Annotated in this window: 421 protein-coding genes and 10 pseudogenes (1 of these 431 running past the window's edge); 259 read left to right on the top strand and 172 right to left on the bottom strand. The window is 56.7% G+C overall.

Features of this window, described 5'->3' with window-relative positions; translation table 11 throughout:
• Window positions 1-342: the start of a phenylacetic acid degradation operon negative regulatory protein PaaX gene (paaX, locus tag NLK58_RS07760; RefSeq protein ID WP_341582464.1), read on the bottom strand. 624 nt of this gene lie to the left of the window's left edge; only the first 342 of its 966 coding nucleotides appear in the window; it begins with the start codon at window positions 340-342; the stop codon falls past the left edge of the window.
• 306 nt (window positions 343-648) lie between these two features.
• Here paaX and NLK58_RS07755 point away from each other — a divergent pair, with 306 nt between their 5' ends.
• From NLK58_RS07755 to NLK58_RS07730, 6 genes and pseudogenes are all read left to right on the top strand, one after another.
• Window positions 649-1806, top strand: coding sequence for an ABC transporter substrate-binding protein (locus NLK58_RS07755; RefSeq protein ID WP_341582463.1), 1158 nt, complete (start codon window positions 649-651; stop codon window positions 1804-1806).
• 82 nt (window positions 1807-1888) lie between these two features.
• Window positions 1889-2764 (top strand): branched-chain amino acid ABC transporter permease, encoded by an 876-nt coding sequence (locus tag NLK58_RS07750; RefSeq protein WP_341582462.1) that lies wholly within the window; start codon window positions 1889-1891, stop codon window positions 2762-2764.
• Window positions 2764-3771, top strand: coding sequence for a branched-chain amino acid ABC transporter permease (locus tag NLK58_RS07745; protein ID WP_341582461.1), 1008 nt, complete (start codon window positions 2764-2766; stop codon window positions 3769-3771). The genes NLK58_RS07750 and NLK58_RS07745 overlap by 1 nt, the downstream gene beginning before the upstream one ends.
• Window positions 3768-4526 carry an ABC transporter ATP-binding protein gene (locus tag NLK58_RS07740; RefSeq protein ID WP_303287092.1) on the top strand — a complete coding sequence of 253 codons (759 nt, stop codon included), beginning with the start codon at window positions 3768-3770 and terminating at the stop codon, window positions 4524-4526. The genes NLK58_RS07745 and NLK58_RS07740 overlap by 4 nt, the downstream gene beginning before the upstream one ends.
• A 17-nt stretch (window positions 4527-4543) precedes the next feature.
• Window positions 4544-4945, top strand: a pseudogene (locus NLK58_RS07735) (ABC transporter); the annotation flags it as partial.
• Between the two features lie 258 nt (window positions 4946-5203).
• Window positions 5204-5908, top strand: coding sequence for an ABC transporter ATP-binding protein (locus NLK58_RS07730; protein WP_341582780.1), 705 nt, complete (start codon window positions 5204-5206; stop codon window positions 5906-5908).
• A gap of 177 nt (window positions 5909-6085) precedes the next feature.
• Here the strand turns inward: NLK58_RS07730 and paaZ are convergent, their stop codons facing one another.
• From paaZ to paaG, 11 genes are all read right to left on the bottom strand, one after another.
• Window positions 6086-8131 carry a phenylacetic acid degradation bifunctional protein PaaZ gene (gene paaZ, locus NLK58_RS07725; RefSeq protein ID WP_341582460.1) on the bottom strand — a complete coding sequence of 682 codons (2046 nt, stop codon included), beginning with the start codon at window positions 8129-8131 and terminating at the stop codon, window positions 6086-6088.
• An 87-nt stretch (window positions 8132-8218) separates the two neighbouring features.
• Window positions 8219-9298 (bottom strand): 1,2-phenylacetyl-CoA epoxidase subunit PaaE, encoded by a 1080-nt coding sequence (paaE, locus tag NLK58_RS07720; protein WP_117617973.1) that lies wholly within the window; start codon window positions 9296-9298, stop codon window positions 8219-8221.
• A gap of 13 nt (window positions 9299-9311) precedes the next feature.
• A complete protein-coding gene (gene paaD, locus NLK58_RS07715) occupies window positions 9312-9881 on the bottom strand; it encodes a 1,2-phenylacetyl-CoA epoxidase subunit PaaD (RefSeq protein ID WP_117617972.1) in 570 nt (189 codons plus the stop codon).
• Window positions 9865-10629, bottom strand: a complete 765-nt coding sequence (paaC, locus tag NLK58_RS07710; protein ID WP_117617971.1) for a 1,2-phenylacetyl-CoA epoxidase subunit PaaC — start codon at window positions 10627-10629, stop codon at window positions 9865-9867. Before paaC ends, paaD begins: the two co-directional genes overlap by 17 nt.
• Before the next feature lie 12 nt (window positions 10630-10641).
• Window positions 10642-10923, bottom strand: a complete 282-nt coding sequence (paaB, locus tag NLK58_RS07705; protein ID WP_008173800.1) for a 1,2-phenylacetyl-CoA epoxidase subunit PaaB — start codon at window positions 10921-10923, stop codon at window positions 10642-10644.
• A 17-nt stretch (window positions 10924-10940) separates the two neighbouring features.
• Window positions 10941-11933 carry a 1,2-phenylacetyl-CoA epoxidase subunit PaaA gene (paaA, locus tag NLK58_RS07700; RefSeq protein ID WP_117617970.1) on the bottom strand — a complete coding sequence of 331 codons (993 nt, stop codon included), beginning with the start codon at window positions 11931-11933 and terminating at the stop codon, window positions 10941-10943.
• A 331-nt stretch (window positions 11934-12264) separates the two neighbouring features.
• On the bottom strand, window positions 12265-13575 hold the full coding sequence (paaK, locus tag NLK58_RS07695; RefSeq protein ID WP_341582459.1) for a phenylacetate--CoA ligase PaaK: 1311 nt from the start codon (window positions 13573-13575) through the stop codon (window positions 12265-12267).
• Between the two features lie 54 nt (window positions 13576-13629).
• Entirely contained in the window at window positions 13630-14877 is a 1248-nt protein-coding gene (gene pcaF / locus NLK58_RS07690) for a 3-oxoadipyl-CoA thiolase (RefSeq protein WP_117617968.1), read from the bottom strand.
• A complete protein-coding gene (paaI, locus tag NLK58_RS07685) occupies window positions 14874-15320 on the bottom strand; it encodes a hydroxyphenylacetyl-CoA thioesterase PaaI (protein WP_117617967.1) in 447 nt (148 codons plus the stop codon). The genes pcaF and paaI overlap by 4 nt, the downstream gene beginning before the upstream one ends.
• Window positions 15317-16837: a 3-hydroxyacyl-CoA dehydrogenase PaaH gene (gene paaH / locus NLK58_RS07680; protein WP_341582458.1), complete on the bottom strand. Its 1521-nt coding sequence runs from the start codon at window positions 16835-16837 to the stop codon at window positions 15317-15319. Before paaH ends, paaI begins: the two co-directional genes overlap by 4 nt.
• 3 nt (window positions 16838-16840) lie before the next feature.
• On the bottom strand, window positions 16841-17632 hold the full coding sequence (gene paaG / locus NLK58_RS07675) for a 2-(1,2-epoxy-1,2-dihydrophenyl)acetyl-CoA isomerase PaaG (protein WP_117617965.1): 792 nt from the start codon (window positions 17630-17632) through the stop codon (window positions 16841-16843).
• Window positions 17633-18022: 390 nt separating this feature from the next.
• On the opposite strand from paaG, the gene NLK58_RS07670 reads away from it, so the two are divergent.
• Window positions 18023-18622, top strand: a complete 600-nt coding sequence (locus NLK58_RS07670) for a phenylacetic acid degradation protein PaaY (protein WP_117617964.1) — start codon at window positions 18023-18025, stop codon at window positions 18620-18622.
• A 30-nt stretch (window positions 18623-18652) separates the two neighbouring features.
• On the opposite strand, the gene NLK58_RS07665 is transcribed toward NLK58_RS07670, so the two are convergent.
• A complete protein-coding gene (locus NLK58_RS07665; RefSeq protein WP_117617963.1) occupies window positions 18653-19105 on the bottom strand; it encodes an Lrp/AsnC ligand binding domain-containing protein in 453 nt (150 codons plus the stop codon).
• A 160-nt stretch (window positions 19106-19265) separates the two neighbouring features.
• Between NLK58_RS07665 and NLK58_RS07660 the strand changes: the two genes are divergently transcribed.
• Window positions 19266-22769 (top strand): NAD-glutamate dehydrogenase, encoded by a 3504-nt coding sequence (locus NLK58_RS07660; RefSeq protein WP_117617962.1) that lies wholly within the window; start codon window positions 19266-19268, stop codon window positions 22767-22769.
• 170 nt (window positions 22770-22939) lie between these two features.
• Entirely contained in the window at window positions 22940-26569 is a 3630-nt protein-coding gene (gene putA / locus NLK58_RS07655) for a bifunctional proline dehydrogenase/L-glutamate gamma-semialdehyde dehydrogenase PutA (protein ID WP_341582457.1), read from the top strand.
• Between the two features lie 30 nt (window positions 26570-26599).
• On the opposite strand, the gene NLK58_RS07650 is transcribed toward putA, so the two are convergent.
• The 9 genes from NLK58_RS07650 to NLK58_RS07610 form a co-directional block, all read right to left on the bottom strand.
• On the bottom strand, window positions 26600-27535 hold the full coding sequence (locus tag NLK58_RS07650) for a biotin-dependent carboxyltransferase family protein (protein ID WP_341582456.1): 936 nt from the start codon (window positions 27533-27535) through the stop codon (window positions 26600-26602).
• Window positions 27525-28217 (bottom strand): 5-oxoprolinase subunit PxpB, encoded by a 693-nt coding sequence (gene pxpB / locus NLK58_RS07645; protein ID WP_341582455.1) that lies wholly within the window; start codon window positions 28215-28217, stop codon window positions 27525-27527. Before pxpB ends, NLK58_RS07650 begins: the two co-directional genes overlap by 11 nt.
• Window positions 28214-28948, bottom strand: a complete 735-nt coding sequence (locus tag NLK58_RS07640) for a 5-oxoprolinase subunit PxpA (protein ID WP_117617958.1) — start codon at window positions 28946-28948, stop codon at window positions 28214-28216. Before NLK58_RS07640 ends, pxpB begins: the two co-directional genes overlap by 4 nt.
• Window positions 28949-28979: 31 nt before the next feature.
• A complete protein-coding gene (locus NLK58_RS07635; protein ID WP_117617957.1) occupies window positions 28980-30287 on the bottom strand; it encodes a TRAP transporter large permease in 1308 nt (435 codons plus the stop codon).
• Window positions 30287-30805, bottom strand: coding sequence for a TRAP transporter small permease (locus NLK58_RS07630; protein ID WP_117617956.1), 519 nt, complete (start codon window positions 30803-30805; stop codon window positions 30287-30289). The genes NLK58_RS07635 and NLK58_RS07630 overlap by 1 nt, the downstream gene beginning before the upstream one ends.
• Before the next feature lie 58 nt (window positions 30806-30863).
• On the bottom strand, window positions 30864-31829 hold the full coding sequence (locus NLK58_RS07625) for a TRAP transporter substrate-binding protein (protein ID WP_117617955.1): 966 nt from the start codon (window positions 31827-31829) through the stop codon (window positions 30864-30866).
• A gap of 50 nt (window positions 31830-31879) precedes the next feature.
• Window positions 31880-32695, bottom strand: coding sequence for a putative hydro-lyase (locus tag NLK58_RS07620; RefSeq protein ID WP_117617954.1), 816 nt, complete (start codon window positions 32693-32695; stop codon window positions 31880-31882).
• A 68-nt stretch (window positions 32696-32763) separates the two neighbouring features.
• Window positions 32764-33696, bottom strand: coding sequence for a LysR family transcriptional regulator (locus NLK58_RS07615; RefSeq protein ID WP_117617953.1), 933 nt, complete (start codon window positions 33694-33696; stop codon window positions 32764-32766).
• Window positions 33697-33718: 22 nt separating this feature from the next.
• The gene (locus tag NLK58_RS07610; RefSeq protein WP_117617952.1) at window positions 33719-34420 is read right to left on the bottom strand and encodes a lytic transglycosylase domain-containing protein; all 702 of its coding nucleotides are present in this window, start codon (window positions 34418-34420) and stop codon (window positions 33719-33721) included.
• A gap of 164 nt (window positions 34421-34584) precedes the next feature.
• On the opposite strand from NLK58_RS07610, the gene NLK58_RS07605 reads away from it, so the two are divergent.
• Entirely contained in the window at window positions 34585-35109 is a 525-nt protein-coding gene (locus tag NLK58_RS07605) for a shikimate kinase (protein ID WP_117617951.1), read from the top strand.
• A 77-nt stretch (window positions 35110-35186) separates the two neighbouring features.
• A complete protein-coding gene (locus tag NLK58_RS07600; protein ID WP_341582454.1) occupies window positions 35187-35666 on the top strand; it encodes a hypothetical protein in 480 nt (159 codons plus the stop codon).
• A 54-nt stretch (window positions 35667-35720) separates the two neighbouring features.
• Here the strand turns inward: NLK58_RS07600 and NLK58_RS07595 are convergent, their stop codons facing one another.
• The gene (locus tag NLK58_RS07595) at window positions 35721-36419 is read right to left on the bottom strand and encodes a 16S rRNA pseudouridine(516) synthase (RefSeq protein WP_341582453.1); all 699 of its coding nucleotides are present in this window, start codon (window positions 36417-36419) and stop codon (window positions 35721-35723) included.
• 55 nt (window positions 36420-36474) lie between these two features.
• On the opposite strand from NLK58_RS07595, the gene NLK58_RS07590 reads away from it, so the two are divergent.
• The 5 genes from NLK58_RS07590 to rarD all read left to right on the top strand — a co-directional run bounded on the left by NLK58_RS07590 (window position 36475) and on the right by rarD (window position 41608).
• A complete protein-coding gene (locus tag NLK58_RS07590) occupies window positions 36475-36714 on the top strand; it encodes a TIGR02647 family protein (protein ID WP_117617950.1) in 240 nt (79 codons plus the stop codon).
• A 60-nt stretch (window positions 36715-36774) separates the two neighbouring features.
• Window positions 36775-37509, top strand: coding sequence for a TVP38/TMEM64 family protein (locus tag NLK58_RS07585; RefSeq protein ID WP_117617949.1), 735 nt, complete (start codon window positions 36775-36777; stop codon window positions 37507-37509).
• Window positions 37506-39701, top strand: coding sequence for a hypothetical protein (locus NLK58_RS07580; RefSeq protein WP_341582452.1), 2196 nt, complete (start codon window positions 37506-37508; stop codon window positions 39699-39701). Before NLK58_RS07585 ends, NLK58_RS07580 begins: the two co-directional genes overlap by 4 nt.
• A 103-nt stretch (window positions 39702-39804) precedes the next feature.
• A complete protein-coding gene (locus NLK58_RS07575; protein ID WP_117617947.1) occupies window positions 39805-40692 on the top strand; it encodes a DMT family transporter in 888 nt (295 codons plus the stop codon).
• A gap of 25 nt (window positions 40693-40717) precedes the next feature.
• Window positions 40718-41608 carry an EamA family transporter RarD gene (gene rarD / locus NLK58_RS07570; RefSeq protein ID WP_341582451.1) on the top strand — a complete coding sequence of 297 codons (891 nt, stop codon included), beginning with the start codon at window positions 40718-40720 and terminating at the stop codon, window positions 41606-41608.
• 10 nt (window positions 41609-41618) lie between these two features.
• Here rarD and NLK58_RS07565 read toward each other — a convergent pair whose 3' ends face one another.
• The gene (locus NLK58_RS07565) at window positions 41619-42509 is read right to left on the bottom strand and encodes a haloalkane dehalogenase (RefSeq protein WP_117617945.1); all 891 of its coding nucleotides are present in this window, start codon (window positions 42507-42509) and stop codon (window positions 41619-41621) included.
• A gap of 373 nt (window positions 42510-42882) precedes the next feature.
• Between NLK58_RS07565 and NLK58_RS07560 the strand changes: the two genes are divergently transcribed.
• A complete protein-coding gene (locus NLK58_RS07560; RefSeq protein ID WP_341582450.1) occupies window positions 42883-43665 on the top strand; it encodes an ABC transporter substrate-binding protein in 783 nt (260 codons plus the stop codon).
• Between the two features lie 27 nt (window positions 43666-43692).
• Here NLK58_RS07560 and NLK58_RS07555 read toward each other — a convergent pair whose 3' ends face one another.
• The 3 genes from NLK58_RS07555 to NLK58_RS07545 form a co-directional block, all read right to left on the bottom strand.
• Window positions 43693-44205, bottom strand: coding sequence for a DUF2244 domain-containing protein (locus tag NLK58_RS07555; RefSeq protein WP_341582449.1), 513 nt, complete (start codon window positions 44203-44205; stop codon window positions 43693-43695).
• Between the two features lie 150 nt (window positions 44206-44355).
• A complete protein-coding gene (locus NLK58_RS07550) occupies window positions 44356-45045 on the bottom strand; it encodes a response regulator (protein WP_117617942.1) in 690 nt (229 codons plus the stop codon).
• Entirely contained in the window at window positions 45042-46631 is a 1590-nt protein-coding gene (locus tag NLK58_RS07545; RefSeq protein WP_117620314.1) for a sensor histidine kinase, read from the bottom strand. Before NLK58_RS07545 ends, NLK58_RS07550 begins: the two co-directional genes overlap by 4 nt.
• Before the next feature lie 259 nt (window positions 46632-46890).
• On the opposite strand from NLK58_RS07545, the gene NLK58_RS07540 reads away from it, so the two are divergent.
• From NLK58_RS07540 to NLK58_RS07520, 5 genes are all read left to right on the top strand, one after another.
• On the top strand, window positions 46891-47868 hold the full coding sequence (locus NLK58_RS07540) for a tripartite tricarboxylate transporter substrate binding protein (protein WP_117617941.1): 978 nt from the start codon (window positions 46891-46893) through the stop codon (window positions 47866-47868).
• The gene (locus NLK58_RS07535) at window positions 47865-48311 is read left to right on the top strand and encodes a tripartite tricarboxylate transporter TctB family protein (protein WP_341582448.1); all 447 of its coding nucleotides are present in this window, start codon (window positions 47865-47867) and stop codon (window positions 48309-48311) included. The genes NLK58_RS07540 and NLK58_RS07535 overlap by 4 nt, the downstream gene beginning before the upstream one ends.
• The gene (locus NLK58_RS07530) at window positions 48311-49837 is read left to right on the top strand and encodes a tripartite tricarboxylate transporter permease (RefSeq protein ID WP_117617939.1); all 1527 of its coding nucleotides are present in this window, start codon (window positions 48311-48313) and stop codon (window positions 49835-49837) included. Before NLK58_RS07535 ends, NLK58_RS07530 begins: the two co-directional genes overlap by 1 nt.
• Before the next feature lie 449 nt (window positions 49838-50286).
• Complete coding sequence (gene ltrA, locus NLK58_RS07525) at window positions 50287-51654, top strand: group II intron reverse transcriptase/maturase (protein ID WP_162893738.1); 1368 nt, start codon at window positions 50287-50289, stop codon at window positions 51652-51654.
• A gap of 203 nt (window positions 51655-51857) precedes the next feature.
• Complete coding sequence (locus tag NLK58_RS07520; RefSeq protein ID WP_117617938.1) at window positions 51858-52529, top strand: NAD-dependent epimerase/dehydratase family protein; 672 nt, start codon at window positions 51858-51860, stop codon at window positions 52527-52529.
• Between the two features lie 84 nt (window positions 52530-52613).
• On the opposite strand, the gene NLK58_RS07515 is transcribed toward NLK58_RS07520, so the two are convergent.
• Entirely contained in the window at window positions 52614-54284 is a 1671-nt protein-coding gene (locus NLK58_RS07515; protein WP_117617937.1) for a GMC family oxidoreductase, read from the bottom strand.
• 28 nt (window positions 54285-54312) lie between these two features.
• The gene (locus tag NLK58_RS07510; protein WP_341582447.1) at window positions 54313-55824 is read right to left on the bottom strand and encodes a CoA-acylating methylmalonate-semialdehyde dehydrogenase; all 1512 of its coding nucleotides are present in this window, start codon (window positions 55822-55824) and stop codon (window positions 54313-54315) included.
• Between the two features lie 188 nt (window positions 55825-56012).
• Here NLK58_RS07510 and NLK58_RS07505 point away from each other — a divergent pair, with 188 nt between their 5' ends.
• On the top strand, window positions 56013-56924 hold the full coding sequence (locus NLK58_RS07505; RefSeq protein WP_341582446.1) for a LysR family transcriptional regulator: 912 nt from the start codon (window positions 56013-56015) through the stop codon (window positions 56922-56924).
• Window positions 56925-56991: 67 nt separating this feature from the next.
• Here NLK58_RS07505 and NLK58_RS07500 read toward each other — a convergent pair whose 3' ends face one another.
• Both NLK58_RS07500 and NLK58_RS07495 read right to left on the bottom strand, forming a co-directional pair.
• Window positions 56992-57936, bottom strand: coding sequence for an alpha/beta hydrolase (locus NLK58_RS07500; RefSeq protein WP_341582445.1), 945 nt, complete (start codon window positions 57934-57936; stop codon window positions 56992-56994).
• 157 nt (window positions 57937-58093) lie between these two features.
• Window positions 58094-59155: a PA0069 family radical SAM protein gene (locus NLK58_RS07495; RefSeq protein ID WP_117617933.1), complete on the bottom strand. Its 1062-nt coding sequence runs from the start codon at window positions 59153-59155 to the stop codon at window positions 58094-58096.
• Between the two features lie 96 nt (window positions 59156-59251).
• Between NLK58_RS07495 and NLK58_RS07490 the strand changes: the two genes are divergently transcribed.
• On the top strand, window positions 59252-59455 hold the full coding sequence (locus NLK58_RS07490) for a group II intron maturase-specific domain-containing protein (protein WP_162893692.1): 204 nt from the start codon (window positions 59252-59254) through the stop codon (window positions 59453-59455).
• Window positions 59456-59874: 419 nt separating this feature from the next.
• Window positions 59875-60174 carry a DNA-binding transcriptional regulator gene (locus NLK58_RS07485; RefSeq protein WP_117617931.1) on the top strand — a complete coding sequence of 100 codons (300 nt, stop codon included), beginning with the start codon at window positions 59875-59877 and terminating at the stop codon, window positions 60172-60174.
• A 322-nt stretch (window positions 60175-60496) separates the two neighbouring features.
• On the opposite strand, the gene NLK58_RS07480 is transcribed toward NLK58_RS07485, so the two are convergent.
• Together NLK58_RS07480 and NLK58_RS07475 are read right to left on the bottom strand one after the other, a co-directional pair.
• Window positions 60497-61915, bottom strand: a complete 1419-nt coding sequence (locus NLK58_RS07480) for a hypothetical protein (RefSeq protein ID WP_341582444.1) — start codon at window positions 61913-61915, stop codon at window positions 60497-60499.
• Between the two features lie 7 nt (window positions 61916-61922).
• The gene (locus NLK58_RS07475; RefSeq protein WP_117617929.1) at window positions 61923-63107 is read right to left on the bottom strand and encodes a YncE family protein; all 1185 of its coding nucleotides are present in this window, start codon (window positions 63105-63107) and stop codon (window positions 61923-61925) included.
• Window positions 63108-63482: 375 nt separating this feature from the next.
• Between NLK58_RS07475 and NLK58_RS20605 the strand changes: the two are divergent.
• From NLK58_RS20605 to NLK58_RS07465, 3 genes and pseudogenes are all read left to right on the top strand, one after another.
• Window positions 63483-63608 (top strand): annotated as a pseudogene (locus NLK58_RS20605) (hypothetical protein); the annotation flags it as partial.
• An 81-nt stretch (window positions 63609-63689) separates the two neighbouring features.
• Window positions 63690-63944 (top strand): annotated as a pseudogene (locus NLK58_RS20600) (transposase); the annotation flags it as partial.
• Window positions 63945-63958: 14 nt separating this feature from the next.
• Window positions 63959-64216: a DUF2931 family protein gene (locus NLK58_RS07465; protein ID WP_341582443.1), complete on the top strand. Its 258-nt coding sequence runs from the start codon at window positions 63959-63961 to the stop codon at window positions 64214-64216.
• Window positions 64217-64318: 102 nt separating this feature from the next.
• Here NLK58_RS07465 and NLK58_RS07460 read toward each other — a convergent pair whose 3' ends face one another.
• Both NLK58_RS07460 and NLK58_RS07455 read right to left on the bottom strand, forming a co-directional pair.
• A complete protein-coding gene (locus tag NLK58_RS07460; RefSeq protein ID WP_117617927.1) occupies window positions 64319-64591 on the bottom strand; it encodes a Txe/YoeB family addiction module toxin in 273 nt (90 codons plus the stop codon).
• On the bottom strand, window positions 64572-64844 hold the full coding sequence (locus tag NLK58_RS07455) for a type II toxin-antitoxin system Phd/YefM family antitoxin (protein WP_117617926.1): 273 nt from the start codon (window positions 64842-64844) through the stop codon (window positions 64572-64574). Before NLK58_RS07455 ends, NLK58_RS07460 begins: the two co-directional genes overlap by 20 nt.
• A 196-nt stretch (window positions 64845-65040) precedes the next feature.
• Here NLK58_RS07455 and NLK58_RS07450 point away from each other — a divergent pair, with 196 nt between their 5' ends.
• The 3 genes from NLK58_RS07450 to NLK58_RS07440 all read left to right on the top strand — a co-directional run bounded on the left by NLK58_RS07450 (window position 65041) and on the right by NLK58_RS07440 (window position 66432).
• Window positions 65041-65442: a hypothetical protein gene (locus tag NLK58_RS07450; RefSeq protein WP_205422276.1), complete on the top strand. Its 402-nt coding sequence runs from the start codon at window positions 65041-65043 to the stop codon at window positions 65440-65442.
• A gap of 373 nt (window positions 65443-65815) precedes the next feature.
• Entirely contained in the window at window positions 65816-66097 is a 282-nt protein-coding gene (locus NLK58_RS07445) for a type II toxin-antitoxin system RelE/ParE family toxin (protein ID WP_117617925.1), read from the top strand.
• A 14-nt stretch (window positions 66098-66111) separates the two neighbouring features.
• On the top strand, window positions 66112-66432 hold the full coding sequence (locus tag NLK58_RS07440; RefSeq protein WP_227539468.1) for a HigA family addiction module antitoxin: 321 nt from the start codon (window positions 66112-66114) through the stop codon (window positions 66430-66432).
• A gap of 37 nt (window positions 66433-66469) precedes the next feature.
• On the opposite strand, the gene NLK58_RS07435 is transcribed toward NLK58_RS07440, so the two are convergent.
• Window positions 66470-68347 carry a methyl-accepting chemotaxis protein gene (locus NLK58_RS07435; protein WP_117617924.1) on the bottom strand — a complete coding sequence of 626 codons (1878 nt, stop codon included), beginning with the start codon at window positions 68345-68347 and terminating at the stop codon, window positions 66470-66472.
• A gap of 97 nt (window positions 68348-68444) precedes the next feature.
• On the opposite strand from NLK58_RS07435, the gene NLK58_RS07430 reads away from it, so the two are divergent.
• Window positions 68445-69218: a TSUP family transporter gene (locus tag NLK58_RS07430; RefSeq protein WP_341582442.1), complete on the top strand. Its 774-nt coding sequence runs from the start codon at window positions 68445-68447 to the stop codon at window positions 69216-69218.
• Here the strand turns inward: NLK58_RS07430 and NLK58_RS07425 are convergent.
• The gene (locus NLK58_RS07425; protein ID WP_117617922.1) at window positions 69215-69880 is read right to left on the bottom strand and encodes a hypothetical protein; all 666 of its coding nucleotides are present in this window, start codon (window positions 69878-69880) and stop codon (window positions 69215-69217) included. The two genes, NLK58_RS07430 and NLK58_RS07425, sit on opposite strands and share 4 nt — an antisense overlap.
• A 232-nt stretch (window positions 69881-70112) precedes the next feature.
• On the opposite strand from NLK58_RS07425, the gene NLK58_RS07420 reads away from it, so the two are divergent.
• A complete protein-coding gene (locus NLK58_RS07420) occupies window positions 70113-70769 on the top strand; it encodes a protein-L-isoaspartate(D-aspartate) O-methyltransferase (RefSeq protein ID WP_117617921.1) in 657 nt (218 codons plus the stop codon).
• 39 nt (window positions 70770-70808) lie between these two features.
• On the opposite strand, the gene NLK58_RS07415 is transcribed toward NLK58_RS07420, so the two are convergent.
• Both NLK58_RS07415 and NLK58_RS07410 read right to left on the bottom strand, forming a co-directional pair.
• Window positions 70809-71615 (bottom strand): DUF1338 domain-containing protein, encoded by an 807-nt coding sequence (locus NLK58_RS07415; RefSeq protein WP_117617920.1) that lies wholly within the window; start codon window positions 71613-71615, stop codon window positions 70809-70811.
• Complete coding sequence (locus tag NLK58_RS07410) at window positions 71605-72726, bottom strand: arginine N-succinyltransferase (RefSeq protein ID WP_117617919.1); 1122 nt, start codon at window positions 72724-72726, stop codon at window positions 71605-71607. Before NLK58_RS07410 ends, NLK58_RS07415 begins: the two co-directional genes overlap by 11 nt.
• Window positions 72727-72843: 117 nt before the next feature.
• On the opposite strand from NLK58_RS07410, the gene NLK58_RS07405 reads away from it, so the two are divergent.
• On the top strand, window positions 72844-73272 hold the full coding sequence (locus tag NLK58_RS07405; RefSeq protein ID WP_117617918.1) for an Lrp/AsnC family transcriptional regulator: 429 nt from the start codon (window positions 72844-72846) through the stop codon (window positions 73270-73272).
• 376 nt (window positions 73273-73648) lie between these two features.
• Window positions 73649-75331 (top strand): AMP-binding protein, encoded by a 1683-nt coding sequence (locus NLK58_RS07400; RefSeq protein WP_341582440.1) that lies wholly within the window; start codon window positions 73649-73651, stop codon window positions 75329-75331.
• Between the two features lie 113 nt (window positions 75332-75444).
• Here NLK58_RS07400 and NLK58_RS07395 read toward each other — a convergent pair whose 3' ends face one another.
• A complete protein-coding gene (locus NLK58_RS07395; protein WP_341582439.1) occupies window positions 75445-75639 on the bottom strand; it encodes a hypothetical protein in 195 nt (64 codons plus the stop codon).
• 134 nt (window positions 75640-75773) lie between these two features.
• Between NLK58_RS07395 and NLK58_RS07390 the strand changes: the two genes are divergently transcribed.
• Window positions 75774-76673: a LysR family transcriptional regulator gene (locus NLK58_RS07390; protein WP_117617915.1), complete on the top strand. Its 900-nt coding sequence runs from the start codon at window positions 75774-75776 to the stop codon at window positions 76671-76673.
• 6 nt (window positions 76674-76679) lie between these two features.
• Here NLK58_RS07390 and NLK58_RS07385 read toward each other — a convergent pair whose 3' ends face one another.
• A complete protein-coding gene (locus NLK58_RS07385) occupies window positions 76680-77387 on the bottom strand; it encodes a lysozyme-like domain containing protein (protein ID WP_117617914.1) in 708 nt (235 codons plus the stop codon).
• A 99-nt stretch (window positions 77388-77486) separates the two neighbouring features.
• Between NLK58_RS07385 and NLK58_RS07380 the strand changes: the two genes are divergently transcribed.
• Together NLK58_RS07380 and NLK58_RS07375 are read left to right on the top strand one after the other, a co-directional pair.
• Entirely contained in the window at window positions 77487-78317 is an 831-nt protein-coding gene (locus NLK58_RS07380) for a DUF2059 domain-containing protein (RefSeq protein ID WP_117617913.1), read from the top strand.
• 84 nt (window positions 78318-78401) lie between these two features.
• On the top strand, window positions 78402-79583 hold the full coding sequence (locus tag NLK58_RS07375) for a Xaa-Pro peptidase family protein (protein WP_117617912.1): 1182 nt from the start codon (window positions 78402-78404) through the stop codon (window positions 79581-79583).
• 8 nt (window positions 79584-79591) lie between these two features.
• Here NLK58_RS07375 and NLK58_RS07370 read toward each other — a convergent pair whose 3' ends face one another.
• The gene (locus NLK58_RS07370) at window positions 79592-79870 is read right to left on the bottom strand and encodes a peptidylprolyl isomerase (protein WP_117617911.1); all 279 of its coding nucleotides are present in this window, start codon (window positions 79868-79870) and stop codon (window positions 79592-79594) included.
• Between the two features lie 183 nt (window positions 79871-80053).
• Here NLK58_RS07370 and NLK58_RS07365 point away from each other — a divergent pair, with 183 nt between their 5' ends.
• The 4 genes from NLK58_RS07365 (at window position 80054) to NLK58_RS07350 (ending at window position 84121) form a co-directional block, all read left to right on the top strand.
• Complete coding sequence (locus tag NLK58_RS07365; RefSeq protein WP_117617910.1) at window positions 80054-81640, top strand: ABC-F family ATPase; 1587 nt, start codon at window positions 80054-80056, stop codon at window positions 81638-81640.
• Between the two features lie 179 nt (window positions 81641-81819).
• A complete protein-coding gene (locus NLK58_RS07360; RefSeq protein WP_117617909.1) occupies window positions 81820-82389 on the top strand; it encodes a DUF1415 domain-containing protein in 570 nt (189 codons plus the stop codon).
• A gap of 82 nt (window positions 82390-82471) precedes the next feature.
• Entirely contained in the window at window positions 82472-83203 is a 732-nt protein-coding gene (locus NLK58_RS07355) for a spermidine synthase (protein ID WP_117617908.1), read from the top strand.
• Window positions 83204-83218: 15 nt separating this feature from the next.
• On the top strand, window positions 83219-84121 hold the full coding sequence (locus NLK58_RS07350; RefSeq protein WP_117617907.1) for an NAD-dependent protein deacetylase: 903 nt from the start codon (window positions 83219-83221) through the stop codon (window positions 84119-84121).
• Between the two features lie 139 nt (window positions 84122-84260).
• On the opposite strand, the gene NLK58_RS07345 is transcribed toward NLK58_RS07350, so the two are convergent.
• A complete protein-coding gene (locus NLK58_RS07345) occupies window positions 84261-85673 on the bottom strand; it encodes a sodium-dependent transporter (protein WP_117617906.1) in 1413 nt (470 codons plus the stop codon).
• Between the two features lie 91 nt (window positions 85674-85764).
• A complete protein-coding gene (locus NLK58_RS07340; RefSeq protein ID WP_117620311.1) occupies window positions 85765-86886 on the bottom strand; it encodes a Glu/Leu/Phe/Val dehydrogenase in 1122 nt (373 codons plus the stop codon).
• 298 nt (window positions 86887-87184) lie between these two features.
• On the opposite strand from NLK58_RS07340, the gene NLK58_RS07335 reads away from it, so the two are divergent.
• Both NLK58_RS07335 and NLK58_RS07330 read left to right on the top strand, forming a co-directional pair.
• Entirely contained in the window at window positions 87185-87937 is a 753-nt protein-coding gene (locus NLK58_RS07335) for an AzlC family ABC transporter permease (protein ID WP_117617905.1), read from the top strand.
• Window positions 87927-88238, top strand: a complete 312-nt coding sequence (locus tag NLK58_RS07330) for an AzlD family protein (protein ID WP_117617904.1) — start codon at window positions 87927-87929, stop codon at window positions 88236-88238. The genes NLK58_RS07335 and NLK58_RS07330 overlap by 11 nt, the downstream gene beginning before the upstream one ends.
• Window positions 88239-88411: 173 nt before the next feature.
• Here the strand turns inward: NLK58_RS07330 and NLK58_RS07325 are convergent, their stop codons facing one another.
• On the bottom strand, window positions 88412-89182 hold the full coding sequence (locus NLK58_RS07325; RefSeq protein WP_117617903.1) for a DUF3750 domain-containing protein: 771 nt from the start codon (window positions 89180-89182) through the stop codon (window positions 88412-88414).
• Between the two features lie 195 nt (window positions 89183-89377).
• Here NLK58_RS07325 and NLK58_RS07320 point away from each other — a divergent pair, with 195 nt between their 5' ends.
• Window positions 89378-89593: a dodecin gene (locus tag NLK58_RS07320; protein ID WP_117617902.1), complete on the top strand. Its 216-nt coding sequence runs from the start codon at window positions 89378-89380 to the stop codon at window positions 89591-89593.
• Between the two features lie 13 nt (window positions 89594-89606).
• On the opposite strand, the gene NLK58_RS07315 is transcribed toward NLK58_RS07320, so the two are convergent.
• The 3 genes from NLK58_RS07315 to NLK58_RS07305 all read right to left on the bottom strand — a co-directional run bounded on the left by NLK58_RS07315 (window position 89607) and on the right by NLK58_RS07305 (window position 91893).
• Complete coding sequence (locus NLK58_RS07315) at window positions 89607-90272, bottom strand: hypothetical protein (RefSeq protein WP_227539467.1); 666 nt, start codon at window positions 90270-90272, stop codon at window positions 89607-89609.
• Window positions 90273-90319: 47 nt separating this feature from the next.
• Window positions 90320-91486, bottom strand: coding sequence for a GNAT family N-acetyltransferase (locus NLK58_RS07310; protein WP_341582438.1), 1167 nt, complete (start codon window positions 91484-91486; stop codon window positions 90320-90322).
• 62 nt (window positions 91487-91548) lie between these two features.
• Window positions 91549-91893, bottom strand: a complete 345-nt coding sequence (locus NLK58_RS07305; protein ID WP_117617900.1) for a hypothetical protein — start codon at window positions 91891-91893, stop codon at window positions 91549-91551.
• A 178-nt stretch (window positions 91894-92071) separates the two neighbouring features.
• Here NLK58_RS07305 and NLK58_RS07300 point away from each other — a divergent pair, with 178 nt between their 5' ends.
• The 6 genes from NLK58_RS07300 (at window position 92072) to NLK58_RS07275 (ending at window position 97137) form a co-directional block, all read left to right on the top strand.
• Window positions 92072-92758 carry a response regulator transcription factor gene (locus NLK58_RS07300; RefSeq protein ID WP_117617899.1) on the top strand — a complete coding sequence of 229 codons (687 nt, stop codon included), beginning with the start codon at window positions 92072-92074 and terminating at the stop codon, window positions 92756-92758.
• 8 nt (window positions 92759-92766) lie between these two features.
• Entirely contained in the window at window positions 92767-94074 is a 1308-nt protein-coding gene (locus NLK58_RS07295) for a HAMP domain-containing sensor histidine kinase (RefSeq protein ID WP_227539466.1), read from the top strand.
• Window positions 94075-94125: 51 nt separating this feature from the next.
• Window positions 94126-94731, top strand: a complete 606-nt coding sequence (locus tag NLK58_RS07290; RefSeq protein WP_117617897.1) for a YigZ family protein — start codon at window positions 94126-94128, stop codon at window positions 94729-94731.
• Between the two features lie 85 nt (window positions 94732-94816).
• Entirely contained in the window at window positions 94817-95344 is a 528-nt protein-coding gene (locus NLK58_RS07285) for a DUF4136 domain-containing protein (protein WP_117617896.1), read from the top strand.
• A 37-nt stretch (window positions 95345-95381) separates the two neighbouring features.
• Window positions 95382-95738 carry a translation initiation factor Sui1 gene (locus NLK58_RS07280; RefSeq protein ID WP_117617895.1) on the top strand — a complete coding sequence of 119 codons (357 nt, stop codon included), beginning with the start codon at window positions 95382-95384 and terminating at the stop codon, window positions 95736-95738.
• Window positions 95739-95883: 145 nt separating this feature from the next.
• Entirely contained in the window at window positions 95884-97137 is a 1254-nt protein-coding gene (locus NLK58_RS07275; RefSeq protein ID WP_117617894.1) for a D-amino acid dehydrogenase, read from the top strand.
• Window positions 97138-97194: 57 nt separating this feature from the next.
• Here NLK58_RS07275 and NLK58_RS07270 read toward each other — a convergent pair whose 3' ends face one another.
• From NLK58_RS07270 to NLK58_RS07230, 9 genes are all read right to left on the bottom strand, one after another.
• Entirely contained in the window at window positions 97195-98838 is a 1644-nt protein-coding gene (locus NLK58_RS07270; RefSeq protein WP_117617893.1) for a fatty acid--CoA ligase, read from the bottom strand.
• Between the two features lie 169 nt (window positions 98839-99007).
• Window positions 99008-99289, bottom strand: coding sequence for a pyrimidine/purine nucleoside phosphorylase (locus NLK58_RS07265; protein ID WP_117617892.1), 282 nt, complete (start codon window positions 99287-99289; stop codon window positions 99008-99010).
• 96 nt (window positions 99290-99385) lie between these two features.
• Window positions 99386-99718, bottom strand: a complete 333-nt coding sequence (locus NLK58_RS07260; RefSeq protein ID WP_117617891.1) for a Na+/H+ antiporter subunit G — start codon at window positions 99716-99718, stop codon at window positions 99386-99388.
• A 39-nt stretch (window positions 99719-99757) separates the two neighbouring features.
• Entirely contained in the window at window positions 99758-100027 is a 270-nt protein-coding gene (locus tag NLK58_RS07255; protein WP_117617890.1) for a K+/H+ antiporter subunit F, read from the bottom strand.
• A complete protein-coding gene (locus tag NLK58_RS07250) occupies window positions 100024-100512 on the bottom strand; it encodes a Na+/H+ antiporter subunit E (RefSeq protein WP_117617889.1) in 489 nt (162 codons plus the stop codon). Before NLK58_RS07250 ends, NLK58_RS07255 begins: the two co-directional genes overlap by 4 nt.
• Window positions 100512-102029 (bottom strand): monovalent cation/H+ antiporter subunit D, encoded by a 1518-nt coding sequence (locus tag NLK58_RS07245; protein ID WP_117617888.1) that lies wholly within the window; start codon window positions 102027-102029, stop codon window positions 100512-100514. The genes NLK58_RS07250 and NLK58_RS07245 overlap by 1 nt, the downstream gene beginning before the upstream one ends.
• Complete coding sequence (locus tag NLK58_RS07240) at window positions 102026-102394, bottom strand: Na+/H+ antiporter subunit C (protein WP_117617887.1); 369 nt, start codon at window positions 102392-102394, stop codon at window positions 102026-102028. The genes NLK58_RS07245 and NLK58_RS07240 overlap by 4 nt, the downstream gene beginning before the upstream one ends.
• Window positions 102394-105195 carry a monovalent cation/H+ antiporter subunit A gene (locus NLK58_RS07235; RefSeq protein ID WP_341582437.1) on the bottom strand — a complete coding sequence of 934 codons (2802 nt, stop codon included), beginning with the start codon at window positions 105193-105195 and terminating at the stop codon, window positions 102394-102396. The genes NLK58_RS07240 and NLK58_RS07235 overlap by 1 nt, the downstream gene beginning before the upstream one ends.
• Before the next feature lie 454 nt (window positions 105196-105649).
• Window positions 105650-105838 carry a hypothetical protein gene (locus NLK58_RS07230; RefSeq protein ID WP_117620309.1) on the bottom strand — a complete coding sequence of 63 codons (189 nt, stop codon included), beginning with the start codon at window positions 105836-105838 and terminating at the stop codon, window positions 105650-105652.
• Window positions 105839-106122: 284 nt separating this feature from the next.
• Here NLK58_RS07230 and NLK58_RS07225 point away from each other — a divergent pair, with 284 nt between their 5' ends.
• Complete coding sequence (locus NLK58_RS07225; protein ID WP_117617885.1) at window positions 106123-107925, top strand: acyl-CoA dehydrogenase; 1803 nt, start codon at window positions 106123-106125, stop codon at window positions 107923-107925.
• Window positions 107926-108033: 108 nt separating this feature from the next.
• The gene (locus NLK58_RS07220) at window positions 108034-108813 is read left to right on the top strand and encodes a crotonase/enoyl-CoA hydratase family protein (protein WP_117617884.1); all 780 of its coding nucleotides are present in this window, start codon (window positions 108034-108036) and stop codon (window positions 108811-108813) included.
• Window positions 108814-109030: 217 nt separating this feature from the next.
• Here NLK58_RS07220 and NLK58_RS07215 read toward each other — a convergent pair whose 3' ends face one another.
• Window positions 109031-110299: an alkane 1-monooxygenase gene (locus tag NLK58_RS07215; RefSeq protein ID WP_117617883.1), complete on the bottom strand. Its 1269-nt coding sequence runs from the start codon at window positions 110297-110299 to the stop codon at window positions 109031-109033.
• Between the two features lie 182 nt (window positions 110300-110481).
• Here NLK58_RS07215 and NLK58_RS07210 point away from each other — a divergent pair, with 182 nt between their 5' ends.
• The 6 genes from NLK58_RS07210 (at window position 110482) to NLK58_RS07185 (ending at window position 116965) form a co-directional block, all read left to right on the top strand.
• On the top strand, window positions 110482-110733 hold the full coding sequence (locus NLK58_RS07210; RefSeq protein ID WP_117617882.1) for a hypothetical protein: 252 nt from the start codon (window positions 110482-110484) through the stop codon (window positions 110731-110733).
• Window positions 110734-110824: 91 nt separating this feature from the next.
• A complete protein-coding gene (locus NLK58_RS07205) occupies window positions 110825-111106 on the top strand; it encodes a hypothetical protein (protein WP_117617881.1) in 282 nt (93 codons plus the stop codon).
• Between the two features lie 229 nt (window positions 111107-111335).
• Window positions 111336-112919, top strand: coding sequence for an alkaline phosphatase (locus tag NLK58_RS07200; RefSeq protein WP_117617880.1), 1584 nt, complete (start codon window positions 111336-111338; stop codon window positions 112917-112919).
• A gap of 11 nt (window positions 112920-112930) precedes the next feature.
• Window positions 112931-114649, top strand: a complete 1719-nt coding sequence (locus NLK58_RS07195; protein WP_341582436.1) for an alkaline phosphatase — start codon at window positions 112931-112933, stop codon at window positions 114647-114649.
• A 241-nt stretch (window positions 114650-114890) separates the two neighbouring features.
• Window positions 114891-116531 (top strand): methyl-accepting chemotaxis protein, encoded by a 1641-nt coding sequence (locus NLK58_RS07190; RefSeq protein WP_117617878.1) that lies wholly within the window; start codon window positions 114891-114893, stop codon window positions 116529-116531.
• A gap of 68 nt (window positions 116532-116599) precedes the next feature.
• Window positions 116600-116965 carry a hypothetical protein gene (locus NLK58_RS07185; RefSeq protein WP_117617877.1) on the top strand — a complete coding sequence of 122 codons (366 nt, stop codon included), beginning with the start codon at window positions 116600-116602 and terminating at the stop codon, window positions 116963-116965.
• Window positions 116966-116977: 12 nt separating this feature from the next.
• Here the strand turns inward: NLK58_RS07185 and NLK58_RS07180 are convergent, their stop codons facing one another.
• Window positions 116978-118303, bottom strand: a complete 1326-nt coding sequence (locus tag NLK58_RS07180; protein ID WP_341582435.1) for an MFS transporter — start codon at window positions 118301-118303, stop codon at window positions 116978-116980.
• A gap of 138 nt (window positions 118304-118441) precedes the next feature.
• Here NLK58_RS07180 and NLK58_RS07175 point away from each other — a divergent pair, with 138 nt between their 5' ends.
• The 3 genes from NLK58_RS07175 to NLK58_RS07165 are packed head-to-tail and all read left to right on the top strand — an operon-like array spanning window position 118442 to window position 121398.
• Window positions 118442-119281 carry a 23S rRNA (adenine(2030)-N(6))-methyltransferase RlmJ gene (locus NLK58_RS07175; protein ID WP_341582434.1) on the top strand — a complete coding sequence of 280 codons (840 nt, stop codon included), beginning with the start codon at window positions 118442-118444 and terminating at the stop codon, window positions 119279-119281.
• 34 nt (window positions 119282-119315) lie between these two features.
• Window positions 119316-120584: a hypothetical protein gene (locus NLK58_RS07170; protein ID WP_341582433.1), complete on the top strand. Its 1269-nt coding sequence runs from the start codon at window positions 119316-119318 to the stop codon at window positions 120582-120584.
• 10 nt (window positions 120585-120594) lie between these two features.
• The gene (locus NLK58_RS07165; protein WP_117617875.1) at window positions 120595-121398 is read left to right on the top strand and encodes a mechanosensitive ion channel family protein; all 804 of its coding nucleotides are present in this window, start codon (window positions 120595-120597) and stop codon (window positions 121396-121398) included.
• Here NLK58_RS07165 and dctP read toward each other — a convergent pair.
• Window positions 121372-122478 (bottom strand): TRAP transporter substrate-binding protein DctP, encoded by a 1107-nt coding sequence (gene dctP / locus NLK58_RS07160; protein ID WP_117617874.1) that lies wholly within the window; start codon window positions 122476-122478, stop codon window positions 121372-121374. The genes NLK58_RS07165 and dctP overlap by 27 nt on opposite strands.
• A gap of 171 nt (window positions 122479-122649) precedes the next feature.
• Here dctP and NLK58_RS07155 point away from each other — a divergent pair, with 171 nt between their 5' ends.
• Both NLK58_RS07155 and NLK58_RS07150 read left to right on the top strand, forming a co-directional pair.
• Window positions 122650-123567, top strand: a complete 918-nt coding sequence (locus NLK58_RS07155; protein WP_117617873.1) for a DMT family transporter — start codon at window positions 122650-122652, stop codon at window positions 123565-123567.
• Window positions 123557-123835, top strand: a complete 279-nt coding sequence (locus NLK58_RS07150) for a GIY-YIG nuclease family protein (RefSeq protein WP_341582432.1) — start codon at window positions 123557-123559, stop codon at window positions 123833-123835. The genes NLK58_RS07155 and NLK58_RS07150 overlap by 11 nt, the downstream gene beginning before the upstream one ends.
• On the opposite strand, the gene NLK58_RS07145 is transcribed toward NLK58_RS07150, so the two are convergent.
• On the bottom strand, window positions 123813-124706 hold the full coding sequence (locus tag NLK58_RS07145) for an alpha/beta hydrolase (protein ID WP_341582431.1): 894 nt from the start codon (window positions 124704-124706) through the stop codon (window positions 123813-123815). The two genes, NLK58_RS07150 and NLK58_RS07145, sit on opposite strands and share 23 nt — an antisense overlap.
• A gap of 94 nt (window positions 124707-124800) precedes the next feature.
• Here NLK58_RS07145 and NLK58_RS07140 point away from each other — a divergent pair, with 94 nt between their 5' ends.
• Together NLK58_RS07140 and NLK58_RS07135 are read left to right on the top strand one after the other, a co-directional pair.
• Window positions 124801-125808, top strand: a complete 1008-nt coding sequence (locus NLK58_RS07140; protein ID WP_117617870.1) for an alpha/beta hydrolase — start codon at window positions 124801-124803, stop codon at window positions 125806-125808.
• Window positions 125809-125851: 43 nt separating this feature from the next.
• A complete protein-coding gene (locus NLK58_RS07135) occupies window positions 125852-126508 on the top strand; it encodes an OmpA family protein (RefSeq protein WP_341582430.1) in 657 nt (218 codons plus the stop codon).
• Between the two features lie 69 nt (window positions 126509-126577).
• Here NLK58_RS07135 and serA read toward each other — a convergent pair whose 3' ends face one another.
• The gene (serA, locus tag NLK58_RS07130; RefSeq protein WP_117617868.1) at window positions 126578-127807 is read right to left on the bottom strand and encodes a phosphoglycerate dehydrogenase; all 1230 of its coding nucleotides are present in this window, start codon (window positions 127805-127807) and stop codon (window positions 126578-126580) included.
• Window positions 127808-127997: 190 nt separating this feature from the next.
• Here serA and NLK58_RS07125 point away from each other — a divergent pair, with 190 nt between their 5' ends.
• Together NLK58_RS07125 and NLK58_RS07120 are read left to right on the top strand one after the other, a co-directional pair.
• Window positions 127998-129401: an FAD-binding oxidoreductase gene (locus NLK58_RS07125; RefSeq protein ID WP_117617867.1), complete on the top strand. Its 1404-nt coding sequence runs from the start codon at window positions 127998-128000 to the stop codon at window positions 129399-129401.
• On the top strand, window positions 129401-130078 hold the full coding sequence (locus NLK58_RS07120; protein ID WP_117617866.1) for a Sir2 family NAD-dependent protein deacetylase: 678 nt from the start codon (window positions 129401-129403) through the stop codon (window positions 130076-130078). Before NLK58_RS07125 ends, NLK58_RS07120 begins: the two co-directional genes overlap by 1 nt.
• Before the next feature lie 110 nt (window positions 130079-130188).
• Here NLK58_RS07120 and NLK58_RS07115 read toward each other — a convergent pair whose 3' ends face one another.
• The 5 genes from NLK58_RS07115 to NLK58_RS07095 form a co-directional block, all read right to left on the bottom strand.
• Complete coding sequence (locus tag NLK58_RS07115; RefSeq protein WP_117617865.1) at window positions 130189-131514, bottom strand: AarF/ABC1/UbiB kinase family protein; 1326 nt, start codon at window positions 131512-131514, stop codon at window positions 130189-130191.
• A gap of 48 nt (window positions 131515-131562) precedes the next feature.
• Window positions 131563-132225, bottom strand: a complete 663-nt coding sequence (locus tag NLK58_RS07110) for a fumarylacetoacetate hydrolase family protein (protein ID WP_341582429.1) — start codon at window positions 132223-132225, stop codon at window positions 131563-131565.
• 23 nt (window positions 132226-132248) lie between these two features.
• Window positions 132249-132791, bottom strand: a complete 543-nt coding sequence (locus NLK58_RS07105) for an adenine phosphoribosyltransferase (RefSeq protein ID WP_117617863.1) — start codon at window positions 132789-132791, stop codon at window positions 132249-132251.
• Window positions 132792-132821: 30 nt separating this feature from the next.
• On the bottom strand, window positions 132822-134120 hold the full coding sequence (locus NLK58_RS07100; RefSeq protein WP_117617862.1) for an NCS2 family permease: 1299 nt from the start codon (window positions 134118-134120) through the stop codon (window positions 132822-132824).
• Window positions 134121-134274: 154 nt separating this feature from the next.
• Window positions 134275-134892, bottom strand: a complete 618-nt coding sequence (locus NLK58_RS07095) for a trimeric intracellular cation channel family protein (protein ID WP_117617861.1) — start codon at window positions 134890-134892, stop codon at window positions 134275-134277.
• 365 nt (window positions 134893-135257) lie between these two features.
• Here NLK58_RS07095 and NLK58_RS07090 point away from each other — a divergent pair, with 365 nt between their 5' ends.
• A complete protein-coding gene (locus NLK58_RS07090) occupies window positions 135258-136238 on the top strand; it encodes an NADPH:quinone oxidoreductase family protein (RefSeq protein WP_117617860.1) in 981 nt (326 codons plus the stop codon).
• Between the two features lie 221 nt (window positions 136239-136459).
• Here the strand turns inward: NLK58_RS07090 and NLK58_RS07085 are convergent, their stop codons facing one another.
• The 8 genes from NLK58_RS07085 to NLK58_RS07050 all read right to left on the bottom strand — a co-directional run bounded on the left by NLK58_RS07085 (window position 136460) and on the right by NLK58_RS07050 (window position 148073).
• Entirely contained in the window at window positions 136460-138289 is a 1830-nt protein-coding gene (locus NLK58_RS07085) for a long-chain-acyl-CoA synthetase (protein ID WP_341582428.1), read from the bottom strand.
• A gap of 68 nt (window positions 138290-138357) precedes the next feature.
• Window positions 138358-139185: an NAD(P)-dependent oxidoreductase gene (locus NLK58_RS07080; protein ID WP_117617858.1), complete on the bottom strand. Its 828-nt coding sequence runs from the start codon at window positions 139183-139185 to the stop codon at window positions 138358-138360.
• Complete coding sequence (locus NLK58_RS07075; protein ID WP_341582427.1) at window positions 139182-141152, bottom strand: acetyl/propionyl/methylcrotonyl-CoA carboxylase subunit alpha; 1971 nt, start codon at window positions 141150-141152, stop codon at window positions 139182-139184. The genes NLK58_RS07080 and NLK58_RS07075 overlap by 4 nt, the downstream gene beginning before the upstream one ends.
• A 152-nt stretch (window positions 141153-141304) precedes the next feature.
• Window positions 141305-142126 (bottom strand): enoyl-CoA hydratase/isomerase family protein, encoded by an 822-nt coding sequence (locus tag NLK58_RS07070; protein WP_117617856.1) that lies wholly within the window; start codon window positions 142124-142126, stop codon window positions 141305-141307.
• Between the two features lie 157 nt (window positions 142127-142283).
• A complete protein-coding gene (gene atuD, locus NLK58_RS07065) occupies window positions 142284-143444 on the bottom strand; it encodes a citronellyl-CoA dehydrogenase (protein WP_117617855.1) in 1161 nt (386 codons plus the stop codon).
• A gap of 188 nt (window positions 143445-143632) precedes the next feature.
• Complete coding sequence (locus tag NLK58_RS07060; RefSeq protein WP_341582426.1) at window positions 143633-145249, bottom strand: acyl-CoA carboxylase subunit beta; 1617 nt, start codon at window positions 145247-145249, stop codon at window positions 143633-143635.
• Window positions 145250-145259: 10 nt separating this feature from the next.
• Complete coding sequence (locus tag NLK58_RS07055; protein WP_117617853.1) at window positions 145260-146126, bottom strand: SDR family oxidoreductase; 867 nt, start codon at window positions 146124-146126, stop codon at window positions 145260-145262.
• Window positions 146127-146276: 150 nt separating this feature from the next.
• Window positions 146277-148073, bottom strand: a complete 1797-nt coding sequence (locus NLK58_RS07050; protein WP_341582425.1) for an acyclic terpene utilization AtuA family protein — start codon at window positions 148071-148073, stop codon at window positions 146277-146279.
• Window positions 148074-148222: 149 nt separating this feature from the next.
• On the opposite strand from NLK58_RS07050, the gene NLK58_RS07045 reads away from it, so the two are divergent.
• The 8 genes from NLK58_RS07045 to NLK58_RS07010 all read left to right on the top strand — a co-directional run bounded on the left by NLK58_RS07045 (window position 148223) and on the right by NLK58_RS07010 (window position 160405).
• On the top strand, window positions 148223-148852 hold the full coding sequence (locus NLK58_RS07045) for a TetR/AcrR family transcriptional regulator (RefSeq protein WP_117617851.1): 630 nt from the start codon (window positions 148223-148225) through the stop codon (window positions 148850-148852).
• 198 nt (window positions 148853-149050) lie between these two features.
• A complete protein-coding gene (locus NLK58_RS07040; protein WP_117617850.1) occupies window positions 149051-150115 on the top strand; it encodes a hypothetical protein in 1065 nt (354 codons plus the stop codon).
• Between the two features lie 58 nt (window positions 150116-150173).
• Window positions 150174-151184: a putative solute-binding protein gene (locus NLK58_RS07035; RefSeq protein WP_117617849.1), complete on the top strand. Its 1011-nt coding sequence runs from the start codon at window positions 150174-150176 to the stop codon at window positions 151182-151184.
• A 15-nt stretch (window positions 151185-151199) separates the two neighbouring features.
• Window positions 151200-153251, top strand: a complete 2052-nt coding sequence (locus NLK58_RS07030) for a TRAP transporter large permease subunit (RefSeq protein ID WP_341582424.1) — start codon at window positions 151200-151202, stop codon at window positions 153249-153251.
• A 900-nt stretch (window positions 153252-154151) separates the two neighbouring features.
• Window positions 154152-156032: a S8 family serine peptidase gene (locus tag NLK58_RS07025; protein ID WP_341582423.1), complete on the top strand. Its 1881-nt coding sequence runs from the start codon at window positions 154152-154154 to the stop codon at window positions 156030-156032.
• 35 nt (window positions 156033-156067) lie between these two features.
• Window positions 156068-156520 (top strand): protease complex subunit PrcB family protein, encoded by a 453-nt coding sequence (locus tag NLK58_RS07020; protein ID WP_341582422.1) that lies wholly within the window; start codon window positions 156068-156070, stop codon window positions 156518-156520.
• A gap of 115 nt (window positions 156521-156635) precedes the next feature.
• Window positions 156636-158531, top strand: coding sequence for a DNA topoisomerase IV subunit B (gene parE, locus NLK58_RS07015; RefSeq protein WP_341582421.1), 1896 nt, complete (start codon window positions 156636-156638; stop codon window positions 158529-158531).
• A gap of 95 nt (window positions 158532-158626) precedes the next feature.
• The gene (locus tag NLK58_RS07010; protein ID WP_341582420.1) at window positions 158627-160405 is read left to right on the top strand and encodes an SLC13 family permease; all 1779 of its coding nucleotides are present in this window, start codon (window positions 158627-158629) and stop codon (window positions 160403-160405) included.
• Here the strand turns inward: NLK58_RS07010 and NLK58_RS07005 are convergent.
• Window positions 160400-161686 (bottom strand): EAL domain-containing protein, encoded by a 1287-nt coding sequence (locus NLK58_RS07005; protein ID WP_117617843.1) that lies wholly within the window; start codon window positions 161684-161686, stop codon window positions 160400-160402. The two genes, NLK58_RS07010 and NLK58_RS07005, sit on opposite strands and share 6 nt — an antisense overlap.
• Window positions 161687-162245: 559 nt before the next feature.
• Here NLK58_RS07005 and NLK58_RS07000 point away from each other — a divergent pair.
• Both NLK58_RS07000 and NLK58_RS06995 read left to right on the top strand, forming a co-directional pair.
• On the top strand, window positions 162246-162791 hold the full coding sequence (locus NLK58_RS07000) for a cytochrome b (protein WP_341582419.1): 546 nt from the start codon (window positions 162246-162248) through the stop codon (window positions 162789-162791).
• A gap of 72 nt (window positions 162792-162863) precedes the next feature.
• Window positions 162864-163445, top strand: a complete 582-nt coding sequence (locus tag NLK58_RS06995) for a YceI family protein (RefSeq protein WP_341582418.1) — start codon at window positions 162864-162866, stop codon at window positions 163443-163445.
• 113 nt (window positions 163446-163558) lie between these two features.
• Here NLK58_RS06995 and NLK58_RS06990 read toward each other — a convergent pair whose 3' ends face one another.
• Window positions 163559-163816, bottom strand: a complete 258-nt coding sequence (locus tag NLK58_RS06990; RefSeq protein ID WP_117617840.1) for a hypothetical protein — start codon at window positions 163814-163816, stop codon at window positions 163559-163561.
• 275 nt (window positions 163817-164091) lie between these two features.
• Between NLK58_RS06990 and parC the strand changes: the two genes are divergently transcribed.
• Entirely contained in the window at window positions 164092-166401 is a 2310-nt protein-coding gene (gene parC, locus NLK58_RS06985) for a DNA topoisomerase IV subunit A (RefSeq protein WP_117617839.1), read from the top strand.
• The gene (gene serB, locus NLK58_RS06980; protein ID WP_117617838.1) at window positions 166394-167626 is read left to right on the top strand and encodes a phosphoserine phosphatase SerB; all 1233 of its coding nucleotides are present in this window, start codon (window positions 166394-166396) and stop codon (window positions 167624-167626) included. Before parC ends, serB begins: the two co-directional genes overlap by 8 nt.
• An 11-nt stretch (window positions 167627-167637) precedes the next feature.
• On the opposite strand, the gene NLK58_RS06975 is transcribed toward serB, so the two are convergent.
• From NLK58_RS06975 to epmB, 3 genes are all read right to left on the bottom strand, one after another.
• Window positions 167638-169722: an EAL domain-containing protein gene (locus tag NLK58_RS06975; protein WP_117617837.1), complete on the bottom strand. Its 2085-nt coding sequence runs from the start codon at window positions 169720-169722 to the stop codon at window positions 167638-167640.
• Between the two features lie 192 nt (window positions 169723-169914).
• Window positions 169915-171720, bottom strand: a complete 1806-nt coding sequence (locus NLK58_RS06970; protein WP_341582417.1) for a GTPase — start codon at window positions 171718-171720, stop codon at window positions 169915-169917.
• Between the two features lie 222 nt (window positions 171721-171942).
• The gene (gene epmB, locus NLK58_RS06965; RefSeq protein WP_341582416.1) at window positions 171943-172983 is read right to left on the bottom strand and encodes an EF-P beta-lysylation protein EpmB; all 1041 of its coding nucleotides are present in this window, start codon (window positions 172981-172983) and stop codon (window positions 171943-171945) included.
• Window positions 172984-173028: 45 nt separating this feature from the next.
• Here epmB and efp point away from each other — a divergent pair, with 45 nt between their 5' ends.
• Both efp and epmA read left to right on the top strand, forming a co-directional pair.
• The gene (efp, locus tag NLK58_RS06960) at window positions 173029-173604 is read left to right on the top strand and encodes an elongation factor P (protein WP_117617834.1); all 576 of its coding nucleotides are present in this window, start codon (window positions 173029-173031) and stop codon (window positions 173602-173604) included.
• Between the two features lie 7 nt (window positions 173605-173611).
• Window positions 173612-174580: an EF-P lysine aminoacylase EpmA gene (epmA, locus tag NLK58_RS06955; protein WP_341582415.1), complete on the top strand. Its 969-nt coding sequence runs from the start codon at window positions 173612-173614 to the stop codon at window positions 174578-174580.
• A gap of 17 nt (window positions 174581-174597) precedes the next feature.
• On the opposite strand, the gene asd is transcribed toward epmA, so the two are convergent.
• A complete protein-coding gene (gene asd, locus NLK58_RS06950) occupies window positions 174598-175470 on the bottom strand; it encodes an archaetidylserine decarboxylase (protein ID WP_341582414.1) in 873 nt (290 codons plus the stop codon).
• Between the two features lie 174 nt (window positions 175471-175644).
• On the opposite strand from asd, the gene motA reads away from it, so the two are divergent.
• Together motA and motB are read left to right on the top strand one after the other, a co-directional pair.
• Window positions 175645-176496: a flagellar motor stator protein MotA gene (gene motA, locus NLK58_RS06945; protein ID WP_117617831.1), complete on the top strand. Its 852-nt coding sequence runs from the start codon at window positions 175645-175647 to the stop codon at window positions 176494-176496.
• A gap of 32 nt (window positions 176497-176528) precedes the next feature.
• A complete protein-coding gene (gene motB, locus NLK58_RS06940) occupies window positions 176529-177488 on the top strand; it encodes a flagellar motor protein MotB (RefSeq protein WP_117617830.1) in 960 nt (319 codons plus the stop codon).
• A gap of 11 nt (window positions 177489-177499) precedes the next feature.
• On the opposite strand, the gene rsgA is transcribed toward motB, so the two are convergent.
• Window positions 177500-178555 (bottom strand): small ribosomal subunit biogenesis GTPase RsgA, encoded by a 1056-nt coding sequence (rsgA, locus tag NLK58_RS06935; protein WP_341582413.1) that lies wholly within the window; start codon window positions 178553-178555, stop codon window positions 177500-177502.
• Between the two features lie 253 nt (window positions 178556-178808).
• Between rsgA and orn the strand changes: the two genes are divergently transcribed.
• Window positions 178809-179351, top strand: coding sequence for an oligoribonuclease (gene orn, locus NLK58_RS06930; protein ID WP_341582412.1), 543 nt, complete (start codon window positions 178809-178811; stop codon window positions 179349-179351).
• On the opposite strand, the gene queG is transcribed toward orn, so the two are convergent.
• The gene (gene queG, locus NLK58_RS06925; protein WP_341582411.1) at window positions 179346-180425 is read right to left on the bottom strand and encodes a tRNA epoxyqueuosine(34) reductase QueG; all 1080 of its coding nucleotides are present in this window, start codon (window positions 180423-180425) and stop codon (window positions 179346-179348) included. The two genes, orn and queG, sit on opposite strands and share 6 nt — an antisense overlap.
• Before the next feature lie 147 nt (window positions 180426-180572).
• Between queG and NLK58_RS06920 the strand changes: the two genes are divergently transcribed.
• The 11 genes from NLK58_RS06920 to NLK58_RS06870 all read left to right on the top strand — a co-directional run bounded on the left by NLK58_RS06920 (window position 180573) and on the right by NLK58_RS06870 (window position 193590).
• The gene (locus NLK58_RS06920; RefSeq protein WP_341582410.1) at window positions 180573-182126 is read left to right on the top strand and encodes an NAD(P)H-hydrate dehydratase; all 1554 of its coding nucleotides are present in this window, start codon (window positions 180573-180575) and stop codon (window positions 182124-182126) included.
• On the top strand, window positions 182123-182623 hold the full coding sequence (gene tsaE, locus NLK58_RS06915; RefSeq protein ID WP_117617825.1) for a tRNA (adenosine(37)-N6)-threonylcarbamoyltransferase complex ATPase subunit type 1 TsaE: 501 nt from the start codon (window positions 182123-182125) through the stop codon (window positions 182621-182623). Before NLK58_RS06920 ends, tsaE begins: the two co-directional genes overlap by 4 nt.
• A 35-nt stretch (window positions 182624-182658) precedes the next feature.
• Complete coding sequence (locus NLK58_RS06910; RefSeq protein ID WP_341582409.1) at window positions 182659-184017, top strand: N-acetylmuramoyl-L-alanine amidase; 1359 nt, start codon at window positions 182659-182661, stop codon at window positions 184015-184017.
• A gap of 20 nt (window positions 184018-184037) precedes the next feature.
• Window positions 184038-185942 carry a DNA mismatch repair endonuclease MutL gene (gene mutL / locus NLK58_RS06905; protein WP_341582408.1) on the top strand — a complete coding sequence of 635 codons (1905 nt, stop codon included), beginning with the start codon at window positions 184038-184040 and terminating at the stop codon, window positions 185940-185942.
• A 28-nt stretch (window positions 185943-185970) separates the two neighbouring features.
• On the top strand, window positions 185971-186978 hold the full coding sequence (gene miaA / locus NLK58_RS06900; protein WP_341582779.1) for a tRNA (adenosine(37)-N6)-dimethylallyltransferase MiaA: 1008 nt from the start codon (window positions 185971-185973) through the stop codon (window positions 186976-186978).
• Between the two features lie 32 nt (window positions 186979-187010).
• Window positions 187011-187262 (top strand): RNA chaperone Hfq, encoded by a 252-nt coding sequence (hfq, locus tag NLK58_RS06895; RefSeq protein ID WP_008170056.1) that lies wholly within the window; start codon window positions 187011-187013, stop codon window positions 187260-187262.
• A gap of 119 nt (window positions 187263-187381) precedes the next feature.
• Window positions 187382-188680 (top strand): ribosome rescue GTPase HflX, encoded by a 1299-nt coding sequence (hflX, locus tag NLK58_RS06890; RefSeq protein WP_341582407.1) that lies wholly within the window; start codon window positions 187382-187384, stop codon window positions 188678-188680.
• An 83-nt stretch (window positions 188681-188763) separates the two neighbouring features.
• A complete protein-coding gene (gene hflK, locus NLK58_RS06885) occupies window positions 188764-189972 on the top strand; it encodes an FtsH protease activity modulator HflK (protein WP_341582406.1) in 1209 nt (402 codons plus the stop codon).
• Between the two features lie 2 nt (window positions 189973-189974).
• Window positions 189975-190850: a protease modulator HflC gene (hflC, locus tag NLK58_RS06880; RefSeq protein WP_341582405.1), complete on the top strand. Its 876-nt coding sequence runs from the start codon at window positions 189975-189977 to the stop codon at window positions 190848-190850.
• A 180-nt stretch (window positions 190851-191030) separates the two neighbouring features.
• A complete protein-coding gene (locus NLK58_RS06875) occupies window positions 191031-192212 on the top strand; it encodes an ATP phosphoribosyltransferase regulatory subunit (protein WP_341582404.1) in 1182 nt (393 codons plus the stop codon).
• Between the two features lie 82 nt (window positions 192213-192294).
• The gene (locus NLK58_RS06870; protein ID WP_117617818.1) at window positions 192295-193590 is read left to right on the top strand and encodes an adenylosuccinate synthase; all 1296 of its coding nucleotides are present in this window, start codon (window positions 192295-192297) and stop codon (window positions 193588-193590) included.
• Between the two features lie 53 nt (window positions 193591-193643).
• Here NLK58_RS06870 and cmoB read toward each other — a convergent pair whose 3' ends face one another.
• Genes cmoB through NLK58_RS06845 form a run of 5 tightly spaced genes read right to left on the bottom strand, consistent with a single transcriptional unit; the run spans window position 193644 to window position 197284 of the window.
• Window positions 193644-194636, bottom strand: a complete 993-nt coding sequence (cmoB, locus tag NLK58_RS06865) for a tRNA 5-methoxyuridine(34)/uridine 5-oxyacetic acid(34) synthase CmoB (RefSeq protein WP_341582403.1) — start codon at window positions 194634-194636, stop codon at window positions 193644-193646.
• 2 nt (window positions 194637-194638) lie between these two features.
• Window positions 194639-195418, bottom strand: coding sequence for a carboxy-S-adenosyl-L-methionine synthase CmoA (gene cmoA, locus NLK58_RS06860; protein WP_117617816.1), 780 nt, complete (start codon window positions 195416-195418; stop codon window positions 194639-194641).
• Window positions 195411-195779 carry a kinase gene (locus tag NLK58_RS06855; protein WP_117617815.1) on the bottom strand — a complete coding sequence of 123 codons (369 nt, stop codon included), beginning with the start codon at window positions 195777-195779 and terminating at the stop codon, window positions 195411-195413. The genes cmoA and NLK58_RS06855 overlap by 8 nt, the downstream gene beginning before the upstream one ends.
• 32 nt (window positions 195780-195811) lie before the next feature.
• On the bottom strand, window positions 195812-196828 hold the full coding sequence (locus tag NLK58_RS06850; RefSeq protein WP_341582402.1) for a serine/threonine protein kinase: 1017 nt from the start codon (window positions 196826-196828) through the stop codon (window positions 195812-195814).
• Window positions 196829-196837: 9 nt separating this feature from the next.
• Complete coding sequence (locus NLK58_RS06845; RefSeq protein WP_341582401.1) at window positions 196838-197284, bottom strand: hypothetical protein; 447 nt, start codon at window positions 197282-197284, stop codon at window positions 196838-196840.
• A 127-nt stretch (window positions 197285-197411) separates the two neighbouring features.
• Between NLK58_RS06845 and NLK58_RS06840 the strand changes: the two genes are divergently transcribed.
• Entirely contained in the window at window positions 197412-198521 is a 1110-nt protein-coding gene (locus NLK58_RS06840; RefSeq protein ID WP_341582400.1) for an NAD(P)/FAD-dependent oxidoreductase, read from the top strand.
• 166 nt (window positions 198522-198687) lie between these two features.
• Here the strand turns inward: NLK58_RS06840 and NLK58_RS06835 are convergent, their stop codons facing one another.
• Window positions 198688-199422 (bottom strand): ComF family protein, encoded by a 735-nt coding sequence (locus NLK58_RS06835; protein ID WP_341582399.1) that lies wholly within the window; start codon window positions 199420-199422, stop codon window positions 198688-198690.
• 50 nt (window positions 199423-199472) lie between these two features.
• On the opposite strand from NLK58_RS06835, the gene bioB reads away from it, so the two are divergent.
• The 8 genes from bioB to NLK58_RS06795 all read left to right on the top strand — a co-directional run bounded on the left by bioB (window position 199473) and on the right by NLK58_RS06795 (window position 208803).
• Window positions 199473-200531: a biotin synthase BioB gene (gene bioB / locus NLK58_RS06830; protein WP_341582398.1), complete on the top strand. Its 1059-nt coding sequence runs from the start codon at window positions 199473-199475 to the stop codon at window positions 200529-200531.
• Window positions 200532-200697: 166 nt separating this feature from the next.
• Window positions 200698-201873 (top strand): 8-amino-7-oxononanoate synthase, encoded by a 1176-nt coding sequence (bioF, locus tag NLK58_RS06825; RefSeq protein ID WP_341582397.1) that lies wholly within the window; start codon window positions 200698-200700, stop codon window positions 201871-201873.
• Window positions 201870-202628, top strand: a complete 759-nt coding sequence (locus NLK58_RS06820) for an alpha/beta fold hydrolase (RefSeq protein WP_117617809.1) — start codon at window positions 201870-201872, stop codon at window positions 202626-202628. The genes bioF and NLK58_RS06820 overlap by 4 nt, the downstream gene beginning before the upstream one ends.
• Window positions 202616-203452, top strand: a complete 837-nt coding sequence (bioC, locus tag NLK58_RS06815; RefSeq protein WP_341582396.1) for a malonyl-ACP O-methyltransferase BioC — start codon at window positions 202616-202618, stop codon at window positions 203450-203452. The genes NLK58_RS06820 and bioC overlap by 13 nt, the downstream gene beginning before the upstream one ends.
• Window positions 203453-203513: 61 nt before the next feature.
• A complete protein-coding gene (gene bioD / locus NLK58_RS06810; RefSeq protein ID WP_117617807.1) occupies window positions 203514-204206 on the top strand; it encodes a dethiobiotin synthase in 693 nt (230 codons plus the stop codon).
• 51 nt (window positions 204207-204257) lie between these two features.
• Entirely contained in the window at window positions 204258-204503 is a 246-nt protein-coding gene (locus NLK58_RS06805) for a flagellar basal body rod C-terminal domain-containing protein (RefSeq protein ID WP_117617806.1), read from the top strand.
• Window positions 204504-205001: 498 nt separating this feature from the next.
• Window positions 205002-206801, top strand: coding sequence for an acyl-CoA dehydrogenase C-terminal domain-containing protein (locus NLK58_RS06800; protein ID WP_341582395.1), 1800 nt, complete (start codon window positions 205002-205004; stop codon window positions 206799-206801).
• Window positions 206802-207012: 211 nt separating this feature from the next.
• Window positions 207013-208803, top strand: a complete 1791-nt coding sequence (locus tag NLK58_RS06795; protein WP_117617805.1) for an acyl-CoA dehydrogenase C-terminal domain-containing protein — start codon at window positions 207013-207015, stop codon at window positions 208801-208803.
• Between the two features lie 112 nt (window positions 208804-208915).
• Here NLK58_RS06795 and NLK58_RS06790 read toward each other — a convergent pair whose 3' ends face one another.
• From NLK58_RS06790 to leuS, 5 genes are all read right to left on the bottom strand, one after another.
• Entirely contained in the window at window positions 208916-209551 is a 636-nt protein-coding gene (locus NLK58_RS06790; RefSeq protein ID WP_117617804.1) for an endonuclease, read from the bottom strand.
• 187 nt (window positions 209552-209738) lie between these two features.
• Complete coding sequence (locus NLK58_RS06785) at window positions 209739-210002, bottom strand: hypothetical protein (protein WP_117617803.1); 264 nt, start codon at window positions 210000-210002, stop codon at window positions 209739-209741.
• A 110-nt stretch (window positions 210003-210112) separates the two neighbouring features.
• Window positions 210113-211120: a DNA polymerase III subunit delta gene (gene holA, locus NLK58_RS06780; RefSeq protein WP_341582394.1), complete on the bottom strand. Its 1008-nt coding sequence runs from the start codon at window positions 211118-211120 to the stop codon at window positions 210113-210115.
• Window positions 211117-211722, bottom strand: a complete 606-nt coding sequence (gene lptE, locus NLK58_RS06775) for an LPS assembly lipoprotein LptE (RefSeq protein ID WP_227539461.1) — start codon at window positions 211720-211722, stop codon at window positions 211117-211119. Before lptE ends, holA begins: the two co-directional genes overlap by 4 nt.
• Window positions 211706-214291 carry a leucine--tRNA ligase gene (gene leuS / locus NLK58_RS06770; RefSeq protein ID WP_341582778.1) on the bottom strand — a complete coding sequence of 862 codons (2586 nt, stop codon included), beginning with the start codon at window positions 214289-214291 and terminating at the stop codon, window positions 211706-211708. Before leuS ends, lptE begins: the two co-directional genes overlap by 17 nt.
• Before the next feature lie 499 nt (window positions 214292-214790).
• Here leuS and NLK58_RS06765 point away from each other — a divergent pair, with 499 nt between their 5' ends.
• Window positions 214791-215339, top strand: coding sequence for a zinc ribbon-containing protein (locus NLK58_RS06765; protein WP_117617800.1), 549 nt, complete (start codon window positions 214791-214793; stop codon window positions 215337-215339).
• Here the strand turns inward: NLK58_RS06765 and lnt are convergent.
• The 6 genes from lnt to NLK58_RS06735 all read right to left on the bottom strand — a co-directional run bounded on the left by lnt (window position 215308) and on the right by NLK58_RS06735 (window position 221961).
• Window positions 215308-216870, bottom strand: coding sequence for an apolipoprotein N-acyltransferase (gene lnt, locus NLK58_RS06760; RefSeq protein WP_117617799.1), 1563 nt, complete (start codon window positions 216868-216870; stop codon window positions 215308-215310). The two genes, NLK58_RS06765 and lnt, sit on opposite strands and share 32 nt — an antisense overlap.
• Entirely contained in the window at window positions 216860-217705 is an 846-nt protein-coding gene (locus NLK58_RS06755; RefSeq protein WP_117617798.1) for an HlyC/CorC family transporter, read from the bottom strand. Before NLK58_RS06755 ends, lnt begins: the two co-directional genes overlap by 11 nt.
• On the bottom strand, window positions 217702-218175 hold the full coding sequence (gene ybeY / locus NLK58_RS06750; RefSeq protein ID WP_117617797.1) for an rRNA maturation RNase YbeY: 474 nt from the start codon (window positions 218173-218175) through the stop codon (window positions 217702-217704). The genes NLK58_RS06755 and ybeY overlap by 4 nt, the downstream gene beginning before the upstream one ends.
• Window positions 218172-219155: a PhoH family protein gene (locus NLK58_RS06745; protein ID WP_117617796.1), complete on the bottom strand. Its 984-nt coding sequence runs from the start codon at window positions 219153-219155 to the stop codon at window positions 218172-218174. The genes ybeY and NLK58_RS06745 overlap by 4 nt, the downstream gene beginning before the upstream one ends.
• 214 nt (window positions 219156-219369) lie before the next feature.
• A complete protein-coding gene (gene miaB / locus NLK58_RS06740) occupies window positions 219370-220716 on the bottom strand; it encodes a tRNA (N6-isopentenyl adenosine(37)-C2)-methylthiotransferase MiaB (protein ID WP_341582393.1) in 1347 nt (448 codons plus the stop codon).
• A gap of 228 nt (window positions 220717-220944) precedes the next feature.
• Window positions 220945-221961 (bottom strand): nucleoid-associated protein, encoded by a 1017-nt coding sequence (locus NLK58_RS06735; RefSeq protein WP_117617794.1) that lies wholly within the window; start codon window positions 221959-221961, stop codon window positions 220945-220947.
• A 612-nt stretch (window positions 221962-222573) separates the two neighbouring features.
• On the opposite strand from NLK58_RS06735, the gene NLK58_RS06730 reads away from it, so the two are divergent.
• Window positions 222574-223782: an alginate export family protein gene (locus NLK58_RS06730; protein ID WP_117617793.1), complete on the top strand. Its 1209-nt coding sequence runs from the start codon at window positions 222574-222576 to the stop codon at window positions 223780-223782.
• 68 nt (window positions 223783-223850) lie between these two features.
• Here the strand turns inward: NLK58_RS06730 and cysN (NLK58_RS06725) are convergent, their stop codons facing one another.
• The 3 genes from cysN (NLK58_RS06725) to NLK58_RS06715 all read right to left on the bottom strand — a co-directional run bounded on the left by cysN (NLK58_RS06725) (window position 223851) and on the right by NLK58_RS06715 (window position 226991).
• Window positions 223851-225509: a sulfate adenylyltransferase subunit CysN gene (gene cysN, locus NLK58_RS06725; protein ID WP_117617792.1), complete on the bottom strand. Its 1659-nt coding sequence runs from the start codon at window positions 225507-225509 to the stop codon at window positions 223851-223853.
• Window position 225510: 1 nt separating this feature from the next.
• Entirely contained in the window at window positions 225511-226419 is a 909-nt protein-coding gene (gene cysD / locus NLK58_RS06720) for a sulfate adenylyltransferase subunit CysD (RefSeq protein WP_117617791.1), read from the bottom strand.
• Between the two features lie 161 nt (window positions 226420-226580).
• Complete coding sequence (locus NLK58_RS06715) at window positions 226581-226991, bottom strand: PilZ domain-containing protein (RefSeq protein ID WP_117620302.1); 411 nt, start codon at window positions 226989-226991, stop codon at window positions 226581-226583.
• A 327-nt stretch (window positions 226992-227318) separates the two neighbouring features.
• On the opposite strand from NLK58_RS06715, the gene rimO reads away from it, so the two are divergent.
• The gene (gene rimO / locus NLK58_RS06710) at window positions 227319-228671 is read left to right on the top strand and encodes a 30S ribosomal protein S12 methylthiotransferase RimO (RefSeq protein ID WP_341582392.1); all 1353 of its coding nucleotides are present in this window, start codon (window positions 227319-227321) and stop codon (window positions 228669-228671) included.
• Between the two features lie 277 nt (window positions 228672-228948).
• Here rimO and gatB read toward each other — a convergent pair whose 3' ends face one another.
• The 3 genes from gatB to gatC are packed head-to-tail and all read right to left on the bottom strand — an operon-like array spanning window position 228949 to window position 232221.
• Window positions 228949-230400, bottom strand: coding sequence for an Asp-tRNA(Asn)/Glu-tRNA(Gln) amidotransferase subunit GatB (gene gatB, locus NLK58_RS06705; RefSeq protein ID WP_341582391.1), 1452 nt, complete (start codon window positions 230398-230400; stop codon window positions 228949-228951).
• Between the two features lie 34 nt (window positions 230401-230434).
• On the bottom strand, window positions 230435-231892 hold the full coding sequence (gatA, locus tag NLK58_RS06700) for an Asp-tRNA(Asn)/Glu-tRNA(Gln) amidotransferase subunit GatA (protein WP_341582390.1): 1458 nt from the start codon (window positions 231890-231892) through the stop codon (window positions 230435-230437).
• A 41-nt stretch (window positions 231893-231933) separates the two neighbouring features.
• On the bottom strand, window positions 231934-232221 hold the full coding sequence (gene gatC, locus NLK58_RS06695) for an Asp-tRNA(Asn)/Glu-tRNA(Gln) amidotransferase subunit GatC (RefSeq protein WP_117617787.1): 288 nt from the start codon (window positions 232219-232221) through the stop codon (window positions 231934-231936).
• 372 nt (window positions 232222-232593) lie between these two features.
• Between gatC and NLK58_RS06690 the strand changes: the two genes are divergently transcribed.
• From NLK58_RS06690 to NLK58_RS06660, 7 genes are all read left to right on the top strand, one after another.
• Complete coding sequence (locus tag NLK58_RS06690) at window positions 232594-233634, top strand: rod shape-determining protein (RefSeq protein WP_070973515.1); 1041 nt, start codon at window positions 232594-232596, stop codon at window positions 233632-233634.
• 92 nt (window positions 233635-233726) lie between these two features.
• Window positions 233727-234560, top strand: coding sequence for a rod shape-determining protein MreC (mreC, locus tag NLK58_RS06685; RefSeq protein WP_341582777.1), 834 nt, complete (start codon window positions 233727-233729; stop codon window positions 234558-234560).
• Complete coding sequence (gene mreD / locus NLK58_RS06680; RefSeq protein ID WP_117617785.1) at window positions 234560-235036, top strand: rod shape-determining protein MreD; 477 nt, start codon at window positions 234560-234562, stop codon at window positions 235034-235036. Before mreC ends, mreD begins: the two co-directional genes overlap by 1 nt.
• Window positions 235037-235038: 2 nt before the next feature.
• Window positions 235039-235644, top strand: coding sequence for a nucleoside triphosphate pyrophosphatase (locus NLK58_RS06675; protein WP_117617784.1), 606 nt, complete (start codon window positions 235039-235041; stop codon window positions 235642-235644).
• Complete coding sequence (gene rng / locus NLK58_RS06670) at window positions 235641-237122, top strand: ribonuclease G (protein ID WP_117617783.1); 1482 nt, start codon at window positions 235641-235643, stop codon at window positions 237120-237122. The genes NLK58_RS06675 and rng overlap by 4 nt, the downstream gene beginning before the upstream one ends.
• 40 nt (window positions 237123-237162) lie before the next feature.
• Entirely contained in the window at window positions 237163-240915 is a 3753-nt protein-coding gene (locus NLK58_RS06665; RefSeq protein ID WP_341582389.1) for an AsmA-like C-terminal region-containing protein, read from the top strand.
• Window positions 240916-240930: 15 nt separating this feature from the next.
• On the top strand, window positions 240931-241776 hold the full coding sequence (locus NLK58_RS06660) for a carbon-nitrogen hydrolase family protein (protein WP_341582388.1): 846 nt from the start codon (window positions 240931-240933) through the stop codon (window positions 241774-241776).
• 53 nt (window positions 241777-241829) lie between these two features.
• Here NLK58_RS06660 and yjgA read toward each other — a convergent pair whose 3' ends face one another.
• The 12 genes from yjgA to NLK58_RS06600 all read right to left on the bottom strand — a co-directional run bounded on the left by yjgA (window position 241830) and on the right by NLK58_RS06600 (window position 251265).
• Window positions 241830-242357 carry a ribosome biogenesis factor YjgA gene (yjgA, locus tag NLK58_RS06655; RefSeq protein ID WP_341582387.1) on the bottom strand — a complete coding sequence of 176 codons (528 nt, stop codon included), beginning with the start codon at window positions 242355-242357 and terminating at the stop codon, window positions 241830-241832.
• A gap of 127 nt (window positions 242358-242484) precedes the next feature.
• Entirely contained in the window at window positions 242485-243846 is a 1362-nt protein-coding gene (mgtE, locus tag NLK58_RS06650) for a magnesium transporter (protein ID WP_341582386.1), read from the bottom strand.
• A gap of 144 nt (window positions 243847-243990) precedes the next feature.
• On the bottom strand, window positions 243991-244260 hold the full coding sequence (locus tag NLK58_RS06645) for an HPr family phosphocarrier protein (RefSeq protein ID WP_117617778.1): 270 nt from the start codon (window positions 244258-244260) through the stop codon (window positions 243991-243993).
• A gap of 7 nt (window positions 244261-244267) precedes the next feature.
• Window positions 244268-245152, bottom strand: a complete 885-nt coding sequence (gene rapZ, locus NLK58_RS06640; RefSeq protein WP_117617777.1) for an RNase adapter RapZ — start codon at window positions 245150-245152, stop codon at window positions 244268-244270.
• Window positions 245153-245179: 27 nt separating this feature from the next.
• Complete coding sequence (gene ptsN / locus NLK58_RS06635; protein ID WP_117617776.1) at window positions 245180-245650, bottom strand: PTS IIA-like nitrogen regulatory protein PtsN; 471 nt, start codon at window positions 245648-245650, stop codon at window positions 245180-245182.
• 86 nt (window positions 245651-245736) lie between these two features.
• On the bottom strand, window positions 245737-246045 hold the full coding sequence (gene hpf / locus NLK58_RS06630) for a ribosome hibernation promoting factor (protein ID WP_117617775.1): 309 nt from the start codon (window positions 246043-246045) through the stop codon (window positions 245737-245739).
• A gap of 101 nt (window positions 246046-246146) precedes the next feature.
• Window positions 246147-247667 carry an RNA polymerase factor sigma-54 gene (locus NLK58_RS06625; protein ID WP_117620301.1) on the bottom strand — a complete coding sequence of 507 codons (1521 nt, stop codon included), beginning with the start codon at window positions 247665-247667 and terminating at the stop codon, window positions 246147-246149.
• Between the two features lie 212 nt (window positions 247668-247879).
• Entirely contained in the window at window positions 247880-248605 is a 726-nt protein-coding gene (lptB, locus tag NLK58_RS06620) for an LPS export ABC transporter ATP-binding protein (RefSeq protein WP_341582385.1), read from the bottom strand.
• On the bottom strand, window positions 248583-249149 hold the full coding sequence (lptA, locus tag NLK58_RS06615) for a lipopolysaccharide transport periplasmic protein LptA (RefSeq protein WP_341582384.1): 567 nt from the start codon (window positions 249147-249149) through the stop codon (window positions 248583-248585). The genes lptB and lptA overlap by 23 nt, the downstream gene beginning before the upstream one ends.
• A complete protein-coding gene (gene lptC, locus NLK58_RS06610) occupies window positions 249133-249726 on the bottom strand; it encodes an LPS export ABC transporter periplasmic protein LptC (protein WP_341582383.1) in 594 nt (197 codons plus the stop codon). Before lptC ends, lptA begins: the two co-directional genes overlap by 17 nt.
• Window positions 249723-250283 (bottom strand): HAD hydrolase family protein, encoded by a 561-nt coding sequence (locus NLK58_RS06605; protein WP_341582382.1) that lies wholly within the window; start codon window positions 250281-250283, stop codon window positions 249723-249725. The genes lptC and NLK58_RS06605 overlap by 4 nt, the downstream gene beginning before the upstream one ends.
• Window position 250284: 1 nt before the next feature.
• Window positions 250285-251265, bottom strand: a complete 981-nt coding sequence (locus NLK58_RS06600) for a KpsF/GutQ family sugar-phosphate isomerase (RefSeq protein ID WP_341582381.1) — start codon at window positions 251263-251265, stop codon at window positions 250285-250287.
• A gap of 187 nt (window positions 251266-251452) precedes the next feature.
• Here NLK58_RS06600 and NLK58_RS06595 point away from each other — a divergent pair, with 187 nt between their 5' ends.
• From NLK58_RS06595 to NLK58_RS06545, 11 genes are all read left to right on the top strand, one after another.
• Window positions 251453-252265 (top strand): ABC transporter ATP-binding protein, encoded by an 813-nt coding sequence (locus tag NLK58_RS06595; RefSeq protein ID WP_303284992.1) that lies wholly within the window; start codon window positions 251453-251455, stop codon window positions 252263-252265.
• Window positions 252262-253044 carry a lipid asymmetry maintenance ABC transporter permease subunit MlaE gene (gene mlaE / locus NLK58_RS06590; RefSeq protein WP_341582380.1) on the top strand — a complete coding sequence of 261 codons (783 nt, stop codon included), beginning with the start codon at window positions 252262-252264 and terminating at the stop codon, window positions 253042-253044. Before NLK58_RS06595 ends, mlaE begins: the two co-directional genes overlap by 4 nt.
• 34 nt (window positions 253045-253078) lie before the next feature.
• On the top strand, window positions 253079-253528 hold the full coding sequence (gene mlaD, locus NLK58_RS06585) for an outer membrane lipid asymmetry maintenance protein MlaD (protein WP_341582379.1): 450 nt from the start codon (window positions 253079-253081) through the stop codon (window positions 253526-253528).
• Window positions 253529-253560: 32 nt separating this feature from the next.
• Entirely contained in the window at window positions 253561-254214 is a 654-nt protein-coding gene (locus NLK58_RS06580; protein ID WP_341582378.1) for an ABC transporter substrate-binding protein, read from the top strand.
• Entirely contained in the window at window positions 254211-254543 is a 333-nt protein-coding gene (locus tag NLK58_RS06575; RefSeq protein WP_341582377.1) for an STAS domain-containing protein, read from the top strand. Before NLK58_RS06580 ends, NLK58_RS06575 begins: the two co-directional genes overlap by 4 nt.
• Window positions 254544-254649: 106 nt before the next feature.
• On the top strand, window positions 254650-254892 hold the full coding sequence (locus NLK58_RS06570; RefSeq protein WP_117617764.1) for a BolA family protein: 243 nt from the start codon (window positions 254650-254652) through the stop codon (window positions 254890-254892).
• 28 nt (window positions 254893-254920) lie between these two features.
• Window positions 254921-256183: a UDP-N-acetylglucosamine 1-carboxyvinyltransferase gene (gene murA, locus NLK58_RS06565; RefSeq protein ID WP_341582376.1), complete on the top strand. Its 1263-nt coding sequence runs from the start codon at window positions 254921-254923 to the stop codon at window positions 256181-256183.
• Window positions 256184-256212: 29 nt separating this feature from the next.
• Complete coding sequence (hisG, locus tag NLK58_RS06560) at window positions 256213-256860, top strand: ATP phosphoribosyltransferase (protein WP_341582375.1); 648 nt, start codon at window positions 256213-256215, stop codon at window positions 256858-256860.
• A gap of 118 nt (window positions 256861-256978) precedes the next feature.
• On the top strand, window positions 256979-258286 hold the full coding sequence (gene hisD, locus NLK58_RS06555; protein WP_303284981.1) for a histidinol dehydrogenase: 1308 nt from the start codon (window positions 256979-256981) through the stop codon (window positions 258284-258286).
• Between the two features lie 150 nt (window positions 258287-258436).
• The gene (gene hisC, locus NLK58_RS06550) at window positions 258437-259489 is read left to right on the top strand and encodes a histidinol-phosphate transaminase (RefSeq protein WP_341582374.1); all 1053 of its coding nucleotides are present in this window, start codon (window positions 258437-258439) and stop codon (window positions 259487-259489) included.
• A 166-nt stretch (window positions 259490-259655) separates the two neighbouring features.
• The gene (locus NLK58_RS06545; RefSeq protein WP_341582373.1) at window positions 259656-260399 is read left to right on the top strand and encodes a Nif3-like dinuclear metal center hexameric protein; all 744 of its coding nucleotides are present in this window, start codon (window positions 259656-259658) and stop codon (window positions 260397-260399) included.
• A gap of 244 nt (window positions 260400-260643) precedes the next feature.
• Here the strand turns inward: NLK58_RS06545 and NLK58_RS06540 are convergent, their stop codons facing one another.
• Window positions 260644-261084 carry a ZapG family protein gene (locus NLK58_RS06540; protein ID WP_341582372.1) on the bottom strand — a complete coding sequence of 147 codons (441 nt, stop codon included), beginning with the start codon at window positions 261082-261084 and terminating at the stop codon, window positions 260644-260646.
• Window positions 261085-261278: 194 nt separating this feature from the next.
• Between NLK58_RS06540 and zapE the strand changes: the two genes are divergently transcribed.
• The 5 genes from zapE (at window position 261279) to NLK58_RS06515 (ending at window position 270396) form a co-directional block, all read left to right on the top strand.
• Window positions 261279-262412: a cell division protein ZapE gene (gene zapE / locus NLK58_RS06535; protein WP_341582371.1), complete on the top strand. Its 1134-nt coding sequence runs from the start codon at window positions 261279-261281 to the stop codon at window positions 262410-262412.
• Window positions 262413-262497: 85 nt separating this feature from the next.
• Entirely contained in the window at window positions 262498-263682 is a 1185-nt protein-coding gene (locus tag NLK58_RS06530) for a thiolase family protein (protein ID WP_341582370.1), read from the top strand.
• Window positions 263683-264204: 522 nt separating this feature from the next.
• Complete coding sequence (locus NLK58_RS06525; RefSeq protein WP_341582369.1) at window positions 264205-266070, top strand: DUF1302 domain-containing protein; 1866 nt, start codon at window positions 264205-264207, stop codon at window positions 266068-266070.
• Between the two features lie 33 nt (window positions 266071-266103).
• Window positions 266104-267465, top strand: coding sequence for a DUF1329 domain-containing protein (locus NLK58_RS06520; protein ID WP_341582368.1), 1362 nt, complete (start codon window positions 266104-266106; stop codon window positions 267463-267465).
• Window positions 267466-267681: 216 nt separating this feature from the next.
• Window positions 267682-270396, top strand: coding sequence for a LuxR C-terminal-related transcriptional regulator (locus NLK58_RS06515; protein ID WP_341582367.1), 2715 nt, complete (start codon window positions 267682-267684; stop codon window positions 270394-270396).
• A 107-nt stretch (window positions 270397-270503) separates the two neighbouring features.
• Here NLK58_RS06515 and NLK58_RS06510 read toward each other — a convergent pair whose 3' ends face one another.
• The 11 genes from NLK58_RS06510 to pilB all read right to left on the bottom strand — a co-directional run bounded on the left by NLK58_RS06510 (window position 270504) and on the right by pilB (window position 283920).
• Window positions 270504-271439 carry a glucosaminidase domain-containing protein gene (locus NLK58_RS06510; protein WP_341582366.1) on the bottom strand — a complete coding sequence of 312 codons (936 nt, stop codon included), beginning with the start codon at window positions 271437-271439 and terminating at the stop codon, window positions 270504-270506.
• A 92-nt stretch (window positions 271440-271531) separates the two neighbouring features.
• Window positions 271532-273703 carry a hypothetical protein gene (locus NLK58_RS06505; RefSeq protein ID WP_341582365.1) on the bottom strand — a complete coding sequence of 724 codons (2172 nt, stop codon included), beginning with the start codon at window positions 273701-273703 and terminating at the stop codon, window positions 271532-271534.
• Between the two features lie 154 nt (window positions 273704-273857).
• A complete protein-coding gene (locus tag NLK58_RS06500) occupies window positions 273858-274418 on the bottom strand; it encodes a YfaZ family outer membrane protein (RefSeq protein ID WP_341582364.1) in 561 nt (186 codons plus the stop codon).
• A 123-nt stretch (window positions 274419-274541) separates the two neighbouring features.
• Complete coding sequence (gene yacG / locus NLK58_RS06495) at window positions 274542-274730, bottom strand: DNA gyrase inhibitor YacG (RefSeq protein ID WP_117617749.1); 189 nt, start codon at window positions 274728-274730, stop codon at window positions 274542-274544.
• Between the two features lie 48 nt (window positions 274731-274778).
• Window positions 274779-277130 carry a response regulator gene (locus tag NLK58_RS06490; protein ID WP_341582363.1) on the bottom strand — a complete coding sequence of 784 codons (2352 nt, stop codon included), beginning with the start codon at window positions 277128-277130 and terminating at the stop codon, window positions 274779-274781.
• A gap of 43 nt (window positions 277131-277173) precedes the next feature.
• Window positions 277174-277920 (bottom strand): tRNA (N6-threonylcarbamoyladenosine(37)-N6)-methyltransferase TrmO, encoded by a 747-nt coding sequence (gene tsaA / locus NLK58_RS06485; protein ID WP_341582362.1) that lies wholly within the window; start codon window positions 277918-277920, stop codon window positions 277174-277176.
• A gap of 179 nt (window positions 277921-278099) precedes the next feature.
• On the bottom strand, window positions 278100-279215 hold the full coding sequence (locus tag NLK58_RS06480; RefSeq protein ID WP_376788072.1) for a hypothetical protein: 1116 nt from the start codon (window positions 279213-279215) through the stop codon (window positions 278100-278102).
• Window positions 279187-279786 (bottom strand): dephospho-CoA kinase, encoded by a 600-nt coding sequence (gene coaE, locus NLK58_RS06475; protein ID WP_341582361.1) that lies wholly within the window; start codon window positions 279784-279786, stop codon window positions 279187-279189. Before coaE ends, NLK58_RS06480 begins: the two co-directional genes overlap by 29 nt.
• A gap of 149 nt (window positions 279787-279935) precedes the next feature.
• Window positions 279936-280811, bottom strand: coding sequence for an A24 family peptidase (locus tag NLK58_RS06470; RefSeq protein WP_341582360.1), 876 nt, complete (start codon window positions 280809-280811; stop codon window positions 279936-279938).
• A gap of 170 nt (window positions 280812-280981) precedes the next feature.
• The gene (locus NLK58_RS06465) at window positions 280982-282202 is read right to left on the bottom strand and encodes a type II secretion system F family protein (RefSeq protein WP_341582359.1); all 1221 of its coding nucleotides are present in this window, start codon (window positions 282200-282202) and stop codon (window positions 280982-280984) included.
• A 2-nt stretch (window positions 282203-282204) separates the two neighbouring features.
• Window positions 282205-283920, bottom strand: a complete 1716-nt coding sequence (pilB, locus tag NLK58_RS06460) for a type IV-A pilus assembly ATPase PilB (protein WP_341582358.1) — start codon at window positions 283918-283920, stop codon at window positions 282205-282207.
• A gap of 470 nt (window positions 283921-284390) precedes the next feature.
• Here pilB and NLK58_RS06455 point away from each other — a divergent pair, with 470 nt between their 5' ends.
• Window positions 284391-284876 carry a pilin gene (locus tag NLK58_RS06455; protein WP_341582357.1) on the top strand — a complete coding sequence of 162 codons (486 nt, stop codon included), beginning with the start codon at window positions 284391-284393 and terminating at the stop codon, window positions 284874-284876.
• A gap of 257 nt (window positions 284877-285133) precedes the next feature.
• On the opposite strand, the gene NLK58_RS06450 is transcribed toward NLK58_RS06455, so the two are convergent.
• The gene (locus tag NLK58_RS06450) at window positions 285134-285676 is read right to left on the bottom strand and encodes a hypothetical protein (RefSeq protein WP_227539457.1); all 543 of its coding nucleotides are present in this window, start codon (window positions 285674-285676) and stop codon (window positions 285134-285136) included.
• 175 nt (window positions 285677-285851) lie between these two features.
• Here NLK58_RS06450 and NLK58_RS06445 point away from each other — a divergent pair, with 175 nt between their 5' ends.
• A complete protein-coding gene (locus NLK58_RS06445) occupies window positions 285852-286850 on the top strand; it encodes an Rpn family recombination-promoting nuclease/putative transposase (RefSeq protein ID WP_341582356.1) in 999 nt (332 codons plus the stop codon).
• A 338-nt stretch (window positions 286851-287188) separates the two neighbouring features.
• Here NLK58_RS06445 and NLK58_RS06440 read toward each other — a convergent pair whose 3' ends face one another.
• Window positions 287189-288154, bottom strand: a complete 966-nt coding sequence (locus tag NLK58_RS06440) for a transposase (protein WP_341582355.1) — start codon at window positions 288152-288154, stop codon at window positions 287189-287191.
• A gap of 147 nt (window positions 288155-288301) precedes the next feature.
• On the opposite strand from NLK58_RS06440, the gene NLK58_RS06435 reads away from it, so the two are divergent.
• The 4 genes from NLK58_RS06435 (at window position 288302) to NLK58_RS06420 (ending at window position 289513) form a co-directional block, all read left to right on the top strand.
• Window positions 288302-288655 (top strand): type II toxin-antitoxin system RelE/ParE family toxin, encoded by a 354-nt coding sequence (locus NLK58_RS06435; protein ID WP_341582354.1) that lies wholly within the window; start codon window positions 288302-288304, stop codon window positions 288653-288655.
• 1 nt (window position 288656) lies between these two features.
• Entirely contained in the window at window positions 288657-288959 is a 303-nt protein-coding gene (locus NLK58_RS06430) for a helix-turn-helix domain-containing protein (protein ID WP_117617734.1), read from the top strand.
• A gap of 144 nt (window positions 288960-289103) precedes the next feature.
• Complete coding sequence (locus NLK58_RS06425; protein WP_117617733.1) at window positions 289104-289358, top strand: type II toxin-antitoxin system CcdA family antitoxin; 255 nt, start codon at window positions 289104-289106, stop codon at window positions 289356-289358.
• Window positions 289359-289393: 35 nt separating this feature from the next.
• Entirely contained in the window at window positions 289394-289513 is a 120-nt protein-coding gene (locus NLK58_RS06420) for a CcdB family protein (protein WP_227539456.1), read from the top strand.
• A gap of 57 nt (window positions 289514-289570) precedes the next feature.
• Here NLK58_RS06420 and NLK58_RS06415 read toward each other — a convergent pair whose 3' ends face one another.
• The gene (locus NLK58_RS06415) at window positions 289571-290611 is read right to left on the bottom strand and encodes a GSU2403 family nucleotidyltransferase fold protein (protein ID WP_341582353.1); all 1041 of its coding nucleotides are present in this window, start codon (window positions 290609-290611) and stop codon (window positions 289571-289573) included.
• Window positions 290612-290712: 101 nt separating this feature from the next.
• The gene (locus NLK58_RS06410; protein WP_341582352.1) at window positions 290713-292074 is read right to left on the bottom strand and encodes an MBL fold metallo-hydrolase; all 1362 of its coding nucleotides are present in this window, start codon (window positions 292072-292074) and stop codon (window positions 290713-290715) included.
• Window positions 292075-292223: 149 nt separating this feature from the next.
• On the opposite strand from NLK58_RS06410, the gene NLK58_RS20595 reads away from it, so the two are divergent.
• From NLK58_RS20595 to NLK58_RS06365, 10 genes are all read left to right on the top strand, one after another.
• On the top strand, window positions 292224-292484 hold the full coding sequence (locus NLK58_RS20595; protein WP_376788071.1) for a DUF4258 domain-containing protein: 261 nt from the start codon (window positions 292224-292226) through the stop codon (window positions 292482-292484).
• A complete protein-coding gene (locus NLK58_RS06405; RefSeq protein WP_117617728.1) occupies window positions 292481-292672 on the top strand; it encodes a DUF2283 domain-containing protein in 192 nt (63 codons plus the stop codon). The genes NLK58_RS20595 and NLK58_RS06405 overlap by 4 nt, the downstream gene beginning before the upstream one ends.
• A gap of 135 nt (window positions 292673-292807) precedes the next feature.
• Entirely contained in the window at window positions 292808-293257 is a 450-nt protein-coding gene (locus NLK58_RS06400; RefSeq protein ID WP_341582351.1) for an inositol monophosphatase family protein, read from the top strand.
• Between the two features lie 163 nt (window positions 293258-293420).
• Complete coding sequence (locus NLK58_RS06395) at window positions 293421-293639, top strand: hypothetical protein (RefSeq protein ID WP_341582350.1); 219 nt, start codon at window positions 293421-293423, stop codon at window positions 293637-293639.
• 118 nt (window positions 293640-293757) lie between these two features.
• Complete coding sequence (locus tag NLK58_RS06390; protein ID WP_341582775.1) at window positions 293758-294036, top strand: type II toxin-antitoxin system RelE/ParE family toxin; 279 nt, start codon at window positions 293758-293760, stop codon at window positions 294034-294036.
• Between the two features lie 12 nt (window positions 294037-294048).
• Complete coding sequence (locus NLK58_RS06385) at window positions 294049-294348, top strand: HigA family addiction module antitoxin (RefSeq protein ID WP_205422274.1); 300 nt, start codon at window positions 294049-294051, stop codon at window positions 294346-294348.
• A 236-nt stretch (window positions 294349-294584) separates the two neighbouring features.
• Window positions 294585-294779, top strand: a complete 195-nt coding sequence (locus NLK58_RS06380) for a hypothetical protein (protein WP_341582349.1) — start codon at window positions 294585-294587, stop codon at window positions 294777-294779.
• A 317-nt stretch (window positions 294780-295096) separates the two neighbouring features.
• Complete coding sequence (locus NLK58_RS06375) at window positions 295097-295540, top strand: pilin (RefSeq protein ID WP_117617727.1); 444 nt, start codon at window positions 295097-295099, stop codon at window positions 295538-295540.
• Between the two features lie 349 nt (window positions 295541-295889).
• Window positions 295890-296318, top strand: coding sequence for a nucleotidyltransferase substrate binding protein (locus NLK58_RS06370; protein WP_341582348.1), 429 nt, complete (start codon window positions 295890-295892; stop codon window positions 296316-296318).
• Window positions 296305-296631, top strand: coding sequence for a nucleotidyltransferase family protein (locus NLK58_RS06365; protein WP_117617725.1), 327 nt, complete (start codon window positions 296305-296307; stop codon window positions 296629-296631). The genes NLK58_RS06370 and NLK58_RS06365 overlap by 14 nt, the downstream gene beginning before the upstream one ends.
• 88 nt (window positions 296632-296719) lie before the next feature.
• Here NLK58_RS06365 and NLK58_RS06360 read toward each other — a convergent pair whose 3' ends face one another.
• The 5 genes from NLK58_RS06360 to NLK58_RS06340 form a co-directional block, all read right to left on the bottom strand.
• The gene (locus tag NLK58_RS06360) at window positions 296720-297628 is read right to left on the bottom strand and encodes a nucleotidyl transferase AbiEii/AbiGii toxin family protein (protein WP_341582347.1); all 909 of its coding nucleotides are present in this window, start codon (window positions 297626-297628) and stop codon (window positions 296720-296722) included.
• Entirely contained in the window at window positions 297615-298166 is a 552-nt protein-coding gene (gene abiEi, locus NLK58_RS06355; protein ID WP_341582346.1) for a type IV toxin-antitoxin system AbiEi family antitoxin, read from the bottom strand. The genes NLK58_RS06360 and abiEi overlap by 14 nt, the downstream gene beginning before the upstream one ends.
• A 135-nt stretch (window positions 298167-298301) precedes the next feature.
• Window positions 298302-299663 (bottom strand): MBL fold metallo-hydrolase, encoded by a 1362-nt coding sequence (locus tag NLK58_RS06350; RefSeq protein WP_341582345.1) that lies wholly within the window; start codon window positions 299661-299663, stop codon window positions 298302-298304.
• A gap of 437 nt (window positions 299664-300100) precedes the next feature.
• Window positions 300101-301402 carry a type II toxin-antitoxin system HipA family toxin gene (locus NLK58_RS06345; RefSeq protein ID WP_117617723.1) on the bottom strand — a complete coding sequence of 434 codons (1302 nt, stop codon included), beginning with the start codon at window positions 301400-301402 and terminating at the stop codon, window positions 300101-300103.
• Between the two features lie 3 nt (window positions 301403-301405).
• Complete coding sequence (locus NLK58_RS06340) at window positions 301406-301654, bottom strand: helix-turn-helix domain-containing protein (protein ID WP_117617722.1); 249 nt, start codon at window positions 301652-301654, stop codon at window positions 301406-301408.
• A gap of 291 nt (window positions 301655-301945) precedes the next feature.
• Here NLK58_RS06340 and NLK58_RS06335 point away from each other — a divergent pair, with 291 nt between their 5' ends.
• The 43 genes and pseudogenes from NLK58_RS06335 to NLK58_RS06125 all read left to right on the top strand — a co-directional run bounded on the left by NLK58_RS06335 (window position 301946) and on the right by NLK58_RS06125 (window position 346876).
• Window positions 301946-302170 carry a hypothetical protein gene (locus tag NLK58_RS06335; RefSeq protein ID WP_117617721.1) on the top strand — a complete coding sequence of 75 codons (225 nt, stop codon included), beginning with the start codon at window positions 301946-301948 and terminating at the stop codon, window positions 302168-302170.
• A complete protein-coding gene (locus NLK58_RS06330; protein WP_341582344.1) occupies window positions 302160-302525 on the top strand; it encodes a type II toxin-antitoxin system VapC family toxin in 366 nt (121 codons plus the stop codon). The genes NLK58_RS06335 and NLK58_RS06330 overlap by 11 nt, the downstream gene beginning before the upstream one ends.
• 42 nt (window positions 302526-302567) lie before the next feature.
• Window positions 302568-303347, top strand: coding sequence for a 3'(2'),5'-bisphosphate nucleotidase CysQ (gene cysQ, locus NLK58_RS06325; protein ID WP_341582343.1), 780 nt, complete (start codon window positions 302568-302570; stop codon window positions 303345-303347).
• A 197-nt stretch (window positions 303348-303544) separates the two neighbouring features.
• The gene (rfaH, locus tag NLK58_RS06320) at window positions 303545-304024 is read left to right on the top strand and encodes a transcription/translation regulatory transformer protein RfaH (RefSeq protein WP_341582342.1); all 480 of its coding nucleotides are present in this window, start codon (window positions 303545-303547) and stop codon (window positions 304022-304024) included.
• A gap of 155 nt (window positions 304025-304179) precedes the next feature.
• Entirely contained in the window at window positions 304180-304452 is a 273-nt protein-coding gene (locus tag NLK58_RS06315) for a type II toxin-antitoxin system prevent-host-death family antitoxin (RefSeq protein ID WP_341582341.1), read from the top strand.
• 15 nt (window positions 304453-304467) lie between these two features.
• Entirely contained in the window at window positions 304468-304899 is a 432-nt protein-coding gene (locus NLK58_RS06310; RefSeq protein WP_117617716.1) for a putative toxin-antitoxin system toxin component, PIN family, read from the top strand.
• 297 nt (window positions 304900-305196) lie between these two features.
• Complete coding sequence (locus NLK58_RS06305) at window positions 305197-305955, top strand: Wzz/FepE/Etk N-terminal domain-containing protein (protein ID WP_341582340.1); 759 nt, start codon at window positions 305197-305199, stop codon at window positions 305953-305955.
• Between the two features lie 687 nt (window positions 305956-306642).
• Window positions 306643-307512: a glucose-1-phosphate thymidylyltransferase RfbA gene (gene rfbA / locus NLK58_RS06300; protein WP_341582339.1), complete on the top strand. Its 870-nt coding sequence runs from the start codon at window positions 306643-306645 to the stop codon at window positions 307510-307512.
• A gap of 9 nt (window positions 307513-307521) precedes the next feature.
• Window positions 307522-308088 carry a dTDP-4-dehydrorhamnose 3,5-epimerase gene (gene rfbC / locus NLK58_RS06295; RefSeq protein ID WP_341582338.1) on the top strand — a complete coding sequence of 189 codons (567 nt, stop codon included), beginning with the start codon at window positions 307522-307524 and terminating at the stop codon, window positions 308086-308088.
• A 50-nt stretch (window positions 308089-308138) separates the two neighbouring features.
• A complete protein-coding gene (locus NLK58_RS06290) occupies window positions 308139-309422 on the top strand; it encodes an oligosaccharide flippase family protein (RefSeq protein ID WP_341582337.1) in 1284 nt (427 codons plus the stop codon).
• 18 nt (window positions 309423-309440) lie between these two features.
• Window positions 309441-310241, top strand: a complete 801-nt coding sequence (locus tag NLK58_RS06285) for a sulfotransferase (protein WP_341582336.1) — start codon at window positions 309441-309443, stop codon at window positions 310239-310241.
• Window position 310242: 1 nt separating this feature from the next.
• Window positions 310243-311094 (top strand): polysaccharide pyruvyl transferase family protein, encoded by an 852-nt coding sequence (locus tag NLK58_RS06280; protein WP_341582335.1) that lies wholly within the window; start codon window positions 310243-310245, stop codon window positions 311092-311094.
• A 73-nt stretch (window positions 311095-311167) separates the two neighbouring features.
• Complete coding sequence (locus NLK58_RS06275; protein ID WP_341582334.1) at window positions 311168-311977, top strand: glycosyltransferase; 810 nt, start codon at window positions 311168-311170, stop codon at window positions 311975-311977.
• A 320-nt stretch (window positions 311978-312297) separates the two neighbouring features.
• A complete protein-coding gene (locus NLK58_RS06270) occupies window positions 312298-313626 on the top strand; it encodes a hypothetical protein (protein WP_341582333.1) in 1329 nt (442 codons plus the stop codon).
• On the top strand, window positions 313619-314554 hold the full coding sequence (locus NLK58_RS06265) for a glycosyltransferase family 2 protein (RefSeq protein WP_341582332.1): 936 nt from the start codon (window positions 313619-313621) through the stop codon (window positions 314552-314554). The genes NLK58_RS06270 and NLK58_RS06265 overlap by 8 nt, the downstream gene beginning before the upstream one ends.
• Entirely contained in the window at window positions 314551-315633 is a 1083-nt protein-coding gene (locus NLK58_RS06260) for a glycosyltransferase family 4 protein (RefSeq protein WP_341582331.1), read from the top strand. Before NLK58_RS06265 ends, NLK58_RS06260 begins: the two co-directional genes overlap by 4 nt.
• A 124-nt stretch (window positions 315634-315757) precedes the next feature.
• Window positions 315758-316900 carry a glycosyltransferase family 4 protein gene (locus tag NLK58_RS06255; RefSeq protein WP_341582330.1) on the top strand — a complete coding sequence of 381 codons (1143 nt, stop codon included), beginning with the start codon at window positions 315758-315760 and terminating at the stop codon, window positions 316898-316900.
• 18 nt (window positions 316901-316918) lie between these two features.
• Window positions 316919-317866: an SDR family oxidoreductase gene (locus tag NLK58_RS06250; protein WP_341582329.1), complete on the top strand. Its 948-nt coding sequence runs from the start codon at window positions 316919-316921 to the stop codon at window positions 317864-317866.
• A complete protein-coding gene (locus NLK58_RS06245; RefSeq protein WP_341582774.1) occupies window positions 317863-318423 on the top strand; it encodes a sugar transferase in 561 nt (186 codons plus the stop codon). The genes NLK58_RS06250 and NLK58_RS06245 overlap by 4 nt, the downstream gene beginning before the upstream one ends.
• Before the next feature lie 251 nt (window positions 318424-318674).
• On the top strand, window positions 318675-320078 hold the full coding sequence (locus NLK58_RS06240) for a capsule assembly Wzi family protein (protein ID WP_341582328.1): 1404 nt from the start codon (window positions 318675-318677) through the stop codon (window positions 320076-320078).
• 179 nt (window positions 320079-320257) lie between these two features.
• On the top strand, window positions 320258-320563 hold the full coding sequence (locus tag NLK58_RS06235) for a DVU3141 family protein (RefSeq protein WP_341582327.1): 306 nt from the start codon (window positions 320258-320260) through the stop codon (window positions 320561-320563).
• Window positions 320560-322299, top strand: a complete 1740-nt coding sequence (locus NLK58_RS06230) for a polysaccharide biosynthesis/export family protein (RefSeq protein ID WP_341582326.1) — start codon at window positions 320560-320562, stop codon at window positions 322297-322299. The genes NLK58_RS06235 and NLK58_RS06230 overlap by 4 nt, the downstream gene beginning before the upstream one ends.
• Window positions 322299-323093: an ABC transporter permease gene (locus NLK58_RS06225; RefSeq protein WP_341582325.1), complete on the top strand. Its 795-nt coding sequence runs from the start codon at window positions 322299-322301 to the stop codon at window positions 323091-323093. Before NLK58_RS06230 ends, NLK58_RS06225 begins: the two co-directional genes overlap by 1 nt.
• Window positions 323090-323752 carry an ABC transporter ATP-binding protein gene (locus tag NLK58_RS06220; protein ID WP_341582324.1) on the top strand — a complete coding sequence of 221 codons (663 nt, stop codon included), beginning with the start codon at window positions 323090-323092 and terminating at the stop codon, window positions 323750-323752. The genes NLK58_RS06225 and NLK58_RS06220 overlap by 4 nt, the downstream gene beginning before the upstream one ends.
• Window positions 323749-324834, top strand: coding sequence for a chain-length determining protein (locus NLK58_RS06215; RefSeq protein ID WP_341582323.1), 1086 nt, complete (start codon window positions 323749-323751; stop codon window positions 324832-324834). Before NLK58_RS06220 ends, NLK58_RS06215 begins: the two co-directional genes overlap by 4 nt.
• An 8-nt stretch (window positions 324835-324842) precedes the next feature.
• Window positions 324843-325925, top strand: a complete 1083-nt coding sequence (locus NLK58_RS06210) for a hypothetical protein (RefSeq protein WP_341582322.1) — start codon at window positions 324843-324845, stop codon at window positions 325923-325925.
• On the top strand, window positions 325862-327154 hold the full coding sequence (locus tag NLK58_RS06205; protein ID WP_341582321.1) for a glycosyltransferase family 4 protein: 1293 nt from the start codon (window positions 325862-325864) through the stop codon (window positions 327152-327154). Before NLK58_RS06210 ends, NLK58_RS06205 begins: the two co-directional genes overlap by 64 nt.
• Before the next feature lie 38 nt (window positions 327155-327192).
• The gene (gene rfbB / locus NLK58_RS06200) at window positions 327193-328260 is read left to right on the top strand and encodes a dTDP-glucose 4,6-dehydratase (protein ID WP_341582320.1); all 1068 of its coding nucleotides are present in this window, start codon (window positions 327193-327195) and stop codon (window positions 328258-328260) included.
• A gap of 52 nt (window positions 328261-328312) precedes the next feature.
• Window positions 328313-328678, top strand: a complete 366-nt coding sequence (locus NLK58_RS06195) for a GxxExxY protein (protein WP_341582319.1) — start codon at window positions 328313-328315, stop codon at window positions 328676-328678.
• A gap of 128 nt (window positions 328679-328806) precedes the next feature.
• Complete coding sequence (gene rfbD, locus NLK58_RS06190) at window positions 328807-329682, top strand: dTDP-4-dehydrorhamnose reductase (protein ID WP_341582318.1); 876 nt, start codon at window positions 328807-328809, stop codon at window positions 329680-329682.
• Between the two features lie 222 nt (window positions 329683-329904).
• Window positions 329905-330963: an HD domain-containing protein gene (locus NLK58_RS06185; protein WP_341582317.1), complete on the top strand. Its 1059-nt coding sequence runs from the start codon at window positions 329905-329907 to the stop codon at window positions 330961-330963.
• A 15-nt stretch (window positions 330964-330978) separates the two neighbouring features.
• Window positions 330979-331968, top strand: a complete 990-nt coding sequence (locus NLK58_RS06180) for a nucleotidyltransferase domain-containing protein (RefSeq protein ID WP_341582316.1) — start codon at window positions 330979-330981, stop codon at window positions 331966-331968.
• Window positions 331969-331984: 16 nt separating this feature from the next.
• Window positions 331985-332518, top strand: a complete 534-nt coding sequence (locus NLK58_RS06175; protein ID WP_341582315.1) for a histidine phosphatase family protein — start codon at window positions 331985-331987, stop codon at window positions 332516-332518.
• A gap of 66 nt (window positions 332519-332584) precedes the next feature.
• Window positions 332585-332782 (top strand): annotated as a pseudogene (locus NLK58_RS06170) (sugar phosphate nucleotidyltransferase); the annotation flags it as partial.
• 98 nt (window positions 332783-332880) lie between these two features.
• A complete protein-coding gene (locus NLK58_RS06165; RefSeq protein WP_341582314.1) occupies window positions 332881-334701 on the top strand; it encodes a glycosyltransferase in 1821 nt (606 codons plus the stop codon).
• Complete coding sequence (locus NLK58_RS06160; protein WP_341582313.1) at window positions 334698-336134, top strand: mannose-1-phosphate guanylyltransferase/mannose-6-phosphate isomerase; 1437 nt, start codon at window positions 334698-334700, stop codon at window positions 336132-336134. The genes NLK58_RS06165 and NLK58_RS06160 overlap by 4 nt, the downstream gene beginning before the upstream one ends.
• Window positions 336135-336203: 69 nt before the next feature.
• Window positions 336204-338336, top strand: coding sequence for a hypothetical protein (locus NLK58_RS06155; RefSeq protein ID WP_341582312.1), 2133 nt, complete (start codon window positions 336204-336206; stop codon window positions 338334-338336).
• 93 nt (window positions 338337-338429) lie between these two features.
• A complete protein-coding gene (locus NLK58_RS06150; RefSeq protein ID WP_341582311.1) occupies window positions 338430-340313 on the top strand; it encodes a methyltransferase domain-containing protein in 1884 nt (627 codons plus the stop codon).
• Between the two features lie 148 nt (window positions 340314-340461).
• Window positions 340462-340818 (top strand): hypothetical protein, encoded by a 357-nt coding sequence (locus tag NLK58_RS06145; protein ID WP_341582310.1) that lies wholly within the window; start codon window positions 340462-340464, stop codon window positions 340816-340818.
• Window positions 340819-343920 (top strand): glycosyltransferase, encoded by a 3102-nt coding sequence (locus tag NLK58_RS06140; protein WP_341582309.1) that lies wholly within the window; start codon window positions 340819-340821, stop codon window positions 343918-343920.
• A 334-nt stretch (window positions 343921-344254) separates the two neighbouring features.
• Window positions 344255-344593 carry a hypothetical protein gene (locus NLK58_RS06135; RefSeq protein ID WP_341582308.1) on the top strand — a complete coding sequence of 113 codons (339 nt, stop codon included), beginning with the start codon at window positions 344255-344257 and terminating at the stop codon, window positions 344591-344593.
• 221 nt (window positions 344594-344814) lie between these two features.
• Window positions 344815-346244: pseudogene (locus tag NLK58_RS06130) on the top strand (IS66 family transposase).
• A gap of 242 nt (window positions 346245-346486) precedes the next feature.
• Window positions 346487-346876, top strand: coding sequence for a hypothetical protein (locus NLK58_RS06125; protein WP_341582307.1), 390 nt, complete (start codon window positions 346487-346489; stop codon window positions 346874-346876).
• Window positions 346877-347771: 895 nt separating this feature from the next.
• Here NLK58_RS06125 and NLK58_RS06120 read toward each other — a convergent pair.
• Window positions 347772-347951 carry a hypothetical protein gene (locus tag NLK58_RS06120; protein WP_341582836.1) on the bottom strand — a complete coding sequence of 60 codons (180 nt, stop codon included), beginning with the start codon at window positions 347949-347951 and terminating at the stop codon, window positions 347772-347774.
• A pseudogene (locus NLK58_RS06115) lies at window positions 347943-349066 on the bottom strand (IS4 family transposase); the annotation flags it as partial. The pseudogene NLK58_RS06115 and the gene NLK58_RS06120, both read right to left, overlap by 9 nt.
• 136 nt (window positions 349067-349202) lie before the next feature.
• Here NLK58_RS06115 and NLK58_RS06110 point away from each other — a divergent pair.
• From NLK58_RS06110 to NLK58_RS06025, 18 genes are all read left to right on the top strand, one after another.
• Entirely contained in the window at window positions 349203-350102 is a 900-nt protein-coding gene (locus NLK58_RS06110; RefSeq protein WP_341582306.1) for a hypothetical protein, read from the top strand.
• Window positions 350103-350426: 324 nt separating this feature from the next.
• Window positions 350427-351809: a hypothetical protein gene (locus NLK58_RS06105; RefSeq protein WP_341582305.1), complete on the top strand. Its 1383-nt coding sequence runs from the start codon at window positions 350427-350429 to the stop codon at window positions 351807-351809.
• A 49-nt stretch (window positions 351810-351858) separates the two neighbouring features.
• A complete protein-coding gene (gene gmd, locus NLK58_RS06100) occupies window positions 351859-352893 on the top strand; it encodes a GDP-mannose 4,6-dehydratase (protein ID WP_341582304.1) in 1035 nt (344 codons plus the stop codon).
• Between the two features lie 31 nt (window positions 352894-352924).
• Window positions 352925-353821, top strand: a complete 897-nt coding sequence (locus NLK58_RS06095) for a GDP-mannose 4,6-dehydratase (protein WP_341582303.1) — start codon at window positions 352925-352927, stop codon at window positions 353819-353821.
• A gap of 381 nt (window positions 353822-354202) precedes the next feature.
• Window positions 354203-356188, top strand: coding sequence for a GSCFA domain-containing protein (locus tag NLK58_RS06090; RefSeq protein WP_341582302.1), 1986 nt, complete (start codon window positions 354203-354205; stop codon window positions 356186-356188).
• Window positions 356189-356360: 172 nt separating this feature from the next.
• Window positions 356361-357746, top strand: coding sequence for a phosphomannomutase (locus tag NLK58_RS06085; RefSeq protein WP_341582301.1), 1386 nt, complete (start codon window positions 356361-356363; stop codon window positions 357744-357746).
• Entirely contained in the window at window positions 357743-358996 is a 1254-nt protein-coding gene (locus tag NLK58_RS06080; protein WP_341582300.1) for a hypothetical protein, read from the top strand. The genes NLK58_RS06085 and NLK58_RS06080 overlap by 4 nt, the downstream gene beginning before the upstream one ends.
• A gap of 325 nt (window positions 358997-359321) precedes the next feature.
• Complete coding sequence (locus NLK58_RS06075; RefSeq protein WP_341582299.1) at window positions 359322-360941, top strand: glycosyltransferase family 2 protein; 1620 nt, start codon at window positions 359322-359324, stop codon at window positions 360939-360941.
• Window positions 360938-361483: a dTDP-4-dehydrorhamnose 3,5-epimerase gene (gene rfbC, locus NLK58_RS06070; RefSeq protein ID WP_341582298.1), complete on the top strand. Its 546-nt coding sequence runs from the start codon at window positions 360938-360940 to the stop codon at window positions 361481-361483. Before NLK58_RS06075 ends, rfbC (NLK58_RS06070) begins: the two co-directional genes overlap by 4 nt.
• A 359-nt stretch (window positions 361484-361842) precedes the next feature.
• Window positions 361843-363147, top strand: coding sequence for a type II toxin-antitoxin system HipA family toxin (locus NLK58_RS06065; RefSeq protein ID WP_341582297.1), 1305 nt, complete (start codon window positions 361843-361845; stop codon window positions 363145-363147).
• A gap of 67 nt (window positions 363148-363214) precedes the next feature.
• Complete coding sequence (locus NLK58_RS06060) at window positions 363215-364141, top strand: glycosyltransferase (protein ID WP_341582296.1); 927 nt, start codon at window positions 363215-363217, stop codon at window positions 364139-364141.
• Between the two features lie 126 nt (window positions 364142-364267).
• Window positions 364268-366232, top strand: coding sequence for a capsular polysaccharide biosynthesis protein (locus NLK58_RS06055; protein WP_341582295.1), 1965 nt, complete (start codon window positions 364268-364270; stop codon window positions 366230-366232).
• 153 nt (window positions 366233-366385) lie between these two features.
• Window positions 366386-367351, top strand: coding sequence for a DHH family phosphoesterase (locus NLK58_RS06050; protein WP_341582294.1), 966 nt, complete (start codon window positions 366386-366388; stop codon window positions 367349-367351).
• A gap of 113 nt (window positions 367352-367464) precedes the next feature.
• The gene (cysD, locus tag NLK58_RS06045) at window positions 367465-368379 is read left to right on the top strand and encodes a sulfate adenylyltransferase subunit CysD (RefSeq protein WP_341582293.1); all 915 of its coding nucleotides are present in this window, start codon (window positions 367465-367467) and stop codon (window positions 368377-368379) included.
• 113 nt (window positions 368380-368492) lie between these two features.
• Window positions 368493-369905, top strand: coding sequence for a sulfate adenylyltransferase subunit CysN (gene cysN / locus NLK58_RS06040; RefSeq protein ID WP_341582292.1), 1413 nt, complete (start codon window positions 368493-368495; stop codon window positions 369903-369905).
• Window positions 369906-370065: 160 nt separating this feature from the next.
• Window positions 370066-370671 (top strand): adenylyl-sulfate kinase, encoded by a 606-nt coding sequence (cysC, locus tag NLK58_RS06035; RefSeq protein ID WP_341582291.1) that lies wholly within the window; start codon window positions 370066-370068, stop codon window positions 370669-370671.
• 4 nt (window positions 370672-370675) lie between these two features.
• A complete protein-coding gene (locus tag NLK58_RS06030) occupies window positions 370676-372442 on the top strand; it encodes an SLC13 family permease (protein ID WP_341582290.1) in 1767 nt (588 codons plus the stop codon).
• 49 nt (window positions 372443-372491) lie between these two features.
• Window positions 372492-374435, top strand: a complete 1944-nt coding sequence (locus NLK58_RS06025) for a nucleoside-diphosphate sugar epimerase/dehydratase (RefSeq protein WP_341582289.1) — start codon at window positions 372492-372494, stop codon at window positions 374433-374435.
• 264 nt (window positions 374436-374699) lie between these two features.
• Here the strand turns inward: NLK58_RS06025 and NLK58_RS06020 are convergent, their stop codons facing one another.
• Window positions 374700-375851 (bottom strand): hypothetical protein, encoded by a 1152-nt coding sequence (locus NLK58_RS06020; RefSeq protein WP_341582288.1) that lies wholly within the window; start codon window positions 375849-375851, stop codon window positions 374700-374702.
• 144 nt (window positions 375852-375995) lie between these two features.
• Here NLK58_RS06020 and NLK58_RS06015 point away from each other — a divergent pair, with 144 nt between their 5' ends.
• From NLK58_RS06015 to tviB, 8 genes are all read left to right on the top strand, one after another.
• Complete coding sequence (locus tag NLK58_RS06015; RefSeq protein WP_341582287.1) at window positions 375996-377531, top strand: MBL fold metallo-hydrolase; 1536 nt, start codon at window positions 375996-375998, stop codon at window positions 377529-377531.
• 10 nt (window positions 377532-377541) lie between these two features.
• On the top strand, window positions 377542-377784 hold the full coding sequence (locus tag NLK58_RS20590) for a DUF4160 domain-containing protein (protein ID WP_376788070.1): 243 nt from the start codon (window positions 377542-377544) through the stop codon (window positions 377782-377784).
• A complete protein-coding gene (locus tag NLK58_RS06010) occupies window positions 377699-378019 on the top strand; it encodes a DUF2442 domain-containing protein (RefSeq protein ID WP_341582286.1) in 321 nt (106 codons plus the stop codon). The genes NLK58_RS20590 and NLK58_RS06010 overlap by 86 nt, the downstream gene beginning before the upstream one ends.
• 149 nt (window positions 378020-378168) lie before the next feature.
• Complete coding sequence (locus NLK58_RS06005) at window positions 378169-378534, top strand: GxxExxY protein (RefSeq protein WP_273073124.1); 366 nt, start codon at window positions 378169-378171, stop codon at window positions 378532-378534.
• A gap of 229 nt (window positions 378535-378763) precedes the next feature.
• Window positions 378764-380311, top strand: a complete 1548-nt coding sequence (locus NLK58_RS06000) for a Fic family protein (protein ID WP_341582773.1) — start codon at window positions 378764-378766, stop codon at window positions 380309-380311.
• A 420-nt stretch (window positions 380312-380731) separates the two neighbouring features.
• Window positions 380732-380950 (top strand): hypothetical protein, encoded by a 219-nt coding sequence (locus NLK58_RS05995; RefSeq protein ID WP_099616838.1) that lies wholly within the window; start codon window positions 380732-380734, stop codon window positions 380948-380950.
• A 584-nt stretch (window positions 380951-381534) separates the two neighbouring features.
• Entirely contained in the window at window positions 381535-381726 is a 192-nt protein-coding gene (locus NLK58_RS05990) for a DUF2283 domain-containing protein (RefSeq protein ID WP_341582285.1), read from the top strand.
• Between the two features lie 85 nt (window positions 381727-381811).
• Complete coding sequence (tviB, locus tag NLK58_RS05985; protein WP_341582284.1) at window positions 381812-383074, top strand: Vi polysaccharide biosynthesis UDP-N-acetylglucosamine C-6 dehydrogenase TviB; 1263 nt, start codon at window positions 381812-381814, stop codon at window positions 383072-383074.
• A gap of 9 nt (window positions 383075-383083) precedes the next feature.
• Here tviB and NLK58_RS05980 read toward each other — a convergent pair whose 3' ends face one another.
• The 4 genes from NLK58_RS05980 to NLK58_RS05965 are packed head-to-tail and all read right to left on the bottom strand — an operon-like array spanning window position 383084 to window position 389776.
• Window positions 383084-384229, bottom strand: coding sequence for a DUF3322 domain-containing protein (locus NLK58_RS05980; protein WP_339754419.1), 1146 nt, complete (start codon window positions 384227-384229; stop codon window positions 383084-383086).
• Window positions 384213-387536 carry an ATP-binding protein gene (locus NLK58_RS05975; RefSeq protein ID WP_341582283.1) on the bottom strand — a complete coding sequence of 1108 codons (3324 nt, stop codon included), beginning with the start codon at window positions 387534-387536 and terminating at the stop codon, window positions 384213-384215. The genes NLK58_RS05980 and NLK58_RS05975 overlap by 17 nt, the downstream gene beginning before the upstream one ends.
• A complete protein-coding gene (locus NLK58_RS05970; RefSeq protein WP_303285411.1) occupies window positions 387533-388273 on the bottom strand; it encodes a DUF4194 domain-containing protein in 741 nt (246 codons plus the stop codon). The genes NLK58_RS05975 and NLK58_RS05970 overlap by 4 nt, the downstream gene beginning before the upstream one ends.
• Window positions 388274-388279: 6 nt before the next feature.
• Window positions 388280-389776 carry a DUF3375 domain-containing protein gene (locus NLK58_RS05965; protein ID WP_341582282.1) on the bottom strand — a complete coding sequence of 499 codons (1497 nt, stop codon included), beginning with the start codon at window positions 389774-389776 and terminating at the stop codon, window positions 388280-388282.
• Window positions 389777-390257: 481 nt separating this feature from the next.
• Between NLK58_RS05965 and NLK58_RS05960 the strand changes: the two genes are divergently transcribed.
• Window positions 390258-390626 (top strand): histone-like nucleoid-structuring protein, MvaT/MvaU family, encoded by a 369-nt coding sequence (locus tag NLK58_RS05960; RefSeq protein ID WP_303285409.1) that lies wholly within the window; start codon window positions 390258-390260, stop codon window positions 390624-390626.
• 77 nt (window positions 390627-390703) lie between these two features.
• Here NLK58_RS05960 and NLK58_RS05955 read toward each other — a convergent pair whose 3' ends face one another.
• From NLK58_RS05955 to NLK58_RS05940, 4 genes are all read right to left on the bottom strand, one after another.
• The gene (locus NLK58_RS05955) at window positions 390704-391402 is read right to left on the bottom strand and encodes a Fic family protein (protein WP_303285408.1); all 699 of its coding nucleotides are present in this window, start codon (window positions 391400-391402) and stop codon (window positions 390704-390706) included.
• Window positions 391403-391533: 131 nt separating this feature from the next.
• Window positions 391534-392187 (bottom strand): transposase, encoded by a 654-nt coding sequence (locus NLK58_RS05950; protein ID WP_341582281.1) that lies wholly within the window; start codon window positions 392185-392187, stop codon window positions 391534-391536.
• A gap of 133 nt (window positions 392188-392320) precedes the next feature.
• Window positions 392321-393274, bottom strand: coding sequence for a diguanylate cyclase (locus NLK58_RS05945; RefSeq protein WP_341582280.1), 954 nt, complete (start codon window positions 393272-393274; stop codon window positions 392321-392323).
• A 3-nt stretch (window positions 393275-393277) separates the two neighbouring features.
• Window positions 393278-394306: a response regulator gene (locus NLK58_RS05940; RefSeq protein ID WP_341582279.1), complete on the bottom strand. Its 1029-nt coding sequence runs from the start codon at window positions 394304-394306 to the stop codon at window positions 393278-393280.
• A gap of 267 nt (window positions 394307-394573) precedes the next feature.
• Between NLK58_RS05940 and NLK58_RS05935 the strand changes: the two genes are divergently transcribed.
• A complete protein-coding gene (locus tag NLK58_RS05935; protein WP_341582278.1) occupies window positions 394574-395449 on the top strand; it encodes a hypothetical protein in 876 nt (291 codons plus the stop codon).
• Window positions 395450-395498: 49 nt separating this feature from the next.
• Window positions 395499-396944 (top strand): exodeoxyribonuclease I, encoded by a 1446-nt coding sequence (gene sbcB / locus NLK58_RS05930; RefSeq protein WP_341582277.1) that lies wholly within the window; start codon window positions 395499-395501, stop codon window positions 396942-396944.
• A 36-nt stretch (window positions 396945-396980) separates the two neighbouring features.
• Here sbcB and NLK58_RS05925 read toward each other — a convergent pair whose 3' ends face one another.
• Together NLK58_RS05925 and NLK58_RS05920 are read right to left on the bottom strand one after the other, a co-directional pair.
• Window positions 396981-400253 carry a DEAD/DEAH box helicase gene (locus tag NLK58_RS05925; protein WP_341582276.1) on the bottom strand — a complete coding sequence of 1091 codons (3273 nt, stop codon included), beginning with the start codon at window positions 400251-400253 and terminating at the stop codon, window positions 396981-396983.
• A gap of 117 nt (window positions 400254-400370) precedes the next feature.
• Window positions 400371-402371, bottom strand: coding sequence for a tetratricopeptide repeat protein (locus tag NLK58_RS05920; RefSeq protein WP_341582275.1), 2001 nt, complete (start codon window positions 402369-402371; stop codon window positions 400371-400373).
• A 205-nt stretch (window positions 402372-402576) separates the two neighbouring features.
• On the opposite strand from NLK58_RS05920, the gene NLK58_RS05915 reads away from it, so the two are divergent.
• From NLK58_RS05915 to NLK58_RS05890, 6 genes are all read left to right on the top strand, one after another.
• Window positions 402577-402822: a hypothetical protein gene (locus tag NLK58_RS05915; protein WP_162893689.1), complete on the top strand. Its 246-nt coding sequence runs from the start codon at window positions 402577-402579 to the stop codon at window positions 402820-402822.
• The gene (locus NLK58_RS05910) at window positions 402809-403213 is read left to right on the top strand and encodes a PIN domain-containing protein (RefSeq protein ID WP_117617671.1); all 405 of its coding nucleotides are present in this window, start codon (window positions 402809-402811) and stop codon (window positions 403211-403213) included. The genes NLK58_RS05915 and NLK58_RS05910 overlap by 14 nt, the downstream gene beginning before the upstream one ends.
• A gap of 80 nt (window positions 403214-403293) precedes the next feature.
• The gene (locus NLK58_RS05905; RefSeq protein WP_341582274.1) at window positions 403294-404703 is read left to right on the top strand and encodes a plasmid pRiA4b ORF-3 family protein; all 1410 of its coding nucleotides are present in this window, start codon (window positions 403294-403296) and stop codon (window positions 404701-404703) included.
• A gap of 94 nt (window positions 404704-404797) precedes the next feature.
• Entirely contained in the window at window positions 404798-405121 is a 324-nt protein-coding gene (locus tag NLK58_RS05900; protein ID WP_341582273.1) for a nucleotidyltransferase domain-containing protein, read from the top strand.
• Entirely contained in the window at window positions 405111-405449 is a 339-nt protein-coding gene (locus NLK58_RS05895) for a HepT-like ribonuclease domain-containing protein (protein ID WP_341582272.1), read from the top strand. The genes NLK58_RS05900 and NLK58_RS05895 overlap by 11 nt, the downstream gene beginning before the upstream one ends.
• A 69-nt stretch (window positions 405450-405518) precedes the next feature.
• Window positions 405519-405794, top strand: a complete 276-nt coding sequence (locus NLK58_RS05890) for a type II toxin-antitoxin system ParD family antitoxin (RefSeq protein ID WP_341582271.1) — start codon at window positions 405519-405521, stop codon at window positions 405792-405794.
• A gap of 117 nt (window positions 405795-405911) precedes the next feature.
• Here the strand turns inward: NLK58_RS05890 and NLK58_RS20585 are convergent.
• The 5 genes and pseudogenes from NLK58_RS20585 to NLK58_RS05860 all read right to left on the bottom strand — a co-directional run.
• Window positions 405912-407371, bottom strand: a pseudogene (locus tag NLK58_RS20585) (hypothetical protein); the annotation flags it as partial.
• A gap of 49 nt (window positions 407372-407420) precedes the next feature.
• Window positions 407421-407768: a type II toxin-antitoxin system PemK/MazF family toxin gene (locus NLK58_RS05875; protein ID WP_341582268.1), complete on the bottom strand. Its 348-nt coding sequence runs from the start codon at window positions 407766-407768 to the stop codon at window positions 407421-407423.
• On the bottom strand, window positions 407768-407998 hold the full coding sequence (locus NLK58_RS05870) for a DUF2281 domain-containing protein (RefSeq protein ID WP_341582267.1): 231 nt from the start codon (window positions 407996-407998) through the stop codon (window positions 407768-407770). Before NLK58_RS05870 ends, NLK58_RS05875 begins: the two co-directional genes overlap by 1 nt.
• A gap of 141 nt (window positions 407999-408139) precedes the next feature.
• Window positions 408140-408526, bottom strand: a complete 387-nt coding sequence (locus tag NLK58_RS05865) for a type II toxin-antitoxin system VapC family toxin (protein WP_341582266.1) — start codon at window positions 408524-408526, stop codon at window positions 408140-408142.
• 1 nt (window position 408527) lies between these two features.
• On the bottom strand, window positions 408528-408767 hold the full coding sequence (locus NLK58_RS05860; protein WP_341582265.1) for a type II toxin-antitoxin system prevent-host-death family antitoxin: 240 nt from the start codon (window positions 408765-408767) through the stop codon (window positions 408528-408530).
• A 127-nt stretch (window positions 408768-408894) separates the two neighbouring features.
• Between NLK58_RS05860 and NLK58_RS05855 the strand changes: the two genes are divergently transcribed.
• From NLK58_RS05855 to NLK58_RS05840, 4 genes are all read left to right on the top strand, one after another.
• Window positions 408895-409902, top strand: coding sequence for a hypothetical protein (locus NLK58_RS05855; RefSeq protein WP_341582264.1), 1008 nt, complete (start codon window positions 408895-408897; stop codon window positions 409900-409902).
• 177 nt (window positions 409903-410079) lie between these two features.
• Window positions 410080-410460: a type II toxin-antitoxin system RelE/ParE family toxin gene (locus NLK58_RS05850; RefSeq protein ID WP_341582263.1), complete on the top strand. Its 381-nt coding sequence runs from the start codon at window positions 410080-410082 to the stop codon at window positions 410458-410460.
• A complete protein-coding gene (locus tag NLK58_RS05845) occupies window positions 410447-410770 on the top strand; it encodes a helix-turn-helix domain-containing protein (protein ID WP_341582262.1) in 324 nt (107 codons plus the stop codon). Before NLK58_RS05850 ends, NLK58_RS05845 begins: the two co-directional genes overlap by 14 nt.
• Window positions 410771-411187: 417 nt before the next feature.
• Window positions 411188-411463 (top strand): type II toxin-antitoxin system ParD family antitoxin, encoded by a 276-nt coding sequence (locus NLK58_RS05840; RefSeq protein ID WP_341582261.1) that lies wholly within the window; start codon window positions 411188-411190, stop codon window positions 411461-411463.
• Between the two features lie 137 nt (window positions 411464-411600).
• Here NLK58_RS05840 and NLK58_RS05835 read toward each other — a convergent pair whose 3' ends face one another.
• Window positions 411601-413601, bottom strand: coding sequence for a hypothetical protein (locus NLK58_RS05835; RefSeq protein ID WP_341582260.1), 2001 nt, complete (start codon window positions 413599-413601; stop codon window positions 411601-411603).
• Between the two features lie 662 nt (window positions 413602-414263).
• On the opposite strand from NLK58_RS05835, the gene pseB reads away from it, so the two are divergent.
• The 8 genes from pseB to NLK58_RS05795 are packed head-to-tail and all read left to right on the top strand — an operon-like array spanning window position 414264 to window position 422248.
• Window positions 414264-415265: a UDP-N-acetylglucosamine 4,6-dehydratase (inverting) gene (gene pseB / locus NLK58_RS05830; RefSeq protein WP_341582259.1), complete on the top strand. Its 1002-nt coding sequence runs from the start codon at window positions 414264-414266 to the stop codon at window positions 415263-415265.
• Window positions 415262-416440 (top strand): UDP-4-amino-4,6-dideoxy-N-acetyl-beta-L-altrosamine transaminase, encoded by a 1179-nt coding sequence (gene pseC / locus NLK58_RS05825; protein ID WP_341582258.1) that lies wholly within the window; start codon window positions 415262-415264, stop codon window positions 416438-416440. Before pseB ends, pseC begins: the two co-directional genes overlap by 4 nt.
• Before the next feature lie 33 nt (window positions 416441-416473).
• Complete coding sequence (locus NLK58_RS05820; RefSeq protein WP_341582257.1) at window positions 416474-417361, top strand: N-acetylneuraminate synthase family protein; 888 nt, start codon at window positions 416474-416476, stop codon at window positions 417359-417361.
• Window positions 417362-417375: 14 nt separating this feature from the next.
• A complete protein-coding gene (locus NLK58_RS05815) occupies window positions 417376-418233 on the top strand; it encodes a transketolase (RefSeq protein ID WP_341582256.1) in 858 nt (285 codons plus the stop codon).
• On the top strand, window positions 418223-419206 hold the full coding sequence (locus NLK58_RS05810) for a transketolase family protein (RefSeq protein ID WP_341582255.1): 984 nt from the start codon (window positions 418223-418225) through the stop codon (window positions 419204-419206). Before NLK58_RS05815 ends, NLK58_RS05810 begins: the two co-directional genes overlap by 11 nt.
• On the top strand, window positions 419199-419960 hold the full coding sequence (locus NLK58_RS05805; RefSeq protein WP_341582254.1) for an SDR family oxidoreductase: 762 nt from the start codon (window positions 419199-419201) through the stop codon (window positions 419958-419960). The genes NLK58_RS05810 and NLK58_RS05805 overlap by 8 nt, the downstream gene beginning before the upstream one ends.
• Window positions 419961-419978: 18 nt before the next feature.
• On the top strand, window positions 419979-421082 hold the full coding sequence (locus tag NLK58_RS05800; protein ID WP_341582253.1) for an FkbM family methyltransferase: 1104 nt from the start codon (window positions 419979-419981) through the stop codon (window positions 421080-421082).
• Window positions 421079-422248: a class I SAM-dependent methyltransferase gene (locus NLK58_RS05795; RefSeq protein ID WP_341582252.1), complete on the top strand. Its 1170-nt coding sequence runs from the start codon at window positions 421079-421081 to the stop codon at window positions 422246-422248. The genes NLK58_RS05800 and NLK58_RS05795 overlap by 4 nt, the downstream gene beginning before the upstream one ends.
• Here NLK58_RS05795 and NLK58_RS05790 read toward each other — a convergent pair.
• Window positions 422226-423191: a sulfotransferase gene (locus NLK58_RS05790; RefSeq protein ID WP_341582251.1), complete on the bottom strand. Its 966-nt coding sequence runs from the start codon at window positions 423189-423191 to the stop codon at window positions 422226-422228. The genes NLK58_RS05795 and NLK58_RS05790 overlap by 23 nt on opposite strands.
• 134 nt (window positions 423192-423325) lie before the next feature.
• Between NLK58_RS05790 and NLK58_RS05785 the strand changes: the two genes are divergently transcribed.
• Genes NLK58_RS05785 through NLK58_RS05775 form a run of 3 tightly spaced genes read left to right on the top strand, consistent with a single transcriptional unit; the run spans window position 423326 to window position 428232 of the window.
• Window positions 423326-424564: an ATP-grasp domain-containing protein gene (locus tag NLK58_RS05785; RefSeq protein WP_341582250.1), complete on the top strand. Its 1239-nt coding sequence runs from the start codon at window positions 423326-423328 to the stop codon at window positions 424562-424564.
• Window positions 424554-426497: a hypothetical protein gene (locus NLK58_RS05780; protein WP_341582249.1), complete on the top strand. Its 1944-nt coding sequence runs from the start codon at window positions 424554-424556 to the stop codon at window positions 426495-426497. Before NLK58_RS05785 ends, NLK58_RS05780 begins: the two co-directional genes overlap by 11 nt.
• A complete protein-coding gene (locus tag NLK58_RS05775; protein ID WP_341582248.1) occupies window positions 426490-428232 on the top strand; it encodes a cytidylyltransferase domain-containing protein in 1743 nt (580 codons plus the stop codon). The genes NLK58_RS05780 and NLK58_RS05775 overlap by 8 nt, the downstream gene beginning before the upstream one ends.
• A 244-nt stretch (window positions 428233-428476) precedes the next feature.
• Here NLK58_RS05775 and NLK58_RS05770 read toward each other — a convergent pair.
• From NLK58_RS05770 to NLK58_RS05755, 4 genes and pseudogenes are all read right to left on the bottom strand, one after another.
• A pseudogene (locus tag NLK58_RS05770) lies at window positions 428477-429553 on the bottom strand (transposase); the annotation flags it as partial.
• Window positions 429554-429622: 69 nt separating this feature from the next.
• Window positions 429623-430755 (bottom strand): IS3 family transposase gene (locus NLK58_RS05765; protein ID WP_341582247.1). Its coding sequence is split into 2 segments (ribosomal slippage): window positions 429623-430485 and window positions 430485-430755, totalling 1134 coding nucleotides; the frame shifts between segments, so codons are not numbered across the junction.
• A 67-nt stretch (window positions 430756-430822) separates the two neighbouring features.
• A pseudogene (locus NLK58_RS05760) lies at window positions 430823-431107 on the bottom strand (transposase); the annotation flags it as partial.
• Window positions 431108-431424: 317 nt separating this feature from the next.
• Window positions 431425-432630, bottom strand: coding sequence for a flagellin (locus tag NLK58_RS05755; protein WP_341582246.1), 1206 nt, complete (start codon window positions 432628-432630; stop codon window positions 431425-431427).
• Between the two features lie 417 nt (window positions 432631-433047).
• On the opposite strand from NLK58_RS05755, the gene NLK58_RS05750 reads away from it, so the two are divergent.
• The 9 genes from NLK58_RS05750 to NLK58_RS05710 all read left to right on the top strand — a co-directional run bounded on the left by NLK58_RS05750 (window position 433048) and on the right by NLK58_RS05710 (window position 441833).
• The gene (locus tag NLK58_RS05750; protein ID WP_341582245.1) at window positions 433048-435153 is read left to right on the top strand and encodes a 6-hydroxymethylpterin diphosphokinase MptE-like protein; all 2106 of its coding nucleotides are present in this window, start codon (window positions 433048-433050) and stop codon (window positions 435151-435153) included.
• A 172-nt stretch (window positions 435154-435325) separates the two neighbouring features.
• The gene (locus NLK58_RS05745) at window positions 435326-436150 is read left to right on the top strand and encodes a flagellin domain-containing protein (RefSeq protein ID WP_341582244.1); all 825 of its coding nucleotides are present in this window, start codon (window positions 435326-435328) and stop codon (window positions 436148-436150) included.
• A gap of 78 nt (window positions 436151-436228) precedes the next feature.
• On the top strand, window positions 436229-436678 hold the full coding sequence (locus NLK58_RS05740) for a flagellar protein FlaG (protein WP_341582243.1): 450 nt from the start codon (window positions 436229-436231) through the stop codon (window positions 436676-436678).
• A gap of 236 nt (window positions 436679-436914) precedes the next feature.
• A complete protein-coding gene (gene fliD, locus NLK58_RS05735) occupies window positions 436915-438324 on the top strand; it encodes a flagellar filament capping protein FliD (RefSeq protein ID WP_341582242.1) in 1410 nt (469 codons plus the stop codon).
• A gap of 30 nt (window positions 438325-438354) precedes the next feature.
• The gene (fliS, locus tag NLK58_RS05730) at window positions 438355-438753 is read left to right on the top strand and encodes a flagellar export chaperone FliS (RefSeq protein ID WP_341582241.1); all 399 of its coding nucleotides are present in this window, start codon (window positions 438355-438357) and stop codon (window positions 438751-438753) included.
• Window positions 438754-438901: 148 nt separating this feature from the next.
• Window positions 438902-440113, top strand: a complete 1212-nt coding sequence (locus NLK58_RS05725; protein ID WP_008171342.1) for an argininosuccinate synthase — start codon at window positions 438902-438904, stop codon at window positions 440111-440113.
• Window positions 440114-440253: 140 nt separating this feature from the next.
• The gene (locus NLK58_RS05720; RefSeq protein ID WP_341582240.1) at window positions 440254-441267 is read left to right on the top strand and encodes an AraC family transcriptional regulator; all 1014 of its coding nucleotides are present in this window, start codon (window positions 440254-440256) and stop codon (window positions 441265-441267) included.
• Window positions 441268-441296: 29 nt separating this feature from the next.
• Window positions 441297-441563: a DUF4160 domain-containing protein gene (locus NLK58_RS05715; protein WP_053112549.1), complete on the top strand. Its 267-nt coding sequence runs from the start codon at window positions 441297-441299 to the stop codon at window positions 441561-441563.
• A 9-nt stretch (window positions 441564-441572) separates the two neighbouring features.
• On the top strand, window positions 441573-441833 hold the full coding sequence (locus tag NLK58_RS05710) for a DUF2442 domain-containing protein (protein WP_341582239.1): 261 nt from the start codon (window positions 441573-441575) through the stop codon (window positions 441831-441833).
• A 307-nt stretch (window positions 441834-442140) separates the two neighbouring features.
• Here NLK58_RS05710 and NLK58_RS05705 read toward each other — a convergent pair whose 3' ends face one another.
• Window positions 442141-443112, bottom strand: coding sequence for a response regulator (locus NLK58_RS05705; RefSeq protein WP_117617661.1), 972 nt, complete (start codon window positions 443110-443112; stop codon window positions 442141-442143).
• A gap of 177 nt (window positions 443113-443289) precedes the next feature.
• On the opposite strand from NLK58_RS05705, the gene NLK58_RS05700 reads away from it, so the two are divergent.
• From NLK58_RS05700 to NLK58_RS05690, 3 genes and pseudogenes are all read left to right on the top strand, one after another.
• Window positions 443290-443772 (top strand): YajQ family cyclic di-GMP-binding protein, encoded by a 483-nt coding sequence (locus NLK58_RS05700; protein ID WP_117617660.1) that lies wholly within the window; start codon window positions 443290-443292, stop codon window positions 443770-443772.
• Between the two features lie 78 nt (window positions 443773-443850).
• Window positions 443851-445215 carry an MFS transporter gene (locus NLK58_RS05695; RefSeq protein ID WP_341582238.1) on the top strand — a complete coding sequence of 455 codons (1365 nt, stop codon included), beginning with the start codon at window positions 443851-443853 and terminating at the stop codon, window positions 445213-445215.
• A 24-nt stretch (window positions 445216-445239) separates the two neighbouring features.
• Window positions 445240-445549, top strand: a pseudogene (locus NLK58_RS05690) (MGMT family protein).
• Here the strand turns inward: NLK58_RS05690 and NLK58_RS05685 are convergent.
• The 3 genes from NLK58_RS05685 to NLK58_RS05675 form a co-directional block, all read right to left on the bottom strand.
• The gene (locus tag NLK58_RS05685; RefSeq protein ID WP_303285373.1) at window positions 445506-446690 is read right to left on the bottom strand and encodes a type II toxin-antitoxin system HipA family toxin; all 1185 of its coding nucleotides are present in this window, start codon (window positions 446688-446690) and stop codon (window positions 445506-445508) included. The pseudogene NLK58_RS05690 and the gene NLK58_RS05685 sit on opposite strands and share 44 nt — an antisense overlap.
• A complete protein-coding gene (locus tag NLK58_RS05680; RefSeq protein ID WP_303285372.1) occupies window positions 446680-446922 on the bottom strand; it encodes a helix-turn-helix transcriptional regulator in 243 nt (80 codons plus the stop codon). The genes NLK58_RS05685 and NLK58_RS05680 overlap by 11 nt, the downstream gene beginning before the upstream one ends.
• 121 nt (window positions 446923-447043) lie before the next feature.
• On the bottom strand, window positions 447044-447805 hold the full coding sequence (locus NLK58_RS05675) for an SDR family oxidoreductase (protein WP_341582237.1): 762 nt from the start codon (window positions 447803-447805) through the stop codon (window positions 447044-447046).
• Window positions 447806-448016: 211 nt separating this feature from the next.
• Between NLK58_RS05675 and NLK58_RS05670 the strand changes: the two genes are divergently transcribed.
• The 6 genes from NLK58_RS05670 (at window position 448017) to gspD (ending at window position 454547) form a co-directional block, all read left to right on the top strand.
• On the top strand, window positions 448017-448559 hold the full coding sequence (locus tag NLK58_RS05670; RefSeq protein WP_341582236.1) for an FxsA family protein: 543 nt from the start codon (window positions 448017-448019) through the stop codon (window positions 448557-448559).
• 194 nt (window positions 448560-448753) lie between these two features.
• On the top strand, window positions 448754-449041 hold the full coding sequence (gene groES / locus NLK58_RS05665; RefSeq protein WP_011785505.1) for a co-chaperone GroES: 288 nt from the start codon (window positions 448754-448756) through the stop codon (window positions 449039-449041).
• Window positions 449042-449119: 78 nt separating this feature from the next.
• Window positions 449120-450769, top strand: a complete 1650-nt coding sequence (gene groL / locus NLK58_RS05660; RefSeq protein WP_117617653.1) for a chaperonin GroEL — start codon at window positions 449120-449122, stop codon at window positions 450767-450769.
• 133 nt (window positions 450770-450902) lie between these two features.
• Entirely contained in the window at window positions 450903-451703 is an 801-nt protein-coding gene (gene gspN / locus NLK58_RS05655) for a type II secretion system protein N (RefSeq protein WP_341582235.1), read from the top strand.
• A gap of 1 nt (window position 451704) precedes the next feature.
• Window positions 451705-452559: a type II secretion system protein N gene (locus NLK58_RS05650; RefSeq protein WP_341582234.1), complete on the top strand. Its 855-nt coding sequence runs from the start codon at window positions 451705-451707 to the stop codon at window positions 452557-452559.
• Between the two features lie 32 nt (window positions 452560-452591).
• Window positions 452592-454547, top strand: a complete 1956-nt coding sequence (gspD, locus tag NLK58_RS05645; RefSeq protein WP_341582233.1) for a type II secretion system secretin GspD — start codon at window positions 452592-452594, stop codon at window positions 454545-454547.
• Between the two features lie 5 nt (window positions 454548-454552).
• Here gspD and NLK58_RS05640 read toward each other — a convergent pair whose 3' ends face one another.
• From NLK58_RS05640 to NLK58_RS05620, 5 genes are all read right to left on the bottom strand, one after another.
• Window positions 454553-456550, bottom strand: coding sequence for a M48 family metallopeptidase (locus tag NLK58_RS05640; protein WP_341582232.1), 1998 nt, complete (start codon window positions 456548-456550; stop codon window positions 454553-454555).
• Window positions 456551-456561: 11 nt separating this feature from the next.
• Window positions 456562-457149: a LemA family protein gene (locus NLK58_RS05635; RefSeq protein ID WP_341582231.1), complete on the bottom strand. Its 588-nt coding sequence runs from the start codon at window positions 457147-457149 to the stop codon at window positions 456562-456564.
• Between the two features lie 22 nt (window positions 457150-457171).
• A complete protein-coding gene (locus NLK58_RS05630; RefSeq protein ID WP_341582230.1) occupies window positions 457172-459232 on the bottom strand; it encodes an EAL domain-containing protein in 2061 nt (686 codons plus the stop codon).
• 265 nt (window positions 459233-459497) lie between these two features.
• Window positions 459498-460076 (bottom strand): superoxide dismutase [Fe], encoded by a 579-nt coding sequence (sodB, locus tag NLK58_RS05625; RefSeq protein ID WP_117617646.1) that lies wholly within the window; start codon window positions 460074-460076, stop codon window positions 459498-459500.
• A gap of 71 nt (window positions 460077-460147) precedes the next feature.
• Complete coding sequence (locus NLK58_RS05620) at window positions 460148-461266, bottom strand: 5-(carboxyamino)imidazole ribonucleotide synthase (RefSeq protein WP_117617645.1); 1119 nt, start codon at window positions 461264-461266, stop codon at window positions 460148-460150.
• Between the last annotated feature and the right edge of the window lie 107 nt (window positions 461267-461373).

The raw sequence follows: 461373 nt of genomic DNA, 5'->3' as shown, positions 1-461373 counted from the left end.
GCACCAGCTGCCGCTCCATTCCTCGGTATCGAGATTATAAACGTGCTGGAAGGCCTGCTCGAAACGGCGCAGCCCGGGGCCGGTGAGGCTGTAATAACTGCAGCGGCCGACCTTTTCGGTTTGCAGCCAGGATTCCTGGACCAGGCGATACACGGAGGTGCGAACCAGCCGCTGGCTGATGCCCATGGGTTCGACCAGCTTCATCAGGCTGCCAAGCCAGACATTGCCGCCTCGGGGAACTATGGCGTCGCCATAGATGGTAATGATGAGGGAACCGGCACGGAGTGGCCGCTTCTTTTGAAAATTCTTGACGAGCAGTTCGAGCTGGCTTTTCGCAGTCATGGCCTGGGTTCGCAAATAAGAATCAATGAAACACGTTGCACGTATTATGCGGGTCCTGCGTGTCAGGTAAAGATTTGTCTCCCTGATCGCCGTGCTGGCGTGGTGTGCCACCGTCGGCTTTACTTAAGGAGCGTCGACCGATCTCCCTGAAATCGGTTGACATGGAAGTTATGATACAATAACTTGATTTGACATTCGTCAATGGTATCGAATTTACCGGAGGCGAAGAAACAGGAGTGCATCTGATCAAGGATGAGGGAATAACAATATACTCAAGCCCCTGCACAATCCGGGAGAATAAAAACAATGCTTAGAACAATGATCCGTCGCGTCGGAAAATGCGCAGTAGTCGCTGCTGCCGGCCTCATGATGATGAGCGCCCAGGCTGCTGACCCCATCAAGATTGGTTCGTTCCTGTCTGTGACAGGTCCGGCATCCTTCCTTGGCGATCCCGAGCTGAAAACGCTCGAGATGTACGTTGAAAAAATCAATGAAGACGGCGGTGTCCTTGGTCGTCAGTTGGAGCTGATCCATTATGACGACGTTGGCAATGCCTCGTCTGCCCGTAACTTCGCCAGCCGCCTGATCCGTTCAGACCGGGTGGATGTCATCGTCGGCGGCAGCACCACCGGTGCCACCATGGCAGCGGTACCGCTGATCGAGCAGGCACAGGTTCCGTTCATATCCCTGGCGGGCGCCGTGGTTATTACCACACCGGTCAAGAAGTGGGTGTTCAAGACTCCGCAAACTGATCGCATGGCGGCAGAGCGAATTCTCGCCGACATGAAAGACCGTGGCATTACCCGATTTGGCCTGATTTCCGGCACCGGTGGTTTCGGCAGTTCCGGTCGCACCCAGACTCTGGAAGTGACCGAAGAAATGGGTATGGAAGTGGTGGCCGATGTCACCTACAGCGGATCTGATACAGATATGACTGCCCAACTGACCAATATCCGTAACACAAAAGGTGTTGAAGCGGTTCTCAACTTCGGTTTCGGCCAGGGCCCGGCCATTGTGACCCGTAACTATGCCCAGTTGGGCATGGAGCTTCCGTTCTACCAGTCCCACGGCGTAGCTTCTGACAGTTTCCTCGAGCTGGCCGGCTCTTCTGCCGAGGGTCTCCGCCTGCCCGCATCTCCGCTGCTGGTGCCGGATTCCCTGCCGGACGACGATCCCCAGAAAGAAGTGGTCCAGAACTACAAGGCTGAATACGAAGCTCGCTGGGATTCCAAGGTGTCCACTTTCGGTGCCTATGCCTACGACGGCCTGATGCTGGCAGTTCGCGCCATGGAAGAAGCTGGCTCTACCGATCCGGAAGCGGTTCGTAACGCGCTGGAAAACATCCAGGGCTATGTCGGTGTAACGGGCGTGTTCAACATGTCCCCGGAAGACCACAACGGCCTTGATCCGGAATCCTTCCGCATTCTGGAAGTCCAGAACGGCGAATGGAAACTAATCGACTGATACCCCTTTAACCTGTCTCGCGGCTGGCGACGACCCCTTTTCAGGGCAAGTCGCCAGCCGATGTTCGACCGGAACCACCGCTATGCTCGCAGAATTCTTACAGTACCTGTTCACCGGGATTACTATCGGTGCGACCTACGCTCTGATAGCCCTCGGTTTTACCCTGATCTATAACGCCAGTCACGTCATCAACTTTGCCCAGGGCGAGTTCCTTATGATTGGAGGCATGGCGACGGTTTCACTTACGGCCATGGGTGTGCCCATGATCCTGGCGGTCGTGCTGGCCGTCGTCCTGGCCGGTATCCTCGGCATCGCCCTGCAGCGCTTCGCGATTGCGCCGGCCAAACAGGCCGATGTGGTTACCCTGATTATTATCACCATTGGCGCATCCATCTTTATTCGCGGTATCGCACAGGTAATCTGGGGCAAGGAGTACCACGTGATGCAGAACTTCAGCACCGACCAGCCTATCCGGGTGTTTGGTGCGGTGCTGAACAGCCAGAGCCTGTGGGTTCTGGGTATTGGCGCGATCCTGGTGGTGGCTTTGGTGCTGTTCTTTACCAAAACACTGATTGGCAAAGCAATTCTGGCAACCTCCATGAACAAGGAGGCGGCGCGTCTGGTGGGTATCCGCACCCAGATGGTGCTCATGCTGGCATTCATGGTGTCTGCGTTGCTTGGCTCGGTAGCCGGTATTGTGGTAGCACCGATTACCTTCACTTCCTATGACATCGGGATCATCCTCGGACTGAAAGGCTTTGTTGCCGCAGCTATCGGTGGTCTTGGCAGCGGTGTGGGTGCTGTTGTCGGTGGCCTTGCCCTTGGCATTGTTGAAGCCATGGCAGCCGGTTACATTTCATCCGATTACAAGGACGCCGTCGCGTTTTCCATGATCCTGCTGGTACTCTTCTTCATGCCCCGGGGACTTTTCGGCGCCAAAGTAGTGGAGCGTGTCTGATGTTGAACCGGTTTATGCAGTCGCGCCTCCGGGGCCTGCTGGTCCTCGCGCTCATCCTGATTATCCTTCCGGCATTTCTGGGCAATCCGTTCCATTATGAGCTGGTCATCCAGATGGCCATCATTGCCGCCACCGTAATCGGCCTGAACCTATTGGTGGGCTTTGCCGGCCAGATCAGCCTCGGCCACGCCGGCTTCTTTGGCCTGGGTGCTTACTTCACGGGTATCGCAACCGGGACTTACGGCTGGTCTTCTGTCCCTGCGCTGGTGGTCGGTGCCATTGTAGTTGGCATCATTGCCTGGATTGTGGGTCGCCCGATCCTGCGTCTGAAGGGGCATTACCTGTCCATGGCAACCCTCGCGGTGGGTTTCATTATTGCCATTATTCTGAACAACGAGCGTGCCATCACCGGCGGTCCGGACGGCATGCCGGTTCCGGCCTTCGATCTCTTTGGCTGGGAGCTCAGTACCTTTGGTCAGTATTCGTTGTTTGGGCTTGAGATCTCGGGTGTCCAGGCCTGGTATATCCTGGCCAGCGTGGTGCTTCTGCTGGCGGTCTGGTTTGCCCAGAATCTGATCGAATCGCCCATTGGCCGGGCGTTACGCTCCGTGAAAGGCTCGGAAGTGGCTGCCAGTGTGGTGGGCGTTGACACTGCGAAGTACAAAAGCCTCGTATTCGTGATCTCCGCGATCTATGCCAGCGTCATGGGCGGCCTTTACGCCCATTTTCAGGGTTTTATCACCCCTGCGGTGGCAAGCTTCGAGTTCTCCATTCTCTTTATCACCATGGTCGTCCTTGGCGGTATGGGTTCCACGTTCGGTGTGATTCTGGGTGCCGTGGTATTGAAACTGTTACCGCAGGTTCTGGCGGATTTCCAGGAACTGGAAGCCGTGATGTTCGGCCTGATCCTGATGCTGACCATGATCTTCATGCCCAAGGGCCTGTTGCCCACCATCACCGCAGTCGTTTCCAAAAGAATGCGCAGGAAAGCGGGAGGTAAGGCATGACAGCACTGGTTGAAGTAAAGGGGCTGGATAAGGCCTTTGGTGGTGTTCATGCGGTGGAAGGTGTCAGTTTCGCCGTGGAGGCCGGGCAGGTCTATTCCGTGATTGGCCCGAACGGTGCCGGCAAGACTACATTGTTTAACCTGATTACCGGCCTCTATGTCCCCACGAAGGGTGAGATTCTGCTGAACGGCGAGAGTACCGCCAGGCTGGCACCGAACCAGCTTGCGGAGCGAGGCATGTGCCGGACCTTTCAGCAGATGCAGGTCTGTATGAACATGACCGCCATGGAAAATGTGATGCTCGGTCGGCACCTACAGCTCAAGAGCAGTCTGCTCACTACGCTGTTCCGGTTGCCGGCTTTGCGTCGGGACGAGGAGTCTGCCTATAAACGCGCCGCGGACCTTATGGAGTATGTGGGTTGTGGCGAGTACGTGGGTGCCGAGGCCTCTGCGATGTCCTACGGTGCGCTCAAGCGGCTCGAGATTGCCCGGGCACTGGCGGCCGAGCCAAAGGTCATCCTGCTGGATGAGCCGGCAGCAGGCCTCAACGCTGTCGAAACGGCGGCTCTGGAAGACCTGATCCGGAAAATTGCCGATCAGGGCACCACCGTGATGCTGGTTGAGCACGATATGAAACTGGTGATGGGAATCTCCGACCGGTTGCTGGTGCTTAACTATGGTCGCGTTCTGGCCGAGGGTACGCCCGAGGAAATCCGTCAGAACCCGGACGTTATCGCCGCCTATCTGGGTGGCTGAGCAAGGAGACATTTCACATGAGCGAGCAACACACTGAAATGGCGCCTGCCCGGTCACGCAGTGAGCAGGCCGTGCGAATTATTGTTCAGGAACATCAGGCGCTGTGGCGGATCCTGGATCTGCTGGATCAGCTTCTGAGCGATATGAACGTCAACGACCAGCGGCCGGATGAGCGGCTGCTCAGGACGATCTTTGATTACATTCAGCACTTCTCCCGGCGGGTACACAGTACGCCCACGGACATCGAGCTCTACAAGCGGCTCAGTGAGAAGTCCCCCGAGACAGCGCCCCTGCTTGAGAAGCTGGCCAGGGGCTACGTGATTGGCCATGAAAAACTGCTGGAGTTGCGCAAGCTGCTGGCAGCGTGCGAAGAGGGCTGGCCGGAAGGTCGGGAGGAATTCAGTCATGCCCTGGCACGTTTCACTGAAGCCTTGCGCAAGCATATCCGCAAGGAAGAGGGCGTGGTTATTCCCCGGGCCCGGAAACTGCTGACCGAGCAGGACTGGCAACAGATCATCGAAGCGCGGGATGTGGAAAACGATCCCCTGTTTGGTGAGCGGGTGCGGGAAGAGTTCCGGGAGCTGCGTCACCAGATTGTCAGCTATACCCCGGAAAAGTTCGGGGGGCTGGGCCTCAAACACGCCGACCGGGTGTCTGCGCCTCATGCAAAGCAGGAAATGCTGTCCATCAAGGGGCTGGTGACATCTTATGGCCAGATCGAGGTGCTGCATGATGTGGATATCCACATCAACAGTGGCGAGATCGTGTCGCTTGTCGGTGCCAATGGTGCCGGCAAATCGACCCTGCTGATGACCATCTCCGGGTTACAGCCTGCCGACCGGGGCGCTATAACCTTTGAGGGCAAGGACCTGGCGAAGATCCCTGCTGATCAGCGTGTGGCCGATGGCATTGTGCAGGTGCCTGAGGGCAGGCAGGTGTTCAAGGACCTCAGTGTCCACGACAACCTGCTGCTGGGTGCCTACACCCGGGGCAGGACACCCGAGGCGATGGACGATCTGGAGCGCATGTACACCAAGTTCCCCATCCTTCGCCAGAAGCGCCATAACCTGGCGGGTGAGCTCTCCGGTGGCCAGCAGCAGATGCTGGCGATGGGCCGGGCCCTGATGGCCAAGCCAAGGCTGCTGCTTCTGGACGAGCCCAGCATGGGCCTGGCGCCGTTGATCATCGAAGAGATCTTTAACATCGTAAATGAGCTGAAGGAAGAGGGCATTACCATCTTCCTGGTCGAGCAGAATGCCTCACAGGCGCTGGCACTGGCTGACCGTGGCTATGTGCTGGAAACTGGCAAGGTGGTGGTTGAAGGTACTGGCCGGGAGCTGCTCAGTAATGAGAAGGTTCGCGAGGCCTACCTGGGTATGTAATCGCCCAGGGCATGTAAAGCACAAATAAAAGGGGGGCACCCATTAGCCAGGTCGTTAAATCTGAAAATCATGTTCGCTGAGGCCGGGGTCAGATGAAGGCTTTCATCTGACCCCATTTATTTACCTGTGACCTTCTCCCTAGGGTCCAGGACAGGAAGAAGGTCTCGCAGTCCGGTGTTACCCGGGCTTCTTGGCAACCAGTGTCAGGATGTCGTAGCTCGCAACCAGCTCATCGTTCTGGTTGTGAACCTGGACATCCCAGACCACCACACCCTGGGGGTGGCCGTCCGGAGATGTCCGACCCTGATCGATCTTGCGCTTGCAGGTCAGCCGAGCCCGGATGGTGTCGCCCGGGGCCACCGGCTCGATGAAGCGCAGGGTGTCCAGGCCGTAGTTCGCCAGAACCGGACCTTCGCCCGGATAAACGAACAGGCCCGCCGCAGCGGAAAGCACAAAATAGCCGTGGGCAATGCGCTTGCCGAACTGGGAGTCCCGCGCCGCAATTTCATCAAAGTGCATGTAGAAGTGGTCGCCGGACAGGCAGCCGAAGTTGACGATGTCCGCCTCGGTAACCGTGCGCCGGTGAGTCAGCAGGGATTCGTTGATCTGCAGGTCCTCGAAATGACGACGGAATGGGTGCACTTCGGTTTCGATCAGATCGGCACCGCGCACGTACTCACGGGTGACTGCTGCCAGCATGGTCGGGGAGCCCTGAATTGCAGTTCTTTGCAGGTAATGATGTACCGCGCGGATGCCGCCGAGCTCTTCACCACCGCCGGCGCGACCGGGGCCGCCATGCTTGAGCATGGGCAGAGGTGAGCCGTGGCCGGTGGATTCCTTCGCCGCTTCCGCGTCCAGCAGGTGCAGACGGCCATGGAAGGCGGCCAACAGAGGGGCGACCTTGCCGGCAATGGCGGGATCGCGGGTGGTCAGGGTGGTGACCAGTGAGCCCCGGCCTTGCGCACACAGAGCCACTGCGTCTTCGACGGTGTCGTAGGGAATCACCGTTGCTACCGGGCCAAAGGCCTCAATGTCGTGTGCTCCACAACCCTTTTCCGGGTTCCGGCACAGCAGTACGTGCGGCTCGATAAACGCGCCTTTTTCGGTGCCTTCGCCAGTCGGTTTGAAGCTGTCGTCGCCACCGATGACCAGTTCGCTGGTCTTCAGCAGTTCCTGGATATTGGCTTTGACGTCTTCCAGCTGGTCGATGGAGGCAAGAGCGCCCATGCGTACGCCTTCAACCGAAGGATCGCCCACGGTGACTTTCGATAACCGCTCTTTCAGCTTCCCGCAGACAGCGTCCACCTGATCTTTCGGCACCAGAATCCGGCGTATAGCGGTACACTTCTGACCGGCCTTCGCCGTCATCTCGCGGCCCACTTCCTTCACGAAGATATCGAACTCTTCGTGCTCGGGGGTCACGTCTGGCGCCAGAATGGCACTGTTCAGTGAGTCGGCCTCGGCATTGAACGGAATCGAACGGTTGATGATGTTCGGATGATTCTTGAGTTTGCGAGCTGTTGCTGCCGAGCCGGTGAAGGTAACCACGTCCTGCTCTTCAAGATGGTCGAACAGGTCGCCGGTGCTGCCAATGATCAGCTGCAGGCTGCCTTCAGGAAGCGCGCCGGATTCCTGCATCAGGCGAACGGCCAGTTCGGTCACGTAGCAGGTAGAGGTGGCCGGCTTTACAATGGACGGCATGCCCGCCAGGAAGGTGGGTGCGAATTTCTCAAGCATGCCCCACACCGGAAAGTTGTAGGCATCAATATGCACAGCCACGCCGCCCCGGGGCACCAGGATGTGGGTACCGGCAAAGTGGTTGTTCTTGCCAAGCGGCGTCACCGGGCCTTCGTGCACTACGTTACCGGACGGCAGTTCTCGCCGCCCCATGCTGGCGTAGGAGAACAGGGTGCCGAAACCACCATCAATATCGATGCCGTTATCGGCTTTGCTCGATCCGGTATGCATCGACAGTGCGTAAAGCTCTTTCTTGTGCTCCTGCAGGTACATGGCCATGGCCTTGAGGGCCAGGGCGCGTTCCTGGAAATCCATGGCCATCAGGTTCTTGCCACCAACCTTGCGGCCATACTCAACGGCTTTCCTGAAATCGAGGGTGTCGTCGTGGGTGTTTGCCACGACTTCGCCGTTGATGGCGCTGGGCAGGGCCTTGGCGGGCTTTTCACCGACCCACTGGCCGGCAATGAAACTTTTCAGGACTGACATGGGAAACTCCATTGGTGTCTGAAACGCCAAGGCAAGTCCCGTTGTTGCGGGACTTGCCTTGCTCGAGTCTTGTTGTTGGGGTGGAAGCTACATCTCGTCGTAGTTCAGAACCACCTTGTCGCTGATCGGGTAGCACTGGCAGGAAAGCACGTAACCGGCTTCCACCTCGTAGTCTTCCAGGGCAAAGTTCTGGTCCATCTCCACTTCGCCTTCGACAACCTTGGCGCGACAGGTGGAGCAGACACCGGCCTTGCAGGAGTAGGGCAGATCGGCACCTTCCTCGTTGCCGGCTTCGAGGATGCTCTTGGTATCACGAACCAGCGGGAAGGTCAGGGAGCGGCCATCGGCAATCACCGTTACTTCACTGATGGACTGCGGATCCACTTTCGACGGCGCTCGGTCCTTACGGGCCTGGGGTGCACCACCGACCGGCGTGAACAGCTCGAAATGGATCCTGCTTTTCTCCATGCCATGGCGAAGCAGGGAGTCCCGCACATCTTCTGTCATTAACTGGGGGCCGCAGATGAAGGCTGCGGTGAGATCCTTCGCGTTGATCCAGTGGTCGAACAGTTTGTCGCACTTGTCGTGATCAATCCGCCCGTTGTACAGGTCAATGTCCTGCTCTTCCCGGGTGAAGATGTACACCAGGTTCAGGCGGGCCATGTACTCGTTCTTCAGATCCTGAAGTTCATCCCGGAACATGGTGCTGCTGGTGGCCTTGTTGCCATAGAACAGCGTTACCTCGCTCTTGGGCTCGGTTTCCAGAGTGGTCTTGACGATCGACAGGATCGGGGTAATGCCACTGCCTGCGGCAACCGCCAGGTAATTGCCTTCGCGCTCGGGATCCAGGTCGATGGAGAAGTGGCCCTGGGGTGGCATGACTTCCAGCGTCTGGCCGGGTTTCAGTTGCTCATTGGCAAACGTGGAAAAACGGCCACCGGCAACCTTCTTGACCGCGATGCGCAGTTCCTGGTCATTGACACTGCGGCAGATCGAGTAGGAGCGGCGAACTTCCTCACCGTCCATCTGGGTTCTGACAATCAGGTGCTGGCCCTGCTTGTAGCTGAACTTGTCCGCCAGGTCTTCTGGCAGATCAAAAGCAAGTGATACGGCGTTTCTTGTTTCAGGTCTGACCTCTTTGAGGCTCAGTGAGTAGAATTTGTTCATGATCGTATCGGCTCTAGATGCATTTGAAATAGTCGAAGGGCTCGAGGCATTCCTTGCAACGGTAAAGGGCTTTGCAGGCGGTGGATCCGAATTCGCTGACCCGCTCGGTGTCCTTGCTGCCACAGTGGGGGCAGGCAATGACCTCCGGTTCCCCGAGCAGGCTCATCTTGCTGGAGCTGCCCTCGGGCGGTGCGATTCCGAATGCCCGAAGCTTCTCTTTGCCTTCGTCTGTGATCCAGTCGGTGGTCCAGGCAGGGGTCAGCACCTGGTTGATTTTCGGATCCCGGAAGCCCGCGGCGCGCAGGGCTTCAGTGATCAGTTCCTCAATCAACTCGGTGGCCGGGCAGCCGGAGTAGGTCGGGGTTACATCAACGGATAATTCGTTGCCGTCCCAGCGGATGGCACGAATAATACCGAGTTCCACGACGCTGACTGCCGGCACTTCGGGGTCTTTGACCTCCTCGAGAAGTGCCCAGATGTCATCCTCTGTCAGCAGATCGGGGCGGGCGTTTGCCGGCACCCGATCACTGGCAATCAGGATATCGACGGCTGACCGGCTGTCTGTATCACCATGTGGTGGCATCGGGATAGGCCCTCTGCAGGAATTGCATTTCTGCCAGGATGAAACCGAGGTGTTCGGTGTGCTCGCCGTGCTTGCCGCCCATGTACATCCAGGCGTCTTCCGTGCCCGGCGTCAGGGTCGCCTGGATGAGCACTTCGTTAGCCATTCCGCGCCAGTCTTTGGCCAACTGGTCAGGGTCCGGGCCAATGCCCGCCTCGGCCATGACACGATCAGTGTCGTCCGGGGTAATCAGTTCGCCGGTAAAGCGCCAGAGGATATCCACGGCATCCTGCATGCGACGGTGGCTTTCCTCGGTGCCATCGCCCAGACGCTTGACCCACTCCGATGACCGGCGCAGGTGATAGGTGGCTTCTTTCAGGGCTTTGGCGGCGATCCCGGCGATGCGCTCATCGCTGGATTCGGTCAGGCTCTTGAGTGTGAAGTAGTGCCACACGTCAAAGAAGAACTGCCGACCCATGGTGACCGCATAATCCTCATTGGGCTGCTCGGTGAGCAGCAGGTTGCGGTAATCGTGGGCATCGCGGCGGAATGCCAGCTTGTCAGCATCCCGGCCATCGTCAATCAGCTCGGCGGCGTACTCGTACCAGTTGCGGGCCTGGCCCACCAGGTCGAGGGCGACGTTCATCAGTGCCATCTCTTCCTCAAGCGCCGGGGCCTTGCCGCACAGTTCGCACAGGCGCTGGCTCAGGATCATGTCGGAATCTGCCAGGCGCAGCAGGTATTCCTTTAATGCTTCTGCTTGTGTCATTGGTACCGCTCCTTACATGTGTCCGACTTCATCGGGCAGCTTGTAGAAAGAAGCGTGCCGGTAAACCTTGTCTTCCGACGGGTCGAAAAGCACTTCCTTTTCGTCGGACGCGGAGGCCGTGATGGTGTCGGAGGGAACCACCCAGATGCTTACGCCTTCGTTTCGGCGTGTGTACAGGTCACGGGCGTTTTCCATGGCCATCTCGGCGTCTGCGGCATGCACGCTGCCCACGTGTTTGTGGTTCAGGCCGTGCTTGGACCGCACAAAGACTTCGTAAAGGCGCCATTCAGACATGTTGTATTCCTCCGGTATCAAGCGGCTTGTGCGCGCTGTTTTTGTTTTTCGGCATAGGCGACGGCCGCTTCACGGACCCAGGCGCCTTCGTCAATTGCTTTCTTGCGAGTGTTGATGCGCTCGCGGTTGCAGGGGCCGTTGCCCTTGAGAACGTCGTAGAATTCCTGCCAGTTGATTTCACCGAAATCGTAGTGGCCGGTTTCTTCGTTCCACTTCAGGTCCGGATCCGGCGCGGTGCAACCCAGGAACTCGAGCTGCGGAATCGTCTGGTCAATGAACATCTGGCGCAGTTCATCGTTGCTCTTGCGCTTGATCTTCCAGGCCATGGACTGCTGGGAGTTCGGAGACTCGTCATCGTGCGGGCCGAACATCATCAGCGCCGGCCACCACAGACGGTTGATCGCGTCCTGCACCATGGCTTTCTGCTCTTCGGTGCCTTCGCGCATCATGTCCAGCAGGATCTGGTAGCCCTGACGCTGGTGGAAGCTCTCTTCCTTACAGATCCGGACCATGGCGCGGGAGTAGGGGCCATAGGAAGTACGCTGAAGCACAACCTGATTGACGATCGCAGCGCCATCCACCAGCCAGCCAACCGCACCCATATCGGCCCAGTTCAGGGTCGGGTAGTTGAAGATACTGGAATACTTGGCCTTGCCCTGATGCAGTTTCTCGATCTCTTCATCGCGGTCTGCACCGAGGGTTTCCATGGCACTGTAGAGGTACAGGCCGTGGCCTGCTTCATCCTGGATCTTGGCCATCAGCTGGAGCTTGCGCTTCAGGGTGGGGGCCCGGGTAACCCAATTACCTTCGGGCAGCATGCCGACCACTTCGGAGTGGGCGTGCTGGGAAATCTGACGAACCAGCGTCTTCCGGTAGCCTTCAGGCATCCAGTTCTTGGGTTCGATCTTGATTTCGGCGTCGACCTTTTCCTGAAACTCGCGCTCTTCAGGCGACATCTCTTCCAGGGTCTTCAGGCGCTTGGCGCCGGTTTCAACGAGCTGGGCGTACATAAACAAATACCTCCGGATCGGGCTTGTTGTTCTGTTATCCGTGAACAGCGATGCCCTCAGGAACGACTGAAGGCCATTGACTTCATATTATATGATACTGAATAAATATCAAGAATTGTCGTTGCGTGTCATGTTATATATGAAAGGTTCTTTGATGACGCTTATAGTGTTGATTTTAATGATAAAAAACGTGATACGTGAGTAAATACTATTGAGCTCGGCAGTGGAGAAGTAAAATTAAATCGATGGCTGCGGGTGCGCGGCCGTTGGGGGCAGGCGGCAGGGGGGCAGCCGCAGTGGCTGTGGACTGACCCCTGCCGGTCATGCAAACTTAGGTGTTTCGACGGTCAAACACGTGCTTGGCCTTGCCTTCCGAACGGGCCAGGCGGTTGGTTTCAACCACCTCGACCCGGGTGCTGATGCCAATGTAGGACTTGATGTGGTGGGCCAGTTCCTTGGCCGCCGCGGCACGGCTTTCCGCGTTGTCGGTCGTGTCTGGTTTCAGCTCGGCCCGGATATCCACGCAGTCCAGATTGCCTTCCCTGTAAACCTCGATCTCGTAGTGCGGGGCCAGCGCCTCGCATTTCAGAACCTGTTCCTCAATCTGGCTCGGGAACACGTTCACACCACGGATAATCAGCATGTCATCGCTGCGACCGGTAATCTTGTCGATCCGGCGCATGGGTCGTGCGGTGCCCGGCAACAGGCGGGTAAGGTCCCGGGTGCGGTAACGCAGAATCGGCAGGGCCACCTTGGTCAGCGAGGTGAACACCAGCTCACCGTATTCGCCGTCGGGCAGTACTTCACCGGTGTCGGGATTGATGATTTCGGGATAGAAATGATCTTCCCAGATGGTGGGACCGTCTTTGGTCTCAATGCACTCCATGCCCACGCCGGGGCCCATAACTTCGGACAGGCCATAAATATCCAGGGCCTGGATACCAAGGCGCTCCTCGATCTCGGTACGCATGGCGTTGGTCCAGGGCTCGGCACCGAAGATACCGAGGCGCAGTGGCAGTTTGTGCGGGTCAATGCCCTGCCGCTCCATCTCGTCGGCGATGTTCAGCATGTAGGACGGCGTGACCATGATGATGTCAGGCTCGAAATCCTTGATCAGCTGGACCTGCTTCTCGGTCTGGCCACCGGACATGGGGATTACGGTACATCCAAGCCGCTCGGCACCGTAGTGGGCACCAAGGCCGCCTGTGAACAGGCCGTAGCCGTAGGCAACATGGACCTTGTCGCCACGGGAGCCGCCACCGGCCCGAATAGACCGTGCCACAATGTCGGCCCAGGTATTGATATCGCTCTGGGTGTAACCGACCACGGTCGGCTTGCCCGTGGTGCCGCTGGAGGCATGGACCCGGACCACGTCGGACAGGGGTGTGGCAAACATGCCGAACGGGTAGTTATCGCGCAGGTCCGCTTTGGTGGTGAACGGTATCCTGGCCAGGTCATCCAGAGAGTTGATGTCCATCGGCTTGAGACCGAGATCGTCAAAGGCTTTGCGATAGAAGGGCACATTGGTATACGCATGGACCAGGCTCCAGCGCAGCCGCTGAAGCTGTTCATGGCGGAGCTCGTCAATGCTGGCCGTCTCCATGCGGTCAAGTTTGCCAAGTTTTTGTAATGGTAAGCTCATGATTCTGTCCTGCGTTGTTCTTGTAAGATGGTCGTTCCGGTCCGGGCGGTGGCGTCAGGCCACCGCGTCCGTCCGCTCAATGATCAGTGCGATACCCTGGCCGACCCCGATGCACATGGTGCAGAGGGCGTAACGGGCTTTCTGGCCTGCCGCGTGGCGGCGCTCAAGTTCGTTCAGGGCGGTAGTGACCAGCCGTGCACCGCTCATGCCCAGGGGGTGGCCCAGGGCGATGGCACCCCCGTTCGGGTTTACATGCTCGGCGTCGTCCGGCAGCCCGAGATCACGCGTGACGGCAAGGGCCTGGGCGGCGAAGGCCTCGTTCAGTTCGATCACGTCCATATCGGCCAGTTCCAGGCCGGCCGTGGCCAGGACTTTACGACTGGCCGGCGCAGGACCAAAGCCCATGATCCGGGGCTCCACGCCAGCGGTTGCCATGGCAACAATCCGGGCGCGGGGTTTGAGGTTGTATTGCCTGAGGGCATTGGCTCCGGCCAGCAGCAGTGCGCAGGCGCCGTCATTCACACCGGAGGCATTGCCGGCGGTCACGGTGCCGTTGTCACGGAAGGGCGTCGGCAGCGTGGCCAGCTTTTCAAGGCTGGTTTCCCGGGGGTGCTCGTCGGTATCCACTACCAGCGGGTCCTGCTTGCGACGGGGGATGGTCACCGGCGTTATTTCGGCGGCCAGCCGTCCGTTTTTCTGGGCAGCGGCCGTGCGCTGCTGGCTGCGCACGGCGAAGGCGTCCTGGTCTTCCCGGGAAATGCCGAAATCGGCCGCCACGTTCTCGGCTGTTTCCGGCATGGAATCAATTCCGTACTGCTTTTTCAGCACCGGATTTACAAAGCGCCAGCCGATGGTGGTGTCGAAAATCTCCGCCTTGCGGCTGAATGCGGACTCGGCCTTGCCCATCACAAACGGAGCCCGTGACATGGACTCCACACCGCCGGCAATCATCAGTTGAGTTTCGCCGGTGCGGATTGCCCGGGCGGCACTGCCGACCGCATCCATGCCGGAGCCGCACAGGCGGTTGATGGTGCTGCCCGGTACATCCACTGGCAGACCAGCCAGAAGCAACGACATGCGGGCCACGTCCCGGTTGTCTTCGCCGGCCTGGTTGGCGCAGCCATAGAGCACATCGTCAATTTTAGACCAGTCCATATCCGGATGGCGCTCGGTCAGCGCCTTGATGGGGATGGCACCCAGGTCATCTGCGCGCACGGCGGAGAGCGCACCGCCGTAGCGACCGATGGGAGTACGGATGGCATCGACGATATAGGCCTCTTTGAGAAGATTGTCCGCGTTCATAAATTATCCTCCGAATTGCGTACGGTGCCACGAACCTCGTAGGAGCGGCCCCGGAACAGGGCAACCTTGCGGCCGTCCTGGTTGGTTAATGTGATGTCGTAAACGCCGGTGCGGCCGCCGCGGGCCTGCTCTTCGGCGGTGGCGGTCAGCCGGTCGCCTTCTTTGGCGCCGGACATGTAATCAATGCTGCAACTGGAGGCGACGGTGGCCCGGTCATAGCTGTTGCAGGCGAAAGCAAAAGCGGAGTCGGCCAGGGTGAACAGATAGCCGCCGTGGCAGGAACCGTGGCCCTGGATCATGTCGCCGGTTATGGTCATGGTCAGTACCGCCTTGCCCGGGGCAACGGACTCAATGTTCATGCCCAGCTTCTGGCTGGCTTGATCCCGCGCGAACATGGCTTTTGCGCATTCCTCGGCGAGTGTTTGTGGGTTCATCTCGCTCATGAATAAAACCCCTTCTGTGCGAATGCATTCTTCCGAAGCAGCAGGGCAGGGCGATAGCGATCTTCTGCGTAGCTGTTCTGGATGTTGGTGAGCACGTCAAATACGTGGCCCGCCCCGAGGCGGTCGCTCCAACTGAGGGGGCCATCGGGGTAGTTCAGGCCCGCTTTCATGGCCAGATCGATATCGGCGACCGTGGCAACGCCGTGAAGGGCTGCGTCGGCGGCTTCGTTGGCCAGCATGGCCACGGTACGCATGATCACGAGTCCGGGGCGATCAGCGATCCGGCTTACCGAAATACCCGCTTTCTGGAGTAAAGCACAGGCGCAGGAAACCGCCGCTTCCGAGGCCTGTTCGGCCGGAGCCAGGGCAAGCCTGGAGGCCTTGCTGTAATCGAAGGCCAGGTCAAACAGCACAAGGTTGGAAATGCCGTCGGTGGCGGCACGCTCGGTGGCCATCCGGCCATCGGTAAGGGCCAGCACGGCATCGCCGAAGCGAAGCCGGCCCGGGCCGTCGCGTTCGATCACGGTCAGGCCAGCGCCTTTGAGGCGCTCGATCAATGGAGCTGCTGCGCCGGGGTTGCCTTCGGCAATGACGACGGTCTCATCGCATTGGTGGGCCGGCTCTGTCTGTGGCTCCGGCTTTTGAGCGTCTTCGCCGTAGGGGTAGAAACCCTGGCCACTCTTGCGACCCAGCCGGCCAGCTTCCACCAGCTCCTTCTGGATCAGCGAAGGCAGGAAGCGCGGGTCCTGATAGTAGGAGTTGAACACAGAATTGGTCACGGCGTAATTGACGTCGTGGCCGATCAGATCGGTCAGCTCAAACGCGCCCATGCGGAACTGGCCGGCTTCGCGGATGATGGCATCCAGCGTTGCGGCATCGGTGGCCTGTTCCTGCAGCAGGCGCAGGCTCTCTGCGTAAAACGGACGGGCAACACGGTTAACGATAAAGCCGGGAGTTGAGGTGGCATAGACCGGCTTCTTGCCCCAGGCGCTTGCCGTGGCGTGAACCGTCTCAGCGACGGTTTTGCTGGTGGCCAGGCCCATCACTACTTCTACCAGTTCCATCAGGGGTGCTGGATTGAAGAAGTGCATACCCACCAGGCGCCCGGGTTTTTTCATTCCGGCGCCGAGGGCGGTGACGGAGATGGACGAAGTGTTGGTGGCGAGGATCGTGTCCCCGGCACAGAGTTCTTCCAGCTTAGCCAGCAGTTGGCGTTTGATTTCGAGATCCTCAATGATAGCTTCAATCACCAGCCCGGTATCGGCTGCTTCACTAAGGTTTTCAATCGGCTGGATCCGGCCGATGATGGCGTCCAGCTCCTGCTGCTGCATCTTGCCCTTATCGACCCGACGCTGGAGCTGTTTGGCAATACCGTCACGGCCTGCCTCAGCAGCACCTTCTCTCTGGTCGTGCAGGTAAACATGATGGCCTGCCTGGGCGGCTACCTGGGCAATACCGGAGCCCATGGCCCCGGCGCCGATGACGGCAACTTTGGTTTGGGTGTCCAGTGCCGGCATGGCTTATTTCCCCTTGAAGTTCGGCGTGCGTTTTTCCATGAAGGCGGCAACGCCTTCGCGGTAATCCTCGGTCTGCCCGGCTGTGCGCTGGAGGTCCCGCTCCAGATTGATCTGCTCTTCAAAGGTATTGCTGGCGCTGGCGTGCAGTGCGCGCTTGATTAGGGCCAGGCCCTTGGTCGGCTGGGTCGCGAAATGGCGGGCAAGCTTCATGGTCTCTTCCATGAGTTGCTCGTTATCGACACAGCGCCAGATCATGCCCCAGTTCTCGGCCTGTTCGGCACTGATCTTCTCACCCAGCAGGGCCATACCCTTGGCCCGGGCCATGCCGGCCACGCGGGGCAGGATCCAGGTACCGCCCGAGTCGGGTACCAGGCCCAGCTTGCAGAAAGCCTGAACGAAATTGGCGGAGCGGGCCGCGAGGGTGATGTCGCAGGCCAGGGCGATGTTGGCTCCGGCGCCGGCCGCCACGCCATTGACGGCGCAGAGCACCGGCATCGGCAGATCCCGAAGGCTGCGCATCAGCGGGTTGTAGTAGTTCTCCAGTGAGGCGCCCAGGTCCGGCATTTCCTGGTCCGGGGATACGCTGCGGTCTGAAAGATCCTGACCGGCGCAAAAACCCCGGCCAGAACCGGTGATAACCAACACCCGGACAGACTCATCCTTGCGCACAGTGCTGATGGCATCGCGCATGCGTTCGTGCATTTCGACATTGAAACTGTTCAGGTTGTCCGGGCGGTTCAGGGTTAGCAGAGCCACGCCCTGATCGATTTCAAGAAGAATGCTCGGCTGAGTCATGGCGTTGTTGTCCTGTTGTTTGTTGTTGGGGATAGCGTGAAAGGCGTCTTGGACCGGTACGGTGCTATCGATTGTGGAAAATGAGTATATCTTAGAATTGATACTCGTCAAGGACTGTGCTCGCCAGGTTCTGTATCGCTTTGGTCTTAGTGGATGCTGTGCCTTTTCTACGTCATTGAAAATCATATATAAATTTTATTTAGCGACGGTGCGGGCCGGACTTTCACCCGATCTTCGGTGGTGGATAGGCCCCTCAGGGCATGCAAAACCCTCCGGAAAACGATAATGTGATACAGAAAACGAATCACAAGAACGTATCGGGTCCCATGTTTGTTGGCCCTGTACAGGCCTGATCTGTTTCCGGTACCCACCCTTGCCCAGGAGAGCGTTATGCCCAGTTACAGTATAGAAGGCGTTGTTCCCGTCGTTCATCCGTCTGCCTATGTACACCCGACGGCTGTGCTGATTGGTGACGTCTGGATCGGCCCGGACTGCTATGTCGGGCCGGCGGCGTCGCTGCGCGCCGATTTCGGCCGGATTATTCTCAAACAGGGTTCGAACGTTCAGGACACCTGTGTAATGCATGCCTTCCCGGGCATGGACACCATCGTCGAGAAGAATGGCCACGTCGGGCACGGCGCGATCCTGCATGGCTGTGTTGTTGGCGAGGACGCCATGATTGGCATGAATGCGGTGGTGATGGACGAGGCCCGTATAGCGCCCCGTTCGATTGTCGGAGCCTGTGCGTTTGTGAAGGCAAAGTTTACCTGTGAGCCGGGATCACTGATTGTCGGGTCGCCGGCGAAAGTGATGCGGATGCTCAGCGACAAGGAAATCGCCTGGAAGAAAAAGGGAACCGAGGAATACCAGAGACTGACACTGCGCTCCCTGGCCAGCCTCGAGGAAGTACAGCCACTCGCAGATGCTGAAGAGGACCGGCCCCGGGTGGATGCCGGGGGGTACAAGCCGAAGTACGAGCAATCCGAGTGATAGCCGGCGCCGGCCCGTGAAGCGTCGCTTTTACAGTCCGGCGTCCCTGACATTCTCCATCACCACAAATGTGCTGGTCTGGAGCACGTGGGGCAGTGCCGATATCTCCTCACCCAGGACCTGTCGGTATTCCTGCATGTTCCGGGTCCGGACTTTCAGCAGGTAGTCGAAATTGCCGGCAATCATGTGGCATTGCTCCACCGCGGATATCTGCTTCACGGCTTTATTGAAGGCTGCCAGGGCATTGCTGCTGGTGTCGTTCAGGGTGACCTGGGCAAAGGCGATGTGGCTGAGGCCCAGCTTGGTCTGGTTGACCAGGGCCGTGTAGCCGGTGATGTAACCCTGTTCTTCCAGCCGGCGCATCCGTACCTGACAAGGGGTTTTGGAAAGGCCCACCCGGGACGCGAGCTCGGTAACGGTGATCCGGGAATTTTTCTGCAACTCGCGAATAATGGATTGGTCAATTCTGTCCAAATCGGCCATGTGGTCGGTTCCAGGCTGTATTAATGGCTAAATCATCCGGTAAATATAATCAAAACTCCTCGATTCCGAAACTATACGGTTAAAGCGACTTCCGGGGCTTGCGTATACTATCAGCTACGCTATTACCGAAAGAACGTGTAAAAAAGCCCGGAGAGTTTCAATGACCGATCCGCACACATTACAAAAACAAACCCTGCTGGAACAGCTTGCCGATGTCCTTCAGAACCAGTCCACCGACAATGACGATTCCCTTGAGTTGCGTGAGATTGTCGCCCGGATGGTTCAGGAATCCCGATCATGGGACGACGATCTGCACGCCGAGCTCGTTCGGGTTTTTGGTGAATCCCTCGGGGGGCGTTACGCCCAGGTGTTCAGTGGCGGGTTTCCCTCGGCCTACCGGGCCAGGTTTTCGGTAGCGGAGGCACTGGCCGATATTGAGCAGATCCAGTCCATCGCCGTCTGCACCGATGTACCCATGCGCTTTTACCAGCCCCGGGATTCTTCCGAAACCGGATTCCATTTCAAGCTGTACAGCGAGGGGCAGCCGGTTGTTCTGTCTGATGTGATCCCGATCCTCGAGAACCTGGGCATGCGGGTGCTCGGTGAACATCCTTACCGGGTGCGGCGCCGGGACGGTGAAACTTTCGGCGTCAGTGACTTTACCGTTGAGCTCCATACCCGCTGCCGGGATGCCGACCTGGACGCAGCCAGGCCGCTGATCCAGGGGGCTTTCCGGGAAATCTGGAATGGCTTTGCGGAAAACGACGATTTCAACCAGCTGATCATGCTGTGCGGCCTTGGCTGGCGTGAAGTGTCCCTGATCCGGGCCTATGCCCGCTATATCAAGCAACTGCGTTTCGGCTTCAGCCAGCCCTTTATTGCCGAGACCCTGGCCCGCCACCCGCATATCACCTCCATGCTGGTGTCCTTCTTCCAGAAACGGTTTGACCCTGGGTTGCAGGGGAGAAAGAAAGGCCAGGCCTCAGCAGGCAAGGTTGAGGCAGAGATACTTGATGCACTTGAAGCGGTAGAGAGCCTCGATGATGACCGGATTCTCCGGCGCTTTTTCGTGCTGATCCGGGCTACACTCCGAACCAGTTATTTCCAGCGCCAGGAGGATGGTGGATTCCGGAGCTACCTCTCGCTGAAGCTGGACCCTTCCTCCATTCCGGACATCCCCCGGCCTCGGCCGAAATTCGAGATTTTCGTTTACTCGCCACGGATTGAGGGTGTTCATCTGAGGTCTGGCCCTGTCGCCCGGGGTGGCTTGCGGTGGTCTGACCGGATTGAGGATTACCGCACCGAGATTCTCGGCCTGGTAAAAGCCCAGCAGGTAAAGAACTCGGTGATTGTGCCGGCAGGTGCCAAGGGTGGCTTCGTGGTGAAGCAGCCGCCGCAGGATGGGTCCCGGGAAGCGCTGCGGGAGGAGGGCATCGCCTGCTACCAAACCTTTATCAGGGGGCTTCTGGACATTACCGACAACCTGGAAGACGGCAGGGTTGTGCCCCCGGAAAGCGTGGTCCGTTACGACGGCGACGACACCTACCTGGTTGTTGCCGCAGACAAGGGAACCGCCACGTTTTCTGACATTGCCAACACGCTTGCCGCGGAATACGGCTTCTGGCTGGGTGATGCTTTCGCCTCCGGCGGTAGTGAGGGCTATGACCACAAGAAAATGGGGATTACCGCAAGGGGCGCCTGGGAGTCGGTAAAGCGACATTTTCTGGAAAAGGGCACAGACACCCAGGCGGACGAATTCACCGTGGTGGGCATTGGCGACATGGCAGGCGATGTGTTTGGCAATGGCATGCTGTTGTCAGAGCGGATTCGCCTGGTTGGCGCCTTCAATCACCAGCACATCTTTATTGATCCGCAGCCGGATACCGGGGCGTCTTTCCGTGAGCGTCAGCGCCTGTTCAATCTGCCGGGGTCAACCTGGGCCGATTATGACACCGGACTCATCAGTAAAGGTGGCGGCGTGTTTTCACGTGCCATGAAGTCCATTCCGGTGTCTCCGGAGATGCGGCGGATGCTTGGTACCAAGGCCCGGACGCTGCCACCCGCCGAGTTGATCAGCGCCCTGCTTAGGGCGCCGGTGGACATGTTGTGGAACGGTGGTATTGGCACCTACGTGAAAGCGCCCTCCGAATCCCATGAAGAGGTGGGCGACAAGGCCAACGACGCCCTGAGAATCGACAGTAACCAGCTGCGTTGCAAGGTGCTGGGAGAGGGTGGCAACCTCGGCGTGACCCAGCGGGCGCGGATTGATTTTGCCCGCCTCGGCGGCTCGGCCAACAGTGATTTCATCGATAACGCCGGTGGCGTGGACTGCTCGGATCATGAGGTCAATATCAAGATCCTTCTCAATGATCTGGTGCACCGGCAGCGGATGACCCTGCCCGAGCGCAACGGCATGCTCCGGGCAATGACCCCGGAAGTGGCGGACCTGGTGCTGAGAAACAACTACCGGCAGGCCATGGCGCTGAGCCTGGCGCAGAACACAGCGGTCGCCAGCGCGGATCAGTATGAGCGGCTGATGCGGCGTCTGGAGACAGAGGGCAAACTGGACCGCGGCCTTGAGTTTCTGCCCTCCGATGAAGAACTGCAGGCCCGCCGGGAGCGCGGTGCCGGCCTGACCCGGCCGGAGCTGGCGGTACTGGTGTCCTACGCCAAGATCGAGCTGAAACAGGCGTTGGTGGCAGCTCCAATTGTGCATGACCCCCGGTTTAACGCTGCGCTTCACTCGGCGTTTCCGGCGTCCTTGCTGGCGGCTTTTCCGGAAGCGGTAGGTGCTCATCCGCTGCGGGCCGAAATATCGGCAACCCAGATCGCCAATGATCTGGTGAACCGCATGGGGATCACCTGGTTCGACCGGATCCGCAGTGCCACCGGCGCGGATGCGGGCCGGATTGCCGCGGCTTACCTGATTTCCCTCCGGGTTCATGACGTAGACGCGCACTGGGAAGCGATTGAAGCGCTGGACGGAAAAGTCAGCGCGGATGTGCAGGCAGAGCTGTTTGCCGATGCCATTCGCCTGGTGACCCGAAGCACCAGTTGGCTGTTGCAGAACCGTCGCCAGGCGCTGGATCCGGTGTCGTGTATTGATCATTACCGGGCGCCGCTGGCCGATGTTCTGGCCTCCAAAGAGCGCCTGGAATCGGTGATTCCTGCAAGTCGTTGGCAAGAAAGCTATGCTGAGTATTGTGAGCGGAAGGTTCCGGAGGAGTTGTCAGCCTGGTGCGCTTCCGCGGAAAGCCGATACTGGCTGATGGATATGATCGAGATTTCCCGTCAGTTGGGCCAGGATCTGGGATCTGTTGCCTGGGTCTATTTCAGGCTTGGCGAAAGTCTGAACCTGACCTGGCTCGACCGGCAAATGCGGGCATTCCGGGCAAATGGCCACTGGCAGGTGCTGGCGACCATTCACTACCGGGATGAACTGGATCACCAGTTGCGGAACCTGACGCTCAGCGTGTTTTCCGAGCCGGTAGCGGGTGACGGAACCCCGGTCGAGCGGCTGGATGCATGGCGAGATGATAAACAGGCGTTGCTCAGCCGGTGGCAGCGCATGTTGAGCGATATGCAATCCGCAAGCGATGTGGATTGTGCCGTTTTCTCGGTGGCTCATGGAATGCTGAGAGAGCTGGCCTCAAAAGCCGGATAGCGGAAGCGGAACAGGCAAAGCGCCTAAAAACTAATGGTTTTCGAGAAAATTATTAAATTGTGATCATGTAAAAAAGACGTAATGTCGTGCTTGCCTGGATTTTACAGAGAAATAGTCTTTGTTGATATCGGTAGAATGCCGGAGAGACAAACAACTAAGAGGGTACAGCTATGAGACCGCAGCAATCAGAGACGCCAGAGCTTGTTGATAGCCGGCAGGCGATCCGTGAATACATTCTTGCTGATGAGCACAAGGTGATCCACGAGATGATTGCTGGCGCCCAGTTGTCCCAGGCTGAGCGGGATGCCATTTCCGCCCGTGCGGCCGACCTGGTACGCAACGTCCGCAATAACGCCAAGTCCACCATCATGGAGAAGTTCCTGGCGGAGTATGGCCTGACCACCAGGGAAGGCGTTGCCCTGATGTGTCTGGCTGAGGCGCTGTTGCGCGTGCCTGATAACACCACGATCCACGAACTGATTGAAGACAAGATTACGTCGGGTGCCTGGGGCAGTCACGTGGGCAAGGCATCATCATCGCTTATCAACACCGCGACCGTTGCCTTGCTGATGACCAGCAACCTGCTCAAGGATTCCGAGCGCAACACCGTGGGCGAAACCCTGCGCAAGCTGCTCAAGCGTTTTGGTGAGCCGGTGATTCGTACTGTCGCCGGCCAGGCGATGAAAGAGATGGGCCGCCAGTTCGTACTGGGCCGCGACATCGATGAAGCCCAGGACGAAGCCAAGGACTACATGGCCAAGGGCTATACCTATTCCTATGACATGCTGGGTGAAGCTGCCCGCACGGATGACGACGCCAAGCGCTACTACGACGCCTACTCCAATGCGATCGACAGCATCGCCAGGGCGAGCAAGGGCGATGTGCGCAAGAATCCGGGCATTTCCGTGAAGCTGTCGGCCCTGTTGGCCCGTTACGAGTACGGCAACAAGGAGCGGGTGATGAACGAGTTGCTGCCCCGTGCCCGCGAACTGGTCAGGAAGGCGGCGGCCGCCAATATGGGGTTCAATATCGACGCTGAAGAGCAGGACCGTCTTGATCTGTCCCTCGACGTCATTGAAGCGCTGGTGTCGGACCCCGAGCTGGCCGGATGGGATGGCTTTGGCATTGTGGTTCAGGCCTACGGCAAGCGCTCGTCCTTCGTGATCGACTGGATTTACGGGCTGGCCGAGAAGTACGACCGCAAGATCATGGTGCGTCTGGTCAAGGGCGCCTACTGGGATGCCGAAATCAAGCGCGCCCAGGTGATGGGCCTGAATGGCTTCCCGGTGTTCACCCGTAAGGCCTGCAGTGATGTCGCTTTCCTCTCCTGCGCCACCAAACTGCTGAACATGACGAACCGCATATACCCGCAGTTCGCCACTCATAACGCCCATTCCGTCTCCGCCATTCTGGAAATGGCCAAAACCAAAGGCGTGGACAATTACGAATTCCAGCGTCTGCACGGCATGGGCGAGTCCCTGCACAACGAAGTGCTGAAAGTCAGTGGTGTGCCCTGCCGCATTTACGCGCCGGTTGGTCCCCATAAGGATCTGCTGGCGTACCTGGTGCGTCGACTTCTGGAGAACGGGGCCAACAGCTCCTTTGTTAACCAGATTGTCGATACCAGCATAACCCCGGAAGAAATCGCGAAAGACCCCATTGTCAGCGTGGAAGAGATGGGCGACAACATCTCCAGCAAGGCGATTGTGCATCCGTTCAACCTGTTTGGTGAGAACCGTCGCAACTCCAGGGGCTGGGACATCACTGACCCGGTCACGGTGAAAGCAATCGAAGACGGTCGTGGTGCTTACAAGGAGTATCGCTGGAAAGGTGGGCCTGTGATCGCCGGTGAAGTCGCCGGTACCGAAGTCCAGGTGGTGCGCAATCCGGCGGATCCGGATGATCTTGTCGGGCACGTAACACAGGCCTCTGAAGCGGATGTGGACGCTGCCATTACCGCAGCGGCGGAAGGCTTCAGGAGCTGGTCGCAGAAGTCTGTGGAAGAGCGTGCAGCCTGTGTTCGCAAGGTCGGTGACCTCTATGAGGAAAACGTCGATGAGCTGTTCGCACTGACCACCCGCGAGGCCGGGAAATCGCTGGCGGATGCCATTGCCGAAGTTCGCGAAGCAGTGGATTTTTCCCAGTTTTACGCCAATGAAGCGATCCGCTACAAGGACAGTGGTGACGCCCGCGGGGTAATGTGTTGTATCTCGCCCTGGAACTTCCCGCTGGCGATTTTCACCGGGCAGATCCTGGCAAACCTGGCGGCGGGTAATACTGTCGTTGCCAAGCCGGCCGAGCAGACGTCCCTGCTGGCGGTGCGGGCCGTTGAACTGATGCATCAGGCGGGTATTCCCGAAGATGCCATCCAGTTGCTTCCGGGTACCGGTGCCACCGTCGGCGCCGCGCTGACCTCCGATTCCCGTGTCAGTGGTGTCTGCTTCACCGGCTCCACCGCAACCGCCCAGCGCATCAACAAGGTCATGACCGAAAACATGGCCCCGGACGCGCCGCTGGTGGCGGAAACCGGTGGCCTGAATGCCATGATTGTGGATTCCACCGCGTTGCCGGAGCAGGTTGTCCGTGACGTACTGGCGTCCTCGTTCCAGAGCGCCGGCCAGCGTTGTTCGGCGCTGCGCATGCTGTACGTGCAGAAGGACATTGCCGACGGTCTTCTGGAAATGCTTTTCGGTGCCATGGAAGAGCTGGGCATTGGCGATCCCTGGTTGCTGTCCACGGATGTGGGGCCGGTGATCGACGAGAACGCCCGCAAGAAGATTGTCGACCACTGCGAGAAGTTCGAGCGTAACGGCAAGCTCCTGAAGAAACTGCCGGTTCCCGGGAAGGGGCTGTTTGTGTCTCCGGCGGTGCTGAGCGTGAGCGGCATCGAGGAGCTGGAAGAAGAAATCTTCGGGCCGGTGCTGCACGTTGCTACCTTTGAGGCCAAGAACATCGACAAGGTGGTGGATTCGATCAACGCCAAGGGCTACGGCCTGACCTTTGGTATCCACAGCCGGGTTGACCGTCGGGTGGAGCGCATCAGCAGCCGGATCAGGGTGGGTAACACCTACGTGAACCGGAACCAGATCGGCGCCATTGTCGGCTCCCAGCCGTTTGGTGGCGAAGGCCTGTCGGGCACTGGTCCCAAGGCGGGTGGTCCGCAGTACGTTCGTCGCTTCCTGAAAGGTAAGACAGTTGAGCGTGAAGCGGATTCGAGCGCCAAAAAGGTGGACGCAAAACAGCTCCAGAAGCTGATTGGCCAGCTCGACAAGCTGAGCGCACCGAAGCCGGAAGCCCGGGCCGAGGCCCTCAGACCCATCTTCGGGGAGGTTCCCGAGCCGCTGGATGCCTACGTGGAAGCTTTGCCGGGACCAACGGGCGAGACCAACCGCCTGTCCAACCATGCCCGTGGTGTCGTGCTCTGTCTGGGGCCGGACAAGGAAACCGCTCTGGAACAGGCCGGTACGGCGTTGTCCCAGGGCAACAAGGTGGTCGTGATTGCTCCGGGTGTTCAGGAAACGGTAGACAGCGCCGCCAGGGCAGGACTGCCGGTCGTTGGCGTTGAAGGGCTGCTGGCGCCGGAAGCATTGGCCACGGCAGAGGGCTTCGAGGCGGTGGTGAGTTGCGCCGGCCAGGCCTTGCTTAAGGCGTATCGCGAGGCCCTGGCCAGGCGTGACGGTGCCTTGCTGCCACTGATCACCGAGCATACCCTGGATCAGCGGTTCGTGATCGAGCGCCACCTGTGTGTGGACACCACCGCTGCCGGTGGTAACGCAAGCCTGATTGCCGCATCCGAGTAAACCGGATGTGGCCGGAAAGCCCGGCCGGTGTCAGTCCCCGCTGACGCCGAGCCGCAGGCGACGGTTGAACAGCAGCCGTTGCGCTTCCGCCCCGGCGACATCTCCAAGGTAAAAGCTGACGCTGGCTCCTGGCCCCCGTTGTGCCAGGTGACCAGCATCCAGTGCGCTCAGGCAACCGATCTTGGGGTAGCCGCCGATGGTCTGGCGGTCTTTCATCAGCACGATTGGCTGACCGTCACTGGGTACCTGAATCGCCCCATAGGCAATCCCTTCCGAGACAATCCCGTCCAGATCCGAATGAATGGCGTCGCCTTGCAGGCGGTAACCCATTCTGTCGATGTTCTGGGTGACTTCGTAGTCGTCCGAGAAAAACTTCATGCGCTGAACAGGGGGAAAGTGGCGGAACTGGTAACCGGGAAGCAGGCCCAGGCGGAGTGGCTCACGGTAATCCGGGATTTCGGTGTCCGGCAGGGCTGCATCAACCAGGTTGTCGGTTTTTGCGAACCCGATCCGGTCTCCTTTCGCCAGTTTCGCACCGTTGCCGTGCAATCCTCCCAGACCTTCCCGACTGACCGTCGCGCAACTGCCGAGCTTCATGGCCGGCTTGAATCCCCCGCGGACCGCAAGATAGGCGCGCAGACCGTTCACCGGGGCGGTGAATTCAAGGCGATCCCCACGGCTGATCCGATAGGTCCGCCAGGGTCTGATATCCCGGTTGTTCAGGCGGGCGCCAAGATCACCACCGGTGATGGCCATGCTGGTGTCATCGTGCGCCAGCAGGCTGAACCCGCCAAAAGTAATCTCAATCTGGGGAGCGTTAAGGTCATTGTCCAGCAGGCGGTTTGCCCAGAAAAAGGCAAACTCATCCATCGGACCGCCCGTGGTCACGCCGATGTGCTGGTAACCGCGACGACCAGAATCCTGCATAAGTGCAAGCATGCCGGGGGCGAGAACCTCAAAGCTCATCAAGGCTTCCTCCCAGGTCAATGAATTCCTGCCGGCTGATGGGGCGGAAGCGCACCTGGTCGCCAACCTGAACCAGCGCCAGGGACTCACTCTCCCAGTCAATCATTGGTTGCGGCGTGCGGCCGATGATCTGCCAGCCACCCGGTGTGGAGCTTGGGTAAATCGCGGTCTGTGTCCCGGCCAGGCCGACGCTGCCGGTGGGTACTTTCAGTCGGGGGGTCGATTTCCGCGGAATGGCAATCCGTTCATCGGTGCTTCCCAGGTAGGCAAAACCCGGAGCGAACCCGATGGCATAGACCTGATACGACGGTTCGCTATGGATGCGGACAACCTCTTCCTCCGTCAGCCCGGAGTAGTCGCAGACCTCGCTCAGGTCAAGTCCGACCTCCGCACCATAGTACACGGGTAGCTCAACGACGCGTGCTGATGCGCCCTCCGCGTTTGCGTCTTCAGTCTCGCTGGCAGCGCTCCTCAGCCGGCGGGCAATTTCGAACCGGTCGGCGCTTTCAAGATCCCATGTCACCAGAATCGAGGTATACGAGGGGATCAGGTCCACCAGGATATCCGCCATGGAGCGGCGAATTCCGTCGGTTACCTGTTTCACCAGCCTCGCGGACTCAGCGCCGATCTGATCGCCAAGGTACACCATGCAGGTGTTTTCATTGACCGACTCAATCTTCATGCCGACTCGACGACCCGGCGCATGTGCCGTGCGGCATCAACCGCGTGGTAGCTGTCACCATGAATACAAATGGTGTCCGCCTTGATCGGGATCCGCTTTCCGGAAATGGTGGTGACGGTGCCTTCCCGGATGATCTGCGTGACCTGTTGTTCGATCGCCTCGGTGGTCTCGTGGACGGCGCCCCGGACCGACCGTTTCACCAGTCTGCCCTCGTCGCTGTAGGCGCGATCTGAAAACGCCTCGAACCAGACCTGAATGCCGTATTCTTCAGCCCGCTCCTGAACCTGCGGCCATTCGGGCGTTGCCATGACCACCAGGGGGCAGTGTGGCGCATAGGACCGGACGGCCGACATCACGACGGACAGGGTCGTGTTGTCGACCATCATCCGGTTGTAGAGAGCGCCGTGGGGCTTCACGTATTCGATGGCCGCGCCGTGAACCCGGCAAATGCCATCGAGGGCCCCCATCTGGTACACCAGAATGGCCTTGAGCTCGTCCGGCCGGCAGTCCATGTCCCGGCGGCCGAACCCCAGCAGATCCGGGTAGCCGGGGTGGGCGCCGATCGTCACGTTCCGGGCCAGCGCCAGCTTCACGGTATGGTCCATGGTCAGTGGATCGGAGGCGTGGAAACCGCACGCGATGCTGGCCATGTCAATGTAGGGCATGACTTCGGCGTCCATGCCCTTGGTCCAGGTGCCGAAACTCTCACCCATGTCGCAATTAAGTTTCATCGCGTATCTCCGGAAAACGTTGTTTGGTGCATTATCTCTGACTCATGGTCTGAGGCAGATAGGTGGCAATCTCCGGGAACCAGCCGATCAGGAAAAGCGCCGACATGATCAGCAGGAAGAAAGGCAGCGCTGCCCGGGCAACGTAAAGAATGTCCTTGCCTGTCAGGGACTGGATGACGAACAGGTTGAAGCCCACCGGGGGCGTAATCTGGGCCATCTCAACCACCAGTACGATAAAGATACCGAACCAGAGCAGATCGATGCCCGCCTGCTGAACCATTGGCATGACAACCGCCACGGTGAGAACCACGACAGAGATACCGTCTAGGAAGCAACCAAGGAGAACAAACAGGATCGTAAGGCTTACCAGAAGCTCAAACGAGGACAGGGACATGCCGCCGATCCAGGCAGCCAGTTCCCTGGGAATCCCGAGAAAACCCATGGACAGCGTCAGGAAATGCGCGCCAACCAGGATCAGGCCAATCATGCAGGAGCTTATTACGGCGCCCAGCAGGCTGTCCTGAAAGCTCCGGACACTCAGGGAGCCGGTCGCCGCAGCAAGAATCAGGGCGCCGAAGACACCCAGGGCCGCCGCCTCGGTCGGTGTCGCAAAACCGGTATAGATAGAACCCAGCACAAAAATGATCAGCCCGAGAATCGGAAGCAGCATTCTCAGTGCCTTGATTTTGGCGCTAAACGAAATGTGTTCCTTTTTGCTCTTGGGCAGTTGATCTTTGTTCAGGGTTGCCCAGATCATGGTGTAGCCCATGAACATGATGACCAGCATGAGCCCGGGCAGTGCGCCGGCGACGAACAGCCGGCCGATGGACACCTCCGCGGCAACGCCATAGACAATCAGAATGATGGACGGTGGGATCAGGAGCCCCAGTGTGCCCGAGCCAGCCAGGGTGCCTACCGCCATTTTGTCGCTGTACCCCTGAGCTTTCAGTTCCGGCAGTGTCATGCGGCCGATGGTTGCCGCGGTGGCTGCGGAAGAACCTGAGACGGCGGCGAAAATGCCGCAGCTTAGGATATTCACATGCAGCAGCTTGCCCGGCAGGCCGCCCATCCAGGGCGCCAGACCTTTGAACAGGTCCTCGGACAGCCGCGTCCGGAACAGAACCTCTCCCATCCAGATAAACATCGGCAGTGCGGTCAGCGACCAGCCAGTGCTGGCGCCCCAGCTGGATGTGGCAAACAGCAGGCCAATCTGGTCATTTCCGGAGAGAAGCAATCCCAGGACGCCGATGGCGACCAGGGTCAGTGCGACCCAGACCCCGAGCGCCAGCATCAGGATCATGGAGACGGCCAGGACAATGGAGAGAAACGCAACGTCCATTACACTTCCTCCAGGTTGATTTCGTTTTCATGCTGCTGGTAGGACGGTGTGCGCTTCCGGATGACGGCAATCAGGTCGTCGAGGATGGCGATGTTCAGGGCCAGCATGCCCAGCCCGACCGGAATCTGGGGTATCCAGAGCGGTATCGGGATATAGCCGTGGGAGACTTCCCCGAAGATGTAGGATTCCCAGACCATGTGCCAGCTATAGAACGTCATGTAACTGGCGAGTCCGAAGCCGAAAATCAGCACTGACAGTTCCTGGATATAACGCGGGCGTCCGCTCCACTTCTGAATGACCAGTGTTACCCTGATGTGTCCGCCTTCGTGAAAGGTGTAGGCCAGGCCGAAAAAGGTGGAGGCGGCGAGGGCGTAACCCGACACGTTCTCTGCTGATGGAATGATGAAACCGAATATGCGCCCAACGATCTGGGCAAGGATCACCACCATGATCAGCGCGATACAGAAGCCCGATGCGTAGCCGGATGCCAGGTAGAACTTGTCTCGAAGAGAGCTCATGACCGATGCCTCTCAGGGGAGCCCCTGAGCCGTCAGGAAGCTCCCTGTGAATGAATCTTCAGCGATAGCGGGACAGAATGGCGCCGACTTCCTCCGGAGCTTCCTGTTCCCACTCCTTCACCATGATGTCCCCGATCTTCTGAAGCTCGGCCATCAGTTCATCCGACGGTTCGGAGACGATGATGCCATGTTCTGCAAGGGTTGCCGTGTCTTCGGCGGCGGTTTTGCGAACGCCTTTCCAGCCTTTCTCTTCGGCCGCGGCGGCAGCATCAAGGATAACCTTCCGCTGCTCGTCGCTCAGCCGGCGGAACGCCCGTTTATTGGCAACAACAACGTTCTTGGGAATCCAGGCCTTTATATCAGTATAGTGGGAGAGGTAATCCCACGCCTGGCCGTTGGCGCCGGTGGATGGTGAGGTGATCATCGCGTCAATAATACCGGTGCTGAACGCCTGCGGAATTTCGGGAACCTGTACGGTGGTGGGTGTTGTGTTCATAAGGTCCGCGAGGCGCGAAGTCGACGGGCTGTAGGCGCGCATCTTCAGGCCCCTGAGATCTTCCAGCGTGTTTACCGGTGCCTGGGTGTAGAGGCTCTGGGCCGGCCAGGGGACAGCGTACAGCAGCGTCATGCCTTCCTTGTCCAGCTGTTTCTCAATCTCGGGTTTTGCGGCTTCCCAAAGCTTTTCGGCGTCTTCAAAGGTTGTTGCCAGGAACGGAATGTTATCGTGCTTGAAGACCGGATGAGTGTTACCCATGATGCCGATGAAAATCTCTCCCAGTTGCACCTGACCGGTCCGGACGGCTCTCGGGATTTCCGGGTGCTTGACCAGGGACGCGCCAGAGTGAACTGTGATGTCGATGTCGCCATCCGTGCCGTTTTTGATGTCCTCGGCAAACTCATAGGCGATCTGGGTGGGCAGGTTGGCGTCGCCATAGGGCGTCGGCATGTGCCACTGGTCGGCCTGGACGGATGAGGTGAACAGCGCCCCGGTAACCAGGGTGGCTGTAGCGAGTTGTTTAAACATAACGAATCTCCTGTGCTTTTGTTGTTGTCACCTTCAAAGGGTCTGGTGGCTCAGAGTACCGCCAGCTCTTCATTCAGCCGCTCTGTCAGCAGCATTTTTCCCGGTACGTGGGTTATTGCGATCGGCAGGCGGGCATGTTCCAGAGCCAGCTGGGGGGTAACTCCGCAGGCCCAGAACAGCGGAAGCTCGCCCGGCCGGATGGTTACCGGATCTCCGAAATCGGGTTTGTTGATGTCCTGAATTCCAATCAGTTCCGGATCGCCAATGTGTACGGGTGCTCCATGGGCCTTGGGAAGGCGTGTCGTCACCTGGATCGCCCGGATGGCATCGGCACTGGCGAAAGGGCGCATTGAAACCACCATGTTGCCGTGGAATCGGCCTGAGGGTCGGGTGGTAATGTTTGAGCGGAACATGGAAACATTCAGGCCCTGTTCGACGTTTCTCACCGAGAGGCCTGCCCGGCTCAGGGCGTCTTCGAAGGAAAACGAACAGCCAAGAACAAAGGTAACGAAATCGTCCTGCCACAGGCTTTTAATGTCACTGACTTTTTCACTGCGCTCGCCATTCCTGAAGACCTGGTACTCGGGTACATCGGTGCGGATATCCAGGTCCTGGCCCAGGTCAGGCAGGTTCGGGTCGCCGGGCCGGGAAACGCCGATCAGCGGGCAGGCAACCGGGTTATTCTGACAGTATAGAAGAAATTCTCCCGCCCACTCGGAGGGCAGGATGACCACGTTGCCCTGAAGCAGGCTGTTCGCGACTCCGCTTGTGGTGGCGGTGTGCGTACCCGAGCGAATGCGTGCCCGCAGTTCTGAGGCCTGCTCAAGCAGGCTGGCCTTGAAATCGGAATACGCACTTGTGTGCATGTCGGTAACCCCTGATTGAAATTGTTATCTGCAACTAATTTTCAGGGTATACCGAGCCGTGAAAATGTCTAATTATCGTTTTTTAGACCTGACGATAACATTTCGTGATGAGGCGCTTGTGCATACTCACTGGAGACCCTGACAGCCAGGTTGGCTGCCAGCTCCGCGACCGGGTTAAAGGGGACGCCTGGGTAAGAGGCGGTAAAGGCAAGTTCCGATGGCGTCCATGATGTCTGGAGTTGAACCAGTCTGCCGTTGTCCAGTTCGTGCTCGATCACGCTCAGGGGGAGCGTGGAAATGCCGATGCCATCCAGGGTTAATTGCCGGCAGGCGGCGAGGGAACTGGACGAATAGAACCGGGCGGGCAGTTCGTCGAGTTCACTGAACTTCTGGCTGATCTCGGCAAATGGTCTGGTATTTCTGGCGTAGGTGATGATGGGCCATTGCGCCAGTTCCTTGAGATCCAGGCGACTGTCGGGCAGGTTCAGCTCCGGGCTGGCCACCCATACCAGTGGAAAGCTGCAGAGCTCGCGGTTTTCGATCTTCGGTTCGGAGACCGGGCCCATCAGGAAGGCCAGATCCAGACTCCGGTCCAGCAAACCGGTGCGAAGATTCCCGGTAACATCCACGGTTATCTCAACATCAAGGTTGGGTACTGTCTCGTTCAACTCCCGAAAGAAACGGGGCAGCCACGAATGGACAATGGTTTCCGAGACGCCCAGCCGAAGAATGCCGGACAGCAGGGCAACCCGGTCGGCCCGTTTACGCAGCTGCTGGGCCATGAAAACAATTTTTTCGGCGTAGGGCAGCAATTCCTGCCCCTTGCTGGTCAACTGTGTATGGCCTGACTCCCGCTCGAACAGCTTGACGCCCAGCTCTTCCTCGAGTGCGGCGATGCGGTTGGAAATGGCAGGCTGGGTTGTGTACTGACGTTCGGCGGCCTTGCGAAAGCTCCCGAGTGTGGCCACCCAGATAAAGGATTCCAGACGTTTGAAGTTCATTGGTTTCTGACCTCCAAAGGGCCTATCGGGCAGCGTAGCGCTCGTGGAGGATGCCAACCCTCTCGACATAGGCCTTCGTTTCGGCGTATGGGGGAACGTCCCGGTAACGGCTCACAGCGCCGGGACCGGCATTGTAGGCGGCGGTGGCCAGTCGGGTATCGCCGTTAAAACGGTTGAGCATCCTTGCCAGGTAGTGGACGCCGCCCCGGATGTTCTCCGCCGCGGCCAGTGCGTTGCGGACGCCAAGCTCCTCAGCCGTGCCAGGCATAAGCTGCATCAGCCCCTGGGCGCCAATCGGCGAAAGCGCTTTCTCGTTGAAGGCTGATTCGGCGTGAATGACAGCTCGGACCAGGGCCGGATCGACACCAAATTCCCGGGCGGCTGACTGGATCTCTGATCGGAAAGGTTTGGTGAAAAGCGGTGTCTTGCGCCAGTCTACCGTGGACTCCGGATCACACGCATAGCAATGAAACCTGATGACATCGAACTCCGCGCCGGCTGGCTGGATGCCGCTGTAGGCCACCACGCCGTTTTCATCCGTGTACCGGTAAACCGTATCGTTACCGGTGGAGGCCCGGGGTTGGCTGGTGCTTTTCACGTTGGTGAATTCGACCGTGCCATCCGGGTGGGCAATGCGCTTGATGCCATCCGCCAGGATGGGTGCGGAAAGGCCAAACAGCAAAGCGGCCAGTGATGGGATCAGTCGTGATCTGCCGGTTATCATGATTCACTCGTGAAAGATGCGGTCAACGGTCGGCTCAAGGCGTTCTTGCAAGCCGGCTTTCCCGGGATTATACGGCCTTGCGAGGTTGAATAAAGCGCGCACTTTGTCGGAAAAATGTTACGTTCCGGGTATCGCCAGCCAGTTCTCATTTACCGGGAAAAATCATGGATAACCAGACCAACACCCGAAACCTTGTTCTTATCGGCATGCCCGGTAGCGGCAAGAGCACCGTTGGGGTGTTGCTGGCCAAGCGACTGGGACTGGGGTTCATCGATACCGATCTGCTCATCCAGGAAGACGCCGGGCGCACCCTGCAGGAAATTATAGACCAGGATGGCTATGAAGCCCTGCGCCACATCGAGGAGCAGGTGTTGCTCAAGCTGGATGTTCAGCACAAAGTGATCAGCACCGGCGGCAGTGCAGTCTACAGCGCCCGTGCCATGGCGCACCTCAAGGCGAACGGGACAGTGGTCTTTCTGGATATACCGCTGGATCTGGTCATGGACCGAATCGGTGATCACAGCATGCGGGGCATTTCCCGGCGGCCGGATCAGTCCCTGGAGGCGTTGTTTGAAGAGCGGTTTGCCTTGTACTCCCGCTACGCGGACCTGATTGTGAAAGGCGCAGGGCTGAATCAGGATGAGGTCTGCGACGCCGTCGTGCAGAGGCTTTTTTCAGGTCAGCCGTGAGTCAGCATTAGGGTTAGTTAAGGTGCATGTAACCAGACAAGGCTGCTAAAGTTCAGGGAAACATTCAGGAGTGATTAATGATGATGAAGCCATTAGCTTATGTGCTTACCCTGGTGTTTGTGGGGATGGTCCCAGCGGCCGTTCTGGCCGAGTCCGCTTCGGATTCGTCTGTGGAGGCGTTAAAGAAGGAAACCCGGGAGCTGGGTAAGGCCCTGAAAGAGTATGGTTCCGATCAGAAAGAGCAGGCAGAAGATTCCATCAATAAAACACTGTCTGCTCTGGATCGGCGCATCGAGGAACTTGAGCAACAGCTCTCGGAAAACTGGGACGACATGAGCGACCTCGCCCGGGAGCGCTCCCAGAAGAGCCTGGAATCACTGCGGGAACAACGGGCGCGTGTGCAGAACTGGTATCAGGAGCTCAAAGCCAGTTCAGCATCTGCATGGGAACGTGCCCGTAAGGGGTTTTCCGAGGCCTATGAAGCTCTTTCGGAGCAGTGGAGTGATACCGAGGAGGAGCTTGAAGAGGAACCGGACAAGCGGGCTGACAGCATCTGACCGGATCGCCGTCGCCTCCATTGAGCCCCAGGCACAAGCTGGGGCCAGGCCAGATCAATTGCGGACGGAGCAGACCTCCTGGATAGTCAGGGGCCGGTAATCACCCGGTGGCAGCGCTTCGTCCAGCCGGATGTCCCCCATGCTTTCCCGATGCAGGGCAGTTACGCGGTTGCCCGCGGCATGGAACATTCGCTTTACCTGATGATAGCGCCCTTCATAGATCGTAACCCGCGCTTCCCGGGTGTCGAGTACGTCCAGCTGGGCCGGCGAGGTCGTCAGTTGTTCGAATTCAAACCAGATGCCCTGGGCAAACAACGTTTCTGTCTGCTTCGATATAGGGCCGGCGGTGGTTACCCGATACACCTTCGGGATCTTGACCCGGGGCTCCGTGAGCAGCCGTGACCATTGGCCGTCGTTGGTGAGGATCAGCAGGCCGGTGCTGGCCCGGTCCAGTCTTCCGGCAATGTGCAGGTCGGGGCGCAACGCCGGGGCAATCAGATCCAGAACAGTTTTGTGCGTATCATCGAGCGTGGCGCTGAGGTAGCCAGCGGGTTTGTGGAGCATGAGATAGCGGGCGGGCTCGCCGGCCTGAATTATCTCTCCATCCACCTGTACCTGGGCAAACCGGTCGACCTCAGATGCAGGTTCCCTGCATGGGGCGCCGTTCACAGTTACCCGGCCGGAGGCGATCAGGAAATTGGCCTGACTGCGACTGATTCCATTACGGTTGCTGAGAATTCGTGAAAGCTTCATGGTGTGAATCGGCTATGCTGAGTGTAAATCCCTGACCATAATACGAGGAAATGCCATGCCATTCTCTGTTGATCATCTCGCGGAACTCAATCTTCTGGGTCGGTTCCCGTCCACCTCGAACCAGGAAGGGCTGAAGGTGCATGCCCACTCGGCGGCTCCGGAAATGGTGAGGGCCGCGGAGAACCTGTATTCCAAGGGACTGATCAGCCAGAGGGATGGCGGCTACCTGACGCCACTCGGGGCGGAAGCGGTGGAGCTGACCCAGAAACTTCAGTCGATACTCAGTACTCCCTGAACAGACGGGCGCCGGCTCGTCCCTTTGAGACCCGGTGCGCTCTCGCGTTAGGGTTAGAGCATGAGTGACTGGAAGAAATCGCCGTTTCTGTGGATGGCGGCCAGCATCGCCGGAGTCGGATTGGTTGTTGGTCTGCTCTACGCGCTGGGCGTTCACAAGCAGGTCGTGGACCTGCTGCGCTGGTTTGATGCCCAGGGGCTCTGGGCGGCGGTTTTGTTCATCGGCATCATGGTGCTCGCCATGGTGTTCCTGTTCCCGGGCATACTGCTGACAACCGGCGCCGGTTTCGTCTTCGGTGTGCTTGAGGGCACCACCTATGTGGTGATCGGCACCACACTGGGGGCGGCGGCCGCTTTCCTGATTGCGAGGCACTTTCTCGGTGAGCACGCCCATGTGTATATCCGCAATCGCGCACGGCTTTCCATGGTGAGCAACGAGATGGCGCCCCATGGCTGGAAAATCGTGTTGCTGACGCGTCTGATCCCCTTCTTTCCGGGAAAACTTTCCAACTTTCTGTTCGGTCTCACCAATTTCTCGTTTGGTGGCTTCGTTGCGGGCACATTTTTTGGTGTTATTCCGTTCTCGCTTCACAACGTGTATCTGGGCTCACTGGCGGCGGATCTGTCGACTCTGGGAATGAGGGAGTCCGGCCGAACGCCTCTTGAGTGGGCTATTTACGGTGCCGGTTTCGCAGGTACGGTATTGGCGGTGGTGTTTCTCAATCGCCTCGCCCGGCGGGCACTGGCCCGGTACAAAGTCGAGACCGAGCCAACGGACCGGGAGACGAAGCAATGAGCTGGATGAAGTGGTTGCCCTGGCGGTATCTGGTGAAACGGATGGCCCATCGCCATGGTTTTCTGGATCCCATAGCGCTGTTGGCAAAACTGCACAGTTTTGCCCAGCCTTCGGAGGTGGGGGAGCCGATTGAATTGCTGAGAGCCGGTGTGGTGTTCCATGCCCGGGGACTGATCAACAGCCGGGTGATTCAGCATAACCTGGACTGGGTCTGGCCATACTGGATTGAGCGGCAGTTTGACCCCGGGGACGTGGCGTTTATTCCCCGGGCGTTTTCCATTACCCATATCAACCTGAGTAACCGTAACTGGACGGCCATCGGACAGCCGGATGTGGCCGAGTTGCCGGTGGTTGATCCCCGGGGCCTGCTGACACCTTTTTATGACGGATGGTCTCTGGATGCCTGGGTGCTGGCCGATGACGGCCGCTGCTTGCTGCCCTCCCGCTGCAAGACTGCCCGGCAGCGTCAGGCGTTTGAGGATGGTCCCGTGGTAGTGACCGATTCAGAATTGGGCGGGTTGAGCCTGACCAGTCGCTCCCGGGTCGTGGTGGAAAATGGCAAGCCGGTTTGTGAGCTGTTGCTGAGGGCGAGGTCAGGAACCTCTGGCTCACTGGTGCTCTCACTGCGACCGGCAAACCCGGAGGGCATCAGTTTTATCAATCGGGTAAGTCTGTCGGGGCAGCGCGATGCCTGGACCGTTGACAGAAAGCAGACCGTGTTTTTCAGCCGGCCGGCCGAGCGTCATCACGTCTCGGACTATCGGCAGGGCGATGTGCGGATTCACCTCCAGGACAATCAAGACCAGAGCCAGGGCAAATGCGATGTTGGCATGGTCACGGCAGCGGCGCTGTTTCCGATGCGGGCCGGAGAGGTCTCGGAGCTTACCGTAAGGGTTCCGCTGTCGGACGAGTCGGCTCCGGCGATTCGGCCGGACAGCTGGCTCGGTGCCCTGGAAGGGTATGCCCAACTGGAATGCCCCGATGAATCCTGGCAGTTCCTCTACGATGCCGCTATCCACTCCCTGGTGCTGCACTCACCGGAGGATGTCTATCCCGGCCCCTACACCTACAAGCGCTTCTGGTTCCGCGATGCCGCGTTCATTATTCACGCCTTGCTCTGCGTCGGGCTGACGGACCGCGCCGAGCGCGCGCTGCATCAGTTTCCCCACCGGCAACTGAAAAACGGCTATTTCCGTTCCCAGGAAGGGGAGTGGGACGCGAACGGCGAGGTGCTCTGGATTCTGAGGCGTTTCCACGAACTGACCGGCCGGGCCCTGCACCGTCGATGGCAAGAACCGGTGCGCAAGGGCGCCCGCTGGATCCAGAAAAAGCGTCTGAGCGATACCCTGGACAAGCCCCATGCAGGTCTGTTGCCGGCCGGCTTCAGCGCCGAGCACCTGGGGCCCAATGACTATTACTACTGGGACGACTTCTGGGGGATAGCCGGCCTGAAAGCCGCTGAGGAGCTGCTCAGACCTGTCGACCGGGAAGCCAGCGAGCACTTCGGCGCCGGTGCCCGGGAATTTGCCCAGACCGTTGATCGCAGCCTGGCAACCTGTGCTGAGCGCCTGAAACGCCCGGGCATGCCGGCGTCACCTTACCGCCGGCTGGATGCAGGCGCCATCGGTTCGCTGGCGATAGGGTATCCCACCCAGCTGTGCAGGCCGGATGACCCGAGGTTGCTGGACTGTGTCGAATTCCTGCTTGAGAAGTGCTTCGTGAAAGGGGCCTTCTACCAGGACATGATTCACTCGGGCCTCAATGCCTACCTGACACTCCATGTTGCCCAGGTGCTATTGCGGGCAGGGGACCTCCGTTATCTGGAACTGGTGGACGCCGTCGCCGGGCTGGCATCGCCTACCGGACAGTGGCCAGAGGCCATTCATCCCGGAACCGGAGGCGGTTGTATGGGGGACGGGCACCATGTCTGGGCATCGGCAGAGTGGCTGCTGATGGTGCGCAACTGCTTCGTGCGGGAGGAGGGCGACCGGCTGGTTTTCTGTGCGGGCGTCCCGCCCCGCTGGCTCGAACAGGGCAAACCCATCCGGTTCGGACCGGCACCGACCAGCTTCGGAACCGTTTCGATAGCCATTGAGCCCCGGCCTGGCGGTACGCCGGACGTGACCTGGCGAGGAAACTGGCATCGTGGCGAGCCCGACATCGAAGTGAAGCTCCCTGAGGTTCGCCCGTGACAATCTGTACTGGTCGTGAAACGGGTTTTCTGTATCTGTTTTGTTTGCCTGCTAACTTATAAACTAAGCTGACTGACAGATACATCGAATCCGGTTGCGATACATGCGCTCACTGTTCTACTCGTTTTTTGTCCCCGCACTCTTTGTCTGGCTGTGGAGTACCGGTTTTATCGGCGCCAAGTATGGTTTGCCGTTTGCCGAGCCCTTTACCCTGCTGCTGATCCGCATGCTGATGACGCTGGTGCTGCTTGCGGGGCTGGCCTGGATCATGAAAACCCGCTGGCCGGGCTGGCGCGGTGCCGGCCATCTGGCGGTTACCGGCGTGCTGGTGCATGGCTGCTATCTCGGCGGCGTGTATTACGCCATCCAGGGGGGCATGGCCTCAGGGATCGTGTCATTGATCGTGGGTCTGCAGCCCCTGGTGACCGCGGCTGCGGCCGTTGCCATTCTCAAAGAATCCGTCAGTGCCCGGCAGTGGGTTGGGCTGGCCCTGGGCCTGGTGGGTGTTGCCCTCGTTCTGCTTGAAAAATTTGGTGCTAACGGCGCCGGTTCAGGATTTTCACCCTGGAGCCTGCTCTGGGCGCTTTTTGCACTTGCGGGTATCTCCATGGGCACGGTTTACCAGAAGCGTCATGGCACCGGCGCCGATCTGGTGGCGGGCACCCTGATTCAGTACGCCGCCGCAGCCACGTTCTTTGCGATCGGCGCATTCACCCTGGAAACCCGCGAGGTGGAGTGGAGCCTGCAACTCCAGTTATCCATGGCCTGGCTGGTGTTCGGGGTGTCGATCGGCGCCATCCTGCTACTGATGTGGCTGATCCGCCAGGGCGCCGCCTCTCAGGTTGCCAGTCTGTTTTACCTGGTGCCGCCGGTAACCGCGCTGGAAGCCTATCTGCTGTTTGATGAGCGACTGGGTGGGCTTGCCATGACGGGCGGCCTGATTGCGATTGTCGGCGTGGCCTTGGTGGTTACCCAGAAAAAACCGGCTTAACAAGGATTCCCGGAATGATTCACGGATGACGGAAGTGACCAAAGGCGTCTGGTATGGTCTTAGTGCCTATACCATCTGGGGCTGTTTCCCTCTGTTCTTCGCCCTGTTTGAGGGGGTGCCGGCGTTTGAGATCCTGATTCACCGGATAATCTGGTCCTGCGTTTTCCTTGCCCTTGTCATCAGTGGGCTTCAGCGCTGGTCCGCAGTGCGGGCCGCCCTCGCCAACCCGGCACAGCTCTGGCGGGTGCTGGGCTGCGCCTTGCTCATTGCGGCTAACTGGGGCATCTATATCTATTCCGTGGAAACCCGCCATGTTCTGCAGGCCAGTCTCGGCTATTTCCTGACCCCGCTGGTGAATGTTGCCCTGGGTATGCTGGTGCTTCGTGAGCGCATGGGGCCATGGCAGATGACCGCCGTGGTGCTGGCGGGCATAGGTATCCTTATCCAGTTGGTGATGCTCGGGCAACTGCCGTGGATCTCCCTGGCGCTGGCTGTCAGCTTTGGAACCTATGGCCTGCTGCGCAAACAGGTGGTACTGGATGGTCTGTCCGGCCTGTTCGTGGAAACCATGCTACTGCTTCCCGTGGGCCTGCTTGCCTTTGGCTGGCTCGCGCGCGAAGGGCTGTCCCATTTTGGCAACAGTGCTTACATCGGCGCCCTGCTGATGGCCAGTGGCATTGTCACTGCCATCCCGTTGCTCCTGTTCGCAGGCGCCGCCCGGCGTTTGCGATTGGCGACGGTCGGCTTCCTGATGTACATCAACCCGACCCTGCAGTTTTTTATTGCGCTACTGGTGTTCGGCGAGCCATTGAGCGATGTCCAACTGGTCAGCTTTGTGGTGATCTGGATTGCACTGGGGCTGTATAGCTGGTCGTCCTGGCACTACCGGCCCAGGATGTCGGTCGGCCAGGACTGAGTGGCACCGGTCAAGTCAGGGTGGCGAGCAGGTTATTGATTGCCCGGGCAAAGGGCACGGGTGAATCCTCCTGAAGAAAGTGACCACCCTTTAGGGTGACATGGGGCTGGCCTTTCGCGCCCGGAACTCGCTTTTGCATATAGGCATCACCCCCGCGGGTAATCGGGTCGCCGTTGCTGAAGGTGGTCAGAAAAGGCTTTTCCCAGCGCTCCAGTACCTTCCAGGCGTTACGGTTGGCCTCGCTCGCCGGGTCGTTCGGGTGCATCGGAACCAGGCGTGGGAAGGCCCGAGCACCCACTTTGTATTTCTTGTTTGGAAAAGGTGCGTCATAGGCTCGCAGTTCATCGGGGCCCAGTTTCCGGAACGAGCCGGTGTTGATGATCCGGGCAATGGGGAACCACGGGCTGTGCAGCGCGAAGTTCTTCCAGATCCTGAAGGCCGGCGGCGCTTTCTGGTCTCCGGTTGGCAGCATCCCGTTACCCACCACGATGGCCCGGAAACGGTCCGGGTTTTCTGCCGCGAGCCGCAAGCCGAGCAAAGACCCCCAGTCCTGGCACACCAGCGTAATGTTTTCCAGTTCCAGTTGGTCAATGAACGCCTGCATCCAGTCCATGTGCTGCTGATAGCTGTAATCATCGATGGCTGTTGGTTTGTCCGATTTGCCGAAGCCGATCAGATCCGGTGCGATCACCCGGTGGCCGGCCGCCGCACAGACCGGAATCATGTGGCGGTAAAGATAGGACCAGGAGGGTTCACCATGCATCATGAGGACCGGGCTGGCTTCGGCTGGGCCCTCATCCACGTAGTGCATGCGCAGCCCATCCAACTCCACATAATGCGGGGCAAAGGGATAATCCAGCAGGCGTTCAAAGCGTTTTTCGGGGGTTCTGACAAAATCCATGGCACTTGCCTTGTTGTTCATTATTGGGAGGAAATGATCGTGGGAAACGTGCCCGATTGAGTTTGCCCAGTCTCCCTTGAGACGTCAATTTCAATACAGGCCAGCCAAACGAAACCCGACGACCAAAGACAGGGACCAACGATGGCCCGCCGGCGGCCTTTGAACCCCCGGGCACTCTTTTCAGATACGTTTTGTCACTGACTTTTTCAGCGGGACGCGCAATCATGGGTTTTACTGGCAGAATTGACCATAATGGCTGGCGTTAAGTGCCAAACTGCCGCTTTTTCAACCATATTGCTGCCTATGGCTATCGCTGAATTGATTCCAGGCGCTCGATCTTCATTCCATCTGAATCGTCGAAAAGGACAAGAGAATGCCCACTGAACGTGAATCGGTCTCCTCAAAGGTTATGAGAGGCATTAAATGCGGCGTGATGGCGCTGGCAATGTCTGCTCTCGGCCAGACCGCTCTGGCGGCCGAACGCCTGTATATTTTTACTGAAAACTACCCGCCCTATAACACCTCTGAATCCGGAAAAGGCTTCGCCCACAGCGAAGAAGACATTACCGGTATTTGTACCGATATGGTGAAGGCCATACTTGCCCGTGTGGAATACGATTACGTGATGAAAATGCGGGACTGGAGCTATGCCTACGACTGGGTTCAGGATCGGGAAAATCATGGCCTTTTCTGCACGGCCCGGACCGATCAGCGGGAAGATCAGTTCCAGTGGGTAGGGCCACTGGCGTCCATCAAATGGACGTTATTTGGCGCACCGGACTCCGACATTACACTGGATTCGCTGGAAGATGCCAGGGATCTGAGAATTGCCGGCTACAAGGGCGATGTCATGTCCGGGTATCTGGTGGACCAGGGCTTCAATGTTGTTATGGGCATCTCGGGTGATGTCAATGCACGTCGCCTGACGCTGGGTCAGGCGGATCTGTGGGTGACCGATGGCCTTGTCGGTCCGCTGGTGGCTGAAGAAGAGCATGGTATTACCGGCCTCAAGCCGGTGCTGGTGTTTCGCGAGACGCCCATGTACCTGGCCTTCAGCACCAACACAGATCCGGCCATCATCGCGGATTTGCAGCAGGCGCTGGATGAGGCACGCAAGGCGGGCGAAATCGACAGGATTGTGGCCCATTACGAATAACTGCTGGGGGTTATCCCTGAAAGGAACTCAGAACCAGAGCCCGATTTGCGAATCGGGCTCTTTACGTTCTATAGCCACTCCACGGGATTCCAGAAGTTCAACGAGAATGGTGGTGTCGTCAATGTTGAGGAACTGCCCCAGAGGAACATCCATATCGCGATGAGTGAGCGCCAGTTTCGCCGGAGCAAACGGATGTTCCGGAGCATTGACCCGGAGGCGGGCATACCGTCTCGGCAGGGTCCACTCCGCCTGTTTCCGCTCCCTGCCTTTCTCGATGTGGATATCGGTATCGTCGATGGTCAGCACTTCCCGCCGCTGACAATCGCGGGAAGTAAGGTAGATGCCGGATGCCAGTGCGATTAGTTCCAGGCCGGCAAAAGGAATGATCACCCAGGCACCCGCGAGACTGAAGCCTGTGGTGGTGACGGCGGAGACAGCAAAAAGGCACAGCCAGACCCTGATGTTGCCTTTCCAGCTCAGGGAACGGTTCGGGGTAAGCAGTAACCGGAGGCCCTCCGGGCATTGTAAGCGCTCCACCATGGGCAGTGCCTCAATCGTTTGCCGGCCATTTCACTTGATAATAGTCAATCGTACGGCAGGTGCCTGGCAAACAGACCTCGCAGTGGACTGGCTGCGATTGTCGGAACCGCGTCCTGGCGGCGCTCACGCGACTTTAAACGGAGCCCCGGTTCAGTGATGGTGGGCACAGTATCGCCGTTCCGGGCGCCCGACACTGCCGTAGGTGACTTCCGCCGACAGTTCCCCGGATCCAACCAGATACTCCAGATAGCGGCGGGCAGTGGTGCGCGAGGCTCCGATGGCGCCTCCAACCTCTTCAGCGCTTTGGTGGCCGCCGCTCGCCATCACCTCCCGGATCTTGTCGAGGGTCAGCGCATCAATGCCTTTGGGCAGGCGTTCGTCCCCGGAGGAGGTGTCGTCACTGGTGCTTCGGGGTAGTAGTGCGTCCACTTCCTTCTGGGCGACCTGGTGCAGACCGGACAACCGCTCCCGGTGTTCACGGTACCGGTTGACAGCCTCCTGCAGCCGTTCGAAAACGAGAGGTTTGAGAATGTAGTCGAACACGCCGCCCCGAAGAGCGCTGCGCAGGGTGTCGACTTCCTTGGCGGCGGTAATCAGGATGACATCACTGCCGCTGTCTGCCGCCCGTAGTTCCCGCAATAACTCAAGGCCATTGCCGTCTGGAAAGTACACGTCCAGCAGGATCAGGTCCGGTGTCAGAACATCAATCTGATCCCGGGCGTCGGCCAGGGTGTGGGCGATGCCGCAGAGTTCGACCTGCTCCAGTCGTTCTACGAACCGTCGCTGAATCTCCGCTATTTTGCGGTCATCCTCGATGATCAGGAGTCGAATGGGGGTCAACTGGTTTTCCTCGCTTCCGGTGTCTTGGGTAAGTATAGAGTAAAGCGGCTACCTCCGGTCGACAGGCTTTCAACAATGACTGAGCCGCCCCAGCGGTTAAGGAATAATCGCACAAGGTGGAGACCAATACCGTGTTCATCGCCCTCCTTGCTGCTAACCCCCTTCTCGAAAATCTTCTGCTGGGCCGCCTGGGGAATACCGGGCCCCTGGTCTTCCACCTCGAAGATCAGTTCCTGACCGAGATCGGTCATGGAGAGCTGGACACGGCCACCTTCGCCAGTGTGCAACCGGGTTGCTTCCAGGGCGTTGTCGATCAGGTTGCCGAGAACGCTGACCAGTTGGTCTCTGGGCAACTGCTCGGGAATGTCAGCCATCTGGCTGCCCGGATCAATGTCCAGGTGCAGGCCCATTTCCCGGGCCCGGTTGTATTTGCCCAGCAGGCAGCCGGCCAGGACCGGGTCGGGCACCGCGTCCAGCAGCAGGTGCAGCAGTGCCTGGTGATCGCTGACCTCGCTCCCGATCAGGGCCAGGGCCTCGTCGGTGGCGCCAATCTGGATCAGGCCGGCAATGGTGTGCAGTTTGTTGGAGTACTCGTGGGTCTGGCTACGCAAGGCATCGGCGTATTGCTGGATGCGGGTCAGCTGGCGGCTGACCTGGTCCACCTCATCACGGAGCCGGAAACTGGCCACCACGCCAATGATGTCGCTGCCGTCCCGCACCGGGAGCCGGTTCACAATCATTTGCCGGCCACGCAGCCATACCTCCCGGTCGAAATCAGGAATGCCGGACTCCAGCACCGACAACAGGTCGCTTTCCGGTAATACCGAAAGCACCGGCTGGCCGGCCAGGGGTGTTTCCGGTTTCAGCCCCAGGGTGTCCAGGGCGGTGCGGTTGACGGTGGTAATCAGACCTTCCCGGTTGATGGCAATGATGCCTTCACGAACCGATTGCAGCGTTGCATCCCGTTCCCGGAACAGCCGGGCGATTTCCTCGGGTTCCAGGCCAAAGATCGCCCGTTTGAACCGACCGGCAATCACAATGGCCAGGAGGATAGTGATCATCAGCATCACACCGATCACCCCGTAAAGCACAAAATTGTACCGTGCAATGGTGGCTTCAACCTGCGCCAGACTGTAGCCCACCGACACAATACCGATGATCTCGCCGGTGCCCGGTATTATCACCGGCGCCTTGCCGCGCATGGACTCGCCCAGGCTGCCCAGAGCTCTGGCCACATAGGCTTCACCATGTACAAGGGCCTGGCGGCCATAATCACCATCGTCGTCTGCCATGGAGTGACCCAATCGGGTTGGATCCGGGTGGGCCAGGCGGATGGCCTTCTGATCACCGATCACGATAAACAGGGCTTCGTTGGTTTTCGCCAGCCGGGCCGCCAGGTGATTGAGTTCTGGCACATCCCGGTTCTGAATGCCTGAAATCACCGCCGGTGTGGCGGCCACGGTCTTGGCGACCATCAAGGCCCGCTGGCCGATCTCGTCGTACAGGGATTCGCTCAGGTAATAGCCGGCAAACACGCCAATCAGGATCGTCTGTAAGGCACCGACGAGCCCGAGGGTGAGAATCATGCGGGTTTTGAGTTTGGTTTTTCGGAACACGATACGGACTGCTGGTGTTGTTGTCGTTTGCTCATCAGGGTAATGCACGGTGGCGCGGATTGCCCGTGAACTTTATGAACAAAACGGCCATTAGTTTCTTTAAAGGCGTTACGACCACAAGCTTCAAGACTGTGCCGATCCGCTTTTAACCTGTATGCGAGTCGCCCCATCGGCCTAGCCAACAGGCCTGCCTCGGGAGCGAACACAACAACAAGCATGAGGTGACACAATGTTGATCAAACGTACCCTGTCTTTTGTGGCGGCGGCCGCCGTCAGTATGTCTGTCCTGGCCTGGGAACCCTCCGGAAAAGTGGAATGTCTGGCGCCTGCCGATCCCGGCGGCGGTTGGGATTTTACCTGTCGTAGCGTAGGCAATGTGATGCGGGAGCTGGGCATGGTGGATGGCTCCGTGCAGACCGTTAATATGGCCGGCGCCGGTGGTGGTGTTGCCTTTGCACACACGGTGAGCAAGCGGGCCGAGGACAACAAACTGCTGGTAGCGGCGTCCACCGCGACCACCACACGCCTGGCCCAGAAGCAGTTTCCGGGCATGAATGCCGACATGGTGACCTGGGTGGGTGCCCTGGGTGCCGATTACGGCATCATCGCCGTGGGCAAGGATTCGAAATACAAGAATCTGAATGATCTGATGGATGCCGTGGCGGATGATCCCCGATCCGTCAAGTTTGCCGGTGGCAGCGCCCGGGGTGGCTGGGATCACCTGAAAGTGCTGATCGCCGCCAAGGCAGCGGGCGCCGACGACCTGCCGCGTATTCCCTACCTGTCGTACAACAATGGTGGCGAGGCCATGACCCAGGTGGTCGGCGGCCAGGTGGATGCCTTTACCGGCGATATCTCGGAAGCCACCGGTTTCATGGAATCCGGTGACCTGCGGGTTCTCGCTGTCCTGTCCGAAGAGCGCCTGCCCGGCAAGTTTGGTGATATTCCCACGGCCAAAGAGCAGGGTATTGAAGCCCTCGGTCCGAACTGGCGTGGCTTCTACATGCCCAAAGGCGCCGATCAAGCGGCCAAGGAGTACTGGGTTAACGCCGTGGACACTCTGTACGCCAGCGAGCAATGGAAAAAAGTCATGAAGAGCAATGGCCTGATTCCCTTTCATCCGCCCGCTGATCAGTTCGATGAATTTGTCCGTAACCAGGTTCAGGACATCGAAAAGCTGTCCCGCGAAATCGGATTACTGAAATGACCAGCTTTGGTGATCGCATTCTCGGTCTGGGCCTTCTGGTCCTCGCCGTTGTCTATGGCTGGGCTGCCCAACAGTGGCCCGAGCCATTCGGCGGCGCTGAGGGCGTGGGACCGGAAACCTTCCCCACCATTCTCTCGGTGGTGCTGGTGGCTGGCAGCCTGTATCTGATGATCAGGCCGGATCCGGACGCTCAGTGGCCGGTCGGTAAATCTGCCCTGGAGCTGTCGATTTCACTGGTGGTATTGGTGGTTTACACCCTGCTGCTGGAACCCCTGGGGTTTGTGATTTCCACGACCCTGGCCGTGGGCACCCTCAGCTGGCGCATGGGTGGTGCGCCCCTCAAGGCGTTTATGACCGGTCTGGTCAGCGCGGTGGTGGTGTTTGTGCTGTTTAATTACGGCCTGTCCCTGAGCCTGCCCGGTGGCTTGCTGGAGGTGAACTGATGGAAACCCTGAGCTTTCTGATGGAGGGGTTTGCAGTCGCGCTGACACCGTATAACCTGATGTTTGCGCTGTTCGGTGCCTTTGTGGGTACCCTGATCGGCTGTTTGCCCGGCCTCGGCCCGGCCAACGGTGTGGCCATCCTGATTCCGCTGGCCTTCACCCTGGGTTTGCCCCCGGAAACCGCGATGATCCTGCTGACCTCGGTCTATGCCGGCGCGATGTACGGCGGGCGAATCTCATCAATCCTGCTGAATATACCGGGCGATGAGCCTGCCATGATGACCTGTCTCGACGGCTACCCCATGGCTCAGCAAGGCCGGGCGGCGGATGCCCTGGCCATCTCCGCCGTGGCGTCGTTCACCGGTGGCCTGATCGGCACGATCGGTCTGATCATGCTGGCGCCGATTCTGGCGAAATTTGCCCTGACCTTCGGCCCGGCGGAGTACTTTGCCCTGTTCATGCTGGCGTTCGCCACCCTGGGCGGCATTACCGGCAAGAACCCCATGAAAACGGTGATTGCGGCGACCCTGGGGATCATGGTTTCCACGGTTGGCATTGATATCTCCACCGGCACCCAGCGATACACCTTCGATATTCTGGAGCTGTATGAGGGTATCGACTTCATCCTTGCCATTGTTGGCCTGTTTGCGATTTCCGAACTGCTGTTTTTCGTAGAGTCGCGCATGGGAGGCGGTCGCAAAAAGATGACTGTGGGCAAGATAACCCTGAGCTTCAGGGAACTGGTCAGCACCATTCCGACCCAGCTGCGGGGTGGCGTTCTGGGCTTTATTGCGGGTGTGCTTCCCGGCGCCGGTGCGTCTCTGGGGAGCTTTATCAGCTACACCCTGGAAAAGCAGGTGCTGGGCAAGAAGGGCACGTTTGGCGAAGGTGATATCCGGGGCGTGGCGGCTCCGGAGGCCGGCAACAACGGCGCGTCTTCCGGTGCCCTGGTGCCGATGCTGACCCTGGGTGTGCCGGGCAGCGGAACCACCGCCGTGCTGCTGGCGATGCTGATCTCCCTCAACATCACCCCGGGCCCCCTGATGTTCACCCAGAATGCCGACATTGTCTGGGGCGTGATCGCGGCGCTGCTGATCGGGAACGTGCTGTTGCTGGTGTTGAACATCCCGCTGGTGGGCCTCTTTGTCCGGCTGCTTTCGATACCACCCATGTACCTGTTGCCTATCGTGACCATGGTAGCCTTCGTGGGGGTTTACTCCATCAGCCACAGTACCTTTGATCTGTACTTCATGGTGGCCTTCGGTGTTGCCGGGTACTTCCTGCGCAAGCTCGAGATCCCGCTGGTACCAGTCATCCTGGGCCTGCTCTTAGGACCGGAGATGGAAAAGAACCTGGGCCACGCCCTGGTGCTGTCCGACGGGGACTGGAGTGTGCTGTGGTCCAGCCCGCTGTCCATCGGGCTATGGCTGGTGGCCGGCCTCGGTCTGGTGCTGCCAGTGCTGGTTGGTCCGATTCTCCGTCGCCGCATGCACGCGGCCATGAAGGAAAGCCCTGTCAGCGACTGACGCGGTTTAAATACTCCCTCTGACGACCTGTGGTCAGTCTTTGCACCGGGCCTTGCCCGGTGCTTTTTTAGTGCGCCCGGCATGGGCGCACTCCTGGAGGTGCAAGTCCTCCCGTAAGCTGGCCACAGCGAACGAAGTGAAGCGCAACTGCGGAAGGGCGACCAACTGTGGAGAGGAAGCGTGGAGCGTAAACCGTGAGCCGATGAACAAGAATCGGATATAAGGCGCTGCCGAGCAGGGCGAGCGGGCTAGAAGCCGCGAAGCTCTTGTGGCCAAGGCGATGCGGCGTAAATCCGGCGGTTGTGCGGTGAAGGAGTGTGTTCTTACCCGGGGATATCTCGCCTTATGCCTGAAAGGGCAACGTGGCAACACGGAGCGAGAAGTCAGCAGAGGCCATAGTAGTTTCCGGAATGGAACGAAGGGCCGAACGAGAAGGAGCGTCAAACGCCTTGTCGATGAGCATTGTACGGCATCAGATGCCCGCGCCAGCGGGGCGGGTTACGGAGCGGGAAGGTGAAGCCTTGCCAGATGTGACCAGCGATGAAACAGGACTCCCGCGACGAGAACCGGAGGGCGCAGGGCGAGGCCTGCTTGAGCAGGTATTCGCACGAGAGAATATGCAACGGGCATGGAAGCGCGTGAAGGCCAACAAGGGAGCGGCGGGTATCGACGGTCTGGACATTGCCCAGACAGCCGAACACCTGCAATGGGCCTGGCCGGATCTCCGGCAACAATTGCTGGAAGGTCGCTATCGGCCTCAGCCTGTCCGTCGGGTAGGCATCCCGAAACCGGACGGAAGTGAACGGGAACTGGGTATCCCCACCGTGACCGACCGTCTGATTCAACAGGCACTGTTGCAAGTGCTGCAACCTCTGATCGATCCAACCTTCAGCGAGCACAGCCACGGCTTCCGCCCGGGCCGTCGGGCTCAGGATGCGGTTTTGGCTGCACACCGCTATGCCCAGCAGGGCCACCACATCGTGGTGGACGTCGACCTGTCGAAGTTCTTCGACCGGGTCAACCACGACATCCTGATCGACCGTCTGAAGCCGCGTGTGAACGACACCGGAGTCATCCGGCTGGTTCGGGCGTATCTGAATGCGGGCATTATGGATGGCGGAGTCGTCATTGAGCGACACGAAGGCACGCCGCAAGGCGGGCCTCTGTCGCCTTTATTGGCGAACGTCCTGCTGGACGAGGTGGATCGGGAACTGGAGCGCCGGGGCCACTGCTTCGCCCGCTATGCCGATGACTGCAACGTCTACGTACGCAGTCAGAAAGCCGGTGAGCGAGTGATGCGACTGTTGCGTCGCTGTTACGGCAAATTGCGCTTGACGATCAACGAATCCAAAAGCGCAGTCGCCAGTGCGTTCGGTCGAAAGTTCCTCGGCTATGCCTTATGGCAGACGAGGGACGGAGACGTCCGGCGCGCGGTATCAGCCAAGGCGTTACAGGCGTTCAAGTGGAGGATCAGGCAACTGACCCGACGCAACGGAGGGCGCAGTATTGAGCAGGTGGTAGAGCAACTCCGTAGCTACCTGTTGGGATGGAAAGGGTACTTCCGGCTGGCGCAAACGCCACGCATCTGGCGGTCGCTGGATGAGTGGTTACGCCGTCGCCTAAGAGCCTTGCATCTCAAACAGTGGAAGCGGGGCAGGACCATTTACCGGGAACTGCTGCGCCTTGGCGCGAGTCCCTGGGTTGCGGAATCAGTGGCGGCCCTGAGCCGTCGCTGGTGGCATAACAGTCGGTCTGCCATTCACAACGTGCTGACGATTGCCTACTTTGATCGGTTGGGCGTGCCGCGTCTCTCGTGATACCTCAACGCCTCGAACCGCCCGGTGCGGACCCGCTTGCCGGGTGGTGTGGGAGGGGCGGAGTCTAGTGGCTCCCCCCTATCCCGATTAGGCCCAGGTGGGAAGATCTGCAACACTGTCGGCCAGTGATGTACATGGAATGATGAACTCGTTCCGGTGGGTTTTTGGTAGGATGGGGACAGGTTTATCCAGGGAAGAGTGTTATGAAAGTGATGTTATTGGGTGCCACCGGCCTGACCGGTGGCAAGGTGCTGGAGGGCTTGCTGGCTAAAGATGAAGTTTCACAGGTGATTGCACCGGTACGGCACAAACTGCCGACCCTCCACGAGAAACTGGAGCAGCATGAAATCGACTTTGACCAGCTAGCGGACCATGCGGATCTGTTCAGCGTTGATAGTATTGTCTGTTGTCTGGGCACAACCATCAAAAAGGCCGGCTCCCAGCAACAGTTCCGCAAGGTGGATCTCGGCTACCCCCTGAAGGCGGCGGAGCTCGGCAGGTCGCAGGGGGCGAGGGCCTTTATTCTGATGTCTGCCATCGGCGCGTCTTCTTCCTCCACGATTTTCTATAACCGGGTAAAGGGGGAGCTCGAGGATTCATTGAGGGAGCTCAGCTATCCCTATCTCTCCATCTACCACCCCAGCCTGCTGCTGGGGGATCGGCGAGAGCACCGAACGGCCGAGGCGCTGGGAATAAAGGCGATGCCATTGGTTAACCGACTGCTGATTGGGCCCCTGGACAAGTATCGGGGCATTGAGGCGAAGACGGTGGCCAGTGCCATGGTCAACGAAACCTGCAGCCTGGCTTCTGAACCGGTCGCAGAACGGGTGGTTCAGGTTCGGGAATACGGCGACATTGTCAGGCTGGCGGAATAAGTCTCCGGCCATATCGACAGCTGCCGACCCGACGTTTCCCGATTCCCGATTCCCGATTCCCGGGATCACCGGCTCTTGGCATTTCTATTTGCCGGCCAGGATCCAGCGGGCGGCTTTCTCCGCAATCATCAGGGTGGGGGAGTTGGTGTTGCCGCTGGTGATGGTCGGCATAACGCCGGCATCCACCACCCTCAGACCCGCCACGCCCCGGACTCGAAGATACGGATCCACCACAGCCAGCTCGTCATCGGCACGGCCCATGCGGGTGGTGCCCACCGGGTGGAAAATGGTGGTACCAATATCGCCGGCCAGTTTGGTGAGTTCGTCGTCTGTCTGGTACTGCAGGCCAGGTTTGAATTCCTCCGGCTGGTATTGCATGAAAGTGGGTTGTTCAGCGATGCGCCGCGTTACCCGCAGCGAATCCGCGGCCACTTTCCGGTCTTCCGGCGTGCTCAGGTAATTGGGGGCAATGGCCGGTGCCTGCTTCGGGTCGTTGCTGCGAATTCGCACGGTACCGCGGCTGGTTGGATTCAGGTTGCAGACGCTGGCGGTTATCGCCGGGAAATCGTGTAACGGCTGCCCGAAAGCGTCCAGGCTCAGGGGCTGGACATGGTACTCGATGTTGGCATGCCTGTGTTCCGGGGAACTGCGGGTAAACAGGCAAAGCTGTGACGGTGCCATGCTCATGGGGCCGGAGCGGGTGAGCAGGTATTCCAGGCCAATCCGGGCCTTGCCAATCAGTGAATTGGCCATGGTGTTCAGGGTGGTGACCCCTTTCACCTTGTAGACGGACCGGATCTGCAGGTGGTCCTGCAGATTATCACCCACACCGGGCAGGTCAGCCACTACATCAATCCCATGCTCGTTAAGAAGATCGGCAGGGCCGATTCCTGAGAGCTGCAACAGTTGCGGTGAGCCGATGGCGCCAGCCGAGAGAATGACTTCCCGCTGTGCCTTGGCAACGACTTCACCGTTGCCGGGCCTGTCAACACGCACGCCGGTGCAGCGGGGGCCGGTGCCGGAGGCTTCTGTTTCAAGACCAAGCACGTGCGTTGAGTGCCAGAGTGTGAGGTTGGGGCGCTTTTCCGCCTCCCTCAGAAAGGCCTTGGAGGTATTCCAGCGCCAGCCGGCTCTCTGGTTGACCTCGAAGTAGTCCACGCCTTCGTTGTCGCCCCGGTTGAAATCCCGGGTCCGGGGAATGCCGGCTTCCACGCAGGCCGTGGCGAAATCTTCCAGAACCTTCCATTTCAGGCGCTGGTGCTCCACGCGCCATTCGCCACCGTGGCCGTGGTATTTGTCGTGTTCCGGATCGGCGTCTCCGCCGTCATCCAGACGGTAATGGTCCTCGTGACGCATGAAATCCGGCAGACAGTTGTCCCAGGTCCAGGCGTCCTCGCCGGTGATCTCGGCCCATTGGTTGTAATCCCGGGCCTGGCCACGAATGTAGAGCATGCCGTTGATACTGGAACAACCTCCCAGGGTTTTGCCCCGGGGGTAGATCAGCGAACGCCCGTTAAGACCGGCGTCCGGGTCCGTGCGGAAGCACCAGTCGGTACGCGGGTTGTTGATACAGTAGAGATAGCCCACCGGAATGTGGATCCAGTGGTAGTTGTCCCGGCCACCGGCTTCGATCAGCAATACCCGGTTGGCCGGATCTGCACTAAGGCGGTTGGCGAGCAGGCAGCCGGCGGTGCCGGCACCTATCACGATGTAGTCGAACTCTTGCTGTCCCTGTGCCTTTTTGTTGTCGGACATGGCGTTTTCTCCGCAGCTCGTTCGGTCGTTATTTGGCAGTTGGCATGACAAATTCTGCACCGGCATCGATGGAATCGGACCAGCGCTGCATGATGGATTTCTGGCGTGTGTAGAACTTCACGCCTTCCTCGCCATAGGCGTGGGTGTCGCCAAACATGGAACGTTTCCAGCCACCAAAGCCGTGCCAGGCCATGGGTACCGGAATGGGTACGTTAATGCCTACCATACCTACCTGGATTCGGCGGCCGAACTCCCGGGCCACACTGCCGCTCTCTGTGAAACAGCTCACACCATTGCCGAATTCGTGGCCGTTGATCAGGCGAATGGCAGTGGCGATATCCGGTACCCGAACGCACGCCAGAACCGGTCCAAAAATTTCTTCCCGATAGATGATCATGTCCGGCGTTACCTGATCGAACAGCGAGCCGCCCATCCAGAAGCCATCTTCACAGCCTTCTCCGGTGTTTGAGGCATCAAACTCGCGGCCATCTACCACCAGCTTGGCGCCTTCGGCCACGCCCTTGTTAATGTAGCCGGTAATGCGCTGGTGCGCAGCGGCCGTGACAATCGGGCCCATCTCGGCATCGAGTTGCTCGCCGTTTTTCACGTTCAGGGTGCGGGCCCGTTCGGCCAGCCGTGGCATGATCTTGTCCGCCACATCGCCAACCAGCACCGCGACACTAATGGCCATGCAGCGCTCGCCGGCGCTGCCGTAGGCGGCGCCGATCAGGGCATCGACGGCCTTGTTCAGGTCTGCGTCGGGCATCACCACCATGTGGTTCTTTGCGCCACCGAGGGCCTGGATACGTTTGCCGTGTTTTGCCCCTTTTTCATAGAGCAGGTTGGCAATCGGGGTGGAGCCGACAAAACTCAGGGCCTGCACATCCGGGTGCTCAATTAGCGCTTCCACCGCTTCCTTGTCGCCCTGAACCACGTTGAACACGCCATCGGGAAGGCCCGCCTGACGCAGCAGATCGGCAATCATCAGCGATGCGCTCGGGTCGAGCGGGCTGGGTTTGAGTACAAAGGTGTTACCAGCAGCGATGGCGACCGGAAACATCCACATGGGCACCATGACCGGGAAGTTGAACGGGGTGACACCAGCAACCACACCGAGGGGCTGGCGGGTGGTCCAGTTATCAATGCCGGTGCTGACCTGCTCGGTGTAATCGCCTTTCAGCAACTGGGGGATGCCACAGGCAAACTCCACAATGTCGATGCCTCGGGCCACTTCACCCTGGGCGTCGGTGAAGACCTTGCCATGTTCGGCGGTGATGGCCCAGGCCAGGTCGTCCTTGTGCCTGTTCAGAAGCTCAAGAAACTTGAACATAACCCGGGCACGCCGGATCGGCGGAGTATCCGCCCATGCCGGGAAGGCAGCATCGGCGGCGGCAACGGCTGCGTCCACATCCGCACGATTGGCGAGAGCAACCTGACCGGTCACCTGACCAGTGGCCGGATTGAACACGTCCTGAGTCTGGCTTGTGGTGCCTGGTGATATTTCGCCATTGATATAATGGAGGATGGTCGCGTTGGTCATGAATGCCTCGATTTTTTCCCGTGAATCCCTCGAATGACGCCAGTTATTGAGTCTTTCAGGGCTTTCTTTCAGTATTGGTGGATATTTGACCATACAGGCTAGAGTGGATCAGGAGCCAAAGCAATTGAGATTTCTAAAAGCCAGATATAATGTAGGCTTATATCACTTTAATGAGAATGAGGCATATTATGCACCCCCTCCAGAGCTTGCGGGCGTTCGTTACGGTAGCCCGTGAGGGCAGCGTCTCCCGTGCCGCAGCCCGTCTTCACCTGACCCAGCCGGCCGTCAGCCTGAAGCTCAAACACCTGCAGGAGGAACTGGATCTGAAGCTGTTCCTGCGCAAGCCCCAGGGGCTGGCCCTCACGCCGGATGGCCAGGCCCTGTTACCTTCTGCCGAGAAAGCGCTGGCCGCCATGGCGGCGTTCGGACAGAGCGCCCGGGCACTGCACAGTACCCTGCGGGGCCGGTTGAGCATCGGCACCATTGTGGATCCCGAATTCATTCGTCTCGGGGCGTTTCTGCACCGGCTGGTGGAACGTGCACCCCAGTTGGAGACCGAACTGCGGCAGGGGATGAGCGGCAGTGTTCTGGAGCAGGTCCGTGATGGTCGCCTGGATGTCGGGTTTTTTCTGGCCCCGCCGGGTGTCGGCCCGGGTGTGCTGGCGCCCGAAGTGACCCACCGTGAACTGACCCGGTTTCATTATTATGTCGTTGCGCCGGCAGGCTGGGGGCAGAGGATTCTGTCTGCACAGTGGCCGGATCTGGCGGCCATGCCCTGGATTGTGACGCCGGAGGACTCGGTTCACCACCGGTTACTCAAGGGAACCCTGGAACCGCTGGGCCTGGCACCCCGTGGCGTCGCCCAGGTCGACCAGGAGGCCTGCATGCTGGATCTGGTTCGGGCCGGCGTCGGCCTGAGTCTTGCCAGGGATGCGCTGGCCATGGCTGAGCGCCAGGAACAGGGGCTGGTCATCGCCGAAGGGATTCAGTTGCCCTGTGCCTTGAGCTTTATCTGGCACCGTGACCGGCAGGACGAGCCTCTGATTTCAGAAGCGCTGGAAGCTCTGGCAGGGGTCTGGAATCTGTCCGCTGCGATCTAACCGAGGGTGGCATCCAGAAGCATCATGACCGAAAAGCCGCCCAGCCAGACAACATTGATTTCAGGGGTCATGGCTCAGTTTGTAGTTCCCTGTGCTGGTTGTTCAGATAATGGTTCAGCCGTTGAAACAGGTGTTCCTGAAACCGCCCTGACAGAGGGTACAGGTGGCCTGCGTCTGGCATCAGGGTCAGGTCGGCGTCGGGCAGATTGTCTGCAAGATGACGGGCATAGTCCACAGGGATGAAAGGGTCCTGTTGACCCTGGTAGACGAGGATCGGCACCTTCACGCCCTTGAGTTTGAAGCCCCAGTCTGCCAGCTCGGTCAGCAAGTCGGTGGCGATGGCCTGGCCGCCGCTTTGCAGGCACTCCAACTGGTCGCGCCGAAAGTATTCGCCTCTCAGACAAGCGCGGAGCAGGGATCTGTCCTGTTCACTTACCAAGTGCTTTGCCTCACGCATATACAGGCTGGGGTGTCGGAGGGAAATCCAGACGACCAGCCGGACGACGAGCTTCAGCAGGGCCGGGCTCAGCCGCATGAGGCCGGGGCCGGGCCATCGCGTGCCCTCAATCAGTCTGTGATGGCCGGGAAATTCGCGGAAGTGGGTGTAGCCTGAAAGGCAGACTCCGAGATCCATCCGGTCCGAGAGGGCATAGCCGCAGGCCAATGCCCGGGAGCCGCCACTGGACCAGCCTATATAGGAGAAGCGCGGCAGTTTCAGGGCGTCGATCAGCTGCCGGATATCCTCTGGATAGTTTCTGAGTGTCCGGCGCTCCCGGTAATCCGATAACCCGATCCCCGGACGGTCCGGAGTAATGATGCGGAATCCCTGGTGGCGCGCCCGCTCATGCAGGAAGTGGCCTTCCAGCCGGCAACCGGGCATGCCATGACCGAACAGTATGGGATAACCCCGGGGATCACCCAGGTCGGTGTAGGCCAGCCGCCTGCCATCCTGAAGCCGGATGTGGTGGTCGCTGTTGCCAGCAGGGACCGACGTGGGCCTTGTCGAGGTCATCAATGTATTCGCTGAGGCAATGCTCGGCGCTCAGCAGGATCCTGTCGGACGGAATATTGCCCTCCGTTGCGAACGGCAAGGACTGGCAGCCACTTGGTAAGCCGTGCCGTGGTAAGGGAAAAACGACTTGGCCCATGCATCGGTGGTCTCCATTTGATTACCACAGCCCCATTTGTTCACCGCCGGGTCGGCGGAACAGATCGCTTCGCAGGGGCGCTTCCTCATGAAGATTGAGCCCCAGGCGCCGTGCTTTCTTCGAGAACCGCTGGCGGATCAGGTCGGAATAGGGGCCTGTGCCCGTCATTCTGCGGCCAAATGCGGCGTCATAGTTTTTCCCGCCCCTCAGGTCCCGCATCCGGTTCATTACGTGTTCCGCCCGCTGTGGGAAGTGCCGGTGCAACCAGTCCTGGAGCAGTTCGTCCAGTTCGTGAGGTAAACGTAGCATAATCCAGCTGGCCCGGGTTGCCCCGGCCTTGGCTGCAGCCTCAAGAATTGCCTCGATCTCATGATCGTTAATGAACGGTATGACAGGCCCCAGAATAATGCCGGTCGGAACCCCCGCTTCCGAGAGTTGCCTGATTATTTTCAGCCGGGTTGCCGGAGCGGCGGTTCTGGGCTCCATTCGACGTTTCAGGTCGTTGCTCAGGGTGGTCAGGCTCACGCGCACCGAGCAGAGACCCTCGCTGGCAAGGCGGGAGAGTAAATCGAGGTCCCGCAGGATCAGGGCTCCTTTGGTGATGATTGAAACCGGATGTCGGTACTCCAGCAGCACCTCCAGTATCTGGCGGGTGATCTTCTGGTCCCGTTCAAGGGGTTGGTAGGCGTCGGTATTCATGCCCAGGGCAATGGGCGAAACCCGGTAACCGGGCCGGTCCAGCTCTTCCCGGAGCTTGCCGGCGGCGTTGGGCTTGGCGATCAGGCGGGTTTCGAAATCCAGGCCCGGAGACATGTCCCAGTACGCGTGGGTCGGCCGGGCAAAACAATAGATGCAGGCATGCTCGCACCCCCGGTAGGGGTTGATCGACTGGTCAAAGGGTACATCCGGCGACGTATTGCGGCTGATGATTGACCGGACGTTTTCATAGACCACTTCGGTCGCCAGGGTGTCCGGGTTCAGCTCATCCTCCGGATCCTGATACCAGCCATCATCACACTGGCGATCCGTGACAATGGGTTGGAAGCGATTGTGAGGATTCAGGCCGGTGGCACGAGTTTTCATAGGCATACCCGATACTGTTTAAATGTGGCTATGTTGGCTTCTTCTGCTGGCACGCCTCAACAATACTGTATATTATACTGTATAAACAGTCCTTCGATGCAGACGGTAATTGATGAGTTAGCGGTGTACCTGAGGGGCTGGAAAGGCTACTACGGTTTTGCGCAAGTGAAATCGCCGATCCAGGACCTGGAGAAATGGGTGCGGCGCAAGCTTTGCCCCGACAGTATTTCCTGTCGCTGGGGCTGCCGGACCTTGTGGATCGCTGAACAACTCAATCAACCGAACCGCCGTGGTACGTGATCCGTATGCCCGGTGGTGTGGGGGGAGCGGGGCCGTGAGGCCTCGCCCTATCCCGATTAACCCTTTTTGACTCCAATCTTGCAAAACTCCGTCAATGACGTATATTTGTTGGCATGCTTACCATTATCGAAACCCTACATTTGAAGCGGACGCCAGAAAAATCTGGACTGAGGAGGAGCGAAGCGCTTTCTTTGCTTGGCTGGCAGCCAGTCCAGAAATTGGCGACCCCATCCCAGGTAGCGGAGGGTGTAGAAAGGTTCGTTGGTCGGTAGCGGGTTCAGGGAAGCGTGGTGGGGTGCGAGTTATTTACTTCACCAAGCTGGCAAATGGTGAGATCTGGTTGTTGGTGATCTACAAAAAGGCCGTCAGGGGCAACATACCCGCTCATATCCTGAAGTCGATTCGTGAGGTATTGGAAAATGAGTAACAAGACTTTGAGTGCAGAGGAGCTTGGCAACAAGCTACTCCAGTCCGTCAAAGAAATGAAAGCGGGTAAAGCCGCACGAACCAGTCGTGTAGAACCTAATGAGGTGGCAGAAGCACGGGGTAAAACTGGTCTGACCCAGATAGAGTTTGCTGAGGTATTGCATATTTCTGCGCGTACTTTGCAGGAATGGGAGCAAGGCCGACGTAAACCCTCTGGGCCAGCAAAAGCGCTCATCGAGATTGCTTTCCGCCATCCCGAGGTCATCCGGGAAGACCTCGAACTCCGGGGTTAACAAGCGGCTGTTGTCGGACGCGCCTACGTTGCGCTCCGGCACGCCGCAAAGCCGAGCGTTGAGGCTGTTGAAAAACCGAAAATCCCATCCCGGTTTGTTAGGATCAGGCAAACAGACAAGGAGCCGTCGGAATGCCCCGCTTCAAGCACTACAACTACGATCAGGACGCTATGGTTGTGATGACCTGCACCACTCCTTTTCAAAGCCCCTGTAACCCGCGTTCGACAGTCCAGAAACCACACGATTGAACTCCTCGCAGAAAAAAAGCCGGGGCATTTCCAGTTAAACCTCGGCCGGTTGCGGAATCAAGCTTATGTTCTAATCACTTCGTGATTGGCTGTGAGAGGATCCACAGGCTCAGCACCGTCAATCCGACCATGGCAATGGTCATCGGGATCTGCGAAAGCGCCGCCCGCCGCGAGTCTTTGAAGAGCTGGAGTGCGCGCCGGTGCGCGACCAGGACGGAAAGCACGTGCCCCGCGATCAGGGCCGTGAAGCCGATCCACCAGATCTGCCTTGCTCCGATCACGCTGATGTTGATGGACCAGTTCTGCGTACCGAAGACGTCCCACCCCAGGCCGAAAGGGTCGGAGGCGGCAGGGAAGACCAGCTGTCCGGCGATCAGGAGGTACGAGATATAGTGCGAAAGGTGATAGGCGACTGCGATAGGCAGGAGCGTACCGACGAAGGCTCGCGCGAGCTGACCGATCGTGAGCCTGGCGCCGGCCAGCATTCGCATCAGTAAGATTAACAGCAAGTAGGCGCCATAAAAGCCGGCAATGGTCGCCAAGAGCCCGATGGTGCGAATCACCTGGATCAAATCCGCGCCCTGGGCGCGCAGCCAGAGCAGCGCCGGGCGCAGAGATTGCGAGTCGCTCACGAAATCCAGCACCGCGGCCCAGACCGGAGTCTCGGACAAGCCGTCAAAGAGCACAATCCCGATGAGCCCGGTGACCAGCGCCACCTCGCCACGGATCGGCTCTGACCTGTTCAGCAATCCCTCCCCCGGTGGGCGCAAGCGCAGGGCCTTGCGGCTGACCACCGAGAGCGGCGCAACCCGGCCAAGCACCTCAAAAATGCGGCTTAGCGGATCTGCCACACAGAACCACTGTAGCCCGAAGGCTAGCCCGCCGAGGAGCGCGACCACGAGATAGGCGGTCACCAGCAGGCCCACCGCATGCGGATCTTCTGACCAGTCAGATATCAGCTCAATCCAGGCGATCGCCAGCAGCCCTGCCGGCGCCAGCAGGCCGAAAGCTGACGGTAGGTTGGCCGCACTGTCGGTCCACGGCCGTCCGGTTCCCCACACCGAGAACGCCGCAAGCCTGCGAAATGGGTCGATCTGCGGCCAGAGGCAGACCACCAGGGCCGAGAAGAGCACGAACCCGACCCACCAGATCACCCAGACCCAGACGGTCGCGAAATTGCGCACGGCCTCCTGCGGCCCGGAGAATGCCGCACCGAGCAGGACGGCCAGCCCAAGCACGCCAACAATACCCAGCGCTGTCGAAAATGCGCGGCGAACTTTGGCGGGTATCGGGATGTCCAGATGCAGAGGGCGCGCCCGCCCGACACGGAGGAAGAGCAGTGCGCCGAGAAACGAGACCGCCACCGCTATCCCCGCGGCGGCAAGATACATGCCGAGCGGCAGCGGCAGGTCGTAGCGCGCGCCGAAGGCATGGGCCTGGGCCTGGAACGGTGCGAGAACCAGCGAGGCTGCCAGCGCAGCCCCCCAGTGCATCACCTGCCTAGTGTCCGGCTAGGTGGTTCCACTCCGGCAGGAGCGTGAGCGAGTTCGGGTTGAACCCGGCATTCTTGAGGGTGTCCATCGAGGCGACCACCTCGCCGCTCTCGAGATCCACCACCGAGACCGAGCCGTCCCTCATGTCCGGCAGGTTGATGAACGAGTTCTGGACGAATCCGTACCTGAAGTCAGGCGTGAACCCAACATGGTGTGCGCCGTCGGCCGTGACGACCTGCTTCAGCAGCTTCGGCTTCGTTGGGCCTTCCGAGATGTCGAAGATATGCAGGTGACCCGGCTTCATCGCCGTCGTAACGTACATGCGATCGGGGTTCGTGTCGTCGTTGAAGTAGATTTCCAGCGGCACAGCGGCGCCATGCTCTGCGAAGTTGAAGATCGTCTCGCGAATGAAGTCCTGCGCGCCCTCATCCCAGACCAGCGCCTCGAGCGTATGCCCGAACATGTTGGTCACGATCGCCGTCGCCGGCTCGGCACCAGGCACGAAGAACACCTCGACGGGCGCGACCTTGGAGGGCGACTCGGCATCCGACATCTTGATCTTGCCGAGCGGCTTGAGGTCGGAGGCTCGCACCACCGAGATAAACTCGTCCGGGCTGGTCAGGTCCGCCGTGATGGTAGAGGTGACCAGGATGCGGTCGATAGCACTGTTGATGGCGAGACCATGCGGGTAGGTGCCCGGCAACTCAATCTCGCCTAACACTTCGTCGCTCGCTACATCGCCGACGATCACCTTGGCGGAGCCCATGCAGGTCAGATACCAGCGCTCGTTCGCTTCGTCGAGGATGACGTCCTCGGCCACGTTGCACGGTGGCGTTTCGACCGTGGAGAGACGGTAGGGGTTCGTCGTGAGATCAAGAACCTGAAGCGCAGGCTGTTGCAGGCCGGTGATGTAGGCCTTGCTCATCGTTCGGTCGTAGAAGATGTGATGCGCGACCGTCGCGGGGTCTATCGGGATATCCGAGACGATCTTACCGAAATTGGGGCTCTCTGGATCGACATCGATGATCGCCAGACCCTCGCGCCGAGTTGTGTCACCCGATAATTTTAGGCTTTTGAGCTGGTCTGCCGGTTTACTTTCGTAATTCATGACGGCCAGGATTTCCGCCGTCGCCGTGCCGATAGGGATGAACGTTGCCAAGGCAGCAAACGTCCAGTGGATTGCGGTTTTCATGGGATGCCCTCCTGACTGGGGCACGACCAACCTGAGACAACCCCAGGCAGTCTCATAGAAGGGTATAGCTCACGCTGTATGGGAAAGCAAAGCAAAGCAGTAACTATTCAGCTCATTCTCAGAAAAAAGTTCTTGACAGGGTTTTTGCCCGGTTTTGCAGAACTTCACCCACACTCGCCCCATTGCCGTAACATCGCGCTCAACCCCCCTGTTCTTCCTTCATTGCGGTCTTGAGCTGCCATACATCCCCGAGCGTGCCGGCAACGAAAAGATCGTTCAAAACGGCCCTCAGGAGGAAAAATCCAGCCTGAAAAAGTCGTGCGATAATAGCCCATCACTCGACGGTACTCAGGTTCATGAAGATCAGCAACATCGATGTTGACGCCGTCTTGGCGGGCGTCAATCGAGCTGCTGATGGTGCTGATCCAGATTCTGACCGGTCGGATCAACACCAACAGTGCCAACAGCAGCAAGCCCCCCTCCCAGGATCCCAACCGACTCAAGAAGAGCCGGCCCAAAAGCGAGCGCAAGCCGGGCGGACAGCCGGGCCGTATCGGCAAGACGCTGCAACCGGTGGAGGATCCGGCGGTACCCTTCACCAACAACCAGGGTGAGCGGGATATCCGTATGCTCAAGGTGCAGCAGAAAGTATCCGGCGGCTTCCGTTCAATCGAAGGCGCGGAGATCTTCTGCCGAGTGCGCAGCTATCTGTCCACGGCGCGCAAGCAGCAGCTGACGGCCTCCGATGCGCTGATGTCCCTGTTCGAGGGGCGTATGCCGGCCTTCATGACGGCGCGACCAGATAATGATCAGAACGTTTTAAATGAAACCGACTGAATAGTTACAAAAAGATGAAGGAAGTTGCACCTTTTGAAAGCTTTGGAGAGATAGTGGAATACCCTCGGGATGCCTTGGTTTTTGGTCTGGCACCGGGCGGAACCGTCGTAGTGTGGATTATGAACCGGAGCGAGAATGCGATTGAGGCAGGACGGTACGAGGCCGGGCCTTACAACAACGAGAAGTCGAGCTATTCTCAATGGGTAGATGAATACTTAGAGAAAGAAGGTGAGCACCTTCGGGATAATGGGATCAAGCTGAATGGGTGGTAGGTACTCGTCCCGATAGTTTGGAAGTTAGTCACCACATAACCCATTCACCGGATGCCAAAACCTCCGCTTCGCCGCGGATTTGTCACCGGTGATGGCGGGCGGTTAGAGCTGGTCGTAGTGCCCTCCAATGGCGAAAACATAAATGGATTTGTCGTCGAATCGGTATATGAGCCTGTCTTTCTGTGAGATGCGCCTTGACCACAAGCCTGATAAGTTGTGCTTAAGCGGTTCAGGTTTTCCGATGCCCGTTGACGGGTCGTCAGAGCGGAGCATTTCTTTCAGCAGTTTGCAGAGTGCTTCGTGCAGCTTTTTGTCTTTCTCTCGCATCTTTTCATAGGCTTCCCAGGTGCTGCCCTCAAATACCAGTGATCTCATTCATCTGCTCATCATTAGGTGTGTATCCTTGGCCGCGGCCGTGAGTATCGAGGGAGGCCGCGATTTGTTGCATCAGGTCTCGGTTTTGAAGAACATGCAGGGTTTCTTGTTCTCTTTCCCAGTCCTCAGCACTCATAATCACGAAAGCCTCTCCGGCGCGACGCGTCACCTTGAGGGGTTCGTGCCTACTAATAACCTGTTCTACAAGGCTTTTCAGGTTGTCTCTGAATTTGTTTACACTGATGATATCCATAACTCCACCATTATGTACGGAAAGCCCGTACAACTATATCGTAATGGCCCTGACAAGGCCAGTCACGGCGACGTCTACTACATTCTACATTGCGGCTTCGCCTCCATTCCGTTGCCGCTCGGGACATGGCCCTACATAATGGCCTTGCCGATTTGGAATGAGAACTAATTGAGAATTAATAGTGGAGGAAGCTGCGATGAAAACAATCAGGCTACTCAGTATTACTGCGATTTTTCTCGGCGCCCTTCTTGTAGGGCCTGCCCTGGCCGAAGATTCGGAAAATAGAAAGGAGCTTAAGCGGATTGACCTTTCTGGTTCGCCCGGGATGGAGGTGATATCGTCAATTAGTGAATACAAACCCGGCGAGGTTGTCGGGCGCCATTTCCATCACGGAGTCGAATCAGGTTATTTCGTTCAGGGTGGAATGATCCAGCTACCCGGTAAAGATCCAATTAAGATTCCTACCGGCGCGCCCATCATAAACGAGCGTGGCGTACCTCATGCTGGATTCAAAGTGGTTGGCGACATGCCGTTAAAAATCTTCACAGTGCATATAGTCGACAAAGGAAAGCCGCTGTACGAATGGGTTGATAAATAGGTGCGTTACTTTAGTGATGACTGATCACTCACCATTTTGGCACGTAGATGCCGGTGAGGTGAGGAGGAGTCCAATCCATTGCTTACGTCGCAGTGCTGTTGGATGTCCACGAGTACGAGAGTATGCAAGAGCGTTTGGAGGTGCTCGAAGAGGCTTACAGTGCCAAAGACCAGATTGATATTCTAACTGTGCGGCGCAGGAGCCAACTGTTGCGGATGTCTGAGCTTGATGAAGGCGAAACATAACCTGCGGCGGCTGCACGGCGACCGATTTTCCGCCGCTTTGCCGCTCCAAACCGGCGCGTGAGCCGGGCGTTACGCAGGCGTATCTCACCTTGTTGACACGCGTCACGTGACGCAATACGCTTTAATGCATGATCAAATCCTTCGCTGACAAACGAACTCAAGAGCTGTACTCCAAAGGTAAGTCAAAAAGGTTTCCTGCGGATATCGCTCCGAGAGCTGCCAGAAAACTTGAATACGTCAATCTGGCTGAACAGCTGGAGGACTTGAAAGTGCCGCCCGGCAATCGCCTTCACCCACCTTGCGGAAAGAGGCATGGGCAGCACTCGATTGCAATAAATGATCAGTGGCGTATCTGTTTTCGTTTTGACGATGGCGATGCGTACGAGGTCGAAGTGAGTGACTACCACTGAGTGAGGTGATGACTATGGCTATTCCTATTTCTAACACTACCGGCATGCAGCGCAAGCCGACCCATCCTGGTGAAATGCTGAGAGAGGATTTTTTGCCGGACTATGATCTGACGGTTACAGGGCTGGCTGAGTCTCTGGGTGTCTCTCGTCAGTCAGTTAATGAACTGTTGCGTGAACGCCGTGCTGTCAGCCCTGAAATGGCACTTCGGCTGGCACGTTTGTTTGGCAACTCTCCAGAGTTTTGGCTGAATGCACAGCGCGCTGTTGATTTGTGGACGGCGGCTCAATCGGTCAAGGAGGAGGTTAGTCGGATTAAGCCGTTGCATGCTGCATAACCAGGCTGTGCAACCAGAGCTATCCTCCGTTGGCCTGTTACAGCCGGAACCCCTGCGATGCCTGGGTCAGTGACGTTACCTGCGTAGACAGTCGCGCAATGTGGGCATTGAGTTTCTGGCGAATGTCCGAGGTTTCCCGGGTGTGGCCATGAATCTGCTCGACCTTCTGTGCAATCTCTTCCGTTGTGGTTGAAATTCCCTCAACCGAAGAAACTACCTGATTCATATCCCCGGCCAGCTGGCGGATGGAGCCGGTGATCTGCTCGATCGAATGAGCCGCTTCTCTGGAGCTTTCTTCGCCGTTGCCAGCGGAATCCAGCCCTTCCTTCATGAGGGTGGTAATGGCCGAGGTTTCCCGGTTCAGTGAGTCCACGATCTCGGCAATGCCATTGGTGGCGGAAACCGTCTTTTCCGCCAGAGACCGGACTTCATCGGCGACCACGGAGAAGCCGCGCCCGGCTTCCCCGGCCCTCGCTGCTTCGATGGCCGCATTGAGGGCAAGCAGGTTTGTCTGTTCCGCCAGGCCGTTGATCACGCCGACGATTGAGTTGACCTTCTCACCGGTCTTGCTCAGTTGGCCGACCTGATCGTGGGTTTTCTGGATCCGCTCGGCCAGTTCGCTCATGATTTTTGCGCTGCGCCTGACAACCCCGGCGCCGGAATGGGCAGCGTCGTTGGCGTTCTGGACGGCTTCGTTGACCGACTGGGTGTACTGGGCGATGTCCACCGCAGTGTGGGAAATTTCCTGAACTGCGGTGGCGGTCTGCTCGGTTTCATCTTCAACCTGCTCACCATTGCGCCCCATCTGATCGACCAGCGCGTCCAGCTCAACCTGAAGACTGGAGAGTGTCTGGTTGCCTTCAACTACCTGGCCTATTACGCGGGACACATCGTCCAGCATCTTGTTGGCGGCCTGGCCCAGCCGGCTGAACTCATCATTCGGATTTTTGCCCGGTTCGAGCCGCTGGCTGAGATCGCCCCCGGCGACATGGGTGAGCAGGTGCACGGCGTCATTGAGTCGTTTTACCAGAGTTCTGGAGGCGGCTGTCAGTGTAAGCACCAGAATGACCAGCACGGCGGCTGCGGTCATAATGATCAGCCAGGTAGAGGAAGTCCGGGCTTCCTCGGCGCGCTCGCTGGTGGCGACGATAAGCCCGCGCCGGAGCAGATTGTTCTGCTCGGTGATCAGACTGCGAATGCTGGCACCGGCGTCTGCCAGCTGGTTTTCGATAGTGGACAGTGAGGCGATAAGCTCCCCGGCCCGGGTAAATGCGTCATCGAATGCCTGTACGGCCTTACCGATGTCTATTTCCTGCCACTCCATGTCCCGGACAGTAGCCTGCATTCGCTCAAGTGCCTCGCGGGTCGCCTGGGCGTAGGAGGCGTCGAAAGTGGAGAGATAATCCCGATAGGTGGACGAAATGGTATTGATGTCGTCGTTGAAGATCGAGATGCTGATCTTCCGCAGGCCATCGTCGATGGCCCGGGACATTTTCGCCCTTAGCCCGTCGGCGGCGGTCAGGCCCAGTTGCCGGTTCAGGGCCAGCCATTCGGTCCGAAGTCGGGTATACTCCGCAACCTGCTGGCGGATTTTTTGAGCAGCGATATTGATAGCGTCATCCGACAGGGCGCCGGCGGATTCGCTGAGCGCTGATGCCTGTTCGGACAGGGACTCAAGTTGCTCCTGGTAGCTATCAACCTGTTCCGGCGCAAGACTCTCGCTCAGCCTTTCGAGCGCGAGCCAGCTGTTCAGCAGGGTAAGGGAAGCGGATTCATAGGACCTGGCCTGTCCGCGTGCTTCATAGGCATCCGACACCTTGCCGAGCCCGCTCAGGGACGCCATGGTGGCAATCGCCAGCCCGATCAGTGTGGCAACAATCAACAGCATAAACTTCTGTTTCCAGGACAGGGCCATTAACTAACATCCTCCGCTTGCTATTGTTTTTCTTCGCAACTACCAGAGCTTAGATCAGTTTCGGAAAAAGGCCGGTCCATTTTTCAACAGGGATTCCATGTCAGACCTCGCAAACTATCACTATCTGCTGATTGCCCTTATTTTTGTCTGGAGCGGCTTTGTCCGGTCCGGGCTGGGATTTGGTGGTGCCGTCCTATCTTTACCGTTTCTTCTGCTGGTTCTTGATGAGCCGTTGGTGTTTCTCCCAATTATCGCGGTTCATCTGCTGGTATTTTCATCCCTGACCATCTGGATGAATAATCGCACCAGAGCCGGGCAGCCTCGTGACACAGCTGCCGGAACCGTTGACTGGCAGTACCTGTGGCGGATCCTCGGGATCATGATCGTGCCCAAGCTGATTGGCGTGTTCGGCCTGATCACCATGCCTTCCGATATTCTCAGTGCCATCATCTTCGTGATCGTCGCGCTCTATTCGGTGTCCTATATCATCAACCGGCCGTTCCGCAGCGGTAGTAAAACCGTCGATACGGTGTTTCTGATGGTGGGGGGCTACATCAGTGGCACGTCCCTGATCGGGGCGCCGCTGATTATCGCGGTCGCCGCACAGCACCTGCCGAAGGAGAAGCTCCGTGACACGCTGTTTGCACTCTGGTTCATTCTGGTACTGATCAAAATGACAGCATTCGTCTGGGCCGGCGTGGATCTCCAGCTTATCCACCATCTCTGGCTGTTGCCCTGCGCAGCCGTGGGCCACGTGATCGGTCTCTATGCCCACGACCGCATTCTCCGGGCCGAGACGCCGGTTTTCTTCCGTATGCTCGGAGCTGTGCTGCTCCTGGTGAGCAGCGTCGGGATTGTCAGCGTCCTTTAGCCTGCGCGCCCGAATACCCGTTCAAAGAATCCGGCCTCACGAACGTCTGGTATCGGCAGGTTGTCCACTTCTTCCAGGGCCCGGCGCCAGAACTTCTCGGGGTCATCCAGTTGCGCCACTTTCGCACGCTCATCGGGGCTGTAGTGGTTGTGTTCACCGGCTATACCCTCGGCCATGAGCTCCTGGGTCCAGAGGTAGATCGCTCCCCGGATAGTCCTCAGCAGGCGGCAGTAGACGTCCCGGCTGAGATTGATGGCCAGTTCGGCAGTAAGATTGATCTGTTTCTGGAGGACTGCCATGTCTTCTTTGGCCAGCAGTACGCGATTGCCACTGCCCTTCTTGCAATTGACACACACTTTCTCAAGGGCTTTCACGCCCTCAAGCAGGTCCGTGTAACCGAACTCTTTCTTTTGCTGATCCTCCATCGGTGCGGGAATCCAGCCATACTGGGGAGACTTGGCAACGATATGTCCATGCAATTGCCGCCGATAGGGCGGGGCGGCCTCCAGGTCCTGATAGCCATCAAATTCGGTACGCAGCCACGCCGCCATTTTCCGGTGTCGAAGCATCATGGCCAGGGTAATGGCAGAGGGCATGATTTCTTCAAGCAGCTCGGCGGAATCCCGCGTCCGCTCGTCGAGGTGGTTAACGGATGTTGACATTTTTCCTCCTCAACAACGGGGTCCCTGGTTCTCAGCCCGTTGTTCGTTTTATTGTTTTTGCGTTCGGCGGTTGTTTCTGTGACTGTCGGTGAGTAAAAAGTAGTCAGATAATGCGGTGACCGCCGTTGTAAAAAAGTTACTGCTTTGTAACCGCCGGTAAGTGGTTGCCGAAGCTTCGGTGATTCAGCGGACGTCGGCGGTCGCAGGCGTTAACCAGAGGGGTAGGCAGACAATGACACAGGGCAGTGAATTCCAGTCCCGGAGAGCGTCTATGGTGGAGTATCAGCTCGTCGCCCGGGGAGTCGGGTCGCCACTGGTTCTTGAGGCCATGGGCCGGGTGGCACGGGAGAAATTCGTACCAAAGAGCATGCAGGACTGTGCCTACGATGACGGGCCGCTGCCCATTGGCGCCGGGCAAACGATTTCGCAGCCGTACATCGTGGCGTTAATGACGGAAGCTCTGGAGCTTCAGGGGGGCGAAAAAGTGCTGGATATCGGAACCGGGTCGGGTTACGCCGCTGCCGTTCTTGCCTGTATCGCCAGTGAGGTTTTCAGCGTGGAAAGAGTGCCGGAGTTGGCGGAACGGGCAACCAGAACCCTGGCGTCGGAAGGGTTTGATAACGTGGTGGTCCGCTGCGGTGATGGCACCCTGGGCTGGCCAGAACACCAGCCCTTCGATGGCATCATCGTGGCCGCCGGTGCGCCTGCGGTGCCCGAGGCGTTAAAGCATCAACTGGCTGTTGGCGGCTGCCTGGTGATTCCGGTTGGCTCCGAGCATTCCGTGCAGTCGTTACTGCGGATAACCCGGGTTTCGGAGAGCGAATTCAGAACCGAGGACTTCGGAGCTGTCCGTTTTGTCCCCCTGCTCGGTGAGCAGGGGTGGTCTTGACGAGATGGTTTTGGATGGAGTGAGCGGGCGAGAAGTTCCTCAGCCCGCGGCGTTGGTGCTCTCGAAAATCTTGTCTGCCGAGGCCGCCACGAATCCCGAATAGAGCTCGCCGTCCGGTTTCGGATACCGCAGTGCAAACTCGTAAAAGCAGCTCGGGATTGTCACGGCCTGATCGGAAAAGGTAAGAGGTACCCTGTCTGCCATGGTTGAGGACTGTTCCAGCAGATCTTCCGGCGATCCCTTCACCTCCCCGCCGGACGCATTCACCGTGTAACCATGATCTTTTAGCAACTGGTTAATGTCCGGCACCGTCCGGAACTGTTCCAGATGGTTGATGCTGACCGTGAAATGGTTGGCACGATAGCCCCAGGCAGCCATCCAGGCGGCATACTCGCTTTCCTGGAGGAGGTCCCGATACGTGTCGTAATCAATCGTCCAGTGGCGACCGGAATACAGGAAATTATCGGCCTTAACAGCGTCCGGTTGCACCTGAGCCACCAGGTTTTTCACCACGGCCTGTAATGCCGGTGAGCACTGATCAACGAGCAGCTCCGATATGAACACCTTGGGGAGTTCCCTGGAGGGGTGCTCATAATGCCGGGCGTACAGTTTCTTGGCCTCAAAACGGTATTCGCCGCCTTGCTGGTAACCAAGGCTCAGAAAGTGTTCAGCCAGGGCCCCGAGCCGCACCGGATCGAGGTTGAAGGTGCGCAGTGCAATGTGGTCATTGACGATGGCCTGTCCTTCTTCGGCACCCAGGATCTTGTGGATGCGCTCGGCGGAAGGGGTCACCTGACGATAGGACTCCCAGAGCCGGGCGAACAGTGTGTCCGGATCAGTATGCATAGTGAATCTCCTCGGTGGCGTGTGTATGGCGGGTCTGCTGACCAGGCTGTGACTGTTGGCGGGTTGCGGCCAGAGGAAGACAGCAGGCCGGGCTGCCATCGCCCAGAGCCAGATGCTCTGCCAGTCGGGCTGCCACCACAACACGGCCGGCTCCGGGTTCCGGATACGCCTGGTCGGTCACGGTTGCCCTGAAATCGGAACAGCTGGCGTTGGCAACGATGGCGGATGGATAGCCCGCACTCTCATCATTCTCTGGGAACTTTGTCCCCGCGTGAAGCTGAACCTTGCCCATGTGCGTGTTGCGCACACTGGCGATCTCCGCCTTCGGGCACTCCAGTGTCGGGCCGCCGTCAAGGAGATCGACAAAACCCTGATGCCGGAAGCCCTCCCGTTCCAGCATGTGCCGGGCCGGGCGGGTGTCTTCGTGAACCTGGCCGATAACCGCCCGGGCTGCATGGCTCATCTGTTGAGTATAGAACGGCATGGCGGGTATGAATTCCTCAATAAAGCCGGTGTGCCCGGTGCAGGCCAGTTGTGTGGCTGAAGCAAAGTCCAGGTCGGCAACATGGTGTTTCAGCCAGTCCCAGAATGGAGACCGCCCGGCCTGGTCTGAAACACCCCGCATTTCCGCGATGACGGTGTCCGAGAACCGCTCAGGGTGAAGTGCCATGAACAGGAAACGCACCCGGGAAAGAAGTTTGCCGGCATTGGCCCGACGAAACCCTGGTCGCAGGTAGAGTGAACAGATTTCGGTGCAGCCGGTGTAGTGCTGGCAACGGGTCAGGCTTTCCTCAGTGTGCCGCATCCGGCGGACGTTGGCGTGCTGGATAACCGCATTGCGACGAAAGTGGACGAGTGGCCGGTTCAGGCCAGCTGCGGCTTCAATACCGGTCGTGCCGAGGATCTCTCCGGTCGCGTTGTCCTCCAGGACAAACAGGTAGTGCTCATCACCCGGTGCGGTGACGGGCCTGGCGAAGCTCGATACGGAATGGTCAATCTTTCGCGCAAGGGCATCCCGGTCTGGCAACAGCGAGGTAAAGCCTGGGCCGGATTCAACGGCAATGCGATAGAGCGCATCGAGATCCCAGGGGGTTATAGGTCGGATAATCATGGCCAGCGTCCTGAGCATTGTTTTGGCACAGTATGAGAGCAGGCAATGACAAATTGCAGTTTCAGAAAGGTCGAAATGGTCTACAATTAAGTCAAAATGAAAAATGGAATTGACAAAATGATCAACCTGCAGGACCGGAAGCTGCTGATGCTGTTACGCCAGAATGCCCGGGCCAGTATCACGGAGCTCGCCAAAGCCATGCATGTGTCCCGTTCAACCGTGCAGAATCGCATTTCCCGCCTTGAGGCCAGCGGCGTCATTCGGGGCTATTCGGTTCAGCTGGGCGGGGAATTCTCGGCCAGTCAGGTTGAGGCTCATGTGTCGATCAAGGTGTTCCAGAAACTGACTGGCCGGACAAACACGGCGCTGGAGGGTATCAGCCAGGTGTCACAACTGTTTTCGGTAAGCGGTGAGTACGATCTGATTGCCATCGTCCAGGCCCAGTCCCTGGAGGAACTGAGTGCCGTATTGGACGATATTGGTAACCTGGAAGGGGTGGAGCGGACCAACTCGGCGGTGGTCCTTGAAACCAGGTTTCGACGTTAGTGTCCTGTCTGGTGTCGGATCAGGCCAGTCCAGGACTGGAGCTTGAGGGTCAGGTCCCCAGCAAGCCTGCGTAAGCGCAATAGAGGAACGCTGCCGAACCCGTGAGGATAACGCCCCAGGCGGGAAAAATCAGAAAAGAGCGATTCGATGTTCTCATGGTCACCTCCTAAAGTGATGGAACGCATACGCCACAGTCCTCACTGTAGATCAAACTTGACCAATGTCACGAAAGCTTTTGAGAGACCGTTCTCACGGAAGTATTAATTGGCCAATCGCCCGGGCATTAAATGCTATTGAGTGCGGGTGAAATGGCGCTAGTATGAACAGCAATTCAGAATCTGAAACAGGCAGTACAATAACAACAAAGGAGCCGTTTATGGCGGTAGATCCCCGGAAGCAGACCTCACTCCATTGCCTGTATTATTGGGCAGAGGAAACCCCCGATCATGTCTACCTGACCCAGCCATACCCGGATGGCCGTGTTGAGGGCATCACCTGGAAGCAGGCCGCTGACCAGGTGTCCCGGATGGCAGCTTACCTGAACAGACTGGGCCTGTCCGAACCGAGCAATATCGGTATCCTGGGCAAGAACAGCGCGCACTGGATCCTGGCCGATCTGGCAATCTGGGCCGCCGGCCACGTGTCGGTGCCGCTGTATCCCACCCTCAATGGTGATACTGCGGCCTATGTGCTTGAGCACTGCGAGGCAAAACTGTTGTTCCTCGGTAAGCTCGATGGTATGGCAGACGGCTGGAACGACATCAAAAACCACATTCCGGACGATTTGCCGCTTATTTCCCTGCCCATGTCACCAAGGGACGACACGCCAAAGTGGCTGGAGATCATCGCCGGCCAGGAGCCTGCGGAACCGAAGCTGCCAGACCCGGATAACTTGGCGACCATTGTTTACACATCCGGCAGTACCGGCCGGCCCAAAGGGGTGATGCACAGTTTCCGTACCATGATTTCGGTGGCAGACGGGTTGCAGCAACTGTTCCCGGTCTCTTCCGGTGAACGGATGCTTTCCTATTTGCCGCTGGCCCATGTGGCAGAACGTGCGGCGGTGGAAACCCAGTCCCTGTATTACGGCTTTCATCTGTACTTCGCCAATTCCCTGGATACCTTCCAGGAAGATCTTCAGCGGGCGCGGCCGACGCTGTTCTTCTCCGTTCCCCGCCTGTGGATGAAGTTCTATCTGGGTGTAAACGCCAAATTGCCGCCCAAAAAACAGAAGCTGCTATTCAGCCTTCCCATCGTCAGTGGCCTGGTTAAAAAGAAAGTACTCAGGCAACTGGGGCTGGATCATTGTCGGGCGGCCCTCACGGGTGCCGCGCCCCTGTCAGCCGACATCGTCAACTGGTACCGGAATCTCGGGCTGGAGTTGCTGGAGGTCTACGGGATGTCCGAGAATTTCGGCTACTCCCACGCCAACCGGCCGGGTCAGGCGAGGGCTGGCTCTGTCGGTATGGCCAATCCGGGTGTGGAACATCGCATTGGCGAGGGGGGCGAGGTTCAGGTAAAGAGCCCTGGCCAGATGCTGGGTTATTACAAGAATGATGAAAAAACCAGAGAAGATCTCACCGGGGATGGTTTCCTGAAAACCGGAGACCTGGGAGAAATTGACCGGGATGGCAGCCTCCGGATAACCGGCCGGGTGAAAGACCTTTTCAAGACCTCGAAGGGCAAGTACGTTGTTCCGGTTCCCATTGAAAACCGTTTTAACCACCCCAAAGCTGAAGTGGTCTGTGTTGCCGGTGCCAACCAGCCGCAGCCGTGCCTGATGATCCTGCTTTCGGAGGAGGCGCGGGGTGAACTGGAAACCGGTGCCGATCGCAGTGAACTGGAGCAGGAACTGGCGGCTGAGCTGGATGCGGTGAACGCGGAGTGTGAATCCCACGAGAAGGTGGCGTTCGTAGTGGTGGTCAGGGAGCCCTGGACCATGGTGAACGGCATGTTGACGCCGACCATGAAGATCAAGCGGAATGTGATCGAAGACTTCTACAACCAAAAAATGGACGGCTGGTTCAGCCAGAAGAAAAAGGTAGTCTGGGAGTTCTGATCCCCTGACGTAAAACACCGGTGGCCCCTCGGGTGCCGCCGGCGTTTTCAAATCCCTGTGTTTTGTTTCCAGCCTGCGCGGTCCTCGCGTTCATGCCGGATTTCAGCGTTGGCTCAGTGGCCACCTTGCATCCGGGTCATGTCCGGAGCAACCTGTGCCGCTTTCCGGTTGAAGCTCCGCATCTTGCGACTGAAAAACTGAACCGCCTGCTTTGCCGCAGCACGGGTATACTGGCGCCTGACCTCAGCACTGTTGTGGAGGATACTGGACGGCAGCGGGTGAACGGTTGCGATATGGTTCTGAGTCATAGCGCCTTCCTCCTTTAATCTAATCGGGTGGACTAGTTAGTTATCTACCTTTAATTTACACGGTATTCTAAGGGTTCTTATTTGCAGCTTAAATACGTTAAAATCCGTACTCACGTTGCAAATATGCAGTAACTATGGACTGGGATTATCTTCGATATATCAGGGCTCTGGCAATAGGCGGAACGCTTGCCAAGGCCGGTGAATTACTGGGTGTGCACCAAACCACTGTTTTACGGCGACTTGACCAGATGGAGGAGTCGCTGGGTGTGCAGTTTTTTGAGCGAAGCAGAGACGGACTGCAGCTTACACCAGTGGGTGAAACGGCTTTTCGGGAAGCCGAGCGGCTGGCAGTGGAGATGGAAAATCTCGAACGCAAACTGGTGGGGCAGGACTCCGCGCCGGTCGGCAAGGTGCGCCTGGCAGCCGAAGACGCCATGATGAATGAGTTGCTCAGCCCGATACTGGCGGAGCTGGTGCGGGAGTTTCCGGATATTGAGCTGGAAATTCTGACGGACAACGACGTGGCCAACCTCAGCCATCGGGAAGCGGACCTGACGCTCCGGCCGGAAAACAAGCCGCAGGCAACCCTCGAAGGAGAGCGGATTGCAGCCATCGAATCGGCGGTTTACGGCTCCGCGCGGTATTGTCGGCGAAACCGCAACATGGACATTGAGAATCATCCGGAGGCCTGCCTGTGGGTTATTCCCGATGAAACCTTCAGCCATCTGGCCACGGGTCGTTGGTATCGCAAGCATCTGAAGAACGTGGCATCTGTCATTCGCTGCAACAGCCTGCAGTCCATGCATGCCCTTGCCAGGGCGGGCGCCGGTCTGGCGGTATTGCCGTGCTATCTGGGTGAAGGTACCCGTGAGCTTCGTCGCCTGTCAGACCCGTTGGAAGGCGAGAGTGTGGATCTGTGGTTGCATGTGAACCAGGATACTCAGCAGATGGCTCGTGTCCGGATTGTCATGGAGTATCTGGTGGAGCGGCTGCAGGCGCTTGAACCCCAGTTGGAGATCAGAACAGCGCCTTAACGGGATTCAGCCACAGAAAGGCCAGAACTGGTACCAGCGCCAGCACTGGAACTCCTGTTCACAGGTTTTGAGCTGATGGTCATATCGAAAGGCCCGGGTCTGCACCCGGGAGGCGAGGGCCGTCACGGCCGGTTTCTGCACGAAAGTCTTACGGGCATAACCACCCCGGCCTTCGTGGTAAGCGAGATACAGTTGCCGCGGGGCTGAAAACGGAATATCCAGCTGCCGGTGGGTCAGATGGTTGTACCAGCCGACAAAATCCAGCGCGTACTCCATATCGGTGCGAACGGTAAACCAGCCCTCACCATTGGCCTGCAGGTATTCCTGCCAGGCCGGGTCCAGGGCCTGGGCATAGCCGTAGGCGGTTGTCGGTCTGGTCCAGGGAATAAAGCCCCAGAGCAGCGAGCGCGGCGGGCGGGCATGGCTGCGGAAGGACGATTCGTAGTAGACAAAGGCCATTTGCGTGGCGATCGGTGTGCCCCACCGTTGCTCGGATTCGCGGGCGTAGTCATACCAGACCGGATGTTCCCGGAAGATTTCGCACAGGTTCTCCGGGTTAGCCGGAGGATCCGGTGCCAGCAGGCTGAACCGCAAAGTGGCCCAGGTGGCCATCAGCAAACCCAGCACCGGCAGTCCGTACCATCTGGTCCGGCTTCTCCAGGTCTCGATGGCCGTCCGGCGGCGTCTGCTGTTCCGGCGAGGTTTCTTCCGCATTCCTACCAAACCGTCATCTCCGGGACCGAGGGATTGCTTGCTGCATGCATCACACTCATGGCATAAGGGAATCAACAATACGTCCGGGATGATAGGTAAATGAAGCGATTTGCCCTAGTTAAACCTCTTTTAGTCACAGCCCTGCTCTTTGCCGGAGCGGTCCAGGCGGCACCGGATGCCCGCCAGGTTCTGGCGGCATCACCTGTTGACGATATTGTCGCCAGATATCCTGCCATGATGAGCCAGGGCATTCGGGAAGGTCTGAAACGGAGCGGCCGGTTGCCGCCAGTGGTGGCGGATACGATCGGTAATGTGGTGAGCAACAGTTTCAGGGCCGCTGATATTGAGCAGCAGATTATTACCGATTTGCAAAAACAACTGACGGACGCACAGCTTGAAGCGGTGCAGGACTGGTATGAAACACCGGTTGCAAGGAAGATTTCCGCCGCCGAGATTGCCGCTTCCGCGCCCACTGCCTGGCAGCAGATCCAGGCCCGCGCTCCGGAACTGAACAGCAAATACAAGGGCACCCGCAAAGCGGACATGTTTGATCGCTTTGATCGCGCTTCCCGCGCTACTGAAAGCGCGGTGGATACAACCATCGCAGTACAACTCGGGCTGGCAACGGCCATGGCTGCGTTCAGCAGTGATTCGGTCAATTACGATCAGCTCCGGCAACGCATTGAAAGCCAGCGCAGTATGCTGACAGGTGTCGTCGGCCAGCAGGTGTACGACAGCTATCTCTATACCTACGAGAATATCGGAGCCCAGGAAATGAACCTGTATCTGGGGTTCCTGGAAAGTCCCGCCGGTGCTGCGTTCTCAAAGGTTGTTACCAACAGCATCCAGCAGGCGATTACCGACCCGATCGAATCCGTTGGCAGACAACTGGCGCAGTTTCTTTCACCGGCGCCCGCAAACAGCCAGTAAATGCTGCTGAAAGTTCTCTAAAATTTGTGAAAATGCAAATTCGGGTCCACTCTCCTTGTTAAGAGTAACCGAGGAGGTGCGACCATGGATTTTAACGCCTATCAGAAAGCGCTTCCGGCAGAACTAAGGGGCTCTGAATGCCCCTTCGGAGCGAAAGAATTTGACCATCGGCTTGCCCGGGTTAGGGACCGGATGGCCGCTGAAGACATGGACGCGCTGCTGCTGACAGACCCTTCCGATATTTTTTATCTGACCGGTTACAGTACTTTTGAGGTCTCCGTTCACGTTGCCCTGTTGGTCACCGGCTCATCCCTGCTGTTGCAGGTGCCGTCCATTGAAATGGGGCCGGCCATGGTGACCACCCGGGTTACCAGCGTTACCGGCTACCGGTGGGAAGGCATTGGCGAAGTGCTGTCACCATTGATTGATGCCCTCAATGGTTCCGCGGATATTGTCGGGATTGATGCCTGGCACGGTTCGCTCCGGCAGGGCGTGCTTGAAGGCCTGAAAGCAAGGCTCTCCAGCGTTCGGTTTGTTGATAGTGGCGGCCTCGTAAAGAAGATTCGCATTGTCAAATCCGCGGGTGAAATCCAGTACTTGCGCGAGAGTGCGCGTATCACCGCAGAGGGGTTAAAAGCGGCGGCTGCCGAAGTCCGGCCAGGGTTAACGGATAACGACATTGCCGCAGTTGGTGCCCGGGCCCTCCTGGAAGCCGGCAGTGAGTTCATGAGCATGCAACCCATCGTAACCGCAGGCCGGCGCAGCAGCGTGATTCACACCAACCACAAACGCTGCCGGATAGAGCAGGACGAGCCGGTGTTTCTGGAGTTCGGTTCCTCCTGGCAGCGCTACACAGCACCCATGATGCAAACGGTGGTGGCCGGAACGCCATCGCGGGAAATGCGACAGGTGTTCGACGGTTGTCGACGCGTTGTGGACGCCCTTCTGGCGGCAGTGAAACCGGGAGTGACCTTTGATTCTGCCGCCCATGCAGCGGAAAAAGCCCTGGCCCCCCTTGCCGGCACCGTGTTTTTCTCCGGCGTATTTGGCTACACCGTAGGTGCCCAGTTTCCGCCCTCCTGGGTGGAAGGTTCGGGCTTTATCGCACGTGGTGGTAACACGGAATTCAGTCCCGGAATGGTGTTCCATCTCCCGATTTGCCTGCGCGTGCCCGGGAAATGGGGTATCGGGTGCAGTGAGACAGTTCTGGTGACGGATGCCGGCGCGGAGCCGATTACGTCCAACCCCTGGACGCTCGGCTCCTGAGAATCAGATCAGTTGCGGCTGGTCACTTCCAGCAGGTGATAGCCGAACTGGGTCTTGACCGGGCCGATCACGGTGTTCAGCTCACTGTTGAATACGGCCTGGTCGAACTCGGGAACCATCTGGCCCGGGCCGAAAGAGCCCAGGTCACCGCCGTTTCGGCCGGAGGGGCATGAAGAGTGTTGCTTTGCCACTTCGGCGAAATCCTGGCCGCCTTCGATGGCTTTTTTCAGTTCTTCACATTTTGCTTCGCTGTCTACCAGAATGTGGCGTGCGGTTGCTTGTGCCATGTTCAATATCCTGTTGTCGGATGAATGGGTTAGTCAGAATGGGAATGCTGCCCGGACCGCACGCCGGAGGCAAGTGCTTTTTATCCGTGTTTCTGCGGCCTCACAGTCCTGCCTGCAAACCTGTACAATGCCGGCTTTCTTTTAGCCGGCGCCCGGCCGGCCCCACATCGACAGGTTTGTTTCTTGATTTCCACCGCCAATATCACCATGCAATTCGGGGCCAAGCCCCTGTTTGAAAATGTTTCTGCGAAATTCGGCAACGGCAACCGCTATGGTTTGATCGGGGCCAACGGCTGCGGCAAATCCACGCTGATGAAGATACTCGGTGGTGACCTCGAGCCCTCTGCCGGCCAGGTCATGCTGGAGCCCAACACCCGGCTCGGCAAACTGCGCCAGGACCAGTTCGCCTATGAGGACTGCTCGGTGCTGGACACCGTCATTATGGGCCATGAAGAACTGTGGAACGTTAAAAAAGAGCGGGACCGCATCTACTCCCTGCCGGAAATGAGCGAGCAAGACGGCATGGCCGTGGCGGACCTGGAGGTGCAGTTCGCTGAAATGGACGGCTACACCGCCGACGCCCGCGCTGGTGAGCTGCTGCTCGGCCTCGACATCCCGCTGGAACAGCACAATGGCCCCATGAGCGTCCTGGCGCCGGGCTGGAAGCTGCGGGTACTGCTGGCTCAAGCGCTGTTCTCCGATCCGGACGTACTGCTGCTGGACGAGCCCACCAACCACCTGGACATCAACACCATCCGCTGGCTGGAAAGCATCCTGGTGGCCCGCAACAGCACCATGATCATCATTTCCCACGACCGGCACTTCCTGAACAGCGTGTGCACGCACATGGCGGATCTGGATTATGGCGAACTGCGTCTGTTCCCGGGTAACTACGACGAATACATGACCGCCGCTACCCAGGCTCGCGAGCGCATGTTGTCAGACAACGCCAAGAAAAAGGCCCAGATTGCCGAGCTGCAGCAGTTTGTCAGCCGCTTCTCGGCCAACGCCTCGAAGGCCAAACAGGCCACCTCCCGCGCCCGCCAGATCGACAAGATCCAGCTGGAAGAGGTAAAGCCCTCAAGTCGGGTGAGCCCGTTTATCCGTTTCGAGCAGGGCAAGAAACTGCACCGCCAGGCCGTGACCCTCAGGAACATGACCAAGGGCTTTGATGAAAAGCCATTGTTCAGGAACCTGAACCTGCAGGTTGAGGCCGGTGAGCGGGTAGCGATCATCGGCCCCAACGGCATCGGCAAAACCACCCTGTTGCAGTGCCTGTCCGGCGCTTACGCGCCCGACAGCGGCGAAGTAAAGTGGACCGACAGCGCTGAAGTTGGTTACTTCGCCCAGGACCATACCGCAGATTTTGCCGATGATGACAGCCTGACTGACTGGATGGCCCAGTGGACCACCGGGGGCGAACAACTGGTTCGGGGTACCCTGGGGCGCATGTTGTTCTCCGGCGACGACATCGCCAAATCTGTCCGTGTGATCTCGGGCGGCGAGCAGGGGCGGATGCTGTTCGGCAAGCTGATTCTGCAAAAGCCCAATGTGATGCTGATGGATGAGCCCACCAACCACCTGGATATGGAGTCCATCGAGGCGCTGAACCTGGCGCTGGAGAACTATCCGGGGACACTGATTTTCGTCAGCCATGATCGGGAGTTTGTTTCTTCGCTGGCTACGCGCATCATTGAGCTTAAGGCCGACGGTGTTACTGACTTTAGTGGGTCTTATGACGACTATCTTCGTAGCCAGGGGTACCTCTAAGACTTAGACTCTGGGTGCGGGCGGACATGTGGGCCTGGCTTTCCAAAACACGCTCCTTGCGGCACGTCCATGTGACGCTTGGGCTCCGCCATCCATGGCTCCGCACAGTTTTGGAAAGCCAGGCCCACACGCCCGCTTCAATCTTGTGAGTAGCCTTCGGTCATTTTAAGGAAAAGAACATGGGCGAGATTGAAATAGTTAACACAACCCGCAAATGGGTCGAAGATGTCGTCGTCGGCTACAATCTGTGCCCGTTCGCCAAACGGGAACTGGTCCGGAACCGGGTTCGGTTTGTGGTGTCGGATGCAGGGACCGAAGATGAGCTTCTTCACGCTCTTCACTCGGAGCTTCAGCGTCTGGAGGACGAACCGGAGATAGAAACCACCCTGTTGATTCACCCGGGTGTATTGCAGGACTTTGCTTCCTACAATGAATTTCTGGATGCTGCGGATGGTTTGTTGGCGTATCTGGATATGGAAGGTGTTTACCAGATCGCCAGTTTCCACCCGGATTACCAGTTTGAGGGCACCGAGTCGGGTGCTGCGGAGAATTACACCAACCGTTCACCGTTCCCGATGCTGCACCTGTTGCGCGAAGCCAGCCTGGAAGCGGCGATTGACAGTTATCCGGATGTGGATGGGATTCCGCAGAGAAACATTGAGTTGATGGAACAACTGGGCGCAGAGAAGATGCGAAAGACTCTTGCAGCATGTTTCGGTGAGTCCGCCCCTGGGCGGAATGGGGAGTAACCGTTCCTTGCACAGATTTTCAGGCTGGGGACGGCAAACTCAGATTTATCGTTTCCACCGGATACCATAAGAGCCAGAACACATGGGACTGCTTTTCGAGCAAATTGACAGCCAACCCTCGGTGATCGGTGAGATCACCCTGCGCCGGCGTCGGATTCCGGCGATTGGCGACCGGGATATCTACGAGGTGAAGCTGGGCGAGGAATTCCTCATGTCCAGCATGTTCGTGGACGCCGAAGTTGCCCTCTCCGACATCGGACTGGGCGAAACCGAAGGTGAAAACCTCCGTGTGGTTGTCGGCGGACTCGGCCTCGGTTACACCGCCGTGGCGGCTCTCAAACACCAGCGGGTCGACGAACTGCTCGTGGTCGAATACCTCGCGCCTGTGATTGGCTGGCATCAGAAAGAGCTCGTGCCCCTGGGCAAAGACCTTAATGCCGACCCACGGAATCGCTACGTTCATGGCAGCTTTTTTGACCTGGCTATCGCCGACCCCGAAACCGGCGGCTTTGATCCCGATAACCCCGGCAAGCCATTCGATGCCATCCTCCTCGATATCGACCACTCGCCCCGGGCCTTGCTGCATGACTCCAGTGCCAGCTTCTACACCGCCAACAACCTTCGCCTGATGGCCCGGCAACTCCGGCCCCGGGGCGTGTTCGCCATGTGGTCGAACGAGGGCGAGGATGAAAAATTCATGGCCGTGTTGAATGAAGTATTCACCGATGTCGTCTGCCACGTCGTATCCTTCTTTAACCCGTTTCAGAACAGGGAATCGTTCAACACCGTGTATGTGGCCCGCAAGCCGGGCTGAGAAACCGGAGTTTGTATGCCTGTAACCACGCACCGCAGCCGACCTTTCAGCTCCAGTCAGCGTCTGCCCGAACCGGATCAGCCGCCGGTGTTACATGAGCCGGAAGAGGCGGGAGCGTTGCTGGCGGAGTTTATCCATCGCCACCCAAGGCTGCTGATTCTCACCGGTGCCGGGGTGAGCACCGATTCCGGCATTCCGGATTACCGCGATGGCGACGGTGCCTGGAAGCGCAAGCAGCCGGTTCAGCACCACGCGTTCATGGAGGATTTTCACTCCCGCCAGCGCTACTGGGGCCGTAGCCTGATTGGCTGGCCAGTGATGCGTAACGCTGTGCCCAACCCCTCCCACCGGTACATCTCCGACCTCGAGCTGCTGAACCACAGCAGCCTGGTGGTGACTCAGAATGTTGACCGGCTGCACCAGAAAGCCGGTACCCGGGCGGTGACCGATCTTCATGGCCGGGCGGATGAAGTGGTCTGCATGAGTTGCGGCTACCGCTGCCCACGGGACGAGGTGCACGACCGTTGTGTGGATCTTAATCCCGGATTCCGCAGGTATACCGCGGAGCGCGCGCCCGATGGCGATGCCGATCTGGAGGTGGATTTCTCGGATTTCCGGCCGGCGGACTGCCCGAGGTGCGAGGGTATTCTGAAGCCGGATGTGGTGTTTTTCGGGGATTATGTGCCCAAAGACAGGGTTTATTCAGCACTGGATGTGCTCAGGGCCAGCGATGGTCTGCTGGTGATTGGTTCGTCGCTGATGGTGTATTCCGGGTTTCGTTTCTGCCGCTATGCGAGAGAATGGAGCAAGCCCATGGCAACGCTTAACCTCGGCCGTACCCGGGCGGAGGAACTGGTGGACCTCAAGCTCAATGCCCGCATCGGCGAAACGCTTGAAGCCGCACTGAAGCAACTGTGACCGGAAGCTGGCGTTAAGTCGGGGTCAGATGAAAGCGTTCATCTGACCCCGGATTTTGATCCGGGATCAACTGAAGTGAAGGCGGGGTCAGATGAACGCTTTCATCTGACCCCTTTTTCACAGCTCTGCAGGGGCGGCTTCAGGCCAGGTTGTAGAGAAACACCGCGCTAACGGCGACCGGAGTGATGAAGCGTATCGTCACGTACCACAAACGGAACATTGGCGCGGACAGCGACAATTCGTTCTCCAGTGCCTGGCGGGACATCACCCAGCCGGCGAAGATTGCCACCAGAAGACCACCCAGCGGCAACAGGATGTTGGCGGTAAAGAAGTCCAGCAGGTCGAAGATGGTCTTGCCCTCCAACATCGGCACGAAGCCCAGTGGGGCGAAGTCAGCCCACAGGTTCAGGGACAGGATCGACGCAATACCCAGCGCCCAGCAGACCAGGCCGGCGCCCAGGGTGCTCACCGTGCGGTTCATGCCTTTCTGCTCTTCCAGCCATTCCACGATGGGTTCCAGCAGCGAAATCCCGGATGTCCAGGCGGCGAAAATCAGCAGCACAAAGAACAGGGTGCCAAACAGCGAGCCCATGGGCATCTGGCCGAAGGCCAGCGGCAGGGTCTGGAAGATCAGGCCGGGGCCGGCGCCGGGTTCCAGGCCGTTGGCGAACACGATCGGGAAAATGGCCATCCCTGCGAGCAGTGCCACGCCGGTGTCGATGATGGACACGGTAATGGACGTTTTGGCGATGGAGATGTTCTTGGGCAGGTAGGAACCGTAAGCCATCATCACCGCCATGCCAAGGCTCAGCGTAAAGAAGGCGTGGCCCAGGGCCACCAGGACACCGGAGGTGGTCAGCTTCGAGAAATCCGGCTGGAACAGGAAGGCCGCAGCACGACCAAAGCCGCCGCTGGTCATGGCGTAGCCGACTACGATCAGCAGCAGCACAAACAGCGCCGGCATCAGGATACTTACCGCTCGCTCAAGCCCGGAGCGGACGCCGCGGGCGACCACCACCATTACCAGCGCCAGGAACACGCTGTGCCACAGCAGCAGGGTTACCGGATCGCTGAGCAGCCCGGAGAATATCGCGCCAATGGCCTCTGCGGACTGGCCCGCAAGCTGGCCACTGGCGGCGGTTCCAACGTAGGATACGGCCCAACCGCCAATCACCGAATAGAACGACAGAATCAGGAAGCCGGCCAGCACGCCGACGGCGCCGATCATCCGCCAGACCGGTTTCAGACCGTCGCGCTCGGCAATCAGGCGCAGGCTGTTCACGGGGCTGTGGCCACCCCGGCGGCCAATCATGACCTCAGCCATCATGATCGGAATACCGACCACGGCAATGCAGATCAGGTATATCAGGACAAAGGCGCCGCCGCCGTTTTCTCCGGTAATGTAGGGGAACTTCCAGATGTTGCCGAGGCCAACGGCGGAACCGGTGGCGGCGAGGATAAAGGCGAGGCGCGATGACCAGAGGCCCCGTTTCGCATTGGAACCGTCAAGTGTCCCCGAATAGGTGGCGGAACCTGATGAATTGGCAGACATATCTTTCTCCTGGAGTACTTGTTTTTGTCAGGGATTGGAGCTCTGGAAGCTGCGGAGGTCTGCAACTTCCAGGGGATGCACAGGCGTCAGGTTACCCGGTGCAGGCCAACCGCTCAGGCGCCAGCCCGGCGCCGGCGGTGTGCTTTTTGAACCGTTCTTCCGCCAGTTCGTTGGCGATCTCACCGGTCGGGCGGCCCGAGCGGTCAGAACGGTTAAAGATTTCGGCCAGGGTGTCGCCGATGGTGTCCACATGGGCGCGAACCGTTTCCGGCGTGGCACCGGTGCGCTCGTAGAACACATCAATGATGCCACCGGCGTTGATGGCGAAGTCCGGTGCATAGAGAATGCCCCGGCCCCGCAGCATGGTGTCATGCTCCGGGTGTTCCAGCAGATTGTTCGCGGCGCCGGCCACGATGCTGGCCTGCAGCTGCGGAATGCTGCCATCGTTCAGTACCGCGCCCATGGCGCAGGGGGCGATCACGTCCACCGGCAGGAACAGGATGTCCTCGGCCGCTGCCGGCCTGGCGCCCAGCTGATCCACGGCCCGCTGCATATTATCTTCGTGGATGTCATACACCCACAGCTCGGCGCCGGCTTCCTTCAGGTGTTTCGCCAGCCGGAAACCGACATTGCCAATGCCCTGAATGGCCACTTTCAGCCCGTTCAGGCTATCCTGGCCCAGTTTGTGTTTGACCGCCGCTTTCAGGCCAATAAAGGTGCCGTAGGCTGTCGCGGGTGACGGGTCGCCGTTGCTGGGGTTGCCGTCAAACCCGGTGCGCGAGGCGATTCCGGCGACGTGACGGGTGTGCCGGCCCATCACCTTGAGGTCGGGTACGCTGGTGCCGGAGTCTTCCGCCGCGATGTATTGGCCGCCGAGGCTTTCCAGGTGGCGACCCATGGCTTCCATCAGGGCTTCGGTTTTCTGTTTGCGTGGGTCACCGATAATCACGGACTTGCCGCCTCCGAGAGCCAGGTTCGCCAGGGCAGACTTGTAGGTCATGCCTCGTGACAGTCGCAGCACGTCGCGCAGGGCCGCTTCATCCGAAGCATAAGGGAACATCCGGCAGCCGCCCAGGGCCGGGCCGCGGGAGGTGTTGTGGATGGCCACTATGGCTTTCAGTCCGGTTTCCGGGTCGCAGAAAAAGGACAGGTGTTCGTGGTTGTCGAATTCAGGATGGCTGAATACGTTTATGGAGGGGGTGCTATCGAGCATTTTGAAATCCTCTCCCACCTGGCCGGATCTCGGCATGAGCGGGTATCTTGTTCTTGTCGTCCGGCTTATGGCCGGCAGTTTGATTTCATCGGTCCGGATTCCCATTGGGAAATGCCCTTTTGGGGCTGGACAGGAACAAATTAGCGACGATTGACGTTAACGTCAATTTCAAATTGGTGAATGGCTGGCAATTTTCATGAGTTATTCAACTAACGGTTTGAGCTTCGGGCAAAAATTTTTTGCCGCATGGTGGTTTTTACCTATTCGTTTTTAACGAGTTACCGCATAGCTTCCTAAGATGTCTGCCACTACCTATTCGTATCAGATTCAGCCGCATAAAGTGCGTGCGGAATTCCTCCGTCTCTTACCCATCTCGCTGTTTGTGATGGCGTTTGGCGCTGCCTTCGGCCTGGCCGCGACCCAGAAGGGGCTTCAGCCGCTGGAGGCGATCCTGATGAGTACCACCGTTTTCGCCGGTGCCGCCCAGTTTGCCGCCATCGATATGTGGGGCAGAGAGGTTTCGGCCCTGCCTCTGGTGGCCGTGGTATTTGCCATCAATTCCCGTCATCTGTTGATGGGGGCTTCGCTGTACCCGATGCTCAAGGACCTGTCACCCGGCAAGCGGTATGGTCTGTTGTTGCTGCTGACGGATGCCAACTGGGCGGTTTCGGCTCAGGAATATCAGAGTGGCCGGCGTAACCTTGAGGTGATTCTCGGTGGCGGGCTGGTGCTCTGGCTGGCCTGGATTGTCGGTACCTGGCTGGGTGTTTACTTTGGCGGCTTGTTGCAGAACCCGAAAGCCCTGGGGCTGGATATGGTTCTGGGGAGCTTCCTGCTGGCCATGGCACTGGGCGGCAAGAAATCACCGAGGGTGCTGGTGGCCTGGACCGTTGCGGCGCTTGCCTCGCTGGCGGCCTGGAAATGGCTGCCGCCGAATTCCCACGTTGTGGTGGGCGCCCTGGCCGGTGGCGCGATCGGGTTCTTCTGGCTCGAGCGCAAGCCTGCCATCGATGCGGAGGCAGATACGGAGGAGGGCGCCCATGATCATTGAAACCACCACAGCTGGCATCCTGTTTCTGATTGCGATCATGACCGCCGTTACCCTGGTGACCCGCTTCGGCGGGGTATTCATCATGTCCTTTGTAAAGATCAGTCCGCGGATTGAGAGTTTCATCAATACCATGGCCAGCTCGGTACTGATCGCCATTATCGTGCCCATGGCGGTCAGCGGTGACGCGGGGGCTCTCGCAGCCTTGCTGGTAACCGCAATAACCATGCTTGCATTGCGTAAACCGCTGCCAGCCATCGCTGCCGGCATCGCGGCGGCCGGGATCGTGCGTTATCTGGCGTAAGCTGCCGATTCCAGGCTGATTGGAATTCTCTAGCCTCTGAAACCCTGCATCGGAGCAAGGAACAGGCGGGCAGAGCCTCCCAAAAACCGCTGTGAATACGTCCATGTACGCTTGGCTCCGCCATCCATGGCTCAGCACATTTTTGGAAGGCTCTGCCCGCCTGTTCCCCCTGGCTAAGGAGTGGTATCGGGCATTGGGTTCGTGTTTCGCAACGCGAGTTCTCCAACACCGGGAAGTTTGATGCCCAGCGCCAGCGGATTAACTCCGAACGACAGTCCCAGCACATTCAGCTCCAGACCTTCCCTGATTCCTGCCAGCAGACCGAAATAGCCTCCCAGTGAAATCTGGTAACCGGCCCCGCCCGGCACCTCCGCGACGAACTGATCACCCAGGTAATCCTTGCCAATCGCATGGCTTGGCAGTGCAACTTCGAGCCCCGGCACCTCCCGGATCACCCAGGCAACGAAGGTATTGCTGTTGGGTCCGGGCCAGGCTTCGTACTCGGTCGGGTAGGGGTAGGATTTCACGGCCTGGTAGATATCGGGGATCAGTTTCTCTGCTTCTTTGCCCCGTATGTCCGCATACAGCTCCGGCTTCGCGCCGTACCAGTGTCGGTCCGGTTCACCCGGTAGGGAGTTGACCACATAGTGGCGCCAGCCGGTGACCTCGTGAACACGGTAATAGCTGGCACCTTTCTCCTTGGTGGCAATCCAGGTGTGCACCGAAAAATAACCGCGCCAGCTCCAGGCCCGTGCGCCATAAACCTGCACGATCGCTTCCTCGGTTGTCTCCGGTGCCGGTGCGATGCCCGCGCTCTCCCGGGTGGCGGTCTGCCAGCTTTCCGCGCCCTGCAGGCTGCCGCTGGTGGCCAGGAGGATTGGTCCGGAAAGCAGGAGTAGCAGACCACCAAGAAGCCACCCGATGTATTTGAAAAATCGTTTCATGAACCTGTCCAGTGTGGTCAGACCTTCGAGACTTGGTCAGCGCCGATAAGTTCCGGGCCTGCAGAAGGATTGCAGTGAAGGAGTACGATCGCGGTTACCTCGCGGATGAGCACTGGGTGGTGCCGTGGTTTGCCGGAGCGAAGCTTGTCTTCTAGGCTCAGGGGTATCACGAACAAATTTTCAGCGAGGCCTATTATGTCTGACCATCATGTTTACAAGAAAGTGGAGATTGTTGGCTCGTCCAAAAAAAGCATTGAAGACGCCATCGAAAGTGCGCTTGAAGAATGTGGCAAGAGTGTCCGCAACATGGAATGGTTTGAGGTGACGGAAACCCGTGGCCACATCGTTGAAGGCAAGGTGGGCCACTATCAGGTGGTAATGAAAGTGGGTTTTCGTATTACTGACAGCTAAGGCCCACTGGTCTTCAGCTACTTCGGATGGCCCGTTGCCGGATTGATGACGCCAGCTGATTGATCAGGTCCCGGGCTTCTCCCTCATGCAGACTGTGGCATTTGTCCTGCAGGACCCGCCGGTCGTGGTTCGATGAGGCGCTGGTGACGTCTTTAAGAAGATCCAGATACTGGCAGGCAGCCAGGTGTGCCTTGATTTCGGCGTCAATCAATCGTGTGACCAGTTCATCTACGGATTCACTGCAGAATGGGCGGTTCCTGTTCAGAAGGTGACGCGCTTCCAGGGCGGCGTTCCGGGATTCCAGCCTCAACTCCCCTGCGGGCTCACCCGCTTCTACGGCCCTCAGGAAGGTGCCCAGGCGCTCGTAAAGTTGCCACACCTGTGGCCAGATCTTACTGTAGGCCTCCATCTCGGTATGGTAGCGGGCTTCCTCAAATGACGAGGTCGCCCCAGCGCTTCCGGCATCGCCAGGACGGTTGAATTGCGCCACCCGAATGTCATCTAACTCACGCCAGAGCGTGTCGCACTTCTCGCGTAAGCTCGCCAGCTGGTCCCGGTTGCGGTGTCGGGCGCCGGAAATAAGACTAAGGGAAATCAGGGCCAGCAGTAAGGCTCCCGCAGCGACCAGCAGCGGCAAATTGACTGATGAGAGCATGCGCCAAAGCGCGTCCGTGTCCATGGTATCTGACCCCGTCGAATTCCTGTCTCGGACTTTCAGTATAGAAGCTAATCCTGCCCCTGCTGTCGGAAGGGCAGGACAGATCTGGCGCCTTCAAAGTAATCGAGCACGTGGTCTGCTTCTTTCCGGGTGAAGTTTCCGATGGCCTCGCGAAAGCCCGGGTGCAGAACGCCATGCCAGGAATGGGTAATAACGGGCTCAAAGCCCCGCACCAGTTTGTGCTCGCCCTGGGCGCCGGCGTCGATGTGCGTCAGGCCCAGGTCCATGGCCAGCTCGATACCCTGATAATAGCAGGTCTCGAAGTGCAGGTGGTTGTATTCGTCCCGGCACCCCCAGTAGCGACCGTACAGGATGTTCTCACCGGCCAGGAACAGTGCGCCGGCAATCAGTTCGCCTTCGCGAACCGCCATGATGAGGTGCACATGCCCGGGCAGTTGCTCCAGAAGAAGTTCAAAGAACCGCTTGTTCAGGTAGGGGCGCTGGCCACGCTTCAGGTAGGTTGCCTGGTAGAACACGTAGAAGGCTGAGAGCACATGGTCCGGGATGCCCCGACCGTGAAAGCGGGCAAAAGAAATTCCTTGCTCGGCCACCTGCCGACGCTCCTTGCGGATGGATTTGCGCTTGCGTGAATTCAGCGCTCCCAGAAAATCCTCGAAGTTCCGGTAACCGTGGTTGTGCCAGTGGAACTGGCAGCCGATGCGGTGCAACTCCCGGTCATGATGGAGCAGCTTCTGGTCATCGCTGTCCGGAAACAGCAGGTGCCAGGAGTGGGCACCAAGCTTTCTGGTCAGCGTATCCAGCAAGTCATGAAGCTGTTCCGGTCTCAGTTGGCGGCGCAGATCCGGATCCAGCAACAACCTGGGGCCTGCGGAGGGTGTAAAGGGAACGGCGATCAGTAACTTCGGATAGTAATCGAGGCCATGACGTTGGTAGGCATTGGCCCAGGCCCAGTCAAAAATGTATTCACCCATGGAGTGGCTTTTCAGAAAGGCCGGTGCTATGCCGACGATTTTACCGGCCATTCGGAAAACCAGGTGACTTGGCGTCCAGCCAGTAGCCGCAGAGGTGCAGGCAGACGCCTCCAGCGCCTGGAAGAACTTGTAGCGGAGAAACGGGTTGGTGCGTCCTGCCAGTCGTTGCCATTCCTGCGCAGGAATGGCAGTGATGCTGTCACAGGTTTCCAGGGTGAGGTCGGAAAGTCCGGATTCTGGCATGGTCGGGCAGTACTCCTTGATCTACCCGATACCATACGTCAGAATCCGGCTTCTGATCACCCCTAGGATTTGGCGCAGCGTTTTTTCAGTTCCTCCTGCCAGTTTTTCATGCGCTTCTCGTGCTTTTCGCGCCTTTCTTCGTGCATCTGGTTCCAGATTTCACGCTGCTCATCGTTCAGCTTGAGGCGCTCGGCCATAGCCTCACGACGCTCCGCCATCTCTTGCTGGCGTTCTTCCCTGTTGAACTTACCTTTGCCATCTTTGAGGTTCTCACACATCTCCGCCATGTCATGTCTGTCGCCCCGATGCTTGTAACCGTGATCGTCAGCCATGAGGGCCGGGCTGCTCATCAACAGGGCGGAAGCAAGGGCGCCTGCGGCAAGGATTGAACTGGTGCGTGTTTTCATAAAGCTATTCTCCAATAGTTGCTGCGTTGGCAGCTGTTGCGTTAACGGTTGCTATGTTAGCGCCACCTTTCGTCAACGAGCGTCAGGTCTGTGTAAAGGTTCTGCAAAGGAAATTACGCCGAATCAGCGGCTTGTCGTGAGCGTGTTAGACTTCTTGCAGTCAAGGTGGAGAGCAAAGATGCAGAGCAGGGTTTTACTGGTCGAAGACGATGATGAATTGCGAGAGCTTCTGGCCCGCTATCTGAACAATCAGGGCTTCTCCGTCCGTGAAGCGGCCAATGGCCGGGATGGTCTGGCTCTGGCGTTGGGACAGGACTGCGACATTGTTGTTCTGGATATTATGCTGCCAGATATCAGTGGGCTTGAGGTGCTGAGAGAGCTCAGGGCAGAAACTCACTTGCCGGTTGTGCTGCTGACGGCCAGGGGCGATGAAACCGACCGGATCGTCGGGTTTGAAGTCGGTGCCGATGATTACATTCCCAAACCCTGCAATCCCCGGGAACTGGTGGCTCGTTTACAGGCCCTGTTGCGCCGGATTGCCTGGGATCAGAAAACAGAGGTCAATGCTGCCCGGACTTATGGTGATCTGAGAGTCGAACCGGGCCATCGCCGAATTTATCAGAACGATAAAGCACTGGAACTGACGGCCACGGAATACGAAGTGCTGCAGGTTTTGCTGGCCCACGCCGGCAGCGTGGTTCGCAAAACCGATCTGATGCAGTGGGCGTTGGGTCGAAGGCTTGAGGCCTACGACCGGACCCTGGATATGCATGTCAGTAATCTTCGAAGGAAGCTGGGTAACGAGGATCCACCGAGGATCGAAACCGTGCGAGGTCTTGGCTACAGTTATCGGGTACCGGAATGAAGCATCAGGTGATATTTCCACTTTTCTGGCGGATCTTTTTTTCGATCTGGCTCGCCATGGCCCTGACCGTTGTGGTCAGCAACATAGCGACCCGGGTGCTTCTCGACCGGGAGCGGCAGGCCATTGAGCGGCAGGCGGGACTGCTGGACCTTGCCAGGGAAGCGGTAAAAATCCGTGAATCGGGCGAGCGGGGCAGTGTCTGGCGTTTTCTCAAGTCAGAGGGCGAGCGACTCGATCTACACCTGATCCTGCTTGAAAAAGATAAAAATGATGGCAGGCTGCCCCCGCACATTCGTGAGCGAATGGATTCGCGCTGGTATCCGCAGAAGCCTGCGGTGTTGGATATCAACGAGGATTATCGCCTGGTGGCATGGCCAAGGGCCGTGGGGGAGGGCTGGTTGGACCCCCGGTTTTTCCGAGTCATTGAACTCGGCCTTGCCTTCGTGATGATTTCCCTCGCGTGCTGGTGGATTGCCCGGCGGGTATCCCGCCCTCTCAGGCACATGGAAACAACGGCCCAGGCAATTTCACGGGGGGGCAATTCGCTTCGTGTAAGTGATCGCATTGCCCGGCGTAGAGACGAAGTGGGGCAGCTGGCAACGGCCTTCAATGCCATGACGGAGCAGCTGTGCAGCCTGCTGGAACGGCAGAAACACTTGCTCCGGGATATTTCCCATGATCTTCGGACACCGTTGGCACGCCAGCGTATTGCCATTGAGCTGGCGAGCGAGGCCGGTGCAGATGAGGAGCTGATGGCCAGCATTCTGCGCCAGAACGAGCGACTCGATACGATGACGGGCCAGATTCTGACACTGTACCGGGTAACCGAAGCTGGCGGGGATATTGAGCGTGAGCCCCTGAAGCCGGTAAAGGTGATCAACCGGGTGTTGCAGGATGCGGCGGATTACGCGGAGCATCAGGGCGTCGACTGCAAACTTGTTGCCTCGCCGGAAAGTGCCGGCACCTCGGTGCTTGGCGATGAGGGGCTGTTGCAGCGGGCGATCGATAATATTCTGCAGAATGCCCTGGACCATACTCCGCCAGGCAAGGCCGTGAAACTTGCCCTATCGGTCTCCGATGGGTGGCTTAGTCTGGCCGTTGAAGATGATGGCCCGGGGGTCCCGGAGGAGGCACTGTCACACCTGTTCGAGCCGTTTTTCCGGGCCGATAAGTCCCGGGGTGGAACGGGCTGGGGGTTGGGGCTGGCTATTGCCAGAGATATCGTTTCCGCTCACGATGGCCGGATTGATGCAACCATCGCGGAGGCGGGCGGCCTGAGGGTGACGGTTCGCCTTCCGGTGTTTATCGGTGGGTGAGGGCGCCGGCTCGCTGCTGTATTTGTCGTCAGAGGCCATAGGTCATTTTCCATGAAAAAAGATTACCCGGTTCCTGCGGGATACCTTGAGCGGGAAACGGAAGTGAAAAAAAGCCGTTTTATCGCGCGGGTAGCCCCGGTGGGCTCCCGCGATGAGGTGAAAGCCTGGCTGGCGCAGGCCCAAAAAGACCACCCGGACGCCCGCCACATCTGCTGGGCCTACCAGATTGGCCGCCCCGGCTCCGCGGCCGAGGCCGCCATGAACGATGACGGCGAACCTTCCGGAACCGCCGGAAAGCCCATACTGAATGTGATTCAGTACAAGGATATGGGCGATGTGCTTGTGATGGTCATCCGGTATTTCGGGGGCATTAAACTCGGTGCCGGAGGACTGGTGCGGGCCTATGCGGGTGCTGCCGAGCGTGTTCTTTCTGCGGTAGACCGGGTTGTCCGGCAGCCCGTGATTGAGGCGCGGGTTACCCTGTCTTTCGCCGACGAGCAGCCTCTGAGACACTGGTGCGAGTTGCATGGCGCGTCGGTGGACTCGGTCGATTACGGTCCGTCCGTGCATGCCCGCGTGTCGGTCCCGGAGAACAGGGCGCAGCAATTCGGGGCCTTCTGCGATGCCCAGAAACTGGATTACAGTTTTGAAAGGTGATGGGTCTGAAGGGCACCCTCGCGCGTTTCGCGTTTCCTGTGCGTATACTGGTTATCAGTTAAATCCTCCATTGAGGGAAGAAGTGATGATGCGTTTACTGATGTTGTCGATAGTCGCACTGGCCATGACCGGTTGCGCCAGCAATGTGGTGACAGACTACAACTCGTCTGTGGTTTTCGGAAACTACACGTCCTGGGCGTTTGTGCCTGGCACGGAGTCCTCCTTTGTCTCCCTGGACGGCAACCGGGTGCGGAGCGCCATTGAAAGGGAGCTTAATCGCAAAGCGCTGCTGCAGGTTCCGGAGGCGGAAGCCGGTTTGCTGGTGAGCTGGCAGATTGTTCCCGAGGACAGACTCGAGCAGACTGGCCTGGGACTGGGGTTCGGCTTTGGCCACGGGAACTTTGGTTGGGCGTTGTCCGCGCCGCCTCCGGTTCGCGAAATCAAAGAGGGTAAGCTGGTGGTCGAGCTGGCGGACAGCAAGTCCAAGCAGGTTGTATGGCGGGCTGCCAGTCGCCGCTATCTGAACGAGAACCAGTCGCCCGAAACCCGGAGAGCGCTGATCGACGAGTTGGTGGCTGAAATGTTTACCAAGTATCCTCCCGGCCTTGACTGAAAGATGGAGTGAGCAAAACAGGCAGCACGGAGACAGAATGAAGAAGCGATCTGAGGGCGGGCTGGTTTTTTCAACCGGGCTGGGTCGAATGTGCCCGGGTTGCAGAAACCCCGTCGCTGACTGCACCTGCGGTGATTCCAGGCGGCCCGCCGGAGACGGCATTGTCCGGGTTAGCCGCGAAACCAAAGGGCGCAAGGGCAAGGGCGTGACCCTGATCACTGGCATTCCCCTGGACGACAAGGAACTCAAGGCCTACGCAAAGATTCTCAAGGCGAGGTGTGGTACCGGGGGCACCGTGAAAGACGGCGTTGTTGAAATTCAGGGTGATCAGCGAGACATCCTGGTGCCCCTGCTGGAGCAGAAGGGCTGGGCAGTCAAGCGCGCCGGTGGCTGATGGTATAACACGCAATCACCGGACGCTCACATTACAATAGTGCCCTCAAGCAACAAATCCCAAGTTCCAAATTGACCGGAGTCTGGCCGGAAAACCCCGGGGTATACCCCCATGGGTGGCGGGTTCCGTTTGACCGGAGGCAAGCATGCATATACTGGTTTTGGGTGCAGGCGTCGTGGGCGTAACAACGGCCTGGTTTCTTCAGACGCAGGGGCACCAGATTACCGTTGTTGACCGGCAGAACCAGGCGGGTCTGGAAACCAGCTACGCTAACGGTGGTCAGATTTCCGTTTCGCACGCCGAACCCTGGGCTAAACCGTCGGCTGTCCTGAAAGTCCTGAAATGGCTCAGCCAACCGGATGCGCCCCTGTTGTTCCGGCCAAAGCTCGACCCTGCCCAGTGGCGCTGGGCGCTGTCCTTTCTGGGGGAGTGCACCTCTGCCAGGGCAGCTCACAATATTCGTCAGATAGTCAATCTGGGTACCTATAGCCGTAGCCAGTTACAGGCGCTGCGCAAGGTTGCCAATGTGCAATACGACCACCTCGAGAAAGGCATTTTGCACTTCTACACCAATCCTGCCGAGTTTGAGGGTGCCAAAAAGCCTACCCGGATCATGCAGTCTCTTGGCTGCGACCGCCAGATTATCGATGCCGATCAGGCGGTTGAACTGGAGCCGGCCCTGAAACCCATCCGGAACCGGATTGCAGGGGCAACCTACACCTCCGAGGACGAATCCGGTGACGCCCGGATGTTTACCCAGAACCTGGCCCGGCGTTGCGCGGAGGCGGGTGTGGCGTTTCGATACGGCACCCGGATCCTCGGTTTTGAAGAGGCGGGTGAGCGAGTGCTGGGCGTTCAGGCACTGACTGATGGACGCCATGAGACACTGCGGGCGGACGCCTACGTTCTGAGCCTTGGCAGTTACAGTGCCGCACTGGCCCGGCAACTGGGTATCTTCCTGAATATCTACCCGGCCAAGGGCTATTCCATTACCGTGCCGGTCAGGAATGAAGAAGCGGCGTTCAAGGTCAGCCTCACCGATGATGAATACAAGCTGGTTTACTCACGTCTTGGCGATCGGATCCGTGTCGCGGGCACGGCGGAACTCAGTGGTTACAGCCGAAAACTCAATTACACCCGTTGCCGCGCCATCGTCCGCCGCACCGCGGAAGTGATGCCCGAGGCAGGCTATTGGGACCGGGCCGAATTCTGGACCGGCTTGCGCCCGGCCACGCCTTCCAACGTTCCGTACATTGGCAAAAGCCACTACGCCAACCTCTACCTGAATACCGGGCACGGTACGCTGGGCTGGACCCACTCCTGCGGCTCGGCGGCGGCCCTGGCCGATATTATTGATGGTCGCACGCCGGAGGTGGATTTTACGTTCTCCGGACTGTAAAGACTGAAAATGGGGTCAGATGAAAGCGTTCATCTGACCCCTTTTTCACACAGCAAGTTACTTCAACTGATCCCGGATCAGCTTCTTGTTGATCTTGCCAACACTGGTCTTCGGGATATCCTCAACAAAATCAATCTGCCGGGGGATGGCCCACTTGTTGATCTCACCGCTGTCCACGAACTGCATCAGATGATTCTGGATGTCCTCGACACCGGCATTTTCACCGGGCTTGAGGGTGACCAGCGCGTGCGGGCGCTCGCCCCATTTTTCATCGGGTACACCCACCACCGCAGCGCCGGCCACAGCCGGGTGCTGGCTGATCAGGTTTTCCAGGTCGAGGGAGGACAGCCACTCACCGCCGGTCTTGATCACGTCTTTGATGCGGTCCTTGATGGTGAGGGTGTTGTCCGGCTCCATGGAGGCCACGTCACCGGTGTGCAGCCAGCCGCCTTCCCAGAGCTGCTCGCCTTTTTCGGGCTCCTTGAAGTAACCCTGGGTCAACCAGGGAGCGCGAGCCACGACTTCGCCTTTGGCCTGGCCATCGTGCGGAACCGGGTTACCGTCCGGGTCCACGATTTCCAGCTCAACCATCGGTGTTGCAATCCCTGTCTTTACCCTGATAGCGGTCTGCTGCTCAAGGGGTAGCTCCAAATCTTCGGGTTTCAGGTGTGAGGCGCTCAGCAGCGGGCAGGTTTCAGACATGCCATAAGCGGTGTACATCTTGATTCCGAGTTTTGTCCCTGCGTCACATAGTCCTTTGGTCAGTGCGCTGCCACCGATCAGGACGTGCCAGTTGCTCAGGTCTGCCGTCTTGATGGACTCGGTGGCCATCATCATCTGCATGATGGTGGGTACGCAGTGAGAGAAGGTGACTTTATGCTCTTTTAGAAGGTCTACCAGCAACTCGGGCTCGTAACGGCCGGGATAGACCTGTTTGATGCCCATCATGGTGGCGGCATAGGGCACACCCCAGGCGTGGACGTGGAACATGGGCGTTACCGGCATGTAAACCGATGAGGAGCGCATTAGCGGCATCTCATCGAATGAGGCCACCGTGCCTGTCATTGCCAGTGTGTGCAGTACCAGTTGGCGATGACTGAAGTACACGCCCTTGGGGTTGCCTGTGGTACCCGTTGTGTAGAACGTGGTCGCCACGCTGTTCTCGTCAAAGTCCGGGAAGTCGAACTGGTCATTCGCTTTTGCAAGCAGGGTTTCGTAGTCACCGATGGCATCGACAGAGGTTGCTTGTGGGGCATCGTTGTCGGTGAGCTGAATCCAGGTCTTGACCGTTTTGATGTCGTCTTTCACGCCCTCGATAATCGGCAGGAAGTCGTCGTGCACCAGCACAACGTCGTCCTCGGCGTGGTTCATGGTGTAAACGATCTGTTCTGGTGATAACCGGATATTGACCGTATGCAGAATGGCGCCAATCATCGGAATGGCAAAGAAACACTCCAGGTACCGGGGTGTATCCCAGTCCATTACCGCAACCGTATCACCCGGTTTAACACCGGCATCCGTCAGGGCGTTTGCCAGGCGGTGAATGCGTTCAACCAGATCGGTATAGGTGTATTTGCTGCGGTTTGAATAGACAATTTCCTGGTTCGGATTGTACCGGGGGCCTGAGAGCAGGAGTCGTTTGATCAGCAGCGGATACTGATAGGCGTTGTCAGCCGGGGATAAAATGCGGGTCTGTGCCATTACTCGTTTCCTCTTTCCCAGTTGTTGGTGTTATCGCGAGAAACAGGATTAAATCTGACACAGATTGGGTGAAACGGGAACCGGTAAAAGTGAAAAAATGCAGAGCGAACGGTGGCTTAGGCAAAAATCCAGTTTCGCTCTGCGGAAAATTCTGTTGTTGTCCCGGATGTTACTCGTAAGTGCAGAGATAGGCGGTGTCGATGTCGGTCTTTGCCTTGAAACTTGCCTGCCCGGCAACATCAAAACCCTCACCGGCACCGTAGGTCATCCATTCCTCCATGCCTGGCAGCAGAACCGTCAGGGCCCCGCTGATCACCGTCATGGTTTCCTTCTTGCTGGTGCCAAACTCGTATTCGCCCGGGCTGATTACGCCAACGGTGGCGGGCAGGGTGGCGGTCTGGAAGGCAATGGACTTGGCCTTACCGTCGAAATACTCATTTACTTTCAGCATATGCTGGGCTCCTCATAAGGGTTTGGGGGCCTACTATACGGCAAAAATCTTCAAGTCCAATGACAAAATCCCGGTCAGTGTGCCAACTGCGGCCATTCACTGCTCCCAGGGCTTGCCTGCGGTGTTTTCCACCGTTCTGACGCCTATATGCATGGCCGCCTTGGCAAGAATGTTAGCGCTGACCGGGGCCGTGATTACCAGGAACAGGGTAATCAGGATCTCCGAAATGCCCACGCCCTCGCCCCTGGCGCTGAAGTAAATCACCGAGCTGAGCATGATGGCGCCGACCCCCAGGGTTGTAGCCTTGGTTGGGCCGTGAAGGCGGGTAAAAAAGTCCGGCAGCCTGGCCAGGCCGATGGCGCCAACCAGGGTAAAGGCGCTCCCGAGCAGCAGCAGGGCAGAAATAACGTATTCGGTGATCAGACTCATGGTCAGTATCCTCCGCGACGAAACCGGTTCGGGGCAATCCTATTCAATGACACTGCCCCGCTTCAGGTATTTGGCCATGGCCACGGTTCCGACAAAGCCCATGACAGCAATAAGCAGGGCGGCTTCCAGGTACATCCGCGTCCCCAGGGCGATTCCGAGCAGGATAATCAGGGCAATGGCGTTGATGTAGAGCGTGTCCAGTGCCAGTACCCGGTCTGGTGCGTCCGGCCCCTTGATCAGCCGGTAGACGTTGAGCAGGGTCGCCAGGGTGACCATGGAAATCGAGGTGTAGAGGGCGATTGTCATCATTGGAACATCTCCATCAACGGCTTCTCGTAGCGGTTGTGTATGGCGCCAATGACCTCCTGGTCGCTGGCTGCATCAAGGGCGTGGATCAGGAGGGTCTTGTTGTCATCGCTGACATCGACGCTGACGGTGCCCGGTGTGAGCGAAATGGTGCTGGCGAGGATGGTAATCGCCAGCGGCTGCTCGAGCTGAAGAGGGTAACAGACGAAAATCGGGCGCGGCTGGCGCGGGCTCAGAATCAGGCGGGCGACCGAGAAGCTGGCAACCACAATGTCCTTGAGCACGACAGCCAGATACATGGGCATCCGCCAGGACTTAACGAACGCCGGCCGCTCGGGCCAGAAGCCCTGAGTCAGTTGCGGGATCAGCCAGGCCAGGATCAGGCCCATCACGATACTGGCGCCGGACACGCCGTCGCTGAGCAACTGCCAGGTAGTGAACAGGATCAGGCTCAACCAGGGTTGCGGAAAACTCAGGCGATCAAGCATCAGTCACCCTCCCCGACCATGGGGGTCTTTAAGGTTTCGATGTAGGCGTCATTGTTATGCAGCTGTGCTGCCGTCGCGTCGGTATAGCGGGTGATGGGACCTGCCAGCACAACCATGACAACCGCAAGGGCGACCAACGCGCCGGTGGCGATGGAAACCCGGCCGTTGAGTGGGTCTGGCGTTTCCATATGGCCGTCCACGGTCCGCCAGAAAACAATGCTTCCCGCACGACTGTAGGCGATGATAGTGAGGAAGCTGCCGATCAGGAGCACCGACCACAGCCAGGCCATCTCGGTTCCCGGCTCAACGGCTTTCAGGATCAGTACCTTGCCGAAGAAACCGCTCAGGGGCGGGAGGCCGGCCGCGGCAACGGCACCGATCAGGAACAGGACACTCAGGAAAGTGCGGTTCTGCATCGGTGGAGCGGTAACGATTCGGTCAGTGGCCGTGCCCCGCTGGTCAGCCACCAGCTCCGAGACCAGGAACAGGCCGCCGACGGTCCAGGTGGTGCTCAGCAGGTAGAACAGGGCAGCGGAAAGACCGGCCTCGGAGCCAAGCGCGACCGGAGCCAGCAACGTGCCCACCGAAATGATTACCTGCCAGGCGACCAGGGTTTTCAGGCTGCCGGAGCCCAGAGCGCCAATGACACCCATGGCGAGGGTAGCCAGGGCAATGGGGAACAGCCAGTCCATACCGAGATTGGCGAGTTCGCCAGCATTGTCGCCAAAGATCAGCAGATAGACCCGCAAAATGGCGTAAACGCCGACTTTGGTCATTACCGCGAACAGAGCGGCGACGGGAGCCGTGGCTTTCGAATAGGCTCTTGGCAGCCAGAAACACAGGGGCAGAATGGCGGCTTTCAAGCCGAACACCACCAGCAGCATCATGCCGCCGGCCTTGACGATATTCAGGTTTTCACCGGAAACCTCGGGGATCTTGACCGCCAGATCCGCCATATTCAGGGTGCCGGTAACGCTGTAGATCATCCCGACACTGATCAGGAATATCGCGGAGCCAACCAGGTTCAGCACCACATAATGCAGGCCCGGCACGGTTCTTACCGTTCCTCCGCCGTGCATCAGCAGGCCATAGGAGGCAATGAGCAGAACCTCGAAGGCAACGAACAGGTTGAACAGGTCGCCAGTGAGGAAGGCAATGTTCAGGCCCATGAGCTGAAACAGGAACAGGGCATGGAACTGGCGATTGCCCTCATCGGCGCCACCAATAGCGAAGGTATGGCAGAACAGGGCCAGAACGGCGGTCATGACCAGCATCAGGGCGGCCAGCCGGTCAAGCACCAGAACAATGCCAAACGGAGGCTGCCAGTTCCCGAGGGCGTAAATCCGGTAGCTGCCGTCGTTGGCCAGCACCAGCAGCACAATGGCCGAAACCAGTATCAGAACGGTGGTTGCCAACGCCAGCGTGCGGCGCAGGCTGATGGGGGCGTAACCCATCAACGCCTGCAGGATACCTCCGAGCAGGGGAATCAGAACAGGAGCGGTAAGCCAGTGGTTCATTGGCCGGTTACCTCCTCTTCTTCCTCGGGGGCGGGGGATTTATAGGGTTTCTGGCCATCGACATGGTCGTTCTCGTGATCCGCCAGATTTCGTAGTGACAGCACAACAACAAATGCGGTCATGGCGAAGCCGATCACAATGGCGGTAAGCACCAGCGCCTGGGGAAGCGGATCGGAATAGTTTGCTGCGGTGCCGATAACAGGCTGCTGTCCGGTCGCCAGCCGGCCACTGGAAAAAAGAAACAGGTTCACGCCGTAGGACAGCAGAGTGAGACCCACCACCACAGGAAAGGTGCGTGCCCGCAAAACCAGATAAACGCCGGATGCTGTCAGGGCACCGATAACCAGTGCGAAAACAAGCTCCATTACGCACCCTCCTTTTTACTCTTGATGGCGGAGTGGGGAGACAGCCGGCCAATGCTCACCAGGGCCAGCAGGGTGGCTCCGATAACCGTCAGGTAGACGCCCAGATCAAAGACCAGGGCCGAGGCAACCTCAAACTTGCCCACCACCGGCCAGGTAATGTAACCAAAGGTGGAGGTGAGGAACGGATAGCTGAAGGCAAAGCTGCCCGCGCCGGCAACGGTTGCGAACAGCAGGCCCAGACCGATCACATTGTGATAGCGGAACGAAATCCGGTCCTGGGTCCAGATCATTCCGCTGGCAATGTACTGGAGGATCAGGGCAACCGACGTGATCAGGCCGGCGATAAAGCCGCCGCCCGGAAGATTGTGGCCCCGCAGGAAGATGAACACGGAAACCATCAGCGCCAGCGGCAGCATCGGGCGGGCAATCTGGCGCAGCATCAACGGATGGGCATCCCGTGTCCACGCGTGTCCCTGACCATCGCCGGGTGGCGGTGTCAGGGCAATGTTCTTGAGCATGGCGTAAATGCCCAAGGCCGCGATGGCCAGAACGGTAATCTCGCCCAGGGTGTCGAAGCCACGGAAGTCCACGAGAATGATGTTGACCACGTTGGTGCCGCCACCGCCGGGCTTGCTGTTTTCGAGGAAGAAATCGGAGATGGAGCTGAACGGTTGTGTCAGCATCGCCAGGGTAACCAGCGTCATGCCGGTTCCCGCTGCCAGGGCAATGGCAATGTCGCGGAACCGCCGCCCGTTGGAGGTTTCGACGGGCGTCCAGGATGGCATGTAGAAAAGGGCAAGCATCAGCAGAACAATCGTGACAACTTCCACGGACAACTGGGTCATCGCCAGGTCCGGCGCCGAGAAGCGGGCGAACGCAAGGGCCACCATCAGGCCGACCACGCTCAGCAGAACCAGTGCGTAGAACCGCTCCCTGTGCATGGCTGCGGTGGCCAGCGCACAGAGGATAAGCACCCCGGCCGCAATAGCGGTTGGCCAGTCTATCGGGCTGAGACCGTTCTCCCCGACAAAAATGCCAAGGCTGAGAACAGGCATGGCCGCGACTGTGATCACGCTGACGACCAGCAGCACCGCGTAACGCTGGAGCGAACCGTTTTCCAGCCGTGCGGTAAACCGGTTGGCCAGGTCGACAATGCGGGAGACGACGGCCTCGAATACGGCCTTTTCATCGATTTCCCTGAACCGGGCATGGAAATCGAAGAAGCGCTGGCGCTGACTGTACATGAGCAAGCCGCCGGCAAAAGCGAAAAAACTCATCATCAGCGGGAGGTTGAAACCGTGGAACGCCGCGAGTTGGTAATCCGGCACATTGCCGCCAAATGTGGCGGATGCCGCCATGTAAAGCAGCGGGCCGACCGAGATGGCCGGAAAGATGCCGATCATGACGAGCGCAAACACGAGAATCTCCGCCGGGATCTTCATGTAACGGGGAGGCTCGTGTGGAGGGTAGATCGGAAGATCAACCGGCTTGCCGTTGAAGAAAACGTCGTGGATAAAACGTGCGGAGTAAGCCACCGTGAAGATGCCCGCCAGGGTCGCCACGATTGGTGGCAGCCAGGCCCAGAGCCCCGGCAGGTTCAGCGCCAGTGATTCGGCGAAGAACATTTCCTTGCTCAGAAAGCCGTTCAGCAGCGGCACCCCGGCGTTCGATGCGGCAGCAACCATGGCCAGGGTGGCCGTGTGCGGCATGAAACGCCAGAGCCCGTTAATGCGGCGCATATCCCGGGTGCCGGTTTCATGGTCGATGATGCCCGCGGCCATGAACAGGGAGGCCTTGAAGGTGGCGTGGTTGATCACGTGGAAAATCGCCGCAACGGCCGCAAGCTGGGTACCCATGCCGAACAGCAGGGTAATAAGGCCCAGTTGACTCACCGTTGAATAGGCCAGCAGGCCTTTCAGATCGTGCTTGAACATGGCGGTGTAGGCGCCCAGCAGCATGGTGGCCATGCCGGTAAAGCTGACCATGTAGAACCATTGCTCGGTGCCCGCCAGCGCCGGGTAAAGCCTGGCCATCAGAAAGACGCCGGCCTTAACCATCGTGGCTGAATGCAGGTAGGCCGATACCGGCGTGGGTGCCTGCATGGCATGGGGCAGCCAGAAATGGAACGGGAACTGGGCGGATTTTGTGAAAGCACCCAGCAGAACGAGAGTGAGGACAACCGGGTAGAGGGCATGGTTCTTGATCAGGTCACCCGCTGCCAGGACATCATCAAGCTCAAAGCTGCCAACAATGTTGCCGATGATCAGTATGCCGGCAAGCAGCGCAAACCCACCACCGCCCGTCACGGCCAGGGCCATCCGGGCGCCGCGCCGGGCGTCCTGTTTGTGGGTCCAGAAGCTGATCAGCAGGAATGAGGTAAGGCTGGTCAGCTCCCAGAAAATCATGATTAAAAGAAGATTGCCCGAAAGCACGATCCCGAGCATGGAACCCTTGAAACACAGCAGGAGCGCGTAGAACTTGCCGACGTTTTCGTGGGCTTTCAGGTAGTAGCGGGAATAAAGAATGATCAGCAGCCCGATGATCAGTATCAGCAAGGCAAACAGCAACGAAAGCCCGTCGAGCCGGAAACTGAACGAGAGACCGAGGGCCGGCAACCATTCATAGCTGTGCAGCACCACACCGCCATCAGCCAGGGTTTGCCAGTGGGGAAAGAGGGCCGCAAGGGCAATCAGGGCGGGTACCGACGATGCGATGGCAATCGCGGTCCGCCCACCCTGGACGAACAGGGGTGCGGCCATGGCGCCCAGGAAAGGCAGTAAAACAACCAGCGGTAGCGACATCGCAACCTCGTTATTGGTTTTCTTTCACGTGAACATCTAAGGCGTATTTGCCTGAGTCTAGTCTTCGGCCAGCCACCCCGCCTAGTGCATTCCGGTGCCTTTACCGTGGGGGTGTCAGGGTGGATCAGCAGGCAACGGGCGGGTCCGGGAAGTACGGCAGGCGTCCCCGGTGCCGCGCGATGTCAGCGGCAACAGGTGGGCGGATAATGCTAATGCAGCCGAAAGACCTTACGGTCATGGTTGCTCCGTCAGTGAAACTTGAAATCCGATGATACGTGGCCAGTTCGTAAGGTCAAGTCAACTTGCCATTGATCAAGGTGTGCCCGGCACCTGATTGGTGGCGCGGATGTCGCCGGGGAAGTTCGGCGTACAACGGGCCACCCGTCAAGGTGCCGAAGTGGTGCCGGCCATCTGATACCGTCGGAAAACGGCAACAGGTGACCAGGAATGGCAATCAACAGCCGATAGGGGCAAGCGGCTCCCGAACGGATTTCAACGCGCTTGAAATAGCCTCGGCTTCTGCTTCAAGTACCTGGCAGCGCAAGCTGTTCCCCTGCTGGAGGGCGTGTTCGATCTGTTTGCGTTTCATATCATAGAGCCGGCCCAGAATATCTGCCTGGCTTTGTCTGATTGGTGCGTTCATGGCGAACCTCCCCATATCTACACCTGTCGGTATTCTTTACGTTACCGGCCGGAACCTGGCCTTCAGGAAAATTAGCTGCATAACCCGCGCCAGAAAGCGATTCTGCGGGAGATCAGAGCCCGAACCCGCCCGCTTCATGCCCCGGCCAGCGAGCACCTGATGAGTCCGGTAGCAGGCAGGGTTTGGCCAGAGTGTGGCAATAGTGACCATGATTATGTCGCAAGCGCCGGTTCCCAGAAAAAACCAGTTGTGAGAGGCTGTCTGCAACAAACAGGAGACCCAGCATGACCGACACCCTGATCGACCGCCGCGACCTGGCGTTCCAGCTCTACGAAGTTCTCGATACTGAAAACCTCACCACCCGCGAGCGCTTCAGCGAACACAGTCGCGACACCTTCGATGCCGTCATCGAAACCGCCGACAAAATGGCCCGGGAAAAGTTCGCCACCCACAACAGTGCCGCCGACAAGGACGAACCCAAATTCGTCAACGGCCAGGTCGAGATGCTGCCGCAGGTCAAAGAAGCCGTCGAGGCCTATGCCCAGGCTGGCTTTATCGCCGGACGCTATGACTATGAGCTGGGCGGCATGCAACTGCCAGAATCCGTGATGGCCGCCTGCAATGGCTTCTTCACCGCGGCCAATCCCGGCACCGCCGGCTACCCGTTCCTGACCACCGCCGCCGCCAACCTCATCCGCGTCTTCGGCAACGAACAGCAGAAAACCACCTTCCTGCCGAACATGCTCTGCGGCCGGTTCAGCGGCACCATGGCCCTGACAGAGCCCCACGCCGGCTCCTCCCTGGCAGACATCCGCACCTCGGCATCGCCTGCGGATAACGGCCATTACCTGATCAAGGGCGCCAAGATCTACATCTCAGGTGGTGAACAATCCATCACCGACAACATCGTTCACATGGTGCTGGCCAGGATCAAAGGCGCTCCGGCGGGTGTGAAGGGCATCTCCCTGTTTATCGTGCCTAAATTCCTGGTGGACCAAGAGGGCAACCCCACCGAACGCAACGGCGTCAGCCTTGCCGGCCTGATCCACAAACTCGGTTACCGGGGCACCACCTCCACTGCCCTCAGTTTCGGTGACGACGCCCCGTGCCAAGGCTACCTGGTTGGCGAGCCCCACCAGGGCCTGAAATACATGTTCCAGATGATGAACGAAGCCCGGGTTGGCGTGGGTTTTGGCGCTGCCGTGATCGGATATCGCGGTTACATGCACAGCCTGGAATACGCCAAAGACCGCCTGCAGGGCCGCAAGGCCAGCGAGAAGAACCCGGAATCCTCGCAGGTCCCCATCATCGACCACGCCGATGTCCGGCGCATGTTGCTGGCCCAGAAAGCCTACAGCGAGGGCGGTCTGGCCCTGTGCCTCTATGGCGCCCGACTGATGGACGACCAGCACACCCACCCGGACGAACAGAAACGCGAAGAAGCCGGGAAGCTGCTGGACCTGCTCACTCCGGTGATCAAGGCCTGGCCCTCCGACTACGGCCCCAAGGCCAACGATCTGGCCATTCAGGTCTACGGCGGCGCCGGCTACACCCGGGAATACCCGGTTGAGCAATGCTGGCGCGATAACCGCCTGAACCCTATCCACGAAGGTACCAACGGCATTCAGGCCCTGGATCTGCTCGGCCGCAAGATCTGGCAGGACCAGAGCCACGGCCTGCAGCTGCTGATGCAGGAAATGCAGGTGGATCTGGAAGCGGCCACCACCGACCGCTGCCAGCAATGGGCCCTGTCCCTGAGCGAAACCCTGCAGCAGGCGGTAAAAGTCACCCAGAGCCTCGGCAAATCCCTGGTGGGCGGCGAAGTCGACAAAACCCTGGCCAACGCCTCCTGCTACCTGCACCTGTTCGGCCACATCATTGTCGCCTGGATGTGGCTCCGCCAGGCCAACACGGCTGCCCACGCCCTGGGTTCCGCCAACAGCGATAACGAGCGCAACTTCTACCAGGGCAAACTCCAGGCTGCGCAGTACTTCTTCCACTGGGAATTACCAACCGTGGCTCAGGACCTGGTATTGCTGAGGAATCAGGATGACACCTGCCTCAACATGAAATCCGAGTGGTTCTGATCTGAGAGGAGGCACAATCGGCTGGGTCCCTGAAAGGGGTCCCAGCCGATTGCGCCCAGACTTAGGTGCAGCACGCGGAAAAGAAAAACGATATATAAGGTGAAGGCAATGGCCCTGGTTAACGTTGAAAAGAAAAACCACATCCTGCTGATCGGGCTGAACCGCCCGGAAAAAATGAACGCCATGAACCGCGAGATGTACCACCAGATCGCGGCGGCTTATTACCAGCTGGAGAGCGACCCGGATCTGCGGGTCGGGCTGATGTACGCCGAAGGCGACCACTTCACCAGCGGCCTGCAACTGGACGACTGGGCCGGCGTGTTTGCCAACGGCAAAGGCATCGAGCCGGGCGAGGGCGAACTGGACCCGTTCCACATTACCGGAGCCGGCCTCAGCAAACCCGTCATCTTCGCCGCCCAGGGCATCTGCTTTACCTGCGGCGTGGAAATGATGCTCAACACCGATGTGCGGGTTGCTGCCAAAGGCACCCGCTTTGCCCAACTGGAAGTCAAACGCGGCATCTTCGCCTGCGGTGGCGCGACCATCCGGCTGCAACGGGAAATCGGCTGGGGCAATGCCCAGCGATACCTGCTGACTGGCGACGAATGGACCGCTGATCAGGCCTACCAATGGGGGTTGATACAGGAACTGGTGGAGCCGGGTGAGCAGTTTAATGTCGCGCTGGAAATCGCCGAGAAAATTGCAAAGGCAGCCCCTCTGGGTGTCCAGGGTAGTCTGAGATCGTCAAAGATCGCAGTCAGTGAAGGGCAGGAAGTCGCGAAACAGCGTTTATTCCCGGATCTGCAGCCGGTAATGGCCAGTGACGATGTAAAAGAGGGAATTCAGTCCTTCCTGGAAAGGCGGGAAGCGGTATTTCGAGGGAAGTGAGCTACAAGCTTGTTCCCGGGGAAGATTTGTCTTTAGCGCTTCAGGCAAATTCGACTATCTTGCCAAAGTTCGGGGCAGTCGACCGGGGCGCTCCTTCCGGGAGTGTGCGCAGCAGGGATGCTGCGCTCAAGCCCCCAGGGATGGGTTTATGGCGTCTCCCGGAAGGAGTGCCCCGGTCGACTGCTTGCACCAACCTAAGAAGGCTGGGCGCAGAGCTTCAGGCAGCTTCGGATTTGGCGGCAGCGCGCCGGGCCCTCGCCTCAGCCGCCACCTCCGCTGCGTAATCCGCATATTTGGCCATCAGCTCTTCCTTACGATCCGGATCCCAGTTGATCTTGCTCAGATCCCCCTCGTAGTGATCAATCACCCGCTTATCCATGGTTTCATACCACCACTGCGGCAGGTAAGCCGGCAGCAGCATCGACGCATAACCACCCGGCAACTGCGGCGCCTTCTCGAAGTGCCTCAAAGCCTGGAAGCTGCGTTGAGGATGGGCATGGTGATCTGAATGTCGCTGCAACTGATACAGGAACAGATTGGTCACAATATGATTACTGTTCCAGCTATGCTCCGGCTGGGTGCGCTCGTATTTTCCGTTCTTGTCCTTCTGGCGCAGCAGGCCATAGTGCTCAATGTAATTCACGCTCTCCAGCAAACTAGCGCCATACACCGCCTGCGCCGCCAGGAACGGCAACGCCCGAGGGCCGCAAATCAACGTCGTCGCACCAAAGAACCCGGCACTCATGGCCCAGCCCTGAAGCAGCTCATTGTCCAGGCTCCAGAAGCCCTTGCCTTTGCGGGCAAGTCTCGCCTTCTCAATCCTGATGGAGGACTTGATGCCGCCTATTACTGTCCGTGGCAGGAACTTCCAGAAGCTTTCGCCCATCCGGCTGCTGGCCGGATCCTCCGGTGTGGCCACCCGCATGTGATGGCCGAAGTTGTGTTCGACAACAAAGTGGGTATACCCGGTGGGTGCCAAAGCCGCCATCGCCAACAGCTTGTTCAGCCTGTTCGATTTGTGGCCCAGCTCATGGGCGGTGTTGATGCCCACACCATTGATGGCGCCCACGGTGAGCGTCAGGCCAATCCTGTCGTCCAGGGGGGTATTCCTGCGGCTGGCCAGCCAGGCGCCCAAAAAGGTCATGGCGTACTGGGTCGGAATAAAGGCTTTTACGATCCGGTCGTAGTACTTGTCCTGTTCCAGGGTCTGCACCGCCGATTCCGGCGGATTGCTCTGATCCTCGCCAATGGCACGGTCCAGCGCCGGGATGATGCCGTGTACCAGGGCCGGGCCGGTCCAGGCCAGGGCTTTCAGCTTCTTCGGTGCCAGGGCGTAACCGGTCAGGGCCGCGAGCCCAATACCCGGCAGGGCAGGGCCGAGCAACCACATATAGCGTTTCGGATCCTTCCAGTTGCCAGTGGAATCGGTTTCGCCAGGGGATATGACTTTATGCGATTCCAGGTTGTCAGAGGTCTTGGCGTTCATTGTTTTCTCCTGTTCGGTGCGCGTACTATCAATTTATGTCGAACAATCTGACAATGCAACGGTCGGCGCATTATCGCGGGCGCCTTGGCTCAAAATGACAAATGACATTTTTTGGCCAAAGGCGGCTTTTTGAGCCAGACTCATGAGTTAAAGAAGAGCCCGATCACAGGGAAGAATCAGCCATGGCAGACCGGCCCTCCACCACCGCCTCTTATGCCGTTCAGGCTATGCTCCGGGAGTATCTCGGCTCAGGCAAACTGATCGAGGTGGCCTACCGGGACAGTGCCGGCCAGATATGCCTGGTTCACGATGTTATTCGCGAGCTTTGCAGTCGGGCCGGGCAGGACTTCCTGCTGCTGGGGCGAGGCACCATGCTGCCGTTTGACCACCTCATCACCATCAATGGCCGGTCGCTGTCTGACTGCGCCGGCTAACCAAAGGGTAATCGCCCGGTAATTGCCTTTAGGCCGGGCCTCGCCGTACCCTGTTTCGCGTTGTAAATACTTACCAACAGAGGGATATGGTATGAACAAGCTCACACTGAGTGCGCTTTTGGTGGTTCTGACACTGGGCCTCGCCGCCTGCAGCTCCGAAGACAACGAGGGTGTCGATGTAGAAAAAGCTGCGGACAATGCCGGCGATATGATGGAAGAGGCTGGCGATTCAGTCGAGGAAACCTACGAGGAAGCCACCGGCCAGGACGAAAGCGCCATGGGCGAGTTACAGGAAGGCGCGGAAAACGCAGCCGAGGAGATGGGCGATGCCGCCGAAGAAGCGGGTGACAGGATGGAGGAGGCTACTCAATAACGCTTGGATTTCCGCCGGCGTGCCTCTGTCCGCGCCGGCAGGTCCTGGCCAGCGTCCGGGGGAGGAAAGTATTGAAGCTGCCAAGCAACCTTCATGCCTGAGTAACACAAATGCAGGATTAACGTCATAACGAGCCCCTATCTTTTTAGCGGAGTCGATCCGGAATTCTGTTCGATGAACAGGTTGTACCGGAGTGGCAGACAACAACACCGTTGAAAGGATGTGCGCTATGAATCTGGAAAGAACGTTAGTTCCGGTGGCAATCGGGCTGGCATTGTCCGCCAGTGTCCTCGCAGGGATACTACCGACCTCACAAAAGGACAATGGCTGGTTTAGTAACGCCGAGGCACAGCTTCAGCAGAAGCTCTCCCTGAAGTCCTCGGATAAAGCGAAAAACGTCATTCTGTTTGTGGGCGATGGCATGGGGGTGTCCACCCTTACCGCTGCGCGCATTCTGGAAGGCCAGAGGCAGGGCCGTCCCGGCGAGGAAAATCTGCTGAGCTTTGAAAGCTTTCCCTTCTCGACACTCGTGAAAACCTATAACACCGATGCCCAGGTTCCGGATTCAGCTGGCACCATGACCGCCATGATGTCAGGTTTGAAAACCGATGCGGGTGTGCTGGGCGTGGACGAGGATGTCCAGCGGGGTGATTGCGGCACGGTCGCAGGCAATGAAGTAGTAACGGCCCTGGAACTTGCGGAAATCAAGGGTTTATCCACCGGTGTGGTCTCCACCGCACGCATTACCCACGCCACACCGGCCGCTACCTATGCCAAATCGGCGGAACGCAACTGGGAAGACATTTCGGATATGCCTGCCGAAGCGGTTCAGGCCGGCTGCAAGGACATTGCCGATCAACTGGTCAGTTTTGAGCAACTTCTGGAACAGCGTTACGCCGGCGTGGATGTTGATGGGATTGACGTGGTCATGGGCGGTGGCCGTCGCCACTTCCTGCCCGGGGATTCCGCATTCAACAGTCCGGATGCGACGTCCAGTGTTGAGGGTGACCGTACCGATAGCCGCAACCTGATCGCCGAGTGGCAGGCTCAGTATCCACAAGGCGTATACGTGTATGACAAGGCAGGTTTTGACAGCGTCGACCCGGCAACCACCTCCCGGCTGTTCGGCCTGTTCAACGAGTCTCACATGCAATACGAGGCGGATCGTGGCAATGACGTTGCCGGTGAGCCTTCACTGAGTGAGATGACCGCCAAGGCCATCGACATTCTCGATAACAATGACAAGGGCTATTTGCTGGTGGTCGAAGCTGGCCGCGTCGACCACGCCCACCATGCCGGTAATGCCGCCAGTGCCCTGACCGAAGCCATTGAACTTTCCGATGCGGTCAAGCAGGCGATGGAGAACACCAACCCGGAAGAGACGCTGGTGATGGTCACCGCCGACCACAGCCATGTATTTACCATGGCCGGTTACCCCAAGCGAGGCAATCCCATTCTGGGCAAAGTTGTGAGTGTTGGTGAAACACAACCGGCAATGGCCGAGGATGGCATGCCCTACACAACCCTGGGATACGCCAACGGACTCGGTTTTCGTAATCTCGGCATGGAAACAGATTCAGACGCGGTCTACAGCCAGGCACCTAACGCCGGACGTCAGAATCTCACTGGCGTGGATACCACCACCACCGGTTATCACCAGGAAGCATTGGTTCCGCTCGGTAGCGAGACCCATTCCGGTGAGGATGTCAGCCTGCATGCAAAAGGACCAGGTGCTCATCTGGCGCAGGGCACCATTGAGCAAAGCACGGTTTTTCACCTGATCGATCAGGCCCTGGGCTTAATTGAAGAATAAGGAGCAAGGCAATGAACAAATACCTTTTCAGCGCACTGACGGCTTCAGTGATCGGTCTGACCGGATGCATGAATGACGACGACAAGAGCTCGGTGCAGCCAGCCGATGAGAGTGTTACCAGTCTTTCCTCGAAGCAACTCGAGACATCTCTGTCCAATTCCTGGTTCCAGCAGGGCCAGCGGGAGATCGTGGCAGCCAAAGAGACCTGGGCCACGGTTACCGGCAGTGGGGACGCTGTTGCTCAATCCGAATCTGTTCAGGAAGCCATTGCCGACGCCCGGGGTAAAGCAAAGAACGTCATCCTGTTCGTGGGCGACGGCATGGGCCTGTCCACAGTCACCGCTGCCCGCATTCTGGAAGGTCAGAATCTGGGCAAGCTTGGAGAAGAACATCAACTGAGTTTCGAGCGTTTTCCTTTCGCCGGTTTAGCCAAAACCTACAATGTGGACGCACAGGTACCCGATTCCGCCGGGACTATGACTGCTATAGTGTCTGGGGTAAAAACCGATGTAGGCGTGCTCGGCGTGGATGAGGACGTTATCCGCGGCGATTGCAGCTCGGCTGCCGGCAATGAGCTGATAACGACGTTGGAGCTGGCAGAGATTAGCGGCAAAGCCACCGGTGTGGTCTCCACCGCACGCATTACCCACGCCACACCGGCCGCTACCTATACCAAATCGGCGGAACGCAACTGGGAAGACATTTCGGATATGCCTGCCGAAGCGGTTCAGGCCGGCTGCAAGGACATTGCCGATCAACTGGTCAGTTTCGAGCAACTTCTGGAACAGCGTTACGCCGGCGTGGATGTTGATGGGATTGACGTGGTCATGGGCGGTGGCCGTCGCCACTTCCTGCCCGGGGATTCCGCATTCAACAGTCCGGATGCGACGTCCAGTGTTGAGGGTGACCGTACCGATAGCCGCAACCTGATCGCCGAGTGGCAGGCTCAGTATCCACAAGGCGTATACGTGTATGACAAGGCAGGTTTTGACAGCGTCGACCCGGCAACCACCTCCCGGCTGTTCGGCCTGTTCAACGAGTCTCACATGCAATACGAGGCGGATCGTGGCAATGACGTTGCCGGTGAGCCTTCACTGAGTGAGATGACCGCCAAGGCCATCGACATTCTCGATAATGATACCGATGGTTTCTTCCTGACCGTCGAGGCGGGGCGGATTGATCATGCCAGCCACGCGGGAAGTGCTTATGGCGCACTGACCGATACCATTGAACTGGCAAAAGCCGTTCAGGTGGCCGTGGATCAGACCAGTGCGGAGGATACGCTCATCATTGTGACCGCGGATCACAGCCACGTATTGACGATGGCGGGTTATCCCAGGCGCGGTAACCCGATTCTGGGCAAGGTCGTGGGTATTGAGGAAGATCAGCCTGCACTGGCGGCGGATGACCTGCCATACACTACGCTGGGCTACGCCAATGGCCGTGGCATGCGCGACTATGGAAGTGAGACCGATGCGGACCGTACCTATAGTGACCCGGTCAACGCCGGAAGAATGGACCTGACCAGTGTGGATACCACTTCACCGGGCTATCATCAGGAGGCATTGGTGCCGCTTGGTAGTGAGACTCACGCTGGAGAGGACGTAGGCATTTATGCCCGGGGCCCGGGCGCCAGCCTGCTGACTGGCACCAATGAGCAGAACATGATCTATCATGTAATGGATTATGCGGCCGACATCAGCGGGGCTGCCAATCAGGAGGTTCAATAACCCCGGTAAGGTTGACGTTTTTTAGAGCATCAGATCCGCGCTGAAAACACCGTAAATCCGGCCCACTTGGTAACAGAGTGGGTCGGGTTTGCGGTTTTTTGTTTCAGAAAACCCTTTTCCTGCCGATAAGCCAGTTGAATACACTAAAGTATGAGTTATTAACTCACATCAATTCTTTAGTCTCCACGATGGCCTTAAATAACAAAATGTTGGCAGAAGCAACGATAAAGAAGAGGTTTCTATGGGGTTACTGGATCGGGCTTCAATACTATGGGGGGTGGCGGTTGCCGTTGTTCTTGCGATCATCAGTGCAGTGGTGGCGCCTTTGCTAGGTCTTGAACCAGCATCAACACTGGTTGGGCTGGTGGTTGGCCTTGTGGCCGCTGGCGGCTTTCTGATCGTCCGGGTGCTGGAGCCGACCGAACGCGGGCTCAAGGCCCTGAACGATGGCACCCTGGCAGAAGATCATCCGCTCCGGGCCCAGTGTCGGCAGTTGCTTTCCGATGCGAAAGCCGGGCGGGCTCTGGTGGAAACCCTCTCCGGAAGCGCGGACAGGAACGCTATTTCCGCCGCCCAGGTCTCCTTCGCCGCAGACCAGCTCAAGATCCGGCTGGACCGTCAGGTGGAAGAAACCGCCCAGATGGCCGATTACGCGGGCCAGATTACCGAGACCGTCCGGGAGTCCTCCGAGCAGGCGACCGATGCCGCCACCATGGCTCTCCAGAACAAGCAGGTCAGTATCGAGGGGCGCGAAGCGCTGATCTCGGCCATTGACAGTGTGCGCGCGGTACACCAGCAGTCCGGTGAGAATCTCCGGCTGATCCAGGAGCTGAACGAGAAGTCCAACAAGATCCAGGGCGTGACCGCCACCATTCAGGGTATTGCCGAGCAAACCAATCTGCTTGCACTCAATGCGGCCATTGAGGCCGCCCGTGCGGGTGATCAGGGCCGCGGATTTGCCGTGGTGGCGGATGAGGTGCGTCAGCTGGCGGGTCGCACGGCCCAGGCGACCGGTGAAGTGGCGGAAACCCTCGAGGAAATCCGTTCGGATACCACGCTGATTGTGTCCCGGATTGAAGACCTTGCCCGCAGTGTTGAGGCGGGGCTGACCTCCGTGGAGAGCGTGGGCGAGCGTCTGGAGCAGATCCGGGACCAGTCTGACCGGGTTCAGCAGCAGGTTTCCCGGATTGCTGAAATTGACCAGAACAACGAGCAGAGTCTGGCGCAGGTGTTCTCGGCCATTGAAACGGTACGGGACCAGATTTCCGAGAGCGATTCCAGCGTGGCATCTCTGGCAGAGCAGGCCGCCACATTGATGGAGCTGGCGGAAAAAGCCAATGCCTCCTTCGCACTGAACAGCGAGGCCAGTTATCACCGTCCGTTCTACGATCAGGCCAGGGCCGGTGCCGACCAGATTGGCCAGCTGTTCGAGCAGGCCATTCGTGACGGCAAGTTGTCAGAGAGCGCGCTGTTCGACAACAAACGAACACCCATCCCGAACACCCATCCGCCCAAGTATTCCAGTAGCTTTGACAAATTCACCGATCAATACCTGCCTGCGGTTCAGGAGCAGGTCAAGAAGGCGCATGGGGCGATAGTTTTCGCCATTGCTGCTGCGCCGGATGGTTATGTGCCCACCCACAATCGGGATTTTGCCCACGCGCCGACCGGGGATCCGAAGGTGGACCTGGTCAAGAGCCGGAGCAAGCGACTGTTCAATGACCGGACCGGCATCCGTTGTGGTACGCACACCGAGAACATGCTGCTGCAAACCTACCGGCGGGACACTGGCGAGATCATGCACGATCTGTCCGTGCCTATCTACGTGAATGGTAAGCACTGGGGTGGCTTCCGTCTTGGTTACCGTCCGGACAATCACTGACCGGCCTGGCGTTTCCGGCCCGGGATGCTGTGATAGACTCCGGATAACCGTTCAACAGGAGCCTTGCCTTGACTGAGTCGGAATTTATCCCCGCCGATCCGGATCCCGCCTCCCGCAGGTCAGACCCGGCCCGTAACCTGGCCGTTGTGGTTTACATACTTCAGGCGCTGTCGTTTTTCCTGGGGGGCATCACGGGTCTGGTGGGTGTGATCATCAACTATGTCAAACTGGATGATGTGCGCAACACCTGGGTAGAACACCATTTCCGCTGGCAGATCCGCACCTTCTGGATTGGCCTGCTGTGGACGGTGATCGGCATTGTCACCACGCCGCTGATTATCGGCTGGTTTATTCTCCTCGGCGTTTCGATCTGGATTATCTACCGGATCGTCAAAGGGGCCCTGGCACTGAATGATGGCAGGGCGCCGGTCTGAAAGGGCCGGCTATCAATCCCCGGTTACTTCCTTCAGACCCCTGGCACTGAACATCCCAGCCAGCCCCATCAGGCCAAGAACAATAATCACGGCCACCTCCGAGATCATTGAAACAAGGGCAGTCAGACCACCGGTCGCAAGCAGCAGCAATCCGATCACGGTGTTGCTGACAGCGGTGTAGTCTGTGCGCTTGTTTCCGCCGGCCATGTCCACCAGATAGGTTTTGCGACCGAGTCGCACACCGGCGTGGGCAATGCTCAGAACAAAGAAGGCAATGGGGTAGAACCATACACTGCCGATGTTGGTGCCGAGCCAAAGCGCTGTAAATCCAACCACCAGGCATACGCCGCTGGCCATGGCGGCGCCGCGAATCATCACCTTCCGGCTTGAGGTATCGGCAGCCCAGCCCCAGAAACTGGCACTGAGCGAGCTGGCGAGACTGCTGGCCAGCAGGAAAACGCCCAACATCCAGCCAATGTCGGATTCTTTCTGTGCCAGTACGACCAAATAGGGTGAAGCCAGTGCCGAGCTGAGCAGCAGGGCCCGGGTAATCACGAAGTTCCGGAACGGAACGTCATCCCGGAGCAGGGACAGGCTTCGAAATGCCTCGTTGATGGCATTTCCGCCGCCACCGGTTTCGCCTTCGAATTCCTTTACCCCGGCAAACAGCAGGCCGGCGATCACCCAGAGTGCCGCGGCCAACAGCAGAAGTACCGTGTAAAAACCAATGGTCGGATCGCCCCGCTCCCAGAACAGGAGCACTGTAAGAATAACGGTTGCGGTACCACCAATGGTGGACGCCAGCCCCGAGAGCCTTCCCCGGCGGGTTTTCGGGATGCACTTGCCCTGAACATCCTTCATGGACACCGAGCAGAATCCACGGGCCAGTGAAAATGCGATGAGCGAGGCTACGATTCCTCCACCGGCGGCATAACCCTCAAGAAACCACACGCTCGCCGCCATGGTGATGACACTTATCGCCTGGCCGAGACTTCCCAGCGTCCAGAACCACTTCCGAACTGCCCGTCGACGGACCTGGGCCGCGATGACCATTTGCGGCAACATGGAGCCGGATTCCCGGATGGGAACCAGCCAGGCAACCAGCGCGGGTGCCCCAACAGCGCTCATGAGCCAGGCCAGCACGGTTTTCGGGCTGATCAGCAGGTCGCCCAGCTTGGTCAGCACGTTGCTGGCCAGAATCAGAAAGAAATTGCGGGGCACTTCCTGGCAGGCTTCTGCAGGAATATCCTTGCAGACCCGCGCGTCTTCCTCGTTCGCAATCAGAGCGTAGAGCTGATCGATGGCATGCTTTTTCGACGTAGGTTCTTGTGTGGACAAGCGATCGTCCTCCGGGAAAATGAGCACAAAAGCATAACAGCTGATCCTATTTCGCTTAAATGCCGGGTACGGACGGGGTGGCATTGCAGACAATCCTGCGGCTTAATAGGCGCGAGTTCTGACCATTCAGGAAGCCCTATGCTCAGCTATCTACACGCCTTCCACGCCGGAAACTTTGCCGATGTCCAGAAACATGCGGCGCTGACGCTGGCCCTGGCAATGATGCAGGCTAAGAAATCCGGCATTGCCGGCTTTGATACCCATGCCGGCAGTGCCATCTATGACTTGCGCAGTGAAAGAGCCCGGAAAACGGGCGAAGCGGACAGCGGTATCCAGAAACTCTGGAAGGCCCGGGAACAGTTGCGATCGGAGGACTGGCGGCCGGTGCTGGATGTTATGGCACAGTTCAATGCCGGAAGCGGAGAACTGACGGTTTACCCGGGGTCACCTGCCTGGTTTCGGCATTTTCTCCGGGCCGAAGATGGTCTGACCCTGTTTGAGCTCCATCCCGCTGAAGGTGAACAGCTGGCGGACTGGGCGTCTGCTGGCCGGGCCCGCGTGCTAAGGCAGGATGGCCTGGCGGGCCTTCTCAGGCAGTTACCTCCGAAGCAGCCTCGCCTGCTGGCACTGATTGATCCATCCTATGAAATCAAGTCCGATTACCGGGATGTTGCCGAAACTATGGGGAAAGCGTGGCAAAAGTGCCGGCATGGGGTCTATCTTGTCTGGTATCCGGTACTGACCAGTGGTCTTCACGAGCAGTTGAAAGACGCTGTCAGGGCCACCGCTGTCCGTAAGGTGCTGTGCAGTGAGGTGCATCTGCGAACGCCACCGGAGCGGGGCATGACAGGCTCTGGGCTTCTGGTGATTAATCCGCCCTGGGGATTTGATACCCGGTTGTCGGCGATGATGAATGATATTGCCGGTCCCGATGCCCTGAATCTGTCTCATGGAGTCGAGTGGCTGGTGTCTGAATAGCCCGGCCGGTTGACGGTTCGGAGGAGCGATCTGATTGACAGAAAAGCCGGTTCAGAAGATTGAAAGCACCTGTCTGCAGGGTGGCCTCACCCCTGTAGACGAATGGAAAACACCCGAAACCTCCGCCAGGCGGTCACTGAAGGATGCCCTTCTCCACATCCTGGCGCAGATCCGTGCGGGTGTTGTGCAGGAAGACGAAACCTTTGAAAGCCTTGATAACCTGCCTGAATTAGCCCAGTCCGAGCTTCAGGGCCTGGCTCCACAGCCGGATTTCCCGAAGCTGGCAGATGCGCTTTGGAGTGCTCTGGAAGCCAGTCGGTCGGTTGCGCGGTCCAGCCGCGACGTGACCTTTCTTGTGGCGCCTCCATTTTCGGGGGTGCGGTCTGCACTTGAATATTTCCCGGAGCTTCAGGCGGGGAGGAGCAGTGGGACAGATCAATGGTCCCTGATAGCGCCTCCCGAGAATCTATTGCTCGACGATCAGGGCGCCAGGGATTGGTGGGATAGACAGGATCTTTCCCGGCCTTGGGTCATTCCGGAATTGGCCGATTTCTGGCTTCGCCATCTGTCTGGCCTGGCGTTGATTCGTGAATTGCTTCGGCGAGTGGCTGCTGGCGGGCTCGCCCCTGGTCTCATTGGCTGTTCCAGCTGGTGCTGGCAGTTCTGGTCATCCTACTTTGGAGACACCCACCTGGCACCGCTGACTCCGGCACCGATGACGGCCACAATGCTCGGAGACTGGTTTGAATGCCTTGCTTCAGGCACTGGCGGACAGGCAGTGATCGCGCGGATGGCTGATGATGGCTTCTATGTGTTGCCAACGGCGAATCCAGTGCAGGGCAAAAAACACAAACACAGTGGATTTCTCAGGGATCTGGCGTCTGTTGCCCGGGGCAATCCGGGGGTTGCGCTCGCAATCTGGCGGCGGTCACTCAGAGCGCGCCCCGAAGACAACCCGGCAATGGAGAATCTGGCGGAAGAACCTGTTAAAGACGCAAGCTGTGCCCGCTGTTGGGTCGTTCCGTTTGACCAGTTGAGTCTTCCGGCTGTTCCACAGATCCAGGGAGACAGTATTGGTCTTGTTTTACATGCCTTGCTCCTGCATGAGGGGCTGAATACATCGTTCATCGAGCTGGTGACAGGTGTCCAGGAGCCTCAACTGGGTTTCGTGCTGTCCCGGCTGGCCCGCTCAGAGCTGATTGAACAAGTGGAATCCAGCGATTGCTGGAAAGTCACTGCACCTGGATATCCGTCTATCCGGCGACACCTGCAAAGCTGGGGCTTCCCGGTAGACATGTTCTAGGAGATGAATCATGGGTGATCTTGGTATCCAGGAAGCGTTTTCGGCGATTACCTACAAGGCATTGCTGGAGGCACTGGTCGTGGTGCTTGCCGCAACAGCGCTGACCATCGCCATTCAGAAGCTACTTCCGAAAATCGCAGGAAAGCTGGGCGGCAAACCCCGGTTCTACATCCTGGCATCCGTTCCGCTGCTGCGGCTGATCATCATTGTGGGGACCATCATTGTGGTGGTTCCGATCCTGGTGGAACCCTCTTTCGAGAATATGGTGGCCATCTTTGGTGCGCTGGGCCTGGCCCTTGGCTTTGCTTTCAAGGATTACGCCAACAGCCTGATTGCTGGCATCGTGACTCTGTATGAGATGCCTTACCGCCCGGGGGACTGGATAGAAGTGGACGGCAAATACGGGGAAGTGCGTTCGATCGGTGCCCGTGCTGCCGAACTTGTGACACCGGATGACACTGTGGTTGTGATTCCCCATGGCAAGCTTTGGGCGTCACTGATCGCAAATTCCAACGATGGCACGGATAACCTGATGTGTGTGGCGGAATTCAATCTTGAGCCCCACCATGATGTAAGCAGGGTTCTGGGCCTGCTGCGGGATGTGGCCTACACGTGCCCCCACACACGGACGTTTCGGCCAGTGGTGGTTGTGGTTTCCAATAATCCCTGGGGGATGTGTTACCGCCTGAAGGCTTATCCGGTTGAGCTGAAGGACCAGTTTCGCTTTATCTCCGAATTGACGGCCCGGGGGGCAAGTGCACTGGCTGCCGAGGGAGTCAGTTTTGTTTCAGCCCCCGTTGCCGGAAACCGCTGATTCGCGGCTTCCGGCTTCGAACTCCTCAATCAGCTGAAGCAGCTTTTCCAGGATTTTCTGCCCACTTTCTCCGGTGCGTTCCAGATAAATGTCCCGCACCGGCCTGCTCGCCTCACGAAAAGCCTTCCGTTCCGCATCGGTGAGCCGAACAACGCTCAGTTGACCCTCTTCCAGCATTTTCTCAAGCCGTGTCTGATTGAGCTCTTCCTGGGTTTTCCAGGCAATTTCCGCGACATCTTTCAGGGCGTTGTCCAGCCATTGTTTCTGGTTTTCCGGTAATGAGTCGTACCACTCCAGATTTGAGATAACCGACGAGACAAACTGTGCGGGCCGTGCAAGGGTCAGCGTACTCTGGACTTCATGGAAATCCATTTCCTCAATCGCAAAAACGGGATTGCTCTGGCCATCAATCTTCCGGAGCTGGAGATCACTGTATACCTGCGAATAGGGAATCTGGCTGGGTTCGGCACCGTAAGCGCGATAGGCTTCTTCGGCCATATTGGAGGTCATGGTTCGGATCCGGAGTCCCTGGAAATCTTCCGGGGTGCGCAGAGCCTTATCCGCCGTCCAGGCCATCCAGCCTTCCGGAACGAAGCCCAGCAATTTCATGTTCTGGCGCGCGTAGGGCTGCTCAAACAGACCGGTCAGTTCCGGGCTTGCCAGCAGTTGCCGGGTGATTTGGGAGTCTTCGGGCAGAATAAAGTGCAGGGTGAAGATGCCCGCTTCCGGCACCTTGTCGGCCAGGTGCCCGGGTGAGGCGAAAGCGAGGTTTACCGAACCGTTCCGGACCAGTTCGGTGAGCTGGGTCGAGGTTCCGAGGGAGCCGTAAGGGAAGATGTCTATCAGAATCCTGCCGTCGGAACGCTCCTCAATGCGCTCTTTCAGGGCCTCGGCGTAGGCATGCTGAACACTGCCCTCAATCTCTTCCAGGGCAAACCGCCAGGTGACGGGATACTCGGGCGGCTCTGGGGTTCCGGCCGTGCTGTCCCCGTTGCCGGCATTCTGGTTGTCCGAGCATCCGGCCAACGCCAATACCAAGGCGGCGCACAGTGGCCAAAACCTGAAACGGAACGTGTGCATAACGGGAACTCCAGTTCTCTCGGTCCTTGTTTGATATCGATATACAAGGTAACACAAGAACACCTGCGGTCGTGGGTAACAGGGTGCGATTGGATTACACTGTCGCCCAAAACGATTCAGGGACTATGGGAGTGACTCGATGGGGCTTCAGTTGCCGGCCGGAGGCGGGGAATGACGAACCAGAAACAGGCCATGCTGTATGGCCTTGGCACGGTACTGTTGTGGTCAACGGTAGCAACGGCGTTCAAGCTTTCCCTGCGGGAGATGGCACCCCTCCAGATGCTGCTGGTTGCGAGTAGTGCGTCGGTTTTGGTGATGGCGTTAATCCTGATGCTCCAGGGCCGTTGGCATCTGGCGTTTTCCCTGAGCCGGAAGCAGTACGCCCAGTCCTTTGGTATGGGCCTGATCAATCCCTGCCTTTACTACCTGGTGCTGTTCGGAGCCTTTGATCGCCTGCCCGCTCAGGAAGCGCAACCGCTGAACTATACCTGGGCACTGGTGCTGGCCTATCTGTCCGTTCCCTTCCTGGGCCAGCGGCTGCGCAAGCTGGATATTCTGGCGGGCCTTGTCTGTTACGCCGGAGTGGTGGTAATCGCAACCCGTGGCGCCATCTCAACCCTGGGCTTTTCCGATCCTGTCGGGGTGTCTCTTGCCCTGGGCAGTACCGTGATCTGGGCGTCCTACTGGATTATTGCCACGCGGGATACCCGTGATCCGGTGGTTGGGCTGTTTCTGAACTTTTTGTTCGGGCTGCCGGTCATTTTTCTGATCTGCTGGTGGGCCGAAGGCTTGTCTTTTGTTTATGTTACCTCTGGTACGTCGCTTGTGGCGGCGGTCTATGTCGGTGTATTCGAGATGGGCGTTGCCTTTGTTCTATGGTCCTACGCCATGAAAAAGGCGGAAAACACGTCAAAAGTCAGTAACCTTATCTTCATTTCTCCGTTCCTGTCCCTGGTGTTCATCCATTTCATACTGGGCGAGCAGATTCTGCCCTCGACCTACATCGGGCTTGTTCTGATTGTGGCGGGTCTCTGGCTTCAGCAGAAAAAGGTCAAAGCCAGGGAGGAGGCCCTTGCCCATGGCGGCTAACTGGTTCGTCTACATGGTACGGACTGCCCGGGGCGCGCTTTATACCGGTATCACCACCGACGTGGCGCGACGTTTCCAGGAGCACCAGGCGGGCACCCCGAAGGGCGCCCGGAGTCTGCGGGGAAAAGGGCCCCTTGAGCTGGTGTTCAGCACCGCCGCCGGAGACCGGAGCCGGGCTTCAAAGCTGGAATGGCATATCAAACAATGGCCCCGGTCACGGAAAGAGGCGCTTGCCCGGGGCGAGTTCAGCCTGCCAGATGACGTTTGATGTGTTCCCCGGCGGTTTCCATGGCGGCGGTTGCGCGATCGAGCTGACCGCTGTGCACCTGGAATACGTGCCAGAGGCTGTTGAAGACCTCAAGCCGGGTTTGCACATTATCCCGGTTCGCAGCGTCGGCCAGGCGTTCGGCATCGTTCAGCAGGATTTCCTGGCTGCCTACCTGAATCAGTAAAGGGGGCAGACCGCTCAGGTCACCAAAAATTGGTGAAATAAGTGGGTTGGTCAGGGGTTCCTGACCGGCATACAGCCTGGCAGCCTTGCTGGTCCAGCGTGCCTGGAGTACCGGCTCGCATTCCGGCGCATAGAGCTGTTCCTGGGTCAGGTCCACCCAGGGTGAAAACACGGTCAGTGACGCCGGCAGTGGCAGCCCCTTGTCGCGCAGGCGCATGGCGAGCGCAATCGACAGGCCACCACCGGCGGAATCGCCGGCGACGGCGATCTGCTCCGGTTTGTAACCCTCTTCAAGCAGGCCATTCCAGCAGGCTTCGGCGTCATCCAGAGCGGCGGGGAAGGGATTTTCGGGCGCCAGCCGGTAATCCGGCGTAACGACAGAGCAGCCGCTGGTTTTGGCCAGGTGGCCGGTCATTCCACGATGAGTGGCGGAGGATCCGATGATGTAGCCGCCACCGTGCAGGTACAGCACTGCTCCGTAAGGGTTGTTTCCGTAGGTTGTCCGGGTTGCCGGTACCCCGCCAACGGCGGCTTTCTGAAACCGGGCGCCCCGCGGTGGTATCGAACTGCGATATGCCTGGCTGACAATTCTTCTCTGGAGTGAAACCGGAACCGCTGGGTTGAGGACTGGTTTCACCAGACTGTTCATCGTCTGGCGCAACCCTGTCTCGAGAAGCTGTTGCAACATCTGTGGTATACCCTCGCTATGGGTTAGGCCCGCTATAGGTTAGGATTGAGAGCCGGAAACTTATAACTCATCCATGACAGGCGTTTAACTCTACGTGTACTGGAAAACAGATACCATAGAAATACCGGATTGGGACAGACACTCGCTTCTGGACAGGCTCGAACCATTTGATCCCGCTCACTCACGGGAACTCCGTGAGGAGATGGTCGCCTACTGCCGTTTTTACGGCCTTGATCTCTGGGTCGAGCATCCGGAGGTAAATTACCATCAGGGCTATATCAAGGCGGGTGGTCACGAGGTTATGGTGCACTATTTCCGGCTCCCGGACGCGAAGCCGGGCCGGGGCACGGTGTTTATCCTGCACGGCTACTTCGATCATGTCGGGCTCTACAGCCAGTTGATTGAACGGTGCATTGGAGCGGGATTTGATGTGCTGGCCTATGATCAGCCGGGCCATGGCCTGTCCAGTGGCACACCGGCGGCGATTGACAGCTTTCTGGAGTATCAGGGGGTCCTGGCAGACGTTTTGGCGCGGGCCAGGGGCAAGGTCCGTGAGCCGTGGTTTGCGGTCGGGCAGAGCACCGGGGGTGCGATCCTGATCGACTATCTGTTATCCAACCAGCACGATCAGGCCTCATCCGATTTCCGCAACGTGGTCTTGCTGGCGCCGCTGATAAGGCCTATGGGCTGGCTCGGAGCCAAAACGCTCCACAGCCTGGTAAAACCATTTATCTCCCGCTGGCGTCGGGTGTTTGCGGAAAACAGCGGCAACACCAGGTTCCTCCGATTTTTGCGGGAACACGATCCGCTTCAGGCCCGCGCCGTCCATGTGGACTGGGTGAGTGCCCTTCGGAGATGGGTCCCGCACATCGAATCGGCCAGGCCAGTCGATTTTCCGGTGACGGTGGTGCAGGGTGAAAAGGATCTCACGGTAGACTGGCAGCACAATCTGCGCATTATCCGGAATAAATTTTCCTCAGTAGAGGAACTGAGAATCCCTGACGGACGTCATCATCTTGTGAACGAAGCTCAGGATTTGCAGGCAACCGTATTCAACACCATCATTGACACATTCACGAACTCGGCAGCAGAAGTCCGCTAAACCAAAGAGGGCCTGCTGAAGCAATCAGGTACAGGAGAAAACTGTGAAGAAGACGATTCTTGCGTTTGCGGTGACAACTTTCGGTCTCGCCGGTTGTATGACCTACGACCCGTACACCGGCGAGGAAAAGACATCGAGTGCGACCAAGGGCAGTATTATTGGCGCCATTGGCGGTGCGGCCATAGGTGCCGCAACCTCCAGCAAGAGTGACCGCGGCAAAGGCGCGCTGATTGGTGCGGCCAGTGGTGCGGCGATTGGTGGCGGTATCGGTTACTACATGGACAAGCAGGAAGCAGAGCTGCGCCGGAAGCTGGAAGGCACCGGTGTTCGCGTGGTTCGAAACGGCGATCAGATCGAGCTGGTGATGCCGGGTAATATCACCTTCGATCTGAATGAGTCCAGCATCAAGCCCGCGTTCAGCGGCACCCTGGAGTCCGTGGCTCTGGTCCTGATGGAATACGACAAGACCATCATTCAGATTGAGGGGCACACCGACAGCTCGGGCTCTGACAGCTACAACCAGCTGCTCAGTGAGCGTCGTGCCTCATCCGTCAGGGATTTCCTGCTGAATCAGGGCATTGCGCCCAAGCGCACCCGCGCCGTTGGTTATGGGGAGCGCTACCCGGTGGCCTCCAACGACACGCCAGCCGGTCGTGAGCAGAACCGTCGCGTTGAACTGACCCTGGTGCCCATGCGATAAGCCGGGCACTCGAAGCCATAAAAAAACCGGAGGGCATGCGCCTCCGGTTTTTTCGTTTCAGGCCGTGGTTCAGAACAGGACGCGGCAGCGGATCGTTCCCTTCACCTTGAGCAGCTTCTCCAGTGCCAGCTCGCCGTAGTCCTTGTCAACATCAATCACCACGTAGCCAATGTCTTCCTTGGTCTGCAGGTACTGACCACACACGTTGATGTCATTTTCCGAGAATACCCGGTTGATCTCGGACATCACGCCCGGCACGTTCTCGTGGATGTGCAGCAGACGGTGCTGGTTGGGGTGTGACGGCAGCGCAACTTCCGGGAAGTTCACCGAAGAAACCGATGTGCCGTTGTCGCTGTACATGGCCAGCTTTTCCGCCACCTCACGGCCGATGTTCTCCTGGGCCTCGATGGTGGAGCCGCCCACGTGCGGGGTCAGAATCACGTTATCGAATTCCCGCAGCGGAGAAACAAACTCTTCGTCATTGGACTTCGGTTCCACCGGGAACACATCAATGGCGGCGCCCAGAAGCTTGCCGCTACCCAGGGCATCGGCAAGGGCGTCGATGTCGACAACGGTGCCGCGGGAGGCATTCATCAGGATGCTTCCAGGCTTCATCTGGGCAAACTGCTCGGCCTTGAACATGTACTTGGTGGCCGGCGTTTCCGGCACGTGCAGGCTGACCACATCGGCAATGTTGAGCAGTTCCTGCAGGGTGCCCACCTGGGTGGCGTTGCCGATCGACAGCTTGGAAACCACATCATAGAAGTACACGTCCATGCCCAGGCCTTCGGCCAGGACGCTGAACTGGGTGCCGATGTTGCCGTAGCCGATAATGCCCAGCTTTTTGCCGCGAATTTCGTAGCTGTCCTTCGCGGACTTCAGCCATTCGCCGCGGTGGGCCTTGGCGTTCTTCTCAGGCACGCCCCGCAGCAGCAGGATCGCCTGGGCCAGAACCAGTTCCGCAACGCTCCGGGTGTTGGAGAAGGGCGCGTTAAATACCGCAACGCCCCGACGGGTGGCCGCCTGCAGATCCACCTGGTTGGTGCCGATACAGAAACAACCCACGGCCACCAGTTTCCTGGCAGCTTCAAATACTTTCTCGGTCAGCTGGGTACGAGAGCGAATCCCGATGAAGTGCGCATCGGCAATCTTCTCTATCAGGTCTTCCTCAGCCAGCGAGTGAGTCAGATACTCGATGTTGGTGTAGCCCGCAGCATTCAGGGTATCAATGGCAGATTGATGCACGCCTTCCAGCAGCAGAATCCGGATTTTGCTCTTCTCAAGAGACGTATTTGACATGGGCTTGCTTCCGAACCTTTCGTCACGTGAAATGACCCGTGGCCAGTGATCGTCAGGGCTGGCTCACAGAACAGGGGCGGTATGATACCATAAACGCAGACTTTCACAGTGCGCCGGTTTGTCTGAATCAACTGACTGTGATTCCTGTTGCAGGATGCCCCGGCCCAAACCTGACGAGACCGACGAATCCATGAATTCCGAACAGATCATTGCTTCCCTCAAAGACCTGGTGGCCTCCGGAGATGCCCCTGGAAAGGTACTGACCGACCCGGCGGATCTGGACACCTACGGCAAGGACTGGACCCGGATCTATCCGCCCAATCCCCTGGCGATTGTGTTGCCCAAGACCACTGAACAGGTCCAGGCGCTGGTGAAGTTTGCCAATGCGAATCAGGTGGCATTAGTGCCCTCCGGTGGCAGGACAGGTCTGAGCGCGGGTGCCGTGGCAGCCAACGGCGAAGTGGTTGTGGCGTTCGACAACATGAACCGGATTCTGGATTTCAATGCCAGTGATCGCACGGTCCGTTGTCAGGCCGGCGTTGTGACTGAGCAGTTGCAGAATGCTGCCGAGGAAAACGGCCTCTATTACCCGGTGGATTTTGCCTCCGCCGGTTCCAGCCAGCTTGGTGGCAATCTCTCCACCAACGCAGGCGGCATCAAGGTGATCCGCTATGGCATGAGCCGGGATTGGGTTGCCGGCCTGAAAGTGGTGACCGGTAAGGGCGATATCCTGGATCTGAACAAGGATCTGGAAAAGAACAACACTGGCTATGATCTTCGCCATCTGTTTATAGGTGCGGAAGGTACCCTGGGCTTTATCACCGAGGCCACCATGAAGCTCTCCCGCAAACCGGACAACCTGACGGTGCTGGTTCTGGGCCTGAACGACCTGGCCAATACCATGGATGTGCTACAGACCTTTCAGAAGAAGATTGACCTCACTGCCTACGAGTTCTTTTCTCACCAGGCCATGGGCCATGTTCTGGCCCACGGCCAGGTGCAGGCGCCGTTCGAGACAGAGGCGCCTTACTATGCATTGCTGGAGTTTGAAGCGGTCTCCGACCAGGTTATGGACGATGCCATGGGCCTGTTCGAGCAATGCATGGAAAACGGCTGGGTGCTGGATGGCGTAATCAGTCAGAGTGAGACCCAGGCCCGGAACCTGTGGCAGCTGCGGGAACGGATTTCCGAATCGATTGCGCCCCGCACCCCCTATAAGAACGACATTTCGGTCGTGGTTTCCAAGGTTCCCGGTTTCCTGCAGGAAATTGACGAGGTGGTCACCGAGCATTACCCCGATTTCGAGATCATCTGGTTTGGCCATATCGGCGACGGCAACCTTCACCTGAACATTCTCAAGCCAGAGGATATGGCCAGGGAGGACTTTTTCGAGAAGTGTCAGCAGGTGAACAAGTGGGTGTTTGAGATTGTTGAGCGCTACCAGGGCAGTGTTTCTGCCGAACACGGTGTTGGCATGACCAAGAAGCCCTATCTGAAGTACACTCGCAGTGAGGCGGAAATCGCTTATCTGAAAGGGATCAAGCGGGTTTTCGACCCCAATGGCATTATGAACCCGGGCAAGATTTTCGACTGATGCAGGATCACATCGTTGTACTGACAGGCGCTGGTATCAGCGCCGAAAGCGGCCTCTCCACTTTCCGGGATAACGGCGGATTGTGGGAGCAGCACAGTGTCTACGATGTGGCCACGCCCGAGGCGTTTGCCCGTAATCAGGAGCTGGTGCTGCGGTTCTACAACGACCGCCGGCGCCAGCTGGAATCCGCACAACCCAACCAGGCGCATCGCCTGCTGGCGGAGCTGGAGCAGTGTTACCGGGTAACGGTGATCACCCAGAACGTCGATGATCTCCACGAACGTGGTGGTGCCAGCAACGTGATCCATCTCCACGGTGAGCTCACCAAGGCCCGCAGCTCAAGGTACCCCGAGCTGGTGTATGACATAGGCTACCGGGACATAAACCCCGGCGACGCTTGCCAGAGGGGTGCCCAGTTGCGCCCGCACATCGTCTGGTTTGGCGAGGAAGTCCCCATGCTGGAAAAAGCCGCCGAAATTGTCCGCACGGCGGATCACCTGCTGATCGTGGGAACGTCTCTCCAGGTTTATCCAGCCGCCGGGCTGGTTTACGAAGTGGACAGGGATGTGCCCATTACGGTCATTGATCCGGGTGAGCCGGCTTCGGTGTCCCGGGCCCGGGTTATTCGTAAGGGGGCCGTTGAGGGTGTGGCTGATTGGGTAAATAGCTTAGGGTAACTCTGCACAATGGGCTGAATCGGGATGAGGCTCCTAAAACTGTGCGGAGCCATGGATGGCGGAGCCCAAGCGTCACATGGATGTGCCGCAAGGAGCGTGTTTTGGGAGCCTCATCCCGGTTCAGCCTGCTCCGAAATCCCAAGGTATTTTTCCAGTTCCGAGCGGAACGCCGCCTGAACGCCCAGCCGCTTCAGCATCCAGTAATGGCCGGCGATCATCCGGTCGATAAAAATACTCTCTACCGGTGGTTTGAAATAGTCGAGATATTTGAAAACAGTGCTGGTTTTCGCGGCCACCCGCTTGTGAATTTCGGATTCGCCAAAGTCATAGGGCTCGTCGTGTTCGAACGGCACCACGAGTATATCCCGCCACATGGCGTAGTAGGCTCCATCCACCGCTGGTTGGCTGCCGACCCGGGCGCCGAGGTCAATGAGGTAGCTGTCCAGGGCTTCATAATCCTCGTTCAGGGCGGCCACCAGGGCGTTGCGGTAAGCCTCGACAATCTCCGGTTTCAGTTTCTTCACGCACCCGAAGTCGTACACGATGATGGTTCCGTCGGGACGGTAGGCGAAGTTGCCGGCATGGGGGTCGCCGTGGATACACTGGAAGCGGAACAACTGGTCTGCCATCAGGGTGAAGATCCGGTGGCCGATCAGGTTGATGGTGTCCTGGTTGTACCGGTCACGGGTGACTTTGCTGACATGGTCGCCCTCAACCAGTTCCATTGTAAGGACACGACGGGTTGAATGGCTTTCCGCCACAGCGGGAATAAGGACCCACGGCTGGTTCTCGTGGAATTGGCGGAAGAGTTCTATATTCCTCGCTTCATTCTCATAGTCCAGTTCCTCTTTGAGCCGCTCACGAATCTCCGCGAACAGACGGTCAACAGATTCCCTGGGCATCTTCAGCAAGCCACCCAGTTTCAGGGCCATACGCAGTTGCTTCAGATCGGAATCGCAGGACTCGTCCACACCGGGGTACTGAACTTTCACAATGACATCGGTACCGTCCTGCAGCCGCGCCCGGTGCACCTGGCCGATTGAGGCTGCGGCGTAAGGGGTTTCCTGCAGATATTCGAACAGTTCGGGGACCGGTTTTCCCAACTCTGACTCAATCTGCTCGACGATCACCTCAAACGGCATCGGAGGCGCTTCTCTCTGCAGCTTCTCCAGCGCGTCTGAAAACTCCCTGGGCAGAAAATCCTGGGTCTGGGAGGCAATCTGGCCCACCTTCATAACCGCGCCCTTGAGCTCTCCGAGGGTGTCGGCAATCTGGTCCGCCATGCGGGTGTAACTCTCGCTCTGGGCGCCTTCATCATTTTCTGTTCGGAACAGTCGGCGCGCGCGCTGGCCTGCATACTGCCCTGCGACAGAGGCCGTCATGCCTGCGAGTTTGAAAAAGCGCCCACTTCGGGAGGTTACCGGTTTCTTTGCCATAACAGAGGTACGCCTTTGACCGGATTCGGGTTTAGTCGGGCCTGCACGTTAAACCACTTTGGTCTCCACGAACAGCAGGTCTTCCAGTTCCAGTGACAGAGTCTGGCCGGAGTCCAGCGGGCCGACGCCCCTGGGGGTGCCGGTCAGGACGATATCACCGGGCAGCAAAGTGAACTGGCTGCTGATGTGGGCAATCAGGGGCGCCACCGGATTGAGCATGTCCCGGGTGTCGCCGGTTTGCTGGCGGCTGCCATCGATGTCCAGCGTGAAGTGAATATTGCCACCGGCAAACTTCTCGGCGGCCACGAAGGGCGAAAGTGGGCAGGCACCGTCAAAGGCTTTGGCCCGCTCCCAGGGCTGGCCTTTTTCCTTGAGCCTGCTTTGCAGGTCCCGCAGCGTCAGGTCCAGCGCCAGACCGTATCCGAGGATGGCGGCTTCGGCCTCACTGGCCGTGGCATTGGTCAGGGGGCGGCCAATGAGTACGGCCAGCTCGGTCTCAAAGTGAACCGCACCTTTGTCTCTGGGGAAGTCCAGCGGGCGGGTGATGTGGACAGCTGAGGTAGCGGGTTTGATGAACAGCAATGGCTCATCAGGCACCGGATTATTCAGTTCCTTCGCGTGCTCGGCGTAATTGCGGCCAATGCAGACGATCTTGCCCAGAGGCAGATGAACGGGTGTGCCGTCCTTCCAGTGGTGTTGGTAATCCGGCATGGTCGCCTCCTGTTTGCTGTTGGTTATTCCCCTTCAAAAGAGCACACAGTATAAACCTGAAGCCCCTCATCCTGCAGCTTCCGTGAGCCTCCGAGATCGGGCAGATCAATCATGGCGGCGACTTCCACAATCTCCGCACCGATCCGCCGGATCAGGCGGCTTGCCGCCAGCATGGTGCCGCCCGTGGCAATCAGGTCATCCACCAGTACGACTTTGTCACCGGACTTGAACGCATCCTTATGCAGCTCGACGGAGGCCGTGCCGTACTCCAGCTCGTAGTCTTCAACCAGGGTGTCGAATGGCAACTTGCCCTTCTTGCGAACCAGTACCAGAGAGGCGTTCAGCTCATAGGCCAGTGCCGAGCCAATGATAAAGCCACGGGCATCAACGGCGGCGACAGCGTCAATCCTGTGGCCGTGGTAGCGATGTACAAAGGCATCAATCAGCTTCCGGAAGGCGGTCTTGTCCTGAAGTACCGTGGTGATGTCGCGGAAGGCGACACCGGGCTTCGGCCAGTCCGGTACGGTGCGAATAGCTGTTTTGATGCTCTCTGAGAAATAATCCATAACAGATCCGGTAGTTGTTCCGGCCGCGGGCTATGCCACGTCCAGGAAAATGAATTTCAGGATAAAGACAACGGCAATAATAGCAACACTGGGATTCAGGTCAGACCAGCGGCCACTCAGTGCCTTCAGAAGGGCGTAGGTGATAAAGCCCAGGGCAATGCCGTTGGCGATGGAAAAGGTCAGCGGCATCATCAGCGCGGTGACCACCGCGGGAGCGGCATCGGTAACGTCGTCCCAGTCGATCAGCTTGAGACCGCTGGCCATCAGAACGGCCACATAAAGCAGTGCTGGTGCCGTGGCGTAGGCCGGGATAATACTGGCAATCGGTGACAGCAGAAGACTGGCCAGGAACAGCGTCGCTACTACCACTGCAGTCAGGCCGGTACGGCCGCCGGCGGAAATACCGGCTGTGGATTCAATGTAACTGGTGGTGGTCGAGGTGCCAAGCGCGGCACCGGACATGGTGGCGACGGAATCCGACATCAGCGCGCGGCCAAGCCGAGGGAGCTTGTCGTCCTTGTCCAGTAGTCCGCCACGCTGGGCAGCACCGATGAGCGTTCCGGAGGTGTCAAACAGATCAACGAAAAGGAACGCAAAGACCACGCTGATCATACCCACGTTCAGGGCACCGGCCACGTCCAGTTGCATAAAGGTAGGGGCCAGACCCGGAGGTGCTGATACGAGGCCTTTGTATTCCACCATGCCCAGTGCCATCGCAACGCCGGTGACCGCAACAATGCCGATCATCACCGCACCGGTTACCTGTCGGAACGACAGTGCACAGATCAGCACAAAGCCGCCAAAGAACAACAGACTCTCTGCCACCTTGACTTCACCGAGACCGACCAGCGTTGCCGGGTGGTCGACCACAATGCCGGCGTTCTTCAGGGCGATCAGGGCCAGGAAGAAACCAATACCCGCCGAAATGCCGAAACGCAGGGACATGGGAATACTGTTAATGATCCATTCCCGGATCTTGAAAATGCTCAGCAGGAAGAACAGGAAGCCGGACAGGAATACTGCCCCCAGCGCCACCTGCCAGCTGTAGCCCATGCTGCCAACTACGGTGAAGGAGAAAAAGGCGTTCAGCCCCATGCCGGGCGCCAGCGCAATCGGGTAGTTGGCCCACAGACCCATGATCAGGGTGCCAATTACGGCAGCCAGACACGTGGCAACAAAGATGGCCCCGAAATCCATGCCGGCGGAAGAAAGGATGCTGGGGTTGACCACGATGATGTAGGCCATGGTCAGGAAGGTGGTTATGCCCGCGACCACTTCTTTACGAACAGTGGTGCCGTGGGCCTGGAGTTGGAACAGTCGTTCAAGCATGACGGGTGTCTGCCTCGCAGGATGCTGAAAGTTGGTGTTTGGGGGCTGATCTGAATGGAAAACGTGGAGTGCATGAAAAAAAACGGCAATCTTACCGGCTGGTTGGCCCAGGGCCAAGGGATGATTGACAGTTTGTTACATCCGAAAAGTGCGGTCAGTTTCCGTGAGGGTCCCGCTGCAGCCGGATATCAAACCGCACCGCAAGCATGCGCACGAGTGTGATAAACAGCAGCCCAATGGTCAGGGACAGGGTTTCGTTCTCAAGGAACCACTGGCACACGAAATACAGCCAGCACCCGGCGAAGGAAATGGATGCGTAGATCTGGTCCTTGCGGAATATGTAGGGTACCTCGTTACACAGAGTGTCCCGAAGTGCGCCACCAAAGGTGCCGGTCATCACCCCGAGAAGCGAGGCGATAAACCAGGAGTGCCCCATATCGAGAGCCAGTTGAGCGCCCAGTATGGAAAAGACACCGAGGCCGATGGCGTCAGGGAATACGATTCTGGACTCGCGAATCCGCTCGGCCCGATTCCAGTAACTGAACACAATCGCCATACCCAGAATCAGAATGGGCTGTTCCTGGTGCTTGATCCAGTAAACCGGGTGGTTGTCCATGATCATGTCCCGGAGGGTGCCGCCGCCGAGGGCCGTAATGAATCCGATGGTAAACACGCCGACAGGGTCCATATTCTTGGAACGCGCCATGATCATGCCGGAAATGGCAAACGCGATGATTCCAATCATTTCAAGCACGTAGATGACGTCGAGCATGGCGGGCCCTGAATAGTGAACAAGGAGTGGCCTGGCGGCGAATTTCCGAGCGCGAAGGATAGCGGAAAACGCCTTTTGGTTCATCTTCAGGGGTTGGTTGGCAAAATGGGCAATCTGACGGACTGTGATCCATGACGCAGAGGTATCTTGTATCCAACTTACCTTTGTTCTGCTGTACGTCCTGCTGTACGGAGCCGTTATGTCCCTGATGCGTCTGGCCGGTAAGTGGAAGGAAATAAGCAGGGCTTATGGGGTTCAATAAGAGAACTTTATTTGCTTCATGGTTAGACTGTGTTTAGCTTGACGGGTATCAAGTAGCAGGCAAACCCCGGCCTGAAACCCGATCAAATACCAACGGAGAGCCCATGAAAGCCATCCTCTGCAAGGAATACGGCCCGGCCGAAAAGCTCGTCATCGAAGACGTGCCCAGCCCGGATGTTAAAGGTCACGGTGTGAAGGTGCGCGTTAAAGCTGCGGGCCTGAACTTCCCGGATACCCTGATTATTGAGGGCAAGTACCAGCTTAAACCCAACATGCCGTTTTCACCGGGCGGCGAGATGTCCGGTGAGGTTATCGGCGTTGGTGAGAAAGTTACCCGTTTCAACGTGGGTGATCGGGTAGCTGGCCTGACCGGTTACGGTGCTTTTGCCGAAGAAGTTGTAGTTCCCGAGCAGAACCTGCTGCCAATTCCCGAAGGCATGTCTGATGAAAAGGCCGCCGCTTTCACAATGGTCTACGCCACCTCCTATTACGCACTCAAGCAGCGGGCAAACCTCCAGCCTGGCGAGACGCTTCTGGTACTCGGCGCCAGCGGTGGTGTCGGTCTGGCGACGGTGGAACTGGGCAAAGCCATGGGTGCGAAAGTCATCGCCGCCGCCAGCTCCGCCGAGAAACTCGCCGTCGCAAAAGCCGCCGGTGCTGATGAACTGATTAACTACACCGAAGAGCCTCTGAAAGACGCTGTCAAGAAGCTCACGAAGAGCAAAGGCGTGGATGTGATCTACGATCCCGTTGGCGGTGACTTCACCGAACAGGCCCTGCGGGCTATGGCCTGGAACGGCCGCCACCTCATAATCGGCTTTGCCGCCGGTGATATTCCGAAGATTCCGGCGAATCTCACCCTGCTGAAAGGCTGTTCTGTGGTCGGCGTGTTCTGGGGCAGCTTTACCCAGCGCGAGCCTGAGGCCAGTGCCCAGAACATGATGGAGCTGATGAAGCTCTACGGCGAAGGCAAAATTGATCCGAAAATCAGCGAAGTCTTTGAGTTCGAGGACTTCGCCAAGGCTCTGGGGGCGTTGACCGAACGGCGGGCTACCGGGAAGGTTGTGCTGAAAGTCGGCTCTTGAGTTATAACGTAGCCTGATGGCTGGGGGGGGAGGTTGACGGTTGGAGCCCCCTCCCAAAAAACGCTACAAGCACATCCATGTGCGCTTGGGCTCCGCCATCCATGGCTCCGCACATTTTTGGGAGGGGGCTCCAACCGCCAACGTCCAGCAATGGAGATATATCCGCCCGGCACAGCCCTGCACCGACTCCTGAGGCCAGGGCCAAAACAAGCAGGCCAATATCAAAAGCTCACCTTGCCACCGTCAATGTCACCAACCAACTCCGGCGTAAGCAAGGTATACCCGTCAGTACGAGGCAACCAGGCATAAACTTCCTCACCGGAATCGCCAAGTGAGTAACCAGCTTTCTGGATATCCACTTTCCGGTACTTGAATGTCCCCGTTTTCTCGATGGCGTGGGTCACACGCACAAACACCGGAATGGCATAGGCTGGCAGGTTGTCCCGGAGGTAGGTGAACAGTCTGTTGACGTCTAACGGGCTGCCGTTGTTTTGCGGGACCAGGGTCACCATGCCGGCTTTGCCGTTGGTGCCGGGGATTTTGACGCCGTAGACGATGGCTTCCTCGACCAGTCCGGAACCGTCGATGATGTTCTCCACCTCCGTGGTGGAGACATTCTCGCCTTTCCAGCGGAAGGTATCCCCCATACGGTCGACGAACTGCAGATGGCCACAGCCGATTTCTTTCAGGACATCCCCGGTATTGAACCAGGCGTCGCCTTTTCTGAAGGCGTTGCGCAGGATGGACTTTTCCGTGGCCTCTGTCTGGGTGTAGCCTTCGAAGGACCATGTCTTGGTGATTTCGCCAATTAGCAGGCCGGGTTCACCTTTGGCGACTTCCTGCATGAAGCCCTTTCCGTTGCGAACCGGGTCCCGCGTGCCGTCGTGGAATTTCACCAGTTTGTAGGGAGCGGTGGAGAAGCCGACGGTGTTGTTCATGTTGAAGAAGTTGCTGAAGCCGATGTTGCCCTCGCTGGAGGCGTAGAGTTCCGCCACGGTCTCGATGCCGAAGCGCTCCTTGAATTCTTTCCAGATGGATGGGCGCAGGCCGTTGCCAATCATCTTGGTCAGGTTGTGGTTACGATCCTGCTCTCCGGGCGGCTGGTTGAGGAGGTAGCGGCAGAGTTCACCGACGTAACCAAAAGTGGTGGCTTTGTAGCGTCGGACATCGTCCCAGAAGGCGCTGGCGGAAAACTTGCGGCGCAGGGCAATGGCGGAGCCGCCAGCCAGCACGGAGCCCCAGCACACCAGCAGTGCGGTGCCATGGTAGAGGGGCAGGGTGCAGTAGAGTACATCCTCCGGCTCCATGGCGAGAGACATCAGGCCAAACCCGCCATAAGCCTTGATGAACTTTCGGTGGGAGCCCGGGGCTGCCTTGGGCAGGCCGGTGGTGCCAGAGGTGAACAGGTAGATGGCGGTGTCGCCCATTCTCGGCGGATCGCTCAGAACCGGGCTGTCGCTGTTGAAGGTGCTCACCTGCTCGGCCATGTTGGTATAGCCGTCCGGGGCATCGCCAAAGGCGTTCAGGGTGTTGGTATCCGCCAGAAACTGGAATGGCTGGGGATGGTCGGTTCTGAGCCCTGTCTTTATCCCGTCAAAGGCCTCGATCAGTTCTTCCCCGACAACAACCATCTTCGGTTCAATCAGGTTGATGCTGTGCTCGAGTACCTTGCCTTTCTGGGACGTGTTGAGCATGGCACAGGCCACGCCGAGTTTGGCGGCGCCGGCTACGACGGCAAGAAGCTCCGGGCGGTTTTCCAGAAACACTGCAATTGCATCGCCTTTTCTGAGCCCCTGGTCCTGCAGGTAGCGGGCGATACGGTTGGCCCAACCATTGAACTCGCGCCAGGTGATGGCGCGGTCCTCAAACAGGATGGCTGGCCGGTTGCCGACACGATTGGCATTGGTTTCGATGAGGGTGCCAAGGGTCAGCGCCCGGTTCTCGTTTTTCAGGGCATAGTAATACAGACCCCGGGTAATGGCCGGCAGGCGCCGGATAACGCCTGGCAGGCTGCGGGCTATGTCCAGTGCGGATACGTTGTCCTGGCTCATGGTCTGTCCAGTTGTCTGTTTATTATCGTACTAACGTCGAGCCCCGAAACAACCTATGCCCCGGGACACTAATCCAGGAACAGGTCCGGCAACAGCGGCTTGTCGCCCGGTGCGTACCGGTAATGTTCGAAATCGTTAATGCCGTCCTTCCTGAGCAGGTCTTCGTCGATCAGATTCTGGCCGGTCATGGTATCGGCCGAGCGGCTTAAAATGCTGACAGCGGCATCGGCCATGATGTCCGGCTTGCGGCCCTGGGCCATCATTTGCGGGCCGCCCACTTCAAACTCGATGGCCGCCGTGGCTATCAGGGTTTTCGGCCACAGGGTGTTAACGGCAATGCCGTAGCGCCGGAATTCTTCGGCCATGCCCAGGCTCAGCATGGTCATGGCGTATTTTGTCGTAGTGTAGGGGCCGTACTGGGCAAACCACCGGGTGTTCAGGTTCAGGGGCGGCGACAGGCTCAGGATATGGGCCCGGTCTGACTGCTTCAGCCAGGGCAAGGCTGCCTGGCTGCATGCCATCACCGCCCGGGCGTTGACCTGATGCATCAGGTCGTAACGGCTGACCTTGAGATTTTCCACCCCAGTCAGCCGGATTGCGCCGGCGTTATTGATCAGGGCGTCGATGCCCCCGAAATGCCCGCCGGCTTCATCAATACGCTGGCGAATCTGCTTCTCATCCCTCACATCCAGAACCAGGGGCAATGCCTGGCCACCGGCCTCGCGTACTTCCTCTGCCACACTGTGAATGGTGCCGGGGAGCTTCGGGTGTGGTGTGTCCGACTTCGCGGCAATCACCACATTGGCTCCCTGTCGGGCACAGGCGAGGGCAATGGCCCGGCCAATGCCGCGGCTGGCGCCGGTAATAAAAACGGTCCGGTCATGTAAAGTGTTCATGGGTTGTTCTCCTGTTCGGTGGTTTCGTCTGCGGTGATTTCAACCAGTAACTGGCTCCGTTTTACCTGGTCACCCTTGCTGGCGTGCACCTGGCCGACCACGCCATCGCGGTCTGCTTTCACCGGGTGTTCCATTTTCATGGCTTCCAGAATCACCAGCGTATCGCCCTGGCGAACCCTGCGGCCAACTTCCACCAGCACATCGATGATAGCGCCGTCCATCGTTGCCTGAATACGACCGCTGCCGGCACCGTTTGCGCCCGCTGCCGGCTGGTGGGTAATGTCCCGCACCGACCAGGACTGCCCGAACGCCTGCAAATATAGGGAATCGCCCTGGCGGTGATATTGGCAAGTCTGACGAACGCCGTTGTCGATAATGCATAAAAGGCCATCACGCTGGCTTTCAAGCATCAGGGTATGCCGGGTCTCGCCCAGGCTGAAAGACACCCGGTTGCCGCTGCGGGTGACCAGTAACTCAACGATGGTGCCGCCGGTTTCCAGCTTGATCGGGGTCATGGTGGCCGGGGCATTGCTCCAGGCGGCCTGGCCTGAGTTGCCCTGGTCGAGCACGCAGGCGGCCAGGGCCAACTGGCGAATATCGGGGGTCTGGGGCTGTAGCGACGGATCGTTGCTGAACGCCTGCTGCAGGAAGGCCGTGGTGGCTTCGCCTGCGCCGAACGTCTCGTTGGCGATGATCCGGCTGAGGAAATAGCGGTTGGTGGTGACGCCAAATACCCTGGTGTCCTCCAGCGCCCGGATCAGGCGTCGTCGGGCTTCATCACGGTTCTGACCCCAGGCGATCACCTTTGCCAGCATCGGGTCGTAGTGGGGCGTGATGGCGTCCCCGGAGCGTACGCCAGTGTCGAACCGAAGGCCTTCGCCCTCGGCCGGTTCAAATGCATACAGGCGGCCGGTCTGGGGCGTGAAGCCATGGGCAGGATCCTCTGCGTAAAGCCGTACCTCGATGGCATGGCCGTTCAGGCTGATTTCTTCCTGGGCCAGAGGGAGGGGCAGTCCCTCTGCGACGGTAAGCTGCCAGGTGACCAGATCCTGACCGGTGATGAGCTCGGTGACCGGGTGTTCGACCTGCAGGCGGGTGTTCATTTCCAGGAAATAGAAATTCCGGTTCTTGTCCACCAGGAACTCGACGGTGCCGGCGCCTTCGTAATTGCAGGCCAGGGCGGCTTTGACGGCGGCTTCGCCCATGGCTTTGCGAAGTTCGGGTGTCACGAAAGGGGAGGGGGCTTCCTCAACCACTTTCTGGTGCCGCCGCTGAACGGAGCAGTCCCGCTCGCCGAGGTAAACGGCGTTGCCGTTCCGATCAGCGAACACCTGGATTTCCACGTGGCGGGGTTCGATAACGGCTTTCTCGAGAATCAGTTCGTCGTCGCCAAAGGCTTGTTTTGATTCGGAACGTGCCCGTTTTATGTTCCCGGCCAGTTCGGATTCACTCTCGATGAGGCGCATGCCGCGGCCACCGCCGCCGGCGGAGGCTTTGATCATCAGCGGGTAACCGATATCCTTGGCCGCCACGATGAGTTCGTCGTCGCTGGCGTTGTTGCCTTCGTAACCGGGAACCACGGGAACGCCGGCTTCCTGCATGGCAATTTTGGATCGGCGTTTGCTCCCCATCAGTTCGATGGCGGCCGCTGGCGGGCCAACGAATACCAGGCCGGCGTCTTTGCAGGCAGTGGCGAAGGCGGCATTCTCAGACAGGAAGCCGTAACCCGGGTGGATGCAGTCAGCACCGGTTTTGCGGGCGGCATCGAGGATGGCGCCGCTGTTCAGGTAGGAGGCGGATACCTGCGCCGGGCCAATGCAGACGGCTTCGTCGGCCAGTTCCACGTGCAGAGCTTTGGCGTCGGCCTCGGAGTAGACCGCCACGGTGCGGTAACCCAGGGCTTTGGCTGTACGGATTACCCGAACTGCGATTTCGCCCCGGTTGGCTATTAACAGTTTCTTTAGCATGTTCTTGTTTTCCCTTATGGAGTACGCCGCAAGGCCGGGAGCTCTCTGGTTTCCAGAAAACCGCTACGAGCACATCCATGTGCGCTTGTTTCGGGCCATCCATGGCCCTCTACATTTTCTGGAAGCCAGAGAGCTCCCAACCTCGCTCCGCATCATTCGGATTCGCCTGCCCAGGCAGGAGGGCGCTTTTGCATGAAGGCCAAGGTGCCCTCGGTTCCTTCGCTTCCCCGAATGGCTTCGGCAAACTTTTCCGCTGCGCTATCGAGCAAACCGCTCATCGGCTCATGCCCAACCCGATGCAGCAAAGCCTTGGTTTCAGCGGTGGCAACTGGCGCGCAGTGTCGAACGCGATCAAGGGCGTTGGCTAGCATCTCCTCCAGTCCGTCGTCCGAGGTTGCTGCCTGATGGACGATTCCGAGACTGCAAGCTTCGTTCGCGCCGATTCTCAAACCCAGTAAAGCCAGCCGCCGGGCCTGGGTAAGGCCGATTCGTTCTACCACAAACGGGGCGATCTGGGCGGGAATAACGCCGAGGGAGGTTTCGGGCATGCCGAATTTTGCCGACGGCCCTGCGATGGCGACGTCTGATACGCAGGCCAGGCCGAACCCACCGCCCATGACCGCGCCTTCGGTAACCGCGATGACTACTTTCGAGGATTCGTTTACCTGCTGGATCATCTGGCCGAACGCCCTGTTCAGACGATAGAACGGGTCGGCCTCGCCTTCAGCGGCTTTCTGGCCTCGTGCCCCGGCCATGTCCTTGATATCGCCACCGGCACAGAAATGACCACCGGCACCCCGGATCACGACGGCGCGGATGTGCAGGTCGGTTTCGATCTGGGAAAACACCGTGGACAGTTCGGCCACCATCTGCAGGCTCATGGCGTTGCGAACGTCCGGGCGGTTGATGGTGATAAACAGGGTAGGGCCCTGTTTCTCTAAAAGCAGTGTTTCGCAATGTGGTAGCTGATCCATAAATGACTCCATGACAAATGTCTGGGGCTTGTCAGGCCGGGTCAGGCTTCCGGGACTGTGAGCAGCATGGATGCTGCGATCAAGCCTACAGGGACGTATTCACGGCGTGTCCCGGAAGCCTGACCCGGCCTGATAAGCCTTCCACCAAGGCCCGAAATCAGTCTTTCCGTTTGCCTGGCAGGGTCCCCATAAGTTTGCAAATAATCCCGAGCATGATTTCGTCGGCACCACCACCAATGGACACCAACCGCACATCCCGATGCGCGCGGGAAACCGGGTTGTCCCACATGTAGCCGTTACCGCCCCAGTACTGCAGGCAGCTGTCCGTTACCTCACGCCCCAGGCGCCCGGCCTTGAGCTTGGCCATGGAGGCGAGGCGGGTCACATCCTTGCCTTCAACGTGGAGTTCACAGGCCTGGTAGGTCAGGGCGCGCAGGGCTTCGACTTCGGTTTGCAGTTCAGCCAGGCGGAAGTGGATGACCTGGTTGTCGATCAGCGGCTGGCCAAAGGTCTTGCGCTCGCGGCAGTACTCGATGGTCTTGGTGATGCAGTTCTCGAGAGCCTTGATCACGTTAGCGGCGCCCCACAGGCGTTCCTCCTGGAACTGCAGCATCTGCATCATGAACCCGGTACCTTCCGCGCCAATGCGGTAACGCCGGGGCACGCGCACGTCGTCAAAGAAAATCTGGGCGGTTTCCGAGGAGCGCATGCCCAGTTTGTTCAGGTGCGGGCTGAAGGATATCCCGGGTGTTTTAGTAGGCACTACGATCAGGGATTTGTTCTTGTGGGGCTTGTCGTCGGATGTGTTGGCCAGCAGGCAGATAAAGTCAGACTTGGGGCTGTTGGTGATCCACATCTTGGAGCCGTTGATGATGTAGTCGTCACCGTCTTTCTTCGCGGTGGTTTTCATCCCCGCCACATCAGAGCCCGCGCCAACCTCGCTGACGCCGATACACCCCACCATATCGCCGGCAATGGCCGGGGCCAGGAAGCTGCGTTTCAGTTCATCGGAACCGAACCGGGAAATGGCCGGCGTACACATATCGGTCTGAACCCCGATGGCCAGCGGCACACCCCCGCAATGGGCCATGCCGAGTTCTTCTGCCGCGACCAGGTTGTAGCTGTAATCCAGCCCCATACCGCCGTACTCTTCCGGCTTCTGGATGCCCAGAAGCCCGAGGTTGCCGAGTTTCTTGAACAGCTCATGAATCGGGAACTCCCCGGCCGCCTCCCATTCGTCGCAATGGGGATTAATCTCCTTCTCGACGAAATCGCGGACGGTTTTTCGAAGGGCTTCGTGTTCAGCTGTGAATTTCACGTTCTTGTTCTCCTGGTTATAGGAAGTTCGTGCCTTCTTTGTGTTGGTGCACGTTCTTTAACTTGGTCGGCGTGTGTGCGGGACCGGTTTCAGAAAACCGCTACAAGCACGTCCATGTGCGCTTGTTTCGGGCCATCCTTGGCCCTCTACATTTTCTGAAACCGGTTCCTGCCCCAAAGCTCGAATGCCTACAGGCGGGCCACCCCAAAGGTATTGGGCCGCAACTGCCGAGCCTCGGCTTCCCGGCAAACCGAGAACACCATCGCCAGAACCCGCCGGGTATCCCGCGGATCAATCAGCCCGTCATCCCACAACCGCGCCGTGCCAAACAACGCGGTCGAACCTTCCTCCAGTTTCCTGGCGGTCGCCTGCTCCAGAAAATCCAGCGTCTTCGGATCCGGCTCCATGCCGCCCCGGCGCTGCTTGTCTTCAGCCACAATGCGCATCACCTTGCCCGCCTGGGCCGGGCCCATGACCGCGGTGCGGCTGTTGGGCCAGGCGAAGATAAACCTCGGGTCCAGGCCGCGCCCGCACATGGCGTAGTTACCTGCACCATAGGAACCGCCGATCACGATTGCGACCTTGGGTACCCGGCAATTGGCTACGGCCTGGATCATTTTCGAGCCGTGCTTGATGATGCCGTTCTGCTCCGAGTGGGTGCCCACCATGAAACCCGTGGTGTTGTGCAGGAAAAGCAATGGTGTGCCGGCCTGGTCGCAGAGCTGTATGAACTGGGCGGCCTTGGCGGAACCTGCCGGGGTGATCGGGCCGTTGTTGCCGATAATGCCAACTGAGTGGCCTTCAATCCGGATGGTGCCGCAAACCGTCTGGTCGTCGAATTCATTTTTGAAATCCATGAACTTCGAACCGTCGGCGATGCGGGCCAGAATTTCGCGAACGTCGTAGGGCTTTTTGGAATCCGCCGGAATAATGCCCAGCAGCTCGTCGGCCGGGTAGAGCGGTTCGTCCCAGGTCAGTTCCCTTTCGGGAGGCAACTGCTCGTTCCAGGGCAGGGCTTCGAGGATGTTTCTGGCCTGGCGAATGCCGTCGGCGTCGTCCTCCGCCAGGTATTCGGCGGTGCCGGCCACCTGCGCGTGCATTTCTGCGCCGCCCAGTTCCTCGTCGGTGGCGACTTCGCCGGTGGCGGCTTTGAGAAGAGGAGGGCCGGCAAGGAACATCTTGGCTTGCTTGCGCACCGCGATGACATAGTCGGAAAGGCCCGGCTGATAGGCGCCGCCTGCCGTGGCGTTGCCGTGGACCACGGTTACCTGAGGAATGCCAGCGGCGGACATACGGGCCTGGTTGGCAAAGCCCCGGGCGCCGAGCACGAAGATGTCGGTGGCATAGTTCAGGTTGGCGCCGCCGCTTTCGGACAGGGACACCACCGGGAGTTTGTTCTCCATGGCGATCTGTTGCAGCCGCAGTGTTTTGTCCAGACCGGCCGGGGTAATCGTGCCGCCCTTGATGGCGCTGTTGCTGGCTACCACCAGACACCGGACACCGCTGACACAGCCAACACCGGCGATGATTCCGCCGCCGGCCATGCTGCCGTCCTTGTCATCATGCATCTTGTAGCCGGCCAGGGAGCAGAGTTCCAGAAAGGGCGTGCCACGGTCCAGCAAACGGTTGATGCGGTCCCGGGGCAGCAGCTTGCCCCGTTTGGTGAACTTTTCCCGGGCGGCTTCTGCCAGGTCCAGAACCTTCTGTTCCACTTCCCGAAAAGCCGCGATGTGGGCTTCCATGGCTTCCGCGTTGGCGCGGAAGTCGTCAGACCGGGAACTTACGGTGGACTCAAGTACCTGCATGATCGGCTCCTCAGTCGTCGCCCAGCACTTTCGGGGTAATGGCGCGGTGAAAGCCGTTGTACGGCTGATTGTTCCTGGCTTTCGGCAGCGGCCAGACCCGGCCACCCTGGGATGCAGCGCCGTCGATTCGCAGGCAATCGCCACTGATAAACGCCGCACCGGGGCTGAGCAGGAAACAGATGGCGGAGCTGACTTCAGACTCGGTACCCAGTCTCTTAATGGGCACATTGTCATCAAGGCTGCGGATCCACTGCCTCATGTGTTCGGGATAATTGTCCATGCCGCTGGAGGCAATCCAGCCCGGTGCGACGGCATTCACCCGAACCCCCGAGGCCGCCCATTCAACCGCCGCTGTCTGGGTGAAATTCACCATCCCCGCCCGGGCCGCGCCGGAATGGCCCATGCCCGGCATACCGCCCCACATATCGGCAACAATATTGACGATCGCGCCCCCGGTTTTGGAAAGCGCCTGGGTGTAGGCTTCCCGAGCCATCAGGAAACCGCCGGTGAGATTGGTACGCACCACCGTTTCCCAGCCTTTCTGGTTGATCCCGGTCAGCGGCGCCTGAAACTGCCCGCCGGCATTGTTGACCAGGCCGTTCAGGCCGCCATGTTCGGCAATAATCGCCTTCACGGTTGCTTTAACCGACTCTTCCTCCCGGATATCACAGACATGGGCGGAAGCCATGCCGCCGTCTTCCGTGATCTCCGCTTTAACAGACTCCACTTTTTCAGCCTTACGGCCCACCAGGGCAACCCTCGCGCCCAGCGCGGCGAGTTCATGGGCGGTACACCGACCAATGCCGGAGCCGCCGCCAGTGACGATAAACACCTGGTCCTTGAACAAGTCTGGATGAAAAACTGATTGATAGCTCATACGTGGAAGACCCTTATCGATGTTCGGGCGCTGAGGCAGGGAGGGCTTTCCGGGACTGTGCGCAGCAGGGAAGCTGCGCTCAAGCGTACATGGACGTATTTACAGCGTGTCCCGGAAAGCCCTCCCTGCCTCAGTGCATGCTCCATTTGTTTATTTGTTGATGATCCTTGAAGAGATCGGCACCGGAAACTCCAGTAGTTGCTGGGCAAACGCCTTGCCCTGGGGATCAATTCGAAGGCTGGCGACACCGCCGCCGCCCAGGCTGTGCTCCAGCAGGAAATTGAACGCATGGAAACCCGGCAGCGCCCAACGGGTCACCTTGCCGGTCTCCGGATTCAGGGTATGGGCCATCCAATCGGCCACGGCGGACTCCGTCAGGGCCGCTTCGATAAACGGCACATACTCCGGGTGCCGGGCGATCACGCCGATATTGCTGTGATCGCCCTTGTCGCCGCTGCGAGCCCAGGCCAGTCTGACCAGAGGTACCGTTGTGTCGGTTGCCGGTGCTTTGCTGCTGAATGACTGAGTCTGAAGCTGGTTTGGATCGAAGCCGCCGCCCGTACCTGTCACCACCGGTTGCTTGCCGTTGTTCAGGTCCACTGAAACCGACACTTCGGTTTTCGGCACCAGGCAGGAATACAGACGGATTTTGGGCCACACGGTAGGCCGGCCGCCGACAATCCCGGTAATCCCGGGGGCCATGCCCGTTGCGGCCTGGGCGATTTCCCGGGAAAACAGCACCAGAGCCTCCTTCTTCGGGTGGGCGGTGCTGATCTTGACCACCACTTCCCGGCAGTCTCCGCCCCGGCCATGGGCGCCGTAGGTGGTTTCTGTCCCCAGCAGTTCAATACTGGTTTCGCTGTAATCGGGCAGGCCACGCTCGCCGAACATGCGCGAGGTCTTTGCCAGTATGGCTTGAGCCACGGTTTGCGCCTTGGCCCTCGCGTTCATGCCGGCCAGCAGGAAAGTGACCGTGCACTTGAAGCCATCCGGCCAGGTGCCGGAAACCTTGTAACTGTCTGTTGGCGGAAGTCCCCGGGCACCCCGAACCCGAACCCTGTCGGTGTTGGTTTCCTCCAGCTCGACAGCCGTGAAATCGCAGGTGACATCCGGAAGCAGGTAGGCTCTCGGATCGCCAATCTCATAGACCAGTTGCTCGGCCACCGTGCCCCGGCTGACCAGGCCGCCGGTATCGTCGGGCTTGGTGATAAGGAAATCGCCGTTAGCACTCACCTCGGCAATGGGGAAGCCCATATTCGCGTAGCCTCCGGCCACCTCTTCCCAGTCCGTGAAGTTACCACCGGTGGACTGGGCGCCGCACTCGAGCAGGTGTCCGGCCAGGCTGCCCTGGGCCAGTTTATCGAAGTCGTTCCAGCCCCAGCCGAATTCGTGGACCAGCGGCGCCAGCACCAGGGCGCTGTCCGCCACCCGCCCGGTAATCACAATGTCGGCGCCCTGTTCCAGGGCCGCCACCAGGCCTGGCGCTCCGAGGTAGGCGTTCAGGCTCACCATCATTGGCGGCATGGGCTGACCGGAACTCATTTCGGTAATGCCGGCGTCGGCCAGTTTCTTCTTTTTCAACAGCAGGTCGTCGCCCAGCACCAGGGCAATCTTCATCTCCACGCCCGCTTTCTCGCACAGCTCCTGCAGGGCGTCGCGACAGGCGACTGGGTTTACGCCGCCGGCATTGGCCAGCACCCGAATGCCTCTTTCTTTGATGTCACCGAGCAGGGGGCCAATGACTGTCTGGACGAAATCCCGTGCGTAACCCTGGGTCGGATCCTTCATTTTCTGGCCGGCCATGATCGACATGGTGATTTCCGCCAGATAGTCGGCCACCAGGTAATCAATATTGCCCTGGCGAACGAGCTGCGCCGCGGCAGTTTCCGTGTCGCCCCAGAAAGCGGCGGAGCATCCGATGCGGACGGTTTTCGGGGATTCAGCCATCTTGTTGTGCCTTGTCTGCTGTTGCCAACCCGGAGCGAGGCTCTGGGTCTGGCAGTGTTATCCAACGATGAAACTGACAATACCAAGCAAGCGCTTGGTTTGTAAACAGGCAAGTTTAAGGTAGAATTAGGGGTCTTAGTGTCAACCGGATAGCGTTAGTGAGCCAGAACCAGATTCTCCAGTGCCTGATAGCCGACAACCTTGTGTCCGATCCCAACGGCGCCCGGGGCCGCCTGCTCACAGAAGCGGCCAGGCTGTTTCGCGAAAAGGGGTATGAGCGGACAACGGTGCGGGATCTGGCGGCTGCAGTCGGTATTCAGTCTGGCAGCCTGTTCCACCATTTCCGGACCAAGGAAGAAATTCTCAAGGCAGTCATGGTGGAAACCATCCGCCTGAATACGGCGTTGATGCAAGCGGCACTCGAAGCTGCCGAATCCAGCTCCGACAAACTCCGGGGGCTGATCCGGGCCGAGCTGGAGTCGATCAACGGACAGACCGGTGAGGCCATGGCGGTGCTGGTTTTTGAATGGCGAAGCCTCTCGGCTTCGTCCCAGGCTGACGTGCTGGAACTGAGGGATATTTACGAGAAACTCTGGCTGGATGTGCTGGAATCCCTGAGAAGAGAAGGGGCCCTGGCGGCGGAACCCTTCGTGGTGCGCCGGATGTTAACTGGCGCCCTTAGCTGGACGGTTACCTGGTACAAACCCGAGCGTGGAGGCCTTACGCTGGACGGGTTGACGGATCAGGTCATGGCGATGATGGCCCTGAAGAGCAGTTGACCCTTTCAGAAAGTTCCTGTTTTAAATGAAGAAAATATGAATTCCCTTCCTTTCCTTTCGGGCCATTGGCCTGATCGGCATGACTGAGTCGGCATTCGAGCCATTTTTGTAGGACAGTTTTCGCCGCATTCTTGCACCCGTTGATAAAAACCGAGATTCAGATCGGGCTTACAAAAACAACGAAACGCAGGGTGAAATATGATCTTCTCACTGGCAAGGCTTGCACCGCACCTGGCGGCCGCGCGCCTGAAGGCTCTCACATTCGCGGCAGTGGCCGCGCTGGCAGGTTGTTCAGCCAACCCCATTTACACCACGACCGGTGTTGTGCTCTCTGGTTACTCCGAAGGCGAAGCCACACCCTATGTGATGCAGATGTCGGATCCGGAAATGGCCTGTGCCCTGGGTGAAGGCGTCGACCCACTGCTTTATTCGTTTTCCCGCGTTACCGAGGCGCCGGACAGCACCGGTTCCCTCCTGATGCTGCTGGCTGCAAACTGCATGGAATACCGTGCCTGGGAGGCTGAGCTTGCCTACCTGCGAGCCGATTATGCGGGCAAAGTGCCCGCGGCCAAAGATGCCCGGGAAGAAGCCAAACGGCTGAACGCGAAAACCGCAGAACGCCGGTATCGCGCGTTTAATCGTGCGATGGCAGCCTACGATTTCGACCCGGCTGCAGAACCTGTCGAATGCCCTTTCCTGTTCAACGAGCAGGATGAAATCACCTTCCTGCTGGGCCTGCTGACGGGCATGCAGGCCATCGTCAATGATGCCAATTCAGGGGCCATGGCGGGTATCCCCCGCAGCATCGCGCCCCAGGCCGAGCGGGCAGCGACCTGCGTTGACAATGAAAAGTGGGGTGGGTTGCCCAATGCCATTCGGGCCCTGGTCTGGCTGTTGTTGCCGGATACCCGCCCTGAACTCTCGCCGGATCCCTGGAGTGTTCTCGAACACAGCTCGGAACTGGGTGTCCAGGCTGGTATCCGTGCGTCCCTGGCGGTTGAGGCGGTGGCGGCTGAAACCTTTGGCCGACCGGATGTCCTCGCCGATGCCATTGCCCGCTTTGCCGCGGCCGAAGACCGGATTGATGTGTGGGAAGAGTACCGCCTGGTGGATGAAGTGGCGGCGGGTGTTATCCGGTTCTCATCAGACAAGCACTGGACCGCCAGTTACGGCCATCGCACCCCGCAAAGTTCCTTCGGAAACATGAGCCCGGACCAGGGCACGGAAAACGTTGACACCATGAATCTGGACGACCTGCTCTGAGGCAGGCGTCCGAAGCCTTCTGATTACCTATAACCACAACAATGACCCGGAGGTCGTTATGATCCGAAAATCCGTTGCCGCTCTGACTCTCGCTGCCATTGCACCCATTGCCTCAGCCCAGACCGTGAAGATGTGTGTCTTCGATGTGATTGGCGCCAATGGCGATGTCTACAACATGATCAAGGACTATGCGCTGGAAATGAAGGCGCACGGCGTCGATTTCGAGCTCAAACCCTACACCGATGAAGGCGTTGCCGTCGGGGATTTCAATGCCGGCCAGTGCGATGTGGTGGCCGCCACAGACATTCGCACCCGCCCGTTCAACAGGTTTACCGGCAGTGTCAGTGCGGTGGGCGCCATCCCCACCTATGATGACCTCAAGACCCTGCTGGCGACACTGGCTCAGCCCAAAGCGGCTCCCCTCATGAAAGCCAATGGCTATAAGGTATTGGGTATTATCCCTGTTGGTGCCGGTTACCTGTTCGTGAATGACCGCAGCATTGACACCGCCGGCGAGCTGGCCGGCAAGCGTATGGCAACACTGGATTATCAGAAAGACGCCATTCACATGGTGAACTTTATTAAGGCCACGGTGGTGCCTTCGGACATCACGAATTTTGCGGGCAAGTTCAACAACGGGTCCGTGGATACCGCCTATGCGCCCGCTTTTGCCTATGAGGCGCTGGAGCTCTACAAGGGGGTCGGCGACAAGGGCGGCATAGTGGATTATCCGCTGGCACAGCTGACCATTCAGATCATTGCGCGGGAAGATGTACTCGCCGATGACACGTCCCAGAAAGCGCGGGAAGTTGCCTGGGGCATGTTCCCGCAGGCCATGAACCTGATCACCAGCCAGGAACAGGCGATTCCGGAGGAGAAATGGATTCGCATCCCGGAAAAGGATATTCAGGGCTACCAGGAGATGTTCCGCCAGAACCGGATTGAGATGCGCGACGGCGTCAACGGGGCGCCGGATGTCTACCACCCCAAGATGCTTGGATTGCTCAGCAGGATCCGTTGCGCCAGCAACCCGTCTGCGTCCGAGTGCACCTCGGCCAATCGCGAATAAAGGGGCGCAACGGCTATGAACTGGCGCGCATTGACGGCCCCGGCGGTCAGGACCCTGTACCCCGTGCACCGGCTGCACGGGGCAGTACTCTTGTTGTTGCTCCTTTCCACGCTTGTCCTGGGGATGGGTAATTCACTCCACTCCCGCCTGCTGTGGGTCGGTGAGCAGACCTGGCCAAACTATTACCTGCTGAACCCCGACGCCACCGAGCCGACCTGTCAGCTGGAAATGGACGTTGACGCCGAAGTGCGCAAACGGGTGGAAGCCTACAAGCCTGATCCGGATGATTTGTTCAGTTCGCCGCCCAATCCGGAGGCTATTCGGACCTCCCTTGAGCGCAACCTTGAGCTTTGTAAGCAGGAGTACGTGGCTTACGAACAGAATCTCAAGCACGCCACCCCGGCCCTCGGGGTGTTCAAGAGTGTGGAGCAGGGGCTGGCGGATTTCCTGCTGGAAAACATTGAACTCACCAAGTATCTGTTCATTGCTATGTTCGCCCTGGCGGCGGCGGTCGCGGCCCTGGATGCCGACCATATCGCGTTGCGTCTGCCCCGGAATCGCGCTGAGTGGCGGTTGAGTCAGGGTGTGCAGTTTGCCGTAAACGGGCTGATGGTGGCGTCTCTGAATGCCTACCTTGGCCAGTTGGCCAGTTCGCCGGGATCGGAATCGACGAGCCAGCTCCAGTACGCCTGGACGGCTGTGTTTGGCCTGTTCATGGTGATCAATGCGGTGCGTTTTGTGAACGTGCCGGAACGGATGCGGGCGGGAAGTCTTGCACTATCCTCGGGGCTGGTCCTGCCGTTGTACAGCGTCATGGGCCTGATTGCCATGAGTTACTTCTTCCTGGTGGATGGCTATGCCTCCGGCCTCGCCATCTACTTCGGGATGATGTCAAACCTGTCCTCGATGTTCATCAACATCGGCCTGTATGTTCTGGTGGGTATGGTCCTGAAGCAGACCCGCCTGCCAGAGCTGCTGCTGGACGTGATCAAACCCTGGAATCTTCCGGCGCCCATGCTGGCGTCTGTGATTATTTTCGCAACCGCCTTTCCCACCGCGTTCACCGGCGCCTCGGGGATATTTATTCTTGCCGTGGGTGGCGTGGTTTACGACGAACTCCGCCGCGCTGGCGCCGGGCGCCAGCTTTCCCTGGCCACGACGGCCATGTCGGGGAGCCTGGGTGTCGTGCTCAATCCATGCCTGTTGATTGTGGTAGTCGCGGCACTGAACAAGGAAGTCACAACCACGGAAATGTATGGCTGGGGTTTCTGGGTATTCATCATGTCAGCCACGCTGTTTTCACTGGTTGTCTGCAAGACCGAAGGAAACTGGAAACCCAGGCCCGCGCCCGGGGCGTTCCGCGCATCGATCCTCCAGATGAAACCACTGTTACCCTACGTGTTGGTTGCCGCCGGTGTCATTCTGGCGATCTGGGGAGTACTCGGGCTTCGGTTCAATGAATACAGCGCGCCGCTGATCCTGCCACTGGTGATGCTGGCGCTGGTTTTTCTGGATGCCAACCGGGACAGCCGGGGCGATGATGAAACCCGCCTGAAGGCATTCTGGAACCGGAGTTCCGCCGCCGCCAGCGACTCCGCCGTCCACATCGGTGCCTTGCTGGCCCTCATCGGTTTTTCAATCAGCCTTGGCGGGATTCTTGAACGCTCGGACATCGTCCACGCCCTGTTCCCGGAGAGCCTGACCAGCCCGTGGATTGCCATGCTGGTGATCGTGGTGATGCTCACTGCCATCGGCATGGTTATGGATCCGTTCGGCGCCGTGATTCTGGTATCGGCCACCATTGCCCAGCCGGCTATTCAATTGGGGATTGATCCGCTGCATTTCTGGATTGTTTGCCTGGTGGCGTTCGAGCTCGGTTACCTGAGCCCGCCGGTGGCACTGAACCATCTGCTGACCCGCCAGGTGGTGGGCGAGACGGAAGTGTTGGCGGCCGAGCGCACAGGCTCTTTCTGGCACCGCTACGAGCGCTTACTGCTGCCTCTGGCGGTGATGGGGCCGACATTGCTGCTGGTGGCGTTTGTGCCGATGCTGTTCTACGCGCCTTGAGCAATCCAGGTCATCAGAGAAGCTTGTGAGATCCCGGGCAAAGATGACTATTTGTTAAGAGATCGGTTTGCTTGAGGAAAAATAGGGTGGAGCCTCATACACTGTATTGACGACGGACGCTCGGTTGCGGTCGGCTATGTGCTTGAGGTCACTATGGAGTTTGGTAAGGCTTGCGTTGTTGGCGCTGCCTGTTTGTCGTTTTTTTTGTCGGGATGCGGGGGAGGCGGAGGCTCTTCCTCTGATGATGGTATCGACACTCCTCTGCCGCCTACGGCGCCGGTAATCGAGGGCCTGATTGGCATTGAAGCCAATACGAGGGTAGACGCAGATACATCGGACCTGCTTTCTTTCGGTGGGGCCTTGTTAACCGAACCACAGCTGCTTCCTGCATCGTTTATTCTGGCCGGCTATGTGAGTTATGACTCTGGAGTCAGAAACCCTGACAATCCTTTTGACAATTATGCCGAGGACCCTGCTGATCGGTTCCAGATTCCTTTTGTGTCGGGTGAGCAAGTTTCTTTGGTTACCTTTCTTGATGGCTCGGCAGACTCGGACGTAACCCTGACACTTTTTGATGCCACAGGAAATGAACTGGTTTCCGCCAGCACTGCGGCAGCCAGCGACGTGTTCACTGCGTCTGTTGCGCTGCCACCAGTTCAGCAGGATGGTGAGTATCAGGTCGAGGTTTCTGCAAACCCGAACCCACCCTCGCCCATACGGTATGTTCTGACCAAGTTGCCGAATGCCGCGGCCAGCTCCGTTGCCTTGGACTGGCCACGACATGAGTTCATCCCGGGCAAGGCGATCGTTTCTCTTTCCGAAAGTGATGGCGATCAGGTCTCGGCCCTGAGCCAGTCAAGTGGCAAGTTTGAGCGTCGGTTGGCCAACAGCCACTGGCTGATGGCCATGCCGGATTTGAGGATGGCCAGCTTAGCAAGCCCGGAGCGAGAGACGTTGGCCTGGATCGAGGAACTTCGTCAGCATTCCGGCGTAGCCAGTGCCGTTCCTGATTACCGTGTCTCTGCACACACCCCGCTTGATGAGCCTCTGTATCCCGAGCAATGGCATTATGGTCTGATCAATGCGCCCACTGCCTGGCAGCTTGCCGCGAATGGTGGGCTGGGCGCTGTTGTTGCGGTACTGGATACGGGGCTATTCCGCGACAGCAATGGTTGGCATCCGGACCTTGCAGACAATGTTGTTAATCCTCTACCCGCCGGAACTGACTTTGTCTCAGGCGATAATAATCCTCAGGATCCCGGTAACGATATTGGCAGTAATGTGTTCCATGGTACCCACGTAGCGGGAACTGTTGCAGCCAGCGCATCAAACCAGATTGGTGGTACCGGGGTTGCGTTCAACTCGGAAATCTTGCCGGTCAGGGTATTGGGGGAAGGTGGGACTGGCTCCTCCTCGGATCTGATCGATGCGATCGTCTGGATTGGTGGCGCGGATTCGCCCAAGGCTGACGTAGTCAACCTGAGTCTTGGCGGCTTGCCGGAAATAGAACTGCTTCAAAACGCCATTACTTCGATTGTTAATAACGGTGTCATTGTTGTTGCGGCTGCAGGCAATCAAACCTCTTCTGTTCGATCATACCCGGCAGCGGCGCAGAGCGTTTTCGCAGTCAGCGGGGTGGATGGCGCTGGCAACATTGCTACCTATTCAAATTTTGGTCCGTGGGTCGACCTGGCGGCTCCAGGCGGTGATGGCCTGCGGGATGCGAATCTGGATGGTCGTGCGGATTTGGTAATCAGTACCAGTGCGAGCATTTCCTCGGATGGTTTCTTTGTGCCCGATTACATCGGTCTTCAGGGCACATCCATGGCATCACCACACGTCGCAGGCGTATTTGCACTGATGAAAAGCATCAAGCCAGACTTGGACTATGGCACCTTGAAGGCATGGCTGGAGGCAGGGGCCCTAACAGATCCTGTAGAGGGAGGCCGGTCCGACGAGCTCGGCTATGGTGTGATCAATGCCGCAAAAGCGGTAATGGCGGCGATAGATAACCCGTCAATAACGGTTCTCTCGGCCTCGCCTTCGGTAGTCAGCCTCTCGTCCGAGACCAACCCGACCCAGGTTGTCGATCTTCAGGTTTTTGGTGGTTTTCCAGACACCGTTACAATCGAGTCTGCGATTGCCAGCCCAGATTGGCTGGATGTTTCCCTGGTGGAAAATCCGCTTTCACTGACGCTCATGCTGAATACAGATAATCTGAGCCCTGATATCCCGGCTCGCACCACGCTTACGGTTAACTACACATCGGATTCTGCACGAACCCTAAAGCTACCCGTTGTCGCCGAACTGGTGACGGACGAAACGTCCAGAAATGCAGGTCAGCACTTTATTCTGTTGGTAAACACCGTACCGGATGAGAACGACTTTTTTCAGGCAGAAGCCCAAGTGGTTGCCAGTGCGATTGATGGCGAATACCAGTTCGGTTTCCGGCTTGACGATGGAGTGGAGCCTAAAAACCTCAACGAAGTAAGCCCGGGCACTTATTACCTGGTTGGTGGCACAGACCTTGATAACGACGGAGTCATCTGTCAGCCCGGAGAAGCTTGTGCCGAGTACCCGGTCGCTGGTTTACGGGAAATGGTTCAGGTTGACGAAAGCACTGACCTTACGGGTATTCGGATGATTACCGGCTATTCTCGACCAAGTATTTCCAGCGCCAGCCGCGATGTTTTGCCCCGGCCGGGTTTCGAAGGCTATCGATTGATCGACAAAGTGTTACCAGGCAATCGCGATTCCAAGAAGGTTGGGGTGAATCCGTGAGGTCAGTGAAGCCTGTTGTCTTAGTGCTGCTTTTCATGATCGTTTTCTGGACTGGCTGCTCCTCCTCGCCATTACCAGAGAGTTTCTCGGGAACCGTTGCGCGCCAGGTTACCCAGTCTGCCCATTGTGGGCTGGGTGAACGAGGCCTTGCCTATGTCGAGTCTGCAGATCAATTGCTGGGGTTTTCCAGGCTGCCAGGCCAGAATCTGGCTATTGAACAGCTCAGGCAGACCGACTTTGCCCGGGAGCATCTACTTATTGTGGCCTTGGGTGAAAAACCAACCGGAGGGTACAGTGTCGCTCTCGCGGAGGCAGTGGAAGAGGGGCCAGTCTTAAGCTTGACGATGGAGCTGCGTGAGCCCGGGAAAGATTCTATGGTGGCTCAGGTCATCACCACGCCCTGCGCTGTTATTGCCATACCGGCAGTGGATTGGTCGGAGATCCGGGTGTCCGGTGTCGATGAGAGGAATCTGGTCATGAAGCGATAAGTCTGTTCTTGTTTTTCCCAGGTCACGCCCTCAAAAAACAACCGTTGATCTTTCTTCACGAATCCCTAAGCTATGGCTCAGTTTTTCATATCAATCGCGGAGTCAGTTCCTGCCCATGAGCCAGCAACAATATAACGCCGATGCTATTGAAGTACTGAGTGGCCTGGATCCGGTGCGCAAGCGCCCCGGGATGTACACAGATACCAGTCGGCCCAATCACCTGGCACAGGAAGTGATTGATAACAGTGTGGATGAGGCACTGGCGGGCCACGCCCGGCGTATTGACGTGGTGCTTTACAGTGATGGCTCTCTGAGTGTCGAGGACGATGGCCGGGGCATGCCGGTGGACCTGCATAAGGAAGAGGGCCTGTCGGGGGTTGAGCTGATCCTGACCCGCCTCCACGCCGGTGGCAAGTTCTCCCAGGGCAACTACAACTTCTCCGGTGGCTTGCACGGTGTGGGTGTTTCCGTTGTGAACGCCCTGTCCAAGCACCTGGAAATCACCATCAAGCGGGACGGCCAACTGCACCGGATGACCTTTGCCAATGGCGAGAAGGCCTCCGAGCTGGAAGTGATCGATACGGTGGGCAAGCGCAACACCGGTACCCGCCTGAAGTTCACGCCCGACCTGACATACTTTGACAGCCCCAGTTTTTCCGTCAGCCGGCTTCGCCATAACCTGCGTGCCAAGGCCGTTTTGTGCCCGGGCCTGACGGTGACTTTCCTGCAGGAAAAAACCGGCGAAAAAGATGAATGGTGTTATGAGGGCGGTTTGCGGGATTACCTGCTCACTGCGCTGGCCGACATTGAAGCCGTGCCACTGGAGCCGTTCACCGGCAGCTTTTCGGGTAACAAGGAAGCCGTGGACTGGGCGATTCAATGGCTGCCGGAAGGCGGTGAAGCGGTCATGGAAAGCTATGTAAACCTGATTCCGACCGCTCAGGGTGGAACCCATGTGAACGGTCTGCGCACCGGCCTGCTCGAAGCCATGCGTGAGTTCTGTGAATTCCGCAACCTGTTGCCCCGTGGCGTGAAACTCTCCCCGGAGGATATCTGGGAGCGGGCGGCGTATGTACTCTCCTTCAAGATGCAGGAACCGCAGTTTTCCGGGCAGACCAAGGAGCGCCTTTCCTCCAGGGAAGCGGCGGCCTTTATCTCCGGCGTGGTCAAGGACGCCTTCAGTCTCTGGCTGAACCAGCACACCGACGTGGCGGAAGCGTTGGCGGAGCTGTTTATCAATAATGCCCAGCGTCGTCTCAGGGCCAGCAAGAAGGTGGCACGTAAAAGGGTGACATCCGGCCCGGCCCTGCCCGGCAAGCTGGCGGACTGCTCCGGTAGTGATACCGCCCGTTCGGAGCTGTTTCTGGTGGAGGGTGACTCCGCCGGTGGCTCCGCAAAACAGGCCAGGGATCGTGAATTTCAGGCGGTGATGCCACTGCGGGGCAAGATTCTGAACACCTGGGAAGTGGACTCGGGCGAGATCCTGGCGTCCCAGGAGGTGCACGATATCGCCGTGGCCATTGGCGTGGATCCTGGTTCAGATCAGCTGGACGGCCTCCGTTACAACAAGGTTTGCATCCTCGCGGATGCCGATTCCGACGGCCTGCACATCGCCACACTCTTGTGTGCGCTGTTCGTAAAACACTTCCGTCCGGTGGTTGCCGCCGGCCACGTTTTCGTTGCCATGCCGCCCCTGTACCGGGTGGATCTGGGCAAGGAAACCTTCTATGCCCTCGATGAGCACGAAAAGCAGGGCATTATTGACCGCATTGCGGCGGAGAAGCGCAAGGGCAGGATTTCAGTTACCCGCTTCAAGGGTCTCGGTGAAATGAATCCGCTGCAGCTTCGTGAAACCACCATGGCACCGGATACCCGGCGTCTGGTGATGCTGACCATTGAAGACGGTGACGATACCGACAGCCGCATGGATATGCTGCTCGGCAAGAAGCGCGCATCCGATCGCAGGGCATGGCTGGAAGCCTACGGCAACATGGCGGATATCGCAGTCTGATATTCCCGTTCGCGCTATAAAAAGCATCCTTTATTCTTTCTAAGTATTCTTCAAACTCGTTATCCTGCCAGTTTTCTGATCGGGAAGAACCGTTGATGGACTGGCAAGGCTGGTTTGCGCTGGGCCTCGCAGGCACTGCGCTGGTACTGATGAGTTCCGGGCGATTTGCGCCCCATCTGGTTATGATGGGTGTGCTCGTGGTGCTCAGTGTCAGCGGTATTGTCTCTGCCGATCAGGCCCTTGCCGGTTTCAGTAACAGTGGTCTTATCACCGTTGTCGCCATGTTCGTGGTGGCGGCGGGCATCCATCATTCCGGCGGCGTGGATCTGCTGGTACACCACCTGCTTCGCAATCCCAAAACAGTCCGTTCGGCCCAGGTGCGAATTGCGCTTCCGGTGTCTCTTTTAAGCGGCTTCCTGAATAACACCCCCGTTGTGGCTACCATGATTCCGGCGGTCCACGCCTGGTCCCGGAAAATTGGCATTTCCCCCTCCAAGTTAATGATTCCCCTGAGCTATTCAGCAATTCTCGGGGGTACCCTCACTCTGATCGGCACCAGCACAAACCTGGTGGTCAATGGTCAGTACCAGCAGCTGACCGGCGGGCCGGGCTTCTCCATTTTCTCCATTACCGCCGTGGGGCTGCCGGTCGCAATTATCGGCGTGTCTGCGTTGTTGATATTTATGCCCAGAGCGCTTCCTGACCGTAAGGATCAGCAGAAGTTCGGCAGCATGCGGGAGTTCACTCTGGAAGTGGCGGTATCGTTCGACGGTCCGCTGGTGGGCAAAAGCGTTGGCGAAGCGGGACTTCGGGAGCTGGAACGGCTTTATCTGGTTGAAATTGAGCGTGATGGCAGCGTGGTAACGGCGGTGCCGTCCGAAGAGCGGCTCAGAGGTGGTGATCGCCTCGTGTTCGCAGGTGATACCCAGGCCATTTCGGATCTGCTTCGTATCAACGGCATCGTACCCTCCGTCCATGAAGACGAGCCGAGCCTGAGCAAAGACAGGGCAGAGCGGCGCCTGGTCGAGGCGGCCTTGTCGCCCCAGTCTGATGTGCTTGGGCTGACCATCCGGGATGCCCGTTTCCGGGACCGTTATGGTGCGGTGGTACTGGCCGTTGCCAGGGGAGGAGAGCGGGTATCCGGCAATTTGGGCAACATTCGCCTGAAGCCAGGTGACGTGCTGTTGCTGGAAGCCCGGCCAGCGTTTGTCAGTCGCCAGCGTTACAATAAGGATTTTCTGCTGATCAACGACCTGGAAACAGAGACCCCCCGGCACGATCGCGCCTGGCTGTCCTGGGGGATCCTGTTGGTTCTGGTTGGCCTGGCATCCTGCGGCATCCTGAGCCTGCTGAACGCCGCCTTGCTGGGCGCGGCTCTGATGATTCTGTCTGGCTGCTGTTCGGTCGGTCAGGCCCAGAAATCGGTGGATGTGCCTGTGATTCTGACCATCGCTGCGTCTTTTGCGATGGGGGCGGCGCTGGAACAGACCGGTGCCGCAGGCTTTGTCGCCGAGGGCATCCTGGAACTCAGCCAGGGGCATGTGTTACTTACGGTCTTTCTGGTTTATTTTGCCGTGTCGGTGCTGACCGAAGTGATCACCAATAACGCCGCAGCGGTGCTGATTCTTCCGGTTGTACTTTCCATGACCAGCAGTATGGGGGTAGCGTCAGAGCCGTTTGTGATCGCCGTAATGATGGCCGCGTCGGCGAGCTTTGCCACGCCTTTGGGGTACCAGACCAACATGATGGTGTTCGGTCCCGGCGGTTACAGGTTCAGTGATTTTGTTCGTGTCGGCGTGCCAATGAATGTGTTTGTCGGCCTGGTAACGGTTGCGGTTATTGCCATGGTCTACGGCATAAACCCGGGGCTATAAGGGTGGCGTTGCGGGGTTGGCGAGAATGTCGCAGCACAGGACCCGCAGCTTTCCATTCTGGTAGTAGCCGAGCGAAAGGGTAACGCACATGTAGGCGCCGGTAACGCAGAGGTACGGTGCCGTTACGTGCAGGTTTTCTGGCTGAGCCAGTGCCTGGCGCAGATACTGCTGGCGGAACCAGTCAGCGCTGCTGGTGCTCTCCAGGGGTTTGAAGCGCGGGTCCAGGCAGCGGGTGCCGGTGTCGGATACCAGCGTGTCATCAATCTGTACGCCCATGTCATCCACCAGATAGCACCTCGAAACCGCCGGGTGGTTCAGCAGTTCCAGGCAGGATTCCTGCATACCCTGGCCGTTACGCAGCTTCGTGATGGCATGATCGAAGAAACCGCTGAAAAAATCGACCAGTTGTCTCGTCGGGTCCAGGGTGACCTGATTACGAATCTTGTATTCCTGCAGCAGTTGGTCGAAATCCGCAGGCGCGTGGGAAAGCTGGTCCAGGTCCGTGCTTGGCTTGCGGAAATAGAAACCCTGAACAAAGTCGACACCCGCATCAATGGCGATCATCGCCTGGTCACGGGTTTCGACGCCTTCCAGCAGTACCAGGCAGCCAGACTGATGCAGAAGTGACACAATCCCGTTGAGAATCTGTCGGGCCTTGTGATCTTCTGTTGCCCGGGTCAGCAGTTTCCGGTCCAGCTTCACGATATCCGGCGACAGATTCCAGATCCGCTCAAAGTTGGAATGGCCGGCGCCAAAGTCGTCGATGGCGGTGAGGCAACCCAGTTTTTTGTAATAGGCGACTGTTTCCCGAAGTCTCTCCGCGTCATCCGTTGGTTGCTCCACGATCTCCATCACAATTCGGTGCGAAGGAAGGCCGGTTTTGGCGAGTAGCTGACCAAAAAAAGAATCTGCCTGGCTGCCGCTGGTGACCACCTGCGGCGATACGTTCAGAAACAGCCAGTTCAGTTGGTCGCTGATGCCACTGTAGTTGCGTATATGAAGATACCGGCAGAGACGGTCCAGCAGCAGATTCTCCGCGGTGGAATCGGGAAGCTGAAACAGGTGCAGCGGGAGAACGGCCGAGTTGTCGTTATCAAAGGCGCGGATAAGCGCTTCGTAGCCGACGATCCGCTTGTGGGAAATACTGTAGATGGGCTGAAGCGCCGTTCTGAGCGTAAGCCCCCGGAAATCAGCGGTCCATCGGTCACCTTCCCTTTTCAGCATAGGGGATAACAGTTCCACTTCCGGAGCCGTCAGCTTTTCAGGGAGGCGTTTCGACATAGACGATTCTGGTTAATTAAACGAATGCATCAGTCGCCCGAATCAGACGCCTGAACTGTCTTTTATCAGTACAGATATTGCTGAAAAATCCTGAAGTTACTGATAGTTGGAAGGAAGACTGCCAAAAAAACGCGTTTATTACCACTGTTTCATGTAGAAACTGGAAACGGTTTGTATCTTTTGCGGCGAGGTAGTGCGGATTGCGGTCAGTCAGAGTGCGGAGAATTAAACCCAGCGGCCCGGGAGGACCGCCAGGAAATCAGTTGTTGCTGGGTACAACCACGCTTTCGTCGAATTCAAGTTCCATGTCTTGTCCTCTCGGTCAATGAGGCCCCCGGACGGGGCATTGAAATATGCTTAAAGTTTAGCGTTGCTATAATTTCGGGCAATCCGTAATACCCGTATGCGACCAAAGGCAAAGGTTACAAAGGCAAAGATTATGAGAGGTTGGTCAGAAATTCTGATGTAAGACGGCAAAAGATTTTGATTTTTTTCGTGAAGCCACATTTCTACACTTCAACAACGAAATCTGGACCAGGGGCCGAGGCGAATTTTCATCATGCAAATCCGGAATACAGCATCCAGCTACGGTTTGGTGGCGATCGCCATTCACTGGCTTGTTGCCCTGGCAATTTTTGGCCTTTTCGGGCTGGGATACTGGATGGTGGATCTGTCCTATTACCATGAATGGTACAAAAGGGCTCCGGACATTCACCGCAGTGTCGGCATTCTGCTTTTGGCGGTGATGGTCTTCCGGATTATCTGGAAAGTTTTGAGCGTGTCGCCGGTATCGCCGCCTGGCCACAAGTCCTGGGAAATCAGAAGCGCTCATCTGCTCCACGCACTCGTTTATGTGCTGATTCTTGTGGCCATGGCCAGCGGTTATCTGATCTCAACAGCCGACGGCTCCTCGATCAGTGTGTTCGGATGGTTTGAGGTACCTTCGGTGACCGGTCAGATAAAAGGCATGGAGGATGTTGCCGGAACTGTCCATTACTGGACGACCTGGACGATTGTCGGCCTGGCCCTGGTGCATGCGGCCGGCGCTCTCAAGCACCACCTTATTGATCGCGATAACACGCTACTTCGTATGCTGGGGAAGTAAGGGTCGCGCCATCCGAACCTGAATTCGTGTAACGCCCGGGCGTTGGGCATCAATGAAATAAGGGAGATAACCATGAAAAAAGCTCTGCTTGCTTCCGCTGTATCGATGGCACTTGCGGGCGTAGCTCATGCCGATGAACACAGCGGCACCTATGCGTTTGACACCAAGGGCACCCATCAATTCATTACCTTCAGGATTTCACACCTCGGCTACAGCTGGCTCTATGGCCGATTCAATGATTTTGATGGCCAGTTGGTGTACGACGCGGAAAACCCGGAAAACAGCTCTGTGAATGTCACCATCGACACCGGCAGCGTTGATTCAAACCACGCCGAGCGTGACAAGCATCTGCGCAGCGAAGACTTCCTTTACGTTGATGAGTTCCCGCAGGCCACATTCAAGAGCAAGCGGGTGGTGGTTGATGGTGAGGGTGACGCCGACATCATTGGCGACCTGACCCTGCGTGGCGTTACCAGAGAAGTGACGCTGAATGCTGAAATGGTCGGCCACGGTGCAGACCCCTGGGGTGGTTACCGCATGGGCTTTGAAGCCGAAACCGAGCTTCGTCTGGAAGATTTCGGAATCCCGATGGATCTTGGAAAGGTCTCCGAGACTGTTGAGATGATCATTTCTGTCGAAGGTATCCGGCAGTAGGCGGCCTGGCTCACCCTGGCAAAGCAGGTTCCGGGTATATACCCGGAACCTGCTTTGCCAGACTTTTCATTTCCTTCCTGAGTCCCCGTCCATTTCTGAGTAAGGGGAATGATTCAAAGCGTAGACTTACCGTGTGACGGGTCGTGCGATTCGCGTGTCGGTTCACACGACTTGCAGAGGTGGCGCTGGCGCCAGAACTGTCCCGCAAAGATGACCAGCCAGATCAGCAAGCCCGCCCAAAGATAGGGCTCGGGGACCTGGAAGCTGCCACTGATTGCAAACTCCACGAGGAGCATCAGCGCCACTGCCAGAACCGCATTGACCAGGGCCGTGGCCATGGCTTGCCCGCAGGCTTTGATATTGGGTTTCATAGTGTTCCGCTTGTCAGATGAGTAAAACGGTCTTCTATTCACTGTTGGCGAGCATACGGTGCACGTTACAGACTCTCCATGCGGGAATTCCGCTATTGGAATCAGTCCCCTCTGCGACAAATCGCCGGTTTTGGCCAATAAATCCGCAGGTTGTTGGTGTATCGGCGCTGCGCTCCATATAATGTGGCCTCCCTCGCGCCGGTGATAATTTCAGGCGCAGGGAGTAGCATCACTGGCGTTATTCAAATCAGGCAATACAGGCAAAAGAGGCATCCATGCCAGAGTTTCAGACAACGGATGAAGGCTTTGAGCGGGTATCGCTCCGGGATTACACGGAAAAGGCCTATCTCGACTATTCCATGTACGTCATTCTTGACCGGGCGCTTCCCAATGTTGGTGACGGGCTGAAACCGGTACAGCGTCGGATTGTCTACGCGATGTCCGAGCTGGGGCTGAAATCCACGTCCAAGTACAAGAAGTCTGCCCGAACTGTGGGTGACGTGTTGGGCAAGTTCCACCCCCATGGTGACAGCGCCTGTTATGAAGCCATGGTGCTGATGGCGCAGCCGTTCTCCTATCGTTATCCACTGGTAGACGGGCAGGGCAACTGGGGTTCGCCGGATGATCCCAAATCGTTTGCCGCCATGCGTTACACCGAATCCCGTCTGGCGCCTTTTGCCGAAGCGCTGCTGGGCGAGCTTGCCCAGGGCACGGTGGACTGGGTGCCCAATTTCGATGGCACCATGGATGAGCCCTCGGTGCTGCCTGCCAGGCTCCCTCACGTGCTCCTGAACGGCACTACCGGCATTGCCGTTGGTATGGCCACCGATATTCCGCCCCACAACGTGCGGGAAGTCACCGCCGCCTGCATCCGTTTGCTGGATCAGCCCGATGCAACCGTTGATGAGCTCTGCGAACACATCAAGGGGCCGGATTTCCCCACCTATGCGGAAATTATTACCCCACGCAAGGATATCCGGCAGATGTACGAAACCGGCCGCGGTTCGCTTCGCATGCGTGCCCGCTGGATTCGTGAAAGCGGCGAAATTGTGGTGACGGATCTGCCGCATCAGGTGTCCGGCGCCCGGGTACTGGAGCAGATTGCCCATCAGATGCAGACCAAAAAACTGCCGATGGTGGCAGACCTCCGCGATGAATCGGACCACGAAAATCCGACCCGTCTGGTCGTTGTGCCCCGCTCCAACCGGGTGGATCTCGATGGCCTGATGGCACACCTGTTTGCCAGCACGGATCTTGAGAAGACCTATCGGGTGAATATCAATGTGATCGGCAATGATGGCCGGCCGGGCGTTAAGGGCCTGCATCAGATTCTGACTGAATGGCTGACATTCCGCAGGGCCACCGTTATCCGTCGTCTCGAGCATCGTCTTGAGAAAGTCCTGGCGCGTCTGCACCTCCTCGAAGGCCTGCTGATTGCCTATCTCAATATTGATGAGGTTATTGAGATAATCCGCAACGAAGATAAGCCCAAGGCCGAGTTGATGGCCCGCTTCGGGTTGTCTGCAGACCAGGCCGAGGCCATCCTCGAACTGAAGCTTCGTCATTTGGCCAAGCTTGAGGAGATGAAAATCCGCGGTGAGCAGGATGAGCTGTCAGCGGAGCGGGATGAACTTCAGTCGATTCTTGGCTCCGAAGATCGTCTGCGGGAACTGATCAAGAACGAATTGAAGGCGGACGCCGAAAACTTTGGTGACGACCGTCGCTCTCCGATTGTCGAGCGAGAGGAAGCCCGCGCCTTCAGTGAAGTGGATCTGATCTCGAATGACCCGGTCACAGTGGTGCTGTCTGATAAAGGCTGGGTTCGCGCCGCAAAGGGCCACGACATCGAGCCCGAAGGCCTGAGTTACAAGGCCGGCGACCGATTTGCGCTGGCGGCCAGAGGGCGAACCAACCAGCAGGCGATCTTCCTGGATTCCACCGGACGCGCCTATTCGCTGATGGCCCATAGCCTGCCGTCGGCCAGGGGGCAGGGCGAGCCTTTAACCGGCCGGATCAATCCGCCTTCTGGTGCCACGTTCTCGGGACTATTGATGGGAGATCCGTCTCGCAAGACCTTGCTGGTCACTGACGGCGGCTATGGTTTCGTGACGTCACTGAACGACATGATCAGCAAAAACCGCAACGGCAAAGCGGTGGTGAGTGTCCCCAGGGGAGCGAAGATCCTGCCTCCTGTTGTCATACCGGCCACCGGAAAAACGCTGTATCTGGGGGCTGTGTCTAACGAGGGGCGGATGCTGGTGTTCCCGCTGAGTGAGTTACCGGAACTGGCCAAGGGCAAGGGTAACAAGATCATCAGTATACCGTCTGCACGGGTTCAGAACCGGGAAGAATACGTGGTCTCGATTGCGGTGTTCGCCGAGGATGACCAGCTCGAGATCCGGGCCGGAAAACGCAAGATGGGGCTGCAATTCAGCGACCTCGAGCACTATCTCGGCGAGCGTGGGCGTCGTGGCCACAAACTGCCCCGGGGCCTGCAGCGGGTCGACGCCATTGAGGTGATTCCTTCCGCCGCCCGGGCTCAGGAAGAGGCGAGTTCCGAAAGTGAGGGGGCCGAACGTGGGTGAACTGGTACTGATCAATGTTTCCGGGCGGGACAAGCCCGGCCTCACATCGGAAATCACCGGCATCATGGGGCGCTATGATGTGCGGATTCTCGATATCGGCCAGGCGGTGATTCACGATCATCTCACCTGGGGCATCCTGATCGATATTCCGGATGAATCCAAATCCTCACCGGTCATCCGGGACCTGCTGTTCCGGCTCCACGCCCTTGATCTGCAAGTCCGGTTTGCGCCGATCACCGTTGAGGAATACCAGTCCTGGGCTGCGGCCCGGAATCGCGCCTGTTACATCGTGACCCTGCTTTCCCGGGACATCAAGGCCGAACAGATCGCCCGGGTATCCGCCATTACAGCTCGCCATGGGCTGAACATCGACAACATCTCCAGGCTTTCTGCGAGGCCATCACTGAACGCCTCCGATAACCGGATCGCCTGCGTGGAGTTCTCGGTTCGTGGCACGCCTTCGGACCTTGAGCAATTGCGCGCGGACTTCCTCCATATTGCCGGTGAAATGAATGTGGATATCGCCTTCCAGGAGGATTCGATTTTCCGGCGCAACCGCCGTCTGGTGGTCTTCGATATGGATTCCACGCTGATCGAAGCCGAGGTGATCGATGAGCTGGCCATGGAAGCGGGAGTAGGGGCGCAGGTGGCCGAAATTACCGAAAGGGCCATGCAGGGCGAGCTGGATTTCAGCCAGAGCTTTGCCGAGCGCCTGGCGCTGCTCAAAGGACTGGATGAATCAGTACTGGAAGGTATTGCCAATCGTTTGCGCATGACCGAAGGGGCGGAGCACCTCATTCTCAGCCTCAAGGCCCTGGGTTATCGGACCGCGATTCTGTCTGGCGGGTTTAGCTATTTCGCCCGCCATCTGCAGCGCAAGCTGGGGATCGACTACATCTATGCCAACGAGCTGGAAATCGAGAACGGTAAGGTGACCGGCCGGGTCGCCGGGCAGATTGTCGATGGCAAGCGTAAGGCCGAACTGCTGCTGGAAATTGCTGAAAAAGAGCACATCTCCAGGGAACAGGTTATAGCCGTGGGCGATGGCGCCAACGACCTCCCGATGCTGAGCCAGGCCGGGCTGGGTGTTGCGTTCCGGGCCAAGCCCCTGGTTAAGGAATCGGCCCGTCACTCCATCTCGACACTCGGGCTGGATGCGATCCTGTACCTGATTGGTTTCCGGGAAAGCGAAACCAATCAGGGGCTCGATCAGGCAGACTTCTGAGCCGGTCCGGCTCAGTTGTCGCCGAAGTCGTAGTTCATTTCCGGAACCGGGGCCTGCAGGTAGTAGCCCTGGATGTAGTTAACACCTGCCTGCCAGAGGGTGGCGAGAACACCCGCATTTTCCACCAGCGGTATGATCGTCAGCTTTCCGCTATTCTGCAGGCTCTTGACCATCGCCTTCACCTGTTCTTTGGCTTCATCGCTCTTCTGGATTTCCTCCGTAAAGGAGCCATCAATCTTTACGTAGTCTGTATCGATATGTTTGAGCGTGTTGAACGGGTTGAGGGCACAGCCAAACTGGGCGATGGAAACCTTGCAGTGGAGTTCATGAACGGCTTTGGTGAAGTCCCTGGCCTGTTTCATGTAGTTGTTGGCATCGCCTTCGCGGATCTGGAAAATCAGTGAATCACCCGGCAACCGCGCTGCCTTCAGGGCGACGCTGAGCCAGGGGGTGAAGGTTTGGTCCTGCAGTGTTTCCGCGGTTACGTTCAGGAACAGGCGGGTATCGTGCCCCCGGGAGCGGTGACTGGAAAGCTGCCTGATGGTCTGCAGGATCACCCAGCGGTCGATCTTGATGGCGGTGTCGATCGGTCCCATCGGCGGCAGGAAATCATAGGGTGAGACTTCCTTGTGGTCCTTGTCGAGCATCCGCACGAAAGCTTCGTAATGCTCCTCGCCTTCTCCGCGCAGGTTAATGATCGGCTGGAACAGAAGGCGGAAGCGGTTCTCTTCCAGGGCTTTCTGAATGGCCTCCACCGAATTGCTCTCATCCAGTGTTTCAAAGTCCGCCGGGTTATAGGCTACGACACCGTTGCCCTGGGCATGGCCTTCCAGTTTGCGGACTTCAGCGGACGCCATGTGGGCCCGGGCCATCAACTCCTCGGCCTTTGGCGAGTTCTCGGTAATCGCGGCAACCCCGATACTCACGGTGAGTTGCACGGTGCGGCCATTGATATCAAACAAATGGTCTTCAACTGCCTTGCGGATGCGCTCGGAGTGATCAGACATGGCTTTTTCATCGCAGGGCTGGCACAGGAGACTGAAGGCGTCGTCACTCAGTCTGGCGAGGGCCAGGTCGTCTCCGGCCTGCTCCTTGAGCAGGTTAGCCAGATCGCCAAGTAGCAGGTCCGCGCCGGATATGCCCACCTGGCTCTTCATGTTCATGAAGTTGTCCAGGGCAATATAGGCAAGCGCACCGGTTTCGTTGTGCTTGCCGGCATTGGAGATCGCTTCGGCGAGTGCATCCATCAGGTACTGGCGGTTATAAAGACCGGTCAGCAGATCCTGGCTGCTGATCTGGCGCAGTTTTTCTTCGAGTTCCGCATCGCTGTGCTCCGGCTGCAGCACAATCTGGGTGCAGGCCTCACCATCATAGGTTGCCGCGGAAACCGACATGGTGACATTCAGTTCGTGGTCGTCACTGCGGCGTGCCGTGCAGTTCATGGTCATGCCATCTTCGCCCTTTTCAGCGAAGGACTTCATGAACTCCCTGTACGTGTCCTGACTTTCCGGGGTAAGGGTGTCCAGTACCGGGATGCAGATAAGGTCATCGATATCGTCGTAGCCAAGAAACTCCATATAGGACTGATTGGCGTAGATGTGCATGCCATCATTAATGTAGGCGATCGCGTCCTTGGAGCTTTCGAGCAGTAACTGGCAGCGCTGTTCCGCCTCCCTGAGGTGGGATTCCAGCACCCGGCGCCGGCGACGTTCACCAAGGGCTGCCAGTTCGCGGTTAACCACCAGCACCAGGAGATCCGTGTACTCAAACGGTACGGTGTCCTGTGCGCCGGCCTTCATCATCGCTACCGTACGTTCGCGACTTTCCTGCTCGGTCAGCAGAATAAACGGAATGTCCTTGTCCATCCGGCGGATCATGGCCAGCGCATCGTCGGCCGAAAATTCCTGGTCCAGATCACGGGCCAGGAGCAGGTCCCAGTTACCCGCTTTCAGGGTTTCTTCGAGGTCTTCCTCGGAAGTGATGCGATGGGCCCTGGTGGCCTTGCCTGAGTTACGGAGCAGGCTGACCAGCGATTCGGCATCGTTTTGAGATGGGTCAAGAATCAGCAGGTGTACGGTCGCGTTCTTTTTCTGCATTCGTAAGACGTCTCGTGATACACATTGGCGGAGGCGGCCACCGTTAGCAGTCTGCGATCTGTTTGAATACAGTAACTTGCAGTCAACGGTTTGCGGGTGTCGCAAGGCCGGTCATTCACTATCGCTGAATGATGCAGGGGTTGCGGTTCAATAACAACCCTCTCCGGGGTCCGGCGTCTCAGTTTGGCAAGATTATAACGATGGCCAGAGGGAGTCGAACTCATCCTCACTGGCGCGGGACGGTGCCACCGGTGTGCCGGTGGTCAGTGCTGCGGCATTCTGTAACTTGAGTTCAAACTGGCTAATGCTGCCTGTGGAGGATACTTTGCGCGACAGCTGCCCCGGGTCCTCCCGACCGTCGTGGAGTAATGAAATCCGGCTGCCTGACTGGAACGGCAACCTTGGTGTAATCAGAGTAGCCGACTGATTCACCACGCTGATTTCCGGCAATAGCAGGCCCCGGAGATATTCGCTGCTGTTGCCTACTTTCTGGATCAGGCGAACGCCGCAGGGCGAAGCGCTGGGCGCAAGAAGCTCTATGCCCACCTGAGTGCCGTGGTTTTTGATCTGGCGAATCCAGCGAACAACCGCGACGCTCCAGGGGTGGCTTTTCTGCTCCCGGACTCCGAGCACCTCGCCGGCCTGAAGCGAGGGGGGCACGTTGCTCTCCCAGGCGACGCAGTAACCGCCCGGGCTCGTGTTTATCAGAAAAGAGTGGTGCGATTTTGGGCGGTTTTTGTCAATACCAGGACCCTGAGCGTTGCCGTGCCTGCCGCGGAAGTTAATCGGGGTATCGGCCGAAAGAAGTCTGTCGTCGCCTGGCTCGGCATCATGGGCGCCCGACCAGGCGTCCTGCTTCTGCCGCGAGGCACGGATAAACGGGTTCTCCTCGTCTTGATGACTACTGTCATTGCCGTTCACGAATTCGGTGAAGGTTTTCTCGCCGGCAATAAAATAGTGCGCGGCCGTCAGGCCCACGCAGACTTCCAGGGATCCCTGGCTGGCAATACGGTTGAAGTTTCTTTTCGCGAGAATGCCCAGCGCCTGGCTGAGATGCGTAAGCAGGGTATCGCTGACTTTCGCCGGAACCGTCAGCTCATGGTCGGTTTCTTTGTGTTCCCGGCGGGCATGCAGTGTGTCCGAAAGCATGGACGATAACTCGCGGGTGTCGAAACCGAAGCTGTCATCGCCCGGGTTCCTGTCAAGCAGGCTGCGATAGAACGGCGGATTATCCGTTTCCATATTGACGACGAACAGGCTGTCATCGCCGATGTCCGGCCCGCAACGTGTGTGATCTGTCCAGGACTCGAATAACTCGTACACCTGGAGAAGCTCTGACTGCCTGAGTTGGTTTGGCCGGGCACAGCCGAGCAGCAGAATGCGTTTATAGCTGTCGGCAACGGAACTGGTGCGGCGGTGTTGCAGGGTGTCGTCTTCAACCTGCATGACGGACAGTTTGTTGCGGTAGGCGAAGCGGAACAGGCGGTGGCATTCGAGCCAGCTCCGGGCCGGGCTGGGGCAGTAAAGCTGGTGCGATCTCAGAATGGTTGCTGCCAGTTCGTAAATGGCTCTGTGAGTGGCGTTGGCAATCTGCCTGCGATTTTTTTCCAGCCCGCCGGTGTCAATGAACTCGAGAACGCACAGCTTGTACCCACCCGCCAGATGTAACTGCAGTGCCTGTGACAGGTTGGCGATTTTCCGTTGTTTTTCGGGAAGCGCGACGGCAAGACCCAGATAGTGTCGCGAGAGTTCGTTGCAGACGAAGTGAATTTTTTCACGGATGACTTCCAGAAACTGCATCCGTAGATGCGGCGCCAGGAACAGATGATTCAGTTCAATGATGGCATGGTAGAGTTGCCGTGATACCTCACCGATATTGGCCATCGGCAGCTGGTCCGTCCAGATCCTGAATGCTTTGGGCGTTGTGTCACAGAACGACAGGCTGGCCGTTTTCTGTTCGGGAACGCGGAGATCTGGTTTCAGGGTCATACCTTCCATGAATTCATGCCAATATCGGGAGCACAGGTGGTATTCCGGGGTTGGGCCTGCTCGGCTGGCGGTTGATCGCTGTCCGCCGGCCTGCCAGGAAAACGCCGTAAATACATGTTTTATCGTTAAACGTTACTGGACTTTAAAGTAGCAAACCAGTTACAAAAAGCGAGAAGATCACGAGTTGACAATCTTTGACAAGTGATTTTGAGGCCTTTTTCGTGAACCGTGTCACGGGAACAGGTTGATCGGGGTCTTGCTATCCTTTCCTGGCTCTTCACGTACAAGCTTTGGCACCAGGAACCCGGGCAGCCTTCCCAGCAGTTCATGCATTAGCTCCTTCGCCTCCTGATCGGGCACATTGTAATGGTGCGCACCGGCCACCGGGTCGAAGGCGTGGAGATAATAGGGTAGCACACCTGCATCGAACAGGGCCTCGCTCAGGGCTTCAAGAACAAAAGCTTGATCATTCACGCCCCGGAGGATAACGCTCTGGTTCAACAGCGTGGCACCGGCTGCCCTCAGATAGCCCAATGCCCGGCGGGTTGGGGGATCAATTTCCGCCGGGTGGTTGATGTGCAGAACAATAACCACCTGCAGAGGCGTTGTTGACAGCCACTTCAGCAACTCATCGCAAACCCTCTGGGGGATCACCACGGGCAGGCGGGTATGCAGACGCAGGCGGCGAATGTGAGGTATGCCACTGATCGCTGATGCCCACTGGGCGAGAAGCCGGTCATTGACCGCCAGCGGGTCGCCACCACTGAAAATGACCTCGTTCACCTCAGGGCTGGCCGCCAGGGTGTCGATAACACGTTGTCGGTCTTCCGGGTTCAGACGCTGTTCGTTATAGGGGAAGTGCCGCCGAAAGCAGTACCGGCAGTTGATCGCGCACTGGCCGGTGACCATGAGCAACGCCCGGCTGCGGTATTTGCGGATCAGCCCGGTGGTCGGAATGGCGCCCGCCTCCTGCAGAGGATCGCTGACAAAGCCCGGCACATGGCCGGTTTCCTCCTCAAGTGGCAGCACCTGCCTGAGCAGCGGGTCGGCCGGGTTGCCTTTTTCCATTCGGGCCAGGAACGGTTCCGGCACCCGGATCGGAAACAGCCGGTGGCCCCGCCGTGCGCCGGAAAGCCACAGCTCGTCAGGAAGTCCCAGGCGCCGGAGCAGCTCTTCAGGCGATGTGACCGACTCCGAGAGCAGTTGCTGCCAGCTGCGTTGCTCCTGGTCAGAAAGGTGGGCTTCTATATGGGCGGGGGTTCGCTGTATCATAGCGACCTTTGAATTTTAAACAGCATTTTGTCAGGTGGACATTTCATGGCTTCATATTCTACCAACGAATTTCGCAGTGGTCTCAAGGTTTTGCTTGATGGCGACCCCTGCATCATGCTCGAGAACGAGTTCGTAAAACCCGGAAAGGGGCAGGCCTTTAACCGCGTCAAACTGCGTAACCTCATGACCAATCGTGTCTGGGAACGCACCTTCAAATCCGGTGAAAGCCTGGAAGCGGCGGATGTGATTGATCAGGATATGGAATACCTCTACACCGACGGGGAATTCTGGCATTTCATGCTTACTGATGGCTCCTTCGAGCAGTACCCGGCTGATGCCAAGGCCGTTGGTGACACCCTGAAGTGGCTGAAAGAGCAGGATGTCTACACAGTGACCCTGTATAACGGTGCGCCGCTGTCGGTTACGCCGCCCAATTTCGTTGAACTCGAAGTGGTCGATACCGATCCGGGCATGAAGGGCGACACGGCACAGGGTGGCTCCAAGCCGGCAACCCTCTCAACCGGTGCCGTGGTCAATGTGCCGTTGTTTATCACCACCGGTGAAGTACTCAAGGTTGATACGCGCTCCGGAGAGTACGTCAACCGGGTCAAGAGCAGTTAATCCTGACATGACCAAAGAACCTGTCTGGCAGCCCTCTGCCTCGCAGGCTGCCTTGAAAAGCCGTGCACAACAACTGGGGTTTGTGCGCGGCTTTTTTGCGCAAAGAGGGGTGTTGGAAGTTGAAACACCGATTCTCGGGCAGCATGGTGTCACCGATCCGAATCTGGACGGCATTCAGGCGCACGTATCCGCCGGCGCCCGAACCGGCGGCTGGCTGCAAACCTCCCCTGAATACCACATGAAGCGCCTGCTGGCTGCGGGCTACGGCTCGGTTTATCAGGTTTCCCGGGTGTTCCGTAATGGCGAGCTGGGGCGACGCCATAACCCTGAGTTCTCCATGCTGGAATGGTATCGCGAAGGGTTTGACGACGTGGCATTGATGGCCGAGGTTTCAGACCTTGTATGTGGCTGGCTTGGGTGCCGGCCGCCGGAGGTCATCCGTTACAGGGACGCGATGGAATGGTGGGCAAATATCGACCCCTTTGAGGCCACGGACCGCGAGCTGATGCGTCGCTGCGAGCAGTGGCTGGAACCGGAACAGCTGGCGGACCTGGGGCGCGATGGCTGCCTGGACCTGCTGATGAGTTTTGCGGTTGAACCGAACCTTGGTACGCAACGGCCGGTATTCATAACTGGCTATCCGGCCGCTCAGGCCTCCCTGGCTCGTGTCTCCGTGTCGGAAGGCCATGAAACCGCGCACCGGTTCGAGCTTTACATAAATGGCCTTGAGCTTTGCAACGGCTACTGGGAGCTGACGGATCCACGGGAACAGCGTCGCCGCTTTGAAGCGGATAATGAGCAGCGCCGACGGTCCGGGAAGCCGGAAATGGCGCTGGATGAGGCTTTTCTTGCAGCCCTCGGGCTGGGGCTGCCCGAGTGTTCCGGGGTGGCGCTCGGGCTGGATCGCCTGCTGATGATCAAGTTGGGCGCCGGGGACATACGTGAGGTGCTGGCATTTCCGTTTGAGCGGGCATGATTCGGAAAGCCGTTCTCCTACACGGGAGAGTGTGTCCGGGATAGTGTGCCAAAGGCCTCGCCCATGCGCACGGTCTTGCCGGCGATCTGATCACTGTTCCAACTGACTGCACCCTTGGGCATTACCATGATCACGGTCGAGCCCAACCGGAAGCGGCCCATTTCCTCACCCTTGGCAAACGTCACGGCCTGCTCGCCTTCGTAATGAGTTGCGGTAACCCCTTTGCTGCCCGGCACCACGACCCCCGCCCAGCGGGTTTCCACGCTGCCCACAATCATGGCGCCCACAAGTACCAGGGCCATGGGGCCTGCGTCAGTGTCGAAGATGCAGGCAACGCGCTCATTGCGGGCAAACAGGTTGGGAACGTTTTCAGCGGTCACGGGGTTTACCGAGAACAGCTTGCCCGGAATGTGGATCATCTCCCGAAGGGTGCCGGCCATGGGCATGTGGATCCGGTGGTAATCCTTGGGCGAGAGGTAGATGGTCGAAAATTCGCCCCCCGCAAACGGCGCGGTGGTTTTCTCAATTCCGCCGAGCAGCTCGCTCAGGCTGAAGGACTGGCCCTTGGCCTGGAATATCCGGTCGCCAGTTACCTGGCCGAGCTGGCTGATCACGCCATCAACAGGGCTGACCAGCGTTTCTTCACCTTCGGCCAGTGGTCGGATACCCGGTTTCAGTGCCCGGGTGAAGAAAGCGTTGAAGCTCGGGTAGGCTTCCGGATCCGGCTCGGCGGCTTCGCTCATGTCTACCCCGTAGCGGCCGATAAACCAATGGATCACCCGGTTCTTGAGCGCGGAGGAACGGTCATCGTCGGCCAGACGACCGGCCAGGTGGGAAATCGCCCGTTGCGGGGCGATGTACTGGCTCAGAACAAAAAGCTTGTCGAACATGAATAGTGATCCTCTGCGCTCAAAGGCGCGAAGTTTAACAAAGACTGCGACCTGTATAGAAATTGTTTCTTGGCTTCGCGGTTCTGTGGGGGGCTTGCTATTATCAGGGCACCTTTTGCGTGAAGACTTCCGGCTCCGGCCGATAACCAAGAACATAAGGCGTGCTTAGTTACCATGTTACTGATCATCGGTGCGGTTATTGTTATTGCCAGTGTATTTACTGGCTTTGTTCTCCATGGCGGCAACCTCATGGTGCTGTGGCAGCCAACAGAAGTGCTGATCATTTTTGGCGCGGCTCTGGGGTCATTCATTATTGCCAACCCCATGCATACCCTGAAGGAAACGTTTAGCCGCGGCTTTCAGCTGCTTACCGGTTCGCCCTACAATAAATCGTTCTACATGGATCTTCTCAGCCTGCTTTACGAGATTTTTGACAAGTCCCGGAAGCAGGGCGTTATGGCAATAGAAGAAGACATCGATAATCCCGAGTCCAGCCAGATCTTCAGTCGTTACCCTGCCATCATGAAGTCAAAAGAATTGCAGGCATTTATTACCGATTACCTGCGTATTATCAGCTCTGGCAACATGGCGGCCCATGAGCTGGAAGGCATGATGGAAAACGAGATCGACAGTCGCCAGCACGAAATCGAAGAGTCTGCGCACGCCGTCAACAAGATTGCGGACGCGCTGCCCGGCCTCGGGATTGTTGCCGCGGTTCTTGGCATTGTCATCACCATGAACTTCATGAGCGAGGGGCCTGAGAAGATCGGCCTGAGTGTTGCCGCGGCGCTTGTTGGTACCTTTCTCGGTATCTTCATGGGTTATGGCTTCGTCGGCCCCACGTCCATTGCCATGGAACACGCCGCCAAATACGAACTCAAGGCCTACGAATGCGTAAGGTCGGCCATCGTAGCCACAGTGTCCGGGCAGGCGCCCCAGATGGCGATTGAATTCGGTCGCAAGGCATTGCCGACGGACAAGCGTCCCGGGTTTCAGGAACTGAACGATCACGTTCGTTCCAAGTAATACCGCCTGCAACTGATCTCCGGAGCCGAATCGTGGAAGAACAGCCGATCATCATCAAACGCAAAAAGGTTGTCGCAGCCGGGCACCACGGTGGTTCCTGGAAAGTTGCGTTTGCCGATTTCGCTACCGCAATGATGGCGTTTTTCCTGGTGCTCTGGCTGACCGCGACGGCGTCTCCTGAACAAAAGCTGGCCGTGGAAGGTTATTTTCGTGATCCGGTAGGATTTACCGAGGGTGGCTCACCGAACCCGGTGGACCTTGAAGGCAGCGCTTCGGTCATAAACGAGGCGAGTCCCGATATCGAATCAAGCCAGATTCAGATCGAAGACCAGGTTGTGGACGAACTCTCGGAAACCCTCGAACAGCGTCGTATGGAGGAGTTATTCCAGGAGCTGAAAGAACGCATCGAGCAGAACGAAACCCTGCAGGAATTCAAGGACCAGCTGTTGATCGACATTACCGATGAAGGCCTGCGCATCCAGATCGTCGACCGGTCAGGCCGCCCCATGTTCGACAGCGGCCGCGCCGAGCTTAAATATTACTCTCAGGATATCCTGTTTGAACTGGCCAAGACGCTGGGTTCCGTCGATAACAAACTCAGTATTACAGGGCATACCGATTCGGCACCGTTCAGTGGCCGGCCGGGCTACACCAACTGGGAGCTGTCGGCTGACCGCGCCAATACAGCCCGCCGGGCGCTCGTTGCTGGCGGGGTTCGGGGGGAACAGATTGCCCGGGTGGTAGGGCTGAGCGACTCCGTGCTGTTCGATCAGGAAGACCCGACCGCGCCGGTGAACCGCCGCATTTCCATTATCGTTCTGAACAAGAAAACCGTAGACAACATCCAGAGCAGCGCGGGCCGTACCGATGAGCCCCTGATCGATCTTACCCGCCCGTCAGAAGCAGAGCAGGAAGCCGCCCGAGAGCGGCTTGAAAGTGGGGAATGGCGCAAGGAAAAAGAACAGCCGGCACCGGGCGAGCTGAACTGGTAGGGCAGGATCCGTTAGTCCACTTTCAGCCCGCGGGCCTGCTGTTCCGACATATCCTGAAGAATCCGGTGGAAACTTTTCAGCCGCTGCGGGCTGATCTTGCCCTGATCCGCCGCCGCATCAATCGCACAGCCGGGATCCCCCATGTGCCGGCAGTTGCGGAATTTGCAGTTACCGATTACGTCCCGGATCTCCCGGAACCCGTGCTCGACCTCCTGCGGTGTCATGTGCCACAAGCCGAACTCACGGATACCCGGCGAATCGATCAGATCCCCTCCCATCGGCAGATGGAACAGCTTGGCCGTTGTGGTCGTGTGCACACCCTTGCCAGTACTCTCCGATACGGCGCCCACGCGAATTGCCTCACCCGGCATCAACGTCTGGATAATCGACGACTTGCCCACGCCGGACTGCCCGACGAACACGCTGGTCTGATCCTTGACCAGGGCCTCAACCTCCGATGACGGCTGATCGCCAGATTCGGCTGCAGATGTACGCACAACCTCATAACCCAGCGCTTCATAGCGCACGAGCAGGGCATCAATGCTTTGCCGGTTTCTGTTGGTAAGCAGATCCGTCTTGTTAAGCAGAATCACCGCCGGAATATCTGTGATTTCCGCGGCCACCAGGTACCGGTCAATCAGGTTGTCGTGGGGCTCCGGCTCCGGTGCTATCACCAGAATAATATGATCAATGTTTGCGGCCACCGGCTTCAGGGCACCAAAATTATCCGGCCGCTGCAGCAGATTCTGCCGCTCACAGCGGGCAACAATAACGCCGGTTTCATTTTGTCCCGGCCGCCAGACAACCTTGTCACCGGTCACCAGGCTGTCAATGTTGGTTCGAACAAAGCACCGGACTACATCACCGGTTTGCTCACCTTCCAGTGCTTCCACGTCCAGCTGTTGCCCATAGTGAGCAATGACTAACCCTTCCTGCTCCGGCCCAAGCTCACCAGCGTCGGCCTGCTCCTGAACCTTCCTTTCCTTGCGCGCCGCGCGGGCCGCTCGCTCTTCCTGGACCCTCTTGATGCGGAATTGCTGCTGTTTGTTCAGTCGCCGTTTTGCCATTTACGTCCCGGATAACCAGATGAAAGTTTTGCCTGTGGTGTGCCATCATACTGGAATCGTGCCTATTCGGCTTGGACGTTGCCAAGACGATAAAGACATATCTCCAAATTTCGGAGCGGGGCTGGCATCGGCTTTTCGGAAATGTCGGAGGCCATGGATGGCCGGAGTCAAGCGCACATGGATGTGCTTGTAGCGGTTTCCGGAAAGCCGATGCCAGCCCCGCCTCCCCTAAATCTAGAAGGCTGGGAAAATAATGGCAGATAGCGATCGCCTGGTTTGGATCGATCTGGAAATGACAGGCCTGGACCCCGAAAAAGAGCGGATCATTGAAATGGCAACAATTATCACCGATTCGGAACTGAACACAGTAGCGGAAGGTCCGGTCATTGCTGTCCATCAGCCAGATGCTTTTCTGGATGCCATGGATGAGTGGTGCACCAGAACGCACGGTGAAAGCGGTCTTACCAAGCGTGTTCAGGAAAGCGATATCTCCGAATCAGAAGCCGAGCAGCAGACCATCGAGTTTCTGAAAAAACACGTTGAGGCGGGGCAGTCACCGCTGTGCGGCAACAGCATCGGCCAGGATCGACGTTTCCTGGTCAAGTACATGCCAGAGCTGGAAGCCTTCTTCCACTACCGGAATCTGGACGTGTCTACCGTTAAAGAGTTAGCCCGCCGCTGGCGGCCAGATGTGCTGGCCGGCGTCAAAAAGAAAGGCAGTCATCTGGCTTTGGACGACATCCGGGACTCCATTAACGAACTGCGCCATTACCGGGAACACTTCTTCAAGCTATAGGTTGTGCTGCCGCAGGGCCCACTGGACATGCTCACGGACCATTTCGGAAGGGTGGTCCGCGCGCTTTTTCAGGGCTTCAATAACCGGAATGGTTGAGGGTGCGTTGCCCAGCCCAACGGCCAGGTTGCGAAGCCAGCCCTCATAGCCGGTTCTGCGAATGGCAGAGCCTTCTGTTCGTTTCAAAAACTGTTCCTCGGTCCAGAGGAACAGCTCGGCCAGGTCGGTGTTATCCAGCCCGTGCCTGGGCTGGAAATCCCGCTCTTTCGTTGGTTTGCTGAACTTCTGCCACGGGCAGACCAGCTGGCAGTCATCACATCCGAAAACCCGGTTGCCCATCAGGGCCCGCAGCTCTTCCGGAATGCTGCCTTTGAGTTCAATGGTCAGATAGCTGATGCAGCGCCTCGCATCCAGCTTGTGCGCAGCTACAAACGCATCGGTGGGACACACATCCAGACACGCTGAACAGCTCCCGCAATGGTCTTTCTCGAATGGTGCGTCAACAGGCAGCGGAGCGCTGGTAAAAATTTCTCCCAGGAAAAAGAAAGAGCCTGCTTTCGGGTGAATCAGCATGTTGTTCTTGCCGATCCAGCCAAGGCCGGCTCTCTGGGCCAGGGCACGCTCGAGCACTGGCGCGCTGTCCACGAAGGCCCGGTAGTCGTATCCGTTCAGCGCCTCATCAATTCGTCCTGCCAGCCGGGCCAGGCGTTTGCGGATCAGTTTGTGGTAATCACGCCCCAGTGCGTAGCGGGTAACGTAGGCTCTGTCCCGGTGAGTGAGCGCATCTTGGGGGCTGTCCGGCGCCGGGAGATAATCCATTCTCACGGAGATGACCCGGGTGGTGCCTGGCACCAGCGAGGTGGGCGTATAACGCTTGTCGCCATAGTGCGCCATGTAATCCATTTCGCCCTGATATCCCTCGGTAAGCCAGTCTTGCAGATGAGTTGCATGCTCACCGGTATCCGGCGTTGTGATGCCCACATCGGAGAAGCCTAGCTCAGCTGCCCACTGGCGGATTAGCGCTGGCAGATCAGCCAGTTCCGGGGATGGTTTGTCACAGGTAGACGTGGTGCTCATGGAAACTGCCGGTGATGAGATCCGTCCGGGAACGAGGGTACGGATATTTAATTTGATTAAGTTATGACCTTTTCAACTGTTTTGCTATGCTTTACAGATAGCTGGCCAATTTTCTTAAACCGGTTTCTGTAACGGGAGCAAAGGTTCATGCCGCCGTCCGCTGCGCACAGTCTACCAGACGCGCTGTTTTCCGCCGATGCGGTCAGACAGATTGATCGCTATGTGATTGATCAGCAGGGTGTTGATGGTTTTGAACTGATGCAGTCTGCCGCCCAGGCGGCGTTTCGCTGTCTGGTCCGGCACTGGCGGGACGGTGGTCCGGTGCTGGTTCTCTGTGGTGCCGGAAACAATGGTGGCGACGGCTACCTGATTGCCGCCAACGCTCAACGTCATGGTATGGATGTTCGTTGTGTGGCCGTCGCACCAACCAAAAAGCTCACCGGTGATGCGAGAAAGGCCTGGCAAAAGGCGCTGGCAGACGGCGTGGATGTCGATGAACTGGAGGGTATTCCGGAATCTGGCCTCAACGGGCATTTTGCCAGTGCCGGAATGATTGTTGATGCCATGCTGGGTACCGGCGTATCGGGGGCGCCCCGCGAACCCTTTGCCGCGCTGATAAGGCGGTGCAACCAGGCGTCAGCGCCGGTGCTTGCGGTGGATTTACCCTCCGGGCTGAATGCGACCACGGGGGCAGCCGGGGGTGACGTGGTAAGGGCAACAATGACTGTCACGTTTATCGGGCTTAAAGCTGGCCTGTTTACCGGTCAGGGGGCCGCAGTGTCCGGTGAGGTTGTGTTTGAGCCCCTCGGCACGGCTGAGGGGGTTGCTGGTAGTGGTCAGCAGCCGGTTGCGCACCGTCGTGACTGGGCGTCGGTTATGTCCTGGTTGCCGGAAAGACCGGCAAATGCCCATAAAGGCCGTTTCGGGCATGTACTGGTGGTGGCCGGCGACCGGGGGTTTGGAGGGGCCGGCCTGTTGGCGGCAGAGGCCGCAGCGCGCTCAGGGGCGGGTCTTGTTTCCCTGGCAACCCGGCCCGAGCATGTGAGTGCCGCGCTGGCCAGGTGCCCCTCTGTGATGGCTCATGGCCTGATCCATGGCTCGGAATTGCCACCGTTGCTGGAAGCAGCCTCGGTTATAGTCTGTGGCCCCGGGATAGGCCGCAGCGCCTGGGGCCAGCAGATGCTGGAACAGGTTATTTCCAGCGGTAAGGCCCGGGTTCTGGATGCCGACGCGCTGAATCTGTTGTCTGGTCGGGTTGCCATACCGGCGGATAACCATATTTTAACGCCTCATCCGGGCGAAGCCGCCAGATTGCTCAACTGTCTGGTGCCGGAAGTGGAAGCTGACCGAGTGGCCGCTGCCAATAGATTACAGGCCATGTACGGCGGGACTGTGCTACTGAAGGGGGCGGGCACAGTGGTCGCCTCGGGACACGCAGCGGCCGATATTATCAGCGGCAGCAACCCGGGAATGGCCACCGGTGGTATGGGCGATGTGCTGTCAGGCATCCTTGGCGCCGTTTACGCCCAGCTTGGCGAGACGGACAAAGCGGCCGTTCTCGGCGCTTCGGTGCATCTGGCTGCGGCTGACAAAGCCTCAGAGACCCGGGGGTTCATGGGGTTGATACCCAACGATGTGATTGATGCGCTGCCGCTGGTATTCCGCGAGTCTGAACCCAGTCGGGTGCTGGGGGATTTATGAGCATGACAGGGAATGAGCGCCGCCTGTTTCTCGAAAGCGAGGCTGAAACTGAACAGCTTGGCCGGGAGTTGGCGAGACGTGTTGCCGAATCCGGCCGAGGCCTGGTGATCTGTCTGGAAGGCGACCTGGGTATGGGCAAAACCACCATCAGCCGGGGTGTCATGCGTGGGCTTGGCCACACCGGCGCGGTAAAAAGTCCCACCTATACCCTGGTGGAACCCTATGAGGACCTGGAGCCGCCGGCGTACCATTTCGATCTTTACCGGCTCGGCGATGCGGAAGAGCTGGAATATATGGGCATCCGGGATTACTTCGCCGGCGATAATCTGTGTCTGATCGAATGGCCCGAGCGGGGAAAAGGAATTCTGCCCGACCCTGATCTGGAGATTCATCTGGACCGGCAGGGTGAGGGGCGTTCCGTCGTTATCAGAGCCCGTTCCGAGCGGGGTGCCTCGGTGCTCAATGAGCTGCAATTGATTGGTCCGGGCCACAACTAGGTCGGGAACCTGATGGAAACTGGCAGGTAGGCTGTATGAGAATCGCTGAACTCAAAACAAGACTGGTCCAGCCGCTGACACTGTTACTGGCGGTTCTGGCGCTGCCCGTTTTCGCCGGAACACAGGTGGAAAGTGCGCGGATATGGCCGGCGCCGGACCACACCCGTCTGGTATTCGATACCGCCGGGCAGGTAGAGCACAACATCTTTTCCCTGTCAGGGCCGTCCCGCCTGGTTATCGATCTCAAGAATACCCGCCTGAAAGCGGATTTCTCAGGGCTGGACCTTTCCGGCAGCCCGATCAAGCGGATTCGCAGTGCGCCTCGCAACGGAGACGATCTGAGGGTGGTTCTGGATCTGGAAACCGACATCAAGCCCCGGAGCTTTCAGCTTGAGCCGAACCAGCAATATGGCCACCGGCTGGTCGTTGATCTGATTGACGAGAGCGGCAGCCGTCTGGAAAAGGCTGCCAAACCAACCGTTACCCAGGATTCGGCAGGCAAGCGGGATGTTATCGTGGTGATTGATGCCGGCCATGGCGGTGAGGATCCGGGCGCTATCGGTCCCAGGGGTACGCGCGAGAAAGATGTGGTTCTGAAAATGGCGAATACCCTTGCCGGTCTGATCAATGACCAGCCTGGATACACCGCCAAGCTGACCCGGACAGGGGACTACTACATTGGCCTTCGCAACCGGACGCTGCTGGCCAGAAAGTACAATGCCGACCTGTTCGTATCCGTACACGCAGATGCTTTCCGCACGCCCCAGCCGAAGGGAGCGTCGGTCTTCGCCCTGTCCCAGCGCGGGGCGACCAGTGAAACCGCCCGCTGGCTGGCAAACAGTGAAAACCGTTCGGACCTGATAGGTGGTGCTGGCGGATTGTCCCTGGATGGTCGCGATGACACGCTTGCAGGCGTGTTGCTGGATTTGTCCATGACAGCAAGCATCAACGCTAGCCTGGGTGTTGGCAGTTCGGTCCTCGGCAAACTCGGACGTGTTGCAGAGCTGCATAAGCCGGGTGTGGAGCAGGCGTCGTTTGTGGTGCTGAAGTCACCGGACATTCCCTCTATCCTTGTGGAAGCCGGGTTCATATCCAATCCCCAGGAAGAGAAAAACCTGACGACTGAGTGGTACCGCAACAAGCTGGCCGGCGCTATTATGAAAGGCGTTGACGATTACTTTCAGAAAACCCCGCCGCCGGGCACCTTGCTGGCCTGGCAGAAGCAGAATCGCCAAGGTGGAAACAGCGTCAGTCATTACCGGATCCAGCATGGTGACACGCTTTCCGGAGTGGCCAGGCAAAACCAGACCACGGTCAGTGAGCTGATGCAGTATAACGACCTGCGGGATGACCGTGTTATGGTAGGGCAAACCATTCGTATTCCCGCGTCCTGATCAAGAGGTTTTCCCGTAATATGCCCCCCATTCGATTGCTGTCACCACGGCTCGCGAACCAGATTGCCGCGGGTGAAGTGGTGGAGCGCCCCGCATCTGTCGTCAAGGAACTGGTCGAAAACGCCCTGGATGCCGGTGCCACCCGGGTTGATGTTGAGGTGGAGCAGGGCGGCGTCAAGCTGATTCGCGTACGGGACGACGGCAGCGGTATTGAAGAGGATGATTTGCCGCTGGCCCTGAGCCGGCACGCGACCAGCAAGATCGCCAGCCTTGACGATCTGGAAGCTGTCGCTTCCCTGGGCTTTCGTGGTGAGGCGCTCGCCAGCATCAGTTCGGTTTCCCGCCTGGCGCTGACTTCCCGGACAGCCGAGCAGGAAGCGGCCTCCCGGGTAGAAGTAGAGGGCCGGGAGATGGACGCCAGAATCTCTCCCGCCGCACACCCGGTGGGTACCACCGTCGAAGTGCGTGATCTGTTCTTTAATACCCCTGCGCGCCGCAAGTTTCTGCGCACCGAAAAAACCGAATTCAACCACGTTGAGGAGTGTGTGCGCCGGCAGGCCCTGAGCCGGTTTGATGCCGGTTTCACCCTCCGTCATAACCAGCGGGTTGTTCAAAGCCTGAGGCCTGCCGATTCAGCCCTTGACCGGGAGCGGCGGATCGGTGCCCTGTGCGGGCAGCAATTCATCGACAATGCGGTGGTTATCGATGCGCAAGCAACGGGGCTTCGTTTGTGGGGCTGGGTTGCGCTGCCGACATTCTCCCGCAGTCAGTCGGACCTGCAATATTTCTTTGTCAACGGCCGGGTGATTCGTGACCGGCTGGTGGCTCATGCCGTGCGCCAGGCCTACCGGGATGTTCTCTATAACAACCGGCATCCGGCCTTTGTGCTGTACCTGGAGGTAGACCCGGCCACGGTGGATGTGAATGTGCACCCCACAAAACACGAAGTCCGTTTCCGGGACGGCCGGCTGGTTCACGATTTTATCTTCAGAACCCTGCACAAGGCCCTGGCCGATGTCCGGCCGGATGATCATTTCCGGGGCGCTGTCGCCCAGTCCTTTGGCCGTGAAGCGTCGGCTCAGGCGGAAAGCGCACCGGCCATGGGTGCTCCGGGGGGCGCTTCCTGGAATGGCCAGCCAGCGGTGCCGGGTTACGGTCATTCAGGCACATCAGCCGGTTTCGGAGGTCAGTCACAGCCTCAGCAGGAATGGCGCGCCAGTGATCAGATGGCGTTCTATCAGTCCCTGAACGCCGGTGGCGGAACCGGAAGCCCGCAGTCGACACCGGTCGGTGACCGGGGTGCCACGCCCATTCCGACGCCGCCGGCCGACAGTGATGAGGAGCCGCCACTTGGCTATGCCATTGCCCAGCTGCACGGTATCTATATCCTCGCCCAGGGGCGGGCAGGGATGATCGTGGTGGACATGCATGCTGCCCACGAGCGCATAACCTATGAACGGATGAAGCGGGCCCTTGCCGAGCAGGATCTGAAAAGCCAGCCATTGTTAGTCCCGCTGTCTTTGGCGGTCAGCCAGAAAGAGGCCGCCCTGACCGAGAGCCATGGTGATGAGCTGCAGAAGCTTGGCCTGCAGATAGAACGGATCGGCCCGGAAACCCTGGCTGTCCGGCAGGTGCCGGCGCTTTTGCGAGGTGCCGACGCCGAACAGCTGGTGCGTGACGTGCTGGCGGATCTCATTGCGCATGGTCAGAGCGACCGGGTGGAAGCGGTCACTCACGAGCTGCTCGGCACCATGGCGTGCCATGGTTCGGTCAGAGCGAACCGCCAGCTCACCGTTCCGGAAATGAACTCATTGCTCAGAGATATGGAAGCCACCGAGCGAAGCGGCCAGTGCAATCACGGCCGGCCGACCTGGACACTGGTAACCCTGTCCGAGCTGGACAAGCTGTTCCTGCGGGGGCGTTAGGGTGTCATTGCCGCCGGCCATTTTCCTGATGGGCCCGACCGCGTCCGGTAAAACCGACCTGGCCATGTCCCTGTGCGAGCAGCTACCTTGCGAGATCATCAGTGTCGACTCGGCCATGATATACCGTGGCATGGATATCGGTACCGCCAAGCCGACGGCGGAAGAACTGGCCCGGGCCCCGCATCGCCTGATCGATATCTGCGATCCGGCACAAACCTACTCGGCCGCGGATTTTCGCCGCGACGCCCTCGCTGCCATGGCCGAGATCACGGCAGCGGGCCGGATACCCTTGTTGGTGGGTGGAACCATGATGTACTTCAAGGCACTGCTGCATGGTATGTCCGGTTTGCCTGCGGCGAGCCCGGAAGTGCGCAGGATGTTGGAGCGGGAGGCTGAGGCGCGGGGCTGGGAAGCGCTGCACCGGGAGCTGCGCAGTGGTGATCCTGTCGCGGCGGAGCGGATACATCCAAACAATCGCCAGCGATTGTTGCGGGCCCTGGAAGTCCTCCGAGTGACCGGCAGGCCGATTTCAGCGTTCTGGCAGGCAGAGGTTGCCGGTAAAAGCGAGGGCGTGCCTGAGTCTGCCAGTAGAAGCGATATTGAGGATTACACCTATTTCACCCGCTGGCAGGCAGACGAAACATCTTTGCTACCGTATACTGTGGTCCAGCTTGCCATGATGCCGCCGGAGCGGCGGGTGCTTCATGAGAGAATCCGTCAGCGCTTCCTCAAGATGCTGGAGGCGGGTTTTCTTGACGAAGTGCAGGCATTGATGCTCAGGGAAGACTTGCATCCTGATCTCCCTTCCACGCGTTGTGTCGGCTATCGCCAGGCCTGGAACTATTTGTCCGGGGCAGACGACTACGACACATTTGTAAGCAAGGGTATTGCAGCCACGCGCCAGTTGGCGAAGCGGCAGTTGACCTGGTTGCGTAAGTGGTCTGATGTGGACTGGCTGGACAGCGAAAACAAACTTATCGCTAAGGCCGCCTTGAAAAAAATCAGACTTCGCACCACATTTAACTCTGACAAATGACGATCTGCACTTACTAAAACAGGAGAAAACACATGTCAAAAGGGCATTCGTTACAAGACCCTTACCTTAATGCATTGCGCAAGGAACGCATTCCGGTTTCCATCTTTCTGGTTAATGGTATCAAGCTTCAGGGCCAGATTGAGTCTTTCGACCAGTTCGTGATTTTGCTGAAAAACACTGTCAGCCAGATGGTCTACAAGCACGCTATTTCCACTGTGGTTCCTGCCCGCAATGTCCGCATTCCGCAGCAGGCTCCGGGAGGAGAGGGCGAATCTGAAGACTGATCCATCCGCTTTCCCGGTATTGCCACCCGCGTTCCGGAAGATCCTTTTCAGGGATCTGATGGCCGCGGGTGTTTGTTTTTATGATATTGACAGTTTCACTGTTCCGGAGTTGATGCCAATTGTTTGAACGTCCTGATGTCGGTGAGCGCGCGATACTCGTCCACATCGATTTCACTGCCCATGACGGTACGGAAGACCCCGGCGAGTTTCGGGAACTGGTGACGTCCGCCGGCGTTGAGCCGGCGGGTATTGTTACCGGTTCCCGCAAGCAACCCAGCCCGAGATTTTTCGTCGGTGAGGGAAAGCTGGAAGAAATCCGTGACGCCGTAGCCGCCAATGAAGCCGATGTCGTATTGTTCAATCATGCGCTGAGTCCGCGTCAGGAAAGAAACATTGAGCATGAACTCAAGTGCCGGGTGCTCGATCGTACAGGTGTGATTCTCGACATCTTCGCCCAGCGCGCCCGGACTCACGAAGGTAAGCTGCAGGTAGAGCTGGCACAGCTCGAACACATGTCGACGCGTCTGGTGCGGGGCTGGACCCACCTGGAGCGGCAGAAGGGTGGCATCGGCCTTCGGGGCCCCGGCGAAACCCAGCTGGAAACCGACCGCCGTCTGCTTCGGGAACGGATAAAGTCCATCCACAAGCGTCTTGAAAAGGTTCGTCGGCAGCGGAGCCAGGGCCGACGGGCCCGTCAGCGAGCGGATATTCCAACCGTGTCTCTGGTTGGTTACACCAACGCAGGTAAATCAACCTTGTTCAACCGGATTACCACTTCCTCCGTATATGCCGCAGACCAGTTGTTTGCGACTCTGGACCCGACGCTGCGACGTCTGGAACTTCCGGATATCGGGCCGGTCGTAATGGCGGACACGGTGGGCTTCATCCGGCACCTTCCCCACAAGCTGGTCGAAGCATTCCGGGCGACCCTGGAAGAAACGACACAAGCGACAATCCTGCTGCACATTATTGACAGCCACGACAGCCGGCGTAACGAGAATATAGAGCAGGTCGAAGAGGTGCTGGCCGAGATCGGGGCAGATGAGATTCCCATGCTGCAGGTGTTTAACAAGATTGACCTGCTGGAAGACTTCACGCCGAGAATCGAGCGCAATGAAGACGGTGTTCCCGTCAGGGCCTGGGTGTCCGCGGTGACCGGGGAAGGGCTCGATGGCCTGTATGACGCCATTGTGGAGAGACTTGCAGAGGACGTTGTGCATCATTTTGTTTTGCTGGGGCCTGCCGACGGCAAGCTGCGCGCGCTGCTGCATGAGGCCGGGTCCGTGCTTAGCGAGGAGCATCGTGAAACGGGGGATACGGTGTTGGAAGTTCGTTTGCAGAACCGGGACTGGCTGCAGCTTCTGAGCCGGGCCGGAGTGAAGGAAGAATCGGTCAGGCTCGAGCTGGGGCATGCCTGAAACCGCAACGGCTATTGCCGGGGCGGAGATAAATCCCTAGTATTTGCAGCCATTCTTTTTATAAGTCAGAAACGGAGAGCACTATGGCCTGGAATGAACCGGGTGGAAACCGTAACGACAACGACCCCTGGGGTACCGGTGGTGGTCGGCGCGGCAATGATCAGGGTCCGCCAGACCTCGATGAGGCATTGAAAAAAGGGCTGGACAAGCTCAACAAGATGTTGGGCGGCAAAGGTGGCAAGTCCGGTGGCAGTGGTGATGGCAGCACCGGCGGAGGCGGCCCTGGTTTTGGCGCTATCCTCGCCCTGGCTGCCATTGTTGTTGTTGGCTACGTCGTCTTCCAGTCTTTCTACACCGTGGACGAGCAGGAGCGGGCCGTTGTTCTGCGTTTCGGGGAATACGACCGGACAGAGAGCCCGGGTCTGCGCTTCAAGGTGCCGTTGATTGATGACGTCACCAAGGTGCGCGTAACCAATGTCCGTACAGCCGAGTCGACGGGCCAGATGCTGACTCAGGATGAGAATCTGGTCAGCGTGGATTTGCAGGTGCAGTATCGGGTCAGTAATGCCCGTGATTATGTGCTTAATGTCCGTGACTCTAACCAGGCTCTGGCGTTTGCCACCGACAGTGCGCTTCGGCATGAAGCAGGCGGTGCTACTCTGGATGCGGTATTGACCGAGGGTCGGGTTGAGCTTGCGGTAAACGTTGAGCAGCGAATCCAAGGCTTCCTGCGGCAGTACGGTGCTGGCCTTGAGATTGTGCGGGTCAACGTGGAAAGTACCCAGCCGCCCGGGCCGGTTCAGGATGCTTTCCGGGAAGTGCAGCGTGCCCGTGAAGACGAGCAGCAACTCAAGGAAGAAGCAGAAACCTATCGCAACAAGGTTGTGCCGGAAGCCCGTGGCAAGGCCCAGCGCATGGTTGAGGAAGCGGCGGCATACAAAGCCCAGGTGGTTGAGCGCGCGGTCGGTGAGACCGCCCGGTATAAGGATCTGCTGGCCGTGTACGAGAAGGCGCCTGATGTCACTCGCGAGCGCATGTATCTACAGGCCATGGAGAGCGTGCTGTCCAGTTCCAGTAAAGTGCTGGTTGATACCAAGTCTGCCGGTAACATGATGTACCTGCCACTGGATCGTCTGACCGGTCAGGGCGGCGCCAGCCTGGCGGCGGGCCGGAACGAGAGCGCAGGGGATGCGGGCAGCCTGACCGGTCAGGCTGATATCCAGTCCCTGACGGATCAGGTGCTTCGCGAACTGCGCAATCGCCAGTCCACCAACGCGAGAACGGGGAGATAATCATGGGACCCAAAAGCATTATCGGTCTTGCTGGTACCCTCATCATTTTGTTGTTGGTATCGTCCAGTGTTTACATTATTCCGGAAACCCACCGTGGCGTTCTGCTGCGTTTCGGCGAGCTGATCGAGACCAACGTTCCTGCGGGGATTCACTTTAAAGTCCCCGTTATTGATGAAGTCAGGGAGTTTGATGTTCGGGTTCTTACCATGGACCTGCCGGCGCGTCAGTATCTGACCATTGAGAAAAAGCCACTGGACGTGGATTCCTATATTGCCTGGCAAATTACCGACGTGGATACCTTTTACCGGGCTACCGGTGGCGACGAGTTTCGGGCCCAGAATCTCTTGTTGTCGCGGGTGGATAACGGCCTTCGTAATGAGTTTGGTGTCCGTACCATGCGTGAGGTGGTCTCAGGCGAACGTGATGATGTGATGGCCTCACTCAAGGACCTGGTCAACGAAACTGCGCTCAAAGAGTTTGGTATCCGGGTGCTGGATATCCGTATAAAGGCCATTGAGTTGCCGGAGCAGGTCCGTACGAACGTGTATCGCCGTATGGCCACCGAGCGGGAGAAGCTGGCTCAAGAGTATCGCTCCCGTGGTCGCGAAGCCGCCGAGGGGATTCGGGCGGATGCTGATCGTCAGCGCACGGTGGTCCTGGCGGAAGCATTCTCCAAGTCCGAGCAGCTTCGCGGTCAAGGCGATGGTGAGGCGGCGCAGATTTACGCCGATGCCTACAGCCGGGATCGTGAGTTCTTCAGCTTCTATCGGAGTCTTTCCGCATACCAGAACGCGTTCTCCAGCAAGGACGACATTCTGGTGATCGACTCGGAAGGCGATTTCATGAAGTACGTTAAGGACCCCCGGGGCGCAAAGTGATGCCCACCTGAGCGTTGAAAAAAAACCGGAATACATTCGTATTCCGGTTTTTTTGTGCCTGCCAACCGTGTAAAATTCTGGCGGTTTTGTGTCGGGTTTTTTGCCCGAATGTCGCCTTAAATTCTGTGTGATCCCCCCAGCCAACAGCGCCGGTGCGGATATAACGGACAACGGAATCTCATGACAGTATCTGATCGCTGGTTACTGCCGGACGGGGTAGAGGATATTCTGCCTCCGCTGGCCGGACGGATCGAATCCCTTCGCCGGGATGTAATGGATACTTGCCAGCGCTGGGGCTATCAGCTGGTAATCCCGCCGCTTATTGAATACCTCGAATCCCTGTTCACCGGAACCGGACACGATCTGGAACTGCAAACCTTCAAGCTGACCGATCAGCTGACAGGGCGGATGATGGGGGTGCGGGCGGATATGACACCCCAGGCTGCCCGTATCGATGCCCACACCCTGGGCCAGGATGGCATTACCCGCCTTTGCTACGCGGGCCATGTGCTGCATACCCGTCCGCGCCATATGCTGACCGGACGGACACCGATCCAGGCAGGCTGCGAGCTTTTTGGCAGTGCCTCCGAAGCAGCGGATATGGAAGTGATCAGCCTGATGCTGGAAACCCTTCGGGTTGCCGGGCTGCCGCGCATTCACCTGGATCTGGCGCACGTGTCGATTTACGAGAGCCTGGTCGGCGAAGCGGATTTTGACCGAGACACCGAAGCCGTGATTTTTGATGCCATGGCTCGCAAGTCAGTTCCCGAGCTCGATGAGCTGCTGGGCGGGTGTCCGGCGGGTTCTTCCGGTGCCCACCTGCGTGAGCTCGCACGGGTCAGTGGCGGCCCGGAGGCGCTGGCCGGGGCACGCCGTGTCCTGCAAGGTGCATCTGACAATCTGGATGCGGCACTGGATCAGCTGGGCCGTGTGTCGGACATGCTGGGCCGGGACTACCCGGAAGTCAGTTTCGGCTTCGATTTCTGCGAGTTGCGTGGCTACAACTATCACACCGGACTTGTGTTCGCGGCTTACGTTCCCGGTCATGGCGACTCGGTCGCCAAGGGCGGGCGCTACGATGCCATTGGCAGTGATTTTGGTCGGGCGCGGCCCGCGACGGGGTTCAGTCTCGATATCCGCGCACTGGTTTCCCTGGGTGAGCGGCTGGTACGGAAGTCCGGCGCAGTCTGGGCGCCGGCGGATGATGACCCGGCCCTGGAAGGCGTGATTTCCGGCCTGAGAATGACAGAAACCGTTGTCCGTGCCTTGCCGGAGGATAACGGTGTTGATCCGGCCGCCAGAGGCTGTGACCGGAAGCTGGTTAAACAGGGCGGCCAGTGGGTCGTGGAGAAGCTGGGCTGATGCCCCCGGGCTTCGGTGAATTCATTTACAGGTAAACTTGCGAAACGCCTGTCCTGCGGGGCAGCCGCATTGAGAGAGAATCATGGGTAAAAACGTTGTTGTGCTGGGCACCCAATGGGGTGATGAAGGCAAGGGTAAAATTGTTGATCTGCTGACCGACAAGGTCGCGGCCGTCGTTCGCTTCCAGGGCGGGCACAATGCCGGTCATACCCTGGTGATTGACGGCAAGAAAACGGCGCTTCATCTGATCCCTTCCGGCATCCTGCGTCAGCATGTTTACTGTCTGATTGGCAATGGCGTCGTCCTGTCGCCGGAGGCGCTGCTCAAGGAAGTGCGTGAGCTGGAAGCCAATGGCGTCGCCGTTCGTGACCGTCTGCGGATCAGCCTGGCATGCCCCCTTATCCTGCGCACCCATGTCCGAATTGACCAGGCCCGTGAACGGGCTCGCGGTGTCGACAAGATCGGCACGACCGGCCGCGGTATTGGTCCGGCCTATGAAGACAAGGTTTCACGCCGTGGCCTCCGCCTGGGCGACCTGTGCAATCCCGCCGGGTTTGAGGTAAAGCTGCGTGAAATCATGTCCTTCCACAACTTCATCCTGACTGAGTACTTCAAGGAAGAGGCTGAGGACATCGATGCAGCCCTTGAAGAGCTGAAACTGATGGGCGAAGAAATCCTGCCCATGGCGGCGGATGTTACCGATATGCTCCATGACTTCCGCAAGCGTGGTGAAAACATCCTGTTTGAGGGCGCTCAGGGCTCTCTTCTGGATATTGATCTTGGCACCTACCCGTATGTGACCTCTTCCAACACCACGGCCGGCGGTACCGCCACCGGCTCCGGTTTCGGCCCCCTGTTCCTGGATTACGTGCTGGGGATTACCAAGGCCTACACTACTCGCGTTGGTTCAGGCCCGTTCCCCACCGAGCTGTTTGACGAGATGGGCCAGCACCTGGCCGTCAAGGGCAATGAGGTGGGAACTACCACCGGTCGCTCCCGCCGCTGTGGCTGGTTTGATGCGGTTGCCCTGCGTCACGCCATCCAGATCAACAGCGTGTCCGGCATCTGTCTGACCAAGCTGGATGTTCTGGATGGAATGGAGACGGTGAAGGTCTGTGTCGGCTACAAGACGCCAAATGGCGAAATTACCCGGCCACCGATTGGCTGTGACACCTACAAGGACATCGAGCCGGTCTACGCCGAGCTGCCGGGCTGGAGCGATAGCACTGTCGGTCTGACCAGTCTGGACCAGTTGCCCGGGAACGCCAAGGCCTATATCCGGTTCCTTGAGGAGCAGATTGAAGCGCCGATCGACGTGATTTCCACTGGCCCGGATCGTATTGAAACCATCACGCTCCGTCATCCGTTCGGCGAGTAATCGCCAGCGGAACAAAAACCGCCCTGCCAGACGGCACGGCGGTTTTTTTGCGCTCAGGGTTTCTCGGCGATTATTGTTGCGCGCAGGGGCCCCGGATAGCCTTCGACTGTTTTCGACGGATCGTCCGGATCCAGGAAATCCTGCAGTGAATTGAATCGCATCCAGTCGGTGCTGCGCTGCTCTTCGGTTTTGGTCGCCGAAACATCAACCACCCGGGCATTGCGGTAGCCGGTGCGGTCCAGCCAGCGCAGCAGGGTGTCGCAGCTGGGCAGGAACCAGACATTGCGCATCTGCCCGTAGCGATCCCGGGGCATCAGGCTGTAGCCCTCGGGTCCTTCAACCACCAGCGTTTCCAGGACCAGCTCGCCACCTTTCCGGAGCGTACCCTTCAGTTCGAGCAGATGGTCCAGCGGTGACCTTCGATGGTAGAGGACACCCATCGAAAACGTGGTGTCAAAGGTCTCAAGGTCGGCCGGCAGATCCTCCATCCGGACCGGCAGCAAGTCCACGGGCACATTGCCCAGGTAATCCTTGATGCTCAGGAACTGGAACATGAACAACAGGCCTGGATCAATGCCGATGACCCGGCCAGCGCCTTTACCCAGCATCCGCCAGCAGTGGTAGCCGGAGCCGCAACCGACATCCAGAATACGACGGCCGGAAAGGTCTGAAAGGTAGGGGGATACTCTGTCCCACTTCCAGTCGGAACGCCATTCGGTATCGATCCGGGTGCCGAAGAACTCGAAAGGACCCTTCCGCCAGGGCATCAGCCCGCGTAACCCCTGCTGCAAGTGCTCTTGCTGCTCCGGCGTCAGGGCATGTGGCGATGTCAGGGTTACAGCGGAACGGTCCAGGTGCGCCTCCACACCGGCCATATCCGGCAGGCGGGCGAGGGCGGCTTGCCAGCGATCGAGATCGCCATGGGGATTGTCGTCAAAGCGGCGAGTCAGTTGCTGCCTGAGCGTTTGTGCCCAGGCATCAAGGCCGTCATCTGAAAGCTGATCAAGAAGCGGTCCGAATCGGGTTTTCCAGTCAAATTCTGCCATGGTCAGTCGGTGTCGGGTGTATTGGCCTTGATGGCGAGCATGGAAACAAAGTTAAAGCACTGATACCAGATCAGAACCTGATCGAAGCCTGCCGCCTGGAGTCGTTCCTTGTGGGCGGCGAGTGTTTCCGGAATCAGGACCTGCTCAATGGCCGTGCGTTTCTGGCTGATTTCCAGATCTGAATAACCGTTGGCGCGCTTGAATTCGTGGTGCAGGCGGGTCTGTATCGCCTGCTCGCTTTCCGTTTCAAACCGGATTTTCTCCGACAGGATCAGGACGCCCCCGGGCCGGGTTGCCTTGGCAATCCGGGTGAGCAGGCCGGCCCGCTGGTCCGGATCGACAAACTGCAGGGTGAAATTGAGCGTTGTGACCGAGGCGCTACTGAGCTCGGTGTCCAGAATGTCTTCGCAACGCAGGGTAACGGGGAGGTTATTGTCGTCCAGGGCAATGTAATGTTCGCAGCGCTCGATCATTGCCTCGGAGTTGTCCACGCCCACAAGGATACAGTCCCGGTGTGGAATTCCGTGCCGCATTGCCAGGGTCGAGGCACCGAGCGAGCAACCCAGATCGTAGCAGTGGGAGCCGGGCTGGGCGTATTGTTCGGTGATCACCTCGATCATCGGAATGATGGTGGTGTAACCGGGCACCGAACGGCGGATCATGTCGGGAAAAACCCGTGCTACCGACGCATCAAACCGGAAATCCTCCGGGCGGCGCTCGGTGGCAAACAGCCGGTCCGTCACCTGCTCGGGTGGTACGGAAGGTTTGCGGGGCTTATTCATTGCCGTCTTGTGTCTCCGGCTGCCGTGGAACTGCCGGCCCGGTCGGTGAAGGGCGTCTGCACCGCACACCGCGGTTCTTGTAATCGACCAGGATGCCCCGGAACGACGGGTCCACATCCGCCGCAATGGCCAGGTAGCCGTTCTCGCACACTGCATGCAGTTCCGAAGCTTTCGGAGACATACGGAAGGTTTCCTCCCCGGTGATATGAATGGCTTTGAAATCGCCAACCGGGACGTGGTCCTTGTTCTTGGTGTGGCTTATCTTGTCAGTCATCTCAAGCACCAGGACAGTGCCGATAATGGCAGCCAGCGCGGTCACGATCAGGCTGCGGACGGTGTAACGGGCCTCATTCTGGCTCATGCCTACCTCATTTCAAGCGTGTTTATGTGCGGTTAGTACTGCCCTGGAATCGTAATTGCCGGTGACTGCAGGGCGGACAGCTGTTCCCGGAGCGAGAGAATCTGGTCGGACCAGAATCTGGGTTGGGCAAACCAGGGGAAAAAACGTGGAAAGGCGGGGTCATCCCAGCGTTTAGCCAGCCAGGCGCAGTGTGCGATCTGCCGGTAGCAGCGTAATGGCTCGATCAGGTGGCGTTCACGGCGGTTAAAATCACGGAACATCTCGTAACCTTCCAGCAACTCCCCAAGCTGGGCACCGCGCTCGAAGTCGTCACCATTAAGCAGCAGCCACATATCCTGAATGGCCGGCCCGGAGCGGCAATCGTCCAGATCCACGAACAGCATCTGTTCTTCCCGGCAGAGAATATTGCCTGCGTGGCAGTCGCCATGCAGACGCAGGGTCTCAACAGGGCCCGCTTCATCAATACGGGCAGCGCACAGAGCTTGAAGATCCGGAATCAGACTGTCCCATGCGGGCCGCAGATCCGCTGGAATCCAGCCGCCTTCCACTAACAGCCGATTGCTGGATTCAATGCCATCGAGTAACGAAATGCCTGGCCGGTGGGCAAAAGGCTTGCGGGCACCAATGTTGTGTATCTGGCCAAGCCACTGCCCCAACCTGTAGAGGGTGTCTGTCACGCTGGTGTCCGGAGCCTGGCCCCCGCGCTGTTGGAACACGGCAAACAGGAATTCGCCATGGTGACCGAGAGTATCTCCGGAGCCCAGCCGCATAGGCGCCACGACCGGTATGTCTGCCTGTTCCAGCTCTATAGTGAAGTCATGCTCTTCCCGGATCTGTGCTTCGCTCCACCGCCCGGGCCGATAGAATTTCGTAATCACCGGCGGACCTTCGTCCAAACCCACCTGATAGACCCGGTTCTCGTAACTGTTCAACGCAAAAAGCCGGCCACTTACCGCAAACCCGGCGTCTTCCATCGCGTCCAGAATGGTGTCCGGGGTCAGGGAATCGTAGGGGTGGGTGGATGCTGCAAGTGCGGGTTCATGGGTCATAGTGGAAGGTCAGAGCCTTGTATCGTATTTGGATTTCATGGACTGCAGATGATACCAGTTTTCATCCAGCTCCCAGCGAATACGGGATATGCCGGAAGCTCCAAGTACAACATCCCCTGCACGGGCCTGCACCTGGGCCAGTTCACGTTCTGCGCGCTGCCAGTCCCGGTGACTGTCCCCGAGATTTCGCATGCTGGGGAACACAGCGCCCAGTGCATGGTGGGTAGACGTTGAGTGTGAGCGCAGTGAGCTCATGATGGCGGTATCGCCCTCCACCCTGAGCACCCGATGTTTGTAGGGGTAGCTGGCAACCACCTCGTCGGCTTTCAGGCGCCCATTAAGGCTGACAACCTCAAAACCGCGCCAGCCGAGCCAGCCTACAAACAGGGCGGCCACCACCATCACCAGTACAAACTGCTTCCTGTCAGACATCATCGCCGGACTCCATGCACTCATTTCCGGGGCCAAGTATAACCGGTATGAGTCCCTGAGTAATGTGTTCAGACCCCGGAGGCCGGTTTCCGCTGGCGTGTGAGGATGGGGTATGCTCCGGTAATCGGCAGCTAAGCGGGAGCAGGAAGAAGTGCCTGGAGAATTCCTTGAAACAGAAACCGTTGTTATCGGAGCTGGTGTCGTCGGCCTGGCCATTGCGCGCGCACTGGCAAAAAGCGGGCACGATGTGATCGTTCTCGAAAGCGGAGACCGGTTCGGAGACGGTATTTCGTCGCGAAACAGCGAAGTCATCCATGCCGGGATCTATTACCCGGAGCAGTCACTGAAGGCCCTGCTGTGCGTGGAAGGCCGTCAGCGCCTCTATGAGTACTGCCAGAGCCACAAGGTTGACCACCGGAAATGTGGCAAATGGATTATTGCCGCCAGTGATTCGCAAGCCCGGAAACTTGAGGATATTCAGGCCGCCGCCGCCCGCAATGGCGTCAAGCTGGCCATGCATGACGCGGATGCCGTTACCCGTCAGGTTCCTCAAGTCCAGGCCCGCGCCGGCCTCTGGTCCCCCGAAACCGGTATCATCGACAGCCATGGCCTCATGCTCTCACTGCTCGGAGAACTGCAGGATGCCGGAGGTCAGCTCGTCCTCCGGTCACCGGTCGTCGCGGCAGAGTCCGTTGCTGGCCACCACCTGCTCAGGGTGGCAGGCGACAACCCGCTGACACTAAAAACGACACAGGTCATCAACGCCGCCGGCCTGGGCGCCGTTCCCCTGGCCAAAACCTGGGCAGGCCTTTCAGATCACCATAAGCCTCGGCAATGGTTCGCCCGCGGCGTCTACTTCAGCTACAGCGGCCGCCACCCCTTCAATACCCTGATCTACCCCGTCCCCGAACCCGGCGGCCTGGGTGTCCACCTGACCCTTGATCTGGCCGGCCAGGCCCGCTTCGGTCCTGACGTGGAATGGATCGAACAGGAAGATTACACCGTCAATACCAACCGCCTCGAGGCCTTTGTCAAAGGCATCCGTCAATGGTGGCCATCCCTCGACCCATCCCGTCTCCAGCCCGCTTACGCCGGCATTCGACCAAAACTGTGTGGACCCGATGGCGGTTTTGCGGACTTTCGAATTGATGGTCCGGAAGATCACGGCGTACCGGGGTTGGTAAATCTCTTTGGGATTGAATCGCCTGGACTGACTTCATGTTTGGCGATAGCAGACTTGGTTAAGAAAAAGCTGGTTTGATCGACCTATCGCAGGGTTTGGGCGCCGTGCCGGCAGGCTCTCCCGGGATTGTTGAGGGCCATGGATGGCCCGAATCAAGCGCTCAGGGATGAGCTTGTAGCGTATCCCGGGAGAGCCTGCCGGCACGGCGCTTCCCCCAGAGTCATAGCAGAATCTGAGGGCAGCCTCAGCCAGGAGTCCGAGCCAAGGCCCAAACCTGAATATCCCGCGCCCCCGCCTCCCGCAGAGCCCCCGCCAAAACCCGAACCGTTGCCCCCGTCGTCACCACATCATCCACAATCGCCACCCGTTCAGGTGCCACCGACGTCACTTCAAACACCCCGCGAAGATTCGCCAGCCGCTCATCCCGACTCAATTCCCGTTGTGACCGCACCCGGCGAACCCGCTGCACCAGTCCGGCATCCACTGTAATCCCAAGGTGCCGCCCAACATTCTCGGCAATATCCTGGGCCTGATTGAAACCGCGCCGGCGCCGGCGTCGCGAATCCATGGGGGCGGGCACCAGTACGTCCGGTCTTGTTATCGTTCCGCTGCCCAGTTCCTGTTCAAGAAAACCGGCAAAATCCGCGATCAGCGGCCGCGCAAACTTTCGTTGCCCGTTGTATTTATAGCGGCCGATCATGCCATCCAGGGGATACTGATAGCGCCAGGGAATGCAGGATGTCTTGAACGGAGGCGGGAATTTCAGACAGTCGCCGCAAAGCAGATCCGAAGAAGGAAAAGCCAGGGGCAGGGCGCAACAGCGGCAGTGCCAGCGGTTAACCGGTAGATCTTCCCGGCATGGCTGACATAACCCATTGAAAGCACTGGAAGAAAGGCAGGCGGCGCAAAGTCCGCCCTGTTTGATGCTGTTAACCTTTCGTTCCATGAAGGTTGACAGCCAGTTCAGTCCCTTTATCATCTGATTCATCCGTAAACCCAGAGACCGGGAAAGGTTAACAGGACTTTTACATGACCGCTACAGAACTCCGCCACGACTGGACACTGCAGGAAGCCCGCGAACTGTTCGAGCTTCCCTTTAACGATCTTCTGTTCCGTGCCCAGAGCGCGCACCGGGAGCACTTTGATCCCAACGAGGTGCAGGTGAGCACGCTGTTGTCGATCAAGACCGGTGCCTGCCCGGAAGACTGCAAATATTGCCCTCAGAGCGGTCATTACAACACTGGCCTCGAGAAAGAGAAGCTGCTGGAAATCGAGAAGGTGGTGGCTGAGGCTCAGGCGGCAAAGCAGAAGGGCGCCTCCCGGTTCTGCATGGGCGCGGCCTGGCGCAGTCCTTCGAAGAAAGACATGCCCTATGTTCTTGATATGGTCAAGCAGGTGAAATCCCTCGGGCTGGAGACCTGCATGACCCTGGGCATGCTGAAGGAAGAGCAGGCGGTAGAGCTGGCCGAGGCCGGTCTGGATTACTATAACCACAATCTGGACACTTCCGAGAAGTACTACAGCCACATCATCACAACCCGGACCTACCAGGACCGTCTGGATACGCTGGATAACGTCCGTAAAGCCGGTATGAAGGTTTGCTGCGGCGGCATTATGGGTATGGGCGAGGATGAGGATGATCGCGTCGGCCTGCTGGTCCAGCTGGCGAACCTGCCTCACCATCCGGAAAGTGTGCCGGTGAATATGCTGGTGAAGGTGAAGGGCACGCCGATGGAGGATGTGGAGGATCTGGATCCGTTCGAGTTCGTTCGCATTATTGCGGTGGCCCGGATCATGATGCCGGCTTCCCACGTGCGCCTGTCGGCGGGCCGGGAGAATATGAATGAGCAGATGCAGGCGCTGTGCTTTATGGCGGGTGCCAATTCGATTTTCTACGGTGAGAAGCTGTTGACCACTGCCAACCCGGAAGCCGATGCCGATATGCTGTTGTTCAAGCGTCTTGGGATCCGGCCGGAGCAGCGGGAGCAGTGTGCCTCCGAGGAGCAGGAAGTGGAGGCGATTGCCGAGGCGGTGGAGTATGAGGCGACTCGCCATATGTTCTATGACGCTACTCGGGAATCTGCCTGAACCTTTTTTTCGACCCTGGGGAAGCGACGAGCGGGTAAGGCTCCCCGGGATACGCTACGGGCACATCCATGTGCGCTTGTTTCGGGCCATCCTTGGCCCTCTACAATCCCGGGGGAGCCTTACCCGCTCGTCGCCCGGGCCGTTGAGTTAACTTCCAGGTGCGATCGTGCGGGACTTTGGCCTTGAACTCGAAGAACGTAAACAAGCCGGGCTTTACCGGACTCGTCGGCAGGTAACCGGTCCTCAGCAGCCATCTCTGATTGCTGATGGCAAGTCTCTGTTATCCTTTTGCAGCAACGATTATCTCGGGCTTGCCAACCATCCCGCTAACATTGACGCACTGCGTGCCGCGCTACCGGACACCGGTCTCGGGGGCGCGGCTTCCCATTTGATCTGTGGCCATCATGATGCGCACCACCAGTTGGAGCAGCGTCTGGCGGAATTCACCGGGCGCAGTTCGGCATTGTTCTTCTCGACCGGCTACATGGCCAATATGGGTGTGATTTCGGCGCTGGCCGGTCGCGGGGATACGATTTTCTCGGATCGGCTGAATCATGCGTCCATTATCGATGGCTGTATTCTGAGCCGGGCCCGGGTTCGCCGGTATGCCCACGGGGACGTTGCCGCGCTGGAGGCGATGCTGGCGAAAACGTCCGGGCACAAGCTGGTGGTGACGGACGGTGTGTTCAGTATGGATGGCGATGTGGCGCCGCTGGCCGGGCTGGCGCGGGTCTGCCGGGCCCATGATGCGCTGCTGGTGGTTGACGATGCCCACGGCCTTGGCGTTCTCGGGCCCCAGGGGCGGGGGAGTGTGGCTGAGGCGGGACTGTCGGAAGTGGATGTTCCGGTGCTGATCGGCACCCTGGGCAAGGCGGTCGGTACCAGCGGTGCGTTTGTTGCAGGGCCGGCGCTGCTGATGGATTATCTGGTTCAGAAAGCGCGAACCTACATCTATACTACGGCCATGCCGCCGGCGCTTGCCTTGGCGACCTGCGCAAGTATTGATCTGATCGAGCGCGATGATGCCCGCCGGGAACATGTGTTGGGGCTGGTTTCCCGGTTCCGGAGAGAGGCGTCTGCGCTGGGTTATGATCTGATGCACTCCCATACGCCCATTCAGCCGATCATGATTGGTGATAACCACGCTGCTCTGGCGTTGAGCCAGGCGCTCGAAGACAGGGGGTTGCTGGTGTCGGCGATACGCCCACCCACCGTTCCGGTGGGTGAGGCTCGTTTGCGGGTTACGTTCAGTGCCGCACATACTCAGGAGAATCTCGATTGTCTGTTGAACGCGCTGTCGGAATGTCGTCACCTGGCTCAGGGCACGGAAGTGGCGATATGAGTTCCGCGAAAGTCTGTCCGCGTCTGGTGGTTGTCGGTGGCTGGGGTGTCCGGGCGGAAATGCTGGCCGGGCTTTATGGTTTCTGGCCGGGTGAGGTGATGCCGGTTTCGCTGGACGATGAACTGCTGGCCCGCTGCAGTTCCGTGCCTGAAGTGGCCGAGGAGTTGCTGTCGCTGTATCCCGAGCCGTCGGTCTGGATGGGGTGGTCCCTCGGCAGCCAGATTGTGATGGAGGCCGCCTGCCGGGAAACCGGTTCGGTGTCCTGTGCGATCACTCTCGGCGGTTTTCCGAAATTTGTCGCCGATGAGAGCTGGCCCCATGGAATGGCGGCCCGTGAGTTCAGGGCTTTTGCCCGGGGCATTCGCCAGGATCCGCAACGGTACTGGCTGCATTTTCTTCTGTTGATGATCAACGGAGCGGCCGACGAGAAGCAGGAGCGGCAAAAGCTCAAGCCGTGGCTCGAAAAAGGCACCCTGGTGTCAAACGATCATCTCTGTAAGAGCCTTGCATGGCTGGATGCCGGGGATCAAAGAGCGCTTTGGCAATCGCTCGCCACACCCGCCCTTCACGTGATGGGCGGGCAGGACATTGTTGTCAGGCCCTGGGCCGGCGACCTTGAGATTCCGGTCGTCAGTCGCCAGACGGTGGTCGAGGGTATGGCGCACTGGCCGGGTGGATGTTCGGCCGCGGATTGCTGGGGGGCAATCCGTTCTTTTCTGGCTTCGAAGGCGGAGTTGTCAGCATGGGCGTCATGAGTTCCGTGACCGGTAGTCAGGGCGGCCTGAAAGGCGCCTCCCTGACGCTCAAGGCGGATATTGCCCGGGGCTTTGGTAACGCGCGGAGCACCTACGAGAGTGCCTCAAGATTGCAGCGTTTCATGGGCAACACCATGCTGCAGAAGCTCCTGACCCGCAACGCGGTGGCGGCAGATTCAGGCGCTTTGGATCTTGGTTGCGGCACGGGCTGGTTCACCCGCAAGCTCGCGGCAATGGAGCAGGTGGGGGCAGTGGCGGGGGTAGATCTGTCTCAGGGTATGGTGCAGGAAGCCCGGGAAAAAGGTTCTCAAGACGTTGACTGGATCATTGCCGATGCCGAGCACCTGCCTTTGCAGGATGCAAGTTGCGACCTGATTTTCAGTAACCTGATGATCCAGTGGTGTGAGGATCCCCGGGCGGTGTTCCGGGAATGCCGGCGGATACTGCGCCCTGGTGGACGGCTGATGGTCTCCAGCCTCCTCGACGGTACGCTGAAGGAGCTGAAACACGCCTGGAGAGCTGCGGATCCGGAGCATGAACATGTAAACCGCTTCGAGACTGAAACGGCCCTGCGTGCAAAAGTGAACGCTGAACTGCCACAGGCGACCATCGAAACCCGAACCATCCGCCTGCCCTACACGTCGCCCATGATGCTGGCAGGTGAGCTCAGGCATCTTGGCGCAGGTTTCCGGGGCGCTGAACGCCGCAAGGCTGTGACCGCGCCGGGCAGGATGCGGGACATGTGCAGGCAGTATTCGAAAGAGCCGGACGGAACGGTTATGGCAAGCTACGAGGCCGCCTGGATTTACTGGAAGAAAACCTGAGGCCTTACCGGAAGACAGGAAATAGGCTGGCATATTCTTGTGCCCCTGACAGGACTGAAGTATGGCGAAAAAATCCTATTTCGTAACAGGTACCGACACCGGTGTAGGCAAAACCATGGTATCTGCCGCGATTTTGCACGCCGCACGAGTCATGAGGAAACGGACTCTGGCGATGAAGCCCATTGCCTCGGGCTGTGAGCGGACACCCGAGGGCCTGCGCAACGAAGATGCGTTGATGCTGCAGAATGCCATCTCGGAACCATTGGCTTATGAGTTGATCAATCCAGTTGCGCTGGAGCCGGCCATTGCGCCCCACGTGGCCGCTGAACAGGCAGGCCGGCACATTACTGTTGATCGCCTGGTGGGGTTCTGCCGTGGTTTGCAGATTCGTCCTGCAGACCTCCTGCTGGTGGAGGGTGCCGGAGGCTGGCGGGTCCCACTTAATGATCGGGAAACTTACGGAGAATTTCCGCGCCAGCTGGCCATGCCGGTGATTCTCGTGGTCTCGCTCAGGTTGGGTTGCATCAACCACGCCTTGCTCACGGCAGAAGCCATACGCAATGACGGGCTGATGCTGGCGGGCTGGGTTGCCAACCGGACCGAGCCAGAGCCCATGAGTTGTGAGCAGGACACCCTGGACTACCTGGTCAATCACATGGCGTCGCCGTGCCTGGGAATACTGCCGTGGCTTGAACAGTCGCGTCCGGAGATGCTGGCAAGTTACCTCAATATTGATTCCCTGTTTGAAAAATGACCAAAAATGTGGCTTAATCGAGTCAAATAATGGTCATCGGGCAGAGCTGTTATGATCAACAACACACTCGCAGTTGGTATCCAGGGCATTCAGGACGGCATGGTCGGCATGGAAAATGCCGCCCGTAAGATTGCCCGTGGCGGCGTAGATGGTCCCCAGGGGACTGCCGGGGGTGCGGGGAACCTGATTGAGCCCATTGTTGACCTCAAGATATACCAGCGCAGTGTCGAAGCCTCAGCGCAGGTGGTGAAAACCGCGGACGAGACGCTCGGAACGTTGCTGGATATTATGGCCTGAGCCTGGGGCCATGCTGGGGCCAAGCTGGGGCCAAGAAAGTGCTTTCCTCACTCCCTCCTGTATTTCCAACGGTTTCTCCCACGCCCTTCGGAGTATCTTCTCCTGTTCAGGGTTCGGCACGCGTTCACCGGGCTGGTGCGGCAGTTCAACAGTCTCCGCCATGGCTGAAAAAGACGGTGAGAAAGACCGGGCCGGGTCCTCATCGTTCGAGCCTGTTTCTGCCTGAACCGGTCTTTGCTCAACTCCTTTTCCTCGCTTGATTTTTCCGCTTTGCGATGACCGGGCGATTGCTCTGCGCACTGTTATGGCGCGTGATCCTGTGACATACGGCAACACAATTTTTGCATCCGGCTATTGACAATTCTGTGCCTCTAAACGTATGTTTCAAACAAGTGTTTAATTAAGGCTGCGGCGCAGTGCGCTGCGGTGTCTGAGCAAACCCAAGGCCAGAAGCTGTCAAACCTGTTTCAGCTGAGACCGAAAACCGAGGTGGATTCCATGCCTGAGTACAAAGCGCCCCTGCGTGACATCAAATTCGTAATGAACGAGCTGCTGAACAGCGAGCAGCACTACGCCAACCTGGAAGGTGCTGAAGACGCAACTCCGGATATGGTGGATGCCATTATTGCGGAAGGTGCCAAATTCTGTGAGCAGGTTCTGTCTCCGCTGAACCAGGTGGGTGACAAGGAAGGCTGCACCTGGAGCGAAGACAGTGTGAAAACACCGACAGGCTTCAAAGAAGCCTACCAGCAGTATGTGGAAGGTGGCTGGCCGTCCATGACGGCTGATCCCAACTACGGTGGTCAGGGTCTGCCGCACTCTCTTGGTCTGGTTATGAGCGAAATGGTGGGTACCGCCAACTGGTCATTCGGCATGTATCCGGGGTTGAGCCACGGTGCGACCAATACCATCGAAGAGCATGGCACCGAAGAGCAGAAGCAGACTTACCTCACCAAGCTGATCAGTGGTGAGTGGACCGGCACCATGTGCCTGACTGAGCCGCACTGTGGTTCCGATCTGGGTATCCTGCGGACCAAGGCAGAGCCGAATGCGGATGGCAGCTACGCCATCACCGGCACCAAGATCTTTATCTCAGCCGGTGAGCACGACATGGCCGAGAACATTGTTCACATCGTGCTGGCCCGCCTGCCGGGCGCACCGGAAGGCACCAAGGGTATCTCCCTGTTCATCGTTCCCAAGAATCTGCCGAACGACGACGGTTCTTCCGGCGAGCGCAATGCGGTTTCCTGTGGCTCCATTGAGCACAAGATGGGTATCCACGGCAACGCTACCTGCGTGATGAACTTCGACGGCGCCAAGGGCTGGCTGATCGGGCCTGAGAACAAGGGGCTGAACTGCATGTTCACCTTCATGAACACGGCTCGTATCGGTACCGCCATCCAGGGTCTGGGTGCGGCCGAGCTGGGCTTCCAGGGCTCCCTGGCCTACGCCAAGGACCGTCTGGCCATGCGCTCTCTGAGCGGCCCGAAGAACCCTGAGGGTATCGCCGATCCGATCATCGTTCACCCGGACGTACGTCGTATGCTGCTGACCCAGAAAGCGGTTGCCGAAGGTGCCCGTGCCCTCATTTACCTGACTGCGCAGCAGGCTGATATCGTTCACAGCGGCAAGACTGAGGATGAGCGTAAGGCTGCTGACGAGGCACTGGGCTTTCTGACCCCGATCGCCAAGGCGTTCCTCACGGAAATCGGCTATGAAGCGGCCAACCTGGGCATGCAGGTGTTCGGTGGCCACGGTTTTATTTCCGAGTGGGGTATGGAGCAAAACGTACGTGATGCCCGTATCGGCATGATCTACGAAGGTACCACCGGTATCCAGGCGCTGGATTTGCTGGGCCGCAAGGTGCTGATGACCCAGGGTGAGTCCCTGAAGGGCTTCACCAGGCAGGTTCACATATTCTGCAGGGAAAACGCCGATAACGAACAGCTCAAGGAATTCCTGGAGCCGCTGGCGGCTCTGAACAAGGAATGGGGCGACCTGACCATGAAGATCGGCATGACCGCCATGAAGAACCGCGAAGAAGTGGGCGCCGCGTCTGTGGATTACCTGATGTACTCCGGTTACGCCGTGTTTGCGTACCTGTGGGCCCGCATGGCAAAGGTTGCCCTGGACAAGATGGTTGAGGGTACTTCCGAGGAAATGTTCTACAACGCCAAGGTGCAGACTGCCCGCTTCTACTTCAAGCGTATGCTGCCCCGTGCCAGAGCCCATGCCGAAAGCATGCTGGCCGGCGCTGATAGCCTGATGGATATGCCTGAGGAAGCCTTCGCTATCTAAGCGCGGGCACTGAGCACAGTTCCACAGGACGTAAAAGCCCGCGCTCCCCGGAGGCGGGCTTTTTTCATGAGTTACGGTCCGCTTTTGAGGTAGAATAAACGCCCATAAAAAATAATCTTCAGCGGACACATTGCCCAAGCAGGTGTGACTGGCCGGAACCAAGGCCCCTTTACCACCTGGACAGACTGACAGAATTTTTGGAGAGTTTTAGATGGCTGATTATCAGGCACCCCTACGTGACATGCGCTTTGTTCTGAACGAGGTTTTTGACGCCCCCGCCCTGTGGGCGTCGTTGCCGAAAATTGCCGAAAATGTTGACCCGGATACGGCCGATGCCATCCTGGAAGAGGCTGGCAAGATTACCAGTGGCGTTCTTGCCCCGCTGAACCGTGAAGGTGATGAGCAGGGCAGCCAATGGAGCAGCGGTGAAGTAACGGCTCCGGAGGGCTTCAGGGAGGCTTACCAGACCATCGTTGAAGGTGGCTGGAACGGTCTGGGCGGTAACCCGGAGTTCGGCGGTATGGGGATGCCCAAGACGCTGGTGGCCCAGTTCGAGGAGATGATGCAGGGTGCCAACATGGCCTTTGGCCTGGCGCCCATGCTGACCGCCGGTGCCTGCCTCGCCCTGGACGCCCACGGCAGCCAGGAACTGAAAGAAAAATACCTGCCCAACATGTATTCCGGCGTCTGGTCCGGTGCCATGGACCTGACCGAGCCCCATGCCGGTACTGACCTGGGTATTATCCGTAGCAAGGCCGAGCCCAACGACGACGGCTCCTTCAATGTCACAGGTACCAAGATCTTCATCACCTGGGGCGAGCACGACATGGCGGAGAACATCATCCACCTGGTGCTGGCCAAGCTTCCGGATGCTCCAAAAGGCCCGAAGGGCATTTCCCTGTTCCTGGTGCCCAAGTTCCTGGTGAACAATGACGGGTCCCTGGGCGAGCGTAACAGCTTCAGTTGTGGCTCCATCGAGAAGAAAATGGGTATCAAGGGTTCCGCCACCTGCGTGATGAATTTCGATGGCGCCAAAGGCTGGTTGGTTGGCGAGGAGCACAAAGGCCTGGCCGCCATGTTCACCATGATGAACTACGAGCGTCTGGGCGTTGGCATCCAGGGCATCGGTGCCGCTGAAGCCTCACTGCAAAGTGCCCGGGAATATGCCCTTGATCGCATACAGAGCCGCGCGCCCACTGGTGCACAGCAGCCCGAAAAAGCGGCGGATCCGATTCTGGTGCATCCGGATGTACGTCGTATGCTGCTGACCATGAAAGGCTATGTTGAAGGCGGCCGCGCTTTCTCAACCTACGTGGCCCAGTGGCTGGATATTTCCAAGTACGCCGAGGACGACGAGCGACGCAAGCATGCCGAAGGTATGGTGGCGCTGCTGACTCCGGTGGCCAAGGCGTTCCTGACCGATCGTGGCCTGGAAGCCTGCATCATGGGTCAGCAGGTATTCGGTGGCCATGGTTTCATTCGCGAGTGGGGGCAGGAACAGCTGGTTCGCGACTGCCGGATTACCCAGATTTACGAGGGCACCAACGGCATCCAGGCGCTGGACCTGATGGGCCGAAAAGTGGTTGGCAGCCAGGGTAAGCTTTACGAACTGTTTGCCCAGGATGTGGCGACTTTCCTTGAGGAAAACAGCGGTGACGAGCACCTGCGTCCGTTCCTGGAGCCTCTCGCTGCCGCGGTTGAGCGCCTTGATGACGTGACAGAGCATGTGATCAAACAGGCCGGCGACAACCCGAACGCCGTTGGAGCTGCCTCAGTAGATTACCTCGACCTGTTCGGCCTGACGGCCCTCGGCTACATGTGGGCGAAAATCGCGAAGGCGGCTGCACCCAAGGCCGGGAGCGATACCTCAGGCTTCTACAGCGGAAAACTGAAATCAGCGCGGTTCTATTTTGACCGCCTGCTGCCAAAAACCGTTTCCCTGGCCGAAGGTATCCGTAGCGGCAGTGACTCGATGATGGCTCTGACTGCTGAAGAATTCTGATTTCAGAGTTGAGGCGGGCATAAAAAGGGGTCAGATGAAAGTTTCATCTGACCCCTTTTTCATGACTCCTTGTTGATCTGATAGAGGTTGGCACCAGCTCCGGCCTTGAAGCTCAGAGTCTTTCCATTCGCTCGGGATCTGTGACGAAAGGATTTTCGTTCCCCTGAATTTCGGCAATGCGCCGATGGCGCGTCAGCTCACCGTCGTCAGGTGGGTCCAGCTGATTCCAGCCCTTGAACACGGCGGCAGAGCCCAGCCATGGCAGTTTGTAGGTGTCGACCATGTAGGCAACTGTGCGGGCAACATCGCCTTTGACCCGAACGGGGGGCTCAAAGAACTGGGCGCTTTGGCGGATGCCGCACTCGTCGGTCTTGACGGCAGAACCCAGGTCTTCGTATCGAACATTGCGGCGTCCCATTTCTGTCCGGCTACGTACCGGCACCATATTGTGCATGTCTGAGGCTATCTGCCGATAACGGTTGTCCTGTTCACATTGGCGCGACGTCCCACAGTCGAGCGCGCTGCGCACATCGGCCAGCGGGTATACATACCCGTCGGTCAGCACGAAGCCTTTACTGGTAAAAGGAGTGTCGCAGAAGAATGAGTTCCCTCCGTTGGCGTAGAGATTGCCCCAGAAATGTTCGGAAATAACGGTTTCCGGATCACTGAAACGGATGTTCTGGCCAATCACGAGGGTTGTGGTGAGCAGGAAGGTGAGTGCGGTGGGTATCAGTAAGAATTGTTTCATACGCCATTTATACCTCGCAGTGTGGTCAAGCGCCCTGGCAATTCAGGCCCCGCTGGTCAGGATTCGATCAGGCGGGTCAAAACTATGACGCTTTGTTCACTGATACTGTGAAGTATGACACAGAGACTCCGGCCCACGGAGCCCCTGGCGTAGAGATTTGTGGCTTAGTGTTAACCGGTTAACACTTTTACTTCAGTTTGTTACGGATATTCTGGTAGCCGGTCTTCAGATCCTCACCCAGCTTCTGGGTGGTTTGGCGGGCTTCCTGGGAGGCGTTTTCCGCATCGTGCATCATCTGGTCGATCTTGGTCCGGAAGCGGTCCCAATCCTGCTCAAGATCGTCCCATTCGTCCTTCACGTCTTCGCGGGCCAGGTGAAGCTGCACCCGCGCCTCATCCCGATACTGTTTTATCTTGTCCGACAGTTTTTTGAACTCTTCTTGAAGACTCATCTGAAACACCTCCTTGGATTGATGGTGTGCTTACAATGCGCCCGATTGTAAAAAACTGTCAAGGGGTTGCCGGGCCGCAAGATGGCAAGGAGGAAAGAGTTTGACCTGGATCAGGCGCGGGCGGCCAGGAGCGCCGACATATCTCTGAGATAGTGCCAGGGGGAGAGCGGGTCGAAGCCTTTGGTCGCTCGGTCGACCTTGCTGCAAAGTGCAATGGCGTCGTGCAACTGAGCGCGGTTCAGCTGGCGGGCAGCCTGTTCCATCGCTCGTACTCGCTGAGGCTGGAACACGCCTCTTTTCTTCAGGAATGAGGCCGGATTCTCAGCCTGGCCGCCTGAAGATTTCAGTTCCAGCAACAGGTTCAGGTCGCGGCTCAGGACAGCCAGCAACCCCAGCGGGTTTTCACCTTCCTGCTGCAGCACGCTGATCACCTTGCAGGCATGGGGCGCCCGGCCGGATATCAGCTCGGTGACCAGCTCGAAGCCACTGAACCGGGAGCTGTCCTGGACGGCCTGTTCAACGGTTTCTTCGTCAATCGTAGTGCCGTTCGCCAGCAGCGCCAGCCGATCCAGCTCCTGGCTGGCGGCAAGCAGGTTGCCTTCCAGGCGTTCGCTCATGATCGCCAGAGCGCCGCGGGTCAGGCTGAGTCCGCGGCTGCTGGCCCTTTGTTGAAGCCAGCCATGGAATTTGTCTGCGTCTACTGGCCAGACCGGTACGTGCACCCCCTTGCCCTGGAGCTCCTTGTACCATTTACGGCGGGTTTCCGCGGCGTCCAGGCGGGCGCTGATCAGCAGCAGAATGATGTCCTCAGGGGGAGACTGAAGCACACGCTCGAGCACGGCGCGGCCGTCTCCGAGCTTGCCGGTTGGCAGATGAATTTCTATGCGGCGTTTTTCGGCGAACAGGGACATGGCGCTGAATTCGTCCGCGACCGCGTTCCAGTCCAGTTGATGATCGGCATGGAATGTCAGGCGGTCATGGAATCCGGCTTCTTTCGCGGCCTGCCTGACCTGATCGCAACACTCCTGAACGAGCAGCGGTTCATCCCCGGAAATCAGATAGACTGGTGAAAGGCTCTTTTTCAGTAGCTGGGATAGCTGTCCCGGATTGGTTTTCATGGTTTGCCTGTTGCTGGAACGCCGGCATCCTGAGTGCGATTGTATTCCGCCCGAATGGCATCAATCCGTTCGGAGGTCAGAGGAGCCAGACGGAAAAGAACCTGCTGCGCCAGGCGGTCGTTCAACTGCTGGCGAAGTGCTTCTTCCTCGCGCTGCCTCGCCAGTACGTTGGTTTCATCGTACCGGTAACTTTCGCTGGTGTTCAGGCGGGTTGAGGCAACCACGGGAATGCGGTCAGCGCTGACAACCTCAAGAGCCACGGAGTGGCGAAGCGTGTACTCCGCGGCGGCAGCCTGGGCGGTGATGGCGCTTGCGCGCCGGTCCTGCTCAAAGTTATCAAGGCGCAGAATATAGTCAGCCCGTGCAACGGGAACGAGCTCTATTTCTCCAAGTTCGAGCTGTTCCCTTACTGACTGACAAAGCGTTTCGGGAACCGCTGACGAACAATCCACGGCAAGGGGCTGAAGGGCTGCCGATACCGGAGGCGCACCACGCAGCTGAAATCCGCACCCGGCCAGAGTCGCCACCAGCGAGGCGGCAATCGACATGCGGATCAGGGCGCGCAGGGCGGAGTGCCGGGGCATATCAGCTGGCCACCACATTCACCAGTTTGCCGGGAACCACGATCACCTTGCGCACGGTGGCGCCTTCGGTGAAACGCATCACGTTCTCGTTCTCCAGAGCCAGTTTTTCCAGATCGGACCTGTTGATGTCGGCGGGAACGTCTTCCTTGGCCCGAACCTTGCCATTGACCTGAAGCACCACCTGAATCCGGCTCCGCACCATGGCGCTTTCATCGGCCTTTGGCCAGGACGCATCAACTACCGGATCCTCGTGGCCCAGTGCCTGCCAGAGCGTGTGGCAGATGTGAGGAACAATCGGGGAGAGCACCAGAACGGCAGTGTCCAGGGCTTCCTGACGAACGGCCCGGGTCTGGGGTGTGTCGCCCTGAAGTTTGCCAACATCGTTGAGCAGTTCCATAACGGCGGCAATGGACGTGTTGAACGTCAGTCGGCGGCTGATATCGTCGCTGACCTTGGCGATGGTTTCGTGGGTCTTGCGCCGCAGATTCTTCTGGCCATCGTCCAGGGCGGCTGAGTCCACCGCCGGGGCAAGCCCGGAAGCCGCGTGTTCATTCACCAGGCGCCACAGACGCTTGAGGAAACGGTGGGCGCCTTCAACCCCGCTGTCAGACCATTCCAGGGACTGTTCCGGGGGCGCGGCAAACATCATGAACAGGCGAACGGTATCGGCGCCATGCTGGTCAATGATGGCCTGGGGATCGATGCCATTGTTCTTGGATTTGGACATCTTGGTGACGCCGCCGGAGATCACCGGCTCGCCATCGTCCTTGTGTACCGCGCGAATGGGCTGACCCTTCTCATCACGCTCAACCGTGACATCCGCGGGAGAGATCCACACCTTTCCGCCCTTGCCGTCCTCACGGTAGTAGGTTTCGGCCAGAACCATGCCCTGGCAGAGCAGGCGATTAAAGGGTTCGGAACTGGTGACCAGGCCCACATCCCTGAGCAGCTTGTGGAAGAAACGGGCGTAAAGCAAGTGCAGGATGGCGTGTTCGATACCCCCGATATACTGATCCACCGGCAGCCAGTAATTGGCGGCGGACGGATCCAGCATGCCCTTGTCGTAATGGGGGCTGCAGAACCGGGCGTAGTACCAGGACGACTCCATGAAGGTGTCGAAGGTATCGGTTTCCAGGGTGGCCGGCTGACCGTTGTATTCGGTTTTGCACCACTCCGGGTCGGCCTTGATTGGCGATTGCACGCCGTCCATCTTGACATCTTCCGGCAGGCGGACCGGCAGCTGGTCGTCCGGAACCGGCATCTCGGTGCCGTCTTCCAGAGTCATCATCGGAATCGGCGCGCCCCAGTAACGCTGCCGTGACACGCCCCAGTCCCGCAGACGATAGTTCACCGTGCGCTTGCCGATGTTGTGCTCTTCCAGGTGGCGGGCGATCTCGTCGAAGGCCTCTTCACTGGTCAGGCCGCTGTACTTGCCGGAAGACACGAGCGTGCCTTTTTCGGTGAAGGCCTGCTCCTGAACATCAATCTCTCGACCATCGCGCGCAGCAATCACCTGTTTGATTGGCAGGCGGTATTTAAGGGCAAATTCATGGTCCCGTTCGTCATGGCCCGGAACGGCCATCAGGGCGCCGGTACCGTAGTCGGTCAGAACAAAGTTGGCAATCCAGACCGGAATTTCTTCCTGGGTCAGCGGATGAATGGCCTTGAAACCGGTATCAATGCCACGTTTTTCCATGGTGGCCAGCTCAGCCTCGGCCACCTTGCTGCTGCGGCACTCCTCCACAAACTCGGCCACATCACGGTGCCGCTCCGCGGCCTCTTTTGCCAGGGGGTGCCCGGCGGCAACCGCCATGTAGCTCACGCCCATCAGGGTGTCGGGGCGCGTGGTGTAGACCGTCAGGCCACTGTCCTTGTCCTTGAGCGGGAAGGTCAGCTCGGTACCCACGGACTTGCCAATCCAGTTGCGTTGCATGGCCTTGACCTGCTCGGGCCAGTCTTCCAGCTGATCCAGATCGTTCAGCAACTCCTCGGCATAGTCGGTAATGCGGATGAACCACTGGGGAATTTTCTTCTGCTCCACCAGGGCTCCGGAACGCCAGCCACGGCCGTCCACGACCTGCTCGTTGGCCAGAACCGTCTGATCCACCGGATCCCAGTTCACGGTGGACATCTTCTTGTACACCAGGCCTTTCTCATAAAGACGGGCGAAGAACCACTGCTCCCAACGGTAATAATCCGGCTTGCAGGTGGCCAGCTCCCGGTCCCAGTCGTAACCGAAACCCAGCTGCCTGAGCTGGTTTTTCATGTATTCGATATTGGCGTAGGTCCACTTGGCCGGAGCCGTCTTGTTGGCAATGGCGGCATTCTCGGCGGGCAGGCCGAAGGCGTCCCAGCCCATGGGCTGCATCACGTTTTTGCCCTGCATGCGCTGGTAACGGGAAACGACATCGCCAATGGTATAGTTGCGGACGTGCCCCATGTGCAGCTTGCCACTGGGGTAGGGGAACATGGACAGGCAGTAGTACTTGGGTTTGCCCGGCTCTTCCCTGACCATGAAGGTCTTGTTATCTTCCCAGAAATTACGGGCATTCTGCTCTACGTCACGGGGATTGTATTGCTCGTCCATTCCTGCCATTACCGAAATTACCTTGTGTGAAAAATAAAACCCTGTATCAAAATGATGTCCGGAGCGGGCCGAACATTCTAACGCACACTTGGCTTTACAGGTAGTCTGCCAATTTTCCCTTCTTGTGCCAGACTTTCTTGTGCCAGACTTATAGTGTTGGCGGGAGACGGCGGCCGGTGCAGCTTCCTGAGACACGCCGTGAATACGTCCATGTAGGCTTGAGCGCAGCATTCATGCTGCGCACAGTCTCAGGAAGCTGCACCGGCCGCCGCCCCGAACCCTGGGAGCTATTGTCAAGGAACGGGAGCACCAAACGTCTGGGAGACAGGGTGTGTCAGGCCCTTCCGGGACTGTCTGCAGCATGGATGCTGCAGTCAAGCGTACATGGACGTATTCACAGCGTGTCCCGGAAGGGCCTGACACAGCCTGGCTCCTGCCCCAACTGTCCGGATTTACGCTTGTTTTTTTGGAACCCCGAGGTTCGTTTGAAGGAGCAGTTATGACAAAACCAGAAAGAAGCCATCTCTCAGGAAAAGCCCTGGAAGTGTATGACCGAATGCTGGAGCGGGTGAAAACGCGTCTCCATGAATTAGAGGAAACCTCGCTGCAAACGCTGGAGGACGAAGTACGCAAAGCCGTCGAGTTCGAGTACGAACTGGAGGAGATGACCCGGGAAGAGGCGGATCTTCTGGGAGCCTATCTGCAGCGGGATCTTGAGCACCTGCTGCACTTCGTCGAGGAAACCGGCGAAGGCCTGAGTGAATGGTTGCAGCTTGATATCGCTTTGCTGGAACACCAACTGGCGGACAGTCTGTTCTCCGTTGCCGACAAAACCCTGATAGACACCCTGGAGCTCAAACAGAAGCTGGAGAACAAGGAGGCGGGTCAATACATCTCAGGTGAGGTGGCCACCGCGGGTATGTTCCAGTGCCTGAATTGTGGCCACATGCGCTGCCTGACAGCCACCAGCCATCTGGAACCCTGCGAAGCCTGCGGCTCCCACTACTACGAGCGGGTTACGAGCCGCTGGCCGAAACGGGAGGAATGATCCGCTCCCGGACAAACACGATCAGGATGACCGCCAGGGTCAGTACCGGCCAGGAACCGGTTTGCATATAAGGCGTACTGCCCTTGGCGGTGTATACCTCACCGGTCAGGGTGGCGCGCTCGAATTGCGGGATGGTCCTGGTCAGCCTGCCCCGGTGGTTAATGATTGCGGTCACGCCGTTGTTGGTGCCCCGGAGCATATAGCGGCCGGTTTCCAGGGCCCGCATTCGGGCAATCTGCAGGTGTTGCAGTGGTCCGATGGAATCCCCGAACCAACCATCGTTACTGATGGTGAGCAGAAGGCCGGAACCCCGGGCGTTGAAGGCGACGAAATCCGGGTAGGCAACCTCGTAACAGATGAACGGCATGATATTGATGCCATTTGCCCTGAGCGGGTCCTGCCGGGCCGGGCCCGGGCTGAAATCGCTCATGGGCAGGTTGAAGAACCCGATCAGTCCTCTAAGCACGCTTTGCAAAGGCACGTATTCGCCAAACGGGACCAGCTTCTGCTTGTGGTAGATGCCCTCGCTATTGCCAATCGCAATAATGCTGTTGTGATAAGTGAAGTCCTCAAGACGGTCACTGAAGCCGTACCAGGGTATCCCGGTAATCAGTGTGCTGTTCTCGCCCAGCTCAGTGCTGATGTGCTCGATGATTTTGCCGGCCTGATCCTGGGGAATGGGAATGGCCGTTTCCGGCCACAGGATCAGGTCGGTGTTCCAGTGGCCTTCTGTCATGCCCAGATACGTCACAATCTGGTCTCTGAGAAATTCCGGATCCCACTTGATCTGCTGGGGAATATTGCCCTGCATGGCCGCAAAGGTTGTGGCCTCGGTACTGAGCTCGGTCCAGTCAATCCGGTTCATGGCCGGAGCGATCAGCCACGGAATCAGCGCAATCACCAGAGTTACGCCGGCGGCGACTGGTCTCAGGTGTTTAACCAGCCACCAGCCCGCGTAGAGTGCAGCACCGGTAGCCGTAATCCAGAAAGTGATGCCGTGGACGCCTGTTAAGGGCGCAAGGCCGGCAAGAGGGCCGTCGGTATGAGCGGTACCGAGGTACAGCCAGGGAAAGCCGGTTAGCAACCAGCCCCGGAACCAGTCCCCCAGAATCCAGATAGCAGGGAACAGAATCAGTCGGCGGATAGCATTCTTCTTTGCGAGTTTGCCCCAGAACCAGAACGCCAGGCCATGGAACAGTGCCAGGCCCGCCACAAAGGCGGTGGTCAGCAGGATGGCGACGGGAATCGCCGTGTTGCCGTGTTCACTGATGCTGATATACACCCAGCTGGCACCGCTGCCAAACAGACCAAGGCCGGTAAGCCATCCGGCCCTGAACAGTTTCTGCGGCGCCAGGGGAACCGTGACCAGCAGAATCAGAAGAACCGAGACCGGCCCCAGCCACCAGAACTGAAACGGGGAAAAGGTCAGGGTTTGCAGGGCGCCGGCAACCACGAGGGTTGCCGCGCCGAGCCAGCGGTTGGTTGATAGCGGGGTATTCAGGACTTTGGCGTTTGTAACGTCATTGCTCACTGCGGGTTACCTGCAACAGACGGATGACACGGTTATCGGCGTTGGCAATAGTAAAGCCCAAGCCACCGAATTCAACCGATTCGCCCCGTCTGGGCAGATGTCCGAACTCCTTGAGTACCACCCCACCGATGGTGTCGAACTCTTCTTCGTCGAATTCGGTCTCGAAGAATTCGTTGAAATCATCGACCGGCGTTACCGCCTTGACCGCGTAGCTGCCATCGCCCCGTGCCTTGATGTGGGTCTCCTCATCGAAGTCATGTTCGTCTTCGATTTCCCCGACAATCTGCTCAAGCACGTCCTCAATGGTGATCAGCCCGGCAGTGCCGCCATACTCGTCCACCACAATGGCCATGTGGTTGCGGTTTTCCTTGAACTCCTTGAGAAGCTGGTTCAGGCGCTTGCTTTCGGGAACAAAGGTTGGCGGCCGCAGGATTTCCCGGATGCGGTTCCAGTTCAGGTCGTTGCTCAGGGCAAGGGGAAGCAGGTCCTTGGCCAGCAGGACGCCGATCACGTCATCCTGGCTGTCGCCGATCACCGGGAAGCGGCTGTGGGCAGAGGAGATGATTTCTGCCAGAAACTCTTTCGGGTCCTGGGATGCCTTGACGGTGACCATCTGGGAGCGGGGAATCATGATTTCATCCACCCGCATGTCGATCACCTGCATGGCACCTTCGATGATGCTCATGGCATCGACATCGATGATGTTCTGGGACTCGGCGTCCCGCAGGATTTCCAGCACGTCCTCGACGGACTCAGGCCCGCTGGAGAAGGCCTGTGATATACGTTCCAGCCAGGACTTGCTGCCCTGGCTGCGACTCGACTGATCGTCGCTCATGAGTCTTTTTCCGTTTCCTCTGCTTCGTAGGGATTGCCAAATCCGAGCTGTGCCAGCAATCGGACTTCGAGGGCTTCCATGACCTCGGCATCTTCGTCTTCAATATGATCGTAACCCTGGAGGTGCAACATGCCGTGCACCACCATATGGGCCCAGTGCGCGTCCAGGGATTTCTGCTGCTCCCGGGCCTCATCCTCAACAACAGGTGCGCAAATCACCAGATCTCCGGCCAATGGCACCGTTATACCGGCTGGCGCCTCAAATGGGAAGGACAACACATTGGTTGGCTTGTCCTTGCCCCGATACTGGCGATTCAGTGCCTGGCTCTCTTCGGTTCCGACAATGCGCACCGTTACCTCGGACGGATCCTCCCCCTGCCACGCCAACTGTGCCCATGCCTGAAAAGCCCGTTCCGGTGGAACCCCGGGTGCCTCGAAAACCTGTTGGAAGTCTACTGTCACCTCGCTCACTGGCCGGTCGCGCTCCCGTCGTCAAAAGAATCGTAGGCTTCCACAATGCGTTGAACCAGCGGGTGACGCACAACGTCTTTCGCTTCAAACCGGGTAAAGCCGATGCCCGGCACCTTGCTCAGCACACCGGCGGCATGAATCAGCCCCGAATTCTGACCCCGGGGCAGGTCCACCTGGGTGGTGTCGCCGGTAATGACGGCGGTTGAGCCAAAGCCGATCCGGGTCAGGAACATTTTCATCTGTTCCCGGGTCGTGTTCTGGCTTTCATCGAGAATGATAAACGAGTTGTTCAGTGTACGGCCGCGCATGAACGCCAGTGGTGCAATTTCAATCACGCTTTTTTCGATCAGCCGGGTCACCTGTTCAAAGCCGAGCATTTCATACAGGGCGTCGTACAGCGGGCGCAGATACGGATCCACCTTCTGAGCCAGATCTCCCGGCAGGAAACCCAGCTTTTCTCCGGCCTCCACCGCCGGCCGAACCAGCAGGATCCGCTTCACCTGCTCGTCTTTCAGGGCCTCCACGGCACAGGCAACCGCCAGCCAGGTCTTGCCGGTACCGGCGGGTCCGATCCCGAAGTTGATGTCGTGAGTGCGGATATTGTGCACGTATTTCTGCTGGTTCGCGCCCCGGGGTTTGGCCTGCAGCTTGGGTGTCTTGATCACCGACACTGCGCCGTCATAGGGCACGTCCTCGGGCAGGCGTTCAAAGCCGGTTTCCCGGATGAACAGGTGCACGGTATCCGGCGGAATGTCGTCCGCGGCCTCGGTTTCCCGATACAGATGCCGGATAACCTCAACGGCCGCCGCCACATGCTCGGTTTCCCCTTCCACCCGGAAATGATGGCCCCGCCGGCCGACTTTTACCTGAAGGCGTTTCTCGATCATCTTCAGGTTTTCATCAAACTGGCCACAAAGCGTGGCCAGCCGGCGCTGGTCCACCGGGTGCAGGTCAAATTGTCTGGTGTCGTGTGTGTTCAATCTTGCTCCGTTTTATACTCCCCCGGTTTCTTGGGGAGTTGGCTGTGAAGTTGGGGTCAGATGAAAGCTTTCATCTGACCCCTGTGCCACAAAAATGTTGGAGGCCAAGGATGGCCGGAAACAAGCGCACATGGACGTGCTCGTAGCGGTTTTTGGGAAGGGGCTCACCACCACTCGCCATGCACCAGCCCCAGGACCCATAGGAACACCAGGCCTAAAACATCCCCAAACCCACAGGCACCCCGCGAAGAGAATTGGGATAGGCCTCCACAATATCGACATCAATAAAGTGCCCCACAACCTCCGGATTTTCATGCCGGAAGTTCACAATCCGGTTGTTCTCGGTACGCCCCGCATACTCCCCGGGGTCCTTCTTGGACAGGCCAGTCACCAGAATCCGCCGGGTACTGCCAACCATCTTGCGGCTGATGTCCATCACGTTCTGGTTCAGCCGGTCCTGCAGAATGCTCAGGCGCTGTTTCTTGACATCCATCGGTGTCTCGTCTGGCAGGTCCGAGGCCGGCGTGCCCGGCCGGGCGCTGTAGACGAAGCTGAAGGACATATCGAAGCCGATGTCGTTGATCAGCTTGATGGTGTCTTCGAAGTCCTTCTCGGTTTCACCGGGGAAGCCAATGATGAAATCCGAGGAGAAGCTGATGTCCGGCCGGAGCTTGCGCAGGCGGCGGAGTTTGGATTTGTACTCCAGTGCCGTGTGGCCCCGCTTCATGGCGGCCAGGATACGGTCTGAACCGCTCTGGACCGGCAGGTGCAGGTGGCTGACCAGTTCCGGCACGCGCTCGTAAACGTCGATCAGGGCGTCTGAGAATTCCACCGGGTGGGAGGTGGTGTAACGGATGCGGTCGATACCATCGATGGCGGCAACCAGCTCGATCAGTTCCGCCAGGTCCATGGTGTCGCCGTCGTGGGTCTCGCCGCGGTAGGCGTTGACGTTCTGGCCAAGAAGGTTGACTTCCCGGACGCCCTGGCCGGCGAGATGGGCGACTTCGGCAATCACATCGTCCGCCGGGCGGCTGACTTCCTCGCCTCGGGTATAGGGCACCACGCAGAAGGTGCAGTATTTGCTGCAGCCTTCCATGATGGAAACGAATGCGGAGGGGCCGTCGGCGCCGGGCTCGGGCAGGTTGTCGAACTTCTCGATTTCCGGGAAACTGACGTCCACCACGCCCACGCCATTACCTTTGCTACGAACTTCGGTGATCATGTCCGGCAGGCGGTGCAGGGTCTGGGGGCCGAAGACCATGTCCACGTAGGGCGCGCGGTCAATAATCGCCTGGCCTTCCTGGGAGGCCACGCAGCCGCCAACGCCGATAATCAGGTCCGGTTTCTTGCTCTTGAGTCCCTTCCAGCGGCCGAGCTGGTGAAACACCTTCTCCTGGGCCTTTTCCCGGATGGAGCAGGTGTTCAGCAACAGGATGTCGGCGTCATCGGGTGAATCGGTCATTTCGACGGTTTCGCCGGTCTTGAGCAGGTCTGCCATGCGGGCGGAGTCGTACTCGTTCATCTGACAGCCGTGGGTTTTGATGTACAGCTTTTTAGCCATGGGTCTCACGTAATCTGGTGGATGGTGCGCCGGGAACTGGGTGCTTTAATTTAAAGGGGCGCCAGCAAAAAGGAACTGCGTATTATAACGAGGTGCTCATTCTTCAACCACCTTTGTCTCGGCTTGTTGCTAGTGTCCGTCTGGCTCTGGTGTTATCCGTTGCGATCTGATTTGGGTGCAGGATACCCGCCCGGCTCTCAGGTTACGAAGCGGGCCACTCCGGACGCCTCACTCCTCGCGAGCCTCCAGATACCGCTGCAGCTGCTCCCGCAACGCCCTGGGAAGCCGGGTAATCGTCAAAGCATCTTTATCGCGGTCGTAATAAACCGCCTGATTCACCAGGTCGGATGAAAACGACACGCTCATGCCACCCCCGGAGCCCGCGATACGCACCAGTTTCTTCACCTTGCGATGATCCGGGTGCAGCACGCCGCTCTCCGGAAGCTCTGCGGTTTTCGATGCAAATTCCCTGAAACGTTGCGGCTCGTTTTCGTCCAGATAGCCAGACAGTGCCTCGATTTCCACCGGTTCACCCAGGGCATGCTGTTCCTTGCAGAACTCGTAGGCCTTATTGCGCACTTCGCCGGCTTTCTCCGGTTCGGAGGATTTGGCGAACGCTTCTACCGCGTCCAGGAACGTCATGGTCTCTTTTTCCACATCCACCTGATTGGTGAACCCGCACAGGCGAATAAAGAGCTCCCCGGGCTCACCCGTGCCGCGGCCATGGACCAGGGTCAGATAATTCTCCGCCGGGTTGTTGCTGCGCCAGTCGTCCAGCTCAATGCGAACCGCCAGATTCAGTCTGGACAAACTCAGCACATCCGTAGCATCCAGTGACTCACTGCCATCAAACCGCATGGCGCTGTCGTTCTCCAGGATAAAGAGATAAACCACCTCTGAGTCGGCCAGTGCGTCATGCACGATCATCAGGTGGCCATCAAACTCCTCCTGGCTGCCGGTCAGCAGCTCCTGCCACTGCCCGAACAGGCGATCGGTCATGGCGCCGAAGGTTTGCCTGTCTTCCAGGTAGTCTTTCAGCCAGGCACTGAGCGGGCACTCGCCCAGGTCCTCGGAAAACCGTCCGTATTTCTTGCCGGGCTTGCTGTTAAACAGCCGCTTCATCTGCTTGTGCAGGCCCTCGTAGTCGCCACCGGGCTCCCTCAGAGAGTCTCCGGCACTGAGATGGGCTGCCTGGTCCGGCTGGAAATGCGTAAAAAAGGCAGACCTCAGGTGTTTGATTGCCATGGTTAATTACCCTGTTGCCGTTGTCCTGACTGAAAGGCCTCCATGATGAGCGTTTCATCGGGATGGTAAAGCCAGTCAAATCCAATGGGTTGCGCAGTGAGTGATATGGGAGAGAAGGCCATAGTCCAAGGAGCGGCAGCTTATTATGAAAAACGCGGAAATCCAAATTTCCACCCATCCTGATGCATTATCGTTCAAAGCCGATTTTGACACGTGAGAATTCCGCAATATCGCCTTTTCAGCTCTGAAGCCGCCTTCGGGACCCGCACTTTGGCTGGTCCATGTCTGTGCCTGTGCCTGAATAAGGGGCAGTTTTCAGGCTTGGCAGGGCTACCCCGCAGAGGTTGGGAAAGGGTCGGAAGCGCCAGAGTAAAGGCCTGAACAAGAATTGGCGCAATCCATGCTTATGGTTCAGGTCAGCGGGAAGAGTCGCGTTGTGTCGTGCGACACAATTCTCGTGGAATAAGTCACTCAAGCAAAAGCGCTTATTGGCCCGGAGATTTCTTCGGTTCAATAGGCGCTTTTTTTTTTGGCAAATGGCCAGTGAGGCGGCTCGGAATTTTTCTTCGGTCTCCTCTTGACCAGTCGGTTTAACAGAAACGGAGAACTGCGATGCAATGTGTAACGAAAAAGGCCGGATTGGCGATAGCGATTGCCCTGATGGGTGGCTCGGTGCAGGCCACACAGACCGGGTTTCATGAAGCCCTGAGTAAGGCCGAGGTATACGGAGATCTTCGCTTGCGTTTCGAACAGGTGCAACAGGACAATGCACTCAGAGACGCGGAAAGCGTAACTTTGCGAACCCGCCTTGGCTATCGTACTGCGGATTACAATGGGTTATCCGGGCTTGTCGAGTTTGAGGACGTTCGGAACGTGGCTGGGCTTGACGACTACAACGACACGCTGGGGAAGAATCCAAATTACTCTGTTATTGCCGATCCCGAGACAACAGAGCTGGACCAGGCTTACCTTCAGTACAGGTTCGGAGATATAACCGGTCGGTTGGGGCGTCAGGTGATAACTTACGACAATCACCGGTTTATTGGCGACGTTGGCTGGCGCCAGGATCGCCAGACGTTTGATGCGGCCCGCCTGACTTACACCCCGTCAACCAACCTCGCAATCGACTACGCCTTCCTGAGTCAGCGCAACCGCATCTTTGCCGAGAGCCGGGACCTGCCATCCAAGGATCACATAGTCAACGTTGCCTACCAAACACCCCTCGGCAAGCTGACCGGCTATGCCTATCTGCTGGAAATTGATGAAGGCGTTGACAACTCGCTCGACACCGTCGGGCTTCGTTATGTTGGCCGGTATGACCTTGAGCCGCTGGGGATAATCTACGAAGCCGAATATGCGATTCAGGAGGCAGAATCGGGCGGTGCTGATTTTGATGCCGAGTATTACAAGCTGAATGCGGGCATTGATATCGCGGGTGTCATTGTTTCAGCGGGACTTGAAGTCCTTGGGTCGGATAATGGCAACTACGGCTTCTCTACACCACTGGCAACCCTGCACGGTCAGAACGGCTGGGCTGACCAGTTTCTGAACACCCCGCTGGTCGGGTTGGAAGACGCGTCGCTCAGCGTAAAGGCACCCGTGGCGGGCGGCGGCCTGACCCTCAAATATCATGACTTCAGGGCCAGTGACTCGCCTGGCGGTGCCAGTGACTTGGGTAGCGAGGTTGATGTGGTCTATCAGCGCAAGTTTGCGGAGAACTACTCAGCAGGTATTAAATACGCTCGCTACATGGCCGGAGATGCAGCAACCGGAAAAGTGGATACTGACAAGCTCTGGCTGACTCTGGCCGCCAAGTTCTGAGGCTGATATCCGAAAAAAAGCCCCGGCGGCGTCCACTGCCAGCGGGGGCCTTTCATCCGTCATTCGGCTCAGATTCGCTTGTTGCGCACCAGGTCTTGCACCAGTTTGCTGACCGCGCCTGCGATTTCTTCACTGTCGTCTGCGCAGATGGAAGCCGAGGCGATGTCCGAGCCGAGGTTTGCCACAATCGCGATGACGCCGTGGGCGCTGATGACCTGTGCGGAGCGGCGGCGATCATCAACATTGCCGGCATTGTCTTCGCTGAGCACGATGGTGGTTTTACCCTGATCAAACAGCGCCCGTTCCAGAGCCAATGCCAGGGCCGGTGCCTGCTTGCCATTGCACGCGATGATCGCAGGCTTCTGGGCCAGGCGGCGTTCGCGTTCTTCAACGGACACCGGATCCAGGGATTCGCCAGCATCCGCCAGGCCCGCCACCATACCGGCACCGATGGTGACGTTGGTCAGCCGGTCGATCACGATAAAGCTGCCGGTGGCGTGGTTCCGCTGGTAGGCATCAAAGGCAATCGGCTGGTTCAGGGTCAGTTCGCACAGGCCGATCTCATTCAGTTGCAGGGCAGAAGGATTCTCGTTCCTTTCCAGGCTGTTTACATCGGTCTGATGGTGAATCTTCTTCACCGTGCCGGAGGTAAAGGTGGGGCCCAGCTTGATGTCATACAGGCGGCCGGTTTCCAGGGGCGCGTCGGTCATCCACACGATGTTGGCGTTGAAACGGTTGCCCACTTCAGGCTCATCTTCCGCTTTTACCAGCATGTCGCCACGGCTGACGTCGATTTCGTCGGTCAGCGTGAGGGTGACCGCCTGGTCGATATAGGCTTCTTCAAGGTTGCCGTCGAAGGTTACCACCTCTTTCACCGTGCTGGTGCGCCGGGAGGGCAGCGCCATGATTTTCTCGCCCGGGCGGATCACGCCGGAGGCGATGGTGCCGCAGAAGCCGCGAAAGTTCAGGTTCGGGCGGGTTACGTACTGAACCGGGAAGCGGAAATGCTCCAGGTTCTTGTCCCGACCGACTTCCACGGTTTCCAGGATTTCCATCAGCGGCTGGCCGGTGAACCAGGGCGTGTGCTCGCTCTTGTTCACCACGTTATCGCCTTCCAGGGCGGAAATCGGCACGAAGCGGATGTCCTTCAGGCCCAGTTTGGCGGCAAACGCCAGATAGTCGTCCCGGATCTCGTTGAAGCGCTCTTCGCTGAAATCCACCAGATCCATCTTGTTGATGGCGACCACAATGTGGCGGATACCCAGCAGCGATGCAATGTAGGAATGCCGGCGGGTCTGGGTCAGCACACCGTGGCGGGCATCGATCATCAGGATCGCAACCTGCGCCGTGGACGCGCCGGTGGCCATGTTGCGGGTGTACTGCTCATGGCCCGGGGTGTCGGCGATGATGAACTTGCGCTTGTCGGTGGAAAAATACCGGTAGGCCACATCAATGGTGATGCCCTGTTCGCGCTCCGCCTGCAGGCCGTCCACCAGCAGGGCCAGGTCCAGCTTTTCGCCGGTAGTCCCCATCTTGGCACTGTCGGTTTTCAGGCTGGCCATGTGATCTTCATAGATCATCTTGGTGTCATGCAGCAGGCGACCAATCAGCGTGCTCTTGCCGTCGTCCACGCTGCCGCAGGTGAGCAGGCGCAGGAGTTCCTTGTTTTCGTGCTGTTTCAGGTAGGCCTGAATATCTTCCGCAATCAGATCAGACTGGTGTGACATCTTAGAAGTACCCTTCCCGCTTTTTCTGTTCCATGGAGCCGGCTGAATCATGGTCGATAACGCGACCCTGACGCTCGGAACTGGTGGCCAGCAGCATTTCCTGGATGATCTCCGGCAACGTGGTGGCTTCGGATTCAATGGCGCCGGTTAACGGGTAGCAGCCGAGGGTGCGGAAGCGGATGGATTTCATCATCGGCTTCTCGCCCTCTTTCAGCGGCATTCGGTCATCGTCCACCATGATCAGGGTGCCGTCGCGCTCAACCACCGGGCGCACCGCGGAGTAGTAAAGGGGAACGATCTCGATATTTTCCAGGTAGATGTACTGCCAGATATCCAGCTCGGTCCAGTTGGACAGCGGGAATACCCGAATGCTTTCGCCCTTGTTGATCTTGCCGTTGTAGATGTTCCAGAGTTCAGGACGTTGGTTCTTGGGGTCCCAGCGGTGGTATTCGTCGCGGAAGGAATAGACACGCTCCTTGGCACGGGATTTTTCTTCGTCCCGGCGGGCGCCGCCGAACGCCGCATCAAACTTGTACTTGTCCAGGGCTTGCTTGAGGGCCTGGGTTTTCATTACGTCGGTGTGCTTGGCACTGCCGTGAGTGAATGGGCCAATGCCCTGTTTGATGCCGTCCTCGTTCTTGTGAACGATCAGGTCCAGACCGTATTCCTTCACCTTGCGGTCCCGGAAGTCGATCATATCCCGGAATTTCCAAGTGGTGTCCACGTGCATGAGAGGGAAGGGCGGTTTACCCGGATAAAAGGCCTTGCGGGCCAGGTGCAGCATTACCGCGGAGTCCTTGCCGATGGAATACAGCATCACCGGGTTGTCGAACTCGGCTGCGACTTCCCGGATGATGTGGATGCTTTCCGCTTCCAGCTGTTTCAGATGCGTGAGGTTGTATGTGGTCATGGTAATCCGTTGCCGCCGTGCGGGCCGTTGTGGCTATGCGAATTGATAGCGCAACTATACCAGAGCCAGCAAGGGCATAAGAAGACGGTCAACTAGACATTGGCGCTATAACAATATAGCAGGTGGCGGGCGCAGGGCTTTCGAAAAACGGGTGTTTGGGCTCAGGCTGGATTGCAGGAGTCGGCCAGTAGTTTGGCAACGTAGCGGTCGACATAGTCGAAGCCGTTGCCCTCGAACTCGGCGAACTGGATGCCCAGCTGGAATTCATCTCTGGCAATCCGGCGCATATGAACGATATTGCCGTCTGCAACGATGGAGACCGGTTGCGTGGCAACGACGGGCACCGAGAACCGGGCTTTGACGGCAACCCAGTTGCCGGGAGCAGGCGCCTTTTGCTCTGGAATCAACTGCTTCACCGTTGCCTGATTGCAGGAAATCATCACGCCGGTGCGTGAAAGATTGGAGATCGAACAGGTAAGGCAGCAGCCGTTCGGTTTTTCAAGGGTGATGTCGGTGGCTACGTCCACCCGTTGCTGGTTGCGCAGATTCAGTTTGGCGGCGACAGGTTTCATGTTGACTCTTCTGGCGTGTCTGGTTTCGAATGAGGCTGCCTTTCCCATAAATCCCTTCCAGAAAAACACTTAAACTCATGATAAGCGCATGAAAGTGTAGTTGTTTACTTTGTGATCAGCAAGAAGCCTGACGCTTATTGTGGCAGTTTTATTAAACCTTTCTGAACGAAGCGTCACAAAAATTGACGCCTGTCAGTATTAGCCACCGGAAATGCCGGCCGGTCTTATGTTACAGGTTTTGCTGCAGGCGGCACCGTGGCTGGTGTAAAATGCCGGCCTTCATTCATGTGTGGGCTTTCACTGAGCTCCGGGAATTCCAAGCTTTTTATGACAGACAACACCCAGAACCCCGCTACAGAAACCGGTAATGGCAAGGTCGGCTTTATCAGCCTTGGCTGCCCCAAGGCCCTCGTGGACTCAGAGCGTATCCTCACCCAACTCCGGCTCGATGGGTATAACGTAGCCTCCACCTATGACGACGCCGATATCGTGGTGGTGAATACCTGTGGCTTTATTGATGCTGCCAAGCAGGAATCCCTGGATGCTATTGGCGAGGCCATCAGTGAAAACGGGAAAGTCATCGTCACCGGCTGCATGGGTGTCGAAGCCGACAAGATCCGCGAGACCCACCCCGGCGTTCTGGCGGTTTCCGGTCCTCATGCCTATGAAGAAGTGGTCGGTGCGGTTCACCAGTTCGTGCCCCAGAAAAAGCAACACGATCCGTTCACCGATCTGGTCCCGCCCCAGGGCATCAAACTGACCCCGAGGCATTATGCCTATCTGAAAATTTCCGAGGGCTGCAACCACCGCTGCACCTTCTGCATCATCCCCTCCATGCGCGGCGATCTGGTCAGCCGGCCCATCGGCGATGTGATGGACGAAGCCCAGCGCCTGGTGGATGCCGGCGTCAAGGAACTGCTGGTGATTTCCCAGGACACTTCTGCGTATGGTGTCGATACCAAATACCGCACCGGCTTCTGGCAGGGCCGCCCGCTGAAAACCAAGATGCAGTCGCTGTGCGAGGCCCTGGGTGAAATGGGCGTGTGGGTGCGTTTGCACTATGTGTATCCCTATCCCCATGTGGACGACATCATCCCGCTGATGGCCGAAGGCAAGATCCTGCCGTACCTGGATATCCCGTTCCAGCACGCCAGCCCGAAAGTCCTCAGGGCCATGAAACGCCCGGCCCACGACAGCAAAACCCTGGAGCGCATCCGCAGGTGGCGGGACATCTGCCCGGAACTGACCATCCGCTCAACGTTTATCGTCGGCTTCCCCGGCGAAACCGAGGAAGATTTCCAGTACCTGCTGGACTGGCTCGACGAAGCCCAGCTGGACCGCGTGGGCGCGTTCAAATACAGCCCGGTGGAAGGCGCCAAGGCCAACGAACTGGAAGGTGCGGTGCCTGAGGAAGTGAAAGAAGCGCGCCTGGCCCGCTTCATGGAAAAACAGGCTAAGATTTCCGCCGCCCGCCTGCAGGCCAGGATCGGCCAGACCATCGACGTTCTGATCGACGAAGTGGACGAAGAAGGCGCCATTGGCCGTTCCAAAGCCGATGCGCCGGAGATTGACGGGATGGTCTACCTAAACGATGAGACGGATCTTGTGCCCGGTGAGATTGTTCAGGCCGTGGTTGAGCATGCCGATGAGTATGATCTTTGGGCCCGGCTTATTAGGTAGCCTTCTAAAACTGGAGTTAACGCACGGGTGGGGGCGGCTTTCCAAAACACGCTCCTTGCGGCACATCCATGTGACGCTTGGGCTCCGCCATCCATGGCTCCGCACAGTTTTGGAAAGCCGCCCCCACCCGCGCTGGCCGAACAGCCAGTTACCGGCAAAAGCAGCGTGTAAGTGTTTTATCTGGGTTTATCTCTGAGCTGGGCAGCCTCCTGCCGAGGCCTCCCCCACATCTACCAGGCTGGGGCCGCAATCAAAACCACGACCCAAAGCCCAAGGCTTACCCCCCAAGCTTGCGAACCAGAATCTCGTTAAACAGCTTGGGATTTCCCTGACCCTTGGAGGCCTTCATTAGAGGCCCCATAAACCCGCCAAGCATCTTCTTCTGTTTCTTGGGATCGGATTCCTGCTGATACTGGGCCACCTGATCCGGCATCCCGGCCAGCACCTCGTCTACCATGGCTTCCAGCGCACCGGTGTCAGACACCTGCTTCAGGCCCTTGGCGTCGATGATCGCGTCCACGTTGTCGTTTTCGCCAGACCACAGCGCTTCAAACACCTTCTTTGCGCCAGCAGAGGAAACCGTGTTATCGGCAATCCGCACCACCAGGTCACCCAACTGGGCGCCGGTGATGGGGGAGTCGGCAACGGTCTTCTCCTCGGCATTCAGGCGGGCGGAAAATTCGCCCTGGATCCAGTTGGCGACCAGCTTGGCGTCTTTGCCGTGGCTGGCGGCTTCCTCGAAGAACGTGGCCAGTTTGGAGTCGCCGCTGAGCAGGCCGGCGTCGTAGTCGTTCAGGCCGTACTGGTCCTTGAACCGTGCCTTCCGTGCATCCGGCAGTTCCGGGAGGCGGTTGCGGGCTTCGCTAATGAACGAGTCATCAATTTCCACCGGCAGCAGGTCCGGGCAGGGGAAGTAGCGGTAGTCGTTGGCTTCTTCCTTGGTGCGCATGGAGCGGGATTCGTCCCGGTCGCCATTGTACAGGCGGGTTTCCTGCACAATTCTGCCGCCGTCTTCCAGGATGTCCATCTGTCGTTCCACTTCGTGGGCAATGGCCTGTTCCATGAAGCGGAATGAGTTCAGGTTCTTGGTTTCGGTGCGGGTGCCGAGGGTGTCCGAGCCTTTTGGCTTCAGGGAGATGTTCACGTCGAAGCGCATGGAGCCCTGGGACATGTCGCCATCGCAGATACCCAGCGAGGTTACAATGCCGTGCAGTTTTTTGGCGAACGCCACGGCTTCCTCGGCATTATTCATATCCGGTTCGGTGACCACTTCGATCAGTGGGGTCCCGGCCCGGTTGAGGTCCACGCCAGTCATGCCATGAAAATCCTCATGGAGGGATTTGCCGGCGTCTTCTTCCAGGTGAGCGTGGTGAATGCGCACGCGCCGGGTCTCACCGTTGGCCAGATCAATGTCCACGTAGCCGGGGCCGACGATCGGACGCTCCAGCTGGGTGGTCTGGTAGCCCTTCGGCAGGTCCGGGTAGAAATAGTTCTTCCGTTCGAACACCGAGCGGCGTTCAATCTCGGCGTTCACCGCCAGGCCAAACATCACCGCGTAGCGGAAGGCCTGCTCGTTGGGCACGGGCAGGGTGCCGGGCATGGCCAGGTCAACGGCGTTGGCCTGGGTGTTGGGCTCGGCGCCGTAAGCGGTGCTGGAGCCGGAAAAGATCTTGGTTCGGGTGGCGAGCTGAACGTGAATTTCCAGCCCGATCACAATGTCCCACTGCATAGTTGCTCTCTCCTGTATGGGGCCTGTCCCGGGCTTATTGCGGTTCACGCTGGTGCCAGTCGGTCACCTGCTGGAATTGATGGGCGGCGTTCAGCAAACGCGCCTCGGAGAAATAATCCCCGATGATCTGCAGGCCCACCGGCAGACCATCGACGAAACCCGCCGGCACCGACATGGCTGGAATGCCCGCCAGGTTGATGGCGATGGTGAACACGTCTTCCAGGTACATAGTGACCGGGTCGCTGGTTTTCTCGCCCTGGATGAACGCCGGGGAGGGCGTGGTCGGGCTCATCAGCACATCCACTTCCCTGAAGGCATTGATGAAATCCTGCTGGATCAGCCGGCGCACCTTCTGGGCCTTCAGGTAGTAGGCATCGAAATACCCGGCGGACAGCGCGTAGGTGCCCACCAGGATCCGGCGTTTTACCTCGGTGCCAAAGCCTTCAGCACGGGTGCGGGTATACAGATCCATCAGATCCTTCGGATCTTCGCAGCGGTAGCCGTAACGCACCCCGTCAAAACGGGACAGGTTGGCGGAGGCTTCCGCCGGCGCAATCACGTAATAGGCCGCTATCGCCAGTTTGGCGTTGGGCAGGGACACCTCTTTCACTGTCGCGCCCAGATTCTCGTATTCCTTTACCGCATTGCGAACCTGTTGCTCCATCGCCGGGCTGAGCTGATCACTGAAGTACTCTTTCGGCAAACCGATCTTCAGACCTTTTAACGGCTCGTTCAGCGTGGCGGTGTAATCCGGAACTTCACGATCAATCGAGGTAGAGTCCTTCGGATCGAACCCCGCCATCACATTCAGCATCAGCGCGTTATCCTCTGCGCTGCGGGCAATCGTACCGCCCTGGTCGAGGCTGGAGGCAAAAGCAATCATCCCGTACCGGGACACCCGCCCGTACGTCGGCTTCAGCCCGGTCACGCCGCAAAGCGCCGCCGGCTGACGAATCGAGCCGCCGGTGTCCGTTGCGGTAGCCGCCGGCACCAGCCGCGCCGCCACCGCCGCCGCGGAGCCCCCGGAAGAACCGCCTGGCACCCGCTTTTCACCCTGGCCCAAACGCCAGGGGTTGGTGGTCGCGCCAAAATAGCTGGACTCGGTGGACGACCCCATGGCGAACTCATCCATGTTGGTCTTGCCCAGGCACACGGCCCCGGCCTGGCGGAAATTCGCGGTGACCGTTGCATCGTAGGGCGGAACAAAATTCTCCAGCATTTTCGAACCACAGGTGGTACGAACGCCGTTGGTACAGAAAATATCCTTGTGGGCAAACGGCACCCCTGTCCAGGGCGTCGCATTCCCAGTCGCCCGCTGCTCATCCGCCGCCCGGGCATCGGCCAGCGCCTGCTCCCCGGTGACGGTAATAAAACTGTTGTACTTGCCATCTTCCTGCTTGATGCGGTCGAGAAACTGCTGGGTCAGCTCAACGCTGGAAACCTGGCCGCTCTCCAGTTCCCGGGAAAGCTCTGCTACGGATTTGTTATGCATGATGAATCCTGAAATCGCTGTTCGTCAGATCACTCAATGGCTCACTCAATGACTCTGGGAACCAGATAAAGCCCGTTCTCGGTGGCCGGCGCAATCGCCTGGAACGCCTCCCGCTGATTGGTCTCGGTCACCTCATCGGCCCGCAGGCGCTGGACCGCATTCAGCGGATGGGCCATGGGTTCAACCGAGTCGGTATCGGCCGCAGCCAACTGATCCACCAGATCCAGGATATTGCCCAGATCCTTCTCCAGAGCCGAAACCTGCTCCTCGTCCACGCGAATGCGGGCGAGCACAGCGACTTTCTCGATGTCCTTGCGGGAAATGGTCACGCATTGCCTCCCAGGTAAATGAAATGTCGTTAATAAATCTTAAGAAGTTGAGGGCGGTTCTGAAGTTCGGGGTCGGTCGGAGATCTCCTTTCAAAACTGTTGAGGGCCATGGACGGCCCGAAACAAGCGCACATGGATGTGCTCGTAGCGTGTTTTGAAAGGAGATCTCCGAGCGGCCCTTCACCCAAGCCAAAAAATTAAAGCGACATGGTAACAGATTCGAACAATCGCGGGAGGCCCCAGCCCATAAGGTAAATGTGTGAACCGTAAGGCGTGAGGCCCGTTCGCGCCTTGCCTGCCGGGGTGCTCACTGCTAAAGTTGCCGCATCTTTTCTCTGCGACTGCAACTCTCAGGTTGAAACTACACGAATGTTGATAAAAAGACTCCGAGGCTTATTCTCAAGCGACCTGTCCATCGACCTGGGCACCGCCAACACCCTTATTTACGTCCGTGAGCGCGGAATCGTTCTGAACGAGCCATCCGTTGTGGCCATCCGCACCAGTGGTTCCCAGAAAATGGTCGCCGCCGTCGGTGCGGAAGCCAAACGCATGCTGGGCCGTACCCCCGGCAACATCACCGCCATCCGCCCCATGAAGGACGGCGTGATTGCAGATTTTGTCGTCACCGAAAAAATGCTCCAGCATTTTATCCACAAGGTGCATGAAAACAGCTTCATTACCCCGAGTCCGCGGGTACTGGTCTGCGTACCCAGCAAATCCACCCAGGTAGAGCGCAAGGCCATCCGTGAATCCGCCCTCGGCGCCGGCGCCCGCGAAGTGTTCCTGATTGAAGAGCCCATGGCCGCGGCCATTGGCGCCGGGCTTCCGGTGGAAGAAGCCAGCGGCTCCATGATTGTGGACATCGGCGGTGGCACCACCGAGATCGCCATCATCTCTCTGAACGGCATTGTCTATGCCGAGTCTGTCCGGGTAGGCGGCGACAAGTTCGATGAGGCCATCGTGACCTACGTGCGCCGCAACTACGGCAGCCTGATCGGCGATTCCACCGCCGAGCGCATCAAGCATGAAATCGGCTGCGCCTACGAAGGTCTCGAAATCCGCGAAATCGACGTGCGTGGTCGCAACCTTGCAGAAGGCGTGCCCAGGGCCTTCACCCTGAACAGCGAGGAAATCCTCGACGCCCTGCAGGAATCCCTGGCCCAGATCGTCCAGACCGTTAAGAGCGCCCTTGAGCAGTCGCCGCCCGAACTGGCCTCCGACATCGCCGAGCGCGGTATCGTTCTGACCGGCGGCGGCGCACTGCTTCGCGGGCTGGACAAGCTGATCAGCGAGGAAACCGGCCTGCCGGTAATCATCGCTGAAGACCCGCTGACCTGCGTCGCCCGGGGTGGCGGCAAGGCACTGGAAGTGATTGACCGGGGTGGCATCGGAATGTTCTCCCAGGAGGGATAATCCCGTGGGGAGGGCTCGCCATTAAAACCATTTTTGTCCAGGGGCCTGTTCCTGGCTTCAGACTCCTCATTGTTCTTCTCGTATCGGCAGCCCTGGTGGTTGCCGATGCGCGTTTCGACAAGGTCTCAACCGTGCGCAGCACCATTGCCACAGGTCTGGCTCCTGTGTACTGGCTCGGCAATGCACCCTATGAATTCACCGATTGGGTGGCAGGGCTGTTTGAAAACAAGAAAGACCTGCAGCAGGAAAACGAAGACCTCCGGGCCCGCTTGCTGATCCTGGAACGGCGCGCCCTGAAATACGCGGCCCTTGCCTCTGAAAACAACGAACTGCGCCGCCTGATGAACTCCTCCGAGGTGCTGGACGACCGCGTCATCGTGGGCGAAGTGGTGGGTGTCTCTCCGGACCCATTCTCCCATGAAGTCATTATCAACAAGGGTCGGCGCGATGGCCTCGTGCCAGGCCAGGCCATTCTGGATGCTCACGGATTGATGGGGCAGGTGGTGCAGAGCAGTCAGTTAACGTCTCGAGTACTTCTGGTGTCTGACAGCAGCCACGCCGTTCCGGTGGAAGTGGTCCGCAACGGATTGCGGGCTATCCTGCTGGGCACCGGCGATAGCGATACCCTTGATCTGGTCCATGTGCCAGACACCGCAGACATCCGGGAAGGCGATCTTCTGGTAAGTTCCGGTCTCGGTGGCCGGTTCCCCCGGGGCTACCCGGTGGCAGAAGTAAGCCGCATTACCAAGGAACCGGGTGAGCCGTTCATCTCCATAGAGGCAACGCCGAAAGCGCAACTAAACCAGAGCCGTCTGGTGCTGGTGGTGTTTCCACCGGACGGACCGTTATCGACCGAAGGTGAGGCCGTTGAAGGCGAGCCCGCCGCTAACGCTGAGGCAGACGCCGTGCAGGGAGGGCAGGACTGATGCTGTCGGTAATCAGCTATCCGGTTTTCGTACTGTCTGTGATTGTCGCCCTGGTTTTCAGTATTTCCCTGTTCCCCGTTGGCTGGTTCGAGTTCCGTCCTGAGTGGCTGGGGCTGGTCGTTTTCTACTGGACGTTCCGGGCACCGGCCCAGTTCGGCATTCTGCTGGCCTGGTGTCTCGGGCTGCTGCTGGACGTCCTTGAGGCGACCCCCCTCGGTGTGAACGCCATGGCCATGGCTCTGACTGCCTTCCTGGTGCTTACCATCCACCAGCGTCTTCGCATGTATCCGATTCCCCAGCAGTGCCTGATGGTGTTCCTGTTGCTCGGGATCAACCAGATGCTGGTGCATTTCCTGAAGCAGCTGCTTGGTGGCGAGACTGCCGGATTCAGTTATCTCTGGCCGGCTCTGACCAGCGCCCTGGTATGGCCGGTATTCTCCATTCTGCTGGACAACATTAACCGCAAACTGGGTTAGCCATGTCGCCAATCATTCTTGCCTCGGCTTCGCCACGCCGGGCAGAGCTGTTGCAGCAAATCGGCCTGAGTTTTTCTGTTCGTCCGGCGGATATCGATGAAACGCCGGAGCCTCGCGAAACGCCGGAACACTATGTGGAGCGGCTGGCCAGGGAGAAGGCGCTGTTGGTGGCACAATCATCTCCGGAATGCCTGGTACTGGGCTCGGATACGTCCGTGGTTCTTGATCGTGTCATCCTCGGTAAACCCTCCGGCGCCGGCGAGGCCAGGGCGACCCTGGCCCGGCTCTCCGGTGCTACCCATCAGGTGATGACCGCTGTGGCACTGGCTTGTGGTGGCGTATGCCATTCCCGGCTTGTGGTAACCGAAGTCCGGTTCAGGGCATTGTCTGCAAACGAAATCGACGCCTATGTTGCCAGCGGTGAACCAATGGACAAGGCCGGGAGTTATGGAATTCAGGGGCTTGGTGGTATTTTTGTCAATGAACTTCGGGGTAGCTACAGTGCCGTGGTTGGATTGCCGCTGCAGGAAACAGCAGCATTACTGGCAGATGCCGGTTACCCGGTCTGGAAAAACTGGCCGCGCAGTCTGGAGAGCCAAACATCATGAGTGAAGAGATCCTGATCAACGTCACGCCCGTGGAAACCCGCGTGGCGCTGGTTGAGAACGGCATGCTGCAGGAAGCCTATATTGAGCGCACCAGCAGAAAAGGGATTGTCGGGAACATTTACAAGGGCAAGGTGGTGCGGGTGTTGCCGGGTATGGAAGCGGCGTTCGTCGATATTGGTCTGGAACGGGCGGCGTTTATTCATGCCTCCGATGTGGTTCCGAGCCAGTCCAATGGCGATGATCCGGCCGATACCCCGAAAACCGTTCCGGACATTCGCAGCCTGCTTCGTGAGGGCCAGTCGCTGGTCGTTCAGGTCACCAAAGACCCGATTGGCACCAAGGGCGCGCGGCTGACAACCCAGCTCTCCATCCCGTCCCGATACCTGGTGTTCATGCCCGGTGTCAGTCATGTGGGTATTTCCCAGAGGATCGAGGACGATAACGAGCGGGCACGCCTCAAAACGCTGATCGGGGAAGCCGCTGCAGAGGACCCGGACGTCCGGGGTGGCTACATCATCCGGACCGCTGCCGAGGCGGCATCACCGGAAGACCTGATTGGCGACATGACCTATCTGCACCGGTTGAGTCAGTCCATCCATGAGCGGATTTCCCGCGTTCAGGCACCGGCGGTAGTCTACCAGGATCTGCCCCTGTTCATTCGTACCATCCGGGATCTGATCCGGCCCCAGACCGAGAAAGTCCGCATCGACAGCCGTGAGAGCCACCAACGGGTGATGGAGTTTGTGGATGAGTTCGTGTCGGAGTTTTCCGACAAGGTTGAGTATTATCCGGGAGAACGGCCCATATTCGATCTCTACTCGGTGGAAGACGAGATCCAGAAAGCCCTGAGCCGCAAGGTCCAGCTCAAGTCCGGCGGGTACGTGATCATCGATCAGACCGAGGCCATGACCACCATTGATATCAATACCGGCGCGTTTGTGGGCCACAGGAATCTGGAAGAAACCATCTTCAAAACCAATCTCGAGGCCGCCCGCGCCATCAGCCGCCAGCTGCGTTTGCGAAATCTCGGTGGCATCATCATTATTGATTTTATCGACATGGAAGATCCCGAACACCAGCGTCAGGTGCACCGCATGCTGGAAAAAATGCTGGAGCGGGATCACGCCAAAACCAAGATTACCGGCGTATCGGAACTGGGTCTGGTAGAGATGACCCGCAAGCGCACCACGGAGAGTCTCGGCCAGGTGCTGTGCGAGCCCTGCCCGATCTGTGACGGCCGCGGATTCCTCAAAACCACCGAGACCGTGTGCTACGAAATCTTCCGGGAGATTCTCCGGGTCAACCGCGCCTACGATGCCGAGAGTTACCTGGTCATGGCATCACAGAGTGTGGTCGACCGCCTGCTGGATGAAGAATCGGACAACGTGGCCGATCTGGAGACTTTTATCAGCAAAACCATTCGTTTCCAGGTAGAGCCGTTTTATAGCCAGGAGCAGTACGATGTCGTTTTGCTCTGACCCCGGGGCAATCTGCCGGGTTGTGGAGTAAGGTGCCCGGATGTCCTCCACCGATCACCAGCCGCCGCTTCCGGAGAACCTGCCAGAGAGCCCTCCGGTTCGGCTGGTAGCACGCCTTGCCAGCCTGATCTGGTGGTTGCTGTTGGTCGTGCTGGTGCTATTTGCCCTCTATGCCGGCCTGGGGCGCCAGCTGACCCGGAATGTTGACAGCTTTCGTGACGATCTGGCTAGCGAACTTTCTGACCGACTGGGGCACAACGTCAGTATTGGCAGTCTTTCCTCCCGCTGGTACTGGCTTGATCCTTCCTTTTCCGCCCGTGATATCCGGATCAGTAATACTGAAACCGGTGTTGTTGTGGCGAACCTGCAGTACCTCAATATCCGGTTTGATGCCCTGGCCTCCCTGCTGCGATTGAAAATTGTCTTTGAGGACTTTGAGGCAGACGGCCTGGAACTGACAGTTAACCAGGAGCAGGGCGGCGATGTGGTTGTCCGGGGTGCCGAGATCCCGGAACCGGTCAGTCGCCAGATCCACGAGTGGCTGGAGCTTGCAGGCAACTGGCTGTCTGATCCCTATGTAAAGATCACCCGGGTAGATCTTGGTATCCGGGACAGTCAGGGCAATCGTCGCCATCTTTATATTCCCCAGCTGGATCTGGACTATCGCCGCGGACTGTTCCATGCCTCCGGCCGGGCCATGCAATCGGGCACTACCCAGCAACTCGCCAGCTTCGCCCTGGTGGGGCAGCACTTCTTCCGGGGAGATTTCACGGGCCAGCTCTATCTCGATGTGGACTCCGGCCGGCTGTTTGACGGCCTGATCGACGAATACCAGTGGCAAACACTTCGGGTGGAAGGGTTTGATCTCGGGGGTGAGGCCTGGCTGACGTTCCGGAACGGTCTGCTGCAGCAGGTGACGGGCAGGGTCCGGACGCCGTACCTGCAACTGGGTGTGGGGCATGAGTCACTTGCGCCTCTGGAAGACATTCGCGCGCGATTTGGCTGGCGTCGTCGCCATAGCGTTATGACCGATGAGAAACTGAGCGGGTCCGACTCCTTCGCCCTGGGGGAATGGCATATCAAACAGCTCCAGTGGACCTGGAGTGGTGACGTGGTTTCCCCGTTCAATCTGCGCCTGGCGCCTTCGGAAGGCGGTATGTCGGTGATCGCCGATGCGCTGCCGCTTGCGCCCACCCGCCGCCTTGCCGCGAGACTTCCGATCCTGCCGGAATGGGCGCTGAGGGCTCTGCGCAATTATCGCCCTGGCGGATTCCTTGACCAGCTTGAAGTGTACCTGCCTGACCAGTCTCCAGAGAAATTCGAGCTTTCGGGCCAGCTCCGGGATGCCAGTGCCCGGGCCTACGGCGGGGCACCCGGGGTCACGTCCGTTAACGGTTCTATCTTTCTGGACAGACATAACGGCTATGTTCAGGTTGCAGCCGGGGAGACACCCGTAAGCCTCGAGTTTCCTGAATTGTATGGCAGCGCCTGGTCATTCCCGGTGTTTGAGGGCCAGGTCGCCTGGCAACTGGATGGCCCCATCACCCGGGTATTCTCCGATAGTGTCCGTATGGTCTACAACGAGAGCACGGAAATCGAGGGCGCGTTTGACCTGAAGCTGGACCGCGAGGGCGAGGACAACCTTGGTCTCAGGGTGTCGCTGAAAAACGGCACCGCCGAAATGCTGGCCAATTTTGTTCCGGTCAAAGCGGTCGGCCACGGATTGTACGACTGGCTGACAACCGCCATCCTCGAAGCGGATATCACCTCCGGAACCTACTACGGTCATGGCCAGATAGGCTCTGATGCTCCGCAGGGCTCCTTCGTTTCCTCTATGGTTTACCAGTTCGATCAGGCCACCGTTCGCTATGACGAAAACTGGCCGGAGGTTCGCTCTGCCCGGGGCCTGGTGGAGGTTCACAACGGCAACACGCTGGTCAGGCTCGAAGCTGGTGAGACCGGGGGGCTGAACCTGAATCCGAGTTCAGTCAGGGTCATTCCCGGGGAAAATGCCCGGGTCAGGGTGGATACGTCGGCAAGGGTACCCGGAGAGTCGGTGGGTTACTGGATGGACAACAGCCCACTGGGGGAAATGGCCGGAAGCGAAGCCCGCAAATTGCAGTACGGTGGCCAGTACCAGCTCGCCCTCGGTATTGATCTGCCGCTTGGTTCGGGGCAACCCCCCGTGGTTGAGGCCAACATTGCTGTTGATGACGGTTCGGTTGCTTACCCCGCCGCCAGTCTGGCCTGGGAGGGTGTCCGGGGCGAACTGACCTACCACAGCGAAGACGGGTTTTCCGGCGGCCCACTGGCGGCGAAATTCTTCGGTGAACCGGTCACCATAGAGTTCAGTCGCGCCCGGTCAGGGGACGCTCTCAGTATTCGCCAATCCGGAGAACTTCCGGTGCCGGGTGTTTTTGCCCGCGCGGGGCTTTCGGCGAACGCCGGTTTCGGCCTCCAGGGAAGGGTGTCCTACATCGCCGAACTGGATGTGGGGGCGGATTCGACTTCCGGCATCCGGGTGCGCTCCAGCCTCGAAGACCTGGCCGTCGACTGGCCGGAGCCGTTGTCAAAGCCCGCTGGCGACGTGGCGCCCCTCAGAGCGGTCATTAAACCCTCGGCTGCTGGAGGCCTGGGCGTCACCGGAGAATGGGAAAACCGGCTGGCATTCGATCTGTTGTGGAAGGATACCGGATTTGACCTTCGCCTGGACCATCTCTATCTCGGGAACCAGGTGCTGACCGATATTGACATCAATGCCCTGGATCTCGGCGACCGCTGGGTTGTCACAACCACCTCAAAGCGCGCGAAGGGGCAGGTGCTGATCCCGGACAATGGCGATACGATAATGGTGGATTTTGAGGTACTGCAGCTAATGCGCGGTGAAGGAGTTGCGAAGGAGTCCGCGGATTTGCTCACCCTGAAGAAACAGCTCGAAGCGTTCCGGGCCCTGGATATGGGCAACTGGCCAGACATTGACGTAACTATCGCCGATCTCCAACTGAACACTGATTCATTGGGTGGCTGGGCCTTCCGGCTTCGTCCCGAGCCCTACCGGCTCAACGTCAATGACATAGAGGGGCGGTTAAACTCCCTGACGCTGACGGGTAACATGACCTGGAGCATCGTTGGCGAGCAGGAGACAAGCCGGTTTTGGGGATCCATTACCGGTGGTGCTCTGGCAGACCTGAATAACCTGTTCGACACCGACATGCCGGTTACCAACGAGGCCACCAACATTCAACTGGATTTGGACTGGCCCGGTCGTCCGGATGAATTCTCGATAGCGGAGCTCAATGGCTCGGTCAGTCTGAGACTGGATAAGGGCGTGATTCTTGAGCGTAACAATAGCGCCCAGTTGTTCCGCGTTTTCAATCTTCTGAACTCGGACACGCTGTGGCGGCGGCTCAAGCTCGATTTTTCCGATCTGTACGAGCGAGGCGTGGCATTCGATGCAATTTCTGGCAAGGCTCAGATCATCAACGGCTTGCTGACGATGGATCCCGAACTTCAGGTGGTGGGCCCCTCCGGTGCCTTCAAACTCAGTGGAACCACCAATATGGCCAGTGAGCAGCTAAATATGCGGTTGGTGGTTGTGTTGCCCCTGACCCAGAATCTGCCCCTGGCGGCACTGCTGATGGGAGCCGGTGCACCCATTGGTGGTGCCCTGTTTGTGCTGGACAAGATTCTGGGCGATCCTCTGAGCAAGCTCACCAGTGCAACCTACAGTGTTACAGGCACATGGGATGAGCCGAAAGTGAATTTGCAGCGGGTATTCGACACCGGTCAATAAGAACAGGAGACTGTTATGAGCAAGCATGTTTCCAGTCAGGTCGCGGCCATTCAGATGGTAAGCAGCCATGATATCCGGGCCAACCTGGCCGAAGCGGAGCGACTGCTGGCGGAGGCCGCAGGACAGGGGGCCGGGGTTGCGGTGCTGCCGGAAAATTTTGCGGTCTTGGCAACCAGCCAGATGGTTGATTGTGGCCGCAAGGAAGCCGGCCCTGAACCGGTGATACGGGCCTTTCTGGCGGAACAGGCCCGAAAGCTCGGGATCTGGATTGTTGGCGGCTCGATGCCGCTGGCGCAACGCCCGGATGGTTCAGATATCGAGGCCCGGGTCCGTGCAACCTGCCTGGTGTTTGATGACCAGGGAACGGAGGTTGCCCGTTATGACAAGATCCACCTGTTCGATGCCATGGTTGAAGACGCCCATGGCCAGTATCGTGAGTCCGACACCTTTGAGCCGGGGGAGCAGGTCGTTACCGTGGACACGCCGGCGGGAAGGCTGGGCCTCGCCATCTGCTACGATCTGCGCTTCCCGGAGCTGTTCAGGGCACTGAGGGAGCAGGAGGCCGACTGGATATGCCTGCCGAGTGCATTCACCTGGCAAACCGGCGATGCCCACTGGCACCCATTGATCAGGGCACGGGCCATCGAAAACCAGGTCTGGGTGGTGGCCGCCGGGCAGGGTGGTCAGAACAGTGAACGGCGCCAGACCTACGGCCACAGCCTGATCTGCGATCCATGGGGCCGGGTAGTGACTGAAATGGGCGAGGGTCCGGGTGTGGTCGCCGCGGAGCTCGACCCGGAGCAGATTACCAACCTCCGTACCCGAATGCCGGTATGGGAGCACCGGCGCCTTAAAGGCTGAAAATGGGGTCAGATGAAAATGGGGTCAGATGAACTTTTCATCTGACCCCATTTTCACACAGCTTCAGCGTCGTCGATGCACTCCCGAAGATAACGGAACAGTTTCCTGGCCTGCCCGGTGTTTTTCTGTTTTTCGACATCCTTTCGGGCATTCCGGGCCAGGTTGCGCAGGTGTTGCATGTCCGCCCCCGGGCAGTAGCTGAAGAACTCCCCCACCACCGAATCGCCCCCGGCAATCATCCGGTCGCGCCAGCGTTCGGCCAGGTGGTGTCTGCGGGTGTGTTCCTCACTGCCGGCGTCAAAGGCGTCAATGGCTTTTTTCAGGGCTTCGGGGTCGTCTTCCTGGCGGATGATCTTGCCGATGTACTGGAGGTGCCGTCGCTTGGCCTCATTCTGGCGAATGCGTCGGGATTCCTCGATGGCAGCCCTCAGGCTATCGCTGATCGGCAGGGTTTCCAGCTTATCGTTGGTCAGGTCGAGCATCCGCTTGCCCAGGTCCTGCAGCGCATGCATTTCCCGTTTGAGCTGGGACTTGCTGGGGCCGTCGTATTCCGGCGCGTCGTTGTCGTGGTTGTCTTTCATAAATCCAGTAGCCATAAAGTCGGGGTCAGATGAAAGCTTTCATCTGACCCCATGTTCGCCTATCAGGCGTAGAAAATCGTAAAGTCGGGGTCAGATGAAAGCTTTCATCTGACCCCATGTTCTCCTATCAGGCGTAGAAAATGGTCGCCAGGCCAAGAAAGGCCATGAATCCAACCACATCCGTCACGGTTGTCAGTATCACGCTACCAGCCAGGGCCGGATCGATGTTGCGGGACTTGAGAAACAGCGGCAGCACCGTGCCCACCAGTGCCGCTGCAACAAGATTGATCACCAGGGCGGCAGCAATGATAGCTCCAATCAGCACCTCCTGGAACCAGAGCATGGCAGCACCTGCGACCACCGCCGCCCAGAGCAGCCCGTTAATTATGCCGGAGAGAAACTCCCGGTTCAGCAGCCAGCCAACGTTGGCGCCGCTGATCTGCCCGACGGCCATGCCCCGGATGACCAGGGTCAGGGTCTGGCTGCCGGCAATGCCGCCCATGCTGGCAACGATCGGCATCAGTACCGCAAGCGCCACCACCTTGGCGATGGTGTCCTCAAACAGACCGATCACTGCGGATGCCGTAAGCGCGGTAATCAGGTTAATCCCGAGCCATACCGCCCGGCGGCGCGTGGTTTTCCAGACCGGAGCAAAGGTATCTTCGTCTTCATCCAGGCCGGCCATGCTCATTAGCGAGTGATCCGCATCCTCACGGATAACGTCAACCACGTCATCGATGGTGATCCGGCCCAGCAACCGGCCCTCGTCGTTCACCACCGGCGCCGAGATCAGATCATAGCGCTCGAACAGTGTCGCGACCTTGGTGTCGGAGAGGCTGACGGGAATTGGCTCGATGTCGGTGTCCATGACTTCCCGCACGGTCGCGGCAGGGTTGGACACCAGCATCTTGGTGATCGGCAGCATGCCGATGAATTCATCGCGCCGGCTGACCACAATCAGGCTATCGGTCATTGGTGGCAAGGTACGGTGCCGGCGAAGGTAACGAAGAACAACGTCAATGCTGATGTCCGGGCGCACCGTGATGGTGTCCGTGTTCATCAGGCCGCCAGCGGTGTCCTCCGGGTAGGAAAGGACCTCTTCCACACGTTGGCGGTCCTGTTCGTCCATGGTGTCCAGAACTTCCTGGATCACCGTGTCCGGCAGTTGCTGCAGCAAGTCGGCCAGATCGTCCGACTCGAAATCCTCGATAATGTCCGCCAGTTCCTGGGCGTTCAGCTGGCTCAGGAAATAACCGCGAATATCGTCGCTCAGGTACTGGAGGACTTCCCCTTCCAGCTGCTTGTCGACCAGGTTCCACAACAGGGCACGCTGCCGGGGCGGCGAAGATTCCAGCAGGTGAGCAATGTCGCTGGGACTCAGGCCACCGTTCAGGATGCGTGCAACCTGCTTCAGTGCGCCGCTGTCCAGGGCTTCACTCAGGGAGCGAAGGCGCTGGCGGGCCTGGCTTTTTTCCAGAATATCGGTCATGAATCACCCAGCATCAGAAAACGCCTTTATTATAGCGGAGTTAGCCGTTATCGGTGAGTGCGAGTTGCAGGAGATCAAACCGGGGTCAGATGAAAACGGGGTCAGATGAACTTTCATCTGACCCCGTTTTCATCTGACCCCGTTTTAACCGCCCTCGCCAAAATAATCGTTGATGAGTTCGACCAGCGCATCAATGGCCTGCTCCTCGTCGGGTCCTTCAGCAATGAGCTCAACATCCGTACCTTTGCTGGCGGCCAGCATCATCACCTGCATGATGTTTTTGGCGTCCACATCCCGGCCCTTGCCAGCAATTCTCACGCTGCTGTCGAATTCGGAGGCTGTGGCAACCAGCTTGGCGGTGGCACGTGCGTGCAACCCCAGTTTGTTGATAATGGTAATCGGGCGGCGAATCATGGGCTGATCAGATCTCTTCCCGTGTCTGCAAATGTGGCAGCTCGGTGTGGCGCACCTGGACATTGTTGTAGCGCTGCCGGAAGTACTCGCCCAGCTGCTCGCACACATACACAGAGCGGTGCTGGCCTCCGGTACAGCCGATGGAGATGGTCATGTAGCTGCGGTTGCTGTCCGCGAAGGAGGGTAACCAGGTGTCCAGGAAAGCCTTGAGATCATCGATCATCTTTCGGCTCGCCGGTTCCTTTTCAAGAAATTCGATCACCGGCTGATCGGTGCCCACATACTTCCGAAGGCTGGTATCCCAGTAAGGGTTAGGCAGACATCGAACGTCGAAGACATAGTCCGAATCCAGCGGTACACCGTGCTTGAAGCCAAACGACTGGAACAGCAGGGCCAGTTCCTGCTCCTTCCTGCCGACAACCCGCTGCTTCACCATATCCCGGAGTTCGTACATGGACATGCCGGTGGTGTTCACATACAGGTCGGAGAGCTTGGACAGCGGTTCAAGAAGCTTCTTTTCACTGGTGATGGCTTCCCGCAGCGAGGTCTTGTCATCGCTCAGGGGGTGCTTTCGGCGAGTCGCATGAAAACGCTGCAGCAGGGACTGTTCGTCGGCATCCAGGAAGATGATCTCAACGGTCACCCCTGTTTCCTGGAGGCGGCGGTAGATCTCTTCGAAGTTGGCCAGTTCTCCGGAAAGGTTACGGGCGTCAATGCTCACGGCCATCTTGCCGAGGCGGCCCGGTTTTGTCTGGCTGGCGGCTTCCCGGGTAAGGGGGAAAAGCAGGCCGATCGGGAGGTTGTCTATGCAATAGAAGCCCAGGTCTTCCAGAACATGAAGTGCGGTACTCTTGCCCGATCCGGACCTGCCACTGACGATAATCAGCTTCATGACCACGTACCTCCACTGCAATGAATGTCATCCGCTTGAGGCGGTCATGCGCTCGTACAGGGTGCTGGCGTCCTCGCATTGCCGCAGGCGATCACAGAACGACCGCTCATTGAATTTTTCCGCCAGCTGGCTGAGCAGTTCCAGGTGTTCGCTGGTGGCCTCCTTGGGCACGACCAGGGCGAAGATCAGATCTACCGGCTGATTGTCGATGGCGTCAAACTCGACGCTTTCTTCCAGCGTCATCAGTACGCCCACCACATGATCCAGGCCTTCCAGGCGGCAGTGTGGGATGGCAATTCCCTGGCCAATACCGGTGCTACCCAGACGCTCCCGTGAGATCAGGTTATTGAATATCTGGGTTTCGCTGAGCGTATTGTCCTGGAGGTTTATCTGCTCGGCAATAAACTCCAGAGCCCGCTTCTTGCTGGATGCCGACACCCGACAGAGGGTGAGCTCCGGTGCAAGTATGTTGTCTATGGTCAGGGATGTGTCGCTCATGGATCGACTGCATTTCCGTTAAAAAAAGGCTGCGACACGTCAGCCGTGTCGCAGCTCGATTGGATGACTTGCATGAAAACAGCCAGTTAGCGAGAGCCGTTTCCGTGCATCCGGTCTACATTCTTTTCCTTGTGTTTGAGAATCTGGCGGTCAAGCTTGTCGATCAGGACATCGATGGCTGCGTACATATCCTCATTTTCTGCCTTTGCGTGAATCTCACCACCAACCACGTGCAGCGTGGCTTCCGCAATCTGGCGCACCTTCTCCACTTCCAGGGTTACCTGGCAGTTGCTGATGTGGTCAAAGTGACGCTCGAGCTTCTGGAACTTCTCTGAAACATAATCCTTCAGTGCGGGAGTCAGTTCTACGTGATGGCCTGAAATATTGAGTTGCATAGGCGTCTCCTGTTGTCATCGTTCCGGCTCCCGGGAGCCGGTCTGGGTGCTGGCGCATTGTGCGCCGGCGAATAGTACGTTGCGCCCGGACCCCGGGGTGTTCAGACCAGCCGCTTGCGTTCGTTCGAAGGCGGAATGTGCATGGCCTCCCGGTACTTGGCAACGGTGCGTCGCGCAACCTTGATTCCCTGTTCTCCTAGCATGGCTGCAATTTTACTGTCGCTCAATGGCTTTTTGGGCGTTTCCGCGGCAATCAGCTTTTTGATCATCGCGCGGATCGCCGTGGAAGAACATTCACCGCCTTCGTCAGTGCTGACATGGCTGGAGAAGAAATATTTCAGCTCGAAAATTCCCCGGGGGGTGTGCATGTATTTCTGGGTGGTGACCCGGGAAATCGTGGACTCATGCATCTCAACCGCCTGGGCGATATCAGAGAGGATCAGCGGTTTCATGGCTTCTTCACCCTGATCCAGGAATCCTTGCTGGTGCTCGACAATACGGGTCGCCACTTTCAGCAGGGTTTCATTGCGGCTCTGCAGGCTCTTGATAAACCATTTCGCCTCCTGCAACTGATCCCGCAGGTAAGTGTTGTCGGCACTGCTGTCCGCACGCCTTATAAGAGAAGCATAGCTGGCATTGACGCGGATGCGCGGGGCAATTTCCGGATTCAGTTCAACGCGCCAGCGGCCGTTGTGCTTGCGAACGATCACATCCGGAATTACGTAGTCAGGTTCGGTGCGGTCAATCACGTCACCGGGGCGGGGATTCAGACCGGTAATCAGGGCCAGTACATCCCGCAGCTGGTCTTCTTTCAGGCGGCTGCGGCGTAGCAGTTGGGCATAGTCGCGGTTGCCGAGCAGATTGATGTAATGGGTGATGACCAGGCGAGCCTGGGCCAGCCAGGGCGTTTCCGGCGGCAGCTGGTTGAGCTGGATCAGCAGGCATTCCTGCAGGTCCCGGGCGAACACGCCGGGAGGATCAAAATGCTGCAGCCGGTGAAGGACCGCCTCGACTTCATCCAGCTCAAGGGGGTCTTCTTCGTTTTCATCCAGCAACCCGGCATGAATCTCTTCCAGCGGACTGGTCAGATAACCGCGTTCATCCACTGCGTCCATCAAAGCGTGGGCAATGGCCTGGTCCCGTTCGCTCATCGGGGTCAGGTTCAGTTGCCATTCCAGGTGATCCTGAAGCGTGTCAGTGGGGGAGTTGCGGGTCTCGAAATCGTGATCGTTTTCGTCATCGTTACGGGCGGCCGATGCCGGTGCGGACTGGTAGATATCGTCCCAGGCGGTGTCGACCGGGAGATCGTCCGGGATATTATCCGGGATTTCGTTTTCCGAGGACCAGTCCGGACCGTTTTCGGTTTCATCCCAGTCGGGTGAAGGTTCGGGAACTGTCTCAGCGGCGGACTCGGTGGCATTGGCCTCCCGTTCGTCATTCCCGGTGTCGGTCTCCGGCTGATCCTCATCCTCGGACGTCTCCAGCATGGGGTTGGATTCCAGGGCCTGCTGGACTTCCTGCTGAAGGTCGAGAGTGGAAAGCTGTAGAAGCCGGATCGCCTGTTGCAGCTGGGGTGTCATGGTCAGGCTCTGACCCAGCTTTAACTGTAAGGAGGCTTTCATTACCATGGTTCAGGATCCGTCACTCATCAGCGCTTGGTGTCGTAGGTAGTGAAAAATTCTTTATATGTCGGTTACTTGCCTTGGCTCTGTATTACCCTAGCAAGTTCTTTGCCGAGTTTACTTGCTACAGATCATCAAAACAATCCGGGGGTCAGATGAAATTGGGGTCAGATGAACTTTTCATCTGACCCCAATTTCATCTGACCCCAATTTCACAGTCGGAACTCATTGCCCAGATACACTTCCTTCACCTGCTGGTTGGCCAGAATGGCCTCGGCATTACCGGAGGCGATGATGTGGCCACCGGAAACGATGTAGGCATTCTCACAGATGTCCAGGGTCTCACGCACGTTGTGGTCGGTAATCAACACACCAATGCCCTTGTCCCGAAGATGCCGGATGATGTGTTTGATATCGCTCACGGAAATGGGGTCGACACCGGCGAACGGCTCATCCAGGAGGATAAAGGCCGGCTCCATCGCCAGGGCCCTGGCAATTTCCACACGCCGGCGCTCGCCGCCGGACAGGGCCATGCCCATGCTGTCACGAATGTGGGTAATGTGGAATTCTTCGAGCAATTCTTCCACCTTCTTTTCCCGCTCCGCCTTACCCAGACCCTTGCGGGTTTCCAGAATGGCCATGATGTTGTCGCGCACCGACAGTTTGCGGAATACCGAGGCTTCCTGGGGCAGGTAACCGATGCCCTGACGCGCCCGGCCGTGCATGGGCAGATGAGTGATGTCGCGGCTGTCGATGGTGATCCGGCCGCGGTCGGCGGGAACCAGCCCCACAATCATGTAAAAGCAGGTGGTTTTACCGGCGCCATTGGGGCCCAGCAGACCAACAATTTCCCCGCTGCGGATTTCCAGGGAAACGTCGATCACCACTTTTTTCTGTTTATAACTCTTTGCCAGATTACTGGCTCTCAGAACTGCCATCGGATTCCTGTCTGTCAGTACGTCTGTCAGTGCTGCGTGGCTGAATCACCATTTCTACCCGGCCGGATCCTTCACCGGTATCGGCGCCGCCTTGGGCAGTTACGACCCGGCGGACGGTATCATAATGGATGACATCGCCCCGGAACAGGTTGCCATTCTGTTCGATGACCGCTTGCCGTTCAAAGATCAGACGCTGGTCAGTGGCCGACCAGGTAATATTCAGCGCCCTGGCGTCGGTTTCACCTTCGCCCTCACGGGTTGGCTGGCGGTAACGGGCCGGGCTTCCGAAGGCTTCAATCCGGTTCAGGCCGTTTTCGTCGCGGTACAGAACCACACGCTCCGCGCTCAGATGGGTCTCGCCCTGTTCCAGCTCTACATCGCCGGTGTAGGTGGCGATACCCTGGCCGTCGTCGAGGCGGGCGTTGTCTGCGGTTACCTTGATGGGAATGTCAGAATCAAGCTCGAAAGCTGCTGCCGGCCCCGCCATGGCGATGGTCAGCAGGGCAGCCATCAGGCCCCGGTATCGGTTAGTTTCCGGTTTCATAGAGTCCTTCCACCTGAGAGTTCAGTTCCAGAATCCGCTCGCCGATCCACGCTTTCATACCTGTGGCACGGGTGGTTCCTGTCACGTCGCGTATTTCTACGGGTGCATCTGTGTATGCCATGCCCCGGTCGTTGTCCAGGGTCAGGGTTGGCGTTGTCAGGGTGGTGTCCCGACCACCCACATTTCGGAGTACCCGGACATTGCCGGTCAGGTAAAGCAGGTTTTCATTTTGCAGGAGGCTGCCATTCTCGGCTTCCACAATCCAGGGCAGAGTGTCGGCATCGCCGGTGCCGCTGTAGAGTTTGGCCCTCGGCGATTCCATGGTGGCCAGGTTGCCCTCCTCGAACTGCTCTATCCGCGGGCTGGTAAAACTGACCTTGGGGTTGCCGGCTTCATCGAACGCGGTGTACTTGCCATTGACCACGAATCCGTCGGGTTCGGTATCGCCTCTCAGATCGGCGGCCTGCCTGTCGATAGCCGGAGGCTCATCACTTCGCCATAGCAAAAACACCGCCGCGACAATGGTACCCGCCAGTGCCAGCGTTTGCAGCCGGGGCCGGTCCGGGAGCCAGTTCACGTGCCAGCCTCCTGATCAGGCCCCAGGTAGGGGGCCAGCGCTGCGTCCAGCTTTCCGTGGGCGCTAAGCAGCAGGTCGCAAGCCTCCCTCACGGCGCCGTTTCCTCCCTGGGCCCTGGTACAGTAATCCGCATGCTGCCGGACCAGCCAGTATCCGTTGGGCACTGTGATTCCAAGGCCTGCAAACGTCAGGGCTGGCAAGTCTGGCAGATCGTCGCCCATGTAGGCGATCGCTTCCGGGCGGATGTTCATGGTGCTCACCAGTTCCTGCAGGGCTGCTTTCTTGTCCTCTCGTCCCTGCACCAGGTGCGGGATACCGAGGTCCCGCATGCGTTTTTCTGTCAGTGGTGACTTACGCCCGGTGATGACAGCGACAGTTATACCCGCAGCTATCAACTGTTTCAGGCCCAGGCCGTCGAGAATGTTGAACGCCTTGAGCTCATCGCCGGTGGCGCTGAAGTAGAGCTTGCCATCGCTCATGATGCCATCGACATCCAGGGCAATCAGTCGGATTAACGCCGCTTTCGCCAGCAGGGACTCGGGCCATTGGTTCTGCATGTCAGATAACCCCGGCCCGCAGCAAATCGTGCATGTTAATGGCGCCGGTCAGGGCACCGTTCTCATCGGTAACCGGCAGGGCGTTGATCTTCATTTCTTCCATCACGTTCAATGCCTCTGCCGCGAGATGATCGGCCTGGATGGTTTTTCCATGCCGGGTCATTACTTCATGAATGGGCGTATTGTGGATGTCTACTGAGCGGTCCAGGGTGCGGCGAAGGTCGCCGTCCGTAAATATTCCTGTGAGCGCACCCTGGTCATCAACGACCGTGGTCATGCCAAGGCCCTTGCGGGAGATTTCCAGCAGCGCACCGCTGAGGGGCGTGCTCTCGCTGACCACCGGAATACGATCACCGGTATGCATGATGTCAGAGACCCGCAGCAATAGCCGCCGCCCCAGGCTTCCGCCCGGATGGGAAAAGGCAAAATCTTCGGCGCTGAAACCTCTGGCCTCAAGCAGGGCGACCGCCAGAGCATCACCCATCACCAGGGTTGCGGTGGTGGACGACGTTGGTGCCAGGCCCAGGGGGCAGGCCTCTACCTGCACGCTGACATCCAGATTGGCTATGGCTTCCCGGGCCAGGGTGGAATTCGCATTGCCGGTCATGCTGATCAGGGGCGCGCCCATCCGTTTGATCAGTGGCAGAATGGTGACCACCTCGCTGGTGTTGCCGCTGTTGGAAATGGCGATAACTACGTCCTGGGGAGTAATCATACCCATGTCGCCGTGGCTTGCCTCGCCTGGATGAACGAAGAACGAAGGCGTGCCGGTGCTGGCCAGGGTTGCGGCGATCTTGTTCCCGATGTGGCCGGACTTGCCCATGCCGGTAACCACCACGCGGCCCGTGCACTTCATAATAACTTCACAGGCCCGGGTAAAATGATCGTCGATACGGCTCTCAAGAGCGTTGATGGCGTCTCGCTCGATGCGGATGGCACGCAGGGCGGGCGTTCGGAAATCGGTCGGAGTCTGTTCGTTCATCGGGCTTGGGGCCTGGCTGTTAAGACATTGGAAATGGTCGGAGGAGTATATCATTTTCGCCCGGCAACGAGGCCCGGTTACCGAAAGTTCAGTCAAACTGATCATTGCTATCAGTACATTTTGGGTTCTTTGGATTGAGCTTGGGCGTTCCTTGGCATAATGTAGCCCTCTTTGAAAGGTAGGGACTATGGATTCATCGGCTTACATATCGCTTGAGGATGTTGTGTTTTCCCGCTCCGGGCGCCGGATTTTCGACGGTGTCAGCCTGGAAATTCCCCGAGGCAAAATTACCGCCATCATGGGCCCCAGCGGAACCGGTAAAACCACACTCCTGCGCCTGATCGGCGGTCAACTCCGGCCCGATTCCGGCCGTGTGGTGGTAGATGGCCACGAGGTGCCCAAGCTCAGACGCAAGGCCCTCTACGCATTCCGGGAAAAAATGGGGATGCTGTTCCAAAGTGGTGCCCTGTTCACCGATCTGAGCGTATTCGAGAACGTTGCCTTCCCCCTGCGCGTGCACACCCGTCTTCCGGAAGACATGATCCGGGATATTGTGCTGATGAAGCTGGAAGCGGTCGGGCTGCGTGGTGCCAGGCATCTGATGCCCTCGGAACTGTCCGGAGGCATGACCCGACGGGTCGCCCTGGCGAGAAGCATTGCCCTGGATCCGGAACTGATCCTGTACGACGAGCCTTTTGCCGGCCAGGACCCTATCGCCATGGGCGTTCTGGTCAAACTGATCCGGGACCTGAACAGTTCCATGGGGCTGACCAGTGTGCTGGTTTCCCACGATGTGCCGGAATCCCTGAGCATCTGCCATTACGCCTGCATCATCGCTGATGGCAGGGTTATCGGCGAAGGCTCGCCGGAGCAGCTTCGCGAACACCCCTCCGGACAGGTCCAGCAGTTTCTTCAGGGGCAGCCAGACGGGCCGGTGCCTTTCCATTATCCGGCAGAAGGTGCCGCCAGGGATTTCGGGCTTTCCGGGGGTGTGTCTTGATCGAAAGAATTGCCGCATTCGGGCGCCTTGGCCTGGATGGTGTCTCGTCGTTTGGTCGTTCAGGTCGCTTCCTCGCGGGTATGTTGGGCGGCGTGCCAAGGCCGGCAACCGGTTTTCCGCTGTTGATGAAACAGCTGTACGCAGTGGGTGTGCTGTCGCTGCCGATTATTGTGGTATCCGGTCTTTTCATCGGTATGGTGCTGGCGCTGCAGGGTTACACCATCCTCAGTGATTACGGCTCCGAAGCCGCCATCGGCCAGATGATTGCCCTGACCCTGGTGCGTGAACTGGGTCCCGTGGTGACTGCGCTGCTGTTCGCGGGCCGCGCCGGCTCCGCCCTGACAGCGGAAATCGGCTTGATGAAGGCCACCGAACAGCTGTCCAGCATGGAAATGATGGGGGTCGACCCGCTGCGCCGTGTGGTGGCGCCCCGGTTGTGGGCCGGCTTTATTGCCATGCCGGTGCTTGCCGCCATTTTCTCCGTTATCGGTATCTGGGGCGGCATGCTGGTGGGCGTAGACTGGCTGGGCGTGTTTGAGGGCTCATTCTGGGGCAACATGCAGTCGTCGGTGGATTTCGTTGACGACGTGCTCAATGGCATGATTAAAAGTGTCGTATTCGGCTTTGTCTGCACCTGGATCGCTGTTTACCAGGGCTACGACTGTGTGCCGACATCGGCAGGGATCAGCTCGGCGACCACCAAGACCGTGGTGTACTCATCGCTGGCGGTGCTGGGGCTGGATTTCGTGCTGACCGCTGTCATGTTTGGCGATTTCTGAATCAACGATTAACGAGATAATACCGGAGCCGGAAATGGCGCAGAGAACCACTGAAATCATCGTTGGCCTGTTCATGATCGCAGGCTGTGCAGCTTTGCTGGTCCTGGCGCTTCAGGTGAGCGGGCTGTCGCCGAAATCGGCCGAGAGCACCTACACCATATATGCCAATTTCAACGATACTGGCGGGCTTACGCCCCGGGGGCGGGTCTCCATGGCCGGGGTGACGGTTGGCACCATCGAGTCCATCAGCCTGAACAAAGAGACGTTCCAGGCCCGGGTGGAAATGTCGATTCACTCGGATGTGGACAATATCCCGTCGGACAGTTCCGCAGTTATACGTACATCCGGCCTGCTCGGTGAGCAGTACATTGATATATCGATCGGGGCCGAGATGGATTCGCTGAAAGAGGGTGATACCTTCTATTCCACCCAGTCGGCCATGAACCTGGAGCGACTGATCAGCAACTTTGCATCGGGCCGCTGATTCGGGCCGGGAAGATTTAACAGGAGATCCTGATGTTTGCACTGAAACACCACATTCTGCTCGGCCTTCTGATGGCCCTGGTTCTGGTTACGCCGGCGCAGGCAGGCGAAGCGGAGGATCTCCGCCAATACGTTGATGAGAACACCCAGCGCCTTGTGGAGAAGCTCAATGAAGAGCGCGGTCTTTATGAGGAGGATCCCGAAGCCTTCTATGAAAGCATGGACCAGGCGCTGGCGGATTTTGTCGACTTCCGCCGCATTGCGGCCCGGGTAATGGGCCGCTACGCCCGCCAGACCACGCCCGAACAGCGGGACGAGTTTGTGGTCGCGTTCAAGCGCAGCCTGTTCGACAGCTACGCCCAGGCGCTGGTGAACGCCGAGGGCTTCCAGATCAAGGTTAAGGAAGCCACCATCAACCCGCAGAGCGACGACCGGGCGTCGGTCCAGATGGAAGTGATCAGTGCTTCCGGTAACCGGTACCCGGTGACCTATTCCATGTACAAGACCGGCAATGGTCGCTGGCTGATGGAAAACGTCATTGTTGAAGGCGTGAACATCGGGCTGGCCTTCCGGGATCGGTTCAGCCAGGAAATGGAAGAGAACCGGGGCCAGATTCAGGCCGTGATCGACGGCTGGAGTGACGCCGCCAAGTCCCTGAACTTCGACCAAAAAGTGGACAAGTCATGACCTCCGGGGCGCCGCGGGTTGAACTGGCGGATGGCGTTCTGATTGTTACCGGGGAAGTGAGCGCGGATACCGTCGTGGCCCTGAGAAAACAGGGCGAAAAGCTGATCGGCACCGCGTCCGGAAATCTGGTTGTCGATCTGGACGGTCTGGTCACCGCCCACAGTGTGGTCTTATCCATGTTGCTCTGCTGGCAGCGACTGGCGCATCAGGCTGGTATTTCACTGTCATTCCGGGGCGTCAGTGGCCGTTTGGTTTCATTGGCTGCCCTGAGCAACCTGGAAGACCAGCTTGCCGGCTTCGGCCCCGAATCCGCGCACCCCGCCCACTGATCATCCCTCCGGCTCCGGCCCTCTGGTTACAGGACAGTAAAGCTGACCCGGGCTTCGGAATTGGTTACAATCCCGCCCCTGATGTCAAAACCCCCGAGGATTTTCTATGGATGCCACCGAAGTAACCGAGCTGGTCAAAGAAGCACTGCCCGACTGTGAGGTTCAGGTACAGGTTGATGGTACCCATTATATGGTTGTTGTGGTGGGTGATGTATTTGAAGGCCTGCCGACCATCAAGCGCCAGCAGCTGATCAACAAGGCGCTGTTCCAGCAGATTATGGATGGCTCAATTCACGCCCTCCATCCGAAAGCATTTACTCCGGCGGAATGGGCAGCGCGCCAGGGCTGAGAGCCCCCTACAAGACAGGAACCTTATTGTGGACAAACTTCTGATCAGGGGCCGCAAGCCCCTGGATGGTGAAATCCGGATTTCCGGTGCCAAGAACGCCGCACTGCCAATCCTGGCAGCCACCCTGCTGGCGGATGAGCCGGTGACCGTCGGCAACCTGCCACACCTGCACGACGTGACCACCATGATCGAGCTGCTGGGCCGCATGGGCGTTGAAGTGATCATTGATGAGAAGATGAGCGTGGAAATCCACGCCAATACCATCAAGCAGTTCCACGCGCCTTACGAGCTGGTCAAAACCATGCGGGCCTCCATCCTCGTGCTGGGCCCGCTGGTGGCTCATTTTGGCGAAGCGGAAGTGTCCCTGCCCGGTGGCTGTGCCATTGGTAGCCGGCCGGTAAACCTGCATATCCACGGGTTGGAGATGATGGGGGCGGAAATCAGGGTTGAAAACGGTTACATCAAGGCGAAGACCAACGGCCGCCTGAAGGGTGCCCACATCTTCCTCGACACGGTTACGGTAACCGGCACAGAAAACCTGATGATGGCTGCTGCGCTGGCAGAGGGTAAAACCATCCTGGAGAACGCCGCCCGTGAACCGGAAGTGGTGGACCTGGCCGAGTGCCTGATCGCCATGGGCGCGGATATCAGGGGCCACGGCACCGCAACCATCGAAATCAACGGCGTCGAGCGCCTGCACGGCTGCCGTTACAACGTGCTGCCAGACCGTGTCGAAACCGGTACCTACCTGGTTGCCGCAGCAGCCACCGGTGGCCGGGTAAAGCTCAAGGATACCCGCGAAGAACTGCTCGAAGCGGTTCTGCTCAAGCTTGAGGAGGCCGGTGCCCATATCAGCACCGGTCCGGACTGGATTGGGCTGGACATGAAAGGCAATCGTCCGAAAGCGGTAAGTCTGCGCACGGCGCCTTATCCGGCGTTCCCGACGGACATGCAGGCCCAGTTCGCCGCCATGAACGCCGTTGCCGAGGGCACGGGCACCATCGTGGAAACCGTGTTCGAGAACCGTTTCATGCATTTGCAGGAACTGATCCGCATGGGCGCGGATATCGCCCTTGAAGGCAACGCCGCCATCATCAAGGGCGTAGACCACCTGACCGGTGCGCCTGTTATGGCCACGGACCTCAGGGCATCCGCGAGCCTGGTCATCGCTGGCCTGATGGCCGACGGCGATACCATCGTAGACCGTATTTACCATATTGATCGCGGGTACGAGTGCATCGAAGAGAAACTGCAGTTGCTGGGTGCCACCATCCGCCGCCTGCCAGCGTGAGAGACATCAACGGGAAACTGGAAGAATCCATGACAGATTCCATCACAATCGCCTTGTCGAAGGGACGAATCCTGGAAGAAACCCTGCCGCTGCTCGCGGAAGCCGGCATTGAGCTGGTCGACGACATCAGGAAATCCCGCAAACTGGTGTTTCCGACGACTGATCCCAGCGTGCGGGTGCTGATCATCCGCGCTACCGACGTGCCAACCTATGTGCAGTACGGCGGTGCGGATCTGGGTGTGACGGGCAAGGATGTTCTCATGGAGCACGGTGGGGAAGGGCTCTACGAGCCCCTGGACCTGAACATTTCCCGTTGCCGCCTGATGACGGCCGGTCCGAAGGGTCAGACTCCGCCGCCGGGTCGTATCAAGGTGGCTACGAAGTTTGTAAACCTGGCTCGCCGGTATTATTCGGCACAGGGGCGCCAGGCCGACATCATCAAGCTCTACGGTGCGATGGAACTGGCGCCGATTCTGGGGCTGGCTGATGAAATCGTCGACATTGTTGATACGGGGAATACGTTGAAGGCAAACGGCCTTGAGGCCCGTGAGTTAATCGAGCATATCAGCAGCCGGTTGGTGGTGAATCGTGCGTCCATGAAGATGAAGCATGAGCGTATCAATCCCATCATCGAAAAGATGTCGGCTGCGGTTGCAAAACGCCGGGCTCCTGAGTAGAGGCCGTCCTGGAAAGCCCTGTGGAGGTAGGGGTCAGAAGAAAGCCTTCTTCTCACCCCGGAAATTTGGCCGCAGTATCAAGACTAAAGCAATGTTCTCCTGCAGCAGGAACGATGAAATGACCGACGCAACCATCAAACGACTGAGCGCCTCTGAAAGTGACTTCAACAGCTCGCTGGCCAGACTTCTGGCCTGGGACGACAGCGTTGATCATCAGGTGAACGAGTCGGTGCGTCACATCCTGCATGAGGTTAAAACCCGCGGTGATCAGGCCGTTTTGGAATTCACGGAGAAATTTGACCGTTTGAAGGTTGGCAGTGTCTCCAATCTGGAAATGGACCAAAGCCGTTTGCAGCAAGCGTTGGAAACCATTCCCCGGGATCAACGCGTGGCTCTTGAGAAAGCGGCCGAGCGGATTCGGGATTACCACGAGCGGCAGAGCCAGAAATCCTGGCAGTATGAGGACGAAGACGGCACCGTGCTTGGCCAGAAAGTGACGCCGCTGGATCGGGCAGGGTTGTATGTGCCCGGCGGTAAGGCGGCTTATCCGTCATCTGTGCTGATGAATGCAATTCCGGCAAAAGTGGCAGGTGTGAGCGAAGTGATCATGGTTGTTCCAGCGCCCGAGGGTGTAGTGAACGACCTGGTCCTGGCGTCTGCTGCCATTGCCGGTGTCGACCGTGTCTTCACCGTAGGCGGTGCCCAGGCAGTGGGTGCCCTGGCCTATGGCACGGAAACCATTCCGGCCGTCGATAAAATCGTGGGCCCCGGCAACATTTTCGTTGCCACTGCCAAGCGGGAAGTCTTTGGAGTCGTTGGCATCGACATGATTGCGGGTCCCTCGGAAATCCTGGTGATCTGTGACGGCAAAACCAATCCGGACTGGATCGCCATGGACCTGTTTTCACAGGCCGAACACGACGAGCAGGCCCAGTCCATCCTGGTCAGCCCGGACGCAGAGTTCCTGGATGCCGTCGAGGCCAGCATCAACAAACTGCTGCCCACCATGGAGCGAGCCGATATCATCCGCACCTCCATGACCGACCGCGCCGCGCTGATCCAGGTCGCCGATCTGAAAGAAGCCGCTGTTGTCTCCAACCGCATCGCGCCAGAACACTTGGAACTGTCGGTGGAAGACCCCGAGGCCATGCTCGAACACATCCGCCACGCCGGCGCTATCTTCATGGGCCGTTACACCGCTGAAGCCCTCGGAGACTACTGCGCTGGCCCGAACCATGTACTGCCCACCAGTGGCACTGCACGGTTTTCCTCGCCGCTGGGCGTCTACGACTTCCAGAAGCGGTCCTCCATCATTGGTTTCAGTGCCGAAGGTGCCGACCGAATGGGGCGTGTGGCGTCAGTGCTGGCCCGGGGTGAAGGGTTAACCGCCCATGCCCGGTCCGCAGAGTATCGAATCAAAGAGTAATGTGATCGGACCGGGGAGGGGTCAGAAGAACGCTTTCTTCTGACCCCATGTTCACGAAGTTTAAGAACGCTTTCTTCTGACCCCAGTTTCACGAAGTTTGCAGACAGGTGGGCGGAGCCTCGCCCACCTGCCGTCTACTCGGAGCCAAAAATGAGCAAATTCTGGAGCCCCCTGGTAAACGACCTGGTCCCGTATGTCCCGGGCGAACAGCCAAAAATGGCCAATCTGGTGAAGCTGAACACCAACGAAAATCCCTTCGGCCCCTCACCAAAAGTCATCGAAGCCATCCAGGCTGAACTGAACGACAACCTCCGCCTCTACCCGGACCCGGAAGGTGAAAGCCTGCGCCAGACGATTGCCGCCTACCACGGCATCAGGCCCGGGCAGGTATTCCTGGGCAACGGCTCCGACGAAGTCCTGGCCCACATTTTCTACGGCCTGTTCCAGCACGGCGACCCCATCCTGTTCCCGGACGTTACCTACAGTTTCTATCCGGTATACTGCGGGCTCTACGATATCCCGAGCAAGACGGTTCCGCTCACCGGCACCTTTGAAATCAATCCGGAAGACTACAAACAGCCCAATGGTGGCGTCATCTTCCCGAATCCGAACGCCCCGACTGGCCGTTACCTCGGATTGCAGCGTGTCGAAGAAATCCTGTGCGCCAATCCCGACCGGGTAGTGGTCGTGGATGAGGCCTACATTGATTTCGGCGGCCAAACCGCGATCAATCTGGTTGACCAGTACCCGAACCTGTTGGTCTCCCAGACCCTCTCCAAGGCCCGCTCTCTCGCCGGCCTGAGGGTTGGTTTTGCGGTAGGGCACCCGGACCTGATTGAAGCCCTCAATCGCGTAAAAAACAGCTTCAACAGCTATCCGCTGGACCGTCTGGCCCTGGCGGGTGCCCAAGCGGCTTACGAAGACGAGGCCTGGTTCCGCACGTGCTGTGACGGCGTGATTTCCGAGCGCGAGCGTGTAACCGCCGCCCTCGAAGGTCTTGGGTTCGAGGTGTTACCCTCAAAGGCAAACTTCGTTTTTGCCCGTCATAAAGAGCAGGCTGGCAAAGTTTTGGCCAAGGGCCTGAGGGAGCAGGGCATTATTGTCCGGCACTTCAACAAGCCACGAATTAGCGAATTCCTGCGAATCACCATTGGCACGGTCGAGCAGAATGAGGCGTTGATTGCTGGCCTCGAAACCCTTTAGCCTTCGGAGTTAGCGGGTAGAGCAAGGCAGGCAGCCCTTTCCGGGAACCGCTACGAGCACATCCATGTGCGCTTGTTTCGGGCCATCCATGGCCCTCTACATTCCCGGAAAGGGCAGCCTGCCTTGCTCGTCGAACTTCTCTGAAATAGTCCGGAGCGGAGCACTAATGGCTGAACGAAACGACATCCTGAGTAAAATCAACGAATGGCTGCAGCCAGAGAACTTCCAGGATTACTGTCCCAATGGCCTTCAAGTTGAAGGCAAGTCTGAAATCAACACCATTATCTCCGGTGTAACCGCCTCAAAAGCGCTGATTGAAGCCGCCATTGAGGCGAACGCAGATATGATCCTCGTTCACCATGGCTACTTCTGGAAAGGTGAGGATCAACGAATCCAGGGCATGAAGCGCGAGCGTCTGAAGCAACTGCTGGACAACGATATCAACCTCGTTGCCTACCATCTCCCGCTGGATGACCATCCCGAATACGGTAACAACCGCCAGTTGGCAGACGTCCTGAGCATCAAAAAGCCCCGCCCATTAGGCGGTCTGGTTTGGGAAGGTGAGCTTGAGGAGGCAATGTCTCCGGAGAAATTCGGTCTCCATCTCGCAAGGCGACTGCACCGCGAACCGCTCTGGGTTGGCGAGGGGCCGGCTACGATCAAACGCGTAGGTTGGTGTACCGGCGCTGCGCAGGGATTTATAAATGCCGCGCTGGATGCGGGCCTGGACGCCTACATCAGCGGTGAAATCTCCGAGCCGACGACCCATACAGCCAGAGAGTGTGGTATCCACTATTATGCAGCTGGTCATCACGCCACAGAGCGTTATGGTGTGCAGGCTCTCGGGAAGGCGCTGGCTAATGAGTTTGGCATAACGCACAAATTCATCGATTGCGATAACCCGGTCTAATAGCGAACACGGGGTCAGATGAAAGCTTTCATCTGACCCCAAGTTCACGGAAATAAGACCTGGGAACCAAGGCGAATAGCAGATGTGTCAGAACGAGCGGGGCGGGATGGGCCTGCCAAAACTGTGCGGAGCCATGGATGGCGGAGCTCAAGCGCCACAGGGACGTGCCGCAAGGAGCGGGTTTTGGCAGGCCCATCCCGCTCCGCGCAAGCACCAAATCCGCAGTCTTATACAGTTCAGGGCATCAAGCCTGCTGAGCCTTGTCACCCTTTTTGAGCCCAAAGTCCTCGGCCAGCGTCCCGGAATCTTTCGGGTCCGACTTGGGAGCATAATCCCGAGGCGGCTCGGCGGCGTCCTCGCGAACCTCCTCCAGACGCTTCCTGGAAGTCTCCTGCGCCAGTTCCTCCAGCCACTCCTCGTCATTGCACAGCCGATTGGCACCGCGGGCCATATGCTGGTTCACATCCCGGTAGGCATCATTGAAGCGGCGCAGCAAGTGGGCCGACTCCATGAAATGCTCATTCACCTGAGCCTGGTAGCGTGTGTACTCGCTTTTCAGTTCCTCGATCTGCTGTTCCGCCCGGCGCTGGCGAAGTGTCGTTCCCTGCCCGGAACGGCCAACAAATACCCCGATGACAATGCCAACAACCAATGCGGCAATCGCTGCCAGAATCAGGTTTGTCATATGCTGTGTCGTCCTTTTACCTAAAAGTGAGCCAAGCCCTGTAGCACGAGTATAGCGTCCCGGGCGCCATCATCCCATGATTGTGGCCTGCGCCAATCGTCGTATTGCTCCTATGGCGCGCAACGTGGCGAAAAATCGCCAAATGCGAGACAATACAGCGCCCAAATTTACGATCAACTTCCGGGAATACCTTGATGGCAGCCGTAATGTCCCCCGAAACCAGTGCGCCCAAGACCCCCTGGCAACGTTACCAGAAGGATCTTGAACGCCCGGATTTCCAGAAGGACCCCGCCCAGGAAGATGCCGTCAAGCGCCTGCAGTCACTGTACGACAAACTGATTGAAGCGGAAAGCGATCGTGACAAGGCAATGACCAAACTGCGCCGCAAACTGAAAAAAGGCCGGGAAGAGCCGGTTAAGGGCCTGTATTTCTGGGGCGGGGTAGGCCGCGGTAAAACCTACCTGATGGACACCTTCTACGAATCCCTGCCGTTCAATCGCAAGATGCGGGTTCACTTTCACCGCTTCATGCAGCGTGTCCACAACGAACTCAAATCCCTCAAGGGCGAGAAGAACCCCCTGGAGCTGGTTTCCAGGAAGTTCGCCGACGAAACCCGGGTGATCTGTTTCGATGAATTTTTCGTCTCGGATATCGGCGACGCCATGATCCTCGCCACCCTGATGGACGGCCTGTTCAGCCGGGGCGTGACCCTGGTGTGCACCTCCAACATCGTCCCGGATGGCCTGTACAAGGATGGCCTCCAGCGGGCCCGGTTCCTGCCGGCCATTGATCTGGTCAAGAAGCACACGGATGTGGTCAACGTTGACGGCGGCGTGGATTACCGCCTGCGAACCCTGGAGCAGGCGGAGCTGTTCCACTCGCCCCTGGATCAGGAAGCAGACGTCAGCCTCCGGAAAAGCTTTGATGCTCTGGCGGTTGAAGCCGGGAAACACAGTAAAACCATGGAAATCAACGGCCGCAAAATCCCCGCCCAGGCCCACGCAGACGACGTGGTCTGGTTTGATTTCAAAGACGTTTGCGACGGCCCCCGCAGCCAGAATGATTACATCGAAATGGCCCGGCAGTTCCACGCCATTATCGTTAGCAATGTGCCGGTACTGGGCAAAGACAAAGACGACCAGGCCCGCCGGTTCATCAACATGATTGATGAATTTTACGACCGCAACGTCAAGGTGATCATCTCCGCCGCCGCCCCCATCACCGAACTCTACACCGGCGGCCGCCTGAGCTTTGAATTCGAACGCACCGAATCCCGCCTGCTGGAAATGCAGTCCCGTGAATACCTCGAAGCACCCCACAAACCATGAAATCGGGGTCAGATGAAAATGGGGTCAGATGAAAAGTTCATCTGACCCCATTTTCATCTGACCCCACTTTTAGGAGAGATTGGATATGAGCAGTGACAACGTAGTCATCGTAAGTGGCGCCCGCACCCCCATGGGCGGTTTCCAGGGCAGTCTGGCCGACGTCAGCGCCACTGACCTGGGGGCCATCACCATCGCCGAGGCGGTGAAGCGTGCCGGATTGCAGCCTGCCGATGTGCAGGAGGTGATCATGGGTAACGTCCTGCCCGCGGGCCTGAAGCAGGGGCCGGCCCGCCAGGCCATGCGTAAGGCGGGTCTTCCGGATAGCACCGGCGCCACCACCGTCAACAAACTCTGCGGCTCCGGTATGAAAGCCGCCATGTTCGCCCACGACCTCATCAAGGCCGGCAGCAACGACATCGTGGTCGCCGGTGGTATGGAGAGCATGTCGAACGCTCCCTACATCCTGCAGGGTGTCCGTGGCGGTTACCGCATGGGGCCGGGCCAGGCGCCGCAGGATCACATGTTCCTGGATGGCCTGGAAGATGCCGAAACCGGTCGGCTGATGGGCGCCTTTGCCCAGGAAATGGCGGATAAGAAAGGCTACACCCGCGAAGAAATGGACGAGTACGCCATTACCTCCCTCACTCGCGCCAAGAAAGCCATCGAAGAGGGCCTGCTGAAGGACGAAATCGTCCCGGTTACCGTAAAAACCCGCAAAGGTGACGTGGTGGTCGAAGACGATGAACAACCCCACAACGCCAACATCGAAAAGATCCCGAGTCTGCGACCGGCGTTCGCCAAAGACGGCACAGTAACCGCCGCCAACGCCTCCTCCATCTCAGACGGCGCCTCCGCACTCGTTCTGATGCGTGAATCCGAAGCCGAAAAACGCGGCCTCAGGCCCCTGGCCCGCATCGTCGGCCACAGCACCCAGTCTCAGCATCCCTCCGAGTTCACCTGCGCCCCGGTTGGCGCCATCGAAACCCTGCTTGGCAAAACCGGCTGGAGCAAGGACGACGTCGACCTGTTCGAAATCAACGAAGCCTTCGCCATGGTCGCCATGATGCCCATTCGCGAACTCGGCCTCGATCCCGAGAAAGTCAACATCCACGGCGGCGCCTGTGCCCAGGGCCACCCTGTCGGCTCCACCGGCTCCCGCCTGCTGGTGACCCTCATGTACGCCCTCCAGCGTTACGGTAAAAAGAAAGGCATCGCGGCGCTCTGCATCGGTGGTGGTGAAGCCACGGCGATGGCTATCGAGATGCTCTAAGTCGTTAGCCTGGATAACCCTTTGCTGTGGTCGTTCGGCAAGGGGCTGTTGCCTTTCTGAAACGCGCCGTGAATACGTCCTTGTAGGCTTGGCGGCAGCATCCCTGCTGCCGACAGTTTCAGAAAGGCAACAGCCCCTTACTCCAAAGTCTGAGAAGGCTTTTCGAAGTTTTGGTAGTGAGATTGGGTTTGGTTTTTCGAATCTGATGACGGTTGAGTCGCGGATTACATCTCAACTATGGGCGGCAGTGCTTTCACCCCAGTCAAAAACAGCAAGAAAGCGCAAAAACAACCGCCAAAGCCAAAGTGGTTGCAACCAAAATTGTTGTCTATAGTGATTTTGTGCGACGAAACCCGGCGGTAAGCGAAGTGTGAGAGTAAAATCATACTTTTGACTGATCAAAGCGCCCGAAGGCGTTAGCTATAGTGCCAACATCACGAGCACTGTGCATGAAGCCTCCAATACATCGTGAATACCAATAATCAGAGCAGCGACTCAGAACAACAATGGAGTAGCCTTCCAATGACAAGAAAAATACATCAACGGCAGCGTTGGACCAAATTACCGCTGGCCGTGGCGGTGGCAGCCGGTATGTCCGGTCAGGCAGCCGCCTATTCCTTTTACATGGGAGATGTAGAAGCCCAGTTCAACACCACGCTGTCTGCGGGTGCCGGTTGGCGAGTCGAGGATCGCGACAAACGCCTTATCGCCCAGGGTAACCTTGGCCCCGAGTACGCGCCGGGCGGCCCCCTGGAAAATATCGGTGCCTCCACCAACAACTACGACGACGGCAACCTGAACTTCGACAAAGGCGATACCTACTCCAAAATCGTCAAGGGTAACAGTGAACTGTATTTGAACTACGACCTGGACAACCCGTTTCTGACAAGGGTTGGTGGTCTTTTGCGTGGCCGCTACTGGTATGATTTTGAACTGAAGGACGAAAGTCGTGCTGTTGATTATGTTGGCCAGCGCCGCGAGCTGAATCGATACGCCAAGGACTATGCCTCCGGTGGCGAGATTCTGGATGCCTATGTGTTCACGGACTGGTACTTTGGTCAGGTTCCTGTCAGCCTGCGTTATGGTAGGCAGGTTCTCAGCTGGGGTGAAAGTACCTTTATTCAGGGTGGCATCAACATTATCAACCCTATAGATGTCCCGGCTTTCCGGGCTCCGGGCTCCGAGATAAAAGACGCACTTCTGCCGGTCGAAATGTTCTATATGTCTGCAGGCGTGACTGAGAGCCTTACCGTGGAAGCCTTTGTACAGAACGATTGGGAGCCGGTCCGCCCGGATAACTGCGGAACCTTCTTCTCAACCAACGATTTCGCGGCCGAGGACTGTGGCCCGATTCTGCTTGCCGGTCAGTTGCCTGATTCACAGGCGCTCGCACAGGGCCTGGTTGCAGACCGTGTTGGAGACAGGCAGGCGGATACCAAGGATCAGTTTGGCGTTGCCATGCGCTGGTTTTTACCGCAACTGAATGAGTCAGAGCTTGGCTTCTACTATATTAAGTACAACAGCCGCCTGCCGTATGTCAGCGGTATCGCCCGTGATCCGAACAATGGCCAGAACCTGCCGCTATATTTCATTGAGTACCCGGAAAACATCAACCTTTACGGAGTGAGCATCAACACGATCACTCCGGGCGGATGGTCTCTGGGGGCTGAGTACTCCTACCGCGACAAGCTGCCGCTGCAGTGGAACGCCTTTGAACTGATCTTTGGCGGCAACGAGGTTGTAAACCCGGAAACCGGATTGCCGGCAAGCCAGCTCCAGGTGATGCGCGAGGCGCAGGCCGGCGGACAATCCCTTAACGGTGAGGCCGTTCAAGGGTATGATGAATACGGTGTGTCCCAGGCACAGTTCACGCTGATCAAATTTATTGAGACGGTGATGGGGGCGGATCGTCTCACCATAGTTACCGAGTTTGGCGCGACATACGTACACGACCTGCCCGATTACGACACCGCCCGTTATGGCAGGTCAGGCACATTTGGCATAGGTCAGCTCCCGGGCGGGGCGTGTGAGGGTTCTGGCCAGACAGGCCAGGCACTTAACATCAACACCAACTACTGCAACAATGAAGGCTTCACGACCGATTTCTCCTGGGGCTACCGCGCCCGGTTTGTGTGGAGCTATCTCGACGCATTTGCCGGCATAAACCTGTTGCCGCAACTGGCCTGGAGTCACGATGTTAAAGGGTATAGCCCGCAGCCTGGCGGAGCATTCAACGAGGGCAGCAAGGCAATTGGCCTGTCCGTGGAGGCGGTTTATCAGAACGTTATCAGTGCCGATATCGGTTACACGAACTACTTCGACGGAAGGCCGTATAATGAGTTGACTGACCGCGATTACGTAACTGCCAGCATTTCATACTCATTCTGACCCGGTACGAATTCGTTGAACGAGGGAATTTAAATGAAACTGAACAAGAAACTACTGGCCACAGGCGTTCTGGCAGCGGGCATTCTTGCCGGCCAGGCCTGGGGTGCGGTTTCTGCTGAAGAAGCGGCCAAGCTGGGTAGCTCGCTGACACCAATGGGTGCGGAGAAAGCCGGCAATGGCGGTGAAATCCCCCCGTGGACAGGTGGCCTGACTACGCCTCCAGCCAACTACAAGGGCGACGGTATCTATGTGAATCCCTTCCCGGATGAGCAGCCAAAATTTACCATCGACCAGAGCAACGTGGATCAGTACAAAGACAAACTGTCCGCTGGCCAGGTTGCGATGATTGAGCGCTACGACGACTACTTCATGCCGGTGTACGAAACTCACCGTAGCGCCGCCTACCCTGAAGAGGTGATGGAGGAGACCGTTGAGAACGCGACAAAGGTAGAGCTGGTCAAGGATGGCAATGGTCTGGGCAACTACCAGTCCGCCACCCCCTTCCCGATTCCCCAGAACGGTCTGGAGGCTATCTGGAACCACATTACCCGCTACCGTGGTGGTTCTGTCCAGCGTAACGTCGGCCAGGTAACGCCGACCGAGAGTGGTGACTTCTCGGTGGTCAAATTCCAGGACGAGCTGACCTGGCGTACCTACCTCGAAGATTATAGTCCCAACGAAGATCCGAACGTTCTGTTCTACTTCAAGCAGGCTATTACCGGACCGGCACGCCTGGCGGGTAATGTACTGCTGATCCACGAGACCATTGACCAGGTTGAGGAGCCACGCCGTGCCTGGGTTTACAATGCCGGTCAGCGCCGGGTTCGCCGTGCGCCACAGGTATCCTACGATGGGCCGGGTACCGCGTCTGACGGCATGCGCACGACCGATAACTTCGATATGTACAACGGCGCGCCGGATCGCTACAACTGGGAGCTGGTTGGCAAGAAGGAAATGTACATTCCGTACAACGCCTACAAGCTGGTTGATCGGGGTCTGACCTACGACCAGATCATCAAGCCTGGCCACATTAATCAGGATTTTACCCGCTATGAGCTGCACCGTGTATGGCATGTAAGGGCCACCCTGAAAGAGGGCGAGCGCCATGTCTATGCCCAGCGTGACTTCTACATTGATGAGGACTCCTGGCAGGCGTCAGTTATTGACCACTACGACGGTCGTGGCGAGCTGTGGCGTGTGGCTGAAGCCCATAACATGCAGTTCTACGATCAGGTGGTTCCCTGGTATGCCATCGAGACCCTGTACGATCTGCTCTCTGGCCGTTACCTGGCTCTTGGCCTGACCAATGAAGAAGTAAACCCCTACACCTTTGGTGTGGAACGTCGTTACAGAGATTATTCGCCCGCGGCACTGCGCCGGGCCGGCACCCGTTAAGCGCTGTTCTGCAGCCAGATGAAAACGGCGGGCCCTCGGGCCCGCCGTTTTTTTAACACGCTTTAAAATCCTTTCACGTCAAAATTTTGCAGCCCGCCCCTCAATTGGTTTAACCTTCTTCTCATACTAAAGGCGTACCTGATGCCGGTCGCCACTCAAAAGTCAGTGCAAAGATCCACCTTTCCGGCGGTGTAAGGCAGTTCAGGCCGGATTTAAATGGGGCAGTGCGTGAAACCATTCAATGATGGCTGTGCAGCCAACGATGAATTCCAGTCAGCGAACAGTGGCCTTCAGCGAGGTGAACTGGTCAGGGACTTGCTCAGGCAAAGGGTGCAGATTCCCGCCGTTCCGCCGGGCTCTCTGGCACGGCCGAAGCTCGACCGCAAGATTGCCGAAGCGCTGAACTCCAGCAGTGTTCTGTTTATTGAAGCGCCTTGTGGTTATGGCAAATCCCATGCGGTGGTCAGCGCCCTCGGCGGCTCCGGAGTATCGGGCGACCAGACCCGTTGGATTGCACTGAATGCCCAGGACAACGCACCGTCGCGCTTTCTGACGCTGCTCGCTATCGCCCTGAATCTGCCCGAGACGCCGGAGCAGGGGTACCAAAGTGGCGCCACCTTCTCCGATACCCTGGCGATGATGCAGGTGGCGCTGGCCCGCAAGAGTGCCGGGCAGCCAAGGGTTCTGGTTTTGGACAACCTTCAGAATCTGGGCAACCCGGCCGTGGTCGAACTGCTGCAACAACTGGTTGCAGACTTTCCCGCTGGCGCCTCGATCGTACTTATTTCCCGAAAGGCACTGCCTTTTGAAACCCACGGTCTCGAGCTTGAAAACCGGTTTACCCGAATTGGCACTGAAGCACTGGAGTTCTCGCGCTCAGAAACCTTCGAATTCTTCCAGCCGGCCATGGCAGGGAGCCAGCTGACCAGCGTGGCTGTAGACAACCTGTACGACATCACCGAAGGCTGGGCAACGCCACTGGCGCTCTATCGCCGTGAAGTAGCACGGAATCCGGAGAGAAAACCGATACAGGAAACGGCGGGTGTGGAGCGGTTCCTGAAAGAATCGGTGCTTGGTGGTCTCACACCGGGACAGCTTCGATCCTTGCGCGGTATTGCCGAGCTGGAACTGTGTTCCGATGAGCTGTTCCTGGCCCTTGAGTCGCTGTTGCCGGATTCCGGTTTTGTTCCCTCCCAGGCCGTTGATCGAGGTCTTCCTCTCAAGCCCATGCCAGGCCGGGGACGGTGGTACCGGCTTAACCCCCTGATGCAGGAATGGCTGAGAGCGCCCATGATGGCAGGCTACGCCGGGCGAATGCTTCAGGCCAGTCGCTGGTTCGGTGTGCGTGATCAGTTTCCGGAAGCCCTCAAATATGCGCTGTTGGCCGGAGACGCTGATGAGGTTATCCGAATCGCCTCCGAGGGCTCCGAGGCCTTGCTGCTGGGGCAGGATACGGCGTCACTGCTCAGACTTCGCAAGAGCCTGCCTGCCCAGCTTCTTGAGCGCAGTGCCCGCCTGAGAATTGTTTACAGCTGGGTTCATGCCATTGGCGGCCAGTTCCGTCAGGCGCGAGCCCTTATTGAAGGTCTGCCGGAGTCCGATCGGGAAGAGCATGCGGCACGGATCTGTGCTCTCAAAGCTTTTATTCTCAGGGGTGAGGGCAGCGTGGGTCCGGCCCTGGAAATGGCCGACAGGGCGCTAAAGGAAGGCGGAAAGGAAGGTGAGCTCAGTACCCAGGGGCAACTGGTAACCCAAATGGTGCGCTCCAGTGCCCTGTGCGCGGCCGGCCGCTTCCAGGAGGCCCGGGAAGCCAACCGGAGGGCTGCCAGGCTTGCCCGCGAAGCCGGCGATTCCGGCTCGGAAGCGCTGGCGGTTTACGCCCATGCCCGCATCGAGTTGGGCAAAGGCGCTCTCAAACACGCCGAGCAACTGTTGCGCACCGGCCTGGATACTGCCATGCAGGAGCTGGCCCGGCCGGCACGGATTGGCGAAACCCGGCTTCAGTTGAATCTGGTATTGGTGCTCTGGCACCAGGGCCGGGAAGCAGAAGCCGACCGGCTGCTGGTAACCTGTGGCCGGCACGCCGAACAGACCCGGGATCTGGGCCTGCTGCTGGCGATGACCATCCGGGTACTGATGTGCCGAGCCCAGGGCCGGCTGGAAGACGCCTTTGTCTGGATTGGCCGGGCCGAGCGCACCATGCATTCCTGGCAAGTGGATGAATCGCTGTTTGTGCCGGTTCTCGAAGCCCTCAAGGCCAGTTGCTGGTTGGCCCAGAATCAGATCGACAGCGCTGGCCAGGCGGTCAGCAAGCTTGCACCCTACCGGGAGGCAGGCTGCGTGCCGGAACTGTTCCCGATGATGCCGGGCCTGCTGGATTGCCTGCAGGTTCGGATTGATCTGGCCCGTGGCGACCTGATCCGCGCCAGGGAAACCCTGCAGGGCATTCGTGAACGTTACGAGGGCACGATTCCATGGGGCGTTGAACTGCATATGCGGTTGCTCGAAGCGGTCATCGTTCAGGATGAAAAAGGCCCGGTGGTTGCCCAGAAGGTTCTGTCCGCCGTCGTTCTCGAAGCCGCCCGCGAGCACTTTATCAGCCCGTTTTCGGAATTACGTGGAGAGCTTCAGGAGCTGATGGAGAAGGGCTTTGGTCAGCTTCTGGAGGGCCCCTTCAAGGAGGCCCTGGGAAATCTTTTCGAATTGAAACCGAAGGCCGGCGGTGCCGAGGCTCTGGCGGAACCGATCAGTGAGCGTGAGCAGGGTGTGCTGGAGCTGATTGCCAAAGGGCTCTCGAATCAGGAAATCGCCGACAGACTGCACATTTCCCTGCATACCGTGAAAACCCACGCCCGGCGGATTAACGCCAAGCTGGAAGTAAAATCCCGCACCCAGGCTACAGTGCGTGCCCGCGAACTTGGGTTGCTATGAAGAAGGGGTCTGACCCCCTGGGGTCAGACCCCATTTTCAGCTTTCCCCCTGGGGTCAGACCCCATTTTCAGCTTTTGACCCCACGGGGTCAGACCCCATTTTCAGCTTTAACCTTCAGCCGGGTTACTGCTCAGTGATGACTGGCGGGGTAACAGTCCGGTTTCCACCTTGGTAGAGGCCAGTTGCTCAAGACTGTCCGGAGACAGGTCCCGGATCACGCTCCGGAAATCGTCGTCATAAAATTCCAGATTGTTGTAGTGAATCATCGCCCGGATCTCCTCTACGTACTCCTCACCACGCTCGGAATAGCCAAGCAGGCCTTCGGCAAGCTCCAGGCCGGAGAGTGGCCCATTGTTGCGGCGATCCCTCAGCCTTACGTCTCTCAGCAGCTGGTAGGCGGGGTGGCGGTTCAGGTTCTGGATATAGGCCCGCACCGAGCGATAGGGCGAGGGGAAACTGGCGACCTCGTGGCTGGCGCCCTCGGCACGACCAAGTGGTACCAGGCCGCAGCCCTTCGAGAAGCACCACTGGCCGAACAGGTTGTTGCCTTTGATGGCAAAGCGGGAGGTGCCCCAGGCGGATTCATTGGCGGCCTGGGCCAGAATCAGCGAGGGCGGAATCACATCCAGCCGCTTGCGCAGCAGCGTGAACTGCTCCTTACTGCCGGGTTCGGCATCCACTCTCAGCCGCTCGGACTGCCGGGCCAGCCAGCGGTATTCCTTGCTGGTCAATTCTTCCTTACCGGCAAGGCTGTCGAGGTAGTCGCGCTCAATAAGGATTCGTGAGTTGGCCAGAACAATGCGAGGGTAAAGAAACGAGAAGAACGCCGCTTTCTTCTCGGTGGTGTCGCGGTACCCGGAAAAATCCGGCAGATCGTCATTGGCCCAGTCCGGCAAAGGCGGCAGGGAGGACAGAGCGGGCTCTGATCCACTGTTGCCATACCGGCTCTGCCCGCCACCCTCAGGTGGCACATAGAAACCGCCCCCGATCGCAAACGCAATCAAGGGGGCCATCAGCAACATCGCCCGTTTACCTGCAGACATAAAAGCTCTCGTCAAAGTCGATATGGCAAGAATTATAACAGGTTATACGGAGGCGTCTGCCTGTTGGATTTTACCGCCTGGCCCAGAGCTCGTCAGGGCAGGCGGGTGGCGATGACCAGGCCGGCCTGTTCCTCGTTGCCTTCCGTGGTCCGGAACCTCAGGTAGAACTGGTTCTGACTGCCTGTGTGGAAGCCCTCGAGCACCAGATTGCCGGCACTGAACCGGACCCGGCCATCACCGGTCCGGGTGTAGGTCAGGGCAATGTCCGGATCCTCCTGAAGTTCCGGGGTTGTCACCGTCTCATTGTTTACGGAATGGCTGCTGGCCAGGGCAATGGGCGAGAATGTTGCTGTCGTGGAGGAGTTGATGGTCAGCAGGGCATTGTCGAAATGCCGGAGCCGGTTGGTATCCGGCGCCAGTCCCAGCGCGACACCCTGCAGCCGGAACTGGCCGGCGGAAGGTGCGCTGTTGGCGGTCTGCTCCGCGGCGATCAGCAATCCATCCCCTAGCGGGCTGTCGTTCAGGTTGAAGGCCATCAGAGTACCATCAGGGGTGCTGGCGCCGATGCCGATGTCCGGTTGTTCGAAGTCCCCTGAAGCGGTGGTTATGTCCAGGTTCAGCCGGCCAATGTCCACTTCGCCCTTGCTCAGCGTTGAGGTGCGGCTGCTCAGGGTCCAGGATTCCGTGCGCGTGCCGGTATCGTTGGTGGACACGCCGCCGGCATTGCCCCGGCGCACGGTCGTGAAAGTCTGGGACTGGCTGACGGTGCCCGAGTCGATCTGCCACTGGCCGAGCCCGGTTTCAATCGCCATCGGCACCGCTGCCTCGCTGAAGCGGGTTGCCAGGTAAAGCATGTTGTAATTCCGGCCATTGAGTGAGCTGGCGTCGAAACCTTCCTTGCGCAGCAGGTTGATCTCGAGCACTGACAGATACTGGTCTTCCAGGGTGCCGAGCCGCCGCAACTGGTCGCCTTCGGCCTCCAGCTCAATGGCCTTACCCGCGCTGAAATACCCGCTGATTACCCGGTCTGGCCCCGTGGTATCGTCCACAGGCAGGCTGGTGAAGGCATTGAGGTAGTAAGGATTGCGGGTCCAGCCCATGATCTTTGAACTGTCACGGCCGGTAATGCTCTGGAACAGGGACCGGCCGGCCAGCAGGCGGGTGTCTTCCAGCAGGGTGGCGGCGCCCGGGGATGAGGAGTGCGTGTTGCGTTCCCAGTTATCCGAACCGCGCTCAAAAAAATTATTGCCCTTCTGATGAATCAGCGCTTCACGATCATAGGGAATGTCACTGGCCAGGGACGTGACCCGGATATTGAAGGCATCAAAGCTGGTCAGGGTCAGGGCCGGGTAGACATAGCCGGTGCCGTTTGCGTCTTCCAGCACTTCCTCCTGAGCCGTGCGAACACCCCACTGGCCAGAGCCGGCCAGGGAGGGCTCCAGAAAGGTCTGGCCCAGTTCGATGCCCAGGAAGATAGAATTGTAGTCCGCCGAGCTGGCGCTGATCTTGCCTGAGGACGACGCACCCAGCAACGCGTAGCCGGCCATGGCGCTCACGTAACGGGCGAAATCGCCCCGCGCGGAGAGTAAGTCCAGGGCATCCTGAAGGTCGGCCCCGGAGGGAATGTCGATCTCAAAGTCGTGAACCTGGTCGGCCAGGGTGGACCACACATACTTGTTCAGGCACAGCTCACCGTTGGCATCGGCCACACAGTCCAGAATGGCCTGAAATTCCCCGGCGGTGTAGCTGCTCAGGGCGTTTCGTACCAGGTACTCGGAGAAGGGGTTCACCTTCACATCCCGGTCGGCATCGGCGGCCAGGGCCCGCATGCGGGTGTTACCATAAACCGCATCAATGATGACGTCCGGGCCCAGAGGCAATCCCTCCGTGAACTTGATGATCGTGAAGCCTTCGCTGTCGGTACGGGTGGAAATCGCGGGCTCGTCCAGGACCTGCAAGGCCGGGTTGGTGTAGTAAACACTCACCCTGTCTGGTTGTACGATTCTCAGGTTACGGCGGGTTGATTCGCCAGTGCCGGTTACGCCATCCGGCACTTCCATGGTAACCCGGACTTCGTCGGTTTCCAGGCCGCCGGCGTTGGTGGAGTCGCCGGTACTGCCAGAGCTGAAGTCGGTTACCGGATTTTTGTTGCCGGCGAAGTCGTTGGGCTGGTTGCGCGCTCCTTCAATGGCACTCTCACCGCTCCCGCATCCGGCGGTGAGCAGCAGTGTGCAGCAGAGCAGTAAACCGAAAGTGAATCGCATGCCTGGCTATCCGTGCAGAATTAACAGGCAAACAGTCTAACAGTCGGATTCTCGGGAAAGCGTGAGGAAAAGCACGAAAGGGCCACGGAAAAGGCAGGAAACGGGCGCCTGTTTCCCGTTGATAGAGGAGGCGCCCGTTACTGAAAGGCTGGAATCAGAAGAAGATTTTCATGCCAGCCATGATACCTTCGTCCAGATTCACGTCACCGCGCAGCGGGCGATCAAGCTCGGTGTTCAGGTAACGGTAACCGGCAAACACTTCGGCATTGCGGATCACCCGATAGCTGCCCCTCAGCTCCAGGCTGGTCATGTCGTCGGAGTCGCCGAAGGAGAGAATGCTGGGGGCGTAATGCAAACCACCGGTGAAAGACAGGCCCGGCACGTTCGGAATGTTGACGGTGGCAAAACCGCCAAGCCCAATGGCACCGCCGTCAGCCCGGCTCTGGTCCCAGTAGATGCCACGCATACCGATACCGGCGGTGGTGGGCAGGTTACCCAGGGCGGTACGACCCTGAGCATGGAAATCCACGTTGAAAATGTCGCGGCCGCCTTCTCGGTAAGTGTAGCCGGTGCCCAACTGGAGATCGTTGTTGGTGCCGAAGAAATTCACCTGGCCTTTCACCGAATCATTGGTAAGGCTCAGGTCAACATCACCTGCAAACGCGGGCGCGGCAGCCAGGGAGAGAATCATCAGGGAAATCCGGGACGCTTTCATGTGTGCACCTTCGGTAAGTTATTCATTGATTTGGCGGTATGGTAACGGGGCGCCTGAGGCCACTCAACTTAAAAGCCGGTAAGTCCCCGTTAACCTCTTGTTTCTGTTTTTGGATTCAGGAATTCAGTGCCGGGTGTTTTCTCCGCCCTGGTCCAGGTCCTCTGGCGATACGTTCTCGGCCGGTACCCGGTATTCCTCGTTGGCCCAGGCCCCCAGATCGATCATCTTGCAGCGCTCCGAACAGAACGGGCGCCAGGGGTTGGATTCCGTCCATTCCACGGATTTTTTACAGGTTGGGCATTCAACGTTCATGGCTGCCTTCAGGTATTGGAAACGTTACTGGATGTCCTTGCCACCGGTTCAGGAGGCGGCGGACGCTTTACAGTATTGTTCCAGTACTGCCCGTAGCATTTCAATATTGACAGGCTTGGCAACAAACAAATCCATGCCGGAACGGCGGCAGCGTTCCTCATCTTCTTCCATGGCGCTGGCGGTCAGGGCTACCACCGGAATCCGTTCCCGATTATGTCCCTGTTCCCATTCCCGGAGCCTGCGCGTAGCCTCAAAACCGTCCACGCGGGGCATCACACAATCCATAAAAATCAGGTCGAACGGATGCCACTGCCACAGACTGGCGGCAGCCTCGCCGTCATTGGCCGTCATCACATCACAACCCAGCTTCTCCAGAAGCCGGCGGGTAAGCGTGCGGTTTACCGGGTTGTCTTCCACCAAAAGCACCTTCATGCGGCCGCAGGGCAACTCGCGCCGCCGGGCGGTATCGGTGACCGCCTGCAGGGAGAAACGGGTCAGGAAGCGCCGGTCCTGCCTGGCGGCATCCGCAAACAACTGGTTCAGAATCGGTGTCAGGCAGGATTCCCGCAGTGATTTGCTGAGGAAGGCATCCGCGCCTGCCTGGCGGAAATGCTCGGCATCGCCCCGCTGGGGGTTGGACGAGAGAATCAGCAGGCGCATATTCGCCCACAGCGGGTTGCTGCGGATCTGCCGGCACAGCAGGTCGCTGTCCATATCCGGCACAAAGCCGTCCAGAATAATGGCGTCGAACGGCTGCAGGCCATCAAACGCCGTGCGCAGGGACGTCAGTGCCTCACCGGCAGACTTCACCGCCTCAATGTGCACCTCGTGGCGCGACAGCATTTCCAGGGTGATCTTGCGGGAGAGCTCGTAGGAGTCCACCACCAGAATCCGGCGATTCCTCACCATCCGGGTATCCGGCCGAACGCGGGTGGCGTTCTCCGGGGCAACTGGCAGGGTTAGTTCTATCCAGAACGTGGAGCCTTCGCCGGGCCGGCTCTCCAGATCCAGCGAGCCGTCCATCAGGTTCACCAGCTGCCGGCAAATGGTCAGGCCCAGACCGGCGCCGGGGAGCTGGCGCTGGAACTGCTGGCCCAACTGCACATAAGGCTCATAAACCAGAGGCACGTCTTCCGGATTGATGCCGACGCCCGTATCTTCCACCGCCAGACGAATCCGGGCCTGGTCGTCCCGGCGGCCCAGCATCTCAATGCTGATCAGCACATGGCCGGAATCGGTAAACTTGATAGCGTTGGAGGTGAGGTTAAGCAGGATCTGGCGAATCCGCACCGGGTCGCCCTTCAAAGCCCAGGGCAGGTTCTCGTCGATGCGCAGCTCCAGGGCCAGCCTTTTCTCCCGGGCCCGCGCGCCGAGCATATGCACCAGATCGTTCAGGGTTTCCCGCAGATCAAAGGGAATGTCATCCAGCACCAGTTTTCCGGCTTCCATCCTGGAAATGTCCAGCAGGTCGTTGATGATGGCGGAAAGGCTCTCCGAGGCGCTCAGCAGCGTTTGCACATACTCCCGCTGTTCCTGATCCAGAGGCGTGTCCGTCAGCAGGTTGGCGTACCCCAGAACCGATTGCAGGGGGGTTCTCAGTTCGTGGCTGACATTGGCCAGGAACTGGTTCTTGGCGTGATTGGCCCGAACCGCCTCATCCCGCTCGTCCTGGGACTGGATGGTGGTCTGGCGCAGGGAGCGGGTGTCTTCCAGAATCTGCAGGCGCATCTTGTTCAGGGCCTGTTCCAGCTCGGAGAGTTCGTCTGGCGTTTTCAGGGCCTTGCGTTTCAGCTTCAGCGGGTCCACCAGGGCGTCCAGGTTCAGCCGTGCCGCGTAGTCGGCCATGGATTCCAGGTGCCGGGACAGGGTCAGGCGAACAATCACCAATAATCCCAGGGTACCCAGCATCACCACAATGGACTGGAACAACAGGTTCAATAGCGCCCGGTTCCAGAGCTCGGCGTAGATCTGGTCAATGGAAGAGGTAACCGTCAGTGTGCCCACGTTCTCGGGGCTGCGGGTACTGGAGCGGTCAAACACCAGGGGGAAGGTCTGGGAGATAACGCGGCCGTCCGGGTAGATGCCGGTGCTGAATTCCTCGCCAGTGGTGGTGATCACCCGGGCATACTGGATGGCGGGTACCGCTTTCATATCATCCAGGCTGTTGGCCACCTCGCTGAAATTCATCAGCCAGATGTTGTTGCTCATGCTACCGGAGACCAGTTCGGCGGCCCGTGTCTGATTACTCAGCAGATCAGCCTTCCGGCGCTCAAACTCGCCAATCATCTGCACGCCGGTGGCCACCAGAGACAACAACAGGCTGAACAGCAATACATAGGCGAGCAACCTTGCCGCCAATGGCCGTATTCCCAATCGTTCGAATAGCTGCTTTGAAGGCAAGGCACAAATTCCCTGTGTCGACTACAAAATCACCAGAGGGAGTTTAACAGACCGTTAGCACTTCGACACGTTTCCATGAACGATCATTCACAAATCGGAAGCGCACATTCAGGCCGTACAGGTGGGCACCGTAAATGCGATCTTCCTCCCGCCCCCGGCGAAAGGAAGGGCGCGGGTCATAACCCACGACATCCTCAATCAGGGGGCGCAAATCCGGGTAGTGTTCCGGTGGCAGCCCGAGGATCTGCTGCTCCGCTTCTGGCAGGAACACCACCTCCAGCCTTTCTTCAGTGGGCGGTGAATCGGCCCAGCCCAGGGTGGCCTCCGGCACGGAATCGGCAAAGGGCAGGTAGGGCTTGATATCGAGAATCGGTGTGCCGTCGATCAGGTCATGATCGCTGATGCGAAGAATAAGCTGGCCATCTACCCGCAAAAGCCCCTCATTGCGAACCACCGACAGGCCAAGACTGTTGGGACGAAATGGCGAACGGCTGGCAAACACGCCCATCTTCCGGTTACCGCCAAGCCGGGGAGGGCGCACCACAGGCCGCCACTCGGCACGCACCGCCTCATGAAACTGAAAGGTGAGCCACAGATGGCTGGCGGTCTCCAGACCCCGGAATGCATCCTCCCGGTCAAACGGCGACTGGATGACCAGATCGGCCCGGGCATGGCGGGTCAGCCCCGGCTGGCGCGGCACCCCGAACTTGTCCCGGAAGCAGGAGCGGGTAATGGCAACCGGGGTGAGCGTGAGGGCCTCGGCGGCAGGTTTTGAGGGGTGTCGGGACATCTGAAACTCCGGAACGGAACACCGCGAACTCCGGGGTCAGAAGAACGCCGTCTTCTGACCCCATGTTCAAGTCATACTCCGGGGTCAGATGAACGCTTTCATCTGACCCCTCTTTCAGCTTTAACCCGGGGTCAGATGAACGCCTTCATCTGACCCCATTTTCACATCTGACCCCTGCTTCAAAGGCGATCACCTTCAATAATACCGGAGAAAAACATCTCCACCCGGAAAATCACCGAAGCCCGGTCCTTGGAGCTCGCCTCCCTGGGGAATTCCAGCGCCGGAATCAGCTCGGCATACAGCCAGTTGCTGTGCAGCGGGTACCGAAAGGTCAGATCCCCGAACACCGAGGTGGTGCGCCAGGACGGCTGGCTTTCGCCCAGCACCCCCAGCCGGGGCGTGACAACCAGCCGGTTATTGGTACGCTTTTGCAGGCTGAAAATCTGTGCAGCCACAAATTCCCGGTCCCGGTGCACCCATTCCAGCTCGGATGAGGACCGAAAGTGCCACCCTTTCCCCACCGGCCGCCCGGCATCAATCCAGGTGCGCTCGCCCCAGCCATCCTGGTGGAAATAATAAAAGCGTTGCTGCGCGTTCAGAACCCACTTGTCGTCCAGCCGCCACCGCTTCTTCGCCGTCGCCCGCCAGAAGGCATCCGCAGGAATCCGCAGGCGCACACCCAGGTCATTGGAGAAATTGATGGCGTCACCCACCTCCGTCAGGTAACGCAGGGCGCCCGTGGCTTCGGTATCCGAGCGGTCCGCTTCAGTAAGCTGCCGGTAGCGCTGGCGCTCCGCGAAGGGAATCAGTTCCTCGCTTTCGCTCTCAATAACCAGCCGAAGTTTTTGCCTGGTTGTCGGAATATCCAGCCGGAACCGCGCCTCCGGCTTAAACTGCGCCGGATCTCCATATTCCGACTCGGTGGCAAAACCAATGCGCAGGTAGCTTTCATTATTGGGAAGATCGTAGTTGCTGCCCGAAAGCGTTCGGTCTGCCCACTGGCCCAGGGACTGGATTCTGGGGCCCTGGACGCGCTCCTGGCGCAGAACCCAGTTACTGAATTTCAGCCAATACGAATCCCTGGGCTCTGCCCAATACTCATCCGGCTCAAAGGTGTAAAACCCAATAGGCAGGGTCTCCGGCGACAGAATCTCGGCCACAGATCGCTCCTTCACCTCAAACACCCGCTCGATGCTGTAGCTGGGAGAAGGGAAGGTCAGAGTGAACGCAGCCGCCAGACCTGCAAGCCGGAAGCGGAAAGACCCGTCAGCCAAAATCCACCAACAATCGCTCATGCAGCTCACGCACCTGACGCGCCACCTCATCCAGAGGGCGGTTATTGTCAATTATAGCGTCCGCCCGCGCCAGCCGCTGCTCCCGCGGCATCTGCGCCGCAATAATCCGCTCAACCTGTTCTTGAGAATTGGTGTCCCGGGCCATGGTGCGTTCGATCTGGACATCTGTGGGGACATCGATCACGACAATGCGATCAACGAGTTCGTGTTGGTCGGTCTCGAGGAGGAGAGGGGAGACCAGAAGCACATAGGGAAGCTGGTAATTGTCCGGATGTAACTGCCGAATCAGTTCTTCCCGAATGATCGGATGCAACAGCGACTCAAGCCAAGCCCGCTCTTCGGGCTCCTGAAAGACGATGGTACGAAGCTGGCCCCGATCCAAAGCACCCTCGGCAGTCAAAATCCCCTCGCCAAAATGCTCCGCAATCCGCGCCAGCGCAGGCGTGCCCGGTTCAACAACCTCCCGGGCCACATCATCGGCATCCACCCAGTGCACCCCCAGATCCCCAAACAGGCGCGCCACCGTTGACTTACCGGAGCCGATGCCACCTGTCAGTCCAACAATTTGCAAATCCTTTACTCCCGCTGAAAATGGGGTCAGAGCAAAAACTCAGGGAGTTTTTGGTCAGACCCCTTGGCCGGCCGGGGTCAGACCAAAATCGCCAAGCGATTTTGCTCTGACCCCATTTTCACCAGCACCTACCCCGTCAGACCCCAAAATCAAACCCCCAAAAACCCAAACCAGAACCCCTGAATCTCACTACCAAACCAAAGGCAAAGCAACCCCGCCGTAGCCAGATAAGGCCCGAACGGAATCGGCACTTCCCGCCCATGCTTCTTGAACACCATCAGGCTGATACCCACAACCGCACCAACCACCGAGGAAAGCAGAATCACCGCCGGCAACAGCTGCCACCCCAGCCAGGCACCCAGAGCGGCCAGCAACTTGAAGTCGCCATGCCCCATGCCTTCCTTCCCGGTCACCAGCTTGAACAGCCAGTAAACCGACCACAGGGAAAGATAGCCAGCCACCGCGCCCCAGAAGGCACTGGTAAAGTCCGTCAGCACACCAAAATAATTCAGCACCAGCCCCAGCCACATCAGGGGCAGGGTGATGTTATCCGGCAGCAGCTGGGTATCGAAATCAATCACGGTAAGGGCCACCAAAGCCCACACCAGCAACAACGCCCAAAGCGCAGACTCATTGGCCCCAAGCAGGGCGACCGTAACCACGGAAAACACCGCGGTTACCGTCTCAATCAGCGGATAGCGGGGCGAAATCCGAGCCTTGCAGGAGGCACACCTGCCCCGAAGCACCAGATAGCTCACCACCGGAATGTTTTCCCAGGCCCGAATGCCATGGCCGCAGGAAGGGCAGGTGGAAGCCGGCGTGGAAAGAGTCATCCGCTCTTCCTGCTTGCGCTGCTTGTCAGACAGCTCCAGAAACTCCTCGCACTGGCAGCGCCAGTCCTGGTGCATCATCTTCGGCAGCCTCAGAATCACAACATTCAGGAAGCTGCCGATGCAGAGGGAAACCAGAGTAACGGTAAGGTAAAGCAGCCAGGGGGTAGAAAGAAAGGTATCCAAAGTAAGCATCAATTGACCGAAAAGCAGCTGGGCGAACTCGGGGTCAGAAGAAAGCCTTCATCTGACCCCACTTTTACGTGAACTCGGGGTCAGAAGAACGCTTTCTTCTGACCCCTATTTCGAACCCGGGGTCAGATGAAGTTTTCATCAGACCCCATTTTCATCAGACCCCATTTTCACTAACCAACAACCTGCCCCATCTGGAAGATCGGCAGATACATCGCAATAATCAAACCACCCACCAGCACACCCAGAACCGCCATAATCATCGGCTCCATCAGCGCGGTGAGGTTATCAACCATATCGTCCACCACTGCCTCATAATGCTCCGCCACCTTGGCCAGCATCTCATCCAGGTTACCGGATTCCTCACCGATCGCCGTCAGCTGAACCGCCATAACCGGAAAAACATCCTGCTGGCGCATCGAAGCCTGCAACTGGGTACCGCTGGAGACATCGTTCTTGATGCGGTCGATGGCATCGCGGTAAACCGCATTACCTGTAGCGCCAGCCACGGAATCAAGCGCATCCACCAGGGGAACACCTGCAGCAAAGGTGGTAGAGAGAACACGGCCGAATTTTGCGACGGCGGATTTGTCGAGGATTTCGCCGACGACAGGCAGTTTCAGGACGTATTTATCGACAAGGTCCGAGAATTTCTGGGACCGGCGAACAGCCTCTTTAAATAGAAAAATTGTGCCGATGATTCCAAGGAGAACGACAAACCACCAACTCTGCATCCACTCAGACAAGTGCACAACCATCTGAGTAAACACCGGCAACTCCGCGCCGAAACCCTGGAACAGGCTCTCAAACTGAGGCACAACTTTCACCAGAAGGATGGCCGTAACAATAATTGCCACCACGACAACGGCAATCGGGTAGGTCATTGCCTTTTTAACTTTCTTCTTCAAAAGCTCGGTTTTTTCAAGATAGGTGGCAATCCGGTCGAGCATCGTCTCGAGCGCACCGGCCTTCTCACCCGAATCCACCAGGTTGCAATATAAGTCGTCAAAATGCTTGGGATGCTTACGAAGAGCCCCGGCAAAACTGGTACCCGAAGATATATCATTCCGGATACTCATCACCAGTTCCTGAAGCCCCTTGTTCTCCAGGCCATCCGCAACAATGTCAAAGCTCTGAACCAGAGGCACACCGGCTTTCATCATGGTTGCCAGCTGCCGGGTCAGCATCGCGATATCAAACGGCGTGATCTTCTTGCTGCCGCCAAACAGCGGTTTGGGTTTTTTTCTGACCTTATCCGGAATAATGCCCTGCTTCCTGAGTTGCGCTTTTACAAGCGCAAGGTTTGACCCGGTAAGCTCACCCTTGGACTTGTTACCCTTCCGATCCTTCCCTTCCCAAACGTACGATTCCAGCTTCTGCGCTTTCTCTGCCATGCTTAATCCTTCGTCACGCGGTTGGCTTCCTCAAGACTGGTAACCCCCTCAACAACTTTGCGAAGAGCGGATTGCCGCAATGTCCGGAAGCCCTCTGCCTGAGCCTGCTTTGCAATTTTGATGGAGCTGGCTTCTTCCATAATCATATTCGCCAGCTCGTCGGTAATCTTGACCACCTCGTAAATACCGACGCGGCCTTTATATCCTCCATTGCATTTATCACAGCCCTTGGGGCGGTACAACGTGAAGCCTGTATCAATTTGTTCCTGTGTGAACCCTTCCGCCAAAAGCACGTCTTTCGGAATGTCCGCAGCCTGTTTGCAGGAATTACACAGCCTCCGGCCCAGGCGCTGGGCAATAATCAAGCTAACCGACGTGGCAATGTTGAACGAGGGTACACCCATGTTCATCATCCGCGTGAGGGTTTCCGCCGCGCTGTTGGTGTGGAGTGTTGAAAGAACAAGGTGGCCGGTTTGTGCCGCCTTGATGGCAATGTTTGCGGTTTCCAGATCCCGGATCTCACCCACCATGATCACATCCGGGTCCTGGCGCAGGAAGGCTCGCAGGGCCTCGGCGAAGCCAAGGCCCACCCTGGTGTTCACGTTTACCTGGTTGATGCCCTCAAGGTTGATTTCCGCCGGGTCTTCCGCCGTGGAAATATTGATACCCGGCGTGTTCAGAATGTTCAGCCCGGTATAGAGGGAAACCGTCTTACCGGACCCGGTCGGGCCGGTGACCAGAATCATACCCTGGGGCTGAGCAAGGGCATCCATGTACAGTTTTTTCTGGTCTTCCTCATACCCAAGCACATCAATGCCGAGCTTGGCCTGGCTCGGATCCAGAATCCGCAAAACGATTTTCTCGCCCCAGAGGGTGGGCAGTGTGTTCACCCGGAAATCGATCGCCTTGGTTTTCGACAGCTTCATCTTGATCCGGCCGTCCTGAGGCACCCGGCGCTCGGAAATGTCCAACTGGGCCATGATCTTTACGCGGGCCGAAATTTTGGGTGCCAGCTTGATGGAAGGATGGGAGACCTCTTTCAGAATGCCGTCGGTGCGGTAGCGCACACGATAGATCTTCTCGTAAGGCTCGAAGTGAACATCCGAGGCGCCACCACGAATGGCATCGAGCAGCATCTTGTTCACGTACTTAACAATGGGCGCATCATCGACTTCGCTTGCGGTTACCGCGCCATCGTCTTCCTGCTCGCCGCCTTCGGTTTCAACGCCTTCAAGGTCCGAGTCGTCCAGGTCTCCCATCGTGGTGTCCTGGGATTCCAGATACTTGTCGATGGCCTCTCTCAGTTTGGCGTCGTCGACCAGAATGGCGTCAGTGCTCAAGCCTGTGTTGAACTTGATTTCATCCAGAGCCTGGATGTTCGTCGGGTCTGAAACCGCAATAAACAGCCGGGTTCCTCGCTTATAAAGAGGAAGCGCGTTGTGTTTCCGAACCAGTTTCTCATCTACCACCTTCTCCGGCATCATTTCCGGCATGAAGGCAGAAAGATCCAGAACCGAAACCCCGAACTCCATGGCGGCCGAAAAGGCCAGTTTGGAGCTGTCAGCCAGATTGTTCTGGGTGAGGTAGGTAATTAACGGAATCCGGTTCTGAGAGGCCTGCAAGAAAGCGTCTTTTGCGGTTGCCTCGTCAAGGAGCCCGTCATCCACAAAGCGCCTCGCAAGGCCGGTAAGCGTGATATTGCTTTTGTTGGTAGACATAAATTGAATAAGGAACGCAGCCTAAGTTACTGAAACCGGTGTTTTGTCAATTGCAGTGAGTTTAGATGGCTAGAAAGCGTTTGGAAAGCTGATTGCCCTGGCGCCAACCCCAGCCGTCAAACCCCGGGGTCAGAAGAAAGCCTTCTTCTGACCCCACTTTCAGCCTTGGAGCCTTCTTCTGACCCCATTTTCAGCCGTAGTGCACCTGTGGCGACTAAAACCGGTGACCAAATTTGTCACCCACTGACGCCACCGGGCAGCTAAAGCCGCCACCCACCGATGTGTGACCTGGCTCACAAAGCCTTGCAGGGTGCTGAAATAATTGACGTATTTCCAGGAAATTTGCGCTTCATCAATATTGGCACAGCCGGTGCATTAACTCTGGCAGGCTCAAAACACCGGTCACGGGGCACGGCTCCACCGGCCCCGGGCCAGACAGAGTTGATCAACGACAAACACAGAGGTCGATAATGAAAAATATTCAAATCAATCATGCTCAGAAGGGTTTCACGCTGATCGAATTGATGATCGTTGTGGCGATCATTGGTATTTTGGCGGCGATCGCTATTCCTCAGTATCAGAATTATATTGCAAAGTCGCAGGTTAGCCGAGCAGTAGCAGAGCTCGGGGCGCTTAAAACCGCATATGAGGCCTGCTTGAATGATGGAAAAACCGCCACAGGCGAATGTGACCTTGGCTGGACGGGATCCAACATTTTAAGTTTGAGTGCTCCAGCGACATCAACTGCGGGAACTGCCGTTACAACTGCTGTGACGAATACATCGGCGTTATCGACAACTGGTACAATCGCTGGCAGCTTTGCCGGTGACGCGTCGGCTACACTCCAGCCTTCGACTGCTTTAACGGTAACTTGGACTCGGTCCGACTTGGGTTCATGGACTTGCGCTACGACTGCTCCTGATAAGTACGCCCCTTCCGGATGCCCTGGCGTGTAAGACAGCGATCTGATCATGGACGATCTGATCATGGACAGGCACTAACCTGACCTGATTCCCAAAGGCCCGGCGGTTTCGACCCCGGGCCTTTGTCGTTGCCGGCTACGCAGAATTCAACGTTACGTTAAAAACTCGGCCTACACCGCGCTGAGAACTCCGCGTTCTGCCATTGATGGCCATCAAAGCCCGGCCATCGCCCACGGTCGATTCCCAGCCTGTGGCCGGTCCTGAAGAAGAAAGGTTTGAAAGGAAAGGGCTCAGGCCGCCCGTCGGCGTTCCTTGCGGTAATCCTGGTATGTCGCCTCAAAGCGCGTGGCCCGCTCGCACCATCGCCCTGGATCCAGGTTCAACCGTTCCAGTATCGGCAGGGCTTTCTCATCGATTACACCGCGCTTGTCGCTGCGGCTGATCCGCCCGGTGCAATCCACCAGTTCCAGATAATATTCAAAACCAAACAGGATGCCCCGCTGAGGCCCGTTGCGAATGACGCCCTCAAAGCCCAGTAAGGGTTTCGGCGGTACGCAGAAGTTATTCAGGGCTTGTTGTTCGATCTGGTTCTGAATGGCCTCGGCCAGATTAAAGCTGGGTTGGATTCGCTCCTTGAGGCTGGTGTGGTCTGAGGCTTCGGGGGTATCGGCAATGGCCGCCCGAATCGGGTTCAGGTCGACATACGCCATGCAGGACAGTACGGCTTCTTCGGTGTCCAGTGGATAGGACTTGAATCGGCTTTCCCAAAAGTGGCCGGTACAGTTGTCTTCCCGGTTCGCTTGGCGAGCAATGGGCTCGTTCAGGCACTTCATAAACCAACTGAGGTCTGCCAACCGGCTGCGGTCTGGGCTGAGTTTGACAACCAGGTGAATCTGTTACGCACTGCCGGTAGATAGGGTATCGGTCTCGCCCGTTAGGTTACTGGTTCATCGGTGAGGTGGTGGTCAGTGGCTGTGGTAGACTTCAGGTATTGAGACAGGAGACCCCATGGCAACGAATCACCACGACACCGGTTACAAGGAGCTGTTCAGCCATCCGGAATTTGTCCAGCAATTAATTGAAGGATTTGCACCTTCTGAGATTGGTGAGCTGATGGACTTCCGTACCCTCACAAACCATAGCGGCAATTACATTACCCCGTTGTTTGAAGAGAAGTTTGAAGACGTGGTGTGGTCGGTGGACATCACCTGGGAGGGTGTGCCCCAGCAAGTGTATTTGTATATTCTGCTGGAGTTCCAGTCTCGCGTGGATCACACCATGCCTATCCGGTTGATGCACTATGTGGCCTGTTTTTATGACCACCTGTTGAAAACCAGGGTGACAACGCCAGGTGGTGGATTACCTCCGGTATTCCCCATCGTGTTGTACAATGGATCGCAACGGTGGACTGCCCGGCAGGATGTGTATGAGCTGGTTCAGCCGGAACCACCGGGTTTCCTGCGTGTCTATCAACCACATTTGCGGTATTACCTGGTGGATGAAGGGCGCTATACGGATGAGGAGCTGGGCTTGCGCCAGACACCGTTAAGTGGGGTGTTTGGTGTGGAGAATGCCGGTCACAGTTGGGAGGCGTTACAGCAGGCGGTGGATCGGGTGGTTGCGATTATCCAGTCAGACCCGAACAAGGACCGTACCGATAGAATCATTACCCGCTGGCTCAAGCGGCATTTGAGTCGGCTTGGAGCCGAGATCCACCTGGATCAGCTGAACAGTTTGGTGGAGGACAGAGATATGTTGGCAGAGAATCTGGAGAATCTGGTAAAAAAAGAACGGCTTGAGGGGCGTCAGGAAGGGCGTCAGCAAGGGCGTCAGGAAGGGCGTCAGGAAGGGCGTCAGGAAGGGCGTCAGGAAGGGCAAGATGAAGCCAGGAAGGAGGCTGCACGCAATCTAATCAGGCGTACTGAGATGAGCGACCAGGTGATTGCCGAGATTGCTGGTTTGGCTTTGGAAGAAGTCAGTCAATTAAGGTCAGAGATCAGGCACTGATCTGGATTTCGGCAAACCATCAATATGACGAGGGCAGCTTATCGCAGCCCTCACTGCGGTGTTTCTCGTCGCCAGGCTTGGACAGACAGGCACTAGCCTGGCCGTGGACAGGCACTAGCCTGGCCGGCACTAGCCTGGCCAGAACCCAAAAGGCCCGGCGGCTCCGACCCCCGGGCCTTTGTCGTTTCTGGCTTTCGGTTTCACTGCGTTTATTCAGGCGTTACGGTAAAAATGCCCGACATTCCAGTGATAATTCCGGTCATCAGCAACGTTCAGGCAAGCGAAATCCTCGGCAGGCATGGCCGATAAACGGCTTTTAAAAGAAGGAGAGGGGGAAGCTAGGCCGCTCGTCGCCGCCGTCCAGGATCTCGGTAATCCTGATAACTGCTCTCAAACGCCGTGGCCCGGTGGCACCACCGGTCCGGGTCCAGATTCAGCCGTTCCAGAATTGGCAGCGCCTTCTCATCAATAGCGCCGCGTTTGTCACTCCAGATGACCCGACCAGTGCAATCAACCAGTTCCAGATAATCTTCAAAACTGAACAGGATGCCGCGTTGAAAGCCATTCCGAATCACGCTTTCAAAACCCAGCAGCGGTTTCAGTGGCACGGAAAAATCGTTCAACGTCTGCTGTTCCGTTTGTCTTGCAACGGCTTCTGCCAGATCAAAGGTGGGATGAATACGTTCTTTAATGCTGGTGTGGTCGGAAGTTTCCGGCGTTTTGGCCATGGCAGCCCGGATGGGGTTCAGGTCCACATAGGCCATGCAGGAGAGGAGGGCTTCTTCGGTGTCTAAGGCTTGAGACTTGAACCTACTTTCCCAGAAATGTCCGGTACATTCGTCTTCCCGGTTGGCTTGCCTCGCAATTGGCTCATTCAGGCATTTCATAAACCAGCTCAAATCCGCGAGCCGCTGCCGGAAGGTTTCCGCATAATCGTTAACCCGCCGAAGTTCTGCAGCGCACAGCTCATCGCCCCGCTGATACCGCTGAACCAGTGGCGGTCCCTTGTGGAGGCTGCACCAGCGTGCCAGTACTTCATCCATATTCCACGGTTCCACTTCATCCGGGCTGAGTTTCACCACCAGGTGGTAGTGGTTCGACATCACCGCGTAAGCGGCCACATCTACTGCAAATACCGACGCCAGCAGCCGTATTCGCTCCTCAATCCAGCCCCGCCGGTGCTCGTAGCAACGCCCTGTAGTGTGGTCTTGACCGCACAGAAAGGTTCGGCGAACGCAACGTGAGATCACGTGGTAGAAGGGCGTATCTGAAACGCTGACCAGCTCTGCTCTGGCTTTTGGCATGGTGAAATCCTTGTCTTCCGTGACTGTTGACAGTATAGCCTTTATGTACAAGTATACAGCTGTATAAATAAACAGCAATAGATGTGAGCATCGCGTGCATATAGATTGCAGTAGATATAGCTTGAGAGCTATAATCTGGGTGGCTTAATGTGGAATATTAAAACAACTCACCGGTTTGACGATTGGTACCACTCGCTTGGCGATGCGGACAGAGAGAATGTCCTGGCGGCGATACTGGTGTTAAAAGAGAAAGGTCCGATGCTATCCCGGCCACACGCCGACAGCGTTTATGGATCTGCACATAGCAATATGAAAGAGCTTAGGGTTCAGAGCAAAGGCAGACCCATTCGGGCGTTTTTTGCATTTGATCCATCTCGCACTGGCATAATTCTCTGTGCTGGCGAGAAATCGGGTAAAGACAAACGGTTTTACGATGAGATGATTCCAGTGGCAGATCGAGAATTCACCGCCCATTTGGAAGAGCTCAAGGGAGGCAATTGATATGGCGAATTCTTTGGACGCACTGCTGGCTAATGAAAAGCCAGACGTTGTCAGGCGAGCGCAGATCAAAGCAGATCGCATTCTTTTGGAGATTCGACTCAGTGAAGTGCGTGCTTTGTTGCAGAAAACCCAGAAAGATTTGGCGGAAGCCATGGGTGTAACCCAGCCTACGATCGCGAATATGGAAAAAGCCGGTAAAGACTTGAAGCTATCATCCATTAAACGATACGTCGAGAGTGCGGGTGCGAAAGTCCGTTTGGATATTGAGCTTCCTGACGGAACTCATCACGCCATTCCGCTTTGATCGTTTGGGCCACAGGCAGTGGCTACAGGCATATAGATAATGGACAGGCACAGCCTTCCTGACAGGCACAGCCTTCCTTCCGAATTGATGCGCAAAAAAAGATGCGCATATAATTGATGTGCCACTTCGCGCGAGGGCTGAGCCATGCAAGCCGCTGAAACTGCCAAATCCATACGAAAGCCAACGAACCTATCGCTGGATAGCGCCCTTCTCAAAGAGGCAAAAATTCTGGGAATCAATGTTTCGCGGGCAGCAGAGGCAGGGATCGCGGAGGCCGTGAAGCTTCATAAGCAGAAGAAGTGGTTGAAAGATAATGCCAGAGCACTCGCGAGCTCGAACGCATATGTTGAAGCTAACGGTTTGCCTCTCGCACGGCGCCGTTCCCTGCGCAGGGGCTGAATCCTGTATTTATCGTCGACGGCCAGGAATTAGTAATGGCCACTCAGTATATGGCGGCTGTGCCTGAAGGCGAATTGCGGTTTGGAGCTGGTAGCCTTGCTGAGCAGCAAGATGAAATTTCCTCGGCGTTGGACATGCTGTTTTTGGGCTTTTGAAAATGGGGTCAGAAGAAAAGTTCTTCTGACCCCATTCTGGCTCAGCCTGACATGCCCTTACCCCTCGATCATCGCCATGAATTCATCGGGCATGTCGGCCTTTCGGCAGGCGTTAACCAGATAACGTTCCACTTTGCTTCCCATGGCTATTGCTTCATCCAGCGCATCTCTTACCAAATCCGGAGATTGATCCGTGCATACCTCCAGGATCGTCGATGCCTGCGCGATATCCTTGGCGGCCTTGGCTCTGAAAGCCATTGGGCGAATTTGCGATACAAGTAGCTTGTGGATCGCAAAGCGGATCGGATCGGGAACGTTCACAAGCGCGATATGCTTGCGATCAAAAGCGACCGTTGGCACGGTCACTTCCAGCAGAAAGCTCATGTATTGGAGTGGCATGGCTTCCGACTGGAACAGCGGCACTTTGACTGGGTTTTCATTTTTGCCGCTGCCGGTAGTCAGCAAGTCCACCGTCAGCTGTTTGCCGCGAATCTTGAACGAGGTGCTCGGATTATCATGTCGTAGTTGGGGCACTGGCAAAAAACCCATTCTCAGCTGGTCCAGAGCCTCGGGCGCTGTCAGATCGGGCTTCTCGACTGCAATATGAATATCTGCAGCTACATCGATATCCTGTGTCCGCATGTTGCTTGGCCAGGTCACACCGAGAACATTCCCAAGCAGGTTGTAGGCGTAGGTGCCGACCAGCGTGGCCTGCCCCACACCTGGGCGCATGATTCCCGCGTCTGCAAAGCCCTTAATAACCTTCAGGCTGGTGTGATCCATCCCGTATCCTCCCGCAGCATTGAACGCCCGGGCAAGGTCCATGATGCGCGCTTCCTGTTCGGCCAGGGATTCGTTGCGCTCCTTGATTCGATCGATCAACGCTTGAGTCTTCTCATTGTCCGGGCCAATAAAGACTTGCCGATAAGCCCGGCCCAGCTCCCGGAACTGGAAATACACATACGGTTTGTTTTTCACGACCTTTCTGATGAATGACCCACCGGTCCGGCTCATGGGCTCAGCCACTCCCAGTGCGAGGACCTGATCAAGAAGTTCGGCGTAAAGCGTCTGAGCGGTTAAGGACAATTCCTGAATCATGAAATACTCGCGTTATACGTTAACTAAATGTAGTTAGCGTATAACGCTGTGCATCCAAAAACAACAGGCAGAACCGTGACATGGTCAGGGGCATGCTTGGCCTAAACCTCCACCTCCTCAAACAACTCCGGCACCTCAACATCCCATCCAAACCTCTCCCGAATCCGCTTGCGCATAACGTCACTCGCCACCATCTCCCCGTGTGTGATGTATACCTTCTCAGGCTTGAGCGACCCTTGCTCCAGCCAGGCCAGAATCTCGTTATAGTCCCCATGCGCGGAGAGTGAATCCAGATTATGAACCTCAGCTTTCACGGGCCAGTACTCACCGTGAATCTTCACCGATTCCGCCCCGTTCACCAGCGCATCTCCACGAGTACCCGGCGCCTGGAAGCCGGCAAACACCACACTGTTGCGCGGATTGGGTAGTAAAGTCTTCAGGTGGTGCAAAACCCGTCCACCGCTGGCCATGCCACTGGCTGAAATAATCACACAGGGGTATCGAACGGAATCCAGCTCAATGGATTCTTCCACGGTGCGAACAAACTCGGTTTTTTCGTCCATCAGTTCGCACTGCGCAGCGTTCAGTTTATGTTCCTTGTGATGTTTGCAGAAGATCTCGGTGGCCTTGATCGCCATGGGGCTGCTCAAAAACACCGGCAGTTTGGGAATCTTCCCGGCGCCCATGATCTTGTGAATCACATACAGCAGCATCTGTGCCCTGCCAACGGCAAATGCCGGGAGCAGAACAATACCGCCGCGCCCGGCTGTGCGGGTGATAATGTCGGCAAGTTCGGCTTCCGGATCGGTGTCGGCGTGTGCCCGATCACCGTAGGTGGATTCGCATACCAGCACATCGGCCTTCGCCAGTGGCTCTGGTGGCCGCATGATGATGTCGTTCTGGCGCCCTACGTCACCGCTGAACACCACCGTTCTGTCGTCGGTTTTATGGTGAACGTGTACACAGGAAGAGCCCAGAATGTGGCCGGCCGGTGTAAAGGTAACCTGGAACCCTTTTACCGGCTCGAACGTTTCGTGATAGTGCAGGGATTCGAAATGCTTCAGGGCCTCCCAGGCGTCTTTCTCGGTAAAGAGTGGCTCCGGCTTCTCGTGCTTGGAGAACTTTTTGCGGAAGGCGTATTTGGCGTCTTCCTCCTGAAGGAAACCGGCGTCTGGCAGCAGGACCTTGCACAGCGCATGGGTGGCTTTGGTGCAGTACACTTTACCTTTGAAGCCGTTTTTCACCAGGGCGGGCAGGTAGCCGGAGTGGTCGATGTGGGCATGAGTGAGCACCACAGCATCAATGGTGGATGGGTCCACCGGAAACGTCGCCCAGTTGCGCCGGCGCAGGGTCTTCACGCCCTGGTACATACCGCAGTCCAACAGTACTCGATGCTTCTCATCCGAGAGCAGGTAACGGGAGCCGGTGACTGTTCCTGTGGCGCCGAGGAAGCGAAGTTTCATGTTGAGATCCTTTTCGTTGATTAAATCGGGGTCAGAAGAAAGCGTTCTTCTGACCCCATCTTTAACAGTGATACTATGGCGTAAAAATAGGGACTGATGATGGTTTTCATCGCAGGTCGCTTTGCGTCAGGTCAAGGAGGACCAAGATAATGCATTGCCAGCGTTTCGGGTTGGACCTATACATTACTCGCCATGCCAGCGAGCGCATGATTCAGAGAGGAGTTAGTGACGCAGAAATCGCAGAGCTCATGGAAACAGGCGAAATACGGTATAAGGATAATCAACGGCTATGGGTAGCCAAGGCATTTGAAGGCCGGTGTGATAACCTGATCTGTGTTGCAGTTGCGCTCGAAGACAGGCTGGTGGTAAAGACGGTGATGCATCACTTTAGTTGGGAGGTTGAGGGATGAGAACAACCTATGACGAGGCGGATGATATTATGGTGTTGCACCTTTCAGAGAAGCCCATCGTGAAAGAGGTTTCTCAGGATTGGAATACGCATATCAGCTATGCAGATGATGGCACGATAGTCGAAGTTGTCATTCTGGAGGCTTCCAGGCAGGGAGCTTGGCCTTTGCTTTGTAGTCAGGTGGCATAGCAGCCAGTTATTTGAAAGTGGGGTCAGATGAAAAGTTCATCTGACCCCGGATTCAGCCGCCTCATCAAAATTGGGGTCAGAAGAACGCTTTCTTCTGACCCCGTCTTCACTGACCCCGCCGTCAAGGACGCGCCCATGCATTACAGCTCCATCCTTCCGGATGTCATCAAAGTAGCCGACGAGGCCAGCGAGAAAGTACTGCATATTTACCAGTCGGACTTCAAAGTGAGCTACAAAGCCGACGAATCGCCCATTACAGCGGCAGACACGGCCGCCCATGACATCATCACCCACGGACTGCGCACTATCAGCCGGGACATTCCCATCCTCTCCGAGGAAGGCAAAGACATTCCCTGGGAAGAGCGTAAACGCTGGCGCCGGTTCTGGCTGGTGGATCCCATCGACGGTACCAAGGACTTCACCCAGCGCACCGGCGAGTTCACCGTTAATATCGCCATGATTGAAGATGGCGAGCCGGTGATGGGCGTGGTCATTGCGCCGGCCATTAAAGAAGCGTATTGGGGCGTGGTCGGAGAGGGCGCCCATAGCGCGATCGCAACGGCAAGGTTCAGCGTATCCGGGTAGCGGAGCCTAAAGCCGTCAAGCGGGTGGTGGCCAGCAAAAACCACCTGAACGAGGAAATCAGAGTTGTGACCTGGACAGGCACAACATCGTCCTAGTCTGTTTGAGTCGGCTGGGAGCCGAGATCCACCTGGATCAGCTGAACAGTTTGGTGGAGGACAGAGATATGTTGGCAGAGAATCTGGAGAATCTGGTAAAAAAAGAACGGCTTGAGGGGCGTCAGGAAGGGCGTCAGCAAGGGCGTCAGGAAGGGCAAGATGAAGCCAGGAAGGAGGCTGCACGCAACCTGATCAGACGTACTGAGATGAGCGACCAGGTGATTGCCGAGATTGCTGGTTTGGCTGTGGAAGAAGTCAGTCAATTAAGGTCAGAGATCAGGCACTGATCTGGATTTCGGCAAACCATCAATATGACGAGGGCAGGAAATCTTGGGCAGGCACTGGTAATCCATCGCAGTTGCTCAAAGTTTGACGTTTAACGATAAACGTCATATCATGGCGCCCATGATTAAGAGCTTCCGTTGTAAAGACACTGAAACCTTGTTCAAGACCGGGAAAAGCCGGCGATTTTCGGCAGTCAAGGCTGCTGCTGAGCGCAAGCTTATTATCCTGACGGCAGCGGAAGCCTTAGAGGATTTGAAATCTCCGCCCGGCAATCGCCTGGAAGCGCTCGCCGGAGATCGGGAAGGCCAATACAGCATTCGAATTAATCGCCAGTGGAGGGCGTGCTTCCGGTGGACCAAAGAAGGGCCGGAAGATGTTGAGATTGTTGACTACCACTGAGGAGAAAGCGTTATGGTATCCAATGGCATGCGTCCCATTCACCCGGGGGAAATTCTTCGGGAAGAGTATCTGGAACCGTTGGGCATGAGCGTTAATGCGTTGGCTGGAGCGCTTCACGTTCCGGCTACCCGGATGAACGAGATTGTTCGCGAAAATCGCGGTATCACTGCAGACACGGCGTTGCGCCTGGCTCGTTACTTCGGCACCAGCGAGCGCTTTTGGCTAAACTTGCAAATCGAGTTTGAGTTGCGCAGAGCTCAAATCAGCAAAGCCGCGCAAGTGGCTAAAGAAGTTCAACCTCGGGCCGCATGAAACTCATTGGCCAGCAATTTTGAAGCCTGCGTGGAGAAGCCTGCGTGGACAGGCACTAGCCTGCGTGGACAGGCACTAGCCTGAACAGAAGCCTGCGGAAGCCTGCGTGGACAGGCACTAGCCCGAACAAGGACCGTACCGATAGAATCATTACCCGCTGGCTCAAGCGGCATTTGAGTCGGCTTGGAGCCGAGATCCACCTGGATCAGCTGAACAGTTTGGTGGAGGACAGAGATATGTTGGCAGAGAATCTGGAGAATCTGATAAAAAAAGAACGGCTTGAGGGGCGTCAGGAAGGGCAAGATGAAGCCAGGAAGGAGGCTGCACGCAACCTGATCAGACGTACTGAGATGAGCGACCAGGTGATTGCCGAGATTGCTGGTTTGGCTGTGGAAGAAGTTAGTCAATTAAGGTCAGAGATCAGGCACTGATCTGGATTTCGGCAAACCATCAATATGACGAGGGCAGCTTATCGCAGCCCTCACTGCGGTGTTTCTCGTCGCCAGCACGGTTTGGTTCGGTGAAGTGCTCAGATACCGGCAGGCGATGGCTGACGATCTTGATTATTACCAGAACGAAGTCTCACTCGGCCACCTTCCCCGGTTCTGGTTTCACGGGTATTTTCCGCGGCATCTTAGCCAGATGCCGCCTCAAAAATAATGGGTTATGAGCGATACGCATAATCTGGCCGGCCTTTTGCATCAGTCGAGGTGACAGACATCTGAACCCTGGTGCAATTTTTATTATTATGCAACGAAAAAACGCCGGCTTTACCCTGATTGAACTTATGATCGTCGTCGCCATCATCGGCATACTGGCCGCTGTCGCGATACCTTCCTATCAGGGTTATGTGTTGAAGGCTCAGGTAAATAGGGCTGTTGGAGAACTTTCGACCTATAAAACGTCCTTTGAAACCCAAATGTCCGGATCGGGCTCTGTTACCAACAATGCGCTGGGGTATACCCCCTCAAACCTCACCACGGGGGATGCCGCCACAGATATCGCTGTAGTTAACGCTGACGGTTCTGGTCACATTCAGGTGACCATGGGGGGCAATGCCCACCCAAACCTGGCGGGCGTTTTACTCAAATTTGTACGCAGCGCTGGCGGCACCTGGCAGTGCGAGATTGATCCGAGTGCCGCCCCTCGCTGGAGCGACGTGTTCAGTCCAGATTCATGTACAGTGATCTGACGGAGGGCTACAGCTCCACCTCCTCGCACAGCTCGGGCGCATAATCATGGATACACACAATCATGGACAGGCACTAGTATTCACAATCATGGACAGGCACTAGTATTCGTTTTTGGACAGGCCAACGTTTTACATAACCCGAGACAACCAGAACGCAAACCTCCACGAAGTCTCGATGATGCAACGCAAGCCAATGGCACAGTTCCTATCGGCCGCCGGGGTGCCACGGTTCTGTAGCCAGGATTCCACCAAGCCGGCTACTATAACGGCAAAGCATTTAGCAACGGTTGAGTTCAGGTGAGAGCAGTGTGATAGCCTTTTGTCTAAGGCATCGAGGGGATATTAAGGCATGGTTAATGAGGATATTCGGTGGTTGCAGCGCCTGAGCAATTTTGACAAGGCCTACCGGCAACTGGACGAGGCAGTCGCTCTGAGCCACTCCCGGGAGCTGTCTGAGCTCGAAAAACAGGGCGTTATTCAGGCGTTCGAATATACCTACGAATTGGCGTGGAATGTCATTCGTGATTATTTCCGGTGGCAGGGGAACTCTGGAATTACGGGGTCCAGGGATGCCATCCGGGAAGCGTTCGCCAACGGCCTGATTGAGGAGGGGGAGCAATGGATGCACATGCTCAAAGACCGGAACCGCACCTCCCACACCTACAACGAAGAAACCGCCCGGGAGATTCTGAAGAATATCCTGCAACTCTACCACCCACTCTTTTCCGAATTCCGGCGGCGTATGGGTGAAGAGGCCCAAAAACATGACATTGGCTGAAACTGCCTTAGGGGGCCGGTCAACTGGCCTGCCTGACTATGTTCTGGAAAACCTCAGAGGTATTTTCCTGGGCCACCCGGTTGTGCAGGGTGTGGTTCTGTATGGCTCGCGGGCCAAAGGTAATTTCCGTCCGAACTCCGACATAGACCTGATGCTGATTGCTCCGGAAATCTCCTGGCGCGAGTTTAACCGGATTGAAGGGGAAATTGATGACCTGCTGATGCCCTGGAAAGTGGATCTTGCCCTGGAACATCAGGTTGAGAACGACGAGTTACTTGATCATGTGAAGCGTGTAGGTATTCGGCTTCTTTGAAATTGGGGGCATGAAAACGGGGTCAGATGAAAAGTTCATCTGACCCCAAGGTCGAGGCCGTGACCCCAAGGCCGCGTTCGATCATGGGTTACATAGGAAATGGCGTATCACTTCGTCCGGTAGAGCCGTTCTGGAGTTGCTGTTGGGCTGTGTGGACAGTTTCCGTGACAGTGTTCAACAGATAAGGCCAGAAGCCCTCCTGCCGGACGGTTCGGTTAAGCCGGTCTGGTGGAATAAACCGGGAGATCTCGAAAATGAAGTCTTTTTGTTGCTGCCCGCTTTCCTTCAGAATACCCAGACGATGATGAGTGCACTCAAGGAAGCGTTCCGCGGATTCCCCATGATCCATCAGCTTGGCCCCAAGCAGTTCGTAGGCAGGTTCGATGCCGATCTGGGTTAACCATGCGATATCCCAGAGATCACGGTATTTCAGCCGCCCCGGCCTCATGGCAAACGCTAAAAGCTTGTCAGTGAAGATCTCTTCCCGGGATTGGGCGTTGATAATGAGAGACTCAGTACCCAGGTTGATTCCGTAGTGATTCTGAATTGTTCTCGGAACTACTTGATAGCTGGGTACAGCACAGATATCCAGATGGATTCTTTGTGCTGGCATATCGGGCCGGTGAGGTTGTGTATTAACGCTGAGTTTCCAGGTATCCACATTTCCTTGCTTTTCGGCCTTTGGCTCTGTCACGGTGATTGGTACTTCATATTTTTCCTGAAGCCGGGTCTCCAGCGTTTTCTTGAGCTGGCTCAGTCCAGCCTTGTTGAAATGCGCCCCACCCGTGAAATCCAGGTCTTCGCTCAGGCGACTGGAGCCGTAGCAGGCGCGAAGGCACGTTCCGCCAATAAACGTGAGTTTCTGGAGCAAGTCTGCAGCGCTCAGCTCTCGCAGAATGTCATGATGCAAGATCTCCTTTTCCACCACGGGGCGTAATGCCGTCAATTCCCCCTGATTTCTTATGGCCTCGTCAATCAGTGTGTCAAACAATGCCATCTTCAGGCTCCTGTATCAGGTCGATTGTCGAGCGGTTGAACCGATGCATGTCCGCCAGTGCCAGTTTTGTTGAAGCCCGAAACAGATGGCGGTCGGCATCGTAAGCCAGATGATCAATGATCTGAGACATTGGGCGCTCAGTGTGGACAAACTCTATGGTTCCGAAGCGGCCACAGCTTATCTCGGCGGATCGGCCGGTACTTATCACGGTAACCCAGGCCATTGGCATTTGGGAGATAAGCCCGGCATCGCTGAGCGCGGTTTCCAGGCTGATGTAATTAAAGTGCCTTACACGCAGCAACGCAGCAGCGTGGAAGAGGATCAGGCCGCTGTTGTCCGGGGCGCCCGCGTATTGATAAACGCCCTGGCACACTCGCTCCAGGAGCCCGCGTTTTTCCGCGCGGTGAAGCAGGGCGCGATAGGCTCCCTGGCTTAGTTCCGGGAACAAGGCCCGAAAAGCTGCCGAGGAATAAAGGCGTCCGGTTTTGGCGGAGTTGGAGGCAAGTAGCCACCGCTCCAGTCGTTGTAGAGGTTGCATGAAAAGATCCGCGCTTTGTTATGTTTAGTGTAACAAAACGATGAGCTACGTGAATACGTGAGGCGGGGTATGAAAACGGGGTCAGATGAAAAGTTCATCTGACCCCAAGGCCGAGGCCGTGACCCTAAGGCCGCGCTAAATCTCCACCTCCTCAAATAACTCCGGCACCTCCGCATCCCAGCCAAATTTCTCCCGAATCCGCTTGCGCATGATGTCACTCGCCACCATCTCCCCGTGAGTGACGTACACCTTCTCCGGCTTGAGTGAGCCCTGTTCCAGCCAGGCCAGAATCTCGTTGTAGTCCCCGTGCGCGGAAAGTGAATCCATGTTGTGAATCTCGGCCTTTACCGGCCAGTATTCACCGTGAATTTTCACTTTCTCTGCGCCGTTCACCAGCGCATCACCCCGGGTACCGGGCGCCTGGAAGCCAGCGAAAACCACGCTGTTACGGGGATTGGGCAGCAGGGTTTTCAGGTGGTGCAGCACCCGCCCGCCACTGGCCATGCCGCTGGCGGAGATAATTACGCAGGGGTAACGCACGGCGTCCAGCTTGATGGATTCTTCCACGGTTCGCACAAACTCGGTTTTCTCATCCATCAACTCACACTGGGCCGCGTTGAGCTTGTGTTCCTTATGGTGCTTGCAAAAGATCTCCGTGGCCTTGATGGCCATGGGGCTGTTCAGAAATACCGGCAGTCTGGGGATCCTGCCGTCTCCCATAATCTTGTGAATCACATACAGCAGCATCTGCGCCCGCCCAACCGCAAACGCAGGCAAAAGCACGATGCCGCCGCGGCCGGCGGTCCGGGTGATGATGTCCGCAAGCTCGGCTTCAGGATCGCTCTCGCCATGGGCCCGGTCGCCATAGGTGGATTCACACACCAGTACATCGGCCTTCTGCAGCGGCTCCGGCGGCCGCATGATGATGTCGTTCTGCCGCCCCACGTCACCGCTGAACACCACCGTTCTGTCAGCACCCTGGTGATGAACGTGCACACAGGAAGAGCCCAGAATATGCCCCGCCGGGGTAAAGGTTACCTGGAACCCTTTCACCGGCTCGAACGTCTCGTGATAGTGCAGGGATTCAAAATGCTTGAGCGCCTCCCAGGCGTCCTTCTCGGTAAACAGCGGCTCCGGCTTCTCGTGTTTCGAGAACTTCTTGCGGAAGGCGTACTTCGCGTCCTCCTCCTGCAGGAAGCCGGCATCCGGCAGCAGAACCTTGCACAGCGCGTGGGTGGCCTTGGTGCAGTACACCTTGCCCTTGAAACCGTTCTTCACCAGGGCAGGCAGGTAGCCCGAGTGGTCAATATGGGCATGGGTAAGCACCACCGCGTCAATGGTGGACGGGTCCACCGGAAACTTCGCCCAGTTGCGCCGGCGCAGGGTTTTCACGCCCTGGTACATGCCGCAGTCCACCAGCACCCGGTGCTTGTCATCCGAGAGCAGGTAGCGGGAGCCGGTGACTGTTCCTGTGCCGCCGAGGAAGCGAAGTTTCATGTTCAGGTCCTTCTTTTGGGTGTGGGTGAAGCCGGGGTCAGAAGAACGCTTTCTTCTGACCCCTTTTTTATAGATGATACTATGGACTTATGAAAATGGGGTCAGATGAAAAATTGATCTGACCCCACGCTTCCCGGAGGCTCACGGACGGAAAAAAGAAAGAAAAGGTTTTGTCCGTGTGGGTCTGTGAGTGTCCGTGGCAATAAATCATTGGTTCAGATATAAAATCCCGGAAAAAAACCTTTAAACACGTGAATACCCAACCTGTTCGGGGTTGTCATCCTGGTGTTGTAGCAAATCCTGCACCTCAACATCCCAGTCGAGTTTTGTCACGATCGTGTTTCGAGAACTTTTTAAAGCGAAGTTTCGTGTTGGGATTCTTTTTTGTGGGTGAAGCCGGGGTCAGAAGAAAGCTTTCTTCTGACCCCTCCTTTATATCAGAGCTGAGCGGACAACACCTCGGATTGCCTCGCAACGCCATTCAGAATCGGTTCGCTGACCCGTGGAGGGAAGTCCGCCGGAAGACGTGCCTCTACAGACTGAATAACCGGTCTGGTTTGCTCGGCTACGTCTTTCATCAGGCTTTTTGCTTTCTCGGCAGAGAAACCGACCTGTTGGGCGGTGCTCACAAAATGCCGGGCCTGGATGCGAGCCCAATGGTAATGGCGGTTGCGGCCTTTCAGGGCCATCGCCATTTTTGCCTTCTCTGCGGCCATGCTTCCCTGAGCGATAAGCGGATAGGCCGAAATAACATCGTACAATGGTGTCATCCGATAGGCGGAGCCTGGCTCTATAAACAGGCTGAAGTTTTTTGCGTGGCCGTCAATGGCAGCCATTAGCCAGAAGAGAATCTGTGCCCTGAAAAACAGCTCCCGATCCTTGGTGGGCTCCTGAGATCCGAGCAACAATGTCATGGCGTCCTGAATGCCGGGGCCACCGTCACTTTCGTATTTGGCGGCCGGCGCCACACCAAGAGACTGGCAAAAATCCTCCTGAGGCAGGCGCATTAGCCAGGTGTTATCGCTCGACCAACGCCGATCGAATCGTTCAACGATCAGCACTTTCTGCTTCCCGAACCGAGCCAGCTGTGCGTTGGCAACCGGCAGCCCAAACGCCTTCAGAATCTGCAAGCAGAGCCATTCGTTTTCGCTGCTTTCCCGTAAGTCCATATTGCTGTGATTCAAAAATCCAATCGGGAGCTTAAAGATATGGCTGGTGGGCGTACTGCCAGCAGGCAGACACCACTGGTTCCGGTGCCAAAGCAAGGCAGTTTTTTCTTGCGCACCGGCAAGGGATATCCGGAAATCATGGTCCCCCGCTACTCCGAAGGGCGCATCCTGGTAGTTGCCGAGAATATTCTCCACCGCTGAGGCATCCAGGGGTGAAGCTGTCACGGAGCGGACATCGGGTATTTCAGACGTCTCAGGGTAGAGTTGAACTGCACCAATACAGTCCCGGCCAACGCTCGAGAGCAGGTCAAAAGGATGCCGTGTTGGCGCCCCGAACCGGGCCTGCATGCGCGAACGGATTGCTTCGGAATCTGGCAGCAGGTTATCGAAGAAGTTATAAACCTTTGCGCCACGGTAAGGTGCGGGTGCAAGGGGCAGCGAGAGTGAGATAGCCCTGGCACCCGGCCGGCTTAACCAATCGGGAAGGTACTGAAACGCCATGGCGCCAGACCGCTCAAGGGTCAGTCTGCCTACCTGGATGCCATTCAGGGCAACGGTCAAATCAGGCATTCCTTACCACTCCTGATCCCATTTCGCTTCCTGTTCCGTGTCGCCGCGCTTGGCCACACGCAGCTCAAGATCCAGAGCGGACAGCAGCTTGAACAGTGTTTCCACCCGGCTTCGCTCCGGATGGTTCTCAAAACTGGATATGGTGGCCTGTTTCACGCCAATCTGATCTGAAACAACCTGCTGGGTGAGCTTCCGGCGCTTACGGGCATTCTTTATTTCCTGGGCAAGCGCATCAGGTGAGGTGATTTTCATATTCATACCTTAAAGGGGATAAAATAAATTTATACCCTGAAGAGGATTATGTCAATTTAACCCCTGTGGGGTATGGCTACCTTTCTTCTGGCCCCCTCCTTATAATTGATACTCTGGAAACCTGAAATTGGGGTCAGATGAAAACTTCATCTGACCCCAATTTCATCTGACCCCAAATTGACCTCAGCACCCATCTGTTTGCTGGAGAAAACAGGTAAGGAGTGCGACAATGAAAGCGTTCCTATGGGGCGGGCGATAGGGCGATAGAGCAAGGTATAACAGGAGGCCAGGGTGTACGCGATTGAATTCGAAGCGGATATCAAAGACGGTGTGTTGCTGATCCCGGAGAGGTACCGCCAGCTTAAGAACAGCCACGCCCGGGTTTTGATTATGGTGCCAGAGGAGGGTGCTTCAGGTGCCAGTGAATTATCGCTGGATCTGAGCGACTGCACCGTTGAGGCGTTCAAAGGAAGTGATGCCGTAAAGATTCAAAGGGAAATGAGGGATGAGTGGTAAATATCTGCTGGATACCAACGCAGTCATTTATGCAATCAACCGCAAGCTGACCCTGCCACTCAACTACTACGCCGTTTCCGTAATCACCAAACTTGAATTGCTTTCATGGCCATCGCTTACCGATGCTGATGAACAGCAACTCAGAGCTGTGCTTCATAAGATTCCTGTCATTGAGTTGGAGCAGCCGATACAGGATGCAGCCATAAAGATTCGCCAAACAACGTCGCTCAAGCTTCCGGATAGCATTATTTCCGCAACTGCCATTTGCCATGGGCTCACTCTTGTGACTGATGACGAAAGGCTTGGTAGCCGGCACGCTGGAGAATCTGTTTTGTTTTCCGATCTGGTTCCCTGAAAATTCAGGGTAGACCACAAATTTCACAGGCAGGACGCGCCCATGCATTACAGCTCCATCCTTCCCGATGTCATCAAATTAGCCGACGAGGCCAGCGAGAAAGTACTGCATATTTACCAGTCGGATTTCAAGGTGAGCTACAAAACCGACGATTCGCCCATCACCGCTGCCGACACCGCCGCCCATGACATCATCACCCATGGGCTGCGCAACATCAGCCGGGACATCCCCATCCTCTCCGAGGAAGGCAAGGACATCCCCTGGGAAGAACGCAAACACTGGCGCCGGTTCTGGCTGGTGGACCCCGTCGACGGCACCAAGGAATTCACCCAGCGCAACGGTGAATTCACCGTTAACATCGCCATGATCGAAGACGGCGAGCCGGTGATGGGCGTCGTGATCGCGCCAGCTCTGAAAGAAGCGTTCTGGGGTGTGGTGGGCGAGGGTGCCCATAAGCGTGACCGCACCGGCAGAGTTCACCGTATACGGGTTGCGGAACCCACCGCAGTAAAGCGTGTGGTAGCCAGCAAAAACCACCTCAACGAAGAAACCAGAGCGTTCATCGATAAGCTCGGTGAGCATGAGCTGGTACAGGCCGGCAGCTCCCTCAAGTTCTGTCGCATCGCCGAAGGCCATGCCGACATCTACCCGCGCCTGGGGCCAACCTGCGAGTGGGACACCGGCGCAGCCCAGGCAGTATTAATGGCTGCCGGTGGCAAGGTGGAGACCCTGGAGGGCAGGCCGTTGCGGTATGGTAAAGAGGACTTGCTGAATCCGCATTTCATTGCCTCGGGGGGCTGGTTTCGGGGTGGGGATGCTTAAGGAAAGTGATTTTTTAGCCACGGACACTCACGGATGCTCACGGACGGAAAAGAAAGAACAGATATTTTTAATGGCTTTTGTCCGTGTGGGTCCGTGAGTGTCCGTGGCTAAAAAAAGCGCTATAAGCTGAAAGACCACAAACAAAATGCGTGAAATCCCTATTCCGTCAAAACAAAGAACTGGTACATTCACCACCCATGACATGGTATGCACTCCAACTCAAGCCCGCCCAAGGCGATCGCGCTCTTGCAAATCTCCAGAATCAGGATATTGCTTGCTTCTTTCCGAAAATCACCGTGGAAAAAATCAAGGCCGGCAAGCGCAGCAAAAAACTGGAGCCCCTCTTTCCGGGCTATCTGTTCGTGAACCTGGAGCAGAGCGATCCCATGTGGGCAAAGCTGCGCTCCACCCGGGGCGTGCTGAGAATCGTCAGCTTTGCCAACAAGCCCGCGGCAATCAGTGATGAAGTCATTCTGCACATCAAAGACAGCCTCGATTCGGTGGCCGAGCAGGGTGGCATCAAACCGGGGCAGGCCGTACAGCTGAATGAAGGCCCCTTTGAGGGCATTAATGCGATCTTTCAGGCTTACGATGGCGAAGCGAGGGCGATCGTGCTGATTAGCTTTATGCAGAAGCAGCAGCGGGTAAAAGTGCCGGTATCTGCTTTGAAAACCTGATAATTTTTGGCCACGGACACTCACGGACGGAAAAGAAAAAACAGAAATTCTATTGGGCTTTTGTCCGTGAGTGTCTGTGAGGGTCCGTGGCCAAAAAAGCTGTACCTGATCCCAATGTGCTATGATCAATACGATCAATATGGTTGGAGGTGCTCATGATCACAGAAACCAGCGCAGTGAAGTTCCGGCAAAACCTTGGCGAAATGATTAACCAGGTACAGTACCGGCACGACAGCATCCTGATTAAGAAAGACGGTAAACCGGTGGCAGCTTTGGTCGATGCCCGTTTGTTTGGCCGAATCCGCAGAATGGAGCAACGCTTTGATGCACTGAGTTCGCGGTTGGAGAAAGGTTTTTCAGAAGTGCCTCAGGAAGAAGGCATGAGGGAAATTGAAAGTGTAATCGCCGACGAGCGCTCCGGAAGCTAATAAAAGGCACCAGGGATGGCATCTATTCAGGCAGTTATTGATACCAATGTAATCATTTCGGGCATGGCCTACCCGGCCAGCGTTCCTGGAAAAATTATGCAGGCTTGGCGGAGTGGGGCCATCGACGTGTATCTCTCCGAGTATATTCTGGATGAAATTCGCAGAGTATTGCCGAGGCTGCGAAGCCGGCATGGAATGTCTGAGGCAGAAATAGACGACCTCGTGGACATTCTGGGGTTGCTGGCTGAAATCCTTGAGCCGGCGGCACTGCCGCCGGAATCAGTGAGAGACATCAAAGATACACCGGTACTCGGAACCCTGATAAGAGGGATGCAGACGCACTCGGTGGATTACCTCATAACCGGTGATAAAGACCTGCTGGTGCTAAAGGAACATTACCCCGTGATCACGCCTGCCGAATTCTGGTCCAGGCACGGGGGTTTGTAAGTCCATACAAACTATTTTTTTGCCACGGACACTCACTTTTTTTGCCACGGACACTCACGGACACTCACGGACGGAAAAGAAAAAACAGAATTCTTTTGGGCTTTTGTCCGTGAGTGTCCGTGGCAAAAATGAACGTCCGATTGTAATGATCAACTTGATGCAGAAGCAGCAGAGGGTAAAAGTACCGGTATCTGCTATAAAAATATAACAAGCGCACGGCAACGCTCTGATCCAGTGCAAGGTCAGCTGATGATGAGACCGGGGGTGCTCGACAGATTAAAGTGAGGTGGATTTCCAATGGAAGACAATAATCGCCGAAATCAGCCTCAATACGACGACGAAATCAGTCTGGTGGATCTGGCAACTACGTTTCTAAAACGCCGGAGAGTGTTTTACGCAGTGCTTTTCTCAACGTTACTGGCGGGAATTGCTTACGCCGTGCTGATGCCGGAAAGATACGATTATGTCAGTCTGGTCAAGCTGGCGGAGAAGGACTCTGGTAGCTACATAGAAAAACCGGCGGCTATCATTGCAACACTGGAGAATCGCTGGCTGCCGGACTATCAGTCGACTTACCACGCAGAGCATGACGGGTCTATCCCGTTCAAAGTCCGCTTCGAGAATCCGGAGAACACCGGGCTGATCCGAATGGTGTCTGAGGCATCGCCGTCTCAGAGGGAGAGCATTAAGCAGGTCCATGCCCAGCTGATTGATGAGCTCTCGCAAGCGCAATCGGCGGCTGTATCGAGCCTGAAGCAGAATCTGGAGAGGCAAATCGAATCGCTTTCCTCAACGATAAAAATGCTGGAAGGTTCAACGGATGCCGGGGCGGCCATTGCAGCGGCTTTCGAAAAGCGGTTATCGCTTGAGGCTACCCTCAACTCTATGCGGCCAATGGAAGTTTTGACTGTAAGCCGGGAAAGCGCGGAGCGTAAGGGGCCGGCGCGGAGCCTGATTGTTCTGTTGGCTGGCCTGCTGGGTTTGATGGGAGGTGTTTTCCTCGCATTCCTTACAGAGTTCGCAAGTATGGTGAAGGCGCAAATGTCGGAGTCATGAGCATTGGAGACTGTTTTGCCACGGACACTCACGGACAAAGCCCATAAAAAATATCTGTTTTCTTTTTCGTCCGTGAGCGTCCGTGAGTGTCCGTGGCTAAATTCAAGATAATTGCATTTTTCATCCTTTAACAATTCTTTACTCAGGTAACCCCCTGAATTGCCTCGTGTTAGGCTTTTGGTCACTTGTTTGTCACAGGCGATGCCGTAAAATCTGCTCCCTTCTGAAACACCATATTCATTTACCGACAGGGATACCGTTGGGATTGAGTTGTTCCCTTCCTTATGCTGTTTCGCTGTTGCCTTTCAGATAATCTTATTCTATGACCTTAAAACACTGGGCCCTGGTCGGTGGGGCGGTAGCGTGCCTGACAGGTGTTCCTCTCTCGGCAGCCCCCTGGCTTGAGCCGGGAGATTCCCCGACTCTTAATAGAATGAGCCTGAAAAAACTACTCTTCACGGTCAGCCTTCTATTGCCACCAGCTGTAAATGCCCAATCGATCAGCCCGCCCAGACTGAGCAATTCAAATCCCTGCCCAAAACCCGGCAGGAAGCTTTGGCAAAGCAATACGGGGTGGACTTGAGCCAGTTGACCGGCTCATCCAGCCAGCCCCGCCCGCCACAACCTTCACGGGAAATTGTGAAATCCGCCATCTGACCCCACTCTCAACCCCAACGGAAGACCACAATGAAAGGAATAATCCTCGCCGGCGGCTCCGGCACCCGTCTCTACCCAATCACCAGAGGCATCTCCAAACAGCTTCTTCCGGTGTACGACAAACCGATGATTTACTACCCGCTTTCCGTACTCATGCTGGCGGGCATCCGGGACATCCTTGTCATCACCACCCCGGAAGACCAACAAGGATTTCAGCGACTTCTCGGTGACGGCCGCCAGTGGGGTATCAACCTGAACTATGCAGAGCAACCCAGCCCGGACGGCCTCGCTCAGGCCTTTATCATCGGCGAAAACTTCATTGGTCAAGACAGCGTGTGCCTGATTTTGGGCGACAACATCTATTATGGCCAGGGTTTGAGCAACATGCTGCAAACCGCCGCCAAACGCGACAAAGGTGCCACAGTATTTGGCTACCAGGTCACCGATCCAGAACGTTTTGGCGTGGTGGAATTTGATGAAAACCAACGTGCCGTCTCTATCGAAGAAAAACCGGCCAGCCCGAAATCTGATTACGTCGTTACCGGCCTCTACTTCTACGACAACGATGTTGTAAGCATCGCGAAACAGGTAAAGCCGTCAGCCAGGGGCGAACTGGAAATCACCAGTGTAAACCAGGCTTACCTTGAGCGGGGCGATCTCAGCGTCGAATTGCTGGGCCGGGGCTTCGCCTGGCTGGACACTGGCACCTTCGACTCCCTGCACGAAGCCAGCGGCTTTATCGAAACCCTTGAAAAACGCCAGGGCCTGAAAATCGCATGCCTGGAGGAAGTGGCCTACCGAATGGGCTTCATTGGCGAACAGCAGCTGTTGGCAGAGGCGGAAAACCTCAAAAAGAACAGCTACGGCGCCTATCTGAAGAAACTGGTCAAAACCAAGTAAGCGGACTTTATGAAAATAACCGAAACCGGAATCCCAGACGTAAAACTCATCGAACCCAAAGTGTTTGGAGACGATCGCGGCTTCTTCATGGAAACGTGGAACGAAAAAGCGTTTCGGGAGGCAGGCATCAACGCCACTTTTGTACAGGACAATCACAGTCGCTCGGTTAAAAACACCTTGCGAGGTCTGCACTACCAAATCAAACAACCCCAGGGCAAATTGGTGCGGGTAACCCGGGGCCAAGTGTTCGATGTAGCTGTGGACCTGCGCATCAACTCCACCACCTTCGGGCAGTGGGTGGGGGAATACCTCTCGGAAGATAACAACCGCATGCTGTGGGTACCGCCGGGGTTTGCCCATGGCTTTCTGGTCACCAGTGAAACGGCGGATTTTCAATACAAGTGCACTGATTACTATGCGCCTGAGTATGAACGCACCATCTACTGGGATGACCCTGATATAGCTGTTCGATGGGGCTTAACGGAGAACGGTGAGCCTAAGCTCTCAACTAAAGATCAAAAGGGCATAAGGTTAGATCGAGCATTTCCAGAATTAAGACAGTTTTTCGGAGATTGAAGCAAACTTGAAGCTAAAGAAATACGAGTTCGCAACCGGACTAATAAAATTTGAAAGCAAAAGATAAACTAATTAGTGGTTTGCTTGGGGTTGGGGCAATAAAACTCCTTTCCATACCGGTAGGGCTTTTGAGCAGTGTAATTCTAGCGCGAACACTAGGTCCGGACTCCTTTGGTCAATATGCATTTATTATGGCTCTGATTCCGATACTTAGTCTTCCTGTAAATGGAGGAGTGCAGCAGTTAGTGACCAGGGAAGTGGCGACTCTAAGAAATGATCAGGATTGGTCACGCTATAAAGGCCTGCTACATTCAGCGCACATATGGGTACTAGGGTTATCGGCATTACTGGTGGGTGCGTGTTATTTTATATTTTCTTCGTCAGTCATAAGTTTAAAATCTGATAAATGGCACTTGTTACCAATTGCTATTCTTATTGTGCCTCTTTTAGGCTTTATGTCAGTGAGAGCGGGGTTAATTAAAGGACTGGGGAGGCCTGTACTCTCGGAGATACCTCAACAACTGATCGTTCCAATTCTAACGTTTGTTTTAATTTTAGTATTTTGGCAACTTAATATATTGAATGCGAGTAATGCTATCTGGGCAAACATCTATTCTGCGCTATTCGGATTTGTTGTTGCAAGCTTAGTGTTAAGGTTCGTCAATCCATCAGAAATAAAGCAAGTTCTGCCATCATATAAGTTAGTATCTTGGTTTAAATCTTTGTTACCTTTTACTGCACTTGCTGCTATAAATTTAGTTAACGTTCAGGTCGGGATAATTGTCGTTGGGATGCTCAGCTCGAATGAGCAAGTTGCGGCCTTAAGGATAGCGGAGAGAGGTAGTCAGCTCGTACTGCTTTCGTTGACAATCGTTAACATGGTCGTAGCTCCATATTTTGTAGATGCATATAAAAAAGGTGATCGTAATATTTTACGAGAAATTGCCCAAAAAACTGCTAGATTTGCATTTCTAATTTCATTGCCGGTTGCATTAGTGTTTGTGTTTGCTGGTGAACCCTTAATCGGATTGATTTTCGGGCAAGAGTATAGGTCATCATCGTATACTCTTTTATTGATACTTTCTCTTGCTCAGTTAGTTAATGTTTTTTTTGGTTCTGTTGGATACTTACTTGTTATGACCGGACATGAAAAAGATTCCCTATTTGGTCAGGTGTTGGCGCTTACATTAAACATATTGATATCCTTAGTCCTCGTTCCTTTTTGGGGTGCAACTGGCGCTGCAATAGCGGTGTTTGTAAGTATATTTGTTTGGAATGCGGTGCTTTTAATGTTAGTTATAAAGCGCCTAGGGATAAGATGCAGTGTATTTTAGTCAGAGGTTTAGGTATTCATGCGGTATAAAAGTTTAGTTCAATTGTTCTATAATTCATACTTTAAGCTTCAAGATTTTAATTCGAGGAAAGGACTTCGAAGTCCAGTTTTCATAGTAGGTACAGGGCGTTCTGGAACCCACTTTTTATGCTCATGTTTAAACTCATTTTCTGAGCTTGATGATGGCTTTTCTGGAAAAGAAAGTCGGTACATGTTCGACCGTATTTCCGAACTGACAGTCCGCCAGAATCCGCTCTCAAGCAGTGTGAGAGGGTATTACTCGAGCATGATGAGGAGCGTTTATCCAAAAACTTTGGTTGATCAGACTCATCCCAATATTTGGAATGTTGAACAGCTTAAAAATTGGTTTCCAAATGCTAGGTTTTTAACCTTGAATAGAGACGTATACTCAGTCGTCTTTTCAATGATTAATCATCCCGGCGTTGCAGCTTGGGAAATTAACCACTTTAAGTATCCAAAACCAAATCGTTTTTTAGGTATCACGGAGAAGAATCGAAATATTTATTGCAATAGGCTTTCAGATATTCAGAGATTTGTTTTTCGGTGGTGTGCTCATACAGAAAGAAGTATGGAGCTTATTGAGACGTATCCAGATTCCGTTATGGGGATTCGGTATGAGGATTTGGCTGCTGATATGGTAAGAGAGATGGGTAAAGTTGCTGACTTTCTTGAGATTGATCCTCCTAATGAGCTTCAATATTTCAATGAGAAATCTTTGCTCAAAAAGAATAGTTTGTCTAGAGAGCAGGTAAGAGAAATCGATGAAGCGTTGATGTTGTATAAAGAATCTGGAGGTTGAAATGGGCCTTTTCCTAAGGCGTGCCTATAAAATATTGTTTCTTCCAGCATGGTTTATTTATGACGCTTTCAGCGTGTTTTTGTTACATCGGTTCCCCCTTAAGTATTTTGATGCAGTATTAAATGTCGGTGATCAAATCAATCCTTATTTGGTTTCTGTTATTTCGAAAAGAAAACCTTTCAACGTTAAGAGCCAATTACTCCGGCATACGGTGGGACTAGGAAGCATGTTTCACATGGCAAACAGGAAAAGTGTGATCTGGGGAACTGGCATTATTTCGGATCGTCGCTGCTTCAGAAATAAAACGAACTGTCAGTCTGTAAAGGCGGTGCGTGGCCATTTAACTGAAGAGATTCTTATCGAAAACGGCATTATTGCGCCCGGCAGCGTTGTTTTGGGTGATCCAGGATTGCTAATGCCTATGTTTTATCAACCGAAAAGTAAAAAACAATATAAAATTGGTATTGTGCCACATTATGTCGATCTTAACTCACCGCTTATCAAAGAAGGGGAAGAAGGTGTAGTGGTTATTGACGTACGCCAAGACCCAGAATCATTTATTGATGAAATTTCGAAATGTGAATTTATTGTATCATCATCCATGCATGGGCTAATATTGTCGGATTCGTATGGTATTCCTAACAAGTGGATCTCATTTTCCGATAAGATTACTGGTGGTTTTTTTAAGTATAAAGACTATTACTCTACAACAAGCTTCCCTAATGAAAGTTGCATCTTCATTTCAGCGATAGGCGACTTAAGGGATCTCATAGATAATATAGAGAAGTATGCCACTGTGAAGAAGTATTTGTATGATGAAAATGAGCTGATTCAGTCTTTTCCGAGTTTCTAATACTATGGGGCGTCCTAAAGTTAGTGTAGTGGTCCCTACTTGTAACGGTCGAGACAGCATTAAGCGTGCTGTATTGTCAATTCTCAATCAAGGGTATTATAATCTCGAAGTGGTAGTTGTTGATGATAACCAATTCGACTCTACAGCGAACCTATCAGAAGAGTTGTGTTTTGATCCTAGAGTTAGAGTGGTGCGGAATCCAGGTAGCCATGGCCCCTCCCAAGCGAGAAATTTTGGAGTTCAGTCGGCCATTGGTGAGCTGATTACATTTTTAGATGATGACGACTTTTATTTACCCGGCCGTTTGAGTTCTATTATGAGTTTTTATGAGCAGTCTGGTGACAGATATTCATTTATTTCGGCTGGTCGGTTCGCGGAAATGGACGACTTTTCAGAGATTCAACCGATCCCCGGTCAAAGGTTTGGAGTAATTAGCTTAGAAAACATTAAGTTTGGAAATAGTATTGATATCGGTGTGTTGATGAAAAAAGAGTTTTTCGAGCAGCTTGGTGGTTTTGATGAAAAACTTTCATCTCTGGAGGACTGGGATCTCTTCATTCGTGCATTGAAAGTGAAAGATGGATATAAGATAAAACGGTTTGATTATGCCGTAAGCCGAACTGAAGGGCGTGATCGAGTTTCCGAACGAGAAGCAGCTGGTTATTTTGACATTGCTGAAAAGTATTCAAAAGAGTTTGGCTATAAGTGGACCTTCATTCCAAGGTCCAAGGGCTTGAATTTAGCAGGTCAGTTTTCTTTAGCAAAAGCTGTCTTCTATAGTTATCGCTCATCATCACTCCTACCCGCTAGAATTTATTTGTCTTCACGCTTTCCGCGCATGATTCGAATCACAAAGGAGTTGTCGGCCCGACGACAACCGTAATTGGCTGCGTGCCCCCTGAGCCAACACTTAAAGCTCGTCTTGGGAGGTTGCTCACCCATCGGTGATTACAATAACTCCAGCAAACCCAACTTGGTGTCGGCAAATGAGCAGGCATCGGAAAAAGCACCCTCTGAACGGCTGAGTTTGACTATGCCACAAACAAGCCATAAGCAAAAAATCATCGCCAAAGAAGATTGGAACTTGGGCCTATGTCTCTCCCGGATCAAGGCTATGGCGGAAAACGAAAAGGCGTCCGGGGCTGCTATGTCGGCCGGAGCCGCTAATATGCTGCAACCGGCATGAGCGCTGGGAGATTTTGCATGAGAGATATAGACAGTAGTATCAGTGCGTCGTTGCCCCAGCAAGAAACGGTATTGGATCAGTCTGCCAGTAAAGGCCACAAGTTTTCCGCCAAGTTATGGCTTTTCCTGCTTCAAAGTTTCTTTGCCCTGATGCTTGTTGTGCCAACTACTCTTCAGGCTCCGCGTGGAGTGTTTCTTGTATTGATCGCAGTTGTGGGCGGTGTGCTTGCGCTTCGGACATGGCGAGTTCACCGCGATATCATTTTGCTCTGGCTACTCACAATGCTGGTCGGCCTTTTTGGTGTCATTTGGGGTGTGACCAACTCCGCACCTGGGGCTTTGAAAGTTACGTCTGTTTATCTCATATGGCCAGTACTCTATCTTCTTTTTATTGGCCTGGCCCATGATCCTCGGGTAATTAAATCTATAGAATCTGCATTGCTCGTGGGAATAACGTTTGCCACCTTAATGGCGCTCACTGTCATTCTGGCTGGTCTATTGGGCTATGGCAGTATTATCTATCCTCTGCTGGAGTTTCAGGGGGCGGCTTTTGGCAACTATGGCGGTTTTATTGAGTTCCGAACGTATGGGCTGACCACTGTGATGTATGGTTTTCCATTTGTTCTTTCTGTGATTTTGGTAAGGCGTGGTGAGCTTCGTGGTTTGCGAAAATTTGGTATCTATCTGCTCTTGTTTGCCATTGTGCTCGCTGCTCTGGGGTCTGGGCGAAGGGCTTTCTGGCTGGTGATGTTGCTAACGCCATTTATCATGCTGTCGTTTTTGCAGCTGTCTTCATGCCACTTAAAGCCCGTGCCATTTTTGTCACTAACGTTTAAATCCTCCGTACTCGCCGTTCTGGCGATAGCGTGCATCATTACGGCGATCGGTTTAGACCCTGTTGCGCTGGTAGAAAATTTTGTAGCGGCGTTTCAAGGCCAGGAAGCCTCTAGTGGTGAGCGATTTAAGCAGGCAGCATCACTTTGGGAGAAGTTTAGCGAATCTCCTGTCGTTGGTCATGGCTTTGGAAGTACGGTTGATGTCGTGCGCTCCCACGATACGCCTTGGGCCTATGAGTTGTCTTATCTGGCATTGTTGATGAATGTTGGGCTTGTCGGCTTTTTGATTTATTCCGCTGCTGTTCTTTGGGTGGCGTTAAAAGGGATTCAGCTGTCCCGAAAAAACGCCGAATTTGCCAAGCTTTTCGTTCCCCTGATTACCGCGCTTAGCGCATTTCTCATTATGAATGCCACTAACCCCTACCTGGGGAAGTTTGACTACCTTTGGGTAATTTTTCTCCCAGTGGCGCTGATCAACGCCTATCTCACCCGACGGCCCAAGTATGATTGATATAGTTACAGTAAACTGGAACTCTGGCACCCAATTGAAAGAATGCATAGATTCGGTCCTTGACCATGACAAAGGTGAATTATCCAGCATTATCGTTGTAGATAATGGCTCCACCGATGATTCTGTAGCAACAGTAGAAGGTCTTCCCGGCGTAGAGGTCATTCACACGGGCGAAAACCTCGGCTTCGGTGCAGCCTGTAATATTGGCGCGAAAGCGGGCCAATCTCCCTACATACTCTTTCTTAATCCAGATACCCGGCTGGAAGCCGATTCCATATCTGTGCCTTTGGCTTTTATGGAACGGCCAGAGAACGGGAAAGTCGGAATTTGCGGCATTCAACTGGTGGACGAGCAGGGCAGGGTCAGTCGAACTTGCGCACGCTACCCGACATTGGGGCGCCTGGTGTCCTCCGCGCTGGGATTGGATAAGTTGCCCGGTTTGACGGGCAGCGGCATTCATATGGCTGACTGGGGGCACGGCGAAATAACTCGTGTCGATCATGTTATGGGGGCGTTCTATCTTATTCGACGCCGGGCTTTTGAGGTAGTCGGTGGGTTTGATGAGCGTTTCTTCGTTTATCTGGAGGACGTTGATCTTTCAAAAGGTGCAAATGAAGCAGGCTGGCCCACGTGGTACTTAACCGAAGCCCAGGCCTTCCACGCCGGTGGCGGTACTTCCCGGCAGGTTAAGGCACATCGTCTTTTTTATTCATTGCGCAGCCGTTTGCTCTACGCGTTCAAGCACTTTCCCCGTTGGCAAGCCTGGTTGCTGCTGGTCGTTACCAATGTTATTGAGCCGTTTACCCGCTCGGCCTGGTGTCTGTTGCGCGGCGATGTTACCGGTGTTAAGCACACCTGGGCAGCGTATCGCATGCTTTGGCGCGCTATGGGCCACATTCTGCGAGGCGAGGGGCGCTATAACCCATGAAAGTCCTGCTGTTATCCCGCTACGGACCGTTGGGCGCCAGTTCCCGTGTTCGCTTCTTGCAGTATTTACCGTATTTCCAGTCAAAAGGCATCGAAGTCACTGTAAAGCCGTTGTTGTCGGATGCTTACGTAAAGGCACTGTACAAAGGCGGTTCCCGCTGGCGCGAAGTGTTGAAAGGCTACGTGGTTCGGATTCTGGCATTACTTTCTGCCCGACGGTTTGATGTCGTCATTATCGAGAAGGAGCTTTTTCCCTTTATGCCGGCTATTGCCGAACGTTTCCTGAAACTCATGCGCGTGCCCTATGTTGTGGATTACGACGATGCCCTGTTTCATCGTTACGATTGCCATACCTATCGTTGGGTGCGGAGGTTGTTGGGGCAAAAAATCGATTCCGTTATGCGCCATGCCAACTGCGTGACTGCCGGTAACCGGTACCTCGCAGATCGGGCCCGGAAGGCCGGCGCAAAAAGAGTCGAAATTATCCCGACGGCGGTAGATGCTGACCGTTACCGGCCCAGGCAAAAAGCGAACTCAGAAGTCCTGACAGTGGGGTGGATAGGCACACCGCAAACCAGTCATTATCTGGAAGTGCTGGTTCCTGTGTTTGAAACGCTCAAGCAAGTGCTGCCTGTGCGCTTTGTCGCCGTTGGGGCTAATCCGGCAGATTTTGAAGGTACCCCGGTGGAGACCTGGCCATGGACGGAAGCTTCTGAAGTGGACTCTGTGCAGCAATTTGATATCGGCGTCATGCCTTTGGTCGACTCGCTGTGGGAGAGAGGAAAGTGTGGCTATAAGTTGATTCAGTACATGGCGTGTGGAGTGCCCGTTGTGGCGTCACCTGTGGGCGTTAACTGCGAGATTGTCGAGGAAGGAAAAACGGGGTATCTCGCAAGTTCCCCGGATGAGTGGCGGAGCACCTTGTTTGATTTGTTGAACGAAGATCCCGCAGTAAGAGCCCGGATGGGAGGCAATGGCAGGGAGCGTGTGTGGCGATGCTATTCTACAGAGACTCAGGGACCACGAATTGTGGACGTTTTGAGGCGTGCCAAGGGAGCGGGCTGCGATGACGGAGTTTAAGAAAATACTCCCACGGCAGCCAAAGTCTTGGTTGATCACAGGCTTTGCCGGCTTTATCGGCTCCAACCTCATCACACTCGACCAAAAAGTAATCAGGAATTCTAATGTGTAAGGCGAGCAAACGTTGGCAGCCAATCCCAAAGTAATACTGTTCGTGGTCAATGCCCCTGAGTTTTTTCTGTCGCATCGGTTGCCGATAGCCGTTGCTGCCAAAGAAGCAGGGTACGTGGTGCATGTCGCCTCGGCTCCTGGGCCTGGCGTTGAGACCATTCGGGCGAAAGGTTTCCTCCATCACCCGATTGGTTTTGCGCGAAGCGGGCAGAATCCGTTAGTGGAACTCAGAACTCTGGTGAGTTTAGCCCGGCTTTTTCAGAAAGCTCAACCAGATCTTGTTCACCTTATAACTATTAAGCCGGTGCTCTATGGTGGCATTGCGGCGCGGTTGGGTCGGGTGCCTGGCGTTGTTTCTGCGGTTTCGGGGCTGGGTACGGTATTTCTGGCAGATTCCGTACTGGCAAAGCTGCGCCGATGGCTGATTGTCAAATTATACTTGGCAGCTTTCAAGCAGAAGCGTTTGGCGGTTATTTTTCAAAATCCGGATGATCGCGATACTTTGATCTCGCTGGGTGCTCTGCATGGTGGTGATGTCCGCTTGATACGAGGTTCCGGCATTTCGCTGGATGACTTTCCCTCTGTGCCTGAGCCGGAGGGGGGTAAGCCGGTGGTGGTGATGGCCGCGCGCCTGTTGAGAGATAAGGGGGTATTTGAGTTCGTTGAAGCGGCCAGACTCCTCTGGAATCGTGGTTTAGAGGTCCGGATGAGGTTGATTGGTTCCGCGGATCCGGGAAATCTTACAAGTGTAACTGAGGCGGAGCTTGATCAGTGGCGTAAGGAGGGAATAGTCGAATTATTGGGATTCCGCTCTGATATTGCAGCGCAGTACACTGCTGCGAATATCGTGTGCCTTCCGTCTCATCGCGAGGGGCTGCCCAAGAGCCTTGTGGAGGCTGCTGCCTGCGGGCGAGCCGTGGTGACGACGGATGTGCCGGGTTGCCGAGATGCGATAACACCCGGTGAAACCGGGCTTCTGGTTCCTGTTAAGAATCCAGTTGCCTTGGCGAACGCAATTCAAAAGCTGATTGAAAATTCCGGGCTTCGGAAAAGAATGGGGAAAGCCGGTCGCATGCTGGCGGAAGATGCCTTTTCTATTGAGCACATTGTCGCCCAGCACTTGAAAATCTATGACGAGGTTTCGGGGCATGATTAACTACGGATGGTTTAGTTCATGAGAGTTTTACTAACTGGCGCCACTGGATTTATTGGAAGGCGCCTTGCGCACCAGCTTGACCAGTCGGACCGCGTTTCGTTGGCGTGTGCGGTCCGCCAATCTGGCACCGCAGTTTGTGGAAAAGAGTTTGTTGTTGGTGAGCTGAATACGAGCACAGATTGGGTGGCAGCGCTGAATACACAGGATCTGGTCATTCACGCAGCTGCCCGTGCTCATGTTATGCGGGATGAAACCGAAGATCCGCTGGCCGAATACCGCAAAGTTAACGTCGACGGCACGCTCAATCTTGCCCGCCAGGCCGCCAAAGCCGGTGTCCGACGGTTTATATTTATCAGTTCCATCAAGGTGAATGGTGAACACACCCCATTGAATCAACCTTTCAGGCCGGATGATAAACCTGCTCCCGAGGACGCCTACGGCATCTCCAAGATGGAGGCGGAGCAGGCATTGCAGGCTTTAGCTGAGGAAACCGGCATGGAGGTGGTTATCATCCGCCCGCCTCTGGTATATGGCCCCGGTGTAAAGGGTAACTTTGCCACCATGATCAAACTGCTTGAGAAAGGCCTTCCTCTCCCCCTGGGAGCCATCCACAACAAACGCTCTTTGGTGGCTCTGGATAATCTGGTGGACCTTATAATCACCTGCATTGATCACCCCAGGGCCGGTAATCAGGTGTTCCTGGCCGGAGATGGCGAGGACCTTTCTGCTACGGAGTTGTTGCGTGGAATCGGTAAGGCTATGGGTAAACCTGCCCGTTTGATTCCGGTACCTGCAGGGGTATTGATGTTCGGTGCGGGCCTGCTGGGTAAAACGGCAGTTGCGCAGCGCGTGCTGGGTTCTTTGCAGGTAGATATTTCGAAAGCCCGTAACCTACTGGGCTGGGAGCCGCCCTTTTCAGTTGAAGAAGGGCTGCGCCGCTGTTTCGATCCGGAGAATGTATGCTGATTCGTTTGTTTGATTTTTTCTTTTCCCTGCTTGGGCTGGTGTTGGGGGCTCCGATATTGCTGATTCTGCTGGTGGTGGGCCTTTTTGATACCGGCTCGCCGCTGTTCCGGCAACAGCGGGTGGGGCGGAACAAAAAACCGTTTACCCTGGTCAAGTTCCGCACCATGAGGAAAGGCACCGCTTCGGTGGCAAGTCATCTGGCCAGTGCCAACGCGATCACGCCTTTCGGCCGCTTTCTGCGTGGCACCAAGCTGGACGAGCTTCCCCAGCTGTGGAACGTGCTCAAAGGAGAAATGAGCCTCGTTGGCCCCCGGCCTTGTTTGTTCAATCAGGAGGAATTGATTGCCGAAAGGGAACGGCGAGGCGTACTTGGTGCCCGCCCCGGTATAACAGGCCTGGCGCAGGTCAATGATATCGATATGTCTACCCCTCGCCTGCTCGCGGAAACCGACCAGAAGATGCTTCAGAATCTCACCCTGCCTGCGTACTTCAAGTACATTTTCATGACCGTCGCCGGCAAAGGCGCGGGCGACCGTATACCGGGGGAAGGCGGGTAACCAGCCCACCTCGCGGTCCGGCTTTGCCTGAAATCTGGTTAAAATACATGCATTCTGAAAGCTTTAACAATTCTTTACCCGCCTAACTGCCTGAAACCCCGTGTGTCAGCCTTTTTTCCATTTTTCTGTTCCTGCGATTGCAGTAGAATCTGCGCGCATTCACCTAAGAGCATTCACGAACTGACAGGGACGCAGTCGGGAGTTTGTTGTCCCCGCCTTTATTTTGCCTGTCCTTAACTGATATCCATTCTATGACCTCAAAACACTGGGCCCTGGTCGGTGGGGCGGTAGCGTGCCTGATTCCTTTTGCCACCTTCTCGGCACCCTGGGTCAGTCCCGGAGATCTTCGGGCGCGGCACCAAATCCAGAGCCAGGCGGATTCCGGCCAGCTCAACCGGACAGTTACCACCTGGCCGATACAGAAGCAAGCCGTAGACCGCGAGACAAAGCGCGGAGCAAGCAGCCGTATCACTCTGGAAGGCGCCTCGGAGACACCCTTTCTGCGAAGCTTCGCCGGCGAACCCCGTGAACAAGGTGAGCTGGGCCTCGATATTGAGTACCAGGGAGCCTGGTGGGCAGCCGGTGTTAGTCCTTCCGTGGCTGTAAATCCCTCCGATGACGACACGCTCCGGCTGGATGGCTCTTTCATCACCCTCAGTGCCTTTAACTGGCAGTTCGGAGCCGGTGCTATTGACCGCTGGTGGGGCCCTGGCTGGCAATCCAGCCTGATCCTCTCAGACAACGCCAGGCCGGCCCCCGGGATCTGGTTTAACCGAGTGGACCAAGCTCCCTTCGAAACGCCGATCCTTTCCTGGATTGGCCCCTGGCAGTTAACCTTTGCAGCCAGCCAGCTCGAACAAGCGCGTGAAGTACCAGAGCCCTTGTGGGTTGGTGTCAGGGGGACGTTTCGCCCGGTTAAGGGCCTGGATATCGGGCTCACGCGGACCTTTCTGTTCGGCGGAGAGGGGCGTTCTTCAAGCCCGGGTACCTTCTGGGATGCCTTTACCGGCAATGATAACCCCCGGGACAGCTCACAAGACCCGAGCAACCAGCTCGGCGCCGTCGACGTTCGTTACGGGTTTGAGGTTGGAGGCGAGACTGCCGGGGTTTATGGCCAGATGATGGGAGAAGACGAAGCCGGAGGCTTTCCCTCCCGAAAATCCTGGCTCTTCGGTGCAGACGCCACCACGAGCCTCTGGGGCCGGCAACAGCGCTGGTTTGTTGAAGGCGCCGATACCCTTGCGGATAATCTGTTCGGGGATCCGATGCCCGATATCAGTTACGAGCACAGGGTCTACCGCACCGGGTACCGGTATAAGGGGCGGAACATGGCGGCATCGATAGATTCTGATAGTCAGTTGATCACTCTTGGTTATTACGACTTTTTCGAACGAGGCAGCACTCTGGGGGTCTCCCTCAGTTTGCTGGATCTTATGGGAAATCCCGATTCCCGCGTTAGCACACCGGATCCTGAGGTAGAATATACGGTTCCCGCACGCGATCAGCGTGTCTTTGTGGTTTCCGGGTACTACGAGATACCCGTGCGAACTGGCAAGCTGAGCCTTTTTGCACAATTGGCGGAAGACAAAATTGAAGTCCGCTCCGGTGAGCTGGATCAGTGGTCCTTGTCAGCCCGTTGGACCCATTCATTCTGATAAATCTTACTCATTCTGATACCCAAAACTCAGGCCCCGTGCACATGAAGTCAGTATCACCCAGAAAAATTCCCGGCAAATTGCTCCTGTCGTTGGTGTCTTCATTCCTGATGGCAGGCTGCGCCGCGACTGGAGGTGGGCATCAGGCTGCTTCTTCAAAAGGCTATACGTCAGATTGGATGTACACAGGGGACAGCATCACCTACCTTTCAGAAGCGCACTCAAACGAGGTGGAACAGGCTGGGCCCGGTGAAGTGGTGTCTCTGGCCAGGACGCCCTGGGGAGAAAACATCCGAATCGAAATGAAGGCCAGGTACTTCTCCGCTTCCGGAAAACCCTGCTTTTCAACCACCATCATAAGTCAGGGTGTTGCACCTGATGCCGTTAATCTTTGCAAGTACGGCTCGGGGCGCTGGGGTGCCACGCGGGCCTTCTCTCCTGCGGAAACAGACCGCCCGCAGCTGACCGTAGGAGACGCCAAATGAACGAGGTGTCTCTGAAAAAGCTCATCCAGGGGCTATTCTTGCTCCTGGCAGTTTCATTGGCCTTGCCACTCCAGGCCCAAAGCCTGGGCGACATTCCCGCCAGCCAGAGGGAAAGGCTATTACCGCAGCTTGAAGCGGCCACTCAGGCAAGCTCAGCATCCGAAGCGGATGCGGCCGCCAGTGAAGCGCAATCCAATACCAATCGCCAGACGGGCACCTATGGCCCGATTCTGACAGAAGATCAGAAAGCGGAACTGACACCCTTCGGCGCAGGCCTGTTTGAAGGCGGCTTCCGGGGGCTGCGTTCAGATGGCCTGAACCCGGATTACCGGGTACTCCCCGGCGACCAGATAACCCTGAGGCTGTGGGGTGCCATGGAACTGGACCGGGTGCTCCCGGTTGATGCCCAGGGCAATATCTTTATTCCCTCTGTAGGCCCCGTGCAGGTTGAGGGTGTCACTCACGCCCAGCTTGATGCGATTGTAAAATCCGCTGTGCGGAAGGTGTACCCGGATAACGTCAGCGTATACACCAACCTTCAGGGCGTTCAGCCGGTCGCCGTATTTGTAACCGGATTTGTGAACAAGCCTGGCCGTTATGTTGGCGTGCCCAGTGATTCTGTGCTTTACCTTCTGGATCAGGCCTCCGGTATCAACCCGGATCTGGGCAGCTACCGCAACATAACCCTCAGGCGAGATGGCAAGGTGATCGCCGAGCTGGATCTGTACGACTTTATCCTCAAGGGCGACTTGCAGCATCCGCAGCTGCAGGATGGCGATACCGTTTTCGTAGAGCGCCGCGGCCCGGCGATCACCGTGCTGGGCGACGTAGGCCAATTCCATGTCTTCGAGCTGAAAGATGGCCCCTTGATGGGTGCCAGGCTCACTGAAATGGCGCCACTGCTGCCTGGGGTTTCCCATGCTTTGATACGCGGAAAACGTGGCGTAGAGCCCTATTCCGGGTACCTCCGGCTTGCGCAATTCAAGGCCACGGCACTGGCCGATGGCGACGAAGTGATTTTCCTGGCAGACCAGCGTGCCGACAGCCTGGTAGTGCAACTTGAAGGCGCCTACCTCGGCCGCTCCTATTACGTGGTTCCCAAAGGCACCTCCTTGCATGAACTGCTTAACGAAGTGGCGGTAAACCCTGAAGAAACCGCCTACGAGAGCATCTCCATCCGCCGGAAAAGCGTTGCCGAGCGCCAGAAAGAAGCGCTCGATGAAAGCCTGCGCCGCCTGGAAACCACCTACCTCGGCGCTTCCTCCTCTACGGCTGAAGAATCCGCCATCCGGGCCAGAGAAGCTGAATTGATCTCCCAGTTTGTGCGCGAAGCCCGCCAGGTAGAACCCAACGGCCGCCTGGTGGTGGCCCATCAGGGCAAACTGGTGGACATCCGCCTGCAGGATGGCGACGTGATCACCTTGCCCCAGCGCACGGATTCTATTCTGGTCAGCGGAGAAGTCTATATTCCGCAATCCCTGGTCTACGTACCGGGCCGAGCTGTCAGCGACTACATCGAAGCGGCAGGCGGATTCAGCCAGCACGCAGACGATGATCATATTCTCATCGCCCGCCAGAACGGCGAAGTTAGGGATGCCGGCGAAGTGCCATTGCGCCCGGGCGACCAGATTCTGGTCTTGCCAAAGGTTGAAACCAAGAATCTGCAGATCGCATCAACGGTCACCCAGATTCTATACCAGATTGCTGTTGCAACCAGGGTAGCCCTTGATCTCTGATGGCTGAAGCGATTGTTCGAAGCCCCTGGCGGGTAACCATCCACGTCTGGCATGCGCTGTTTATGCGTGAGGCACTGGCCCGCGTTACCGCGGACCGGGTTGCCTGGTTCTGGTTGATGGCAGAGCCGGTTGCTCATGTGTTGCTGCTGGTCTGGGTGCGGACGCTCATCGGGCATGCCCGAATCATTCCCGGTGCGGATTTCGTGCCCTGGCTGGTTGTTGGTGTAACAACCTTTATTCTGTTCCGCAATCAGATGAACCGTGGGATGAACGCCATTTCGGCTAACCGGGCACTGTTTGCATACCGGCAGGTCCATCCGGCAGACACCCTGTTTGTTCGTTCCGGCCTTGAGGGCGTGCTCAGCACCATTGTAATGCTGGTTCTGGTGCTCGTGTTTACCCTTCTGGGCCAGCACATGGTGCCGCATGACCCCTTATATGTAATCGGTATCTGGTGCCTGGTGTGGCTTTTCGGCCTCGGGGCTGGCCTTGTTTTCTCGGTAGTCATCACCGTACTTCCAGAACTGCAAAAATTTGTGACTATGATTATGTTCCCGTTGTATTTTCTCTCGGGCATCATCATTCCGGTACAGTATTTCCCCCAGGACATCCGTTATTATCTTCTATTCAACCCGGTACTCCACCTCATCGAGAATATCCGTTATGGATTTTTTGAGGGCTATCGGCTGATAGATGGAGTCAGCCTGCTGTATCCCGCCTGGTGGGTTCTCGGTGCCCTGTTACTGGGCTTGCTCTTGCAGGTGCGTTACAAGGTCAGGCTATTGGCCCAATGATCGAAGTGCGAGACGTATACAAACGCTACCACGGCCCTTTTGGCGGCGATTGGGTGCTCAAAGGTGTTGATTTCACGATCCCGAAAAACACCAGCGTGGGCATTGTCGGCCGCAACGGTGCAGGTAAGTCCACCCTGCTGCGTTTGATTGGTGGCATGGATGCGCCGGACAAAGGCAAAATCACCCACCACTGCCGGGTATCCTGGCCAATCGGTCTTGGCGGAGGGTTCCAGGGCTCTATGACCGGCCGCCAGAACGTCAAGTTTGTTGCCAGGATTCACGGCGGTAACAGCCGTATTCCGGAGCTGATCCAGAAAGTCCAGGATTTCGCGGAAATCGGCAAAGCCTTTGACCAACCCGTAAAAACCTACTCATCCGGTATGCGCAGCCGCCTCGCCTTTGGCCTGTCGCTGGCGTTCGATTTCGACGTGTACCTCTCAGACGAAGCCACAGCCGTAGGCGACAAAGCCTTCAAGGAAAAAGCCACCAAAGCCTTCCATGACAGGGTAGGGCAAGCAAGCATTATCATGGTTTCCCACCAGGAAGGCATGCTCAAAGATTTATGCCAGGCCGGCGTTCTTCTGGAAAAGGGCAATGCCACCTGGTTCGACAACATCCACGATGCCATCAAGCAATACCACGAGAGCCTCGGTAAATGACCCGATTTCTGAAGAAAAACCCGTTCTGGCTGCTGGCCCTGGTCGCTGTTCTGCTGGCGATAGTCTATTGGGGCCTGCTGGCAACAGACCGGTATGTATCGAGGGCCCACATAGTCCTGCAGTCCCCCGAGATCAACCCGGCCAGCCTGAACGTTTCTTCTCTGCTTTCCGGAACCAGCGGCTCCGGAGATCTGCTTTTGCTGAAAGACCACCTTGAGTCCGTCAACATGATTCGCAAGCTGGATGAAAAGCTGAAACTGCGAAGCCATTACACTCAGCCCAGCATTGACTGGTTGTCCAGACTTGAAAGCGAAGACGTACCCATCGAAACCTTCTACGAGTACATGCAAGGCATGATCAAGGTGCACTTTGACGATTATGCCCAGTTGCTGCAGGTTCAGGTTCAGGCCTACACCCCGGAGATGGCGCAGGCCATAACCCAGGCACTGCTTGAGGAAGGTGAGCAGCACATGAACCTGATGGGCCAGCGCCTTGCGCAGGAGCAGGTTGAGTTTATTGACCAACAAGCCCAGCAGTTGGAGCAGAGGTTGTTCGAGGCGCGCGATGCCATCCTGAAATACCAGAATGAGAACGGACTAGTCGCCCCCACCCAAACCGTGGAAGCTATCTTTACAACCGTGTCTCATCTCCAGGCTGAGTTAGCCTTACTGGAAGCCCGGATCAAATCCCAGAAAAGCTTCCAGAGCGAAAGCTCTCCGGAGGTCCGTAAGTTGCGTAACGAAGCCCAGGCCCTTGAACAACAAATCGAAATCGAAAGAAACAAGCTGGCTCGCGAGAGTGGTGAATCCCTGAACCGGGTTTCTGCCGAATACGAAACCCTGGAAATGCGCGCCAAATTTGCCCTGGAGCTCTACTCCAATGCCCTGGTTGCGCTGGAATCAACCCGGGTGGAAGCCTCCAGAAAACTCAAGCAGATCTCCGTTCTGGAATACCCGACGCTTCCGGAATTTCCCACCCGGCCCGAACGGTTATACAACATCACCGTGTTCGCCATTATGGTGCTGTTGATCGCCGCCATTTTTCACCTGATTGCATCTGTCGTCAGGGACCATCGGGACTAACCAGATAGATGGCGCAGAACCGGCCTGACACTCCCAATAACTGGCAGCAGTTTGCCCACGAGCATGGCATCGAGGGGAGACCGGTTGTCGCTTTTGGTTTCAATCCCCACTGGCGGCCGGCGCTGGCGAGTTTTGTTCAGGGAGTGAAGATTCGCCACGTAAGACATCCGGGCAGGATCCCCGGGGGAGCCGTGGTGCTTGTCTGGGGAAGCCGGAAGATAGCGGGACTTCCCGACGGCAGCATAACCATCCGACTGGAAGATGGATTCCTCAGGTCCGTGGGCCTGGGCGCCGAATTTGCCCGGCCGCTGTCCTGGGTGGCAGACTTCGACCACCTTTATTTCGATGCCGAGGGGCCTTCCCGCCTTGAAAACCTCCTGAACACCCACGTGTTTAACGAACAGGAGCAAGAGCGGGCACAGAACCTGCTAGATAAAATTCAGGAAGCCGGCATCACCAAATACAACACCGGGTATTCCGGTTGGCAGCGTCCTGAGGGGAAAGTGCGAGTCATTTTGGTGCCAGGCCAGGTGGAGAGTGATGCCTCCATACGATTCGGGTCGCCGGAAATCAGAACGAATATGGCTCTTTTGAGCCAGGTCAGGGAAGCCAATCCCGACGCATGGATAATCTACAAACCCCACCCGGATGTGGTGGCCGGTGCCCGCAAAGCGGGAGAAAAGGAAGCAAGCGCACCGGCCTGGTGCGATGAAGTGGTCACCGAGGCGGCAATGGATGCACTCCTCGCCCAGGTGGACGAAGTGCATACCATGACCTCACTGACCGGGTTTGAAGCACTGATCCGTAACAAACGTGTCATCTGTTACGGGCTACCCTTTTATGCGGGTTGGGGCCTGACAACAGACAAACTGGCGTGCGAACGCCGGCAACGCGTTCTGAGCTTGACAGAACTGGCGCATGCAACCCTGATCCAGTACCCGTTTTATGTAAGCCGGCAAACGGGGAACTATGTATCGCCGGAACAGATCCTGGATGTACTGCAACAATGGCGAGGAAGTCCGTCCTCATGGCGAGCAGTGATAAAAAAACAGACACGCAAGGCAATCAACGTGGTCTGGGGCAAAACGTAGTAACACTAGGTGCTGAATCCCAAGGTTCCTCAGAGCACATCGCGATAGTCGGCACCCTGGTGGATACCATGTTGGGCTTCCGGGGTGAACTCATTCGAGACATGGTCGCAGCAGGCCATCAAGTCTATGCCTTCGCTACCGATTATTGCCCGGAAACCGAACAGGCCATTCGCGATATGGGGGCGCATCCGGTGCACTACCGCATGAGCCAGCTTGGCACCAACCCCGTCAGCGACCTGATGGCCGTCTGGCATTTGCGTAAACTGTTTGTCCGCCATCGGATTTCACTGAGCTATTGTTACTTTTCCAAACCGGCCATCTACGGCACCCTGGCCGCTCGTATGGCGGGTGTGCCCAGGCGAATCGCCAAGATTGAGGGCCTTGGCCGGATATTCACGGTGAGCCCGAGAGGAGACAGGCTGCGAAAGCGCCTGATTCGCAGAGTGATGGCAGGACTGTTCCGTTTCAGCTTGCCTATGGCCCACAAGCTGTATGTGCTGAACGAGGGCGACAAAGAAGACCTGCAAAGTTTTGGCGTAATCCGGCCGGAACCGGAAGTGTTGGGCGGTATTGGCGTTTGCCTTGAACGCTACTACTTCTGCCCGCCGGTCACCGAGACCATTCGCTTCATCTTTGTTGCCCGCCTGCTGCATGAAAAAGGCGTACGCTATTTTGTGGATGCCGCCAAAGCCCTTGGCAAGCGATACCCTCAGGCTGAATTCATTCTGTTGGGTGCGCCCGATGCCAAGCCGGGGGCGGTTGATAAAGCCGAGTTAAAAGAGCTGGTCAGCGAGGGCGTAGTCCGCTACCCGGGCGCAGTAAAGGATGTAACCCCCTGGCTTGCCGCGAGCAGTGTGTTTGTTCTGCCCAGCTACTATCGTGAGGGCGTACCGCGCAGCACCCAGGAAGCTCTCGCCATGGGCCGCCCGGTGATCACAACCGATGTACCGGGCTGCCGAAGAACTGTTAAAGATGGTGTGAATGGTTTCCTGGTGCCTCCTCACGATCAGGAGGCCCTGGAAGAAGCCATGCTGAAGTTCCTGAGGGAGCCCGAACTCGTTCGTTCCATGGGCCTGGCAAGTTTCAACTTCGCCCAGGACCACTTTGACGTACGCAAGATCAACCGCCGCATTCTCCGTGATATTGGCATTGCCATTCGCGAAGCGGGCGTTGAACACAGCGAACCAGAGCCTGTTAACGGGCGCCTCCAGGCAGACTCCTGGCGATAGAATCCAATCTCTTCACCACCAAGACTGACAACAGACCCATGCCTAAAACCTTCCTGATTACCGGCGGTGCCGGTTTCATCGGCTCTGCCGTTGTTCGTGAACTTCTCGAGAACACCGATCACAATGTAGTGAACGTGGACAAGCTCACCTATGCCGGCAACCTGGAATCTCTGGCCAGTGTTGCAGATAGCCCTCGCTACCACTTCATCCAGGCGGATATCTGTGATGCCGAGGCCATGGCAGGAGCGTTCAACCTCCATAAACCAGACATCGTGATGCACCTGGCTGCCGAAAGCCACGTAGACCGCTCCATCGATGGCCCCGCCGCCTTCATGGAAACCAACATCATCGGCACCTATACACTGCTGGAAGCTGCGCGCGGTTATTGGAAAGCCCTGCAAGAAACCAATCCGGAAAAATCTAAAAGCTTCCGTTTCCACCACATAAGCACCGATGAAGTTTACGGCGATCTCGAGAATACTGACGAGCTCTTTACTGAAACCACCTCGTACGCCCCAAGCAGCCCCTACAGCGCCAGCAAAGCCAGCTCTGATCACCTTGTAAGAGCCTGGCAACGCACCTACGGCATGCCAACGCTGGTTACCAATTGCAGCAACAACTACGGCCCCTATCACTTCCCGGAAAAACTGATTCCCTTGGTGATCCTCAACGCCTTGGCGGGTAAACCACTCCCCGTATATGGCGATGGCAGCCAGATCCGAGACTGGCTCTACGTAGAGGACCACGCCCGCGCGTTGATACTGGTGGCCCAGCAAGGCGGAATTGGCGAGACCTACAACATTGGCGGCCACAACGAAAAGAAAAACCTGGAAGTGGTAGAAACCATCTGCGACATCCTCCAGGAACTGGTGCCCAAACATACCAGCTACCGTGACCAGATCACCTTCGTAAAAGACCGCCCGGGCCACGACCTGCGCTACGCCATAGACGCGAGCAAAATCGAAAACGACCTGGGTTGGACGCCCCAGGAAACCTTCAAAACCGGCCTACGCAAAACCATCCAGTGGTATCTGGACAATGAAACCTGGTGGAAACGAGTGCAAGATGGCAGTTACCAGGGTGAGCGTCTGGGGGTAACTGCTTAAAGACGTTTTGGCCACCGACACTCACGGATGTTCACGGACGAAAGAGAGACAAATGATCAAGGAAGAAGACCTCACCTACAGGATACGTGGGGCGATTTTTGAAGTTAATAAAGTTCTGGGTCCTGGTTTTCTTGAGGGCGTATATCAGAGGGCACTCGAGCTTGAGTTACAGCAACGGGGGCTGGAGGTTCAAACTGAGGTGCCGGTCAACATAACTTATAAAGGCCAGCTGGTAGGCGAGCATCGGCTGGATTTGTTGGTGAATAACACGGTGATTCTCGAGCTAAAAGCACAACAACGGCTGCCCCTGTCGGCCGAGCCCCAGCTCATCAACTATTTGAGAGCAACCGGAAAATCCGTAGGCATACTTGTTAACTTCACATACCCGAAAGCGTTCATAAAAAGAATTGTTGTTTAGCCACGGACACTCTCGGACTTACACGGACAAAGACCAAGAAGGCTTTTGAAAAACATATCTATTCATTAATTCGTATTGTGTCCGTGTGAGTCCGTGAGCGTCCGTGGCCCCAAAAAAGGTGTTTTAGATTGAAAATCCTCCTCCTAGGCAAAACCGGCCAGGTGGGGTTCGAACTCCACCGAACCCTGGCCCCACTGGGCTCCATCACAGCACCGACAAGAGCGGAAGTGGACCTGATGAACCCGCAGGCAGTTGCCGATTACCTCGAGCAACATCAACCAGACCTCATCGTCAACGCCGCCGCCTGGACCGCAGTAGATGCCGCCGAAGAACATCAGGAAGAAGCTTACCGCCTAAATGCGGGCCTGCCCGAGCAGTTGGCCAGGTTTGCCCTTGAGCAGGGTGCTTTCCTGGTGCACTACAGCTCCGATTACGTTTACCCAGGCAACGGCACCGAACCCTGGCAGGAAACCAGCGAAACCGGTCCCCTGAGCGTATACGGCCAAACGAAACTTGAAGGGGATCAGGCCATCCAGCGCAGCGGCGCCGAACACTTCATCTTCCGCACCAGCTGGGTCTACAGTGCCCGCGGCAACAACTTTATGAAAACCATGTTGCGGCTGGCCAAAAGCAAAACCGAGCTGAATATAGTCGCAGACCAGGTCGGCGCGCCAACACCGGCACGGCTGATTGCACAGATAACCGCCCTGGCTGTCCACAGCAACATACCAGCGGGGCTCTACCATCTTGCCCCGGCGGGTGAAACCAGCTGGCAAGGCTTCGCGCAGGAAATCTTCCACTTGGCCAAAGCGCACGGTGAACAACTCACCATGGGCCCGGAAAATGCGCACGCGATCCCCACAAGCGACTACCCAACGCCGGCCAAACGCCCGCTGAACTCCAGAATGGAACTCTCTAAACTGGAAACCGCCCTCAACATCCAGATGCCAGACTGGCAGAGTCAGTTGCAGTTAACACTCGGCGAATATCTGGAAGAAGCGTAATCAAGTCTCGGAGCAACATCAGAATGACAGTAACATTAGGCGTAAGCCCGCTCAGCAATTGGCAAACTCATGGACAAAGAGCTTAGAAAAGCAGAAGAACAGATACAACTCTTCATGGAGCTCATGGGAGAAGACGGTGTATCTTCGCCCTCAAAGTAGCCTAAAATGGGGATAGTCTAACTGAGACAGCCATTCAACGGTCCAGAAAGGCACCACGAGACTATGAAACAGCCTGGCCTTTCTCATATACCAGAGCCTGAAGCAGAGCGGTGGCAGCAAGATGCCCTGCAATTCTGGCGAGTACAGATCGAGCGCGATCCATTCTTTGCGCCGGTACTGACCAGTGCCGCATTTCAACGGCTGCAAGATATCTCATTCCTGGGCGCACTGGACTACGCTGCCCGCAGCCCAAAACAACGCACAGGCAGCAGGGCAGACCACTCGCTGAATGTCGCGGCACTGGCTAACTTCGTTGCGGTTAAGCGGGGATATAGCCGCGAGCTAAGCAGGCACCTGATCCTTGCCGGGCTGCTCCATGACATTGGGCACCCGCCACTGTCACACAGTGCCGAGCCATTTATCAAAAAACACATTGGCTACGGCCACCACCTGGCCGGAGAAAAAATTCTGAAAGGCCAGAATGAACTGGGCGAAACCTTACATAACTGGCTGGAAGTACATTCTGATATTCCTTTCTTGATTTCTCTGATCGACCAGCGGGCCCGATATGTAGATGGCGGCGATCTGTTTGCGAGCCCTATCAACATAGATACCATTGAGGGCATCACACGAACCTACCGCCTGATTGAGCCCGGCATCGCGGTTCATCTTAACCGCCAACGAGTTAGGTTAGCCGAAGCATCGTTTCTTTCAGGCATGAACACAGGCCTGAAAGACCTGGATTATTTCTGGACCATGAAGCATCGGGTTTATACCAACCTGATCACCAGCACCCAAGGCCTGCTGGCCGACAAACTCTCTCAGCTTTACTTTGAACAAGAGCGCGCAGAGTTTGCGGAAAAAGACATGTTCAGCTCAGAAAACCTCTGGCGAAAGCAGTATGCCGGGTTGTTTGAAAATCTAAAAAAAATTAACAGAAAATCGCTGAAAGTAAGTTGGCTGTCGGGCCGGCAAGTTCGGTACACCACACGCTCCTACTACCTCGATATCGAAAAGCGTGGCTTGGCAAGATACCGTTGTGCCAAGCAGGGAGCTTCCGTAACGCTGCCAGCAATACAAAAGCTCGAAGAATGGCCGATTCAGATTTCTCTCGTTGAATAACAAGCACGGACGCCAATGGCATACGAAAAAATCCTTACCGATTACCCAAAACTTAAAGCCGCCAGAGCTTATACCGCAGAACGGCTTGAATTAATCAGAAAAGCTCTGGCTGACAAGCTGGAGCCCAGTGACTACAAAGGCAAGATCACCATAGTAGCAGTGGGCTCTTATGGGCGAGGAGAGGCCTCCAGCGCTTCGGACCTGGACCTCTACATCCTCTTCGATTCTGATCGCGATGCGGAAGATGCCATACCGGCGGAACTCGTCGCAGTGGAGAAGGTGGTTGATCAATATGTACCAAACAGCACGGGCGAAACTGGCACTTTCGGCAGTAGGGCATGTGTAAGATTTGCAGATATTCTTAGCAAGATAGGCGGAACGGAAGACACCAATTACCACATTACCCGCAGGCTGCTGTTCCTGCTTGAGGGTACCTGGCTTTATGGTGAAGGGCGCTTTCAGCAGTACCGCAGGGAATTACTGAATTGCTACATCAAAGAAACGGATACAGACGGGCGGCTCTCGCGTTTTCTGTTAAACGACATCATCCGCTACTATCGCACCATAACCACAGATTTCGAGCACAAAGTCAGTGCCCAGCAGCAAGGGTGGGGGCTAAGGCAGGTAAAACTGAGATTCTCCCGCAAGATTCTCTATTTCGGCGGCATTGTCGCGGTAGCCGAAACCACCGGCCTGCCTATTACCGACAAACTGGAAAAAATCGGTGACTGGTTTGATTGCCAGGGCCTGGAACGGATCTATCAGGCTGCCCCAAACCAACCAGAAACCAGGCAAGTGTTGGAACTGTATGAGTACTTTCTTGCCGTAATATCAGAACCGCGAACCAGGGAACAGCTAAAAGTGCTGCAAAAAGAAAATCGGGCCCAGTGCCAAAGGTATAACGAGCTTCGTGAAAAGGGCATCGAACTTTCGGAAACCCTGGCGGGTTGGCTTAAATCAAAGTATACGGCCGACCACGAAATACACCACGCCCTGATTTTCTGAGGGCAGCGATCAAACCATGATCTACTTCTTGAGACATGGCGAAACGGACTACAACAGACATAGCCTTTGGATGGGGCGGCTGGATCAACCCCTCAATGCCGCAGGAGTCGCCCAGGCACAACAAACCGCTGAAAGGCTTGCCCAAATGTCTCTGGGCCAAATTATCACCAGCCCGCTCAGCAGGGCACAGGATACAGCCACCATAATCGCCAACCGTCATCCAGACAACCCGCCCGTCAAGGTGGCGGATTGGCTGATAGAACGAGATTACGGCCGCTTCGAAGGCCTGAAAAAAACACCGGCGAATAGAGCTGCGATTGAAAACGACCTGACCACAGAGACCATGGCCGAACTCTTTACCCGATTAGCACCTATACGCCATATTGACGAAACGAAGAGTGACACGCTGATCATCTCCCACTCCGGCATATACCGGTGCTTGGTCAGCAGCTACGGCTACACCCCAGATCCGGACAAATCAACACTCAGCAACGCAGAATTCGTAACCATTACCCCCCCCCAACTGACCCAAAATCAGCAAAACCACTAAAAATCGCATCTTATTTCTTTTTTCGTGTCCTTTAGTGGATTTAGTGGCAAAAAAGGTATTAAACGAATGAAAGGCATCATCCTCGCCGGCGGCTCCGGCACCCGGCTGCACCCCATCACCCATGGCGTATCCAAGCAACTCCTGCCGATTTACGACAAGCCAATGATCTATTATCCCATTTCCGTGCTAATGCTTGCGGGAATCAGGGATATATTGATCATCACCACACCCGAAGAGCAACAGCTATACAAAACCCAATATGGCCAATACCTGATCGAGCTACTGGCGTGAGCTCTTCGATGCATCCTTACCACAAACCGGTCGATATAAACTTTAATCTCCCGACCCGGATATATGGCGGCATGCTGGCCATTTGGTTACTGCGCCCCAATCTTCAAAAAAAGTTTCCACTCCATAATAATCAGAGAACAGACTATCTCGCGTTCCTGGCCTGGTGCACCGCAATCGGGCGCCGAGAGTGTCGAATTCTGACGGAAATCGAAGAGTGGAACCGTGAGTTGCAGAAACCTGTGAGACTACCAGCCAGTAGGGATGATAAGTGGAATGGAACTTTCACCGTAGGAATGTATCTGGCCGGTCTTCATAGGGCTAAGTATTGGGATGCTCAAATCCAGGCGAACGGCAAGCTCAGACATCGCGCTGCCCGATGGTACTTCCGGGAGGGGCGCCAGCTTCTGAGCCTGGGAAATGTGCAGAACTGGCAGATCAAGGCGCTGGAATCCAATTTCGCGAATTTCGAGGCGTTTAAAGATCACATCAGCCTTCCTGATGACGATCAGCCAAGCCTCAAAACCATAGAGGAAAACTGCAAGGACATCGAAGCAGCCTGGGGGAACCACCAACCCGAAAGTTGCCCCGATTCGGTGGCGGTGGAAAAGCCCGGCATGCTTATTCAGTACCTGGCTTCTTTGTTGCCGGTAAGCAGTAACCGGTTGCTGAGTGTCATCCGGAAGAAGTCCGCACCACCGGGTACCGCACAGGTAACGAAAGTTGCAAAGAAGATTAATGAAAAGGCGGCGCAACACAAAAGTGTTAAATCAGTAACCGGGCCATTTGGCGTCAATCTTTACGGCTATGCAAAGGGCGAGCTGGGCATTGGCGAAGATGTGCGCATGCTTGCACTGGCACTGCAATCCGCCGGTATTCCGTTTTGTATCATTAACATTGAGCTGGGCAAGGATGTCAGTCAGAAAGATGCCAGTGTCGATGATTGGGTCGTTTCCGAGCCAAAGTACAGCGTTAATGTTTTCTGCATGACCGGCATCGAAATGTGCCGTTATATCTGCGAGAGGGGCAGCCACGTTCTTGCTCACCACTACACTATTGGCCTCTGGCCCTGGGAGCTGCCGGCATGGCCAGAGGCATGGCACCACACCTGGTCCCTGGTTGATGAAATCTGGGGGGTTAGCCACTATACGGCCGACGCATACGCTAAAGCGCCGGTGCCGGTTGTGCCAATTCGGCTTCCAGTTGTTGTTGGGAAAGTGGCCCCGTTGCCCCGCAGCCATTGGATCTTGCCGGATGATGCATACCTTTTCGTCTTCTCATTCGATATGAACTCCCGCCCAACAAGAAAAAACCCGCACGCGGTTATCAAGGCCTTCAAGCTTGCTGCAGAAGGCAAAGATGCTGAAGAGGCAGGGCTCGTACTAAAAATCAGCCACCTCAAGCCCCAGAGCCCAGAGTGGGTAGAGCTGGAAGAGTTGATCGACAATGATCCACGCATCCATCTGGTGACCACCGAATTAAGGCGGCCTGAGGTATTGGCCTTATATCGGAACTGTGACTGCTATGTTTCGCTGCACCGCAGCGAAGGCTTTGGAAGAGGACTGGCAGAAGCGCAATTGCTGGGTTTACCGCTCATTGCCACGGGTTATTCCGGCAATATGGAGTTTTGTCAGCCACCGACTCAATGTGTCGATTTTTCGTTAATTGAGCTTGGCAAGAACGATTACTTCTACGGCGAAGGTCAGCACTGGGCTGAGCCAGACACAGAACAGGCTGCACAGTTAATGAAACATCAATTAAGTAAGGGGCGGTCTGAAGTACCTGTTCAATACTATACCGATCGCTTTTCTCCCGAGAGTTGCGGAGAAATATTTAAACAAAGGCTGCAGGCTATTGCGCAGCCAGTGCCAGAAAAAGGAGAGTTTTCTAAATGATCAACAGTTCTATTCATCCGGTGATCTTGTCAGGTGGGTCTGGTAGCAGGTTATGGCCGATGTCGCGTGCGGGTTATCCCAAACAATTTCTGGCATTGCACGGTGACGACGGCATTACGATGCTGCAGGCTACTGCCAAGCGTGTTCAGCGGAAAAATTTCTCGAATCCACTGTTGGTCTGTAACGAAGAGCACCGATTCATTCTTGCCGAACAGCTGCGGCAAGTTGCGATCGAGCCGGACGGCATCATTCTTGAACCGGTTGCGCGTAACACAGCACCCGCGGTTGCAGCAGCAGCTCTCAGACTGAGCGAGAAGCAAGCGGATGCTTTGATGCTGGTTATGCCCTCCGATCACGTCATTCTTGACGAGGCAAGCTTTCACGAGGCAGTTCAGGCAGCCGCAGAAGCAGCCGCTGGAGGCGCCCTGGTAACCTTTGGTATTACGCCGACCCAACCTGAAACCGGCTACGGCTATATCCAGAGAGGGCAGCCGTGGGCAGGAGACATAAATGGTGTTTTTGAGGTAACACGCTTTGTTGAAAAGCCGGACCTGAAAACAGCAGAGCAGTACCTTGAATCTGGCGACTATGCCTGGAACAGCGGCATATTCCTCTTCAGAGCAGATACCTACATCAACGCGCTGGAAGCGTTCCAGCCTGAAATGCTGGCTGCTGCACGCGCCGCTTTGGAAAACAGCCATGAGGATTTAAACTTCTGCCGCCTGGATGAAGCCGCCTTTTCCGCATCGCCATCGGACTCGATAGATTACGCGGTAATGGAGCAGACGGATAATGCAGCGGTGGTCCCCGTCGATATGGGCTGGAGCGATCTTGGTGCCTGGTCTGCGCTGTGGGATATCGAAGAGAAGGATGAGCAAGGAAACGTCGCCACTGGTGACGTGCTATTGCACAATACCCGAAACAGCTATGTGCATGCAGATCACGCCATGGTCGCCGTTTCCGGGCTTGATGATGTAATTGTGGTGGCTACCGATGACGCTGTCCTGGTGGTTGATCGTCATAATGCACAGGGCGTGAAAGATCTTGTTGATCAACTCAAGCGGGAAGGCCGTGGCGAACACCACCTGCATACCACCGTTCACCGTCCCTGGGGTTCTTACCGTGGCATCGACATGGGTGAGCGCCACCAGGTCAAGCGCATCACGGTAAAGCCGGGCGAGAAACTCTCATTGCAGATGCACTATCACCGTGCCGAGCACTGGATTGTCGCCAGCGGTACCGCGCTGGTTACCTGCGGTGAAAAAGAGTTTCTCCTCAGAGAAAATGAATCCACCTTCATCCCGATGGGAGAAACGCACCGTTTGGAGAACCCTGGCAAGGTGCCGCTGGATATCATTGAGGTGCAATCAGGGAGCTATCTCGGCGAGGATGACATTGTCCGATTTGAAGACGGGTATGGGCGAGCGAAATAAGCTCCAAACCAGCGAAGATACTTCACGTTTCCTCCACTCTGTGCATCACTTTTATCTACAGACCCGCTTATGACAACCCTCTGCATTACCGGTACCCCTGGGCGTGATTTCGAAAGTGTCAGCAAGCTCCTGTTTCAGGGAGGCCTTGCATCGGCAAAACCGATTGAGCGCGAGACAACCATCAGCCTGGAAGATTGGCATGCACGCGTTTGCCCCTTGCTGAGGAAGCAGCAAGCCCCTGGTCGCTTATGGGAACAGTTAGCTGGTGACCTCCTGTTGGCTAATTTTCAGCAGCCGCAATGGGGCTGGTCAGATCCTGCGACTCTCGATGCGCTCGAGTTCTGGGCTGAACTCGAGCCTGGAATGTGTTTCCTGCTTCTGACCTCTGACCCCCAGGAATACCTCGCGCATAACCTGTTGGAGGGAAGCGGAGAGAAAGGTGAAGAGGTAGATGAGAAAGCTTGCCTCCAGGAATGGCGATACCAGCATGAGCGTATGCTGACGTTCTATCTGGATAATCCGGAGCGATGCTTGCTGGTCAATGCCCGGCAGGCTCGCGCCAACCCTTCAGCTTTTGTGGAAAAGCTTGAGGGGCGCTGGGGAGTAGAGCTAGACTTGTCGTCAACCTACTTCCCGGTTCTTGCCGGTAACTCCCGGCAAGAGGCTCCGATAACGCTCGCCCAGTACATTGCCGAGAAAAGCCTGGTAGACCATGGCAAGGGGCTGACCCCCTTGCGTGAGGAGCTACATGCCGCGCAATTCCCGCTGGCTGAGCCCGCCGCGCAGGCAGACCCAGACGGCAATATTCTGGGTTCTGCCAATCTCTCTCTCGTTTCTATCTTGAGGGACTACCAGCAACGCTGTGCCCGGGATCTTTCAGAAAGCGATCGTAAAGCGCTTGAGACACTCCGCAGGGAGAATGAGCAGCTCCTGACCAAGCTTCGCTACGTACAGGAGCAGCTGGATGCAACAACTGAAAACCAGCTGCAACTGGAAAAACAGCTTGAAGAGGCAAAAGCGCTGCCAACTGTCACCTCTGAGGAACTTGCCAACCTGGAGGAGCAGCGACTCGCTGAAACAGAGATGCTGCTTCTGCAGATCCACCAGGTACAGGAGGAACTGGAAGCCAGCTTTATTAAACAGCAGGAAAGTGCCGAAGCGTTGGCCGAACGAGAAAAAGCGCTCCAAAGTGCCAACTCGGAGAATGAGGAGCTCCGCAAAGCGAGGTTGCAGGACGAGCAGCAACTCGAAGAATCGATCCGGCAAAACGAGCAGCTTCTGCACCGTCTACACGAGGTACAGGAAGAGCTTGAAGCTAGCTTTATCATGCTGGAAGGGGATGCTGAAACGTTGGCAGAGCGAGAAAAAGCACTGCAGATTGCGAACTCTGAGAATCGTCAGCTCCGCGAAGCGAGAGAGCGAGCGGATCTCGACCTCGAGAAGTTGAGGCAAATGAACGAACAATTGTCCCTTCAAGTGGAACAATTGAGAAAAGTTGAGCAGCAGCTTGAAGAGTCAACTCAGCACAACGAAAACATTCTTCTTCAACTTAACCAGACACAGGAAGAACTGGAGCATTATTTCCTTTTGCATAACCAGAGCAGAGAGGAAATAGAAAAGCTCAAAGCCGAGAATCGGAAGCTCAGCTTTCAAAAAGAAATGGCGGAGAAGCAAGCCCAAGCATCTACAGGCCTACTTGGACGACTCGGGAGCCGCAAGCAGGTCAATTTTACCCCCACCTTGACTTATGAAACGGTTCAGTTAAAAAAAGAGCAGGTCAATCCAGACTATGAACACCTCTGGTTTACCCTGACAGAGGCAACCTTTGGCGAGCAATACTCCCCCAAATGGCAGTTCCGTCTCTCTTGCGCAGGCGTAAAGCCTAATGAATTTGGCGAACAGCCCAAGCTGGAAATTCCGGAACAGACTGATCAACTGCTTAAAAACTGGTTCGAAGAAAGCGAAAGCGAGCACGGAAAAAAACTGGAGCTGAGGTTCGCACTGCCCAACGCCATGGATTCCAAAACCTGGAAGCAGATAACTATCGAGGACCAGGATTTGATAGGTTCTCTTGTAGAGCAGCTTCCTGGCTTATTGAATGAATTGGAGGCAACCGGCTGCCATATCTCCAGGGACTGGGCAGAATGGCAAAAGTTGGCGGCCGATATGAAGCGCATTCATAAGAACAAAGCCAAGAAGTGATCGATGTAATTCAGTTACGTTGTTTTCAGGATGGTGTATCCAAACTGCTAACTGTGCTCGGAAGCGTCTATAAAATGACACGGGATCTGCGAGATGTCTCAGAATAAAAACACCAAGCCCTACCAGTCGCTTATTCATTTGGGATGCGGGGAAGCGCCCAATGTTGATGAGTACCTTGCTCTGGCAGAGCACGTGTGGCTAATTGAAGCTGATTCACGGGCCATCGACATGCTGAACGAGGCACTGGGGGCGCTCGAGAATGTTCATATTGTGAATGCTCTGGCAGATACTGAGGAGCGCACTGGCACTTTCTACCGCTATAGCCTGCCCTGGGCGAACGGCCTGGTCCCGGTTAATGAAGCCACGCAGCAGCTTTACCCCGGGTTGCGCACGCTCGAAAGTGAGGAACAGCCCACTACTCCGGTTGATAGGCTCCTATGGCAGTGTCTCCAGAAGCAGAAAGACACTGGCGACCATTTGTTATTCATGGATGTGGGCGAATCTAACCATCCTCTCCTGCAAGCACTTGAAGACGGTGGATTATTGGCCCGCTTGCATACGGTAATCGTCCTGCCTGCGCACCGGCGACAATCGCCTGTCGTTGTGCCTCCAAGTTTATATCCTGCGAACGCAAAACCAGAGAACCTGACCCTTCCAGACAACGCTCAGGTGCTTAAGCGCCATCCCCTGTTGCTTGAGCTTGAGGCTCGCCAACAGGACGTTAAACTTGAGGTAGATCAGGTTTCTGAAAAGTTGAGAGAGGCAGAGACGGAGCTTGAAAATCGCACCAGGGAAAGAGACCAGATAAAACAGCAGCTGGTAAAGTGCGATGAGCAACTTTCCGCTTCCAATCAGGAACTTGAGGAGAGAAAGCGGCTCACAGAGCAACAAGCGGAGGCGCATAAGCAAGCATTAGCTGGTGAACAAGAAAAAACGTCTCAGTTAGCACAAGAACGTGACCAATATTTGCGCCAGCGAGATGAGGAATGGAACAAAGGCGAGACGCTGACGAAAGAGCGCGATGAATTGAAGCGCCAGCTTGAACAAGCGATTAAACAGCGGGACGAAGCCCGGCATCATAACCATCTCAATCACCAGGCAAAAAATGCAGCAGAAGCTCGAGTCTCGGAACTTGAGGAAAGGCTGGTCGAGGCTACCAGGTATAATCAGATAGCCTTGAAATCTGGGGGAGAAAATCTATCGGCGGGTATCGGTGGCGATGGCTTTTACCGAGCCCTTGAGGACAAATTCCGGGGAACTCGGAAGGACATCAAACAGCGAGTCAGCGTGTACCTACCCTTCGTACGCCCCATCGCGGAGCGAAATCCTGGTGTGCCTGCTCTGGATCTTGGTTGTGGGCGAGGGGAATGGCTGGAAGTTCTGAAAGAGGCGAACATTGCCGGCCATGGCATCGATCAAAACACAGGGATGCTGCAAGGCGACGATGCACTTGGCCTGAGCGTTGAACAAGGTGATGCGATTACATACCTGCGAGCGCAGGCAGATGCCAGCCGTATTTGCGTCAGCCTGATACACGTTGTGGAGCACCTGCCGTTTGACATGCTTCGCGACATAGTCGCTGAGGCTAAACGCGTACTGGTGCCTGATGGCTTGCTGATCATGGAGACACCCAATCCTGAAAATATCACGGTTGGGAGCTGCACCTTCTACATGGATCCTACGCACCGGAATCCCTTGCCCCCGCGACTGTTAGCGTTTGTGCCAGAGTTTTACGGTTTTGAGAGAGTTAAAGTAATCAGATTGCAAGAGTCTCCGACGATTCACCAAAAAGAGCACTTCGACACCATTGATTATCTGAGCGCAATCAGCCCGGACTACGCTGTAATTGCACAAGTTTCGTTGCCTTCTAATGAACTAGCGAACGTTTCAGAGCAAAAAAGCTGGGAACGAGAATATGGAATTTCCTTGTCTTCAATGCTCCAAAAAAAAGCTGTATTAAAGAAGAATGACGAGTGAATTAATCACAAAAACTCCTGTGCCTGTTCAGAAATGGTGTCATTCAAATTCGCTGGAATCTCGCTGCAGTCGATACGCTTTTTGGATAAGGTTGGTTCGGCATTCCCTGCATAATTAATAAACAGCTTAGAGTAATAAGGAAATAATCATGGTTGATGAAAGGCCCGGCCTTGTTGGTTTGTCTTCCGAAAAATTTGCTTCCATAAATACGCTCCGAGAAGAAAATAAAAAGAACCTGATACGGGCGGCCTATCGTGCTCTTCTTTTTCGTGAAGTGGACGACTCCAGTTTAAATCATTTAATGAAAGTTCTTCATGATAAAATAAGTTTTAAAACTCTTATCAATGAGCTGAAACAATCTGAAGAATTTAAAAATCGCCATTTAAATATCGGGACATCCCGGCCCGTTGCCCAAGGGCGTATTAAGCCAATAGCAATGACGTTAAAAGCAGAAAAATTATATAACTCTATGAGAGAATCCGTAGTTGCTCGAGGAGAAGTTTAAATGCGCATACTTATCGATCTCGAGTGGATTCAGGATAGCAATGGCCAACTCTCAGCTGAATTGGAGCCCATAAAGCAATTATCTCAGACAGCAGATAAAAATGAGCTTTTCGCCATCGTCGCGGGGCATAAAGCCGAACAGCTCAGAAGAGCGCTGGAGCATTTTTTGCCGCGTGAGCAAATATTAGCCTGGCCGACTATGGATTTTTGTCAAGGGGGTGATAGTTCTAAGCTAAATAGAGCCTTAAAAGAGGCAGTAATCAAATCGCTGCGGCCGGATGCGGTTGTTATTCCGATTCCAGAGCGTAAAGCCAGTTTAGCCCCTTCGCCGTTAACGGAATCTTTTTTGAAGGTGGTTCCGACTTTTTTGATAGGTGTTACAGGAGAAAAAAATACTTCAGTAGCTTGTTACCCGATGAGGGAGTGGTTGCCTCCCGCAGAATGGCGTTCCCTGTTTCTAGATAATGGGTCAGAAAATCACTCTCGAAAGAATCAATACGATACCAGCTTACTGCAAAATCTCGCTCTGATGGTGGAGGAGTTTGTTGCGAATTTGGCTCTGGATTACAGTCCCCAGCGCCGTTTAGCTTACGTGTCTCCCTTGCCACCTCTAAAGAGCGGTATTGCTGATTATAGTGAATCACTGATTCCGCATCTGGCTCGTTATTACCAGATCGACGTCTTTGTGCCGCAAGACGACGTAACGCCAGGTTGGGTGAAAAATAATTGCCGCGTTTTCCCGCTATCGGAACTCTACCGATGCGCGGGTGATTATGAGAGAGTTTTATATCATTTCGGTAACAATCCTCAACATGCGGACATGTTTGAACTTCTTGAAGCCGTGCCGGGGGTTGTGGTTCTTCACGACTTTTTTCTTAGTGGTATTAACTGGTATCGAGAAGCACACCAGATTGCCGAGCAATCATTGAACCGCGAACTCTATCGAGCCCATGGCTATCGCAGTGTGCAGGAACGCTTGAGTTCCGGTGACAAAGACGCTGTTTTCAAATACCCATGCAGCAAAAGTGTGATCGATAATTCGGTTGGGATGATTGTTCATTCACCAAATTCCCTCCGTTTGGCGGACCAGTGGTATCAAGATAGCCGTGGATTCAAAATTATCCCTTTGCTTCGCGATATTGCGCCAAGCCAAGCACAAAAGGATCTGCGAATTAAGTACGGGTTGGGGAAGAAGGATATAGTCGTTGCGAGCTTCGGTTTTCTCGGCCCTACCAAACAGAATCATCGGTTACTTGAGGCGTGGAAAATGGCCGGCCTCGACCAGAGCGCTCATCATAAACTTTACTTTGTTGGCGATACTGAAGCAGACCATTACGGCCAGTCAATGCGGCAAAAAGTGGAGTCAGGCGAGTATGGCGCCAACATCACGATCGTTGGTTGGACTGAAGCGGATGAATATCAGGAATATCTCCAACTTGCGGATGTTGCTGTTCAGTTACGCACCTTGTCACGCGGGGAAACGTCCGCGGCTGTACTGGACTGTATGAATCACGGCATCGCGACCATCGTTAACGCTAACGGGTCTATGGCGGATATTCCTGAAGATACTGTATTGATGCTGCCCGACGAGTTTGAAGATTGGCAGCTCGCAGAGGCGTTGAAAAAGCTCGCCAGCGAAGAGTCCGAGCGGAAACAGTTGGGTGAATCGGCTGCGCAGCTTTTGCACACGGAGCATGAACCATCTGCTTGCGCTCGCCAGTACTGGGAAGCAATCGAGGAAGCATACCGCTATAGCCCGAACAGGGCGCAGTCAGTGGTCAACGAATTGGTACGGCAATCGCTCCTTCCATCAACCACAAACCAACAAAAGAATCTGGCAGCCGCACTTTCACATATAGATAGTCTCGGAAAGCCAGTTAAAAATCTGTATGTCGACATTTCCGTGGTTGCCAGGGACGACTTCAAGACGGGCATCCAACGGGTTGTAAGAGCTTTCTTGACGGAGCTGATCAAGTCACCTCCAGCGGGCTACCGTATTGAGCCGGTGTTTATGGAGATCATAGATGACGAGTGGGGGTATTATTATGCCCGCGATTATACCTTCGATTTTATGGGAGCACCGATTAGCTACTTGCCCGATGAGCCGGTGGAGTTCTGTGCCGGCGATATCTTTTTGGGCCTCGACTTAGCAGGCGGATATGTGGTCAACGCAGGCCGTCAGGGGCTTTTTCAGCGAATGATGGACGCCGGCGTTTCGACCTATTTTGTGGTCTATGATCTCATACCCATTCAGTTTGAAGACTACTATCCTGCCGGGTTCAAAAAGGGGCACGAAGATTGGCTTAAAGTGGTGGCTAAAAGCCACGGAGCACTCTGCATAAGCCGCGCGGTGGCCGACGAGTTGCAAACCTGGTGCGATATGCACAAAGCCGAAGTAGCCGACCATTTCCGGATTGACCATTTTCACCTTGGCGCAGATATTGGCAACAGTGCGCCATCTAAGGGGCTTCCCGATAACGCCCACAATATTCTGAACCGTATTCGCTCCTGCCCATCCTTCTTAATGGTGGGCACCATTGAGCCTCGAAAGGGTTATCGCCAGGTTCTGGAGGCATTTACCCGCTTGTGGGATCAGGGCGCCGATGTAAACCTGGTATTTGTAGGCAAAAAGGGTTGGTTGGTTGACGAGCTGGTCAACTATATCGAGACGCACCCAGAACTTGGCGATCGTTTGTTATGGTTGGAAAGCATTAGTGACGAATATTTAGAGGAAGTATACGCCGCCTGCAGCTGCTTGCTTGCTGCCAGTGAAGGTGAGGGTTTTGGATTGCCGCTGATCGAAGCCGCTCAGAAAGGCTTGCCAATTATTGCTCGTGATATTCCTGTATTCAGAGAGGTCGCTGGTGATTACGCATACTATTTTGCCGATGCTCGTTCGGAAGAACGTCTGGTAGAAGCTGTGGAGCAGTGGTTAATGCTACTCAGTGAGAATAAGCATCCTCGATCAGAGTCTTTGCCGTGGTTGACGTGGCAGCAAAGCTTGGAAGAGATGTTAACGGCATTGCTTAGTCAAAGATCAGACGGGACCGCCTCTGGCCTACAGAAGCGATTTGTACAAAAGGCGGCAAAAGCATCGACTTGACGACATTTGGTTAAGACCTAGCGACGCATAAAGATTGGCTCGAGATTAAACGTTCTTCAATTTCCATGCGCCCTTAGCTATAGAGATATTACAAATAATTAGCTTTAAGCAACGACGTAAAATGCCTGCAGTAATCTATGCTGTCCTAATAGCTTGAGCCTTAATCTATGGACATCAAATCTATAGTTTGGAAGAACATCATGTTTCCTGAACGTGTAATTTTCTATACTGTCTAGCCACCTTAATGCGTAGCCATATTCTTAGGCGACTGATTATTTAATAATTTGTTGTACGTTTTTTTTGGTTGAAAAGTTAAAAATCTTGGAGATGTTGAATGAAATTGGCCAATGAAAGTAACATCCTGCCTTCCGACGATTTGTCGTATCTAGAGAGATTGATAGATTTTGAAGGTGGTGTGGATCGGGGTCCTATGTCTGGGAAGAAATATCTGATTTATGCGCCAGGGAAAACTGGAACAGTGTCAATATACACATCAATACTAAAGCAGCTATCGCAGGAAAATGATTATAGTGATGTGTTAAACATGATGCTCCACAATCACAATAATGCGTCGATCGTCAGTATAGCGAATGGATTCGAGAGTATTGGTAAAGCAGAATTATTAAAGAAAAACAGTAACTATTCAGCTCACTTTTTCTCAAAAAGTGCTTGACAGGGTTTTTTCTCAAATCCCGGGAATTTCGGCCGCGCCCGGGACGTTGCGGTAAAGGGGCGCTCAAGTCGCCTGTCAACCCGTCAGTGGTGTTTTAAGCGGACAGACATCCCCGGGCAGGTCGCCAACAGGGAAAGTCCCGCACAAACCTGCTCAGGAGGGAAAATCCGGCCTGAAAAAGTCGTGCGATAATGGGGCATCCAGCGACGGAATCCCGGTTCATGAAGATCAGCAACATTGATGTCGACGCCGCCCTGGCGAATGTCAGGCAACAGCTCAAGGACGATTCAGCGGTCTCGCCTTCGCTGCGCGCGGCCATTGAGCTGCTGATGGTGCTGATCCAGATCTTGCTCGGCCGGGTCAGCGCCAATAGTAGCAACAGCAGCAAGCCGCCCTCCCAGGATCCGAACCGGCCCAAGGAGAGCCGCAGCAAGGGCGAGCGCAAACCGGGCGGGCAGCCTGGTCGTATTGGCAAGACACTGCAACCGGTCGAGGAGCCGGATGCGATCAGAACCGTGAAAGTGGACCGGCGCACCCTGCCCCAGGGCAACCAATTCCGAGTGGTCGGCTACGAGAAGCGCCGGTCTTCGACCTGGACATCAGCCGCTTCGTCACCGAGTACCAGGCCGAGATCCTGGAGAACGAACAGGGACAGCGCATAGTGGCGCCGTTCCCGGCCGGTGTCGACCGCCCGGTGCAGTATGGGCCCCGGTTGAAGGCGCATGCGGTTTATCTGTCGCAGTACCAGCTCTTGCCCTACGAACGCATCCGCGAGTACTTCGAGGATCAGGTCGGCCTTGCGCTGAGCGCGGGGTCGCTGTTCAACTTCAATCAGGAAGCCTTCGACAAAGCTGAGGGCTTCGAGCACTGGGTCAAGGACCGTCTGGCCGAGTCGGAGTTGATCCATGCCGATGAAACCGGCATCAACATCGGTGGTCAACGCCACTGGCTGCACTGTGCCTCCAACGACGGCCTGACCTGGTTGGCACCCCATGCGCAGCGAGGCCACGAGGCCATGGAGGAGATCGGTATCCTGCCACGCTTTCACGGCGTGCTCTGTCACGACCACTGGAAACCGTACTACCGCTATGAGTGCGGGCATGCGCTCTGCAATGCCCACCATCTGCGGGAACTGCAGCGCGCCTGGGAACAGGACAAGCAGGCCTGGGCGCAGCGCATGCAGACCCTGCTGCGCACCATGAATGATGCGGTCAAGAATGCCGGTGGCAGCCTGCCGCCGGACAAGGCGGAGGGTTGGCGCAAGGCATACCGGCAATGCCTCAAGAAAGCAGAAGAAGAGTGTCCGCCCCCGGATGAAAGCCAACGGCAGGGCAAACGCGGTCGGCTCAAACGCACACGGGCCCGCAACCTGCTGGAGCGGCTGCGCGACTACGAGACGGATGTCCTTCGCTTCCTGGACGATCCGACGGTTCCGTTTACGAACAACCAAGGCGAACGTGATATCCGCATGCTCAAGGTGCAGCAGAAAATCTCCGGCTGCTTCCGCTCATTCGAGGGGGCCCTGATCTTCTGTCGTGTGCGCAGTCTTCTGTCCACGGCGCGGAAACAGAACCTGGGTGCCTCCGAGGTATTGACGCAGCTGTTTACCGGGCGTGAGCCGGCTTTTATGTCGGCACCGGAACGGGGCTAACAGGGCTTTTTACGGGGAGGCAACTGAATAGTTACGAAAAACATCGTCAGAGACATCATCGAGCTAAGGAAAGATAAAGAGGCGCGAACGAGTATAATTTCAAGCTTCCGAGATCCGCTTAAGAGAGCAATCTCTGGTACGTTTCAGCAACTTGAGAATCTAGTGGCTCGCGACAGTGTTTCGATAGATGATATTTGTTATGATGACATATATAAAAGACTCATTAAAAATATAGACGGTTTTTGACTTCCAAGCACCCATTAGAGGAGTTTCATGACAACTTTTTCGATTTATATTCTTTCGATCATAGTGCTGGTCATTGCAAGGTTATTTTCGATGAACTAGATGTGCTTGTATTGTGCTTAGAAAAATCTGGTTCTTGGGAGCAATCACTTCGGGATATTACTAACTTAGATGAGATTACTTTAACTAAATCCAACTCTATTGCCGAAAAAAAAGTGTCTATTCTTCATGATCAGTTTGTGAATGAGCTGAAGCTGCCCAAGCAAAAGTTGCAGGAAATATATTATGGTAACAATAAACAGCAGAAATATATTGCTTGGTTCTATACTGAAGAAGAAGTGGGAGAAATGTTTAATGACGCGGTTTATCTGTTTGGGCAGTACGGGTAATTAACTACTCTGCCGTGGTCTAAAAAAATCTAATCGCAAATGCGGAATTTTTATCTGCTTTTATTGTTATGTTTTTTCTGATTAAATATTAGTGCTCATACTTCAAATTTATATTGATCCTTCTGTAGTTAAAATATTTTGTGGATAATTTTTTCTAGAAACGGTTAAGTGTTTCTTGTTTGGCTTTTCTGTATTTTGGTTTTAGGGTTTTATGAATGGCTGCGTTACTTCGTGAATATCGGGGCAGGTCTACGCAAGGGATTTGCGCCTATTTCCTTGGTATGTGTGGAAAACGGGTTTGGCGTTTGGTTTCGCCAATGGGATTCTTAATCTATTCTTGCGAATAGCTCTCTGGAAAAAGCCGACTTTCTACCAAAAGTGTATGTGGCTCAGAGAGGTTCAGGGGTTGACAGTTTTGTTATTTATTTGAAAATTGGCTGAAACTATTTCTGTTGTGACGATGATTAAGGTGTTCACTAATTTTTCCGGTTTATAAAATAATGGGCCTTATCTATGAAGAGTATTGTGTTTCTCCATATTGAGAAAGCGGCAGGAACTGCAATTCGTGATCGATTCTTTCTGAGAAATATCCGTGGATCGTGCAACTGGAAAGGCAGGAAGTCTGAAGATATAGAGAATAGTGTCCTCTTGGGACAATGGTATCAACTTAAGGAAAAACCACAGCGCCGGCAAGCCAGGTTCCTGCCACATCGAGCCAGCATGAAGTTGGCCAACTGACAGAAACACCCCTTTATTGCCGTGTTGAGGGGACACGGAGGTGCGGATTGGAGAAGAATTGCAGGTCAAGGCGACCTTTGAGGCGAGCGAAAGCCGACCAGCGCCAAACGCAGTCTTTGAGTCGGATTCAATACGCTCGTGACCGGAGCCTTCGGGTTCAGCGAGTGCGCTTGTAGCCTTCGCACCCGCGGGTTGCTTTTCGTCGGCGCTGGCGCGGAAAACTTCGCCCGGGCCGGATGGCGGTCAGGCTGTTACGGATCAGGGTCAACAGGCACTCCATGGCGTGGGCGCATGGCTCGACCAGGAGCGTCACCAGGGTGTTTTTCAGGCGCGACACGCCCTGAGTGAAGTTCGCCTTCCAACCCCTTTGCGGTGTCGGGTTTGTTGCTCAATCCGGGGCTGCTGCAGTACCTGCATCAGCATGGCCAGGTTTTTCAACAGCAGCTTGGCGTGGAAGTCCTGAAGCGCCGCGGTCGCGGTGCGACCGCTGAAGTTGTCCAGGGTCAGGGTCTGCTTGAGCCGCCGGTAATCGGTTTCGATCCCCCAACGGCGGTGGTAGAGCCCCGCAAATTCGGTGGCCGGGAAGGCCTGGGTATCCAGCAGTGACGTGGCCAGCACTTCCACCTCACCGCCTGGCAGGAGCACCCGGATCAGGCGCAGGGTGACCTCGGTATCCGGATCGACGCCGGCCTGCTCGCAGACTTTTCGGGACAGCCAGCCCTTGCAGGCGAAACAGAGGGTCTGTTCGCTGTTGCCGGAAGCCACGAAGTCCCTCACGGCCGGGTTGTGCTTGAGAGTCAGGCGCATGAGGAAATGCTGGTTCCGCTGCAACAGGGCGGCAAAGAGCCAATGAGCAGGGTAGCCCCGGTCAAACACCAGGAGGCTGTTGTCCGGCGCATACTCCAGGTGCATGGCGGCACAGCCCCGCTCATCCACATCCGGAGTAATCAGCAGACCATGCAGGGTCTGTTGGTCGCACAGATCATAGAGCATGGACAGCCGCGCCACGGGCAGCTCACTGTGACTGCCGAAGAAGTTTTCCAGGGGCTGCTCCAGCGGCAGGTGTACACCGGAGCCGTCCACGCCCAGCAGCCGCAGCCCGCACCATGTGCTGCGCAGGCCCAGTTCATCCAGCTGGTTTTGAAGCACATCGTTCAGCGCCACCAGAGCGGAGGGCTTGAGCTTGCGGCGGGCTTTGCTGAAAGCCTGCGCGGTGACGACCTGTTTTTCGAAAGGCGTGTTGTTGAGCACACGGAAAAATTGATCCAGCTCGGTCTGAAGCGCACTGCCAGGCTGGTTAAGCAGAAAAAGGATCAGATTACGGAAGGTGAGATAGCGTTTTCGGGTGAAATCGCACGCATTTTGGCGATGAGTAGCAATGAATTCCGGGCTATCCAGCAAACTGGTTAATTTATGTACAATTTTTAAGCAGGATCTCGCTGGTGGGGTCAACCGTTGGATTGGATTTATGGCTCAATTCAGTGACTCCTGAGTTGGTTTGTGGACCCTAATTATATGATATTTTTAGTGAAATGTCTTAAGTTGATGGCATTGCCTCTTGGGAGGGCATCGTGGAGTTGATTTTTACTTGAAAAATGGTTTTGCAAAGGATGCGGTATTCGTCTCAATTTTGAGAGAGCCTGTGTCGCGGGTTTTTTCCTTGTATAATTATTATCGTTCTCGTGGCGAGTTGCCAGGAATGAATAATGATCTATCTATAAGCAGAAGCATTCTGGAAAATGAGCACTTTAGGAATAAGATTAGGAATGCCCAAAATAAATATATATCGGGCCGGGAAAGCTTTAATTACACTAAATCGTTTATCGAAAATAATAGTTTCTTGATCGGGACGCAGGACGATGTACAGCAATTTCAAGATGTACTGGCTTACAATCTCGGGTTTAATGTAAATAAAAAAGTTTCTGGGAACGTTGGTGATTCTGGTTATAAGAAGAATCTGAGCCTCTCTTTGGATGCACAGCGAGAATTAGAAAATCTGATTTTTGAAGATGTCCAGCTATTTAATTTTCTTAGGACTAAATGCTCTGGTCTTATAAACACGGTGCCGGAAGCTGCTTGGGAAGATCTTAGATTGAGTGTGTCTCATTTTCTGCCCAGTAAGAACCTGTTTTTAGGGCGTGCGGAGCTTAAAGAACAGGTGCTTTCCAAAAAATCCGGCGAACGATTTAAAGTTTCAGTCAAAATTGAAAATTTCAGTGGTACTAATTGGTTGGATGACGACGACAGTAGGCTCTTTTTGTCATACCATTGGTTGAAATCGGATTACACGGAATATAATTTTCCGGGTATTCGAACTCCGATAAATCGAGACGTTCAGGATGGTGAAGTTATCCTATCTTCGATGGATGTATTGGCGCCTGATGAGCCCGGGACCTACATTCTTGAAGCAACCGGTGTCAAGGCTAGATGTGCTTGGTTCGAGAATGATGGGTTTCGAGTGGATCGAATGGTTTGCAAAGTTGTCTAGTTTGCCTTCGCTTCGTGTAACTCGTAATCTAACGGCATACAGGTAGTGAATATTGATAGTTTTTTAATATTTGAAGTCGGTATTTGGGGTTTGTTTATTTCTTGGGCATATTTGCGTGGATTTCGAATCGTTATTCTAGACAGCTTGAGTCCATTTGTTTTTCGGCTCTATTTTTGTAAGAGCTTTCACGGTTTTAGGTCGATCACGTTGGCAATATTTAATCAGTACTAATGCGTTTTTACGCTATCAATGTGTCGAGGATTTTAAGTTATTTTAGTTCGTCCACTGATTGTTTTGGCAAAGCTTGTCGGGTAGGTAGCTGATTTGAAAAAATTTGAGAGAGTGGTTGTACATGTTGGTTGGGATAAGACTGGATCCAGTGCTATTCAGCATTTTCTTGATGAAAATAGAAGCGCTGTTACAGAGCAGTTTAACATCTCATATCCGGTGGGCAGATGGCATGCTTTTTTAGGCTCTATTTTCTCACGCAACCCAGAGAATTATGTGTTCAATAAATATACCGGGCTGAGTGAATCTGACGATATTGGGAGGCGTGACCGCACCTCTTTGGCCGCGTTTGAGCAATCAGTAGACGAACTGTCTCCCAATAAAATTCTATGCATCTCATACGAGGGATTTGTGAGTTTGGCAATGCCTGAGTTGGAAGAATTAAAGTCTTACCTTCTGCAGTACTCCGATCGCGTAGATGTTATTGCATATGTTCGACCTATCTTTTCCTATGCCAGAAGTGCTATTAGTCAACGGGCAAAGCAAGGCGAGCCTTTTTTTGATGATGGTTCTCTGCCGCGTAACAGCTATAAAGCGACGTTAGAGAAATTTTTTCTGGTGTTTGGTAGAGCCAATGTTTATGTCAGAAAGTTTTCTACGGATACGCTTGTGTCTTCTGACGTTCTTACTGATTTTTTGTCGTTCTGTGGGGTAGAACCGGAAAATTACAAGATTAATTATGAGACCCCCGCTCGCGAAAATGAGAGTCTAAGTTGGCCTGCAGTAATATTTTCTGACTCGGTAATTAGAAGCCTTAAAAAGGATAACGTCGAGTACACAGTTGCCGAATATGGGCGTCTTTTGGGAGGGCGTCTATCAATTATAGATGGGCCAAAGATTCCGATTCGACGCGATCTTGAAAAGTCTCTAATAGCCCAGTCGGAAGATGATGCAGACTTTCTCAAGCGTGAGTACGGAATCGATATAATAGATTCCAATATCGATGTGGGAGATTCTGAAAGTGAAGCCTGGGAAAACATAGTTATATCCTTGGCTGATGCGGTGAGTTATTCCTTTGGTTCAGCAATAAGACGTTCTAACCCTGCGTTCAAGACAAACTATGAAGGATACGTTAGTGCACGTTTCGAAGACTCTTCACTCCGTGTCGGAGAAATACTGAGGTTGCAGGTTTCGATGGGTAATCTCTCACCAATTCGATGGCCGATAAGTGCTAGTGCTGGCCCAAGAATGAGTTATCACTGGAGAAGTACGAACGGCTATTATTTGTTTGACGGAAAGAGGACTGTCATTCCGTGCGCTGAGATACTTCCCGGTGACGAGACAAAGGTTGTAATGGAGATACCGGCGCCTGATGAACCAGGGGAGTATCTATTGATTGTCACCGCTGTAGAGGAAGGCAGATGCTGGCTAGAGAATGAGGGCCTGATCCCGGCTTGTTTTAAATTCTGTGTATCATGATTTTTTAGCGCAATAATTAGGTTTAGTTTTGATATCTAAGGTGATTTTAATGAAAAAAGCCATTGTTACTGGAATTACAGGCCAAGATGGGGCCTACCTTGCCGAACTCCTCCTTGGAAAAGGCTACCATGTGTACGGAACATTCCGCAGAACGAGCTCCGTTAATTTCTGGCGTATAGAAGAGTTGGGAGTGCATCGGCACCCTAATTTTCATATGGTCGAATATGACTTGACAGACCTTTCTTCGAGTATCCGCCTACTTCAGACCACAGAAGCGACGGAAGTTTATAATCTGGCCGCCCAGAGCTTCGTTGGCGTTTCTTTTGACCAACCCATTACAACGGGCGAAATTACGGGTTTGGGCGCGGTAAATCTGCTGGAAGCGATTCGGATAGTGAACCCGAAAATTCGCTACTATCAGGCCTCCACTTCCGAGATGTTCGGTAAAGTGCAGGAGATTCCTCAGGTAGAGACAACACCTTTTTATCCGCGCAGCCCTTACGGTGTCGCCAAACTGTACGCACACTGGATGACGATTAACTATCGTGAGTCGTACGATATTTTTGCGACCAGCGGCATTCTGTTTAACCACGAATCGCCATTGCGTGGTCGCGAATTTGTTACCCGAAAGATTACCGATGCGGTGGCCAAGATTAAACTTGGCAAGCTGGACACGCTGGAGTTGGGCAACATGGATGCCAAGCGTGACTGGGGTTATGCCAAGGAATACGTGGAAGGCATGTGGCGTATGCTGCAGGCGGATAAGCCGGACACGTATGTACTGGCCACCAACCGGACTGAAACGGTTCGGGACTTTGTCACCCTGGCGTTCAAGGCAGTGGGCATAACGCTGCGCTGGGAAGGCAAGGCGGAAGACGAAGTAGGCGTTGATACTGCCACAGGCAATGTGGTGGTTCGGGTTAATCCCAAGTTCTATCGCCCTGCGGAAGTCGAGCTTCTGATTGGCGATCCGAAGAAGGCCAGAGATGAGCTGGGTTGGGAGCCGAAAACCAGCATTGAAGATCTGTGCAAGATGATGGTGGAAGCCGATCTGCGCCGTAATGAGCAAGGCTTTTCGTTCTAATCAAGCCCCCCTACGTAAAGGAGCCAGTCCAATGCCGATCGCGTTAGTGACAGGTGCATCCGGATTTACCGGCCAGTATATGGTTGAGGCGCTCGAGAATCAGGGATTTCAGGTAGTGGGGCTGGGCAACCACCCCACCGCCGCTGATCAAACCCTGGCGTGCGATTTAACCGATGCAGCAGCGGTTAAAGAATGCGTTGAGCGCGTTAAGCCAAACTGGGTTATTCACTTGGCGGCGTTATCGTTCGTTGGCCATGAGGATCAACGGGCGTTCTACGATGTGAACGTGTTTGGCACACTGAATCTACTGCAGGCGCTAGCAGAACTGAATACGCCGCCGGACCGGATACTGGTTGCCAGCAGCGCTAATGTATACGGCACTCCGGATGTAGGCGTCATTGACGAAAGTGCCTGCCCTGCGCCAGTGAATCACTACGCTTGTAGCAAGCTGGCCATGGAGCATATGGTGGCAAACTGGTTTGAGCGGCTGCCGATTGTGATCACGAGGCCGTTCAACTACACCGGCCCCCACCAGCACACCCGTTTTCTCGTGCCAAAAATTGTCGATCACTTTGCCCGCCAGTCTTCCACCATTGAACTGGGTAACATTGACGTTAGCCGTGATTTTTCGGATGTGAGGGATGTGGTAAGGGCTTATATGGCGCTGCTGGAGGCGGATATAAAGGGAACGGTTGTCAATATAAGCTCGGGAACAGACACCGCTCTGCGCACGATCATTGAAAAGGTCGGTGCATTGGCCGGGTATGAGATAGACATCCAGGTGAACCCGGCATTCGTGAGAAAGAATGAGATACCACGTCTTTGCGGCTCTAACCAACAGTTAAAAAAGCTGACAGGCTGGGAGCCAAGATATAATCTCGATACTACTCTGATGGATATGCTCGAAGCTACTCATCGTTGCGAATAAACGACAGTATGTCCGCCAAGTCAGGAGTGAGGGCTTCGAATGTTTTTCGATATTTGAGGTTTCTACTTCCGTTCTTCGAAGTCATATCATCGGTGGTCGCATATTGGTGTGGTGATCCGGGAGTTCAATTGGGGGAAGATACTGCACGGTAACTAAAAGAATGGTATCACTCGAAATTACGACAACATGCATGGGCAGTATGCCTAATGCGACCTAAAGACTCTGGAGTAATGTATCAGTTGGCACTACGTTTTAGATTTAGATAATAAACGGTCCAACTTGGCGTTATCACGAGATTTTTACCTGTATGCCCTTCGGGCAACACTCGTAGCTCATTGTTGAGCGTGGGCGACTGTAACAATCACTGATCAGGACAGAATCATGATTGATGTAAACTTGGTAGGTAACTGCCAAACACATAGCGTAGCCGAAATTCTTCCATATTTGCTTGGAGACTGCAGGGTAAATAGAGTGGAAACTGAGGATGTATGTGGAGCTCTAAAAGCGCAAAAAAATACTGATAACGCCATAAATATTGTTATATCAAATCAAAGAAATATTCAGGCCGCAAGCAATATTTTTAATATAGTTGATGTGCCGGCAGTTGTCTTGCCAGACTCGCTTCCTGATTGTGTCCATGTTGGGGTTAAGGGACCGATAGGTGGAAATCTGCACTCCTTTATTACGTCTACCTGTTATCTTCTTAAGATATCAAAAGAAAATTGCTATCAGTTATTTAACGAAAGAGTTTATAAAAACTTAGGTTATAATTCTGCATGCAAGGGGTCAATTTGCAGTTTAGAAAATATTGTAACCCCATTGTTTGAGCAGGATGCTAAAAAAGTAATAGAGAAATGGCGATCGATTAACAGTAAAGTAATGCACACGATTAACCATCCCAAACTTTTCATAGTACAGGATTTGCTAAAGGCGGCCTTCAGGAAAAGAAGTATTGAGTTCAGAAATGTGGATGCCTGTGAGTTTGCTCTCGATCCGCTTGGAAAAAATTTGGTATTCCCAAGCCTTAGTGATGATTTCTTCGAGTCGGGCCATCATCCGACAGACATTTTTTTTAAGGAAGGTCAGGGATTAGGTGGGCGTGTTTTAAGTCTTTATGAGTTCATAGAGCGCTCCTTTCAATTCTATGAAAAAAATAAGTACCAAAATAACGATCTGCTTCACCACCGTCATAAAAACGGTGGATTGGATAGAATTGAAGTGGTTTTTAAGGCGGAACTGACCCGCCAGGAGCGGGAGGCGAAGACGCGTCACCCCTATAAGGGGCGCCCCGATTATGGCTTCTGGAAAAAGGTTGTCAGCAATCTGCCGATGGCGGCTGTGGATCCGGCGGTAAGCAGTGATTTACACATTACCCCCAGCCAAAAAATCGCCACTGCCGGCAGCTGCTTTGCGCAACACATCGCCAAGCGGCTAAACAAGGAGGGGTTCAATTACTATGTGGCCGAGCAGCCTCCGGTGGACATGTCGCCTCAAGAGCAGAGCGCTTTGGGGTATGGGGTATTTTCCGGACGGTACGGTAACCTTTATACAACGCGTCAGCTATTGCAACTTTTTGACCGCGCTTTTGGTGAATATTCGCCATCCATTGAACCCTGGCAACGCGCTGATGGACGTTACGTCGATCCTTTTCGGCCTCAGATTTGTCCCGAGGGTTATGCAACTCCTGTTGAGGTAGTGGAAGCTCAGAGCCCACACCTAATAGCGGTGAAACGTATGTTCCAAGAGCTGGACGTTTTTGTATTCACTCTGGGCCTTACAGAATGCTGGGAGCATATCACCGACGGTGCCATTCTTCCTCTCGCGCCGGGTGTGGCGGGTGGAACATTAGACTGGGAGCATTATCGTTTTCGTAATTTCAGCAAAGATGAAGTGAAGAGCGATCTTGATCGTTTTCTCTCCAAGCTCAAGATAGTCAACCCGAATGCCCGAGTGCTTTTGACCGTGTCGCCTGTGCCATTGATGGCAACCTATGAAGATCGTCATGTATTGGTCTCAACCACTGTTAGCAAATCGGTTCTTCGGGTGGTGGCCGATGAAGTTACGGCGGAGAACGATCAAGTGTTTTACTTCCCCTCCTACGAAATAATCACAGGCAACTTTAACAGAGGCGCTTACTATCAGGATGATCTGAGAGAGGTGCGTTCTGAAGGTGTGGATCACGTCATGCGGCTCTTCATTCAACACTGCACGGGAACCGCCGATTCTGCAAATGAGGGCCCATTATTCAATCAGTCATCTGATAGTTCGTCTAATCTCCCCAAAGATGAATCCGTTGGACTAATAAGTAGTGCTGAAGCCGACGAGCTAAATGAAGTGCTATGCGATGAAGATGCATTAGATGTGTAAATAGACACCTAAATTGGTGCGGGCGCGGAGCTACTCAAAGGATCACTGTGTCTTCAGCGCAGTCCACGGGCCTGTTGCCTCGGGTTTGCTAAAAGCATTGATAAAGAAACCAAATAGGAGAAATTCTATGTTCCTATCGTTTTCTACTTGTCAGGTTCTAACTAATTCCGGTGTGAATTTTGGTACTAGTGGTGCCCGAGGTCTGGTTGAACAATTCACGGATGAGGTCAGTGCCGCCTTCTCCTTCGCCTTTCTGAGCGTCATGCGTGAGCGTGGTGAAGTGGCTCAGGTCGCCATAGGCATGGACCGCCGGCCCAGTAGCCCCGCTATGGCTTCGGCTTGTAGTGCAGCGGCTCGAGCCATGGGCATCAAGGTGGTCGATTATGGCATTCTTCCAACCCCGGCCCTGGCTTTGCAGGCCATGGCGGATGGAGTTCCGGCCATTATGGTTACCGGCAGCCATATTCCTTTCGATCGCAATGGCATCAAGTTTTATCAGCCGGATGGTGAGATCTCCAAGGCGGATGAAAAAGCAATCATGAGTGTGGATGCTACGCTGCCAGAGCTCGGCGCTATTCAGCGGGAGCCGGAAAGTATGGCCGCGAACCAGCGGTACCTGGCCCGGTATACGGAGTTTTTTCCCCGTCAACCACTGAGTGGGAAACGGGTCGGTCTCTACCAGCACTCTGCCGCAGGGCGTGATCTGAACGTCCAGGTGTTGGAAGCGCTGGGCGCTGAGGTAGTGGCCCTGGGCCGAAGCGAGCAGTTTGTTCCAGTCGATACCGAAGCCGTGAGTGATGAGGATCGTGCGCTCGGACGCAAGTGGGCGGTTGAGCATCGGCTTGATGCGCTTTTGACTACAGACGGTGATGGTGATCGCCCGTTGTTGGCCGATGAACATGGTGAGTGGCTGCGTGGCGATATCGTGGGATTGCTCTGTGCCCGTGAGCTGGGCATTCAGGGCCTCGCGGTTCCTGTTAGCTGCAATACGGCCATTGAAGCCTGTGGTGCATTCGATACAGTCCAGCGAACTCGCATTGGCTCCCCTTATGTGCTGGAAGCAATGGCAGAGCTTACCCAAAGATATGAGCGTGTTGCGGGTTTTGAGGCGAACGGTGGCTTTATGTTGGGCACGGCTATTGAGTCGAATGGCCGCCGCTTGGCAGCTTTGCCCACGCGAGATGCCTTGCTGCCGGCATTGACATTGATGGTGGCGGCCGCACAGCGCAATGGGCCTCTGTCGTCCCTCGTTAATGGTTTGCCCGGCCGGTTTACCGCCAGTGATCGCCTGAAAGACATTCCAACCGAGACCAGCCTTGCCTATCTTGCTCGGTGGGAAGCAACGCCCGCCAGGCTTCAGGAAGATTTGGGTATGCCAGCGAGTATTGCTGTAACAGACCCTACCGATGGCTTGCGGGCCACACTGGCTAATGGCGATATTGTGCACCTTCGGCCCTCCGGAAATGCACCCGAACTGCGCTGCTACGTAGAGTCCACAACGGCTGAGGGTGCTGAGCGGCTTTTACAGAATTCCATGAGGGCTCTGCAGAAGCTATGAGCCGCCGGTTTCGTTTTATCTTGCATATCGGCACTGAGAAAACCGGCACCACAACGTTGCAGGGCTACCTCCATGGCGCACAGAACGAACTGAACGAGCACGGGGTAGCCTACTACGCATCACCGGGGCGGGTGGAATCCAGGGCGCTGGCGGCCTCGGCCGTTGGCGACCAGGCGCCGGACGATTTTTTGAAGCAATTGAGTGTTGAGTCTCCGCAGCAGCGCCAGGTGTTTCGGGAAGAGACAGAACGGCATTTTCACGCTGCAATGACGGCCCTGGATGAGCGCATTCACACCGTGGTTATCTCCAGTGAACATTTCCATTCCCGGCTTCGCCATCCCTGGCAGGTAAAAAGGCTGCATGATCTGATCATGCCGTGGGCGAATGATGTGCGGGTGGTAGTTTATCTCCGGCCACAAACCGATGTGTTGTCATCTTTTTACTCAACCGCCTTGAAAAATGGCGAAGTGCGTAACTTGGAAGCGCTGGGCAGGAAGATATGCCATGCGGGTAACCATTTTTATAACTACCAGAGCCTGCTGGAGTTGTGGGCAAAGATATTTGGTAAAAAGGCCTTAATACCGAGACTTTTTACTGCCGATGAGTTGAAACAGGGGGATATTGTTGCGGACTTTGCGGAAGTAATCGGGTTGTCTCCGTCTCACGCAACTTCTGCGAACCTGCCTCGGCAAAATGAATCCATCAACCCGGTTGGTCAGGCATTGCTGAGGGGCCTTAACAGAGCGCGTAAACGGGAAGAGTGCGCTTTGACCAAGGAAGAATATCAACCTCTTGCGAGAAGAGTCATGAACGTGTTTTCCGGCTCGGGAGAGAGGTTGCCATCTACTGTCGAAGCGGAATTGCAGTCTTTGTTCGAGGTATCCAATCGTTGGGTTTGCGACCAGTTTTTCAATGAGCGAGAGGCTTTGTTTCCATCGGCTCAGAATCAACCCCATAAAGGCTCGTTCGTGTTTTCGAAGGAGCAGCTGGCCCTGGTGCAAATGGTGATGTCGCGTCTGGAGCGATCTAACGTTAATGGGCTGCCGGAAATGGATAGTTGTGCCTGCTACCTCCGGGATAGGGCTGTCGCACTCGAATCAAAGGATATTGTTATGGCCCGAAAATTGATGGCGATGGCTCACCATATTCGTCCTCATGGCCCGTTTATCGCTAAAAAACTGGAGGAATACGAGGCCAGGAGTGGCCTGTGGAACAGAGTGGTTAATTGGCTTGCGCAGCGCCGATCGTGACCATGCGGAGCAAGACCTTTTGATGATGAAAGTTAAGAGGTTGGATTGTTCCCCGGGCAGTTGGTATCAGTGTTCTGTCAGGGTTTCCAGATGTTCCCGCTATGCGGTGCTTGAGATCGTCCCACAGAATGCTTCTGGCGAAGTAGTTGGAGGGGCAGCTCACATTCCGATCAGGCCGGGTAGGACCGGTCAGCGCGTTGTTTATGCGCCCAAAAATTGTGAAAGCTTTTGTGTGCGGTGGCTGAACCCTGAATATGAGGAGCGCCCTGAGACAGATGTTGCCGTACGCTTGATGCCGTTGGCTCGATTGCGAGCAGTCTGGCGAATGCTCAGGCGAGTGAAGCAATTTTCTGATATTCATTTGCTGCGTATCGGTGCAGGTTTTCTGGGATCATTGCTTGTATTCCCAACCAAGTTTTATGCGCACTATGAGAAAACCCTGCACTACCGGCCACGATCGTCACTGCAGCCGCAGCCCGTTCGTGAGGCATCTGAAATTGTATGGCCAGCTCTGCGCTGGTTAACGATAGATGAACTTCGGGTTACACCCTTATTTGAAGCAGAAACCTGGGTGGTGATTCGCAGCCGGGCTGACCAATGGCTGGTTGGGGGTGTGGAGGCACTCAGGGATTGGCAGGTGTCGCATCCTGAAGCGAAGGTGATCACGTTCGATGAGCAGCGAGTCGATGAGGAAAGCGGGGCGATTGAGCCCGGGCTAAAGCCTCAGTGGAATTTGGATCTCTTCCTCTCCTGTGGTTATGTAGGGCACGGTGTGGCCATCCGTGGCGACGTTTTTACTGAATGCCTGGCCGGTATTTCCCTGAATTGTTTCGATTCAGTCGATCAATTAGCTGATGCGTTGTTGTTGGCAGTGGTGGCAGACAATTCACGGGATTGCCTGAAATGGGTTACCCATTGTCCTGCTCTGGCGCTGCAGGTAACCACTTCTTCGATGGATGAAGCTTTTCGTGAGCGTTGGTTTATATCTCGCCAGCAACAGCTCTCGAAACAGCTGGATGGGAATTCAACACCCTGTACCGTTGAGCGTGGTCGGTTGCCTCTTAGTTGGCGGGTGCGTTGGCACCTACCTGAACCTTCGCCATTGGTTAGCCTCTGCATTCCCACCCGCAATGGTTTGTCCGTTCTGAAACCGTGCTTAGACGCCATTTTGCAGCGTACGAAGTATCCGAATTTCGAAGTGCTGATAGTCGATAACCAGAGCGACTGTTCAGCTACCCTGGATTACCTCGCGGAATTGCAAAAACGGGACACTCGGGTACGAGTGCTTCGCTACAATGCTCCCTTCAATTTTTCAGCTATTAATAATTTCGCAGTTGCCCATGCACGAGGGCAGGTTATAGGTTTGATCAATAATGATGTAGAGCCCCGCCAACCTGGATGGTTAGATGAAATGGTGGCTCAGGCCATGCGACCGGACATCGGCTGTGTCGGTGCGAAGCTGTTTTATCCGGATGGTTCTATTCAGCATGCTGGTGTGGTGTTGGGCATTGGCGGGGTCGCAGGTCACGCATTCCGGTTTGAACCTGGCTCTGCAGAAGGCTATCAGGGGCGCCTACAGCTGGTGCAGAACTACTCAGCGGTTACCGCGGCCTGCCTTCTGGTGCGCAAATCGGTTTATCTGGATGCCGGAGGGCTGGATGAGCATCTTGCGGTTAACTACAACGATGTCGACTTTTGCCTGAAGGTGCAGGCGTTAGGGTACCGTAATCTGTGGACCCCCTATGCAGAGCTTATACACCATGAGTCCGCCACTCGGGGTGGAAACCAGAGTCGCCGACAGCGCAGACAGGCCGCGAAGGAGTTCCAATTGATGCGGAGAAGGTGGGGGCAATTGCTGGATGCTGATCCAGCTTATCATCCCGCGCTCACGCGGGTGCACGAGGACTTTTCGTTGGCTTCGGAGCCTGAACGGGGCTTGGTATGAAATATACAGAACTCGGCATCCCGGATCTTGTGCTGATGACCCCAACAGTTTTCGGGGATGAACGAGGTTTTTTTATGGAAACCTTCCGCCAGAACGAGTTTGAAAAGCACTTTGGCAACTACACGCTCGTTCAGGACAACCACAGTTTGTCTCAGAAGGGCATCCTGCGGGGACTTCACTATCAGCGGAATCAACCTCAGGGCAAACTGGTTCGGGTTACCCGTGGCGAGGTTTTTGATGTGGCCGTGGACCTGCGTAAAAGCTCGCCCACCTTTGGTCAGTGGGTAGGCGTTACGCTCAGCGAAGAAAACAAGCAGATACTGTGGATTCCGCCGGGTTTTGCTCATGCCTTCTACGTAACCAGCGATGAAGCGGAGTTCCAGTACAAATGCACGGATTACTATGCGCCCGGAGACGAGTACTCCATTCGCTGGGATGACCCTGATCTGGCGATTGACTGGCCGCTGAAGGGCGAGGCGCCCAGGGTGTCTGAGAAGGATGGTAATGGGTTGTTGTTTCGGGATGCGCCGGTATTTGAATGATTTCTTGCAGCGCTCAGCTTGTTTATATTGGATAGTCCTGTATCCTTTTTTGATAAAATATCTGCGTAATGGATATGGGGACATCTAATGATTGAGCTTGTGTCGGGGTGGGATGTTCAGGCAGCCTTGGCAGGCTATGTGCAACAGCGCCGGAAGGCCCTTAAATGGTCTCGGGCGGCGTTGGCTGAGCGTAGCACGGTGCCAGCGCCGACAATCAAGAGATTTGAAACCACTGGGGAGATCTCACTCAGGCAGTTTTTGTTGTTGTGGCAGTGCGTAGATGATCTTCGGCGCGTTCAAAGCCTGACCGAGGGCCCCGAAAAGCCGCTGCCACGTACACTGGATGAGGTGCTCGCTCAGTGAATTTTACGCCTGTTCGCAAGCTTACAGTCTGGCGTACGTTCAGTGATGGCCGGCAAGCCCGGGTAGGTGGGCTGGCACAGAACCGGCAGGGTGTGTTTTTTCAGTACGATGCAGACTACCTTACGCAATTCAGCCCGCTTTCGCCTTTTACTCTGAAGTGGGATACGAGTGTGCAGCAGGCCCCGCGAGACCCGCACGGCGGTTTGCCCGGGGTTTTCGCAGACTCCCTGCCGGATGGCTGGGGGGTGTTGCTGATGGACAGGGTGTTTCGCCAGGAGGGCGTGTTACCGGCACAGGTAACGCCGATGGACCGGCTGGCATTTGTGGGTTCCAGCGGCAGTGGCTCGTTGAGTTATGCGCCGGTGGCCAATTTTGCGCCTGCAACAGACGATAAGCCGGTCAACATAGCTGAGTTGGGGCTCCACGCGCAGGCTATGTTTGATGGGCAAACCACCGACGTGCTCGCGGAACTGGTTGCTGCGGGCAGTTCGGCGGGCGCCCGGCCAAAGGCGCAGTTGTATTTTTCCGCAGGTAGTTATGGGGTTTGCCGTACCCGTGCAAAGCCCGGTGATGAGGCCTGGTTGGTGAAGTTTACTTCGGCCAACTTGCCCCTGGGGCACGAAGAAGGGTTGTGTGAAGCGGTTTACTTGTCGCTGGCGGAGCGTGCGGGTTTGCAGCCTCCTCGTTGGCAGTTGCTCTCCGCTCCGGGTGAATCCGGCGCCAAAGCCTGGCTGGCGGTTGAGCGGTTTGACCGGGTATGGCGCGCCGATGATGTGCCGGGTTGCGTGCATTTGCACAGCGCCTGTGGCTTGCTGGATGCCGATTTCCGCATGCCCAGTCTGGATTATGAGGACTTGATCAAAGCCAGCGGCCAGTTGTGCCGTGGCGCCAGGGCTGCACAGTTACAGTTTTTACGGGCAGTGTTTAATCTGTTTGCCTTGAACCAGGATGATCACAGCAAAAACTGGGCGTTTTTGCAGAGTGATGATGGCAACTGGCAGCCTGCGCCGTTTTACGATGTCACTTTCAGCCCGGGCCGTTTTGGTGAGCACGCCACGGCTTTTGGGGGTTATGGTAAAAATCCCCCACTAAAAGCGTTACAGAAGCTGGCCGCTGAAGCGGGTTATGCCAATTGGCCGCAGGCTCGCCAGGAAATGCAGCGCGTGCTGGATGCTCTGGCCGGGTTCTCTGCAATGGCAACAGAGTTTGGGGTGAGCGCCGAGACCACCCGGTTAATACAGCAACAGCTTGACCAAACCTATCAGCAAAACAGTGGGCTTTTGGTTTCCTCCCCAGAATGACAAATTCGGCAGCGCAACATCACAGTGGTTTTAGTGGCCAAAAAATTACTTAAGTAACAGGCGGCCTATGCCCCGAATAAAGATCGTTCACCAAAACCCTAACCCCTCTACGGAGTTTTTTATCCGGCCTTTTTGGGCAGAGGCACGCGCGGCGGTAGACTATTACAGGTTTGATGAGCTGCCGGCGCCCTCTGAGTTGTCTGGGGCTGTGGTGGTGTTCGTGCGGTATGTGCCGCCGGCCTGGAAGGCCGTGTTAAAACGTCATCCGGCTCAGCAGGTGGTGTTCTTTATGGACGACGATCTGTTCGACTGGCGGGCATTTCAGGGCATGCCCTGGCATTATCAGCGCAAGTTGTTTGGTCTCGCGTGGCGGCATCAGCGCTGGTTAAGGGAGATTGGCGCCGAGCTTTGGGTATCGTCGCTCTGGCTTGCGGATAAGTACGCCAGCTGGAACCCGGAGATTCTGGAACCCGGAAACCCCCATGGTGCGGCTGCAGAGTTTTCAGACCCGGCGATAAAAACCATTTTTTACCACGGCTCTGCCTCGCACCGTGGTGAACTGGAGTGGCTGATGCCGGTGGTGGAGCAGGTGTTGGCCGCCCGTGCCGATGTATGCTTTGAGGTCATTGGCGATAGAAAAGTGCGCGACCGCTTTGCGCATTTGCATGGGGTGCACGTAGTTCACCCAATGAGCTGGCCGGCCTATAAAGCCTTTATCCAGCGGCCCGGCCGAACCATTGGCCTGGCGCCTTTGCGAGACACCACTTTCAACGCCGCCCGGGCGCCCACCAAATTTTACGACATCACTGCCGCGGGCGCGGTGGGCCTCTATGCGGACACGCCGGTTTACCGGCGGCTGGTGGCGCATGGGAAGAACGGGTTATTGCTGCCGATGGACTCGCCGCAGGTCTGGGTGGAGGCGGCACTGGATTTGCTGGATGATCGTGAAAAGAGGAAAGCGCTTGTTTGCCACGAAATCCATGAAACCCGCTAAAAGACACTAAAAAACTAATTGGCCACGGATACTCACAGACTCTCACGGACAAGAGAATAAAGTAGTTGTCCGTGTATTTCCGTGAGTGTCCGTAGCAAAAAATCATTAAAACCAACGCAGACCACTGTGCCAGATAACGCTTGCCACCTGACAACATCCCCCGCCTTGCACGCTCTTAAGCACCTGGAGGCGATCACTGGTGCTCCGGTGAAGCGCCACCGCCGGGGCCTGTCCGCAAAGGGAGCGAAGGCCATGTTGGCCTGGGGCCGTAAGCCCTCGGCTGCGAAGGCAGAGGCGGTTGCACGGAAATTGGGGTTGCCCGTGGTGCGCCTGGAAGATGGCTTTTTGCGTTCGGTGGAGCCCGGTGCGGAGCCGCCGGTGTCGTTGGTGTGGGACGACCAGGGTATTTATTACGATGCCAGCCTACCCTGCCGGCTGGATACGTTGCTGGCTCAGCCTTCGGATCTGGATGAAAAGGCTCGGGCTCGTGAGTTGATTCGCCGTTGGCGCGCGGGGCGGGTTTCCAAGTACAACCATGCCCGCGAGCTAAATTATCAGCACCTGAAGCCCTATGTTCTGGTGGTGGACCAAACTTTTGGCGATGCATCGGTGAAGTATGGCCAGGCTGATCCGAGTAGCTTCGAGGCCATGCTGAAGGCCGCGCTGGAACGGTTTCCGAGGCATCGCATTGTGCTTAAAACCCATCCGGATGTGGTCGCTGGCAGGAAGCAGGGGTACTTCAGCCAATCCGCAGAGGCGCAGTCTGAGCGGGTAGAGTGGCTGGGCGAAAATGTTCATGCCCCGGCGTTGCTGGAGCATGCCGATGCGGTGTTTTGCGTAACCTCGCAAATGGGGTTTGAGGCACTGCTGTGGGGCAAGGAAACGCACGTGTTTGGCATGCCCTTCTACGCCGGCCGCGGGCTGACGGAAGATGCTTTGCCGGCGCCGGAATTTCGCGAGCCGGTGAGCCTGGAGGCTCTTGTTTATGCTGCGCTTGTAGACTACCCGCGGTATGTAGATCCGGAGACAGGCCTTCGCTGTGAGCCGGAGCGGATTCTCGATTGGCTGGCCCTGCAGAGGGAACAGCGTGAACGCTTTCCGGCACAGCTTTATTCACCCCGTGTGCCGCTGTGGAAGCGCAAGGCGTTGTCCCGTTTTCTTGCCGGCAGTGATGTGATGGATGAGCGTAAGCAGCCTGCGCCAGATGGTTCTACTCGGGTTGTGTGGGGGTTGGCAGAATCTTGCGTGCCGGTGATTCGGGTGGAAGACGGCTTTATCCGTTCGGTGGGCCTTGGTGCAGACCTTGTTCAGCCCCAGTCCTGGGTGATGGATGATATCGGCATGTATTACGACGCTACGCGGCCATCCCGCCTGGAGCAGCTGCTTGAGGAGGCAGAGTTTAAACCAGGCCTGTTGAAGCGGGCTGCCGGTTTGATTGAAAGCCTGAAGGTATCGGGTACCACCAAGTACAACACGGGTGCCCGGGACTGGCAGCGTCCCCCTGGCACTGAGCGAGTGCTGCTGGTGTCGGGGCAGGTGGAAAGTGATGCGTCGATCAAATTTGGGTCACCGGTTGTTAAAACCAACCTGGAGCTGCTGAAAGCAGTACGTGAGCAGAACCCGAGTGCCTGGGTGGTTTATAAGCCCCACCCGGATGTGGTGGCTGGCTTGCGAACACGCGGGGGGGGCGAAGAGCAGGGCGAACGCTGGTGTGATGAGCTCATACTTGATCAGGATATGGGCCATTTGCTGGGCCAGGTAGATGAAGTGCATACGATCACCTCGCTGACTGGTTTCGAGGCCTTGGTCCGGGGCCTGAAGGTTACCTGCTACGGGCAGCCGTTTTACAGCGGATGGGGGCTGGCCACGGATATTCACCCTTGCCCGCGCCGAACCCGAAAACGCACCCTGGAGGAACTGGTGGCGGCTGCGCTCATTCTGTACCCCACCTACATCAGCCAGGTAACCGAGAAGTTCACCACGGTTGAAACGGTACTCCGCGAGATTGAAGTGCAAAGGAAGAGCTCAGCGCCGGAAGTTGGTACACTCCTCCGCGTTTCACGGGCCCTGCGGCGGGCGTGGCGATTTTAACCTTTGGTTGTGAGCAGTATTTATTTTGCCACTAAATCCACGAAACCCAATAAATTTAGCAAATAACGCTACTTGTTCCTCAAGTGATTCACCTTTGTTCGTGGATTTGGTGGATTTCGTGGCAAAAATTTCCCGGATCTTCAAAGAGAACCTATGCAAACCTACGACATATTCAACGGTGATGCAGATGGCATCTGCGCCCTGATTCAGCTTCGCCTGGCCCGGCCCTGCGATTCCACGCTGATTACCGGTGTGAAGCGCGATATTGCGCTTGCCCGGAATGTGCCGGTTGATTCGCCAGCCCGGGTCAACATTCTGGACATCAGTCTCGACAAAAACCGCGAAGCCGTAGATGGCCTGCTGGCCGCGGGCTGTTCCGTGTTTTATGTGGACCACCATTTCCCCGGTGATACGCTTCCGGACCACCCCGGGTTTACCGCGCTGATTGATACCCAGCCCACCACTTGTACCAGCCTGCTGGTGGACCAGCACCTGAATGGTCAGTTCCATAACTGGGCCATTGCGGCCGCGTTCGGGGATAACCTGAATGCGGTGGCTTACGAACTGGCGGGAAAGGCCGGCCTGAGTGATGAACAGGCGGATGCGCTAAAAACTCTGGGTGTTTGTATCAATTACAATGGCTACGGCGCCACGGTGGAGGACTTGCACTTTCACCCGGCGGATGTATACCGGGCGTTTGTGAAGTTTGAAGACCCGTTGGATTTAATTGCTTCGGAGCCGGCTGAATGGCAGCAGCTTCGGGATGGTTATGCTGAGGATATGGCCAAAGGCCTGGCTGCGCCGGTACTGAGTGAGACTGCAACGTCGCTGGTTGTGAAGTTGCCCGATGAAGCCTGGGCCCGGCGAGTGAGCGGCGTGCTCGGCAACGAACTGGCCAACCGCCATCCGGACAAAGCCTGTGCGATTGTGACCGATACGGCCACCGATAGTTATCTGGTGAGTATTCGTGCACCGCTGAACAACCGCACCGGGGCTGATGACGTGGCGCGGCAGTTTCCGACTGGTGGCGGCCGGAAGGCAGCGGCCGGGATTAATGATTTGCCGGCAGAGCAGCTGGATGCGTTTGTTGGCGTGATGGCCAGCTTTTGGGATCAGTGATTTTTTTGCCACGGACACTCACGGGCGCTCACGGACAAAGAAATGAATAGTTTTTGTTTTTCGTCCGTGTGGGTCCGTGAGTGTCCGTGGCCAAACAAATAAATGGAAGAGTAATGACTTTAACTCCCCCGAAGAAAACCCACCTCAAGCAGCTTGAGGCAGAGTCGATTCACATCATCCGTGAAGTGGCGGCTGAGTTTGATAACCCGGTGATGCTGTATTCCATCGGTAAAGATTCTGCCGTCATGCTGCACCTGGCCATGAAGGCCTTTGCGCCTGGCAAGCCACCGTTTCCGCTGATGCACGTGGACACCACCTGGAAGTTCCGCGAGATGATCAAATTCCGGGACGAACTGACACAGCGCCTGGGGCTGAGGCTGATTGTGCACACCAATCAGGAAGGTGTGGCCCAGGGCATCGGACCCTTCACCCATGGCAGTGCCAAGCATACCGATGTGATGAAAACCCAGGCCCTCAAGCAGGCGCTGGACCAGTACGGCTTTGATGCCGCCTTTGGTGGCGCACGCCGGGATGAGGAGAAATCCCGCGCCAAGGAGCGGGTGTACTCGTTCCGTGACAAGTTCCACCGTTGGGACCCGAAAAACCAGCGCCCGGAACTTTGGAACCTCTATAACGGTAAGGTGAATAAAGGCGAAAGCATTCGTGTATTCCCGCTTTCCAACTGGACGGAGCTGGATATCTGGCAATACATCTACCTGGAAAACATCGACATTGTGCCACTGTATTACGCCGCCGAACGTCCGGTGGTTGAGCGCGATGGCACCCTGATTATGGTGGATGATGATCGCATGCCGCTGGAGCCCGGCGAAAAGCCGGAAATGAAGATGGTGCGCTTCCGTACTTTGGGGTGTTATCCACTGACCGGTGCCGTGGAGTCTGAGGCCGCCACATTGCCGGAGATTATCCAGGAGATGCTGTTGACCAAGACATCCGAAAGGCAGGGGCGGGTTATTGATCATGATTCTGCTGCTTCTATGGAGCAGAAGAAGCGTGAAGGGTATTTCTGAAATTGGGGTCAGATGAAAGCGTTCATCTGACCCCGTAAATGCCATGAAGTTGGGGTCAGAAGAAAACTTCTTCTGACCCCGTGTTCACTCCAGACTCTCAAGTTGAATTTACAATGTCTCACGCATCTACATTGATTGAATCCGATATCCTCGCGTACCTGGACCAGCATGAGAACAAGGACCTGCTGCGCTTTCTGACCTGTGGCAGCGTTGATGATGGCAAATCCACCCTGATTGGCCGCCTGCTGTTTGATTCCAAGCTGATTTTTGAGGATCATCTGGCGGCCCTGCACAAAGACAGTGAGCGACAGGGCAATGCCGGTGAGTCGCTGGATCTGGCTTTGCTGGTGGACGGCCTGGCATCCGAACGGGAGCAGGGCATTACCATTGATGTGGCTTACCGGTATTTCTCCACGGATAAGCGCAAGTTCATCATTGCCGACTGCCCGGGCCATGAGCAATACACTCGCAACATGGCCACCGGTGCCTCTACCTGTGATCTGGCGGTGGTGATGATTGATGCCCGCAAAGGCGTGCTCACCCAGTCCCGCCGGCACAGCTTTATTGTTAGCCTTCTGGGCCTGAAGCATGTGGTGGTGGCGATCAACAAGATGGATCTGGTGGACTTCTCGGAGGAGGTGTTCAACAACATCCGCGAGGAATACCAGAAACTGGCGACCCAGCTTGGCCTGGAAGATGTTTACTACGTGCCGATCTCCGCTCTGGATGGCGATAACGTGGTGAACCGCAGCGAACAGACGCCCTGGTACCATGGTGAAACCCTGATGAACATTCTGGAGCAGGTGGAGGTTCTGGAAGACCAGAACGTGACCGACCTGCGTTTTCCGGTGCAGTATGTAAACCGGCCCAACCTGGACTTCCGGGGCTATTGCGGTACGCTGGCCAGTGGCGTGGTGCACAAGGGCGATGAGGTGGCGGTGCTGCCTTCTGGAAAGACCTCCCGGGTGAAAGCCATTCACAATTATGAAGGGGAGATTGATCGGGCCTGGCCGGGGGATGCCATTACGCTGACCCTGGAAGACGAGGTGGATATTTCCCGGGGTGATCTGCTGGTACACGCCAACAGCAAGCCTGCCTTGGGCAACCGCTTTGCCGCCCACATTGTCTGGATGAATGAGCAAGCGCTGAAACCCGGCCGTGAATACGGCATCAAGATCGGGACCCGGGTGACCAATTGTTATGTCAACGAGGTCCTCGAAGAGATTGATGTAAATACCCTGGAGCGCTATCCGGAGACCGAAGGTGGCCTTGAGTTGAATGCCATTGGCCTGTGTGATGTGGAGCTTTCCGAGCCGGTCGTGGTTGAGGATTATCAGCATCATCCAGGAACTGGTAGCTTTATCCTGATTGATAAGCTGACCAATGTGACTGTGGCGGCGGGTATGGTGGAGCGGGCGCTGGGTGGCGCTGGAGCCGTGACTGAACGGGAATACACCGAAGCGGAGCGCAACCTGAATCGGTTTATTCGGGAGAATTATCCGGAGTGGGGTTGTAAGCCGGTTTGACCTGGCTGTCGGATTACGAGGCTTCGCCTCTAATCAGACCTGCAATCTGAATAGTAGCCACGGACACTCACGGACGCTCACGGACAAAAAATGACTGATTTTTGTATTGCGTCCGTGTGGGTCCGTGAGTGTCCGTGGCAAAAAATAAAGGATAAAAGTTTTGGCAAATAACATTGTCTGGCACGATCACAAAATCACCCGTGCGGAGCGTTCGGTTAATAAAAACCAAAAACCTTGCCTGCTTTGGTTCACTGGCCTGAGCGGTTCGGGCAAGTCCACCATTGCCAACGCGCTTGATGTCGCGCTGCATAAGCGTGGCTATCACACGTTTCTGCTGGATGGTGATAACGTTCGCCACGGTTTGTGCAAGGATCTGGGCTTTTCCGACGATGACCGGGAAGAAAACATTCGCCGCGTGGGTGAGGTTTGCAAGCTCTTTGCAGACGCTGGCCTGATCGTAATGAGTGCGTTCATTTCTCCGTTCACCAGTGACCGGCGCCTGGTTCGGAAGTTGTTCCCGGCGGGCGAGTTCATTGAAGTGTTCATGGATGCGCCGCTGGCTACCTGTGAAGAGCGTGACCCGAAGGGGCTTTATCAGAAGGCCCGTTCGGGCGAGATAAAGCACTTCACTGGGATCGACTCGCCTTACGAGGTGCCGGCACACCCTGAGATTCGGCTGGATACTTCCCGGCACTCGGTGGAGGAATGTGTTGATTCTCTCATTGCCTACCTGCTTGAGCGGGAACTGATCACCCACAAGGACTAACTCCGTGGAATGGCAAGGCATTGTGACCCTGGCAACACTGTTTTCGGTGTTGTCGGCGCTTGCACTTACCCGTATTTCTGCCGACCTGGTTCTGATGACGGCTTTAGCGTTTCTGTTGATTTCGGGGATCCTGGGGCCGGCTGAGGCTTTGGCGGGGTTTGGCAACCCGGGTGTGATAACCATTGCAACCCTGTATGTGGTGGCGGCAGGACTGAAGGAAACCGGGGCGGTGCAGTGGATTGCCCGCCGGTTACTGGGGCACCCGAAAACCGAGAAAGGTGCCCAGCTTCGAATGATCGCGCCCACGGGTGTTCTCAGCGCTTTTATGAATAACACCGCCGTGGTGGCCATGTTCATTCCTGCCATCCAGGATTGGGCTCAGCGCCTGGGTGTTCCCGCGTCCAAACTGCTGTTGCCTCTCAGTTATGCCGCTATTCTCGGGGGCACCTGCACCTTGATTGGCACCAGTACCAACCTGGTGGTGGACGGGATGCTTCAGACCCGGCTTGGTATCAATCTGGGATTGTTCGAGTTGGCCTGGGTGGGAGTACCACTGCTGATTGTGGGTGGTACGTTTCTTGTTCTGTTTGCCTCCCGGATATTGCCGGATCGTGGTGGTGTCACCGAAGAACTTGACCAGGTACGTGAATACGGGGTTGAGGTAGAGGTAATGGGCCCCGGGCCACTGGTGGGCAAGACCATCGCCCAAGCCGGCCTGAGGGCTTTGAGTTACGGATATCTCACCGAGATTGACCGCGGTGGCCGGCTGATTACTGCCGTAGAGCCGGACCGGACCCTCCAGGCCGGTGACCGGCTGTATTTTGTGGGAGCGCCCGAATGTGCCAGTGAGTTGCGCCGTATTCAGGGGCTAAAGCCGGCCAACGGCAGCGTGCATAAGCTCGACGTGGAAAACCATCAGCGTTGTCTGGTTGAGGTGGTCCTTGGCCCGGAATTCCCGGCACTGAACAAGACGATTCGCGATAGTCGCTTCCGTACCCGGTTCAACGCTGTGATTTTGTCCTTGTCCCGCGAAGGCAAGCGGGTGCCGGGTAAGCTGGGGGATATTACCTTCCGTATGGGCGATACCCTGTTGCTGGAGGCCAGCCATCAGTTTGTGGAGCAGTACCGGTTTCGGCGGGACTTCCTGCTCGTCAGTGCGCTGAATGATTCCACACCGCCGGATTTCCGCAAGGCGCCGCGGGCGATGGGGATACTGGCGCTGATGGTGTTGGTGAGTGCCTCGGGGCTTTTGCAGATCATGGAAGCAGCATTCCTCGCAGCCGGAGCGATGATTGTCTCCGGCTGTATTACCGCCAGCCGGGCCCGGCGTAGTGTCGATTTGCCGGTGTTGGTAGTGATTGCCGCCTCTTTTGCATTGGGCAATGCGATGACAGAAACCGGCGCTGCTGTCTGGGTGGCAAACGGGTTGCTGGGGTTTGGCGGCCTGACACCTTGGGTGGCGTTGGCGTTGATTTATTTGCTCACCGCGGCGTTTACTGAGGTGATTACCAATAATGCCGCGGCGGTCTTGATGTTTCCCATCGCTCTGGCGGTTTCTGAGCAGTTGGGAGTGAGCTTTCTGCCGTTTGCGGTTGCCGTGATGTTTGCGGCGTCGGCTTCTTTTGTGACCCCGCTCGGTTATCAGACCAATCTTATGGTGTACGGCCCAGGGCGCTACCAGTTTTTAGACTATGTGCGAATAGGCTTGCCTCTGAGCGTTTTGGTTGGCGTAACTGCAATAATGTTAATCCCGATGGTATGGTCGTTCTGATAGGGAATAGCTTACTATTCCTATGTGCCAACACTGGTGAAGGACAGCCATGTTCGAAAAATTCCTGAATTTGCCCCGTTTTCACAAGCGCGTGATTTCCGTCGCAGCTGACTCTGTGGCCCTTTTCTTAGCACTCTATGCTGCGTTTTCTTTAAGACTGGACCAGCAACTCTGGGTGCCGACCCGTGAGCATATCGTTGTTTCCGGGCTGACGGTCATCTTTACGATTGCGGTTTTCATCAGGTTAGGTTTGTATCGTGCGGTGATTCGCTACCTGAGCGACCGGGCCTTTATAACGGTTTTTTCCGGGATCAGTGTTTCTGCTGTCACGCTGATACTGCTTGGCTATTGGCTTGAAGTGTTGGTGCCGCGCTCGGTTCCAGTAATATACGCTGCTCTGGCATTTATTTTTGTGAGCGGCACCCGAATGACAGTGCGGATGCTGGTGCACCGCCCCAGGTATTGTAACAAGCAGTTCGTGGCCATTGTCGGTGCTGGTGAAACCGGTTTGCAGCTGGCAAATGCGTTGGATCAGGGCACAGAGTATCACCCGTCGGTGTTCATTACGTTACTTAAAGGGAATCACCGGGCGCTGATTAATGGCATCCCTGTCTACGACATCAGTTACATCGAACGCGCCGTAAAAGAACATCGGATCAAAAGGCTTTTACTGGCACTGGACGCTGACTCCGGGATTGATCGCAAACGCCTCCTGAAAAAGCTGGAGCCTTTGGCAATTCCTGTCCAGACAGTTCCTACCATGTCCGAGTTGGTAGCCGGCCAAGCCCGAATCAATGATATCCGGGATCTCGAGATTGAAGACCTGCTGGGCCGTAATCCGGTCCAGCCAGATAACGCCCAGGTGGCCGCCAGTCTGTATGGCAAAGCTGTGATGGTCACTGGTGCCGGGGGATCCATCGGCTCGGAATTGTGTCGGCAGATCATTCTGCATCGCCCCTCCCGGTTGGTGTTGTTTGACCAGTCCGAGTTTTCCCTCTATGCCATTGAGCGGGAGCTCCAGGCTATCAACCATATTGAGGGGCTGAGGGTTGAGATTCTTCCATTGCTGGGAAGTGTTACCCATCGCAGGCGGTGCGAGGCTGCCATGCGCAGTTTTGCCATTGAAACGGTTTACCACGCTGCGGCTTATAAGCATGTACCGCTGGTAGAGCACAACCTGATCGAAGGTGTTCAGAATAATGTGTTCGGCACCTTCCATGTTGCGGAAGCGGCTATCGCGGCTGGCGTGAAGCGCTTCGTGCTGATTTCTACAGACAAAGCCGTACGCCCGACCAATGTGATGGGTGCAAGCAAACGCATGGCGGAGCTGGTGCTACAGGGCCTGGCCCAGAGACAGTCCGGGACCATTTTTTCGATGGTTAGGTTTGGTAATGTGCTGGGTTCCTCCGGCTCCGTAGTGCCGTTGTTCCGGGACCAGATCCGCGATGGCGGCCCGGTAACGGTGACCCACCCGGATATTATCCGTTACTTCATGACGATTCCTGAGGCCAGCCAGCTGGTGCTTCAGGCGGGCAGCATGGGCCAGGGCGGTGAAGTGTTTGTACTGGATATGGGGGAGCCGGTGAAGATTGCCGACCTGGCTCGCAAGATGATTCACCTGATGGGGTTGATGGAGAAAACCGACGAGCGGCCTGATGGAGATATCGAGATAGTCTTCTCCGGGCTACGGCCGGGTGAAAAACTCTTTGAGGAACTATTGATTGGTGATGATCCTCAGGGCACAGCCCACCCGCGCATCATGATGGCCCGGGAGGTTTCCATGGCCTGGGATGAGGTGGAGCAGACCCTGAATCGATTGATGCGGGCCAGCCATGAGTTTGATTGTCTGGAAATACTGGAGATTTTGAAAACCGCACCTGCGGGGTTTGCTCCGAATAGTGGCGTCGCAGATCTGGTTTGGTGCAACGGCAATCAGGAGCGGTTAAGTGAGGCCTGGAAGGCGGGCAAGGTGCGAAGGTTGCCTTTGGGCTGATGTGTAATTTCAGGTTGTGAATTAATTCTGAATTGGTAGCGGGGGCCTGATGGCCTCCGTTTTTGTTATTCAACAGGGAATGTTGGCGATGATTGATATTTTGCACCATGGGGCTACTATTGGGGTTACTGGGTCTTGCCATGAGTTGACTCTTACTCCGGGGATGAAAAAGGGGTCTGACCCCGTGGGGTCAGACCCCTCCTTCACTTGTAAATTTGGGGTCAGATGAAAAGTTCATCTGACCCCATCCTCGTCAGTCACCGGTCACAGGAAATCTATCGGCGGCATCTGATTGTAACGCGCTTCCAGGTATGGCTTGAGCGTGGCGACACTGGTTATGGAGCGGGTAATCTGTCGCTCGTTGTCGATTATTTTGCGCAGCTTTGCGCAATATTGTTGCAGGTTTCGGGCTCTGGACTTCGGCTTTTTGTCGTAGAAGTGATCGTAGAGCAAGCCCCGGAGCGGGTCGGCGTATATTAGTGTTTCCTGCTGTTCCCGCAATTCCTGGGTGTGGGCTTTGAGGAGTGCAAGCAGGTCGTTATCAGTGTCTTCGGACAGCGACTCCAGCGGGGACTGCCCCATGTGCTCCTCGTAAAGGCTAAACAGCGTGAAGAGGTCGTTCTGCTCGCGCGCTTTAAGAAGCTGGCTCATCTGTTCATGCCGCTGCGCTTTCCGGCTTTCGTCCTGTTCACGATCCGGATGGAGCACTCTCGCAAGCTGGCGGAACAGGTTATTGATGGAAGACTTTTTCAGCAGTTGCCGCAGGCCGTTGGTGTCCGATTGTCTGGCCTGTTCGGCTTCCTCTTCTTCACGAATAAAATCTTCGAACAGCTGCTCCCAGTAGCCGGAATCGTCTGTCTCGGCATCCGGGCCGGCGCTTCTGTCGGGTTCTGGCTGCGGTTCCTGTTCAAAATCCGCAAATAAGTCCTCGAACATATCCTCCGTGGCTGTATCCTGGCGTGCCCGCTGGTGATGGCATTGGCCCGGTTTTGGCTTGTTCGTGGGTTGTTCGGGGGTAGGGGGCGGTTCCCCAGGTCCGAGCGATTGCTGAAGGCCTTCGAAAAAACTGCTGAGATCCAGCAGTTGAGCCTGGTCACAAAACGGGCTGTTGGTCACTTGTAGAATGTTCTGGTGTATCCATTCGAGCAGTTCGACTTTTTGCCACTGAGCGAGGGATTTGCGCGAGAGAAATCCGGCAAGATGTTTCGTTTGTTGAAGGATGGCATCCATCATTTCCGCTTCATCATGGCGGAGGGCGTCCATGCACTGTTGCATGAACGCTTCCAGCTCCTGTTCCAGCCGCTCGTTTTTCTGCTTGAGGTTGACGATGCGTTGCCATTCGCGCTGGAGTGGCTGTGCAGCTGTTTTCGCGGCTTTGGAGTTTTTGCGGGATTTCTGGGGTTTGATTCGGGACATGAAAGCGAACTGGTACGCTGAAAATCGGGTGAAGGTTAGGCCATGGATGCTACAGAAAATGACGTTTACTGTCACCACTGCCCACACTAGAATATCTCCATTTCAAGATCCACGGGAAGCTCTGCAAACAGGGAGGTTGTTGTCATGATTGAGGTTTTTCACCACGGCGCCACGTCTGGCGTAACCGGCTCCTGCCACGAATTGACTCTGACTCCGGGGATGAAAAAGGGGTCTGACCCCGTGGGGTCAGACCCCAACTTCACCGGCACCGATCCCGAACCCATGGGGTCAGACCCCAACTTCACCGGCTCAGGCTCCGCAGGCATCCTCATAGACTGCGGTCTGTTCCAGGGCGAGGACGAAGGGCGGGGTGCTTCTGCTTCGGATCTCGCCATTGATTTCCCCATCGACCATATCCGGGCGCTGGTGGTCACCCATGTACACATTGATCATGTGGGTCGCATTCCCTATCTGCTGGCAGCGGGTTTTGACGGGCCGATTATCTGCTCGGAGCCGTCGGCCATTATGTTGCCGGAGATTCTGGAAGATGCACTGAAGATCGGATTTACCCGGGACAGGCAGCTGATTGAGCGGGTTCTGGGGCTGATCCGTTCCCGGCTGGTTCCGGTTTCCTATCGCCAGTGGCATTCGGTATTTTCCGAGGATAATTGTTCACTGTCGGTACGGTTGCAGAGGGCAGGGCATATTCTGGGCTCGGCCTATGTGGAGTGCGATGCCCGTGTGGGGGATTCAGAAGAGCGCATTGTGTTCAGTGGCGATCTTGGCGCGCCCCATGCGCCGTTGCTTCCCGCGCCGGAGTCTCCGGAGCGGGCGGATCAGCTGGTGATTGAGAGCACCTATGGTGATAAGGACCATGAGGACAGGGCCACGCGGCGGCTTCGGCTCAAGGCAATTCTGGAGCGGGCGTTGGCGGATGGTGGTACCGTGCTGGTGCCGGCGTTCAGTATCGGGCGGACTCAGGAATTACTCTACGAAATTGAGAGTTTGATTCATGAGTTTGGGGACAGTGCTGTCGGTGCGGGCATGAAATTGGGGTCTGACCCCACGGGGTCAGACCCCTCCTTCACCTGGGACTCGCTGGAAATCATTATCGATTCGCCGCTCGCCGCAGAGTTCACGCGAATCTATCGAGACCTGAAGCCATTCTGGGACGCCGAAGCCACCGAACTGGTTCGCAAGGGCCGGCATCCGCTGTCCTTCGAACAGCTCACAGTAATCAATTCCCACGAAGACCACCTGAACGCAGTGGATTACCTGGCCCGGTCCCATCGCCCGTGTGTGGTTCTGGCGGGTTCAGGCATGTGTGCCGGTGGCCGTGTGGTGAATTACCTGAAGGCCATGCTTGGTGATAAACGCAATGATGTGTTGTTTGTGGGTTACCAGGCCGCCGGCACGCCCGGGCGGGATATTCTGACCTTTGGTCCTCGGGGTGGCTGGGTTGAGCTGGATGGCGAGCGTTATGACATCCGGGCCCGCATTCATCAGGTTGGAGGCTATTCGGCCCATGCGGGGCAGAGTGACCTAGTCTGGTTTGTTCAGGGTATTCCTCAGGCTCCGAGGGAGATTCGGGTGGTGCATGGAGATCAGGAGGCAAAGGCGGCACTTCTGGCGAAGCTTGAAGAGTTGTTTCCTGAATCTAAGGTTCTGATTCCCGAGTAGCGAGATATTTATGCCAGTTATTTTCAGGTACCAAGGTTTCAGGTTCTTTTTTTATTCGAACGAAGGCAATCCACTGGAGCCTGCTCATGTTCACGTCCGATCTGCGGGCAAAGAAGCGAAGTTCTGGCTGTCTCCAGCTGTATCGCTAGCTCGCAATGATGGTTTTGATGCCCGTACGATTCGGGTATTGTTGGAAGGAACAGAACAAAACCGACAATGGTTTGAGGATGCATGGCATGACTACTTCGCCTGAAAAAGTCTGGTTTGATGAAGACAATCTTTGGGTCAATCTTTCGGACGGCCGCACAATTGGTGCTCCGTTGGCCTGGTTCCCACGTCTGCTGCACGCGGAACAAAAAGCCAGGGATGACTTTGAACTGAGTGTTCATGGTATTCACTGGGATTCGTTGGATGAGGATATCAGTATCCAGGGGTTGCTGGCTGGCCAAGGCGACCAAACCCATCCAAAACGTGATCACGCGGCCTGACATGGAAAAGATAAAGATTTTTGCCACTAAATCCACGAAAGAACACGAACAAAGACTGACTGATTAAAAGTCAGGGCTTCCTTGTCTTTCCCTTTCGTGTTCTTTCGTGGATTTAGTGGCAAAAATGTTCTTAAAAATAAGGATATAAGATGCTCAAGGAAAAAGAGCTTTGCTACCGTATTACCGGCTGTGTGTATGAGGTATACCGGCATCTGGGAGCAGGTTTTCTGGAGTCGGTCTACCAGAAGGCGTTGATTCAGGAGCTGCAGTTTGCCGGGTTGGCGGTGCAGTGTGAAGTGCCGGTGGTTATCCACTACAAAGGCGAGCCCATTGCCGAACACCGGGTCGATCTTTTGGTCGAGAACGCCGTCATCATCGAACTTAAAGCCCAGAAGCAAATGCCGATATCGGCGGAGCCGCAGTTAATCAACTACCTCAAAGCCACAGGGAAAGAGCTTGGTCTGTTGGTTAATTTTTCGTTTCCAAAGGCTGTGGTAAAGCGGGTGGTGTTATGACCAGGCCGGGTTTTTCATGGGAGGGCAGCCCCCTCCTTCACCAGGGATCTCTGGAAATTGTCGTCGATTCTTCTCTGGCGGCGGAATTCCCCCGGATATACTGGGATCTGAAGCCCTACTGGGACGCCATTGCCAGATATATATCGTGACCGGCACCTGCTAGAATTGTTTTTTCTGAAAAGCTGGCAGTTTTAATCGTTTTTTGGGCAGGATAATCATTTTGAGCACGATGGCGGGTGATGAAATTGGCTATGCCTGGTTGGCAGCACGTTACGACGTGCAGGCAATCCAGCCGCTGCCGCTGGAGAGCCGTATCGGGCGTAGGCGCCAAACCTACGACCAGGCCGGCCGCCGCCTGGAATACTACACAGAGGCGATGCGCCCGCAAGGCACGCTGGGCGCGCACCTGACCTTCGCTTTAAAACACGAAGGGGTGGCGCTGGAGTTTCTGGCAAGGTTGTTTGGGGCATTGCCCGCAGAGGCGCTTGCTGACTGGATACGCTCTGAACCTACCGGCCAGTATGCCCGGCGTGCTGGTTTTCTCTACGAATGGCTAACCGGCAATACCCTGGCAGTGGAGGGTGTCGGTGGCAACTATCGTGATGCCCTGGATCCCGAACTGTACGTTACGGCGGCCACTGAGGTGCGCCGTAACCGCCGCTGGCGGATTAATGACAACCTGCCGGGGACCCCTGAATTCTGCCCGCTTGTTCGTCGCACGACTTCATTGTTGGAGGCCCGCCAATACGGGATCGCCGACCAGCTTTCAGCGATGGAAGGTGAGTTCGGGCCGGATATCTTACGCCGTAGCGCGGTGTGGCTGACCATTAAAGAGAGCCGAGCCAGTTTCGCGATCGAGCACGAAGGGCAGCATCGGGATCGCATACGCCGTTTTGCCACCGCCATGGAGCAGTATTGTGGCCGGCTGGGCTCTCCCCTTGATGAGCGCGCCCTGAGTGAATTTCAGTCGGCTATCTTGGGTACCACTACGATCCGGACGGGCCTGCGGCAATCTCCGGTTTTTGTTGGGAGCAGCTCAATCGATTACGGAGCGGTTGTGCATTACGTCTGCCCGCACTGGGATTGGTTGCCAGGCATGCTGGAAGGGTTACAGTGTTTTCTGGCGCGAACCGATCCGGGGGAGGCGTTAGTTCGCGCTGCCGTAGCAAGCTTCGGGTTTGTTTTTATTCATCCGCTGGCGGATGGCAATGGGCGAATCTCCCGTTTTCTGGTGAATGATACCCTCCGCCGCGACGGCGTGGTGCCGGAGCCCTTTATTTTGCCTGTGTCAGCGGCGATAACGTCCTCGGCGGTGAGGCGGGCCGAGTATGATCGGATTCTTGAGCGCTACTCCCGGCCATTGATGTCGGCTTACCGTGATGCGGTCGATTTCACCCACGAACGCGTGGCGTATGCAGATGGTATTGAATCAGACTTTGTTTTTAATGCCTATGACGAGGCGGCACCTGTCTGGCGCTATCCCGACTTGACCGAACAAGCAGAATATCTGTTCGCGATCGTTCGCCACACCCTGGAACACGAGATGCACCATCAGGCTGCCTTTCAGAGGGCCTGGTACCGTACACGCGAGGCGATCAAGGATTGGGTTGAAGGCCCTGATGAACACATCGATCGGATGATCCGGGCGATACGCCAGCATGGCCGGGTCAGTGGCAAATTGATGAAGGAATTTCCGGTGCTGGCCCAGGCCGGCATTGCATCTGAATTAGAGCAGGCTGTGGCCGAAGGTTTTGCTGATCTGCAGGATGGGCAGTAAGGTTATTTGCCAGGCGGCCAGGGAGAGGCTAGAAGCAGATGGCAAGTTACCGGCTCAGTAAAAGAGCTGATGAGGATTTTGAATCGATTTATTTGTTTGGGTTGCTGAGTTTTGGTCTGATTCAGGCAGGCGCTTATGCCTCCACGGGCTTTTCAATCAATGAACTTCAAGGACGAGGTCGAATGTATTTCAGAATAATCGGGCGGGTACGAAACCCCGAAACGTTTGCCCGAGGTACGGGCATTCGCGAGCTCCAGAGGCTCCAGAGGGCTTATGGTCCCGGACGGTGGAGAAAGCGAAAAGGCGATGCCACAATAGAGTTGCCTGATTGAGCTGTTTTGGAGGCCGAAATTCATTGGTATGAAGCTTCTGGAATCGGCAAAAAGGAAATAAAGATCAAGCGAATTCTCGGGTAAACCTATGACTCATCATTTTGCAGTTTGTACCAACAACGAGGGCTTCGAAGCTTCCCTGGAACCGAGGAAGCTGTATCAGGTGGTTGAAGATGAGGCGGCCGCATCACACGGAATGATGCGCATAATTGATGAGTCTGGTGAAGACTATCTCTATCCAGCTCAGCTGTTCACTCGCCTTGAGCTTCCAGAAACCCTGGAAAAACAACTTTCAGACGTTGCCTGAACGTTTTTTGTTTGACGCGGCTCAGTGGAGGTAGGTTTTAGCATTGCACTCAGTCGCGAGACTTTCTTTTTACAGCTAGTTCACTGACAAGGATGTTGTCATGATTAAAATCAGCCACCACGGCGCTACTTCTGGCGTAACTGGCTCCTGCCATGAGTTGAGACTTAACTCATGGATGAAAAAGGGGTCTGACCCCGTGGGGTCAGACCCCAACTTCATTGACCCCGTGGGGTCAGCCCCCTTTTTTCACTTGGATAATGTTGAGTAACCTGAAGTGCAGGTTTTGATTGCAAGCTAGGTTTATCCATGGAAGGAGATGGTTTTTTGTACTCAGAGCGTTTTGGTCGAGAAGTCAGAATTACGCGACATGCAATGCAGAGGATGCGTGCGCGGTCTATAACGGATCTTGAGCTGGCGTTAGTCATTGAGGAAGGGCAAACTCGTTATAAAGATGAGCAAAGATTATGGATTGCTCATTGATTTGAGGAACGCTCTGACAATTTGTTGTGTGTGCCGGTAGCTCTTGAAGACAAGCTGATAGTGAAAACGGCAATGCACCATTTTTCATGGGAGGGCTGAGAGCAATGCGGACAACCTATGATGAAGTAGATGATATTCTCACAATCCATCTCAGCGACAAAAAGATCGCGAAAGAAGTTTCGCAAGATTGGAATACCCACATAAGTTATGCGGACGATGGCTCAATCGCTGAAGTTATTGTGCTTGATGCGGAGAAAAACGGTGCTTGGCCGTTGGTGAAGAACTGTGCGGCGTGATCCAAGATTTGCCTCTATCGTGGGCGAACGCTTTATTAAATGATGCTTCTGAAAGGGTATCGGACATTCCGGGAAAGGATTTCAAATGAAGAAAATTGCAGTCATTGGTCTTGGGTATGTGGGGCTGCCCCTGGCGGCCGCTTTTGGCGAAAAACGGGAAATCGTCGGTTTTGATATCAACAGTAAGCGCATTGCTGACCTTAAAGACGGTGTTGATTTTACCCGTGAGGTTTCCCGGGAAGAATTAGCCGTCTCATCCGGGTTGTCATTTACGGATAACCTTGAAGGCATTCGCGATTGCCAGATTTATATTGTGACGGTGCCAACACCGATTGATGAATTCAAAACGCCCGATTTAACGCCCTTGGTTAAAGCCAGTGAAACCGTGGGCCAGGTTTTGAAAAAGGGCGATATCGTGATTTATGAATCCACGGTATACCCGGGTGCAACCGAGGAAGTCTGCGTGCCGGTTCTGGAGAAAGTCTCCGGCCTGGTGTTCAACCAGGACTTTTACGCGGGTTACAGCCCCGAGCGTATTAATCCGGGTGATAAAGAACACCGGGTAGCCAGCATTATGAAAGTCACCTCCGGTTCTACTCCGGAGATTGCCAGTGAAGTGGATGCGCTTTATGCCGGCATTATTACCGCCGGCACCCATAAGGCCAGTTCCATCAAGGTGGCTGAGGCGGCAAAGGTTATCGAGAATACCCAGCGTGATCTGAATATCGCGCTGATGAATGAGCTTTCGATGATCTTCGCGCGGCTGAAGATTGATACCCATGAAGTACTGGCCGCCGCCGCTACCAAGTGGAATTTCCTGCCCTTCAAACCCGGCCTGGTTGGCGGGCACTGTATTGGTGTGGATCCGTATTATCTCACCCATAAAGCCCAGGCCATCGGGTATCACCCGGAAATTATCCTCGCCGGGCGCCGGGTAAACGACAACATGGGCCCGTATGCAGCGGCCGAGCTTGTTAAAGCCATGATAAAAACCGGGCACACCGTTGCTTCTTCAAAGGTACTGGTGATGGGCCTGGCCTTTAAGGAGAATTGCCCGGATTTGCGAAACACCCGGGTTGTGGATGTTATCCGCGAGCTGGAGGATTTCGGTTGTGCCGTGGATGTGACGGATTGCTGGGCAGATAATGAGGAAGCCGTGCACGAATATGGTATTTCTCTGGTGGATGCCCCGAAAGCCGGTGCCTATGATGCGGTGTTTCTGGCCGTACCCCATCGCGAATACGCTGAAAAATCGTCGAAGGAGCTGCGGGCGTATTTGAAGGACGATGGGGTTTTGTTTGATCTGAAGGGTGTTTTGCCGTTGGGTGAAGCGGATTTGCGGTTGTAACACACTCTCCTACTTCCCCACCCACTCCCCGATTGCCCGCTGCACCAACGCTTCGGGCAAAAACTCCTGCTCCAGCCTGCCCCGTTCTGCTTCCAGGAGCGCGTTGTAGAGTTCGGCTTCGCCGGTTGTCAGGCCGGTGGGAGCAACGGATTCGGCGGGTTGGGGTTCTTCTACGGCGTTCTCTTTCGCGAACTGTTCGAAGACCGCCTGGTTCATTAGCAGTGGCGTAAGGTGGGGCTGGTGGTTTCTGGCGCGCGCGAGCATGGTCAGGCCCCAGGTATCCAGGTCGCCCCAGTAGGCGAGGTTTTTTTCGGCGAGCCAGCTGGCCTTTAGCCAGGACAGGTTCAGGCCGGAGCCGAGGACCGCAATGGTGCCGGGAGTGTGTGGCAACTGATGCAGGCAGCGTTCGTTCTCCACCAGCAACAGGTGTTGCCCCGGTAGCGGCGTCTTTTGCAGTTCGCTGGCCCGGACCCGGAACTGTGAAAAAGGCGTAAGGCCACCCTCCAGATCCGCGACCAGCAGCCAGTGATGGCCTTCATCCTCCGCACCCAGAAACGCTTCCAGGCCTGTTTCGCTGACCTGGCCATCGAACAGGATGTCCAGCATCCGCACGACCAGCTGGCGGTTGCGTTCGAAGAACTTGCTGTCGATACCCGCCAGGGGCAGCGCCCGCAGGGGCTTGCCGGCCGCACAGCCGGGGCTGAGTTGCCGGGCCAGTTTTCCGCACCGGATAACGTCGGTTTCAGGTTTATCCAGCACCAGGCTGCGCCTTCGGATAATCAATGAGTGAAAGCGCTCATCCAGCGCTGCGGCCAGGCGGCTGAGCCGTTGATATTCACGCCTTACTTCGCTGTTGCCGGTTGCCTGTATCCATTCGCTGGGCGATGCAAGCACCCAGGCAACGGGTATTTCCACGTTGTCGTTGGCGCTGCGGAACCGTACCTGTTGCCATTGTGTTTTTCCGACGGTGATTTCCCGCCAGCGCTGCAGATGCTGGCGAACGCTGCCGGGATTATCCCGGACAGTGCCGCCGGTGGGCTTGCTGATAGGGATTCGTAGCGGCCAGGTGTCGGCATTGAGCAGGCGCTGTTCCCGCAGGTCAGCGTTTTGCCATTGCCGGGCGAGGCGGCTGGCCAGTTCAGCCGGGGATTTCATGGGCTTTCCGGGCCATGCGTTCGGCGTGGGTTTCCAGTTCTTCCCAGCTCAGGGAGGTGAGGGTGGCCTGGAGCTCCTTACGGTGTACCAGGATCGCAGAACGAGTATGGGCTCGCAGCAACCGCATCTCCTTGTTGGGCGTAACGAACAGGGGGTGCAGGCCGAATTCGTTCAGGGCTGAGATAATCCGGCCTGCCACTGCATGAGAGCTTTTCGAGAAAGCTTCGTCCAGCACAATGGTGCCGAACAGAGGCAGGGTGGCACCGTCCGGGCACAGGGCGTAGCTGAGCGACGCGGTAAGGATGTAACTGGCGATGATTTCTTTCTCGCCGCCGCTTCCACCCTGGGAGCCGGTGCGGGTTTCGATTACCGTGCTGCTGTCCCGGTCCAGTACCGATACTTCGAACTGCAACCGGTAGCGGGGGTCCAGTAACGCCCGGGCACCCACGGTGCGTTTGTTGTCGGCGGCATCCCTCAGCAGTCCCACCATGTTTTGCAGGGCGCGGAAATGGCTTTCGCCCTGGTCATCCTTCAGGGCGTCGGCGCGGAGCTGGCGCTGGGCCCGCTCCAGGGTGCGCAGGGACTCGTGGGTAACCCGGCGGGGTTCCAGCCGCAGGTATCGGCCAGGCTGGAAGTCCACCCGCCTCAGGGTGGCGTTCAGGTCCGCAATGCGTTCCTCAATGATGGCCACCTGGTTCTGGATATGGGCCAGCAGTTGGGTCACGCCCTGGTCCGAGGACTGGTTCAGGTAGTTCAGGAATCGCTCCAGCTTCTGGGGCAGGGCTTCTTCTTCCAGCACCCGCAGCCGCTCCAGGTATTCCGGGATGTCGCGAATATCGCTGCCGGTTTCCGCCAGGGCGCCGGTGTCGATGGACCGGGCTTTTTCCATCAGCTGGGTCAGGCTCAGTTCATAGCCCTGCACCCGTTTGTTCAGAAGGCGGATATCCTGTTCCAGCTGTTCCCGCTGGGCTCGTTCCAACTGGTCGAGATGGTCGTACTGGTCGGCTTTCGGCGGGGTGAAATGTTTATCCGCCAGGGCCTGCTGCTCAGCCGGCAGGCCGTCGCCGATCCTGTCCAGCAGGTCTTTGCATCGGTCGGTGGCCTGGCTTCGCTTGTCTTCCAGAAGGGCATGGCGGGTTCGTTCGCCAGACAACGCCTGCTGGGTCTGTTCCAGTTGCCTGTTGACCGTTTCATACTCTTGCCGTGCCTTTTCCACGTCCGAATCCGGAGCGGTGAGGGATTCGAGGCGGGCCTGCAGTTCGTCCTGTGCGGCCCGGGCTGTGGGCAGGTCGATGGCATCAAAATCGATCTCTGAGAGCAGGGTGTATAGCTTGATCTGATCCCTGGTGTCGTTCAGGGCAGCCCGTGCCGTATTAAGCTGCTGCTCAACCTGCCCGGCGGCCAGCCGGATTTCCGTCAGTTCGTCGCCCAGGGCCGCCAGCCTGTCCCGGTTGTTGAAGCCGGTCATCCAGCCCTTGTCCAGCCGCTGGTTATCCCGCTTTTCGAAATAGCCCTTCTTGCCGGACATGAGGCCCTGCATGGTCATGCCGTGGGGCGTCTGGCGCAGTGTTTCCGGCGAGTCGATGCAATGGCGGTCGATACCGGCCAGCAGCTGCTTCAGGGCTTCCCCGTGAGGGTGGTCCTTGAAGTTAAGTTTGCGGGTGAAGCCATCTTCCAGGAACCGCGCCGGGGTCTGGGGTGCCTGGGCCTCCAATAACCGCACATGCAGCCGGTTCTCTCGGCTGTTGATTCGGTTCAGGGCCGTTTGCATGGCCGCGGGTGGCACCAGTAGCCGCAACCGGTGCCCGCCGATGGCGCGCTCGATGGCACCACGCCAGGTGCTTTCTTCCGGTTTGACCTCCACCAGTTCCGCCACAAAAGGCAGGCTGTCTTCCTCAAGGTTCAGTGCTTCGGCCAGCTCGCTGCGGAATTCCTGATACCGGCCATCGATGTTGGAGCCCGGCCTGGCCCTGATGCGGTCGATCTCCCCGGTGAGTTCGGTCAGGGTTTCGGCAAGCTTGCCTTGGTGGATCCGGAGGTCCAGGACTGTCTCGTCCTGTTCCTCCTCCAGCGCCGACAGTTCCCGGAGCTTTGTCGCGCCTTGTTGTTGGTTGGCGGCGAGGGCGCCCGCGGAGAGTGAGTCATCCAAACCGAGCTTGCGAGTCAGGGATTGATAATCGCTGGAGTCGCGGGCCCGCTCGTCCAGCCACCGCTGTTGCAGGCTGATCTGTTCCCGCAGCTGCTCGATGCTGGCACCACCTGCCTTCAGGTAGATGTCCTTGAGTGTGGTGGCTTTGCTGTTGAGGGCAGCCGCGGTGGTTTCCAGGGAATGGATGGTGCTCTGGCTTTCCCCGAGCTGTGTATCCAGGTTCAGGATACGGTTGCGCCACAGCTGGTAGCCCGCCTGGGCAAACCACACCGGCAAGTTATCCTTCAGGGTTTGCTGCTGGTCCAGCTCGGTGCGGGTGGCCTGGTGCTTCTCGTGGGTTTCGGCAATGGGCAATAGCGACTGGTGCTGTTTGCGGGCGGTCTCCAGTTCGCCGTGAATGGCTGCGAGGTCATCGAATTCGCTGGCCACTTCGGAGGCCCGGTCAAAGGCGGAGTGGTCTTCCAGCACCAGCTCCCGGAAAATGTCGTCGATGCTGTTGAGCTGCTTGAGGCCGGCGGCGCGGTTGAGCAGGGTGAAGGCATTTTCGCCCACCTCGAAGAACCGCCGTACCTGGGCGAGGTAGGCTTTCTTGCTGTCGTTGGCCTGCAGGCCGGGGTTGTCCCGGGCGTGCTGCTTGAGTTCCCGGGCGCCGCCCTCGTGGTGTATGGCCAGCCAGTCCTCCAGGCCCTGGTCGTCCCTTTCCGAGACCAGCCACAGGCGCTTGAGGTCACTGGTGGCGGAGCTGCTGCCATCCACCCAGAATAAGGCACCAAGGCGCAAGGCCTTGTTGCTATTGGAAAAGCGGGCGCAGACCGCGGTTACGGTCTTGCCCGGGCGAGCGATATGGCTGTTGTCCCCACTGTTGTTGCCTGCACCGGAGACGCCACGAATATAGGAGATCAGGTCCCGGTCGCTTTCATGACCGCCGGTGGAGGCGAGGTTGTAGCGGGGCTGGTGGGTGAGCAGGGTCATCAGGGCATCCACCAGGGTGGTCTTGCCACTGCCAGTGGGACCGATTATGGCGGTACCCCTGGGGTCGATTTCCGCGCAGTGCCGGCCACCGAACGGGCCCCAGTTATACAGGTCCAGGTGGGTCAGTATATACGCGGTGGGCGGGGTAACCTCGGTGGCAAACAGGTCGTTCCGGGGCAGGCTCATGACTCGCCTCCGTCCGTGTCAGCGGCCTGCCCGGCCAGCTTGCGGAAGTGGTGCAACAGGTTCTGCAGGTTTTCCGGGTTGGCCAGGTGAGTGATGATGGGGCGGATGACGACCTGATCGTTGGCATCAATGTCTGAGACGATACCGTGGTTTTTCAGATTCTCCATCAGGCTGCGCAGGCGTTTCTGGTCCCGGGTGTCGCTGCCGGTGTCACCCAGGTAGAGTTGCAGCTGCGGTATCAGTTCTTCCAGCTCCACGACAGCGTCGCCGGCACCCAGCCCGGCTTCCTGTTCATGGGCGATAAAGTGCTGCCGCAGGATGGCAATCAGCAGGGACTGTTCCATGTTCAGTCGCTGTCGGCGCACCAGGGGGTGGGACCATTCGTCGTCGTTTTCCTCGCCGTCCCGGAACAGTTGTTCGGATACCACCAGGAAGGCGAGGCCGCGGATGTCGTCCACCTTGAGGCGCAGATCCAGTGGCTCCAGAATCCGGTTGATGGCGGCAGTCTGACCGGTGGCTACCTGGTAAAGGCCGGGTTTGCGATCCGCCTCCAGCAGGCCGTATTTGAGCAGTTCCTGGGCGGTGGTTTTCAGGTTGGTGGCGGTGTACTGGTCAGTTTCCGCAGTCGGTGCCGGGGTGTCCTCGGCATGGGCCGGTGAGGGGGTACCCTGTTTCTGCGTGTCGCCTGTTTCCGGAGTGTCTGTCCGGCTGGTCAGGCGGTCAAAGTAGTCGGACATGCTGTGTTATAGCTCCCAGTCGATAGAGTGTGCGTCGTCCCTGGTGAGTGCCAGTTTCGGTACCTGGAAACGCAGTTTCTGGCCGTTGCTGTCGGTGATATCCACAGCTTCGCGGTCTTCGGAAATAGTCACCTCCGCCTCCCGGGCCATGGCCAGCCAAAGCGCGACCGTTTCCAGGTCGTGGGTAGGCGGCAGGTGGCTGGCCAGATCGGCAATGCTCATGGGCCGATCAGTCACCTTGAGCAGTTCTGCGGTTTGCTGGAACAGGGCCTCCCTGTCGAGCCCGTCGAAGGCACGCCAGAATTCCTCGTCCACCTCTTCGAGATTGACGTTCTGCTCCGCCAGTTCCAGGCCCCGGGCCTGTTCCTCGATGGCGGACTTGAATCTCAGCCGCTCCATCAGGGGCAGGCCGGAGGTTGCAACGGCCACCGGGGGCAGCGGTGTGTCACTCTTGCGGACCCGATGGCTGGACCAGTCAATCTGCAGTGCCGTATTGAGGATGCCGTTCAGTAGCTCACCCACCCGATGGTTTTCTGCCGCCAGCCCGGTCTTGAGGAAGCCCTTGACGTCCCGCTCACTGCGGGCCCGGGCCTTGATGACGGTGGCGGACTCTTGAATCAGACGAATAACCAGCCAGCGTAAATCGTCCTGTTGCTGACGGGAGAGGGCATGGCGGGTGGCCGGGTGGCGCAGAATGGTACGCAGCCGCTGTTTCATGTTGTCCAGCTCCGTGGACCGCCCCAGTTGTTCATGGAAGCCGTGGAAGACCTTGCCCTCGGAGGTTTCCAGCAGAGTGTCGTGGCCGTCGAGCAAGCGGTCGACAATCTCGCCACGGTGATGTTGTTCGCTGACGATAGACTGGCGCAGGCGTCGGTCGGCGTCGCGATAAGAGTCTTCCACGCGACGGAAGTCCGCCCGCAGGCTGATGGCCAGGTTGTAGACCTCACGAATGCCTTCGGCGGCCTCACCACCTTGCAGTACCTGGAAACGGCCGGCTTCCACTTCGGCCAGTTCGTGCTCCAGATCTTTGATCTTGCGACGAATGTGATCCGCGCGGCTGCGGGCATCGGGGTTCAGGCGGGTTTCCAGGTTTTCGATTTCCCGCTGAACGGTGGCCAGGCGGGATGCGGTGGAGGTCATGATGCGGTTATCAAGCCCCTCTGCAAAGGCCAGGGCCTTTTGCAGAGCGTCGGTGGCAATCAGCCGGCCGTTTCTTTCGATGATCAGGCCCCGGCGGATCCAGGACCGAAGCTCCCGCCGGGCATCGCCAGCCGGGTCGTCGGTGGACAGCTCCAGGTCGTCGCTGTTGGCATGCTGGAGCAGGATGTCCGTCAGCATCTGCTGGGCATCCTCAAAAAGGATTTCCTCCCGGTTCTGCTCCAGCAATGCATGCAGACAGCTCAGAACCAGTGGTCCCCGGGTAGCGGAAAGCAGTTTCCAGGCCGGGTGCTGGTGGCGTGCCACCAGGTAGGACTGGGTGCGCAGATGGGTGCTTTCATCCATGGTGGTACTTGGTGATGTCTGGGCCGATTGACTTCGCGTTGGTAGTGGCTGGTTCAGTTCTGCCTTCTACCATGGATACTCTATCCTGTAGCGGCCCGACAGGCCAGCCAGAAGCATCGGAAGGTTTCCCGGTTGATTTATAGTACGGCTTCCTGTTCTGCCACGATGAGCCGAGGCACTCTGTCTCGTACTAATGCCTGATTGCCAATGAGCCGTTCAATACTCGCGGGGGTACTGGCCTGTTTGAAAGGCAAGGGTGTTTTATTTGATTCGCAGAGTGTTTTTTCTTTGTATGAGGCTGTAAGCACACTATTTGTACAGGAAGCTTTTCAGAAGCTGCTGAAATTGATCTGGCTCATTGTTAAGGCTTTGTAAATAAATAATTTTGCCAGGATGCATTGTTTTGTTTACTATTGTTGTTGAATTTTGGTCAACCCCAATTTAGTTTTTAAACCCCCTGTTTGAATAAGGTTTTAATTCCATGGCAAAGATTAACGATTACTACCAGAAAAAACAGCTTATGGAAAAGCTTGCTTCAGAGTTGGAACAGCTTGAAAAAGACCAGGCACTGAAAGGTGAGCTGGAGTTTGAAGACAAGGTTCGTGATTTGATGAAGAAGCATGGCAAGTCACCGAAGGATGTACTTCAGATCCTTTCTGCAATTGATCCCTCTGTGGCCGGTGGTAAGGCCGATTCAACAGCTGGCAGTCGCCCGAAGCGCCCGGTGAAAACCTACAAGAACCCGCATACCGGTGAAGTGGTTAAAACCCGGGGTGGCAATCACAAGACCTTGAATGAATGGCGTCAGAAGCATGGTAAGGAAGCTGTGCAGAGCTGGCAGCAGGACTAACGGCGTAAATCGGGGTCAGATGAAAATGGGGTCAGATGAACTTTTCATCTGACCCCATTTTCATCTGACCCCAAACTTCACTCTTTCATTATCCGGACAATTTTATCGCTAAGGCAGCTTCGAACAAACCGGTTCATTGGCGCTTCTTCACCGGATTCGTAGAGCTCAAGCATTAACTCGTTAAACTCCAGCTGCCTTGACGCGGGTATATTAATCGCCGGATATCCGTTGTTCAGTAGATGGCCGTTCATCATGAATCGGCCCATCCGTTTGTTCGCATCGTAAAAAAACTGGCATCGGGCCATGGTCAGGAATATATGAATGGCCTGGTCGTAGATGTCGTTGATTTCATCCAGACTGTCTTTCATTTCATCGAATAGAGCCGGAAGCTTTTCCGCGGCCGGAGGTTCATAATCAGTGCCAGCTATGAGCACAGATCCTGAACGAAAGCACCCCCATTCCAGCGCCTCCTCTTTTGCAGCGATGGCATGCAGGCTTGTGGCACACTCTTTGGTCAGTTGGAACTGGCGTTCCCGGATCCTTTGAAACAGCGCTTTCCAGGTTTCACTCTGGTTGATGGCAATTTGCTGATCACTCAACTTGTGGCCGCCTACCGTAATGCCCTGCAGTAATGTTTGTATCTCCGGCAGCGTAAAGTTGAGGCCTTCCAGGCGCACGGCGTCATAGACAAAGACCGACACCTCTTTCTGCGCAATCATTAGTGCTCTACCCTGGTTAGGCGGCATTTGCCAGTAGGTGTCAGCAACTGCGGTCATATTGATTCCGGATCCGGTTTAAAGTGTGTGCGACATTATAGCAGCGAGGTAAGGCGAATTCGGGGTCAGATGAAAATGGGGTCAGATGAAAAGTTCATCTGACCCCATTTTCATCTGACCCCAATCCGTCTTCAGTCGGATATGCCGTACTTGGCCTTGAGCTGGCTTTTAAACTCGATCGAGCCGAGCGTTTTGCCGCTTTTTACCGTTTTTCGGATTTGATCTTTGAGAAAGTCGGGCATGGGTTTGGCAAACAGTTGGCGATACCGCCGTTGGCGTTCCGATTGGTCGTTGCCGAGAGCCTGGTAAAGCGGGTGGGGGCTGTGCATTCCGCTGGTTTTTCCGAGCGCATGGCACTGATAACTTGACCACCAGTAATCTTCTGGGTTGCTGACCATTCCTGCGCTGACCGGGTTCATCTCGATATAGCGCTGACAGCCAAGCAGGTAATTTTCTGAGTCAATCAGGCAGGATCGAAATCGTCCTTCCCAAAGGCCGCCGGTTCTGTCATGGCGACGGTTGAAGTAGCGCACGTAACGCCGGCCAATTGACTGCATATAGTCTGACAGACTTCTCTCTGTTGAAGGAGTTGCCAGCAGGTGTACATGGTTTGTCATCAGTACCCAGCCATGCAAGGCAACACCATGTTCTTCGGCATATTGCTCCATCAGACGACAGTAGAACGCAAAATCTACACGCCCTTTGAAGGTTGGCTGGCGGTTGTTTCCTCTTTGGATAACGTGTTGGGGAACGCCGGGAGGGCAGAATCTTGTTGTTCTGGGCATAACACCACATCCTTGTGATCGTTTGGTTGAGGCTGGAACCTTATCGTACGGCTGCCTTGTCTACCATGACGCAGCGCACGAACTCGGGGGTCAGATGAAAATGGGGTCAGATGAAAGTTCATCTGACCCCATTTTAAGACACCACTACCCGATTCCGTCCTCCTTCCTTGGCCACATATAAGGCCTCGTCCGCTTTTTGCATCCACTGCATATAGTTCTCGGGTTCATCCGTTAACTGGGCAATGCCAATGCTGATGGTATAGCGAATCGGCGCCACGCTGGTTTCGACCACGCTCTGTTCAATGTGTTCGCGAATCCGCTCGCAGATGATCCGTGCCCCTTCGGCGTCGGTTTCCGGCAGTATGATGCCGAATTCTTCGCCGCCGTATCGGCCGGCGCTGTCGGATTGGCGGATGTTGGCGCGGGTTATGCCCGCGGTGTGTCTGATTACTTCGTCGCCGGCCAGGTGGCCGTGGGTGTCGTTGACGGGTTTGAAGTGGTCTATGTCGAACATCACCAGGCTGGTGGTGTGGCCGTAGCGGCGGAAGCGCTCGAACTCGGCATCCACCAGGTTTTCCCAGGTGCCGCGGTTGAGCAGGCCGGTGAGGCGGTCGGTCATGCTGAGTTTGGCCAGTTGTTCGTTGGCGCGTTCCAGGGCGCGCTTGCTGCTGGCAACATCGGTAACGTCATACACCATCAGGCAGACTTTCTCGACTTGCCCGGTAACCCCGGAGAGGGGGCTGATGGTGAGGTTCTGGAACATGTACTCTTCGGTGCCGGTAATTGGCCGGGTGTTACGGAACCGGAACAGGTAGGGCCGCTGCTCCCAGGAGGTGAAGGCCCGGGTGTTCAGCAGGGCAACGGCGTCCACCTTGCGGGCGAGCCAGGCTTGGGGGATATCCGGGAATACGTCAAACAACACCTGGTTGCGGATTTTGCTGGCGGTGATGCCGCTGTGGTTCTCCATGAAGCCGTTCCAGGCCTGCACCCGGAAATCGAGATCCAGCACTACCAGGCCCACCTCCACGGATTCCAGCATGTCCACCAGCCAGTGAAAGGAGTTGGCTTCAAAGTCGTTAATGGCCATCGGTCAGTCCACCAGATATTGCAGGCGATCTTCGAGAAAAGGTACTGAATCGCCGGTGAGGAGGATCAGCATGTCGCATTCGATATCCCGGTCTTCCAGGGTGTAGCAGATTTCGATGCACAGCAGTTGTTCTTCCCGGGTGCTGTGGTGCTCCAGGAGTTCGGTGATCTGCCGGTGCTGGCCCAGTACAGTGGGGTGGCCCAGGCCGAGCTTCAGATCCAGCTGGTCGCCGATGCCTTTGAGGAAGGCTCCGAACAGGATGCTGGACATGTCCATCAACACTTCGATGTTGACGGCTTCGCCTTCAAGGTTTTCGTAGTGCAGCATCTCCGCCATTTCCCTGAAGCTGGCATCCGCAAACAACAGAAGTGCCTCTCCGGCAATGCCGGCCCCGGTAAAGCCCTGGCATACGGCGGAGTAAGTGTTGCTGTTGCTGACCGAGGAAATCGCCATGTGCAGTTCGGAATTGGCGAGGAAGGCCACCTTGGGAATGGGCTGCTTCACAAACACCTTCAGCAGGCGGGCCAGCAGATCGGAGGAGCGCCCCATGGCAACGTTGGAGATTTCCTGCAGATAGTCATTCAGGGAAACGGAAATCTCCGGGTTGGCGCTGCCTGTATTCTTCAGGGTGGCATCCTGCAGTGCGGCGTCTTCGAGGTCTCCGGGGCGGTAAACCCCGTAATCCACCAGTAGGCTGAGCAGGATGCCCGTCTCGGTGGGCTTTTTGATGAAATCGATGGCGCCGAGTTTTTTCACCCGCTCCCGGGCTTGGGGCTGGATATCGCCGGAAACCACGATGGTCATGACCGGCAGGTCTTCCTCGCGGACCTGTTCCAGCACCTGGTAACCGTCCATTTCCGGCATGTTCAGATCCAGGAACATCAGCTCTGCCTCATGCCGTCGTAATTTCTCAAGGGCTTCCACGCCGTCTTTTGCGTAACTGACATCCCCCCGCAACCCCTCCGGCAGGGCCCGGGCCATTTGTTTTCTGGCAAGGGCGGAGTCGTCGCAGATCAGTATGCGGGTGGTCATTGAGGAAGCCGTTGAGGGTTGATCATAAGGGGCGAAAGTATATCAGTAGTGGTTGTTATGTACACGTTTGCTACAGCGTTCGTAACCGTAGGTAAGGTGTTGTAAGCATATTAAACCAAAGGTTTTGTGACTGTATTCAAACTTGGCCGAGTATTACTGAATTGTAAACGGCGATTGTGAACCTGCTCACTCTATTGGCCGGTCTGCCTTGTTTATAGTGTGTCGTCGGCACATAAAATAATAATGGTTTTTCAGAGACGCAATTATATGAGACAGCAGGCGTATGGATACGCTGCCGTCACCCTGTTCTGCCTGGGTATTGCGCCCGTTGCCCAGGCCGAGCTGAAGCCCATTTCAGACGAAACAATGGGTGAGGTGACCGGGCAGGGCTTTATTCAGATTGAAAACATACCGGGAGATCCCCACCAGTTCACGCGGATGACGCTGAGCATGGACGTGGAAACCCGGATGAATGTGGACGATGTGAAAGCCGGTGAGATCGACGGCGGAGTGGACTTCGCGGCGCAGCACGTGGCCCTGGGGCACATTGCCCGTAATGACGGCGTTCAGTATAACGGTCGCGCCTACAATGCCGGTGACACGGTGCCTTTTGAAGCGTTCCAGCCCTACATCGAGCTGGCGGAAGATCCCGCCGAGGGCAGGCTCTCCGGATTCCGCATGGGGTTCGGGCAGGCGAGGGGATCTGTCTCTTCACTGACCAGCAGTTTCAGTGGCGATATCGGGCTTAAGCTTGTTGATGATAGCGGTACCGAATTTGACGCCACCTTATTCGACCAGAATTCTCAGGCCACCAACTATCGGGCCAGTTACATTGGTATAAACGATGGTTCGGCCGATTGCGCTCAGGGCATCAACTGTGCGCCGCTGACCCAATTGCAGTCGCTGTTTGTGGGCCAGGAAAGCGCGGATGGCACGACCGGCTTCACCAGCGACTTCTTTATCGGTTTCCAGCGAGAAGGTGTTGAGTGGCAAAGCCCGGATGGCACGAACGTAATCAATGCCGGCAAGGGCGTGTTTATCAATCTGCCCACGAGCATGAAGGTGGATATGAGCCAGCTGATCAATCAGGGCGTGCCGCGACTGCAGACCCACCGGGAGGATATGGGTACCCGGCTGTTCTAGATGCTAAACTCCCGCCAGTCCGAAATTTATTTGGCAGGAGTTTAGTCCCTTGATCCGCTCTTTTTACTGGCACGATTACGAAACCTTCGGTGTAGATCCGGTTCATGACAGGCCTTCCCAGTTTGCCGGTGTGCGGACGGATGCGGATCTGAACATCATCGAGGATCCGCTGGTGCTTTACTGCAAGCCGGCGGACGATTACCTGCCATCACCGGAAGCCTGCCTGATTACCGGTATTACCCCGCAAAAAGCGCTGGAAGACGGGCTCCCCGAGGCCCAGTTCATCGCCCGGATCAACGAAGCCTTCAGCCAGCCCGGAACCTGCGTGGTGGGCTACAACAGCCTGCGCTTCGACGACGAAGTCACCCGCCACACCCTGTACCGGAACCTGCGCGATCCCTACGCCCGTGAATGGCAGAATGGCAATTCCCGCTGGGACATCATCGATATGGTGCGGCTGACCTACGCCCTGCGCCCGGAAGGCATCAACTGGCCCCGCAAGGAAGACGGCAGCCCTAGTTTCAAACTCGAGGCGCTGACAGTCGCCAACGGGATCACCCATGAAGCCGCCCACGATGCCATGTCGGATGTGGAGGCGACCATTGCCGTTGCAAAGCTGATCAAGGAAAAGCAACCCAGGCTGTTTGATTTCGTGCTGCAGAACAAGGACAAGCACTCCGCCCGGGCCATGCTCGACACCGCCACCATGAAGCCGGTGTTCCACATATCCGCCAAGTACCCGGCGACCCGTGGATGCTGTGCCCTGGTTGCTCCGGTGGCAGACCACCCCACCAACAAGAACCTGGTGATTGTCTACGACCTGCGGGAAGACCCCAGCGAGCTGATCAACGCCACCCCTGAGCAGATTCGTGAGCGGGTGTTTACTTCCCGGGCGGGACTGGGGGAGGGCGTGAGCCGCTTTCCGCTGAAAGGCGTGCAGCTGAACAAATGCCCGGTGCTGGCGCCGGCGACCATGCTTTCCTCCCTTTCTCAGGCGCGGCTGGACGAACTGGAACTGGATGGCGAAACCCTGCGGGCCAATCTGGCCATGCTGCGCAAGGCGCCGGACCTTCCGCGCAGGATTGCCGAAGCCTTTGACCAGCCCCACGAAAGCGACCTCACCGACCCGGACGAACAGCTCTACGCCGGTGGCTTTATTAGCAAGACCGACCGGGAGAAGCTGAACCGGGTACTGGAGCAGCCGGTGGAAACGCTGGGGGAGCTAGAGGTCAGCTTTGAGGATGACCGCCTGCGGGAACTGCTGTTCCGTTACCGTGCAAGGAATTACCCGGGCACCTTGATGGGCGAAGAGCTCGAGCGTTGGGAGGCGTTCCGTAGTCAACGGTTGATGCATCCCAAGAAGGGCTGGCGATCTTTCGAGGCCTACGCCCGGGAATTACAGCGCCTGGCGGCGGATCCGGAATTGACGCCGGAGAAGCGGCAGGTGCTGGAGGACCTGCATTTGTACGGGGAGTCTTTGATTCCGTACATCTGAAAATGGGGTCAGATGAACTTTCATCTGACCCCATTTTTATTTTTCGAAAAGCACGGTGATGTCATCGGCAGTCAGCGCCGAGGCAAAGCTGTCGGGTTTTCCATAGAGGCCATCGGCCAGCTGGCTCTTGCGGGCCTGCAGGGCGTGAATGCGCTCCTCTACCGTTCCTTTGCTGATAAGGCGATACACGAATACCGGTTTGTCCTGGCCGATTCGCCAGGCGCGGTCGGTGGCTTGTTGCTCTACGGCGGGATTCCACCAGGGGTCGTAATGAATCACGCAGTCGGCGGCGGTGAGGTTGAGGCCGGTGCCGCCGGCTTTCAGGCTGATCAGGAAAACCGGACTGTCTCCGTTCTGGAAGCTTTTAACGGGGGTGGCACGGTCCCGGGTCTGGCCGGTGAGTTTTTCGTAACGGATGCCGGCAGACTCCAGCGCTGTTTCTATCAGCGCGAGCATGCTGGTGAACTGGGAGAACAGAATGATCCGCCGGCCCTCTTCCAGTAATTCGCTGATCATCTCCAGCAGGTAATCCATCTTGGCGGAACCGGCGTTACTTTCGCTGCTCAGCAGGGCCGGGTGGCAGCAGATCTGGCGGAGCTTGAGCAGGGCATCGAGAATTTCGATCTGGCTGCGGGCAGCACCTTTGCTGGCCAGGAGCTGGCGAATGCGTTTGTCCATGCTGGCGCGCACGGTTTCATAGAGGTCCTGCTGTTCCCGGTTCAGTTCCACGTGGCGGATGATTTCTGTTTTCCGGGGCAGTTCCGGTGTTACCTGGTCTTTGGTGCGCCTTAGCATGAACGGGCGCACGCGGCGGCTGAGTTCGGCCTGGCGGCTGGCGTCACCGTTTTCTTCGATGGGCTTGCGGTAGTAATCACGGAACGTCTTCTGGTCGCTCAGATACCCTGGCAGGATCAGATCAAACAGGGCCCAGAGCTCGCCCAGGTGGTTTTCCATGGGGGTGCCGGTGAGGGCGATCCGGTTTTCCGCCGGCAGTTTGCGAGTGGCTTTGGCCAGAGCGGTAGCAGGATTCTTGAGGTATTGGGCTTCGTCAAAGAAGGCCAGGCTGTAGGTTTGCGCCTTGTGCTGTTCGATATCCCGGGGTAGCAGTGGATAGCTGGTAATCACCAGGTCGGCCCCGGGAATCTGTTCGAACAGTGGTTTGCGGCGGCTGCCGTGGACGATCAGAAGTTTCAGCTCCGGTGCGAACTTTTCCGCTTCCGATTGCCAGTTTGCAATCAGGGTTGTTGGGCAGACTACCAGGGCAGGCGCTTTCAGCCGGCCGGCAGACTTCTCAACCTGAATGCACGCCAGGGTTTGCAGGGTTTTACCCAGGCCCATGTCGTCCGCCAGTATGCCCCCAAGGCCAAACTCCCGCAGAAACTGCAGCCAGTTCAGGCCATCCTGCTGGTAATGGCGTAGCCGGGCATTGAGTTCGCTGGGCGGCAGTACGTGTTCCAGGGCCTGGAAACTGGTCAGTTTTCTGCCCAGCGCCTTGAGTTCTTCACTGCTGTCCCACTCGGCCCGGGTGCTGCCCATGATTTGCGCGGCGTCGAGCCGGGGGAGTCTGAATTTGCCGTTGGTTTCTTGTCCAAACAGGCTCAGGAGTGTTTGCACCAGCGGTTTGATCCGCTCGGAGGGGATTCGAATCAGGGTTTCGCCATTGTGCAGCCAGAGGGTCTCCGGCAGATCACCGGCACTCTCCTGATTGCCTTCGATGTGACCGGGAAGATAGGCCAGAGCCTGGTGCAACAGGGGAATCAGGTCAATTTTGGTGCCGTTGAAGTTTATGCCCAGCTCAACCTCAAACCAGCCCTGCGCGTCGTCCGGGCGCAAGCTGCCCTGCAACTGGTCTGCCTCCACCACTGGCAGATTGAAGCTCTCATCCATTTCAATCTGCCAGCCCTCGGCATGGAGCTGTGGCAGCTGATAGGCGATGAAATCGAGCCAGGCTTCCCGGGTTGGCAGGGTAAAATCCAGCAAGGTGGAACCGGGTAACTGGTTCAGGGCATGCTCGCCCGGTTGATCGGCAAGGATGCTGGCGAACTGGAAGCCGGGCAGGCCGTGGTGCAGGAAGCCGGCCTCCTGGTCTTCATCGCGGATGATCAGTACCGGGCCTTCCGGTGCCTGCCGGAGGAGCCGGGGCTCCTGCTCGGCATAGGCAACCTGGTAGCCCCGGTAGTTAAACTGCAGGCGCGCAAGCAGTGTGGGCGTGTGCGCGCCGGGCGACGGATCATCCACGCTGTATAGTTGCAAAATGGGCTGCGGGTCGGCTTTGATCATTTCCGGCACCCTGAACGACTCGGGAAGCGGGGCGCGGGCTTGCTCCAGTAACGGTGTCAGATCCGGCAGGGCTTCCTGCAGCTGTTCTTCGGTTAAAGGCGGGCATTGCTCCAGCAGATCGCTGACTTCTGGCGAGAGGGCGCTGTGAACCGGCCCGATGCAGTGCGTTTCGGAATCCAGATACAGCGGCGGGTTGGTGTTGAGCACCGCAACCTGCGGTGGTAGCTCCCATGGCACCAGTTGCCAGTGCTGGTCGCCGGGCAATTGCTGCCACTCATAACCGGTCTCGATGGCATCCCCGGGCTGCAGTGGTGGATTGCTGACGGACTCAAGGAACAGGCGCCCGGTTTTCATGGCCGCTTCCAGAAAATAGGCGCCGGTCGTTCCTTCCAGCAGGGGCTCGGAGCGATAGGATGTGGGGGCGGCCTCCAGCCAGGTAAGCGGCGCGATATCGCTGTCCTGCAGGTATTTGGGGCGATCATATTCCAGTGTGGTCCGGCCCCAGACCGTGCTGACGGAACCCTTGGAGTAACCACCGGATTTACGGGGCCGGACCTTCCGAACCGAAACCGAAAGGCGCTTCAGGCTGGTGTACGCAGTGACGATGTACACCAAACACTCGGGACTGGCGGGCTTCGGGGCCGGATCCGCGGCAGAAGCAAGCCGCGCCAGCCAGGTTTCCGCCGTGTGTTCCGTTGCCGTGTTCCGGTGGCCTTCCGCCTTCTGCGCATCCCCCTGCGGCTGCTCGTAATTGGCCTGCAGGATAACCGCCGCGGCATGTTTACATTGAAAACCCACGGGGCAGCTGCAGTAGGTATCGATCCTGTAGGGCATGTAACGATCAAACCGTACCTCAGTACGGTAGATCTGGAACTGGCTGCCAATAACCTTAGCCCGCAACACCTGAATGCTCATGCCTTCGATATCGAGAGTCAGGCCCTGTACCCGGCTATCGGCAAAATAGCGCTTGCCCCGCTGCAGGGTGTTGGTGTCGAAAATCCTGGTGAGGGTGTGGTTGTCGATCAGCATAGTTTCCCGCGGTAGTGCCAGAATCAGGAGGGGCTACGCTAACCGAAAGTTGTGTGCGGCTCAATGCCCGGATTGGTGAAAGGCCGGCCGTAGTGCTGCGACGGCCGGCCTGCCCCTTCATCTTCTGCGCTGGAAATAAACACTCAGATTTTGCCCCATCAGGCTCTGCACCTCACTCCCCAGTGCCTCCGCCTGAATCTGCTTCTGAACCGGGCCGGTTGCCAGGCTGTGGCCGTCGATATCCCGGGCCTTGACCAGCTTCCATTCCACTTCGTTGCTGACCATCGCCATCAGTTCTTTCAGTTGGGCCGTATCCTGGGGCCGGAACCATCTGTCCCGGCAACCGCCGAGGCTGTAGAAGCCGGCATCGGACGTCAGTTCCTGCCAGGTTGCATCCTTCCGGTTGGCCAAAACCATCCGGCGAAGCTGGCGCAGGGCCTGGCGGGTGGGCTGGAGTTGGTGCTCGGCGACCAGTTTGCGCATCTGTTTGTCACCATTGGTTTGCTCGGCAACGGCCGTGTGCATGTGAACAACGGCGCCGGAGCCAGTGGCTTCGTTCACCAGTGCCGCGAGGGACAGCTTGGTCATGGCCGGTGAGGGCAGGCGGCCCACTTCAATCCAGTGCACCTGATGGCCATCGGCCACGAAACGCTGGGCAATGGACCAGGGCCAGAACACGATGTTGTCCATACCCATCTCGTTGGCCATGCGTGTGGCTTTGGCGATGTTGGCCAGAGATTCATCCACCGCGATCACTTCCACATCGTCCAGGTAACTGGCCAGTTCCATGGCGCGCTGGCCGGACTGGGCGCCGCAGACCATGATGCGAAGAGTGGCAGGCAGGTTGTCGATGCGCCGCCCCAGCTCCGTTGCCATCAGGGTTTTCAGGCTGCTTTCTGTGCGGCAGGCCAGCTGTGACCAGGCAGGCCATGCCTGGGGCACATCGGTTTTATCCAGGCAGAGTTCCTCGGCTTTCTCATCGAAGTTCTGCTTGATCGCCTCTTCTTCGGCCCGGTCGTAATAGCTGGCGGCCAGAACTGGCTGCAATGCCAGAGGCCAGTCCATGAGGTTCCACTGGCCAAGTTGTACCGCGAACGGCTGGTGGAAGAGAGCGCCGTACATGGTGCTGATCATCAGGGAGCCGATCAGCGTATCCTGTTCGTCGCCAAGGGCGAACTGGGCCTGGATGCTGTCATTGATGGCGGCAACCAGCCGTTCTTCATCGTCTTCAACTGCCAGGGCATAGCCGGTTCTGTCGGCGTATTGAGCGATGGCCAGTGTCAGGCGCTGCAGCTCGTCCCGAAGTTCAACGGTTTGCGCCACTTCGGCAATGATCGCCCGACGCAGCAGGGTAACCAGCTCTTCCACCGCAGGATTGGGCATCAGGGTTTTCCGGAGGGCGAGGATCAGCAGTTCATCCTCACTGGCGGCTTCCAGGAGAATCTGCGCGTCCGGGTTATCCAGATCGTATTGCTGATGAATGATCGCGCCGACAAACCGGCCAAGTTCCTGGTGCGGCAAGCCCTCCCGCTGGAGCAGGGCAATGGCATCCAGCGCGAGGGCTGAATCGGCTTTGTTCACTTCCAGATGCTGGGCACAGGTCAGCATACCGCTGTACACAGACTCCCACTCGGCCCCGGTTTCCAGAAGCTTTCGGTAATGCAGGTAGGCCACATCAAACTGCCCCTGCAAGCGTTTGGAGTGGGCAACGCCACAGAAAGCGGCGGCGGATTGCCGGTCGCAGTCCAGGGCTTGCAGGAAATACTGCTCCGCCAGCGCCGGGCGTTCGGTTTTCAGGGCCCAGTAACCCAGGTTGCAATACTGCTGTGCCTGCCCCGGCTGATGATCCAGGCTGGCGTTGAACAGGGTATGGGCTTTCTCAAGCTGCCCGTCGTCCATCTCCACCCGCCCAAGCAGGCCCAGAGCGCCGGCGTTCTCCGGCTCAAGAGCCAGCGCCTCGTTCAGATATCCCCGGCATTCCTGCCGCGTCTTCAGCCGCTGGATATGGCTGAGCCCGTTGCTGTTGGACTCCCCGTAGGCAAGGTTGGCCTGCAGAAGCAGACGGGCAACCTGGGCCTGTTGGGATTGGGATACCTGGACTTGATGCTTGGCTTGCATGGGACACCTCGTGATAACAGCCGCAATCCGGAGCGGCAAAGGTCTGCAGTTTTTTGACGGTTTGCCGTGCTTTGGGGGAGGTGGTGCGAAAGGTGTGCCAGTTTGGGAGGCGGCGTATGAATGGGGTCAGGCCCCAAGACCGTGTGGCTGTTATCTTCTGAAGCCTGAGAGTAGAATGGGTTCAGAACAGTTAAGTGAGGTAGTTATGTACGCCATTGAATTTGAAGCCGATATTACCGGCAAGTATCTGGAGTTGAAGGAGTGGCAGAGCCTTCTTAACAAGCATGCGCGGGTAATTATTCTTGTGGATGAAGTTCCACAAGCACATACGGCAAGTGATGATCTCACAGAATTCCGGACCTTGCAGGCAACGCGAGAGAAGAAACCTGAAATAGCCAAGGACATGGCGGTTGAGTCCATGGAGGACGATATTAACAATGACGTTTTTTGATACCAATGTGCTGGTCTACGCCATCATCAATCAGGACTCTGATAAGCAAAAGCTCGCCGAGAAATTGATTGAAGACGCCATACTCAAGCAGCAATTCGCCATTTCACCGTTGGTACTGACCGAGATGGTTTTTGTTTTGGCAAAGCTCGGACAGCTTCCCGCTCAAAAAGATCTGTTGCTCTATTTTCAAAAGTTCTCTACACCCGCGATTGAGAAGGTTGATGTTGCCGGGGCCATGAAAATGGCGTTGGAGCTCGGCTTGGGTAAAAGCATAAATGATCTTGTTCACCTTATTCATGCAGAACGCAGCGGCTGCGAAAAGCTCCTGACTTTTGACAAAGGATTTTCACGGTTTGTTAGTCAGTCCAACATGGAGCTTGTCGTGCTGTAGCTTTTTGCAATTGGGTCAGACCCGAAAACATTTACCGCGGCCAAATGTCCTGGTGTCTGGCCCAAAATATCGGAGCCCTTATGCCCCAGCCAACCAACAAAGCTTACCAACTCAAAGTATCACTTCTCGGCGCCCAGCCGCCGATCTGGCGCCGGTTGCTGATTGCGCCGGACACCACGTTTCAGGATCTTCACCGGATTATCCAGTTGGCGATGGGCTGGCAGGCCTGTCATCTGCATATGTTTCAGGCGGGTGATGACCGGTTGATTGGTGATCCGGCGGAGGATTTCGATGGCATGCTGAATTTTCAGGATGAAACCATGGTGGCAGTGTCTGCTGTGCTCAACAAGGAGGGGCAGGCTCTGACGTATGACTATGATTTCGGCGACAGCTGGGAGCATGAGGTACGGCTTGAAAAGGTCCTGCCCGGCGATCAGGGTGAGCCGTTGCCCCGCTGCATAAAAGCCGTGCGCCAGTGCCCGCCAGAGGATGTCGGTGGCTTGCCCGGATTCTACGACTTTCTGGAAGCCATGGAAGATGCCGCTCACCCGGAGCATGTGGCAGTGCGCGAATGGATCGGTGGCGAATGGTTCGAGCCGGAGTTTGTGGATCTTGATGACATCAACCAGGCGCTCGCCGAGCGGGATGCCCTGTTTTCCGAAACCGAATCCGAACCCGATATCCCGCCGGCCAGAGACTTCTTCGGCCTTAGCCCCAGCCAGGTTCATGAGTTACTGCAGAACCCACTGAATTGCCCCTCTGTGTTCAAGCCGCTGATCAATGCCGAAGCCGTAAACCGCGAACTCGACACCGCGCCGGTCATCCGGATGACGAAAGTTCTGGTTGAGGCCATGAAAGGCAAGGGCATCCGCCTCACCGGCAAAGGCAACCTGCCTCTCAAACAGGTCAAGGCCATGATTGAGGCCGGTGGAGAAGAGATTGTGGCACCGATGGCGAGATATTCTCCGATTCGCTCCGAGGAGCACGTTCTGGCCGTGATTCTCACCCGCGTGTTGCTGGAAATTGCCGGCTACACCAAAAAGCAGAAAGGCGTGCTCTCCCTCAAGAAAACTGCCGAAACCAGGCTGGAGAAAAAAGGCTGGTTGATGGTCTACAGGGATCTGCTCTCAACGGCGTTCACGCGGCTCAGCTGGGCGTCCATGGACCACTACGATGGCCTGGATGAAATACAGTACACCGCACCATTCTGCTTCTGGCTTCTGTCCGAGAAAGGCGAGCAGTGGCGCCCGGTGGACGACTACCTGGAGGACATGCTCAAGGCCTTTCCCCGGCTGCCACTTGCCGCCTACCCGGTGGTCTACATGAGCGATGAGGAGCAGGCACGGTCTGCGCTGCGCTCGAGAATGTTGACGCTGTACCAGCTTCTTGGCCTGATCGAGCTGGATCCGGAGCATGCAAGGTTGCGGGATGAGGGTGAGCAGAGGATGCGGCGGACGGGGTTGTTTGAGGGGCTGTTTGTTAGAATTTAATTCCGGGCGCGGCCATAGGAGGTGGCGTCAATTGGAGTGGCTCCAGAGGGTGGGTTAGACTATTAAGTCAATTGGAGCGAGGGAGTGGGCGTTAATGGCTAATTCCGAATTGCCAGATATCCTGACAGAGCGATCAGGCGAGGTGAATCATCTGTGCCGCAAGCACAATGTGAACGCCCTTTTCGTCTTCGGATCCGCTGTTACCGGCCGTTTTTCCGAATCAAGCGACCTGGATTTTCTGGTTACTTTTAACCCGGAGCTGTCCGCTATAGCCGTGGCCGAATCCTACTTCGGGCTAAAGGAAGAGCTTGAGGCTCTGTTTTGCCGGCCAGTCGACCTCGTGAGCACGGCCTCGTTGACCAACCCCTATTTTCGCGATTCGGTAATGGAAGAAAGGCAGTCGCTCTATGCAGCGTGAAGCACTGAAATATGTGTACGACATAAAAGTTGCGGCTGAGAAAATTCAGCGATTCGTTGCCGGTAAATCGCAGTCAGAGTATTTGGAAGATGAAATGCTGCAGTCGGCAGTGGAAAGGCAGTTTGAAATAATTGGCGAGGCGATCGGGAAGTTGCATAAAGTGGATGCTGCACTTGCTGATTCCATAACTGATTGCCGGAAAATGATTGCGTTTAGAAATGTGCTTATCCACGGCTATGCGACAGTGGACCCAGTAATAGTCTGGGGTGTCGTTGAATCGAACCTTGGCGGTCTCGCAAGAGAAGTCGGCCTAATTCTGGATTTGTAATTCTGCGATTCCGTGTTGATGCAGGCCTTGTCAAACTTTGCCATAATCTCGCCAATGGAGGGCTTGATCATGGCAACAATGAATATATCCCTGCCCGATGCGATGAAAACCTGGGCAGAGCAACAGGCGGAATCCGGTAGGTATTCCAATACCAGCGATTATGTTCGTGATCTGATCCGCAAAGATCAGGACCGACGACACAAAATCGACCAGTTACAAGCTCTCGTTTCGGCGGGAATTGCCAGTGGAGAAGGGGCTCGTTCAATGGATGAACTCAGAGCTGCAGCAAAGCATTTAGCCGGGGATGGAGAGGCCGGTGAATTACATTCTCAGCAGGAAGGCTGAAGAAGATATTGTCTCTATCTACCTCCATGGATTGGAAAACTTTGGTGAAATGCAGGCTGATGGTTACCATTCAAAATTACAGGCCTGCCTCCGTTTTCATCTGACCCCATCTTCACATCACCGCCGCTTCAGGAAATAAACACTCAAACTCTGCCCCATCAGACTTTGCACCTCACTCCCCAGTGCCTCCGCCTGAATCTGCTTCTGAACCGGGCCGGTTGCCAGGCTGTGGCCGTCGATATCCCGGGCCTTGACCAGCTTCCATTCCACTTCGTTGCTGACCATCGCCATCAGTTCTTTCAGTTGGGCCGTATCCTGGGGCCGGAACCATCTGTCCCGGCAACCGCCGAGGCTGTAGAAGCCGGCATCGGACGTCAGTTCCTGCCAGGTTGCATCCTTCCGGTTGGCCAAAACCATCCGGCGAAGCTGGCGCAGGGCCTGGCGGGTGGGCTGGAGTTGGTGCTCGGCGACCAGTTTGCGGACCTGTTTGTCACCATTGGTTTGCTCGGCAACGGCCGTGTGCATGTGAACAACGGCGCCGGAGCCAGTGGCTTCGTTCACCAGTGCCGCGAGGGACAGCTTGGTCATGGCCGGTGAGGGCAGGCGGCCCACTTCAATCCAGTGCACCTGATGGCCATCGGCCACGAAACGCTGGGCAATGGACCAGGGCCAGAACACGATGTTGTCCCTGCCCATGTCATTGGCGACGCGGGTTGCCTTGGCGATATTGGCCAGGGATTCGTCCACCGCGATCACTTCCACATCGTCCAGGTAACTGGCCAGTTCCATGGCGCGCTGGCCGGACTGGGCGCCGCAGACCATGATGCGAAGAGTGGCAGGCAGGTTGTCGATGGGCAGCCCCAGCTCCGTTGCCATCAGGGTTTTCAGGCTGCTTTCTGTGCGGCAGGCCAGCTGTGACCAACGAGATTCCATTGGCCGAGCTGGACAGCAAAATCCTGGTGGAAGAGGGCGCCGTACATGGCGCTGATCATCAGGGAGCCGATCAGTGTATCCCGATCTTCGCCAAGGGCGAACTGGGCCTGGATGCTGTCATTGATGGCGGCAACCAGCCGCTCTTCATCATCTTCAGCGGCCAGGGCGTAGCCGGTTCTGTCCACATACTCAGCAATGGCCAGGGCCAGGCGTTGTAGTTCGTCCCGAAGTTCAACGGTTTGCGCCACTTCGGCAATAATCGCCCGGCGCAGCATCGTGACCAGCTCTTCCACCGCCGGATTGGGCATCAGGGTTTTCCGGAGGGCGAGGATCAGCAGTTCATCTTCACTGGCGGCTTCCAGGAGAATCTGCGCGTCCGGGTTATCCAGATCGTACTGTTGATGAATGATCGCACCGACAAATCGGCCGAGTTCCTGGTGCGGCAAGCCCTCCCGCTGGAGCAGGGCAATGGCATCCTGGGCCAGGGCGGAATCCGCCTTGTTGACTTCCAGATGCTGGGCACAGGTCAGCATACCGATGTACACAGACTCCCACTCGGCCCCGGTTTCCAGAAGTTTGCGATAATGCAGGTAGGCCACATCAAACTGCCCCTGCAAGCGTTTGGAGTGGGCAACGCCACAGAAGGGAGGTATTGCGAAAGGTGTGCCAGTTTGGGGGCTCAGCTCAAAATGCTTAGCCCTCGGTAATCCACTTTGCGAGACGGTGCTTGAGTTCCTGAAGCCGTGAATCCGGAATCTCTCCAATTTTGCCGATCAGAAGAGAGCCGTCGAGCACTGCTATCCTTGAGAGTCGAAACACGCTAGATGTTTTCAGGCCAGATTCGCTGAATCCAGAGTCTGAGGGAGTAAGTACCCAGTCTAAGCCCGAATTGAAATGGCGAAGCTGGCTTGAAATCATGCAGACCAGCCAGTCGTCATGGCTATTGTCGAGCTTCCGTAGAAGAAGGACCGGCCGCTTTTTTGAATTTTCCAGATTAGTGAATGGAAAAGGCATTAAAGCGATATCGCCAGCACGCTTCACTACCAACGCTCCCGGATGTCGCTATCGGAGTAAAGTTTCGGCTCATCTTCAATGCCACGAATGGCCTGCTCAACGCTCATGGTCTTGAAGTCTTTTTCGGTCCATTCGGCTTGTTTTGTCTTGCTGTTATCACCATATCGCTGCTCCAGAAACGCGGCGAAATCGATGACCTCCTGCTGCCTGGCGGGTGGCAGACGACTGACCATGCTGATTAGTTCGTCAAGTTGCATAGTAAAAGCCTCGTGGGGTTTTAGATCGGTTCATAGCTTAAATTATCATAACCTAGGCAGGGTGTTTAGGTGGGCAATGCAAAACTGGGATGAGCCTCGATAAAGCAACCCTCTCGACGCTTTCTCGGGTTCGGCTTCCAATTAAATCAGCCGAACAGGCCCCGGGTAGCGTGCCACAAGCTCATCCGAGGTTATTAGCAAGAAGCCTTCAGTCTCTGCCTGAGCAACCAGAATCCGATCGAAGGGATCCTTGTGTATTTCCGGAAGGTGGCTTACCGCAAGTGTGTGTTGCGAAGTGATCGGCAATTCCCAATAGCCGTTATCGACAAGGCCGCGCCTCAGCAAATGGGGATCAACTCGAAAGTCCGGCCGGCCCAGACCATTTTTGAGGACGATTTCCCAAAGGCTGGCCGCACTAAAATACAGGCGGTTATCTTTATCGCCGATCAGCGCCGTCGCCTGGGGGGATAACCTGGAGGGCTCAGCCGCCGCCCAGAGCATAATATGAGTGTCCAGAAGCAGGTTCATGTCAGCCTCCGAACATCTCGAATATTTCCTCCTGACCCATTCGGTCGAAGTCATCCGGCACGGTGAATTCGCCTGCCATGAAACCGATTCTCTTTTGCTGGCCTTCTTCCGGGGAATCGTAAGCGGTTAAACGGGCAGCGGGTTTGCCCGCCTTTGCAATAATAAAGGCTTCACCTTTGGCTGCACGGGCAACCAGTTGCGACAGGCGGGTTTTCGCATCATGCATGTTGACGGATTCCATTGTGCTCTCCAGGAGCTTAGCTAATTGAACTTAGTTTATCATTCACAAGGCCGTTGAACTACCACACAAACCAACCAGAACGTAAACTGCGAAGCAGATGAAATCCGCTTAGCTCTCAGGAAGCCCCATGCCTACCGAACCCATAGCCTCCTACCAGCTCAAAGTGACCCTTTCCGGCGCCATGGAAGATATGGCCCATCCCGAACACATCGCCGTGCGCGAGTGGTGCGGCGAATGGTTCGACCCGGACTTTGCCGATCTTGAGCAGATCAATGCGGATCTTGCCGAACGTGATGACCGGTTCCCCGAGGATCCTGAGCATGGCGCTCCCCCGGCCAGCGATTTTCAGGGGCTCAGCCCGGCCCAGGTGCATGAATTGCTACAAAACCCGCTGAACTGCCCCTCGGTCTTCAACCCACTTTTCGATGCCGGATCGGTGAATGAACTGCTTGATACGGCACCGATCATCCGCATGGCCAGGGTGCTGGTGGAGGCCATGAAAAACAAAGGCATTCGCCTGACTGGCAAGGGCAACCTGCCGCTCAAACATGTAAAGGCCATGGTCGAAGCGGGCGGGGAATCCATGGTGGCGCCGATGGCCCGATATTCACCGATTCGCTCCGAAGAACACGTGCTGGCGGTGATCCTTACCCGCGTGTTGCTGGAAATTGCCGGCTACACCAAAAAGCAGAAAGGTGTACTTTCACTCAAAAAAACCGCGGAAGCCAGGCTGGAGAAAAAAGGCTGGTTGATGGTTTACAGGGATCTGCTCTCGACCGCGTTCTCGCGGCTCAGCTGGGCTTCCATGGACCACTACGATGGCCTGGATGAAATACAGTACACCGCACCATTCTGCTTCTGGCTTCTGTCCGAGAAAGGCGAACAGTGGCGCCCGGTGGACGACTACCTGGAGGACATGCTCAAGGCCTTTCCCCGGCTGCCACTTGCCGCCTACCCGGTGGTCTACATGAGCGATGAGGAGCAGGCACGGTCTGCGCTGCGCTCGAGAATGTTGACGCTGTACCAGCTTCTTGGCCTGATCGAGCTGGATCCGGAGCATGCAAGGTTGCGGGATGAGGGTGAGCAGAGGATGCGGCGGACGGCGTTGTTTGAGGGGATGTTTGTTGGAATGTAAGTTTTGGAGCTACCTCCAAAGTCGTGGCGATGCATTCTATGGTGAAATTTGTCTTAGTTGGACAGATGGAGGGCTGAGCCTTGTGCGTAATCAGGTAATAGATTCTATGCCTACCGAATCAGAGATGTTCTGTTCTGGTTCTATCCCTATGTATCACTCAGTGGTACACTTTTCATTATGACAAGGATATTCAGAACGAAAACCTTCTCGCGCTGGATGCGCAAAAACGCCCTGTCTGATGATGCGCTGCGTCAGGCCGTGACTGAGATGGCTGGCGGCTTGATTGACGCGGATCTCGGTGGTGGTGTTGTAAAAAAAAGAGTTGCGACACCAGGTCAAGGTAAGCGTGGCGGAGCCAGAACAATTATTGCCACGAATCATGGCGACCGATGGTTCTTTCTCTTTGCATTTGCAAAGAACGAGCGAGCGAACATTTCGCAAAAGGAGCTCAAAGCATTCCAGGAAGTGGCAAGTGACTTTCTGGGTATGGATGATCAGGGCCTGGAAGGCGCACACTTAGCGGGCGTAATAACGGAGATTAAATATGGCAACCACTGAACCTCGAAGTCGCATACTTGATGAAGTTCGCGAGACAGCAACGGATCTCCGTAAAGCCGGCTTGATTAGCAAGCGCCGCCTGGAGGAGTATGAGGTGCTCTGCCGGACTAACGACAGTCATTTACCTGCGCCCGATATTCGTCAGATACGATTGGAGGCGCGAATGAGCCAAGCTGTTTTCGCAGCGGTTTTGAACGTCAGTGTGTCGTCCGTTCAAAAGTGGGAATCGGGAGAGAAAAAGCCGTCTGGCGCTTCGTTGAAGCTGCTGCATCTGGTCAAGCGGAAGGGGATTGAGGTTTTACTTTACTGATTGCCTGGTTTGGCAATTTTTGCGGGCAGATCACAACCACGGTGGTATCTGGTCTGAACTGCTCTGAAGAAACCGCATGACCAGACACCGATACATTTGCCGGATCGAAATGTCTTGGGGTCTGACCCCATTATCACCGTATGACGCCCACCCTGTGGTTTATATAAGCGAGGAGCAGCAGCCTTGATCGGCGCTGCAGTCCAGAATGCTGACGCTATATCAGCTTCTTGGTCTGATTGAGCTGGAACCGGCGCAGGCGCAGGCGAGGTTGTTGGATGAAGGTGAGCAGGTGATGCGGCGGACGGGGTTGTTTGGGGGAATGTTTACCAAAGTGTAGGCTTCGGGGCTATCTCCAAGGCCGTAGCGATGCATTTTATGGCAAGGTTTGTCATAATTGGGCAAGTGGAGGGCGTAGCTATGGCAACAATGAATATATCCTTGCCCGATGCGATGAAAACGTGGGCAGAACAACAAGCGGAATCTGGCAGATATTCCAATACCAGCGATTACGTTCGTGATTTGATCCGCAAAGATCAAGACAGGCGGCACAAAATCGACCAGTTACAGGCTTTCGTTTCAAAGGGAATTGCGAGCGGAGAGGGAAGGCGTTCAATGGATGAACTCAGAGCTGCAGCAAAGTTTTTAGCCAGGGATGGAGAGGTCGATGAATTACATTCTCAGCAGGAAGGCTGAAGAAGATATTGTCTCTATCTACCTCCATGGATTGGAAAGCTTTGGTGAAATGCAGGCTGATGCTTACCATTCAAAATTACAGGCTTGCCTCCGTTTTCATCTGACCCCAACTTCACACATCTGACCCCAACTTCACATCACCGCCGCTTCAAAAAATAAACACTCAAACTCTGCCCCATCAAACTCTGCACCTCACTGCCCAGTGCCTCCGCCTGAATTTGCTTCTGCACCGGTCCGGTTGCCAGGCTGTGGCCATCCACATCCCGCGCTTTCACGAGTTTCCATTCCACCTCATTACTGGCCATTGCCATCAACTCTTTCAGCTGGGCGGTATCCTGTGGCCGGAACCATCTGTCGCGGCAGCCGCCGAGGCTGTAGAAATCGGCGTCGGCGGTCAATTCCTGCCAGGCGGCATCGCTTCTATTGGCAAGAACCATCCGGCGGAGCTGGCGCAGCGTCTGGCGGGTCGGTTGAAGCTTATGCTCGGCAACCAGTTTACGAATCTGTTTGTCGCCGGACGTTTGCTCGGCAATGGCGGTGTGCATGTGCACCACAGCGCCGGAGCCGGTGGCCTGGTTAACCAGAGCCGCCAGAGACAGGGTGGTCATGGCCGGTGAGGGCAGGCGACCGACTTCGATCCAGTGCACCTGGTGGCCATCGGCAACGAAACGCTGGGCGATGGACCAGGGCCAGAACACGATGTTGTCCATACCCATTTCGTTGGCCATGCGTGTGGCTTTGGCGATGTTGGCCAGGGATTCATCCACCGCGATCACTTCCACATCGTCCAGATAGCTGGCCAGTTCCATCGCCCGCTGGCCAGACTGTGCACCGCACACCATGATCCGAAGGGTGGCCGGGAGATTGACCGTGTCCAGCCCCAGTTCAGCGGCTATCAGTGTTTTAAGGCTGCTTTCGGTGCGATAGGCCAACCGGGACCAGGACGGCCATGCCTGGGGAATATCGGTTTTTTCCAGGCAGAGCTCCTCGGCCTTTTCATCGAAATTCTGTTTGATCGCCTCTTCCTCGGCCCGATCGTAATAGCTGGCGGCTAAGACTGGCTGCAATGCCAGAGGCCAGTCCATCAGGTTCCATTGGCCAAGTTGGACGGCGAAGGGCTGGTGGAAGAGGGCGCCATACATGGTGCTGATCATCAGTGAGCCGATGAGTCCGTCCTGTTCCTCGCCAAGGGCAAACTGGGCCTGGATGCTGTCGTTGATGGCTGAGACCAGTCGTTCTTCATCGTTTTCAGCTGCCAGGGCATAGCCGGTTCTGTCGGCGTATTGAGCGATGGCCAGTGTCAGGCGCTGCAGCTCGTCCCGAAGTTCAACGGTTTGTGCGACTTCGGCAATGATCGCCCGACGCAGCAGGGTAACCAGCTCCTCCACCGCAGGATTGGGCATCAGAGTTTTCTGGAGGGCTAGGATCAGCAGCTCATCTTCACTGGCGGCCTCAAGGGAAATCTGTGCGTCCGGGTTATCCAGGCCATACTGGTGATGAATAATGGCGCTGATAAACCGGCCCAACTCCTGATGCGGCAGACCACCCCGCTGGAGAAGGGCGATAGCATCCTGGGCCAGGGCGGAATCCGCCTTGTTTACTTCCAGGTGCTGGGCGCAGGTGAGCATGCCGCTGTAGACGGAATCCCATTCGGCGCCGGTTTCCAGCAGCTTGCGGTAATGCAGGTAGGCCAAATCAAACTGGCCCTGCAACCGTTTGGCGTGGGCAACACCGCAGAAAGCGGCGGCAGATTGCCGGTCGCAGTCCAGAGCCTGCAAGAAATACTGCTCTGCAAGCGCCGGCCGCTCGGTTTTCAGAGCCCAATAACCCAGGTTGCAATACTGCTGCGCCTGGCCCGGCTGATGGTTCAGGCTGGCATTGAATAGGGTGTGGGCTTTCTCAAGCTGCCCGTCGTCCATCTCCACGCGGCCAAGAAGTCCCAGGCCAACGGCATTCTCGGGCTCCAGAGCCAGCGCTTCGTTCAAATAGCCCCGACATTCCTGCCGGGCCTTCAGCCGCTGGATATGGCTGAGGCCGTTGCTGTTGGACTCTCCGTAGGCAAGATTGGCCTGCAGAAGCAGGCGGGCAACCTGGGCGTGTTGGGACTGTGAAACCTGGACTTGATGCTTGGCTTGCATGGGACACCTCGTAAATACAGCCGCAATTGGGAGCGGCAAAGGTCTGCAGTTTTTGACGGTTTGCCGTGCTTTGAGGGAGGTGTTGCGAAAGGTGTGCCAGTTTATTTTGGGGTCGTCAATCTCCGAACATTCGGACTATCTAATCCTGACCGATTGGTCCGACATCGTCTGACACTGTGAAGCCGCCTGCCTTGAAACCGCTTCTCTTTTGCTTGTTGGCCCCCTGCAGGGGAGTCGTAAGGGGTTGCACGGCAACAGGTTTTCCCGCTTTGGCGATAGCGAATACCTCACCTTTTGCCCCCACGTGCAACCAGTTCCGGCAGGTGGGTTGTCACTTCGTGCCTCTTGACGGATTCCGTTATACTCATAATTCAACTTATTGAAGTGAAGAGAGGCAAATTCATTCGCCTAAATGACGAGCGCAATCTTAGCTTGAAACAGTGAAAAGCTATCAGTGGTGTCCAATGGATCAATACACGGTAGAAATGCTCAAAGTCTTCCCCACTCAGATGCTTGGTGCGTTCTGGGCGCCTTTGATGCATTTGAATTCCCTTAATATGTTGGTGGGGTGTTAATTGGTTCGAAATCTGCTGAATGACTTTTCTGGCTGGGCTATAGTTGTCTTTCGTTCTATTTTTCAAGGCACTACGTGGCGAATCTAAATGTTCAATGATAAAGCGATTCTGATCACAGGTGGTACAGGCTCCTTCGGGCAGAAGTTTGTGGAGATGTTGCTCAAACGCTATAAGCCGTCCAGAGTGATCATCTTTTCGCGTGACGAACTGAAGCAATACGAAATGCAGCAGCGCTTCAACCAATCCTGCATGCGTTATTTTCTGGGCGATGTCCGGGATCGTGAACGGATAGAATTTGCGACCCGGGAAGTGGATTATGTTGTTCACGCAGCCGCTCTGAAGCAGGTGCCCGCTGCTGAGTACAATCCGATGGAGTGTATCCGCACTAATATCCATGGAGCTGAAAACGTAACGCAGGCGTGCGTGGCAAATCAGGTCCGCAAGGTTGTCGCACTCTCCACCGATAAAGCAGCAAACCCAGTCAACCTGTACGGTGCCACAAAACTTGCTTCTGACAAGCTGTTTGTTGCTGCCAACAACATTGTAGGGAAGCGGCCAACTCGATTCTCTGTGGTTCGGTACGGCAATGTTCTGGGATCACGGGGGTCGGTAGTGCCACTTTTTCGCCGATTGATTGACGAAGGGGCGGAAAGCTTGCCTGTAACTGACCCCAGCATGACGCGTTTCTGGATCACATTGCAGCAGGGGGTTGAGTTTGTTTTCAAGAGTTTTGAAAGAATGCAGGGAGGAGAAATCTTCGTGCCGAAGATCCCGTCTGTGAGGATTGCCGATGTTGCGACGGCTATGGCTCCGACTCTGCCGCTAAAAATGATCGGCATTCGTCCGGGGGAGAAAATGCATGAGACGATGTGTCCCTGCGATGACAGCCATGTGACGCTGGAGTTCCCGGATCATTTTGTGATCAAGCCAGCCATTCGTTTCTACAGCAGCTCAATGGATTACACTACCAACGCACTCGGGGAGACGGGAGCTGCTGTAAAGCAGGGGTTTGGTTATAACTCGGGAAATAATCCCTGGTTGCTGACCCATGAGGAAATTCTTGCGCTTAACCGAGAGGCAGGGTTTTGATTCCCTACAGCCGCCAGGAACTGAACAGGGATGACATAGACGCGGTTCTGGCGGTTCTGGAGTCGGACTTCCTGACGCAGGGTAGTGTCGTGCCGGCTTTCGAAGCAGGGTTGGCGGACTATGTCGGAGCAAGCCACGGGGTGGCGGTAAACAGTGCAACTTCGGCTTTGCATCTGGCTTGCCTGGTGTTGGGCGTGGGTGCGGGCGATCGGGTCTGGACATCGCCAGTCAGCTTTGTTGCATCAGCCAACTGTGCCTTTTACTGCGATGCTACCGTTGATTTTGTTGATATTGATCCCGCCACCGGCAACATGGATCCGGGTGCTCTTGCCTCCAAGCTGAGAGAAGCGGACGGCCAAGGCTTGCTGCCCAAGGTGATTATTCCCGTGCACTATGCGGGGCAGCCCTGTGACATGTCGGCCATCGCCGCCCTGGCTAAGGAATACGGTGTCAGACTAATTGAAGATGCATCCCATGCCTTGGGAGCTTCCTGTCAGGGCGAGCTTGTTGGAGGAGGATGTTACAGCGACATCACGGTTTTCAGTTTCCATCCTGTGAAAATGATTACCACCGGTGAGGGTGGCGCGCTGGTGACCAACGACCAGACTCTGGCAGACCGCGCTCGCCTGCTTCGTTCTCACGGAATAACCCGTGACCCGGCTTTTGTTGAACACCTTGATCAGGAGCCCTGGCGTTATGCCCAGCTTGAGCTGGGATTCAATTATCGGATGACGGATGTCGAGGCCGCGCTGGGCATTTCCCAGTTGCGTCGTCTGGATCAGTTTCTCTCCAGCCGGCGGCGCCATGCAAACGCCTATCTGGAAGCGTTTTCTGATGGACCGGTGACTACTCTGCAGCAGCGGCCTGATATCGAGAGCAGTTGGCACCTGATGTCAGTCCAGGTGCAGCCGGACATTCGCGGTGAGTTGTTTCGGCGGCTCCGCGCAGACGGTATTGGTGTCAACGTGCATTATATGCCGATCTACTGGCAGCCTTATTATCGCCGGCTCGGATTTTCCACAGGCTATTGCCCCGGTGCGGAACAGTTCTACCATCGGGGAATAAGTCTGCCCCTGTACACGCAACTGACTGAGGACGAACGGCAACGGGTGGTCTCGTTGGTTATCCATCATGCAGAATCTTTGATGGGGCATAACGCGCGATCAGGTGATTGATGCATTAAATTAAAGTTAGTGGGAAGTCGGAGTGTGACTGTGCGGGATTCGAGAACACCTTGTTTTATTGCCGAAGTCTCTAGCAATCATCACCGGGATTTGCAGCGGTGTTTGGACTTCATCGACATTGCGGCCGCATCGGGCAGTGATGCGGTCAAGTTTCAGCTGTTCAAAATCGATGAATTATTTGCACCGGAAATCCTGGCAGTGAGCGAGGCCCATCGCTTGCGCCGCCAATGGGAGTTACCCGTTGAATTCATACCGGCTCTGAAGCACCGTTGTAGGGAGAGGGGAATCCAGTTTTCCTGCACGCCGTTTTATCTGGGTGCCGTGGATGAGCTTGCGCCTTACGTCGACTTTTTCAAGATTGCGTCCTATGAGCTACTCTGGGGCGAGCTTCTGCAGGCCTGTGCGCGGACCGGGCTGCCGATAGTTCTCTCTACTGGCATGGCGACACCGGATGAAATTGATCAAGCAGTTGCCAGTCTTCGTGAGGCTGGTGCCTCTGAAATCACTTTACTGCATTGTGTGTCGGCTTATCCGACTCCTATTGATGAGTGCAATCTGGCCGTTCTTGAGACCTACCGGCAGCGGTATGGTGTTCGGGCTGGTTGGTCTGACCATACGGTGTCGCCAGCGGTGATCAACCGGGCGGTTCACAGATGGGAAGCAGACGTTATCGAGTTCCATCTCGATCTCGACAAGCAAGGTCCTGAGTACGCCGCAGGTCATTGCTGGTTGCCGGAGCAAATTGCGCCAGTGATCGCCAGTTGCCGGCATGGCTCTCTGATTGATGGCAGCCCGGAGAAGACCTTTGTGTCGGCGGAGTCGGATGATCGTGATTGGCGCGCGGATCCCAGCGATGGCTTGAGACCTTTGAAAGCAAAGCGAATTAACTTTGAGAACAGCGAGTCTGAATAATGAGTGAGAGTAGTATGTCCAGGTTTAACGCCGGGCCTGTGGATGCAATCGCCAACCAGATCCGGCGGGATTCGGTCTGGTCAATTTACCGGGCGAGGTCCGGGCACCCGGGTGGCGCGCTCTCGTGTGCAGACCTGCTTGCGGTGCTGTTCCACCGCGTGATGGTGCCGCCCGAGAAGCGTGTTGGTAGCTATAGTGATGATTACTTTGTTCTTTCCAAGGGTCATGCGGCCCCGGCACTGTATGCCGCCTTGGCTTCCAGAGGTTTGCTGGAGCGCTGTGAGCTGGCCCGGCTGAGGCACTTGGGCTCTCCCTTGCAAGGGCACCCCGATGTAAGCCGTTTGCCGCTGGTGGAGGTAAGCACGGGATCTCTGGGGCAGGGCGTATCTTTCTCAGCTGGCTTGGCCAAGGCGATGAAATTGACGGGTTCCGAGAGAAGTGTGTTTGCTGTGGTCGGTGACGGCGAGCTGCAGGAAGGGCAGGTATGGGAAATGGCAATGTTCGCATCCCACCATCGACTGGGTAACTTAACGGTGGTGGTTGATTACAACAAACTGCAGAGCGACAGTGCGAACTCAGAGGTTTGCAATCTTGAGCCTCTTGATGAGCGCTGGGCATCATTCGGGTGGCAGGTGCTAGAAATAGATGGCCATGACTTAGCTGCCATAGAACAGGCGTTTTACGATGCCTCGCAGACATCGGTACCTACAGTGGTAATTGCACACACGGTAAAAGGCAAGGGTGTGGGTTTCATGGAGGGGCAGCCTCTGTGGCATGGCAGTGTCACCATGACCAGGGAGCAGTTTGAGCAATCCATGATGGCCCTGGACTGCAGTGCTGCGCAGATGGAGGAGTATGACAATGTCGGCTGAAGCCAAGACAAACCCAACCCTGGTTGGGCAGCAGTCCGATTCCCTGCGTGAGGCATTTGGTATTGCCATCAGCCAGGTGGCTGAAAGCGATAACGCCATTGTGGTTCTTGATGCCGACGTTGCCGGTGGTACCGGTGCCCATCATTTTCGTAGCCAGCACCCTGAGCGTTTTATTCAATGTGGCATCGCCGAACAGAACATGATTAGCTCGGCCGCAGGCATGGCGCACCACGGCTTGAAGCCATTCGTCACCACCTTTGCAGTATTCATGTTGCGGGCCCTCGAGCAGGCGCGGTTGTCCGTGGCCTACTCCGGAGCCAACGTTAAGCTAATTGCCAGTCATCCGGGCCTGGATGTCGGGCCGGATGGTGCCTCGGCCCAGTGCCTTGAGGATCTGGCGTGTATGCGGGCCATTCCAGGCATGGTTGTCCTGTCTCCGTGTGATGCCCTTGAGGTGGCGGCCGCGACTCGCGCGCTGGCGGATTACACAGGGCCTGCCTATATGCGGACCGGTCGCAGCCCCAGTCCGAACATTCATTCCGCTGAGCCCGATTTTGTCATTGGTAAGGGGCGGGTCATGAAGGATGGGCAGGATCTGACCCTGGTAGCCTGTGGAGTCATGACGCACAGGGCGCTGGTGGCGGCGGAACAGTTGTCGCAACAGGGTGTCTCAGCGCGGGTCATCCATATGCCGACCGTCAAGCCGATTGATCGCGATCTGTTATTGAAAGCAGCCAGAGAGACTCGATTGATCGTGACCTGTGAAGACCACAGTGTGATGGGTGGGCTTGGCAGTGCTGTTGCTGAAGTGGTCAGCGAGCGCGCCGAGGCTCCGGTGCGCCGTGTTGGTGTTGGCGATGTGATCGGAGGCTCCGGTGAGCCAGATCAGCTGGCTCGCTATTACGGTCTGGATGCCTCTGGAGTTTACGAGCAAACAATGACCTTTTTTCAGGAGCTGGATGCCAATGGCTGATCCGAGTAATGCATCGAAATTGGTATTGGTGACCGGCGCTTCCGGCGGTGTGGGTGCTGAAGCAGCGAAGCATCTTGCCGGTTGCGGCTATCCGGTGGGTGTGGGGTACTGTCGTAACGGTGCCGCCGCGCAGAAAGTAGTGGACGATATCCGGGAACGGTATGGAAATGCTCTGGCGGTTGAGCTGGATTATGCCAGCCGCGATAGTATTCGTGGGGCCCTGGACACCCTAGAGAAGTATTTTGAGCAGCCGGTATCCGTGTTGATCAACAATGGAGCCATTGCCCAGGAAAAGCCCTTCGAAACCATCACTGATGACGATTGGGCGCACATGCAAGCCGTCAATCTTCAGGGGCCGTTTGCGGCCAGCCAGGAAGTGCTGCCGGCTATGCGTTCCCGGGGATGGGGGCGCATCATCAATATAACCTCGATTGGAGGGCAGTGGGGTGGCTTAAATCAAGTGCACTACGCTGCGGCCAAAGCCGGATTGATCAACCTGACACGCTCACTGGCGAAAATGTATTCCCGCGAAGGTGTTGTATCAACAGCGGTGGCCATTGGTCTAGTGGCTACGGAAATGTCAGCAGGCGAACTGCAAACGTCAGCCGGGCAGGAAAAAGTCCGCAACATTCCGGCTGGTCGGATGGCAACAATCGGAGAAATTGCGGGCACCCTAGAATACCTATGTTCGGATGCGGGCGCTTATCTCACGGGGCAGACGTTGAATATGAACGGTGGAATGTACTTAGGCTGACTCTTGGGGAATTGAATTTTGACGAAACTCTCACAAAACACAACTGAAGCGAGAATCTGGAGGTCTCCAGACCAGGTTCTGGAAGAGCTCTCATCCGTTGCGGTTTTCGGGACAGGGCAGTGCGGTGTGGCATTGACGCAGCTGCTAGAGCAGCGCGGCATTTCAGTTTGTTATTACCTTGATAATGCCGCCGATAAGCAGGGAACCGAGTTTTTTAACAAGCCTGTGCATTCGCCAGAAGTGGCTTATCGTGACCAGCCGGTTGTGTTGGTTGCAAGTTTCTGGGCCAGAGAGATTGCAGGGCAATTGTCGAAACATGGTATTGAGTATTATGACTTCAGCTTCAGTACGGACTACAACCGCTGGAAGAATCACTTCAGTCCTGATCATTTCAATGCAAAAAAGGCTTTGGATGTAGGCACTAAATTTCTGGAAGGTGCGGATAAGCAGGCATTCTTTGGTTGCGTAAGATATCGACAGACGATGGACCCGCTGTCTCTGCAACCGTCTGAGTTTGATCACTACTTCCATCCAAGTGTTTCTCCCACAGGTGGGGACTGGTTTGTGGATGGCGGGGCTTGGCAGGGAGATACTGTTGAGTACCTCAAAAATAAATTCGGCAGTCGAATAGGTATTCACTGCTTTGAGCCAGATACGCTCAATCGGAAAGTTCTTTCACAAATGGTTCATGACCGGCAGTATGAGGACGTGGTAATTAGTAGCCTTGGACTGTGGAGCCATTCCGAAACCTTGCGCTTTTTAAAGTCTGAAGACGTGGGGCATAGTATGCAGGCCCGGGTCGATAACCGTGCTGGTGAGTCCCTGGTATTCGAAGTAGAGGCGAAAGATCTCGATAGTTACTGTATCGAGACGGACCTTAAGCCGGACTTTATCAAGCTTGATGTTGAAGGAGCTGAATCGCAAGTAATGATGGGGTCGGAGCGTGTGTTGCAAGAGTGCCAGCCTCGCTTGGCAATCAGCGCCTATCATGAACCCGAGGATCTTTGGTCGCTCATGGTCCGGATTTATGAAACTAATCCTCGTTACCGATTTTACTTTGGTCATCACTCGCAGAATCTTTTCGAATCGGTGGTGTATGCTCGGGTGGAGGATGGATCATGATTCGACAATGTTTCCTCTGTACCAGTGATGTGGAGCCTGTATTCGCTGTGACATGGGCTCTGCCGGGACTGGATGCGGCAGAAATTGGTTTTTCTGTCTGTCCGAACTGTGGGTCGGTTTGTCAAAGCCCGTCAATTCCCCCCGAGGACATGATGAAGTATTACAGTTCTCAGGCTGTATATACCAATCCGGGACGGAAGGGCGGCCCTAGTGCAACTAAGGTTCTTGATGTTAATGAACAGGTTCGCTTTGTTGTCCGAGGCATCGGGAAGTTACCTGATAGTGTACTGCAGATCGGGAGTTCTGACGGCTATACCCTGAGTCGATTCAGAGAGGCCGGTGTGAAAAAGGTGCATGGCGTGGAGCCTGGAAACGCTTCGATTGAAATGGCTCAAAATCTATACGGCATTGAGTGTACCCACTGCTCTGCCGAGGAGTTTGAGACAGACGATCGCTTTGAGCTTATTCTCATGACTCACGTGCTTGAACATTTATATGACCCTCAGCGAGTGCTGGAAAAGTGTAGGAGAATACAGGAGACTTGGGCCGAGGGTTTTATTTATGTTGAGGTGCCGCTTTTGGCTCCCAATTCTCAATTATGTCCAGGCTTCTTCTCATTTGAACATATTAACTACTACACGCGTGAGAATTTACTGGAGTCTTTGATTGAGTCCGGTTATTCACCAGTATCTGTGGTTGAGCACTACAACAGTAATATTGCTCCACTGATTGGTGTCTTGGCAAGCACTCAGGAGCAAAATCATCTTCAGATATCCCGGACGAGTCCGGCCTGGTCCCGCAATCGTCTGGAAGAGTATAGGAAGCGGGAGCTTGGATATTGGCAGGGTTGCCTGAATGAGTTAGCCAGTACTCTTGATGGTGCCAAAAGAATCTTTTTATGGGGAGCAGGCATTCATACCAGTCAATTGATTGCGAACACGAACCTGCTTGATCGGTATGATATCTCTGGCCTGGTTGATAGCTCACCGCTCAAATGGGGGGGGCAGCAAGGTCAATGGCTATGCCGGAATCCTGCTCATATTGAGTGGAAAAGTGGGGACGCTATCGTTATTTCCTCTTATGCCTCTGAGGACGAAATATACAGAAGTCTTTCTGATTTGAGGGATGTTGGCTGCAAGACCCTTAGATTTCACTCTCGTCCTTAAACGAAAGGATCCTGTGCTCAAGCGCCTGATCTATATGATTTTTCGACTTGCCTGCAAAAAAGGTCCTGCCGTAGCCAACTTCTCGAGAGTTAATGTGGGCGTTATTTGGCCCAGATTGCATGTTTTGGGAACCAAAAGACCACTGGTGGATTGCATTTTCGACATCACTGGATTCCACTTTAGGTGCAACCAGTTTAAGAATTTCAGACATATGTGTATGAGTGTCTTCGAGTAGCGACTCATAGTTAATGGTAATGAAGTTGTGACGGCTTTTGGCATTTGTGAATGCCTCGTCAAATTCTATCCATACTTGTATCAGACGATTCAGCGTGGTTTCGGTGACGGGCAATAGACTTTTTTTCTCACTGCTTTTTAGATAGGTATCAATGGCCAGAAAGTCATCCACTGTAAAAATCTCGAAATTGGCATCTGGCCGCCTGTCTCGCATGGATCTGTGATAGTGACACATAAACGAAGCTAAGAAATCATGGAGCCCCCGATGCAGGAATACAATGTTGGCATCGGGAAAGACATTTTCTATACGTTGTAATGCTTCCACTTCAAGAGTAGGGGTCTTGTCTCCAATCGCAACAGTTTCCAGTGTGATGTGGTCGTTAAGCAAAGCTTCAATGGCGGACTGTATCATTATCTTTGTTAAATGATCAGTTGCCTTCCTTGTGCGACTCTCTGAGACATAGTTGTATTTCTCTATAGTCCTGATGGAATCGTTGTCGTCAAGCCAGTTTCTTTTTCGCTGTGCGATGAACTCCGCCCAATGGAGTGTACCTGTTAAAATGCTGTCATAGAGGCTGGGCACGTGCCTTAATCCTGAACTGAAGAAGCGCCCCTCACCCAGGCACTGGATGCCACTGATGTCGTTCAGCATTTGCATGACCCAGGTCGAGCCAGTTTTTGGCAGCCCTGTGATAAAAAATTTTTGCATTTGGGTTCAGGCTCTTTTGATTACTAATCAATTTAGGCAGGTGGGGGTTCTGCTCTGCGATTTTGGAGCTTAAGGTGTGAAGCTGGTGCCTGTAAACTACCAATCTTACGATCTCAAAAATTAAGGATTCATGGTTGGATAACAGTATCTCTGAAGTTCCTTATGTGATTCTCATTGGGGGTGGTGTCGAAGCCTGTGAGGGTATTCGTGTGGCCAGACAAATGGGGTTGAAGTTAATTGTTGTGGATGGTGACCCCCATGCACCAGGCTTTGAGTTGGCGGATTTGAGCCTGAGTATAAGCACTTACGATGGCCAACAATTGATTAGAGCTTGCCGAGACCTTCAGCAGGACGGATGTAAAATTATCGGCGTGATCGCTATGTGTGCCGATGTGCCTGTCAGTGTGGCCGCCGTTGCACAGGCTTTGGGCTTGCCTGGTCTTAGCCTGGAGTCAGCCTGTTGGGTCGCCGACAAGCTGCTTATGAAGCAGCGGCTGGAGGCCCAAGGCATACCGATACCCGGTTATGCGGCCGTTAAGAGTGTTGAGGATATGGGCGAACAGGCCGCTCTCCTTGGCCTGCCACTTGTTGTTAAACCCGTGGATAGTCGGGGGGCTCGTGGGGTTCTGCTTATTGATGAGGAAGCGCAGTTCGAATGGGCTTATAAGGTGGCCCGAGATGAATCACCGACGGGACGGGTGATGGTAGAAGAGTATTTGCCGGGGCCCCAGTTTAGTACTGAGACACTGGTCGATAAAGGGCAGTGCTACACGGTGGGCTTCTCTGACAGGAATTACGAATGGTTGGAGAAAACTCGCCCTCACATAATTGAGAACGGTGGCGATGCGCCCACTGCATTGAGCCCGACAGAACGCCAACAGGTGGTCGATACAGTTGAAAAAGCCGCCTTGGCGCTAAACATAAGATCGGGCGTGGCCAAGGGCGACATGGTCCTAACGCCTCGGGGACCAAAGGTGATTGAAATTGCGGGCCGTCTGTCTGGAGGCTATTTCTCAACCACCCAAATTCCGTTGGCAACCGGTGTCAATTTCGTGGAGCAAGCTATCCGCCTGGCTCTGGGAGAAACGCTGCAGCCATCGGCAGTTGCGTCAAAATGGCAGCGGGGTGTCGCGATTCGTTATCTGGATTTGCCTCCTGGCCGGGTGTCTTCGGTGACAGGAGAGAAAAAAGCGGCGAGTTTGCCGGGTGTCGAAATGCTTCGGTTATTTGTGGCTCCTGGAGATTACGTGCCTCAATTGGGGAACCATACTCAACGGCCAGGATTTGTGATTGCCACGGCAGAAACGAAAGAACTAGCTGTTAGCCGTGCCCAACGGGCACTGGCGCAGATTCGGATCGATTATGCGCAATAGTGCTGTCACTGAGCTTTACGCAGTGTTTCATTTAAATCTCGCTTTTTCATCGATTGATGAAGAACAACATCTGGACGTGGTTCGTAGGTGTTACTGGCCCTTGCTGGCGCTGATAGAACAAAAGAGCGTTCCGTTGGGGCTGGAGATCACACTGTATACCCTGGAGTGTATCGCCCGAGTGGATTCCCGCTGGGTCGAACGTTTCAAAGAGTTGTTGCACGCAGGCCGATGCGAGCTGATAGCCAGTGGCGATAGCCAGATCATAGGCCCGTTGGTGCCTGTCGAGGTCAATCGCTGGAATTTGGCCCTGGGCCAGCAAGGGTACCAGAACATTCTCGGCGTGACCCCACGTCTTGCTTTTATCAATGAGCAGACTGTGTCGCCTGGGCTGCTGGACGTATATGCCGAGGCCGGTTTTGAGGCCGTGGTTATCGAGTGGGATAATCCGGCTTCCCATAATGCTGACTGGCCAAGGGACGCTTTCTGGCATCCTGGTACATTGATGAGCGCCAAGGGGCGTGCTGTAAAAGTACTCTGGAACAGTGCAGTGGCCTTTCAGAAGTTCCAACGGTATGCCCATCAGGACATCACACTGGATGATTATCTGGATGCGCTCAAGCATATGACACGCAATGCGTGTTGCTGTTTTCCCCTTTATGGCAGTGATGCCGAGGTGTTTGATTACCGACCGGGGCGTTATTCAGTGGAGGCTGAATGCGAGGGGGGAGAATGGAGCCGTCTGATGCATTTATTTGAACGCCTCTCTTTGGAGGGCGAGTATCGCTGGACTCTGCCTCGGGAGGCACTCCTGCATTGGCGAGATGATGCACCTCTGAGTCTGGCAAGCGCCCAGTATCCTATCAGCGTCAAGAAGCAGGCTAAGTACAATGTTACTAGATGGGCTCTGAGTGGGCGTAATGATCTTGCGCTGAACAGCCTGTGTTTTCATCGGTTCGAAGCGCTAAAGAACAAGGCAATGGCTACGGATGAAGAGTGGCGAGATTTGTGCCGGTTGTGGGCTAGTGATTTCAGGACTCACCTGACCCGGAGACGATACAATGCGTTGTGTTCTGACGTTGATTTGAACGCGCAGCCACCTGTCTCGATTCCAGGCACCGCACAGCCCGGGGTTCCCCAAGGCATGACGGTCAATCTGGATGAGGCTCGGCAGTATCTCTCGGTTGAGACTGATGGATTACGGCTGATTCTGAATATGAAGCGAGGGATGAGCATCGTTTCGCTTGCTTTTGCGGAGCATGACTGGGATCCGGTTATGGGAACTCATTTCCACGGTCATTTCGATCACATAGGTTTTAGTGCCGATTTCTACTCCAACCACCTGGTACTGGAGCGATTCCGGGAGCGGGACAGGGTTACAGATCTCGCTTCTATTGACTGGACACTGAGCCAGGAAGAGGGGCGTTTGCTCGTTAACGCCCGTCTGGAAACGTCGCAGGGTCGACTACGCAAACATTACCGAATTGGAGAAAGTGAAATCGAGTGTGGGTTTGCTTTTGCTGAGCCTGATCGGCCTGAGGCATCACTGCGTCTGGGGTTTATCACATTAATCGATTGTGAAAATCGCCCTTGGATCGCCTGTCATAATGGTGGTGATGTCGAAGAGAGCATTGTTGTGGACAAGGATATTGATCACGGCAGGCCCGTCTCGTCTATTGTGAGTGCTTCCGCGGCATTGGGTGCCACTACTGGTGAGCTTAAGTTCGGTTCGGGCGCACGAGGATTAAGGTTGACTTGGGAGCCGTCAAAATGTGCAGCTTTACCGATGGTGTCGTCCCACAAGGTCAACCGTCGTTACCTCAATCGTCTGTGGTTTTCGCTCATCGAGGCAGATGAAACCTTGAAGCCTGGGGGGCTGCTGCCAGCGTTTCATTACACTTTGCGAGCCTGGACACAAGGTAACGAAAATGCCTGATATCAGACCGTCTGATAGTCTGATTGTGGTTGGAGCCCGGCTAAATTCTAGCCGGTTACCCCGTAAACACCTGCTTGAGCTGGCCGGGGTTCCGCTGATTGTCCGGGTATTTGAACGATTGGCTGCGATTGGTGTGCCTGCCGTGTTGGCGACCACTGCTGACGATTTCAATCAGGAGCTGGTGAGACTGGGGCATGATTCGGGTATTCCCGTTGTTGCCTATGATGGCGATATCGATAACGTGGTAGGTCGCGTGGACGCGGTTGTCCGGGAGTATCAACCCGAAAGAGTTGTTTATGTGTGTGGTGACTGTCCCCTCGTTAGCCAGGACTACATTGGAATGGCCCTTCAGGCCCTCCGTGATAATCCGGACTGGGAACAGGTATTGCCGGCCCCCGGGCGTTCTGGCGAAACAGTGATTCATGAAGGAATACTGTGCCTGAGCCGAGCAGGCTGGGACGAACTGGTAGCGCTCAGTCAATCCAGGTTGGAGCAGGAGCACGTTGGCTTGGCGTTAACGAAGGGGGCTCCCCTTAAGCGTGGATCTGTTCGGGAAGACGATGACTTTTACGGTCCTCGTTTTCGACTGTCAGTCGATACTGCCGCCGACTGGCGCTTTATGGATCATTTGTACTCCAAGTGGTATGCGAGCCATGAAGGGCCAGTATCCCTGAAATGGGTCGTTAAGCAGGTGCGAACAACGGATGTCGGGCAGATCAATAAACACGTAATGCAGAAGTCCGGATACCGTAGCTATGGGGCGGCAGTTTTTGTGACGGAGGCTAGCCCGACAAAAGGAATCGGACAGCTCGTCAGATCGGTTCGCCTCGCGGAGCGTGTTTGTGAGTTGGCTGGTTTGGGAGTGACTCTCCTTATTCTTGGTGAGCCCGCGCCGCTCGAGTGTTTAAGAACCGTCAATCACGAATGGATTGGCTCGGAGGACGATCTTCTGGCACGGCTGACTGTAGTATCTCTCCCTTCCTTGATTGTGATAGACCTTTTTCCCGAACGGCTTGAGCACCCAGCCCATCTTTACGACGTGATAGTGAGGCTAGTTGAAAACGATAAAAGGGTGGTTGGTTTGGATCGATTGTGGATATGGCATAGGGCCTTATCCTTGGTTGTGGTGCCGTGCCTGGTGTACCGCGGAGTCGAAGCCCCAAACATCGCTTATGGTCCTGGCTATGCGTTGGCTCCGGCATGGTTGCCGGCTGGCAAATGTCTGATGAATGAGGGCGTTGTACTTACGGTAATGACGGGTGGCAGCGATGCCATTGGTTATGGCGAAGTGCTGCCGGAGCTTCTTGATCAGATTCTACCGAAGCCCGTTAAAGTAAAGTGGTTGCTTGGGCCCTATGCCAAGTTTCCAAACATGCCTTCAGATCGCCGATTGGAGTGGGAAGTACTGAGGGCCCAAGCTGATATTGCTTCGGTTGCTATGACTTCGACAGTAGTGCTTTCTGTGTACGGAAATACCGTCCTAGAATTGTTGGCGAATGGTATTCCAGTTGCAGTTCTTCCCGCACCTGGCTTAATGGATGAGCAGGAGTGGTTTTCGATCTGTCAGCATGACGGTTTGCTATGTGTAAATGCCACAGAAAAGGAGTTGGCTCCTTTGCGGGATTTGCTGCTTTCTAAAAGTGGCCGACAAAGGTTGCAGAACCGGAATAACGAGTTCGGTGCAGCTGGCGGACTTCAACGCGCTGCTGAGTGTGTCTTGGCGACCTTGGACTGATACTGGCCGTGTGCTAGATGGTCCGGTCATATGTTTTGCGCCACCTATTCGGTACTAAAGCGAAGAAAGGCCTCGTTCTGAATGTCTAGCAGCCTGTCGGACTTGAACCTGACAGGCGTCTTTTTCAGTTGTCGTGTTCGCTTGGCTCCCGACTTTGACCGTCAGTGGTCATCAGGGAGTCCAGATCGGCCTTAATGGCATCATGAAGTGCACCAGGTAAAGCCTTGGGGCGGCAAAAAGGCCCTCACACCGCCCTTTTCAACACGCTCATCCGCTTCACATTCCACGCCAGCGTGGCTAACGTCCACTCGCCCGCAACCTTCTCCAGCCCCCTCATTGAGAACTGCCTCAGGCCCATCACCTGTTTGATAATTCCGAACACGGGCTCCACCGTTTGTTTTCGCAGTGCATACAGGGCTCGCCCGGATTGGGTTGTTAGTTGGTGTTTCATCTGCGCCACCGGATCGTCCGAGATGGGCGCCGGATCATCGGGTGCGAACCGATCAAATACCGATAAGTGGTGTTGATCGCGCGCCACCGCCAGTGACGGCTGGATGCTATTCTCCCTGCACGCTTGGACATTGGCCTTGCTGAAGTAACCCGTGTCGGCCAGCAGGTCCGTAACAGTGCCGAGGGCCTTCGGCAGCGCACCTATTCTGGCCAGTGCTGGCGTGATCTGCTGTTTGTCGTTTGTCGCCTGGGTCATGTGCGTACTGATAACCAGCATCGTCTCGGTATCCACCCCGGCCTGAGCGTTGTAACACTGCTCAAAGCCGCCGCCGGAAACGGGCATGATGCGCGATTCTTCATCGGTCAGATTCACCTGATCGGTATCCCGAGGGCCGGGCTGCGGTGGTTTAGGCGCCCGGCCCCGAGGCTTTTTTCCGGCGTCCCTCTGAGCCTGTCGTTTGGCCTGTTTTTGCTGGTAGTCAGCCTGTTCTTGTTCGAAGCGCTCTTGCGCTCGCGCCTCAATGACCCGCTTGGCGTCAGCCAGTGCTTCCAGCCGGGCTTCACGCCGGGCGATCTCAGCGGGGATATCCATACCCTCAACCACCGGCGCCTGATCTGCTGCCTCCGCTTGGGCGGCAAGTGCGCTCACTTCCGCCTTGAGTTGTGCCTCGATCTTTTTTGCATGTGCATAGGACAACGCTTTGTGCTTACTGGCGTTCGCTTTCACCTTGGTGCCATCCAGAGCGATCCGGCCCAGCTTCACCAGATTCATTTCTCGCGCCAGCAGCAGAACCTGGACAAACAGAGCCTCAACCTGGGGAAGGAAACGACGGCGGAAGGTGGCAATCGTGTCATGATCCGGATGCGTGTTGTGAGGTGGACCCAATCAGTTGGACAACCTGATGGTGTTCCTAAGCTATGATCCTGTTGTTTCCCTGGCTCAGGCTGCCAAGGCTATGGTTTGCCCATAGTACACCTCATCTGGTGTTTGATAATCAAGGTTTTGGTGGTACCGGGTCTGGTTGTAATGCCGGAAGTACCGGTGGAGCGCCTGTTTCAGGTGCTGTCCATCCTCGAATGCAGTGAGGTAGACGCACTCGTGTTTGACGCTGCGCCAGAGCCGTTCCACGAAAATGTTGTCATGGTAGCAGCCTTTGCCGTCCATGCTAATCCGGATGCCATGCTCTTTGAGAACACTTGTGAAGGCCTCGCTGGCGAACTGGGCACCCTGATCAGTATTGAAGATTTCCGGCGCTCCATGGCGCTGTAGGGCCTCTTCCAGGGCATCAATGCAGAAGTCTGTGTCCATGGTATTGGAAACCCGCCAGGCCAGCACCTTGCGGCTGTACCAGTCGATGATGGCGACCAGGTACATGAAGCCCCGAGCCAGCGGAATATAACTGATATCAGCCGCCCACACCTGATTGGGGCGGTCGATCATCAGCCCTTTGAGCAGGTACGGATAGATCTTGTGCCCGTCACCCGGAATGCTGGTTCTGGGCCGCGGATACACGGCCTGAATGCCCATGATGCGCATCAGCCGTTGCACTCGCTTGCGATTGATCTGATGGCCCTTACGCTGCAAGTAAACACGCATCTTGCGAGAACCATAATACGGTGTTTCCAGATGCTGCCGGTCGATCAGATACATCAAATTCAGGTCCTCCTGTGGCTGTTCACGAGGGACATAATAGATCGAGGAACGGCTCAGCTTGAGCAGCTCACACTGGCGCGAAATGCTGACCTGGGGATGACCACGCTCGATCATCGTCAACCGCTGTTGACGGCTTACTGATCGAGCTTGCGCGACAAAAAATCGCGTTCTACCGTCAGTCGGCCGATCTCGCGATAAAGCTCGTCAGAACTGGGCTCGTTGGACTGCTTGCCAGACTTTTTCTTGCCTTCGAAGAGGTCCGGAGCATTCTCCAGCAGCTCACGCTTCCAAGTGCTGACCATGGTGGGGTGGATCTGGAAACGGGCAGCGATTTCGGATGTGGTCTGGTCACCCTTGAGGGCGGCCAGGGCGACTTTGGACTTGAACGATGCGCTGTATTGCTTGCGTTTCTTGCTCATGATTCTCCTCCTTGTGGAGATGATGAATCAGAGCTTAGGCACCTGTCCAAATTTCGGGGTCCACTTCATTGGCCGCCAGGTAACGGAACGCAATCGAGTCGTGGGTGGCGCGTTCAATCTTGCGGCTGGAGAAGACGCCGGTGGCGTATCCATAAATCAACAAGCTGAGCAATACGGCAGGATGATGGGCCCGCGAACCGCGCCCCGTATATTGCCGGGTGAGCTCAGACAGATCGAGTTGATCAACCACTTCAACGACAAACCGGGCCAGGTGATCCTCCGGCAACCAATCCTGAATGGAAGGGGGAAGCAGGAAGTCAGTGTCCCGATCAGCGAGTACAAAATGTCCCATCATTGAAGTCCGGTTATGGCCCGTGTTGTGTTAATTATCTCACTTCGATACTGCTTGGTTAAGTCCGACAGGCTGCTAGACTTTGAGCTCTGACCGGGAAATGCTTTTTGGCCAATTTGCACAACATGTCCAGATCTTGGGGTAGTGCACTCATTCAGTGGTCCGGTTGTCGTCGTGGCAGGGTTGGTCAATGGATCTGCGAATCCTGAGAAAACGTGCCGCAGTCCAGTGAGAATCACGCTCAGGCGTTTATTGCCCTAAATAAAACAGATGTGCCCCGCCCTCGGACTGAACCGTGAGTAAGGCACGTTTGGACGTTAGCCTTGCAGTAGCTGAAGCACCTGCTGCGGCCGGCCGTTGGCTTGGGCCAGCACTGATAGGCCTGCTTGTTGCAGTACCTGAGTGCGAGCAAGTTCCGCGGATTCCTTGGCGAAATCTGCATCCCGAATCCGGCTGTTGGATGCCTGGAGGTTTTCGGTAGTTGTTGCCAGGTTCGCGATGGTGGATTCAAAGCGATTCTGTACCGCACCAAGATCCGCCCTGATGCTGTTAATCTGATCAATTGCGAAGCTCAGGCTAACCATGGCTTCGTCGGCGCCATCTTGTGTCGATATGTCGATACCGTTGACGGTTGATTCTTCTGTCGATGCTGGACTGGCAGGGAAACCATCCAGTGTGACGGCACTTCCATCTATGGTGGCATTGGTTGCGTTAATGGAGATACCGCTTAGGGCAGTGCTATCTATCTCTCCATCAAGTTCTGTTGAGAAGATAAAGCCATTGTTTGTACGATCAAGGTTTGCTGTGACGCCAGTCCTCGACGATGCAGCATTAATTTGCCCAAGAACGCCCTCAAGTGTGCTGACATCATCAATCGAAATGGTTTCTGTGCCGCCACTCAATAGGGGCAAGGTGATCTCGAAGTCAGCGATTCCGCCTGCCTCGAACAATTCGTTAAGGCTGGTGTTCGTGCCTGGGGCGTTAGCAACCCCGGGAGCAAGACCAAGTAACGAGCCTAGCTCTGTCGCTCGAGCGTCCAAGCCGGCTACGGCAATGGTTTCGCCAGCGTTCGCACCCACTTGGAAGGTTTGCGTGGGCAGTGAACCATCCAGCACTCTCAAGCCGTTGAAGGATGTCTGCGCGGAAATTCGGTTTACTTCCGCGATTCGTTGTTGGACTTCTGCATTCAACGCTTCCCGGTCTGATAAGCTGTTACTGGCATTGGCAGACTGCACTGACAATTCACGTATGCGCTGGAGGTTGGCGGTAATTTCGTCCAGTGCGCCTTCTGTGGTTTGGGCCAGCGATATGCCATCGTTGGCGTTGCGCTGTGCCATGCCCAAGCCGGTAATCTGGGACTCGAAACGCTCAGATATGGCAAGCCCGGCTGCATCGTCTTTAGCGGAGTTGATGCGTAAGCCGGAAGACAGTCGTTGAAGGGCTGTATTGGCATCACTCTGCGAGGCATTGAGGTTCCGCTGAGCATTCAGTGACGCAATGTTAGTGTTAATGATCTGGGGCATGTTGATTCTCCTACTAAGGGTGCCGGTATCCCGGTGCCCGCCTACTTATGAGCACCATGCCGACAGAAAGTCATGAAATTGCCGCTTTGATCGTGACGATGCTAACCCCATGCCAAGTTTCAATGAAATATAGCAACTTATTGAAGTATAAATAAAAAAGAATCACTGGAGCTTTTTTTTGGAGGTCTAAATGAGCTTCTAGTGCTGAGCAGGGGAAGATACTTGCCGCCTGGTTGATGTAGCAAACATTCTTGGTAAGAGTAGGATGGGCTCGGTTAAGGGTGCAGGAATACGAGAGTCTTTTTGCGGTAACATCTGCTAGGTTTTACCCCATCATACCGTTTTCTCGATATCATTTTATGCAACCCATGGTCGTAGAAGTGGCGCAGAGTTGAAAACCGCCTAGGACAGGAAAATATGAGCGAATCTGATCAGGACATAGCGGCGCAATTTGTCCAACGTAAACAGCGCAATCTTGCTTATTTCATGAAATATCGACCAGAAATATATGAGTACTTTTCTGACTTACAGCTTGATCACGCGGAGCTCGTGGTGACCCCTGGCTTGCCTGATGTAGACCTGCTTGACCGAGGGCAGTCAGTATACCGGGGGTTGGCGAAGGAATACTCCATTGGCGAAGCCAGGCAGTTTCTTCAGGAAAACTCTCAAGAAAAAAAACTAGTTAATTATCCTCCCCCATTCACCATCAAAGGAGACGGCAATCGGCTCGCTAGGCATTTCTTGCATGAGTGTTTCAGAGGTTCAATGGTCACTCGGGAGAATTTTTCTGGTTATTTTCGTGGCCGTGCCATCCCGTCAATGGTATTTCTGGGTTGCGGGCTTGGATACCATATTGAGTATATGGTCGATAATGCCTCCATCATCGATGCGGTGGTGTTCGAGCCGGATGCAGAGCGTTTTGCTCTGACCCTCTTCACTATTGACTGGGAAAACATCTGTGAAAAGTTCAGGAAGAGAGGCAGGGCAATATCTTTTAGTATTGCAACGGTAAATTCGGAAGAAAATGTTCGAGTTCAGTTGGGGCAGAAGTTGGCAGAAACTCTCCCCCTCTATCCTTACCTCACCCTTTATTACAACCACCTTGCAAATGTTGACCTTTTTCGAATCGCGAAAGATTTGGAAAGGGACATCCCCATTCTCGGGGCAAACTGGTCGAGCTATGACTTTGAAGTTCGGAATCTGCGTAATGTTTATCACAATATTGAGAGTGGTGTGAAGTACCTGCAGCCTGGAACCCAGGTGCCAGACCCGCGACCGGTTCTCATCGTTGGAAGTGGGCCATCGATCGACAACCGGTTGGACGATATCCTCCGGGTTCGGGAAAGCGTGGTGCTGGTCAGCGCAGGCACAGGATTGCGCGGCCTCCTGGAAAGTGGCCTCTGCCCGGATATCCATGTTGAGGTTGATACTGACTACTTAATTTATAAGCTGCTTGAAGACCTTAGCGAGCGTCATGATTTGAGTGGTATAACTCTGGTGGCCGACATTGCAGTTAACCCTCTTATAACATCTTTGTTCGAAAAGACTGTTTTCTACTTTCCTTCTTCTACTCACGCATCTGCTTTGACAGGGTTCTCTGACTACGGTGTTGGCTTTTGCTATCCAACCTGCACCAACGCCGCAGTCTCTCTATCGTACTCCATGGGTTTCCGGAATCTGTTTCTTTTTGGAACAGATTATGGTTATCGGGACAAGTCAAAAGACCACTCAAGGCTGTCTGTTTTTGGTGAGACTGCCAGGACCGATTTTGAAAAGTCAGTGAGTGAGAAGTCACAGAAAGCCACGATTGGTCGGCCGACATTCCAGGTTACTGCGGTGGATGGATCTTCCATTCTGACTCGGTCCGATTATTATTCTGCAAAGAGGTCTTTGGAGGGGTTCGTTGCCCACGTGCAAGCAGTAGGTGACGAGAAGTTGTGCGTATTCAATTGTTCTGATGGAGCAGCGATAGATGATACTCAGTGGTTATCTTCGGCAGAGTTTCTCGAATGTACTGAGCGCCTCGTAGTTGATAAAGATTTTTCTTTGTCGGATTTTCTGAATCGACAGACCGGCACACTGGAAGCCGCGCACTCATATGATAGGTTTGTTTCGGTAGTCATTGAGATAAAGGAAACAGCGCAATTTCTTCTATCAATTCTAAAGCACGCTCGGTTGGACGGCAGAGCCGATCTCGTCGAAGCGGCAAACCAGGTCAGAAGCTACCTCAACCGTGTTGGGAAACACAGTGGCCGCGCTTCGCCGGTAAGCGTCCAGTACGCAGGTTGGCAGCTTGTTAGCGGGACTGTGCAGCGATTTCTCCAGATTGGTCTATGTCATGGACTAGCCCACCCGGATGACGCTGATCTAGTCAAGTTCGCACGTCATTGGCGAAAAGCTTTCAGCGAGTTTTTGCAGCGAGTGCCAGACCATTGTGCTTTAGTCTTGTTAGACGATGCAGTGCCTGAGCGTGATCCATGGGTAACTCGGCGAATCTGGGATCCTGAACCCGATTATGAATAATATGCGTCAGAGGTGTGCCGATTACAATTTGTTACATAAAAGCCTGAAATCTTATTAAAGGAATATGAGCGCTGGCCGCTACCAAGGATAACAGGGCGGCGCATCAGCTAAAGAAGCGGTGGCAGGTCCTTCCAACGAAAATGCAAAACGCGAAAGGTCGAGGAGATTCACCATGGCTCTCGGAATTAACACCAACGTAGCTTCACTTTCTGCCCAGAACCAGCTAAACAAGTCACAGTCCCTGTCCAACCAAGCGCTCGAGCGTCTGTCTTCCGGCCTGCGCATCAACTCGGCGAAGGACGATGCTGCTGGCCTGGCCATTTCTACCAAATTTGATGTGCAGATTCGCGGCCTGAATCAGGCGCAGCGTAATGCAAACGACGGTATTTCCATGGCGCAGACAGCTGAAGGCGGTCTGGACCAGACAGTGGATAACCTGCAGCGCATGCGGGAACTGGCGGTGCAAGCGGCCAACGGTTCGCTCTCTAATGATGACAGGGTGCTGCTGCAGGCCGAAGTGTCACAGCGGATTTCGGAAATTACTCGAATTAGCGATGAGACTACTTTCAACGGTCAGAATGTTCTCGATGGATCCCTGAGCAATTCGGTTACTTTTCAGGTTGGCGCTGAATCAGGTCAGGTTATTAAGGTGGATTTTTCCACGAATGCTGACGCGGCGACTTTGGGTGTGGGCGGGGTAGATATCGGCACTGTTGCGGGTGCGTCTGCGGCCTTGGATACCATTTCAGCGGCCCTTTCGACTGTTAATAGTGTTCGGTCCGATTTGGGTGCTATTCAGAACCGCTTTGAAAGTACCATCAGCAACCTGGCGACCAACATCGAAAGTGCGAACGCAGCTCAGAGCCGGATCCTGGATGCTGACTTCGCATCAGAAACTGCAAAGTTGGCAAAGGCAAACGTTCTTCAGCAGGCCGGTATCTCCGTACTTGCCCAGGCGAATGCTCGGCCAAACCAGGTTCTGTCCCTCCTGCAATAAGTAAGGGACTGGCGCAGTAAAAGCCAGGCTTCGGGAGCGAGGCTTGGCTAAAGCTGCTAGAGGATAGTGAGGTGAGTCATGAATGACGTAAACTTGAACAGCCCGGCTCTGAAACTGGTAGGCTCCAGTGAGCAAATGCCTTCTCGGGCCTTTGCGTCAGCTCAGGTGGAAGGTAGGGATACCTCTACTCAACTTGCTATCTCACCCAGTGGGCAGGAAGCGCGGGTTCAGGAGATTGAAGCGGTCCCTGAGGAAGCACAGGTTTCAAAGGTTCAGGTCCTTGGGAGTCGCAGTGAATCCCAGCGGGAGCAACTGACTGATGCTGTTTCTAAGCTGAATGACTTTGTTCAAAATGTCCAAAGAGATCTGCAGTTCGAAGTTGATAACGAGCTGGGTCAGACGGTGGTCCGAGTGGTAGACCAAGAGACTCAAAAAGTTATCAGGCAGATCCCGGATGAGGTTGCGTTGAGGTTGGCAGAGAACTTGCAGCAAGATGAACCGCTGACGTTGTTTAATCTGAAAGTGTAGGTTTTGCTGCTATCGCTTCAGATTGAGTAGTACGGATTCAGCACCGCCGCACCCGAGAGGGGCAGGCGGTGTTTTGCTCTTTGGAGGAGCAGGTTTGGTCGGCAGTCAGAACGACTAGGCCGGCAAGGCAGTAACAGACTGTTACAAATATAGGGCATTCAGGAGGCAAAGTTTTGCCGCCCAATGCCGATAAACATACAAGAGTACAGGTTCGCTAGCCTTTCAGGAGGCACGTTATGGCTTCAATCACATCTTTAGGCGCAGGTTCGGGCATTTTCAGTAATGATCTGGTTGATCAGCTTATCAATGCCGACCGCAAGCCCGCTGAACTGCGCCTTGATCAGAAGCAACAGCGTACCGAGCTGGCGCTTTCCGCCTTCGGCAAGATAAAAAGTTCTCTTGAAGGTATCAAAGCTCCGCTGGATGCACTGGCAAAGCCAGGCGGGCTTCAGGCTTTTAGCGGTAGCTCTTCCAGCGAAGGCGTTGCGACAGTCTCAGTAGATCCAGCCACTGCTGGCCGTGGAAGCTATAGTCTGAATGTTACGCAGCTTGCCCAGGCCCAGTCGGTTGCTTCCGCACCTGGTGTATACACAGACAGTGACACCACCACTGTGGGAACGGGCACTCTTACTCTGAACGTCGGCGGTGTCAGCGCCGATATCACCGTTGATGGCAGCAACAACACGCTTGATGGGTTGGCTGCTGCGATAAACGAAGCGAATGCAGGTGTTTCAGCCGGTGTTGTGGATACCGGCTCTGGCTTCAGGCTCGTAATGACGGCTGATGAGTCGGGCCAGGCAAATGCCATTCAGGTCTCTGTAGCCGATGATGATGGAAACCAGACGGATACCAGTGGTCTGTCCCAGTTTGTCTTTGACGGCACCACGTCGAACATGGAAGAAACCGTCCAGGCCAGAGATGCCCTTATGGAGATCAATGGCATAGCGGTGAGCCGTTCCACCAACACGGTGGAAGGGGTGGTTGAAGGCCTGACATTTGATCTGAAATCGGTGGGAACATCTTCGATAAAGGTTGAACAGGATTCAACGGTCGTGGCCGAACGGGTTCAAGAATTTGTAGGCAAGTTCAATGCGTTACAGGACGCTATCAAGCAGGTTTCGGGATATAACGCCGAAACCGGCAGGGGAGGGGTTCTCAACGGCGATTCCGCACTGCGTTCTCTTCAGAGTGACTTGCGTAGTATCCTTACTTCTGTGCCAGCAAACATGGAGGGTTCCCCCGTCCGTATTCTTGCAGATGCGGGGATAACCACCAACCCGAGCACTGGCAAACTGGATTTTGATCAAGCCAAATTTACCGAACAGCTTGAGTCCAATCCGGAAGCGGTCAATAACCTCTTCGCTGGTGAGGGTGGAGCAGGGGGCATCGCTGAGCGTGCAACGGAGCTGGTGACCCAGTTTCTTTCCAGCAACGGGACGTTGTCCACCAGAACCGACGGGCTTAATCAAACGCTTTCCCAGATTCAGGATGAGCGGGATCAGCTGGATCTCCGTCTGGACACCCTTCGGGAACGACTCGTAAAACAGTTCTCGGCAGCGGATTCTCTTATTTCCCAGCTGCAGAGTACTGGTAACTATGTAGCGCAGCAACTGGGTGCGATAGCGCCCAGCAATGATCAGAACTAGTTCTAGCCAGAGCCAAAAGAGGTTTTCATTATGAATGGGCTTCAACAATATCAGCGTGTCAATGCACAAACCAGCATTACTGATGCTGATCCTCATAAGCTGATTCAGCTGCTATACAATGGTGCCCTTGAGCGCATAAACATGGCCAAAGCACGTATGCAGGCCAAAGATTACGCTGGAAAGGGAAAACTGATAAGTAAGGCGATGGAGATCATTGCTGGGTTGCGCGGCTTTTTGGACTTTGAAAAGGGAGGGGATCTGTCTGCCCGTCTGGAGTCGCTCTATGAGTATATGGAGAGGGCGCTGTTCGAGGCGAATCTACGCAATGACCCGGCAAAACTTGACGAAGTTGCGTTCTTGCTACGCCAGATCAAAGAAGGCTGGGACGGTATTCGTGAAGAGGCTATTGGTCAGCAGCAGGCTGTTTGAGGCCTAGACCTCCTTGCTCTGAAGTAGGGGTCAGATGAAAGCTTTCAACTGACCCCATGCTCCGGCCCAATAGCCATTCCCCCCGCTCTCCCGTACAATACTGCCCTTATTTTCAACACATCCATTCTGTTCAGTCTGGAGCAAGGGCATGTCTGATATTAAAAAGGTGGTGCTGGCCTATTCCGGTGGCCTGGATACTTCCGTTATCGTTCGGTGGTTGCAGGATACCTATAACTGTGAGGTGGTGACGTTCACTGCCGACATCGGCCAGGGCGAGGAAGTTGAACCGGCGCGGGCGAAAGCCGAGGCGTTGGGCGTTAAGGAAATCTACATCGAGGACCTGCGCGAGGAGTTTGTGCGCGATTACGTGTTCCCGATGTTCCGCGCGAACACCATCTATGAGGGTGAGTACCTGCTGGGTACGTCCATTGCCCGTCCTCTGATTGCCAAGCGTCTGATCGATATCGCCAACGAGACCGGCGCCGATGCTATTTCCCATGGCGCTACCGGTAAGGGTAACGACCAGGTGCGTTTCGAGCTCGGTGCCTACGCGCTGAAGCCGGGTGTGAAGGTGATTGCGCCCTGGCGTGAGTGGGATCTGAATTCCCGCGAGAAGCTGCTCAAATATTGCGAAGAGCGCAACATCCCGGTGGAAATGAAGAAGGGCAAGAGCCCGTACTCCATGGATGCTAACTTGCTGCACATTTCCTACGAAGGCATCAATCTGGAAGATCCCTGGGCGGAAGCCGAGGAAGATATGTGGCGCTGGAGTGTGTCTCCGGAAACCGCGCCGGATGAGCCGACCTACGTTGAACTGACCTATAAGAAGGGCGACATTGTTGCCATCGATGGTCAGGACATGAAGCCTCACGTGGTTCTGGAATCCCTGAACAAGCTGGCGGGTGCCAACGGTATTGGCCGTCTGGACATCGTCGAGAACCGCTATGTGGGCATGAAGTCCCGCGGCTGTTACGAGACCCCGGGCGGTACCATCATGCTGCGTGCCCACCGTGCCATTGAGTCCATCACCCTGGATCGCGAAGTGGCGCACCTGAAAGACAGCATCATGCCGCGCTACGCCGAGGTGATCTACAACGGTTACTGGTGGTCCCCGGAGCGTGAGGCTCTGCAGGCTCTGATCGATCAGACCCAGCACTATGTAAACGGCACTGTTCGCTTGAAGCTCTACAAGGGCAATGTGGATGTGGTTGGCCGTAAGTCTGAGGATTCTCTGTTCGACGAGAAGATTGCCACCTTTGAGGAAGATCAGGGTGCTTACGATCAGAAGGATGCGGAAGGCTTTATCAAGCTGAATGCGCTGCGTCTGCGAATTGCTGCTGGCAAAGGCCGCAAGCTTTAGAGCGTGAACTTGGGGTCAGATGAAAATGGGGTCAGATGAAAAGTCATCTGACCCCATTTTCATCTGACCCCGTTTTCATCCACAATCCGGCGTTTTTGGTTATACTCTTCGACAAAATGCCAACAACGATTTAAGTCACCATGCCCCCTCTCGGAACCGCTTCCGTCTCTGCCCTGCGCCAATATGTTCGCTACGCCGATGCCAAAGGCATTGATACCACCCGTCTTTTCAGCAAAGCGGGCCTTGAGCTGAACATTCTCGATGCCGGTGACGGTCGCCTGAACGGCAAGCAGTTTCAAATCTTTATCCGCCTGCTTGCCGAAACAACGGGTAATCCTATTCTCGGCCTGGAAACCGGTGATTACGTGCAGCCGGGCTCCTATAGCGTGCTTGGTTACATAACGATGAGTTGTGTGACGCTTGGAGAGGCTGTCACTCGAATTGCACCCTATGAAAAGTTGGTGGGAGATATGGGCACCACGGGGCTGCGGATGAATGGTGATGAAGTGTCTCTGGTGTGGACCTGCAACTTTACGGATCCGCTGGTATGGCCCCAGGTAGTGGACAATGTATTTGCCTCATGGATCAACTATGCCCGTTGGCTGGCGGATAACCGGAAGGCTTCGCCGCTGCGGGTACAGCTTCGGCGTTCCTCCCCGGGGAGCGATTACGAGAAGGCCTATGCAGAGCGTTGGCAGTGCCCGGTGGAATTTAGTGCCGAAGAGGACTGCGTAATCCTGCGCCAGAGTCTTCTGTCCACACGCCTGCGCCAGCCAGACCCGCTGTTGCGCAAGACCCTGGAAACTCATGCGTTATCACAGTTGGCCCTGCTGGATTCTGATACGGATCTGACCAGCCGGGTAAAACAGAGTATTCAGAAACAACTTGCGGATGGAGTCACCCGGCAGGATATGATTGCTGAAGATCTGGGTATGACCAGCCGCACCCTGCAACGCAAGCTGGGTCAGGAGGGGGTGTCCTACCAGAAGCTGTTGGATGAAGTCCGCCAGCAGATGGCTGAAGACTACCTGCGAAACACCGAAATGAGTATTCCCGATATCGCCTTCCGGCTGGGGTACAGCGAGACGACATCCTTCCACCGCAAGTTCAAGGCGGTGATGGGTCAGACTCCGGGGGATTTTCGTAAAAACTGAATGTGGATGGCAAGCCAAGGAGAGCAAAAATGCCAGTAATCTCGATGTTCTATGGCATTCTGATAAGAATGTACCTGTTGGATAATAATCATCACAATCTTCCACACATTCATGCTCGGTACGCAGAGTTTGAAGCATCGGTGAGTCTGCATGATGGAGAGTTGCTCGCCGGTACCCTACCGAGAAAACAGCTCCGTCTCGTTCAGGCATGGATTGAGCTTCACAGGGAAGAATTGCTGGTAGACTGGGATTTGGCTGTTCATGGGGAGCTACCCTTCAGGGTTGCTCCGCTCTAGGAGGTGCCGATGTATTGGGATATCAGGAGTGTTGAGCCTCTGGATAATTATAAGCTGAAGGTGGTGCGTGTTGACGGCCTGGAAGGCGTGCTGGATATGTCGCCGTACCTGAAAAAAGGGGTTTTTCGTGAGCTGGAAAATCTCGACTATTTCCGGCAGGTAGGCATCACCTATGGTGCAATCACCTGGCCCAATGGTCAGGATATTGCCCCGGAGACGGTGGAGCAGGAGTTAAAACGCTCGGCTCTATTGAAAGTTTCTGAAGGGTAACTTTGTCAGGCAGACAATAAAAAGGCCAGCTAGGAAGCTGACCCAAAAAACAAGGAAAGAACGAAAGTGCCTGAAAAATTCGTTAATCCGGTGGATCTCATTCCCCATTTGGCGGCGGAGGTACTGCACGGCTCCTCCGCCATGGGGGATACTGCTTGAATCCACAATTGCAGAATAGGTCTTCCGCTTCTGCCTGTCTGTTTGTGAAGTGTGTATCAGTGTTACCGACTGTGAAGAGGGGGTCAGATGAAAATGGGGTCAGATGAACTTTCATCTGACCCCATTTTCATCTGACCCCAATTTCAGGCTATGCCGTTGCATCGAGCTCTGGCGCCGTTTCGGTAAACCGCCGGGTATCATAGGCATCCACCAATCCCTGCACTGCGGCCCGCTCCATATCCTGTATCGAGGGCGTGCCGTTCTGGGCGTTTGCCTTGCACAGCACCATGCCTGCCTCCACGGAAATATAACCGGCAGTGGTTTTCAGGGCTTTGTGGTTGATGCCGTCGAACACGCGCCGGAAGGCGGTGGTGGTGCAGTGATCACTGTTCGGGAAATACGCAATGATGGCGAACTGGTTGTCGCCCACGCGGCAAAGGGCGTCGATGGGGCGGATCAGGGTGCTTAGCCTGCGTGCGATACCGATGGCGAGTTCGCCCATGACCGTGGGCGGGTGCTTGCGTTTCAGCTCCTGCCAGTTCCGGATGCCGCAGAGCACGTAGGCGGAACAGCCGCCCCGGGATTCGGCGTGGCGGAGCATCCTGGTCAGCCGCTCGCGGCCGTATTTGGTGTTGCACAGGCCGGTTTCCAGGTCGATGATGTTGGTGGATTCTAGCTCCCGGTTGTTCTCGATCAGCAGCGAGTTGGCCCGCAGCAGGGTGTTCTGCCGGTCTGCCATTCGATCTGCCGCAAAGATGCGGGGGATCAGCTGTTTGGTCATGTCGGACTTGTAGATGAAGTCATCCACGCCGCGGTCGAAGGCTTCTGAGAGTGCTTCTACGCTTTCCCGGGCGGTGAGCAGGATTACATAGGTATAATGGTTGTTCTGCTCGTCCTGCTGGCGAACCTGGTCGGTCAGTTCTAGCCCATCCATTTCCGGCATCAGCCAGTCGGCGATAAGTACGCTCACCGGTCGCTGTTCAATCAGCTCAAGGGCTTCCGGTGCATTGTTGACGATGCGTACGTCGCGATAGCCGGCCTTTCGCAGGGTGCGTCCAACAACCATACTGCTGAATTTCGCGTCGTCTACTACGAGGATGGGAAGGTCCAGATTCGGCATTGTTATCTTCTTTTTACCAGTCCATTGTCAGATGCGGTATAAGCTGCAGATTGGTATGATTCCCTGCAAATCAAACGGGCGCGGAATGCGAACCCGGGGTCAGATGAACGCTTTCATCTGACCCCACTTTCAGCTTTTCCTCAGTATACCCGCTTAGCGTAACGGAGAATAACGACCATGCCGTCTTTTGACATTGTTTCAGAAATTGATATGCACGAAGTCACCAATGCGGTGGATCAGGCCAGGAAAGACCTGGCCACCCGCTGGGATTTCAAGAACGTGGAAGCGAATATCGAGCACGATGACAAGGGTATTACCATCAGTGCGGAGCAGGAGTTTCAGCTGGAACAGCTGATGGATATGCTGCGCATGGCCTTTGCCAAACGCAAAATCGACGCCCGCGCTCTGGCGGAAGATGGCGACAGCAAGTCCGGCAAGCTGGTAAAACAGCATTTGCTGCTGAAGCAGGGCATTGAAACCGATATGGCGAAGAAGATCGTGAAGATGATCAAGGACGCCAAGCTGAAAGTGCAGGCCAGTATCCAGGGGGACAAGGTTCGGGTAACCGGCAAGAAGCGGGACGATCTGCAAACCGCCATTGCCATGCTCCGCGAAGCCGAGCTGGATATCCCGCTGCAGTTCAACAATTTCCGCGACTGATCCGGAGGCTTCACCATCGTAACCGGCACCCGCCTGACCCTGATCCGGGACACGCTCTACACCTATACCCGCTGGCAGGTGATTGCCTTGCTGTTCCTGGGATTTTCCGCCGGGTTGCCGTTTTTGCTGGTGTTTTCCACCCTTAACGCCCGGCTGGCGGATGTGGGGGTGGAAACGGCCACCATTGGCTTCTTCAGTTGGCTTGGCATTACCTACTCCATCAAGGTGTTCTGGGCGCCGGTGGTGGATCGCCTGAAGCTGCCGTTGCTGGACAGACTGCTGGGCAAACGCCGGAGCTGGATTATTTTCGCCCAGGTGGGTATTGCCGCGGGCCTCTACCTGATGGCTCATGTGGATGCCACCGCGGCACCGGAAATGATGGCCCTGTACGGGCTGCTGGTCGCGTTTTCCTCCGCCACCCAGGATGTGGCCATTGATGCCTACCGCATCGAGGTTGCCGGCGAGCGTCTCCAGGCCGCTCTGGCGGCCACCTATATTTTTGGCTATCGGCTGGCCTTGCTGGTGGCCGGTGCCGGCGCCCTGTACCTGGCCGAGTTCTGGTCCTGGCAGGTGTCCTATGAGGTGATGGCGGCTCTGGTGGGCGTTGGAGTGCTCACGGTTCTGATTGTGCGCGAACCCCGGGTGAACCACTTTGCCGCAGCCCAGGACATTGCTCACAAGATCGAGCAGGAGGCCAGCAAGCGGACTCATCTCAATCCCCGGCTGGCGCGACTTGTCGGCTGGTTCTATGCCGCCATTGCCGGTCCGTTCCTGGATTTCTTCCGCCGCTATAAAGAGCTTTCCATCGCGATTTTGCTGATGGTGGCGGTGTACCGGATTGCGGACATCGCCATGGGGGTGATGGCCAATCCCTTCTACCTGGACTTCATGGGCTTTAGCAAAACCGAGGTAGCGGACGTTACCAAGATTTTCGGTTTCTTCATGACCATCGCGGGTTCACTGCTGGGGGGGGTGATGGTGGTTCGCTACGGTGTGCGGCGTATTCTGCTGCTGGGCGCAATCATGACCGCCGCAACCAACCTTTTGTTTGTTCTGCTGGCCCAGTACCCACCCAATCTCATTACGCTTGCGGCGGTGGTCAGTGCCGATAACCTGAGCGGCGGTATTGCCAATGTGGCGCTGATTGCCTGGCTTTCGAGCATGACCAGCGCCTCGTTTACGGCAACTCAGTACGCGTTGTTCAGCTCGTTGATGACGTTACCGGGCAAGTTTCTCGGTGGTTTCTCCGGCATTGTGGTCGCCGGGTTTGGCTATGCGGAGTTCTTCCTGGTCTCTGCGGTTATGGGTGTGCCAGCGGTTCTTCTGGCAATGTTTATGATTCGCCAGGGAAAGCGGCTGGACGCTTTGGCGCCTCGGAATAAAGAGGGGGGTCAGATGAAAATGGGGTCAGATGAACTTTCATCTGACCCCATTTTCATCTGACCCCGAGTTCAATGAGATCGTGGGATGTCTGAACCGACTAAAGATCAAAAGATCTGGCAAGTGGTATTGGCCGTTCCCAGGGGGGAAGGTGGTCAGTTATGGCCAGGTAGCAGAGATGGCCGGGCTTGGTCGGCAGGCGCGGTACATCGGAAGGGCGTTGGGTAAGTTGCCAGAGGGGCATTCGGTGCCCTGGTATCGGGTGATTCGCAGTAACGGCCAGATTGCTTTTCCCGTGGGTTCAGAGAAATACCAGGAGCAGGTAAGCCGGCTTGAAGCTGAGGGTGTAGAAGTCACTCACGGGCGGGTTTCGATGTCGCGGTTTCGGTGGCAATGAGAGTATGGAGGTGATCCAGCACGTCGGCTTTTGCCCCGGCAGGTGCTCGTGAAAGCCGTTCTTCGATATAGCGCTGAACCTTGTCAATTGCCTTCAGGCACTGTTCGTATAATTCCCGCGTTCTGGCCGAGCTCAAGTCACATACCTGAATGCCAAACCGCTCTAAATGCTTTCTTGGCCACCATTTTTTGCTGCCCATAAGGGTAAGGGCCGAGATGTCCTGCCTGATGTAGGCCGTGGTGCAAACGACATCGTAGGCCGGGGCCAGTCTGATGGCATCAATGCTTTCGTAAACCAGGCCAAAGTTCTTCAGGTGGGCGTCGCCATTCTGCAGGATGTTGTTCAGGACGATCATCTTGAAAAACTGCTCCAGGGAGGCGGCTTTGTTTTCCGCGCTCACAAAGGTCTTAATGGTTTTGGCAATCTGCTCGTAGCTGCCGGTGTACTTTTCCTCCCGCTGTTTTGCCTGAAGCACGCACATGTCTTCAAAGCCCAGAGCCACACCGCTGTCTTTCAGATCGAACCGCTTCATGATGAACAGGGATTCGTCATCCGAGAGGTAGAATTCAGGGACGGGAATGCCGGCATTCTGGCAGGCTAGCATGCAGCAGTATTCATTGAGGGCCAGCTCCGGATAATCCGGGCCCCAGGCTTTAACAATGTAGTCTTCAAGGTGAAGCGTCGCCTTGTTTTCCAGTGTCGCGAGGACCTTGGGCTGCACACCGCTCAGTGCAGAGCGAAGCGCAAAACGCGACACCAGTTCCTCGAACAGATCGGGGTTGCCAGAGTGCAAGAGCGTGTCGAGGCTCAGTGATCTCTCTCCGGGGTGATCATCAGGGTTGAATTCGATTCGGCCACGTATGTTTGGCGCGAGCAGTCGAAGAAGCCCGAAGTCGTCGGTATCCGTGAGTTTGGCAAACTGCTTTTTGATAACGGCGAGCAGGTAGCCCTCTGGCAGGTGCATCTCGAAAACAGGGTGCAGCTGTGGATGGGTATAATCTTTCTTTCGCACCGGCATGGTCAGCGAGACGAACGCGTCCGGACGGGCTTGTCCGGAATAGCTGAACACGTATTCGCCAGATTCCCGGAAAAGTCTCCCGGCAGGCCGCTGATGTACATGAACGTCGAGTTCATCGCTCATCACGCAGCTCCTCTAGTGTCGGGAACGGAGACTTGTCCCGGATAGCCAGTTCCTTTCCCAGGTAGTCCAGGATTTTCATAACCTTGCGGATGCCAATATCGCCGGACCGGCCGTTTTCCAGGGCATTGACGGTGGCACGGGAGATGCCCAGGTGGTCTGCCAGCTTCTGCTGGGAGACTCCTTGTTGCCGCCGGTGCAGGGCGATGTCGTGTCCGAGAGTTTGGAAATCCATTTTGGGCTCTGAGTGGCTAAAATAATTTACATCATTGGTTATTTTTTGTGATTTGTAAAGTATTTTAGCTTAATGCCAGCTCGTCCCTGATCTGGCATTACTTCCGGTGAGTTGCGGTTGATTACAGCCGCAAAGCCCCATCCACTTCAATTATCCGCCCGGAGACATAGTCATTCTCAAAGATAAACGCCGCCGCCGAGGCGATTTCTTCCGGCTGGCCCATACGCTTGAGCGGAATGCCGGCGATCATTTTTTCCAGGACTTCCGGTTTCATGGAGGCGGTCATTTCGGTTTCGATAAAGCCCGGAGCTATGCCTGCACAGCGGATGCCGTGGCGGGCGAGTTCCCTGGCCCAGACCGGAACCAGGGCGGAGACGCCGGCTTTGGCGGCGGAGTAGTTGCTCTGGCCCATGTTGCCGGCGCGGGAGATGGAGGCAATGTTGATGATCACACCCTGGTCGCCGTTCTTGATCATCCGGGTGGCGGCTTCGCGGCCGCAGAGGAAGACGCCGGTGAGGTTGACGTCGATCACGGCCTGCCACTGGGACAGTTCCATGCGCCGCTCAACTTTGCACTCTTTGGCTTTGACCATCAGGCAGTCGCGGAGGATGCCGGCGTTGTTGATCAGACCATTGAGGTGGCCGAAGTCTTTGATGATGGCTTCGAAGGTTTTCTCGACGTCTTCTTCTTTCGCCACGTTGCAAATGTAGCTTTTTGCCTCTGAACCGGCGGCTTTGCAGGCGGCGACGGCTTCGTCCAGTTTTTCCGGCATCAGGTCGATCAACGCGACTTTTGTGCCTTTGGAGGCAAGGTGTTCAGCCATGGCACGGCCCAGACCCTGGCCGCCACCGGTAATCGCAATCACGGAATCTTGAAGTTTCATGTTTTGCCCTAACTAAATTGAATGAGGTTCAGCAGTTTCTGTGTGCCTGTATCTCTACGCAAACCAGAGACAAATGTTTTTTAAGTGTGCGGCCCGCACCTTGCCTCTTACCCGGTGACGCGCTAACTCACAATGCCGGACCGCATTCTCATTTTGAGGGCTGCGAGTATACCAGACCTTCTGAAATTCCTGTTCAGACCCTGAGGTCCCGATGTCTGTGTTTCTTTTCTTATTCATTATCATGCCGATTGCCGAGATGGCGGTATTGATCAAAGTGGGCGGCATGATTGGTGTACTGAACACCGTGGGGCTGGTGTTGCTGACGGCAGTTATTGGCGCCTGGCTTTTGCGCCAGCAGGGACTGGCAACACTGTTGAAGGCCAACCAGCGTCTGAACAGTGGTGAACTACCCGCCAGGGAGGTTGCCGAAGGTCTGATTCTGGCTGTTGGTGGTGCCTTGCTGCTTACGCCGGGGTTCATCACCGATACCGTCGGCTTTTTGTGCCTGATCCCGGGAACCCGTCACTGGCTGGCGGCCCAGGCGCTGAAGCGGATGGAGGTGGCTGGCCGGAGCCGGAGTTTCCATTTCCGTTCCGGAGGTGGTTCGAATCCCTTCGGGCAGGATCCGTTTGGTGGCCGGGAAAACCCGTTCGGGCAGCAAAGTCCGTTTGATCGGGACGGCAACGGCGACATTATCGAAGGCGAGTACCAGGATGAGACGGAATCCGATCGCGACCGGATCGAAAAAAAGTGAAAAATTTTTCTCTCGGGGTGTTGAAAACCCCTACCTGCTACCCCACATAGGAACCACAAGTTCGCTGCGGGCTTATAACCTCTGAAAAACAGGTGGTTAGCAGCCGGGCAATTTGTCGGATTATGCTTCGCTAATCCGACCTACAACAGCAAATGTCATTGCCACATCAATCTGACTATTGGAGAAACCGAGCAATGAAAATTCGTCCGCTACACGATCGTGTTGTCGTGCGCCGTAAGGAAGAAGAAGAGAAAACTGCAGGTGGCATCGTGCTGCCAGGCAACGCCAAGGAAAAGCCGTCCCAGGGAGAGGTAATTGCCGTGGGCAATGGCCGTATCCTCGATAACGGTGAGACCCGTGCACTGGCGGTCAAGGTGGGTGACACCGTGGTTTTCGGTCAATACGCCGGTAATACCGTAAAGGTTGACGGTGAAGAGCTCCTGATTATGAGCGAGAACGACATCTACGGCGTGCTTGAGTGATCGCATAAGCGACCGGCACGAACTCTCATTATTCCGACTGACTCAACAACTTCGGTTTAACGAACAGGAATAGAAGACATGGCAGCAAAAGACGTTAAATTCGGTGATAGCGCTCGTAAGCGCATGGTCGCAGGCGTCAACGTTCTGGCAGACGCGGTTAAGGTGACCCTCGGCCCGAAAGGCCGTAACGTGGTTCTGGAAAAATCCTTTGGCTCGCCAACCATCACCAAAGATGGTGTTTCCGTAGCCAAGGAAATCGAGCTGAAAGACAAGTTCGAGAACATGGGTGCGCAGATGGTCAAGGAAGTTGCTTCCCAGACCAATGACACTGCGGGCGACGGCACCACTACCGCGACCGTTCTGGCCCAATCCATTGTCAACGAGGGTGTTAAGGCCGTTACTGCCGGCATGAACCCGATGGATCTGAAGCGTGGTATCGACAAGGCCACTGCCCAAGCCGTGAAGGCTATCCGTGAGATGGCCAAGCCGTGCGACGACAACCGCAACATTGCCCAGGTAGGCACTATCTCTGCCAACGGCGACGAGGCCATCGGCAAGATCATCGCTGATGCCATGGAGCGTGTTGGTAAGGAAGGCGTGATCACTGTCGAGGAAGGCCGTGGCCTGGAAGATGAGCTGGACGTGGTTGAAGGCATGCAGTTCGACCGCGGCTTCCTGTCTCCGTACTTCATCAACAACCAGGACAACATGTCTGCCGAGCTGGATGACCCGTACATCCTGCTGGTCGACAAGAAGATCTCCAACATCCGCGAATTGCTGCCGGTGCTGGAATCTGTAGCGAAAGCTGGCAAGCCGCTGATGATCATCGCTGAAGACATCGAAGGCGAAGCGCTGGCAACTCTGGTTGTGAACAACATGCGTGGCATCGTGAAGGTGTCAGCTGTGAAGGCGCCCGGCTTCGGTGATCGCCGCAAGGAAATGCTGCAGGACATCGCGATCCTGACTGGTGGTACTGTGATTTCCGAGGAAGTGGGTCTGTCTCTGGAGAACACCTCTCTGGACGACCTGGGCACTGCCAGGCGCGTCAACATTACCAAGGAAAACACCACGGTAATTGGCGGTGCCGGTGGCCAGGCGGATATCGAAGCCCGCGTTGAGCAGATCCGCCGGCAGATCGAAGACAGCTCTTCCGATTACGACAAGGAAAAGCTGCAGGAGCGGGTTGCCAAGCTGGCGGGCGGTGTTGCCGTCATCAAGGTGGGCGCCGGTTCCGAAGTGGAAATGAAAGAGAAGAAAGCCCGCGTTGAGGACGCGCTGCACTCTACCCGCGCTGCGGTCGAAGAGGGCATCGTGCCTGGTGGCGGTGTAACCCTGATCCGTGCCATAGCGGCGCTGGACAAGGTGGATGCCCTCAACGAAGAGCAGAAAGCCGGTGTCAACATCCTGCGCCGTGCCATGGAAGCGCCGCTGCGCCAGATCGTGTACAACGCAGGTGGCGAGTCTTCTGTTGTGGTTGCCAAGGTTCGCGAAGGCGAAGGTGCCTTTGGCTACAACGCGGCTACCGAAGCGTACGGCGACATGCTGGAAATGGGTATCCTGGATCCTGCCAAGGTGACCCGTTCCGCGCTGCAGGCTGCGGCTTCCGTTGCGTCCCTGATCATCACCACCGAGGCGATGATTGCAGACCAGCCGGAAGACGAGAAAGCCGGTGGTATGCCGGACATGGGTGGCATGGGCGGAATGGGAGGCATGGGCGGCATGATGTAGTGCCGGCCTGATCCTGGCCCCTTAAAAACCCCGCGCTGGTTCACACTGGCGCGGGGTTTTTGTTTTTTTGTCATGAACTTGCGCCATGCCTTTGCTAGACTCGGCTTCCGGTCCATTTTCTGTGTGTAGCTGAATGAGTGACGCTGAACCAACGTCTTTTCTCCGCCCCGGCAAGGTGTTTTTGCTTCTGTTGCTGGGCGCTCTGGTTTATCTGTTGTCACTGGTGTTTCTGGTACCCGCCGGCTGGGTCTGGCAGCGGGTGTCTGCCCAGGTGCCGCTGCCGGCCCAGGTGCAGGTCCGGCAGGTGGCCGGCAGGCTTTGGGATGGCGAGGCTGGTGTGATTGTGGCGGGTTTTCCGCTGCGTGTGGACTGGCGCCTGCACCTGCCCTCCGTTACCCGCCTGGAACTGCCGCTCAGGATTTCCGTGGAATCGTCACAATCTTCGCTGGATGGTGATGTTACGATCGGATGGCCGGCCAGCGCCCGAATGAACGCACGCGGGCAAGTGGCGGTTGCTGAATTTGAGGGGCTTATCCGCCAGAGTGGCGGCGCGATGATTGAGGGTGCGGTGACCATTGACCGTCTTGAAATGGCGTGGGCGGACAACCGGATTACCCGGGCTGAAGGCCTCGGGCGCTGGGGTGGCGGGCTGGTTACCTGGCCCATGGGCGATCAGCGAGGCCAGGCTGAATTCCCGCCGATGCAGGCGACACTGGATACGGTCGATAACAGCCGCGGTGGTGGGGCCCTGACCGTCGCCGAGCAGGGTGGAGAAGGCCCGGCGGCGGATGCAACGATATTCTGGAACGGGATGATGGAGTTGCGTGTCTACAAACGCATGGTGGATCTGGCCGGCCAGCCGTGGCCGGACTCCGCCAGCCCGGGGGACGTCGTGTTCCGGGTGCGGCAGCCGCTTATCCCGGGGGCAAGATAGTATGGCCCTGCTGAGCGCCCAGGCCCAGAGCCGAATTTCGCGGGCTGTCGCGAACCTGTTGCTGGTGGCGTTGGTGCTCTACCTGGGGGTAGCCATGGCCCGGGTTACCTGGCTGGTTGCCTGGGACGACAGGCCGGTTCCCCGTGCGCCGGTATCGGACGGCGCAGGTAAACTGGCAACGGGCGGTCCCATGACAGGGTCCATGGCCATCTACGATTTCTTCGGTCGCTCAGGGCGGGCAGTGGAGGTCGCTGAGGCCGTTCGCCGTTCGGCACCGGAGACCCGTCTGAGACTTCGGCTCGAAGGCGTTCTGGTTGCGCAGCGTCCGGAGGACTCCGGTGCTATAGTTGCAGGAAGCAATGGTGAGACAGCGTATTACCGGGTGGGAGAGGTGTTGCCCGGTAATGCCGAACTCGCTGAAGTAGAACCGGGGCGTGTGCTGATTCGCCGGGGAGGGCGTTATGAATCGCTTACCTTTGAAGAATCGGTGTCCCCGGACCTGGTTGCAGAGGTAGCGGCGAGGCCGGCAGACTCCTCTCCCGATGTGTTTCTGGCCAACGCCCGTGAACAGATTGATAGCCAGGGCATGGCGGCACTTGCACCCTTTGGGCTTGGCCCGGTGGATGAGAGCGGCATGTCCGGGTATGTATATGACGGCTCTAACGCCATGCTGAATGCCGTTAATCTGCAGGCCGGTGACGTGATTACCGCCATCAACGGTCAGCGGCTGGGTGATATCGATCAGGACAAGGCCTTGCTTGAGAACTGGCGTGACCAGTCTCAGTTGGAGATAGAAATAGAGCGTGACGGATCCATCCTCACCATCAGTTATGCCATACCCGAGCAGTGGCGCTGACCGGGTTCATCGAAACAGGAAGAAATCGCCAGATGTATAACCACAAGACCAATCTGTTACGGGCCATTGCTCTGCTTATTTTGATGCCGATGATGTCATTGGCGTACGGGCAGGAAGAAACCTGGCGGCTGAACCTGAAGGATGCGGATATCCGTGCCTTTGTCACCCAGGTGGCGGACATTACCGGTTACAGTTTTGTGGTGGATCCGAGGGTGAAGGGCAAGGTGACGGTGCTTTCCAGCGCACCCATGAACAAGGATGAGATTTACGACCTGTTCCTGGCCGTTCTGAACGTACACGGCTTTACCGCAATTCCCGGCGAGGAGGTGATCAAGGTGGTGCAGCAGGTGGACGCCAAGCAGTCCGCTGAAATCCTGTCCCGCTTCGAGGAAACACCCTCGGAACAACTGATTACCCGGGTTATTCAGATTGATAACGCCAACGCCCTCGAACTGGTGCCGATTCTTCGGCCGCTGGTCGCGAAGTACGGGCACCTGGCCGGTGTCGCTGCCGCCAACGCCCTGATCATCAGCGATCACTCTTCCAACATCGCGCGTATTGAACAGATTGTCCGGGAACTGGACAGCCCCTCTAAATATGAGGTTGAAGTTATCCAGCTCGAGGAAGCCTGGGTGGGGGACATGGTTACCTTGCTTCAGGAACTGGCACCAGACGAGCTGGGCCGGGCCGGCGGTGACAACGCTGCCCGCAAGTACAGTGTTACCGCGGATGAGCGCTCCAACCGGCTGATTCTCCGTGGTGATGAAACGTTCCGCGATAAGATGCGGGGGTTGATCCGCCAGCTGGACCAGCCGTCCGCGACCGGCGGCACCACCAAGGTTCTCCGCTTGAAGCATGCCGATGCCAAGAACCTGGTGGAGATTCTCAAAGGCGTGATGGGTGAAGTGGCGAAGGAAGGTGCCGGTGCAGCAGGCTCAGCATCTGGCGGCAGCAATCCGGGTGGTTCATTTACTGTATTTTCCGATGAGGGCCTGAACGCACTGGTGGTTCGCGGTGAGCCATCGTTGATGCAGGAAGCGGAACAGATTGTGGCGGCTCTTGATGTGCGTCGGGCTCAGGTAATGATTGAAGCGGCGATTGTTGAGATCAGCGATGAAATGGGCCGTGACCTGGGTGTGCAGCTGGCCGCCGGCGACGAGTCGGGCGGTTCCACGCCAGTGCTTGGCACCAGCTTCGGCAATGTCGGGCGAAGCTTGGGGGATGTGCTGACGGCCATCCTGTCTGATACCCCAATCGCCCCTGCCGTAGGCGGGATCACCATCGGCGCTGGTGAGCGCAACGAAAACGGCGTGAGCTGGGGGGTGCTGTTGCAGGCCCTGTCGACATCCACGGCGGCCAATCTATTGTCCACGCCAAGCATCATTACCCTCGATAACCAGGAATCGGAGATCACCGTGGGCCAGAACGTGCCCTTCCGCACGGGCCAGACAGCGGTCGTCGGCGATGGCCTGAGCAATCCGTTTACCACTATCGAGCGCCGGGATGTGGGCCTGACCCTGAAGGTCACGCCGACCATCAGTGCGGATGGCCTGGTACGGCTGGTGGTGGAGCAGACCACCGAGAGCGTCGCAGACAGCATTGAAAATGCCTCCGACATCGTAACCAACAAACGTGAGATCAAGACTACCGTCCTGGCCGATGACGGCGAAACCATCGTGCTCGGCGGGCTGATTCGCGAAGATACCCAGGTAACCAGGAGTCAGGTGCCACTGCTTGGGGATATTCCATATCTGGGGCGTCTGTTCTCATCGGAAAACACCAGCCGGATCAAGCGCAACCTGCTGGTATTCCTGAGGCCTACGATCATGCTGGGCAAGGCGGACGCGGTGACCGCCACGGAGATCAAATACCGGGCCCTGTGGGACGTTGACCTTGATGTGCGTAAAAAACTCGGGCTGCCCCGGAATGGCTCCCAGCCACCTATCGACGAGCTGTTCGATGCTGGTAGCAGCAGGCGGGCGCAATAGGCCGCTCAAACCATCAGTGGCGGCATCGGACAATCCATCTGATCCGCCACCAGTCGCATCAGCTCATATTCCCGGGTCTCAACCTTGCCATCGTGGGTGATGCAGTGCCCGCAGGCATCGATCACCGCAGGCTTCAGCAAGGGGGACAGGCCGTTAAGAGCGGTCAGGGCTTCCCGTAGCTGGCGCATGGTGACCTTCTCCAGCACCGGCTGGGTTCCATTACGAGTATCCATAAAGCCCGCCATCGCTTCCCGGTAAAGCGTTTCAGCGTCGGCCTGGGAGGGCGAGCCTGCGCGAGCCAGCAGGCTCAGAAGCCTTTGCAGGGCTGGTATTACGGGCCTGTAGCTTTTAAAACGAACAGGGACCACTCTGTCTGCCTCGGCACCCAGGTGCCGGGACAGGAAGCTGGTCAGCGCCAGCTCAAACAGGCTAACCCGGTTATCCGCCGCCACCAGTTTCTGAACGTTGGTAATCAGCCCTTCCCGCTCTTCCGGATCCAGCTTGCGCAGAGCTGGCATGGCCAGCTCGAGGGCCGGGAACCGGACACCGTCGCCAATGGTCTTCAGGGCGGGCAGCAGTTTTTTCAGCAGATCCGGCTGGCTGCCCAGTACCGGGTGAGGGGGTAGCAGGGTGAGCCTCTGCACCTGCTGTTCCCGGGAAAGTTCACTGATCAGCATGGCATAGCAAAGCTGCACAGCGCCGGCCCGGGTGTACAAGAGATTCCGGAAGGTGGCCGGGAGCCGGCTCAGAAAGCGGAGGGCGAAATCCTCGCTTTGCCGGTTGATGGTGCCAACCTGGTCTGAAAATTTCCGGGCTGGCTTCGTTGGTGCTTCAGTGCCGGAAGCCAGTGGCGATGTTCGCGCGCCTTTTCCGGATACTGGCCCGAGTATTTCCGGGGCGGCTCCGGTGAATCCCGACGTTCCAGCCGCTGGTGCCGGGCCTGAACTCCGGTAAAGATCAGCCCCCGGCTCGGTGTCGCGGAGCCGGCTGCGCAGTCTGGCCAGCATGCCGGGCTGAATCGCGTTAATGCGTTCATCGATAGGAGGATGGGACGCCAGCAGGGCGGTAAATTTCATTCGGGCGCTTTCGCCAAAACACATATGGTTCATATCGCTGGCGTGGCTGGTGGTGTCCAGGTATCCGCCCTTCAGGCCAATCTTGAACAGCGCTCCCGCGATGCCTTCCGGGTTGCGGGTGAACTGAACGGATGAGGCATCTGCCAGCATTTCCCGTTGCCGCGAGACTGCCGCCTGAATAAGCCGGCCGAAGAAAACCCCCACGTAGCCAATCACAAACAGCGCCAGGCCGATGATGCCCATGGCGGCCTGGGCCCGCCCGTCCCGGGACCGTCCGACCCGGTGGCCCCGGTAGAAGGAGGTCCGAAGCAGGAAACCGCCAATCTGACCAATCATCAGAATGCCGGCAAGCAGGGCAATGAGCCGGACGTTCAGCCGCATGTCGCCGTTAAAGATGTGGCTGAACTCGTGGGCGACAACGCCCTGGAGCTCGTCCCGCGACAGCTGGGTGATGGCGCCATGGGTGACCACCATCACCGCTTCGCCGGGCGTGTAGCCGGCCACGAAGGCGTTGATGCCGGTTTCCTGGTCCATTACGTAGAGTTCTGGTACAGGTACGCCGCTGGCGATGGCCATTTCCTCGACAATGTTGCGCAGTTTGCGCTCGTCGCTATCCCGGGTGTCCGGGTCAACCGGCCGCGCGCCCACCATCTTGGCAACCCGGCTGCCGCCGCCGGCCAGATCGACCCAGCGCAGCAGGGAGCCGAGACCAATCAGCAGCACGACCGTTGCGGCCGTCAACAGCCCGTGACTGGAAAGCAGCCAGTGATGAAAGGCGAGGCCGGAGGATTCGCTGCGGGTAACGAAGTAACCCACGAGAGCAACCGCCAGGGTGATAAGGGCGACCGCTGTGATGAACAGGAGTACCAGCAGGCTGGTGTTGCGCCGGGCGTGGGCCTGGCGCTGAAAGAAACCGGGATGAGCCATGCCTCAGGGCCTCAGAAGGCCACTTTCGGGGCCTGGCGGGCTTCCGGTGAATCCAGTTCCAACTGAGCCGTTTCCTTGAAGGCAAACATGCCCGAAATGATGTTGTTGGGGAACTGCTCCCGGAAAATGTTGTAGCTCATGATGCCATCGTTATAGGCCTGGCGGGCGAAGGCAACCCGGTTCTCGGTGCTGGACAGCTCTTCCATCAGTTGCTGGATGGTCTCGTTGGCTTTCAGCTCCGGGTAGTTCTCCGCAACGGCATAAAAGTTGGCGAGGGCCTTGGTCAGGAGATTTTCCGCACTACCGAGCCGTTGGATCCTGGTGCCGTCACCGGGATCCCTGGCGGCGTCTTTCTGGGCACTGACTGCGTTGTTACGGGCTTCCATGACCTGGGTGAGGGTGCTCTTCTCGTGGGTAAGGTAGGCCTTGGCAGCCTCAACCAGATTTGGAATCAGGTCGTGGCGACGCTGCAACTGCACATCAATCTGGGCAAAGCCGTTTTTGAATTGATTACGCAGGGAAACCAGGCGGTTGTAGATAAAGGCCAGATAGGTTATGACGACGGCAATAACAATCAGGCCAATGACGGTAGTTCCCATGGCAACTCCTCAGGGTGATGAATCAGGCGTTATTTTCCACGATTTGCTTGTGAAAACCTTTTACAAAAGTCTCAAAATCTTTCGGTAGAAGCGGTTTGCTGAAGTAGTAACCCTGCGCCAGCTGGCATCCGCGCTGGCTGAGATAGTACTCCTGCTCTGCGGTTTCCACGCCCTCCGCAACCACGGACAGGTTCAGGCTCCTGCCCAGATCAATGATGGTGTTGGCAATTCGGGTATCTTCCTCATTCACCAGCAGATCGCGAATGAACTGCTTGTCGATTTTCAGGTGCTGAACCGGCATCTGCTTGAGGTAAGTGAGAGACGAATAACCGGTGCCGAAATCGTCCACGGCAATGCTGATGCCTGCCTTGTGCAAGCGGTGCAGTTTGGCCACGGCATCTGAAAGGTTGGTCATGAAGCTGGTTTCGGTCACTTCCAGCTCCAGCCTGCCGGCGGGGATTTTGTGCCGCTTCAGAGTATCGAGAATGTCGTCAACGATGGTTTCCTGGCGTAACTGAACCGCCGAGAGATTAACGGCAATGCGCAGCGGGGAGCCATCGGACGCCCATCGGGCCGCCTGCCAGCAGGCCTGGTTCAGTACCCATTGGCCGATCTCGACGATGGAACCGTTGGATTCGGCCACGGGAATGAAAAAGTCGGGTGGTACCAGACCACGGGTCGGGTGCTCCCATCTTAGCAGTGCCTCGGCACCGATCACCCGTTTGCTCTCCAGGTTGATCTGGGGCTGGTAGACCAGATGGAACTGGTGATTGGACTGGGCCTGGGAAAGCTCTTTTTCCAGTTGTTTCCTGTCCCGGATTTCCTGGTCAATACTGGCTACGTAGAACTGGAAGTGATTGTGCCCGTTTTGCTTGGCCAGGGTCATGGTCTGTTCGGCACTCTGGAGCAACCGGTCGGCCCGGTCGGTATCGGAGGGGAACAGCGCAATGCCCATGGTTGCGGTCATGGTGACGTTCTGGTCGTCAACCAGCATCGGACTACTGATGCTGGCAAGGATGCGTTCGGCGGTGTCGGCGGCCTGGAATCCGTCCCGGAGGCCTTTTTCAACAATCACGAACTGGTCACTGCCCAGGCGGGCAATGGTAAAGCGGGCGTTATCGAGTTTGCTGGTAAGCCGGTCGGCCATCGTTTGCAGAATGAGATCACCGGTGCGGAAACCGCATTGCTCGTTCACGGATTTGAAATCGTCAATGCCGCAGACAATCAGGGACAGCGAGGTATTCCGTTTGTTGGCCTCTTCAATGTCCCGAATCAGCAATTCCATAAACGTATCGCGGCTGGGCAGGCCGGTTAGCTGGTCATAGCGAGACAGGCGGCTGACCCTGTCCTCGGCTTCCCGGTGGCGTGTCTGGCTGTCGCCAATGGCGACAAGGAGATTGTTGGTAGCGTTCACCCAAAGGCCGAGCTCATCGCTCTGGTGGCCGGAGGGGGTGGTTACCAGACGATCGTCCGGGTGGGCCGGATCAACCTGCTTCACGGAGCGGACAATTCTCAGCAGTGGCCGGGTGAGTAGCAGGTGGAACACATAGAACAGCACCAAGCCCAGAATAAGAGCGGTGGCTATGCCTGAGGCAAAGGTGACGGCAGCCCGGTCCAGCCAGGTGCCTGCCGCGGGTGCGGTGTCGTAGTGAACATCCAGGTAGCCGTAAATCGTCTCCGGGCTTCTTTCCCGGATCAGCGGCTCGCGAAACAGCCGCTCGGTGCCAAAAATCGGGTCGGTCACGGGTCTGAAGGCAGTTTCCTGTAGGGGGCGGCTGCGACTGCCCAGGGGCTCGCCTTCCGGATGGGCGATGTGGGCCTTGTGAATGGCTTCCTTGGCAAAAAGACCGTCGACCACCTGCTGGGCCAGTTCAGCATCAATGCTGAAGACGGCCTGGGCGGCTGCGTCTTTCACCATGGCAATGGTCTGGCGGGCGTCGTGGTCCAGACCCCTGGACACGCGCCGGGCGTCCAGGATCACCTGAACGGTGCTGACAATAACACCACTGACAAGGGCCACGGCAAGGATCCACCGTAAGATTCGATAGCCCAGGCGATGTTCAACCTCGAAGGAGTTTTGCATTCAGCCCTGTCTTTAATCCGGTTTTTTCAGGACGACAGCGTCGCGTAGGGGGCGATGCGCTCGGAGTCTCACCCTGATGGTTACTTGTAAGTATGGTTCAGAGTTGGCGTAACTTCGTAGAGTATCGGTGATTTTCCCAAAGATTTCAGTGCGCGGTTGTGTCAATTTGTAATTGTTTCTGGGTGACAGATACACGAACGCCCGCGCAGGGCGGGCGTTCGTGTGCTGCCGTTTTTTACGGCTACACCTGGAAGTCTGGCTTCGATCAGGCCAGGTTTTCGTTCACGAAATCCCAGTTGACCAGGTTCCAGAAAGCTTCCAGGTAATTCGGGCGGGAGTTGCGATAGTCGATGTAGTACGCATGCTCCCACACGTCGACAGTCAGCACCGGCTTGTCGGCACCGGTCAGCGGGGTTTCCGCGTTGCTGGTGTTGGCAATCGCAACGCTGCCGTCAGCTTTCTTCACCAGCCAGGTCCAGCCGGAGCCGAAGTTGTTGGCGGCCTTGTCGTTGAACTCTTTCTTGAAGTCTTCGAAAGAACCAAAGGCTTTTTCGATGGCTTCCCTGGCAGCGCCGGTCGGCTCACCGCCACCGTTCGGGCTCAGGCAGTGCCAGTAGAAAGTGTGGTTCCAAACCTGCGCCGCGTTGTTGAACAGCGGGCCGCTGGCGCTCTTGATGATGTCTTCAAGAGACTTGTTGGCGTTGTCGGTACCTTCTACCAGGCCATTCAGCTTGGTGACGTAAGTGTTGTGGTGCTTGCCGTAATGGTACTCAAGGGTTTCCTCAGAGATGTGCGGTTCCAGTGCGTTTTTTTCATAAGGCAGTGCGGGAAGTTCAAATGCCATGAGGTCGTTCTCCCTGTCTCTCTGTTTATGTGGATGTACGTAAATTAAATATAAGGTCGATTTGAGTCAGATCAACCCTTTGTCGTTAAAGAACTTTTAAACTCCGGGCTGCCGGGCAGGAACTGCGCGCAGTTCTTTACCCGCCACACCAGCTCTTCGTAGCTGTCTGCAAGAATGTTCACGTGGCCCAGCTTCCGGCCCGGCCGTTCGCCTTTATTATAGAGGTGAACGTGGGCATAGGGCAGTTCGAGGATGCGCTCAATGTCGCCATGCTCGCCGATGATGTTGATCATGCAGCTTACGCCACGGGGCGCGACATTCCCAAGGGGGTGGCCGCTTATCGCGCGGATGTGGTTCTCGAACTGGCTGGTCATTGCGCCTTCGATGGTCCAGTGCCCGGAGTTGTGGACCCTCGGGGCCATCTCGTTGGCTACCAGGCCATTGGCAGTCTCGAACAGCTCAAGGGTGAGTACGCCAACATAATCCAATTCGTTCAGTAGCGCCCTGATGTAACGCTCGGCATCTTCCTGGATATGCTTCTCAAGCCTCGGGGCTGGCGCAATCGAGTAGCGCAGGATGCCCTCGTGGTGGGTATTCTCGGTGATCGGGTAGAAGGCCAGTTCACCGTCTTCGGCTCTTACCGCGATCATCGATACTTCCCGGTGGAAGTCGACAAACTTTTCCACGATCAGGCGCGGATGGCCGATGGAATCCCAGGCCGCATCGGCATCCTCCGGACTTTTCAGGACTGCCTGGCCCTTGCCGTCATAGCCTTCGGTATTGGACTTTGCCACTACCGGGCAACCAAGTTCTTCCGCGGCGGCTTTCAGGGAGGTGGCGCTGTCGGCAATTTTCCACTCCGGCGTCGGAATGCCCAGCTGGCCAAACAGGGTTTTCTCCGCTTCGCGGTTCTGGCAAACCCGGAGGGCCCTGGGGCAGGGGTGCACGGGTTTGTGGGCGGCAATTTTCTCGGCCACGTCTACCGGCAGGTGTTCAAATTCGTAGGTAACCCGGTCAACCCGGGAGAGGAAGTCATCCAGGTATTCGCCGTCGCGGTCGATAATGACTTCACCGAGCCCGGCACTGGGGCTGCCGGACATGTCATAGAAAACAAAGGTCTTGGCCAGTGGGTATCCGGCCAGTGCCAGCATTCTTCCCAGTTGGCCGGCGCCCAGTACACCAATTCTCATTTGTGTTCTCCTGCCTTGTGTTCGGCGTTTAGCGTCTGACTTTTGGAGTGTGAGCGGGGTGGAAACCCTTTTCCAAAACACGCTCCTTGCGGCACGTCCATGTGACG

This window comes from Marinobacter metalliresistant (assembly GCF_038098645.1).
GTDB lineage: Bacteria > Pseudomonadota > Gammaproteobacteria > Pseudomonadales > Oleiphilaceae > Marinobacter > Marinobacter metalliresistant.
The sequence above is the reverse complement of the archived record's forward strand: the minus strand, read 5'-3'. Positions and strand labels throughout refer to the sequence as shown.

Excerpts from the sequence above, each read along its gene's own strand:
- NLK58_RS06050 (WP_341582294.1), top strand. The coding sequence starts at position 366,386 with ATGCAAACCTACGACATATTCAACGGTGATGCAGATGGCATCTGCGCC.
- NLK58_RS07270 (WP_117617893.1), bottom strand. The coding sequence starts at position 98,838 with ATGGCACAGACCCGCATTTTATCCCCGGCTGACAACGCCTATCAGTAT.
- NLK58_RS06160 (WP_341582313.1), top strand. The coding sequence starts at position 334,698 with ATGATCAACAGTTCTATTCATCCGGTGATCTTGTCAGGTGGGTCTGGT.
- tsaA (WP_341582362.1), bottom strand. The coding sequence starts at position 277,920 with ATGTCCCGACACCCCTCAAAACCTGCCGCCGAGGCCCTCACGCTCACC.
- NLK58_RS07195 (WP_341582436.1), top strand. The coding sequence starts at position 112,931 with ATGAACAAATACCTTTTCAGCGCACTGACGGCTTCAGTGATCGGTCTG.
- NLK58_RS06570 (WP_117617764.1), top strand. The coding sequence starts at position 254,650 with ATGGATGCCACCGAAGTAACCGAGCTGGTCAAAGAAGCACTGCCCGAC.
- NLK58_RS07435 (WP_117617924.1), bottom strand. The coding sequence starts at position 68,347 with ATGGCCCTGTCCTGGAAACAGAAGTTTATGCTGTTGATTGTTGCCACA.
- NLK58_RS06665 (WP_341582389.1), top strand. The coding sequence starts at position 237,163 with ATGTCCTCCACCGATCACCAGCCGCCGCTTCCGGAGAACCTGCCAGAG.
- NLK58_RS07000 (WP_341582419.1), top strand. The coding sequence starts at position 162,246 with ATGCAAATCCGGAATACAGCATCCAGCTACGGTTTGGTGGCGATCGCC.
- NLK58_RS07210 (WP_117617882.1), top strand. The coding sequence starts at position 110,482 with ATGGCAGACCGGCCCTCCACCACCGCCTCTTATGCCGTTCAGGCTATG.
- NLK58_RS07740 (WP_303287092.1), top strand. The coding sequence starts at position 3,768 with ATGACAGCACTGGTTGAAGTAAAGGGGCTGGATAAGGCCTTTGGTGGT.
- NLK58_RS07055 (WP_117617853.1), bottom strand. The coding sequence starts at position 146,126 with ATGAGCTATCAATCAGTTTTTCATCCAGACTTGTTCAAGGACCAGGTG.
- NLK58_RS07625 (WP_117617955.1), bottom strand. The coding sequence starts at position 31,829 with ATGTTTAAACAACTCGCTACAGCCACCCTGGTTACCGGGGCGCTGTTC.
- NLK58_RS05725 (WP_008171342.1), top strand. The coding sequence starts at position 438,902 with ATGTCTGATATTAAAAAGGTGGTGCTGGCCTATTCCGGTGGCCTGGAT.
- NLK58_RS06765 (WP_117617800.1), top strand. The coding sequence starts at position 214,791 with ATGACAAAACCAGAAAGAAGCCATCTCTCAGGAAAAGCCCTGGAAGTG.
- NLK58_RS07375 (WP_117617912.1), top strand. The coding sequence starts at position 78,402 with ATGGATTTTAACGCCTATCAGAAAGCGCTTCCGGCAGAACTAAGGGGC.
- NLK58_RS07220 (WP_117617884.1), top strand. The coding sequence starts at position 108,034 with ATGGCCCTGGTTAACGTTGAAAAGAAAAACCACATCCTGCTGATCGGG.
- NLK58_RS07670 (WP_117617964.1), top strand. The coding sequence starts at position 18,023 with ATGCCCAGTTACAGTATAGAAGGCGTTGTTCCCGTCGTTCATCCGTCT.
- NLK58_RS07370 (WP_117617911.1), bottom strand. The coding sequence starts at position 79,870 with ATGGCACAAGCAACCGCACGCCACATTCTGGTAGACAGCGAAGCAAAA.
- NLK58_RS06500 (WP_341582364.1), bottom strand. The coding sequence starts at position 274,418 with ATGAAAGCGTCCCGGATTTCCCTGATGATTCTCTCCCTGGCTGCCGCG.
- NLK58_RS07650 (WP_341582456.1), bottom strand. The coding sequence starts at position 27,535 with ATGAGCTTTGAGGTTCTCGCCCCCGGCATGCTTGCACTTATGCAGGAT.
- NLK58_RS07075 (WP_341582427.1), bottom strand. The coding sequence starts at position 141,152 with ATGCTAAAGAAACTGTTAATAGCCAACCGGGGCGAAATCGCAGTTCGG.
- NLK58_RS06280 (WP_341582335.1), top strand. The coding sequence starts at position 310,243 with ATGGGCCTTTTCCTAAGGCGTGCCTATAAAATATTGTTTCTTCCAGCA.
- holA (WP_341582394.1), bottom strand. The coding sequence starts at position 211,120 with ATGAAAACCAATCCGGGACAGCTATCCCAGCTACTGAAAAAGAGCCTT.
- NLK58_RS05895 (WP_341582272.1), top strand. The coding sequence starts at position 405,111 with ATGCAGCGTGAAGCACTGAAATATGTGTACGACATAAAAGTTGCGGCT.
- NLK58_RS07190 (WP_117617878.1), top strand. The coding sequence starts at position 114,891 with ATGGGGTTACTGGATCGGGCTTCAATACTATGGGGGGTGGCGGTTGCC.
- NLK58_RS07425 (WP_117617922.1), bottom strand. The coding sequence starts at position 69,880 with ATGTCAACATCCGTTAACCACCTCGACGAGCGGACGCGGGATTCCGCC.
- NLK58_RS05745 (WP_341582244.1), top strand. The coding sequence starts at position 435,326 with ATGGCTCTCGGAATTAACACCAACGTAGCTTCACTTTCTGCCCAGAAC.
- NLK58_RS05920 (WP_341582275.1), bottom strand. The coding sequence starts at position 402,371 with ATGCAAGCCAAGCATCAAGTCCAGGTATCCCAATCCCAACAGGCCCAG.
- NLK58_RS06410 (WP_341582352.1), bottom strand. The coding sequence starts at position 292,074 with ATGAAACTTCGCTTCCTCGGCGCCACAGGAACAGTCACCGGCTCCCGT.
- NLK58_RS06430 (WP_117617734.1), top strand. The coding sequence starts at position 288,657 with ATGGCGAATTCTTTGGACGCACTGCTGGCTAATGAAAAGCCAGACGTT.
- NLK58_RS05950 (WP_341582281.1), bottom strand. The coding sequence starts at position 392,187 with ATGCCCAGAACAACAAGATTCTGCCCTCCCGGCGTTCCCCAACACGTT.
- pilB (WP_341582358.1), bottom strand. The coding sequence starts at position 283,920 with ATGTCTACCAACAAAAGCAATATCACGCTTACCGGCCTTGCGAGGCGC.
- NLK58_RS07345 (WP_117617906.1), bottom strand. The coding sequence starts at position 85,673 with ATGTCTGCCAATTCATCAGGTTCCGCCACCTATTCGGGGACACTTGAC.
- orn (WP_341582412.1), top strand. The coding sequence starts at position 178,809 with ATGGCAGATAGCGATCGCCTGGTTTGGATCGATCTGGAAATGACAGGC.
- NLK58_RS06235 (WP_341582327.1), top strand. The coding sequence starts at position 320,258 with ATGTACACAGGGGACAGCATCACCTACCTTTCAGAAGCGCACTCAAAC.
- rapZ (WP_117617777.1), bottom strand. The coding sequence starts at position 245,152 with ATGAAGCTGATTATCGTCAGTGGCAGGTCCGGATCGGGCAAGAGTACC.
- NLK58_RS05805 (WP_341582254.1), top strand. The coding sequence starts at position 419,199 with ATGGCTGATCCGAGTAATGCATCGAAATTGGTATTGGTGACCGGCGCT.
- NLK58_RS05715 (WP_053112549.1), top strand. The coding sequence starts at position 441,297 with ATGCCAGTAATCTCGATGTTCTATGGCATTCTGATAAGAATGTACCTG.
- NLK58_RS06240 (WP_341582328.1), top strand. The coding sequence starts at position 318,675 with ATGACCTCAAAACACTGGGCCCTGGTCGGTGGGGCGGTAGCGTGCCTG.
- paaZ (WP_341582460.1), bottom strand. The coding sequence starts at position 8,131 with ATGTCAGTCCTGAAAAGTTTCATTGCCGGCCAGTGGGTCGGTGAAAAG.
- NLK58_RS06735 (WP_117617794.1), bottom strand. The coding sequence starts at position 221,961 with ATGGCAATCAAACACCTGAGGTCTGCCTTTTTTACGCATTTCCAGCCG.
- NLK58_RS05970 (WP_303285411.1), bottom strand. The coding sequence starts at position 388,273 with ATGTCCGACTACTTTGACCGCCTGACCAGCCGGACAGACACTCCGGAA.
- rng (WP_117617783.1), top strand. The coding sequence starts at position 235,641 with ATGAGTGAAGAGATCCTGATCAACGTCACGCCCGTGGAAACCCGCGTG.
- lptB (WP_341582385.1), bottom strand. The coding sequence starts at position 248,605 with ATGGCAGTTCTGAGAGCCAGTAATCTGGCAAAGAGTTATAAACAGAAA.
- NLK58_RS06350 (WP_341582345.1), bottom strand. The coding sequence starts at position 299,663 with ATGAAACTTCGCTTCCTCGGCGGCACAGGAACAGTCACCGGCTCCCGC.
- NLK58_RS07320 (WP_117617902.1), top strand. The coding sequence starts at position 89,378 with ATGTCTGACCATCATGTTTACAAGAAAGTGGAGATTGTTGGCTCGTCC.
- rfbB (WP_341582320.1), top strand. The coding sequence starts at position 327,193 with ATGCCTAAAACCTTCCTGATTACCGGCGGTGCCGGTTTCATCGGCTCT.
- NLK58_RS06385 (WP_205422274.1), top strand. The coding sequence starts at position 294,049 with ATGGTATCCAATGGCATGCGTCCCATTCACCCGGGGGAAATTCTTCGG.
- NLK58_RS06025 (WP_341582289.1), top strand. The coding sequence starts at position 372,492 with ATGTTCGAAAAATTCCTGAATTTGCCCCGTTTTCACAAGCGCGTGATT.
- pxpB (WP_341582455.1), bottom strand. The coding sequence starts at position 28,217 with ATGAAGATTGAGTCGGTCAATGAAAACACCTGCATGGTGTACCTTGGC.
- NLK58_RS06870 (WP_117617818.1), top strand. The coding sequence starts at position 192,295 with ATGGGTAAAAACGTTGTTGTGCTGGGCACCCAATGGGGTGATGAAGGC.
- NLK58_RS06675 (WP_117617784.1), top strand. The coding sequence starts at position 235,039 with ATGTCGCCAATCATTCTTGCCTCGGCTTCGCCACGCCGGGCAGAGCTG.
- zapE (WP_341582371.1), top strand. The coding sequence starts at position 261,279 with ATGGCAGCCGTAATGTCCCCCGAAACCAGTGCGCCCAAGACCCCCTGG.
- NLK58_RS07620 (WP_117617954.1), bottom strand. The coding sequence starts at position 32,695 with ATGCACACAAGTGCGTATTCCGATTTCAAGGCCAGCCTGCTTGAGCAG.
- NLK58_RS07535 (WP_341582448.1), top strand. The coding sequence starts at position 47,865 with ATGACCAGCTTTGGTGATCGCATTCTCGGTCTGGGCCTTCTGGTCCTC.
- paaB (WP_008173800.1), bottom strand. The coding sequence starts at position 10,923 with ATGTCTGAATGGCGCCTTTACGAAGTCTTTGTGCGGTCCAAGCACGGC.
- gmd (WP_341582304.1), top strand. The coding sequence starts at position 351,859 with ATGAAAAAAGCCATTGTTACTGGAATTACAGGCCAAGATGGGGCCTAC.
- NLK58_RS05685 (WP_303285373.1), bottom strand. The coding sequence starts at position 446,690 with ATGAGCGATGAACTCGACGTTCATGTACATCAGCGGCCTGCCGGGAGA.
- NLK58_RS06445 (WP_341582356.1), top strand. The coding sequence starts at position 285,852 with ATGGCAACGAATCACCACGACACCGGTTACAAGGAGCTGTTCAGCCAT.
- NLK58_RS07040 (WP_117617850.1), top strand. The coding sequence starts at position 149,051 with ATGATCTTCTCACTGGCAAGGCTTGCACCGCACCTGGCGGCCGCGCGC.
- NLK58_RS05860 (WP_341582265.1), bottom strand. The coding sequence starts at position 408,767 with ATGGAATCCGTCAACATGCATGATGCGAAAACCCGCCTGTCGCAACTG.
- NLK58_RS06090 (WP_341582302.1), top strand. The coding sequence starts at position 354,203 with ATGATTGATGTAAACTTGGTAGGTAACTGCCAAACACATAGCGTAGCC.
- NLK58_RS06150 (WP_341582311.1), top strand. The coding sequence starts at position 338,430 with ATGTCTCAGAATAAAAACACCAAGCCCTACCAGTCGCTTATTCATTTG.
- gatA (WP_341582390.1), bottom strand. The coding sequence starts at position 231,892 with ATGCATAACAAATCCGTAGCAGAGCTTTCCCGGGAACTGGAGAGCGGC.
- NLK58_RS07350 (WP_117617907.1), top strand. The coding sequence starts at position 83,219 with ATGCCTGTAACCACGCACCGCAGCCGACCTTTCAGCTCCAGTCAGCGT.
- NLK58_RS07420 (WP_117617921.1), top strand. The coding sequence starts at position 70,113 with ATGACACAGGGCAGTGAATTCCAGTCCCGGAGAGCGTCTATGGTGGAG.
- hisC (WP_341582374.1), top strand. The coding sequence starts at position 258,437 with ATGAGCAAATTCTGGAGCCCCCTGGTAAACGACCTGGTCCCGTATGTC.
- NLK58_RS06060 (WP_341582296.1), top strand. The coding sequence starts at position 363,215 with ATGCCCCGAATAAAGATCGTTCACCAAAACCCTAACCCCTCTACGGAG.
- NLK58_RS06910 (WP_341582409.1), top strand. The coding sequence starts at position 182,659 with ATGAGAATCGCTGAACTCAAAACAAGACTGGTCCAGCCGCTGACACTG.
- NLK58_RS07085 (WP_341582428.1), bottom strand. The coding sequence starts at position 138,289 with ATGAGCCAGGACAACGTATCCGCACTGGACATAGCCCGCAGCCTGCCA.
- motA (WP_117617831.1), top strand. The coding sequence starts at position 175,645 with ATGTTACTGATCATCGGTGCGGTTATTGTTATTGCCAGTGTATTTACT.
- bioB (WP_341582398.1), top strand. The coding sequence starts at position 199,473 with ATGACCGCTACAGAACTCCGCCACGACTGGACACTGCAGGAAGCCCGC.
- NLK58_RS07605 (WP_117617951.1), top strand. The coding sequence starts at position 34,585 with ATGGATAACCAGACCAACACCCGAAACCTTGTTCTTATCGGCATGCCC.
- NLK58_RS06080 (WP_341582300.1), top strand. The coding sequence starts at position 357,743 with ATGAGCCGCCGGTTTCGTTTTATCTTGCATATCGGCACTGAGAAAACC.
- NLK58_RS07090 (WP_117617860.1), top strand. The coding sequence starts at position 135,258 with ATGAAAGCCATCCTCTGCAAGGAATACGGCCCGGCCGAAAAGCTCGTC.
- NLK58_RS07475 (WP_117617929.1), bottom strand. The coding sequence starts at position 63,107 with ATGAAAACCGCAATCCACTGGACGTTTGCTGCCTTGGCAACGTTCATC.
- serA (WP_117617868.1), bottom strand. The coding sequence starts at position 127,807 with ATGTCAAATACGTCTCTTGAGAAGAGCAAAATCCGGATTCTGCTGCTG.
- NLK58_RS06530 (WP_341582370.1), top strand. The coding sequence starts at position 262,498 with ATGAGCAGTGACAACGTAGTCATCGTAAGTGGCGCCCGCACCCCCATG.
- NLK58_RS05670 (WP_341582236.1), top strand. The coding sequence starts at position 448,017 with ATGTCTGTGTTTCTTTTCTTATTCATTATCATGCCGATTGCCGAGATG.
- rarD (WP_341582451.1), top strand. The coding sequence starts at position 40,718 with ATGACGGAAGTGACCAAAGGCGTCTGGTATGGTCTTAGTGCCTATACC.
- NLK58_RS07200 (WP_117617880.1), top strand. The coding sequence starts at position 111,336 with ATGAATCTGGAAAGAACGTTAGTTCCGGTGGCAATCGGGCTGGCATTG.
- NLK58_RS07560 (WP_341582450.1), top strand. The coding sequence starts at position 42,883 with ATGCCCACTGAACGTGAATCGGTCTCCTCAAAGGTTATGAGAGGCATT.
- NLK58_RS07030 (WP_341582424.1), top strand. The coding sequence starts at position 151,200 with ATGAACTGGCGCGCATTGACGGCCCCGGCGGTCAGGACCCTGTACCCC.
- NLK58_RS06405 (WP_117617728.1), top strand. The coding sequence starts at position 292,481 with ATGAGAACAACCTATGACGAGGCGGATGATATTATGGTGTTGCACCTT.
- bioD (WP_117617807.1), top strand. The coding sequence starts at position 203,514 with ATGGCGAAAAAATCCTATTTCGTAACAGGTACCGACACCGGTGTAGGC.
- gatB (WP_341582391.1), bottom strand. The coding sequence starts at position 230,400 with ATGCAGTGGGACATTGTGATCGGGCTGGAAATTCACGTTCAGCTCGCC.
- NLK58_RS05815 (WP_341582256.1), top strand. The coding sequence starts at position 417,376 with ATGTCCAGGTTTAACGCCGGGCCTGTGGATGCAATCGCCAACCAGATC.
- cmoA (WP_117617816.1), bottom strand. The coding sequence starts at position 195,418 with ATGAATAAGCCCCGCAAACCTTCCGTACCACCCGAGCAGGTGACGGAC.
- NLK58_RS06785 (WP_117617803.1), bottom strand. The coding sequence starts at position 210,002 with ATGAGTCTTCAAGAAGAGTTCAAAAAACTGTCGGACAAGATAAAACAG.
- NLK58_RS07265 (WP_117617892.1), bottom strand. The coding sequence starts at position 99,289 with ATGCTGAAAGTAAATGAGTATTTCGACGGTAAGGCCAAGTCCATTGCC.
- NLK58_RS07600 (WP_341582454.1), top strand. The coding sequence starts at position 35,187 with ATGATGATGAAGCCATTAGCTTATGTGCTTACCCTGGTGTTTGTGGGG.
- NLK58_RS05620 (WP_117617645.1), bottom strand. The coding sequence starts at position 461,266 with ATGAGAATTGGTGTACTGGGCGCCGGCCAACTGGGAAGAATGCTGGCA.
- epmA (WP_341582415.1), top strand. The coding sequence starts at position 173,612 with ATGACCAAAGAACCTGTCTGGCAGCCCTCTGCCTCGCAGGCTGCCTTG.
- groL (WP_117617653.1), top strand. The coding sequence starts at position 449,120 with ATGGCAGCAAAAGACGTTAAATTCGGTGATAGCGCTCGTAAGCGCATG.
- asd (WP_341582414.1), bottom strand. The coding sequence starts at position 175,470 with ATGTTCGACAAGCTTTTTGTTCTGAGCCAGTACATCGCCCCGCAACGG.
- lptE (WP_227539461.1), bottom strand. The coding sequence starts at position 211,722 with ATGTGGTGGCCAGCTGATATGCCCCGGCACTCCGCCCTGCGCGCCCTG.
- NLK58_RS07615 (WP_117617953.1), bottom strand. The coding sequence starts at position 33,696 with ATGAACTTCAAACGTCTGGAATCCTTTATCTGGGTGGCCACACTCGGG.
- NLK58_RS06595 (WP_303284992.1), top strand. The coding sequence starts at position 251,453 with ATGGATTCATCGGCTTACATATCGCTTGAGGATGTTGTGTTTTCCCGC.
- rsgA (WP_341582413.1), bottom strand. The coding sequence starts at position 178,555 with ATGGCAAAACGGCGACTGAACAAACAGCAGCAATTCCGCATCAAGAGG.
- NLK58_RS06185 (WP_341582317.1), top strand. The coding sequence starts at position 329,905 with ATGAAACAGCCTGGCCTTTCTCATATACCAGAGCCTGAAGCAGAGCGG.
- NLK58_RS06400 (WP_341582351.1), top strand. The coding sequence starts at position 292,808 with ATGCATTACAGCTCCATCCTTCCGGATGTCATCAAAGTAGCCGACGAG.
- NLK58_RS06455 (WP_341582357.1), top strand. The coding sequence starts at position 284,391 with ATGAAAAATATTCAAATCAATCATGCTCAGAAGGGTTTCACGCTGATC.
- paaE (WP_117617973.1), bottom strand. The coding sequence starts at position 9,298 with ATGAACAAATTCTACTCACTGAGCCTCAAAGAGGTCAGACCTGAAACA.
- NLK58_RS05680 (WP_303285372.1), bottom strand. The coding sequence starts at position 446,922 with ATGGATTTCCAAACTCTCGGACACGACATCGCCCTGCACCGGCGGCAA.
- NLK58_RS05890 (WP_341582271.1), top strand. The coding sequence starts at position 405,519 with ATGGCAACAATGAATATATCCCTGCCCGATGCGATGAAAACCTGGGCA.
- NLK58_RS07515 (WP_117617937.1), bottom strand. The coding sequence starts at position 54,284 with ATGTCCGACAACAAAAAGGCACAGGGACAGCAAGAGTTCGACTACATC.
- NLK58_RS06480 (WP_376788072.1), bottom strand. The coding sequence starts at position 279,215 with ATGAGCGATTGTTGGTGGATTTTGGCTGACGGGTCTTTCCGCTTCCGG.
- NLK58_RS06230 (WP_341582326.1), top strand. The coding sequence starts at position 320,560 with ATGAACGAGGTGTCTCTGAAAAAGCTCATCCAGGGGCTATTCTTGCTC.
- NLK58_RS07230 (WP_117620309.1), bottom strand. The coding sequence starts at position 105,838 with ATGAACGCACCAATCAGACAAAGCCAGGCAGATATTCTGGGCCGGCTC.
- NLK58_RS06345 (WP_117617723.1), bottom strand. The coding sequence starts at position 301,402 with ATGCCTGATTTGACCGTTGCCCTGAATGGCATCCAGGTAGGCAGACTG.
- NLK58_RS05870 (WP_341582267.1), bottom strand. The coding sequence starts at position 407,998 with ATGCAACTTGACGAACTAATCAGCATGGTCAGTCGTCTGCCACCCGCC.
- NLK58_RS06010 (WP_341582286.1), top strand. The coding sequence starts at position 377,699 with ATGCCCGTACGATTCGGGTATTGTTGGAAGGAACAGAACAAAACCGAC.
- NLK58_RS07150 (WP_341582432.1), top strand. The coding sequence starts at position 123,557 with ATGGCGGCTAACTGGTTCGTCTACATGGTACGGACTGCCCGGGGCGCG.
- NLK58_RS05975 (WP_341582283.1), bottom strand. The coding sequence starts at position 387,536 with ATGAGCCTGCCCCGGAACGACCTGTTTGCCACCGAGGTTACCCCGCCC.
- NLK58_RS07490 (WP_162893692.1), top strand. The coding sequence starts at position 59,252 with ATGCAGACGGTAATTGATGAGTTAGCGGTGTACCTGAGGGGCTGGAAA.
- NLK58_RS06995 (WP_341582418.1), top strand. The coding sequence starts at position 162,864 with ATGAAAAAAGCTCTGCTTGCTTCCGCTGTATCGATGGCACTTGCGGGC.
- NLK58_RS06380 (WP_341582349.1), top strand. The coding sequence starts at position 294,585 with ATGTTGGCAGAGAATCTGGAGAATCTGATAAAAAAAGAACGGCTTGAG.
- NLK58_RS06265 (WP_341582332.1), top strand. The coding sequence starts at position 313,619 with ATGATTGATATAGTTACAGTAAACTGGAACTCTGGCACCCAATTGAAA.
- NLK58_RS07545 (WP_117620314.1), bottom strand. The coding sequence starts at position 46,631 with ATGATTCTCACCCTCGGGCTCGTCGGTGCCTTACAGACGATCCTGATT.
- hflK (WP_341582406.1), top strand. The coding sequence starts at position 188,764 with ATGGCCTGGAATGAACCGGGTGGAAACCGTAACGACAACGACCCCTGG.
- NLK58_RS07755 (WP_341582463.1), top strand. The coding sequence starts at position 649 with ATGCTTAGAACAATGATCCGTCGCGTCGGAAAATGCGCAGTAGTCGCT.
- NLK58_RS07745 (WP_341582461.1), top strand. The coding sequence starts at position 2,764 with ATGTTGAACCGGTTTATGCAGTCGCGCCTCCGGGGCCTGCTGGTCCTC.
- NLK58_RS06330 (WP_341582344.1), top strand. The coding sequence starts at position 302,160 with ATGAGTGGTAAATATCTGCTGGATACCAACGCAGTCATTTATGCAATC.
- NLK58_RS05980 (WP_339754419.1), bottom strand. The coding sequence starts at position 384,229 with ATGAAATCCCCGGCTGAACTGGCCAGCCGCCTCGCCCGGCAATGGCAA.
- NLK58_RS07070 (WP_117617856.1), bottom strand. The coding sequence starts at position 142,126 with ATGGATCAGCTACCACATTGCGAAACACTGCTTTTAGAGAAACAGGGC.
- NLK58_RS07660 (WP_117617962.1), top strand. The coding sequence starts at position 19,266 with ATGACCGATCCGCACACATTACAAAAACAAACCCTGCTGGAACAGCTT.
- hflC (WP_341582405.1), top strand. The coding sequence starts at position 189,975 with ATGGGACCCAAAAGCATTATCGGTCTTGCTGGTACCCTCATCATTTTG.
- NLK58_RS06575 (WP_341582377.1), top strand. The coding sequence starts at position 254,211 with ATGACCTCCGGGGCGCCGCGGGTTGAACTGGCGGATGGCGTTCTGATT.
- NLK58_RS07585 (WP_117617949.1), top strand. The coding sequence starts at position 36,775 with ATGAGTGACTGGAAGAAATCGCCGTTTCTGTGGATGGCGGCCAGCATC.
- NLK58_RS07240 (WP_117617887.1), bottom strand. The coding sequence starts at position 102,394 with ATGGAGCTTGTTTTCGCACTGGTTATCGGTGCCCTGACAGCATCCGGC.
- NLK58_RS05740 (WP_341582243.1), top strand. The coding sequence starts at position 436,229 with ATGAATGACGTAAACTTGAACAGCCCGGCTCTGAAACTGGTAGGCTCC.
- NLK58_RS06205 (WP_341582321.1), top strand. The coding sequence starts at position 325,862 with ATGGCGAGCAGTGATAAAAAAACAGACACGCAAGGCAATCAACGTGGT.
- pcaF (WP_117617968.1), bottom strand. The coding sequence starts at position 14,877 with ATGAACGCGGACAATCTTCTCAAAGAGGCCTATATCGTCGATGCCATC.
- NLK58_RS07290 (WP_117617897.1), top strand. The coding sequence starts at position 94,126 with ATGAAAAAAGATTACCCGGTTCCTGCGGGATACCTTGAGCGGGAAACG.
- rfaH (WP_341582342.1), top strand. The coding sequence starts at position 303,545 with ATGACATGGTATGCACTCCAACTCAAGCCCGCCCAAGGCGATCGCGCT.
- NLK58_RS06505 (WP_341582365.1), bottom strand. The coding sequence starts at position 273,703 with ATGCGATTCACTTTCGGTTTACTGCTCTGCTGCACACTGCTGCTCACC.
- NLK58_RS05840 (WP_341582261.1), top strand. The coding sequence starts at position 411,188 with ATGGCAACAATGAATATATCCTTGCCCGATGCGATGAAAACGTGGGCA.
- NLK58_RS07360 (WP_117617909.1), top strand. The coding sequence starts at position 81,820 with ATGGGCGAGATTGAAATAGTTAACACAACCCGCAAATGGGTCGAAGAT.
- NLK58_RS05780 (WP_341582249.1), top strand. The coding sequence starts at position 424,554 with ATGCGCAATAGTGCTGTCACTGAGCTTTACGCAGTGTTTCATTTAAAT.
- dctP (WP_117617874.1), bottom strand. The coding sequence starts at position 122,478 with ATGCACACGTTCCGTTTCAGGTTTTGGCCACTGTGCGCCGCCTTGGTA.
- NLK58_RS05960 (WP_303285409.1), top strand. The coding sequence starts at position 390,258 with ATGGCAAAGATTAACGATTACTACCAGAAAAAACAGCTTATGGAAAAG.
- NLK58_RS05790 (WP_341582251.1), bottom strand. The coding sequence starts at position 423,191 with ATGCAAAAATTTTTTATCACAGGGCTGCCAAAAACTGGCTCGACCTGG.
- NLK58_RS06310 (WP_117617716.1), top strand. The coding sequence starts at position 304,468 with ATGGCATCTATTCAGGCAGTTATTGATACCAATGTAATCATTTCGGGC.
- NLK58_RS05940 (WP_341582279.1), bottom strand. The coding sequence starts at position 394,306 with ATGACCACCCGCATACTGATCTGCGACGACTCCGCCCTTGCCAGAAAA.
- NLK58_RS07540 (WP_117617941.1), top strand. The coding sequence starts at position 46,891 with ATGTTGATCAAACGTACCCTGTCTTTTGTGGCGGCGGCCGCCGTCAGT.
- NLK58_RS05750 (WP_341582245.1), top strand. The coding sequence starts at position 433,048 with ATGAGCGAATCTGATCAGGACATAGCGGCGCAATTTGTCCAACGTAAA.
- NLK58_RS07520 (WP_117617938.1), top strand. The coding sequence starts at position 51,858 with ATGAAAGTGATGTTATTGGGTGCCACCGGCCTGACCGGTGGCAAGGTG.
- NLK58_RS07215 (WP_117617883.1), bottom strand. The coding sequence starts at position 110,299 with ATGAACGCCAAGACCTCTGACAACCTGGAATCGCATAAAGTCATATCC.
- NLK58_RS05755 (WP_341582246.1), bottom strand. The coding sequence starts at position 432,630 with ATGCCCCAGATCATTAACACTAACATTGCGTCACTGAATGCTCAGCGG.
- NLK58_RS06420 (WP_227539456.1), top strand. The coding sequence starts at position 289,394 with ATGGCCACTCAGTATATGGCGGCTGTGCCTGAAGGCGAATTGCGGTTT.
- NLK58_RS06180 (WP_341582316.1), top strand. The coding sequence starts at position 330,979 with ATGGCATACGAAAAAATCCTTACCGATTACCCAAAACTTAAAGCCGCC.
- NLK58_RS07275 (WP_117617894.1), top strand. The coding sequence starts at position 95,884 with ATGCATATACTGGTTTTGGGTGCAGGCGTCGTGGGCGTAACAACGGCC.
- NLK58_RS05650 (WP_341582234.1), top strand. The coding sequence starts at position 451,705 with ATGGCCCTGCTGAGCGCCCAGGCCCAGAGCCGAATTTCGCGGGCTGTC.
- NLK58_RS06450 (WP_227539457.1), bottom strand. The coding sequence starts at position 285,676 with ATGAAGTGCCTGAACGAGCCCATTGCTCGCCAAGCGAACCGGGAAGAC.
- NLK58_RS06370 (WP_341582348.1), top strand. The coding sequence starts at position 295,890 with ATGGTTAATGAGGATATTCGGTGGTTGCAGCGCCTGAGCAATTTTGAC.
- abiEi (WP_341582346.1), bottom strand. The coding sequence starts at position 298,166 with ATGCAACCTCTACAACGACTGGAGCGGTGGCTACTTGCCTCCAACTCC.
- NLK58_RS06360 (WP_341582347.1), bottom strand. The coding sequence starts at position 297,628 with ATGGCATTGTTTGACACACTGATTGACGAGGCCATAAGAAATCAGGGG.
- NLK58_RS06795 (WP_117617805.1), top strand. The coding sequence starts at position 207,013 with ATGGCTGATTATCAGGCACCCCTACGTGACATGCGCTTTGTTCTGAAC.
- NLK58_RS06020 (WP_341582288.1), bottom strand. The coding sequence starts at position 375,851 with ATGTCCCGAATCAAACCCCAGAAATCCCGCAAAAACTCCAAAGCCGCG.
- NLK58_RS06845 (WP_341582401.1), bottom strand. The coding sequence starts at position 197,284 with ATGAGTGCATGGAGTCCGGCGATGATGTCTGACAGGAAGCAGTTTGTA.
- cysD (WP_341582293.1), top strand. The coding sequence starts at position 367,465 with ATGACTTTAACTCCCCCGAAGAAAACCCACCTCAAGCAGCTTGAGGCA.
- paaI (WP_117617967.1), bottom strand. The coding sequence starts at position 15,320 with ATGAGCGAGATGAACCCACAAACACTCGCCGAGGAATGCGCAAAAGCC.
- cmoB (WP_341582403.1), bottom strand. The coding sequence starts at position 194,636 with ATGGCAGAATTTGACTGGAAAACCCGATTCGGACCGCTTCTTGATCAG.
- ptsN (WP_117617776.1), bottom strand. The coding sequence starts at position 245,650 with ATGAGCGACACATCCCTGACCATAGACAACATACTTGCACCGGAGCTC.
- NLK58_RS07235 (WP_341582437.1), bottom strand. The coding sequence starts at position 105,195 with ATGTCGCTACCGCTGGTTGTTTTACTGCCTTTCCTGGGCGCCATGGCC.
- tviB (WP_341582284.1), top strand. The coding sequence starts at position 381,812 with ATGAAGAAAATTGCAGTCATTGGTCTTGGGTATGTGGGGCTGCCCCTG.
- NLK58_RS07455 (WP_117617926.1), bottom strand. The coding sequence starts at position 64,844 with ATGGATATCATCAGTGTAAACAAATTCAGAGACAACCTGAAAAGCCTT.
- NLK58_RS06920 (WP_341582410.1), top strand. The coding sequence starts at position 180,573 with ATGCCGCCGTCCGCTGCGCACAGTCTACCAGACGCGCTGTTTTCCGCC.
- mlaD (WP_341582379.1), top strand. The coding sequence starts at position 253,079 with ATGGCGCAGAGAACCACTGAAATCATCGTTGGCCTGTTCATGATCGCA.
- NLK58_RS07500 (WP_341582445.1), bottom strand. The coding sequence starts at position 57,936 with ATGACCTCGACAAGGCCCACGTCGGTCCCTGCTGGCAACAGCGACCAC.
- NLK58_RS05850 (WP_341582263.1), top strand. The coding sequence starts at position 410,080 with ATGACAAGGATATTCAGAACGAAAACCTTCTCGCGCTGGATGCGCAAA.
- NLK58_RS20590 (WP_376788070.1), top strand. The coding sequence starts at position 377,542 with ATGCCAGTTATTTTCAGGTACCAAGGTTTCAGGTTCTTTTTTTATTCG.
- NLK58_RS07410 (WP_117617919.1), bottom strand. The coding sequence starts at position 72,726 with ATGATTATCCGACCTATAACCCCCTGGGATCTCGATGCGCTCTATCGC.
- NLK58_RS05845 (WP_341582262.1), top strand. The coding sequence starts at position 410,447 with ATGGCAACCACTGAACCTCGAAGTCGCATACTTGATGAAGTTCGCGAG.
- NLK58_RS06210 (WP_341582322.1), top strand. The coding sequence starts at position 324,843 with ATGGCGCAGAACCGGCCTGACACTCCCAATAACTGGCAGCAGTTTGCC.
- parE (WP_341582421.1), top strand. The coding sequence starts at position 156,636 with ATGAGCCAGCAACAATATAACGCCGATGCTATTGAAGTACTGAGTGGC.
- NLK58_RS07485 (WP_117617931.1), top strand. The coding sequence starts at position 59,875 with ATGAGTAACAAGACTTTGAGTGCAGAGGAGCTTGGCAACAAGCTACTC.
- NLK58_RS07630 (WP_117617956.1), bottom strand. The coding sequence starts at position 30,805 with ATGAGCTCTCTTCGAGACAAGTTCTACCTGGCATCCGGCTACGCATCG.
- NLK58_RS07480 (WP_341582444.1), bottom strand. The coding sequence starts at position 61,915 with ATGCACTGGGGGGCTGCGCTGGCAGCCTCGCTGGTTCTCGCACCGTTC.
- efp (WP_117617834.1), top strand. The coding sequence starts at position 173,029 with ATGGCTTCATATTCTACCAACGAATTTCGCAGTGGTCTCAAGGTTTTG.
- NLK58_RS07245 (WP_117617888.1), bottom strand. The coding sequence starts at position 102,029 with ATGAACCACTGGCTTACCGCTCCTGTTCTGATTCCCCTGCTCGGAGGT.
- NLK58_RS07260 (WP_117617891.1), bottom strand. The coding sequence starts at position 99,718 with ATGAGTCTGATCACCGAATACGTTATTTCTGCCCTGCTGCTGCTCGGG.
- NLK58_RS07080 (WP_117617858.1), bottom strand. The coding sequence starts at position 139,185 with ATGAACACTTTACATGACCGGACCGTTTTTATTACCGGCGCCAGCCGC.
- NLK58_RS05835 (WP_341582260.1), bottom strand. The coding sequence starts at position 413,601 with ATGCAAGCCAAGCATCAAGTCCAGGTTTCACAGTCCCAACACGCCCAG.
- NLK58_RS05990 (WP_341582285.1), top strand. The coding sequence starts at position 381,535 with ATGCGGACAACCTATGATGAAGTAGATGATATTCTCACAATCCATCTC.
- NLK58_RS06580 (WP_341582378.1), top strand. The coding sequence starts at position 253,561 with ATGTTTGCACTGAAACACCACATTCTGCTCGGCCTTCTGATGGCCCTG.
- NLK58_RS06175 (WP_341582315.1), top strand. The coding sequence starts at position 331,985 with ATGATCTACTTCTTGAGACATGGCGAAACGGACTACAACAGACATAGC.
- NLK58_RS06260 (WP_341582331.1), top strand. The coding sequence starts at position 314,551 with ATGAAAGTCCTGCTGTTATCCCGCTACGGACCGTTGGGCGCCAGTTCC.
- NLK58_RS06645 (WP_117617778.1), bottom strand. The coding sequence starts at position 244,260 with ATGATTCGCCGCCCGATTACCATTATCAACAAACTGGGGTTGCACGCA.
- NLK58_RS07285 (WP_117617896.1), top strand. The coding sequence starts at position 94,817 with ATGATGCGTTTACTGATGTTGTCGATAGTCGCACTGGCCATGACCGGT.
- gspN (WP_341582235.1), top strand. The coding sequence starts at position 450,903 with ATGAGTGACGCTGAACCAACGTCTTTTCTCCGCCCCGGCAAGGTGTTT.
- NLK58_RS07385 (WP_117617914.1), bottom strand. The coding sequence starts at position 77,387 with ATGCGGAAGAAACCTCGCCGGAACAGCAGACGCCGCCGGACGGCCATC.
- fliD (WP_341582242.1), top strand. The coding sequence starts at position 436,915 with ATGGCTTCAATCACATCTTTAGGCGCAGGTTCGGGCATTTTCAGTAAT.
- NLK58_RS07465 (WP_341582443.1), top strand. The coding sequence starts at position 63,959 with ATGAAGGAAGTTGCACCTTTTGAAAGCTTTGGAGAGATAGTGGAATAC.
- NLK58_RS06415 (WP_341582353.1), bottom strand. The coding sequence starts at position 290,611 with ATGATTCAGGAATTGTCCTTAACCGCTCAGACGCTTTACGCCGAACTT.
- NLK58_RS07340 (WP_117620311.1), bottom strand. The coding sequence starts at position 86,886 with ATGCTCGATAGCACCCCCTCCATAAACGTATTCAGCCATCCTGAATTC.
- groES (WP_011785505.1), top strand. The coding sequence starts at position 448,754 with ATGAAAATTCGTCCGCTACACGATCGTGTTGTCGTGCGCCGTAAGGAA.
- NLK58_RS07315 (WP_227539467.1), bottom strand. The coding sequence starts at position 90,272 with ATGGACACGGACGCGCTTTGGCGCATGCTCTCATCAGTCAATTTGCCG.
- NLK58_RS05995 (WP_099616838.1), top strand. The coding sequence starts at position 380,732 with ATGACTCATCATTTTGCAGTTTGTACCAACAACGAGGGCTTCGAAGCT.
- NLK58_RS05775 (WP_341582248.1), top strand. The coding sequence starts at position 426,490 with ATGCCTGATATCAGACCGTCTGATAGTCTGATTGTGGTTGGAGCCCGG.
- tsaE (WP_117617825.1), top strand. The coding sequence starts at position 182,123 with ATGAGCATGACAGGGAATGAGCGCCGCCTGTTTCTCGAAAGCGAGGCT.
- NLK58_RS07445 (WP_117617925.1), top strand. The coding sequence starts at position 65,816 with ATGATCAAATCCTTCGCTGACAAACGAACTCAAGAGCTGTACTCCAAA.
- NLK58_RS07300 (WP_117617899.1), top strand. The coding sequence starts at position 92,072 with ATGCAGAGCAGGGTTTTACTGGTCGAAGACGATGATGAATTGCGAGAG.
- NLK58_RS07280 (WP_117617895.1), top strand. The coding sequence starts at position 95,382 with ATGAAGAAGCGATCTGAGGGCGGGCTGGTTTTTTCAACCGGGCTGGGT.
- NLK58_RS05810 (WP_341582255.1), top strand. The coding sequence starts at position 418,223 with ATGTCGGCTGAAGCCAAGACAAACCCAACCCTGGTTGGGCAGCAGTCC.
- NLK58_RS07330 (WP_117617904.1), top strand. The coding sequence starts at position 87,927 with ATGATCATTGAAACCACCACAGCTGGCATCCTGTTTCTGATTGCGATC.
- NLK58_RS05935 (WP_341582278.1), top strand. The coding sequence starts at position 394,574 with ATGAGACAGCAGGCGTATGGATACGCTGCCGTCACCCTGTTCTGCCTG.
- NLK58_RS07105 (WP_117617863.1), bottom strand. The coding sequence starts at position 132,791 with ATGGATTATTTCTCAGAGAGCATCAAAACAGCTATTCGCACCGTACCG.
- NLK58_RS07450 (WP_205422276.1), top strand. The coding sequence starts at position 65,041 with ATGAAAACAATCAGGCTACTCAGTATTACTGCGATTTTTCTCGGCGCC.
- cysD (WP_117617791.1), bottom strand. The coding sequence starts at position 226,419 with ATGACCACATACAACCTCACGCATCTGAAACAGCTGGAAGCGGAAAGC.
- paaC (WP_117617971.1), bottom strand. The coding sequence starts at position 10,629 with ATGACACAAGCAGAAGCATTAAAGGAATACCTGCTGCGCCTGGCAGAT.
- NLK58_RS07225 (WP_117617885.1), top strand. The coding sequence starts at position 106,123 with ATGACCGACACCCTGATCGACCGCCGCGACCTGGCGTTCCAGCTCTAC.
- pseB (WP_341582259.1), top strand. The coding sequence starts at position 414,264 with ATGTTCAATGATAAAGCGATTCTGATCACAGGTGGTACAGGCTCCTTC.
- NLK58_RS07120 (WP_117617866.1), top strand. The coding sequence starts at position 129,401 with ATGCAGGATCACATCGTTGTACTGACAGGCGCTGGTATCAGCGCCGAA.
- NLK58_RS07035 (WP_117617849.1), top strand. The coding sequence starts at position 150,174 with ATGATCCGAAAATCCGTTGCCGCTCTGACTCTCGCTGCCATTGCACCC.
- NLK58_RS07325 (WP_117617903.1), bottom strand. The coding sequence starts at position 89,182 with ATGAAACGATTTTTCAAATACATCGGGTGGCTTCTTGGTGGTCTGCTA.
- NLK58_RS07255 (WP_117617890.1), bottom strand. The coding sequence starts at position 100,027 with ATGATGACAATCGCCCTCTACACCTCGATTTCCATGGTCACCCTGGCG.
- paaD (WP_117617972.1), bottom strand. The coding sequence starts at position 9,881 with ATGCCACCACATGGTGATACAGACAGCCGGTCAGCCGTCGATATCCTG.
- NLK58_RS06850 (WP_341582402.1), bottom strand. The coding sequence starts at position 196,828 with ATGACCCATGAACCCGCACTTGCAGCATCCACCCACCCCTACGATTCC.
- NLK58_RS06015 (WP_341582287.1), top strand. The coding sequence starts at position 375,996 with ATGATTGAGGTTTTTCACCACGGCGCCACGTCTGGCGTAACCGGCTCC.
- fliS (WP_341582241.1), top strand. The coding sequence starts at position 438,355 with ATGAATGGGCTTCAACAATATCAGCGTGTCAATGCACAAACCAGCATT.
- NLK58_RS07415 (WP_117617920.1), bottom strand. The coding sequence starts at position 71,615 with ATGCATACTGATCCGGACACACTGTTCGCCCGGCTCTGGGAGTCCTAT.
- NLK58_RS07335 (WP_117617905.1), top strand. The coding sequence starts at position 87,185 with ATGTCTGCCACTACCTATTCGTATCAGATTCAGCCGCATAAAGTGCGT.
- cysQ (WP_341582343.1), top strand. The coding sequence starts at position 302,568 with ATGCATTACAGCTCCATCCTTCCCGATGTCATCAAATTAGCCGACGAG.
- rfbC (WP_341582338.1), top strand. The coding sequence starts at position 307,522 with ATGAAAATAACCGAAACCGGAATCCCAGACGTAAAACTCATCGAACCC.
- NLK58_RS07395 (WP_341582439.1), bottom strand. The coding sequence starts at position 75,639 with ATGACTCAGAACCATATCGCAACCGTTCACCCGCTGCCGTCCAGTATC.
- NLK58_RS06855 (WP_117617815.1), bottom strand. The coding sequence starts at position 195,779 with ATGAGCCAGAATGAGGCCCGTTACACCGTCCGCAGCCTGATCGTGACC.
- NLK58_RS06135 (WP_341582308.1), top strand. The coding sequence starts at position 344,255 with ATGAAATTGGCCAATGAAAGTAACATCCTGCCTTCCGACGATTTGTCG.
- NLK58_RS06465 (WP_341582359.1), bottom strand. The coding sequence starts at position 282,202 with ATGGCAGAGAAAGCGCAGAAGCTGGAATCGTACGTTTGGGAAGGGAAG.
- NLK58_RS06525 (WP_341582369.1), top strand. The coding sequence starts at position 264,205 with ATGACAAGAAAAATACATCAACGGCAGCGTTGGACCAAATTACCGCTG.
- NLK58_RS06520 (WP_341582368.1), top strand. The coding sequence starts at position 266,104 with ATGAAACTGAACAAGAAACTACTGGCCACAGGCGTTCTGGCAGCGGGC.
- miaA (WP_341582779.1), top strand. The coding sequence starts at position 185,971 with ATGGGCCCGACCGCGTCCGGTAAAACCGACCTGGCCATGTCCCTGTGC.
- NLK58_RS05900 (WP_341582273.1), top strand. The coding sequence starts at position 404,798 with ATGGCTAATTCCGAATTGCCAGATATCCTGACAGAGCGATCAGGCGAG.
- NLK58_RS07165 (WP_117617875.1), top strand. The coding sequence starts at position 120,595 with ATGGGTGATCTTGGTATCCAGGAAGCGTTTTCGGCGATTACCTACAAG.
- NLK58_RS07115 (WP_117617865.1), bottom strand. The coding sequence starts at position 131,514 with ATGGCAAAGAAACCGGTAACCTCCCGAAGTGGGCGCTTTTTCAAACTC.
- NLK58_RS07750 (WP_341582462.1), top strand. The coding sequence starts at position 1,889 with ATGCTCGCAGAATTCTTACAGTACCTGTTCACCGGGATTACTATCGGT.
- NLK58_RS06155 (WP_341582312.1), top strand. The coding sequence starts at position 336,204 with ATGACAACCCTCTGCATTACCGGTACCCCTGGGCGTGATTTCGAAAGT.
- NLK58_RS07005 (WP_117617843.1), bottom strand. The coding sequence starts at position 161,686 with ATGTCGAAACGCCTCCCTGAAAAGCTGACGGCTCCGGAAGTGGAACTG.
- NLK58_RS07380 (WP_117617913.1), top strand. The coding sequence starts at position 77,487 with ATGAAGCGATTTGCCCTAGTTAAACCTCTTTTAGTCACAGCCCTGCTC.
- NLK58_RS07155 (WP_117617873.1), top strand. The coding sequence starts at position 122,650 with ATGACGAACCAGAAACAGGCCATGCTGTATGGCCTTGGCACGGTACTG.
- NLK58_RS05795 (WP_341582252.1), top strand. The coding sequence starts at position 421,079 with ATGATTCGACAATGTTTCCTCTGTACCAGTGATGTGGAGCCTGTATTC.
- NLK58_RS05905 (WP_341582274.1), top strand. The coding sequence starts at position 403,294 with ATGCCCCAGCCAACCAACAAAGCTTACCAACTCAAAGTATCACTTCTC.
- NLK58_RS07205 (WP_117617881.1), top strand. The coding sequence starts at position 110,825 with ATGAACAAGCTCACACTGAGTGCGCTTTTGGTGGTTCTGACACTGGGC.
- NLK58_RS05915 (WP_162893689.1), top strand. The coding sequence starts at position 402,577 with ATGTACGCCATTGAATTTGAAGCCGATATTACCGGCAAGTATCTGGAG.
- NLK58_RS06800 (WP_341582395.1), top strand. The coding sequence starts at position 205,002 with ATGCCTGAGTACAAAGCGCCCCTGCGTGACATCAAATTCGTAATGAAC.
- NLK58_RS06215 (WP_341582323.1), top strand. The coding sequence starts at position 323,749 with ATGACCCGATTTCTGAAGAAAAACCCGTTCTGGCTGCTGGCCCTGGTC.
- NLK58_RS06195 (WP_341582319.1), top strand. The coding sequence starts at position 328,313 with ATGATCAAGGAAGAAGACCTCACCTACAGGATACGTGGGGCGATTTTT.
- NLK58_RS06425 (WP_117617733.1), top strand. The coding sequence starts at position 289,104 with ATGCAAGCCGCTGAAACTGCCAAATCCATACGAAAGCCAACGAACCTA.
- NLK58_RS07310 (WP_341582438.1), bottom strand. The coding sequence starts at position 91,486 with ATGCCAGAATCCGGACTTTCCGACCTCACCCTGGAAACCTGTGACAGC.
- NLK58_RS06395 (WP_341582350.1), top strand. The coding sequence starts at position 293,421 with ATGTTGGCAGAGAATCTGGAGAATCTGGTAAAAAAAGAACGGCTTGAG.
- miaB (WP_341582393.1), bottom strand. The coding sequence starts at position 220,716 with ATGGCTAAAAAGCTGTACATCAAAACCCACGGCTGTCAGATGAACGAG.
- NLK58_RS06375 (WP_117617727.1), top strand. The coding sequence starts at position 295,097 with ATGCAACGAAAAAACGCCGGCTTTACCCTGATTGAACTTATGATCGTC.
- NLK58_RS07095 (WP_117617861.1), bottom strand. The coding sequence starts at position 134,892 with ATGCTCGACGTCATCTACGTGCTTGAAATGATTGGAATCATCGCGTTT.
- NLK58_RS05965 (WP_341582282.1), bottom strand. The coding sequence starts at position 389,776 with ATGGATGAAAGCACCCATCTGCGCACCCAGTCCTACCTGGTGGCACGC.
- NLK58_RS06730 (WP_117617793.1), top strand. The coding sequence starts at position 222,574 with ATGCAATGTGTAACGAAAAAGGCCGGATTGGCGATAGCGATTGCCCTG.
- NLK58_RS06435 (WP_341582354.1), top strand. The coding sequence starts at position 288,302 with ATGTGGAATATTAAAACAACTCACCGGTTTGACGATTGGTACCACTCG.
- yacG (WP_117617749.1), bottom strand. The coding sequence starts at position 274,730 with ATGAACGTTGAATGCCCAACCTGTAAAAAATCCGTGGAATGGACGGAA.
- NLK58_RS06755 (WP_117617798.1), bottom strand. The coding sequence starts at position 217,705 with ATGAGCGACGATCAGTCGAGTCGCAGCCAGGGCAGCAAGTCCTGGCTG.
- NLK58_RS05635 (WP_341582231.1), bottom strand. The coding sequence starts at position 457,149 with ATGGGAACTACCGTCATTGGCCTGATTGTTATTGCCGTCGTCATAACC.
- NLK58_RS07305 (WP_117617900.1), bottom strand. The coding sequence starts at position 91,893 with ATGAAAACACGCACCAGTTCAATCCTTGCCGCAGGCGCCCTTGCTTCC.
- NLK58_RS06975 (WP_117617837.1), bottom strand. The coding sequence starts at position 169,722 with ATGCAGAAAAAGAACGCGACCGTACACCTGCTGATTCTTGACCCATCT.
- NLK58_RS06145 (WP_341582310.1), top strand. The coding sequence starts at position 340,462 with ATGGTTGATGAAAGGCCCGGCCTTGTTGGTTTGTCTTCCGAAAAATTT.
- NLK58_RS06600 (WP_341582381.1), bottom strand. The coding sequence starts at position 251,265 with ATGAACGAACAGACTCCGACCGATTTCCGAACGCCCGCCCTGCGTGCC.
- NLK58_RS20595 (WP_376788071.1), top strand. The coding sequence starts at position 292,224 with ATGCATTGCCAGCGTTTCGGGTTGGACCTATACATTACTCGCCATGCC.
- NLK58_RS06875 (WP_341582404.1), top strand. The coding sequence starts at position 191,031 with ATGACAGTATCTGATCGCTGGTTACTGCCGGACGGGGTAGAGGATATT.
- NLK58_RS07430 (WP_341582442.1), top strand. The coding sequence starts at position 68,445 with ATGTCAGACCTCGCAAACTATCACTATCTGCTGATTGCCCTTATTTTT.
- NLK58_RS06820 (WP_117617809.1), top strand. The coding sequence starts at position 201,870 with ATGAGTTCCGCGAAAGTCTGTCCGCGTCTGGTGGTTGTCGGTGGCTGG.
- NLK58_RS07460 (WP_117617927.1), bottom strand. The coding sequence starts at position 64,591 with ATGAGATCACTGGTATTTGAGGGCAGCACCTGGGAAGCCTATGAAAAG.
- NLK58_RS06790 (WP_117617804.1), bottom strand. The coding sequence starts at position 209,551 with ATGAAACAATTCTTACTGATACCCACCGCACTCACCTTCCTGCTCACC.
- paaK (WP_341582459.1), bottom strand. The coding sequence starts at position 13,575 with ATGAGCTTACCATTACAAAAACTTGGCAAACTTGACCGCATGGAGACG.
- NLK58_RS07355 (WP_117617908.1), top strand. The coding sequence starts at position 82,472 with ATGGGACTGCTTTTCGAGCAAATTGACAGCCAACCCTCGGTGATCGGT.
- putA (WP_341582457.1), top strand. The coding sequence starts at position 22,940 with ATGAGACCGCAGCAATCAGAGACGCCAGAGCTTGTTGATAGCCGGCAG.
- NLK58_RS07050 (WP_341582425.1), bottom strand. The coding sequence starts at position 148,073 with ATGGCTGAATCCCCGAAAACCGTCCGCATCGGATGCTCCGCCGCTTTC.
- NLK58_RS06540 (WP_341582372.1), bottom strand. The coding sequence starts at position 261,084 with ATGACAAACCTGATTCTGGCAGCGATTGCCGCATTGGTTGTTGGCATT.
- NLK58_RS06225 (WP_341582325.1), top strand. The coding sequence starts at position 322,299 with ATGGCTGAAGCGATTGTTCGAAGCCCCTGGCGGGTAACCATCCACGTC.
- NLK58_RS06000 (WP_341582773.1), top strand. The coding sequence starts at position 378,764 with ATGGCGGGTGATGAAATTGGCTATGCCTGGTTGGCAGCACGTTACGAC.
- NLK58_RS07100 (WP_117617862.1), bottom strand. The coding sequence starts at position 134,120 with ATGCTTGAACGACTGTTCCAACTCCAGGCCCACGGCACCACTGTTCGT.
- NLK58_RS06140 (WP_341582309.1), top strand. The coding sequence starts at position 340,819 with ATGCGCATACTTATCGATCTCGAGTGGATTCAGGATAGCAATGGCCAA.
- NLK58_RS07530 (WP_117617939.1), top strand. The coding sequence starts at position 48,311 with ATGGAAACCCTGAGCTTTCTGATGGAGGGGTTTGCAGTCGCGCTGACA.
- NLK58_RS07575 (WP_117617947.1), top strand. The coding sequence starts at position 39,805 with ATGCGCTCACTGTTCTACTCGTTTTTTGTCCCCGCACTCTTTGTCTGG.
- NLK58_RS06340 (WP_117617722.1), bottom strand. The coding sequence starts at position 301,654 with ATGAAAATCACCTCACCTGATGCGCTTGCCCAGGAAATAAAGAATGCC.
- NLK58_RS07110 (WP_341582429.1), bottom strand. The coding sequence starts at position 132,225 with ATGCCGGATTACCAACACCACTGGAAGGACGGCACACCCGTTCATCTG.
- NLK58_RS05710 (WP_341582239.1), top strand. The coding sequence starts at position 441,573 with ATGTATTGGGATATCAGGAGTGTTGAGCCTCTGGATAATTATAAGCTG.
- NLK58_RS06715 (WP_117620302.1), bottom strand. The coding sequence starts at position 226,991 with ATGAAACCTGTCGCCGCCAAACTGAATCTGCGCAACCAGCAACGGGTG.
- sodB (WP_117617646.1), bottom strand. The coding sequence starts at position 460,076 with ATGGCATTTGAACTTCCCGCACTGCCTTATGAAAAAAACGCACTGGAA.
- NLK58_RS05720 (WP_341582240.1), top strand. The coding sequence starts at position 440,254 with ATGCCCCCTCTCGGAACCGCTTCCGTCTCTGCCCTGCGCCAATATGTT.
- NLK58_RS06315 (WP_341582341.1), top strand. The coding sequence starts at position 304,180 with ATGATCACAGAAACCAGCGCAGTGAAGTTCCGGCAAAACCTTGGCGAA.
- bioC (WP_341582396.1), top strand. The coding sequence starts at position 202,616 with ATGGGCGTCATGAGTTCCGTGACCGGTAGTCAGGGCGGCCTGAAAGGC.
- NLK58_RS06305 (WP_341582340.1), top strand. The coding sequence starts at position 305,197 with ATGGAAGACAATAATCGCCGAAATCAGCCTCAATACGACGACGAAATC.
- NLK58_RS07020 (WP_341582422.1), top strand. The coding sequence starts at position 156,068 with ATGATCGTTTTCTGGACTGGCTGCTCCTCCTCGCCATTACCAGAGAGT.
- NLK58_RS07595 (WP_341582453.1), bottom strand. The coding sequence starts at position 36,419 with ATGAAGCTTTCACGAATTCTCAGCAACCGTAATGGAATCAGTCGCAGT.
- NLK58_RS05675 (WP_341582237.1), bottom strand. The coding sequence starts at position 447,805 with ATGAAACTTCAAGATTCCGTGATTGCGATTACCGGTGGCGGCCAGGGT.
- NLK58_RS05700 (WP_117617660.1), top strand. The coding sequence starts at position 443,290 with ATGCCGTCTTTTGACATTGTTTCAGAAATTGATATGCACGAAGTCACC.
- NLK58_RS07010 (WP_341582420.1), top strand. The coding sequence starts at position 158,627 with ATGGACTGGCAAGGCTGGTTTGCGCTGGGCCTCGCAGGCACTGCGCTG.
- NLK58_RS05705 (WP_117617661.1), bottom strand. The coding sequence starts at position 443,112 with ATGCCGAATCTGGACCTTCCCATCCTCGTAGTAGACGACGCGAAATTC.
- NLK58_RS07580 (WP_341582452.1), top strand. The coding sequence starts at position 37,506 with ATGAGCTGGATGAAGTGGTTGCCCTGGCGGTATCTGGTGAAACGGATG.
- NLK58_RS06270 (WP_341582333.1), top strand. The coding sequence starts at position 312,298 with ATGAGAGATATAGACAGTAGTATCAGTGCGTCGTTGCCCCAGCAAGAA.
- NLK58_RS06660 (WP_341582388.1), top strand. The coding sequence starts at position 240,931 with ATGAGCAAGCATGTTTCCAGTCAGGTCGCGGCCATTCAGATGGTAAGC.
- NLK58_RS05925 (WP_341582276.1), bottom strand. The coding sequence starts at position 400,253 with ATGCTGATCGACAACCACACCCTCACCAGGATTTTCGACACCAACACC.
- lptA (WP_341582384.1), bottom strand. The coding sequence starts at position 249,149 with ATGAAACCGGAAACTAACCGATACCGGGGCCTGATGGCTGCCCTGCTG.
- NLK58_RS07125 (WP_117617867.1), top strand. The coding sequence starts at position 127,998 with ATGAATTCCGAACAGATCATTGCTTCCCTCAAAGACCTGGTGGCCTCC.
- NLK58_RS06545 (WP_341582373.1), top strand. The coding sequence starts at position 259,656 with ATGGCTGAACGAAACGACATCCTGAGTAAAATCAACGAATGGCTGCAG.
- NLK58_RS07060 (WP_341582426.1), bottom strand. The coding sequence starts at position 145,249 with ATGCAGGTACTTGAGTCCACCGTAAGTTCCCGGTCTGACGACTTCCGC.
- NLK58_RS06625 (WP_117620301.1), bottom strand. The coding sequence starts at position 247,667 with ATGAAAGCCTCCTTACAGTTAAAGCTGGGTCAGAGCCTGACCATGACA.
- NLK58_RS05865 (WP_341582266.1), bottom strand. The coding sequence starts at position 408,526 with ATGAACCTGCTTCTGGACACTCATATTATGCTCTGGGCGGCGGCTGAG.
- NLK58_RS05855 (WP_341582264.1), top strand. The coding sequence starts at position 408,895 with ATGCCTACCGAACCCATAGCCTCCTACCAGCTCAAAGTGACCCTTTCC.
- NLK58_RS06440 (WP_341582355.1), bottom strand. The coding sequence starts at position 288,154 with ATGCCAAAAGCCAGAGCAGAGCTGGTCAGCGTTTCAGATACGCCCTTC.
- paaG (WP_117617965.1), bottom strand. The coding sequence starts at position 17,632 with ATGACTCAGCCGAGCATTCTTCTTGAAATCGATCAGGGCGTGGCTCTG.
- NLK58_RS05630 (WP_341582230.1), bottom strand. The coding sequence starts at position 459,232 with ATGCAAAACTCCTTCGAGGTTGAACATCGCCTGGGCTATCGAATCTTA.
- NLK58_RS06990 (WP_117617840.1), bottom strand. The coding sequence starts at position 163,816 with ATGAAACCCAATATCAAAGCCTGCGGGCAAGCCATGGCCACGGCCCTG.
- NLK58_RS06515 (WP_341582367.1), top strand. The coding sequence starts at position 267,682 with ATGGGGCAGTGCGTGAAACCATTCAATGATGGCTGTGCAGCCAACGAT.
- NLK58_RS06220 (WP_341582324.1), top strand. The coding sequence starts at position 323,090 with ATGATCGAAGTGCGAGACGTATACAAACGCTACCACGGCCCTTTTGGC.
- NLK58_RS07405 (WP_117617918.1), top strand. The coding sequence starts at position 72,844 with ATGATCAACCTGCAGGACCGGAAGCTGCTGATGCTGTTACGCCAGAAT.
- cysN (WP_341582292.1), top strand. The coding sequence starts at position 368,493 with ATGTCTCACGCATCTACATTGATTGAATCCGATATCCTCGCGTACCTG.
- parC (WP_117617839.1), top strand. The coding sequence starts at position 164,092 with ATGCCAGAGTTTCAGACAACGGATGAAGGCTTTGAGCGGGTATCGCTC.
- rfbC (WP_341582298.1), top strand. The coding sequence starts at position 360,938 with ATGAAATATACAGAACTCGGCATCCCGGATCTTGTGCTGATGACCCCA.
- mutL (WP_341582408.1), top strand. The coding sequence starts at position 184,038 with ATGCCCCCCATTCGATTGCTGTCACCACGGCTCGCGAACCAGATTGCC.
- NLK58_RS06075 (WP_341582299.1), top strand. The coding sequence starts at position 359,322 with ATGCTCAGGCGAGTGAAGCAATTTTCTGATATTCATTTGCTGCGTATC.
- rimO (WP_341582392.1), top strand. The coding sequence starts at position 227,319 with ATGACAGACAACACCCAGAACCCCGCTACAGAAACCGGTAATGGCAAG.
- NLK58_RS06470 (WP_341582360.1), bottom strand. The coding sequence starts at position 280,811 with ATGCTTACTTTGGATACCTTTCTTTCTACCCCCTGGCTGCTTTACCTT.
- NLK58_RS05910 (WP_117617671.1), top strand. The coding sequence starts at position 402,809 with ATGACGTTTTTTGATACCAATGTGCTGGTCTACGCCATCATCAATCAG.
- NLK58_RS07390 (WP_117617915.1), top strand. The coding sequence starts at position 75,774 with ATGGACTGGGATTATCTTCGATATATCAGGGCTCTGGCAATAGGCGGA.
- NLK58_RS06510 (WP_341582366.1), bottom strand. The coding sequence starts at position 271,439 with ATGTCTGCAGGTAAACGGGCGATGTTGCTGATGGCCCCCTTGATTGCG.
- NLK58_RS07590 (WP_117617950.1), top strand. The coding sequence starts at position 36,475 with ATGCCATTCTCTGTTGATCATCTCGCGGAACTCAATCTTCTGGGTCGG.
- NLK58_RS06805 (WP_117617806.1), top strand. The coding sequence starts at position 204,258 with ATGATCAACAACACACTCGCAGTTGGTATCCAGGGCATTCAGGACGGC.
- NLK58_RS07175 (WP_341582434.1), top strand. The coding sequence starts at position 118,442 with ATGCTCAGCTATCTACACGCCTTCCACGCCGGAAACTTTGCCGATGTC.
- NLK58_RS07510 (WP_341582447.1), bottom strand. The coding sequence starts at position 55,824 with ATGACCAACGCGACCATCCTCCATTATATCAATGGCGAAATATCACCA.
- NLK58_RS07505 (WP_341582446.1), top strand. The coding sequence starts at position 56,013 with ATGCACCCCCTCCAGAGCTTGCGGGCGTTCGTTACGGTAGCCCGTGAG.
- mgtE (WP_341582386.1), bottom strand. The coding sequence starts at position 243,846 with ATGACCGATATTCTGGAAAAAAGCCAGGCCCGCCAGCGCCTTCGCTCC.
- NLK58_RS07400 (WP_341582440.1), top strand. The coding sequence starts at position 73,649 with ATGGCGGTAGATCCCCGGAAGCAGACCTCACTCCATTGCCTGTATTAT.
- NLK58_RS07640 (WP_117617958.1), bottom strand. The coding sequence starts at position 28,948 with ATGAAACTTAATTGCGACATGGGTGAGAGTTTCGGCACCTGGACCAAG.
- yjgA (WP_341582387.1), bottom strand. The coding sequence starts at position 242,357 with ATGAAAGACAACCACGACAACGACGCGCCGGAATACGACGGCCCCAGC.
- NLK58_RS07025 (WP_341582423.1), top strand. The coding sequence starts at position 154,152 with ATGGCCATGCCGGATTTGAGGATGGCCAGCTTAGCAAGCCCGGAGCGA.
- NLK58_RS07730 (WP_341582780.1), top strand. The coding sequence starts at position 5,204 with ATGCTGTCCATCAAGGGGCTGGTGACATCTTATGGCCAGATCGAGGTG.
- NLK58_RS06365 (WP_117617725.1), top strand. The coding sequence starts at position 296,305 with ATGACATTGGCTGAAACTGCCTTAGGGGGCCGGTCAACTGGCCTGCCT.
- NLK58_RS06005 (WP_273073124.1), top strand. The coding sequence starts at position 378,169 with ATGCTCAAGGAAAAAGAGCTTTGCTACCGTATTACCGGCTGTGTGTAT.
- NLK58_RS05945 (WP_341582280.1), bottom strand. The coding sequence starts at position 393,274 with ATGGCCATTAACGACTTTGAAGCCAACTCCTTTCACTGGCTGGTGGAC.
- paaH (WP_341582458.1), bottom strand. The coding sequence starts at position 16,837 with ATGCCGGCACTGGACACCCAAACCAAAGTTGCCGTCATCGGCGCCGGG.
- NLK58_RS06095 (WP_341582303.1), top strand. The coding sequence starts at position 352,925 with ATGCCGATCGCGTTAGTGACAGGTGCATCCGGATTTACCGGCCAGTAT.
- hisG (WP_341582375.1), top strand. The coding sequence starts at position 256,213 with ATGACAGATTCCATCACAATCGCCTTGTCGAAGGGACGAATCCTGGAA.
- leuS (WP_341582778.1), bottom strand. The coding sequence starts at position 214,291 with ATGGACGAGCAATACAATCCCCGTGACGTAGAGCAGAATGCCCGTAAT.
- hfq (WP_008170056.1), top strand. The coding sequence starts at position 187,011 with ATGTCAAAAGGGCATTCGTTACAAGACCCTTACCTTAATGCATTGCGC.
- NLK58_RS06605 (WP_341582382.1), bottom strand. The coding sequence starts at position 250,283 with ATGCAGAACCAATGGCCCGAGTCCCTGCTGGCGAAAGCGGCGTTAATC.
- NLK58_RS07440 (WP_227539468.1), top strand. The coding sequence starts at position 66,112 with ATGGCTATTCCTATTTCTAACACTACCGGCATGCAGCGCAAGCCGACC.
- hisD (WP_303284981.1), top strand. The coding sequence starts at position 256,979 with ATGACCGACGCAACCATCAAACGACTGAGCGCCTCTGAAAGTGACTTC.
- paaA (WP_117617970.1), bottom strand. The coding sequence starts at position 11,933 with ATGTACGCCCAGCTCGTTGAAACCGGCGCCAAGCGCCTGAAGACCCTG.
- rfbA (WP_341582339.1), top strand. The coding sequence starts at position 306,643 with ATGAAAGGAATAATCCTCGCCGGCGGCTCCGGCACCCGTCTCTACCCA.
- queG (WP_341582411.1), bottom strand. The coding sequence starts at position 180,425 with ATGAGCACCACGTCTACCTGTGACAAACCATCCCCGGAACTGGCTGAT.
- NLK58_RS06390 (WP_341582775.1), top strand. The coding sequence starts at position 293,758 with ATGATTAAGAGCTTCCGTTGTAAAGACACTGAAACCTTGTTCAAGACC.
- NLK58_RS07145 (WP_341582431.1), bottom strand. The coding sequence starts at position 124,706 with ATGTTGCAACAGCTTCTCGAGACAGGGTTGCGCCAGACGATGAACAGT.
- NLK58_RS07555 (WP_341582449.1), bottom strand. The coding sequence starts at position 44,205 with ATGGTGGAGCGCTTACAATGCCCGGAGGGCCTCCGGTTACTGCTTACC.
- NLK58_RS06165 (WP_341582314.1), top strand. The coding sequence starts at position 332,881 with ATGCTGGCCATTTGGTTACTGCGCCCCAATCTTCAAAAAAAGTTTCCA.
- NLK58_RS05955 (WP_303285408.1), bottom strand. The coding sequence starts at position 391,402 with ATGACCGCAGTTGCTGACACCTACTGGCAAATGCCGCCTAACCAGGGT.
- cysN (WP_117617792.1), bottom strand. The coding sequence starts at position 225,509 with ATGTCACACCAGTCTGATCTGATTGCGGAAGATATTCAGGCCTACCTG.
- NLK58_RS07635 (WP_117617957.1), bottom strand. The coding sequence starts at position 30,287 with ATGGACGTTGCGTTTCTCTCCATTGTCCTGGCCGTCTCCATGATCCTG.
- NLK58_RS07610 (WP_117617952.1), bottom strand. The coding sequence starts at position 34,420 with ATGATAACCGGCAGATCACGACTGATCCCATCACTGGCCGCTTTGCTG.
- NLK58_RS07665 (WP_117617963.1), bottom strand. The coding sequence starts at position 19,105 with ATGGCCGATTTGGACAGAATTGACCAATCCATTATTCGCGAGTTGCAG.
- NLK58_RS07565 (WP_117617945.1), bottom strand. The coding sequence starts at position 42,509 with ATGGATTTTGTCAGAACCCCCGAAAAACGCTTTGAACGCCTGCTGGAT.
- NLK58_RS06970 (WP_341582417.1), bottom strand. The coding sequence starts at position 171,720 with ATGGAAGGTATGACCCTGAAACCAGATCTCCGCGTTCCCGAACAGAAA.
- hpf (WP_117617775.1), bottom strand. The coding sequence starts at position 246,045 with ATGCAACTCAATATTTCAGGCCATCACGTAGAACTGACTCCCGCACTG.
- NLK58_RS06835 (WP_341582399.1), bottom strand. The coding sequence starts at position 199,422 with ATGATAAAGGGACTGAACTGGCTGTCAACCTTCATGGAACGAAAGGTT.
- NLK58_RS06285 (WP_341582336.1), top strand. The coding sequence starts at position 309,441 with ATGCGGTATAAAAGTTTAGTTCAATTGTTCTATAATTCATACTTTAAG.
- mreD (WP_117617785.1), top strand. The coding sequence starts at position 234,560 with ATGCTGTCGGTAATCAGCTATCCGGTTTTCGTACTGTCTGTGATTGTC.
- gspD (WP_341582233.1), top strand. The coding sequence starts at position 452,592 with ATGTATAACCACAAGACCAATCTGTTACGGGCCATTGCTCTGCTTATT.
- NLK58_RS07495 (WP_117617933.1), bottom strand. The coding sequence starts at position 59,155 with ATGAAAACTCGTGCCACCGGCCTGAATCCTCACAATCGCTTCCAACCC.
- NLK58_RS05640 (WP_341582232.1), bottom strand. The coding sequence starts at position 456,550 with ATGGCTCATCCCGGTTTCTTTCAGCGCCAGGCCCACGCCCGGCGCAAC.
- NLK58_RS06250 (WP_341582329.1), top strand. The coding sequence starts at position 316,919 with ATGAGAGTTTTACTAACTGGCGCCACTGGATTTATTGGAAGGCGCCTT.
- NLK58_RS07250 (WP_117617889.1), bottom strand. The coding sequence starts at position 100,512 with ATGCTTGATCGCCTGAGTTTTCCGCAACCCTGGTTGAGCCTGATCCTG.
- epmB (WP_341582416.1), bottom strand. The coding sequence starts at position 172,983 with ATGATACAGCGAACCCCCGCCCATATAGAAGCCCACCTTTCTGACCAG.